The 461,373-nt window shown below is 66.0% G+C and carries 384 protein-coding genes, 2 tRNA genes, 1 pseudogene, 2 riboswitches and 1 other annotated feature (1 of these 390 running past the window's edge); of the genes and pseudogenes, 186 read left to right on the top strand and 201 right to left on the bottom strand.

The window, feature by feature from the left end; all coding sequences use genetic code 11:
• The first annotated feature begins 21 nt into the window (after nt 1–21).
• On the top strand, nt 22–267 hold the full coding sequence (locus ASG20_RS05385; RefSeq protein WP_056049488.1) for a hypothetical protein: 246 nt from the start codon (nt 22–24) through the stop codon (nt 265–267).
• A 5-nt stretch (nt 268–272) separates the two neighbouring features.
• Here ASG20_RS05385 and ASG20_RS05380 read toward each other — a convergent pair whose 3' ends face one another.
• The 5 genes from ASG20_RS05380 to ASG20_RS05360 all read right to left on the bottom strand — a co-directional run bounded on the left by ASG20_RS05380 (nt 273) and on the right by ASG20_RS05360 (nt 2,836).
• Nucleotides 273–617, bottom strand: coding sequence for a Rap1a/Tai family immunity protein (locus tag ASG20_RS05380; RefSeq protein WP_056049485.1), 345 nt, complete (start codon nt 615–617; stop codon nt 273–275).
• 34 nt (nt 618–651) lie between these two features.
• Complete coding sequence (locus ASG20_RS05375) at nt 652–1,203, bottom strand: L,D-transpeptidase (RefSeq protein ID WP_231420454.1); 552 nt, start codon at nt 1,201–1,203, stop codon at nt 652–654.
• 356 nt (nt 1,204–1,559) lie between these two features.
• A complete protein-coding gene (locus ASG20_RS05370; RefSeq protein WP_236698741.1) occupies nt 1,560–1,871 on the bottom strand; it encodes a hypothetical protein in 312 nt (103 codons plus the stop codon).
• Nucleotides 1,872–2,155: 284 nt separating this feature from the next.
• The gene (locus ASG20_RS05365) at nt 2,156–2,485 is read right to left on the bottom strand and encodes a hypothetical protein (RefSeq protein ID WP_082470736.1); all 330 of its coding nucleotides are present in this window, start codon (nt 2,483–2,485) and stop codon (nt 2,156–2,158) included.
• Nucleotides 2,486–2,494: 9 nt separating this feature from the next.
• The gene (locus tag ASG20_RS05360; protein ID WP_056049475.1) at nt 2,495–2,836 is read right to left on the bottom strand and encodes a hypothetical protein; all 342 of its coding nucleotides are present in this window, start codon (nt 2,834–2,836) and stop codon (nt 2,495–2,497) included.
• Between the two features lie 185 nt (nt 2,837–3,021).
• Between ASG20_RS05360 and poxB the strand changes: the two genes are divergently transcribed.
• On the top strand, nt 3,022–4,770 hold the full coding sequence (gene poxB, locus ASG20_RS05355; protein ID WP_056049472.1) for a ubiquinone-dependent pyruvate dehydrogenase: 1,749 nt from the start codon (nt 3,022–3,024) through the stop codon (nt 4,768–4,770).
• A 16-nt stretch (nt 4,771–4,786) separates the two neighbouring features.
• Here poxB and ASG20_RS05350 read toward each other — a convergent pair whose 3' ends face one another.
• Nucleotides 4,787–5,149: a hypothetical protein gene (locus tag ASG20_RS05350; RefSeq protein ID WP_056049469.1), complete on the bottom strand. Its 363-nt coding sequence runs from the start codon at nt 5,147–5,149 to the stop codon at nt 4,787–4,789.
• Nucleotides 5,150–5,361: 212 nt separating this feature from the next.
• On the opposite strand from ASG20_RS05350, the gene ASG20_RS05345 reads away from it, so the two are divergent.
• The 3 genes from ASG20_RS05345 to ASG20_RS05335 are packed head-to-tail and all read left to right on the top strand — an operon-like array spanning nt 5,362 to nt 9,178.
• A complete protein-coding gene (locus ASG20_RS05345) occupies nt 5,362–5,868 on the top strand; it encodes a 2Fe-2S iron-sulfur cluster-binding protein (protein ID WP_056049467.1) in 507 nt (168 codons plus the stop codon).
• Nucleotides 5,865–6,848, top strand: a complete 984-nt coding sequence (locus tag ASG20_RS05340) for an FAD binding domain-containing protein (protein ID WP_056049464.1) — start codon at nt 5,865–5,867, stop codon at nt 6,846–6,848. Before ASG20_RS05345 ends, ASG20_RS05340 begins: the two co-directional genes overlap by 4 nt.
• The gene (locus tag ASG20_RS05335; RefSeq protein ID WP_056049461.1) at nt 6,845–9,178 is read left to right on the top strand and encodes a xanthine dehydrogenase family protein molybdopterin-binding subunit; all 2,334 of its coding nucleotides are present in this window, start codon (nt 6,845–6,847) and stop codon (nt 9,176–9,178) included. The genes ASG20_RS05340 and ASG20_RS05335 overlap by 4 nt, the downstream gene beginning before the upstream one ends.
• A 97-nt stretch (nt 9,179–9,275) precedes the next feature.
• On the opposite strand, the gene ASG20_RS05330 is transcribed toward ASG20_RS05335, so the two are convergent.
• From ASG20_RS05330 to ASG20_RS05320, 3 genes are all read right to left on the bottom strand, one after another.
• Nucleotides 9,276–10,541 (bottom strand): MFS transporter, encoded by a 1,266-nt coding sequence (locus tag ASG20_RS05330; protein ID WP_231420449.1) that lies wholly within the window; start codon nt 10,539–10,541, stop codon nt 9,276–9,278.
• A 191-nt stretch (nt 10,542–10,732) separates the two neighbouring features.
• Nucleotides 10,733–12,325 (bottom strand): ArnT family glycosyltransferase, encoded by a 1,593-nt coding sequence (locus ASG20_RS05325; RefSeq protein ID WP_056049455.1) that lies wholly within the window; start codon nt 12,323–12,325, stop codon nt 10,733–10,735.
• Between the two features lie 129 nt (nt 12,326–12,454).
• Nucleotides 12,455–14,887, bottom strand: coding sequence for a TonB-dependent receptor (locus ASG20_RS05320; protein WP_201780674.1), 2,433 nt, complete (start codon nt 14,885–14,887; stop codon nt 12,455–12,457).
• Nucleotides 14,888–15,140: 253 nt separating this feature from the next.
• Between ASG20_RS05320 and ASG20_RS05315 the strand changes: the two genes are divergently transcribed.
• The 5 genes from ASG20_RS05315 to ASG20_RS05295 all read left to right on the top strand — a co-directional run bounded on the left by ASG20_RS05315 (nt 15,141) and on the right by ASG20_RS05295 (nt 21,083).
• Nucleotides 15,141–16,046, top strand: coding sequence for a fatty acid desaturase (locus ASG20_RS05315; protein WP_056049451.1), 906 nt, complete (start codon nt 15,141–15,143; stop codon nt 16,044–16,046).
• Complete coding sequence (locus tag ASG20_RS05310; RefSeq protein WP_056049449.1) at nt 16,043–16,855, top strand: phosphate/phosphite/phosphonate ABC transporter substrate-binding protein; 813 nt, start codon at nt 16,043–16,045, stop codon at nt 16,853–16,855. Before ASG20_RS05315 ends, ASG20_RS05310 begins: the two co-directional genes overlap by 4 nt.
• 15 nt (nt 16,856–16,870) lie before the next feature.
• Nucleotides 16,871–17,818, top strand: a complete 948-nt coding sequence (epsC, locus tag ASG20_RS05305) for a serine O-acetyltransferase EpsC (protein ID WP_056049445.1) — start codon at nt 16,871–16,873, stop codon at nt 17,816–17,818.
• Complete coding sequence (locus tag ASG20_RS05300; protein ID WP_201780673.1) at nt 17,815–18,585, top strand: gamma-glutamyl-gamma-aminobutyrate hydrolase family protein; 771 nt, start codon at nt 17,815–17,817, stop codon at nt 18,583–18,585. The genes epsC and ASG20_RS05300 overlap by 4 nt, the downstream gene beginning before the upstream one ends.
• Before the next feature lie 65 nt (nt 18,586–18,650).
• The gene (locus ASG20_RS05295; RefSeq protein ID WP_082470735.1) at nt 18,651–21,083 is read left to right on the top strand and encodes a TonB-dependent receptor plug domain-containing protein; all 2,433 of its coding nucleotides are present in this window, start codon (nt 18,651–18,653) and stop codon (nt 21,081–21,083) included.
• 218 nt (nt 21,084–21,301) lie between these two features.
• Here the strand turns inward: ASG20_RS05295 and ASG20_RS05290 are convergent, their stop codons facing one another.
• Together ASG20_RS05290 and ASG20_RS05285 are read right to left on the bottom strand one after the other, a co-directional pair.
• Nucleotides 21,302–21,979 (bottom strand): nitroreductase, encoded by a 678-nt coding sequence (locus ASG20_RS05290; protein ID WP_056049444.1) that lies wholly within the window; start codon nt 21,977–21,979, stop codon nt 21,302–21,304.
• A 124-nt stretch (nt 21,980–22,103) separates the two neighbouring features.
• The gene (locus ASG20_RS05285; RefSeq protein WP_056049441.1) at nt 22,104–24,761 is read right to left on the bottom strand and encodes a TonB-dependent receptor plug domain-containing protein; all 2,658 of its coding nucleotides are present in this window, start codon (nt 24,759–24,761) and stop codon (nt 22,104–22,106) included.
• Nucleotides 24,762–25,239: 478 nt separating this feature from the next.
• Between ASG20_RS05285 and ASG20_RS05280 the strand changes: the two genes are divergently transcribed.
• From ASG20_RS05280 to ASG20_RS05270, 3 genes are read left to right on the top strand one after another with little or no spacing between them, the layout of a single operon-like run.
• Nucleotides 25,240–26,583 (top strand): MFS transporter, encoded by a 1,344-nt coding sequence (locus tag ASG20_RS05280; protein WP_056049440.1) that lies wholly within the window; start codon nt 25,240–25,242, stop codon nt 26,581–26,583.
• Nucleotides 26,576–28,693: an alpha-galactosidase gene (locus ASG20_RS05275; protein WP_056050478.1), complete on the top strand. Its 2,118-nt coding sequence runs from the start codon at nt 26,576–26,578 to the stop codon at nt 28,691–28,693. Before ASG20_RS05280 ends, ASG20_RS05275 begins: the two co-directional genes overlap by 8 nt.
• 48 nt (nt 28,694–28,741) lie before the next feature.
• Entirely contained in the window at nt 28,742–29,920 is a 1,179-nt protein-coding gene (locus ASG20_RS05270) for a glycoside hydrolase family 68 protein (RefSeq protein ID WP_082470734.1), read from the top strand.
• Here ASG20_RS05270 and ASG20_RS05265 read toward each other — a convergent pair.
• Nucleotides 29,845–30,870, bottom strand: coding sequence for a LacI family DNA-binding transcriptional regulator (locus ASG20_RS05265; protein ID WP_056049437.1), 1,026 nt, complete (start codon nt 30,868–30,870; stop codon nt 29,845–29,847). The genes ASG20_RS05270 and ASG20_RS05265 overlap by 76 nt on opposite strands.
• A 183-nt stretch (nt 30,871–31,053) precedes the next feature.
• Here ASG20_RS05265 and ASG20_RS05260 point away from each other — a divergent pair, with 183 nt between their 5' ends.
• The 4 genes from ASG20_RS05260 (at nt 31,054) to ASG20_RS05245 (ending at nt 35,121) form a co-directional block, all read left to right on the top strand.
• Nucleotides 31,054–33,741: a TonB-dependent receptor domain-containing protein gene (locus ASG20_RS05260; protein ID WP_056049434.1), complete on the top strand. Its 2,688-nt coding sequence runs from the start codon at nt 31,054–31,056 to the stop codon at nt 33,739–33,741.
• Nucleotides 33,742–33,941: 200 nt separating this feature from the next.
• Complete coding sequence (locus tag ASG20_RS05255; RefSeq protein ID WP_056049432.1) at nt 33,942–34,163, top strand: hypothetical protein; 222 nt, start codon at nt 33,942–33,944, stop codon at nt 34,161–34,163.
• A 190-nt stretch (nt 34,164–34,353) separates the two neighbouring features.
• Nucleotides 34,354–34,710 (top strand): hypothetical protein, encoded by a 357-nt coding sequence (locus ASG20_RS05250; RefSeq protein WP_056050477.1) that lies wholly within the window; start codon nt 34,354–34,356, stop codon nt 34,708–34,710.
• Nucleotides 34,711–34,836: 126 nt separating this feature from the next.
• Nucleotides 34,837–35,121 carry a CsbD family protein gene (locus ASG20_RS05245; RefSeq protein WP_056049429.1) on the top strand — a complete coding sequence of 95 codons (285 nt, stop codon included), beginning with the start codon at nt 34,837–34,839 and terminating at the stop codon, nt 35,119–35,121.
• 448 nt (nt 35,122–35,569) lie between these two features.
• Here the strand turns inward: ASG20_RS05245 and glpK are convergent, their stop codons facing one another.
• A complete protein-coding gene (glpK, locus tag ASG20_RS05240) occupies nt 35,570–37,054 on the bottom strand; it encodes a glycerol kinase GlpK (RefSeq protein ID WP_056049426.1) in 1,485 nt (494 codons plus the stop codon).
• 113 nt (nt 37,055–37,167) lie between these two features.
• Here glpK and ASG20_RS05235 point away from each other — a divergent pair, with 113 nt between their 5' ends.
• The gene (locus ASG20_RS05235) at nt 37,168–38,682 is read left to right on the top strand and encodes a glycerol-3-phosphate dehydrogenase (protein ID WP_082470733.1); all 1,515 of its coding nucleotides are present in this window, start codon (nt 37,168–37,170) and stop codon (nt 38,680–38,682) included.
• A complete protein-coding gene (locus ASG20_RS05230) occupies nt 38,679–39,467 on the top strand; it encodes a DeoR/GlpR family DNA-binding transcription regulator (RefSeq protein WP_056049419.1) in 789 nt (262 codons plus the stop codon). The genes ASG20_RS05235 and ASG20_RS05230 overlap by 4 nt, the downstream gene beginning before the upstream one ends.
• 28 nt (nt 39,468–39,495) lie before the next feature.
• On the opposite strand, the gene ASG20_RS05225 is transcribed toward ASG20_RS05230, so the two are convergent.
• Nucleotides 39,496–40,200: a hypothetical protein gene (locus ASG20_RS05225; protein WP_056049416.1), complete on the bottom strand. Its 705-nt coding sequence runs from the start codon at nt 40,198–40,200 to the stop codon at nt 39,496–39,498.
• Between the two features lie 385 nt (nt 40,201–40,585).
• Here ASG20_RS05225 and ASG20_RS19275 point away from each other — a divergent pair, with 385 nt between their 5' ends.
• Together ASG20_RS19275 and ASG20_RS05220 are read left to right on the top strand one after the other, a co-directional pair.
• Nucleotides 40,586–40,741, top strand: coding sequence for a hypothetical protein (locus tag ASG20_RS19275; protein ID WP_156364020.1), 156 nt, complete (start codon nt 40,586–40,588; stop codon nt 40,739–40,741).
• A 76-nt stretch (nt 40,742–40,817) separates the two neighbouring features.
• Complete coding sequence (locus ASG20_RS05220; RefSeq protein WP_056049412.1) at nt 40,818–42,905, top strand: catalase; 2,088 nt, start codon at nt 40,818–40,820, stop codon at nt 42,903–42,905.
• Nucleotides 42,906–43,054: 149 nt separating this feature from the next.
• Here ASG20_RS05220 and ASG20_RS05215 read toward each other — a convergent pair whose 3' ends face one another.
• Nucleotides 43,055–43,435 (bottom strand): hypothetical protein, encoded by a 381-nt coding sequence (locus tag ASG20_RS05215; RefSeq protein ID WP_231420445.1) that lies wholly within the window; start codon nt 43,433–43,435, stop codon nt 43,055–43,057.
• Between the two features lie 108 nt (nt 43,436–43,543).
• Nucleotides 43,544–44,716, bottom strand: a complete 1,173-nt coding sequence (locus ASG20_RS19840) for a methyl-accepting chemotaxis protein (RefSeq protein ID WP_082470732.1) — start codon at nt 44,714–44,716, stop codon at nt 43,544–43,546.
• Nucleotides 44,717–44,950: 234 nt separating this feature from the next.
• Here ASG20_RS19840 and ASG20_RS05205 point away from each other — a divergent pair, with 234 nt between their 5' ends.
• The 5 genes from ASG20_RS05205 (at nt 44,951) to ASG20_RS05185 (ending at nt 52,284) form a co-directional block, all read left to right on the top strand.
• Nucleotides 44,951–47,536, top strand: a complete 2,586-nt coding sequence (locus ASG20_RS05205) for a TonB-dependent receptor (protein ID WP_056049406.1) — start codon at nt 44,951–44,953, stop codon at nt 47,534–47,536.
• A 9-nt stretch (nt 47,537–47,545) separates the two neighbouring features.
• On the top strand, nt 47,546–48,790 hold the full coding sequence (locus ASG20_RS05200) for a histidine-type phosphatase (protein ID WP_056049403.1): 1,245 nt from the start codon (nt 47,546–47,548) through the stop codon (nt 48,788–48,790).
• 258 nt (nt 48,791–49,048) lie between these two features.
• Entirely contained in the window at nt 49,049–49,471 is a 423-nt protein-coding gene (locus ASG20_RS05195) for a DUF2946 family protein (RefSeq protein ID WP_056049400.1), read from the top strand.
• A gap of 99 nt (nt 49,472–49,570) precedes the next feature.
• Nucleotides 49,571–51,769, top strand: coding sequence for a TonB-dependent receptor (locus tag ASG20_RS05190; RefSeq protein WP_056049396.1), 2,199 nt, complete (start codon nt 49,571–49,573; stop codon nt 51,767–51,769).
• A 113-nt stretch (nt 51,770–51,882) separates the two neighbouring features.
• Nucleotides 51,883–52,284 (top strand): MerC domain-containing protein, encoded by a 402-nt coding sequence (locus tag ASG20_RS05185; RefSeq protein WP_056049394.1) that lies wholly within the window; start codon nt 51,883–51,885, stop codon nt 52,282–52,284.
• A gap of 11 nt (nt 52,285–52,295) precedes the next feature.
• Here the strand turns inward: ASG20_RS05185 and ASG20_RS05180 are convergent, their stop codons facing one another.
• Together ASG20_RS05180 and ASG20_RS05175 are read right to left on the bottom strand one after the other, a co-directional pair.
• A complete protein-coding gene (locus ASG20_RS05180) occupies nt 52,296–53,642 on the bottom strand; it encodes a sensor histidine kinase (protein ID WP_056049391.1) in 1,347 nt (448 codons plus the stop codon).
• A complete protein-coding gene (locus ASG20_RS05175; protein WP_056049387.1) occupies nt 53,639–54,313 on the bottom strand; it encodes a response regulator in 675 nt (224 codons plus the stop codon). Before ASG20_RS05175 ends, ASG20_RS05180 begins: the two co-directional genes overlap by 4 nt.
• Nucleotides 54,314–54,430: 117 nt before the next feature.
• On the opposite strand from ASG20_RS05175, the gene ASG20_RS05170 reads away from it, so the two are divergent.
• Genes ASG20_RS05170 through ASG20_RS05160 form a run of 3 tightly spaced genes read left to right on the top strand, consistent with a single transcriptional unit; the run spans nt 54,431 to nt 60,296 of the window.
• Nucleotides 54,431–55,693 (top strand): efflux RND transporter periplasmic adaptor subunit, encoded by a 1,263-nt coding sequence (locus tag ASG20_RS05170; RefSeq protein WP_056049384.1) that lies wholly within the window; start codon nt 54,431–54,433, stop codon nt 55,691–55,693.
• The gene (locus tag ASG20_RS05165; protein ID WP_056049381.1) at nt 55,690–58,878 is read left to right on the top strand and encodes an efflux RND transporter permease subunit; all 3,189 of its coding nucleotides are present in this window, start codon (nt 55,690–55,692) and stop codon (nt 58,876–58,878) included. The genes ASG20_RS05170 and ASG20_RS05165 overlap by 4 nt, the downstream gene beginning before the upstream one ends.
• Nucleotides 58,875–60,296, top strand: coding sequence for an efflux transporter outer membrane subunit (locus ASG20_RS05160; RefSeq protein ID WP_056049378.1), 1,422 nt, complete (start codon nt 58,875–58,877; stop codon nt 60,294–60,296). Before ASG20_RS05165 ends, ASG20_RS05160 begins: the two co-directional genes overlap by 4 nt.
• Nucleotides 60,297–60,309: 13 nt before the next feature.
• Here the strand turns inward: ASG20_RS05160 and ASG20_RS05155 are convergent, their stop codons facing one another.
• The 5 genes from ASG20_RS05155 to ASG20_RS05135 form a co-directional block, all read right to left on the bottom strand.
• Entirely contained in the window at nt 60,310–60,966 is a 657-nt protein-coding gene (locus tag ASG20_RS05155; RefSeq protein WP_156364018.1) for a hypothetical protein, read from the bottom strand.
• Nucleotides 60,967–61,197: 231 nt separating this feature from the next.
• A complete protein-coding gene (locus ASG20_RS05150) occupies nt 61,198–63,591 on the bottom strand; it encodes a TonB-dependent receptor (protein ID WP_201780672.1) in 2,394 nt (797 codons plus the stop codon).
• 480 nt (nt 63,592–64,071) lie between these two features.
• Nucleotides 64,072–65,556, bottom strand: a complete 1,485-nt coding sequence (locus ASG20_RS05145; RefSeq protein WP_056049373.1) for a glycoside hydrolase — start codon at nt 65,554–65,556, stop codon at nt 64,072–64,074.
• The gene (locus tag ASG20_RS05140; protein ID WP_056049370.1) at nt 65,553–66,899 is read right to left on the bottom strand and encodes a glycoside hydrolase family 27 protein; all 1,347 of its coding nucleotides are present in this window, start codon (nt 66,897–66,899) and stop codon (nt 65,553–65,555) included. Before ASG20_RS05140 ends, ASG20_RS05145 begins: the two co-directional genes overlap by 4 nt.
• 169 nt (nt 66,900–67,068) lie before the next feature.
• The gene (locus ASG20_RS05135) at nt 67,069–67,776 is read right to left on the bottom strand and encodes a FadR/GntR family transcriptional regulator (RefSeq protein WP_056050470.1); all 708 of its coding nucleotides are present in this window, start codon (nt 67,774–67,776) and stop codon (nt 67,069–67,071) included.
• A 203-nt stretch (nt 67,777–67,979) separates the two neighbouring features.
• On the opposite strand from ASG20_RS05135, the gene ASG20_RS05130 reads away from it, so the two are divergent.
• The 7 genes from ASG20_RS05130 to ASG20_RS05100 all read left to right on the top strand — a co-directional run bounded on the left by ASG20_RS05130 (nt 67,980) and on the right by ASG20_RS05100 (nt 79,909).
• Entirely contained in the window at nt 67,980–70,823 is a 2,844-nt protein-coding gene (locus ASG20_RS05130; protein ID WP_056049366.1) for a TonB-dependent receptor, read from the top strand.
• Between the two features lie 71 nt (nt 70,824–70,894).
• A complete protein-coding gene (locus ASG20_RS05125; protein ID WP_056049363.1) occupies nt 70,895–71,617 on the top strand; it encodes a DUF6445 family protein in 723 nt (240 codons plus the stop codon).
• A complete protein-coding gene (locus tag ASG20_RS05120) occupies nt 71,614–73,137 on the top strand; it encodes a tryptophan halogenase family protein (RefSeq protein ID WP_056049360.1) in 1,524 nt (507 codons plus the stop codon). The genes ASG20_RS05125 and ASG20_RS05120 overlap by 4 nt, the downstream gene beginning before the upstream one ends.
• An 84-nt stretch (nt 73,138–73,221) precedes the next feature.
• Nucleotides 73,222–76,422, top strand: coding sequence for a glycoside hydrolase family 2 TIM barrel-domain containing protein (locus ASG20_RS05115; protein WP_056050468.1), 3,201 nt, complete (start codon nt 73,222–73,224; stop codon nt 76,420–76,422).
• A gap of 12 nt (nt 76,423–76,434) precedes the next feature.
• On the top strand, nt 76,435–77,532 hold the full coding sequence (locus tag ASG20_RS05110) for a glycoside hydrolase family 43 protein (protein ID WP_056049357.1): 1,098 nt from the start codon (nt 76,435–76,437) through the stop codon (nt 77,530–77,532).
• Nucleotides 77,529–78,875: a family 43 glycosylhydrolase gene (locus tag ASG20_RS05105; protein ID WP_056049354.1), complete on the top strand. Its 1,347-nt coding sequence runs from the start codon at nt 77,529–77,531 to the stop codon at nt 78,873–78,875. Before ASG20_RS05110 ends, ASG20_RS05105 begins: the two co-directional genes overlap by 4 nt.
• Complete coding sequence (locus tag ASG20_RS05100) at nt 78,872–79,909, top strand: glycoside hydrolase family 43 protein (protein ID WP_056049350.1); 1,038 nt, start codon at nt 78,872–78,874, stop codon at nt 79,907–79,909. The genes ASG20_RS05105 and ASG20_RS05100 overlap by 4 nt, the downstream gene beginning before the upstream one ends.
• Before the next feature lie 70 nt (nt 79,910–79,979).
• On the opposite strand, the gene ASG20_RS05095 is transcribed toward ASG20_RS05100, so the two are convergent.
• The gene (locus ASG20_RS05095; protein WP_056049346.1) at nt 79,980–80,705 is read right to left on the bottom strand and encodes a CbtA family protein; all 726 of its coding nucleotides are present in this window, start codon (nt 80,703–80,705) and stop codon (nt 79,980–79,982) included.
• A gap of 16 nt (nt 80,706–80,721) precedes the next feature.
• Nucleotides 80,722–80,949, bottom strand: coding sequence for a CbtB domain-containing protein (locus ASG20_RS05090; RefSeq protein ID WP_056049342.1), 228 nt, complete (start codon nt 80,947–80,949; stop codon nt 80,722–80,724).
• A gap of 190 nt (nt 80,950–81,139) precedes the next feature.
• Between ASG20_RS05090 and ASG20_RS05085 the strand changes: the two genes are divergently transcribed.
• Nucleotides 81,140–81,700, top strand: a complete 561-nt coding sequence (locus ASG20_RS05085) for a histidine phosphatase family protein (RefSeq protein ID WP_056049340.1) — start codon at nt 81,140–81,142, stop codon at nt 81,698–81,700.
• Here the strand turns inward: ASG20_RS05085 and cobF are convergent.
• Genes cobF through ASG20_RS05060 form a run of 5 tightly spaced genes read right to left on the bottom strand, consistent with a single transcriptional unit; the run spans nt 81,689 to nt 86,106 of the window.
• The gene (gene cobF / locus ASG20_RS05080; RefSeq protein WP_056049336.1) at nt 81,689–82,453 is read right to left on the bottom strand and encodes a precorrin-6A synthase (deacetylating); all 765 of its coding nucleotides are present in this window, start codon (nt 82,451–82,453) and stop codon (nt 81,689–81,691) included. The two genes, ASG20_RS05085 and cobF, sit on opposite strands and share 12 nt — an antisense overlap.
• On the bottom strand, nt 82,450–83,757 hold the full coding sequence (locus ASG20_RS05075) for a cobyrinate a,c-diamide synthase (protein WP_056049334.1): 1,308 nt from the start codon (nt 83,755–83,757) through the stop codon (nt 82,450–82,452). Before ASG20_RS05075 ends, cobF begins: the two co-directional genes overlap by 4 nt.
• The gene (cobM, locus tag ASG20_RS05070; protein ID WP_056049330.1) at nt 83,754–84,539 is read right to left on the bottom strand and encodes a precorrin-4 C(11)-methyltransferase; all 786 of its coding nucleotides are present in this window, start codon (nt 84,537–84,539) and stop codon (nt 83,754–83,756) included. The genes ASG20_RS05075 and cobM overlap by 4 nt, the downstream gene beginning before the upstream one ends.
• The gene (locus tag ASG20_RS05065) at nt 84,536–84,901 is read right to left on the bottom strand and encodes a cobalamin biosynthesis protein (protein ID WP_056049328.1); all 366 of its coding nucleotides are present in this window, start codon (nt 84,899–84,901) and stop codon (nt 84,536–84,538) included. Before ASG20_RS05065 ends, cobM begins: the two co-directional genes overlap by 4 nt.
• The gene (locus tag ASG20_RS05060) at nt 84,898–86,106 is read right to left on the bottom strand and encodes a bifunctional cobalt-precorrin-7 (C(5))-methyltransferase/cobalt-precorrin-6B (C(15))-methyltransferase (protein WP_056049325.1); all 1,209 of its coding nucleotides are present in this window, start codon (nt 86,104–86,106) and stop codon (nt 84,898–84,900) included. The genes ASG20_RS05065 and ASG20_RS05060 overlap by 4 nt, the downstream gene beginning before the upstream one ends.
• Here ASG20_RS05060 and ASG20_RS05055 point away from each other — a divergent pair.
• Entirely contained in the window at nt 86,105–86,854 is a 750-nt protein-coding gene (locus tag ASG20_RS05055; RefSeq protein WP_056049323.1) for a cobalt-precorrin-6A reductase, read from the top strand. The two genes, ASG20_RS05060 and ASG20_RS05055, sit on opposite strands and share 2 nt — an antisense overlap.
• Here ASG20_RS05055 and cobJ read toward each other — a convergent pair.
• The 7 genes from cobJ to ASG20_RS05020 form a co-directional block, all read right to left on the bottom strand.
• Complete coding sequence (gene cobJ, locus ASG20_RS05050) at nt 86,830–87,588, bottom strand: precorrin-3B C(17)-methyltransferase (RefSeq protein WP_056049320.1); 759 nt, start codon at nt 87,586–87,588, stop codon at nt 86,830–86,832. The two genes, ASG20_RS05055 and cobJ, sit on opposite strands and share 25 nt — an antisense overlap.
• Complete coding sequence (gene cobI / locus ASG20_RS05045; protein WP_056049317.1) at nt 87,585–88,310, bottom strand: precorrin-2 C(20)-methyltransferase; 726 nt, start codon at nt 88,308–88,310, stop codon at nt 87,585–87,587. Before cobI ends, cobJ begins: the two co-directional genes overlap by 4 nt.
• Nucleotides 88,307–88,936 (bottom strand): precorrin-8X methylmutase, encoded by a 630-nt coding sequence (locus ASG20_RS05040; RefSeq protein ID WP_056049312.1) that lies wholly within the window; start codon nt 88,934–88,936, stop codon nt 88,307–88,309. Before ASG20_RS05040 ends, cobI begins: the two co-directional genes overlap by 4 nt.
• Nucleotides 88,936–89,988, bottom strand: a complete 1,053-nt coding sequence (locus ASG20_RS05035; protein ID WP_056050466.1) for a cobalamin biosynthesis protein CobG — start codon at nt 89,986–89,988, stop codon at nt 88,936–88,938. The genes ASG20_RS05040 and ASG20_RS05035 overlap by 1 nt, the downstream gene beginning before the upstream one ends.
• Before the next feature lie 32 nt (nt 89,989–90,020).
• On the bottom strand, nt 90,021–93,281 hold the full coding sequence (gene cobN / locus ASG20_RS05030) for a cobaltochelatase subunit CobN (protein ID WP_056049310.1): 3,261 nt from the start codon (nt 93,279–93,281) through the stop codon (nt 90,021–90,023).
• A 5-nt stretch (nt 93,282–93,286) separates the two neighbouring features.
• Complete coding sequence (gene cobW, locus ASG20_RS05025; protein ID WP_056050464.1) at nt 93,287–94,324, bottom strand: cobalamin biosynthesis protein CobW; 1,038 nt, start codon at nt 94,322–94,324, stop codon at nt 93,287–93,289.
• A 164-nt stretch (nt 94,325–94,488) separates the two neighbouring features.
• Nucleotides 94,489–94,722, bottom strand: a riboswitch (cobalamin riboswitch).
• Between the two features lie 87 nt (nt 94,723–94,809).
• Nucleotides 94,810–96,645 (bottom strand): diguanylate cyclase, encoded by a 1,836-nt coding sequence (locus tag ASG20_RS05020; protein ID WP_056050462.1) that lies wholly within the window; start codon nt 96,643–96,645, stop codon nt 94,810–94,812.
• A 185-nt stretch (nt 96,646–96,830) separates the two neighbouring features.
• Here ASG20_RS05020 and ASG20_RS05015 point away from each other — a divergent pair, with 185 nt between their 5' ends.
• The 4 genes from ASG20_RS05015 to ASG20_RS05000 are packed head-to-tail and all read left to right on the top strand — an operon-like array spanning nt 96,831 to nt 101,291.
• Complete coding sequence (locus ASG20_RS05015; protein ID WP_236698740.1) at nt 96,831–99,113, top strand: TonB-dependent siderophore receptor; 2,283 nt, start codon at nt 96,831–96,833, stop codon at nt 99,111–99,113.
• Nucleotides 99,110–99,424 (top strand): hypothetical protein, encoded by a 315-nt coding sequence (locus ASG20_RS05010; RefSeq protein WP_231420439.1) that lies wholly within the window; start codon nt 99,110–99,112, stop codon nt 99,422–99,424. The genes ASG20_RS05015 and ASG20_RS05010 overlap by 4 nt, the downstream gene beginning before the upstream one ends.
• A complete protein-coding gene (locus ASG20_RS05005; protein WP_056049304.1) occupies nt 99,421–101,013 on the top strand; it encodes a PepSY-associated TM helix domain-containing protein in 1,593 nt (530 codons plus the stop codon). The genes ASG20_RS05010 and ASG20_RS05005 overlap by 4 nt, the downstream gene beginning before the upstream one ends.
• Nucleotides 101,010–101,291 carry a DUF3325 domain-containing protein gene (locus ASG20_RS05000; RefSeq protein WP_056049302.1) on the top strand — a complete coding sequence of 94 codons (282 nt, stop codon included), beginning with the start codon at nt 101,010–101,012 and terminating at the stop codon, nt 101,289–101,291. The genes ASG20_RS05005 and ASG20_RS05000 overlap by 4 nt, the downstream gene beginning before the upstream one ends.
• A 4-nt stretch (nt 101,292–101,295) precedes the next feature.
• On the opposite strand, the gene ASG20_RS04995 is transcribed toward ASG20_RS05000, so the two are convergent.
• Nucleotides 101,296–101,862, bottom strand: coding sequence for a cytochrome b (locus tag ASG20_RS04995; RefSeq protein WP_056049298.1), 567 nt, complete (start codon nt 101,860–101,862; stop codon nt 101,296–101,298).
• 102 nt (nt 101,863–101,964) lie between these two features.
• On the opposite strand from ASG20_RS04995, the gene ASG20_RS04990 reads away from it, so the two are divergent.
• Both ASG20_RS04990 and ASG20_RS04985 read left to right on the top strand, forming a co-directional pair.
• The gene (locus tag ASG20_RS04990) at nt 101,965–103,392 is read left to right on the top strand and encodes a glycosyltransferase family 2 protein (protein ID WP_236698739.1); all 1,428 of its coding nucleotides are present in this window, start codon (nt 101,965–101,967) and stop codon (nt 103,390–103,392) included.
• Between the two features lie 113 nt (nt 103,393–103,505).
• A complete protein-coding gene (locus tag ASG20_RS04985) occupies nt 103,506–104,567 on the top strand; it encodes an SMP-30/gluconolactonase/LRE family protein (RefSeq protein ID WP_231420437.1) in 1,062 nt (353 codons plus the stop codon).
• A gap of 3 nt (nt 104,568–104,570) precedes the next feature.
• Here ASG20_RS04985 and ASG20_RS04980 read toward each other — a convergent pair whose 3' ends face one another.
• The gene (locus ASG20_RS04980; RefSeq protein ID WP_156364015.1) at nt 104,571–105,041 is read right to left on the bottom strand and encodes a cupin domain-containing protein; all 471 of its coding nucleotides are present in this window, start codon (nt 105,039–105,041) and stop codon (nt 104,571–104,573) included.
• Entirely contained in the window at nt 105,038–106,156 is a 1,119-nt protein-coding gene (locus tag ASG20_RS04975; protein WP_056050454.1) for a Gfo/Idh/MocA family protein, read from the bottom strand. The genes ASG20_RS04980 and ASG20_RS04975 overlap by 4 nt, the downstream gene beginning before the upstream one ends.
• Nucleotides 106,157–106,498: 342 nt before the next feature.
• On the opposite strand from ASG20_RS04975, the gene ASG20_RS04970 reads away from it, so the two are divergent.
• The gene (locus tag ASG20_RS04970) at nt 106,499–107,425 is read left to right on the top strand and encodes a crotonase/enoyl-CoA hydratase family protein (RefSeq protein WP_056049294.1); all 927 of its coding nucleotides are present in this window, start codon (nt 106,499–106,501) and stop codon (nt 107,423–107,425) included.
• 4 nt (nt 107,426–107,429) lie between these two features.
• Here the strand turns inward: ASG20_RS04970 and ASG20_RS04965 are convergent, their stop codons facing one another.
• Nucleotides 107,430–109,403, bottom strand: coding sequence for a putative bifunctional diguanylate cyclase/phosphodiesterase (locus ASG20_RS04965; protein WP_056049291.1), 1,974 nt, complete (start codon nt 109,401–109,403; stop codon nt 107,430–107,432).
• Nucleotides 109,404–109,598: 195 nt separating this feature from the next.
• Here ASG20_RS04965 and ASG20_RS04960 point away from each other — a divergent pair, with 195 nt between their 5' ends.
• Nucleotides 109,599–110,795 carry a multidrug effflux MFS transporter gene (locus tag ASG20_RS04960; protein WP_056050452.1) on the top strand — a complete coding sequence of 399 codons (1,197 nt, stop codon included), beginning with the start codon at nt 109,599–109,601 and terminating at the stop codon, nt 110,793–110,795.
• A gap of 29 nt (nt 110,796–110,824) precedes the next feature.
• Here ASG20_RS04960 and ASG20_RS04955 read toward each other — a convergent pair whose 3' ends face one another.
• Nucleotides 110,825–112,159, bottom strand: a complete 1,335-nt coding sequence (locus tag ASG20_RS04955) for a metal-dependent hydrolase family protein (protein WP_056049287.1) — start codon at nt 112,157–112,159, stop codon at nt 110,825–110,827.
• A 204-nt stretch (nt 112,160–112,363) separates the two neighbouring features.
• Here ASG20_RS04955 and ASG20_RS04950 point away from each other — a divergent pair, with 204 nt between their 5' ends.
• Both ASG20_RS04950 and ASG20_RS04945 read left to right on the top strand, forming a co-directional pair.
• Nucleotides 112,364–113,875 carry an ATPase domain-containing protein gene (locus tag ASG20_RS04950; protein ID WP_269083205.1) on the top strand — a complete coding sequence of 504 codons (1,512 nt, stop codon included), beginning with the start codon at nt 112,364–112,366 and terminating at the stop codon, nt 113,873–113,875.
• A complete protein-coding gene (locus ASG20_RS04945) occupies nt 113,868–115,856 on the top strand; it encodes a PAS domain-containing hybrid sensor histidine kinase/response regulator (RefSeq protein WP_056049280.1) in 1,989 nt (662 codons plus the stop codon). Before ASG20_RS04950 ends, ASG20_RS04945 begins: the two co-directional genes overlap by 8 nt.
• A gap of 274 nt (nt 115,857–116,130) precedes the next feature.
• Here ASG20_RS04945 and ASG20_RS04940 read toward each other — a convergent pair whose 3' ends face one another.
• From ASG20_RS04940 to paoA, 11 genes are all read right to left on the bottom strand, one after another.
• On the bottom strand, nt 116,131–116,916 hold the full coding sequence (locus ASG20_RS04940) for a hypothetical protein (RefSeq protein WP_056049277.1): 786 nt from the start codon (nt 116,914–116,916) through the stop codon (nt 116,131–116,133).
• 75 nt (nt 116,917–116,991) lie between these two features.
• On the bottom strand, nt 116,992–117,420 hold the full coding sequence (gene mnhG / locus ASG20_RS04935; protein ID WP_056049274.1) for a monovalent cation/H(+) antiporter subunit G: 429 nt from the start codon (nt 117,418–117,420) through the stop codon (nt 116,992–116,994).
• Nucleotides 117,417–117,686, bottom strand: a complete 270-nt coding sequence (locus ASG20_RS04930; RefSeq protein WP_056049271.1) for a K+/H+ antiporter subunit F — start codon at nt 117,684–117,686, stop codon at nt 117,417–117,419. The genes mnhG and ASG20_RS04930 overlap by 4 nt, the downstream gene beginning before the upstream one ends.
• Nucleotides 117,683–118,129 carry a Na+/H+ antiporter subunit E gene (locus tag ASG20_RS04925; RefSeq protein WP_231420435.1) on the bottom strand — a complete coding sequence of 149 codons (447 nt, stop codon included), beginning with the start codon at nt 118,127–118,129 and terminating at the stop codon, nt 117,683–117,685. Before ASG20_RS04925 ends, ASG20_RS04930 begins: the two co-directional genes overlap by 4 nt.
• Before the next feature lie 41 nt (nt 118,130–118,170).
• Nucleotides 118,171–119,697 (bottom strand): monovalent cation/H+ antiporter subunit D, encoded by a 1,527-nt coding sequence (locus ASG20_RS04920; RefSeq protein WP_056049267.1) that lies wholly within the window; start codon nt 119,695–119,697, stop codon nt 118,171–118,173.
• Nucleotides 119,694–120,050 (bottom strand): Na+/H+ antiporter subunit C, encoded by a 357-nt coding sequence (locus ASG20_RS04915; RefSeq protein WP_056049264.1) that lies wholly within the window; start codon nt 120,048–120,050, stop codon nt 119,694–119,696. Before ASG20_RS04915 ends, ASG20_RS04920 begins: the two co-directional genes overlap by 4 nt.
• A complete protein-coding gene (locus tag ASG20_RS04910; RefSeq protein ID WP_056049262.1) occupies nt 120,047–122,851 on the bottom strand; it encodes a monovalent cation/H+ antiporter subunit A in 2,805 nt (934 codons plus the stop codon). The genes ASG20_RS04915 and ASG20_RS04910 overlap by 4 nt, the downstream gene beginning before the upstream one ends.
• A gap of 295 nt (nt 122,852–123,146) precedes the next feature.
• A complete protein-coding gene (locus ASG20_RS04905) occupies nt 123,147–124,106 on the bottom strand; it encodes an NAD(P)H-dependent flavin oxidoreductase (RefSeq protein WP_056049259.1) in 960 nt (319 codons plus the stop codon).
• Nucleotides 124,107–124,197: 91 nt separating this feature from the next.
• Nucleotides 124,198–126,390 (bottom strand): aldehyde oxidoreductase molybdenum-binding subunit PaoC, encoded by a 2,193-nt coding sequence (gene paoC, locus ASG20_RS04900; RefSeq protein ID WP_056049256.1) that lies wholly within the window; start codon nt 126,388–126,390, stop codon nt 124,198–124,200.
• A gap of 5 nt (nt 126,391–126,395) precedes the next feature.
• Complete coding sequence (locus ASG20_RS04895) at nt 126,396–127,346, bottom strand: FAD binding domain-containing protein (RefSeq protein ID WP_056049253.1); 951 nt, start codon at nt 127,344–127,346, stop codon at nt 126,396–126,398.
• Nucleotides 127,343–127,987 carry an aldehyde dehydrogenase iron-sulfur subunit PaoA gene (gene paoA, locus ASG20_RS04890; protein ID WP_056049249.1) on the bottom strand — a complete coding sequence of 215 codons (645 nt, stop codon included), beginning with the start codon at nt 127,985–127,987 and terminating at the stop codon, nt 127,343–127,345. The genes ASG20_RS04895 and paoA overlap by 4 nt, the downstream gene beginning before the upstream one ends.
• A gap of 108 nt (nt 127,988–128,095) precedes the next feature.
• On the opposite strand from paoA, the gene ASG20_RS04885 reads away from it, so the two are divergent.
• On the top strand, nt 128,096–128,296 hold the full coding sequence (locus ASG20_RS04885) for a hypothetical protein (protein ID WP_056049247.1): 201 nt from the start codon (nt 128,096–128,098) through the stop codon (nt 128,294–128,296).
• Nucleotides 128,297–128,465: 169 nt separating this feature from the next.
• Here ASG20_RS04885 and ASG20_RS04880 read toward each other — a convergent pair whose 3' ends face one another.
• The gene (locus ASG20_RS04880) at nt 128,466–129,881 is read right to left on the bottom strand and encodes a dihydrolipoyl dehydrogenase (protein ID WP_056049243.1); all 1,416 of its coding nucleotides are present in this window, start codon (nt 129,879–129,881) and stop codon (nt 128,466–128,468) included.
• Between the two features lie 103 nt (nt 129,882–129,984).
• Here ASG20_RS04880 and ASG20_RS04875 point away from each other — a divergent pair, with 103 nt between their 5' ends.
• Nucleotides 129,985–130,611, top strand: a complete 627-nt coding sequence (locus ASG20_RS04875) for a glutathione S-transferase family protein (protein WP_056049239.1) — start codon at nt 129,985–129,987, stop codon at nt 130,609–130,611.
• Between the two features lie 48 nt (nt 130,612–130,659).
• On the opposite strand, the gene ASG20_RS04870 is transcribed toward ASG20_RS04875, so the two are convergent.
• The 5 genes from ASG20_RS04870 to ASG20_RS19270 all read right to left on the bottom strand — a co-directional run bounded on the left by ASG20_RS04870 (nt 130,660) and on the right by ASG20_RS19270 (nt 139,447).
• The gene (locus ASG20_RS04870) at nt 130,660–132,738 is read right to left on the bottom strand and encodes a glycoside hydrolase family 97 protein (RefSeq protein WP_082470729.1); all 2,079 of its coding nucleotides are present in this window, start codon (nt 132,736–132,738) and stop codon (nt 130,660–130,662) included.
• A gap of 2 nt (nt 132,739–132,740) precedes the next feature.
• Nucleotides 132,741–134,375: an alpha-glucosidase family protein gene (locus ASG20_RS04865; protein ID WP_056049236.1), complete on the bottom strand. Its 1,635-nt coding sequence runs from the start codon at nt 134,373–134,375 to the stop codon at nt 132,741–132,743.
• Nucleotides 134,375–136,192: an alpha-amylase family glycosyl hydrolase gene (locus ASG20_RS04860; RefSeq protein WP_056049232.1), complete on the bottom strand. Its 1,818-nt coding sequence runs from the start codon at nt 136,190–136,192 to the stop codon at nt 134,375–134,377. The genes ASG20_RS04865 and ASG20_RS04860 overlap by 1 nt, the downstream gene beginning before the upstream one ends.
• 90 nt (nt 136,193–136,282) lie before the next feature.
• Nucleotides 136,283–139,165, bottom strand: a complete 2,883-nt coding sequence (locus tag ASG20_RS04855) for a TonB-dependent receptor (protein WP_056050449.1) — start codon at nt 139,163–139,165, stop codon at nt 136,283–136,285.
• Nucleotides 139,166–139,225: 60 nt separating this feature from the next.
• Complete coding sequence (locus ASG20_RS19270) at nt 139,226–139,447, bottom strand: hypothetical protein (RefSeq protein WP_156364014.1); 222 nt, start codon at nt 139,445–139,447, stop codon at nt 139,226–139,228.
• Here ASG20_RS19270 and ASG20_RS04850 point away from each other — a divergent pair.
• Nucleotides 139,424–140,473, top strand: coding sequence for a LacI family DNA-binding transcriptional regulator (locus ASG20_RS04850; protein ID WP_056049229.1), 1,050 nt, complete (start codon nt 139,424–139,426; stop codon nt 140,471–140,473). The two genes, ASG20_RS19270 and ASG20_RS04850, sit on opposite strands and share 24 nt — an antisense overlap.
• Complete coding sequence (locus tag ASG20_RS04845; protein WP_056049226.1) at nt 140,474–141,964, top strand: MFS transporter; 1,491 nt, start codon at nt 140,474–140,476, stop codon at nt 141,962–141,964.
• A 108-nt stretch (nt 141,965–142,072) separates the two neighbouring features.
• Here the strand turns inward: ASG20_RS04845 and ASG20_RS04840 are convergent, their stop codons facing one another.
• The 3 genes from ASG20_RS04840 to ASG20_RS04830 are packed head-to-tail and all read right to left on the bottom strand — an operon-like array spanning nt 142,073 to nt 143,739.
• The gene (locus tag ASG20_RS04840; RefSeq protein WP_056049223.1) at nt 142,073–142,642 is read right to left on the bottom strand and encodes a DUF1190 domain-containing protein; all 570 of its coding nucleotides are present in this window, start codon (nt 142,640–142,642) and stop codon (nt 142,073–142,075) included.
• A gap of 11 nt (nt 142,643–142,653) precedes the next feature.
• Nucleotides 142,654–143,067, bottom strand: coding sequence for a DUF350 domain-containing protein (locus ASG20_RS04835; protein WP_056049217.1), 414 nt, complete (start codon nt 143,065–143,067; stop codon nt 142,654–142,656).
• 30 nt (nt 143,068–143,097) lie between these two features.
• A complete protein-coding gene (locus tag ASG20_RS04830; RefSeq protein WP_056049214.1) occupies nt 143,098–143,739 on the bottom strand; it encodes a DUF2491 family protein in 642 nt (213 codons plus the stop codon).
• A gap of 126 nt (nt 143,740–143,865) precedes the next feature.
• On the opposite strand from ASG20_RS04830, the gene ASG20_RS04825 reads away from it, so the two are divergent.
• Genes ASG20_RS04825 through ASG20_RS04810 form a run of 4 tightly spaced genes read left to right on the top strand, consistent with a single transcriptional unit; the run spans nt 143,866 to nt 146,754 of the window.
• Nucleotides 143,866–144,300, top strand: coding sequence for a YjfI family protein (locus ASG20_RS04825; protein ID WP_056049210.1), 435 nt, complete (start codon nt 143,866–143,868; stop codon nt 144,298–144,300).
• A gap of 24 nt (nt 144,301–144,324) precedes the next feature.
• A complete protein-coding gene (locus ASG20_RS04820; protein WP_056049207.1) occupies nt 144,325–145,074 on the top strand; it encodes a PspA/IM30 family protein in 750 nt (249 codons plus the stop codon).
• Nucleotides 145,074–146,243, top strand: a complete 1,170-nt coding sequence (locus ASG20_RS04815; protein WP_056049204.1) for a glutathionylspermidine synthase family protein — start codon at nt 145,074–145,076, stop codon at nt 146,241–146,243. The genes ASG20_RS04820 and ASG20_RS04815 overlap by 1 nt, the downstream gene beginning before the upstream one ends.
• Nucleotides 146,236–146,754 (top strand): ankyrin repeat domain-containing protein, encoded by a 519-nt coding sequence (locus tag ASG20_RS04810; RefSeq protein WP_056049201.1) that lies wholly within the window; start codon nt 146,236–146,238, stop codon nt 146,752–146,754. The genes ASG20_RS04815 and ASG20_RS04810 overlap by 8 nt, the downstream gene beginning before the upstream one ends.
• Before the next feature lie 141 nt (nt 146,755–146,895).
• On the opposite strand, the gene trhO is transcribed toward ASG20_RS04810, so the two are convergent.
• The 5 genes from trhO to hppD form a co-directional block, all read right to left on the bottom strand.
• Nucleotides 146,896–147,852 carry an oxygen-dependent tRNA uridine(34) hydroxylase TrhO gene (gene trhO / locus ASG20_RS04805; RefSeq protein ID WP_056049198.1) on the bottom strand — a complete coding sequence of 319 codons (957 nt, stop codon included), beginning with the start codon at nt 147,850–147,852 and terminating at the stop codon, nt 146,896–146,898.
• Between the two features lie 55 nt (nt 147,853–147,907).
• Nucleotides 147,908–148,273 carry a Rieske (2Fe-2S) protein gene (locus ASG20_RS04800; RefSeq protein WP_056049195.1) on the bottom strand — a complete coding sequence of 122 codons (366 nt, stop codon included), beginning with the start codon at nt 148,271–148,273 and terminating at the stop codon, nt 147,908–147,910.
• Nucleotides 148,270–148,914, bottom strand: coding sequence for a maleylacetoacetate isomerase (gene maiA, locus ASG20_RS04795; RefSeq protein ID WP_056049191.1), 645 nt, complete (start codon nt 148,912–148,914; stop codon nt 148,270–148,272). The genes ASG20_RS04800 and maiA overlap by 4 nt, the downstream gene beginning before the upstream one ends.
• Nucleotides 148,911–150,245, bottom strand: coding sequence for a homogentisate 1,2-dioxygenase (hmgA, locus tag ASG20_RS04790; protein WP_056049188.1), 1,335 nt, complete (start codon nt 150,243–150,245; stop codon nt 148,911–148,913). The genes maiA and hmgA overlap by 4 nt, the downstream gene beginning before the upstream one ends.
• A 182-nt stretch (nt 150,246–150,427) precedes the next feature.
• Complete coding sequence (hppD, locus tag ASG20_RS04785; protein WP_056049185.1) at nt 150,428–151,498, bottom strand: 4-hydroxyphenylpyruvate dioxygenase; 1,071 nt, start codon at nt 151,496–151,498, stop codon at nt 150,428–150,430.
• A 79-nt stretch (nt 151,499–151,577) separates the two neighbouring features.
• Here hppD and ASG20_RS04780 point away from each other — a divergent pair, with 79 nt between their 5' ends.
• Nucleotides 151,578–152,078, top strand: a complete 501-nt coding sequence (locus ASG20_RS04780) for a MarR family winged helix-turn-helix transcriptional regulator (RefSeq protein WP_201780670.1) — start codon at nt 151,578–151,580, stop codon at nt 152,076–152,078.
• Here the strand turns inward: ASG20_RS04780 and ASG20_RS04775 are convergent.
• Nucleotides 152,033–152,908: a LysR family transcriptional regulator gene (locus tag ASG20_RS04775; protein WP_056049182.1), complete on the bottom strand. Its 876-nt coding sequence runs from the start codon at nt 152,906–152,908 to the stop codon at nt 152,033–152,035. The genes ASG20_RS04780 and ASG20_RS04775 overlap by 46 nt on opposite strands.
• Nucleotides 152,909–153,009: 101 nt before the next feature.
• Here ASG20_RS04775 and ASG20_RS04770 point away from each other — a divergent pair, with 101 nt between their 5' ends.
• Entirely contained in the window at nt 153,010–155,109 is a 2,100-nt protein-coding gene (locus ASG20_RS04770; RefSeq protein ID WP_082470822.1) for a malate synthase G, read from the top strand.
• On the top strand, nt 155,109–155,636 hold the full coding sequence (locus ASG20_RS04765) for a gamma carbonic anhydrase family protein (protein ID WP_056049174.1): 528 nt from the start codon (nt 155,109–155,111) through the stop codon (nt 155,634–155,636). Before ASG20_RS04770 ends, ASG20_RS04765 begins: the two co-directional genes overlap by 1 nt.
• A gap of 38 nt (nt 155,637–155,674) precedes the next feature.
• Here the strand turns inward: ASG20_RS04765 and ASG20_RS04760 are convergent, their stop codons facing one another.
• The 4 genes from ASG20_RS04760 to ASG20_RS04745 form a co-directional block, all read right to left on the bottom strand.
• Nucleotides 155,675–156,979 carry an OmpP1/FadL family transporter gene (locus ASG20_RS04760; protein WP_056049171.1) on the bottom strand — a complete coding sequence of 435 codons (1,305 nt, stop codon included), beginning with the start codon at nt 156,977–156,979 and terminating at the stop codon, nt 155,675–155,677.
• 50 nt (nt 156,980–157,029) lie between these two features.
• The gene (locus ASG20_RS04755; protein ID WP_056049166.1) at nt 157,030–157,440 is read right to left on the bottom strand and encodes a DUF2147 domain-containing protein; all 411 of its coding nucleotides are present in this window, start codon (nt 157,438–157,440) and stop codon (nt 157,030–157,032) included.
• Nucleotides 157,441–157,708: 268 nt separating this feature from the next.
• Entirely contained in the window at nt 157,709–160,027 is a 2,319-nt protein-coding gene (locus ASG20_RS04750) for a 3-hydroxyacyl-CoA dehydrogenase/enoyl-CoA hydratase family protein (protein ID WP_056050444.1), read from the bottom strand.
• Complete coding sequence (locus ASG20_RS04745) at nt 160,027–161,163, bottom strand: thiolase family protein (RefSeq protein WP_056049163.1); 1,137 nt, start codon at nt 161,161–161,163, stop codon at nt 160,027–160,029. Before ASG20_RS04745 ends, ASG20_RS04750 begins: the two co-directional genes overlap by 1 nt.
• Nucleotides 161,164–161,294: 131 nt before the next feature.
• Between ASG20_RS04745 and ASG20_RS04740 the strand changes: the two genes are divergently transcribed.
• Entirely contained in the window at nt 161,295–162,980 is a 1,686-nt protein-coding gene (locus ASG20_RS04740; protein ID WP_056050442.1) for a long-chain-fatty-acid--CoA ligase, read from the top strand.
• The gene (locus ASG20_RS04735; protein WP_056049160.1) at nt 162,977–163,369 is read left to right on the top strand and encodes a MerR family transcriptional regulator; all 393 of its coding nucleotides are present in this window, start codon (nt 162,977–162,979) and stop codon (nt 163,367–163,369) included. Before ASG20_RS04740 ends, ASG20_RS04735 begins: the two co-directional genes overlap by 4 nt.
• A gap of 221 nt (nt 163,370–163,590) precedes the next feature.
• Here the strand turns inward: ASG20_RS04735 and ASG20_RS04730 are convergent, their stop codons facing one another.
• Together ASG20_RS04730 and ASG20_RS04725 are read right to left on the bottom strand one after the other, a co-directional pair.
• Nucleotides 163,591–166,068: a PhoX family protein gene (locus ASG20_RS04730; RefSeq protein WP_056049159.1), complete on the bottom strand. Its 2,478-nt coding sequence runs from the start codon at nt 166,066–166,068 to the stop codon at nt 163,591–163,593.
• A 51-nt stretch (nt 166,069–166,119) separates the two neighbouring features.
• Complete coding sequence (locus tag ASG20_RS04725; RefSeq protein WP_056049155.1) at nt 166,120–168,516, bottom strand: TonB-dependent receptor domain-containing protein; 2,397 nt, start codon at nt 168,514–168,516, stop codon at nt 166,120–166,122.
• Between the two features lie 168 nt (nt 168,517–168,684).
• Here ASG20_RS04725 and ASG20_RS04720 point away from each other — a divergent pair, with 168 nt between their 5' ends.
• Nucleotides 168,685–170,364 carry an alkaline phosphatase D family protein gene (locus ASG20_RS04720; RefSeq protein ID WP_056049152.1) on the top strand — a complete coding sequence of 560 codons (1,680 nt, stop codon included), beginning with the start codon at nt 168,685–168,687 and terminating at the stop codon, nt 170,362–170,364.
• Between the two features lie 148 nt (nt 170,365–170,512).
• On the top strand, nt 170,513–172,636 hold the full coding sequence (locus tag ASG20_RS04715) for a M3 family metallopeptidase (RefSeq protein ID WP_056049149.1): 2,124 nt from the start codon (nt 170,513–170,515) through the stop codon (nt 172,634–172,636).
• Nucleotides 172,637–172,678: 42 nt separating this feature from the next.
• Here ASG20_RS04715 and ASG20_RS04710 read toward each other — a convergent pair whose 3' ends face one another.
• Entirely contained in the window at nt 172,679–173,311 is a 633-nt protein-coding gene (locus ASG20_RS04710; RefSeq protein WP_056049146.1) for a glutathione S-transferase, read from the bottom strand.
• Nucleotides 173,312–173,418: 107 nt separating this feature from the next.
• Nucleotides 173,419–175,563, bottom strand: coding sequence for a TonB-dependent siderophore receptor (locus ASG20_RS04705; RefSeq protein ID WP_056049144.1), 2,145 nt, complete (start codon nt 175,561–175,563; stop codon nt 173,419–173,421).
• A 152-nt stretch (nt 175,564–175,715) separates the two neighbouring features.
• Here ASG20_RS04705 and ASG20_RS04700 point away from each other — a divergent pair, with 152 nt between their 5' ends.
• A complete protein-coding gene (locus tag ASG20_RS04700; protein WP_056049141.1) occupies nt 175,716–176,060 on the top strand; it encodes a hypothetical protein in 345 nt (114 codons plus the stop codon).
• 202 nt (nt 176,061–176,262) lie between these two features.
• Here ASG20_RS04700 and ASG20_RS04695 read toward each other — a convergent pair whose 3' ends face one another.
• Complete coding sequence (locus ASG20_RS04695) at nt 176,263–177,558, bottom strand: N-succinylarginine dihydrolase (protein WP_056050440.1); 1,296 nt, start codon at nt 177,556–177,558, stop codon at nt 176,263–176,265.
• Nucleotides 177,559–177,744: 186 nt separating this feature from the next.
• Nucleotides 177,745–177,821 (bottom strand) — tRNA-Pro (locus tag ASG20_RS04690).
• Nucleotides 177,822–177,975: 154 nt separating this feature from the next.
• Here ASG20_RS04690 and ASG20_RS04685 point away from each other — a divergent pair.
• Together ASG20_RS04685 and lepA are read left to right on the top strand one after the other, a co-directional pair.
• Complete coding sequence (locus tag ASG20_RS04685) at nt 177,976–178,194, top strand: hypothetical protein (RefSeq protein WP_056049138.1); 219 nt, start codon at nt 177,976–177,978, stop codon at nt 178,192–178,194.
• A gap of 45 nt (nt 178,195–178,239) precedes the next feature.
• Nucleotides 178,240–180,060: a translation elongation factor 4 gene (gene lepA, locus ASG20_RS04680; protein ID WP_056049136.1), complete on the top strand. Its 1,821-nt coding sequence runs from the start codon at nt 178,240–178,242 to the stop codon at nt 180,058–180,060.
• Nucleotides 180,061–180,352: 292 nt separating this feature from the next.
• On the opposite strand, the gene ASG20_RS04675 is transcribed toward lepA, so the two are convergent.
• Nucleotides 180,353–180,583, bottom strand: a complete 231-nt coding sequence (locus tag ASG20_RS04675; protein ID WP_056049134.1) for a hypothetical protein — start codon at nt 180,581–180,583, stop codon at nt 180,353–180,355.
• Nucleotides 180,584–180,878: 295 nt separating this feature from the next.
• Here ASG20_RS04675 and ASG20_RS04670 point away from each other — a divergent pair, with 295 nt between their 5' ends.
• The 5 genes from ASG20_RS04670 (at nt 180,879) to ASG20_RS04650 (ending at nt 188,883) form a co-directional block, all read left to right on the top strand.
• The gene (locus ASG20_RS04670) at nt 180,879–183,161 is read left to right on the top strand and encodes a TonB-dependent receptor (RefSeq protein WP_082470820.1); all 2,283 of its coding nucleotides are present in this window, start codon (nt 180,879–180,881) and stop codon (nt 183,159–183,161) included.
• Nucleotides 183,162–183,406: 245 nt separating this feature from the next.
• Nucleotides 183,407–186,775 (top strand): polysaccharide deacetylase family protein, encoded by a 3,369-nt coding sequence (locus tag ASG20_RS04665; RefSeq protein ID WP_056049130.1) that lies wholly within the window; start codon nt 183,407–183,409, stop codon nt 186,773–186,775.
• Between the two features lie 73 nt (nt 186,776–186,848).
• Nucleotides 186,849–187,604: a molybdate ABC transporter substrate-binding protein gene (gene modA, locus ASG20_RS04660; RefSeq protein WP_056049128.1), complete on the top strand. Its 756-nt coding sequence runs from the start codon at nt 186,849–186,851 to the stop codon at nt 187,602–187,604.
• Complete coding sequence (modB, locus tag ASG20_RS04655; protein ID WP_056049126.1) at nt 187,605–188,294, top strand: molybdate ABC transporter permease subunit; 690 nt, start codon at nt 187,605–187,607, stop codon at nt 188,292–188,294.
• A complete protein-coding gene (locus ASG20_RS04650) occupies nt 188,284–188,883 on the top strand; it encodes an ATP-binding cassette domain-containing protein (protein ID WP_056049123.1) in 600 nt (199 codons plus the stop codon). The genes modB and ASG20_RS04650 overlap by 11 nt, the downstream gene beginning before the upstream one ends.
• Nucleotides 188,884–188,914: 31 nt before the next feature.
• On the opposite strand, the gene ASG20_RS04645 is transcribed toward ASG20_RS04650, so the two are convergent.
• Nucleotides 188,915–191,146: a glycoside hydrolase family 3 N-terminal domain-containing protein gene (locus ASG20_RS04645; protein ID WP_082470728.1), complete on the bottom strand. Its 2,232-nt coding sequence runs from the start codon at nt 191,144–191,146 to the stop codon at nt 188,915–188,917.
• Between the two features lie 79 nt (nt 191,147–191,225).
• Nucleotides 191,226–193,160 carry a molecular chaperone HtpG gene (htpG, locus tag ASG20_RS04640; RefSeq protein ID WP_056049120.1) on the bottom strand — a complete coding sequence of 645 codons (1,935 nt, stop codon included), beginning with the start codon at nt 193,158–193,160 and terminating at the stop codon, nt 191,226–191,228.
• Between the two features lie 168 nt (nt 193,161–193,328).
• On the opposite strand from htpG, the gene ASG20_RS04635 reads away from it, so the two are divergent.
• A complete protein-coding gene (locus ASG20_RS04635; RefSeq protein ID WP_056049116.1) occupies nt 193,329–194,006 on the top strand; it encodes a peptidylprolyl isomerase in 678 nt (225 codons plus the stop codon).
• A 178-nt stretch (nt 194,007–194,184) separates the two neighbouring features.
• Here ASG20_RS04635 and ASG20_RS04630 read toward each other — a convergent pair whose 3' ends face one another.
• Nucleotides 194,185–195,801, bottom strand: coding sequence for an NAD(P)/FAD-dependent oxidoreductase (locus ASG20_RS04630; protein ID WP_056049113.1), 1,617 nt, complete (start codon nt 195,799–195,801; stop codon nt 194,185–194,187).
• 60 nt (nt 195,802–195,861) lie between these two features.
• Here ASG20_RS04630 and cobO point away from each other — a divergent pair, with 60 nt between their 5' ends.
• The 5 genes from cobO (at nt 195,862) to cobS (ending at nt 199,724) form a co-directional block, all read left to right on the top strand.
• Nucleotides 195,862–196,461, top strand: coding sequence for a cob(I)yrinic acid a,c-diamide adenosyltransferase (gene cobO / locus ASG20_RS04625; RefSeq protein ID WP_443025872.1), 600 nt, complete (start codon nt 195,862–195,864; stop codon nt 196,459–196,461).
• Between the two features lie 203 nt (nt 196,462–196,664).
• A riboswitch (cobalamin riboswitch) is annotated at nt 196,665–196,858 on the top strand.
• Between the two features lie 172 nt (nt 196,859–197,030).
• On the top strand, nt 197,031–197,438 hold the full coding sequence (locus ASG20_RS04620) for a DUF1636 domain-containing protein (RefSeq protein WP_056049106.1): 408 nt from the start codon (nt 197,031–197,033) through the stop codon (nt 197,436–197,438).
• A complete protein-coding gene (cobT, locus tag ASG20_RS04615; RefSeq protein WP_056049105.1) occupies nt 197,435–198,448 on the top strand; it encodes a nicotinate-nucleotide--dimethylbenzimidazole phosphoribosyltransferase in 1,014 nt (337 codons plus the stop codon). The genes ASG20_RS04620 and cobT overlap by 4 nt, the downstream gene beginning before the upstream one ends.
• Nucleotides 198,449–198,456: 8 nt before the next feature.
• Nucleotides 198,457–199,014 (top strand): histidine phosphatase family protein, encoded by a 558-nt coding sequence (locus tag ASG20_RS04610; RefSeq protein ID WP_231420422.1) that lies wholly within the window; start codon nt 198,457–198,459, stop codon nt 199,012–199,014.
• Complete coding sequence (cobS, locus tag ASG20_RS04605) at nt 199,011–199,724, top strand: adenosylcobinamide-GDP ribazoletransferase (protein ID WP_056049098.1); 714 nt, start codon at nt 199,011–199,013, stop codon at nt 199,722–199,724. Before ASG20_RS04610 ends, cobS begins: the two co-directional genes overlap by 4 nt.
• Here cobS and ASG20_RS04600 read toward each other — a convergent pair.
• The 3 genes from ASG20_RS04600 to ASG20_RS04590 are packed head-to-tail and all read right to left on the bottom strand — an operon-like array spanning nt 199,689 to nt 203,051.
• Nucleotides 199,689–201,158 (bottom strand): cobyric acid synthase, encoded by a 1,470-nt coding sequence (locus ASG20_RS04600; protein ID WP_056049094.1) that lies wholly within the window; start codon nt 201,156–201,158, stop codon nt 199,689–199,691. The genes cobS and ASG20_RS04600 overlap by 36 nt on opposite strands.
• The gene (gene cbiB / locus ASG20_RS04595; RefSeq protein WP_056050435.1) at nt 201,146–202,084 is read right to left on the bottom strand and encodes an adenosylcobinamide-phosphate synthase CbiB; all 939 of its coding nucleotides are present in this window, start codon (nt 202,082–202,084) and stop codon (nt 201,146–201,148) included. Before cbiB ends, ASG20_RS04600 begins: the two co-directional genes overlap by 13 nt.
• A complete protein-coding gene (locus tag ASG20_RS04590) occupies nt 202,077–203,051 on the bottom strand; it encodes a threonine-phosphate decarboxylase (RefSeq protein ID WP_056049092.1) in 975 nt (324 codons plus the stop codon). The genes cbiB and ASG20_RS04590 overlap by 8 nt, the downstream gene beginning before the upstream one ends.
• A 101-nt stretch (nt 203,052–203,152) precedes the next feature.
• Here ASG20_RS04590 and cobU point away from each other — a divergent pair, with 101 nt between their 5' ends.
• Both cobU and ASG20_RS04580 read left to right on the top strand, forming a co-directional pair.
• Nucleotides 203,153–203,725, top strand: coding sequence for a bifunctional adenosylcobinamide kinase/adenosylcobinamide-phosphate guanylyltransferase (cobU, locus tag ASG20_RS04585; RefSeq protein WP_269083204.1), 573 nt, complete (start codon nt 203,153–203,155; stop codon nt 203,723–203,725).
• A 336-nt stretch (nt 203,726–204,061) separates the two neighbouring features.
• Complete coding sequence (locus ASG20_RS04580) at nt 204,062–204,799, top strand: Crp/Fnr family transcriptional regulator (protein ID WP_056049084.1); 738 nt, start codon at nt 204,062–204,064, stop codon at nt 204,797–204,799.
• On the opposite strand, the gene ASG20_RS04575 is transcribed toward ASG20_RS04580, so the two are convergent.
• The 5 genes from ASG20_RS04575 to ASG20_RS04555 all read right to left on the bottom strand — a co-directional run bounded on the left by ASG20_RS04575 (nt 204,796) and on the right by ASG20_RS04555 (nt 208,817).
• Nucleotides 204,796–205,014, bottom strand: a complete 219-nt coding sequence (locus tag ASG20_RS04575; protein ID WP_056049081.1) for a hypothetical protein — start codon at nt 205,012–205,014, stop codon at nt 204,796–204,798. The two genes, ASG20_RS04580 and ASG20_RS04575, sit on opposite strands and share 4 nt — an antisense overlap.
• Nucleotides 205,015–205,120: 106 nt before the next feature.
• A complete protein-coding gene (locus ASG20_RS04570) occupies nt 205,121–206,137 on the bottom strand; it encodes an arginine N-succinyltransferase (protein WP_056049078.1) in 1,017 nt (338 codons plus the stop codon).
• Nucleotides 206,134–207,339 (bottom strand): hydrolase, encoded by a 1,206-nt coding sequence (locus ASG20_RS04565; protein ID WP_056050434.1) that lies wholly within the window; start codon nt 207,337–207,339, stop codon nt 206,134–206,136. Before ASG20_RS04565 ends, ASG20_RS04570 begins: the two co-directional genes overlap by 4 nt.
• Before the next feature lie 40 nt (nt 207,340–207,379).
• Complete coding sequence (locus ASG20_RS04560; RefSeq protein ID WP_056049075.1) at nt 207,380–208,282, bottom strand: DUF481 domain-containing protein; 903 nt, start codon at nt 208,280–208,282, stop codon at nt 207,380–207,382.
• A 52-nt stretch (nt 208,283–208,334) separates the two neighbouring features.
• Nucleotides 208,335–208,817 (bottom strand): RNA pyrophosphohydrolase, encoded by a 483-nt coding sequence (locus ASG20_RS04555; protein WP_056049072.1) that lies wholly within the window; start codon nt 208,815–208,817, stop codon nt 208,335–208,337.
• Nucleotides 208,818–208,891: 74 nt separating this feature from the next.
• Between ASG20_RS04555 and ASG20_RS04550 the strand changes: the two genes are divergently transcribed.
• The 3 genes from ASG20_RS04550 to ASG20_RS04540 all read left to right on the top strand — a co-directional run bounded on the left by ASG20_RS04550 (nt 208,892) and on the right by ASG20_RS04540 (nt 212,629).
• Nucleotides 208,892–209,794, top strand: a complete 903-nt coding sequence (locus ASG20_RS04550; protein WP_056049069.1) for a histone deacetylase family protein — start codon at nt 208,892–208,894, stop codon at nt 209,792–209,794.
• Between the two features lie 33 nt (nt 209,795–209,827).
• On the top strand, nt 209,828–211,189 hold the full coding sequence (locus ASG20_RS04545; RefSeq protein WP_056049066.1) for a cryptochrome/photolyase family protein: 1,362 nt from the start codon (nt 209,828–209,830) through the stop codon (nt 211,187–211,189).
• 195 nt (nt 211,190–211,384) lie between these two features.
• A complete protein-coding gene (locus ASG20_RS04540; RefSeq protein ID WP_056049063.1) occupies nt 211,385–212,629 on the top strand; it encodes an SAM-dependent methyltransferase in 1,245 nt (414 codons plus the stop codon).
• Between the two features lie 81 nt (nt 212,630–212,710).
• On the opposite strand, the gene ASG20_RS04535 is transcribed toward ASG20_RS04540, so the two are convergent.
• Both ASG20_RS04535 and purF read right to left on the bottom strand, forming a co-directional pair.
• Nucleotides 212,711–213,421: an SDR family NAD(P)-dependent oxidoreductase gene (locus ASG20_RS04535; protein ID WP_056049060.1), complete on the bottom strand. Its 711-nt coding sequence runs from the start codon at nt 213,419–213,421 to the stop codon at nt 212,711–212,713.
• Nucleotides 213,422–213,437: 16 nt separating this feature from the next.
• On the bottom strand, nt 213,438–214,895 hold the full coding sequence (gene purF, locus ASG20_RS04530; protein WP_056049057.1) for an amidophosphoribosyltransferase: 1,458 nt from the start codon (nt 214,893–214,895) through the stop codon (nt 213,438–213,440).
• Nucleotides 214,896–215,015: 120 nt separating this feature from the next.
• Here purF and hisI point away from each other — a divergent pair, with 120 nt between their 5' ends.
• The 4 genes from hisI to ASG20_RS04510 are packed head-to-tail and all read left to right on the top strand — an operon-like array spanning nt 215,016 to nt 218,151.
• Complete coding sequence (gene hisI, locus ASG20_RS04525) at nt 215,016–215,378, top strand: phosphoribosyl-AMP cyclohydrolase (protein ID WP_056049055.1); 363 nt, start codon at nt 215,016–215,018, stop codon at nt 215,376–215,378.
• Nucleotides 215,375–215,860 (top strand): hypothetical protein, encoded by a 486-nt coding sequence (locus ASG20_RS04520; protein ID WP_056049052.1) that lies wholly within the window; start codon nt 215,375–215,377, stop codon nt 215,858–215,860. The genes hisI and ASG20_RS04520 overlap by 4 nt, the downstream gene beginning before the upstream one ends.
• A 32-nt stretch (nt 215,861–215,892) precedes the next feature.
• On the top strand, nt 215,893–216,345 hold the full coding sequence (locus tag ASG20_RS04515) for a MerR family transcriptional regulator (RefSeq protein WP_056049049.1): 453 nt from the start codon (nt 215,893–215,895) through the stop codon (nt 216,343–216,345).
• Between the two features lie 3 nt (nt 216,346–216,348).
• On the top strand, nt 216,349–218,151 hold the full coding sequence (locus tag ASG20_RS04510; RefSeq protein WP_056049046.1) for an acyl-CoA dehydrogenase C-terminal domain-containing protein: 1,803 nt from the start codon (nt 216,349–216,351) through the stop codon (nt 218,149–218,151).
• Nucleotides 218,152–218,302: 151 nt separating this feature from the next.
• Here ASG20_RS04510 and ASG20_RS04505 read toward each other — a convergent pair whose 3' ends face one another.
• The 3 genes from ASG20_RS04505 to ASG20_RS04490 form a co-directional block, all read right to left on the bottom strand.
• Nucleotides 218,303–218,572, bottom strand: coding sequence for a DUF1488 family protein (locus ASG20_RS04505; RefSeq protein ID WP_056049042.1), 270 nt, complete (start codon nt 218,570–218,572; stop codon nt 218,303–218,305).
• Between the two features lie 129 nt (nt 218,573–218,701).
• A complete protein-coding gene (locus tag ASG20_RS04500; RefSeq protein WP_056049038.1) occupies nt 218,702–219,037 on the bottom strand; it encodes a hypothetical protein in 336 nt (111 codons plus the stop codon).
• 320 nt (nt 219,038–219,357) lie between these two features.
• Nucleotides 219,358–221,109 carry an aspartyl protease family protein gene (locus tag ASG20_RS04490; protein WP_056049031.1) on the bottom strand — a complete coding sequence of 584 codons (1,752 nt, stop codon included), beginning with the start codon at nt 221,107–221,109 and terminating at the stop codon, nt 219,358–219,360.
• A 1,491-nt stretch (nt 221,110–222,600) separates the two neighbouring features.
• On the opposite strand from ASG20_RS04490, the gene ASG20_RS04485 reads away from it, so the two are divergent.
• Entirely contained in the window at nt 222,601–222,993 is a 393-nt protein-coding gene (locus ASG20_RS04485; protein ID WP_330218656.1) for a VOC family protein, read from the top strand.
• Nucleotides 222,990–223,610: a class I SAM-dependent DNA methyltransferase gene (locus ASG20_RS04480; RefSeq protein ID WP_056049028.1), complete on the top strand. Its 621-nt coding sequence runs from the start codon at nt 222,990–222,992 to the stop codon at nt 223,608–223,610. The genes ASG20_RS04485 and ASG20_RS04480 overlap by 4 nt, the downstream gene beginning before the upstream one ends.
• 203 nt (nt 223,611–223,813) lie before the next feature.
• On the opposite strand, the gene ASG20_RS04475 is transcribed toward ASG20_RS04480, so the two are convergent.
• Complete coding sequence (locus ASG20_RS04475) at nt 223,814–224,977, bottom strand: MFS transporter (protein WP_056049026.1); 1,164 nt, start codon at nt 224,975–224,977, stop codon at nt 223,814–223,816.
• A 17-nt stretch (nt 224,978–224,994) separates the two neighbouring features.
• Nucleotides 224,995–226,029, bottom strand: a complete 1,035-nt coding sequence (locus tag ASG20_RS04470; RefSeq protein ID WP_056049023.1) for an aldo/keto reductase — start codon at nt 226,027–226,029, stop codon at nt 224,995–224,997.
• Between the two features lie 89 nt (nt 226,030–226,118).
• Between ASG20_RS04470 and ASG20_RS04465 the strand changes: the two genes are divergently transcribed.
• From ASG20_RS04465 to ASG20_RS04445, 5 genes are all read left to right on the top strand, one after another.
• Nucleotides 226,119–227,027 (top strand): LysR family transcriptional regulator, encoded by a 909-nt coding sequence (locus tag ASG20_RS04465; protein ID WP_056049021.1) that lies wholly within the window; start codon nt 226,119–226,121, stop codon nt 227,025–227,027.
• A gap of 232 nt (nt 227,028–227,259) precedes the next feature.
• Nucleotides 227,260–229,050, top strand: a complete 1,791-nt coding sequence (locus tag ASG20_RS04460) for an ABC transporter ATP-binding protein (RefSeq protein ID WP_056049018.1) — start codon at nt 227,260–227,262, stop codon at nt 229,048–229,050.
• Between the two features lie 170 nt (nt 229,051–229,220).
• Nucleotides 229,221–229,598, top strand: a complete 378-nt coding sequence (locus ASG20_RS04455) for a hypothetical protein (RefSeq protein ID WP_056049015.1) — start codon at nt 229,221–229,223, stop codon at nt 229,596–229,598.
• A 134-nt stretch (nt 229,599–229,732) separates the two neighbouring features.
• On the top strand, nt 229,733–231,814 hold the full coding sequence (locus ASG20_RS04450) for a relaxase/mobilization nuclease domain-containing protein (RefSeq protein ID WP_443025869.1): 2,082 nt from the start codon (nt 229,733–229,735) through the stop codon (nt 231,812–231,814).
• Between the two features lie 98 nt (nt 231,815–231,912).
• Entirely contained in the window at nt 231,913–232,554 is a 642-nt protein-coding gene (locus ASG20_RS04445) for a hypothetical protein (RefSeq protein ID WP_056049009.1), read from the top strand.
• 57 nt (nt 232,555–232,611) lie between these two features.
• Here ASG20_RS04445 and ASG20_RS04440 read toward each other — a convergent pair whose 3' ends face one another.
• On the bottom strand, nt 232,612–233,280 hold the full coding sequence (locus ASG20_RS04440; protein WP_056049006.1) for a hypothetical protein: 669 nt from the start codon (nt 233,278–233,280) through the stop codon (nt 232,612–232,614).
• A gap of 134 nt (nt 233,281–233,414) precedes the next feature.
• The gene (locus ASG20_RS04435) at nt 233,415–235,436 is read right to left on the bottom strand and encodes a S8 family serine peptidase (RefSeq protein ID WP_056049003.1); all 2,022 of its coding nucleotides are present in this window, start codon (nt 235,434–235,436) and stop codon (nt 233,415–233,417) included.
• A gap of 642 nt (nt 235,437–236,078) precedes the next feature.
• Between ASG20_RS04435 and ASG20_RS04430 the strand changes: the two genes are divergently transcribed.
• The 3 genes from ASG20_RS04430 to ASG20_RS04420 all read left to right on the top strand — a co-directional run bounded on the left by ASG20_RS04430 (nt 236,079) and on the right by ASG20_RS04420 (nt 237,541).
• Nucleotides 236,079–236,357: a hypothetical protein gene (locus tag ASG20_RS04430; RefSeq protein WP_056049001.1), complete on the top strand. Its 279-nt coding sequence runs from the start codon at nt 236,079–236,081 to the stop codon at nt 236,355–236,357.
• Between the two features lie 109 nt (nt 236,358–236,466).
• Nucleotides 236,467–236,985, top strand: coding sequence for a hypothetical protein (locus tag ASG20_RS04425; protein WP_156364013.1), 519 nt, complete (start codon nt 236,467–236,469; stop codon nt 236,983–236,985).
• Nucleotides 236,986–237,040: 55 nt separating this feature from the next.
• Complete coding sequence (locus tag ASG20_RS04420) at nt 237,041–237,541, top strand: hypothetical protein (protein ID WP_156364012.1); 501 nt, start codon at nt 237,041–237,043, stop codon at nt 237,539–237,541.
• A 45-nt stretch (nt 237,542–237,586) separates the two neighbouring features.
• Here ASG20_RS04420 and ASG20_RS04415 read toward each other — a convergent pair whose 3' ends face one another.
• From ASG20_RS04415 to ASG20_RS04400, 4 genes are all read right to left on the bottom strand, one after another.
• Nucleotides 237,587–238,615 (bottom strand): DNA N-6-adenine-methyltransferase, encoded by a 1,029-nt coding sequence (locus ASG20_RS04415; protein WP_082470726.1) that lies wholly within the window; start codon nt 238,613–238,615, stop codon nt 237,587–237,589.
• 135 nt (nt 238,616–238,750) lie between these two features.
• Complete coding sequence (locus ASG20_RS04410) at nt 238,751–239,836, bottom strand: hypothetical protein (RefSeq protein WP_056048989.1); 1,086 nt, start codon at nt 239,834–239,836, stop codon at nt 238,751–238,753.
• Between the two features lie 88 nt (nt 239,837–239,924).
• Nucleotides 239,925–240,953 carry a hypothetical protein gene (locus ASG20_RS04405; RefSeq protein ID WP_056048987.1) on the bottom strand — a complete coding sequence of 343 codons (1,029 nt, stop codon included), beginning with the start codon at nt 240,951–240,953 and terminating at the stop codon, nt 239,925–239,927.
• Nucleotides 240,953–242,059 (bottom strand): SEC-C metal-binding domain-containing protein, encoded by a 1,107-nt coding sequence (locus tag ASG20_RS04400; RefSeq protein WP_168371600.1) that lies wholly within the window; start codon nt 242,057–242,059, stop codon nt 240,953–240,955. The genes ASG20_RS04405 and ASG20_RS04400 overlap by 1 nt, the downstream gene beginning before the upstream one ends.
• A 456-nt stretch (nt 242,060–242,515) precedes the next feature.
• Here ASG20_RS04400 and ASG20_RS04395 point away from each other — a divergent pair, with 456 nt between their 5' ends.
• Nucleotides 242,516–248,827, top strand: coding sequence for a hypothetical protein (locus ASG20_RS04395; RefSeq protein WP_056048979.1), 6,312 nt, complete (start codon nt 242,516–242,518; stop codon nt 248,825–248,827).
• On the top strand, nt 248,784–249,470 hold the full coding sequence (locus ASG20_RS04390) for a hypothetical protein (protein ID WP_056048975.1): 687 nt from the start codon (nt 248,784–248,786) through the stop codon (nt 249,468–249,470). Before ASG20_RS04395 ends, ASG20_RS04390 begins: the two co-directional genes overlap by 44 nt.
• Before the next feature lie 311 nt (nt 249,471–249,781).
• Here the strand turns inward: ASG20_RS04390 and ASG20_RS04385 are convergent, their stop codons facing one another.
• The 3 genes from ASG20_RS04385 to ASG20_RS04375 are packed head-to-tail and all read right to left on the bottom strand — an operon-like array spanning nt 249,782 to nt 254,597.
• On the bottom strand, nt 249,782–252,202 hold the full coding sequence (locus tag ASG20_RS04385; protein WP_056048972.1) for an AAA family ATPase: 2,421 nt from the start codon (nt 252,200–252,202) through the stop codon (nt 249,782–249,784).
• Nucleotides 252,202–252,789, bottom strand: a complete 588-nt coding sequence (locus tag ASG20_RS04380) for a hypothetical protein (protein WP_056048967.1) — start codon at nt 252,787–252,789, stop codon at nt 252,202–252,204. The genes ASG20_RS04385 and ASG20_RS04380 overlap by 1 nt, the downstream gene beginning before the upstream one ends.
• Nucleotides 252,789–254,597: an SIR2 family protein gene (locus ASG20_RS04375; RefSeq protein WP_168371599.1), complete on the bottom strand. Its 1,809-nt coding sequence runs from the start codon at nt 254,595–254,597 to the stop codon at nt 252,789–252,791. The genes ASG20_RS04380 and ASG20_RS04375 overlap by 1 nt, the downstream gene beginning before the upstream one ends.
• A 677-nt stretch (nt 254,598–255,274) precedes the next feature.
• Between ASG20_RS04375 and ASG20_RS04370 the strand changes: the two genes are divergently transcribed.
• Nucleotides 255,275–256,534, top strand: coding sequence for a HEPN domain-containing protein (locus tag ASG20_RS04370; RefSeq protein ID WP_056048961.1), 1,260 nt, complete (start codon nt 255,275–255,277; stop codon nt 256,532–256,534).
• Between the two features lie 328 nt (nt 256,535–256,862).
• Here the strand turns inward: ASG20_RS04370 and ASG20_RS04365 are convergent, their stop codons facing one another.
• On the bottom strand, nt 256,863–257,816 hold the full coding sequence (locus ASG20_RS04365; RefSeq protein ID WP_056048959.1) for a hypothetical protein: 954 nt from the start codon (nt 257,814–257,816) through the stop codon (nt 256,863–256,865).
• Between the two features lie 239 nt (nt 257,817–258,055).
• Nucleotides 258,056–260,249: pseudogene (locus ASG20_RS04360) on the bottom strand (penicillin acylase family protein).
• A gap of 28 nt (nt 260,250–260,277) precedes the next feature.
• On the opposite strand from ASG20_RS04360, the gene ASG20_RS04355 reads away from it, so the two are divergent.
• A complete protein-coding gene (locus ASG20_RS04355; RefSeq protein WP_201780669.1) occupies nt 260,278–261,555 on the top strand; it encodes a metal-dependent hydrolase family protein in 1,278 nt (425 codons plus the stop codon).
• Between the two features lie 179 nt (nt 261,556–261,734).
• On the opposite strand, the gene ASG20_RS04350 is transcribed toward ASG20_RS04355, so the two are convergent.
• From ASG20_RS04350 to ASG20_RS04325, 6 genes are all read right to left on the bottom strand, one after another.
• Entirely contained in the window at nt 261,735–262,595 is an 861-nt protein-coding gene (locus ASG20_RS04350) for an NAD(P)-dependent oxidoreductase (RefSeq protein WP_056048956.1), read from the bottom strand.
• On the bottom strand, nt 262,592–263,416 hold the full coding sequence (locus tag ASG20_RS04345) for an SDR family NAD(P)-dependent oxidoreductase (RefSeq protein ID WP_056048954.1): 825 nt from the start codon (nt 263,414–263,416) through the stop codon (nt 262,592–262,594). Before ASG20_RS04345 ends, ASG20_RS04350 begins: the two co-directional genes overlap by 4 nt.
• Nucleotides 263,413–264,393, bottom strand: a complete 981-nt coding sequence (locus ASG20_RS04340; protein ID WP_056050426.1) for an aldo/keto reductase — start codon at nt 264,391–264,393, stop codon at nt 263,413–263,415. Before ASG20_RS04340 ends, ASG20_RS04345 begins: the two co-directional genes overlap by 4 nt.
• Nucleotides 264,394–264,672: 279 nt before the next feature.
• A complete protein-coding gene (locus ASG20_RS04335) occupies nt 264,673–265,068 on the bottom strand; it encodes a VOC family protein (RefSeq protein WP_056048951.1) in 396 nt (131 codons plus the stop codon).
• Nucleotides 265,069–265,114: 46 nt separating this feature from the next.
• Nucleotides 265,115–266,227 (bottom strand): alkene reductase, encoded by a 1,113-nt coding sequence (locus ASG20_RS04330; RefSeq protein WP_056048948.1) that lies wholly within the window; start codon nt 266,225–266,227, stop codon nt 265,115–265,117.
• 109 nt (nt 266,228–266,336) lie between these two features.
• Nucleotides 266,337–267,056 (bottom strand): glutathione S-transferase family protein, encoded by a 720-nt coding sequence (locus tag ASG20_RS04325; protein ID WP_056048946.1) that lies wholly within the window; start codon nt 267,054–267,056, stop codon nt 266,337–266,339.
• A gap of 103 nt (nt 267,057–267,159) precedes the next feature.
• On the opposite strand from ASG20_RS04325, the gene ASG20_RS04320 reads away from it, so the two are divergent.
• A complete protein-coding gene (locus tag ASG20_RS04320; protein ID WP_056048943.1) occupies nt 267,160–267,726 on the top strand; it encodes a TetR/AcrR family transcriptional regulator in 567 nt (188 codons plus the stop codon).
• A gap of 64 nt (nt 267,727–267,790) precedes the next feature.
• Here the strand turns inward: ASG20_RS04320 and ASG20_RS04315 are convergent, their stop codons facing one another.
• Together ASG20_RS04315 and ASG20_RS04310 are read right to left on the bottom strand one after the other, a co-directional pair.
• Complete coding sequence (locus tag ASG20_RS04315) at nt 267,791–269,851, bottom strand: hypothetical protein (RefSeq protein WP_156364008.1); 2,061 nt, start codon at nt 269,849–269,851, stop codon at nt 267,791–267,793.
• Nucleotides 269,852–269,898: 47 nt separating this feature from the next.
• Nucleotides 269,899–269,975 (bottom strand) — tRNA-Pro (locus ASG20_RS04310).
• Between the two features lie 213 nt (nt 269,976–270,188).
• Between ASG20_RS04310 and ASG20_RS04305 the strand changes: the two genes are divergently transcribed.
• The 8 genes from ASG20_RS04305 to mazG all read left to right on the top strand — a co-directional run bounded on the left by ASG20_RS04305 (nt 270,189) and on the right by mazG (nt 278,012).
• Nucleotides 270,189–271,205: a lytic murein transglycosylase gene (locus ASG20_RS04305; RefSeq protein WP_056050424.1), complete on the top strand. Its 1,017-nt coding sequence runs from the start codon at nt 270,189–270,191 to the stop codon at nt 271,203–271,205.
• A gap of 100 nt (nt 271,206–271,305) precedes the next feature.
• A complete protein-coding gene (locus ASG20_RS04300) occupies nt 271,306–272,469 on the top strand; it encodes a D-alanyl-D-alanine carboxypeptidase family protein (protein ID WP_056048937.1) in 1,164 nt (387 codons plus the stop codon).
• A gap of 28 nt (nt 272,470–272,497) precedes the next feature.
• Nucleotides 272,498–273,475, top strand: coding sequence for an AAA family ATPase (locus tag ASG20_RS04295; RefSeq protein WP_056048934.1), 978 nt, complete (start codon nt 272,498–272,500; stop codon nt 273,473–273,475).
• Nucleotides 273,476–273,525: 50 nt separating this feature from the next.
• Nucleotides 273,526–275,073, top strand: coding sequence for a methionine--tRNA ligase (metG, locus tag ASG20_RS04290; protein ID WP_056048931.1), 1,548 nt, complete (start codon nt 273,526–273,528; stop codon nt 275,071–275,073).
• On the top strand, nt 275,073–275,864 hold the full coding sequence (locus tag ASG20_RS04285; protein ID WP_056048928.1) for a TatD family hydrolase: 792 nt from the start codon (nt 275,073–275,075) through the stop codon (nt 275,862–275,864). The genes metG and ASG20_RS04285 overlap by 1 nt, the downstream gene beginning before the upstream one ends.
• Nucleotides 275,861–276,625, top strand: a complete 765-nt coding sequence (locus tag ASG20_RS04280; RefSeq protein WP_056048925.1) for an MBL fold metallo-hydrolase — start codon at nt 275,861–275,863, stop codon at nt 276,623–276,625. The genes ASG20_RS04285 and ASG20_RS04280 overlap by 4 nt, the downstream gene beginning before the upstream one ends.
• Complete coding sequence (locus ASG20_RS04275) at nt 276,622–277,209, top strand: retropepsin-like aspartic protease family protein (protein ID WP_056048922.1); 588 nt, start codon at nt 276,622–276,624, stop codon at nt 277,207–277,209. Before ASG20_RS04280 ends, ASG20_RS04275 begins: the two co-directional genes overlap by 4 nt.
• 68 nt (nt 277,210–277,277) lie before the next feature.
• Complete coding sequence (mazG, locus tag ASG20_RS04270; protein ID WP_082470816.1) at nt 277,278–278,012, top strand: nucleoside triphosphate pyrophosphohydrolase; 735 nt, start codon at nt 277,278–277,280, stop codon at nt 278,010–278,012.
• Here mazG and hflX read toward each other — a convergent pair.
• The 7 genes from hflX to dusB all read right to left on the bottom strand — a co-directional run bounded on the left by hflX (nt 277,993) and on the right by dusB (nt 287,107).
• On the bottom strand, nt 277,993–279,285 hold the full coding sequence (gene hflX, locus ASG20_RS04265; protein ID WP_056048916.1) for a GTPase HflX: 1,293 nt from the start codon (nt 279,283–279,285) through the stop codon (nt 277,993–277,995). The genes mazG and hflX overlap by 20 nt on opposite strands.
• Nucleotides 279,282–279,848, bottom strand: coding sequence for an RNA chaperone Hfq (gene hfq, locus ASG20_RS04260; RefSeq protein WP_082444118.1), 567 nt, complete (start codon nt 279,846–279,848; stop codon nt 279,282–279,284). Before hfq ends, hflX begins: the two co-directional genes overlap by 4 nt.
• A gap of 88 nt (nt 279,849–279,936) precedes the next feature.
• Complete coding sequence (gene ntrX, locus ASG20_RS04255; protein ID WP_056048911.1) at nt 279,937–281,313, bottom strand: nitrogen assimilation response regulator NtrX; 1,377 nt, start codon at nt 281,311–281,313, stop codon at nt 279,937–279,939.
• 4 nt (nt 281,314–281,317) lie between these two features.
• Entirely contained in the window at nt 281,318–283,564 is a 2,247-nt protein-coding gene (locus ASG20_RS04250; protein WP_082470723.1) for a sensor histidine kinase, read from the bottom strand.
• A gap of 72 nt (nt 283,565–283,636) precedes the next feature.
• Nucleotides 283,637–285,061 (bottom strand): nitrogen regulation protein NR(I), encoded by a 1,425-nt coding sequence (gene ntrC, locus ASG20_RS04245; RefSeq protein ID WP_056048908.1) that lies wholly within the window; start codon nt 285,059–285,061, stop codon nt 283,637–283,639.
• On the bottom strand, nt 285,058–286,122 hold the full coding sequence (locus tag ASG20_RS04240; protein WP_056048906.1) for a two-component system sensor histidine kinase NtrB: 1,065 nt from the start codon (nt 286,120–286,122) through the stop codon (nt 285,058–285,060). The genes ntrC and ASG20_RS04240 overlap by 4 nt, the downstream gene beginning before the upstream one ends.
• The gene (gene dusB / locus ASG20_RS04235; RefSeq protein WP_056048903.1) at nt 286,109–287,107 is read right to left on the bottom strand and encodes a tRNA dihydrouridine synthase DusB; all 999 of its coding nucleotides are present in this window, start codon (nt 287,105–287,107) and stop codon (nt 286,109–286,111) included. Before dusB ends, ASG20_RS04240 begins: the two co-directional genes overlap by 14 nt.
• Before the next feature lie 91 nt (nt 287,108–287,198).
• Here dusB and ASG20_RS04230 point away from each other — a divergent pair, with 91 nt between their 5' ends.
• Genes ASG20_RS04230 through ASG20_RS04220 form a run of 3 tightly spaced genes read left to right on the top strand, consistent with a single transcriptional unit; the run spans nt 287,199 to nt 289,383 of the window.
• Nucleotides 287,199–288,347 carry a bifunctional 2-C-methyl-D-erythritol 4-phosphate cytidylyltransferase/2-C-methyl-D-erythritol 2,4-cyclodiphosphate synthase gene (locus ASG20_RS04230; protein ID WP_056048900.1) on the top strand — a complete coding sequence of 383 codons (1,149 nt, stop codon included), beginning with the start codon at nt 287,199–287,201 and terminating at the stop codon, nt 288,345–288,347.
• Nucleotides 288,344–288,868 carry a hypothetical protein gene (locus tag ASG20_RS04225; RefSeq protein WP_056048898.1) on the top strand — a complete coding sequence of 175 codons (525 nt, stop codon included), beginning with the start codon at nt 288,344–288,346 and terminating at the stop codon, nt 288,866–288,868. Before ASG20_RS04230 ends, ASG20_RS04225 begins: the two co-directional genes overlap by 4 nt.
• Entirely contained in the window at nt 288,868–289,383 is a 516-nt protein-coding gene (locus ASG20_RS04220; protein WP_056048893.1) for a CinA family protein, read from the top strand. Before ASG20_RS04225 ends, ASG20_RS04220 begins: the two co-directional genes overlap by 1 nt.
• Here the strand turns inward: ASG20_RS04220 and ASG20_RS04215 are convergent.
• The gene (locus tag ASG20_RS04215; protein ID WP_056048888.1) at nt 289,329–289,802 is read right to left on the bottom strand and encodes a type II toxin-antitoxin system RatA family toxin; all 474 of its coding nucleotides are present in this window, start codon (nt 289,800–289,802) and stop codon (nt 289,329–289,331) included. The two genes, ASG20_RS04220 and ASG20_RS04215, sit on opposite strands and share 55 nt — an antisense overlap.
• Nucleotides 289,802–290,728, bottom strand: a complete 927-nt coding sequence (gene lipA, locus ASG20_RS04210) for a lipoyl synthase (RefSeq protein ID WP_056048885.1) — start codon at nt 290,726–290,728, stop codon at nt 289,802–289,804. Before lipA ends, ASG20_RS04215 begins: the two co-directional genes overlap by 1 nt.
• Before the next feature lie 174 nt (nt 290,729–290,902).
• Between lipA and ASG20_RS04205 the strand changes: the two genes are divergently transcribed.
• A complete protein-coding gene (locus tag ASG20_RS04205) occupies nt 290,903–291,544 on the top strand; it encodes a carbonic anhydrase (RefSeq protein ID WP_056048883.1) in 642 nt (213 codons plus the stop codon).
• Nucleotides 291,545–291,548: 4 nt separating this feature from the next.
• Here ASG20_RS04205 and ASG20_RS04200 read toward each other — a convergent pair whose 3' ends face one another.
• From ASG20_RS04200 to aspS, 3 genes are all read right to left on the bottom strand, one after another.
• The gene (locus ASG20_RS04200; protein WP_056048880.1) at nt 291,549–292,325 is read right to left on the bottom strand and encodes a polyphosphate kinase 2 family protein; all 777 of its coding nucleotides are present in this window, start codon (nt 292,323–292,325) and stop codon (nt 291,549–291,551) included.
• Nucleotides 292,322–293,728, bottom strand: coding sequence for an APC family permease (locus ASG20_RS04195; protein ID WP_082470722.1), 1,407 nt, complete (start codon nt 293,726–293,728; stop codon nt 292,322–292,324). The genes ASG20_RS04200 and ASG20_RS04195 overlap by 4 nt, the downstream gene beginning before the upstream one ends.
• Nucleotides 293,729–293,942: 214 nt before the next feature.
• Nucleotides 293,943–295,766, bottom strand: a complete 1,824-nt coding sequence (gene aspS, locus ASG20_RS04190) for an aspartate--tRNA ligase (RefSeq protein WP_201780668.1) — start codon at nt 295,764–295,766, stop codon at nt 293,943–293,945.
• 91 nt (nt 295,767–295,857) lie between these two features.
• Here aspS and rnd point away from each other — a divergent pair, with 91 nt between their 5' ends.
• Nucleotides 295,858–297,033, top strand: a complete 1,176-nt coding sequence (gene rnd / locus ASG20_RS04185) for a ribonuclease D (RefSeq protein ID WP_056048878.1) — start codon at nt 295,858–295,860, stop codon at nt 297,031–297,033.
• Nucleotides 297,030–297,326, top strand: coding sequence for an I78 family peptidase inhibitor (locus ASG20_RS04180; protein WP_056048871.1), 297 nt, complete (start codon nt 297,030–297,032; stop codon nt 297,324–297,326). The genes rnd and ASG20_RS04180 overlap by 4 nt, the downstream gene beginning before the upstream one ends.
• A 30-nt stretch (nt 297,327–297,356) precedes the next feature.
• Here ASG20_RS04180 and ASG20_RS04175 read toward each other — a convergent pair whose 3' ends face one another.
• From ASG20_RS04175 to ASG20_RS04160, 4 genes are read right to left on the bottom strand one after another with little or no spacing between them, the layout of a single operon-like run.
• Complete coding sequence (locus tag ASG20_RS04175; RefSeq protein ID WP_056048867.1) at nt 297,357–298,868, bottom strand: Ppx/GppA family phosphatase; 1,512 nt, start codon at nt 298,866–298,868, stop codon at nt 297,357–297,359.
• Nucleotides 298,865–301,030 carry an RNA degradosome polyphosphate kinase gene (locus ASG20_RS04170; protein WP_056048865.1) on the bottom strand — a complete coding sequence of 722 codons (2,166 nt, stop codon included), beginning with the start codon at nt 301,028–301,030 and terminating at the stop codon, nt 298,865–298,867. The genes ASG20_RS04175 and ASG20_RS04170 overlap by 4 nt, the downstream gene beginning before the upstream one ends.
• A 16-nt stretch (nt 301,031–301,046) precedes the next feature.
• Entirely contained in the window at nt 301,047–301,691 is a 645-nt protein-coding gene (locus ASG20_RS04165; protein WP_056050416.1) for an HdaA/DnaA family protein, read from the bottom strand.
• An 11-nt stretch (nt 301,692–301,702) separates the two neighbouring features.
• Nucleotides 301,703–302,947: a heavy-metal-associated domain-containing protein gene (locus ASG20_RS04160; RefSeq protein ID WP_056048863.1), complete on the bottom strand. Its 1,245-nt coding sequence runs from the start codon at nt 302,945–302,947 to the stop codon at nt 301,703–301,705.
• A gap of 64 nt (nt 302,948–303,011) precedes the next feature.
• Between ASG20_RS04160 and purM the strand changes: the two genes are divergently transcribed.
• From purM to ASG20_RS04140, 4 genes are read left to right on the top strand one after another with little or no spacing between them, the layout of a single operon-like run.
• Entirely contained in the window at nt 303,012–304,127 is a 1,116-nt protein-coding gene (purM, locus tag ASG20_RS04155; protein ID WP_056050415.1) for a phosphoribosylformylglycinamidine cyclo-ligase, read from the top strand.
• A complete protein-coding gene (gene purN, locus ASG20_RS04150; RefSeq protein ID WP_056048860.1) occupies nt 304,120–304,692 on the top strand; it encodes a phosphoribosylglycinamide formyltransferase in 573 nt (190 codons plus the stop codon). The genes purM and purN overlap by 8 nt, the downstream gene beginning before the upstream one ends.
• Nucleotides 304,689–305,054 carry an MmcQ/YjbR family DNA-binding protein gene (locus ASG20_RS04145; protein ID WP_056048857.1) on the top strand — a complete coding sequence of 122 codons (366 nt, stop codon included), beginning with the start codon at nt 304,689–304,691 and terminating at the stop codon, nt 305,052–305,054. Before purN ends, ASG20_RS04145 begins: the two co-directional genes overlap by 4 nt.
• Complete coding sequence (locus tag ASG20_RS04140) at nt 305,051–305,656, top strand: hypothetical protein (RefSeq protein ID WP_056048854.1); 606 nt, start codon at nt 305,051–305,053, stop codon at nt 305,654–305,656. Before ASG20_RS04145 ends, ASG20_RS04140 begins: the two co-directional genes overlap by 4 nt.
• Nucleotides 305,657–305,820: 164 nt before the next feature.
• Here the strand turns inward: ASG20_RS04140 and ASG20_RS04135 are convergent, their stop codons facing one another.
• From ASG20_RS04135 to ASG20_RS04120, 4 genes are all read right to left on the bottom strand, one after another.
• A complete protein-coding gene (locus ASG20_RS04135) occupies nt 305,821–306,339 on the bottom strand; it encodes a GNAT family N-acetyltransferase (RefSeq protein ID WP_056048851.1) in 519 nt (172 codons plus the stop codon).
• A complete protein-coding gene (gene ndk, locus ASG20_RS04130; RefSeq protein WP_010163573.1) occupies nt 306,339–306,761 on the bottom strand; it encodes a nucleoside-diphosphate kinase in 423 nt (140 codons plus the stop codon). The genes ASG20_RS04135 and ndk overlap by 1 nt, the downstream gene beginning before the upstream one ends.
• 72 nt (nt 306,762–306,833) lie before the next feature.
• Nucleotides 306,834–307,280: a DNA polymerase III subunit chi gene (locus tag ASG20_RS04125; protein WP_056050413.1), complete on the bottom strand. Its 447-nt coding sequence runs from the start codon at nt 307,278–307,280 to the stop codon at nt 306,834–306,836.
• A gap of 139 nt (nt 307,281–307,419) precedes the next feature.
• Entirely contained in the window at nt 307,420–308,895 is a 1,476-nt protein-coding gene (locus ASG20_RS04120) for a leucyl aminopeptidase (RefSeq protein ID WP_056048848.1), read from the bottom strand.
• Between the two features lie 183 nt (nt 308,896–309,078).
• On the opposite strand from ASG20_RS04120, the gene ASG20_RS04115 reads away from it, so the two are divergent.
• From ASG20_RS04115 to rsmA, 4 genes are all read left to right on the top strand, one after another.
• Nucleotides 309,079–311,346, top strand: coding sequence for an LPS-assembly protein LptD (locus ASG20_RS04115; RefSeq protein ID WP_056050411.1), 2,268 nt, complete (start codon nt 309,079–309,081; stop codon nt 311,344–311,346).
• 93 nt (nt 311,347–311,439) lie between these two features.
• A complete protein-coding gene (locus ASG20_RS04110) occupies nt 311,440–312,933 on the top strand; it encodes a peptidylprolyl isomerase (RefSeq protein ID WP_231420418.1) in 1,494 nt (497 codons plus the stop codon).
• A 7-nt stretch (nt 312,934–312,940) separates the two neighbouring features.
• The gene (pdxA, locus tag ASG20_RS04105; RefSeq protein ID WP_082470721.1) at nt 312,941–313,948 is read left to right on the top strand and encodes a 4-hydroxythreonine-4-phosphate dehydrogenase PdxA; all 1,008 of its coding nucleotides are present in this window, start codon (nt 312,941–312,943) and stop codon (nt 313,946–313,948) included.
• 11 nt (nt 313,949–313,959) lie between these two features.
• Nucleotides 313,960–314,775: a 16S rRNA (adenine(1518)-N(6)/adenine(1519)-N(6))-dimethyltransferase RsmA gene (gene rsmA, locus ASG20_RS04100; protein ID WP_056048846.1), complete on the top strand. Its 816-nt coding sequence runs from the start codon at nt 313,960–313,962 to the stop codon at nt 314,773–314,775.
• Between the two features lie 115 nt (nt 314,776–314,890).
• Here rsmA and ASG20_RS04095 read toward each other — a convergent pair whose 3' ends face one another.
• From ASG20_RS04095 to guaB, 3 genes are all read right to left on the bottom strand, one after another.
• Nucleotides 314,891–315,391: a tetratricopeptide repeat protein gene (locus ASG20_RS04095; protein ID WP_201780667.1), complete on the bottom strand. Its 501-nt coding sequence runs from the start codon at nt 315,389–315,391 to the stop codon at nt 314,891–314,893.
• A gap of 56 nt (nt 315,392–315,447) precedes the next feature.
• A complete protein-coding gene (locus ASG20_RS04090) occupies nt 315,448–316,635 on the bottom strand; it encodes an RsmB/NOP family class I SAM-dependent RNA methyltransferase (protein WP_056048840.1) in 1,188 nt (395 codons plus the stop codon).
• A gap of 592 nt (nt 316,636–317,227) precedes the next feature.
• Nucleotides 317,228–318,685 (bottom strand): IMP dehydrogenase, encoded by a 1,458-nt coding sequence (gene guaB, locus ASG20_RS04085; RefSeq protein WP_056048837.1) that lies wholly within the window; start codon nt 318,683–318,685, stop codon nt 317,228–317,230.
• Nucleotides 318,686–318,806: 121 nt separating this feature from the next.
• Here guaB and ASG20_RS04080 point away from each other — a divergent pair, with 121 nt between their 5' ends.
• Both ASG20_RS04080 and ASG20_RS04075 read left to right on the top strand, forming a co-directional pair.
• Entirely contained in the window at nt 318,807–319,778 is a 972-nt protein-coding gene (locus ASG20_RS04080) for an SPFH domain-containing protein (RefSeq protein WP_056048835.1), read from the top strand.
• Nucleotides 319,778–320,227, top strand: coding sequence for an NfeD family protein (locus ASG20_RS04075; RefSeq protein ID WP_056048831.1), 450 nt, complete (start codon nt 319,778–319,780; stop codon nt 320,225–320,227). The genes ASG20_RS04080 and ASG20_RS04075 overlap by 1 nt, the downstream gene beginning before the upstream one ends.
• A 163-nt stretch (nt 320,228–320,390) precedes the next feature.
• Here ASG20_RS04075 and ASG20_RS04070 read toward each other — a convergent pair whose 3' ends face one another.
• Entirely contained in the window at nt 320,391–322,001 is a 1,611-nt protein-coding gene (locus ASG20_RS04070) for a phosphoenolpyruvate carboxykinase (protein WP_056048828.1), read from the bottom strand.
• 175 nt (nt 322,002–322,176) lie between these two features.
• Here ASG20_RS04070 and ASG20_RS04065 point away from each other — a divergent pair, with 175 nt between their 5' ends.
• The 9 genes from ASG20_RS04065 to ASG20_RS04025 all read left to right on the top strand — a co-directional run bounded on the left by ASG20_RS04065 (nt 322,177) and on the right by ASG20_RS04025 (nt 329,360).
• The gene (locus ASG20_RS04065) at nt 322,177–322,884 is read left to right on the top strand and encodes a response regulator transcription factor (RefSeq protein WP_056048825.1); all 708 of its coding nucleotides are present in this window, start codon (nt 322,177–322,179) and stop codon (nt 322,882–322,884) included.
• A complete protein-coding gene (locus ASG20_RS04060; protein ID WP_056048821.1) occupies nt 322,853–324,436 on the top strand; it encodes a sensor histidine kinase in 1,584 nt (527 codons plus the stop codon). Before ASG20_RS04065 ends, ASG20_RS04060 begins: the two co-directional genes overlap by 32 nt.
• A gap of 9 nt (nt 324,437–324,445) precedes the next feature.
• Nucleotides 324,446–324,877, top strand: a complete 432-nt coding sequence (locus tag ASG20_RS04055) for an HPr kinase/phosphorylase (protein ID WP_056048818.1) — start codon at nt 324,446–324,448, stop codon at nt 324,875–324,877.
• A gap of 10 nt (nt 324,878–324,887) precedes the next feature.
• Nucleotides 324,888–325,805, top strand: coding sequence for an RNase adapter RapZ (rapZ, locus tag ASG20_RS04050; protein ID WP_056048815.1), 918 nt, complete (start codon nt 324,888–324,890; stop codon nt 325,803–325,805).
• A 16-nt stretch (nt 325,806–325,821) separates the two neighbouring features.
• Complete coding sequence (locus ASG20_RS04045; RefSeq protein WP_056048813.1) at nt 325,822–326,229, top strand: PTS sugar transporter subunit IIA; 408 nt, start codon at nt 325,822–325,824, stop codon at nt 326,227–326,229.
• A complete protein-coding gene (locus ASG20_RS04040) occupies nt 326,226–326,501 on the top strand; it encodes an HPr family phosphocarrier protein (protein ID WP_056048810.1) in 276 nt (91 codons plus the stop codon). The genes ASG20_RS04045 and ASG20_RS04040 overlap by 4 nt, the downstream gene beginning before the upstream one ends.
• Nucleotides 326,502–326,607: 106 nt before the next feature.
• Complete coding sequence (locus ASG20_RS04035) at nt 326,608–327,423, top strand: TrmH family RNA methyltransferase (RefSeq protein ID WP_056048806.1); 816 nt, start codon at nt 326,608–326,610, stop codon at nt 327,421–327,423.
• Between the two features lie 144 nt (nt 327,424–327,567).
• On the top strand, nt 327,568–329,013 hold the full coding sequence (locus ASG20_RS04030) for a L,D-transpeptidase family protein (RefSeq protein WP_056048803.1): 1,446 nt from the start codon (nt 327,568–327,570) through the stop codon (nt 329,011–329,013).
• 11 nt (nt 329,014–329,024) lie between these two features.
• Nucleotides 329,025–329,360, top strand: coding sequence for a hypothetical protein (locus ASG20_RS04025; RefSeq protein ID WP_056048800.1), 336 nt, complete (start codon nt 329,025–329,027; stop codon nt 329,358–329,360).
• Between the two features lie 80 nt (nt 329,361–329,440).
• Here ASG20_RS04025 and ASG20_RS04020 read toward each other — a convergent pair whose 3' ends face one another.
• From ASG20_RS04020 to ASG20_RS04000, 5 genes are all read right to left on the bottom strand, one after another.
• A complete protein-coding gene (locus ASG20_RS04020; RefSeq protein ID WP_056048796.1) occupies nt 329,441–330,178 on the bottom strand; it encodes a 3'(2'),5'-bisphosphate nucleotidase CysQ in 738 nt (245 codons plus the stop codon).
• Nucleotides 330,175–332,088, bottom strand: a complete 1,914-nt coding sequence (gene cysN, locus ASG20_RS04015; protein ID WP_056048794.1) for a sulfate adenylyltransferase subunit CysN — start codon at nt 332,086–332,088, stop codon at nt 330,175–330,177. Before cysN ends, ASG20_RS04020 begins: the two co-directional genes overlap by 4 nt.
• Nucleotides 332,088–333,014, bottom strand: a complete 927-nt coding sequence (gene cysD / locus ASG20_RS04010; RefSeq protein WP_056048792.1) for a sulfate adenylyltransferase subunit CysD — start codon at nt 333,012–333,014, stop codon at nt 332,088–332,090. The genes cysN and cysD overlap by 1 nt, the downstream gene beginning before the upstream one ends.
• 70 nt (nt 333,015–333,084) lie before the next feature.
• Nucleotides 333,085–334,569, bottom strand: a complete 1,485-nt coding sequence (locus ASG20_RS04005) for a SulP family inorganic anion transporter (RefSeq protein ID WP_056048789.1) — start codon at nt 334,567–334,569, stop codon at nt 333,085–333,087.
• A 71-nt stretch (nt 334,570–334,640) separates the two neighbouring features.
• Nucleotides 334,641–334,696: a sequence feature (sul1 is cis-regulatory element that is thought to sense ions involved in sulfur or methionine metabolism; They are found in Alphaproteobacteria), on the bottom strand.
• A 162-nt stretch (nt 334,697–334,858) separates the two neighbouring features.
• Nucleotides 334,859–335,302, bottom strand: a complete 444-nt coding sequence (locus tag ASG20_RS04000; protein ID WP_156364007.1) for a DUF488 domain-containing protein — start codon at nt 335,300–335,302, stop codon at nt 334,859–334,861.
• Between the two features lie 73 nt (nt 335,303–335,375).
• Here ASG20_RS04000 and trmFO point away from each other — a divergent pair, with 73 nt between their 5' ends.
• Nucleotides 335,376–336,743 carry a methylenetetrahydrofolate--tRNA-(uracil(54)-C(5))-methyltransferase (FADH(2)-oxidizing) TrmFO gene (trmFO, locus tag ASG20_RS03995; RefSeq protein WP_056048783.1) on the top strand — a complete coding sequence of 456 codons (1,368 nt, stop codon included), beginning with the start codon at nt 335,376–335,378 and terminating at the stop codon, nt 336,741–336,743.
• On the opposite strand, the gene ASG20_RS03990 is transcribed toward trmFO, so the two are convergent.
• Together ASG20_RS03990 and ASG20_RS03985 are read right to left on the bottom strand one after the other, a co-directional pair.
• Nucleotides 336,679–337,149, bottom strand: a complete 471-nt coding sequence (locus ASG20_RS03990; RefSeq protein ID WP_056050405.1) for an EF-hand domain-containing protein — start codon at nt 337,147–337,149, stop codon at nt 336,679–336,681. The two genes, trmFO and ASG20_RS03990, sit on opposite strands and share 65 nt — an antisense overlap.
• 65 nt (nt 337,150–337,214) lie before the next feature.
• Complete coding sequence (locus tag ASG20_RS03985; RefSeq protein WP_056048780.1) at nt 337,215–337,862, bottom strand: squalene/phytoene synthase family protein; 648 nt, start codon at nt 337,860–337,862, stop codon at nt 337,215–337,217.
• 109 nt (nt 337,863–337,971) lie between these two features.
• Between ASG20_RS03985 and ASG20_RS03980 the strand changes: the two genes are divergently transcribed.
• Genes ASG20_RS03980 through ASG20_RS03970 form a run of 3 tightly spaced genes read left to right on the top strand, consistent with a single transcriptional unit; the run spans nt 337,972 to nt 340,473 of the window.
• A complete protein-coding gene (locus ASG20_RS03980; RefSeq protein WP_231420416.1) occupies nt 337,972–338,535 on the top strand; it encodes a TadE/TadG family type IV pilus assembly protein in 564 nt (187 codons plus the stop codon).
• Nucleotides 338,532–339,074 (top strand): TadE/TadG family type IV pilus assembly protein, encoded by a 543-nt coding sequence (locus tag ASG20_RS03975; protein ID WP_056048777.1) that lies wholly within the window; start codon nt 338,532–338,534, stop codon nt 339,072–339,074. Before ASG20_RS03980 ends, ASG20_RS03975 begins: the two co-directional genes overlap by 4 nt.
• A gap of 25 nt (nt 339,075–339,099) precedes the next feature.
• The gene (locus ASG20_RS03970; RefSeq protein ID WP_082470718.1) at nt 339,100–340,473 is read left to right on the top strand and encodes a TadE/TadG family type IV pilus assembly protein; all 1,374 of its coding nucleotides are present in this window, start codon (nt 339,100–339,102) and stop codon (nt 340,471–340,473) included.
• 22 nt (nt 340,474–340,495) lie between these two features.
• On the opposite strand, the gene ASG20_RS03965 is transcribed toward ASG20_RS03970, so the two are convergent.
• Together ASG20_RS03965 and pdhA are read right to left on the bottom strand one after the other, a co-directional pair.
• Nucleotides 340,496–341,923 (bottom strand): pyruvate dehydrogenase complex E1 component subunit beta, encoded by a 1,428-nt coding sequence (locus ASG20_RS03965; protein WP_056048768.1) that lies wholly within the window; start codon nt 341,921–341,923, stop codon nt 340,496–340,498.
• Complete coding sequence (gene pdhA, locus ASG20_RS03960; protein WP_056048766.1) at nt 341,923–342,975, bottom strand: pyruvate dehydrogenase (acetyl-transferring) E1 component subunit alpha; 1,053 nt, start codon at nt 342,973–342,975, stop codon at nt 341,923–341,925. Before pdhA ends, ASG20_RS03965 begins: the two co-directional genes overlap by 1 nt.
• 279 nt (nt 342,976–343,254) lie before the next feature.
• On the opposite strand from pdhA, the gene ASG20_RS03955 reads away from it, so the two are divergent.
• Genes ASG20_RS03955 through ASG20_RS03945 form a run of 3 tightly spaced genes read left to right on the top strand, consistent with a single transcriptional unit; the run spans nt 343,255 to nt 346,870 of the window.
• Nucleotides 343,255–344,607: an MFS transporter gene (locus tag ASG20_RS03955; RefSeq protein ID WP_056048762.1), complete on the top strand. Its 1,353-nt coding sequence runs from the start codon at nt 343,255–343,257 to the stop codon at nt 344,605–344,607.
• The gene (gene cysK / locus ASG20_RS03950; protein WP_056048760.1) at nt 344,604–345,524 is read left to right on the top strand and encodes a cysteine synthase A; all 921 of its coding nucleotides are present in this window, start codon (nt 344,604–344,606) and stop codon (nt 345,522–345,524) included. Before ASG20_RS03955 ends, cysK begins: the two co-directional genes overlap by 4 nt.
• Nucleotides 345,525–345,580: 56 nt before the next feature.
• Complete coding sequence (locus ASG20_RS03945) at nt 345,581–346,870, top strand: cell wall hydrolase (RefSeq protein ID WP_236698736.1); 1,290 nt, start codon at nt 345,581–345,583, stop codon at nt 346,868–346,870.
• A 75-nt stretch (nt 346,871–346,945) separates the two neighbouring features.
• Here the strand turns inward: ASG20_RS03945 and ASG20_RS03940 are convergent, their stop codons facing one another.
• From ASG20_RS03940 to ASG20_RS03930, 3 genes are read right to left on the bottom strand one after another with little or no spacing between them, the layout of a single operon-like run.
• Nucleotides 346,946–349,054 (bottom strand): S9 family peptidase, encoded by a 2,109-nt coding sequence (locus ASG20_RS03940; protein ID WP_201780665.1) that lies wholly within the window; start codon nt 349,052–349,054, stop codon nt 346,946–346,948.
• Nucleotides 349,051–351,126 carry an alpha/beta hydrolase family protein gene (locus ASG20_RS03935; protein WP_056048752.1) on the bottom strand — a complete coding sequence of 692 codons (2,076 nt, stop codon included), beginning with the start codon at nt 351,124–351,126 and terminating at the stop codon, nt 349,051–349,053. The genes ASG20_RS03940 and ASG20_RS03935 overlap by 4 nt, the downstream gene beginning before the upstream one ends.
• A gap of 42 nt (nt 351,127–351,168) precedes the next feature.
• Nucleotides 351,169–352,539 (bottom strand): cytochrome P450, encoded by a 1,371-nt coding sequence (locus ASG20_RS03930; protein ID WP_056048748.1) that lies wholly within the window; start codon nt 352,537–352,539, stop codon nt 351,169–351,171.
• Nucleotides 352,540–352,643: 104 nt separating this feature from the next.
• Between ASG20_RS03930 and ASG20_RS03925 the strand changes: the two genes are divergently transcribed.
• Nucleotides 352,644–353,423 (top strand): SDR family NAD(P)-dependent oxidoreductase, encoded by a 780-nt coding sequence (locus tag ASG20_RS03925; protein ID WP_056048745.1) that lies wholly within the window; start codon nt 352,644–352,646, stop codon nt 353,421–353,423.
• A gap of 254 nt (nt 353,424–353,677) precedes the next feature.
• Here ASG20_RS03925 and ASG20_RS03920 read toward each other — a convergent pair whose 3' ends face one another.
• Nucleotides 353,678–355,297, bottom strand: a complete 1,620-nt coding sequence (locus tag ASG20_RS03920; RefSeq protein ID WP_056048742.1) for a choline dehydrogenase — start codon at nt 355,295–355,297, stop codon at nt 353,678–353,680.
• A gap of 52 nt (nt 355,298–355,349) precedes the next feature.
• The gene (locus ASG20_RS03915) at nt 355,350–355,904 is read right to left on the bottom strand and encodes a TetR/AcrR family transcriptional regulator (protein ID WP_168371597.1); all 555 of its coding nucleotides are present in this window, start codon (nt 355,902–355,904) and stop codon (nt 355,350–355,352) included.
• Nucleotides 355,905–356,023: 119 nt separating this feature from the next.
• Between ASG20_RS03915 and ASG20_RS03910 the strand changes: the two genes are divergently transcribed.
• From ASG20_RS03910 to ASG20_RS03870, 9 genes are all read left to right on the top strand, one after another.
• Nucleotides 356,024–357,277, top strand: coding sequence for an acetyl-CoA C-acetyltransferase (locus ASG20_RS03910; RefSeq protein ID WP_056048740.1), 1,254 nt, complete (start codon nt 356,024–356,026; stop codon nt 357,275–357,277).
• Nucleotides 357,277–358,815, top strand: coding sequence for an acyl-CoA synthetase (locus tag ASG20_RS03905; protein WP_056048737.1), 1,539 nt, complete (start codon nt 357,277–357,279; stop codon nt 358,813–358,815). The genes ASG20_RS03910 and ASG20_RS03905 overlap by 1 nt, the downstream gene beginning before the upstream one ends.
• Nucleotides 358,812–359,909, top strand: a complete 1,098-nt coding sequence (locus tag ASG20_RS03900; protein ID WP_056048735.1) for an acyl-CoA dehydrogenase family protein — start codon at nt 358,812–358,814, stop codon at nt 359,907–359,909. Before ASG20_RS03905 ends, ASG20_RS03900 begins: the two co-directional genes overlap by 4 nt.
• A gap of 12 nt (nt 359,910–359,921) precedes the next feature.
• Complete coding sequence (locus tag ASG20_RS03895) at nt 359,922–361,142, top strand: acyl-CoA dehydrogenase family protein (RefSeq protein ID WP_056048733.1); 1,221 nt, start codon at nt 359,922–359,924, stop codon at nt 361,140–361,142.
• Between the two features lie 149 nt (nt 361,143–361,291).
• Nucleotides 361,292–361,528 carry a hypothetical protein gene (locus tag ASG20_RS03890; RefSeq protein ID WP_056048730.1) on the top strand — a complete coding sequence of 79 codons (237 nt, stop codon included), beginning with the start codon at nt 361,292–361,294 and terminating at the stop codon, nt 361,526–361,528.
• A gap of 8 nt (nt 361,529–361,536) precedes the next feature.
• On the top strand, nt 361,537–363,039 hold the full coding sequence (locus ASG20_RS03885) for a coniferyl aldehyde dehydrogenase (protein WP_082470716.1): 1,503 nt from the start codon (nt 361,537–361,539) through the stop codon (nt 363,037–363,039).
• Nucleotides 363,040–363,106: 67 nt separating this feature from the next.
• A complete protein-coding gene (locus tag ASG20_RS03880; RefSeq protein ID WP_231420414.1) occupies nt 363,107–363,571 on the top strand; it encodes a hypothetical protein in 465 nt (154 codons plus the stop codon).
• A gap of 86 nt (nt 363,572–363,657) precedes the next feature.
• Nucleotides 363,658–365,703: a TonB-dependent receptor gene (locus tag ASG20_RS03875; RefSeq protein WP_231420413.1), complete on the top strand. Its 2,046-nt coding sequence runs from the start codon at nt 363,658–363,660 to the stop codon at nt 365,701–365,703.
• The gene (locus ASG20_RS03870) at nt 365,703–366,857 is read left to right on the top strand and encodes a PepSY-associated TM helix domain-containing protein (protein WP_082470715.1); all 1,155 of its coding nucleotides are present in this window, start codon (nt 365,703–365,705) and stop codon (nt 366,855–366,857) included. Before ASG20_RS03875 ends, ASG20_RS03870 begins: the two co-directional genes overlap by 1 nt.
• Nucleotides 366,858–366,864: 7 nt before the next feature.
• Here ASG20_RS03870 and ASG20_RS03865 read toward each other — a convergent pair whose 3' ends face one another.
• Both ASG20_RS03865 and ASG20_RS03860 read right to left on the bottom strand, forming a co-directional pair.
• Nucleotides 366,865–367,725, bottom strand: a complete 861-nt coding sequence (locus ASG20_RS03865; RefSeq protein WP_056048719.1) for an NAD(P)-dependent oxidoreductase — start codon at nt 367,723–367,725, stop codon at nt 366,865–366,867.
• Nucleotides 367,726–367,814: 89 nt separating this feature from the next.
• Entirely contained in the window at nt 367,815–368,075 is a 261-nt protein-coding gene (locus ASG20_RS03860; RefSeq protein ID WP_056050397.1) for a hypothetical protein, read from the bottom strand.
• A gap of 208 nt (nt 368,076–368,283) precedes the next feature.
• Here ASG20_RS03860 and ASG20_RS03855 point away from each other — a divergent pair, with 208 nt between their 5' ends.
• Nucleotides 368,284–369,720 (top strand): NAD-dependent succinate-semialdehyde dehydrogenase, encoded by a 1,437-nt coding sequence (locus tag ASG20_RS03855; protein ID WP_056048716.1) that lies wholly within the window; start codon nt 368,284–368,286, stop codon nt 369,718–369,720.
• A gap of 60 nt (nt 369,721–369,780) precedes the next feature.
• Here ASG20_RS03855 and ASG20_RS03850 read toward each other — a convergent pair whose 3' ends face one another.
• Both ASG20_RS03850 and ASG20_RS03845 read right to left on the bottom strand, forming a co-directional pair.
• Nucleotides 369,781–370,215, bottom strand: coding sequence for a DUF1465 family protein (locus ASG20_RS03850; protein ID WP_156364005.1), 435 nt, complete (start codon nt 370,213–370,215; stop codon nt 369,781–369,783).
• A gap of 163 nt (nt 370,216–370,378) precedes the next feature.
• Nucleotides 370,379–370,540 carry a DUF465 domain-containing protein gene (locus ASG20_RS03845; RefSeq protein WP_082444168.1) on the bottom strand — a complete coding sequence of 54 codons (162 nt, stop codon included), beginning with the start codon at nt 370,538–370,540 and terminating at the stop codon, nt 370,379–370,381.
• A gap of 270 nt (nt 370,541–370,810) precedes the next feature.
• Here ASG20_RS03845 and ASG20_RS18885 point away from each other — a divergent pair, with 270 nt between their 5' ends.
• Nucleotides 370,811–370,966 (top strand): DUF465 domain-containing protein, encoded by a 156-nt coding sequence (locus ASG20_RS18885; RefSeq protein WP_082444127.1) that lies wholly within the window; start codon nt 370,811–370,813, stop codon nt 370,964–370,966.
• 73 nt (nt 370,967–371,039) lie between these two features.
• Here ASG20_RS18885 and ASG20_RS03840 read toward each other — a convergent pair whose 3' ends face one another.
• The 4 genes from ASG20_RS03840 to ASG20_RS03825 all read right to left on the bottom strand — a co-directional run bounded on the left by ASG20_RS03840 (nt 371,040) and on the right by ASG20_RS03825 (nt 373,871).
• Complete coding sequence (locus ASG20_RS03840; RefSeq protein WP_231420307.1) at nt 371,040–371,444, bottom strand: PilZ domain-containing protein; 405 nt, start codon at nt 371,442–371,444, stop codon at nt 371,040–371,042.
• A gap of 152 nt (nt 371,445–371,596) precedes the next feature.
• A complete protein-coding gene (dksA, locus tag ASG20_RS03835) occupies nt 371,597–372,085 on the bottom strand; it encodes an RNA polymerase-binding protein DksA (protein WP_056048710.1) in 489 nt (162 codons plus the stop codon).
• A gap of 585 nt (nt 372,086–372,670) precedes the next feature.
• Nucleotides 372,671–373,183: a hypothetical protein gene (locus ASG20_RS18880; protein ID WP_082470714.1), complete on the bottom strand. Its 513-nt coding sequence runs from the start codon at nt 373,181–373,183 to the stop codon at nt 372,671–372,673.
• 247 nt (nt 373,184–373,430) lie between these two features.
• On the bottom strand, nt 373,431–373,871 hold the full coding sequence (locus ASG20_RS03825) for a host attachment family protein (protein ID WP_056048704.1): 441 nt from the start codon (nt 373,869–373,871) through the stop codon (nt 373,431–373,433).
• A 145-nt stretch (nt 373,872–374,016) separates the two neighbouring features.
• On the opposite strand from ASG20_RS03825, the gene serS reads away from it, so the two are divergent.
• The 5 genes from serS to ASG20_RS03800 all read left to right on the top strand — a co-directional run bounded on the left by serS (nt 374,017) and on the right by ASG20_RS03800 (nt 378,968).
• Complete coding sequence (serS, locus tag ASG20_RS03820) at nt 374,017–375,294, top strand: serine--tRNA ligase (RefSeq protein ID WP_056048701.1); 1,278 nt, start codon at nt 374,017–374,019, stop codon at nt 375,292–375,294.
• The gene (surE, locus tag ASG20_RS03815; RefSeq protein ID WP_056048698.1) at nt 375,294–376,058 is read left to right on the top strand and encodes a 5'/3'-nucleotidase SurE; all 765 of its coding nucleotides are present in this window, start codon (nt 375,294–375,296) and stop codon (nt 376,056–376,058) included. The genes serS and surE overlap by 1 nt, the downstream gene beginning before the upstream one ends.
• The gene (locus ASG20_RS03810; RefSeq protein WP_056048696.1) at nt 376,058–377,212 is read left to right on the top strand and encodes a M23 family metallopeptidase; all 1,155 of its coding nucleotides are present in this window, start codon (nt 376,058–376,060) and stop codon (nt 377,210–377,212) included. Before surE ends, ASG20_RS03810 begins: the two co-directional genes overlap by 1 nt.
• Before the next feature lie 110 nt (nt 377,213–377,322).
• Nucleotides 377,323–378,546 (top strand): tyrosine--tRNA ligase, encoded by a 1,224-nt coding sequence (gene tyrS / locus ASG20_RS03805; RefSeq protein WP_056048693.1) that lies wholly within the window; start codon nt 377,323–377,325, stop codon nt 378,544–378,546.
• A gap of 104 nt (nt 378,547–378,650) precedes the next feature.
• Nucleotides 378,651–378,968 (top strand): PilZ domain-containing protein, encoded by a 318-nt coding sequence (locus ASG20_RS03800; protein WP_056048691.1) that lies wholly within the window; start codon nt 378,651–378,653, stop codon nt 378,966–378,968.
• A gap of 2 nt (nt 378,969–378,970) precedes the next feature.
• Here ASG20_RS03800 and ASG20_RS03795 read toward each other — a convergent pair whose 3' ends face one another.
• Together ASG20_RS03795 and recG are read right to left on the bottom strand one after the other, a co-directional pair.
• The gene (locus ASG20_RS03795) at nt 378,971–379,411 is read right to left on the bottom strand and encodes a DMT family transporter (protein WP_056048689.1); all 441 of its coding nucleotides are present in this window, start codon (nt 379,409–379,411) and stop codon (nt 378,971–378,973) included.
• A gap of 41 nt (nt 379,412–379,452) precedes the next feature.
• Nucleotides 379,453–381,504, bottom strand: coding sequence for an ATP-dependent DNA helicase RecG (recG, locus tag ASG20_RS03790; RefSeq protein ID WP_056048686.1), 2,052 nt, complete (start codon nt 381,502–381,504; stop codon nt 379,453–379,455).
• Between the two features lie 74 nt (nt 381,505–381,578).
• Between recG and ASG20_RS03785 the strand changes: the two genes are divergently transcribed.
• Nucleotides 381,579–381,845, top strand: a complete 267-nt coding sequence (locus tag ASG20_RS03785) for an FAD assembly factor SdhE (RefSeq protein WP_056048683.1) — start codon at nt 381,579–381,581, stop codon at nt 381,843–381,845.
• Nucleotides 381,846–381,964: 119 nt separating this feature from the next.
• On the top strand, nt 381,965–385,435 hold the full coding sequence (gene mfd, locus ASG20_RS03780) for a transcription-repair coupling factor (RefSeq protein WP_056048680.1): 3,471 nt from the start codon (nt 381,965–381,967) through the stop codon (nt 385,433–385,435).
• A 174-nt stretch (nt 385,436–385,609) separates the two neighbouring features.
• Here mfd and ASG20_RS03775 read toward each other — a convergent pair whose 3' ends face one another.
• The 3 genes from ASG20_RS03775 to secA form a co-directional block, all read right to left on the bottom strand.
• Nucleotides 385,610–386,236 carry a CC0125/CC1285 family lipoprotein gene (locus tag ASG20_RS03775; RefSeq protein ID WP_056048678.1) on the bottom strand — a complete coding sequence of 209 codons (627 nt, stop codon included), beginning with the start codon at nt 386,234–386,236 and terminating at the stop codon, nt 385,610–385,612.
• A gap of 123 nt (nt 386,237–386,359) precedes the next feature.
• Nucleotides 386,360–386,776 carry a secondary thiamine-phosphate synthase enzyme YjbQ gene (locus ASG20_RS03770; RefSeq protein ID WP_056048673.1) on the bottom strand — a complete coding sequence of 139 codons (417 nt, stop codon included), beginning with the start codon at nt 386,774–386,776 and terminating at the stop codon, nt 386,360–386,362.
• Nucleotides 386,777–387,058: 282 nt separating this feature from the next.
• On the bottom strand, nt 387,059–389,797 hold the full coding sequence (gene secA, locus ASG20_RS03765; protein WP_056048670.1) for a preprotein translocase subunit SecA: 2,739 nt from the start codon (nt 389,795–389,797) through the stop codon (nt 387,059–387,061).
• 492 nt (nt 389,798–390,289) lie between these two features.
• Here secA and argJ point away from each other — a divergent pair, with 492 nt between their 5' ends.
• Nucleotides 390,290–391,510 carry a bifunctional glutamate N-acetyltransferase/amino-acid acetyltransferase ArgJ gene (argJ, locus tag ASG20_RS03760; RefSeq protein WP_056048667.1) on the top strand — a complete coding sequence of 407 codons (1,221 nt, stop codon included), beginning with the start codon at nt 390,290–390,292 and terminating at the stop codon, nt 391,508–391,510.
• 53 nt (nt 391,511–391,563) lie between these two features.
• Here argJ and trxA read toward each other — a convergent pair whose 3' ends face one another.
• From trxA to ASG20_RS03715, 9 genes are all read right to left on the bottom strand, one after another.
• Entirely contained in the window at nt 391,564–391,887 is a 324-nt protein-coding gene (gene trxA / locus ASG20_RS03755) for a thioredoxin TrxA (RefSeq protein ID WP_055877560.1), read from the bottom strand.
• Between the two features lie 64 nt (nt 391,888–391,951).
• A complete protein-coding gene (gene addA, locus ASG20_RS03750; protein ID WP_056048664.1) occupies nt 391,952–395,383 on the bottom strand; it encodes a double-strand break repair helicase AddA in 3,432 nt (1,143 codons plus the stop codon).
• On the bottom strand, nt 395,367–398,327 hold the full coding sequence (addB, locus tag ASG20_RS03745; protein ID WP_056050394.1) for a double-strand break repair protein AddB: 2,961 nt from the start codon (nt 398,325–398,327) through the stop codon (nt 395,367–395,369). Before addB ends, addA begins: the two co-directional genes overlap by 17 nt.
• A complete protein-coding gene (locus tag ASG20_RS03740; RefSeq protein WP_082470812.1) occupies nt 398,320–399,018 on the bottom strand; it encodes a nucleotidyltransferase family protein in 699 nt (232 codons plus the stop codon). The genes addB and ASG20_RS03740 overlap by 8 nt, the downstream gene beginning before the upstream one ends.
• Before the next feature lie 53 nt (nt 399,019–399,071).
• Nucleotides 399,072–400,052 carry an aminoglycoside phosphotransferase family protein gene (locus ASG20_RS03735; RefSeq protein ID WP_201780707.1) on the bottom strand — a complete coding sequence of 327 codons (981 nt, stop codon included), beginning with the start codon at nt 400,050–400,052 and terminating at the stop codon, nt 399,072–399,074.
• Nucleotides 400,049–400,492, bottom strand: a complete 444-nt coding sequence (gene tsaE / locus ASG20_RS03730; RefSeq protein WP_231420310.1) for a tRNA (adenosine(37)-N6)-threonylcarbamoyltransferase complex ATPase subunit type 1 TsaE — start codon at nt 400,490–400,492, stop codon at nt 400,049–400,051. The genes ASG20_RS03735 and tsaE overlap by 4 nt, the downstream gene beginning before the upstream one ends.
• Before the next feature lie 124 nt (nt 400,493–400,616).
• Nucleotides 400,617–402,992: a PAS domain-containing sensor histidine kinase gene (locus ASG20_RS03725; protein WP_056050392.1), complete on the bottom strand. Its 2,376-nt coding sequence runs from the start codon at nt 402,990–402,992 to the stop codon at nt 400,617–400,619.
• 147 nt (nt 402,993–403,139) lie between these two features.
• Nucleotides 403,140–404,573, bottom strand: a complete 1,434-nt coding sequence (gene ahcY, locus ASG20_RS03720; protein ID WP_056048652.1) for an adenosylhomocysteinase — start codon at nt 404,571–404,573, stop codon at nt 403,140–403,142.
• Between the two features lie 221 nt (nt 404,574–404,794).
• Nucleotides 404,795–405,355, bottom strand: coding sequence for a YqgE/AlgH family protein (locus tag ASG20_RS03715; RefSeq protein WP_056050390.1), 561 nt, complete (start codon nt 405,353–405,355; stop codon nt 404,795–404,797).
• A gap of 108 nt (nt 405,356–405,463) precedes the next feature.
• Between ASG20_RS03715 and ASG20_RS03710 the strand changes: the two genes are divergently transcribed.
• The 3 genes from ASG20_RS03710 (at nt 405,464) to ASG20_RS03700 (ending at nt 408,143) form a co-directional block, all read left to right on the top strand.
• Nucleotides 405,464–405,943: a peroxiredoxin gene (locus tag ASG20_RS03710; RefSeq protein WP_056048648.1), complete on the top strand. Its 480-nt coding sequence runs from the start codon at nt 405,464–405,466 to the stop codon at nt 405,941–405,943.
• 179 nt (nt 405,944–406,122) lie between these two features.
• Complete coding sequence (locus ASG20_RS03705; RefSeq protein WP_056048645.1) at nt 406,123–407,559, top strand: AMP nucleosidase; 1,437 nt, start codon at nt 406,123–406,125, stop codon at nt 407,557–407,559.
• A gap of 77 nt (nt 407,560–407,636) precedes the next feature.
• The gene (locus ASG20_RS03700) at nt 407,637–408,143 is read left to right on the top strand and encodes a hypothetical protein (RefSeq protein WP_231420410.1); all 507 of its coding nucleotides are present in this window, start codon (nt 407,637–407,639) and stop codon (nt 408,141–408,143) included.
• A gap of 310 nt (nt 408,144–408,453) precedes the next feature.
• Here ASG20_RS03700 and ASG20_RS03695 read toward each other — a convergent pair whose 3' ends face one another.
• From ASG20_RS03695 to ASG20_RS03675, 5 genes are all read right to left on the bottom strand, one after another.
• Nucleotides 408,454–409,227: an alpha/beta fold hydrolase gene (locus ASG20_RS03695; RefSeq protein WP_056050385.1), complete on the bottom strand. Its 774-nt coding sequence runs from the start codon at nt 409,225–409,227 to the stop codon at nt 408,454–408,456.
• A gap of 69 nt (nt 409,228–409,296) precedes the next feature.
• On the bottom strand, nt 409,297–410,322 hold the full coding sequence (locus ASG20_RS03690; RefSeq protein WP_056048643.1) for an aspartate-semialdehyde dehydrogenase: 1,026 nt from the start codon (nt 410,320–410,322) through the stop codon (nt 409,297–409,299).
• A 178-nt stretch (nt 410,323–410,500) separates the two neighbouring features.
• Entirely contained in the window at nt 410,501–410,962 is a 462-nt protein-coding gene (locus ASG20_RS03685) for a VOC family protein (protein ID WP_156364003.1), read from the bottom strand.
• Between the two features lie 93 nt (nt 410,963–411,055).
• Complete coding sequence (locus ASG20_RS03680) at nt 411,056–411,772, bottom strand: MgtC/SapB family protein (protein WP_056048637.1); 717 nt, start codon at nt 411,770–411,772, stop codon at nt 411,056–411,058.
• Nucleotides 411,773–411,777: 5 nt separating this feature from the next.
• A complete protein-coding gene (locus ASG20_RS03675) occupies nt 411,778–414,045 on the bottom strand; it encodes a S9 family peptidase (RefSeq protein ID WP_443025892.1) in 2,268 nt (755 codons plus the stop codon).
• 311 nt (nt 414,046–414,356) lie between these two features.
• On the opposite strand from ASG20_RS03675, the gene ASG20_RS03670 reads away from it, so the two are divergent.
• From ASG20_RS03670 to ASG20_RS03640, 6 genes are all read left to right on the top strand, one after another.
• On the top strand, nt 414,357–415,022 hold the full coding sequence (locus ASG20_RS03670) for a DUF6975 family protein (protein WP_056050383.1): 666 nt from the start codon (nt 414,357–414,359) through the stop codon (nt 415,020–415,022).
• A gap of 67 nt (nt 415,023–415,089) precedes the next feature.
• Nucleotides 415,090–415,944: an AAA family ATPase gene (locus ASG20_RS03665; protein ID WP_056048630.1), complete on the top strand. Its 855-nt coding sequence runs from the start codon at nt 415,090–415,092 to the stop codon at nt 415,942–415,944.
• 107 nt (nt 415,945–416,051) lie between these two features.
• Nucleotides 416,052–416,618, top strand: coding sequence for a CHAP domain-containing protein (locus ASG20_RS03660; protein WP_082470711.1), 567 nt, complete (start codon nt 416,052–416,054; stop codon nt 416,616–416,618).
• A 191-nt stretch (nt 416,619–416,809) separates the two neighbouring features.
• Nucleotides 416,810–418,717 carry a CocE/NonD family hydrolase gene (locus ASG20_RS03650; protein WP_056048627.1) on the top strand — a complete coding sequence of 636 codons (1,908 nt, stop codon included), beginning with the start codon at nt 416,810–416,812 and terminating at the stop codon, nt 418,715–418,717.
• 140 nt (nt 418,718–418,857) lie between these two features.
• Nucleotides 418,858–420,036 carry a vWA domain-containing protein gene (locus ASG20_RS03645; RefSeq protein WP_056048624.1) on the top strand — a complete coding sequence of 393 codons (1,179 nt, stop codon included), beginning with the start codon at nt 418,858–418,860 and terminating at the stop codon, nt 420,034–420,036.
• An 89-nt stretch (nt 420,037–420,125) separates the two neighbouring features.
• A complete protein-coding gene (locus tag ASG20_RS03640) occupies nt 420,126–420,452 on the top strand; it encodes a hypothetical protein (protein ID WP_056048621.1) in 327 nt (108 codons plus the stop codon).
• Between the two features lie 260 nt (nt 420,453–420,712).
• On the opposite strand, the gene ASG20_RS03635 is transcribed toward ASG20_RS03640, so the two are convergent.
• Nucleotides 420,713–421,855, bottom strand: a complete 1,143-nt coding sequence (locus ASG20_RS03635; protein ID WP_056050380.1) for an anhydro-N-acetylmuramic acid kinase — start codon at nt 421,853–421,855, stop codon at nt 420,713–420,715.
• Between the two features lie 107 nt (nt 421,856–421,962).
• On the opposite strand from ASG20_RS03635, the gene rimO reads away from it, so the two are divergent.
• The gene (gene rimO, locus ASG20_RS03630) at nt 421,963–423,318 is read left to right on the top strand and encodes a 30S ribosomal protein S12 methylthiotransferase RimO (protein WP_056050378.1); all 1,356 of its coding nucleotides are present in this window, start codon (nt 421,963–421,965) and stop codon (nt 423,316–423,318) included.
• A gap of 85 nt (nt 423,319–423,403) precedes the next feature.
• On the opposite strand, the gene ASG20_RS19265 is transcribed toward rimO, so the two are convergent.
• Complete coding sequence (locus ASG20_RS19265; RefSeq protein WP_139226855.1) at nt 423,404–423,550, bottom strand: lmo0937 family membrane protein; 147 nt, start codon at nt 423,548–423,550, stop codon at nt 423,404–423,406.
• A gap of 164 nt (nt 423,551–423,714) precedes the next feature.
• Here ASG20_RS19265 and ASG20_RS03625 point away from each other — a divergent pair, with 164 nt between their 5' ends.
• Together ASG20_RS03625 and ASG20_RS03620 are read left to right on the top strand one after the other, a co-directional pair.
• A complete protein-coding gene (locus tag ASG20_RS03625) occupies nt 423,715–425,106 on the top strand; it encodes a serine hydrolase domain-containing protein (RefSeq protein ID WP_056048618.1) in 1,392 nt (463 codons plus the stop codon).
• Entirely contained in the window at nt 425,103–426,485 is a 1,383-nt protein-coding gene (locus ASG20_RS03620; RefSeq protein ID WP_056048616.1) for a leucyl aminopeptidase family protein, read from the top strand. The genes ASG20_RS03625 and ASG20_RS03620 overlap by 4 nt, the downstream gene beginning before the upstream one ends.
• 113 nt (nt 426,486–426,598) lie before the next feature.
• Here the strand turns inward: ASG20_RS03620 and ASG20_RS03615 are convergent, their stop codons facing one another.
• Together ASG20_RS03615 and tpiA are read right to left on the bottom strand one after the other, a co-directional pair.
• On the bottom strand, nt 426,599–427,297 hold the full coding sequence (locus tag ASG20_RS03615; RefSeq protein WP_056048613.1) for a hypothetical protein: 699 nt from the start codon (nt 427,295–427,297) through the stop codon (nt 426,599–426,601).
• Between the two features lie 142 nt (nt 427,298–427,439).
• Nucleotides 427,440–428,186: a triose-phosphate isomerase gene (gene tpiA / locus ASG20_RS03610; RefSeq protein ID WP_056048610.1), complete on the bottom strand. Its 747-nt coding sequence runs from the start codon at nt 428,184–428,186 to the stop codon at nt 427,440–427,442.
• Between the two features lie 161 nt (nt 428,187–428,347).
• On the opposite strand from tpiA, the gene ASG20_RS03605 reads away from it, so the two are divergent.
• Together ASG20_RS03605 and trpE are read left to right on the top strand one after the other, a co-directional pair.
• Complete coding sequence (locus tag ASG20_RS03605) at nt 428,348–430,303, top strand: peptidylprolyl isomerase (RefSeq protein ID WP_056048608.1); 1,956 nt, start codon at nt 428,348–428,350, stop codon at nt 430,301–430,303.
• 4 nt (nt 430,304–430,307) lie between these two features.
• On the top strand, nt 430,308–431,798 hold the full coding sequence (trpE, locus tag ASG20_RS03600) for an anthranilate synthase component I (RefSeq protein WP_056048605.1): 1,491 nt from the start codon (nt 430,308–430,310) through the stop codon (nt 431,796–431,798).
• 187 nt (nt 431,799–431,985) lie between these two features.
• Here the strand turns inward: trpE and ASG20_RS03595 are convergent, their stop codons facing one another.
• Entirely contained in the window at nt 431,986–432,390 is a 405-nt protein-coding gene (locus tag ASG20_RS03595) for a hypothetical protein (protein WP_056048604.1), read from the bottom strand.
• Nucleotides 432,391–432,601: 211 nt separating this feature from the next.
• Here ASG20_RS03595 and ASG20_RS03590 point away from each other — a divergent pair, with 211 nt between their 5' ends.
• The 4 genes from ASG20_RS03590 to moaC all read left to right on the top strand — a co-directional run bounded on the left by ASG20_RS03590 (nt 432,602) and on the right by moaC (nt 435,545).
• Nucleotides 432,602–433,198, top strand: coding sequence for an anthranilate synthase component II (locus ASG20_RS03590; RefSeq protein ID WP_056050376.1), 597 nt, complete (start codon nt 432,602–432,604; stop codon nt 433,196–433,198).
• A 115-nt stretch (nt 433,199–433,313) separates the two neighbouring features.
• Nucleotides 433,314–434,303, top strand: a complete 990-nt coding sequence (gene trpD / locus ASG20_RS03585; protein WP_056048601.1) for an anthranilate phosphoribosyltransferase — start codon at nt 433,314–433,316, stop codon at nt 434,301–434,303.
• 1 nt (nt 434,304) lies between these two features.
• Complete coding sequence (gene trpC, locus ASG20_RS03580) at nt 434,305–435,081, top strand: indole-3-glycerol phosphate synthase TrpC (protein WP_056048598.1); 777 nt, start codon at nt 434,305–434,307, stop codon at nt 435,079–435,081.
• On the top strand, nt 435,078–435,545 hold the full coding sequence (gene moaC / locus ASG20_RS03575) for a cyclic pyranopterin monophosphate synthase MoaC (protein WP_056048595.1): 468 nt from the start codon (nt 435,078–435,080) through the stop codon (nt 435,543–435,545). Before trpC ends, moaC begins: the two co-directional genes overlap by 4 nt.
• An 88-nt stretch (nt 435,546–435,633) precedes the next feature.
• On the opposite strand, the gene ASG20_RS03570 is transcribed toward moaC, so the two are convergent.
• Nucleotides 435,634–436,326 (bottom strand): energy transducer TonB, encoded by a 693-nt coding sequence (locus ASG20_RS03570; protein WP_236698735.1) that lies wholly within the window; start codon nt 436,324–436,326, stop codon nt 435,634–435,636.
• Nucleotides 436,327–436,878: 552 nt separating this feature from the next.
• Between ASG20_RS03570 and ASG20_RS03565 the strand changes: the two genes are divergently transcribed.
• Both ASG20_RS03565 and lexA read left to right on the top strand, forming a co-directional pair.
• Nucleotides 436,879–438,060: a molybdopterin molybdotransferase MoeA gene (locus ASG20_RS03565; RefSeq protein WP_056048589.1), complete on the top strand. Its 1,182-nt coding sequence runs from the start codon at nt 436,879–436,881 to the stop codon at nt 438,058–438,060.
• 68 nt (nt 438,061–438,128) lie between these two features.
• Nucleotides 438,129–438,803 (top strand): transcriptional repressor LexA, encoded by a 675-nt coding sequence (gene lexA / locus ASG20_RS03560; RefSeq protein WP_056048586.1) that lies wholly within the window; start codon nt 438,129–438,131, stop codon nt 438,801–438,803.
• A gap of 719 nt (nt 438,804–439,522) precedes the next feature.
• Here the strand turns inward: lexA and ASG20_RS03555 are convergent.
• Nucleotides 439,523–441,706 (bottom strand): ComEC/Rec2 family competence protein, encoded by a 2,184-nt coding sequence (locus ASG20_RS03555; protein WP_201780706.1) that lies wholly within the window; start codon nt 441,704–441,706, stop codon nt 439,523–439,525.
• Nucleotides 441,707–441,796: 90 nt separating this feature from the next.
• On the opposite strand from ASG20_RS03555, the gene gltX reads away from it, so the two are divergent.
• From gltX to ASG20_RS03540, 3 genes are read left to right on the top strand one after another with little or no spacing between them, the layout of a single operon-like run.
• The gene (gltX, locus tag ASG20_RS03550; RefSeq protein ID WP_056048584.1) at nt 441,797–443,227 is read left to right on the top strand and encodes a glutamate--tRNA ligase; all 1,431 of its coding nucleotides are present in this window, start codon (nt 441,797–441,799) and stop codon (nt 443,225–443,227) included.
• A gap of 25 nt (nt 443,228–443,252) precedes the next feature.
• A complete protein-coding gene (locus ASG20_RS03545; RefSeq protein ID WP_056048581.1) occupies nt 443,253–444,536 on the top strand; it encodes a citrate synthase in 1,284 nt (427 codons plus the stop codon).
• Complete coding sequence (locus ASG20_RS03540; RefSeq protein WP_056048578.1) at nt 444,536–444,739, top strand: hypothetical protein; 204 nt, start codon at nt 444,536–444,538, stop codon at nt 444,737–444,739. The genes ASG20_RS03545 and ASG20_RS03540 overlap by 1 nt, the downstream gene beginning before the upstream one ends.
• On the opposite strand, the gene ASG20_RS03535 is transcribed toward ASG20_RS03540, so the two are convergent.
• The 4 genes from ASG20_RS03535 to ASG20_RS03520 form a co-directional block, all read right to left on the bottom strand.
• Nucleotides 444,713–446,089 (bottom strand): sensor histidine kinase, encoded by a 1,377-nt coding sequence (locus ASG20_RS03535; protein ID WP_082470710.1) that lies wholly within the window; start codon nt 446,087–446,089, stop codon nt 444,713–444,715. The two genes, ASG20_RS03540 and ASG20_RS03535, sit on opposite strands and share 27 nt — an antisense overlap.
• A complete protein-coding gene (locus ASG20_RS03530; protein ID WP_236698734.1) occupies nt 446,086–447,153 on the bottom strand; it encodes a DUF2336 domain-containing protein in 1,068 nt (355 codons plus the stop codon). Before ASG20_RS03530 ends, ASG20_RS03535 begins: the two co-directional genes overlap by 4 nt.
• 68 nt (nt 447,154–447,221) lie before the next feature.
• The gene (locus ASG20_RS03525) at nt 447,222–448,403 is read right to left on the bottom strand and encodes a hypothetical protein (RefSeq protein ID WP_056048570.1); all 1,182 of its coding nucleotides are present in this window, start codon (nt 448,401–448,403) and stop codon (nt 447,222–447,224) included.
• A gap of 106 nt (nt 448,404–448,509) precedes the next feature.
• The gene (locus tag ASG20_RS03520) at nt 448,510–448,803 is read right to left on the bottom strand and encodes an Hpt domain-containing protein (RefSeq protein WP_056048567.1); all 294 of its coding nucleotides are present in this window, start codon (nt 448,801–448,803) and stop codon (nt 448,510–448,512) included.
• A gap of 103 nt (nt 448,804–448,906) precedes the next feature.
• Between ASG20_RS03520 and ASG20_RS03515 the strand changes: the two genes are divergently transcribed.
• On the top strand, nt 448,907–451,195 hold the full coding sequence (locus ASG20_RS03515; RefSeq protein WP_231420315.1) for a hypothetical protein: 2,289 nt from the start codon (nt 448,907–448,909) through the stop codon (nt 451,193–451,195).
• Between the two features lie 100 nt (nt 451,196–451,295).
• Nucleotides 451,296–452,075: an SDR family oxidoreductase gene (locus tag ASG20_RS03510; protein WP_056048561.1), complete on the top strand. Its 780-nt coding sequence runs from the start codon at nt 451,296–451,298 to the stop codon at nt 452,073–452,075.
• A 234-nt stretch (nt 452,076–452,309) separates the two neighbouring features.
• On the opposite strand, the gene ASG20_RS03505 is transcribed toward ASG20_RS03510, so the two are convergent.
• The 9 genes from ASG20_RS03505 to ASG20_RS03465 form a co-directional block, all read right to left on the bottom strand.
• Nucleotides 452,310–452,591, bottom strand: a complete 282-nt coding sequence (locus tag ASG20_RS03505) for a DUF1467 family protein (protein ID WP_056048558.1) — start codon at nt 452,589–452,591, stop codon at nt 452,310–452,312.
• Nucleotides 452,592–452,595: 4 nt separating this feature from the next.
• Nucleotides 452,596–454,233, bottom strand: a complete 1,638-nt coding sequence (locus ASG20_RS03500) for a ribonuclease J (RefSeq protein ID WP_056048555.1) — start codon at nt 454,231–454,233, stop codon at nt 452,596–452,598.
• Between the two features lie 63 nt (nt 454,234–454,296).
• Entirely contained in the window at nt 454,297–455,073 is a 777-nt protein-coding gene (locus ASG20_RS03495) for a type III pantothenate kinase (protein ID WP_056048552.1), read from the bottom strand.
• A gap of 10 nt (nt 455,074–455,083) precedes the next feature.
• The gene (locus ASG20_RS03490; RefSeq protein WP_056050373.1) at nt 455,084–455,815 is read right to left on the bottom strand and encodes a biotin--[acetyl-CoA-carboxylase] ligase; all 732 of its coding nucleotides are present in this window, start codon (nt 455,813–455,815) and stop codon (nt 455,084–455,086) included.
• Nucleotides 455,816–455,817: 2 nt separating this feature from the next.
• A complete protein-coding gene (gene nuoN / locus ASG20_RS03485) occupies nt 455,818–457,263 on the bottom strand; it encodes an NADH-quinone oxidoreductase subunit NuoN (protein ID WP_056048549.1) in 1,446 nt (481 codons plus the stop codon).
• On the bottom strand, nt 457,263–458,798 hold the full coding sequence (locus ASG20_RS03480) for an NADH-quinone oxidoreductase subunit M (RefSeq protein WP_056048546.1): 1,536 nt from the start codon (nt 458,796–458,798) through the stop codon (nt 457,263–457,265). The genes nuoN and ASG20_RS03480 overlap by 1 nt, the downstream gene beginning before the upstream one ends.
• A complete protein-coding gene (gene nuoL / locus ASG20_RS03475; RefSeq protein WP_056048543.1) occupies nt 458,798–460,915 on the bottom strand; it encodes an NADH-quinone oxidoreductase subunit L in 2,118 nt (705 codons plus the stop codon). Before nuoL ends, ASG20_RS03480 begins: the two co-directional genes overlap by 1 nt.
• Before the next feature lie 5 nt (nt 460,916–460,920).
• On the bottom strand, nt 460,921–461,229 hold the full coding sequence (gene nuoK / locus ASG20_RS03470; protein WP_082441002.1) for an NADH-quinone oxidoreductase subunit NuoK: 309 nt from the start codon (nt 461,227–461,229) through the stop codon (nt 460,921–460,923).
• Nucleotides 461,226–461,373: the final stretch of an NADH-quinone oxidoreductase subunit J gene (locus tag ASG20_RS03465; protein WP_056048540.1), read on the bottom strand. Its footprint extends 464 nt past the window's final position; 148 of the gene's 612 nt are visible here — the last part of the coding sequence; the start codon falls outside the window, past its right edge; it ends in the stop codon at nt 461,226–461,228. The genes nuoK and ASG20_RS03465 overlap by 4 nt, the downstream gene beginning before the upstream one ends.

The raw sequence follows: 461,373 nt of genomic DNA, 5'->3' as shown, positions 1-461,373 counted from the left end.
TGCCGCTACGCCGATGCTGTGATGAACGATGCCAACCCTTCGCACCGTCCCGCGCTGCATTTCGTCGGGTTTCGGGGAGACGAATATTCGCGTGCGATCCGTATCTTCGGCCCGCCGGACTTCATCCATGTCGGCTGGGACAGCTGGGCCAAGCTGGACGTGGCGGCTGGCGACGTCGTGGTGTTCGCACGCGGCACGTTCGACGATCCGCCGTCCGCCTACGGTTTCCCGGATATCTACGAAGCGGCGGACGACGCGTCCGCCTGACAGGCTTACTTGCGCTTCTGCTTGACCGCGGTGCTTCCGCACGGAAATTTCGCCCGTAACGCGTTCCGCACGACGAAGGATGGCGCATCGGTCCATTGCTCGTCGTGCATGCGCAGGTATCGACGGACCGACGCGACGGTCTCCAGCGTCGAGGCGGTCGCGGGTTTCGGACAGATCTGGCGCGCCTGCGACAGCGTGTCGAACGCGCCGATGATATAGCCGGTGCAGAAGGTGGCGGCAGGATCGGTGTCCTTGCCGCGACAGTCGCTGACCAGTTGCTCGGTCGTCAGCGAACTGACCACGACGGGCGCTTTCGACGCGGCGAGTGCGGCAATCATCAACAGGATCATGCGGTTCTTCTCTTCGATCGAGCGGGTGTAACGGTCATGCAGCGGGATCGCTTTGCGCCGCGCCGTCGAGATACGGCAGCAGGCGGAGGCGCGGGAATACCTCGTCCAGCGTCTTCGTGTCCGGCAGGATGTAGACCACGCCGCCGGCCTTCTTGAACAGCGGGCTGAGCTTGCGCGTATAGAAGGGCGTGCCGACGTTGACGCAGCCGAACGAGATCCGGTTGTCGTCGGGCGACGGCGACAGGAGCCGCTGGACGCGCTTCTCTTTCTTGTTGGTGGTGATGACCGCGTGGATCGCGACGGAATTGGCGTAGTCCACCCAGAGCACGCGCTCATGGCCGAACGCGCGACCGAACTTGGCGACATACCGACCAGCGGGTGTCGTCCGTTCGGCGGGCCCGATGTCTTCGAGCTTCTTGGCCCCGACCCCCGGGGTCGAATCGTCGCCGATGCCGATGCCGAGCAGGACGGGCGTCTGTCCGAGCAACGTGCCGTCTGCCTTGAACAGATAGAGCAAAGCGGCCGGCTTATCGATGACGATATAGGGGAGGGTGGCGTTGTCCTGCGCCGCCTTGACCCAAGCCATCACCCGAGATGCGGATTCTGTCGGAATGGGAGCGGGCACCGGGGGAGCAACGCTCGCGACCTTCCGTTTTGAAGGTGGGCGTTTTGCAGATGCGCCCTTTCCAGACGTGCCTTTTACCGACGGGCGCTTGGCAGGACCGGTTTTCGCGTTCGCCGCTTTCTTGGCAGGTCGAGTGCTGGCGTCGGCGGTCTGGGCATTCGCGAGGCAAGGTGCCGCCACAAGCGACACCAAGGCGGCGATCCGAAACGCAAAAGAAAACGGCTCTGACGCCATCGTTCGAAGATTGATCATTCGACGATTTAGCAGAGCCGTTTTCCGTTACAAGTGCCGGTTACCCGGCATTAGGTGTTCGGCGATCAGCCGCGCGGCTTGCGCGCGCGCTGCTTCTGGAGCTGCTGCATCTGCTGGTCGACGCCATCGACGCGGCCGTTGAGCTGGTCGATCCGCTGACCATTCTGCTGTGCCTGGCCGGCTGCAGCCTGGGCCTGGGTCAGCGCCTGGCCGGATACGCCCTCGACCGTGCGCAGACGTCCGTCGATGCCGTCGATGCGGGTGTTCACCGTGGCGATCTGATCGTTGACATAGCCCTTGGTCGCGCAGCCGCCGAGGCTGACCGAACCGAGCAGGATCATCGCAACTGCCGAACGCTTTGCAAAGTTAGAATTCATTCCCTCACCTCATCTGTAGTGGTATTTCCCGGCGACCAAGGTCCCGGCCCGATCCGTTTGGCAATTCGTTTTGGCTGAAATGTGTCCGTTACGGGTCCAATCGAAGGAGCGATTTTGCACAAAACGGGGCGCATCCGACGGCGGTTTCGCGGTTCCGACGTCGTGGCAGCGAATACTTCGTTAGGTTGTATGTTATTGGCACCGCGTCGTTTTTCAGGCGTCGGCGTCATGAAGGATCCATCGTCACGGCGTCCATCCGCCGCCTTCGGCCCGTGTCGGGGCGTTCACCTCTGATCGTTTGCGCCGTTTTCGAACCACTCCGCATAGGGCGTGTTGGCGACCATGCGGCGGTTGAGGTCCGGTGTGCCGTCATCCCACCAGACCGGCCCGCGTTCGCCGAGCGCGACCTTCGCACGATCGACGCCCGCCCGCGCCTCCGCCAATGCCGCCTTGTCGGCCTTGCGCAACGCGACCCCCACCGCGCGTCTGGCCTGCATCAGCTCGGCGACCAGCGCGGTACGGCGGTCCTCGGATAGCGAGGGATCGGCGCGACGCCATAGCCTGCCGCGGACGACGAAGTAGCGGCCGTCCGGGGTTACCGGATGAACGTCCACGGGCACGCCTCAGCGGGTCTTCTTGGCCGGCGACGCGGTGAAATCGGGATCCTTCTTCGCGACCCAGTCGACGAACTTGCGGATGGTCGGATTGGCAAGCAGGCTGTCGACATCCATCCCGGCGCGCTGCAGTTCCGAATTGGTGAAATTGGTGGTCAGCGTCTGCTGGCAGACCGGGTGCATCGGCACGACATCGCGCCCGCCCCGGCTTTTCGGCACCGGGTGATGCCAGACGATCGTCGTCCCGGTCGGGCGGCCGCACAACCAGCATGGCACCGCCGGGGGAACGTCGTGCTCCTCCGCCGCCTGCGGGTCTTCATAGGGCATGTGTTTCGAATGCTTGCGGGCCATGGTGTACCTGAACTCTCTCGAAGGGCGCTTCCGACGGGGGTGACCCAAAGCCGTTCCGTCCGTGTCGCGCAAGCAGGCTTTGGGTGAAAGGTTGCGCGCGCTGCATCCCTACCGACGTGAAACGCGTTTGCGTCCTGTCCGTCGTTTGATCGACAGCGAACATTCAAATTGCCTGGAGCCGTTTCATGCCGAAGACCGTCATCGCCGACCTGTTCGCCGAAACGCTGCATCTGGCCGGGGTCGAGCGCATCTACGGGGTGGTCGGCGACAGCCTCAACGGGCTAACCGACAGCTTGCGGCGCCAGGGAAAGATCGAGTGGATCCATATGCGCAACGAGGAGGCGGCTGCGTTCGCCGCGGGTGCCGAGGCGCAATTGACCGGTCGGCTCGCGGTCTGCGCCGGGTCGTGCGGCCCCGGGAACATGCATCTGATCAACGGCCTGTACGACTGCAACCGGACCCGGGTGCCGGTGCTGGCGATCGCCGCGCAGATCCCGAGCGGCGAGATCGGCTCGAACTATTTCCAGGAAACGCGTCCCGAGGCGCTCTTCCGCGAATGCAGCGTGTATTGCGAGACGATCTCCGACGCCGACCAGATGCCGCGCACGCTGGAAACCGCGATCCGCGCCGCGGTCGGCCACCGCGGTGTTTCGGTCGTCGCGATGCCGGGCGATGTCGCGTTGCGCTCCACCACCGGGACGCTGGCGCGGTCGGCGGGCGCCTTGTTGCCGCCGCGCGCCATGACGGTCCCGGCGGACGCCGATATCGCCGAGCTGGCCACGCTCCTGAACGGTGCCGGCAAGGTGACGATCCTCGCCGGCCGCGGGTGTCGGACCGCGCACGCCGAACTGCTCGAAGTCGCCGAACGGCTCCAGGCGCCGATCGTCCACGCGCTCGGCGGCAAGGAGTTCGTCGAATACGACAACCCCTATGATGTCGGCATGACCGGGTTGATCGGCTTTTCGAGCGGGTACGATGCGATGATGGGCTGCGACGTGCTGCTGATGCTCGGCACCGACTTTCCCTACCGCCAATTCTATCCAGTCGACGCCAAGGTCGCGCAGATCGACCTGCTTCCCGAAAATCTGGGACGGCGGACCGCGATCGATATCGGGCTGGTCGGCGATGTCGGCGCGACGCTCGCGGCGCTGATGCCGCATCTGACGGGCGCCCGCGACGGCGCGTTCCTGAAATCCGCGCGCGACAATTACGCCGACGCGCGCAAGGGTCTCGACGAGCTCGCCGATGGCACCCCCGGCAGCGGCGTGATCCATCCCCAGCACGTCGCCCGAGTCGTCAGCGATATCGCGGCGGACGATGCGGTGTTTGCCTGCGACGTCGGCACGCCGACGATCTGGGCGGCGCGCTATCTGAAGATGAACGGGCGCCGCCGGCTGATCGGATCGTTCAACCACGGATCGATGGCCAACGCGTTGCCGCAGGCGATCGGCGTGCAGGCCAGCTTCCCGGATCGCCAGGTCGTCACGCTGTCGGGCGATGGCGGCCTGGCGATGCTGATGGGAGAGCTGCTCACCGTCCGTCAGCTCGGGCTGCCGGTGAAGATCATCGTCTTCAACAACGGTACTTTGGGCTTCGTCGAGATGGAGATGAAGGCGGCGGGGCTGGTCGAAACCGGCGTCGCGCTCGATAATCCGGACTTCGCGGCGATGGCGCGCGCGATCGGGATCCACGGCGTGCGGGTCACCGATCCGGGCGAGGTGGAGGCCGGCATCCGCGACGTCCTGGCACATCCGGGACCCGCGCTGCTCGATGCGGTGACGGCGCGCACCGAGCTGTCGATGCCGCCTAAGATCACGCTCGAGCAGATGAAGGGCTTCACGCTCTACATGGCCAAGGCGATCATCAGCGGTCGTGGCGACTCGGTCGTCGAGCTCGGCAAGACCAACGTTGGGCTGCTGAAGCGCTTGTTCTGATCGGACGGGACGCGCGTCACTGGTAGCGCGCGGTCCGGTCGAAGCCGCTGTTCGTCTTGGCCATCTTGGCGAGCTTGCGGACGTAGGCTCGGGCGTGGCGGTCGAACCGCGTGTCGTCATACACGCCGCGCCAGATGAACTCGTCACGGTCGAGCAGCGCCTTGAGGTCGGCGGCAAAGCGCTTCTGGTCGGCCGCCGAGTCCTTCGCCTGCATCAGCGTGCAGACCATCTCCTCGGCGGTTGCCTTGTCGCAGTCGTCCTGCTGGCCATAGCCGCCACGTTCCGCGACGACCTGATCCGACCGCGCGGCGGCGATCCGGGCGTCGAGCCATTTGCGCACCTGTGCCGCGTTCCAGTCGGTCGGATTCGTGTCTGCCATTGCTCGTTCCTGATTGCGGTGCCGCTCGCGGGACCGCCGGTCTCTTCTTACGTGCGGGCTGCAATACCGCGTGCGACGCGCTTTGTAAGATAGCGCCGTACATTGCGTGCCAAGACGCTGGTGGATCGTACGAAACCCGCCTATACCGCTCGGTATGGAATTGACCTGGCCGCGTTCGAAGCGTGCGCATGGGTTGCAGGTAGGAGAGTGCGATGCCGATACTCGTCAATGGATCGGCGGTCGCTTTGCCCGACGATCCCCGCGTCTCGCTGCTCGATCTGTTGCGCGAGGGACTGCACCTTTCCGGTACGAAGAAGGGCTGCAACCAGGGCGCATGCGGCGCGTGCACGGTGCTGGTCGACGGCGAGCGTATCCTGTCGTGCCTCGCATTGGCGGTCCAGTATGACGGGCGTCGGGTCACGACGATCGAGGGACTGTCGGACGGGAATGCGCTGCACCCGTTGCAACAGGCGTTCATCGACCATGACGGCTTCCAGTGCGGCTATTGCACGCCAGGCCAGATCTGCTCGGCAATCGGCATGGCGGCGGAAGCGAAGCGCGGCGTACCGAGTAACGTCAGCGCCGATCTCACCGCGGATGTGCAGCTGACGCGCGAGGAATTGCAGGAGCGAATGAGCGGCAATCTGTGCCGATGCGGCGCGCATAACGGCATCATCGACGCGATCCGCGAAACCGTCGCGGCGGAGATGGCGGCATGACCCCCTTCGCCTATGCGCGGGCCGGCGATACCGCCGAAGCGCTCCGTCTCGGCCATGCGGACGCGGCGGCCTATCTTGGCGGCGGGACCAATCTGGTCGACCTGATGCGCGAGACGGTAGCCAAGCACGACACGCTTGTCGACGTCACCGGGCTGTCCGACGCGATCACCGAGACGGCGGATGGTGGGCTGCTGATCGGGGCGGCGGTGCGCAATACCGCGCTTGCCGAGCATGCGGGGGTACGTGCGCGCTACCCGATGCTGTCGCGGGCGATCCTCGCGGGGGCATCGGCGCAGATCCGCAACATGGCGACGGTCGGCGGCAACCTGCTCCAACGCACCCGCTGCACCTATTTCTACGACACCGACGGTTCGCGCTGCAACAAGCGGGCGCCCGGCGAGGGCTGCGATGCGGTCGGGGGCTTCACGCGTATCCATGCAATTCTGGGTGCATCTGAGGCCTGCGTCGCGACGCATCCGTCCGACCTGTGCGTTGCATTTGCCGCGCTCGATGCGGTCGTTCATGTCGAGGGCCGCGGCGGCGCGCGCGCGCTTCCGTTTGGCGAACTGCACCGCCTGCCGGGCGATCGTCCCGATCTCGACACGGTGCTGGCGGCGGGCGACCTGATCACCGCGATCGAACTGCCCGCGATGCCGTTCGCGGCGACCTCGACCTACCGCAAGGTTCGCGATCGGGCGAGCTATGCCTTCGCACTGATCTCGGTCGCGGCGGCGCTCGACGTGGTCGACGGGCAGGTCAGGGACGTGCGTATCGCGCTCGGCGGCGTGGCGCACAAGCCGTGGCGCGCGACCAAGGCGGAGGCGCTGCTGCTGGGTGGCCCGGCGACCGAGGCGGCGTTTCTCGCGGCGGCGATCGCCGAACTCGCCGACGCCAGGCCGCTCCGCGACAATGGCTTCAAGATCGAACTCGCGAAACGGACGATCGTCGCCGTCCTTGGCGACCTGGGAGTATCCGCATGAGCATCGTCGATACCGGCAAGCAGACCGCGCAGGGTCTGGTGCAGGGTGCGGTCAGCAAATTGGTCCCGCTCGCGCCGGACAGCTGGGTTCCCGGCGTCGTTCCCGATCCGCTGATCGCGCGTCAGCACGGCCTGATCGGTACATCGGTGTCGCGACTGGATGGTCCGTTGAAGGTGAAGGGCGCTGCGCGGTTCGCGGCCGAATTCGCGCTCGACGACATGGTCTATGCCGCGCTGGCGTTCGCGACGATCCCGCGCGGGCGGATCGCGACGCTCGACGTGGCAGCGGCGGAGGCTTCGGCTGGCGTCGTTGCGGTGATGACGTATCGCAATGCGCCGCGGATGAACCAGCCCGCGGTGTTCGGGTCGGGACCGACCGCGGCGGCGCCGGCCGACCTGCCGATCATGCAGGACGATCGCGTTGCCTGGAACGGGCAGCCGATCGCGGTGGTTCTGGCCGAAACGCAGGAACAGGCCGACCACGCCGCGTCGCTGGTCGTCGCGACCTACGCCGTAGAGCCATCGATCACGTCGTTTGCGGCCGCAAAGGCCAAGGGCGCCGAGCCGGCGACCTTCATGGGCCAACCGCTGTCGAACACAATCGGCGATGCCGACGCCATGCTCGCAACCGCCTCGCACAAGGTCGACCACGTCTATCGGACACCGCGCCACAACCACAACGCGATCGAGCCCCACGCCGCGACGATTGCTTGGACGGGGGACGAGCTGGTCATCCACGACGCTAGCCAGCTGGTGACGATGGCGGCGGCGACGATCGCCGACGTGTTCGACCTGAAGGCCGAGCAGGTCCGCGTGACCTCTCCCTATGTCGGTGGGGGATTTGGCGGCAAATGTCTGTGGGATCACCAGATCCTCGGCGCCGCAGCGGCCAGGCTGGTCGGGCGTCCGGTCCGGATTACGCTCACGCGCGAAGGCGTCTACCGCGGGGTCGGCGGACGTACGCTGACCGAGCAGCGCGTCGCGATCGGTGCGGACGCGACCGGCCATTTCCAGGCGCTGATCCACGCCGGGACGACCGCGGATACGCCGCACAACCACATGCCCGAACCGTTCATCCTCGGCACGCGCGCGGGCTATGCCGCGGACAGTATCAAGCTGTCGGTCGACGTCGTGAAGATCGACATGCTCGCCAACACGTTCATGCGCGCGCCCGGCGAGTCGGTTGGGACGTTCGCGCTGGAATCGGCGATCGACGAACTCGCGGTCGAGCTCGGCATCGACCCGATCGACCTGCGTCTGCGCAACGAGCCGGAGGTGGATCCGACGTCGGGCCTTCCGTTCTCGTCGCGGCACATCGTCGAGGCGTGGCGTGCGGGTGCGGATGCATTCGGCTGGGGCGACCGTGCGCTGCCGGGCGCGCGACGCGAGGGTGAATGGCTGATCGGGATGGGCTGCGCGACCGGGACCTATCCCTATTACCGGATGCCGGGAGCGGCAGCGCGGATCACGCTCGATCGCGCGGGCACGGCGCTGGTCGAGGTCGCGGCGCACGAAATGGGGATGGGGACGTCGACGACCACGGCGATGGTCGCCGCGGAACGGATCGGACTGCCGCTCGATGCGGTCGAGGTTCGCTATGGCGATTCGATCATTCCCGGGTCGATCCTCGCGGGTGGATCGCAGCAGACGGCCGCGATCGGCGGCGCGGTGATCGCCGCGCATAACGCGCTGGTGGCGGAGTTGTTGAAACTCGCCGGCAACGATTCACCGCTTGCCGGACTTTCGCCGGACGAGGTCGGCAGCGAGGATGGCGGTCTCGCCAAGCTCGATGATCCGACCCGGTGCGAATCTTATGTCTCGATCCTCGGCCGGGCGCAGCGCGATGCGGTCAGCGTGTCGGCGGAAGGGTCGCCGCCGCTGGAGCAGATGCACTGGTCGATGCACTCGCATAGCGCGATTTTCTGTGAGGTCCGCGTCAATGCGGTGACGGGGGAGGTGCGCGTCACTCGCTTCCTGGGGTCGTTCGATTGCGGCCGGATCCTCAATCCGAAGACCGCGCGCAGCCAGTTCCGCGGCGGGATGATCATGGGTCTCGGGCTTGCGCTGATGGAGGAAACCGACTTCGACGAGCGCAACGGTCGTATCATGAACCCCAGTCTCGCCGAATATCACATACCGGTGCATCTCGACGTGCCCGAGATCGAGGTGATATGGACCGACATCGCCGACCCGTACACGCCGATGGGTGCGCACGGAATCGGCGAGATCGGCATCACCGGGGTAGCCGCAGCAGTCGCGAACGCGATCTATAACGCGACCGGAACGCGGGTTCGCGATCTGCCGATCACGTTGGACAAGTTGCTGGTTTGAAACCTATCGGCGCTATTGGAAATGCTACGGACAACCGGCCGTCCAATGTCTCGCGCGACGACCGGTTTTTCGTAGAGGGTTCAGTCGGCTGGTCCGATCAACCTCGCTTTTTTGTTTCCGGCATTGCGACCAAATACAGTGCCAGACCGAGCCCGGCGACGACCGCCAGCGTGAGGAAACCGGCGGTATAGCCAGCGCCGACGATGATCGCGCCAGCTAGTGAGGCCGACAGCGCTGCGCCGAGGCCTTGTGCGCTCGCGACCGCGCCCTGGCTGACGTTGAAGCGCCCGGTGCCCTTGGTCAGGTCGGCGATCACCACCGGGAACAACGCGCCGAAGATGCCGGCGCCAATGCCGTCTAGCGCCTGGACCCCGACCAGCCACCACGGATCGTTCGACACGGTGTAGAGCGCACCGCGTACAGCGAGGAACGCGAAGGCGACGAGGAAGAGTGGCTTGGTGCCCCATTTCTCGGTGTTGCGCCCGACGACGATCGCGACCGGCACCATCACCAACTGCGCGGCGACGATGCAGGCGGCGGTGAGCGATGTCGCCTGGTCCTTGCCGACCGTGCGCGAGAGAAGCTGGCTGACCGACGTCAGCATCGCGGCATTGGCGAGGTGGAACAGGAATGCGGTCACCGCGAAGATCATCAGCGGCTTGTTCTCGATCAGCGCCTTCCAGCCGCTCGGCTCATCGCAATCGTCGTCCGGTTCGCAGTCGAGACCCCGCGCGACCGCGTTGTCGATCGCGCCGTTGTCGATCCGCGACGCGGTGACGATGCTCGCCACGGTCAGTCCGCCCATCAACCAGAACACGACGACGGGGCCGAACTTCCACGCCAGCACGCCAGCCAGAGCGGCGGATACCGCGTTGCCCGCATGATTGAAGGCTTCGTTCCGTCCGACGCGCTTGGCGAAGAGCTTGGGTCCGACCAGCCCGAGCGTGATCGCCGAGATTGCGGGTGCGAACACGGCGCCCGCGACAGCAGCGATCGACTGGGTGATGGCCACGACCGTGAAACCCGTGACGATCGGCAGCGAGATGCTGCTGAGCGTGACCAGCAACGCTGCGATCATCACGATCCGCGGCTTGTTCCTGGTGCGATCGATCAGGCTGCCGGCAGGGGTCTGCGAGATCAGGCCGACGATCCCGGCGATCGTCAGGACTGCGCCGACGGTCGCCTCGTTCCAGCCATGCGCGGGTCCGCGGACCGCGAGCAGGTAGATGGCGAGATATGGCCCCAACCCATCGCGCACGTCGGCGAGGAAGAAGTTTAGCGCATCGAGCGTCCTGGTCGGGACGGATGTGCTGCCTTGTTCGTCCCGCGTGTCCGTTGCGGAAGGCGCATCCGTCATAGCCATGAGAATTCCTGAAACTTGTTGTCGAGCGCCCGACATTGTCCGCGAAGCGGCCGTCGTCGGATCGTTAAATCGACCGACGCCTGGAAAGTTTCGACGATTGTATAATATCGAGCGTGTAATTTAGGTAATGATCTCATGACCTAAACTGAAACTGAACGGCGCCGGTCACTTTCGGGGCCAACCGGGACCGATCACTGCGTGCCGGTCATCGCCGTGAAATTGTGCGAGCCGCTACCGGATGCGAGCAGGTCCGGGCGGGGGGTAATCGGAGCCGCGCGAACCGCGACCAGGGTCACACCGGGACCGATCGCGAACCGGGTTCGGCGCTGGAGATACCCAGGCGTCTCGACCGCCTGGGTCAGGACGATGCTGTGCGGGTAGGCCAGCCGCCGTCGTTCGCCGACGACGACCACGCCGCGAATCCCGAGGCGGTCCAGCGTGGCTGCTGCCTCGCCAGGGGTTCGCGCGGTCAGGACATAGCCGCGGCCCATGAAGTCGCTGGTCGACAGCCACTGCGAGGCCCTGGCCACCCAGATCTGCCGTCGGCCACGATCGGCATAGGCTGCCGCAGCGATCACCGCGCCTTCGCCGCCGGCGCGACCGTCGACCAGCCAGAGACCGGGCGTGTCGACCATGGTCCGCGCGATTGGCGGCGCGCCGAGATCGGGCTTGGCGGTCAATTGAGCCAGCGCGACCGCGGGGACGACGAGCGCGCCGAAGGTGCACGCGACCGCCGCCACACGGGAGACCGCGCCGAGCCGCCACAGGGTTCGAACGCCCAGCGCGACGAGGATGGCGCACCATGGCAGTAACGGCAGGACGTAGCGGTCGACCAAGGCGACCGGAATGGCGGCCTGGAAGATCAGGGTGGCGAGGATCATCGCCACCGAGAGCCTGACGACCGGCCCTACGCGTCCGTCGCGCCACCCCCAGATCGTTCCGATCAGCAGGAGAAGTATCCCGCTCCAGCCGATATTGGCGCGCACCGCCTGAAGATTGGTAACGAGCGAGTCCCAGGCATAGGCGAGACCCGGGGCATAGTTGAAGCCCCCAGCCGAAATTCTGAACGAGATCAGATACCATGGCAGGATCAGCACACCGGTCACCGCTCCGGTAACCCACAGTTTGCGGTCGCGCAGCAGGTGCCAGCGGCGCGACAGGACGATGTCGATCGCGGGGACGAGGACGATAAGCAGGCCGTTGCCCTTCACCAGTGTCGCGAACACCGCGAGCGCGGAGAACAGCGCGAAACGCCACCATGACGGCGTTTCGGCCGCGGTCAGCCAGGCGATGCCGGCGAGTCCGACGACCAGCGTCACCGGCTGGTCGAGGAGGAAATAGCGCGCGCTTTCAGCCTCCAGGGGCAGGAGCAACACGACGAATGCGGCGGCAATCGCCAGGCGCGGCGCGCCGGCGCGGAACAGGCCCCAGCCCACGAGCGACGCCGGCAGCCCGGCGATGAACGCGCTGAGGATCGCGGCGGCGAAAGGCGAGGGGCGCAGTACCGCGAACAGCGGCGCGAGCAGCGCGTACCAGCCGGGGGGCCAGTGGCCGATCGAGAGCTTTGGAAAGTGGGCGTAGAAATCCTGCGCGAACGTCATCGGCGAGGGTAGCCCGGCGCGCAACCAGTCGCCGATGAACAGCGTGTTGATATAATGCGAGGACTCATCGGGATCGATGAAGCTCGCCGAAAGCCCGCCCGTCAGCGCAGCGAGCGCCAGCGCCGCCAGCCCAAGCAGTGGCGCGAGTGCGATCGTTCGCGTGACGGCCCCCCGGTTGGTCATCGCGCAAAACTAGCCGACCAGGCGCCCGAAAACCATGATCATTCGGTACCATCGCGCGGACGGGGCCGGGTGGACCGAAGCCGATGCCTTGGGAGGCAAAGGACTTCGGTCCGAGGACCTAACGGCGGGTCAGAACGCGCCGGACAGCGTGAAGAACACCTGCCGCGGCGGCGTCGCATAGCTGTTGTAGGTCGTGCTCGCCGCGCCGACGACGACTTCGTAGATGCCCTTGCGGTTGGTCAGATTGGTGACGTTGACCGAAAACCGCGTGTTCTTCAGGCCGAGACCGCCGATCGGTGGCAGCGCGTACCCGGCCTGCGCGCTCAGCAGGACGCGGCCCGGCACCGACTGATCGTTGGTGTACGTGGCGAAGCGGCGGCCGACGAAGTCACCGATCACCTGGACGTCGAACGGGCCGTCGTTCGCGCTGGCGACGACCTTGTTGAGCCATTTGGCGGTGTTGGGGACGTATTTACCCGCAGTCGGGACCGTCGCGGTGCCGCTGGTATAGTTGTCGTCGTATTTCGAGCTGTTGTACGACAGCGCATCGTACAGCGAGAAATGCGGCCCGAACCGGACCGTCGTGGCGAAATCGACGCCGTTGGTCGTCACGCCACCGACGTTTTGCAGGATCGATACGCCGCCGACGACCGACGCGATCACCGGGGTCGCGCTGATCTGCAACAGGCGGTTGCTGAAATCGACGTGGTAGTAGTTCACTTGGCCTTCGATCGCGGTGATCGGGCCGAGCGACACCTGGCGATGCGAGCGGACGCCCGCCTCGTAGGTCCACGAGCTTTCGGGCGACGTATCGGCCTTCAACTGGTCGAACGCCTGCTGACTGCCGAGATTATACGGCGACAGCCCGGCGGCGACCGACGTCTGGAACTGGCGGACGTTCTTCTGCACGTTGGCGAACAGCTGTTCCGACGATGTCACATCCCACGTCCCGCCGATCGCGGGCAGGAACCATTTCTTGGTGCTGATCCTGCCTTCGGGCAGGCCGGTCGAGGCCCCCGACAACGCGCCCGGCAGCGGCTGGACCGGTACTGCGCCATTGGCGAACTGCAGGCTCGACTTGAAGCCCGCCTCCAGCGTGACTGCGGGCGTGACGTGCCAGCGATCCTGGAGGTGGAACTGGACAATATCGACATCGACATCGCTGCCATATTGGGTCAGGCGGCGCAGTGCGGGGTCGGCGCGGACATAGGGCGTCGAGGGATTGTCGATCGGGAACGCGTACCAGCGGCGGCGGACGGTGTTCGCGTTGTGCTCGTACCAGCCGCCCAGCTCGATCTCGTGATTGCCGGCGTCGATGGCGAGCCGCGACAACAGGCCTTCGCGGTCGACGGTGTATTCGGTGGTCCGCAGCGCATAGCCTGAATTGCCGAACACCTGCTTCAGGTTCTGGCCAGGATAATAGATGCGGAACAGCGCTGGCAGGCCCGCCACGGTGATCGGTCCGGCGATCTGCCCTTCGCCGTCGTCGTGATGGTAATAGACCTGGTTCGAGAACGTCACGGCGTCCGAGAAGCGGTAATCGAGCTTCGCATAGCCCAGATAGTCCTTGCGCTGCGCATCGCCGTAATAGTTCAGATAATTGGCCGGTGCGTTGGCGGGGACGTTGCCGTTGGCATCGAGATACGCAAGCGCCGCGCCGAAGTTCGGATAGAGCAGGCTGCGGTAATAGGGCTCGATCCCGCCGGCATTGTGCGCGACCGAATCCTGGTTCGGCTCCTGCTTGTCGGAAAAGGCGAAATAGCCGGTCAGCGTGACGTGGCTGTCCTTGTGGACGAACTTCGCGTTGACCTGATAGCCGCCCTGTTTCGCGTCGAACTCCCACGCGCGGGCCTTCTGGCGGACCGCGGACACATAGCCGCTGTTGGTGCCGCCCAGGACGTCGAATTCGCCGCTGTCGACCCGCAGATAGCTGCGCTGCGCATCGTAGCTGCCGAGCGTCTGCGCGAAGCGGAGGCCGAGATCGCGCGCGGGATCGCTCGTGAAGGTCTCGACCGCGCCACCGAGATTGCTGGCCGACGCCGTGCCGAGATCGGCGGCCCCCGACGACAGGCGCACCTGGCCGACATTCTCGCTGATGACCGCGCGCTGCGGCGAGAGGCCGTTGAAATTGCCGTAGGATTGGTCGCCCAGCGGAACGCCGTCGAGCGTGAAGCCGAGCTGGTTCTGGTTGAAGCCGTGGACGACCAGCGAGATGTTCTGCTCGTTGTTGCCCCACGGGTCGGCGGTTTCGAACTGGACACCGGGCAGGGTCTGGATCGCCTTGACCGGACTGACGCCCGGCATCGTCTTCTGCATCTCGACCCCCGACAGCGCGACCGACGACCGCGTCGTGCGGCTGGCGGTCACCATGATCGTGCCGTCTGCGGTCGCCTCGGGTGGCGTGTCCTGGGTCGCGTTGGTGGGCTCAGCATCGGCGCTGGCCTCACCGTTTGCTTGCGCCGGTGTGGCCTGCGCGGTCGACGGCGTTGCGCAGGCCATGATCCCGATCGCCGCCGACGACAGAAAAAGCGAAGCGCGATGCACGCCCCGGAACTCGAACATTGCAGATCCCTTGTCGCCGCCCAAACGCGGCCTGAGGGCGGCCACTACGGAGCGTCCGCGACACGTCGGTGTCGGTTCGATTACACATATTATACAGTTGAGGCGGCAGGTCCTTCGGTGGGATCGGGCGTGCGACGATCCCGACCAGCCGTCGTTTTGGCCCCGCCAACAAAAGCTTTGGTGGCACAAAGGACAAAGACTTTCCAACGCCTATCGATCTGGGGGACATTGCTCGAATAGCCAGGAGGTGGTGATGCCACGATCGATCGAGCGTTCGAATATCCAGTGGCCGACGGTTGCCGTCGCTGTTGCGATCTATGGCGGCTGGCTCGCCGCGACCGCGTGGCATGACGCGGTTCCTTGGCCCGTTCTGGTGGCGATCGGAGGGTGGCTGCTCGCGTGGCACGGGTCTTTGCAGCACGAGACGATCCACGGCCATCCGACGCGATACTCCGCGATCAACGCGGTGATCGGTTTCGTGCCGTTGTCGCTGTGGCTGCCGTACGGATCGTATCACCGAAGCCACCGCGCGCATCACGCCGCCGCGGTCATCACCGATCCGTCGCACGATCCGGAATCGCGGTATCGCACGCGCACCGACGGTGTGGCGGCATTGCTCGGCCGGCTGCAAGCGACGCTGGCGGGGCAGATGATCTTCGGGCCGCCGATCTCGGTCGTACGGTTCCTGTCCGGCGAGGCCCGGCGGGTGGTCCGTGAACCGGTGCTGGTGCTGCGGGACTGGGTGCCGCATCTGGCTGCGGTCGCAATTATAATCGCGTGGCTCGATCATGTCGGGCTGGGGCTCGGGCGCTATATCCTGACGTTCGTCTATCCCGGAATGGCGTTGACGATGCTGCGGTCCTACGCCGAGCATCGCGCCGATCTGGCGAGCCCCGGCCGTGCGGCGAGCGTCGAACGCGGCGGTGTGCTCGGGCTGCTGTTCCTCAACAACAACCTGCACGCTGCACACCACGAATCGCCGTCGCTCGCCTGGTATAGGTTGCCGGAGTATCATGCGCGCAACCGGGCGCGGTTCGTCGATCTGGGCGCGCCGATCTACCGTGGGTATGGCGAGATCGTTCGGCGGTTCGCGCTGTGGTCGCATGACGACATGATCCATCCGCGATATCGGGGCACGCATCAGGGTAGGCCGTCTTGACGAGGCACTGCGCATCGCTCGGCATGTACGATCATCCGGCGCAGCGGGCGGCGAACGACCGCTTGTGGGCAGCGATGGCGGGGATTCTGCGGTCGGAGGGCGTTGCCGACGTACCGGATACGCTTGATCGGTCGCGCGACGTCCACGCGCTGTGGCGAGACCCTTCGCTTCTGTTCGGGCAGGCCTGCGGATACCCGCTGATCGCCGATTCGTCGCTGGCGCTCCGCGTGCTGGCGCTGCCGGTGTACGCGACGCCGGGTTGCGGCAGCGCGACCCATACGAGCGTGATCGTGGCGCGCGCCGATGATATCGGGACGTCACTCGACGGTTTCCGACAGCGCCGCGCGGCAATCAACGATCGACGATCGAACACGGGGATGAACCTGTTGCGGGCGGCGATCGCGCCGGTCGCGGGAGAGGGGGCGTTCTTCGCCAGCGTGACCGAAACGGGATCGCACCGTGCGAGCATAATCGCGGTCGGTGCGGGTGACGCGGATATCGCCGCGATCGATTGCGTGACCTATGCGGCGATCGCACGCTTCGAACCCGCGGTGACGGCGGCGTTGCGGATCGTCGCGCACAGCCCGGCGTCGCCGACGCTCCCGTTCGTGACCGCCGCTTCGACAAGCGCGGCTATCGTGACGGGGCTTAGGATGGCGCTCAATCGGGTCATGGTCGATCCCGATCTCGCTGAGGATCGCGCGAACCTGTTCCTGACCGGTGCGATAGCGGCGGACCGTGCTGCGCTCGCGCCGATCGCTGCACTCGAAGCTGCGGCGATCCACGCCGGTTACGCCGAACTGCGATGACATGAGGATCCGATCATGATTCACGTCCCCGACACCCTCGATCTCGCATCGACGATCGCCGAACTGCGCGCGGCCCGCACGGCGTGGCGTCACGATGCGGATGGCCGCCATACGGTCGCGCGGTTTCCGTCGCGCGATGCGGTCTCGACGGCGATGGACGATCTGGTCGCGGCGCTGTTTCCGGGACGGCTCGGCGCGTTTGCCGGCCCGGCGGACCTCGAGGATGCGTTCGTCGAGGCACGGCTTCGGGCGGCGTTGGCGGAATTCGGACGGCAGATCGAACGCGAGTTCGGCTATTGGCAGGAAGAGGCGGTGCTGGCGTTCGATGCGAGCCAGGCCGCCATGATCGTCGATCTCTTCGCCGCAGAGCTCGGACCAATCCGCGAACTGGTCGACGACGACGTTCGCGCGGCGTTCCTCGGCGACCCCGCAGCCCGCAGCGCCGACGAGATTCTGGTCTGCTATCCTGGTATCACCGCGATCCTGTACCACCGCATCGCGCACGCGCTGTATGGCCTAGGCGCGCCGATCGTCGCGCGGATCGTGTCCGAACTGGCGAACGGCCGTACCGGGATCGACATCCATCCGGGTGCGACGATCGGCCGGCGCTTCTTCATCGATCACGGCACCGGCGTCGTGATCGGCGAGACCGCGATCATCGGCGACCGCGTGCAACTCTATCAGCATGTGACGCTCGGCGCGCGTAGCCCGCTCGGTGTCACCGATGTCTCGCCGCGCGAACGCCTCGCCCGCCATCCGATCGTCGAGGACGACGTGGTGATCTATGCGGGCGCGACGATCCTCGGGCGCGTGACGATCGGGCAGGGCGCGACGATCGGCGGCAATGTCTGGCTGCTGGAGGACGTCCCCGCGGGCAGCGTCGTCGCGCAGCCCACCGCGGTGATCCTGGCGGGCGAGGCCGCGGACCATCTGCACGAGACGCTGCGGGGGCGCACCGCATGAGCCGTTTTGCCTGTTGCCGCGAGATCGATGGCCCGCCGAAACCGGTGATCGGCGTGTTGTGCTGCAATGAGATCGCCAATCGGCCGATCCAGGCAGTTGCCACCCGGTTCGTCGAGCCGCTGGTGCGTTATGCGGGTGCGACTGTACTGCTGGTGCCTGCGGTGGCGGATGCAATGGATACGCGGTCGCTTGCCGGGCGGCTCGACGGACTGTTGCTGACGGGATCGCGGTCGAATGTCGCTGGCGGGCGCTACGGCAACACCGACGCGTCCGACGACGAGCTGGATCTCGACCGCGATGCCGTCGCGCTGGAGTTGGCGGGGCGGATGATCGAGGCAGGCCGGCCGGTGTTCGGTATCTGTCGGGGCCTGCAGGAACTGAACGTGCTGTTCGGGGGCACGCTGACCGACACGCTCGACGAGGGGCATCATCGCTCGACCGATGACGCCACCGCGTATGAAACGCTGTTCGATCATACCCACGACGTCACGCTGAGCGCTGGCGGGCTTCTGGCCTCGGCGATCGCGCAACCGAGCATCTCGGTCACGTCGGTGCATCGCCAGGGGATCGATCGGCTCGGCGAGGGCCTGACCGTCGAGGCGCATGCCGTGTCCGACGGGTTGGTCGAGGCGTTCTCCGCGCGACCGTGCGGGGGGGATGTGCTGGCGGTGCAATGGCATCCAGAGTGGGACGTTGCGGCCAGTGCATCCGGTCAGGCGTTCTTTACACTTATCGGACAGGCGCTTGGCGCCTATCGAGAACGCTGAGCGCGTCCAAATCCATCAAACGCACCGAGATCGTCGCAGAACGATCGCTCAACAGGGACATTATCATGACTGCTTATCGCACCGCGCTGGCGCTGACCGCCTCGGCTTTCGCCTTCACCGCCGCGTACCCGGCGTTTGCGCAGGACGCGCCGCCCCCGGCCGCCACCGACCAAGCCGCAGCGGCGCTGCCCGATACGCAGGACGACATCATCGTCACGGGCACGCGCGCGGTCGGCCGGTCGCGGCTCGACAGCGCGTCGCCGGTCGACGTGCTGAGTTCGGCAGCGCTCCAGCGGCAGGGCACGACCGAGCTCGGTGCGGCGCTGTCGGCGATCGCGCCGTCGATCGACTTTCCGCGGCCGTCCGCGGTCGACGGCACCGACGCGATCCGCCCTGCGACCCTGCGCGGTCTGTCGCCCGACCAGACGCTGGTGCTGATCAATGGCGTGCGCGGGCATACCGCGGCGCTGCTCAACGTCGGCGGCTCGGTCGGGCGTGGCTCCGCCGCAGTCGATCTCAACACGATCCCGACCGTTGCGCTCGACCGGATCGAAGTGCTGCGCGACGGCGCATCGGCGCAATATGGCTCCGACGCGATCGCCGGCGTCGTCAACCTGCGGCTGCGCGAGGCACGTTCGGGGGGCGGCGCGACGGTCAACTACGGCTTTTACAACACCGATATCGATACCGCGCGCGGCAGCCGCAACACCAACGGCGAGCATGCCGTCACGGTATCGGGCTGGCAGGGCATCGGCTTCGGCGAGGACGGGTTCCTGACCGTGTCGGGCGAGTATCTCGATCGGCAGGCGACCAACCGCGCCGACTTCGACCCACGCGTCACCCCGACCCGCGTCACCGGCCGGTTCGGCGATCCGCAGGTCGAACAATACAGCATCTTCGCCAATGCCGGCACGACGCTGACGGGGACGTGGAAGCTGTATGGCTGGCTCGGCTATCAGGATCGCGACACGCGCAGCGCGGCCTTCCCGCGGCTCGACAGCGCGACGACCCAGCTGGCGGGGTATACCGGCGGGTTCCTGCCGCTGATCAACACCAAGTCGCGCGATCTCCACTCCGCGGTCGGCATCAAGGGCGAGGTCGCCGACTGGACCGTCGATCTGAACGTCAGCTACGGCCGCAACAAGATCGGCTTCCGCACGCTCAATTCCGCCAACTACGCATATGGTGCGGCGACTCCCAAGGACTTCTCCGATGGCGCGCTGATCTACGACCAGCTCGTCGCCGGGCTCGACGTCAGCCGCAAGCTCGACGTGTTGCAGGGGCTGAACGTCGCGTTCGGTGTCGAAGGACGCCGCGAGGGGTTCGAGATCCAGGCGGGCGAACTCGCCTCCTATGGCTATCCGACCAGCGGCGCGGTCGCGGGCGGCTCGCCGGGCGCGCAGGGGTTCGGCGGCTTCGCGCCGGCCAACGAAGTCGATCGCCATCGTCGCAACGGCAGCGTCTACCTCGATCTCGAGGCACAGGTGACCGACAAGCTGTTGATCGGTCTTGCCGGGCGCGGCGAGGATTATTCCGATTTCGGCAAGACCGGCACCGGCAAGATTTCCGCGCGCTATGATGTCGCACCGTGGTTCGCCTTGCGCGGTACCGCCTCGACCGGGTTCCGCGCACCCGCGCTCCAGCAGCAGTATTTCACCTCGATCGCGACGGTCATCCAGAACGGGGTACCGATCCAGACCGGCACCTTCCCGTCGGTCAGCCCCGTCGCGACGCGGTTGGGCGGCCTGCCGCTCGAACCGGAGAAGTCGACCAATCTGTCGTTCGGCACGGTGGTGCGGTTCGGTCGGTTCGACCTGACCGTCGATGCGTACCGGATCCACATCCGCAACCAGATCGGGCTGTCGGAGAACATCACGACCTCGACCAGCCAGTCGGCTGCGGTCAACGCGCAGATCGCCAGCCTGCTCGCCGGATCGGGGGCGACCGCGGCGCGGTTCTTCATCAACGGCCTCGCCTCGACCACCAAGGGTATCGACGCGGTCGCGCATTACCGGATGCCGACCGATGCGGCCGGGACCTTCGACCTGACGATCGCGGGCAACATCAACGACAGCGACGTGACGCGCGTGCCGACCTCGACCTCGACGCTGAACCCGGCGCCGACGCTGTTCGCGCGCAGCCGCATCCTGACGCTGGAGGACGGCACGCCGGGCGCCAAGGTGACGGGCTCGGTCGACTGGTCGCTCGATCGGCTCGGGGCGCTGGCGCGCGTGACCTACTATGGCGACGTCAACCAGCCGGGCACCACGCCGGCCGCCGACGTGCATAGCGGCAAGCACGTCATTACCGATGTCGAGCTCCGCTATCAGGCGACCAAGGGCGCGCAGCTCGGACTGGGGGTGAGCAACCTGTTCGACGTGTATCCCGATGCGACGATCCCGGCGAACAACACCACCGGCGTGATCGGCTTCCCGTATTATTCGCCGTTCGGGTTCAACGGGCGGTACCTTTACGCGCGGGCTGGGCTTAGCTGGTAAGGTCGGGTTTGGCGTTGATCGATTGCTCTGAGGAAGATCGACTCTCGACGCTTTCGTGACTGTTCTCCCCTCCCTGGAAGGGAGGGGCGGGGGTGGGTCGGGTTCCGTATCATGGCACGTCGCGGCACGAGCGGGCCTACCCACCCCCAACCCCTCCCTTTCAGGGAGGGGGGAAGATCAGTCGTTCCCCCGAGCGGCCGGGTGAATACGATCCGCCGCTAGTCGTCGAAGCCGATGAACATCGCGGCCTCGGCGACGGGGCGTCGCTCGGAGACTACGGCGTTGGCGGGAAAATCCTCGTCGGGCCAGCCCAGCGCGATGCTCTTCATGATGACCTGTTCATCGGGGATCCGGGCGTGTTCGCGGACGACGGGGGACTGCATGATCCCCTGGCTGTTGATGACCGTCCCGAGCCCGCGCGACCAGGCCGCGTTGACGAGCGCGGTGGCGACCGCGCCGCAGTCGAACGCGGTGTCGTCGCTGCCCGCGACGGCGCGATCATAGGTGATGATGACGCAGACCGGCGCGTCGAACTGGCGGAAGCCGCGCATCACCCAGTCCTGGCGGGCATCCTTGTCGTCGCGGGCGATACCCATCGCCGAAAAGAGCTGTTTGGCGACGCCGACCTGTCGCTCGCGGTGCGCGCCCGCAAAGGCCTCGCCGGTTCTAAATTCGCGCGATTGCGGGATGCCCGCCGCCATCCGCTGCGTGTTGCCCGCGCGGATCGCATCGAGCGCGGCGCCGCCGACGACGTGAAAATGATAGGGCTGGGTGTTCATCGACGACGGTGCGCGCATCGCCAGCGTGAGGACTTCCTCGATCAGCGCGCGCGGCACCGACTTGGGCAGATAGCCGCGAATGCTGCGCCGGCCTAGGATCACGTCGTCATAGTGCATGCAGGGCCCCGTCACAGTGATTGTCCGTACTGGATACAGACTTCTCCGGTGACGAAAACCCTGGCGATCGTTCTGGTATGTACGATCCGCGAGGGACGGGGACGCCGAAGCGCCCCCGACGATCTCAGTATTTCACGCGAAGCCGGGCATAATAGAGCCCGCCGTTGAAGCCGAACGGTCCACCGTTACGCGCATAGACCTGACCGTCGGACGATCCACCGGTCAGCGGGTAGATCGGCGTGGACTTCGAGGTCAGCTTGTCGGGACGTTCGTCGAGCAGGTTCTGCGCGCCGAGCGTCAGCGTGTAGTTCTTGGCGAAGGTATAGCTGACGTCGAGATCGGTGGTGAACTTGCCGCCGAAACGCTGCGCCACGGGGTTTGAGGTCGATACGTAATCCTGCGCGCTCAGCCACCAGCTGTAATAGTTCTCGCGGACGTTGATGCTGACGCCGTCGAGCGACCAGTTGGTTGTGAACACCACGCGGTGGTTCGGCGCCAGATGCTCTGCGTCAAGGATCTGGTTTGGCCCGATGACCTGCGGATCGTATTTGGTGACGGTGCTCTTGTTGTAGTTGTAGGCGAGCGTCAGGTTGACCGCAGCCTCGTCGAGCGTCGTGCGGTAGGTGCCGACCACATCGACGCCGCGCGTCCGCGTGTTGAAGCCGTTGGTGAAGTAGTTCACCTGGCCGTTGACCCCGACCGCCAGCAGTGCGGGCTGCGCTGCGAGATCGGCTGCCGAAACGATGAAGTTCTGCGTGATGCCGATCCGGTTTCGCACGCTGATGCTGTAGCCGTCGACGGTCAACGTCAGGTTCTTCACCGGATTGAGGATGAAGCCGATGCCGTAGTTGGTCGACTTCTCGGGCTTGAGCGCATCGGCCCCGAAATATTGCGCGATCGCGGTGCTGACCGGGTAGGTGCCGCTCTGGACGGCATTGCCGCCGACGAAGGCAGTGGTGATGATCGCGTTGTTCGACTGACCCGGCGAGGGTGCGTGGAACCCGGTGCCGACCGTGCCGCGCAGCGAGAATGCGTCGGCGAACTTGTAGATTGCGTTGAACTTTCCGACCACCGCGCCGCCGAACGAGTCGTAATGCTCGTAGCGGCCGGCCGCGCCGACGCTGAGTGCGGTGGTGAGATCGGTCTCGACGTTGAGGTAGGCGCCATAGCTCTTCTGGCTGTAACGGCCGGCGGCTTCGGGGCTCGTCCCGGCATAGCCGCTGGCGCCGACGCCTTGCGCGCTCGACGTTCCGGAGAAGCTGTAAACGCCGGGTGCGGTCTGCGTGTAGAGTTGCTGCGCGACCGAATAGGGGCCGGCGGCGTAGGATTGCAGATCGCCGACGGTCTGTTCGTAGGTTTCCTTGCGGAATTCGGCGCCGCCCGCGATCGTCAGCGGGCTCGGCAGTCCCACTTCCAGCGGGTAGCTGAGATCGAGGTTTGCGTCGGCCTCTTCCTGGATCAGCTCGCCGAACGTGAAGCTCGTCTGCGTCTGCGGGCCGTAGGAGGCGTTGAGCGAGTCGTACATCGACAGCGTCAGCGTGTTGCGGCTGAGCGAGCCTGACAGATCGTATTTGAGGCCGCCCGCGATCTCGCCCTTGTAGCCGAGCGTCCCGTAAAGCTCCTTGGTCACGCCGACGAAGCGCGGTGTGAAGCCTGCCGGGTAGAGCGAGCTGTAGCGGAAGGTGTTGCCGTCGCGGACGAAGCCGCCGGCGGGGCAGGTCGCGCTGCCGGTCGGGCACGCGGTCAGGAAGAAGGTGTTGTTGAACAGCGCGTTGGCGCTTTGCGTGCGGGTCACGCCGTCGGTATCGACCGCGGTGCTGGTGACCGAGGCGCGATAGTTGAAGCTCTGGTCCGCCTTGCTGCGCGCGAAATTGCCGAAGAAATAGAGCTTGCTGTCGCTGGTGACGTCGATCGCCGAATTGACGACGAATTTATAGCCGTGCGACGGCGACGAACCCCAGATCTGCGCGGGGAGCGGGTAGTTGGGAAGCTGCGACGCCGAGCCCGGATTGTTGATCGCGTAGTTGGCGGCGGAGGGTCGCTGCGCACCGCGGCTGGTCTGGCCGTCGTCGTTATACTCGCCGGTGACGTTGATGAACCCGATCTTGCCGAGCGCGACGCCGGCATTCGCGGCGATCTGATAGCTCTTGCCGTCGCCGGCATAATATTCGCCGTAGCGCGCGACCATTTCGAGGCCGGACACTTCCTTCAGGCCGTAGTTGAGGACGCCCGCGATCGCATCGGAGCCATATTGCGCGGTGGCGCCCTCGCGAAGGATCTGGAGGCTGCCGATCGCGAGCGAGGGGATCGCCGAAATGTCCGCGCCCTGCGAGCCGCGGCCGAGCCCGGTATCGCTGCCGCCATAGACCTGAACGAGTGCGGACCGATTGTAGCGCTTGCCGTTGATCATCACGAGCACTTGGTCGGCGGGCAGGCCGCGGAGCGAGGGCGAACGGACGAACGTCGACGCGTCGGAGATCGAGTTCTGGCCGACGTAGAAGGACGGCACGATGCTTTTCAGCGTGTCGAGCATGTTGGCGGAGGGCTGCGCGGCCAGTTCGGCCGAACTGATGACGTCGACCGGTGATGCCGAGTCCGCCAGTGTTCGATCGGTACGGCGCGTTCCGAGAATGACGATATCGCTGCCGCCCTCTTGCGGCGCCGTCTCGATTACTGATGCTGTCTGGGCAGATGCTTCGGGATTGGTCTGCGCGGCCGCCGTGGCAGTTCCGGAGAGGAATGCCGCCGCCAAGGCCAAAGTCGAGCTCGTATAGTTGATCATCCTAGGCCCCTTTCAAAGTGAGACTCTCAGGATCCTTCCCCTAAACTCGCGTATCGGGCCGTCTTTTGAAGACGTGTTCACGAGACGCGCTATTATCGGTGCGATGATCGACGGCGATGTTGGGTGAGCTGCTTAAAACTACGTGTCGATGATTCCTGTATATGTGATTTCGACGCACCATCCCGCGCCGATCGATCGGCGAATCTTGACGATGCTTGTCACTCCCCGCCGACAAGTCGCCACATCGTTCGCGCTCTGGCAATGCAAAACGGCAAAGTTCAAACGGTTTTGTCGCGTTGTTGTAAAATTGCCGCAATAGAACTGACACGATCGGGCCCCGTCGTTGGATCGGAGGATTGAACGCGGGCGCCTGAAACCGACGCGGTTTATGCAATCGATTGTTGCTTTTTGATTCCGGCGCTGTAGGTTCGCCTAAATCCCGCGCAGACGGGCGTTTTTGCCAATGAGGATGGCCGTCATGCGCGTACCCGATATCAAGCCGCATCTATCGCTGCCGCGCATCCTCGAGATGAACCTGGGGTTCCTTGGGTTGCAGTTCAGCTTCGGGCTGCAGCAGGGCAACATGGCGCCGATCTACAGCTATCTCGGTGCGTCGGAGGCGTCGTTGCCGTTGCTGCAACTGGCCGGGCCGATGACCGGGTTGCTGATCCAGCCGCTGATCGGTGCGCTCAGCGACCGGACGGATTCACGTTGGGGGCGGCGGACGCCGTATTTCCTGTTTGGGGCGGTGCTGTGCGCGCTCGGGCTGTTCTTCATGCCGCTCAGCCACTCGATCCTGATGGCGGTATCGATGCTGTGGATCCTCGATGCGGGCAACAACATCACGATGGAGCCGTACCGCGCGTACGTCTCGGACCGGCTGAACGAAGACCAGCACGAGATCGGCTTCCTGACGCAGAGCGCGTTCACCGGGCTCGCGCAGATGCTCGCGTTCCTGACGCCGTCGCTGCTGGTGTGGGCGGGGATGAACCAGGACTGGGTCGACACGCACAACATCCCGTACACCGCGCGGATCGCGTTCATGGTGGGCGCGGTGCTGTCGTTCTCGACCATTCTCTGGTCGATCAAGCGCGTGCCCGAACTGCCGCTGTCGCCTGCCGAGCGCGCGGCGATCGCCGCCAAACCCAAGGGTTTCGCGGCAACGTTGAAGGAGATCGGCTCGGCGATCCGCGACATGCCGCCGGCGATGCGCAAGCTCGCGCTGATGAGCCTGTTCCAGTGGTACGCGATGGCGGCGTATTGGGGGTATGTGATCTATTCGATCGGCCGCTCGGTGTACGGGACCGACGTGCCGACCTCGTCGGGTTTCCACTCCGCGGTGCTGACGAACGGCGAGATGGCGGCGTTCTACAACGGCGTCGCGTTCGTCGCGGCGTTCGCGATGGTGCCGCTGGCGAAGCGGCTCGGCGCGGCGAGCCTCCATGCGCTGTGCCTCGTGCTTGCCGGGATCGGCATGTTGTGGCTGCCGCATATCGAGAGCAAGGCGCTGCTGTTCGTCCCCGCGATCGGTATCGGCATCGGCTGGGCCAGCATCATGGGCAACCCGTACGTGATCCTCGCCGGCGCGATCCCGCCAGAGCGGACCGGCGTCTACATGGGCATCTTCAACATGATGATCGTCATTCCGATGCTGCTGATCGCAGCGACGCTGCCCTTCTATTACGGGCCGTTGATGCACGGCGATCCGCGCAACGTGCTGACGCTGTGCGGGATCCTGATGTTCTGCGCGGCAGCGGCGGTATGGACCGTGCGCGAGCGCAATGCCGAAGGTCTTCCGGTCGGGGCGACGCAGCATGACTGAGCCGATGATCACGCTGACCGGCAGCACCATGAGTGCGGTGATCGAGCCGCGCGGCGACGCGCCGCCGGTCTGGCGTTGGTGGGGTGGCACGGTCGATGCTAGCGGCTTGCCCTCGCTGGCCGATACGCGCCCGGCGGCGTCCTTCTCGCTCGACATCGACCAGCCCCTGGCGGTCGTCCCGGCGTTCGGCACCGGCTGGTTTGGACCGCCTGCGCTCCGCGCGCACCGCGATGGTCGGCATTTCGCGCAGTGGTTCGAGACGGTGTCGATCGAAACCGGCGACGATAGCCTGACGGTCACGCTGATCGATCGCGCCGCGCGACTGACGCTGGTCCAGCGGATTGCCGTCGCTGGCGACATGCTGACGCTGTCGGCCGAGGTGATCAACGACGGCGAGGACGTGCTCGAGATCGAATGGCTCGCCGCGGGTACGCTGCCGCTGCCGGGCGATTGCGCGCAGATCCACAGCTTCACCGGGCGGCACAATGCCGAATTCGTGCCGCAGACCGAACCGATGCCGGCACATGGCTGGGTGCGCGAGAACCGCCGTGGGCTGACTGGGCATGCCGGGCCGCCCGGACTGTTCGTGAGCGGTCCGGCGAGCGGCTGGCATGGTGGGCGCGTCCATGCTGCGCAGCTCGCCTGGTCGGGCAATCACCGGCTCGCGGTCGAGCGCGATGACGACGGCGTCTGGGTGTTGCAGATGGGCGAGGCGCTCGCACCCGGCGAGATGCGGCTGGCGCCGGGCGAGCGCTATGCGACGCCCGAGATGCTGGCGACCTGTTCCGGCGAGGGGCTGAACGGCGCGATGCAGGCGTTCCATGCCGCGATCCGTGCGCGCGCGCCTTGGCCCGCGGGGGGCATGCGTGCGCGTCCGGTCCATGTGAACAGTTGGGAAGGCTTTTATTTCGACCATGACGAGGCTGCGCTGATGGCGCTCGCGGACCGCTCTGCCGCGCTTGGCGTGGAGCGGTTCGTGCTCGACGATGGTTGGTTCAAGGGACGCGACGACGACACCGCCGCGCTCGGCGACTGGGTGCCGGACCCAGTCAAATACCCGCGCGGTCTGGGGCCGCTCGCCGCGCATGACGTCGGGCTCGGCATGGAATTCGGGCTGTGGGTCGAGCCGGAGATGGTCAATCCCGACAGCGATCTCGCGCGGGCGCATCCCGACTGGGCGCTGCATCTGAATGGCGTGCCGCAGCATAGTTCGCGCAACCAGTTGGTGCTCGATCTCGGGCGGGAGGAAGTCCGCGACTATCTGTTCGCGCGGCTCGATGCGCTGCTGACCGAGTTGCCGATCGCGTATTTGAAATGGGATCACAACCGGGACCTCGCGGTGGCCGGCGGCGCCGATGGTCGTGCCGGCTATCACGCGCAGGTTCGCGGCGCCTATGCCTTGTTCGACCGGCTCGGGGCGGCCCATCCGGGGCTGGAAATCGAGGCGTGTGCGGGTGGCGGCGGGCGGATCGACGCGGGGATCGCCGCGCGGACGCACCGGTTCTGGACTAGCGACTGTATCGACGCGGTCAGTCGGGTGCGGATGCAGCGCGGTTTCCTTCACTTCATGCCGCCCGAGATGATGGGCGCGCATGTCGGCGCCAGTCCGGCGCATTCAACCGGTCGCAGCCAGGGCATGGCGTTCCGCGCCGCGGTCGCGCTGCCGGGGCATTTCGGCGTCGAACTCGATCCTGCGACTATGCCGGAGACGGACGCTGCGACGCTCGCGGCCGGGATCGCGCGATACAAGGCGTTGCGCGATCGGCTCCACCACGGTCGCGTCTGGCTGGGGGAGGGGCCGGACGGCCTCGTCTGGCAGGCGCACGGCAAGCCCGACGACCTGATCCTTCAGGTTACGCGCGTCGAACCGACCACCGTGCGCCGACCGCCTGCGATCGTCTTGCCGATGCTCGCCGGGTGTGGTGCGCTCCGCGTCCACCTGCTCGACGTCGCGACCGAGGCGGGGCATCCCGCGCCCGATGCGCCTGTGTTCGCCGCGATGCGCGACGGCGGCGTGGTCTATTCGGGCGACTGGCTTGCGCAGGCCGGGCTGCCGACGCCGGCGATGAAGGCCGAGAGCGCCGCGCTGTTCCGGATCGAGCCCGCGTGAGTCTCGCAAGAATTCCTCCCCTTTTCCGTTTCTGATTCCAGGATAACCATGCCCGCCATCACCCATTGGTCCGCCGAGATGCTCGGTCGGATCGCCGACCAGTTCGACGCCGAGCTTCCCGTCATCACCGCGTCCGACGTCGTGCCGGTCGTCGCCGACCACGACGTCTGGGACATGTGGCAGATCGCCTATGCCGATGGCCGCACCGCGACGATCGACGGCCGTAGCTGGTGGTTCTTCCTCGCGACGCCGAAGTTCGACGACCCGGACGATCGCCATGACGCGGCGCGGATACGCCTGACCAGCTGCGGCACCGATGGCTGGCGCGATCACGGCGAGACGTTCCCGGACGGCTTTACGCCCGGCAGTCGCGAATGGTCGGGATCGGCGGTGCTCGCCGACGACGACACGACGCTGACGATGTATTTCACCGCGTCGGGACGACGCGGTGGTCCGCGGACATTCGAGCAGCGGCTGTTCGAAACGCAGGGTCGGTTCGTCGACGGCAGGACGCTCGACTGGAGCGAACCGGTCGAATCCATCGCCGCCGATGGCGCACATTATCTACGTGCTGATCAGATCGAAGGCATCGATGGCCGGATCAAAGGCTTTCGCGACCCGGGCTATTTCCGTGATCCCGCCGACGGGGCCGAATATCTCCTGTTCGCCGGTTCGGCAGGCTGGGTCGATGCGATCGACGACGGCGTGATCGGCGTGGCCGTGCGCGCCGTGGGCGATACACGGTGGACGATCGCTCCGCCGCTGGTCGAATCGATCGGCGTGAACAGCGAACTCGAGCGACCGCACATTATCCTGCGCGACGGGCTTTATTACCTGTTCTGGTCGACCCAGGCGAAGCGGTTCGCGCCCGGCATCGTCGCGCCGACGGGGCTGTGTGGGATGGTCGCCGACACGATGGCGGGGCCGTGGCGTCCGCTCAACGGATCGGGACTGGTCGCAGCAAACCCGGCAGCCGAGCCGTTCCAGGCCTATTGCTGGTGGGTGACGGGCGAGCTCGACGTCATCAGCTTTGTCGATTTTTGGGGTCTCAAGGGTGTCGCGCCGGACACATCCGAGCGTCGCCGCGCGCATTTCGGCGGTACCGCCGCGCCGTGGTTCCGCCTCCTGCTCGACGGCGACCATGCCTCTATTCAGGTAGAGTCGCGCTCCACGAGCACCGGCACCATCTCGACCGATGGTGAATCCTCGCCCGCCAGCCGGGCATAGAGCGCGGCGACCATCGCCTTGGCGCCGGCAGCGATGTCTTGGCGGATCGTCGTCAGCCGCGGCACGGTCTGTCCGGCAAGCGGCAAGTCGTCGAAGCCGACCACGCCGATCGCGTCGGGCACCGACAGGCCGTGGTCCGCGAGCACGCGCAACGCGTTCATCGCGATCACGTCCGACGCGCAGGCCAACCCGTCGATATCACGGCCGATCCGCGCGACATGCGCGGCGATCTCGTGCTCCATCACGTCCGAAGCGAGATGCGTGTCGAGCTGGAGGGGGGGGGGCAGCCCGGCCGCGGCGGTCGCGGCAACGACGCCTTCGTAGCGCTGGCGGATTTCGGGGGTGCGCACCTCACCGAGAAACGCAATTCGGCGTTTGCCGCGCGCGATCAGATGCTCCCCGGCCATGCGCCCCCCGCCGACATTGTCGGTGCCGATCGCGCAGTGGACCTGACCGTCCCAGTGGCTGCCCCACGCGACCAGCGGGCGATATTGCCCGGCGACGCGCTCGATCGCGTCGAACTGCGTCGACTGGCCGATCACCAGAACGCCGTCGAGCATCCCCGAATCGACGATCGCCTCCAGCCAGTCCTCGGCATCCGGAATGATCCGTGACAGCATCACGTCATAGCCGTTTTCGGTCAGCGCATCCGCCAGATGGCCGAGCATCGTCATGAAGAACGGGTCGGAGATATGCTGGCGGCGTTCGTGACCAAGCGGGACGACCACGCCGATCACGCCGGTCCGCTGAGTCCTGAGCCGGCGCGCCATCTGGTTAGGGCGGAAATCGTGTTCGGTCGCCAGCGCCTGGATCCGTGCCCGCGTCTCGGCATTCACCAGCGACTTGCCCGCCAGAGCGCGCGACACCGTCCCCGCCGACACACCCGCCAGCTTGGCGAGTTCGGCGATGTTGCGCACCCGCCGTCCCGTCCTGCCCAGTCCCTCGTCCATCGCCTGTTCCGCTCGGTTGATCGCGTGCCTTGTCGGGCGCGTACCATGTTCCGTCAACATCACCCTAAAAACCTCAACAATCGATTGCGAAATGACTATTGCAATCGATTGTAAGTGGTTTTAGAGGCGATTATCGAGCGGCTCGGAGAAGGTCGCGTCATTATCCCAAGGAGGGGACCGATCATGCGCCTGCCATCGACGTCACTGGTTTCGCTTGCTGCACTCGCCGTAGCGTTGGGGGCCACGCCCTCGTTCGCGCAGGTCGCGACGGTCCCGACGCCAGCTTCCGGTCAGCCCGGCGCGCCTTCGGTGCAGGCGACCACGCCGCAGCTCGGCCAGGCCGCGAACAGCTCGGCGACCGCGACCACCAACACCGCGATCGACGGTTCGCCCGTGGCGGCTGCGACGACCGCGGATGACAGCGGAGCATCGGGCCAGTTCCTCAACGACATCGTCGTGACCGGTTCGCGCCAGGGTCAGACCAAGTTCCGCAGCTCGACCTCGGTCAGCGACGTCACCGCGGCGCAGATCACGCAGTTCACGCCGCGCTCCGAAGCCGATGTCCTCCATCTCATCCCCGGCATCCGCGTCGAATCGACTGCAGGCGCAGGCGGCAACTCGAACATCACCGTACGCGGCCTGCCGCTTGCATCGGGTGGCTCGAAGTACGTCCAGTTGCAGGAAGACGGCCTGCCCAACGTCGAGTTCGGCGACATCGCGTTCGGCAACAACGATTTCTGGCAGCGCTACGACTATACCGTGGACCGGTTGCAGGCGGTCCGCGGCGGCACCTCGTCGACCGGCGCCTCGCAGGCGCCCGGCGCGGTCATCAACTATGTGTCCAAGACCGGCGAGACCGCGGGCGGCCGCGTCGGCGTTTCGACCGGCCTCGGCTACAACGACAAGCGGGTCGACTTCGATTACGGTGCGCCGATCAGCGACACGCTGCGCTTCAACGTCGGCGGCTTCTACCGCAACGGCGAGGGCCCGCGCGATCTCAGCTATAACGCGGAGAACGGTTACCAGGTGAAGGCGAACGTCACCAAGTCGTTCGACAACAACGCCGGCTATATCCGCTTGAACTTCAAGCGGCTCGACGATCGTGCGCCGACCTACACATCAATGCCGTTCGGCGTCCGCGTCAAGGGCGACACGATCACCGGATATTATCCGCTCGACGGCTATGACGCGCGCAAGGACACGTCGTTCTCGAAGAACAACCTGACTTTCCCGGTCGTCAATTCGAACGGTTCGGTGTCGCAGGGTAACAACAAGGACGGCATCTCCGTCCGCTCGACCACCGCGGGTGGCGAACTTCACTACGACTTCGGCAAGAATCTCGCGATCGACAACCGCTTCGCCTATACCTGGAACAACGGCGTGTTCTCGGTGCCGTTTTTCGGCAGCCTGACCAACGTCAGCGCGCTCACCTCGGGTGCCAATCCCTACACCGTCACCACAGCGAACGGCACGACCTACACTGCCGCCAGCGCGCGCTATGCCAATGGGCCGAACGCGGGTCAGACCGTCGCGGGCAACGCGGTCGTCAACGGCAACCCGACGCTGCGCACCGCGATGAACAACATGAACCATTGGGCCAACGACTTCGGCGTGACGGGCAAGTTTGACGTCGGCGCCGGGAAAGTTACCGCGCGCGCGGCCTATTATCACTATAATCAGACGATCAACATGGATTGGCAGTGGAACGGGAGCCTGACCGCCGCGACCGCGAACGATCCGGCGATGATCGACCTTTACAACGCTGCCGGCGTGCGTCTGACCGACAACGGCATCACCGGCTACAACACCGGCTTTGGCGCGTTCAATCGCCATTACGACCTGAACTATGCCGGCAACGCGCCCTATGCGACGCTGAACTATGAGGACGACCATGTCAGCCTCGATGCGAGCGGTCGGTATGATTTCCTTCATGCCTCGGGCGATTTCTTCCAGACCGCCGCCACCAAATCCGCGCTCGACGTCAATGGCGACGGCGCGCTGTCGGTGGCCGAGCAGAATACGTATCTGAACAGCGGCGTGGCGCAGAAGATCGATTACAGCGTCAACTACTTCAACTGGTCGCTCGGTGCCAACTATCGCTTCAACGGCAACACCAGCGCGTTCATCCGCGTCAGCCAGGGCCATCGCGCCAATGCCGACCGGATCGTCTCTGACTTCCCCGGTGCGTTCACCGCGGCGGGCAGGCTGACCGACATCGGCCGCTCGGTCGCGGTCAATCCGGTGACGCAGCAGGAACTGGGCATCAAGCAGCGCGGCAATGTCGGCGGGTTCAGCTACGGCGCGTTCCTGACCGGCTTCCGCAGCCAGGCGACCGAATATAATTACGACCTCACGCGCCCGGTGGGCCAGCGCCAGATCTTCCAGCGCTACAAGACCTACGGCGCCGAGCTGGAATCGCAGATGTCGTACGAGCATTTCGCGCTCAACGCGAACATCGTCTACACGCATTCGCGGATCGCGCAGGATCTGATCGGCAACAATTCGGGTAACACGCCCGCCGCGACGCCGGACTTCATGTTCACGATCTCGCCGTCGTTCAACCTGCCGCTCGGCTCGATCGGCTTCACGTATCTCGGCCAGACCAAGACCTACACAGACTCGAGCAATCTGCTGAAGCAGCGCGGGCAGGGGATCTTCAACGCGTTCGTGTACGTCAAGCCGATCGAGCCGCTGACGATCAGCCTGAACGTCGCCAACCTGTTCAACAGCTGGGATCAGTCCGGCCGCCTCGACCAAGCATCGGTCGGCGACCTTGCCACGACGGGTTCGCTGTACGGCGTCGCCTATGCCGGTACCAACCGTGCGGGCTTCGGACGGACCTTCTCGCTGTCGGCGAGCTACGCGTTCTGATCGTCGAACCCTGGGTCTGACCGAGCGAACTATCACCGCCGCCGACTGCGAAGTCGGCGGCGGAATGCTGTCGGGTATCGTGGCAGGACTCGACGAAGCACGCGCGAACAGATGACAGGAAATGTGACAAAAATCACATGGAACGTTGCAGGATCGTCATCGGTATTTTGCGGGTCTGCTTTAACGAAAAGGAAGTCCGTATGCGTCGCAGTGCTCTGTTCATTCTGCCCATGATGATGCTGTCGGTTTCGCCCGCGCTGGCCAAGGGTTGCATCCGCGGCGCGGCGGCTGGCGGCGTCGGTGGGCATTTCGTCGGCAAGGGTCATGCCGTGATGGGTGCCGCCGCCGGCTGCGTGATCGCGCACCATCACTACGCCAAGCAGGCTCGTGCCCAGAAGGCCGCGGCCCGCTCGCACGGCTGAAGCTGAACGCTACGCTTCGCTGACCACTAGCCGGTCAACGAGGCGTAGGCTCGGCAACCGGTGCGTAAAACACCTGCTATAGTACCGAAATACCTGAATATATCTTCGCCGTCGTGAGTTTTGTCCAGGGAGTATATGGTTCGGGCTTGATCGAGCTTGAGCGGCATATCCCGACAACACGGGGCTTATGATGATCAGTTTTCGAACCACCTTTTGCCTGATGACTGTCGGCGCCAGCGCACTTTTGCTCGCCGCATGCGTCAATCCCTCGGCCAAGATCGCCACGTCGCTCAAGGGTTATGGTTTTCAGCCTGCGCAATCGCAGTGCGTCGGCGACCGTCTCGAAGCCAATCTGTCGATCGGGCAGCTCCAGCAACTCGGCCGCGCCGCCAAGGCATCGCGCCAGGGCGACACGACGCCCGGTCGGCTGACGATCAGCGATTTCGTTCGCGTGTCGGGGCAGGTGCAGGATCCGAAGGTGCCGCTCGAAGTCGGCAAGGCCGCTGCGGCTTGCGGGCTCCTGACGGACCCGGCTTCCCCGCTTTAAGCGTTCCGTCATTCGCGCGACGGACACGCGGGCGCGATCATCGCCAAATCGAACGGTCGGGATACGGACCGATTTTCAGACGTTTCGCATCCGGTTCATTCTTACACGCAACCAAGGAGATACATCATGAACAGCGACACCATCACCGGCACGACCTCGGATCTCGGCGGCAAGCTCAAGGAAGGCCTCGGCAACGCGATCGGCGACAAGTCGCTGCAGACCGAAGGTGCCGCCGACCAGCTGAGCGGCACGGTCCAGAAGACCTATGGCCAGGCCAAGGACGCCGTCGAAGAGAATATTCGTCCGGTGATCGACTATGTCCGCCAGTTCTCCAAGGAGCGTCCGTTCACCGCCGCTGCCGTAGCCGGCGTTCTCGGCATTGCGCTGATCAACACGCTGCGCGGCAAGTAAGTTGTCCGGCGGGGGCGCCAGTCGTCCCCGCCGTAATCTCGAACCATTACGAACGACCTCGCGTCCGGCGAACTCAAGCCTTGCCGGTGGCGACACACTTAGTGGAAGCAGCCTGATATGACGGGCCACACCGACTTCAATGCCCGGTACGATACGCGACATAATCACGCCCCCAGGAAAATTCGGTCGGACGAAGAGTGGGAGGGGTTGTGGCATGCCGATGACCACGGCGCCCGTTCCGGTCGTATGGTCGAACTCTGTATCGGCGCTTTGGGAGCCGCCGTCGCGTTGCTTGTCGTTCAGCGCGGATGGCGTCGCGTCTCGACACCAGTAAAGCGGTTCGTACCGTCCGCGGCCGACATCCATGTCCGGATGCCGCCACCGCGTTAAGCAGGGCACCCGACAGGCGGTTTTCCGGCTTCCAGAATTCCAGCATGTCGGATTGCCGCTACCTGAGCGTCCTTTGCAGCGCATCGTGCCAACCGGCGACCAGCGTATTGCGTCGATCGTCTGGCATGGCAGGTTCGAAAGAGCGGTCGCGCGACCAGAGCGTTTCGAGCTCGTCTAGACCCGACCACACACCGGTTGCGAGCCCCGCGTGAAAGGCCGCTCCCCGTGCGGTCGTTTCCAAATCCTCCGGGCGCTCGATCGGAACTTCGAGAAGGTCGGCTAGGAAGCCGCAAAGCCAATCGTTGGCTGCCATGCCACCATCGACGCGCACGCTGGCGGGCCTTCCGCCGCCGTCCGCAATCATCGCCGCCACGAGGTCGAGCGTCTGATAGCCGACCGCCTCCAGTGCGGCGCGTGCGAGATGCGCCTGCGTCGCGCCCAGCGTCAGCCCGAAGATCGCGGCGCGTGCGTCGGCATCCCAGTGCGGCGCGCCCAGCCCGACGAACGCGGGCACCATGTAGACGCCGTGATTGTCGGGCACCTGCGTCGCCATGTCATCGGTGTCGCGCGCGTGCGTGATGACACCTATGCCGTCGCGCAGCCACTTCACCGCCGCTCCCGCCACGAAGATGGATCCCTCCAGCGCGAAGGTGGTTTTTCCGGCCAGCCGGTAGGCGGGAGTCGTCAGCAACCGGTGTTTCGAGCGGATCGCCTCGGCCCCGGTGTTGAGCAGCATGAAGCAGCCCGTACCATAGGTCGACTTGGTCATGCCGCGCGCGAAGCAGGCCTGGCCGAACAGCGCCGCCTGCTGATCGCCGGCGATGCCCGCGACGGGGATCTGCGCATCGAACAGACCGGGGGCGGTCACGCCGTAGTGATGCGCGTTGTCGTGGACCTCGGGCAGCATCGCGATCGGCACGCCGAGCAAGTCGCACATCGCGGTGTCCCAGCGGTCTTCGCGGATGTTCCAGAGCAGCGTGCGCGACGCGTTGGTGACGTCGGTCGCGTGGACGGTCCCACCGGTCAGCCGCCACAACAGGAAGCTGTCGATCGTCCCGAATGCGAGCAGGCCCCGCTCGGCACGGTCGCGGGCGCCCGCGACGTGATCGAGGATCCAAGCGACCTTCGTCCCCGAGAAATAGGGATCTAGCAGCAATCCGGTGCGCTCGCGAACCTCGTCCTCGGCGCCCGCCGCGCGCAGTTCGGCGCATCTGGCCGCGGTACGGCGATCCTGCCACACGATCGCGGGATGGATCGGGGTGCCCGTCGCGCGATCCCAGACGACCGTCGTCTCGCGTTGATTGGTGATACCGATCGCCGCGATGTCGCGTGCGGCGACGCCGCTCCTGGCGATCGCCTCGCGCGCCGTTGACAGGACATCGCGCCAGATGTCTTCCGGGTCGTGCTCCACCCATCCCGGCGCAGGATAATGCTGCGCGAACTCGACCTGCGCCGCCGCGACACGCTTTGCTTTGGCATCGAAGACGATGCTTCGCGTCGACGTGGTCCCCTGGTCGATCGCGAGGATGTGCTTGCCGGTCATGTGATCCTCTCCGCTTGCGCCTGACTTGTGCCGGTTTGAAAGGACGGTCAATCCTTTCGTTTGGCTTCGAATTGCGGTAAAGCGCGCACAACCGAAAGCGGAAGGCTATTCCCGTGCTTGCATCATCGTCTCCGGCCTACGACCTGCTGATCGTCGGTGGCGGCATCAACGGCGCGGGGATCGCGCGCGATGCGGCGGGGCGCGGGCTGCGCGTGCTGTTGGTGGAGCAGGACGATCTCGCGAGCCACACCTCGTCCGCCTCGACCAAGCTCATCCACGGTGGGCTGCGCTATCTCGAATATGGCGAGTTCAGGCTGGTGCGGGAATCGTTGATCGAGCGCGAGCGGCTCTGGGGCATGGCGCCGCATATCATCTGGCCGCTGCGCTTCGTGCTGCCGCAAACGCAATCGCCGCGTCCCGCCTGGATGGTGCGGCTCGGCCTGTTTCTCTACGACCATCTCGGCGGGCGGAAGCGGCTGCCGGGGACCGAAACGATCGCGCTCGATCGATCGCCGGTCGGCAACGGGCTTGCCGACCGGCAGGGCAGGGCGTTCGTCTATTCGGACTGCTGGGTCGAGGATAGCCGCCTCGTTGTGCTAAACGCGCGCGACGCCGCCGATCGCGGGGCGGAAATCCGCACGCGCACCCGGCTGCTCGATACCCGCCGGGAGGGTGGTCAATGGACGGCGACGATCGTCGATGCGGGGGGCGAGCGTCGGATACGTGCAAAAGCGCTGGTGAATGCCGCGGGCCCGTGGGTCAGCGACGTGATCGGTCGCGCGGAGGGTATCCGCAGCGAGAGCAAAGTGCGGCTCGTCAAGGGCAGCCATATCGTCGTGCCGCAACTCTACGAGGGTGCGCATGCCTTCATGCTGCAGAACGAGGATCGCCGGATCGTCTTCGCGATCCCCTATGAGGGCAAGTTCACGCTGATCGGCACGACCGACCAGCCATGGGACGCCGCGCCCGGCACGCCGGTCATCAGCGACGCGGAAACGGCGTACCTCATCGCGACGGTAAACCGCTATTTCACACGCAAGCTGACGCCGGACGATGTCGCGTGGAGCTATGCCGGGATCCGTCCTTTGCATGACGATCATGCCGGCAACGCCTCCGCCGTGACGCGCGATTACGTGCTTGATCTGGATGCGGGCGAGGGCAAGGCGCCGATGCTCAGTATCTTCGGCGGCAAGATCACCACCTATCGCAAGCTCGCCGAACACGCGATGGCCGAACTGGCGAAGGTCATGCCTGCGATCGGCCCGGCCTGGACCGCCGGCGTCGCGCTGCCCGGCGGCGATATGCCGGGGGCGGATTTCGAGCGGTTCCTTGGCAGGCTGGCGGCTGCGCGGGCCAACCTGCCTTCCGAGTTACTTCGTCGGCTGGCGCGTGCCTACGGGACCGATGTCGATGTATTGCTCGGCGATGCCGTCGATATCGCGGCACTCGGCGAGGATTTCGGCGGCGGGTTGACCGAGCGCGAGGTCGACTATCTGATCGCGCGCGAATGGGCGCAAACTTCCGACGACATCCTGTACCGACGCAGCAAGCTCGGGCTGCACGTCCCGTCGGGGACCGCCGACCGACTGACCGCTTATCTCGAAGCGCGACCGTCGACCCGAGCATGACCCAGGCGCCGCTCGAACACGCCGTGCTCCGCCACCGTCGGATCCTCGAACTCGCGCGCCAGACCGGCAGCGTCAGCGTCGAAGCGCTGGCGGCTGAGTTCGGCGTCTCGTCGCAGACGATCCGCAAGGATCTCAACCAACTGTCGAAAACGGCGATGGTGTCGCGCGTGCATGGCGGTGCGGTGACGACGTCGGGTGTCGATAACCTCGATCACGGCGCGCGACGAGCGGTGGCGTCGGATGCGAAGGCCGCGATCGGCGCGGCGGCGGCGCGGCTTATCCCCGACGGGGCCAGCCTGTTCATCAATATCGGCACGACCACCGAGGCGGTCGCTCGGGCGCTGACCAGCCATCGCAACCTGCTGGTGATCACCAACAACCTCAACGTCGTCGACATCCTGCGCGGCTCGCCGTCGATCGAGATCCTGATCGCGGGCGGCCGCGTCCGTGCCGCCGATCGCGCGGTCGTCGGCGCGTTGGCGATGGATTTCATCCGCGGCTTCAAGACCGATTTCGCGATCATCGGTGCGTCCGGGATCGATCGCGACGGGACGCTGCTCGATTTCTATGTCGACGAGGTGCGCGTGTCGCAGACGATCATCGCGCAGGCGCGGAAAGTGATCCTCGTCGCCGATCGCTCCAAGCTCCATCGGCCTGCTCCGATCAGGATCACCGGCCTCGATGCGATCGATTATTTCGTGACCGACCGTCTCGGCGATCCCGCCATCCTCGCGGCCTGCCGATCGGCGAATGCCGAGCTCGTGGAGGCCGCGCCCAGCGACTGATCCGAAGCTCGTTACGTCACCGCCGCCATCACGTACCGCAGTTCGAACGGCAGCGGGTTGCCTGCGCCGCGCCCCGCGCGACGTAGGGGTTCTCGAAAAGCCCGCTGACGAACTTGGCGATCATGATCGGCCGGACCGACGCGTCGATCCTTGCCTCTGCAACGCGGCCGGCGCGGCCTGCGGCGATGATCGGTGCCGGCGTGTCGCCATCGCTGATCCGGCCACGACCGTTCGTTTGTGCGCGGGGGGCCACGCGCATTTCCTTGTCCGGATCGGTGGTGATGGTGATCGGTATCCCGAGCCGCGATGTCTCGCCGATCGCCTGGAGCGCAGCGTTCTGCTCGGCAAAGCGTCGCGGGGAAAGAGCGGTCCGGCTACCGAAGCTGGTTATGCCATGCAGACGCACCATCGTGTTAATGCGCGCCAGGTCATAGCGCTCGAAGGTTCCGCCGATCGTCGGCAGCGCCACGTGCAGCATCGTCCCCGCCTTTTCCGTCAGGGTCATGCGACCGAGCAAGTCGTCCGTCCGTCGCTCTGGTGAAAGCCGCCAATCCTCATACGCATCAAGCCTGCCATTGCGGTCCAGATCGCGAAAGCGATGCCCGTCCAGCGTCAGGACCGGCCCTGATCGGCTCTCGATCTGTGGATCGGCCTTGATCGACGGCGCCAACAGCAGACCCGCCGGTATCGCGACGCCGATCAGCCAGATCGACGAAAGCCGACTGTTGCTCACGGCCTCGACGCCGGATCACGAAGGGAATTTCGTATAATATTCCAGTCGCGATTACCTGACTCGAATAGTCTTGCCTGCGCCGAACATATTTTTCTCACTTCCGCGTGCGAATCGATCGCAGTGAAAGCGGCGACACCGGCCTCGATTGATAGTCCGGTCAAAGCACTCTCCCAAATAGATAGGCGTGATCTCCTCCTGAGATTTTCCGCATATCTACCCGAACGGCGCTACCAGCTGAAACGTGCTTTTATCAAGGTATATCGATCGAACATCCGAACGATAAATAACGGGGAACAGTCTTATAGAACCAGTTCGGATCTAAAAGAAAATAATTTCAAACCTTTCGATGTGGATACGGCAAAGATAAAGACACTGAGCAAGATCAATGTACGATCTTGCCAGACTGACAGGACCGCTGGAATACACAGCGATTATGCAGTTTTATATGGTCGATGCCACCTATCATGCCATTTTCGTCACGGACGTGAGCAGCGGCGATTTGAACGCTGGGCTGATCGATGTTGAAATTGCAGCTTTTTAACCGCTGTCGCGTAGCGACGACGCGCAACCTTTAGCGCTGCCGAACCGTTCCCCGTCGGCATGACACGAGGATTCCCATGACCGACTTTTCAGATCTCAACGCAGGTTCGGGCGGCGAGACGCATCAGGTCACCGATGCCGATCATCCCGTACTAACGACGAACCACGGTACGCCGATTTCCGACAACCAGAACCAGCTCAAGGTTGGTGCGCGCGGGCCCGTCCTGCTTGAGGACGAGAGCTATCGCGAGAAGATCAACCACTTCGATCATGAGCGTATCCCCGAGCGGATCGTCCATGCGCGCGGCAGCGCGGCGCATGGCTATTTCGAATGCACCGAGAGCCTTGCGGACATCACTGTTGCAGACATGTTCCAGAAGAAGGGGCAGCGCACCGAGGTGTTCACGCGCTTCTCGACCGTCGCTGGCGGCGCGGGTTCGATCGATACGCCGCGCGACGTGCGCGGCTTCGCGGTCAAGTTCTACACGCGCGAAGGCAATTGGGATCTGGTCGGCAACAACATCCCGGTGTTCTTCATCCAGGACGCGATCAAGTTCCCCGACCTGATCCATGCCGCCAAGATGGAGGCTGATCGCGGCTATCCGCAGGCGGCCACCGCGCACGACACGTTCTGGGACTTCATCAGCCTGATGCCCGAATCCACCCACATGATCATGTGGGCGATGTCGGATCGCACGTTGCCGCGCACCTTCGCGAACATGGAAGGGTTCGGGGTCCACACCTTCCGCCTGATCAACAAGGACGGCAAGTCGACCTTCGTCAAGTTCCATTGGAAGCCCAAGGCAGGGCTGGCGTCGACGATCTGGGACGAAACCGTCAAGATCGCGGGTGCCGATCCCGACTTCCAGCGTCGCGACCTGTTCGAGCGGATCGAGCGCGGTGATTATCCCGAGTGGGAGCTGGGTCTCCAGCTGTTCGACGAGGACTTCGCCAACAGCCAGCCGTACGACGTGCTCGATTCCACCAAGATCATTCCGGAAGAAATCCTCCCGGTGAAGATCGTCGGTCGGATGGTGCTCGACCGGTATCCCGACAATTTCTTCGCCGAGACCGAGCAGGCCGCGTTCGTGCCCAGCCATGTCGTCCCCGGCATCGGCTTTTCCAACGATCCGCTGCTGCAGGGGCGGTTGTTCAGCTACACCGACACGCAGCTGTCGCGTCTCGGGTCGGTCAACTTCCACCAGTTGCCGATCAACGCCGCCAAGGGTCGTGCCGCCGCGGCTGGCAGCCCGTTCAACAATCAGCAGCGTGACGGTCACATGCAGATGGCCGTGCCCAAGGGCCGCGCCAATTACGAGCCGAACAGCCTCGCCAAGGCGGGTGAGGAAGCTGGCGCGCGCGAGGATCCCGACAAGGGCTACAAGACCTTCCCGTCGGACGAAGAAGGTCAGAAGCTGCGGATTCGTCCGGAGAGCTTTGCGGACCATTACAGCCAGGCGCGGCTGTTCTTCCGCTCGATGGACCCGGCCGAGCAGGCGCATATCGCGTCGGCGATCGTGTTCGAGCTTTCGAAGGTTTCGCTCGATCACATCCGTATCCAGATGATGGCGAACCTGCGCAACGTCGACGAGGATCTGGCCAAGCGCGTCGCTGCCGGCCTCGCCATGGACCTGCCCGAGGCCTCGCCGACCGCCGCACCGGTTCTCGACATGGACCTGTCGCCGGCGCTGCGGATCATTCGTGGCCCGCTGGAGAAGCATACGCTGGAAGGTCGTACGGTCGGCATCCTGATCGCCGATGGCACCGATGCCGGCGAGCTGAACACGCTGAAGGACGCGATCAAGAAGGCCGGTGGCCAGGCGAAGACGATCGCGCCCAAGGTCGGCAAGGTCCCGCTGTCAGACGGATCGTCGATCGCAGCGGATGCGCAGCTGTTCGGTCAGCCCTCGGTGACGGTCGACGCCTGCGCGGTCATCCTGAGCAAGGACGCCTGTGCGAAGCTCGTCAAGGAAGGCGCGGCGGTACAGTGGGTCATGGATGCGTTCGGGCATCTCAAGGCGATCGGTCACAACGCGGCGGCCAAGCCGCTGCTCGACAAGGCCGGGGTCGAGGCGGACGATGGTGTCGTCGAGCTGGGTGCGTTCGTTGACGCAGCCAAGAAGCGCTATTGGGATCGCGAGCCCAACGTTCGTACGCTGGCGTAATCGTTCCAGGCGCCGTTTCGATCTCTCAGGTCGAAGCGGCGCCGCGATTTCAGCATTCGGTAGACAGTAAAAAACCACGCTCGGCTTGGCCGGGCGTGGTTTTTTACGTCGTTGATAACACCGGGCCGGCGGACCGGCCCGGTTGTCGGTCAGCTCTTCTTGCGCGCGCGCTTGGGGCTTGCGGCTGCTTCGACGTCCTCAGCTTCGTCGGGCGAATCCTCGCCGGCTTCGGTCAGCGCCTCGCCGAGCGCCTTCAGCTTCTCCTGCGACTTGTCGGCCTTGTCGGCGATCTTGGTGGTCGCCGTACCGAGACGGTGCAGCAGTGCGTGGATGCGATCGGCATCGGGCTCACCCTTTTCGAGCTGCTTGCGCAGCGCGGCGAGGTCCCGCAGGATTCCCTTGGCGCCCGGCGTGTCGATCTCGGCGAGCGCGGACTCCCAGTCCTCCACCATGTCGGCACCCTTGGTGGGCTTGGTGGCGTCGAGTCCGCGATTGATCGCGTTCATCGTTCCTGCAAATTTAACAGCCATGTTTCGCTCTCCGCAGCCATGATTTGGCACATCGAAAACGAAGCGGATCCGCGAATATGTCCGTGTAATCACAGCAACCTTGATCAACATCGGCGGATTTTTATGGGATCAGAGCCGGATCGATTGCTGACCGTAGGTAAGAACATTTGCCGCCGTCGACGTCGCGTCCTTGATCCGGCCCGAGAGCATTTTCACTTCGTTCGCCACCACCGCAAAGCTCTTGCCGCGCTCGCCGGCACGCGCGGCCTCGATCGAGGCGTTGAGCGCGAGCATCGACGTCTGCCGCGTGACCGCACCGATGTCGTCGACGATCTCCGCCAACTTCGACAAGGTGTCTTCGTGAGCCTTGCGGCGCGTTTCCGCCTCCTGACGGAATTGCTGCGCGCGTGCCGATTCCGTCTGCTCCGCCTGGCGCATCACAGTCACGTCGGTCGCCCATTTGACGATCTTCACCACGCTACCGTGCTGATCGAAGATCGGATTGTAGGTTGCCTGCAAATGGACATCGCCGCCGCCTTTGGTCCGCCGGCGATATTCGCGTTGCACGAATCGTCCAGCACGGAGGTTGCCCCACAAATCCACGTAATCCTGGGACGCTCGGTCTTCCGGCGAGCATAACATGCGGTGATGACGCCCCGCCAGTTCGGTCATGGTGTAGCCCATGAGCGACAGGAGGTTCCGGTTCGCGGTCACGATCGTCCCGTCGATCGTCATCTCGAGCCAGCATTGCGACCGGTCGATCGCCTCCAGCTTGCTGCGATGTTCAGCGCTGTCAGCGAGTTCCTGGTCGGCCCTTTGCAGCGAGGCGCCATTCAACAGGACCGAGGTTTCGAGCGCATAGAGTGTATAGAGCGAATGCGTCAGCCGGGTCAGCGTCGCCGGCTCGCCCGTCAGCGCCGCCGACAGACGGGCATGACGCGCGTGATAGCTGCGAAGCAGACCGGCGGAGAAGGCGATCTCCGTCGCCCGGTCCATGCTGCTCGCCCGACCACGGCGGACCATCTTGCCGATCAGCTTCTGGCTCAGGCCGCCGGTGAATTTGAGTTCGGTGTAGTCGATGTCGCGGCGAACGAGGTCGTCGATCCGGTCCTGCTTCAGATGATACGGCGTGGCGTCACCCGCGAACGGCCGCCAGAACCGGCGCACGTCCTCATCGACGCCGTCCTTGATGACCGACCAGATTTCACGCAGATCGCTTTCGAGGGTTCCGTCGGGATCGAAGGCCAGACGAAGGTCCCGAACGTCGTCCTCGTTGAAATTTGAAGTCTTGGTGATCGTCATCTCGGCCTCGTTTCGCGGCGCCTGCCTCGCACGATACAGTCAAAAGGGGGTTAACCAACACACAAATAGAGCCTTTTTGGGAACGAGCAGTTTCTCATGGTTGCGCTGCAAGCTAACCGTCGGAGCTCATCGACGAGCAGCCCCGCTGGGTGACTTGGGTCTGTCACGATATCGTCGCGGAACTGTCGCAGGCGACCGGTAGGCGATCCCCAATTGGGCCGGGGACGATTGCAGATGAACGGGATTTCGAAAGCTGCGCTGGCAGCGAGCGCGTCGCTGTGCGCGATCCTGACGGGACCGCTCCAAGCGCAGACTGCCCCGGTCGCGCCCTCGGCAGCGCCCAAGCAGGACACTGCCCCCGACGACATCGTCGTGACGGGCACGCGCGCGGGCGAACGCAAGGCGATCGAGGAAAAGCGGACCGCGAACAACTTCGTCGAGGCGGTATTTGCGAACGATGTCGGCAAGCTGCCCGATCAGAATGTCGCAGAAGCGGTCCGCCGGCTGCCGGGCGTGTCTGTGGCCAACGATCAGGGCGAGGGGCGTTACGTCATAGTTCGCGGGATCAACCCGGATCTCGTCAACGTCACGTTGAACGGCATGACCTTGCCTGCGCCCGAGCCCGAGGGCCGGCAGGTCAAGCTCGACGACATTCCCTCGGCGCTCATCAGCGCGGTGGTCGTCACCAAGTCGCTGACCGCGGATCAGGATGCCAACGCGATCGGTGGGTCGGTCGATGTCCGGACGCTGTCGGCGTTCGATCGCAACAAGCCCTATTTCGCCGACGCGCGCGCCGCCTATGGCTGGTCGCGGCTCAACGGCAAGCATCCGTATGAGGGCGACATCCAGGTCGGCGGCCTGTTCGGCCCCGACCGCCAGTTCGGCGCGGTCCTGTCGGTCAACTATTCGAAGCGGCCGATCGAATCCGAAAACTTCCAGGGCTCGACCAACTGGCGCGTACCGGTGGCGGCGAACGGGTTCGTCGTGCCCGATCAGTATGGTCTGCGCGACTATAACCTGACGCGGACGCGCAAGGGCGCGGTGCTCAATCTCGACTGGCGGCCGAGCGACACGACCAAATTCTTCCTGCGCGGGACGTATTCGGCGTTCGACGACAACGAGACGCGCGACCAGTTCATTATCGACAACGAGTCCGCCTTCTCCAACCAGACCGCAACCACCGGACGCTTCCGCGGCCGCGGCAGCGTCCGCGTCCGGCGGCGCGAGGAGAAGGACAATACCAAGTCGGTGCAGGGCGGGGGCGAGTTCGATCTCGGACCGGGTCATTTGTCGCTGTCGGGAGGCTATGCGCGGGCCGAAAAGCGCGATCCGCTCCGCTCGGAATATAACTTCCGGACCGGGGGTACTGCGCTGACGGTCGATTACGACGTCGCCGATACGCCGTATGATTTCGTGCCGACCAGCACTTTGGCGCAGACCGCCTATGCGCTCAACAGCGTCAACTACGACCAGCGCCTCGCCGTCGAGAAGCTGGCGCAGGGCCGGATCGACTATGCGATCCCGCTGGGGATCGGGTCCGAATCGGTCGTCAAGATCGGCGCGAAATATCTCGACCGGCACAAGACCAACAACCGCAACTACGTCACCTATGGGCTTGCCAGCGGGCGGACGTTCACGCTCGCCAACGTCTCGTATCTCGGCGACACCAGCTTCTACGGGAGCGACTACACCTATGGTCCGCGGATCGATTACAACACCGCGCAGGCGTACCTCGCCGCCAACCCCGGTACGGTCACGCTCAACACCGCGGGGTCGATCGCCAACAGCCTGGCGAACGATTACGACGTGAAGGAGCGGATCATCGCGGGCTATGCGATGGCGACGCTGAAGTTCGACAAGCTGACGCTCGTGCCCGGCGTCCGCGTCGAACAGACCCGCGATCGTAGCCAGGCCAAGCTGATCACTGCCACCTCGTCGCTGACCTCGGGGTATAACAGCTTCGGATCGAAGCAATATACCGACGTGTTTCCCGGTCTTAACGCGCGCTACGACCTGACCGACGCGCTCGTCGTGCGCGGCGCGGTGACGACCGCGATCGGCCGGCCGAACTATGCGCAGCTCGCCCCCTATGTCTCGGTCGATCAGACGACCTCGCCCAACTCGGTCGCACAAGGCAATCCGAACCTGAAGCCGTACAAGGCGCTCAATTTCGACGGCGCAGTTGAATATTATCTGCCGGGGCAGGGGCTGATCTCGCTCGGCGGCTTCTACAAGAAACTCGATGATCCGATCTACGCCCAGTCGCTGCTCGGCCAGACCGGCAGTTTCGCCGGGCAGGCGCTGACCAACGCGACCGTCACGACGCCGCTCAACATCGACAAGGCCAAGGTCTACGGGATCGAAGCCAATCTGCAGACGCGCTTCACCTTCCTGCCCTCGCCGCTCGACGGGTTCGGCGTGGCGGCGAACTACACGCGAATCTGGGGCAACGGCAACGGCACGATCCTCGGCACGCCGTCGCGGACCGGCGATATCCCGCTGTTCCAGCAATCGAAGCATGTCGGCACCGCGCAGATCTTCTACGAGAAATATGGGTTCGCCGTCCGCGCCGCCTATTCCTATCGCTCGGCCTATCTCGACACGCTCGGGGCGACCGCCGCGCTCGACCAATATACCGACAATAACGGCCAGCTCGACGTCAACGCCAGCTATCAGGTCTCGCCGGAACTCACCTTCTTCGCGAGCGCGACGAACCTGACCGACGCGCCGTGGCGTCGCTATATCGGCAGCAAGGCGTTACTGGTCGAGCGCGAGCGCTACGACATGTCGGTCCGCTGGGGCGCGCAACTCCACTTCTAGGATTCTGCCATGCGATCGATCCTTTCCGCCGCCGCTGCGATCCTGGTGGCTTCGACCGGATCTGCTGCCTCCGCGCAGGCAGCGGTGCCGGCTGGGTTGCATGTCGATCGGGTCGTGATGCTGATGCGCCACGGGGTTCGTCCGCCGACCAAGTCGCCGCCGATGCCCGCAGGCACGGCCGCCGAGGCGTGGCCCGAATGGCCGGTCAAGCCAGGCTATCTGACCCCGCACGGTGCCGATGCGCTTCGCCTGCTGGCCGCCGCCGATCGCGCCGCCTTCCTTGCCGACGGTGTACTCCCGCGGACCGGATGCGGCACAATACGGATCATTGCCGACAGCGATCAGCGGACGATCGCCACCGCGCAAACCTGGGGCGCGGCGATCGCACCGGGTTGCACGCTCGATATCGCCCACCGCTCGCAGGACGTCGCTGACCCGGTATTCTCGCCGATCGACGAGGGCGCGGTGCCGTTCGATGCGGCGCAAGCGCGTGCGGCGGTGCTCGACGACATTGGCCGCGCCGGTATCGCGGGCGAAGAGCGTCGCCTGCGGCCCGTGTTGTCGCGGATTGACGCGATCCTGTGCGGCGCGGCGAAATCGGCGTGCGGCGTCACCCGCGAGCCGTCGACGCTGGCGCCACTCAAGTCCGGCGCACGGCCGAAGCTCGCCGGGGCGCTCGACCGCGCATCGACCGTCGCGCAGATACTGTTGCTCGAATATGCGGACGGCAAGCCGATGCGCGAGGTCGGCTGGGGGCGTGCCACCGCCGCCGATATCGGCCGCGCGTCGGAACTGCATGCGGTCGAATTCCGCTTGGTCGCCAGACCGCAATATGTTGCTGCGCGGGGGTTGTCGGGGATCGGCGGTCTGATGCGGCAGGCGATCAGCGATCCGCGTAAGGATGCGCCGGCGATCACGATGCTGTCGGGGCATGACACCAACATCGCCAATCTGGGCGGCCTGCTCGACCTGCACTGGCGCGTGCCGGGGCTGGCCGCGGACGATCCTTCGCCGGGCGGCGCGATCGTGCTCGAACGCCTCGCCGACCAGCAGGGAAAACTCTATGTCCGCGCGGTCTATCGCTCGCAGACGCTCGATCAAATTCGCAACCTCACGCCTTTGGGTGGTGCGGCGAAACCGTATCGCAGCGTGATGCCGATCGTCGGCTGTTCCGCGCGCGGGGTTCGCGGGCTCTGTACGCTGGCGGCATTCGAGACGCTGATGAACGAGCGGCTGGTCGGGCAGGTCGGGTAAGGCGGGCGGGATCGGAACGGCGCGAAATCCTGTTGGCCCTTCCCCCTCCATTTCAGGCATGGAAGAAGAGTTGCGGGCGCCAATGATGATCGGCTGCACCAGCGGATCGCCCCCCCGCCGCATCGATCCTGTACCGCAACGCAACATCGGTTTACGGGGCCCGACACTCCAGATCCGCGAGCGCGCTTGCGGACCACCGGATTGGCGTATACGGGCCGCTTGAATGTTACACTACAACATCACACGTAAGCACTGACCGTGACGGCGGGCGGATGCGAGATCGGGCAGCGGCCTGAGGGTACGCTGCTTCGGCAGGCGAACAGCCGCGTGTTCCGCATCGCCATGCTCATCGCGGCGCTGTTCGCGATCCTCGTCCAGGGCCTCTTCGTCCAGGCGCATACGCATGTTCACCGGAACATGGCGCCGATCGTCCAGGCCGCCGGGGCGCACGCCGTCGCCGGTGCGGCCGATGACGGCTCGACGCAGCAGGACGAGTCGGATTGTCCGTTATGCTGGGAGCTGGCGCACGCCGACGCCTTCCTCCTGCCCAAAGACACAGTTGTTCTCACCCCCGCGACCAGCAAGATCTGGCTCGCCGCGCTGTTGCAATCGGTATCCGTCCGCAACGTGCGCTCGCACGCCTGGCGCAGCCGCGCGCCGCCGCTCCCCCTCCAAGCCTGACACTATTTTCGCGGTGCGGCGTCGACGAACGCCGGTCCGTACTGCGTCGGCGTCGCGCAAGCGCGATCCGTCGCTCTAGGTTCTTGGAGCTCTTCAAAAATGCGACATCTTCTTCTGCTGGGCGTGGTCACGGCTGCGCCTTTCGCCCTGCTCGTTCCCGCCAGCGTGTCGGCACAGACCGCGTCCGCCGACACGACCGCCGCACCGCAGGCCGATACCCCGGTTCCGCCCGCCGATGCGACTCCTGCTCCAGCTGCCGGCGGCGATATCGTCGTGACCGCGCGGCGGCTCGATGCCGCGCGCGATGCGATCCTCCCCTCGCTGGGGTCGAGCGACTATACGCTCGATCGCGCGCTTCTCGAGCGGCAGCCGGGCGGGCTCAATCGCAGCCTGGCGCAGGTCCTCCTCCAGGCACCGGGCGTGACGCTCGACAGCTACGGCGCGATTCACGTCCGCAACGAGCACGCCAATCTCCAATACCGGTTGAACGGCGTGATCGTGCCGGAGAGCATCTCGGGCTTCGGCTCGACGTTCGACCCGCACATCGCCAAGTCGATCGACCTGCTGACCGGCACGCTGCCCGCGCAATACGGCTATCGGACCTCGGGCGTGATCGATCTGAAGACCGAGAACGGCGCGTTCGAGAATGGCGGCGATCTCGGTTTCTACGGCGGCAGCCGCGGTACGGTCCAGCCGACCGCCAGCGTCCACGGATCGAGTGGCGGGCTCAATTATTTCGCGTCGGGCAGCTATCTCGAGAACGACCTCGGCGTCGAGAACCCGACCGCCTCGCGCGATGCGATCCACGATCATACGCGCCAGTATCGCGGGTTCGGCTACGTGTCCGACATTCTGTCCGAAACGAGCCGGCTGACGGCGTTCGGCGGTACGTCGATCGGGTATTTCCAGATTCCCAACAATCCGGGGCAGGCGCCGGCCTATACGCTCAACGGCCAGTCGACGTATGACTCCGCCAAGCTCGACCAGAACCAGCGCGAGATCACGCATTACGGCGTGTTGGCCTATCAATATGCCGGCGATGCGTTCAATTTCCAGATCGCGCCGTTCATCCGCTATTCGCAGACCCGGTTCACCCCCGATCCGCAGGGTGGCGACCTGATCCTTGCGGGCGTCGCCGACACGTCGCGTCTGTCGAGCCTGACGGCGGGCGTGCAGGCCGACGGCAGCTACAAGCTGTCCGATAGCCATACCCTGCGCTTCGGCCTGTTCTTCCAGAACGAGCGGACGCGATCGAACGTTACCTCGCGGGTCTTCACGGTCGATGATTCCGGAGCCCAGACTTCGGACGTGCCGCTGACGATCAACGATCGCGGCGGCCGGACCGGGCAGCTTTACGGCGTGTATCTGCAGGACGAATGGTCGCTGACCCCGACTTTGACGCTGAACTACGGCGCGCGGTTCGACGCGGTTCGCGCCTATTCGGACGAGCAGCAGCTGAGCCCGCGCGCCAATCTGGTGTGGAAGGCGGACAGCAGCACCGTCTTCCACGTCGGCTATGCGCGCAACTTCACGCCACCGCCCCAGGAACTGATCGCGTCGCCGACGCTCGCGCTGTTCACCGGCACGACCAAGGCGACCGCGATCACGACGGCGGACCCGGTGCGCGCCGAACGCGAGCATTATTTCGACGGCGGAGTCCAGCACACCTTCGGCTCGGCGTTCAAGCTCGGGGTCGACGCCTATTACAAGATCAAGCGCAACCTGCTCGACGAGGGGCAGTTCGGGCCGTCGCTGGTGCTGTCGCCGTTCAACTACGCCAAGGGCTATGCGTGGGGGACCGAGGTCACGGCGAGCTACACCAAGGGGCCGCTCGATCTGTATGCCAACGTCGCGCGCGGGCAGGAGAAGGGCCGGAACATCGTCTCCAGCCAGTATTTCTTCCAGCCCGACGAAATCGCCTACATCGCCAATCACTATATCTTCACCGACCATTCGCAGCGCTGGACCGCGTCGGCGGGTGGCAGCGTGTCGATCGACGACGGCATCGGCAAGCTCGTCCCCTCGGTGACGATGCTCTACGGCGACGGTCTGCGCTCTGACGACCCCGCGGGCATCGTGCCCAATGGCGGCAAGCTGCCGTCGTATTTCACGGCAGATTTCGGCATCACGCAGACCATCGACGGGCCGGGCGTGCTGAAGGGCGTCGCGATCAGCTTCAACGTGACCAACATCGCCGACAAGACCTATCTGCTGCGCGACGGATCGGGCGTCGGGGTCGGCGCCCCGCAATATGGCGCGCGCCGGGGCTTCTTCGGAGGGATCCGCAAGAGCTTCTGAGACCTGCGGCGACCCGGTCCCATCGTGGATCGTGTCGCCGACCTAGCGCTCGACGACCGGGGGGCGACGCATCCCGGTCGTCGGTAGCGACCATCACCGCAAGGAAACTCTCGATGTCCCACGATCTGGCCGACGCACGCGCCACCGACTGGCTGGAGCGGGTCGCAGTAGGCGCCTCCGCGGTGTGTCTGGTGCACTGTATCGGATTGCCGCTGCTGCTTGCCGCGCTGCCGGCGTTGGCGACGATCGTTACGGTGCCCGAAAGCTTTCACGTCTGGGTTCTCGCGTTTGCGGTGCCGGCGTCGGGGGTCGCGCTGCTTCTCGGCTACCGAAGCCACCGCGCCCGCCTGCCGCTGCTGGTCGGCTCCGTGGGGCTGGGGCTGCTTGCGCTGGGGGCGCTCGTCCTGCTCGGCGGCGCATTCGAGACTCCGGTGACGATCGCCGGCAGTGTGACATTGGCCATGTCGCACGTCATGAACTGGCGACGGCGGCACGATCGACACGGGCAGCGCTGACCGCGTACCGGTCAGGCGTCGGCGTTCTCCGGCAAGCCTGGTCGACCGAACGTCATCGCGAAACTCAGCCCTCTGCCTTCGCGTCCGGACGAAATCTCGAACACGCCGCGGTGCGCGCGTGCGACCCGGTCGACGATCGAAAGACCGATGCCCGAGCCTTCCGCGCGAGCACCATCCGCGCGCCAGAACCGGTCCTTCAACCGCGCGAGATGCTCGGGCGGCACGCCGTCGCCGTCGTCCGACACGCACAGGCACCGATCCGGTCCGACACGCACGGTGATGGTCGTGCCGATCGGCGTGTGGCGCGCGGCGTTGTCGACGAGGTTTTCGAGCGCGAGCGTGACCGCGCCGGGATAGCCGAACATGCGGGTCGTACTACCCGTCCAGCGATCGTCCAGCGCGATGCTGCGGCCGCCGGCGATGATCGCGGGGGCGCGGTCGGTGACGACGGCTATGGCCAACGCAGCCAGATCGAGCGGTTCGCCGCTGTCCTCGATCGGACGTTCGAGATCCGCCAGCGCGAGAAGCTGGCCGACGACCCGCGCAGCCCGATCGACCGAGGCGAGCATGCCGGCTCTGATCGTATCGTCGTCGATCGCATCGGCGCGCAGCCTGATGATCGCCAGCGGCGTGCGAAGCTCGTGCGCGACGTCCGCGGCGAACGCGGTCTGCGCCTTAAAGCCGTGTTCGAGGCGATCGAGCGCCTCGTTGGTGGCTGCGGCCAATGGTTCCACTTCGGAGGGCAGCGTTCCCCGCGGCAACCGCGTCCCCAAGGTCCGTGGACCGATCGCCGCGGCGGTGGCCGATACCGCCGCCATCCGCCGGGTCAGGCGTCGGGTCAGCAGCGCGCCGATCAACGGCACCAGCGCGGCGATCGGCAGCACCAGGAGCGCAAAACGTTTGAGGAAGGCGCTGACGATATCGTCGGTAATGACCTCGGGTGCCGCGCCGTCCTGCGACGCTACGATCCAGCGCTCCCCGGCGATCGGCACGCTATACGCCTCGATCGCGCCGCGGCGGAAGAAATGCGCGCCGTGGTCCATCGGTACCGCCGCGATGATCCGCGGACGGCCGGGACCCTTGGCCATGATTACCGTGCGATTGCGGTCGATGAGCGCGATTGCCATGCCGTCGGTCAAGGCATCGCTGCGGAGAGCGGTCGACGCTGGCAAGGCGCTCGCGACCGTCGCGGCCTGTTGGCGGAGCAGCCGCCGCTGGTAATGGTCGGCGGTGCTGTGGAGCAGCATCGCGACACCGAGCGACAGGGCGATCGTCGCCACCACCGCAGTGACGATATGGAGCGCGATGAACTGGCCCAAGAGCGAGCGGGGCAGTGATCGAGGCAGGCGCAGGCTCATGGCTTGGCGACGATGATGTAGCCGACGCCGCGCACCGTCTCGATCAGCGTGCCGCTCGCCGCCTCGTCGAGCTTCTTCCGCAGCCGGTGGACATAAACCTCGACCGCATTCGAGCCGAGGTCTCCGCCAAGCCCGAACAGATGATCCTCGGCGATCCGCTTGGGCACGACGTTGCCTGCGCGTCGCAGCAGCAGTTCGAGCAACTCGGTCTCGCGCACCGATAGCGCGATCGTCGCGCCTTCGACATGCGCGACACGGATTTCGAGATCGAACGTCAGCCGTCCGCACGTCAGCGACCGGCCCAGATACCCACCCTGGCGGCGCAGCACTGCGAGCAGACGGGCGTGCAATTCGTCCACGTCGAACGGCTTGACCAGATAGTCGTCGGCGCCTTCGTTCAAACCGCGGATCCGTGCGTCGATCGTGCCGCGTGCGGTGAGGATCAGCACCGGGCGGGTATCGCCTCGCGCGCGCATCCGGTGGAGTAGCGCCAGTCCATCCTCGTCCGGCAGGCCAAGGTCGAGCAGGATCGCGGCATAATCGGCTTGTTGCAGAAAGGCGTCGGCTTCGTCGGCGCTGCGGGCCAGATCGACCGACAGTCCGCGCGGACACAATGCGGCCGTCAGGGCGTCGGCGAGCGCGCGGTCGTCCTCGATCAGCAATATCCGCATCGATCTCCCCCCTGTCCGGTGCCCATGTCGCGCCTGTTTCGGTGCAGTGCAGCATCCGTAAGCGCGCTGTAAGCCAGCGACGCTACCGGCTCCAGTCTAATCCCCAAGGGGCTGATTATGCACGCATCGACGACACCCGAAACGCTTCCCCCGACACGCTCGCTGTCCCGTTCCGCGCAGATGCGCTGGCTCGGTATCGCGGCCGGCGTGATCGTCGGGCTGGTGTTGATCGTCGTGCTGATCGGCAAGCTCACGCATCACGAGCCGGCGCCTGCGCCCGTGTCGCCTGCCGGCACGTTCCGGCCGACCAAGGACCAGATGGCCGGGCTGACGACGATGCGCGTCGGCTATGGTGCGTCCGATGCGCGGACGCTGGCGAGCGGCGCGATCACCGTCGACGGCGACCGCAGCACGCCGGTTTTGATGCCCTATTCGGGGCAGGTGGTGCGCGTGCTCGCGGATGCCGGGCAGCGCGTGACGCAAGGCCAGCCGCTGATGCTGGTGAAGACGAGCGATTTCGTCGATGCACGCAGCGGGCTGTTCGCGGCGCGCGCCGCCGCGCAGAACGCGCAGGCGCAACTCGCCACCGCGGAGCGTACCGCGGACCGCCAGCGGCAGATCTACGAGACGGCGGGCGGCGCGCTGAAGGATTACCAGCAGGCGAAGACCGATCTCGCCGCCGCGCAGGCGACCGCACGCACCGCCGCCGCGTCACTCGGTGCCGCCCGCGACAAGCTGGCGATCCTCGGCAAGTCGCAGGGCGAGATCTCGCGGTTGGAGAATGTCGGTGAAGTCTCGGGCATCCATGACGTAACCACGCTGCATGCGCCGATCTCCGGTCTGATCGCGTCGCGCGACGTATCGGCGGGGCAGTACCTCTCGCAGGGCGGCGACAAGCCGGTGATGACGATCACCGATCCGTCGCGCGTCTGGCTGATCGCGCAGCTCGCCGAGGGCGATGCCAGCGCTGTGCATCTCGGCGACAGCGTCACGGTGACGACGCCCGCGCTGCCGGGGCGCAGCTTCCACGCGACGATCGACCTGGTCGGCGCCGCGCTCGATCCGCAAAGCCACCGCCTGCCGGTGCGTGCTACCATCGCCAACCCGGACGGGGCGCTGAAGCCGCAGATGTTCGCGAGCTTCTCGATCCAGCGCCCGCACAGCGGCGACGCGTTGCTGGTACCTGCGGCGGCCGTGATCCACGAAGGCGACGATGCGCGCGTGTGGGTGGTCCGGCCCGACGGCCTGCTGGTCGCGCGGAAAGTCACCGCGGGCGAGGAGCAGGACGGCAAGGTCACGATCACCGCGGGGCTCAAGTCCGGTGAGCGGATCGTCACCGCGGGCGCGCTGTTCGTCAACGAAGCCGGTCTCGGCGAATGAACCGGATCGTCGAATTCGCGCTGCGCCAGCGGCTGCTGATCGTCGGCATCTTCGTCGCCATGCTGGTGGCGGGGGGCGTCGGCTTCTACAATCTCAACATCGAGGCGTATCCCGATCCGGTCCCGCCGATGGTCGAGATCATCACCCAGACCCAGGGCCTGTCGGCCGAGGAGATGGAGCGCAACGTCACCATCCCGATCGAGGTCGGCATGGCGGGCATCCCCCATCTGACCGCGATCCGCGCGATCTCGCTGTTCGGGCTGTCGGACATCAAGATCCAGTTCAGCTACGACCTGACCAACGACCAGGCCAAGCAGCAGGTCATCAACCGCCTGTCGCAGCTGCCCCCGCTCCAGGGTGGCGCGCAGCCGACGCTGTCCCCGACCAGCCCGGTCGGCGAGATCTTCCGCTACAAGATCACCGCGCCGAAAGGCTATTCGGTGATGGACCTCAAGACGTTGCAGGACTGGGTCCTCCAGCGCCGGTTCAAACGGATCCCGGGCGTGATCGACGTCACCGGCTGGGGCGGCAAGCTGCGCACCTACGACGTGGTGATCGACAATGATCGCCTCGCCGCGCACAACGTGACGGTGTCGCAGGTGCTGGCGGCGCTCGCCAAGAGCGACGGCAATGTCGGCGGCCAGACGATCAACTTCGGTGCGCAGGCGGCGATCGTCCGCGGCATCGGCCTGATCCAGTCGGTCGGCGGCATCGAGAACGTGCTCGTCGGCACCGGCGGTGGCCAGCCCGTCCTGCTGAAGGACGTCGCGCACGTCCGCATCGGCAACGCGCCGCGGCTCGGCATCGCCGGCTACAACGACCAGGACGACATCGTCCAGGGCATCGTCCTGATGCAGCGCGGTGCGCAGTCGATGCCGACGATCCTCGCGGTGCAGAAGGAAGTCTCCGACATAAACGCGTCGGGCATCCTGCCGCCGGGCGTGCATCTCGACCGGATCTACGATCGCTCCGACCTGATCCACCTGACGATCCACACCGTGCTCGAGAACATGGTGGTCGGCATCCTGCTGATCTTCGCGCTCCAGTGGATCTTCCTCGGCAATCTGCGCAGTGCGATCATCGTGTCGGCGACGATCCCGTTCGCGCTCGCCTTCGCGATCCTGATCCTCGTGTTGCAGGGGGAAAGCGCGAACCTGCTTTCGGTCGGCGCGCTCGATTTCGGGCTCGTGGTCGATGCCTGCGTTATCATGGTCGAGAACATCTTCCGCCACATGGTCGAGCGGTCCGCGCACGTCGAAAGCGGCAAGGGGCATTACACCTTGGCCAACCGCTTCTCGGCGGTGCTCGGCGCGAGTTCGGAGGTCAGCCGCGGAATCTTCTTCGCCGCCGCGATCATCATCGCGAGCTTCCTGCCGCTGTTCACACTGACCGGTGTCGAGGGCCATATCTTCGGGCCGATGGCGAAGACCTATGCCTATGCGATCACCGGCGGGCTGATCGCGACCTTCACGGTCGCGCCGGTGCTGGCGACGATGCTGCTGCCCGACAAATTGTCCGAGGTAGAGACGTGGATCGTCGGCAAGCTGCGGCGCGTCTACGAGCCGGCGGCGGCGTTCGCGCTCGGCAACCGGGTCGTCGCGATCGGTGGCGCGCTGCTGCTGATGGCGGTCGCTCTGGTTGGCGTGCGCTCGCTCGGGATCGAGTTCCTGCCGCATCTCGAAGAGGGCAACATGTATATCCGTGCGACGCTGCCCGCGTCGGTCAGCCTCGAGGCGGGGCAGCCGGTGGTCAACGGCGTCCGCCGCATCCTGACGCAATATCCCGAGGTGCAGGCAGTCCTGTCCGCGCATGGCCGCCCCGACGACGGGACCGACTCCACGGGGTTCTTCAATGCCGAGTTCTTCGTGCCACTGAAGCCGTTCGATACATGGCCGAGCGGCGTCACCAAGGAAACGCTGACCGAGGAACTGTCGAAGCGGCTTAGCGCCAAATATCCGGGCGTCGACTTCTCGTTCTCGCAGATCATCGAGGACAACGTCGAGGAGGCGGCGTCGGGCGTGAAGGGCGCGAACTCGATCAAGCTGTTCGGCCCCGACCTGACGACGCTCGAGAAATATGCCAACCAGATCAAGGCGCAGATGGGCAAGGTCCGCGGGATCGAGGACCTTGGCGTATTCCAGTCGCTCGGCCAGCCGACGGTGCGGATCGACGTCGATCGCGCGCGCGCCTCGCGCTACGGACTGACGCCGGACGACATCAACGCGACCGTCGCCGCGGCGATCGGCGGGCAGTCGAACGTCGACCTGTACGAGAAGGGCACCGATCGCCACTTCCCGATCGTCGTCCGCCTGAAACCCGAACAGCGCGACACGATCGACGCGATCCGCCGGATCACGATCGGTGCGCCGTCGCCCGATGGCGCGGGCACGATCCAGGTGCCGCTGTCCGAAGTCGCCGACGTCAAGCTGACGACCGGTGCCTCGTTCATCTACCGCGAGCATCAGGAGCGCTACATCCCGATCAAGTTCTCGGTCCGCGGCCGCGATCTCGGCGGGGCGGTCGACGAGGCGCATGCGCGGATCAGCCAGACCGTGCACCTGCCGTCGGGTTATCACCTCGAATGGGCGGGCGAGCTCGACAACCTCAACAACGCGGTCGCGCGATTGGAAGTGGTGGTGCCGATCAGCCTGCTGGTGATCCTGCTGCTGCTCTATGCGAACTTCGGCTCGATCCGCGACAGCCTGCTGGCGTTCTCGGCGATCCCGATGGCGATCATTGGCGGCGTGCTCGCACTCGCGCTGACCGGGACCGCGTTCAGCATCTCGTCGGCGATCGGCTTCGTCGCGCTGTTCGGGATCGCGGTGATGGACGGGATCCTGGTGGTCACGACCTATAATCACGCCGTCGACGAAGGGTTCGCGCGCGAGAATGCGCTCGCGACCACGGTGCGGCACAGCCTTCGTCCGGTGGTGATGACGTGCTTGGTGGCGGCGATCGGCCTGCTGCCTGCCGCGCTGTCGAGCGGGATCGGCAGCCAGGTGCAGAAGCCGCTCGCGCTGGTCGTGGTAGGGGGCATGACGCTCGCGCCGATCCTGATCCTGCTGGTGCTGCCGGTGCTGATCGCGCGCTTCTCGAAGCGCGTGCCGCCGGAGGATCGCGGCGCGCACGGGCGTGACGTCGGCCATCATCCCAATACTGACGGCCATACGGAGGCCACGGCATGAAGCGTCTCGCCATTCTCCTGCTTGCGGGCGCCACCAGCGCCTGCACGATGGGTCCGCGCAATCTCGACGCGCATGCCAGCCTGCCGCCTACCCCCGCCGCACAGAGCTTCGCACCGTCAAGCGGCGCGGCGCAGGCTACTACGCTCGCGGCAGTGCCGGCGGAGTGGTGGCGAACCTTCGGCAACGCGCAGCTCGACACGCTGGTGAGCGAGGCGCAGGCGCACGCGACGGACATCGCTGTGGCGGAGGCGACGCTGCGCCAGTACCGCGAGCAGGGTTCCGCCACGGCGGGCTCGGCGCTGCCGCAGGCCGACGTGAACTATCAGGCGGAGCGCACGCGGATTTCGAACGCGCTGTCGCCCGCGGTCGCAGACCAGAACCAGCAGCTTTACACGCTCCACACCGCGCAGGTGACGGTGAGCTATGCGCCCGACCTGTTCGGGGGCACCCGCTCGAAGATCCGTTCCGCGCGCGCCGCGACCGAGACGCAGCGCCAGCGTCTGGCGGCGGCGAAGACGACGGTCATCGCCAATCTGGTCGAGGCGGTGATCCAGCGTGCCTCGCTCGCCGACCAGATCGTCGCGGCGCAGACCGGCATCGCCGTCAATCGCGATATCCTGCAGACGTTGATCAAGCGCCAGCAACTCGGCGCAGTCGGTGCCGCTGACGTTTCCACGCAACAGGCGGCACTGGCGACCGCGGAGGGTGCGCTGCCCCCGCTCGTCCGCGCGGAAGCGCATCAGCGCGTGGTGATCGGCACGTTGATCGGACGCTCGGCGGGATCGGACCTGCCGCCGCTGCCCACGCTCGCCTCGCTGACCTTGCCACGCGACCTGCCGCTGATCGTACCGTCCGATCTCGTCGCGCGTCGCCCCGACGTGCTGGCCGCGCGGGCGCAGCTCGAAGGGGCAGGTGCCGACGTCGGCACTGCGATCGCCGCGCGTCTGCCGGCCATCTCACTCAGCGGATCCGCTGGCGGAACGTCGGAACGGTTCGGCGACATGTTCAAAAACGGCAACCCGTTCTGGACGCTGATCGGCGGAATCACGCAGCCGATCTTTCATGCGGGCGCGCTTCGTCATCAACAGCGTGCTGCCGAAGCGGCGCTGGAGGGGGCGAAGGCGCAGTATCGGGCGGCGGTGCTCGATGCGTTCGGCGACGTGGCCGATGCGCTGACCGGGCTGCGGACCGATGCCGATGCGCTCGACTCCGCGACCCGCGCGACCGACGCGTCGGGTCGTGCGCTCGGCTTCGTGCGGCGTCAGCTGGCGCTCGGCGACGTCGGTACGCCCGCCCTGCTCAACGCGACCGCGACCGACGCGCAGGCGCGATCGCAGGCGGTGCAGGCCCGTGCGGCCCGGCTTTCCGATACGGTGGCGTTGTTTCAGGCGGCCGGGGGCGGCGTAGTCGGCGGATGACCGGCCGTCTTCGTCAGCCGCCCGGCTTTTCGATCCAGATCGTGGCGTGCGGCAGGTCGAGGACGATCCGCTTGCCGGCAAACGCATCCCAACCGATCCAGCGCCCGCCTCGACCGTCGTCATGGACGGGAAGCGTCAGCGCGCCGTACGTCACGGTACGAACGACGCTCGCCGGTTGGCGCGCCGCGTCCGCATGGAACGGGATCGGGTTATCACCCCATGCGGCGCTGTAACCGTCGGTCGTGAGCGTGAGGCGGAGTGGAACGGAGCGGCTGCCCAGCGACGCCATATCCGTCTTGCCGACTGTCGCGATCCGACCGCGTGCGAAATCGAGCCGCAGCATCTCGTGCGTCAGCACATCGCGGCCAACGTCCAGCATCGTGCCGTCCGGTGAGACCGCGCCGAACTTCGCCTGCGAGATCGGCCGATACGTCGAGCGCAGCTTGACGTCGATGGTCGGGCGGAGCGGGAGCGCGTCGGTCGTCGCGGTCCGCGCGGCGTGATCGGGCATATGCGGTAGACGCTTGGCCAGCGGCTCGGCGATCGTGGTCGTCGCGGCATCGGGATCGAGGACGGCCTTCACGGCGATCGTCCGGACCATCGCGGCGACGTGAAGACCCGATCGCGTGACCACGATCTGGTCGGATTGCAGAGTATGCCAGACGGGCATGGACAACATCCTCGGTGCGGATGTCGCGACGAGGCGAGGTCTTTCGCCTTCCGAAGAGGATACGCCGCCGGTTGGATCCCGGTTTACCGAGGAGCCGGATGACGACGCGTCGCGACGATGCCACCCGATGCCGTGATCGTCTTACAGGCGCCTTACGCGACGCGCGGACGTCATATAATCATACGGTAATTGCGGGCGGATCACGCGGCCGACACGTGATCCGCCCTGCTCTCAGAAGCCCTTCTTCAACGAAATGAACACCTGGCGCGGGGTGCCTGCGAGCAGCGTCTGGTTGTCGCCGCTGGCGGTGAACCCATTCGTGCCGACCGTCGAGATATACTTCTTGTCGGTCAGGTTGGTCACGCTGCCGAGGATCGACACGCCGTGTAGCGCACCCTCGCCCTCGAAGCGGTAGCCGATGCTCGCATCGACCAGCACGCGGCCCGGCACCGACTGGTCGTTGAGATAGGTGAAGTAGCGCTTGCTCATGTAATCCGCGCCGACCCGACCGGTGAAGCCGGACTGTTCGACGACGATCTCGCCCTTGAGCATGTGCTCGGGGCTGTCGACCGCCATCTTGCCATCGGTCGCGACCAGGACCGTGCCGCTCGCCGACAGCACGTCGTCGGCGTATTTCGACTTGTTGTACGAGTAGCTGGCGAACAGCGAGAGCGGCGTGAAGATGCGGTAGTTGACCGCGACCTCGGCGCCGTAGGTGTGGACACTGCCGACGTTGTTCAGCGTCGCCGGATTGCCGATGATCCCGGCTCCATTGGAGAAGCCGAGCAGGCGGTTCGAGAAGTCGATATAATAGCCGACCGCCGACGCCTGGAACGGGCCTTCGCGGAAGCGAAGCCCGCCCTCGGCCGTCTTCGACCGCTCGGGCTTCAGCTGGCCCCGGATCGCGTCGAACCCGGCCTGGGTCGTCGAGAACGGACCGGTCGTCGCGGACGAGACATAGGCGCGGACGTTCTCCTTATAGTCCGCGAACAGCTCGGCACCCGGGGCCAGCTTGAACAGGATCCCGGCCTGTGGCTGGAACCAGTCCTTCGCGCTTATCTTGCCGACCGCGAGCGGCGAGGCGGTTGCGGGCAGCATGATCGCGCGGTTGGTGACGTAGAACCCCTTCCAGCCGGCGTTGAGGACGAGGCGGTCGTCGGCTAGGCGAATGGTGTCGCCGACATGATACTGGATCGTGTCGGTGGTGTATTTGCCGTCCCACTGCGTGGCGTACGGGTTGCTCTGGAACTGCAGCGTATCGCGGTTCGGCGTCGCGCTGTCGGTCATCCCGTAGAACCGGCGCGCCTGCGTGAAGGTGTTCGTCTCGTACCAGCCGCCCAGTTCGAGCGTATTGGCGCCGTGGACATAGGCGAGGTTGCTGAGCGCACCGCCGCGCTTCATCGCATATTCGGTGGTGCGGAAGCCGAGCGGGCTGGCTGCGGTGATCGGCGTGCCGTCGGCGTTCGCCGCACCCGCGGGGGTCGGTGAATAGGGCGTGATCCACGATCCCTGACCCTTGTTGTCGTGATAATAGCCGGTCGTGCTGAGCGTGAGTTCGGGCGTCAGATTGGCGTCGAACGTGACGCCGCCGAGATAGTCGCGGCGCAGACCGCCGGCATCGTAATAGGCATCGTCGACCGTGCCGAAGCCGGCCGGAAAGGTCGTGCCGACGCCGGCCCAGGGTTGCGCTGTGCCACCCGCGACCGCCGCCTGGTTCTGTGCGACCTTCGCGATCTGCAGCGCGAGCGGGTAATTATTGGCGATATTGTCGTTGCCGAGCCCGCGACGGCGGATGATGTCGAGGCTGAGATCCTGATAATCCTGCTCGCGGCGATCCGAGAAGTTGAGGAACGCCGTCAGCGAGCCGAGGCTGCCCAGATCCTTGACGATCTTGCCGTTCGCCTGATGCTGGCGCTGGACGCCGTCGCCCTTCCACTTGTCGGTCGAGAGAAAGCCGTAGCTCAGATAGCCTTTCAGACCGCTGCCGAGATCGCCGCTGTCGATGCGAGCGAAGGCGCGGTAGGTGTTGTCCGAGCCATAGGTGCCGCCGCCGGTGACGTTCATCACATCGCGCGGCTTGTCGCTGAAGAACTCGATCGTGCCGCCGAGATTGCTGGTCGAGGCGGTGCCGAGCGCGCCGGCACCCTGTGCGACGTCGGTGCGCGCGACGTTCTCGGAGATGATCGCGCGGCTGATGTGCAGGCCGTTGACGTTGCCGTAGCTCATGTCGCCGAGCGGTACGCCGTCGAGCGTGAAGCCGAGCTGGTTCTGGTTGAAGCCACGCAGCGAGATGCGGACCGCCCATTCATACGCGCCGAACGGGTCGGACGCCTGGAAGTTGACGCCGGGAAGCTTCTCGATCGCCTTCAACGGGCTCGAACCGGGGGTGAGGCGCGCGAGGTCGACGGCGCTGACGCTCTGGACCTGGCGGCTCTGGCCGAAGCCGAGCACGACGATGTCGCCACCCGCGCCGTCCGTTCCAGGTGCCGTTGCCGTCGCCGATGCGTCGGTCGCCGGTGTGGCCGATGGATCGGTGGCGGTCTGTGCCGAGAGTGGTGCGGCGAACGCACACGCTGCGACGGCATATGGGGCGGCGCCCGCGAGCAGGCTGGAAAGACGGTTCATGGTGTGTCCCCAAGCCGCTCTAGTGCAGCTTCGCGTTCGCCATTGCCGTCGGACGTTACGGGCTCGCGACGCTTCGATGACGCTTCGGCGACAATCGTATTTTATCCTGGAGCGGCCGCGGCGGTCGGCGGCGGCGGCCGCCTAGCTCGGAGTGACGTTCAGTTTGAACGCGCGCTTTTCCTCGTCATGCCGAGCTCGTTCCGGCTTCCACAATGCCGCAAAATCACAAGATTCTGGGGGGCGGAGCCGCAGCCCCTTGAACCCTTCGATTCCTATCCTCTTCGAACACGTACGGGTCCGCAGTCGTACGGGCCAATGCCCTTGCTTGTTCTCCCGCGAAGGCGAGAGCCCAGGCTGGATCCCCGCCTTCGCGGGGACACACGTCTTGCTTGCTCGAAAGGGATAGTCGTCGAAGCCGTCCGGCATGACGGAGAAAGGAGCGGATCTAGCGGTTCGAACCGAAGCTTCATCCGTGCTCGATCAACCTGCGTCGAACAGCAGGGTCGTCACGGATCTTGGCGCTGCATCGATCCTGCCGTCGCGGGGAACGCCGACGCTGACCGCCTGATGGCGCGCGTCGGTGACGACCACGTCGCGCAGGGTTGCGTGCGGAAGCGCGACCGCCATCCGCCGCGTGATCGAACCGCCGTTGACATGGACGAGCACGATCTTGCGTCCATCCGCCGACACCGCGCCGACCGTATCGGGATCGTCGACCGGAACCAGACGATAGCCGGGCCGGATGTAGCGACTGAACGAGGCCATCGCCCAGTATTTGGGCGAGATCCGGATCGGATGCGGCGCGGACGGTGCGGCCGCGAGGTCCATCTTGACGAGGCCCCAGTTCGACCCGGGCTTGCCGTCCTTCGCACTGAGATTTTCGACCGCTTGCCAGAACACCCAGGCCGCGGGCTCGAGTCGTTTGAGATCGCCGACGACATGCTCGGCAAAGGCTAGAGCGGAGGCCATGTCGGTGAAGGATTCGGGGTCCTTGTCGAGCGGAGTGTCGTCTTCGCTCATCCACAACCGGATACCCGACGCGCGGGCGATATCGCGCACCGCGGTCTGGTGGACGGTGCCATAGCTGTGGACGTTCAACTGCCCGATCCGGGCGCGGGTCGCGGCTGGATATCCGGCCCAATCGGTCACGAAGAGGTGCGAATTCGTCTCGTCCGGGGCGGCGATCCGGGTCTTCAACCCTGCCGCCTTCAGCGCGTCGTCGGAGGCATCGATCATCGCCGCCTGGCGCGCGGGCGACCAGTGTGCGCCCTCCTGCGTGTTCGCCACGAACCAATAGTCGGTGTTGGGCTCGTTGACCGGTGACAGCGTGCGGAAGCGGATGTGATGGCGTCGCTCGAGTTCGCCGACGACGCGCGCGAGATACTGGGCGAACGGGCGCTCCTGTCCGGGGCGAAGATTGTCGTCGGTGCCTTTGACCGCGCCGGAGACCTTACCGCTGACCGTCATGAACCAGGGGGGCGAGTTGGAGAACGCCTCGAAGATCGGCGACGGCACGCGACGGCGGATCGCGTCGAGCCACCAGCGCTGGTTTGCATCCGCGGACCAGTTCCACATCGCCGGATCGTCGGGTCGCCACCAGTCGGCCCCGACCGCGCCTGCCGGGTGGCGCCAGAACCCCGGCACCGCCGCGCCGGTGCGGAGATAGGGCTTTGTTGTTGCGGCATTGCCGCCACCGATGTTGTACCGTGCGATCGTCCAGCCGAGGCCGTCCTTGCCGTAGAACAGGTCGGCCAGCCGCTCACGCGTCGCATCGGGATAGCCGCCGGTGACGTTGGCGAACCAGGCGAGCGCGGTGCCCCAGCCTTCGAACACGGTGCCGGGGCGATCGACCGCGGGCCGGATCGTCAGCGCGACGCTCGGCTCGGGGGATGGTGGAGGCGATACGGTCTGGGCGGCCAGCGGCGTCGCCACCAGCGCGAGGCCTGCGATCAGGTGGCGGATCATGCCGCGGTCAACCGGTACAGCCCTGCACCGTGGGACGGCAATCGTCGCGTGATGCGCGTTTTGGCGACGCCCGTATCGGTGCGGGTCCACAGATCGCGGACCTTTGCGGCGCCGTCGATCCCGAGCATCGTGAGATCGACCGAGACGTCGCGTGCTGCCTTGCCGGTATTGAACAGCGCGAGATAGGTGCCCGCACCGGCGGTAGGACGCGCCGACCAGACGCGCGTGTCGTCCGCGACGAAATGCGGCTGGTTGTCGCGGCTCGCCTGATTGACCGCGAGCACTTCGGGATTGGTGAGCAACGCGAGGGTGGGCGCGTCGAGATGACGCAGGTCGCCGCCCATGATCAGCGGCGAGCGCGCGATCGACCAGAGCGTCATCAGCGTCCGCTGTTCGTCGGGCGTGAACTTGGTGTCGCGCTCGCCGAGCGATAGGCGACCGAGCGGCAGCATGTCGGCATCGGGCCAGCCGCCGATCCGCCGGTGCGCGTTCCAGTTTTCGAGCCGGGTGAACTGCGCCTCCAGCATCGGCCAGCTGTCCCAGAAATCGTCGGAAATCCGCCACATCTGCGCATGTTGCGCGACGTGTTCCGCGCGGGGCACGGGGGTTTCACCGGGCGAAAGGCTGAGTATGATCGGACGGCCGGTCTTGCGGATCGCTGCGGCGGCGGCCTCGATCTCGGGGGCGTGTGCATCATAGGGGCGGCTCATGTCGTCCATCTTGACGAAATCGACGCCCCAGGATGCGAACAGTGCAAACACGCTGTCGTAATAGGCCTGGGCGCCGGGTTTGGTCATGTCGACGCCGTACATGTCGGGGTTCCACGGGCAGGTGCTCGACGTGTCTGCGATCGCGCGTGCGGTGGTCTTCGTGCCGAGCACGGGCAGGTCGCGCTCGACTGCCAGGCGGGGAATACCGCGCATCAGGTGGACGCCGAACCGCAATCCCAGCGCGTGCACCGTGTCGGCCAGCGTGCGAAACCCCGTGCCGTCGGCACTCGACGGAAAGCGGTTGGGTGCGGGGATCAGCCGGCCATAGCCGTCGAGGCTTGGTTTTGGGGCGGCGTTGTACGTATAGCTCTTGGCGTCGGGCTCGTACCACTGGATGTCGACCGTGAAGATGTCGTAGCCAGATGGGAGCAACGTCCGCGCCATGATCCGTGCGGTCTCGATCGCCTGTGCCTCGGTGATCGTCGTCGCGAAACTGTTCCAGCTGTTCCAGCCCATCGGCGGGGTCGGCGCGAGCGTCGGTCCCGCGGTCCTGGCGGCGAGGGGGGCTGGAGCGAGCGAGGCGAGGCCAAGTCCAGCGCTGCCGGACAGCATCGTGCGGCGCGTAATCGTCATGCTCTCGTCTCCCGTTCGCAGGTCGCGCGCTGTTGGCTGCGATCCTTTTCATGACTTGTCAGACTAGTGCGTCGATCGGGAAGGTCAACGTGGTCGCGCGCATCGATGAAGACGGCGGCTTGAGGTCGGCGTGAAGCCGGGAACGACTCTTCAGGCGACTCGCTTGGGATCAGCTGCGCAGAGACAATTCGGTATCCGCCTGAGCCTGCGCGATCAGCGCCATCGTGGCAGCACGCGCGCCCGCGGGATCGCTCTCGGCGATGGCGTCGAACAGCGCACGGTGCTGCGGCATCGAGTCGCTTGGCTTGCGGGTCTGGCGATGCTTGAAGATCGTCGTCCACCGCACGGCGGCGCCGATGCTACCCGCCAGACTGACCAGCAGTTCGTTCTGCGTGGCCTCGAGGATGACGTGGTGGAAGGTCTGGTCCGCCGCCTGACCGATCGGGCTGGCGAGACCGTGTTCCTGCATCTGTTCCAAGGCATGGCCCATCCGCGATACGTGGCGCGAGGTCCGCAGCGCGGCGGCGAACTCGGCTGCGGCGGGTTCGACGATCAGGCGGAGCTGGAACAGGCTGTGGACGAAACCGACCGCGGGTTCGCCCTCGAACATCCAGGCGAGCACGTCGGGATCGAGCAGATTCCACGAGGCACGCTCGCGGATGCGGGTGCCGGCCTTGGGCTTGCTTTCGAGCAGGCCCTTGGCGCTGAGCATCCGCAACGCCTCGCGGACGAGGCTGCGCGAAACGCCGCGCTGGATCGCGATCTCATGCTCTCCGGGAAGCACCGATCCGACCGGGTGCACGCCGGTGACGATCGCGATCCCGAGTTCGCGCGCCAATTGCGTGTGCGAGGGCCGTCCCCGTGGTGCGTCAACCATGTCCATCCATCCCCGTTACGCTGTGTCGCACGCTTCGTCACGACACAGCCACCGTTGGTGCCATGTCGCAACTGCGATGACGCATCGTACAAAAAATAGCACTTGTCCTACAATACCAAGTTGGTAATAAGTCAGACAACAGACCGACAAGCAGGGTTTCGGCCCTCGACGTGACGGCAAGACATTGATGGGGAGGATCGTTCATGGTTCCGTTTCGTACGCGCATGCTGATTGGCGGATCGCTGGTCGTAATCGCGAGCATCGCGATGCCTGCCGCCACGCCGGCGTTCGCGCAGACTGCCCCTGCGCCCGTGCCGCCGCCGGTTCCGGCGCAGACCTCCACCGACCAGCAGCGTGGCACGCTCAATGCCGATCAGGCCGCCGCGCAGGGCGTCTCGAACGACGACATCGTCGTGACCGGCGTTCGCGAGAGCCTTCGGTCCGCGCAGGCGATCAAGCGGAAGTCCGACCAGATCGTCGACTCGGTCAACGCGCAGGATATCGGCAAGCTTCCCGATGCCAACACGGTCGAGGCGTTGCAGCGGATCACCGGCGTCCAGATCCAGCGCCGCTACGGCGAAGGCGCGACCGATTTCGATCACCGCACGCAGCCGGCGATCACCGTCCGCGGCCTGACGCAGGTCAGCAACTTCATCGATGGCCGCGCGGCGATCTCCGCGTCGGGCGGTCGCACGCTCGATCTCGAGGCGGTGCCGCCCGAATTGCTGTCGGGCATCGACGTGTTCAAGAACCCGCCTTCGTCGACGATCGAGGGCGATGTCGCGGGTGTCGTCAATATCCGCACGCGCCTGCCGTTCGATTCGCCGGGCCAGTTGGTCAGCGCCACGCTGAAGGGCAATTACTACGACCGTGCCGACAAGTTCGGCGGGTCGGGATCGGCGCTGTACAGCAATCGGTTCCAGACCGGCGTCGGCGAGATGGGCATCCTGCTCAACGCAAGTTACGCAAAGAGCGCCTATCGCCAGGACGCGTTGCTGATCGGCCAGTTCGGCCCCGTCCCGAAGACCAGTAATATTCCCGGCGCCCCCGCCAATGCGCAGGTGCCGTTCGGCGAGCAGATCTACGACGATGGCGGCAACCGCAATCGACTGGGCATCGCCGGCGCGTTCCAGTGGCAGGCCGCGCCCAACTTCCTGTTGACAGCGCAGGCGCTCTACTCGCGGTACAAGTTCGTCCGTCAGGGCAAATATTATTACTTCAACAACAACGGCAACGCGGCAACGACGCCAACCGACGGCGCGGCGTTCACGTTCGATTCGGCCGGCTATGCGACGTCCGGCTCGCTGTCCAACCAGGTGTTCGAATCGGCGCGGTACGATCAGGATCTGACGAACACGACGGGCAATTATACGCTGAATGCGAAGTGGGATGTCACCGACCGGCTGCACATGAAGTTCGATGCGCAATATCTGAAGTCGTCGTACGATGCCGATCGCAACGGGTTCGTCGTCTCGCTGTACGACCAGACCGGGCAGACCCCATACACGGCAAAGAACCAGAGCATCGTCGATTTCGATCTGCGCGGATCTCGTCCGGTGTGGAACGTGCGCAACCCCGGCCTGCTGGCGGATCCGAACAACTACGCCTTCACCTACATCGCGGATTCGATCACGCGGAACGATGCCGACCAGCTCGCGCTGCAATACGACCTCGAATATGACGTCGAGGGCAGCGTGCTGCAAAAGCTGCGCGTCGGTGCGCGGTATGCGGACAGCACCGTCGATCTGCGTGGCACATGGAATGCCTATTGCCTGCTGCCGACCGGTCCAAACCCAAGCTGCTCGTCAGCTGCTGGCATTCCCTTCGTTCCGGTTTCTGCGCACCCCGAATTGACGATGGGCGGGCCTTCGAAAAACTTCTTCGACGGCAAGACGCTTCCGGGCGGGATCGTTTATCCGAGCTTTGCCGCGGGCAGCGGATTGTTCGACAGCATCACCAAGACCGAAGCGCTGTTCGGCGGCACGTCGAAGACCGCGTTCACCCCGGGCGACCTCAATCACCAGACCGAGCGCAGCGTCGCCGGGTACGTGATGGCGGACTACGAGACCGCGATCGCCGGGCTAAAGATCGACGGTACCGCGGGCGTGCGCGTGGTGCAGACCAAGACCGGGTCACAGGGGACGGTCTTCAACAGCGATGGGACGCTCGCGCCGCTCGAAGTGAACCGCCAATACACCAAGGCGCTGCCGAGCTTCAATTTGCGCGCGCATCTGACGGAGAAGCTGCAGGCGCGTTTCGCCTTCAGCAAATCGTTCGCGCGGCCGAATTTCGATCAGCTGTCGACCAACGTCACGCTCAACGCGGCGACGGTCGTGAGCCCGATCACGGGTCGACCCAGCGGTGGCTCGGGCAATCCGTATCTGAAGCCGATCACCTCGACCAACTTCGACGGCACGCTCGAATGGTATTTCGCGCCGACCGGCTCGTTCACGTTCGGGGCGTTCTACAAGAAGGTCGACGGATTCCTGGCGGGCGGCACGGTCGTCCAGACATTCAACGGCACCGCCTACGACATCGGCACGACCGTCAACACGGGTAAGGGTAACATCAAGGGCTTCGAGACCGCCTATCAGCAGTTCTTCGATTTCCTGCCGGGTGCTTTGAAGGGTCTCGGAATCCAGGCCAACTACACCTTCGTCGACAGCAGCGTCTCGAACCCGTTCGCAACCACCGGATCGGCGATCCCGACGCAGGTGCCGCTCGAGAAGCTCTCGAAGCATAGCTACAATCTGGTCGGGCTGTACGAGAAGGGGCCGATCACCGCGCGTCTGGCGTGGAGCTGGCGCGGCAAGTATCTCGACACGACATCTGGCAGCGGCGCGAACGGCATACCGCAGTTCCAGAAGCCCTATGCCTCGCTCGACAGTTCGATCAGCTACAACATCAACGAACACTTCGCGTTTTCGGTGGATGCGGTGAACCTGACCAATCGGATGAACGTGACGTATATCGGCACGACCAGCCAGCCGCTGCAATACACGCTCAACGATCGCCGCTTCGGCTTCTCGTTGCGCGCCACCTACTGACCTTCCCGTCCCCCTCTGCCGGCGTGGCGTTCCCCTGCCACGCCGGTATTTTTTCGGATATGAAACCGGTCATGACGATCCAGCAAAGGACCGCGGACCACAGTGTGTCGGTCCAGTATATCGGTAACGAGCGCGAACCCGTGGTCGTCGTCGATCGCGCGTTCGGAAGCGTCGACGCCCTGGTCGACTATGCCGCGACACGCTCGAAATTCGCGGGCGCAGCGTCGGTCGGCATCGGCTATCCGGGGCTGCTCGGGCCTGCACCTGCCGATTATATCGACCGGATGGTCCGCCTCGTACTGCCGCTGATCGCCGAGCATTTCGGGGGCGGCGCCGTGATGCCGGTGCGGGCGCGCGGCAATTTCTCGCTCGTGACGACCGATCCGGCCGCGCTGACGCCGTATCAGCGCGTGCCGCACGTCGACGCGGTCGACCGGCTTCAGTTCGCGACGGTGCATTACCTGTGCAGCGAGCGGCACGGCGGTACGGGTTTCTTTCGCCACCGTACCACCGGGTTCGAAACCGTCGATGCGGCGCGGGCGGCGGGGTATCAGGCCACGCTCGACCGCGAGATGGCCGACCCGGCCAACCTCCCGACCGGCTATCCGGGCGCGATCGACGATCCGCTGTTCGCGCGGACTCACGAGGTTGCGGCCAAGCCCGACCGGCTCATCCTGTACCGGGCCGCGCTGCTGCATTCGGGGCTGATTGAGACGGTCGATGCCGCCGCCGCGGATCCGCGACGCGGGCGCCTCACCGGCAATCTCTTTCTCACGGGCCGGACCGCGGCATGAACGATCGGGCCTTGCGCAGCATCGCGATCATCGGGGGCGGTACCGCGGGGTGGATGGCGGCGGCAGCGGTGTCGCGGGTGCTCGGCACGCACAATGTCGCGATCACGCTCGTCGAATCCGAGGAGATCGGCACCGTCGGGGTCGGCGAGGCGACGATCCCGCCGATCCAGGCGTTCAACGCGCTGCTCGGGATCAACGAGGATGCCTTCGTCAAGGCGACGATGGGCAGCTTCAAGCTCGGGATCGAGTTCGTCGACTGGCTGCGGCCGGGCACGCGCTATTTCCATCCGTTCGGCGTCTACGGCACCGATATCGGCGCGGTGCCGTTCGAGGGATTGTGGCACCGGCTGCGCAGGCAAGGTCTGGCCGATCCGCTGGAGGCGTACTCGATCTGCGCACAGGCGGCGAAGGACGGGCGGTTCATGCGGCCGCTGGCCGATGGCGGGAACACGCCGCTGCACCGGATCGGCTATGCATTCCACTTCGATGCGTCGCTGTATGCGCGGTTTCTCCGCACGCATGCCGAAGCGGCCGGCGTCGTGCGGCGCGAAGGGCGCGTCGTCGACGTCGCGCTCAGGACGGCCGACGGGTTCATCGAGGCCGTCACACTGGCATCGGGCGCGCGGATCGAGGCGGACCTGTTCGTCGACTGCTCGGGGTTCCGATCGCTGCTGCTGGGCGAGACGCTCGGCACCGGCTTCGAGGACTGGTCGCACTGGCTGCCCAACGATCGCGCGATCGCGGTGCCGACCGCATCGAACGGGCCACCGACGCCGTTTACCCGGTCGACCGCGCGCGACGCAGGCTGGCAGTGGCGGATCCCGCTGCAACACCGCACCGGCAATGGCTATGTGTTCTCCAGCGCTCATCTGTCGGAGGACGAGGCGACCGCGACCTTGCTCGCCAACCTCGACGGCGAACCACTTGCCGATCCCCGGACGCTGCGGTTTCGCACCGGGCGGCGCGATGCGTTCTGGGTCAAGAACTGCGTCGGGCTCGGCCTGTCGAGCGGGTTCCTCGAGCCGCTCGAATCGACCAGCATCCATCTGATCCAGGCCGGGATCGCGCGGTTGCTGGAGATGCTGCCGACCCGCGATTTCGAGGCGGCCGACATCCGCCGCTACAACCGGCTGATGACCGCGGAATATGACAGCATCCGTGACTTCATCATCCTCCATTTCCATGCGACCGAGCGTGCCGACACGCCCTATTGGGATCACGTCCGGACGATGGCGGTTCCCGAGACGCTCGCCGAGCGCATCCGGATCTACCAGGCGACCGGACGCGTGTTCCGCGAGTCCGACGACCTGTTCAGCAAGACGAGCTGGCTGGCGGTGATGGACGGGCAGGGGCTGCGTGCCGAGGGGTTCGATCCGCTCGCGGCAAGCCTGTCGGTCGACGACGCGCAGGCCCGACTTGCGCGGATCGCCGCGGTGACCGCGGCGGCGGCGGCGCGGATGCCGCCGCACGCAGAATTTATCGCGCGTCATTGCGCCGGCGCGATTGCGTCGCGGACGTAAAGCGATAATGTCCGACAAATAAGGTGCGAACGCATCATACAGGAGGAACGGGTGAAGGTTTCGAGCATAGTGATCGGCGCGAGCATGCTGGCGTTGACCGCCGGTGTCGCCGCGCAGGACGCGCCGCGGGTCCAGCCGGTGCAGATCGATCCGGCGCGTCCCGACTGGGAAAATCCCGCGGTCTTCGCGCGCAACAAGATGCCTGCGTCCGCCACCAGCTTTCCGTTCGAGACGCGTGCGGCGGCGATGGCGGGCGATCCGGCTAAATCGGCACGGTTCCTGAGCCTCGACGGACTGTGGAAGTTTGCGCTGTCGCCATCGTCGGATGCGGTGCCTGCCGGGTTCGAACAACCGACCTACGACGTGTCGCGCTGGGTCGATATCAAGGTGCCGGCGGACTGGCAGGCCGAGGGCCATGATCAGGCACGGTATTTCAACATCACCTATCCGTTTCCGGCCAATCGCCCGCTGATCCCGCACGCGACTAATCCGGTCGGGTCGTACCGGCGCGACGTGACGCCGCCCGCGGGCTGGACGGGGCAGGACGTGATCCTCCACATCGGCGCGGCCGGCTCCGCGTACGACGTGTGGGTGAACGGCAAGAAGGTCGGCTGTTCCGAGGACTCGAAGCTGCCGAGCGAGTTCGACGTCACGAAATTCATGACCGCGGGGCGCAACGTCGTCGCGATCCAGATCCATCGCTGGTCCGACGGGTCCTATCTCGAGGATCAGGATTTCTGGCGCGTGTCGGGGATCGAGCGCGAAGTCTATCTGATGGCGGCGCCCAAGGCGCGCATCCGCGACCTGTTCGTCCATGCCGGGCTGGATGCGGCATACCGCGACGGCGTGTTGTCGACCGAGATCGCGGTGACGCCCACAAAGACCGCACTGACCGCGCGCATGACGCTGATGGACGGCAATCACACGCTGCTGACGAAGGCCGTGCGGGTCGCGCCGGGGAAGGCGGAACGGACCGTGACGCTCGGTGGCACGATACCAGGCGTAAAGCCGTGGTCGGCGGAGACGCCCAACCTCTACACGCTGCTGGTCGAACTGGTCGGTGCCGACGGCAAGGTCGTCCAGGCGACGCCGCAGCGGATCGGTTTCCGCACGGTCGAGATGAAGAACGGGCTGGTCAGCGTCAACGGCAAGCCGATCATCATCCGCGGCGTCAACCGTCACGAGCACGACCCCGAGACGTTCCACGTCATCTCCGAAGCGTCGATGCGCCGCGATATCGAACTGATGAAGCGCAACAACATCAACGCGGTGCGGACGTCGCATTACCCGAACGATCCGCGCTGGTACGCGCTGGCCGACGAATACGGCCTGTACGTGATGGACGAGGCCAATATCGAGAGCCACGCGTACATGGATTACGCGAACAAACATCCCGAACAGCGCGCCGCGATGCAGGTCGGGTTCGATCCGGCGTGGAAGGACGCGCATGTCAGCCGCGTCGCCAACATGGTCGAGCGCGACAAGAACCATCCGTCGATCATCTTCTGGTCGATGGGGAACGAGGCCGGGATCGGGCCCAACTTCGCCGCCGCCGCGACCGCCGCGAAGACGCGCGATCCGGGCCGGCTGATCAGCTATCTCGGCTGGGGCACCTGGGACGGGGTCAGCGACCACCGTCCCAACTGGTATGCCGACATCTATGCGCCGATGTACGACAGCGCCGAGAAGATGGCCGATTACGCGACCAACTGGAATTTCAAACAGCCGATGATCCAGTGCGAATACGGGCACATGATGGGCAATTCGGGCGGCGATCTCGCCGAATACTGGGACACGATCTACGCGCATCCCGACAAGCTGCAGGGCGGGTTCGTGTGGGACTGGGTCGACCAGTCGATGTATCGCCATACCAAGGATGGCCGCCGCTATTGGGGCGACGGCAGCGAATATGGCCCGAACCCCGGCGGCGAGATCGAGTTCGGCGATGGCCTTCTCCAGTCCGATCGCACGCCCAACCCGGCGCTCTACGAGATCGACAAGGTCTATGCGCCGATCCGGTTCGAGGCGTTCGACGCCGCGACCGGGACGGTCACGGTCCGCAACCGGCATGACTTCCGCGACCTGTCGGGCTTCGCGTTCGACTGGGAGGTCGAGGAGGACGGTGTGCCGATCGCGCACGGTGCGCTGCCGCCGATGATGACCGCCGCGCATGCGACGCAGGCGGTGGCGCTGCCGCTCGGGCCGATCGTGCGCAAGCCGGGCTCGGAATATTTCGTGACCGTGCGCGCGACGGCGAAGGCGGATGCGGTGCCGCTCGTGCCGGCCGGGCATGTGGTAAGCTGGGAGCAGTTCCCGATGGGCGGTGCGGCCGAAGTTGCCGCTGCGCCGGCCGCAGGCTCCGACGTCGGGGTGAAGGACGCAGGCGGCGCGATCACGCTGTCGGCCGGGAATGCGACGCTTGCGATCGACCGGAAAACCGGTCTCGTCCGCAGTTACGCGCGCGACGGCGTTCTGCTCGCGAGTGGTGGCGCGCCGCATTTCTGGCGCGCGGTGACCGACAACGACATCGGCATCGGTACCGACAAGCAGTTGGCGGTCTGGAAGACGATGAGCGAGACGCGGACGGTGCGCAGCGTCACCCGCGGCAAGGCTGCGGACGGTGCCGCGACGGTGCGGATCGAGTACGGCCTGGGCGACGGCGCGGCCGGGTTCGTGACGACCTATGCGATGGCGCGCGACGGCAGCGTCTCGGTCGAGGGTCAGCTCACCCCGATCAAGACCGACCTGCCGCCGCCGTTCCGCGTCGGGCTGGCGTTCGCGATGCCGACCGACATCAAGACCGTCGAATGGTATGGCCGGGGCCCGCACGAGAGCTATGTCGATCGCAAGACCTCGGCGCCGATCGGCTTGTGGCGCGGCGCGATCGCGGCGCAGAACCACGACTATATCCGCCCGCAGGAGACCGGCAACAAGGTCGACGTCCGCTGGATGGAACTGAGCGGCGCCGGGCGCGGGCTTCGTGTCAGCGGCGAGACGCCGTTGATGATCAACGCGCTCGCCTTTCCCTATGCCGATCTCGATCGTCACGTGCCGGGGACGTGGAAGAGCACCGACGTCGTCCCGCACGGCCAGGTGACCTTGCTGATCGATGGCGCGCAATGGGGCGTCGGCGGCGATACGCAGTGGAGCGAGGTCGGCAAGCCGTTGCCCAAATACCGCGTGCCGCTGGCGCCGACGCGCGTCGCCTTCCGCCTTGCGCCGTTTGCCGGCGAAGGGACGACGCCCGCCAAGGCGCGTCCCGCCACTGCGACTTCTGAGGAATAGGTGAGGACCAGGATGGAGCCGACCCGGCGCAGTCTGATCGCGGGCGGGGCCGCAACGCTGGCGGCAGCCTCGGTTCCCGCCGTCGCGAGATCCCCCGGACACGCGTTCACGCCGGGCGCGCTGTGGCCGGACAACCGCGGCGTCCACATCAACGCGCATGGCGGCGGACTGCTGCGGCAGGGCGATCGCTGGTACTGGTTCGGCGAGCACAAGACGGCGGGCGAAGGCGGCAACGTCGCGCAGGTCGGGGTACACGTCTACAGCTCGGCGAACCTCTACGACTGGCGCGACGAAGGCATCGCGCTTGCGGTCGCGGACGATCCGAAGAGCGATATCGTCCGCGGCTGCGTGATCGAGCGGCCCAAGGTGTTGCGTGATCCGGTGTCGGGGCGGTTCGTCATGTGGTTCCACCTCGAACTGAAGGGGCAGGGTTATGCCGCGGCCCGCGCCGGCGTCGCGGTCGCCGACCGCGTGACCGGGCCGTATCGCTTCCTGCGATCGGGCCGCGTCGATCCGGGGCAGTGGCCGGTCAACGCGACCGCGGCGGACAAGGCGGATACCGACAGCCATCTCGTCCGCGATCGGCCGGGCGGGCAGATGGCGCGCGACATGACGCTGTTCGTCGATGCCGAGGGCACCGCGTGGCACGTCTATGCGTCGGAAGAGAACCGCACCTTGCAGGCGGCGCGATTGCGGCCCGACCTGACCGCGCATGACGGACGCTATTGGCGGTTGCTGCCCGGCGGCGCGAACGAGGCACCGGCGATCTTTCGTGCGCGGGGGCGGTACTACATGATCACCTCGGGGCTGACCGGTTGGGCACCCAATCCGGCGCGGTCGTTCGTCGCCGACCGTATCGAGGGACCGTGGACGTCGCTCGGCAACCCGGTGCGCGGCACACCCGAGCAGGTGGCGACGACATTCGGCGGGCAAAGTACCTTCGTCCTGCCGCTCCCCGGCAGGAGCGAGCGTGAGCGGTTCGTGTTCATGGCGGATATCTGGCGTCCGAAGAACGCGATCGATGGCCGCTATGTCTGGCTGCCGATCGAATGGGAGGGCGACCGGCCGATCCTGCGCTGGCGCGATCGCTGGACACTGGAGGACTTATGATCCGCATCGCTCTGCTTGCCGCCGCCGCGCTGCTCGTCGCCGCCGATGCGCCTCCGCCGCGCTGGGACACGGCCAGCGACCGCAATCCCTTGCTGCCAGGCTATTTCGCGGACCCCTCGATCGTCCACGACAACGGCCGCTGGTACATCTTCGCGACGATCGACCCGTGGGGCGACGACCGCCTCGCGCTCTGGACCTCGACCAATGGTCGCGACTGGACCCTCTCGACCCCCGCCTGGCCGACCAAGGCCGCCGCGACGAGCCCGAGTTCGGGGGACTCCAAGGTGTGGGCGCCGTCGGTGGTGAAGACGCGCGACGGCCGGTGGTTCATGTACGTCTCGGTCGGCAGCGAGGTCTGGGTCGGTACCGCACCGTCGCCCGCCGGGCCGTGGCGCGACGCGCATGGCGGCAAGCCGCTGATCGCGAAGGCGTTCGACCCCAGGTACCACATGATCGATGCCGAGGCGTTCATCGACGACGACGGCCAGGCCTATCTCTACTGGGGCTCGGGGTGGAACTGGACCAACGGGCATTGCTTCGTCGTCAAGCTCAAGCCTGACATGGTGACGTTCGACGGCACGCCGAAGGACGTGACGCCCGCGCATTATTTCGAGGCGCCGTTCATGGTCCGTGCGGGGAAGCACTATGCGCTGACCTATAGCGACGGGAAGACGACCGAAGACACGTACAAGGTGCGGTACGCGATCGGCGACACGCCGTTCGGGCCGTTCCGCGAGGCCGCCAACAGCCCGATCCTGGCGACCGATCGCGCGCGCGACGTGATCAGTCCGGGGCATCACGCGATCTTCCGGTCGGGCGGGCAGGCGTACATCCTGTATCACCGCCAGGGGCTGCCGTTCCCGCCGCCGGGCGACGCGGTGCTGCGCCAGGTCGCGGTCGATCCGCTGACAATTCATGACGATGGGACGATCGCGACCGTCGCGCCGGGACAGGGCGGGATCGTCGAGGGGTTCGCGGCACGTCGCGACGTCGGTCTGCATTGGACAGCGCGCGGCGAGGGGGCCGATGCGCTGCATGGTCCGGATCGCGCGGCAGACGACAATTACGCGACGCTGTGGCGCGCCAAGCCGGGTGCGCCCGCGACGCTGGTCGCCGATCTCGGGTCGGCGCGAACGGTGCGCGAAAGCCTGGTGCGGATGGAGTATCCGATCCGTCGCTATGCGCTGTCGATCGAGGCCTCCGCGGATGGCCGGACCTGGCGCCGCGTGGCGCAGACGACGGCGAGCGGATCGCCGATCGTGCTCCATCACGCCGCACCGACCCGCTATCTGCGGTTGACCGTGCCAACCGGTGCGGGCGTCTGGGAGTGGACGATCCGATGACGAGATACCGGCCGTTGGCGCTGGTTCTCGCGCTCGCGTTGCCCGCACTCGCATCGAGCGCGCCCCTCGCCAGACCACAGCCGGCGACGCTGCGGATGCCCGATATGCCACTCCACGATCCGTGGATCGTCGCGGACCGGGCGACGCGGACCTACCATCTCTATACGCGCAATGAGCCGAGGATGTCGGGCGACCCGCGGATCGGCATCATGGCCTATACCAGCCGCAACCTGCGCGATTGGTCGCGGCCGCGGATAGTCTCGGTGATCCCGCCCGGCGGCTGGGCGAACGACGGGGCGTGGGCGCCCGAGGTACATCGCTGGCGCGGACGCTGGTATCTGTTCGCGACCTACCACAATGAATCCGCCGCGCTGAAGGTGCAGGGCGTGCGAAAGCTGCATCGCCGCGGAACGACGCTGGCGGTGGCGGATAGCTTGGATGGGCCGTTCGTATCGGTCAGGAATGCGGAGCCGGTGGTCGACCGCGAGACGATGACGCTCGACGGGACGCTATACGTCGACCCCGCCAAACGGCCTTGGATGATCTATGCGCACGAGTGGGTGCAGACCGGCGACGGCACGATCGAGGCGGTGCCGCTGAACGATCGGCTTGCGGCCAGCGGACCGCCGCGCGTGCTGTTCCACGCGTCGGCAGCGCCTTGGGCGGACGGCAAGCCGCAGGCCGAGGGCGACGTGATCCGCGTGACGGACGGCCCCGAACTGTTCCGTACGCGCACCGGGCGCCTGTTGATGCTGTGGTCGAGCTACGACCGCACCGGCTATGTCCAGGGGCTCGCCCGATCGCGCAGCGAGACGCTTGGGGGTCCGTGGGAGCAGCTGAAACCGCTGGTCCGGCGCGACAGCGGCCATGGGATGCTGTTCCGCCGGTTCGACGGGACGCTGATGATGGTGCTGCACCGTCCGTTCAAGAACGCGCGCGGCAAGCTCTATGTCATGCGCGACACCGGCGACCGCGTCGCGATCGTCCGCGAGGCGACCGATTTCGATGGCGAGACCGATCCGACGCACCGCTGAAGCGGTCACCGTTACAGGACCAACGGGCGCTACATCGACGGAGTAGATCCCGGATGCTTTCGCGATGCGATTACCGCTCGACCGCGTGCCGTTCCCGTAAAGTACGGTCGATCTGCCAACCGAAAGCGATCCCGATGACGACGAACAACACCGTCTGCGTGGCGATCGAGGCGATCCGGAATTGCCACAGCAGAGTTGCGGGGAACGTTGCGGGGACCTCGTCGATCGTCGGCAGGAGCAATTGCAGCGCTGCGACCAGCGCGACATAGCCGACCACACCGGCCAGGATCGCATCGATCGCGGAGGATCGTCCGCTCAGGCGCCGCCGGATCCAGACGCCCGCGACCGCTGCCAGCACCGAAAAGCCGAGCATGCCGAAATAGGCGACGGTTCTCAGTCTGACCGTCTCGTGAAGACCCACCGCGGGCGGTGTCGGTGGATATTTGAGCGCCGGCACGAGCACGATCACGACGACCGTCGCCAGCGCGAGCAGCAGCGACAGGCTGCGCGGTCCGATCTGCACGACGCGACCGTAGAGAACCGCGAAGACGATCGCGAACAGGCCGCCGAGCGCGGTCCCATACATCAGCATCGCGGTGTAGAGCCCTGCGGTCTTCTGAACCGTTCGGCTGACGAGTTCCTCGTCCATGCCTGGCATGGCGTGTGCGGCATGGGCCGCTTCGAAGGCGATCGCGGCGTCGATCTTGGGTTCGGCGAAGACCAGCGCGAAGGTCGCGGCGATCAGGGCGCCTAGGATGCCCGACAGCATCCCGCGCCACAGCATGTGCTTCATCATGGTCTGGGACCCCGGCTCAGTGGCAGGGGAAGCCCAGCAGATGCCGCCCGTCATGGACGTATTCGTGCACGTACATGCCCTGGAACAGCGCGAACGCGCCCTGTTCGGTGCTGACGAAATACAGCATGATCAGCGCGATGACGGCGCCGAGCACCGCCCACGGCGCGATCTCGTCGAGCGGAATGCCGGGGGTCGTCCCGATCGCGATGTACGGGTCCTGCGGGGAAAGCGCGCGTGCGGCCATGATCAGTCTCCTACCGGGATCTCGCGCCCGGCGAACGTTGAGGCGTCGGGCGGGGTCTGGCTCTCGACAGGATGGAACCCGTCGATCACAGTGGCGCGACCGCGCCGGTATCGCACCGGCTTCCCGCCCGGCTCCGATCGCTCTGCTGTGGAGCGACGGGGCAGGGGCGTCAACCGATTTGGAGTTTTGGATGGCGACCCGTCTTGTCCTGATCTGCGCTGGCGCCACGCCCTCGATGCGCGGGGGTGGTTTCCCCGATCCGGCGGAACCGCTCCACGAGGGGGGGAGGGCCAAGGCGGGCGTGGCAAAGCTGGACGGTCCGAAGCCGGCCAGCGTCTGGACTAGTCCCGCGGCCGCGGCGCGCGAGACTGCGATCGCCCTGGGAATGGCGGCTACGCCGAGCGAGGTGTTGCGCGACATCGACCACGGTGGCTGGACCGGGCTGTCGTTCGAGGCAGTTCATATGTGCGCGCCGGAGGCTCTGGCGGCTTGGCTTATGGCGCCCGAAGATGGTGCGCCGAACGGCGAAACGCTTGCCGCCGTCGCGCAACGCGTCGAACCCTGGCTGCGCAGCCTGGAGCGGATCGACCAGCCTATCGTGGCGATCACGCACGCCAGCGTGATCCGCGCGACGATCGCCACCGCGCTGTCGATACCGGTCGCGGCGACGCTGCGGATCGATATCGCCCCGCTGTCGCAGACGATTCTGTCGTTCAACCGGGTCTGGCGTCTTCAGGCACTACGCGGCTGACCGGCGGCGCAGCAGGTAGGTGTCCATGATCCAGCCATGCTCGGCGCGCAGCGCGGCGCGTTTTGAAACGATTGTCGGCCCGACCTCGGCCAGTGGCCCTGCGACCAGCGCTTCGTGCGGCATGCCGAGATAGGCTCCCCACCATATATTGATGCGTGGCGCCGCGATCGTCTCGAACGCACAGCCGCCGTCGAGCATCACTGCCAGCGTATCGATTCCCGCCGGCCAGCCCTCGTCGCGCAGCCGTCGTCCGGTCGTGACCAGCACCGGCGCGCCGAGCCCGTTGAGTGGTATCGCGTGCGCCGCGGTCAGCGCCTGCAGACTTGTGATCCCAGGAACGACATGGACCCGCAGCGAAATGCCGGCGTGGCGCAAGCGCTCGGCGATCCTCAGGCTGCTGTCGTACAGCGACGGGTCGCCCCAGACGAGCAACGCCAGCCGTCCGCCCTCGGGAAGGTGTCGCGCGACCGCATCTGCCCAGCATTCGGCGATCGCATCGTGCCAGTCGTCGACCTCGGCCAGATAGGCTCCCACGGTCCCTCGCACGGGCAGGTCGAACTCTACGACCCGCGTGCTGCCGGTCAGCACCGTGGCGCAGATCGTCCGGCGCAGATCGATCAGGTCTGACTTCGCATCGCCCTTGCGCGGCAGGAGGATGACGTCGGCGGCGTTCATCGCAGCCTCCGCCGCCCGCGTGAGGTGATCGGGATTGCCGGTCCCGATCCCGATCAGATGCAGATCGATACCGCTCATCGGCCATGCGCGATCAGGTGGAAGAACGTGCCCGATACGCGGCCGCGATACGATCCGCTCTCGGCCACCAGCGTGCCCTCGGCATCCGTCACGTCGGCGAGCGGCGGGTCGGGTTGGTCGAGGATCGTCGAATAATGAAATTCGTGACCGCGCAGGTCGCTGCCCGCCATGACCCCGGCCATCGGCGCGAGGAGGGCTGCCCGGCGATAGCCCAGATGCATGCGACGTTTCTCGTAACTCGTGACCAGACCGAGCAGTCCCGCCATGCGGTGGCGCGTGCCGTCGGCATCGATCAGCGCCTCGCCGAGCGCCATGTAGCCGCCGCACTCGCCGTGGATGGGCCGCGTGCGCGCGTGCTCGGCCAGCGCCGCGTGGAAAGTGCGCGCCTCGGCGAGACGACCGGCGTGCAGTTCGGGATACCCGCCGGGCAACCACACCAGATCCGCGTGCGGCGCGGGGGCTTCGTCGGCGAGCGGCGAGAAGGGCAGGATCTCGGCGCCGGCGCTCCGCCATCCGGCCAGCATATGCGGATACGCGAACGAGAATGCGGCATCCTGTGCCAGTGCGATCCGCTGGGCCGGCGGCCTGAAGCTATGCGGTTCGGACTCGGCGTGCGGCGCAGCGGATGCTGCAGCGCGGATCGCGGCGAGATCGACATGTTCGCGCAGGAATGCGGCATAGTCGGCGATCCGGGTCTCGAGATCGGCATGTTCCGATGCCTGTACCAGCCCCAGATGCCGTTCGGGCAGCTTCAGGTCGCCGCGCCGTGGCAGCGCGCCGAACACGTGGATGCCGACCGCCGTCATGCCGCTGCGCGCCAGCCGTTCGTGCCGAGGGCTCGCGACCCGGTTCAGGATCACGCCGGCGATCTGGAGGTCGGGGTCGTAGCGCGCAAAGCCGAGCGCCGTCGCCGCGGCCGATTGCGCCTGACCCGAGACGTCGATCACCAGCACCACCGGCCAGCCCATCCGCCGCGCGATGTCCGCGCTGGCACCGTTGCCGCTGGCGCCGGGTTTCGCGACGCCGTCGAACAGCCCCATCGAGCCCTCCGCCAGCACGAAATCCGCGTCGCTCGCCTGCGCGGCAAGGCCGTCGAGCATCGTGCCGTTCATCGCCCAGCTGTCGAGGTTGAACGACGCCCGCCCGCTGGCCGCGCGGTGGAATGCGGGATCGATATAGTCGGGGCCGCTCTTGAACGGCTGCACGGCCAGCCCGTCGTCGCGCAGCGCGCGGAGCAAGCCGAGCATGACCGTGGTCTTGCCGGTTCCCGAAGCGGGGGCGGCGATCATCAGACCGGGAATCATGCCGAGTCCTCCGCAAACCGCGACGTCGCATCCCGCGGTCGGAAGCGCCGGTCATACCCTGTCGCATACAGGCTGCTTTCGCCGAAATCCGCCGCGGCGAGAACGCGCCCGACGAGGATCAACGCCGTCCGGTCGGGGCCATCGGCCGCGGCCTCGACGATGGTCGCCAGCGTCGCCCGGACGACGCGTTGATCCGGCCAGCTCGCCCGCCAGACGATCGCCGCCGGACAGTCGTTCCCGTACGCGGGCGTCACCGCGGCCGCCACCTGCGCAAGGTTATGGATCGACAGATGGATAGCCAGGGTCGATCCGGTGGCGGCGAACGCGGCGAGATCCTCGGCGGGCGGCATCGCGCTCGCGCGTCCGGGCGTGCGCGTCAGGACGACCGACTGCGTCAGGCCGGGGAGCGTCAGTTCGGCTTCGAGCGCCGCCGCCGCGGCCGCGAACGCGGGAACGCCGGGCGTCACGGTGAACGGGATGTCGAGCGCGCGCAGCCGGCGGAGTTGCTCGCCCATCGCCGACCAGATCGACAGGTCGCCCGAATGCAGCCGAGCGATGTCGTGGTCGTCGGCGTGCGCCTCGACGATCGCCGCGACGATCTGATCGAGCGACAGCGGCGCGGTGTTGACGATCCGCGCACCGGGCGGGCAATGCTCCAACAACGCCGCGGGCACCAGCGATCCGGCGTAGAGGCATACCGGCGACGCCGCGATCAGATCGCGTCCCCGCAACGTCAGCAGATCGGGCGCACCGGGACCGGCACCGATGAAATGAACGGTCATGCAGCAGGTCCTTGAGCGATGGCACAGGTCGCCATCCGGTTGGGAGAGACGTGGCGGCGGGTCAGTAGCCTTGCGTCGGGACCTGCCGCGGCGAGTGCTGCGGCCTCCGCGACGCTGCCGGTGCCGCGTGCTTCGAGGCTGAAATGCGAGCGCGTGGGCGTGGTTATGCTGCGCAGCATTTCCGGCGTCACGGCGATCAGCGGCACGTCGAGCGCAGAGGCGAGCGGGGCGAGCAGTGCCGCCTTGTCATGGGGCGCGGCGAGCGCCGTCACCGCAGGATGGCCACCCTGCGCAAGCGCGAGCGCGGCCTTGCACGCCGCTACATCGGCGGCGGCACGAAAGCCGAAACCGGCGACGATCACAGCGCGACACTCCATTGCACGACAGGGTAGTGCGCGCGCCACCCGCGTCGCGTGCCGAGTGGGGCGGCGTCCGACAGCTCGATCCGTTGGAGCGTGCCGCCCTTGGTCGCGTGCCACTGAGTCAGCAGGATTTCGGATTCGAGCGTTACGGCGTTTGCGACCAGACGCGTGCCGGCATCGAGCGTCGCGCATAACCGATCGAGCAAGGTGTTCGACAATCCACCCCCGACGAACACGACATCGGGCGAGGGGAGCCCTTCGAGGATTTCGGGCGCACGGCCGTTGATCACCCGCAGCCGGTCGACCCCCAGTTTTGTCGCATTGGCGCGGACCCGATCGGCGCGCACCGGATCGGCCTCGAACGCGACCGCGCTCGTCGACGCGTGCGACAAGAGCCACTCGATGCCGATCGAGCCCGACCCGGCGCCGATATCCCACAATGTCTCGCCCGGCCTCGGTGCCAGCGCGGAGAGAGTCAGCGCGCGCACCGCCCGTTTCGTGATCTGTCCGTCATGGTCGAACCAGTGATCCGGACGGCCAGCGGCCCCGGGCACCACCGCGCCGTTGCCTGCCACCGTCACACCGACGGCAACAGGATGTGCGATATCGGCGAAGTCGAGCGTGGCGGCGGTGCTGCGGCGAATACGCTCGGACGGGCCGCCGAGCGCTTCGAGGATCCACAGCATGCTGGCGCCGAAACCCTGCTCGTCGAGATAGCACGCGAGCTGGCCTACTGCTGCGCCATCGCGGACCAAGACGATCACCTGTCGCCTTGGCGCGAGGATCGGACGCAGTCGTGTCAACGGCGCGGCATGCAGTCCCAGGCACGCAGTATCGTCGATCGGCCAACCCAGCCGCGCGGCGGCGAGTGCGAACGTGGAAACCGCCGGATGCGCCACCCATTCGTCGCGCGCGAGATGGCGCGTGATGGTCGTCCCTGCGCCGAACCAGAACGGATCGCCCGAGACTAGCAGAACGACGTGCCGCCCGCGCTGTTCTAGCAAGCGCGCGATGCCGTCGTCGAAGGGGATCGGCCAGGGTGCGACATCGCAGCGAAGATCGGGTAGCAGCGCGAGATGCCGCCTCGCACCGGTCACCAGATCGGCGTCCTCGATCGCGGTGCGACTTGCCGGCGACAGTCCTGCCGGTCCATCCTCGTTAATCCCGACGATCGTCAGCCACGGAACAGTGCGAGCCTCAACCATGCCGTCCATCCTCATTCTCGGCGGCACCACCGAAGCCAGCGCGCTTGCGGCCGTGCTGGCGGATCGCGGTATCGCCGCGGTGCTGAGCTATGCCGGCCGCATCGCGCACCCGAAGCCACAGCCGGTGCCCGTGCGGATCGGCGGGTTCGGCGGCATCGACGGTCTTGCGACCTATCTTCGTGAAACGGGCATCACGCATCTGGTTGACGCGACCCATCCGTTCGCGGCGCAGATGAGCCGACATGCTCTCGCGGCGGCGGCGCAGACAGGCGTCAAGTATATTGCGCTCACGCGACCGGCGTGGTCCCCCGAAGACGGGGACGACTGGCACCGCGTCGGCGATATCGACGCGGCCGTCGCCGCGCTGGCAGGGCCGTCGCGACGCGTCATGCTGGCGCTCGGCCGCCTGCACGTCGAGGCGTTCGCCGCGCAGCCGCAGCACCGCTATCTCCTGCGCTTCGTCGACCGCGCCGATCGTGCGATCGGATTGCCCGATCATCATCTCGTGATCGATCGCGGACCGTTTACCGTCGAGCGCGACCTGACGCTGCTGCGCGAGCACGCGATCGATCTCGTGGTGTGCAAGAATGCCGGCGGTGCGGGGGCGATGGCCAAGCTGATCGCGGCACGGACGCTCGGGCTGCCGGTGGTCATGATCGATCGTCCCGCCATCCCTGCGCGAACCGAAGTCTACGATGTCGCGGGCGTGCTTCGCTGGCTGGGTCATGACGCCGACCTCGGCGTGTAGAGAAACGGCGTACCGGCGCGCGCGATCATCCGTGTCGTGCTCGACCCGATAATGACGACCGTCCGCATGTCCGCCATTTCGGCCCGCGCATCGGGCAGCGCGACGATCCGCAGGTCTTCGTCGGGCGTCGACACGGCGCGGGCGAACAGGACCGGGCGCGCATCCGCGCAGGTCTCGCGCAGGATCGCCAGGGCGGTGCCGAACCCGTCGGGTCTCGCCTTCGAGCGGGGGTTGTAGAACGCGATCGCGAAATCGGCCTCCGCGGCCAGGCGGATCCGACGCTCAATCAGCGCCTGCGGCTTGAGATTGTCGGACAGGTTGATCGCGCAGAAATCATGCCCGAGGGGCGCCCCGACGCGCGCGCTGGCCGCGAGCATCGCGGTGATCCCCGGCAGCACGCGGATATCGAGCGCCCGCCAGTCCGTCGGCCCGTTCTCGACCGCTTCGAACACCGCTGCCGCCATCGCGAACACGCCCGGATCGCCCGAGGAGACGACGACGACCTTGTGCCCCGCGCTCGCCAGCGCCAGCGCATGCTGGGCGCGATCGAGTTCGACGCGGTTGTCCGATGCGTGCAGCGTCAGCCCGGGGCGGGGGGCGATGCGTGCAACATAGGGGATGTAGCCGATGACGTCGGTGGCCTCGGCCAGCGCCTGGGTCACCTCCGGCGTGACCAGCGCGAAGTCGCCCGGCCCGAGCCCGGCGATCGCGAGCCATCCTGCGCGCGTCGTCACGGCCTGCGTCCCTGGCCGTGGATCAACACGATCGCGAAATACGGCGCGATGTCGGTCGCATCGGCCAATCGCGTGACGCGCTGGTCGGGCATCGCGGCATATTCCACCAGCCATGCGGACTCGTCGCGACCCGCCGCGATGAGCGCCCGGCGCAGCTTGGCGAGGTGTCGGCCGATCTTCATCACGACCAGCGCATCGGTGTCGCGAATGCGGCGCGCCAGCTCGTCCTCCGGCAAGGTCGCGGTCAGCACCGTCAGGACGTCCTCGCCCCAGGTGATCGGCGTGCCGCTCGCGGTCCAGGCGCCCGACATGCCGGTGATCCCCGGCACGACGCAGACCGGCGCGATACCAGAGAGGCGCGAGTGCAGGTGCATGAACGAGCCGTAGAAAAAGGGATCGCCCTCGCACAGCACGACGACATCTTCGCCGGCGTGCGCGAGCGCCGCCAGATGTCGCGTGCACTCGGCATAGAAAGTCGAAAGCCAGTCGTTGTAGCGAGGGTCGGAGATCGGGATCTCGGTCGTGACCGGGTATTCCATCGCGTATTCGATTGCATCGGCGCGCAGCATGCCATTGACGATACGGCGCGCCTGGCCGGGTTTGCCCGCCTTGCGGAAGAACGCGATATGCCGTGCGCCGCGCACCAGGCGATCGGCGCGGACGCTCATCAGGTCCTGCGCGCCGGGGCCCAGACCGACGCCGTGGATCGTCCCGATCGTCATTCGGCGTAGCTTGCGAGCGCGTTGATCGCCGCGACCGTGATCGCGCTGCCGCCCATCCGGCCGTCGACGACGACGCAGGGCACAGGTTGTACGCCCCAGAGCGCGGCCTTCGATTCGACCGCACCGACGAAGCCGACCGGGCAGCCGATGATCGCGGCGGGGCGCGGGCAGTCCGGGTCTTCGAGCATGTTGAGCAGGTGGAACAACGCGGTCGGCGCGTTGCCGATCGCTACCAGCGCGCCGGCCAGATGCGGTCGCCACAGCTCCAGCGCCGCTGCAGACCGGGTGTTGCCCATGGCACGCGCGAGGTCGGGCGTTTCGGCGTCGTTGAGCGTGCAGAGCACCGGGTTCGCCGCGGGCAGCCGGGCGCGGGTAATGCCCTCGGTGACCATCCGCGCGTCGCACAGGATCGGCGCGCCGGCGCTCAACGCGGCACGGGCGTCGACCGCGAACGTGCGCGAGAACCGGATGTGCTGGGCCAGTCCGACCAGGCCACAGGCGTGGATCATCCGGACGGCGACCGGTTCCTCCTCGGCGGAGAAGCGCGCCAGATCGGCTTCGGCGCGGATCGTCGCGAACGATTGACGATAGATCGCCGCGCCGTCGGTCTCGTAGATATGCGGCATCAGGCGGCTCCGAAATGGGCGAGGACGGCGGGGGCATCGAGACCTGTCAGCGCAGGCGGGTCGCCGGCACGCGCGACGAAGCCGAGGTCGAACCCACCGTCACGGCCGGTGAGGACGACATCGGCGGGGGCGGACCGCGCGCATCCCTTGGCGCAGCCCGAGACGTGGAGGCGACCGGCGACATGCGGCGCGAGGCGGATCGCGAGGTCGCGGGTTGCGACGCTCGCCTGCGGGCAGGCGGGGGCGCCGACGCACGCATCGACGCGGACGGTCGCGGGGTGTTCGCGGCCGAGCGTCACGCCTGGCGCTCCGCCTTCGACGATGAGCGTCCGCCAAGGAGTCACGCGGATCGCGGTCGCGCCGCTCGTCCGCATGAACGCAGCGAGCGCCGCTGCGTCGATCCTACCGAACGGCAGGCCATGCGCGGTTCCGGCCCTAGAGGCGAGTTTTGTGATCGGCACCCGTGGCCGAATGGTTGCGATCATCGGCAGGGGGGCCGCATGGCGCGCCATCCGCCCGACATCGCCGCCGCCGGTGTCGACGAACCAGTGCGCCAGCCCGATCAGCGCGTCGACTTCGCCGCCTGTCGCCACTCGTGCCCCTGTTTCGCGACCTTCAGCGCGAAGGATCAGGTCGCCATCGGTACCGCGTTCGATCCGGAAGTCGGCGGGGTCGGCATGCAGCACGGGCGTATCGCCGGCATCGATCGCGAAGCCGACCTTGCCGGGCAGATCGGGCAGTTCGGACAGCCGCTGCATCAGTTCGGTAGCGATCCGGTGCGTGTCGTAGCCGGTACGCCAGTCCGGCGCGACGAGGATGGCGCGTCGGGATTCCGCGACCGGATCGCGGTTTACGAGACCCAGATCGCACAGCTCTTCGATCAGTTGTTCCCAGGCGTCGACACCGCGGATCTGGAGGTTGGCGCGATTGGTCGCGTCGATCTGGCCGTTGCCATGGGCGTTGGCAGCCTCGCACAGCCCGAGTACCTGCTCGCGCGTCAGCCGGCCGAGTTTCGGGCGGACGCGGACGAGCAGTCCGTCACCCGCGGCCATCGGACGCCACGCGGTCGGGCACCAGCCGCGGATCACGCGTCGATGTCCAGTTGCGCGAGGATCGAGTTGCGGCGTGTCGTCCACAGGCCCGAGGCATGGAGCGCGGCAAATCGCGCCTCCAGTGCCGCGAGCGCCTGCGGATTGGCGTTCGCCATGAACGCGCGCACGTCCTCGCGTGCCAGTGTCGCATCGTAATACAGGTCGATCGATTGCGGCGAGACGGCATCCGCGAGATGCGCGAAGGCACCGAGGTGATCGAGCGTCACGGCAATCTCGGCTGCACCACGGAAACCGTGTCGCAGCATCCCGGCGACCCAGTCCGGGTGCGCGGCACGGGCGCGAACGACGCGGGCGATCTCCTCGCGCAATGATCGTGCGCGCGGCCGTGCGGGATCGGTGGCGTCGAGATGGTAGAGCGCAGCGTCACCGCCCGAGAGCGTCTTCGCCGCCGCGAACCCGGCTTCGTGAGCGGCATAATCGGCGGCGAGCAGCAGATCGGTTTCGGGCAGGTCCTGGATATGGACGAAGCTGTCGGCGGCAGCGACACGGTCGCGTATTCCGGCGGGGTCGGCGCGCTCGCCGTCGTCGAGCGCGTAGGCCGACGCCGCCAGCCACGCTTCGCCGGCGGCGAGGCACGCCTCGGGCGTATAGGTTTCGCTGGCATCGTCCATGCCGACGCCGTAGCGGCCGGGGGCGGGGCCATAGACCCTCGGGCTCGCCGGCGTCGATACGAACGGGTTCAGATCCGCGGGTTCGTCGCGGGCGGCCAGTGCGCGGATGGCTTGGCCGAACATCGTGCAGAGCGTGGCGAACGCGTCGCGGAAGAGCCCGGATACGCGCAACGTCACGTCGATCCTCGGCCGGTCGAGCCGCATCAGCGGCAGGATCTCGACGCCGGTGACGCGCTGCGACGCCATGTCCCAGACCGGTTCGGCGCCGAGCAGATGCAGCGCCATCGCGAACTCCTCACCCGCGGTGCGCATCGTCGCGGATCCCCACAGATCGACGACCAGTCCCTTCGGATACTCCCCCTGATCCTGGAGATGCCGGCGGATCAGTTCTTCGGCGAGCAGCACGCCCTGCGCATGCGCGGACCGCGACGGTACCGCGCGTGGATCGATCGCATAAAGGTTGCGGCCGGTCGGCAGCACGTCGGCGCGGCCGCGCCACGGCGACCCTGCGGGCCCGGACGGGACTCGGCGCCCGGCAAGCGCAGTTAGCAGCCCGTCACGCTCCGCCTCGCCATGAGCGCCGCGCCCGAACACATGCAGTCCGTCGCCGAACCGGCTATCCTTCACGTCGCAGACGAACGTGTCGATCCGCGTGACGACGTCCGCCGCGGATGCCGCCTGGTCGAGTGCTAGCGTGTCCTCGAGCCCGAGCGCGTTCGCCTCGTCGCGAATGTCCGCCTGCAACCGGTTCCGTCGTGCCGGATCGAGCCCGTCCGCGGTGGAAAACTCGTCGAGCAAGGCTTCGAGCCGATCCATCCCCGTGCCGGTTTTCGTGCCGATCATCGGCGGCGGGACGTGGCCGAGCGTGACGGCGCCGATCCGTCGTTTCGCTTGTGCCGCCTCACCGGGATCGTTGACGATGAATGGATAGATCACGGGCATCGCGCCGGTCAGCGCCTCGGGCCAGCAGGCGTCCGACAGCGCGACCGCCTTGCCGGGCAGCCATTCGAGCGTGCCGTGCGCACCGACATGAACCAGAGCATCGGTGCCGCGTGACTGCAACCAGAGGTAGAAGGCGACGTAGCCGTGCCGCGGACAGCGCGAGAGGTCGTGATACTCTTCGGTTCGGACGGCGGATCGCCCGCGTTCGGGCTGGAGCGCCACCAGCGCAGTACCGGCCAACAGCGCCGCGAACCGGAACGCACCGGCCTGGACGGCGGGATCGTCTTCGGGTTCTCCCCAGGCGGCGAACAGTTCGGTTCGCAGCGAGGCGGGCAGGGCGGCCAGCGCCGCGTGATAGGCCGCAACCGGCCACGCGATGGGCTGCGACCCGAGCGCGGTCGTAACGTCGTGCTGGGAGTCGATCGCGTACCCCGCGGTCTTCAGATCCTCCAGCATCGCGTCGACCGAGGCGATCGCATCCAGTCCCACGGCATGCGCCATCTGGTGCGCCTTGCCGGGGTAGGTCGACAGGATGATCGCCAGGTTTCGCTCGGTCGGAGGCTTGGCGGCCAGTGCGATCCAGCCATCGATCCGCGCGGCGATAGCTTCGATGCGCTCGGCATCGGCGCGGTGTTCGCGGCGGGCATATTGCAGGTCGGGGTCGGGCGAAGCCGCTTCCTTGAAGCTGGCGACGCCTGCGAAGATCCGTCCGTCGACCTCGGGCAGGACGACGTGCATCGCAAGATCGGCAGGCGACAGACCGCGCGGGGCATCGACCCAGGCGGCGCGGTCCGACGTCGCCAGCGCGACCTGGAAGACGGGAACGTCGGCACCGTCGAGCGGTGTCGTGTCGTCGCTGCCGCGGCCGGAGAACGCCGTCGCGTTGACGATCGCGACGGGCGCCAGCGCGACCACCCAGCGACGTAGCCAACCGCTCGCGTCGCCGTCCTTCAACGACGGTACGAACAACCCCAGGACATCGTACCCGCGCGCGGTGAAGGCCGTGTGCAACGCGGCGATCGGATCGAGATCCGCCGCCGCCAGATACGACCGATAGAAGATCAGCAGGATGCGCGGCCGCGATGCGGTCATGACGGATGCCGCCGGACACGCGACGCCGGTATCCGGCAGCCACCCGCCGACCGCGGCGAGGGCTCGCGACCCCGTCTTCGGTTCGGCCCGCAACCCAGCGGCGAGCGCAAAGTGCGCCAGCGCCTCGCGCGACGCGTCGGCACCCCCAATATCGCAGAGCGCCGACAATTGCCGCAACACCGCCGGCGGAACCGTGGACGCCGCGTCCAGCCGGCGGTCGTACCGGCCGTCCGCGGGCAGGACCGCCAAGGCAATCCCGCGCCGCCGCGCGAGTGCTTCGACCTGTTGCAGACCGTAGGACCAATAGGCGGTGCCGCCGATCAGCCGGATCAGGATCGCCTTCGCACCCGCCAGCGTCTGCTCGATATAGGTGTCGACCGACAGCGGATGCGTCAGCTCGGCCAGATTGGCTAGCCGCACGGTCGGCATCGCGTCGCCGGCCGCGATCGCCGCGCGCCAGCCCGTGCTGAACGCGGCGAGATCGCTGTCGGAAAACGAGAGCACGACGAGGTCGGCAGCGCTCTGCCCCAGATCCTGGGGAACAGCGCTCTCTTCCAGACCGTGGGTCTCGCGAAAGACGACGTGCATCGGGATCAGGCTCCCAGCGCTGCTCCGATCGCATCCGGATCGAGCCGGCCGCGCTCGGCGATGACGACCAGCCGGGTACGGCGCGGCTCGTCGGCACGCCAAGGTCGATCGTAATGCGCGCGGACGCGGGCGCCGACCGCCTGCACGAGCAACCGCATCGGTTTGCCGGCAACCGCGGCATAGCCCTTCACGCGAAGGATATCGCCGCCCGCCGCCAGCGTCTCGATCCGGGCCGTCAGCGCCGCTGGATCTTCGACCGTGTCCCATTCGACGACGATGCTGTCAAAATCGTCGTGTTCGTGATCGTCCTCACCGTCGTGATGCGAGGGACGTGCGGCGATGTCGTCTTCGGCCGCGGCGCCGAGCCCGAGAACGATGCGCGGATCGACGAAGCCATCGACCAGTTCGACGATCGGCAACGGCCGTACGGTCTCGGCGGCGATCACCGCGCGCGCCGCAGCGATGCCGTCCGCGCCGGCGAGGTCGCATTTGGTGAGCAGGATCAGATCGGCACAGGCGAGCTGGTCCTCGAACACCTCGGACAACGGCGTTTCGTGATCGATGCTCGGATCGGCGGCGCGCTGCGCATCGATCGCGGCGAGATCGGGCGCGAACCGGCCTGCGGCGACGGCTTCGGCATCGGCCAGCGCGATGACCCCATCGACGGTGATCCGCGACCGGATCGCGGGCCAGTCGAATGCCTTCAGCAGCGGCTTGGGCAGCGCGAGGCCCGACGTCTCGATCAGGATGTGGTCGGGTCGCGGATCAAGCGCGAGCAGCGTCTCGACGGTCGGGATGAAATCGTCCGCGACGGTGCAGCAGATGCAGCCATTGGCGAGCTCGACGACGTTCTCCGCCGGGCAATCGGGGATCGCACACCCCTTGAGGATGTCGCCGTCGACGCCCAGCGTACCGAATTCGTTGACGATCACCGCCAGGCGGCGCCCGCCGGCGTTGCGGATCAGGTGGCTGATCAGCGTGGTCTTGCCCGCACCGAGAAAACCGGTGACGATGGTAACGGGGATCTTCGATAGATCGGGCATATCAGTCTCCTCGCGCCGTGCGACGACGGGCGGGAACTGCATGATCACCGGCGCGCGACGATGGACGGGCGCGAATGCCCATGCCACGCACCGATGCAGCTCCAGCCGCATAGGTTCGTCGCTCAGACGGAGAACCGTGCCGCGGCCATCCCCTGGACCAAGGCAAGAGCGACCCATCGCCGGCAGGTCTCCTGGCTCACGGGTCGTCGCTCGAATACACGGCCTTCCCAGCGTGCGCGACAGCGCAGCGTCCAGTGGCTGCATCCCCCTTGCGGAAGGATGCTTGGCATTCTCGCTCACCGCTTACAGTTGCAGGGACAGCCGCGGATTTGGGGGCGAGCCCCGCACCGCATTCCCATTCAAGCCTCTCGCGAGGCACCGACGCGATCAACGAGGTCCGGCTCAGCCGGTCCTCGCCCGTCGCTTAGCGCAAGCCCGCCGGATTGCCAATTCGCGATCGTGGGCAAAGCGGGAGGCGCGTAACTTCACGGCGTGGATGTCGCGATCCGCGTCTGCATGGCGGAGATGAGATCGGCGCGGTTCTTTCGCGCGATCGCGGACAGAACGCGGTCGCGGCCCGCCTGCTTGGCGCGCAGCAGGGCGGCGTCAGCGGTCTGGACGATCGACGCCCAGTCGGTATGCAGCGGCGCACAGGCCAGTCCGATCGACGTCGTGATCCGCCCCAGATCCTTGCCGTCGTACCGTACGCGCAGCGCGCCGATGCGCTCTCTGATCTCGTCCGCCCGCACCGCGGCGATGTCCGGCCTGGTGTCGGGCAGCAGCATCAGAAACTCCTCGCCGCCAAATCGGAAGACCAGATCGTCGCGAACGATGTCCTTCAGCAACGTGCCGACCGCGCGCAGCACCGCGTCGCCGGCATCGTGGCCATGCTCGTCGTTGAACCGCTTGAAGTGATCGATGTCGATCATCGCGCAGCACAGCGACGTCCCGGTGCGCTCCGCCTTGCTCACCTCTCGCGCAAGGACTTCGTCGAGTTGGCGCCGGTTGGGCAAGGTCGTGAGCGCGTCGGCCATCGCGAGCGACCGCAGCGCCTCGCGGAGCCGCAGATTGTCCAGCGCCAAGCCGATATTCTCGGCGAGCATCTCAAGATAGACGTCGCTCAGGCCGTCATCGGCGAAACCCACGCGGCGTTCGAAATAGAGCAGGCCCAACAGGCCGTGCTGCCCGGTCAGCGGCAGGCACAGGCTGTTCGGGACCACGTCGCCGACCAGATGATCGCACGGCACGTCGAACACCGCGCCCGCCGGACGATGGGGGGCACCCCGACGCACGCCCCAGCAGGACAAGGGCGAAAACTCGGGGGACGAATGCACCGGGTCCAGCCACAAACATGCTTCGACCAGCGCGTTGCGAACCGGATCGAGCAGATACAGCCGCCCGGCCAGTTGCGGCGCGAGTTCGGGCACGAAGCGACCGACGACGGCCTGCAGCTCGACGACGGTGTCGCACCCCTGCATGCGCTGCGTCATCCGCGACAGCAGGTCGCGCGCCGCCCGATCGGCATCGCGTTCCTGTTCGAGCCGCTGCCGTTCGATCCCGTTTTCCCGGAAGACGCGCAGCGCCTGCGCCATGTCGCCGATCTCGTCGATCCGCTGATAGGGTGGCGGCTCGGCATCGTAATCCTGCGCGGCGAGCCGGCCGATCACGTCGCTCAGCTTGACCACCGGGTGCAGCACGCGGCGGCGAAACACGAAATACAGGACGAAGAGGAAGAGCAGGCCAGTGATCGCGAGCATCGCTTCCGACGCCGACCGCCAAATCCGCGCGGTGCGTTCGGCCGCGCGCAGTTCGTCGCCGGTGCGCTGGTCGAGCCGGTACTGGAAGCGTTCGACGGCGGCGCGCGAGCGGTCGAGTTCGCGTTCGTATTCGGGCGCGAACAGGATCCGAACGGCGGAGTTTCGATCGTTCCTTCGCCGCGCGAGGATCGCTTGCGCCTGTTGCGCCTGCAACGCGTCGACCCAGCCCAGCGCGTCGTGCAGGCTGCGGAGTTCGTCGCTTGCCGCGCCGGCATCGCGGATATGCCGTGTGCGCATCTCGACCGGCGCGAGGTCGGCCTGCGCGCGTCGATAGGCGAGCAGGTCCGCGACGTCGCCGTTGATCGCGAACTGTCGGGCCAGTTCGCTCAGCGCCAACGCATCGTCCTCGATCGTCGCCGTCGCGCGGTCGAGCGCATAGCGCTGATCCACTGCGGTGCGCTCGCGTTGCTGCGCCGACGACGCGAGCAGCATCGTCGTACCCGAGGCAAGCGTCAGCGCGACGGTGACGCCGTAAGCCCAGTTCGTTATCGCGACCAACCGCATGCGCTGAATATACAACGACATACCTAGCGGTTCGTTAATAGCCGGCCGACGATCGCCTGCCATTATGAGTTGAATTCCGCCCCAAAACGCTCTCAAGAAACATGACATTTATGTTAGATTGATAGTGACTCGCAAAAGCGTCTCCGCTAGTCGCCCCCCTAACAAAGGGGTTCAGTATGAGTTTGATGAGCATTTTGCTGGCTGGCGCGACGCTGGTCGGAGAGCCTGCACATGCGACGATCGCGACACCGGTGCGGTCGGACGTCGCCGACGACCGCGGGGGTGAGGGGGAGCAGAAGTCGGACGAGATCCTCGTGGTCGGCAAGAGCTATGGCCGGGAGGTCGGCAAGACCGTCACGCCGCTCAAGGATACGCCGAATACCGTCACGGTGATCGAGCGCGATCAGATCGAGGCGCAGAACCTGTTCACGCTCGAAGACGCGCTGACCGCGACCAACGGGATCACCGTCAACGGCGTCGGCAGCGAGGACCCGTCGTTCCTGTCGCGCGGCTTCGTTATCAACAACTATCTGATCGATGGCGTGCCGACGTTTTCGCTGAATTTTCCCGCGGTCGTACCCGACCTGTTTTTCTACGACCGGCTCGAGGTGTTGCGCGGCCCTGCCGGGCTGTTCAGCGGATCGGGCAACCCGGCCGGCAGCATCAACTTGGTACGCAAGCGTCCGCTCGATGCGCTGCGGGTGCAGGCGAGCGCAGGCTATGGCAGTTACGACAACGCCCGGTTCGAACTCGACGTCTCGACTCCGGTCGGTTCGAAGGCCGGCATTCGCGTCGGCGCGATGCTGCAGGATCAGGACCAGTTCTTCGACACCGCGCACCGCAACCGGCTGGGCGCCTTCGCGGTTGGATCGATCGAGATCGGCGAGCGCACGACGCTGACGGTCGGCGGCAACTACGATCGGTTCCGCCCGGCGGTCCAGTCGGGCCTGCCCGGCATCGCGGGCGGCGCCGACGGCAGCGACGGAGCCTTGCTCGAAATCGACCGATCGACGTATCTTGGGGCGGACTGGAACCGGTTCGAAAGCAAGAGCTGGACCGGGTTCGCCGAACTCACGCACAAGGTCAGCGACCGCTGGACACTGCGTGCGACCGGGCTGTTCACCGATGTCGATCGCATCGACATCTACAGCTATATCGGCAACCAGCCGGTCACCGCGACCAACGGCAGCACCAACCACATCGCGTATCGCGGCGACAGCAAGCAGCGGACGCGGTCGTTCGACTTTAACGGGATCGGCAGCTTCCCGCTGTTCGGGCGCGACCAGACGCTGATCCTCGGCGGCGATTATCAGGCGAGTTCGGGAACGTCGTTCGCGACCAGGCTGTCGAACTATGCGCGGATCGACGTCTACAATCCGGTTTCCCCGCTCGAACCGCCGCTCGATCCCTATGGCCCGCTGCCCTATTATCCGGTGCAGGGTACGGGCGCGACCTGCCCGAGCAGCGGGACTGCGATCACGCCCGCGCCGGCCAATTGCGTGCTTCAGGTCTATGGTGGCTCCGCGACCGACGTCGAACAATACGGTCTGTACGGGCAGATGCGGCTGAGCCCGGTCGCGGGGCTGACGCTGGTCGGCGGCGGGCGTCTGACATGGTGGGATACCACCGTGACGACGCTCCTCACGCCCACCGGTGCGCTGCCCGCGGCCTCGCGCTACGGCTTCGACAACCGGTTCACGCCCTATGCCGGTATCGTCTGGGACCTGACGCCTGCGCTCAACATCTACGGGAGCTACGCGGACAGCTTTACGCCGCAGGCGGCGCCGGTCGGTCGGACACGTCCCGATGGACGGCAGATCGAACCGCTGACCGGCAAGCAGTTCGAGGCGGGGACCAAGCTGTCGCTGATGCACGACCGGCTGTTGCTGTCGGCGGCGGCGTATCAGATCACGCAGTCGAACCGGCTCTACAACGATCCCGACCTGCCGACGAGCGTGCTCCAGATCGGCAAGGTCCGCGCGCGGGGGATCGAGACCGAGGTCAGCGGCGAGATCGTGCCGGGCTGGCGGATCAACGGCGGCTACAGCTACACGCGGACCAAGTATCTCGAGGACGCCAACCCGCTGTTCGAGGGGATCAGCCTGGTGCCGATCGTCCCGAAGCACATGGCGAAGATGTTCACCAACTATGCGCCCGTCGGCGGTCCGCTTGCTGGCGTCAGTCTAGGCGGTGGCCTGACCTGGTTCGGCAGCACGTTCGGCGGCACGGGGGCGGTGTTCAATACGGACGGTACGGTCCGTACCCGGTCGAGCATCGTCCGCCAGGGGAGCTATGCGGTGCTCGACCTGCGCGCGGGCTATGCGCTGACCCCGCGGCTGGGCGTGTCGGTGAACGTCAACAACGTGCTCGATCGGGATTACTACGCGCGGATCAGCTCGACCGGGCGCGGCAATTACTACGGCAGTCCGCGCACCGCGTTCGCGACGCTGCGGTACACCTTCCAGTGACCGCAGGCGACCTGCACGCACGCGCTCGCTGGGCCCGACGCGGCGATATCGGCCTGCGGGTCATCGCCGCCGTGCCGCTCGGCTACGCGACCGCGAGCCTATGGGCGATGGCGCTCGCGCGCATCCTGCCGGGTGAGCGCACCGAGGCGACCGTCACCGCGACGCTGATCGCGCTCGCGCTGTGCGCGGTGGCGGCGATGTGGGCCTTTGCGGCACGAAGCGGTTGGCGCGCGCTGTGGACGCTGGGGATCGCCGCCGGGATCGCGGCGGCGATCGCGTGGGTCTCGATCGATGCGACGGGTCGGCTGTGAGCAAGGGCTTTCGGCAATCGCAGGCGTTCCTGCACACCTGGTCGGGGATGCTGCTCGGGTGGATCCTGTTCCTCGTGTTCGTCGCGGGCTCGCTTGCGTTCTGGCGCGAGGGGCTCAACCGATGGACGCGGCCCGAACTCGCGCGGATCGAACAGCCGATGCGGGTGCTGGCGGGCTCGCAGGCGTTCCTCGCGAAGACCGCGCCGGACGCGAAAAGCTGGTTCATCCCGATCGTGACCGACCGGATGCCCGGCGCGCAACTCTTCTGGGTGCCGCAGCCCAAGCCCGGTGAGCCAGCGGGACGGCGCCGCGGTCGCGGCCGTCGCGATACTCAGGCGCTGATCGGCGCAGACGGGCAGGTCGCGCACGCCCGCGAGACGCGCGGCGGCGAGTTCTTCTACCGGTTCCATTTCGACCTTCACTACATGCCGGTGATCTGGGCGCGGTGGATCGTCGGTTTCGCGACGATGATGATGCTCGTCGCGATCCTGAGCGGGATCGTCACGCACAAGAAAATCTTCAAGGACTTCTTCACGCTGCGCCGCGCCAAGGGCCAGAGATCGTGGCTCGACGGGCATAATGCGACCGCTGTGCTGGCGCTGCCGTTCCACCTGATGATCACCTATACCGGCCTCGTCACACTGATGGCGCTGCTGATGCCCTGGGCGGTCGTCGCCAACTATACCGACGAACGCGTGGTCGCGGCGGCGCTGTTCCCGAGCGCGGCGGCGGTCGAGCGGACCGGCCGGGCGGCGCCGCTGATCGACCTGCGACGGGTTGCCGCCGATGCCGAACGCCGCCTCGGTGCGCCGGCCAGTTTCATCGAGGTCAGCGATCCCGGCGATGCCGCGGCGCGCGTGACGGTGAGCCAGAGTTTCGGCTCGATGCTGTCCTCGCGGACGCCGCGCCTCGCCTATGACGGCGTGTCGGGTCGGCTGGTCTGGCGTTCGCCGATGCCCGGCGCGGCGGCCGAGACGGCCGGGGTGATGATCGGGCTGCATGCCGGACGGTTCGCCGGCTATGGCGGGCGCTGGCTGTATTTCCTGTGCGGGGTCGCAGGCACGCTGATGGTCGCGAGCGGTCTCGTCCTGTGGACCGTGAAACGGCGCGAGCGATTGCCCGATCCGACGCGGCCGCATTTCGGCTTCCGGTTGGTCGAGCGTCTCAACGTCGCGGTGATCGGCGGCTTTCCGCTTGGCGTCGCGGCGTTCTTCTGGGCCAACCGCGTACTGCCGGTCGACCTCGGTGGCCGCGCCGAGTGGGAGGTGAATACGCTCTTCATCGTCTGGGCGATGACCGCGGTTCTGGCGTTCGTCGCGAAACCCCGCCTTGTCTGGTCGCTGCTGTTCGCCGCGACGGGCATGTTGCTGGTGGTGCTCCCGTTCTACGACATCGTCGCCACCGATCGCGGCATCCTCGACATGCTGGCGCGCGGCGACCTCGTCATTGCCGGTATCGACGCGACGATGAGCGTATTCGGGATCTCGTTCCTCGCAGTCGCGCACCGCGTCGCGCGGCATCGGCCCAGTGCAAAGCGTGTCCGCAAACCCCGTAGCGCCGCGGCGCGCGTGCTGGAGCCTGCCGAATGACCGCTCTGCCGTTGATCCTGTCGATCGCCGCGTTCCTGTCGCTCGGGCTGTCGACCGATGCGCATCATCGCCGCCGGTTCGGGGCCGGTCCGACAGCAGGACGGCGCAGGGCGCTGCGATCGGCCGGATGGACTGGCCTCGGCGCGGCGTTCATACCGGCGATACTGGCGCGAGGATGGGTGTTCGGGCCGATCCTGTGGGTCGCGGCGATCATGGCGGGCGCCGCGATCGCCTTTCTGGTCCTCAACCTCGTCCCGGATCCACGAAGCCGGGCCTGAGCGGTCAGTCGCGTCCGGCGCCGGGGACGATCCGGCGCAGTTCGCGGTGGCCGTCGATCCATTCATGCTTGAGCGCCCCCGCGACGTGCAGGCCGACCAGCGCGTAGAGGATATAGGCGAGCCAGGCATGCGCGGCGCCGAACACCGTATGCAGCGTCTCGCGCGTCGCAGGGTCGATCGACCCGAACGCGATCCGCGGCCACTGGACCAGGCCGTAGAGATACATCGGATGAGTCGCGGCATCCTTCCACGCCGAATCCATGATCCAGCCCGACAACGGCATCGCGAAGATGATCGCATAGAGCAGCCAGTGCGTGACGTGCGATACCGTGACTTCCCAGCGCTGGTAGCGGGTCGGCAGCGCCGGCGGACGGTGCGTCGCCCGCCACAGCAGCCGCATGATCGCGAGGCCGAGCACGGTGATGCCGACCGACTTGTGCAGGTCGATCACGGGGCGGACATGATCGTCGGCCAGATACGGCCAGACCCAGGCAAGCCCGACATTGACGACGATTCCGAGCGCGACCAGCCAATGAAGCGCGATCGCGACCCCGGTATATTTCCTGACCATCCGCCTGTGCCTCGCTCGTTGTTGCCGGCCCTTCGTCTGCGGGGGCGATTTCCGCAATAGCCCATTCATCCTTGACGCGGTACGCGCGCCGCGATGCTATCGATGACCACCATATTCACCGCGCAATCGCCGCGCCTGTCGCCGCGACCGATCCCGATCGTCAGCCGCATGATCGGCTTTGCGGTGCCGCTCGTCTTCCTGGCGCTCGTGCTCCAGGCGTTCCTGCGCCAGGGGCTCGCGGTGTGGTCGGTCGGGATCGCCTACATCCTCTACGATACCGCGCTGCTGGTGTTCACCGCGTGGCAGATCCGCGATCTCGCTCATGCGCCGCCACCCGAGCCGAACGGCCTGCCAACGCCGGGTTTCGGCGTGATCGTCGCGGCGCACAACGAGGCAAGCGTCATCCGCCTGACGATCGACCGGCTGCTGGCGCAGGCGCATCCCCCCGAGACGATCATGATCGCCGACGACGGATCGACCGATGCCACCCCCGCGGTGATGCGGGAGCTCTACGCGCTGGCGGTACCGGCGCTGGGCGACATCGCGACGGTCGATCTCGGCGGCACGCGACTCGCATGGCTGCGGCTGCCGCATGGCGGGAAGGCCCGTGCGCTCAACGACGCGCTGCTGCGGATCGATACCGAGATCGTCTTGACCGTCGATGCCGATACGCTGCTCGAACCGGGCGCGATCGCGGCGATGCGCGCCGCGTTTGCCGCGGAACCCGAACTCGTGGCGGCGACCGGCGTGCTCGCGCCGATCTGCGGACCAAGCCTCGGCGGCCGGCTGTTCGAGTGGTTCCAGTCGTACGAATATGTCCGCAATTTCCTGTCACGCGACGCGTGGATGCGGCTGAACGGCCTGTTGCTGATCTCGGGTGCGTTCGCGGCGTTCCGGCGCGATGCGGTGATCGCGGTCGGCGGCTTCGATCCCGACTGCATGGTCGAGGATTACGAGCTGATCCACCGGCTTCATCGCCATGCGCACGACACCGGGCTCGACTGGCGGGTGCGCGTGGTCGGCGGCGCGCTGGCGCGAACCGATGCCCCGGCGAGCATCCCGGCATTCCTCAAACAGCGTCAGCGCTGGTTCGGCGGGTTCCTCCAGACGCAGCACTGGAACCGCGACATGGTCGGCAACCGCGCTTATGGCCGGCTCGGTACGCGGATGTTGCCTGTCAAGGCGCTCGACACGGTGCAACCGATCTACGGGCTGGCCGCGTTCGCGATCCTGATCGGACTGGTGATCACCGGACGGTTCGCGCTGGCGCTGCCGATCCTGATCGTGATGATCGTCAAGATCGTGATCGACCTCAGCTTTCACCTTTGGTCGCTCGGGATCTACAAGCGCTGGACCGGTCAGCGCGAAGGGCTCGGGCTTGGCCCGGCGATCATCGCCGCGATCGCCGAGCCGTTCACCTTCCAGCTCCTGCGTCACGTCGGCGCGATCTATGGCTGGGTGGCGTTCCTGCGTGGCGGACAGAGCTGGGGACGACAGACGCGCACCGCACTGGAACATCGGGCGTCGTAGACTTTCGATAGAATGATTCCATCTTCGCCTACCAGGACAAAGAAGATTTTGCCGCTATTGTCCTGCAGACGGCGCGGCTGTCATGAAGCGTCGGTGGGTTTGGGGAGCGTTCGTTGGATCACAAGGATAACGACGTGACCGAGGCGGCGTTGAAGCCGGACCGGCGGACCGTGATGCTCGGCGCGCTCGCGCTTACTGCGCTGCCGCGGGGCGTGGCAGCCGCCGACGTTGCGGGCATCCAGCGCCTGTCGCCGGCGTTCGACCGGATGGTCGCGCCGGATGCTCGTATCTCGGTCGTCGCGAGCGGGATACGCTGGGCGGAGGGCCCGCTATGGGTCGATGACGGCCGGTATCTCCTGTTCACCGATCCACCGGCGAACATCATTCGTCGATGGCAGACGGGCGGGGTCGCGACACCGTTCCTGTCGCCGTCCGGGACGGCCGGGACCGATCCTAAACTGGTGCGCGAACCCGGCGCGAACGGACTGGCGCTCGACCACCACGGAAGACTGCTGATCGCGAACAGCGGCGGGCGGTCGATCGACCGGTTCGATCTCGTCACGCGGCGCCGCGAGGTGCTGATCGATCGGTACCAGGGCAAGCGGTTCAACAGTCCGAACGACCTGCACGTCGCGCGCGACGGCACGATCTATTTCACCGATCCGCCTTACGGACTGACCGACGGCGATGCGTCCTCGCTGAAGGAGATGCCCGTCAACGGCGTCTATCGCTGGACGCCGGGCGGGGCGGTCGACCTGATCGACGGCACGTTGACGCGGCCGAACGGCGTCGCCCTGTCGCCCGACGAGACGCGGCTCTACGTTTCGGTTTCGGACGACGTTGCGCCGCGGATCATGGTCTACGATCTCGACAAGACCGGGCTGCCGCGGCGGTCGCGCATGTTGCTCGATGCCAAGCCGATGCGCGTGGGCAGTGCACCGGGGCTGCCCGACGGGATGAAGGTCGCGCACGACGGCACGCTGGTGTGTTCGGTACCGGGCGGGATGATGTTCCTGTCGCCCGACGCAGAGCCGCTCGGGCTGATATCCAACGGTGGGCCGATCGCGAACTGCGCGTTCGGCGAGCGCGGCCGTGCGCTGTTCCTGACCGCAAACGACCGTGTGCTCCGCGTGCCGTTGCGCGCCGGCTGGCAGGATCGCGGCCGACCGGCTTGAGGGTCAGCGCCGCTGCGGCAGCTTCATCCCGAGCAGCACCAGTCGGTCGCCGGTGATGCCGAACCAGTGCGGCACGCCGGCCGGAATGAGCATGACGTCGCCGGGCCCGAGCGTCCGCGTCTTCCCGCCGACGATCCGCGCGCCCTCGGTCAGATCGGGCTTGACGACCACGGCGTCGGCGAGCGTCCCGCCCGAGATCAGCGTACCCGCGCCGGCCACGACGATCGCGTATTCCGCCTGATCGGGGTGTACGGCAGGGCGGCCCGGCTTTTTCCAGTATTCGAGCGCGGCATTGGTCTCACCGTCGCGGACCAGCGGTTGCCAGGCAAATCCCTGTCCCGGCTTCATCGCGGCGCCCATCGCGGCGACCTTCGCCTTCACCTCGGCGTCCGATGCGAAGCTCGTGGGATCGGCCGTCTGTGCCGCCGCCGACGAGGCAGCCATCAGCGCGGCGACTACGAACGGCAGCTTCATGCGCGATCCTTCCGTGCGCCATCGAGCCGGATCGTCCGGCCTTCGCGGGCCGAGCGGTAGATCGCCTCGACGATCCGCATGTCGCGCAAGCCTTCCTCGCCGGAGACGATCGGTTCGCGCCCCGTGCGGATGCTCTGGACGAGATGGTCGAGCTGCCCCGCGAACTGCGTCTTGCCGGGGCCGGGCGGTGGCATGACCTCGCGTTCGCGGCCATCCTTGCCCTGCCACATATGGTTGCCCTCGTAGCGGGTCGCGGGTTCGAGTTCGATGCGGCCGGCGTCGCCCATCAACAGGATATGGTTCTGGTTGGCGCTGTACATCGACTGGCAACCGGCCATCGCCCCCGACGGGAACTCCAGCGTCCAGTCGATGATGTCCTCGACCTCGGTAAAGCGCGGGTCGCGGCGATCGGTCGATTCACGCGCGGTCACCGCGATCGGTTCCTCGCCGGTCATGTAGCGCGCCGCCTGCAGGCTGTAGATGCCCATGTCCATCAACGAGCCGCCGCCCGACAAGGCACGCTTCAATCGCCATTTCGACGGATCACGCTGGACGAAGCCGTGCTCGGACCGCACGTAGCGGATCTTGCCCGCCGCACCCGCGCGCGCCAGCCGCATCGCTTCGAGATTCGTCGGCTCGAAATGGCAGCGATAGCCGATCATCAGCTTGCGGTTCGCGGTCTTGCACGCCGCGATCATCGCCTCGCACTCGGCGACCGATATCGCCATAGGCTTCTCGCACATGACGTGCTTGCCGGCCTTCGCCGCGCGGATCGTGTATTCCGCGTGCATCGAGTTGGGCAGGCAGACATAGACGATGTCGACGTCGGGATTATTCCGGATCGTATCGAAGGTCTCGTAGGAATAGATCGATCGCGCCGGCAGTCCGTGGTCGGCGGCGACTCGTTTGGCCTTGGCGGGATCGCCGCTGACCACCGCGGCGAGCCGGCTGTGCGCGCAGTTCGCGAATTGCGGGATGATGACGTCGAGACCGTAGGAACCCAGTCCGACGATCGCATAGCCGAGCGGCCGATCGCCCGGTCCCGCGCCGAACGCGCGAGAGGTGAGCGTCAGCGCCGCCGCCGAAATCATCAGGTCGCGTCGTGCAATATCCATGTCGATCATCCCCGTCCTGGGTACAGGTCTGGAGCCGAAAACGACCCGGCGCAAGGTCGGTCCGAACAGGAATGGGTTCACCAGCAGGCAGCCAGGCGGTATTTCCCGCCGACAAACGGACCACATCGATATCTGACCAAAATTACGCCGACGGTCGATTCCCAGCGCGAAACAAGCACCTAGCGTGCGCAGGTGGGATCCGGTGCGAAGCCGGCGCCTCAGCTGGCTATGGCGCGGCGAGACGTACCGTGCCGACTCGTGCATTACGCACCCCGCATCTGACGCGAACTCCGCCTAATCTTCTCGGGCAGCAGGCCGCTGCGCGTAAAGAAGGAAGTCGCGATGACTGTCGAATACTCACCCGTCATGTCCTCAAGCCGGAGCCAAGGCCATCATCACAGGCCGATCGAGCTGCCGGCGTCGCTTTTGACCCGCCAACCGTTCGCCTTCGCGGATCTGGAGGTCGCGTTCGACCCCGAACTCGATACCTTGTGGACGTACATGCGGCAAAAGGTCCGTCCAAGCTTCAATCCCGGGCTGCTGGCCGAGTTCAATCAGTGGCAGAACGATATCGCCGAGGCGTGTTCGTCGGAGATGATGCCGATCCGCTATCTCGTGCTCGGCTCGCGTTTCCCCGGCGTCTTCTCGCTCGGCGGCGATCTCGATCTGTTCGCGGAGCATATCCGTCGTGGCGATCGGCAGGCGCTGGTCCGCTACGGCCGCGCCTGCGTCCGCATCCTGCACCGCAACATGCTCAGCCTCGACCATTCGATCATCACGATCGGGCTGGTCGAAGGCGACGCGCTCGGCGGCGGTTTCGAGGCGTTGCTGTCGTTCAACGTCGTCATCGCCGAGCGGGGCACGAACTTCGGGCTGCCGGAAACCAATTTCGGGCTGTTCCCCGGTATGGGCGCGCATTGCTTCCTGTCGCGGCGGCTGGGGTCCGCGCGGGCCGAGCAGATGATCCTGAGCGGGCGGACCTACAGCGCCGAGGAACTGTACGATCTCGGCATCGTCCATGCGCTGGCCGATCCGGGCAAGGGTCGCGCCGAGGTCGAGCACTATATCCGCCAGAACCGCCGTCGCCACAGCGGCCATTGCGCGATCTACGAGGCGTCGCGCTCGGTCAATCCGCTGGCACTCTCCGAACTCGAGGCGGTCGTCGATCTCTGGGCCGACGCAGCGCTGCGGCTGAGCGAGTTCGATCTCAAACTGATGCGGCGTCTGGTCGGCGCGCAGACCCGGTTGCTGACCAAGGCGGCAATCTAGGATCTCAGGAGCGCGCCTGCGCTTTCTGGGCATTGCCGGCAAGCATGGTCGCGACCATGCTTGCCGGCATTGGACGCGCTAGCAGATATCCCTGCACCGCATCGCACCGCGTCCGGCGGAGCTGGTTGAGTTGCGCCTGCGTCTCGACGCCCTCGGCAACCGTCCGCATGCCCAGTTTCGCGGCGAGATCGATCACGGTCTGGACGATCGCCACCGAGGCCGGGCTCTGTTCGAGATCGGTGATGAACGAGCGATCGATCTTCAGCGTCTGGAACGGGAATTTCGTGAGATAGCTGAGCGAGGAATAGCCGGTGCCGAAATCGTCGAGCGTGGTCCGCACGTGCAGGCGGTTGATCGCATCGAGCGCGGCCAGCGACGCTTCGATATCCTCGAGCAGCACGGACTCGGTCACCTCGAGCTCGAGCCGCTCCGCTGCGAACCCGGTGGACGCCAGCGCATTCATGATCACGGTGGTGAGATTGGCGGACCGGAGCTGGATCGGCGACAGGTTGACCGCGATCTTCACCGCTTGCGGCCACGCGCTGGCGATCCGGCACGCCTCACGGATCACCCATCCGCCGATCGACACGATCAGCCCCGTATCCTCGGCGATCGGAATGAATTCCGCCGGCGAGATCGCACCATGCTGCCGGTTGGTCCAGCGCAGCAAGGCCTCGCAGGACAGCACGTGTTCGCCGGCGAGATCGAAGATCGGCTGGAACTCCAGATGGAACTCGCCGCGTTCCAGCGCGCCCTGCATCTCGGCGGCGAGGTCCCGCGTGCGCGAAATCTTCTCGTCCATCAGCGGTTCGTAGAAGCACATCTGACCGCGACCGCTGTCCTTGGCGCGATACAGTGCCAGATCGGCGTTCTTCAAAAGCGTATCGGCATCGCTCCCGTCCGCGGGCGCGATCGCGATACCGATCGATGCGTTCACCTGGAGCAGGCGGCCTTCGTGCAGAACCGGCTTCTCGACGAGCGCCAGGATGGTCTGACCGATCGTCATCGCGTCGGCTTCGGTATTCACCGTGCACACGACGGCGAATTCATCGCCGCCCAGTCGCGCGACGACGCCATCCTTGCCGAACGCCTGATCGAGCCGCCGCGCGATCTCCGCGAGCAGCGCGTTGCCCGCCAGATGGCCGAACGAGTCGTTGATCTCCTTGAAGCGATCGAGATCGAGCCAGTTGATCGCGAGTTGATGCTGCTCGCCCGATAACCGCTGCAACCGTGCTTCGAACTGCTCGCGGAACGCGGTGCGATTGGCGACGCCGGTCAGGTCGTCGCGGCGCGCGATGGCGGCATGATGTTCGGCGAGCGCCGCCTTCTCGCGCGACGCGACGGTCGCCTTCAGGATGACGCCGTAGGTTTGCAGCGTGATATCCATCATCGCGACGACGAACAGCAGGATCACGATGGCCAGGACGATCTTGAGCGGCTCGAGCGATACGAGCAGTCCGATCGCGAGCGGCACCGACGCGAAGCTGAGCTGCGACAGCGCGATCCACGGCCGCCCGGCATTGCGCCCCGCGATCCCCGCCGCGTAGCCGATCGTCGTCGTCACCGCGAGCAATTGCAGCACGCCGTCGTTGGTGTTGACCAGCGTCAGCAGTCCGAACGTGCCGAGCAGCGACGAATAGCCGATCGCGCCGGATCGATAGAGCCGCTCCTGGCGTCGGCCCCAAGGGCCCAGCGCGGCCTTCTTGGAGGGCTGGCGCTTCGCACTCCGTCGGCTGAGGCGCAGCGCATCGACGATCCGCGAGCCGGCGACCGCCGCGATCGCTATCGCGCACCCGGTCATCCAGGCGTTGCCGCTGACCAGCGCGACGATCATCGTGATCGCACTGCTGGTCACCGCGCCGATCACCAGCGATTGCGGCGATGCGTAGAGCGACTCGACCAGGGTCTCCTGGACGTAGGCCGCGATCGTCTGATCGGAATGGCGCAACTGCCTGAGGCGGGTAATCAGACCGATCATGACGGCCTACATGGGAGAAGAAGGTGTAAAAGAAACGAACAAACACGCGCTGAGCGACTGAAAAAGATATTTTTTATTGTACGCTGCGCGCAAGAGTTACGGGGCCGTATTGCCGGCATCGTTCGATCTGTCGTGGCATTCCGCGCGCGATCCCCGTACGCGCAGGTCATGAACGTCAAGACCGCTGACCCGTCGATGCAACCACGCGAGTTCGTTGCCTTTATTGCCGCGCTGATGGCGGTGAACGCGCTCGGCGTCGACCTGATGCTACCCGCGCTGGCGGATATCGGGCATCAGTTAAGCATCGCGACGGCCAACCACCGGCAGTGGATCATCACCGCGTACATGCTGGGGTTCGGGACGGGGCAGCTCGTCTACGGCCCGCTGGCAGATCGCTACGGACGTCGCCCGATCCTGCTCGTCACGCTGGCCGGGTTCGTGCTGGCGAGCATCTTCGCGGCCGGATCGCAGACCTTCGCGGCGCTGCTCGGCGCGCGTGTTCTGCAGGGGCTGATGTCGGCGTCGACCCGCGTACTGGCGGTCGCGATCGTGCGGGATCGCTATGCCGGACGACAGATGGCGCGGACGCTCTCGGTAGCGCAGATGATCTTCTTCCTCGTGCCGATCATGGCGCCGAGCCTTGGCCAGATGCTGCTCGCGTTCGGTCCGTGGCGCTTCATCTTCTATGCGCTCGCCGGTTTCGCCGCGCTCGTCCTGGCATGGTCGTTCACGCGGCTGCGTGAATCGCTGCCGGTCGAGAACCGCACGCCGCTGTCGCTCGCAGCGCTGCGCAACGGGTATACGCTGACGCTGACGAACCGGTTTTCCGCCGGATACGCGGTCGCGGCGTCGATGACGTTCGGCGGCATCATCGCGTTCGTCTCGTCCGCGCAACAGATCTTCGTCGACGAGTTCCACGCCGGCGCGCGGTTCACGATCCTGTTCGCGATCTGCGCGTTCTCGATGGGGTGCGCGTCGTTCGCCAACAGCCGCCTGGTCGAGCGGCTGGGCACCCGGCTAATCTCGCAGAGCGCGGTGATCGGTCTGATCGTGCTGTCGGTCTGCCATATCGGACTGATCGCGTCCGGCTTCGAAACTCTGCCGAGCTACATGGTGTTCCAGGCGTTGAGCATGACGTGCATCGGTCTGTGCGGGGCGAACTTCGGGTCGATGGCGATGGAGCCGGTCGGCGCCATCGCCGGCACGGCGTCGTCGATCCAGGGCTTCATCACCAGCGTCGGCGCGGTCATCGTCGGATCGCTGATCGGACAATCCTATGACGGCACGACCTATCCGCTGGCGATCGGCTATCTGGCGATCGGCGTCGCGGTTCTCGCCGTGGTGTACGTCGTCGAGGGCGGCAAGCTGTTCCACGCGCATCACAGCGCGTAAGGAACTGGAAGACGCTGCCGCCCGGCGGGTCAGAGGCTCTTCGGCGCACCCTTGACGACCTGGCCGCGGTGCATGACGAAATCGACATGCTCGAGGCGGGTAACGTCCTGTAACGGCGAGCCGGTCACGGCGATGATGTCCGCGGTCTTGCCAGGCACGAGCGTACCGATGTCGTCGCGCCCGAGCAGATCCGCAGCACTCACCGTCGCCGCGACGATCGCCTGCGTCGGGGTGAGGCCGTTGCGCACCAGCAGTGCGAACTCGGTCGCGTTGTCGCCGTGCTTCGAGACGCCGGTGTCGGTCCCGAACGCGACCTTCACCCCGGCGGCATAGGCGCGCCGGTGACTGGCGGCCATCGCGGCCGCAGCGGCCTCGGCCTTGACGATCGTCGCAGGGGGCAGGGCGCCACCCCGCGCCTGCGCGAGTGCGGCAACGGGTGCGATCTCGGTCGGAACGAGATAGGCGCCCCTGGTCTTGAATAGCCGGATCGTCTCGTCGTCGAGGAACGTGCCGTGCTCGATCGAGTCGACCCCGGCTTCCAGCGCCGCCTTCGTCCCTTCCGCCGCGTGACTATGCGCCGCGACCTTGCGGCCCAGACCATGCGCGGTCTCGATGATCGCGCGCATCTCGTCGGGGGTCATCGCCCGGCCAAGCCCGCCGCTGACATTCGACAGCACGCCGCCGGTCGCGGCGAACTTGATGACGCGTGCCCCCAACGCAACCTGCGCGCGGACCGCGCGTCGGCATTCGTCGGGACCGTCGCACAGGTTGATTTCCTTGGCATGCACCGCTTCGGCAAAGTCTTCGGCAAGCCCGTTGCTGCCGTCGCCATGCCCGCCGGTCACCGAGATCATCTCGCCGGCATTGGTGATCGTCGGCCCGTCGACGGTACCGGCGTCGATCGCATCGCGCAGCGCGCGGATGCCGCGGGGATCGCCACCGAGATCGCGCACCGAGGTGAACCCAGCGTTCAACGTGGTCCGCGCGTTCACGACCGCGGTCATCTCATCGTCGAACCGATCGCGCGTCATCGCCTCGAGCCGCGCGCGCATCGGGTCGCCGCCAATCCCCCAGAGATGGACGTGCATGTCGACCAGACCCGGCAGCACGAACGCATTGCGCAGGTCGACGAGCGTCGCGCCCTGTTCGGGCGGTACGAACCCGTCGCGCAATTCGGCGACCTTGCCGTCACGGACGATGACGGTGGTGTTGCCGCGCGGCGGCTGGCCGGGCCGATCGAGCAACGCGCCTGCCTGGATATACGTTGTCTTCGACGGTGGAGCCTGGGTCCCGGACGGTGAATTCTGGGCCAGCGCCGGCGCGGATACGGTGGCTGCGAGCGCGATCACACATGCTTTGAACATCGAATTCCCCCTGAGCGGGGCATGCTCGTTCAAGTGCTCGGCTTCGGCAAGTCCTTGCAACCAGTATTTTCCCCCGCGCCGAATACGCGCTGATCTTGATCAAATCGGGTTGGCGGCAGGATTGCCAACCGATCGGGGGCGGCTATGGTTCGTCAACCCTAACGCGCTAGCATCGTTGGGAGATACTCGATTTAGGATGCCATATTGCCAACCGATCCGCAGACCACCGCGATCGTATCGACCGGTATAGCCGGGCTCGACGACATTCTGGGCGGTGGCCTGACCCCCCAGCGCATGTATCTGGTCCAGGGTACGCCGGGAACCGGCAAGACGACCTTGGGGCTCGACTTCCTGCTGACCGGGGCCAAGGTCGGCGAGACCGGGCTCTACATCACGCTGGCCGAAACCGAGGTCGAACTGCGCGCCGTCGCGGCGACGCATGGCTGGTCGCTCGATCAGCTCGAGCTGTTCGAGATGGTGCCCGCCGACGGCCTGGGCGAGGATCAGGAGCAGACCTTGCTCCACCCGAGCGAAGTCGAACTCGGCGAGACGATCCGCGACATCATGACCAAGGTCGATGCGTTCAAGCCTGCCCGCGTCGTCATCGACAGCCTGTCCGAGCTGCGGTTGCTCGCGCAGAGCCCGGTCCGGTATCGGCGGCAGATCCTGGCGTTGAAGCATCTGTTCTCGACGCGGCAGGTCACCGTCCTGATCCTCGACGACAAGGGGGCATCGGGCAGCGATCTCCAGCTTCACAGCATCGCGCACGGCGTCATCTCGCTTGAGCAGACGCTGTCCGGGTTCGGATCGCAACGTCGTCGCCTTCACATCGTGAAGATGCGCGGCGTCCGCTATCGTGGCGGCTATCATGATTTCGAGATCGAGCGCGGCGGCCTCCGGGTCTACCCGCGGCTGATCGCGGCCGAACATGGCCGGACCTACAATGATGCGGCGGTGTCGACCGGATCAGAAGAACTGGATACGCTGCTCGGCGGCGGGCTGGTTCCCGGCACGGCGACGTTGCTCACCGGGCCCGCGGGCGTCGGCAAGACGACGACGTCGGTCCAGTGCATGGTCGCGGCCCTCCAGCGTGGCGACCATGCGGCGTATTTCCTGTTCGACGAGCGCCTGCCGACGCTGATGAAGCGCAGCGCCGCGCTCAACCTCGATATCCAGCCGTTCATCGACTCCGGTCAGCTGAAGATCCGCGCGATCGACCCGGCCGAGATGTCGCCGGGCGAGTTCGCGGATTCGGTTCGCGCCGCGGTCGAGGAGGATGGTGCGCGCGTCGTCGTGATCGACAGCCTGAACGCGTATCTGCAATCGATGCCCAACGAACAGTTCCTGACGCTGCAGATGCACGAGATGCTGACGTATCTGGGGCAGGAGGGGGTCGTAAGCCTGCTGATCCTCGGCCTGCACGGCATGATGGGAGACGTCCGCCAGGACGTGGACCTGAGCTATCTGTCCGATTCCGTCGTCCAGCTCCGCTATTTCGAGGCACAGGGCGAGGTCCGCCAGGCCATCTCGGTCATCAAAACGCGCACGGCACGGCACGAACGGACGATCCGGGAGTTTCAGATAGGGAGCAACGGTTTGCAGGTCGGCGAGCCATTGCGCGAATTCCAGGGCGTCCTGACCGGCGTTCCGACCTTTTCGGGCGAAGGCAAGACGTTGATGGCCAGCAAGATGGGTTCTTTGGAAGAGCATGGCTGACGTGGAAGACCGTGTTCTGATTCTGGCGCCGCGCGGTCGAGATGCCACGATTGCCGCGGACCTGCTCGGCCGTAACACGATCCAATCCTATGTCTGTGCGGACCGGGCGGAGTTGCTCGCGGAAATTCGGCGGGGCGCGGGGGCGATCATGCTGACGGAAGAGGCGCTGGCGGGGCATGACTCGTCAGGTCTGTCGGAGTGGGTCGCGACGCAGCCGACCTGGTCGGACATCCCGTTCGTGGTTCTGGCCAACGGCGCGCCTGCGCCGCGAACGACCGCCGCGAGCGATCGCCTGGCAAATCTCGGCAATGTCGTTCTGCTGCAGCGGCCTTTGCATGCCGAGGCTATGCTGGGCGCGATCCGATCGTCGCTGAAGGCGCGGCGGCGCCAATATGAGGTGCGCGATGCCGCGATGACGCTTGAGCGCGCGGTGGTCGATCGTACCGCGGAGCTGGAAGCGGCGCGGGAGAGTCTCACGATCGCGCTCGATGCCGCCGGCATGGGCAGCTGGGATATCGACTTTACCACCGGCACCGCGCGGCGGACGGCGCGGCACGACGAGATATTCGGCTATCCGACGCGGCGCCCGACGTGGAACATCGATGATTTTCTCGGCTTTGTCGAGGTTTCCCAGCGAGCCCGTATCCGGGCGGACTTCGACGCTGCGCTGGACTCCGGCATGCTGGATATCGAGTGCTCGATCACCGCGGCGGACGGCTCGCAGAAGTGGATCGCAGCCAAGGGCCGCGTCACCTACGGTCCCGACGACAAGCCGCTGCGAATGACGGGCGTCGTCTCGGACGTGACCGACAAGAAGGAGGCCGACGCGCAACTCGCGCAGGCGCACAAGATGGACGCGATCGGCCAGCTGACCGGCGGCGTCGCGCATGACTTCAACAATCTGCTGACCCCGATCGTCGGTAGTCTCGATCTCGTCCGCCGTCGGCACAAGGACGACGAGAAGACGCATCGCATGGTCGCCGGCGCGTTACAGGCCGCCGAACGTGCGGCAACGCTGACGCAGCGATTGCTGGCGTTCGCGCGGAAACAGGCGTTGCAGCCCAAGGCGGTCGATATCGGTGCGCTGATCGATGGCATCGTCGATCTCGTCCGGCGTTCGCTGGGGCCGACGATCACCGTGGTCCTCGAAGTGCCGCGCCATCTGTCGTCGGCGCGGGTCGATCCGAACCAGCTCGAGCTGGCGCTGCTCAACCTCGCGATCAACGCGCGCGATGCGATGCCGGGTGGCGGTCGGCTGATCCTGACCGTCGCGGAGATCGTCGTCGACGATCGGAACGCGGTCGGTCTCGACGCCGGCCGCTATATCCGACTGACCGCGCAGGATACCGGCACCGGCATGGACCGGGCGACGCTCGCCCGTGCGACCGAACCCTTCTTCTCGACCAAGGGCGTCGGCAAGGGAACGGGGCTGGGCCTGTCGATGGTTCACGGCCTGGCCGCGCAATCGGGCGGTATCCTGCATCTCAGGAGCGAGCCCGGCGTAGGCACCGCGGTCGAGCTCTGGCTGCCGGCGACCGACGAAGTGGCGAGCGATGCGGCCGATAGTCAGGGCGAGCCCGCACCGGCGCGGCATGCCGCCAAGATCGTGCTGGTCGATGACGAGGAACTGGTCCGATCGGCGACCGCGGAGATGCTGCGCGATCTGGGCTATGTCGTGACCGAGTTCGGGTCGGCGAGCCAGGCGCTGTCGGCGATCCGGTCGGGGATCGATGTCGACATGCTCGTCAGCGATTATCTGATGCCCGGGATGACCGGCGGTCAGCTGATCACCGAAATGCGCGCCAACGGCATCCGGCTGCCGACGTTGCTGGTCACAGGATACGCGGCGGCTGGTGACGATGTCCCGACCGACGTCATGCGGCTGGGGAAGCCTTTCCGGCAGGTCGATCTGGCCGATCGCGTCAACCAGTTGCTTCGCGTCCCGCCCGCCAAGGGACGTCGGCTGCGCGTCGTCGAATAGTCGGTCCTGGTCGAGGTCGGTCGGCCGCCAGACAGGCGTCAGGCGGCTAGGCCGTTCGTCGTGACGTGATCGGCGATAGCTCCTGCCGTCGTCCACCAGATCCGCGGATCCGCCGCCTCTCGTAGCCGGGCCAGGACGCGATCGAGATCGCCAGCCGGCTGCCTTCGGGCCACGAATAGTCGGGTCGTCCGACGATCGGGCGGTACGCGTATCGCCCGTGATGCGGCAAATCTCTCATCGGTTCGAACATGCGTACGCCTTCGAATTGCCTTGGCTATCTCAATGGAACCGGCTTGAGCTGAGCGGAGTCGAGATGCCACCGCAACTGGTCGGCCGTCGCGCCGTCGACGTCGTTGACGCGTCGAACGACGTACGTGCCGCGGAAACGCTGGCGAGACCCGTCGTCCAGCGTGGACTCTACCGTGACGGGGACCGGCTGATAGATCGATCCCGCCCCGGCATCGCCAGGTTGGAGCGCGCCGATGACCACTTTGGTCGTGCGGGTATGCGCGAAACCCGCCGCGAACGCTGCGAAAGTCTGTCCCGGACGGCCGTCGTTACCCCATTGCCGCCACGCGGTGTCGAAATCCCGCGCGTTGACAGCGGCATAGTACCGCCGAACCACCGCTGCCGCAGCCTCCGCGCTCTTGGGCGCAGGCCCACATCCCTGCATCGGCGCGCCTTTGCCGTCGAACAGTGCACAACTGCGCGCGATCTCGTCGTTGATCATCGCGCAGCTGTTGGCGGCGTTGCAGGGCGGATGTGTGGACGGCGAGACGTCGCGACAGATCGCCACGCGCCGCGCCGCGGCGGCGGCACCGATATCGGCAAGACACGATGTCTTCGTCAGGGCCTTTGGCGAAGACGTCGCGGGCGAGATCGAATTGCCGATCGCCGCGGGGGAGGGCGTTGACTGCCGCACTGCGACGGTGTCGCCACCCGATTGATTCCGGGCTGCGTCAGGTGTGTTCTGCGGCCGATCGTCGGATTGATCGGAGGATGCCCCGCACGCCGCCAGCGCGAACAGCGGAACAGATATCCACGGCGTCAAACTCGGCATGGTCGGACTTGTCCTCTCCTTCGCGGCGGCTTTTGCTGCGCGCGCAACACCCTTAACCGACCGGACGCCAAGTGCTCAATCGCCGGGTAGACGTTTAAGGTCAGCCGTCGACGTTGCGATGCTCGGCTTCGGCGCTTCGAACCTCGCCCAATCGCCTTCGCCTGGGTTTGGCGGCTCACCAGCGATCCCGGCCGGCTCGGTGATATCGGCCATGCGCTGACGGTGGAGATGAACCTTCGCGATCATGTTGGCGGATACGGGTGTGGTGATGAACAGGAACAGCATAATCAGCAGTTCGTGCGTGCTCCACGTCCCGGTTTGCAGCCGGGTCCGCAGCATCGATGCGAGCACCAGCGAGCCGACCCCGAGCGTCGTCGCCATCGTCGGTCCATGCAGTCGCTCCATCATCGACGGCAACCGGACCAGCCCCCAGCTGCCGAGCAGCAGGAACGCGGTCCCGAATAAGGTCAGCCCGACCACGAGATAGGCGAAAGCATCGATCATTCGACGATGTCCCCCCGAAGGAGGAACTTGCAATAGGCGACGGTGCTGACGAACCCGACCATCGCCAGCACCAACGCCGCCTCGAAATACGTACTGGAGCCACCGATCATGCCGATCACGAGGATCAGCGCGATGACGTTGATGACCATCGTATCGAGCGCAAGGATACGATCGCCGAGCGCCGGGCCGCGGAACAGTCGCCATCCGTTGCACAGAAGCGCGAGCGCTATGGCGATCGCGGCGATGTGAAGCGCGACTGCGATCATGGGAATATCCTCAGCAGCCGCGCTTCGTACCGCCGCTTGATCCGCGCGATCTCGGTCGCTTCGTCCTCGACGTCGAGCGCGTGGACCAGCAGTGCGCGACCATCGGCGGACACGTCGGACGAGACCGTTCCCGGGGTCAGGCTGATCGTCGCCGCGAGCACCGTGATCGCCTCGGGCGTCGCCAGGTCGATCGGGATGACGAGCCAGCGCGCGCGCAGATCGCGGTCGCGTCGGAACAGGATCACGCGCGCGATGTGGAAATTGGCGACGACCATGTCGAACAGCACGACCGCGAGAAACGCGACCAACGCACCGCCGAACCGCAGGCGAGGGCGATCGGGCCAGAACGGCGCGGTGACCTTTGGCAGAATGAGCGAGGCCATTGCGCCAAGGACGAGGTCGCCGCCAGTGACGCCGTTCGCCAGCAGTAGCCAGACGATCAACAACGTCGCCGAAAGGGCAGGGTGGGGCAGGAGCCTTCGGATCATCGCGGAACGCTGCCTAGAACAGCGGCGATGTAGCGCTGCGGCGCGAAGATCTGCATGGCAGTCGCCTGGGCTTGCGCGGTCGCCCAGCCGGCGCCGATGGTCAGGGCGGCGAGCAGTCCGATCAGGATCATGGGGGCGATCAGGTCCGCGTTGGATCGGTTCGGACTATCGATCGGGTCTGCGCCGATTGGCGACGCCTTCCAGAAGATGATGCTGCCGGTGCGGGCGAAGCCGACGACCCCGATCAAGGTGGTACCGAGGATTGTTGCCCACAGAATGATCCAGTTGGAAGTCGTGGCGGTGGTCTGGAGGATGAACAGCTTTCCGATGAAGCCCGACAGCGGCGGCAATCCGACCGCGGCAATCGACGACGCGAGGAACAGCAACCCGGTCGCCTGCAGCCCCGCAAACCGGGGGCTCGGTACCGCTACGTCGTCATATTGGCCACGGCGACGCATGGTCACGTCGGCGACCAGGAACAGCGCAGCACCGGCCAGCGTCGCGTGAACCAGATAGAAGAGCGCCGCCGCCATCGTCGCCTGGCTCCAGCAGGAGACTGCAAGCACCAGCGTCCCGGTCGATCCGACCAGCGCGAACGCCGCCTGTTCGCGCATCGCCTGCGCCACGAACACCCCGGCAAAACCGATAACGGCGGTCATCACGGCGGCGGGGAAGAGCCAGGGCGACGGCATCCATGCCAACGCGCCTGCGCCCTCGCCGAAGAGCAACGGTACGATCCGGATCATCGCATAGACCCCGACCTTCGTCAGGATCGCGAACAGCGCCGCTACCACCGGCATCGTCGCGACGTAGGTCCGTGGCAACCAGAGATGCAGCGGGACGATCGCCGCCTTGAGCGCGAAGACGGTCATCAGCAGCACGCCGGCGATCCGCAGCAAGCCCTCGTCCGCTGCTCCCGATACCGCAATGCGGCGCGCGAGGTCGGCCATGTTGAGCGTCCCGGTCACGCCGTACAGCACCCCGAGCGCGATCAGGAACAGTGCGGAACCGACGATGTTCACGACTACATAGCCGACCCCCGCCTTCAGCCGTGCCGCGCCCTGGCCGTGGAGCATCAGGCCATAGGACGCGATCAGCAGGACTTCGAAGAACACGAACAGGTTGAAGAGATCGCCTGTCAGGAACGCGCCGTTCAGCCCCAGCAGCTGGAAATGGAAGAGCGGATGGAAATTCGAACCCTGCCGATCGGCGGCGGTAAGCGTCGCATGGAGCAGGACGATCAGCGCCAATGCCGAGGACAGCACCAGCATCGCCGCAGAAAGGCGGTCGAGCACTAGGACAATGCCGAATGGCGCCGGCCAGCCGCCGAGCGCGTAACTGCGGATCGCGTTGTCCTGGACCCGCCCGAACATCGCTACCGCTGCCGCGAGCATGGCTACACAGCCGGCCAACGACAGACCGACCGCCAAAGCCCGCCGACGGGGCATGGCCAACAGCGTCAGCGGGGCAACCACCGCCGGAATCACCACGGGCGCTATCGTCAACTGATCGGAAAGCGTCATGGGTCACCCTCACCGCGGTCGGGGTCCGCAAGACCGTCGACCTGATCCGATCCGCTTTCGATAAAACTACGGAGCGACAAAATGATGGCCAGCGCGGTCATGCCGAACGCGATGACGATCGTGGTCAGCACCAGCGCTTGGGGCAGGGGATCGGCGTGATCGGTCACGCCACTCGCGAACAGGGGCGGTCGATCGACGACGAGCCGGCCGGTCGCGAACAGGAACAGGTTGACGGCGTGCGACAGCAAGGTCAGCCCGAGCACGACCTGGAACGTCCGCCCTCGCAGCGACAGGTACACCCCGCCTGCGGTAAGGACGGCGATGGCGCTGGCGATCAGGAATTCGAGGCTCATGGTATCGCCCGCTCGTCGGAAACTGCGCCGATGCGGGCGTCGCGCTGATTCAGATGGCCGAGTTGCCCCAGTATCATCATCACGGCGCCGACCACGACGCTGGCGACGCCGGCGTCGAACAACGTCGCGGTCGCCAGCTCGACTTCGCCGAGCAGCGGTAGATGGACATATCCAAAGCTGCTCGACAGGAACGGCGCATCGAACACGAGCGATCCGAGACCGGTCGCGGTGGCGAGCAAGATACCGACCGCGATCAAGGCATGGTCGACAGCGCGCAGACGTTCGCCGGTCGAACCGACCCCGGACGCTAGGTGCTGCATGAAGATCGCGATCGAAAAGACCAGCGCAGCGACGAACCCGCCACCCGGCGCATTATGGCCGCGCAGGAGGATATGCAGGCCGACCAGCAGCGCCAGCGGCAGCAACGCGCGGGCGGCCATCGCTAGCATCATCGGATGTCGATCGGGAGAATGCGGCATTTTCGACCGCGGTCCCCGCACACGTACCGCCGGTTCCAGCAGCGCGTAGATCGCGAGCCCGGCGATCCCCAACACGATGATCTCTCCCAACGTGTCGAACGCGCGGAAGTCGACCAGCGTGACGTTCACCACGTTCCTGCCGCCGGCGCCCGCATAGCTGTTCGCCCAGTGGAACGCCGACACCGTCGCCACCGCCGGACGCGTCATCACCGCCCAGGCCAGCCAGCCGGTTGCGACGCCTGCGACCCCGCCGAGGAGCGCGTCCCGGGCTCTCCGAGGAATGCTCGATAGCGTGGGTGGCGACTTGGGCAACACCGTGAGCGCCAGGAGCATGAGCAGGATCGTGACGACCTCGACCGCGATCTGCGTCAGCGCGAGATCGGGCGCGGACAGGTGGACGAACGCCAGCGCGATGACGAGCCCGACGACGCCGAGGAAGAGCAGGGCGAGATAGCGGTGACGCTGCACGACGACCGCTGCAGTCGCAACGATCAGGCCCAGCCAGGCGACGATCGCAACGGCCGATGCCGAGATGCGCGGACGCGATCCGGTATATACGCTGCCGCTCGTCAGGCTTGCCCCGATCCCCAGCACGATCGCGACTGCGAACAGGAAGAACAGGTAGCGCTGGAGCGACGCGGCATGGACGACGCCAGAAACTCGGCGCGTGCAGTGGAGTGCCGACCGCATCGCCGCGTCGAACATCCGCTTCGCATCGGGCGCGGATCGGGTGGCAAGCCAATCCGCTATCACCGCCCGCCGCCATAGCACGAACGCGCCACCGACGACCGCGACCGCGCTCAAACCGAAGGCCGGGTTGAGACCGTGCCATAAGGCGAGATGCAGGTCGGGCGAGCGGCCGCCTACGAGCGAACCGGTGGCGGCGGCGACCAGAGGCCCCGCGATTGTCATGGGGATCAGCCCGAGCGCGATCGCGACCATGACCAATATGATTGATGGCGCGAGCATGGCGATACCCGGATCGTGCGGCGTGCCTGCTTCGCCAGCGCGCGTCCGTCCGAAGAACAGACCGATCGCGTAACGGAGTGAATAGGCGACCGACAGGACCGCGGCGAGCGTGGCCAGGATCGGTACCAGCCAGGACTGGCCTGCCAGGACCGCATGCGTGCTCTGATCGAGCATCATCTCCTTCGAGATAAAACCGCCGAGCGGGGGCAGTCCGGCCATCGATGTGGCGGCAAGCGTGCCGAGCGTGGCGGTGATCGGCATCAGCGCCGCCAGGCCATCCAGGCGTCGGATATCGCGCGTGCCGGTCTCGTGATCGACGATCCCGGCGTTCATGAACAGCGCCGCCTTGAACGCCGCGTGGTTGAGGATGTGGAAGACCGCCGCGGTGGCTGCGGCGGGTGTGCCGAACCCGAGCAGCATCACCATCAGGCCCAGTTGGCTGATCGTCGAATAAGCCAGGATCGCCTTCAGATCATTGCGGAACAGCGCCACCGCGGCGCCGAACAACATCGTCACGAGCCCGGTCGACGCGACGAGGTCGAACCAGAGATCGGTCCCCGACAGCACAGGCCACAGCCGCGCCAGCAGGAAGACGCCCGCCTTCACCATCGTCGCGGAATGCAGATAGGCGCTCACCGGGGTCGGCGCAGCCATCGCATGCGGCAGCCAGAAGTGGAACGGGAACTGCGCCGACTTGGTGAACGCGCCGAGCAGCACCAGGATGAGGATCGCCGGATACAGCGGCGAGGCTTGGACGATGTCCGCACGCGCGAGAATGGTCGTCAGTTCGTATGATCCTGCCGCCTGTCCGAGCAGCAGCATCCCTGCGATCAGCGCCAGCCCGCCGCCGCCCGTCACCGCCAGCGCCATCCGCGCACCTTGCCGCGCCTCGGGTCGATCTCGCCAAAACCCGATCAGGAGGAACGACGACAGGCTGGTCATTTCCCAGAAAACGAGCAGCAGCAGGACGTTGGCCGACAACGCGATACCGATCATCGCGCCCTGGAACAGCATCAGGAAGGACAGGAACCGTCCGGTGGCCTCGCCCTTGGCGAGATACCCGTGCGCATAGACGACGACCAGCAAACCGATGCCGAGGATCAGTCCGGCGAACAACAGACCGAGCGGGTCGAGCCACAGGCTCGCGTCGAGACCCAGCGCCGGTACCCATGTCAGATGCGCAGTCAACGGCGTCCCGGCCAGAACGGTGGGTGCCGCAACCAGCAACAGACCGAGGCCTACGGCGCTGGCCCCGCCCGCAATCATCACCTGCACGACGCGATCCGCTCGCGTCCAGAGGCCCAAAATCATGGCGGCGACGAACGGCAACAGGACCAGGGTCGTCAGGACCATCGCGACCGTCTACCTCGTTGTACCATGCAAGCACCCTTCGCACGATGCGACGATCGGGTCGACGTTCCCGGCTGAAATCTCGGCGAATTCCGTCCCGATGTTTACCGGAACGTTGGCGAATGGCCTTAACGAAAGGCCCGGCCATGCACGAGAGCCCCAGACGATCTTACCTCCGCTTGTGCGGCTAGATCAGCCCTTCGTGCGCCATCGCCATCGCTGCCGGGCGCTCCATGTTTTCAGATCGACCTTCTCATGGTCGAACGATGGCGCGAATACGCCGCCACGTTGGTCTAGCTCAGACACCGATGCGGACGCGCGCCGCGCGGTATTCGCGTTCGAGGCGATCGACCCGGTCGGCGACGCTCTCGACTTCGGTGACTGCGCCGATGCCCTGGCCCGAGCCCCAGATGTCGCGCCACGCCTTGGGCTTCGATCCGTTGCCGCCGCCGAAGTCCATCGTCTTGAGATCACCCTCTGGCAGCGCGTCCGGGTCCATGCCCGCCGCGACGATCGAGGCGCGGAGGTAGTTGCCGTGCACGCCGGTGAACAGGTTCGAATAGACGATATCGGACGCTTTGCCCGCGACGATACCGTCCTTGTACGCTTGGTCCGCATTGGCCTCGGTAGTCGCGATGAACGGCGAGCCGATATAGCCGAAGTCCGCGCCCATCGCCTGTGCCGCCAGCACCGCGTCGCCAGTCGCGATCGAGCCCGACAGCGCGAGCGGGCCGTCGAACCACTGGCGGATTTCCTGGATGATCGCGAACGGCGACAGGCGGCCGGCATGGCCACCCGCACCGGCGGCAACGGCGATCAGGCCGTCGGCGCCCTTCTCGATGGCCTTGCGCGCGAACCGGTCGTCGATCACGTCGTGGAGCGTGATGCCGCCCCAGCCATGCACCGCGGTGTTGAGGTCCTCACGCGCGCCGAGCGAGGTGATGACGATCGGCACCTGCCACTTCGCGCACGTCGCGAGGTCGCTCTCGAGCCGGTCATTGGATTTGTGGACGATCTGGTTGACCGCGAACGGCGCCGCTGGCCGATCCGGGTTGGCGCGGTTGTGTGCGCTGAGTTCCTCGGTAATCCGGTGCAGCCACTCGTCGAGCATCGCCTGTGGGCGCGCGTTGAGCGCGGGGAACGAGCCGACGATGCCCGCCTTGCACTGCGCGATCACCAGCTCGGGGCCGGAAATGATGAACAGCGGCGAGCCGATGACGGGCAGGCGCAGGTTTTTTAGAATAGCGGGTACGGTCATGCCAGTTTCCTAGCGCAACCCATTCGCCCACGCCAGACCCGGTTTTACCCTCCACCCCGACCGGCGATGCGGCGGGGTGGAGGGCAGGGTATCAGGCCATCTTGCCAATGACCTTGTCGAGCGTCAGCGGGTATTCGCGGATGCGGACGCCGCACGCATTGTAGACCGCGTTGGCGATCGCCGCACCGACGCCGCACAGCCCGAGTTCGCCGATCCCCTTGGCCTTCATCGGCGAGGACTTCTCGTCGAGTTCGTCCATGAAGAACACGTCCTGCATCGGAATGTCGGCGTGCGCGGGCACGTGATATTCAGCGAGGTCGTGGTTGACGAAATAGCCGAACCGCGTGTCGACGACCGCGTCTTCCATAAGCGCCGCACCGACGCCCATCGTCATCGCGCCGATCACCTGGCTGCGGGCTGATTTCGGGTTGAGGATGCGGCCCGCGGCGAACGCACCGCTCATTCGACGGACTCGGATCTCGCCGGTCGCCGAGTCGACGCCGACCTCAACGAAATGCGCGCCGAACGTCGCCTGCGCATACGTCTTGGTCAGATCGCCGAACTCAATCGAGTCCTCGGCGGAAAGGCCGGCATCGCCTGCGGCTTCCGAAAGCGAGACGCTGCGGTTGCCAGATTTAACCTTGCCGTCCTCGAACACGACGTCGGTCGAGTTGAAGCCGAGTTTTTGAGCGACCCGCTCACGCAACGCCATGCATGCCGCATAGACACCCGCGGTCGCGCTGTTGCCGCCCCACTGGCCGCCCGAACCCGACGAGGCCGGGAAGCTGCTGTCGCCGAGCAGGACGATGACCTTGTCCATCGGTACGCCGATCATCTCGGCCGCGGTCTGCGCGATGATCGTGTAGCTGCCGGTGCCGATGTCGGTCATGTCGGTGGCGACGGTCACGACACCCCTCTTGTCGATCCCGACGCGCGCGCCCGACTTCATCGTGACGTTGTCGCGGAACGCCGATGCCATGCCCATGCCGACCAGCCAGCGGCCGTCGCGGACCTGCCCCGGAACCGGGTTGCGCTTGTTCCAGCCGAAGCGTTCGGCGCCGGTCTTCAGGCAGCCGACGAGATCACGCTGCGAGAACTGGCGCGACGGCTTTTCCGGATCGACCTGCGTATCGTTGACGATCCGCAACTGGACCGGGTCCATCTTCAGCTTCTCGGCAAGCTCGTCCATCGCCGCTTCGAGCGCGAGCAGGCCGACGGCCTCGCCCGGCGCACGCATCGCGTTGCCCTCGGGGAGATCGAGCACGGCGAGACGCGTCGCGGTCATGCGGTTCGCACCGGCGTAGAGCAGGCGGGTCGCATTCGGTGCGGTCTCCGGTCCGCCGCCGGGCAGATCGCCCGACCAGCTCTCATGCGCGATCGCGGTGATCTTGCCGTCCTTCTGCGCACCGATGCGCAGGCGCTGAATCGTCGCCGGGCGATGCGTCGTATTGTTCATCACCTGCGGACGCGCGAGCGCGAGCTTGACCGGACGTCCGCCGATCGCGCGCGAGCCAAGCGCCGCCATCACTGCGTCGCTGCGAACCCACAGCTTCGAGCCAAACCCGCCGCCGACATAGGGCGACATCACGTGGATGCTTTCCTTCGGCAGGAGCAGCGTCTCGCTCATGTCGCCAACCGCCCAGGCGATCATCTGGTTCGACGTCCAGAGCGTGAGCTTGCCGTCCTTCCACGCCGCGGTGGTGGAGTGTGGCTCCATCATCGAATGGCTCTGATCGGGAGTCGTGTAACGCTCGTCGACCTTCACCGCCGCCTTGGCGAATGCGCCCGCGAAATCGCCGACGGCGGTGTCGGGGTTGCCGCTTTTGGGCTTGGTCGCCGAGCCCTGCGATGCGGCGAGATCGAAATTGCCCTTGGCCCGCGCGTAATTGACGCGGAGCAGCTTGGTGGCGGCGCGCGCCTGCTCGAACGTTTCGGCGACGACGACCGCGACGGCCTGGTCGTAATGCTGGACCTCGGGCCCGGCGAGCATCCGCGCGGTGTGGTTCTTCGCCTTGCCGAGCTTGCCGGCATTTTCATAGGTGACGACGGCCAGCACGCCCGGCGCAGCCTTCGCGTCGGCCGTGTCGATGCTCTCGATCCGGCCCTTGGCGATCGCCGCGCCGAGGATGTAGCCATAGGCGGCATTCGGCGCGACATCGTTGCGCTCATAGGCGTAGTGCGCGGTGCCGGTGGTCTTGAGCTTGCCGTCGACGCGGTCGAGCGGCTTGCCGAGCACCTTCATGCGGTCGGTCGGGTTCGCCGTGGCGGGGGTATCGAACTTCATGGCGATCAGGCCTTTGCGTCGTCGAACACGGCGCCGATGGTGCGTTCGACCAACGGCAGCTTGAACGCGTTCTGGGAGGTGGTGCGGGCGCCGGCGAGGACCGCGGCTGCGGTCGCCTTGGCGCCATTGGGCATCTGCGCCTCGGCGGCTTCGACGCGCCACGGCTTGTGCGCGAGACCCCCGAAGGCGAGGCGCCCGCGACCGCCGGGCTGGATCACGGCGGCAACCGAGATCAGCGCGAACGCGTAGGACGCCCGGTCACGGACCTTCTGGTAGATGTGCGTACCGCCGATCGGCTTGGGCAGCGTCACAGCCGTGATCAGTTCGCCGGGCGCGAGTGACGTCTCGATGTTCGGCGTCGCGCCGGGAAGACGGTGGAAGTCAGCGATCGGGATCGCGCGCGTCTTTCCAGCGGCGTTGACCGTCTCGACCGTCGCGTCGAGCACGCGCATCGCAACCGCCATGTCGCTCGGGTGCGTCGCGATGCACGCGTCGCTCGTGCCCATGACCGCGAGGTTGCGGTTGAATCCGCCGATCGCGGCGCAACCGCTGCCGGGCTGACGCTTGTTGCAGGGCTTGGTGGTGTCGTAGAAATACGGGCACCGTGTCCGCTGGAGCAGGTTGCCTGCGGTCGTCGCCTTGTTGCGTAGCTGGCCCGACGCGCCGGACACCAGCGCGCGGCTGAGCACACCGTAATCCTTCCGCACGCGCGCATCAGCGGCAAGGTCGGTGTTGCGGACGAGCGCGCCGACGCGGAGGCCGCCCTCGGCGGTCGGCGTGATCTTGTCGAGGCCGAGGCCGTTGACGTCGATCAGATGCTGCGGCGTTTCGATCTGGAGCTTCATCAGGTCGAGCAGGTTGGTGCCGCCTGCGATGAACTTCGCGCCCGGCGTGCGGACTGCGGCGCTGGCGGCTTCCTTGGCCGAAGCGGCACGCTCGTAGGTGAAGGCCTTCATGCGCTGCGCTCCGTACCCGCGACGTCGTGGATCGCGTCGATGATGTTCGCATAGGCACCGCAGCGGCAGATGTTGCCGCTCATCCGCTCGCGCAGCTCGTCGGTGGTGACGGCGGGCTTTGCGGCGATGTCGCCGGTGACATGGCTGGGGATGCCCGCCTTGATCTCGCCGAGGGTTGCGACCGCCGAGCAGATCTGGCCGGGGGTGCAATAGCCGCACTGATAGCCGTCGTGCTTGACGAACGCCGCCTGCATCGCGTGCAGCTTCTCGGGCGTGCCGAGACCCTCGATCGTCGTGATCTCCTCGCCTTCGTGCATGACGGCGAGCGTCAGGCAGCTGTTGATACGGCGACCCTCGACGATGACCGTGCATGCACCGCACTGGCCGTGATCGCAGCCCTTCTTGGTGCCGGTGAGCTTCAAATTCTCACGCAGCGCGTCGAGCAGCGTGGTGCGCGTATCGACGTTCAGCTTGGTGGTACGTCCGTTGACCTTGAGCGTGACCGGCATGGTCGGCGGGGCCGATTGCGTCGTGCCCTGCGTCTGCGCCTGTGCAACGGGTGCTGCTGCCAACGTGGCCGACGCGACACCACCGGCGATCACGCCACGGCGTGACACCGGAAAACATTCATCCTGATGCATATAAACCCCTGTATATGTTGGCCTAACGGGTGAAGCGCGGCAAAGTTGCGCTACTAGGCATTTGGTTCCGTGAATTTTGCGTCACGGAGGTTTGGGTAGGGCATTGAAATGCGGACAATTTCTTCCGGCGTGTCGGTCCGGCTGTATCATCTAGACGACAGCGGCGAGGGCGGGGCGGCGACGACTCTGTTCTATGGGCCGCTCGGGGAAGCGCTCGCGATTGCCGCACAGCAGGAGGAGGACGTCCAGACGGGGCTGTATCTCGCCACCGAGAACGACGTCGTCGCGTATCTTGATCTGGAGGAATAGGACGCCAAGCGACCGACCTCTTATTGCGATGCGCCACCTCGATAGCGCCACCCCGGCGAAGGCCGGGGCCCAATTGGAAAGCTGGCCGTAACGAAGCGTTGCCAGCCGTTACTAAGCGCTCCCAATTGGGCCCCGGCCTTCGCCGGGGTGGTATTTGTGTTCAGATGCTTCAAGTTCCCGGCGTGAACCCATCATCCCGATCCGGCGGGGTGGGCGCATGCACTTCGGCGCAGATCGAGCGCAGCGCGCCCTTCATCCCCTCCTCGAACGTCGGATGATAAATCGGCAGGTCGAGCACCTCGGTCGCGGTCCAGCCGCTCTGGATCGCCCAGGCGATCAGGTGCGCGCTGTGCTCGACCGCCGGCCCCGCCATCGTCGCGCCGATCAACCGGCCATCGCGACGATCCGCATAGAAGCGCACCAGCCCCGCATTGCACGCCTCGACCTTCGCGCGGCCCTGATCGTCGTACGACGCGGTGCCGATCACGCTGTCGGCATCGTCGTCGTTGGCGATCTTGCCGATGACCGCGACGTTGGGGTGCGTGAAGGTGATCGCGAACGGCACCGTCCGCTTGCCCGGCGTTACTTCGGGATAGCTTGCCGCGTTGCGCCCGGCGATCGTTCCCTCGGCCGACGCTTCGTGCAGCACCGCGCGGTCATGGTCGGCATCGCCGGCGATGAAGATCGGCGCAGTGCCGCACTGCATCGTCTCGCGGTCGAAGTCCGGCATGCCGTGGTCATCGAGCGCAAGACCCGTCGTCTCCAGCGCGATATCTTTCACCTGAGGCGGCCGTCCGGTCGCGACGAGCAGATAGTCGAAACGTCGTTCGCCCGACGCCGACCCGGTCCAGGCCAGCTTGACGCCGTCGCCATCCGGCTCGACCGTGAGCTTGACGCCGAGCAAAATCGGCATCTCGCGCGACAGGATCGCATGATACGCTTCGGCGACGTGAGGATCCTTAAGCCCGCCGATCGTCTCGCCGGTGTCGAACACCATCGTCTCGACGCCCAGCCGCGCCATCGCCTGCGCCAGTTCGAGCCCCAGAGCGCCGGCACCGATGACACCGAGCGATTTGGGCAGATCCTCCAGTTCGAAAATGCTCTCGTTGGTCAGCACCCGGTCGCGCACCGCGTCGAACATCGCGGGGTTCGCAGGGCTCGATCCGGTCGCGATCACCACGGACTTCGCGTGGACCTCGCGGCCGTCGCTGAGCGAGAGGATCGTCGCACCCGCAAATTTTGCCCGCGCCTTGATCTTCACCTGGTCGGGCAGCTTGTCGATCGACTTTTCGACGCCAGCGACGAATGCATCGCGCTCTTTCCGCACGCGCGCCATCACCGCGACGCCATCGACTTTGCCCGACGCCTCGATCCCGAACACCGACGCGTGCTCGACCGCATGCATCGCATTTCCCGCCGCGATCAACAGCTTCGACGGCATGCATCCCACGCTCGCGCAGGTCGTTCCGCCAAAGCCTTCGTCGATCAGCAGCGTGCTGGCGCCGTTGCGGCGCGCGCTGCGCTCGGCGGCGAGGCCGGCGGTCCCGGCACCGATGATCGCCACGTCGCAGGTCAGCTTGGTCATAAGGCTCTCCGTTGCCGGAGAATTCCGGGGGCCGCGACCGAGGAAACCTTCGATGCCGCCCAGCCGTTCCGCGGTGCAGCACATTCCTAGTCGAAGGACGCTTATGTTAACGCTCCACCACCTGAACTACTCGCGCTCGATCCGCGTGCTGTGGTTGCTCGAAGAGCTCGGCATCGAATACGACCTCGTCAAATACGAGCGTGACGAGAATTTTCGCGCACCGGCCGCGCTGAAGGCGATCCACCCGCTTGGCAAGGCACCGGTGCTGGTCGACGGCGACCTGACGCTCGCCGAGAGCGCGCCGATCCTGTCGTACATCGACGCGCGGTACGGCGACCGCCGCTTCTCGCCGCCGATCGACAGCGATGCCGCCGCCGTGCACGACGAGTGGCTGCAATATGTCGAAAGCTCGGCGGCGCTGCCGATCATGATGACGATGTTCGGCAAGCGGATGGGCGGCCTGCCCGAAGGCCTGACCAAGTTCACCGGCCCCGAGGTGACCAGGACGCTCGACTATATCGGCGCAGGCGTCGGCGACGGCCCGTATCTGATGGGCGAGCAGCTGATGCTGGCGGATATCCAGATGTGCTACATGCTGGCGATCGCCGAAAGCACAGGCCTGCTGAAGGAACATCCCGACGTCGCCGCGTATCTCGACCGCCTGCGCGCGCGACCGGCGTTCATCGCCGCGACCGAGATCGGTGGACCCTTGATGGCGCCGCGACGCTGAACGATCCCGGGTCGGTCCGTCGCGAGACGGGGCGACCCGGATACAGACTCACCGCGCCTTGAAGCGGATCGCCTCACCGCCACCCGGGGCGAGCGGCAGCGTCAGCGCGTCGCCCTTGCGGACTGTCTTCGTCTCGATCGTGATCGCATGGCGCGCATCGGTCTTGTAGTCCGCGTTCGGACCGTCGCGGTAAATCTGCGCGGCGTAGCTCTTGCCGGCGTCGAGGAAATCGAGCGAGACCGTCAGCGTCCGCGGGTTTTCGTCGGTGACGCTGCCGAGATACCAGTCGTTCGACTTGCGGTCCTTCCGCGCGAAGGTGACGTAGTCGCCGACTTCGCCGTTCAGCACGCGCGTGTCGGACCAGTCGGTCGGCACGTCCTTGATGAACTGGAACGCGGCTGGATACTTCGCATAGTTCTCGGGCGTATCCGCGGCCATCACAACCGGCGAGTACAGCACGACGTACAGCGCGAGCTGCTTGGCGATCGTCGACAGGATGTCGCTGTTGTCGGATCCCTTGAGGCTCAGCACGCCGGGCGTGAAGTCCATCGGCCCTTCGAGCATCCGCGTGAAGGCGAGGTTGGCCTCATGCTCGGGCGGGTTCTTGCCGGCCCAGCTGTTATATTCCATGCCCCGCGAACCCTCTCGCGCGATCCAGTTGGGATAGGTGCGGCGCAGGCCCGTGTCCTTGACCGGCTCGTGGCTGTCGATGGCGACCTTGTACTTTGCCGCCGTAGTGACGACACGGGTATAGTGGTTCACCATCCACTGGCCCTCGTGCCATTCGCGGTGCTGCGAGCCATCGGGATCGACGCGTTCGATCTGCCCGGCGTCGGTGACGTAGCCGGTCTTGACCGCCGGGATGCCGTGATCGCGCGCGTAGCCGAACGACCGGTCGAGCTGGCTGTCGTAATGGCTCGCGGAGCCGCCGGTCTCGTTATGGCCGATCAGGTACACGCCCTTGGCTTTCGCGTATTTGGCGAGGACGTTCGCGTCGAAATCGGGGGTCGGCGTGTCGAACTGCATCGCGTTGCCGTCGCCGAACCAGTCGCCGTCCCAGCCGACGTTCCAGCCCTCGACCAGCACACCTGGGATCTTGTTGGCGCTGGCGAAATCGATGTAGCTCTTCACATGCGCAGTGGTGGCGCCGTGCTGCGGACCGGTCGCCCAGCTCCATTTGCCCGTGATCATGTTCCACCACACGCCGACGAACTTGCCGGGCCTGACCCAGCTGACGTCGCCGAGTTTGTTGGGCTCGTTGAGGTTCAATTCGAGGTGGCTCATGTAAAGGCCGGGCGCATCGTCCGACAGGATCAGCGTCCGCCACGGCGTCGCGAACGGCCCGGTCCGTGTGACTTTTGGCGCGCCGGCGCCGGGGGTGAGGACCGCCTTCAACGTGTTGCCCTCGACCTTGGCGACGTTCATCCCGGCATAGTCTGTCAGCGCCGCCTCGTGCAGCGCGACATGCGTGCCGCTGGCGAGCTTCATCGTGATCGGCGTGGCGGCGGTGCCGACGCCGGTCAGCGGCGTGCGGTTGTACAGATACTCCTCGCGGTTCCACTCGAACGCCGGTTTCCACCACGCGGTCGCGTCTTCGGCGAACGCGAACTGGGTCAGTTCCTCGGCGATGTTGATCGTCTTGAAATTGGGCTGTTCGGGGAATTCATAGCGGAAGCCGACGCCGTCGTCCTGCAGTCGGAACACGACATCGATCGCGCGCTTCAGGCGATCGGTCTCGACCAGGCGGACGCGCATCTCGGTGTGGTCGTCGCGGATCGACTTCCACTCGCCCCAGGGCTGCGTCCAGGTCGAGTCCGCCTTGTTGCGGGCGATGCTCTCGATCTTGAGGTGGCGGTCGAACTTCGGCGCGTCGGTGAATAGGAAGCCGAGCCGCGACGGGCTGACGATCAGCTCGCCCTTGCGGGTGATGCTGTAGCTCGCCTTGCCCTCGCCGTCGGTCGCCACGGTGACGACGATGCTGCCGTCGGGCGAGGTTGCGATCGCGTTCGGGATCGTCGGCGCGGGCTGCGGCTTGATCGTCTCGTTGGAGGTCGGGGCAGGGGCAGCGTCCTGCGCGAAGGCTGGCGTTGCGATCAGCGCGGCGGAGAGCAGAAGGAGGGTCTTCATGATCAAGCGATCCTTTCGGCGACGAGTGCCGCGTATGAGCCGAGGGTCCAGCCCTCTACGATGTTGACGGTATCGCGCACGCGCCAGCCGTCGGGCTGGGCAGGGCGCCATTCGGTGGGGTCGGCGGCCATGTTGAACACGCAGAGCATCGTCTCGCCATCGGCATGACGTTCGAACGCGAGCACGGAAGAGGATACCTCGACCAAAGTCAGGTCGCCGATCGCCAGCGCGGGGCTCGCCTTGCGCAATGCGAGCAGGCGACGGGTAAAGTGGAGCAGCGAGTGCGGGTCGCCTTCCTGACGATCGACCGCGAGCGCGGCATGATCGCCGCCGACCGGCAGCCACGGCGTCGCATCCGAGAAGCCGGCGTTGCGCGCGTCGGCGATCCACGGCATCGGCGTTCGTGCTCCGTCGCGCGACAGAGTCAGCGGCCAGTTGGCGATGGCTTCGGGATCCTGAAGCAGGTCGAATGGCACCTCGACCTGGGTCAGGCCGAGTTCCTCGCCGTAATACAGGAAGATGTTGCCGCGCAGGCAGACGAGCAGCAGCATCTTCATCCGCGCGAACGCGTCGCGATTGTTGATGTCGACCCAGCGCGAGACGGCGCGCGGCGCGTCGTGATTCTCGAACGCCCAGCTCGGCCAGCCGAGATCGGCGTCGGCGGGCCAAAGCAGGATCGCGTCCGCCACGGTCTTCGGATCGAGCGCGGACGCGTAGAGGAAGTCGAAGCCGTACGCGCTGTTCAACCGGGTGTTGCCCCGTGTGAACAGCTTCATCTCGCGGTCGCTGTCCGCACCGCCGACCTCAGCCACTGTGAAACGGTCGCCGTATCCATCGATCAGCCGCCGCAGCCGTTCGAGGAACAGCGGGATGTCCGGATGGCTCTGGTTGTGGACATGCGCCTGGTAGTCGAACGGCCGCGTCTTCAGGCTGTTGTCGCTGGCCGGCGGGTTATCGGTCAGCGCCGGATCGTGCATCGTGAAGTTGATCGCATCGAGCCGGAAGCCATCGACCCCGCGATCGAGCCAGAACTTCGCGGTGTCCACGATCTCGTCCTGGACGTCGGCGTCGTGGACGTGAAGCTGCGGCTGCTCCTTCAAGAAATTGTGCAGGTAATATTGCCGACGCCGCGCGTCCCACGTCCAGGCGGGGCCGCCGAACACCGACTGCCAGTTCGACGGCGGGCTGCCATCGGGCTTGGCGTCGGCCCAGACGTACCAGTTCGCCTTGGGATTGGTGCGCGACGAGCGGCTCTCGACGAACCACGGGTGTTCGTCCGACGTGTGGCTGTAGACCTGGTCGATGATGATCTTCAGCCCGAGCGCATGGGCGCGGGCGATCAGCGCATCGAAATCGGCGAGCGTGCCGAAGATCGGATCGACATCGCGGCAGTTCGCAACGTCGTAGCCGAAGTCCTTCATCGGCGATGTGAAGAAAGGCGAGAGCCATACCGCATCGACGCCGAGGCTGGCGACATAGTCGAGATGGCGGGTGATGCCGGGCAGGTCGCCGATCCCGTCGTCGTTCGAATCGGCGAAACTGCGCGGATAGATCTGGTAGATCGTCGCGCCCTTCCACCACGGGCGGTCCTGGGCGTGGTGATCGGCGGTAACCGGCAACAAGGCAGTGTCAGGCATCAACGAATCTCCGCGGCGCAGACGGCATAGCCGAACGCAGGCAGCGTCATCATGACACTGCCGGGCGCGGCCGCGCGGGATGCGCAGGTGCCGGCGAGCGTGGTGAAGCGGGGCGAGCCGGTCTCGACCTGCACCGGCTGCGTGAGCGGCTTGGCAGACGTGTTGAACGCCAGCAGGATTTCCGCACCGGTGGTCGGGTCGAAGCGTGAGACCGCGAACAAGCCCGGCGTTTCGCTCCGGCTGCGGATCAGCGTGCGACCGCGCGTCAGGGCGGGGTGCGTGATGCGGACCTTCGACAGGGCCGCGATCTCGCGAAACAGCGGGTTCGTCTCGCCGAAGCTTTCGGTCTCGGTCGTCTTGGTCGTGCCGAGCAGGCGGTTGTCGTTGTAGCTGGCGACCTTCGACGCGAACATGTCCTCGCGTGCGTCCTGGTCGTTGCCGTCGCCGACGAAGCCCTGTTCGTCGCCCGAATAGATCGTCGGCACGCCGCGCAGCGTCAGCAGTATCGCGTTCGACAGCAGGACGCGTTTGAGCACCTCGTCGTCGGACGCCTTCGGAAACGCCTTCCGGACGAACGTCGCGAAGCGGCCGTCGTCGTGATTGCCGGTGAAGGTCGGCAGGATCGCCGCGGTGTCGACGCCCTTCGCGTACAACACGTCGCCATCGAGCAACGCCTCGAACGCGTCGGTCCCACGCGTACCGGCGACGGTCTCCACCACCGCCTGGCGGAACGCAAAGTCGAGTACCGCGGGCAGCTTGTCGACGATCGTGTGCTGCGCGAGCACCGCGGGGCGAACCTCGTGATCGGAGACCTCGCCGAAGATGTGGAAGTTGGGGATGCCGTTCGCCTGCGCGCGCGTCAGCATCGCGGGCACGAACTGCGCCCAGAATTCGGGGTTCACGTGGCGCGCGGTATCGATCCGGAAGCCGTCGACCTTGAACCGGTCGATCCACGATCCGAAGATATCGATCATCCCGCTGACGACGCGCGGGTTCTCGGTCATCACGTCGTCGAGACCCGAGAAGTCGCCCATCGTCGAGCTCTCGTTCGTGAAGGTCGAGTCACCGCGGTTGTGGTAGTAGATCGGGTCGTTGAGCCATGCCGGCACCTTCACCGTCCGCTCGGCGGCGGGCACGTACGGCGTGTAGGCGTAGGTCGGGTCGGTTAGCTTGCTGAAGTTCGCCGCGGTCTCGACGCCGTCACCGACGAACCCGCCGTTGATCGCCTTGCCACCAAGACCGCGCTTGCGCTGGTACGGATACGCCGCGCGGTCGCGGTACGGGCAAGGCACGCCGACCGAGCATTCGCGGTACTGAATCACGTCCGCGGTGTGGTTGATGATGATGTCCATATACACCTTCATCCCGCGCGCGTGCGCGGCGTCGACGAACGCGGTCATGTCGGCGTTGGTGCCGAGATGCGGGTCGACCTGCGTGAAGTCAGTGATCCAGTAGCCGTGATAGCCCGCGGACTCGTGGCCCGGCGAACCCTGCACCGCCTTGTTCTTGAAGATCGGCCCAAGCCAGATCGCGGTCGCGCCGAGATGCTGGATATAGTCGAGCCGCCCGGTCAGCCCCTTAAGATCGCCGCCATGATAGAAGCCCTTGGCGGTCGGATCATAGCCCGTCTTCAGCCGATCGCCCGCGATCCCGCCGCGATCGTTGCTCGGATCGGCATTTTCGAACCGGTCGGGCAGGACGAAGTAGATCACCTCGTCCTGCGGCAGGCGCGCGCGATAGTCGGCTTTCGCACTTTGCGCCGCCACGGAAATCGCGGTGGCGCACAGCAGCGCGGAGAGGATCAGCGACTTGATCATGGAGCGTCCTTTTGCGGGGATGTCGGTACTGCCCCATGATTGACGCGCGCTTCACCCCAACCGGTGCGAAGTGCGCGGCGATCGGTCGGATCAGAACTTGAAGGTCGCGCCCGCGAGGAAGCGGCGACCGTATTTCTGATAGTCGATGATCTCGTTCGTGTTCGTCCCGTTGATCGTCACGAACGGCTCGTTGGTCAGGTTCTGGCCTTGCACATAGAGCGAGACGCCCTTCAGCATGCCCGTGGAGATGTCGTAGCCGAGCTGGCCGTCGATGATCATCTCGCCCGCCGCACGACGCCGAACCAGGTTCGCACCGAAGCCCGACAGCTCACCGACGAAAGTCGACCGATAGCGCAGGCTGCCGCGCGCCGAGAAACCCCATTTCTCGAAATAGGCGGTGCCGTTGGCGACCCAGCGCGAATAGCCCGGGATATCTTCCGCGCGACCGCCCGGCGTCGGGACGATCTCGGTCTTGGTGTACGACCCGCCACCGGTCAGGCCGAAGCCGTCGAGCGCGGAGACGATCTCGCCGATCGGCAGCGTTCCGGCCAGCTCGACGCCGTAGATGTTGCCGCCAACGCCATTGATCGGGACGGTCGCGGTGCCGATCGTCGGAACGGCGCCGGGCGCGTTCGACGGCAGCGGATAGCCTGCGTAATCGAAGCCGGGGTTCGCGATGGTGTAAACGAAGCTTTTCAGCTGCTTGTAGAAGCCCTGCACCGCCAGATACCCGCGGTTGCCGAAATACTTCTCGACCGTGACGTCGTACGAGTTCGAGCGGATCGGACGCAGATACGGGTTGCCGCCGGTGCCGGTCAGGATGCCCTGCGCGGCGTCATAGCCGTAGGCGAGCGCGACGCGCATGTCGTCGAGGCGCGGACGCTGCATCTGGCGCGCCGCGGCCGCGCGGATCACGATATCGCTCGGGAAGCGCAGCGCCAGGTTCACGCTCGGCAGGATGTCGATATATTCAGCGCCGCGCGTGACCGGGATCAACCCGCCGTTGGCGACGACGTTGCCTGACGACTTCTGGTTGGTGAAGACCCCCTGCACACCGGCGTTGCCGGTCAGTTCGGCCGACCCGATCGACTGCTTGATGTTCGCCTGCAGGTACGACGTCATGATCCGTTCCTGGATCGAATAGCCCTTGGCGACGACATCGAGATTGTTGTTGTTCGACGACAGCCGGTACACGCCGGCATCGAGCAGCGCGGTCGGATCGTAGCTGAGGATTGGGCCGAGCCCCAGATACGCGAGGTTGGTCGGCTTCAGCTGATACTGCGTCGGCAACGTCTGTTCCAACGCACCGTTCGCGAGTTGCACGAGCGCCTCGTTCGGCGTCAGCGACTTGTTGCGATCGGTATAGTTGAGGCCGAACTTGACGCTTGAGATCGGGCTTTCGAGTTCGCGCTCGATCTCGACGCGGTACTGCTTCAGGTCGTCGACGATGTGGCGGTCATTGTAATAGCCGGCCTGCACGTTCGCGCCGCCCCAGCCGAGCGGATCGGTCAGCCTGATCAGGCCCGGATCGGAATAGTTGAGCGTCGGGCTGAACGCGGTCCCGGTGCTGCCCGAGGTGAAGCCGATCGTATCCTGCGCGCCGACGCCCTGGCCATAGCCGGTCCCCGAATAGGTCTCGAGCACGGTCTCGTCGCGGGTCGTGCGCGACAGGCTCAGATCGATCTGCGCGTTCCAGCCATCGTCGCCTTCGTACCGGCCGTTATACCCGAACGAATAGAGCTTGGCCTTGCGCTCGAAGCTGTCGTTGCGGACGACCCCTTCGACGCCGCGGAACGATCCGTTGGTGACTAGCCCGTTGGTGACCGTCGTTACCGACGGGATGGTCGTCGCCGCGCCGAAACCGAGCGGCAGTTCGATGCCGCGCTTGATCTGGTCGTCGTTGAAGTCGGAGTAGAAGCCGTCGAGCGTGGCGGTGAACTCCGGCACCGGCTTCCATTCCACCGTGCCCTGCAACCCGAGGCGCTTCAGGTTCGTCGAGGTCACGTAGGACTTCGAGCCGCCGATGATGTCGACGGGCTGATTGTTGAAGGTGCCGCCGGCATAACCCCAGGCGTTGAACTCCTGGATCTGGTACGGCTCGTCGAGATACGAGGCGGACAGCGCGATGCCGAGCGTGTCGTTGAAGAACTGATCGACGTAGGTGCCGGTGACTCGGTAACCCTTGTCCTTCGAGCCCGCGTTCAGCTTGCCGATATCGGCGTAGGTGCCGCGGCCGCCGACCGAGATCACGCGCTTGCCGTATTCGATCGGGCGGATCGTGCGAAGGTCGACGGTGCCCGACAGGCCTTGGCCGATTAGCGAGGCGTTGGCGGTCTTGTAGACTAGCACCTGGTTGATGACCTCGGCTGGATACTGGTCATATTCGACCGCGCGGTTGTCACCGGTCGACGTCTGCTCGCGACCGTTCAGCAGCGTGGTCGAGAAGTCGGGCGAGAAGCCGCGGATCGAGATGCTGTTCGAACGGCCGTTGACGCGCTGCGAGGTGAGACCGGGAAGGCGGGCGATCGACTCCGCGATCGACGCGTCGGGCAGCTTGCCGATGTCTTCCGCGGAGATTGATTCGACGACCTGATCGCGGGACTTCTTCTCGGCGACGGCGTTTTCGAGGCTGCGACGAAAACCGGTGACGACGATCGCGGCATCTTCAGGCGTCCCGCCCGCATTCTGCACGGCGCCCGCGACGGCCTGTGCGGTCGCTTCGTTCTGCGCCGGCGTTACGTCACCGGTCACGGCAGCGTTGTCGGCGCGACGCTGGGCGGCACCGGGTGCCTCGTTGGGATTGGCGGCGGTCGACGAACTCGCGGCAGGGTCGGGAACCTTGGTCCCGGCATTCACGTCCTGCGCGAACGCGGTACCGGCGAACACTATCGCCACGCCGAGCGTCGCGCTGCTGGCCGAAAGCTTCAGGATGGCGCGTGCGGCAGTAGCCGACGCACGAGTGCGAGCCGTCATGGTATTCCTCCCCTGGTCCCGGTTGGCGTCTTCGAGCGCATCGGGCATGTAACTGTACCGTCACTGGAATTTTGTCGGGTCGAAGGGAAGCCGACTACATACGTATTCAATAAGGCCGTTGCGGACGTGTTGCCCTCGCGCCACATATTCCATGGGGCCGAGGATGAAACCGACCGGCGTTGACGGCGCGTGCGTTCTGCGCTGTGTCTTGCCGGTACCGCCCGCCGATCGAGCGAGCACACCGAGGATGCCCGTCACGTGACCGCCCAGCGAAAGCTTCATGGCAAGCCGACATCGTTCGACATCGCGCAGCTCGCGGGCGTGTCGCAACCGACGGTGTCGCGTGCGTTGCGCGGCAGCCCCAGCGTCAACGCTGCGACCCGCCAGCGGATCGAGGCGATCGCCCGGCAACTGAACTATACCGTCGATCGCAGCGCCTCGAACCTGCGCAGCGGCACGACACGGACGCTCGCGCTGCTGCTGTTCCGCGATCCGGCGCCCGACGAGACCGTCGTCAACCCGTTCTTCCTCGGCATGCTCGGATCGATGATGGGGGCGTGTGCCGAACATGGCTACGACCTGCTCGTGTCGTTCCAGCAATTCTCGAGCGACTGGCACATGGATTATGAGGACAGCCACCGCGCCGATGGTCTGATCCTGCTCGGCTATGGCGATTATGCCGATTACGAAGCGCGTCTGGTGCAACTGGTCGAGCAGGGCACGCACTTCATCCGATGGGGATCGGTCCGGCCGGGGCAGCCGGGGCTGACAATCGGCTGCGACAATGTGGCAGGCGGTGCGGCGGCGGCGCGCCATCTGATCGAGCGCGGTCGGCAGCGGATCGCGTTTCTCGGCAGCGCGACCGATCATTATCCCGAGTTCAACGATCGGTATCGGGGCTATGTCGCGGCACTGGGCGAGCATGGCCTGAAGGTCGATCCGCGGCTTCAGGTCGAGGCGATCTCGACCGAGGACGACGGCACGCGGGCGGCGCGCGAACTGCTGCAACGCGGCGTCGCGTTCGATGCGATCGTCGCGGCGAGCGACCTGATCGCGCTGGCGGCGATGCGCGTGCTGGCGGGGGCGGGACTGAACGTGCCCTACGACGTCGCGATCGTCGGGTTCGACGATATCCCCGCCGCCAGCCTTGCCAACCCGCCGCTCACCACGGTCGCACAGGATACCGGGCTTGCGGGGCGTCGGCTGGTCGAGATGCTGCTCGCGCGGATCGGCGATCGTCCGGTCGCCAGCACCGTGCTGCCCACCCAACTCGTGATCCGGCGGTCGTCGGGCGAAGGACCCAACTGAATGTCGTCCGCTGCAAGGCAAAAGCCACGCCAGGGGTTCTGGGGCCTGTGGAACATCTCGTTCGGGTTCTTCGGGATCCAGATCGGCTTCGCGTTGCAGAACGCGAACGTCAGCCGGATCTTCCAGTCGCTGGGGACGAGCGTCGACGATCTCGCCTTCCTGTGGATCGCCGCGCCGCTGACCGGGCTGCTCGTCCAGCCGGTGATCGGGCATTACAGCGACCGGACCTGGGGGCGGCTCGGACGCCGGCGGCCGTATTTCCTGGCGGGCGCGCTGCTCGCGACGATCGCGCTGCTGGCGATGCCGAACGCGCCAGTGCTGTGGGTCGCGGCAGTGCTGCTGTGGATGCTCGACGGGTCGCTCAACGTCGCAATGGAGCCGTTCCGCGCGTTCGTCGGCGACATGCTCGGCAGTCGCCAGCGCACTGCCGGGTTCGCGTTCCAGACCGGCTTTATCGGCGCGGGCGCGGTGATCGGCAGCTTGGCGCCGATCATCCTGACCGACGTGTTCCAGGTCGCCAACACCGCGCCGGCGGGCGGCATCCCGCTGTCGGTGCAATACGGCTTCTACATCGGCGCGCTGGCGTTGTTCTTCGCGGTGCTCTGGACGGTGCTGACGACCCGCGAATATTCGCCGGCGCAGATGGCCGGGTTCGAAGATGAGGGTGAGGTCGCGCGGCGCGACACGATCGTCCGGTCCAGCGCGAAGCTCGCGCCCGTCTGGATCGCGCTGGGCGCTATCGTGATCGCGGCCGTGGCTAAGTTCGGGCTCGACAAGCCGGTATATCTGCTCGGCGGCGGTCTCATCGCGTTCGGCGCGGCGTTGCTGGCGAGCGCGGCGCTCGTGCGGTCGGGCCGGGAGTCTAACGTCCTAAGCCAGATCGTCGGTGATCTCGGATCGATGCCGGCGACGATGAGGCAACTCGCGCTCGTCCAGTTCTTCACTTGGTCCGCGCTGTTCATCATGTGGATCTACACCACGCCGATCGTCACGCAGCACGTGTTCGGGACGACCGACACCACCAGCGCCGCGTATAACGACGGCGCGAACTGGGTCGGGGTGTTGTTCGCGGTGTACAACGGCGTAGCGACACTATGGGCGTTCGTGATGCCGTCGCTGGCAGCGCGGATCGGTCGCCGGGATGCGCACATCCTTGGGCTGCTGAGCGGCGCGGCGGGGTTCGCGTCGTTCCTCGTAGTGCGCGACCAGTATCTGCTGATCGGGTCGATGGTGCTGATCGGGATCGCCTGGTCGTCGATCCTGACGATGCCCTATGCGATCCTGTCCAACGCGCTGCCGCAGGCCAAGCTCGGCGTATACATGGGCCTGTTCAACATCTTCATCGTGTTGCCGCAGCTGATCGTGTCGTCGGTGATGGGGCAGGTGGTCCGCACGTTCTTTCCCGGCGATGCGGTCTGGGCAATGCTGATCGCCGCGGGCGTGATGGGCGTGGCGGCGCTGGCGATGCTGCGAGTGCCGCGGAACGCCTGACGCCCTCCGTGATGCTGGGCCTGTTCCGGCATCCACTGTGCCGCGGGCTCACTGGCCAATGGTTGCGCGGACCGGTGGACCCCGGCACTAGTCCGGGGTGACGGTATGCTAGCCGCCGAAGCTCCGCCCGCCGAAACCGCCCCCGAACCCGCCGCGCGAGATCACCGAACTGCGCGACTGGACACGGGCAGGGGCCCGCGCCGTCGTCGGCGTAAACGCATCCGACCCCACGCGGGTCCGGCCGGTCACATAGTCCCGGTTGATCCGGCCGCCAGCGCCACCGTAGTAATTGCCGTCGCGGTCGCGGTACATCGGCGCGCCACGGTTGCCGAAGCCGCCGTTGAGCGCCTGTCCGACCAGGAAGCCGGTCAACAGAGGCGTAAAGAAGCTTCCGCCACTGCCGTTGTTGCGCGGCTCACACTGCGCGGCGCCGTATTGTTCCTCGCATGTCTGTCGGTCCTGGAACCGTGGCGCAGTCTTGGCGGCATCGGCCTTGGCCTGCTCGAAAGCGGTATCGCACTGCACCGCCGACAACGCACCTGCCGCGCGGCACTCCTGTACCGACGCATAGCTCTGCGCCTCGACGGGCTTGCCACCGACATCGCCGTCGCACGCAGTCAGCGAGATGCCCGATCCTGCGATCAGGCTGGTGAGAACGATCGATCTGGAACGCTTCATCGCTATGCCCCTCAGTTCGTCATGCAGGCGGCGTTGAGGATGCCGACGCACAGCGAGATGCTGCCCATATAGGTCGCCGCCGCGATTTCGCCGCGGACGATCCGGTCGTTGAAGTCGCGCATCACGAAATGCTGGACCACCAGGAACGTGACGATCTGGATCACGCCCGCCAGCAGCGCCCACACCGCGAACTCGACCAGCGAAACGGTATGCGTCAGCGCAGAGGCGAGCGGCAGGACATAGCCGAGCAGCGCCGCGCCGAGCGTGATCGCGGCGGCGGTATTGCCTTCGCGGATCAGCGACTTCTCGTGATACGGCGTCGCGACCTGATAGACGATCTTGAAAACGATCGTGAACGCCCCCGCCGCGACGAACGCGATCAGGAAGGCGAGCGCGCTGGCGCCGAAGCTGTATTGGTCGATCATGGCATTTCCCCCGAAGCCTGGTGCGCGATGCTAGGCGCGGAACTCGCCAAGTTCCAGTGCCACACCCAGCATGATCTCGAACGAGACGTCGCCGGACTCGGTCTCCATGTCGATCGCGAGCAGCAGTTCGCGCCCGTCGTCGCCCGGCAGGTCGCGGCTGAACAGCATGCAGGTCTGGAAGATGCGGCGGTCGACGATACCGTCGCGGTCGTCATGCAGTTCCTCCCAGAACGTCACGGGCTCCTGCTCGCTCGCTTCGGGGCCGAACCATGCGCGGCTGTATTCGGGCAGTCCCTCGGCGGTGAAGGTGCGCGCCTTGAGGCGGCTCTTCCACGCCGGGCGCTCGGCGGCGGACGACGGATAGCTGCTGTCCCATGGTGCGAACAGCGTGACGTCCGTCACGTCTTGTCCGTCACGGTCGTTCGACACCGCCTGGAACATGATGTCGTCGTCGGTGTAGAACCGGTGGACGAACCCGCCTTCGTTGAGGTCGATCAGGCCTTGCGCGACGATCACCAGTGTATCGCGGTCGAACGGGAACAGCAGTTCCGATCCGAACCGCCGCCAAGCGAGCGGATCGACTGTCACCGTCCGCCCCAGTGTGACGTTGCGGACGACGGGCAGGGCGTTCTCGTCAAGCGTTGGCTTGCGGCCGAACAGGCGATCGAACATGCAATCCTCGTATCTCTGATTGGCCCCCCGCATAGGCCAAAGCGCGAGCCGTCGCAAAGCGCCATTGGCGTGCCTCTCGCCTGCGCCTATGTGTCTGCGCGAGCGACAAGCACGGGAGTTCTTGCATTGACCGACATCTGGACCGTCCGCAGCCTGAAGGCCGCGCTCGACACGTCCGAGCCCGCGAAAGCCGGCGAATTTTCCGCGCGGATCCTGGAGGGCGCGGACCCGGTGCTGCTGGTGACGATGCACCACCACGGCGACCTCGAACTGTTCGTCAACGTCAGCGAGGCGCAGATCGCGTGCTCGACGTTGCTGTGGCCCTGCGACGAGCAGGAGGACCAGCTGGCGTTCAACACCTTCCTGCTGAAGTCGCAGAAGCTGGTGCCGCTGTCGAACTTCGGGATCGGCACGGTCGATGGCCGCGACTATTACGAGCTGTTCGGCGAACTCGCGACGTCGAGCCGGCTCGATACCGTGATCATCGAACTGCGCACGCTTGCCGAGAATGCGATCGATGCGGCCACCGACCTGCGCCACGCGCAGATTCCCGCCGCCTGAACTGATACAAACGGAGAGACTGGCATGGCCATCTGGAGCAAGCTTTTCACCCTCGGTCGTGCCGGCGCGCACGAAGCGGGCGCGGCGGTTGTCGACGCGAACGCGCTGCGCATCCTCGACCAGGAAATTCGCGATGCCGACAAGGCGCAGGGCAAGGCACGCGACGATCTCGCGGGGCTGGTAGCGCGCCGCCGCATCCTCGAAACCGAGGTCGAGAGCTTCCGTGCTCAGGCGACCAAGTACGAGGCGTCTGCGCGGATCGCGGTCGAGAAGGGCAACATGGATCTCGCGCGCCAGGTCGCACAGCGGATCGCCGATCTCGAACAGGACATTGCGCTGAAGAGCCCGCAGGTCGAAGACATGCGCGCCGCCGAGGAGCAGATCCACACCGCCGTCGCGCAGACCGATCGGAAAATCGAACAGCTCCGCCGCGAGGTCGAGGTCGTCAAGGTCAACGAGTCGGTGCAGAAGGCGCAGGCCTCGGTCGCGTCGGGCAGCATGGGTGCGGGCAACAAGCTCGGCTCGGCCGCGGACAGCCTCGCGCGCATCCGTGAACGCCAGGCGATTCGCGGCGAGCGGATCAAGGCTGCAGGCGAATTGGAAGACCGTCGCACCGGTGCCGATCTCGACGAGAAGCTGCGGCTGGCGGGCATCGGGCCGGGGCAGTCGTCCGCGGATGACGTGCTCGCGCGCCTGACGGCACCAAAGACGCCGCAGGTCGGCCAGACGCTGCAGATCGAGCAGCGCGACGACTCCAAGACGTCGGACTCCTGATGCGCCGGATCGCGGTCGATCCGCGCGGCGACTGGCGCGAGCGGGCAGACGCGATCGGGTTCGTCTATCACGACACGGATGGCGAACCCTATTGGGACGAGGGTGCGGCGTATGCCTTCACGCTGGCGGAGATCGAGGACGACCTCGAACCCGCTGCGGAACAGCTGCACGCGATGTGCCTCGATCTGGTCGACGAGGTGGTCCGGGACCAGCAGCTGATGGAACGTTTGGCTATCCCGCGCGAGCAATGGAACTACGTCGCGGAAACGTGGCGCACGCGTCAGCCGTCGCTCTACGGGCGGTTCGACTTTGCCTATGACGGGACCGGACCGGCCAAGCTCTACGAGTATAACGCCGACACGCCGACCTCGGTGTTCGAATGCGCGACGTTCCAGTGGATGTGGCTGGAGGACCTGCTCGCGAGCGGTGCGTTGCCGGCGGGGACGGACCAGTTCAACAGCCTGTTCGACAAGCTACGCGAGCGGTTCCGTGCGCTGTTCCCGAGCGGCGGTTTCGTCCACTTCGCGGCGGACGCTAGTGCCATCGAGGACCGCCAGACGGTGCGGTTCTTCGAGGATCTGGCGAGCCAGGTCGGGATCGAGCCGAAGTTCGTCGAGATGAAGGACATCGGCCTCGCTGCGGACGGGCGCTTCGTCGATACCGACGGCTTCGAGGTGCAGGCGGCGTTCAAGCTGTATCCGTGGGAGTTCATGCTCCGCGAGCCCTATGCGCCGAACCTGTCGCGCGCCGACGTGCGCTGGATCGAGCCGGCGTGGAAGTCGATCCTGTCGAACAAGGGTATTCTGCCGCTGCTGTGGGAGCGGCATCCCGAACATCCGAACCTGTTGCCGGCATTCTTCGACGACGATCCCGCCGCGAAGATCCTCGGGCCTAAGTATGTGCGCAAACCTTTGTTCTCGCGCGAGGGTGCCAACGTCGAGGTGATCGGCGAGGATGGCCACGCGGTGCTTGATCAGGGCTACGGCGCGGAGGGCGCGATCCGTCAGGCCTATGCGCCTCCACCCGTGTTCGACGGTCGCCATCCGGTGATCGGCGCGTGGATGGTCGGCAACGAAGCCGCGGGGATCGGCGTTCGGGAAGATGACACGGTCGTGACGCGCAATCTCGCGCGGTTCGTGCCGCATATCATCGAGGCGAATGATGACTGACGCGCGAGACCTGCCCCCGTTGCCGCCTATGGAGCGGCTGATCGAACTGATGTTCGACGCCGCACGGACGGGGCGGGACGAGATGATCCCGGCGCTATTGCAGGCTGGTGTCGACATCGAGGTGACTGACGCCAAGGGCTACACGCCGCTGGTGATCGCCAGCTACAACGGCCAGGCGGAGGCCACCGCGGCCCTCCTTGCGGCAGGCGCGAAGGTTGATGGCGCGGCGGACGCGCGCGGCAACACCGCCCTGATGGGTGTCTGCTTCAAAGGCTACGAGGAGATCGCGCAGATCCTGTTCGATGCCGGGGCCGACGTGAACCGGCGTAACGGCGTCGGCCAGACCGCGCTGATGATGGCCGCGCTGGTGAACAAGACGGCGATCATCGACCTCTTACTGGAACACGGTGCGGATTCGGCGATCGTGGACGCTGCGGGAAACAGCGTGCGCTCGCTGGCGGTATCGCAGGGGAATACGGCTTTGGCCGAGCGCTTCGCAACGACTGGTTAGCCCCTACGCTACCACCCCGGCGAAGGCCGGGGCCCAATTGGAAAGGTCGCAGTAACGGAATACTGCGCTTCGTTAGCACCGTTCCCCAATTGGACCCCGGCCTCCGCCGGGGGGGGTAAAAACCGTTGAAGGTCCTGCGGATCAATCCGCCCCATACGTCTTCGGCAACACCGCCCCGACATGCGCCTCACCCCGAGCCTCTGCCAGCCGCACCTGCCGCTCGCGCTCCGCATACCCAGCCCGCTGAGCCTCGTCCCGCGCATCATGACACGCCGGGCAACTCACCCCCTCGACATACAGCGGCGAGCCACGGTCTTCGACACTCACCGGCATCCGGCACGCATGGCACAGCACATGGCTTCCCAGCGCTAGACCATGTCCAACCGCAACCCGCTGATCGAACACGAAACACTCCCCCTCCCAGAGACTCTCTGCCTCGGGCACGGTCTCCAGATATTTCAGGATGCCGCCCTTGAGGTGATACACCTCGTCCAGCCCCTCGGCCTTCAGAAACGCGGTCGACTTCTCACACCGTATCCCCCCGGTGCAGAACATCGCGATCTTCGGCGGTGGGCCGTCCCCGACCAGTTCGTCGCGATGCTCGCGAAACCACGCCGGAAAATCCCGGAACGTCCGCGTCTGCGGATCGACCGCGCCGGCAAATGTGCCGACCGCGACCTCGTAGTCGTTGCGCGTATCGATCACGATCGTCCCCGGCTCGGCGATAAGTGCGTTCCAGTCCGCCGGCTCGACATAATGCCCGACGCCCTCCAGCGGATCGATCGAAGGCTCGCCCATCGTCACGATCTCGCGCTTCAGCCGGACCTTCATCCGGTGGAACGGCATCGTCTCCGCGCGCGACTCTTTGACGTCGAGATCGGTGCATCCCGGCAGCGCGCGGATATGCGCGAGCACCGCATCTATACCTTCCTCGGACCCGGCGATCGTCCCGTTGATCCCCTCGGCGGCGAGCAGCAGCGTCCCCTTCACGCCGTTGGAACAACACACCAGCGCGAGCGGCGGCTGGATCGCGGCGATATCGGCGAACGGCGTGAAGCGGTACAGCGCCACGACGCGGATGGGCAGGGTTTCGGTCATCGGTTCAACGTGCAGGGGAGGAGGTGCGCTCCCTTAGCGCATGTCGCCCGCCGCGTCAGCCTGCGGTGACGATCATCCCGTCGACCACCGCGACTGGCCATGGCGTCAGCCGAGTGCCCCCGCAGGGCCCGCCAACGCACGCGCCGCTGTCGATCTCGAACAGCGCGGAGTGCCAGCTACACGCGATCAGGTCGCCGCGTGGCGTGAGATACTCGTCGAGCACCTGCGCGAGCGGCAGGCCCATATGCGGGCAGCGATCGACATAACCGAACACCGCGTCGTCCTTACGCACGACGAACCCGTGGAAACGACCCGCGCGCATCTGGAGCACAAAGTTCCGCGCCTTGCCGTCCGCGATCGCGTCGAGCGGCGCGAGCTTGATCCCGCCGGGGGTAGCGGTCAGCCGTTCGCCGTCGCTCATGCGCGGTCGGCATCCGGCTGCTGGTCGGGGTGCGCCGCGGCGAAAGCGGGGAGGGCGCGGGCGTTCTCTGCTGCCGCCTTGAGCTTCGGGTAAGGCGAGAGATCGAGCGCAAACCGTTCCGCGGAGTAGACCTGCGGGACGAGGTGGCAATCGGCGATCGTCGGTATCGCGCCGAACGCGAAGCCGTCACCATAACGCGCGATCTGCGTCTCGAGCGCAGCGAACCCATCGCCGATCCAGCGTACGATCCAGCCGTTTACCGCTGCCTCGTCGGCCCCGAACTCGGTGCGCAAGGCGTTCAGGATACGTAGATTGTTCACCGGGTGGACGTCGCAAGCGATCGTCGCGGCCATCGCACGGACGATCGCCCGATCATTCGCGCCGGCGGGGAGCAACGGCGGGTCGGGATACACCTCGTCGATCCATTCGAGGATCGCTGGGCTCTGCGTCAGGACTACATCGTCGGTCTCCAGCGCCGGAACGAGCCCCTGGGGATTGAGCGTCCGATACTCGGCTTTGCGTTGCGCGCCGGTGCGGAGATCGTGCGCGACCTGTTCGTACGCGATGCCCTTCAAGCCCAGCGCGATGCGGACGCGGTAGGCGGTGGTCGAGCGCCAATAGCCGTGCAGTGTCAGGCTCACTTCGGCAGGACCGCTTTCGGGAAATCCGACCAGACCGTATCGTAATCGAGTTGCGAATGCTCCAGCGCATAGGCGGTCGGCTTGTACGGCCAGCAGCTCTCCAGCATGAATGCCATCGTCCCGTCGATCTTGTGCGGCTTCAGGTCCGCCGCGCTCGCACCCTGCCAACTGGCGAGATCCGGCCCGTGACCCGACATCAGGTTGTGCAGCGAGATACCGCCCGGCGCGAACCCCTCAGCCTTCGCATCGTACGCGCCGGTGATCAGCCCCATCGCTTCGGACATGACGTTGCGGTGGAACCACGGCGGTCGAAACGTGCCCTCGGCGACCATCCAGCGTGGCGGGAAGATCACGAAATCGGCGTTTGCGCGGCCAGGCACGTCGCTCGGCGAGGTCAGTAGCGTGAAGATCGAGGGATCGGGGTGATCGAAGCTGACCGTGTTGATCGTGTTGAACCGCGACAGGTCGTAGCGCCACGGTGCAAGGTTGCCGTGCCATGCGACGACGTCGAGAGGCGAGTGATCGAGTGTGGTGGACCACAGCGACCCCATGAACTTCTGGACGACCTCGACCGGCTCGTCGCGATCCTCGAACCAGGCGACCGGCGTCTCGAAATCGCGCGGGTTGGCGAGCCCATTGGCACCGATCGGGCCAAGATCGGGCAGGCGGAACAGTGCGCCGTGGTTCTCCGCGACATAGCCGCGCGCTTCGCCATCGGGGAGTTCGGCGCGGAAGCGGACGCCGCGCGGGATCAGCGCGATCTGGCCGGGGGCGATGTCGATTCGGCCGAGTTCGGTCAGCAACCGCAGCCGTCCAGCCTGAGGCACGAACAACAATTCGCCGTCCGCATCCATGAACACGCGCGAAATCATGTCGGTGTTCGCGGCGTAGACGTGGAGTGCGACGCCTTCGAGATCGGCGGGATCGCGGTTGGCGAGCATCGTCGTCGTGCCGTCGATCAGGTCGGTATTCGGGGCGGGGGCGGCGATAGGATCCCAGCGCAGGCGGTTGGGCGCGAGCGGCGCATCGGTGGTGCCGGGCGCAAACCGTTCGGCACCGGCATAGCGCTCGAACGGCGGATGCTCGGCGGTCGGGCGCATTCGGTAAAGCCAGCTGCGGCGATTCTCGTGGCGAGGCGCGGTGAAGGCGGTACCGGAGAGCTGCTCGGTATAGAGCCCGAAGGCGGGGCGTTGCGGTGAATTGCGGCCGATCGGGAGCGCGCCGGGGATCGCCTCGGTCGATACGTGGTTGCCGAAGCCGGGCTGATACGCCGTGTCTTCGGTCTGGCCGGCGGTCTCGCCTGCGGCGTTGGTCGGCTGGTGGATTGTCATGGCTTCCTCTCCGTCACCTGTTCCGATCAACGCCCGAACCGCCGGCCGTTCAAACTCTTTCTAACCGCAGCCCCGTCGGTCACGGCGAAGCCGCGCCCTGTGGGGCGGCTCCGTCCGCGCCGGCCGGTCGACGGCAGCGCCTGCGCGCTGCATCTCAACCGACGCTGCGCTTCGATCCTCGATCAGGCGTCGACAGTGATCACGCCGCGGCGGATCTGGTCGAGCTCGATGCTCTCGTACAACGCCTGGAAATTGCCGTTGCCGAAGCCCTCATTCCCCTTGCGCTGGATGATCTCGAAGAAGATCGGCCCGAACATGTTCTCGGTGAAGATCTGGAGCAACAGCCCTTCCTCGCCGACATTGCCGTCGATCAGGATGCGGTTGCGGCGCAGGCGTTCGAGGTCGTGGCCGTGGTTCGGCACGCGCTTGTCGACCAGTTCGTAATAGGTCTCGATCGTGTCCTGCAGCTTGACGCCGCGTGCGCGCAGCTTCTCGACCGTCTCGAAGATATCGTCGGTGGTCAGCGCGAGATGCTGGATACCCTCACCGTTGTAATCCTTGATGAATTCCTCGATCTGGCTCTTGTCGTCCTGGCTCTCGTTGAGCGGGATGCGGATCGCGCGGTCGGGCGCGATCATCGCCTGGCTGAACAGCCCGGTCGCCTTGCCCTTGATGTCGAAATACTTCTGCTCTTCGAAGCCGAAGATCTGGCCGTAGAATTCGGCCCAAGTCCGCATCTGGCCACGTTTCACGTTGTGCGTGAGGTGATCGAGCAGGTCGAGCCCGACGTTGTTCTCGGCCTCGGCTTCGGCCGCGCCCGGAACCGCATTCCAGTCGTCGTACAGGCTGCCGGCCGCCCCGTGCCTGTCGACCAGATACAGCAGCGAACCGCCGATCCCTTCGAGCACGTAGCTGCCCTCGCCGAGCGCGCCCATGCTGGCATCGGCCGCCTTGGCGCCGCGAGCGAGCGCTGCGTCGAACGCTTCCTTGGCGTCATGGACGCGGAACGCCATGCCGCTTGCGGACGGGCCATGATCCGCGCGGAATGCTGCCGCATGACCGTTTTCCTCGCGGTTGAGCAGCAGGTTGATGCGGCCCTGCTTATAGCGCGTGACCGCCTTGGTCGGATGGGTCGAGGCGGCGACGAAGCCGAACTGCTCGAACTGCGCGGCCATCCGGTCGGGATCGGGCGACGTGAATTCGGCGAACTCGAACCCATCGAGACCCATCGGGTTTACGTCCATATGGTCCATGATCACATCCTGACAGTTGGTATCCGTTGTTACCAATCTGGCGGGTTGAACAACTGGTGTCAATCGTTACGATTTTGATATGCCCAACTCCGATGCCACCCGCGCACTCGTCCTGGACGATTTCATCCCGTATCGCCTGTCGATCACCTCGAACCTTGTCAGCGAGGCGGTGGCGGACACGTACGAAGCGCTGTTCGGACTGACGATCCCGGAGTGGCGGCTGGTGGCGGTGGTAGCCGAAGCGGACGGAATTACGCAGCAGCAGGTCGGCCAGCAGACCCGGATGGACAAGGTGACCGTCAGCCGCGCGGCGATCGCGCTGGTCGAACGTGGGCTGATGCAGCGGCATGCGAACCCGGAGGATCGCCGCTCACACCTGCTGAAGCTGACCGAGGACGGTCACACGCTCTATGCCTCGGTCGCACCGAAGGCGCTCGATCTGGAACGCCGCATCTTTGCCGGGTTCTCAAGGGCGGAGGTCGAGCAGTTCGTCGCGATGCTGCGGCGGATCGATGCGGTGACGATCGACCTCGTTCAGGACTCCCACGGCGGCGTTGGCGACCAGAGACCGCGCAGGTAATCGAGTAGCGCAGCGGTGCCCGACGACACCGGGCCGCGCGCATGCACCGCATAGATCCCGACGTCCGCCGACCCAGCCAGTTCCGGGAGGACACGCATGAGCCGGCCACTCGCCAAGTCCGCGCTGACATCCCATAGCGACCGTAGCGCGATGCCGACGCCAGCCAGCGTGAGTTCGCGCACCACCTCGCTGGAGTTGGTTGCGACATAGCTCGGGCGATCGATCGTGACGTCGCCATCGGGTCCAGCCAAGCGCCACGGCATCTGGCCTTTCGCCGCGAGCACGCGATGTTCCGTAAGATCGGCCGCGTCGCACGGCGCACTGTAGCTCGGAGCAGCGCACAGGACCCGACGGCTGTCGGCGAGGCGATGGCCGATCAGGCTTGGCGGCACGGCTGGGGCGATCCGGATCGCGAGATCAAGCCGGTCGCCGATCACATCCGAGAAGCCGTCCGACAGATCGAGGTCGAGTTCGATCGCAGGATGCGCGTCGAGGAACGGCTTCAGATGCGGGGCGATGTGGAGGCGACCGAACGACGTGGGTGCGCTGACCCGAAGCGGCCCGGCCGGCGTGTCCGCGCGGTCCGACACCCGCGCCTCGGCGTCGCGGATCGCGGCGAGGATCTCCACCATGTCGCGGTGATACGCTGCGCCGCGTGCGGTAAGGTCGAGGCGACGCGTCGTGCGGTTGAGTAACCGCACGCCCAGCCGGGCCTCCAGCCGCGCGATCCGCTTCGAAACCATCGCCGGCGAGATACCCATCGAACGCCCCGCCGCGCTGAGGCTGGCGGTGCGGACGACTTCGGCGAAGAGGACGATGTCGGGATCCATTCGTTCTCCAGGCGATCAACAGCTTTCGGTTTATGATGTCTAGTGGCGAAGGTGGCGGGCGTCTATCGTGCTGCAGAGCATAGGAGAGCAGCATGGCCAAGATGATCGAAAAGGCAGATCTCAAGATCGCCGCATCGCTGGTGGACTTCATCGATACGCAGGCGCTGCCAGGCACGGGCCTGGATGCGGCCGCGTTCTGGCAGGGCGTCTCGGACATCTACGCTAAGTTCGCGCCAGAGAATGCCGCGCTGCTGGCGGTCCGCGACGACCTTCAGGCGAAGATCGACGCGTGGCACGAAGCCCGGGCCGGCAAGCCGATCGAGCAGCCCGAGTATCAGGCGTTCCTGCGCGAGATCGGCTATCTGGTCGACGAGCCTGCGCCGTTCTCGGTTGCCCCGACCAACGTCGATGCGGAGGTCGCCTCGCTCGCCGGCGCGCAATTGGTGGTTCCGATCCTCAACGCTCGCTTCCTGCTGAACGCCGCGAACGCAAGATGGGGAAGCCTCTACGACGCGCTCTACGGCACCGACGCGATTCCGGGCGCGGCGTCCGGCAAGGGCTATGACGCCGCCCGAGGTGCGCAGGTGATCGCGTGGGCGAAGGCGTTCCTCGACGATGCGGTGCCGTTGGCGAACGGATCGTGGACCGACTGGACGGGTGGTACGCCTGAACTCGCCGATCAGAGCCAGCTCGTTGGCCATGCGGGCGACAATATCCTTTTGTGTCACAACGGCCTGCACATCGAACTCGTGATCGACTCTGAGCATCCGATCGGTCGGGGCGACCCTGCGAACCTCGCCGATGTCGTGCTTGAATCCGCGCTTAGCACGATCGCCGATCTTGAGGATTCGATCGCCGCAGTCGATGCCGACGACAAGGTGGCCGCCTACACCAACTGGCTGGGGCTGATGAAGGGCGACCTGACGGCTCGCTTCGACAAGGGCGGTCGCTCGGTCACGCGCTCGCTCGAACCGGATCGCCCATACACCGCACCCGACGGCAGCGCGTTCACGCTCCCCGGCCGCAGCCTGATGTTCGTCCGCAACGTCGGCCACTTGATGACGACGCCAGCGATCCTGCTCGCTAACGGCAGCGAGGCGCCCGAGGGCATCCTCGACGGTATCGTCACGTCGTTGATCGCGCTGCACGATCTGAAGGGCACCAGCCCGATCCGCAACAGCCGCGCGGGCTCGATCTACATCGTCAAGCCGAAGATGCACGGCCCCGACGAAGCCGCCTTCACCAACCGCCTGTTCGAAGCGATCGAAGACCTGCTCGGCCTTGCGCGCCACACGATCAAGGTCGGCGTGATGGACGAGGAGCGCCGCACTTCCGCCAATCTCGCCGCCTGCATCGCCGCGGTGAAGGACAGGGTCGTGTTCATCAACACCGGCTTCCTCGACCGCACGGGCGACGAGATGCACACCTCGATGCGCGCCGGTCCGATGATCCGCAAGGGCGAGATGAAGGCCTCGTCGTGGATCAAGGCGTATGAGGATCGCAACGTCCAGATCGGGCTCGCCTGCGGGCTCAGCGGCAAGGCGCAGATCGGCAAGGGCATGTGGGCCGCGCCGGACCGGATGGCGGACATGCTGGAGCAGAAGATCGCGCATCCGATGACCGGCGCGAACACCGCGTGGGTGCCGTCACCGACCGCCGCGACGCTGCACGCGACGCACTACCACCGCGTCGACGTGTTCGCGCGGCAGGCGGAGCGCAAGGCCGAGCCGATCGCCTCGCTCGATGCGCTGCTGACGATCCCCGTCGCGACCGGGCACAACTGGCAGCCGGACGAGGTGCGCGAGGAACTGGAGAACAACGCGCAGGGTATCCTCGGCTATGTCGTGCGCTGGGTCGACCAAGGGGTCGGCTGCTCGAAGGTGCCGGATATCCACGACATCGGCCTGATGGAGGACCGTGCCACGCTGCGGATCAGTTCGCAGCACATGGCGAACTGGCTGCTCCACGGCATCGCCACGCCGGAGCAGGCTGACGCGGCACTGCGGCGGATGGCGGCGAAGGTCGACGCGCAGAATGCGGGTGATCCGCTGTACCGGCCGATGGCGGGGTATGAGGACGACAGCCTCGCGTTCCAGGCCGCCCGCGCGCTCGTGTTCGATGGCCTGACGCAGCCGAGCGGCTATACCGAGCCGCTGCTCCACGCGTTCCGCGCGCGGGCAAAGGAAAGGAACGCCGCCTGATGCCACTCTACGCGATTGAGGGTAGACGACCGACGCTGGCCGACGACGCCTGGGTCGCACCGTCCGCCGACGTGATCGGCGACACGCGGCTGGGGGAGGGGGCCAGCGTCTGGTTCGGGGCGGTGATCCGCGCCGACAACACGCCGATCCTCGTCGGTGCGCGGACCAACATCCAGGAAGGCGCGATGCTGCACTCCGATCCCGGCGCGCCGCTGACCGTCGGTGAAGGCTGCACGATCGGCCATCACGCAATCCTGCATGGCTGCACGGTCGGCGACAACGTGCTGGTCGGGATGGGCGCGACTATCCTCAACAACGCGGTGATCGGCGAGAATTGCCTGATCGGTGCGAACGCGCTGGTGACGGAGGGGAAGGTCTTCCCGGCCGGCAGCCTGATCGTCGGTGCACCAGCCAAGGCGGTCCGCGAACTGACTCCGGAAGCGATTGCCGGCCTGAAGATGTCGGCGGCCGGTTATGCAGCCAAGCAGCGCGTTTACGCCGAGGGCTTGAGACTGGTCGAGGTATGAAATCCTCCCCCGCGAGGGGGAGGATCGTGACGGCGGATTTAGAAGCTCACCCGCCCCCCGAGCGAGAGCACGACTGCCGACGCGTTGCGCAGCGCACCCGAGGTTAGGATGTTGGTCTGCGCGGCCGTCCCGACATAAGCCGCCGTGATACGGTCGATCGTCGTATTTTCGAAGTCGACATATTGCGCGGCAGCGTCGAGCGCGATGCGACGCGACAGCTGGTACGAGCCACCCGCCGCATAAGTCCACCGATCCGCATCGGGCACGCGCGCGTCGCGCGAACCGTCCTGCGTCGGCGACTTGGTCCGCTGCAGGCCGGCGCGCACGGTCAGCTTCGGCGTGACGTCGTAATCGAACCCGCCGGCGAGGCTCCAGCTGTCCATGTAGTTCTCGGGGATCGCGGTGTTGAGCGGCGCGCCGAGATCGATCGTGTCGAACTTGCTCCAGCTGTACGCGACCACCTGCGCGTTGAGCGTAAGCTTGTCGGTACCGCGGAACCGCCCTGCGACGATCACCTGACCCGGCGTGTTGAACGCGGCCTTCGCACCGGACACGGTCATGTTCGACGACGCCAGCGGCCCGACGAGGCCACTGACGGTCAGATCACCCTTCAAATTGTGGCGGATGCTCGATTTGTAGCTGATCCCGACCGTCGCGAAGTCGTTGTGGAGCTGCACACCCGCGGTCCAGCCGAAGTCCCAGCCATCGCCCTTCAGCTCCTGCTGGCCATCGGGCAACGCCGCGGACAGATTGGGCAGCGCGTTGCTGAGCGACGCGTCGGTATATTCGACGTTGAGCGCAACACCTACGCGGAGCCAATCCGTCACGACGATGCCGACCGAAGGCTGGATGTCGATCGTCCGCAACCGCGTCTTGTCGGCGCTGTACCGCGCCCAGCTGTTCGCGTCGTAGTTGGTCGTGAAGCTGAACGGCGAGGTTACCGCGAGGCCCACCGCGATCCGATCGGTCAGCGGATACGCGACCGCACCCGATGGCACGACGCCCTTGTTGATCGGGTCGCGCGAGTTCGATTGGCCGCTGATCCCCGTGCAGGGCTGGCCCGGGCGGCAGATGCGCGTGCCGGTATCGACCACGTCGCCCTTTGGCAGGATCGCGGAGGCGGCGAGCGTCGCGCTGCCGTCACGGATGCCGGCGATCGCCGCGGGGTTCCACCACAGCGAGTCAGGACCGGTATCGGCGCCCTCGCCCGAGAACGCGCGGCCGGCGCCACGCGCGGACTGCGCCTGGAGATAGAAGGCGTCGGCATAGGCGGTGCTGGCGAATCCGAAAGCGGACACGAGCGCGGATACCGCGAGAAGTGGAGCTTTGGTGCGAAACGTCATGGATAAGATCCTGAAAGCTATACTGATAGTGGAAGACGGAACAGTGCAACTCAGCGCACGCGCGTCCAGGTCTGGGTCTTGCAGAGCGGGAAGAAGACGCAACCGCGCAACTTCAGCTGGTTCGCGCCAAGCGGGGTGATCTTGCCACTGTAGGTCTTGCCGTCCTCGGCATTGTAGACCTGACCGCTGCTCCACACGCCGTCCTTGTCGGGCTTGAACCCGCTCAGCATCTGCATGCCCTGGATCGGACGATTGCGCAGCGCGGTGTTCGCGTTGTTCGCGTCCTTCATCGAAGGATTGGCGCGCAGCGCATCGGAGGTGAGAATCTTGCCGCAGATCGACGGGCCACAGCGGGCGATCTCGACGATGGCGTTGTGCGTCTCGGTCTTCCAGCGGCCGATAACGGTCTCGGCGGTGGCGGGCGCGCCCGCGAGCAATGCACCGATAATCAACAGGGACATCTTCTATCCTCTCCTTGGATGTAGGGACGCCGTATCTGTACGGTCGTTAAAATCTTGTCAGGCCAGCGACGTTACCGCGAGCTTGCTGCCGTATACGGCATGTATCGTTTGGCCGTAGAATTGTACGAAGACAAGTCAAGTCTTCTTACTGATTCCGCGCGGTGAAAATGTGTTCATTCGCGTGGTGTTCCCCCGCGAAGGCGGGGGCCCAGGGTAACGAACGCGGCGCTGCTTGATCCTGGGCCCCCGCTTTCGCGGGGGAACAGGGTCAGTTGCGGAGGGGCTTGCCCGTTTGCAGCATGTGGACGACGCGCGCCTGCGTCCGCGGATCCTTAACGCTCGCCATGAACGCTGCGCGCTCCAGGTCGAGCAACTGGTCCTCGGTCACGGTGTCGACCAGATCGGCCTCGCCACCGGTCAGCACCTCGGCAAGCCGATCCGCGACGACGAGGTCGTAGTCGGTCGCCATGCCCTTCTTGTGGAAGTCCGCAACCGCCATGTTCAGCCCCGTCCGGCCGCTCGCGCCCGCCAGGCGGAAGGTCGGCTTCTCCGGCGCGACATAGCCGTCGACCAGCGACAGCGCCTTGGCCTTCGCATCCGCCAGCAACCGGTCGCGGTTCATCGTGATGCCGTCGGCCTTGCGCAGGATCATCATCTCCTTCGCCTCCGCCGCCGACTTGGCGACCTGCGCGGTGGAGACCGCCTGGAACACCTTGGTCAGCACCGGCATCGGCCCGTTCGGCAGCGTACGCGACTTGCTCCAGCGGTCGAGCATCTCGCCATTGCCGCCCCAGCCGGGGACGAGCCCGACGCCGCACTCGACGAGCCCTGCATAGGTCTCGGCATGCGCCTGCACCGCATCGGAGTGGAGCAGGATCTCGCACCCGCCACCGAGCGCGAGCCCGGCCGGCGCGCTGACGACCGGGAAGGGCGCGTATTTAAGCGCCTTGTACGCCTGCTGGCCACCCGAGACGCTGGCCTCGACCATGTCCCACAGGCCCGCGCCGACCGCGAACATCGCCGCGCCGAGGTTCGCACCTGCCGAGAAGTTCGACGCCTCGTTATACACCACCAGCGCCTTGAAGCGCTCGCGGACGACCGGGATCGCCTCGTTGATCAGTGCCACGACCTGATCGTCGAGCGCGTTCATCTTGGTGTGGAACTCGAGCGCCGCGACGCCGTCGCCGACATCCCAGAGCGACGCCGACAGGTTCGTGAGGATCGGCTGTGAACGGAGCTTGATGTCCTCCAGCAGCTCGACACCGTCCGCACGCGGCACGTCGACATACTCGCCGCCAGCCGTGAGGTACTGACGCTGGCCGTTCTCGACGCGGTAGAACGGACGGTCGCCCGCGGTCGTCAGGATCGCAGGAACGTCGCGACCTTCCTCGGCAAGGCGCGCGGCGAGCACGCCGGGACCCATCCGGTCGATCAGCTCGAACGGCCCGTATTTCCAGTTGTAGCCGAGCTTCATCGCGTCATCGATCGCGACGACATCGTCTGCTGCTTCGCCGACGAGCATCGCCGCATAGGACAGCGTGTTCCCGAGGATCGACCAAGCATAGGTGCCGATCTCGCCCGGCTCAGCGATTAGCGCCGCGAGGTCCTTGCCTGTCTTGCCCGGCAATTCAGCGGGCTTGGCTTCAGCACGGTACTCGCCGGTCGCGAGGTCGAGCGAGAGCTTGGTCCGCGTCGCCTTGTCGAAGCGGTAGAACCCGCCCTTGCCCTTGCGGCCGGTGAACCCTTCCGCGATCATCTTGTCGACCAGTGGCAGCGGACGCACCGTATCGAAATACGGATCGCCAGCCGGCAGCGTAGAAGAAAGGCTCTTCGACAGCAGCGGCATCAGATCGACGCCGACGAGATCCACCAGCCCGAAGATCCCGGTTTTCGGCACGCCCATCGGACGTCCGCCGATCTGGTCAGCTTCCTCGACGGTCAGCCCCTGGTCCATCGCCGCGTTGATCGCGATCGCCAGCCAGTAGGTGCCGATGCGGTTGGCGATGAAGCCCGGCGTGTCCTTCGCGCGCACGATCCGCTTGCCCATGAAGCGATCGACGAAATCCTCGACCTTCTCGGCGACCGCGACGTCGGTATGCTCGCCGCGGACGATCTCGACCAGCCGCATGTAGCGTGGCGGGTTGAAGAAGTGCGTGATCAGAAAGTCGGCCTTGAACTGGTCCGACCGCCCCTCGACGAGGTTGCCGAGCGGGATAGTCGAGGTGTTCGACGACACCGCGGTGCCCGGACGCTTCAGCGCTTCGAGCTTGGCATAAAGCGCCTGCTTGATGTCGAGCCGTTCGACGATCGCCTCGACGATCCAGTCGCACTCGGCGACGCGACCCAGATGATCGTCGATGTTGCCCGTCTCGACCAGCTTGGCCGCACGCTTTGACATAAAGGGCGCGGGATCGGTCTTGAGCATCTTGGCAACCGCGCCCTTGGCCACTGCGTCGCGGTCGTCACCCTCGCGGGGGACGATGTCGAGCAGCAGCACCGGGATGCCGGCATTGGCGATCTGCGCGGCAATGCCCGCGCCCATCACGCCTGCGCCGATGACGCAGACCTTTTTCACAGCGTCGACCATCATGCGCGCTCCAGCACCGTAGCGATGCCCTGACCGCCGCCGATGCACTGCGTCGCCAGCGCATAACGGCCACCTTCGCGCGACAAGAGCGCAGCCGCCTTGCCGACGATCCGCGCGCCGGTCGCGCCGAGCGGATGGCCGATCGCGATCGCGCCGCCATCGAGGTTGATCGTCTCGTCCTTCAGCCCGAGGTCGCGGATGCAGGCGATCGCCTGGCTCGCGAACGCCTCGTTGATCTCGACCACGTCGAGGTCCGCGACGGTGATCCCGGCGCGCTCCAGCGCCTTCTTCGACGCACCGATCGGGCCAAGCCCCATCGTCTCGGGCGCGCAACCCGACACGCCGATCGACTTGATCCGCGCGAGGATCGTCAGGCCGTGCTTCTTGGCGAACTCTTCCGAGGTGACCAGCACCGCAGACGCGCCATCGGTCAGCGGCGACGAGGTGCCGGCGGTCACCGAACCGTCCGCGCTGAACGCAGGCTTCAAGCCGGCGAGCGCTTCGGTGGTCGTGCCAGCGCGGATCGTGCCGTCCTGGCTGACCGGGCCCGCCTTGGTCTGGATCGTCACGATCTCGTTGGACAAGCGGCCATCGGCGCGGGCCGCGGCAGCCTTGTCCTGGCTCTTGACCGCGAACGCATCCTGCTCGGCGCGCGTGATCTGATAGTTGCGCGCGACGTTCTCGGCGGTCTCGCCCATGCCCATGTACGCGCCGGCGCTCTTCTTCGCGAGCTCGGGGTTGGGGAGGGGGTTGTAGCCGCCCATCGGCACGCGGCTCATCGATTCGAGGCCCGCGCAGATGAACGCCTCGCCCGCGCCGACCGCGATCTGGCCATAGGCGATGTGGATCGCGCTCATCGACGAGCCGCAGAACCGGTTGACCGTCATCCCGCCGACCGAGATCGGCAGGTCGGCGATCTGTGCGATCAGCTTGGCGACATTGAGGCCCTGCTCGCCCTCGGGGAAGGCGCAACCGAGGATGATGTCCTCGATCTCGGCGGGATCGACGCCGGTCTTGTCGAGCAACCCGCGAATCGTCTGCGCGGCGAGATCGTCCGGACGGACGCGGGCGAGCTCGCCCTTGCCGGCGAGGTGGAACGGCGAACGGGCGTACCCGGCGATGACGACGTTGGTCACGATGATCCTCTCATATTGCGGTCGACCCGGTTAACGCTTGCGGGTTACCCTTAAGGTGCGATACCTCACCTTTACGTCAAGGTGAAGCGGCCGACAATATGGCTTACGCACACCGAGCAATGGAGAGCGAGATGCAGGACACTTCCGGGGGCAAGGCGATCGGCGTACCGTTGCTGGGCGAGCCGCGGCTGCTGGGCGACATGCTCGATGCGTCGGTGCGCCGGTTCGGGTCGCGCAACGTGCTCGACTTCATGGGGCGGACGCTGACCTATGCCGCGCTCGGCGAGTCGGTCGATCGGGCGGCGCGGGGACTCCAGGACATGGGCGTCGTGAAGGGCACGCGCGTCGCGCTGTGCCTGCCGAACACGCCCTATTATCCGATCCTGTTCTTCGCGATCCTCAAGGCGGGCGGCGTCGTCGTCAACGTCAACCCGCTCTATGTCGAGCGCGAGCTGGCGCATCTGCTCGAGGATTCGGGCGCGACGATCATCGCCACCTGCGACATCGCCGAGATCCACGCGCGCGTCCTCAAGGTCGCGGGGCAGATGGGCGTGAAGCACGTCATAACCTGTCCGATCGCAGGCGCTCTGCCGACGCTGAAGTCGATCGCCTACCGCATCTTCAAGCGCGCCGAGATCGGGCGGGCGCCCAACGATGCGCGGCATTCGACGTTCGATGCGTTGCTGAAGGCAAAGGGCGCGCCGTCCCCCGTTACCGTTTCCCCGGACGAGGTCGCGGTGCTGCAATATACCGGCGGCACCACCGGCGAGCCCAAGGCGGCGATGCTCAGCCATGCCAACCTCGTCGCGAACGCCGATGCGATGGTCGTGTTCGTCGGTGGCGAGCAGCCGCATCAGGACCGCGTGATGGGCGCGCTGCCGCTGTTCCACGTCTTTGCGCTGACCACCGTGCTGACGTATTCGATCCGCACCGGCGCGGAGATGATCCTGCTGCCGCGCTTCGAATTGCAGCAATTGCTCAAGACGATTGACCGGACCAAGCCGAGCTATTTCCCCGCGGTCCCCACGATCTACGCGGCGATTACCACGGCTGCCGAGACGCAGAAGATCGACCTGTCCTCGATCCACGCCTGCATCTCGGGCGGCGCACCGCTGCCAGCGGAGGTGAGGATCGCCTTCGAGGCAGCGACTGGCGCCAAATTGTGCGAGGGGTACGGTCTCTCGGAAGCTTCGCCGATCATCACCTGCAACCCGATCGATGGCCTCAACAAACCAGGCTCCGCGGGGCTGCCCTTTCCCGGCACGACGATCGAGATCCGCGATCGGGAGGACCCGACCCGGCTGCTGCCCGTCGGCGAGAATGGCGAGATCTGCGCGCGCGGGCCTCAGATCACGCAGGGCTATTGGCACAAGCCCGCCGCCACCGCCGACCTGTTCGCCGACGGTGCGCTGCGTACCGGCGATGTCGGGCATCTCGACGCGGACGGCTATCTGTTCATCGTCGACCGGATCAAGGACCTGATCCTCGCCGGCGGCTACAACGTCTATCCGCGCGTGATCGAGGAGGCGCTGTACGAACACCCCGCGGTGCTCGAAGCGGTGGTGATCGGCGTGCCCGACAAATACCGCGGGCAGGCCCCCAAGGCGTTCGTCGTGCTGGCCGAAGGTTTGGTCGCTACCCCGCTAGAACTGCGCGATTTTCTGCGCGACAAGATCAGCAAGATCGAGCTTCCCCGCGAGGTAGAAATCCGCGACAGTCTGCCCAAGACGCTGATCGGCAAGCTATCCAAAAAGGAACTTGTCGCTGAAGAGACCGCAAAGGCGGCGGCGTCGGAGGCGAGGGGAGTGGACGCGTGAACGACCGACAGGACGATCTGACCGGCATACAGGAGGTCTCGCGCATGCTCGGCGTGAGCGCGCGGACGCTCCGCTTCTACGAGGACAAGGGGCTGATCGAGCCCTGCCGGATCGGCACGACGCGCGTCTACACGCGGCGCGAAGTGGCCCGGATGCAGCTGATCCTGCGCGGCAAACGTCTCGGTTTCACGCTGCGCGACATCGAAGAGTTCCTCGACCTCTACGACGCCGACCCGCAGCATGTGGAGCAGATGCGCGCGCTGGCCGAACGTTGTCGCCAGCGGATCGACCTGCTCGATGCCCAGCGCGAGGCGATCGTCCAGACGCGGGATGAACTGGAGAAGATCGAACAGGAGGCTCTTGCGCGGATTCCGGCTGGGTTGGTCTGATAGCTACCGCTGCTCGTGAGAGACGAGTCCCAAGCCTATGACAACGATACCATTTGGCGAGAATGCACCACCCCGGCGAAGGCCGGGGCCCAATTGGGAAAGCCGAGGTAACGACGCACAGCGCTGATGAGCGACGTCCCCCAATTGGGCCCCGGCCTTCGCCGGGGTGGTGCGTTAGTCGATCCTCCCCCTCGCGGGGGAGGATCAGCAAACTCCGAAGCTTAAAGCCCCACCACACCCCCGTCGGTCTTCGTGATCACGATCGTCGCCGACCGCGGCCGTGACGGAGCTGCCACCGCGCCCGCCTGGTTGGCAGGCCAGCTGCTGGTGATGTTCGTCGGCCCGCCATTCTCGCCGGGATGCTGGATGTTGACGAACAGCGACCGGCCGTCCGGCGTCGAATGAATGCCCGTGATCTCACACTCCTTCGGCCCGACCAGGAAGCGGCGCAGTGCCGCCCCCGGTGCCTTGCCAATCCGCGTCGTTACCGAGCCGGTTGCCGTACCGATCGTGTTCGTCACCGTCCGCGTACCGCCATCGTTGACGATCCCCGGCACCGAGGCGAGCAGCATGCAGTTGGTAACGTCGGTGTACGCGCCGTCGTCGGTCTCGATCCACATCACCGGCGCGATCGTCCCCGACGCATTGCTCGGCAGGCCGAACCACAAGCCGTCGGGCGACGAGAAGTCGTTGGTCGCATCGAGCCCCGACAGGTTGATGTTGGCTGCATCCAGATCAGAACCGGCCCCGAACGCATAGATGTCCCACGCGAACGTCGTCGCCTCGGACGTATCGCCCGTCTCGCGCAGACGGATGATGTGACCGTTGGCGTTACCCGTGGTCTGGCCGCCGGTGGTCTTCGGATCGACATAGGCGCGCGGGTTCGACGCGTCCGCGGTCGCCACGGTACGCGACGAGTTGTTGGTGAGTGTGCAGTACATCTCGCCGGTCGCCGGGTTCACCGCGGTCCATTCCGGGCGATCCATCCGCGTCGCACCCAGTGCATCCGCGGCAAGTCGCGTATTGATCAGCACATCGATCTGGCTCGAGAACGGATACGCCGCATTCGCCGAGGTGAGAGGTCCCTGGCCAAAGACCAGGGGGAGCCACTGGCCGCTACCGTCCGCTGCAAACTTCGCAACGTAAAGTGTTCCAGTATCGAGATACTTGTCACCGATCGCCAGACGGTTCGCCGCGCTTGCATCTGCCGCCGACCACGGCGTAGCCGACACGAACTTGTAGATATATTCGTTCTGCGCGTCGTCGCCCATGTAGAACGCGGGCTTCACGCCGGCGATGGTCCGGCCGATCTGGCAGCCCTCATGGTTCATCCGGCCCAGCGCGGTACGCTTGCGCGGCGTCGAGGTGGCGTCGAACGGGTCGATCTCGACCACCCAGCCGTACTGGAAGATCTCGTTGCGGAAATCGCCCGTGCCGTCGGCGGGGGCGCCAGCCTGCGCGGTGATGTTCCAGCGCGAATAGACCGTGCTGGTCGTGTCTGCCGGCGTGACCGACCACCAGCCATAGTTGCCAGCCGTGCTGCTGCTGCTCTCGGTCTTGCCATACCGCGCGAGCGACGTGTTTGCTTTTACGCCGATTGGGCCGCTCGCCGCACGGCGTGCACCGTCGCCGACCTCGCGGCGGAAATAGCCGACCCAGTTCTCTTCGTTCGTCAGGTATGTGTGCCAAGGCATTGTACCATTGGCGCAGTTGTTGATCGTGCCGCGTCCCGTCGTGGCGTCGGGCGAGTAGCGCGTCTTGAGGCTGTCGGCGCCGCGCACAGGTCCCGAGAAGCTCATCGGCGTCAGCGGGGTGATGCGGCGGTTGAACGACGAGGTCGTGACATAGCTCCACGCGGCGGCGCGGCTGATCTCGATCACCGACACGCCGTGGCACTCCATCTCCTTCAGCGCCTCGGCTTCGGGACGGACGCCGCCGGTCGTGGTCGGGCCATTCGGATGCAGATAGGCCTGCGTAATGTTCTCGTGGTTGAGCACGAGCAATCCGCGCGTGTTGCCGTCGGCATCGGGCGTGCCGGCGGCCGACAACCCGAAATAGCTCATGCCGTCATGGTGATCGCCGGCGCGCTTCGAGAAGGTCGTATCGCTGCCGTCATTGGCATAGGCGCCGACGCCGCTGCCGATCGGATCGCCAAGGCGGTAAAGCACCGTCACCGCATAGCCGGTCGGCACCGCGACGACGTCGGCGAGGCTCTTCGCCACTGCGGTGAAGCCGAGCGAGGCGGCACCCACCGTCACGCTGGTCGAGGCAGTGACCGATCCGCGCGCCGATCCGGCGGTGAACAGGAAGGTCAGGACGGTGCCAGCGGCCGCACCGGGTACGACGAACGTCGCAGTGCTCGTGGTCGCGCCTGCGAGCGTGACGCTGGGGCCGGCGGTCTGCGTCCAGCTGACGCTGTCGACCTGGCCGATGGCGGCCCCGGTCAGCGTCGCCACGCGGCCGGCCGATGCACTCCCGCCTGCGGTCGCGGTGACCGTGACGGGGCTCGCGCCGCTGTCGCTGTCGTCGTCGCAGCCGGTCAGCAGCATGCCGCCGAACACCGCCGCGGCGGTAGCCGACATGCCGCCCATCAACGTCTGGCGGCGCGAATACCGCACCTCGATCAGATCGTTGATGTGCGGGTTGGCGGTCGGATTGGTGTCGATATCGCCGTCGGTATAGATGGTTTCGAACGTCATGATTGGTCCCCCCGGGGATGAATGGTCGGTGCGGTCGCGGCTAGTGGCGGATCAGAACTTCGAGCCCAGTTCGATGCCGTAGAAGCGCGGCTCGCCGGCGATGTAGGTCGGGATGCCGAAGCCCCCGCCGGTGTTGCCGGCGTCGATCAGATAGCGCTTGTTGGTCGCGTTGCGGACGAAGCCGCCGACGCTGTAGCGGCCTTCCGCGAACTCGAGCCCGGCGCGCGCGTTGACGAGCGTGTAGCCCGGCGTGCTGACCGCCTGGCTGTTCGGCAGCTCGAAGAACACCTTGGTCCGGTAGTTGATGCTCGGCGTCGCATAGAGCGTCGCACCACCGACCGGCAGCCGCAGCATCAGGCCGCCCGATGCGGTCGTCTCGGGCTGGAGACGGAAGCGATTGCCCGCGAACACGCCGTTCGCCGCCTCATCGCCGATGCCGCCATCGATATAGGCAAACGTCGCGAAGGCAGAGAGATACGAGGCGAGCTTCAGATTGCCTTCGAGCTCGACGCCGAGGTTCTTGGCCGATCCGGCGCTCTGCGTGGTGGTGACGCCGTTGTTGGTGATCGACACCTGGAAGCCGTCATAGGTCTGGTAGAACACCGACGCCGCGCCGGTGAACGGTCCGACCCGCCCCTTGATGCCGCCTTCGTAGTTCCAGACATTCTCCTGCGGCACGACCTGCAGGTTCGGACCGACGCCGAATGCGGTGTTCTGTGCGGCCAGCTGGACGACCGGCGAGCGGCGACCCTTGCTGATGGTGGCATAGAGATTGACGTCGTCGTTGAGCTTCAGCAGCGCATTGAAGCGCGGCAGGATCGCGGTGAAGCTCTTCTCGGCAACGAACTTGTTGCCGTTCGTGTTCGCCGTTCCGAGCAGGCTGGTGCGAATGCCGAGCGCCGCGAGGATCACCGAGTTCGGCTGGACCGACGAATAGCCCGACTGGCGATCCTCAATCAGGATGCGCGCGCCAGCGGTAAGTTCGAGCGCGGGTACCGGGATGTAGGTCGCGTCGGCAAACACCGAATAGGTGTCGTTGTTGCCGTAGTTGGTGAACACCGAGGCGTAAGGTATTGCCGTTGCACGGCCACCGGTGAGCGCCGCGGTCGCCCGCGTCGCCGGGATCGTACCGTTCGGTGCGACGCAGGACGTACCTGTGGCGATGCCTGCACCGTTGAGCGCCGCGCGGATCGGCGCGAAGCTCGCGCTCACCGAGCAGGCGAGATACGTACCCTCTTCGGTCGCGAACGGCACACGCTGATACCCGTTTTCGAAGAACGCGTTCCAGCCGACCGAGGCGCGGTATTTCGGCCCTTCGAACGCGAAGCGGCTCTCATGGCTCCACTGGTCGCCCTTCGCGTCTTCGGCGAATTCCAGGTATGCGGCGGGGCCACCGTCGGCATCGAACACCTCGTTCGAATCGAACCGGCGATAGCCGTTGACCGTCGTGAAGGTGATTCCTGGCGACAGGTCTGCGGTGATCGTCAGATTGGCGTCGTAGACGTTGCGCTTGAGCCCGAGTTTGCGCGCACCGAGCACGGCTTCGCTGTATGGCGAGCCCGAGAGTTCGGCATAGCCGTAATCGCCGGTCTGGCCGCCGGTCGGGGCATGCGCGCGGCTCTTGAACGCGGTGCCGGGGTTGCGCTGGCCGTCATAGGTCAGGACGAGATCCGCGGTAATGCTGTCGCTCGGGCGATAGCGCAGCGAACCGCGCAGGCCGCGCTGGTCCTGGCCGTTCAGGTCGTCCTGGTCGACGCCTCCCTGATTCTGGTTCGGCACCTTCGGATCGCCGGCGATGTTGCGGACATAGCCGTCGCGGTATTTGTAGGCGAACGCGATCCGCCCGGCGAGCACGTCGTTGCCGGCGTTGAGGAAGCCCGACACCTGCGTCCGGTTGAAATTGCCGTACGATCCGTTGATCGCGCCCGACACGCCGGGCTGCGGTTTCGCCGAGATGACGCTGATCGCGCCGACTGCCGCGGCGGTGCCGAACAGCGTCGCCTGCGGGCCCTTCACGACTTCGATCCGCTCGAGATCGAACAGGTCCTGATACGCACCGCGCGACCGGCTGATGTCGATGCCGTTGTAATACAGCGTGACGCGCGCGCCCTGCTGTGACGAGCCGTTGTCCGAGGTGATGCCGCGGATCACGAAGCCCGGGTTGTTCGCGCTCTGCTCCTGGATCTGCAGACCGGGAATGTAGGCAGCGACCTCGCTTAGCGAATTGACGCCGATCGACGCCATCTTCGCGCCGGTGATCGCGGTGACGGTGACGGGAACGTCGGCGATCCGCTGTTCGCGCTTCTGCGCGGTGACGACGATCTCGTCGCTCGGGGTGGTGGAAGCCGTGGTCTCCGTGCCGGGCTCCGTTGTCGCCTGGGCCAGTGCCGCGGTCGAGCAGGTCGTGGCGAGCGTCGCAAGCGCGAGCCGCGTAAAGATGCGTGTCATTGTGTCCCCCGTGTTCGTGCATCGGCACTAGGCAGGGAACGTGACGGTTAAACGGCGTCTTCATGAAAGCAAGATGACAGTCCAGTCACGGCACTGTCACAGGGTTGCCACCGGAGTGTAGCGGAGTGCGCCTACCGCGGCGGTGCCTAATAACGAAAGCCCTGTTCAATGACGATCAACCGCCGCGATGCTTTGAAGACTGCGCTGAAACTCGCCGGTTCGGGTGCAACGCTCGCGCTGCCCTCGGCCGCGACGCATGCAGCGGGCGCGGCCAAGCTCCGCTTCGATCACGGCGTGGCGAGCGGCGATCCTTCGCTCGATGGTGCCATCCTGTGGACCCGCGCCACCCCGGTCGAGGCCGCACAGGCCGGCGACATCGCGCTGACGTGGCACGTGGCCGAAACCGAGAACGGCAAGCCGCTCCGCTCGGGCAGCGTCAAGGCGCGTGCCGCCCGCGACTTCACCGCCAAGGTCGAGGCGACCGGGCTCCAGCCGGGCCGCGAATACCGCTACTGGTTCGACGCCGCCGACGGCACGCGCTCGCCGGTCGGCCGGTTCCGCACGCTGCCCAAGGGCAAGGTCGCCGACGTCGTCATGGCGGTCGTCTCGTGTCAGCTCTACGCGGGCGGGCTGTTCAACGCCTATGACGCAATCGCCAAGCTCGACCGCGTCGACACGGTGCTGCACCTCGGCGACTATATCTACGAATACGGCGTCGACGGTTACGGCGCGGACATCGCCAAGAAGATCGATCGCTTGGTCGAGCCACGTCACGAGATCGTTAGCCTCGCCGACTACCGCATGCGGCATGCGCAGGTTAAGCGCGACACCGACATGCAGGCCGCGCACGCCCGCGCCGCGTTCATCTGCGTGTGGGACGATCACGAGGTCGCCAACGACGACTGGATGCACGGCGCCGAGAACCACGATCCCAAGACCGAAGGCGACTGGGACGCGCGGAAAGCGGCGGCGATGCAGGCCTATTTCGAATGGATGCCGATCCGCGATCCCAAGCCCGGCCAGCCCTGGGCGGCGATCAACCGCAGTTTCGAGTTCGGCGATCTCGCGACGCTGGTGATGGTCGAGACCCGGCTGCTCGCACGCAGTCACCAGGTGGTGTCGAAGGGCGAGGAGATCACGCAGGCCGAATACGCACCGATGCTCGCGGAGCGCGCGCGGACGGATCGCGAACTGCTCGGGCCGGCGCAGCTCGCCTGGGTCGAGAAGACGATGGCGACCTCGGTCGCGGCGGGCAAGCCGTGGCAGGTGCTCGGCAACCAGGTGGTGATGGCCAAGGTCGCAGGGCCCGACATGGAGCGCCAGCTCGGGCCGGTGAAGTTTGCCGAGACGATGGCGAAGCTGCCGGCGACGTGGCGCGAGCGGCTGACCGCGAGCATCGCCTCGTACCGTGCCGGCTTGCCGTTCGGGTTCGACAGCTGGGACGGCTATCCGCCCGCACGCGAGCGACTCTATGCGGCGTTCAAGCGCGCGAAGTCGCGGCCGATCGTGCTGTCGGGCGACAGCCACGCGGCATGGGCGAACGACTTGCACGACGCATCGGGCAAGCTGGTCGCCGCCGAGTTTGGCTGCACCGCGATCACCAGCCCGTCCTATGGCTCGCTGCTGCCCGGCATCGGCACGCTGATCGCCGACGCGAACAAGGGCGAAGTCCGGTTCTGCGACCAGGACCTCAAGGGCTTCACGCTGCTGACGTTGACGCCGGAGCATGCCACCGGCGATTCGGTGACGGTGTCGACGGTGTTCGCCAAGCCCTACACGCAGGGTAGCGCGGCACGCTTCCGTGCCTATGCCGATCGCCCGAACCAGCCGCTCGAAAAGATCGTCTGACGAGCAAGCCGTTCAGGGCCCACGGGGCGGCATCGCCGATGCCGTATCGTGGGCCTTGCGGTCCCGGGCGCGAGATAAATGAGACATTGTAACGCCCTGACACTCCATGCAAGAAGCGCGTCATCACTCCTGTCTTTGTGAGACACCGATGCCGCGTTCCACTTTGCTACGTTCCGCCGCCATCCTCTGCTGTTTCGCGGGGCTAGCGCCCGTCCAGGCGGCGCGCGTCAATCCGCTGACCGTCCCCAGCACGCTGCCGTTCCAGGCGCCACGTTTCGACCAGATCAAGGACACCGATTACCAGCCCGCGCTCGAGCAGGGCATGGTGGAACAGATCGCCGAGATGAAGGCGATCGCGAACAATCCCGCGGCACCGACTTTCGCGAACACGATCGAGGCGATGGAGCGCTCGGGGCGCACGCTCGACCGCGCGAGCCAGGCGTTCTTCGGCGTGTCGCAGGCGAACACCAACGATGCGCTCGACGCGGTACGGTCCGCCGAAGCGCCCAAGCTCGCGCAGCACAGCGACGCGATCTATCTCGATCCCAAGCTCTTTGCGCGCGTCCAGGCGCTGTACGCGAAGAAGGATTCGCTCGGGCTCGATGCCGAGCAACGCCAAGTGCTGGAGATCTACCACAGCGACTTTCTCCACGCTGGAGCGCAGCTAAAGGATGCCGACAAGGCCAAGCTGCGATTGCTCAACACGCAGATCTCGACCGCGACGACCGACTTCCAGCAGAAGTTGCTCGCCGGCACCAAGGCGGGTGCGTTGGTGGTCGACGACAAGGCCAAGCTCGCCGGGTTGAGCGATGCCGAGATCGCCGCCGCTGCCGAGGGTGCGAAAGAGCGGGGTATGCCCGGCAAATACGTGCTGTCGCTCCAGAACACGACGCAGCAGCCGGCACTCGCCTCGCTCTCCGATCGCGCGACCCGCGCGGCGCTGTTCGAGAAGAGCTGGAACCGGTCGCAGCGCGGCGACGCGAACGACACGCGTGCGCTGATCCGGACGATCGCGCAGTTGCGCGCGCAGAAGGCGCAGCTGCTCGGCTATCCGAACTATGCCGCCTATTCGCTGTACGACCAGATGGCGAAGACCCCGGCGGCGGCGAAGGGGTTCATGACCCAGCTCGTCCCCGCGACCGCCGCGGAACAGCGTCGCGAAGCGGCCGAGTTACAGAAGACCATAAACGCGTCCGGCGCGTCGTTCCCGCTCGCGCCGTCGGATTGGGATTTCTATTCGGACAAGGTGCGCAAGGCAAAGTATGACCTCGACCAGAACGAGCTGAAGCCGTATTTTGAGATTTCTCGCGTGCTCACCGATGGCGTATTCTTCGCTGCGAACCAGCTTTACGGCGTCACGTTCAAGGAACGCCGCGATATTCCGACCTATCAGCCGGACATCCGCGTCTTCACCGTCTACGACAAGGACGGCTCCGAGCTTGGCCTGATGTATTTCGATTACTGGAAGCGCGACAACAAGGCGGGTGGCGCGTGGATGTCGAACTTCGTCGGCCAGTCGAAGCTGCTGAAAACCAAGCCGGTCGTCTATAACGTCGGCAACTTCACCAAGCCCGCGCCGGGCCAGCCCGCGCTCATCACGTTCGACGACGTCACAACGATGTTCCACGAGTTCGGCCATGCGCTTCACGGGCTGTTCGCGAACCAGACCTATCCGCTGGTCTCGGGCACCAACACCGCGCGCGACTGGGTCGAGTTCCCGTCGCAGTTCAACGAGCATTGGGCGCTCGACCCCGAGGTTTTCGCAAACTACGCCAAGGATTACCGCACTGGCGCGGTGATGCCGCAGGCGCTCGTCACGAAGATCAAGAACGCGGCGAAGTTCAACCAGGGGTATGAACTGGGCGAACTGGTCGCGGCGGCCACGCTCGATCAGGACTGGCATTCGCTGCCGGCGTCGGCGGGGCCGCAGGATGTCGACGCGTTCGAGACCAAGGCGCTGAACTCGATGGGGCTGGACACGAAGGACGTGCCGCCGCGCTACCGCACCAGTTATTTCGCGCACATCTGGGCGGGCGGCTATGCGGCCGGATATTACGCATATCTGTGGACGCAGATGCTCGATAACGACGCGTATGCGTGGTTCATGGCGCATGGCGGGCTGACGCGCGCGAACGGCCAGCGCTTCCGCGACATGATTCTGTCGAAGGGCCATACCGAGGATTACGGTCCGATGTTCAAGGCGTTCTACGGCAAGGACCCGGATATCGGTCCGATGCTCGAAGATCGTGGGCTTGCCGCTTCGGCAAAATGATGCGGTGACGAACCCTGAGCGGTGATCGACAACGATCGCCGCTCAGGAGGTGTGCTCCGGAAAGACGGTTGGCGGATCGCCGTCCTGCCACGGCGGAGGGCGGACCATGATCCGTTCGAAAAGCCGTGACGACAGATGCCGCGTCAGCCAGGCCTGCAAACCCGGCATCGGCAAACCGTCGAAATACGATCGATCGGTTTCGGCGAACTGGCGCACGAACGGCATGATCGCCAGATCGACGAGGGACAGCGCGTCGCGTCCGAGATGATCGGCGACGCGCAACCGTTGGTCGAGGTTGGCGAGGATGTCCGTGGCGCACACGCGATGTTCCAGACGATTCACTCCATAGCGGTCGGCATATTTATACCGATCGAGGTGATATTTGAACGCGCCGTCATTCGCGGCGATCCACGCATCCGGATCCGTCTCGCCATCCCCCGCGACGTCGCCGGAGACGAACGCCCATCGCATGATCCCGAGGCTCTCGTCGATCACCGACCCGTCCGGCAGGACCAGCACCGGCACCGTACCCTTGGGTGACGCCGCAAGCATCGCGGGCGGCTTCGCGCGCAGGACGATCTCACGCAGTTCGACCACGCGCACGCGCACCACGATCGCAAGCCGCGCCCGCATCGCATAAGGGCATCGTCGGAAACTGTAGAGGATCGGCAGCATCGGGCGACCATACCGGATCGCTACGCTGACGTCGTCACTCCGACAGCTTCGTCGCACCCGACCGATGACCGAATGTCGATCGGCCGGGATGTCTCGTCGTTACCGCATCAGAAGCGATAGCCGATCGTCGCCTGGACGGTGCGGCGGTTGCCGTACCAGCACCAGTTATAGTTGGCGAAGCACGACGTCAGATACTTCTTGTCGAAGATGTTGGCGCCGTTGACCGCCAGGCTCAGGCCGCGGAGCGAGGGCGCGAACTTCGCCAGGTCGTAGCGGATCAGCGCGTCGTACACGGTGTAGGACGGGCTGTTGCGCCCAATGGTTTCGCCCGGCGTGACGCCCGCATACACCTGATCGACGCGGCGCAGTGCGCCGCCGATCGTCAGCCCGGCCAGGCCACCCTCGGGCGGGGACCAGTTCAGCGCGAGCGTCGTGCCGCCACGCCCGACCGTCTCGAGCCCACGACCGATGCGCGACGGATTGTTCAGGTCCTGCGTGACCTTCACGCGCTGGCGGCTATAGGCGACGCGCGCGTCGAACCCGTAGGGCAGGGGCGCCGTACCCTCGAACTCGACTCCCTGCGAACGGACCTTGCCGGTCTGCGTCGAGACCGAGAACGTCGGCGTCGAGGTCAGCACGTTGGTCTGATCGATCCGGAACCACGCGCCGGACAGCAGGATCGGCGTGCCGGGCACGGTGAACTTGGCACCGGCCTCGAGCTGCTTGCCGAGCGACGGATCGGCGATGCCGAAACTGCCATCGGGACGCAGCACGGTGCCGGCCTGTTGCTCGAACGACGTCGCATAGCTGACATACGGCGCCAGACCGAACGGCAGCGTATAAAGCGCGGCGGCGCGATAGGTAAACTTCTCGTCGTTCTTCGCCGCAGCGCCGATCTGCTGCGCGCGCGCCCAGTCCTGGCGACCGCTGACTACGACGCGAAGGTCGCCGAGCGCCATCTGATCCTGCGCGTAAAGGCCCTGCTGGCGCTGGCGCGCGTCGATCGTGAACTGACCACCGATCGCTTCCGGCGTGGTCGGTACAACCACCGTGCCATAGACCGGGACAAACCCGTTCAGCGATGGCGCGGTGCCGAACGCGCCGACTTCGGCCGAATGCGCGACCTGGCGGTCGGCCCCGAACAACAGCGTGTGCTTGACCGGACCGGTCTGCACCGTGCCGGTCAGCTGGTTGTCGAACGTCCAGTTGTTGAGCTGCTCGCGGGTCGCATACGAGGCGCGGCTATAGGTCTGCTGGGTCGGGTCGGTCGCATCGAGGGCGCCGGCGGTATAGATCAGGCCGAGGTTCGACTTCACATACTGATACCGGCCCGACGAGCGGAACGCCCAGCCGCCGCCGAAATCGTGACGGAAGATGTAGGTGAGCGCGGCCTGTTCGCGGCTGAACCGGTTACCCGCCTCGCCGCCGTCGAAGCTGGTCGGCAGCTTGCCGTTGGGGTTGGCGATCAACGTGCCGCTGGCCGGGAACACGCCGTAATCGCCATTGTACGGATCGTGCGAATAGGCGCCGAGCAGCGTGAAGCTGGTCGAGCTGCCCGCGCCGACGGTCACCGCGCCCGAGATCGTCTGGCGCTCGCGCTTGCCGAACTTTTGCTGCGTATCGGCACCGTTGACGCTGCCGTTGATCCGCCAAAGGACGCCCGCACCGGCACGGCCGCCGATATCGGCATCGATGCGGTAGAGATCGTAGTTGCCGTAGGTCCCGCCGATCGCGCCGTACAACGCCTGGTCGAGCGGCAGCTTGCTCGACTCCGCTACGAGCCCGCCGGGGCTGGACTGGCCGTAGAGCACCGAAGCGGGGCCCTTGATGACTTCAATCCGATCGAGCCGCGAGACGTCGATCTGCGGGACCGCGTAGCCGGACGCGCTGCCGAACTGCTTCAGCCCGTCGAGATAGACCGGCGCGTCGAACCCCCGCAGCTTGAACTGGTCGTAGACCTCGCCGCTCGAGCCGCGCGTTTCCGGCGTGACGCCGGCGACGAAGCGCAGCGCCTGATTGAGATTTTGGAGACTGCGCCCGGCAATGTCGTCGGCGGTGATGACGCTGATCGATTGCGGCGTCTCGGCGAGCGGCGTGTCCGTCTTGGTACCCGAAGACGCCTGACCACGCGCATGCTGCCCCGTCACGACGATGGCGCCGGTTTCGTCCTCGGTGCGCACTTGCGCCTGCACCGGCAATGCGGCGAGCGTAGAACCAAGCAGAAGGGCGGTGCCGAAGCGACGACGTGTCATGAAGTTTCCTTATCGAGAACCGCCCCGCTAATGTTTATGATAACTATTATCAATAGGAAGTTGGATCGTGGGATTTTCTGGCTTGCATCTGTGGTGGTGCGGCAACACCGCGTCGCTATGATCAGCGATACCGATCGATGTGAGGAAGCGGTATGAATGGACAGACGATAGCGGTGCAGATCGCCGCCGCGGGCGACGATGCGTGGTTTGCCAAGCATACGGACCGTCGGTTGCGACTCCGTAACATGATCCCGGGCGAATTCAGCGACATCGGCGGCGAACCGCCGGTCGGGATGGCTTGGCGGACGATCGTGATCGAAGCGCAACCCGGCGCGCGCAGCCGGCAGGCGATCGCCTTGCCGCTTGGCACCGACATCGAGCAGTTCACCGACGAGGCACTGTTCGAGCTATTCGTTCAGGTGGCACCGCCGGGTGCGCGGCAGGTGATCGCCTCGCTTCGCAAGGTCAAGCTTCCCGCCGCGACCGGTGCCTCTTAAGGTCAGGGTGCAGCGGATCATCGGCATACCGGGCGATAATCGGGATGGACGACCGCCAAACTTGACGAACGGAAGTTTTCAACGGCACCGGCCGTGTTAGCTTGCCCATAGAGACGCGCGTCGATCGATGAAGCGTCCACGGCGCCCCGCCCGGATACGAGAGTGTCGCACGGACGGGCGGGGCGCTTCTCCCGAGTAACGCTCAGATTTCGTCAGCGCCGAAGCCAAGTGTCCGGGTCAGTGCGGCGCGCGCGCGCGCGCAGCGTTCCCACAGTCGCGGATCGCCGAGGTCGTCGAAGCCGATCGCTTCCGGCCATTCGCGGGCGACGACGTGTTCGATCCGGGTGCAGATCGTATCGTTCAGCAGGAACCGGGGATCGATCGACGCCAGCGCGTCCTCGTTGACCTGGACGCGCAACCGCAGGCAGGCGGGGCCGCCGCCGTTACGCATCGATTCCCGGACATCGACGACTTCGAGCCGGCGGATCGGACCGCCATCCGCGACCTGCTCGGTCAACCACGTCCATACCGCGGCATCCTCCCGCGCTTCGGCCGGCAGCACGAGGGTCATCGTACCGTCAGCCGCAGTGACGAGTTGCGAGTTGAACAGATAGGTCCCTATCGCGGTCTTCAGGCTGACCCTGTCGGCGGGCACGGCTAGGATCACCACGTCCGGCACGAGCCGGTGCAAGTCACGATAGAACGCCTGCGGGTCGGCGAAGGCGTGCTCGTGCGCGAAGAGAACGTTTCCGTTGGCGACCGCGACGACGTCGTTGTGGAATGCACCGGCTGCGATCGCAGCGTCGCTTTGCCGGACCATCAGCGTGCGCGCGGGGTCGAGGCCGTGGCGACGCGCGACCGCTTCGCTTGCGGTGCGTGACTGGCGGGACGGAAAGTCGCCAACGTGCCCTTCGCCATAGACGAAGATCTCGACGCCGACGCCGCCCGCTTGCGGCACGATCCGCATGAAGTTCGCCGCGCCTTCGTCGCCGAAGGCTGTGGGAACGGGCGAATGGACGCGGAAAAAGCGCGCGTCGCCGAACGCGAGCCGCAACTGACGCTCGGTCTGTCCACACTCGCTCGCACGGTGCGGCATGGTCGACAGGTTCGCCACCGAGATATGGCAGAGCCCGTCGGCGGTATTAGGGGCAGGCGATACCGTCCCGGCATTCGCGGTCCACATCGCCGACGCGGAGAAGGCGTTCGCGACGAGAGCCCGGTCGGCGGTCCAGGCCAAGGCAAGCACCTCGGCATCGCTGCCGACAAAGCCCAGCGCGCGGAGCCAGTCGACATTGGGACGCACGTGCGGGAGAAAAATCCCCTGCCGGAATCCCAACGCAAGCAACCGCCGCATCTTCGCGACGCCCTGGAGCGCGGCAAGCCTAGGCGCCGAAACCGCACCCGCATTGTTCGCCGAAGCCAGATTGCCGATCGAGAGCCCTGCGTAATTGTGCGTCGGGCCGACCAGCCCGTCGAAATTGACCTCGATCACGACAATCCTCTCCCGTGCTGTCCTCTTCATACGACTGAACAGTAGCGCGTCGGACTGCGATCAGGCCAGCCGGGGGGCTGAGAAATCCAGCGATTTACGCAAGCGTGACAGCCGCGCCCGCGACAGCGGAGATCGCAGCGTAAGATGCAAAATGTTCGGGGAAAGCGGGGCTGAACCCCGAAAAATCGGCAATGGTCGGGGCGATAGGATTCGAACCTACGACCCCTGGACCCCGAGACCAGTGCGCTACCAGACTGCGCCACGCCCCGACAACATTGCCGGTGAGCGCCCTAGCCGCGACATGCCGAACGTTCAAGACAAATATCCTACGCACGATCGATTGAAAGAGCTCGCGGGGGGAAGCTGCGCCGGGATGGCGGTTCTTTTATCGGGGCCGGCCGGTAACCTGGATCAAGCCCGCGTATGCGCAATCATACGCGTGCAACGGTCGAGGCGCTGCTGAGCGAGACAGGCGCCGGGATCGTCGAATGGTCGGGTATCGGCATCTTTACCGATCACCACACCGGTCCGATCTTGGCGGACGATCCCGAGGACGTGTTGCAGGCCGAATGGCTGGCGGGCCGGCTGGACCCGTATCGGCAGGTCGCGCGCTGCTATCATCTCATCGCGCGCAAGCTTTAGGTCGGCCGTCTATCCCCCGCGCGGCGTCGCTGCTAGGAGCGCGCCATGACTCCGCTCGACCGCATCCGCAATTTCTCCATCATCGCCCATATCGACCATGGCAAGTCGACGCTCGCCGACCGGCTGATCCAGGAAACTGGCGGCCTGACCGCGCGCGAAATGTCCGAGCAGGTGCTCGACAACATGGACATCGAGAAGGAACGCGGGATCACGATCAAGGCGCAGACCGTGCGCCTTGCGTATCACGCGAAGGACGGCCTGGACTACGTCCTCAACCTGATGGACACGCCGGGGCATGTCGACTTCGCCTATGAAGTGAGCCGCAGCCTGGCCGCATGCGAGGGCGCGCTGCTGGTGGTCGATGCCGCGCAGGGCGTCGAGGCGCAGACGCTCGCCAACGTCTACCAGTCGATCGAGCACGATCACGAAATCGTGCCGGTGATCAACAAGATCGATCTGCCCGCCGCCGAGCCCGAGAAGGTGCGCAAGGAAATCGAGGACGTGATCGGCATCGACGCATCCGAAGCGGTGCTCGCGTCAGCGAAGTCGGGGATCGGCATCGTCGAGATCCTCGAGGCGATCGTCACCAAGATCCCGCCGCCCAGCGGCGATCCGGAGGCGCCGCTGAAGGCGATGCTCGTCGACAGCTGGTACGATCCGTATCTCGGCGTCGTCATCCTGGTGCGCGTGATCGACGGCGTCCTGAAAAAGGGCCAGCAGATCAAGTTCATGCAGACCGGCACGATGCACCTCGTCGATCGGGTGGGCTGTTTCCGCCCGAAGATCGAGCAGCTGACCGAGCTCGGCACCGGCGAGATGGGCTTCATCACCGCGCAGATCAAAGAGGTCGCGCAAACGCGCGTCGGCGACACGATCACCGATGCGAAGCGGCCTGCGCTCGAAGCGCTCGCGGGCTTCAAGGAAGTCCAGCCGGTGGTGTTCTGCGGGATGTTCCCGGTCGATGCCGCCGAGTTCGAAAAGCTGCGCGAGAGCATCTCGAAGCTGCGGCTGAACGATGCGAGCTTCTCGTTCGAGATGGAGACGTCGGCCGCACTGGGCTTCGGCTTCCGCTGCGGGTTCCTCGGGCTACTGCACCTGGAGATCATCCAGGAGCGACTGACGCGCGAATATGATCTCGACCTGATCACCACCGCGCCTTCCGTCGTCTATGAAATCGAGCTGACTCACCCCGATCCGTCCGGCACGACGCATATCGAGCTGCACAACCCCGCCGACATGCCCGAGCCGAACAAGATCGCGACGATCAGCGAGCCGTGGATTGAAGCGACGATCTACGTCCCCGACGAATATCTTGGGTCGGTGCTGAAACTCTGCCAGGACCGCCGCGGTATCCAGAAGAACCTGACCTATGTCGGCGGTCGTGCGCAGGCGACCTACGAACTGCCGCTGAACGAGGTCGTGTTCGATTTCTACGATCGGCTGAAGTCGATGTCGAAGGGCTATGCGAGCTTCGATTATCACCAGATCGGCTACCGCGAAGGCGACCTCGTCAAGATGGGCATCCTCGTCAACGAGGAACCGGTCGACGCGCTGAGCATGATCGTCCACCGCGGTACCGCCGAAGTGCGCGGCCGCGGCATGGTCGAGCGGTTGAAGGAGCTGATCCCGCGCCATCTGTTCAAGATTCCGATCCAGGCGGCGATCGGCGGCAAGGTCATCGCCCGCGAGACGATCAGCGCGATGCGCAAGGACGTGACCGCGAAGTGTTACGGTGGCGACGCGAGCCGCAAGAAGAAGCTTCTGGAGAAGCAAAAGAAGGGCAAGCTTAAGATGCGCGAGTACGGCTCGGTCAGCATCCCGCAGGAGGCATTTATCGCGGCGCTGAGGATGGGCGACGACGCGTAGGCGGCCAAAGCTAGGCGGGGCAGCGCTTAGCTGAGGCTAGCGCCAAGCCGGACGACACGGCTTTGCCGCGGCGCGATGCACGCGCGGTCGAATGACAGTCTGCCCTTCCTTGTTCTCCCGCGAAGGCGGGAGCCCAGTCTGGATCCCCGCCTTCGCGGGGAAACATGCTACTCTTGTCTTTAGAGAACAAACGCCGAACCAGTCCGGAGTGAAGGAGCGACTTTGGGGCGCTCGCCATACCAAACCCCGAATGTGTGTCCGTCCTGGAACAGAGCATCGGCATCCGCCGCCATCACTCGTACGTCGCGATTCCGAACGCGATGTAGCCGACGCATAGGATGATCCGCATCAACCAGGCGGCTTCGCCGTGGAGCGCCACGGTCGCAGCGATCGCGACGATCCAGGCTGCCATGATTGCCCAAGCCTGCCAGGCGAAGGGGAACGGGAAGATGCCACCGGTCATGCTAGGTTCGAACCAGCCCGAGCCTCGGATCGACAGCCAGAATCGCATCAGCAAGTTCATGACGCGAAGCTAGCATCGCGTATCCGCCGGTCGCGAGCGGCAAAAATATCGCACTATTCTGCAAACCGCTGCGTGCAAAAATACGCCGTAACCAACTGTCATCATACCAACACAATCCCCGCCTAACCGCCGTGTCGGGGAGTGAGCGTCGCGAGGCGTCGTCGAGCCGTCCGGGGAGGGCGGTCGAGGACAAGCCGCGACGTTGTATTTTTGGGATGTGCGGTCGGTCGTCAGGGACGGCACCGCATTATTGGGGAATAGAATTTTGAAGATTTCGGTCGTTAAGTCGGCGCTGATGCTTAGCGTCGCGTTCGGTTCGGTGTTGGCTGGTTCGGCGGCGTTCGCGCAGGATGCGGCGCCCGTCCAGGAGCAGGCTGCTCCGGCGGAAGGTCTCGGCGACATCGTCGTCACCGCCGAGCGTCGTTCGGAAAACCTCCAGAAGGTGCCGCTGTCGGTCGGTGTCGCGTCGGGCGATGCGCTGCGCGCCTACACCGCAGGCGGCGACGACACGCTGCTCGCGCTGTCGGGCCGCGTCCCCGGCCTGTACGTCGAATCGACCACCGGCCGCATCTTCCCGCGTTTCTACATCCGCGGTCTCGGCAACATCGATTTCTACCTTGGCGCATCGCAGCCGGTCACGATCATCCAGGACGACGTGATCCTCGAGCATGTCGTGCTGAAGTCGAACCCGGTGTTCGACGTCCGCCAGGTCGAAGTGCTGCGCGGTCCGCAGGGCTCGCTGTTCGGTCGCAACACCACCGCCGGCATCATCAAGTTCGATACCAACAAGCCGACCAACGACTTCGACAGCCGTGCTTCGGCGTCGGTCGGTTCGTACAATAGCGTCAGCCTCGATGCCGGTGTGGGTGGCCCGCTGATCAAGGACCTCCTGGCCATCCGCCTGTCGACTTTGATCCAGCACCGCGAGAACTATGTCGACAACCGGTTCGCGGGTGTCAGTGCCGACAACACCGCGACGCCGCGCAAGGACGCGATGGGCGGCTTCGACGATCGCAACGTCCGCGTGCAGCTGGCACTGACCCCCGGCGACCGCTTCACGCTGGACCTGTCGGGCCACGCCCGCTGGTATGACGGCACCTCGACGCTGTTCCACCGCGGCGCGCTCAAGAAGGGCTCGAACGCCGTGTCGGCCGAACCGCGCAACGTGGTGTCGTACGACGAAGGCAACGACAACCCGCAGAGCTACAACACCTATGGCGGCTCGGCCCGCGCGACCTACGATTTCGGTCCGGCCGCGCTGACCTCGATCACTGCGTACGAAACGACCTCGGGGTTCAGCCGTGGCGACACCGATGGCGGTGCCGGCGCGAACTTCCCGGTCGGCGGCGTGGCAAACGGCTTCGGCCAGTCGCAGGGCCAGATCCGCGATCTCGATCAGTGGTCGCAGGAAGTCCGGCTCGCGGGCACCCCCGGCGGTCGGTTCAACTGGCAGGTCGGTGGCCTGTATTTCGACACGCGCGACATCACCGACTTCTATCAGCGCGGGTTCTTCCTGACGACAGCCGCGCGCAACCCCAACAACTGGGTACGCCTGCACGACGTCAACACGTCCTGGGCGGGCTTCGGGCAGGTCAGCTATGAGCTTGTCGACAAGCTGACGCTGACCGTTGGCGGTCGCGTCACCGAGGACAAGAAGCGCACGCAGCTTCTGAAGACGGCGGACACCGCGGCGGGCGTGGTCACGTATCGCGGCCGTACCGACGTGACGCTGAAGGCGACCAAGCCGAGCTGGGATGCGAGCCTGTTGTATCAGGCGAGCCCGGACGTCAGCCTCTACACGCGCGTTGCCGAGGGCTTCCGCGGGCCGACGATCCAGGGTCGCTCTGCCGTGTTCAATTCGGACTTCACGACCGCCAAGTCGGAGACGATCCTGTCGTGGGAGGGTGGCGTCAAGAGCCGCCTGCTGAACAACACGCTGAGCCTGAACGCGACCGTCTTCGCCTACCGCGTCAAGGACATCCAGCTCAACGGCAACGATGTGAACGGCAACGGCGTGCTGTTCAACGCCGACAAGGCCGACGCATATGGCATGGAAGCAGAGGCGAACTGGAAGCCGGTACCGAACCTGACGCTCGGCGCTGGGCTCAGCCTGTTGCACAGCAAGATCCGCGACAAGAACGTCTATGCGCAGGTCTGCATCCTGAACAATGTCGTCGTCTGCACGGTCGAGGATCCGACGATCAAGGTCGGCGCCAACACGTTCGCGCAAATCAATGGCAACCCGCTGCCGAATGCGCCCGAGTATAACGTCGACCTCAATGCGCGCTACGACCAGCCGCTCGGCAATGGCGGTCGCGCGTTCATCGCGGGCGACTTCAACATCCAGGGCTATACGCAGTTCGTACTGTACAAGACCAAGGAGTTCACCGCGAACGGCAACTTCGAAGGCGGCCTGAAGATCGGCTACGCCGCGCCCGACGATGCGTACGAACTGGCGGTATTCGCGCGCAACATCACCGGCGAGAAGAACCTCAAGGGCGTGATCGAGAACTACATGGCGGCGGTGTTCAACGAGCCGCGGATCATCGGCGTATCGCTCAGCGGCAAGTTCCGCTGATCTGACCTTCTCCCCTCCCGCATGCGGGAGGGGTAGGGGGTGGGCTCGCGTTCTCGATAGGCGCAACGCTGATACAAGCCGCACGCCCACCCTCGGTCTCCTCCCGCGTGCGGGAGGGGATGCAGCGATCCCGGGTTCATCCCACGCAGCGTGACGGATTTTTCAGCAGCGTCCGCCGGAACCGCGCTGTAGCGGCCTAAAATAGAAATTTGCCGTTTTCCTTCCGTCGGTTGATACTCCCCCTCATGTCGCTCAATCCTGTCTTCTATGATGCAAGCGGCCGTCGTCGGCGGCGGTTCACCTTTGGCGTCGCAGCGTTCGTCGCGCTGCTGCTGCTATCGATCGCGATGTTCGCCGTTTCGATCGGTGCGGTGCCCACCGCGCCGCTGCTGCCGATCGAGCCCGAGCACCCCGCGCTCCACAAGCTGCCCGCGCCGCGCGGTGGCATCCTTCGCGAAACGCGGCGCGACCTGAATTACTATGCCAAGCAACTGTTCGGGACGAGCGCGGCCAAGCCGGGTGTCGGCAACGGCGCCAACCCGGCGCTCGCGATCGCCTTTCACGCGCCGTGGGACGAGGCGAGCACCGCCAGCCTCGCGCGGCATGTCGAACAGCTCGACTGGCTGATCCCCGGCTGGGTCTCGATCACCGGCAAGGACCACCACATCACCGTGTTCCGCGATCAGTCGGGTCGCGATATCCTCAACAAGGCGGTCCACCGGCCCGTGATCCTGCCGATGGTGCAGAACGCGGTCGACGGGAACTGGGACGGTGCCGGCAGCGCCGCGTTGTTCGCCGATCCGAAGGCACGCGCGGCCTTCCTCGACAAGCTCGTGCCGTTCCTTGCCGCCAACCGCGCCGGCGGCGTGTTCTACGATTTCGAGGATCTGCCCGCGTCGGCACAGCCCAACTATCGCGCGTTCCTCGCCGAGACGCGCGCGCGGTTCGCGAGCCGCGGCTGGGTGGTCGCAATCGCCGCGCCGGTCGCCAATCCCGATTGGAACCTGCCGGCCTATGCCAAGGTGACCGACAAAATCTTCCTGATGGCGTATGACGAGCACGAAACGAGCGGCGCGCCAGGCCCGATCGCGTCGCAGCGCTGGTTCGCGCACATGGTGGCCGACGCGGCACGTGGCATCCCCCCCGCCAAGCTGGTCGTGGCGATCGGCTCCTACGCCTATGACTGGCACGCAGGCGCCGATGCCGGCAACGGCGATGCGCTCGACGTCGAGGAAGCGTGGCAGAACGCAGCGGACTCGGGCACGGTGCCGACCTTCGACAAGGCCAGCGGCAACAGCAGCTTCGCCTATTCCGAGGGTGGCGTGAAGCACCAGGTGTGGCTGCTCGATGCGGCGTCGGCGTACAACCAGATCGCGTTCCTGCAAAAGGCGGGCCTCGGCAGCGTCGCACTCTGGCGTCTCGGGTCGGAGGATCCCGGGCTCTGGTCGATCTGGGGTCGCGATCATCGCAAGCTGCCGATCCCCGATTCGATCGACAAGATGCCGGCCGGCACCAATGTCGATATCGAGGGCAGCGGCGAGATCCTCAAGATCGCCGCCGAGCCTATCACCGGCATTCGCGACGCGGTGCCGGCCAAGGACGGCACGATCGCCGACGTCAATTTCACCCGGATGCCGTCGCCCTATGTCGTGGTGCGAACCGGCTATCGTCCGAAACAACTCGCGCTGACCTTCGACGACGGGCCCGATCCCGAATGGACGCCGCAGATCCTCGACGTCCTCAAGCGCGAGCATGCGCCTGCGACGTTCTTCGTGATCGGCGAGAATGCGCTGACCGAGCGCCCGCTTCTTCAGCGGATGGTCGACGAAGGCCATGAGATCGGCAGCCACACCTACACGCACCCCAACCTCGCCAACGTCTCGCAGCGGCAGGTGAAATACGAGCTCAACACCACGCAGCGGCTGTTCCAGGCGTTCACCGGGCGGTCGTTGCGGCTGTTCCGCGCCCCCTATTTCGGCGATGCCGAGCCGAGCACCGCGGACGAAATCCTGCCTGCGCTCGAAGCACAGAAGCGCGGCTATATCTCGGTCGGCCTCCACGTCGATCCCGACGACTGGAAGCGCCCCGGCGTGCAGGCGATCATCGACCGGACCATCGCGGGCGTCGAAGCGGGCAATCCCGAGCGCAGCGGCAATATCATCCTGCTCCACGACGCCGGCGGCAACCGCGCCGAGACCGTCGCCGCGCTGCCGATCATCATCGAGCGGCTGCGGGCGATGGGCTACAGCTTCGTCCCCGTCTCGACGCTCGCCGGGCTGTCGCGAAACCAGTCGATGCCGGTTATCTCGTCGAGCGACCGCGTTGCCGCTGTCGCCGACCTCGCACTGTTCAGCACGCTCGGCGGCATCGTCGTCGCGCTCCGCTGGATCTTCGGGATCGCGATCACGATCGGCATCTTGCGTGCGCTGGCCCTATCTGCGCTCGCGCTGATCCAGGCGCGGCGCGAGCTGAAGACGGTGTTCCCGGCGATCGATCCGTCGCGGTTCGTGACGGTGATGATCCCCGCGTTCAACGAGGAGCGCGTGATCGTGCGCGCCGTGGAGGGCGTGCTGGCCTCGAAGGACGTCGCGATCGAGGTGATCGTGATCGACGACGGATCGAGCGACGGCACCAGTCGCGTCGTCGCCGAGGCGTTCGCCGGTGACGACCGTGTCCGTCTGCTGACGCTGGAGAACGGCGGCAAGGCGCGCGCGCTCAACCGCGGTCTCGAACTGGCACGCGGCGAGATCGTGATCGCGCTCGACGCCGATACGCAGTTCGAACCGATGACGATCGCCCGCCTCGCACGCTGGTTCGTCGATCCCGAACTGGGTGCGGTCGCGGGTAACGCGAAGGTCGGCAACCGCGTCAACCTGATCACCAAATGGCAGGCGCTCGAATACATCACCGCTCAGAATCTCGAACGGCGTGCGCTCGCGCGGTTGAACGCGATGACCGTCGTGCCGGGTGCGGTCGGCGCGTGGCGGCTCGAGGCGATCCGCAGCGTCGGCGGCTATCCCGACGACACGCTCGCCGAGGACCAGGACTTGACGATCGCGATCCAGCGGCATGGCTGGACCGTCCAGTACGACCAGTTCGCGATCGCCTGGACCGAGGCGCCCGAGACGATGCGCGCGCTTGCCAAGCAGCGGTTCCGCTGGGCGTTCGGGACGTTGCAATGTCTCTACAAGCACCGCTCGGCGATCGGCCGGTCGCACCCGCGCGGGCTCGGCTGGGTCGGCTTGCCGCAGGCGATCGTGTTCCAGATCATCCTGGCGTCGATCTCGCCGATCATCGACCTCGCACTGCTGGTGAGCTTCGCCTCGACCTATCTGTCGGTGCAGGCGCATGGCTGGGAGCAGACCAGCCACGACGTCTATACGATGCTCGCCTACTGGCTGATCTTCACCGCGATCGACCTGTTGGCCGCGACGATCGCGTTCGCGCTGGAGCGGAAGGAACGCTGGCGGCTGCTCTGGCTGCTGATCCCGCAGCGGATCGGCTATCGTCAGGTGATGTATTACGTCGTGCTCAAGGCGATCGCCCAGGCGCTGCGCGGGCCCCTGGTCGGCTGGGGCAAGCTGGCGCGAACCGGGCGGGTCACGGCGAACTAACGCGCAACGCATTGCCGCGCGCGACGTTACGGTGTCTGCTGGCGTTCGCCGGTCGAAATTATGGGGTCTCTGTATGCGGTATCTGATGGCGGCACTGGCAATCCCGGTGGGCCTTGCGAGCGGCACCGCGCAGGCGCAACGTCCGCCGCTGGTGCTCGCTGCCGCATCGCTGCAGGAATCGCTGACCGCCGCGGCCGATGCGTGGGCCAAGAAAGGCCATATCAAGCCGACCATCTCGTTCGCCGCATCGTCGGCCTTGGCCCGGCAAGTCGAATCCGGTGCACCCGCCGATCTGTTCGTTTCCGCCGACGAGGACTGGATGAACGAGCTCGCGAAGAAGAACCTGATCGTCGCTACGAGCCGCGTGACGTTCCTCGGCAATCGCCTCGTCGTCGCCGCCCCCGCCGACAGCAAGGTCCGGATCCCGGTGCGTCCTCCCGCAGCACTCGCGCGCGTGCTGACTGCTGGGCCGCTGGCGATGGCGGACACAGCGGTGCCCGCGGGTAAATACGGGCAGGCGTCGCTGGAGAAGCTCGGCGTCTGGGCGCAGGTCTCGCCGAAGGTGGTGCGCGCTGAGAATGTTCGCGCGACGCTGGCACTGGTCGAGCGCGGCGCGGCGCCGCTCGGGATCGTCTATGCGACCGATGCTAAGGCGTCCGCCAAGGTCCGCATCGCGGGCGTCTTCCCCGAAAACACGCATCCCGCGATCACCTACCCGGTCGCGCGATTGAAGGCGTCGACCAATCCCGATGCCGAGGCGTTCCGGCGATTCCTCGTTTCGCGCGAGGGCAAGGCGATCTTCGTGCGCTACGGGTTCTCCGCGCGCTAAATGCTTGACGCGGCCGAATGGGGGATCGTCGCGCTGTCGCTGAAGGTCGGCGGCGTGGCGATGCTGGTAACCCTGCCGGTCGCTTTCGCGCTGGCCTGGCTGCTCGCGCGCGTCCGCTTCCCGGGCAAGGTTGTCGTCGATGCGGCGATCCATCTGCCGCTGGTGGTGCCGCCGGTGGTGACCGGATGGTTGTTGCTGCTCGCGTTCGGGCCCAATGGGCCGATCGGTGGGTGGTTGCAGGACTGGTTCGGGATCACCGTGCTGTTCCGCTGGACCGGCGCGGCGATCGCGGCGGGGGTGATGGCGTTGCCACTGATGGTGCGGGCGATGCGGATTTCGATCGAGGCGGTCGACAGGCGGCTGGAGAATGCCGCGCGAACGCTGGGGGCGGGGCCCTGGCGTGTGTTCTGGACGCTGACGCTGCCGCTCAGCATCCCCGGCGTGCTGGCCGGCGCGGTGCTTGGCTTCGCGCGATCGATCGGCGAGTTCGGCGCGACGATCACCTTCGTGTCCAACGTCCCGGGCGAAACGCAGACCTTGCCGCTGGCGATCTACTCCGCGTTGCAACAGCCGGGGGCGGACGCGTTGGTGTGGCGATTGTCATGTGTGTCCGTGGGCTTGTCGCTCGTTGCTCTGATTGCGTCGGAACTGTTGACGCGGCGCGCGGGACGGGGGCTTCATGTCCTTTGAAATCGACGTCGAGAAGCTGCTCGGCGATACGCAGGTTTCGCTGACGCTCGACGCAGGCGAGGGCGCTACCGTGCTGTTCGGCCCTTCCGGCGTCGGCAAGTCGAGCGTCCTGAACATGGTCGCCGGACTGCTCCGGCCCGATCGCGGGCGGATCGCGATCGATGGCGAGACGCTGTTCGGCGACGGCATGGACGTGCCCCCCGAACGCCGCCGCGCCGGCTATGTCTTCCAGGAAGCGCGACTGTTCCCACACATGCGCGTCCGCGCCAACGTGCTCTATGGCGTACGCGGCGAGGCCGAGCGGTTCGAGGACATCATCGGCTTTCTCGGCATCGGCCATCTGCTCGAACGATGGCCCCGCACGCTGTCGGGCGGCGAAGCACAGCGGGTGGCGATCGGTCGTGCGCTGCTCAGCCAGCCGCGCTTCCTGCTGCTGGACGAGCCGCTGTCGTCGCTCGATCGGGCCCGCCGTGAGGAGATCATGCTGGCGATCGAACATGTCCGCGACGTGCTCAAGCTGCCGATCCTGATGGTCACGCACGACCCCGAGGAAGCCGAGCGGATCGGAAACCGGGTCGTGCGGATGTAGCGTATTCCCCCCGCCGAGGCGGGAGAACAGCTTATATGAGTTCGAAGCTCTGTTTTTCGCCGGCGACCGAACTCGTCGCGACCCAGAGGTCGAACATACCAGGCTCGATCACCCAATCGCCGTCCCCCCAGAACCGCAGGTCATCGCGCTTCACGGTCAATGTTACGCGTTTCGACGTGCCTGGTGCCAGCGAGACGCGCGCGAATCCCTTGAGTTCGCGGACCGGCCGCGTGCGGCTGGCGACGCGGTCGTGGATGTAGAGCTGCACGACTTCGTCGCCGGCCCGCGCGCCAGTGTTGGTGACGGTGGCGGTGACGGCGAGCGTGTCGGTCATTTGCGCCGGCAGGACGACGTTCGAAACCGAAAAGCTGGTGTAGCTCAGGCCATGCCCGAATGGGTAGAGCGCTTCGTTCTTCGTCTCGCGGTAGCGCGACTTGTATTCCTGGCTGCCCGTATCCGGTGCCGGGCGGCCGGTGTTCTTGTGGTTGTAGAAATAGGGTTCCTGGCCGCTTTCGTTGGGGAAACTCGCGGACAGCTTGGCGGACGGGTTGACGTCGCCGAACAGCACGTCGGCGATCGCATGGCCGCTTTCGGACCCGAGAAACCACGTCGCCAGGATCGCCGGCGCATCCTTGACGGCACCGTGCAAGGCGAGCGCGCGGCCGTGGCGAAGCAGCACGATGACCGGCTTGCCCGTCGCCGCGATGGCTTCCGCGACCGCCATCTGCGGCGCTGGGATCGTGATCTCGGTGCGCGATTGCGCTTCGCCCGACATGAGCTGCGATTCGCCGACCGCGAGCAGCACGATATCCGCAGCGTACGCAGCGGCGACCGCTGTGGCGATCCCGCCGGGCAGGGGAGCTTCGATCTCGGAACCCTGCGCCGTCGTCACGGTCAGCCCGCGTGCGCGAAGCCCTTGCGCGATCGAGACGTTGAGCTTTTCGTCGGCCATGAACGCCCACGTGCCGACGACGTTCTTGCGATCCTCCGCGAACGGGCCAATCACGGCGATCCGCCCCGGGTTCTGCTTCAAGGGCAACAGGTCGCCATCGTTCTTCAGCAGCACGATCGACCGCGCGCCGGCCTCCCGGCTGAGCTTGAGCATGGCGGGCGTCGAGACGCTGGTGCGTTCGGCCTTCCGGCTGACCGAGCGATAGGGGTTGTCGAACAACCCGATCGCATCCTTCAGGTGGAGCACGCGGCGCACGCCTTCGTCGAGCCGCGCGAGCGGGACTTCGCCCTTCTCGACGAGGTCGGGTAGCCACAGATTGAACAGGTTCGACTGCATGGCCATGTCCATGCCCGCCATGAACGCCTTCTTCGCGGCGTCGCGGCCGTCCTTGGCATAGCCGTGCGCGATCAGTTCCTCGTCCGCGGTATAGTCGCCGACGACCATCCCGCGGAACCGCCACTCGCCGCGCAGGAGGTCGGTCATCAGCCAGTGATTGCCGCTGGAAGGAACGCCGTCGATGTCGTTGAACGCGCTCATCAAAGTGGCAACGCCCGCGTCGACCGCAGCCTTGAACGGCGCGAGATGGACCTCGTGCAGCGTGGCGGGGGAGATTTCTGTGAAATTGTAATCCTGCCCGCCCGAGACCGCGCCGTATGCGGCGAAATGCTTGGCGCAGGCCGCAACGCGGGTCGGATCGCGCAGATCGTCCCCCTGGAAACCGCGCACGCGCGCCTTGGCCAGCTGGATGCCCAAATACGGGTCCTCGCCGGAGCCTTCCGCGACGCGGCCCCAGCGCTGGTCGCGGGCGACGTCGACCATCGGCGCGAAGGTCCAGTGAATGCCGAGCGCGGTGGTTTCCAGTGCCGCAGCGCGCGCGGTCCGCTCGGCGAGGTCGGGATCGAACGCGCAGGCCTCGGCGATCGGCAGCGGGTAGGCGGTGCGAAGGCCGTGGATCACGTCGCCGGCGAAGATCAGCGGGATCTTGAGCCGGGTTGCCATCGCCGCGTCCTGGGCGGCCTTCGCGCCGGTATAGCCGACGCCGTTGAACAGCATGCCGATCTGGCCGGTCTTGATCCGCGCGATCTGCTCGGCCGCGCCGCCGGTCGCGAGACCGGGATTGAACGGCACGCCGATCGGGCGGATCTGATCGGAGAAGCAGCTGAGCTGGCCCGCCTTTTCGGCCGGGGTCATCTTCGCGATCAGGCTCTCGATCCGGTCGTTCTGCGCGAGTACGGCGGTCGAGCCGAGCGAGAGGCCAGCAATGGCCGCGCCGCCGGTCAGTATCTGGCGGCGATCTAGAATGGGCGACATGTCCTGCTCCTTCGTCTTGGGAGCGGGGTAGTCGTTGGACCACGGTTCCGCAAATCTGCGGAACCGTGGTGTAGGTCGCTCAGCCCAACGCGCGCGTGAACAGCCGCGACAGGCGGGCGGAGAAAGCGCGGGCATCGACCGGGCGCTCGCCATCGGCGATCTGCGCTTCGTCGAACAGCAGGTGCGCGGCGTCCTCTCGCAGCGCGGTCTCGTCCTCGCCGAGCGCGGCCAGCTTGGCGATCAGCGCAGAGCGCGGGTTGATCTCCAGCACCGGCTTGGCGGCGGGCATCGCCTGACCGCTCGCGGCCAGGATCCGCTCGAGCTGGCGGTCCATGCCGCTATCGGCCGCGACGAGGCAGGCCGAACTGTCGGTCAGACGCTCCGACGCGCGGACCTCCGAGACCGCATCGGCGAGCGTCGTCTTCACGAACGCGATGAAGTCCGCGACTTGCGGCGTGGTGTCGGCCGTCGGTGCTTCGGCGCCGTCGACCAGCGGGATCAGGCCGAGATCGGCAGCGCCCTGCGTCACCGATTTGAACGGCTTGCCGTCGTGATCGATACCCGCCGTCACCCAGAAGCCGTCGACCGAGTCCGGCAGCAGCAGCACTTCGATCCCGCGCGCGCGGAACCCTTCGAGCTGCGGCGAGGCTTCGAGCCGGTCGAGATCGGTACCAACCGCGTAGTAGATCGCCGTCTGGTTGTCCTTCATCGCCGCGACGTAGTCGGCGACAGAACGCCATGCGCCGGCCGACGTCGTGGTCTTGAACCGTGCGAGTTTCAGCAGGGCCTCGCGCCGTTCGAAATCCTCGTACAATCCTTCCTTCAGGACCGCGCCGAAATTCTCCCAGATCTTCGCATAGGCATCCGCATCGCGGGTCGCGAGCTTGTCGAGTTCGCCGAGCACGCGGCCGGTGACGCCCTTGCGGATCGCGGCGAGCATCGGGCTCTCCTGGATCATCTCGCGCGAGACGTTGAGCGGCAGGTCGGACGAATCCACCAGCCCGCGCATGAAGCGGAGGTAGCGCGGCAGGACTTCGGCGTCGTCGGTGATGAAGACGCGCTTCACGTACAGCTTCATGCGGCCGTTGCGATCGGGATCGAACAGGTCGAACGGCTTTGCGCCGGGGACATAGGCGAGCACCGAATATTCGTGCAGCCCCTCCGCGCGGTAGTGGAGCGTCAGCGCGGGTTCGTCGAACTGGCCGGAGACGCTGCGATAGAAATCGGCATAGTCTTCCGTGCTGATCTCGGACTTCGGCTTGGTCCAGAGCGCGGCGCCGTCGGCGATCTCGACCGGCTCGGCGTCGGGCGTTTCGCGAAGCGTGATGGGGACGGGGACGTGGCCCGACTGGTCCTTGATCAGCCGTTCGACGGTATAGCGCTCGGTGAAGGACGTCGCGTCCTCCAACAGATGGAGCACGACGCGGGTCCCGCGGGCGGGCGCATCGGCGAGGTCGACGGGCGCGATCGTGTAGGTGCCGAGACCATCCGACGACCAGACCGACGCGGTGTCGGCGCCAGCGCGGCGCGAGACCACGTCGACCTTCGATGCGACCATGAACGCGGAGTAGAAGCCGACGCCGAACTGGCCGATCAACTGCGCACCGTCCGAGCCGGTCGAGGCGGCGATACGGTCCATGAACGCCTTGGTGCCGGAGCGCGCGATCGTGCCCAGAGCCTCGCCCATGTCCTCGGCGGTCATGCCGATGCCGTTGTCCTCGATCGTCAACGTCTTGGCGTCGGGATCGAGCGTTATGGCGATCTGCGTGCGGGCTTCGCCTCCGACCGAGTCCGGACCGAGCAGTTCGGGGGCACTCAGCGCCTCGTAGCGGAGCTTCTCGCACGCATCGGCCGCGTTCGAGATCAGCTCGCGCAGGAACACGGTCTTATCCGAATAGACCGAGTGCACCATCATGTGCAGCAGCCGCGAGACATCCGCTTCGAACGCGTGCGTTTCTGCAGGCTGCGTATCGGAAGGCTGGGTTTCCGCGGCTTGAACGGGTTGGTTGGTCATGGGCTGTTACGGCTCTCTTATGGGTAATGACGGTCGAGAGTTGGCCGGCTCGGAGGGTAATTTCAAGAGTGCGTCGTCGTCGGACAGGGTGCCTCAAGCCGGCCGATGTTGCGTTGGCATCGCTTGGCGGTTAGCGGGCCTCGATCAGCCGCTATGGGAATACTCGACATGCGCCGTTTTATCATCGGGTTGGCGGGGGTGTTGAGCCTCACGACCGCGGTCGGGGCGCAGCCTGCGTCGCGCGGCATATCGGTCGCCAAGCCCGGTATCGTGCGGGTCCGGATCGTCACATCGGAGGGGCCGATCCTGCTGGGGCTCGACGCGCGCCATGCGCCCAAGACGACCCAGAATTTCCTCGAATATGTCGATGATGGACGCTTCGACGGGACCGACTTCTACCGCGCAAGCCGGCAGAAGTCGGCGCCGAAAACCGGGTTCGTTCAGGCGGGCATCCGCACCGATGCGCGGCGAATCCTGCCGCCGTTCCCGCTCGAGACGACGGCGATGACCGGGATCAAGCACGGCGACGCGACGATCTCGATGGCGCGCGGGATGAACCCGGCTTCGGCCGGGGGTAATTTCTTCATAACCGTCGGGCCTGCGCCGGCGATGGACGCGCGTGCGGGATATCCGGGGTATGCGGCGTTCGGGCACGTCATCGCCGGGATGGACGTGGTGAAGCGGATTCTCGCCAAGCCGACCGGCGGCGGAATGGATGCGTTCAAGGACCAGATGATCCTGAAGCGCGTGGCGCTGGTGAGCGCGCGACGGCTCGACGGCGTGGCCAAGCCGACCGGGTTGCCGAAGGCCTGGCTGATCAAAACGGGACCTGGCCGGGCGAAGTGACTTCGCCGCCATTCGGGGCTGGTTCTGCGCCCATACGGGCGAGCACGTCCACCACCCCGGCGAAGGCCGGGGCCCAATTGGAACGGTCCCGGTAACGGAGGATCGTCCTCGGTCATCGACGTCCCCCGATTGGGCCCCGGCCTTCGCCGGGGTGGTATTCGGGCGCTCGTTTCGGGCGTCAGGCAGTGAGGCTGAGCGCGACCGCTTCCGCAACCTTAATGCCGTCGACTGCGGCGGAGAGAATACCCCCCGCATAGCCGGCGCCTTCGCCCGCCGGGAAGAGGCCGGCGGTGTTGAGGCTGACGAAATCGTCGCCGCGCGTGATCCTCACCGGCGACGAGGTGCGCGTTTCGACCCCCGTCAGCACCGCGTCGGGGTGATCGTAGCCGGGGATCTCGCGGCCGAACGCGGGCAACGCCTCGCGCAACGCCGTGATCGCGAACTCCGGCAAACACTCCGACAGGTCGGTCATGTGCACACCCGGCTTGTACGACGGGATCACCGAGCCGAGCGCGGTCGAGGCGCGACCCGCGAGCAGGTCGCCAATGCGTTGCGCAGGTGCCTTGTAGTTCGAGCCGCCCGCGACATAGGCACGCGATTCCCAATGCCGCTGCAGCTCGATCCCGGCGAGCGGGTGGCCGGGATAGTCGCGTTCCGGGTCGATGCCGATCACGATGCCGGAGTTCGCGTTGCGTTCGTTGCGCGAATATTGGCTCATGCCGTTGGTGGCGACGCGGCCCTCTTCGGAGGTCGCCGCGACGACGGTGCCGCCGGGGCACATGCAGAAGCTGTAGACGGTGCGGCCGTTCTTGCAGTGGTGCGACAGGCTGTACGCTGCCGCGCCGAGATCGGGATGGCCTGCGCACGGCCCGAACCGGGCTTCGTCGATCCACGACTGCGGATGCTCGATGCGGACGCCGATCGAGAAGGGTTTCGCCTCGACGTATACGCCCTTCGCATGCAGCATCTCGAACGTGTCGCGCGCGCTGTGGCCGACCGCGAAGACGACGTGGTTGGCTTCGAGATAGTCGCCGGTGCTGAGGTGGAGGCCGCGGAGTTGGCGCGTGCCGGCCTCCTCCACGATGTCGAGACCGTCGACGCGCGTCGAGAAGCGGTATTCGCCGCCGAGCGCCTCGATCGTCTCGCGCATGCTCTCGACCATCGTGACGAGGCGGAAGGTGCCGATGTGCGGGTGCGCTTCGGTGAGGATTTCAGGCGGTGCGCCGGCTTTGACGAACTCGGTCAGGACCTTGCGGCCGAGATGGCGCGGGTCCTTGATCTGGCTCCAGAGCTTGCCGTCGGAGAATGTGCCGGCACCCCCCTCGCCGAACTGGACGTTCGATTCGGGGTTGAGGACGCTCTTGCGCCAGAGCCCCCAGGTGTCCTTGGTGCGCTCGCGGACGACCTTGCCGCGGTCGAGGATGATCGGGCGGAACCCCATCTGCGCGAGGATCAGTCCGGCGAAAAGCCCGCACGGCCCTGCGCCGACGACCACCGGACGCGGGCCGGTATAGCTCGCGCCGCCCTTGGTGACGGAGCGGTAGCCGGTGTCCGGCGTGCGCTGGACGTGACGATCCTTGCGGAAGCGCTGGAGGACCGTGTCCTCGTTCTTCAGCGTGACGTCGACCGAATAGACGAGCTGGATGTCCATCTTGTCGCGCGCATCGTGCGCGCGACGCGCCACGGTGTAGCGGATCAGGTCGCGCGGGGTGACGCGCAGGCGATCGCGGATCGCGGCGGGGAGCGCTTCGTCGGCGTGGTTGAGCGGGAGCTTGAGGTCGGTAATGCGGAGCATGTCGGTCGCTCTAGCGCCGCGCGGCGCGATCCGCCATCGGGAGGACGAGAGGACTTGATCATGCGGACCGACGACGAACAGAATGCCAAGAGCGCCAAGCGCAAGGAGGTCCACGACCGGATCGTTGCGAGCAAGACGATCGAGAAAGGCCTGATCATCGTCCACACCGGCAAGGGCAAGGGCAAGTCGACCGCCGCGTTCGGCATGGCGGTGCGGATGATTGGGCATGGGCGCAAGGTCGGCGTGGTGCAGTTCGTCAAGGGCGCGATGACGACGGGCGAGAAGGCGGTCTTCGACGCGTTCCCCGCGTTGTGCGAGTTCAAGCCGATGGGGGAGGGCTTTACCTGGGACACGCAAGATCGCGCGCGCGATATCGCGGTGGCGCGCGAGGCTTGGGACGAGGTGAAGCGGATGGTTGCGGATCCGTCGTACGCGATGGTGGTGGCGGACGAGCTGAACATCGTTTTGCGGTATGAGTATCTGCCGGTCAACGAGGTGCTGGCGGCGTTGGCGGCGAAGCCCGAAATGACGCATGTCGTGGTGACCGGGCGGAACGCACCGGATGCGTTGATCGAGGTGGCAGATCTTGTGACCGAGATGACGCAGGTGAAGCATCCGTTCCGATCGGGGGTGAAGGCGCAGGCGGGTGTGGAGTTCTAGGCGGGTTTCAGACGGCGGTTGGGTCGGTCGCGCTGCTGACCCAAAGCTCCGTCATCCTGACGAAAGTCAGGACCCAGAGCCACGACGGCCGCCGCCCGTTACCCTGGCTCCTGACTTTCGTCAGGATGACGGGAGGGCGTGAGGACTGCTGGCGGACTTCTAACCGACGTAGCCGTGTCTTGCGTCGTGTCTTCCTCCCGCCTATCGCTCCCTCCGCGACAGGTTCCCCCGATGCTCGCGCGGAGGGGGATGAAAATGGGAACGGGAAACCCCCGGCTGCCCCTGCAACTGTACGCGGCGAGCCATCGTGCCTCATGCCATTGGGATGGTCCCGAGAAGGCGGCGCGGACGGCGTTGACCCGCGAGCCAGGAGACCTGCCCGTCGCGGTCGTCTTTCGTCCGGCCAGGGTGCGCCGAACGGACGGGTAACACCCCGAGCGACGACATCGCTTCGCGTCGCGCGAAGGCTGGAGGCGTGCGCCTTCGGCCTCTCGCGCGGTGCGGGACCGACTGTCCGAAGGGGTTCCTATGCCAAGTTCACAACGTTCTGAGATCGTCCGGGAACGGACATGCTGAAGCCCGTCGACGACGGCGTCGCGGTGGTCGCGTGCAATACGTGTCGCCATTCCACCGACGCCCGCGATGACGGTGAAGGCGTGCGTGGCGGCGCGCGGCTCGTCAACGCATTGAAGGCGGTGCAGGCGAGCGATCCCGCTTATGCCGACGTCGCGGTGCAGGAGATGCCGTGCCTGTTCGCCTGCCAGGAGTTCTGCACGATCCATCTGCGCGCGCCGGCCAAGGTCGGCTATGTGCTCGGCCGGTTCGAGCCGACCGAAGACGCCGCCCGCGCGATCCTCGATTATGCAAAGCTCTACGGCGAGAGCGCGTTCGGGCAGGTGCCGTTCAAGCAATGGCCGCAAGGCGTGAAGGGTCACTTCATCACCCGCACGCCGCCCGCCGGGTTCGTCGTCGAATGACCGCGTTCGCGACGCCCGCTGCGTTTCTGGCGGCGTTACGCGGCTTGCCGCAGGCGGACGCCGCGGCGCGATCCGCGGCGATCGCGCGGCAGGGGGAACTGACCAAGCCACCGGGCTCGCTCGGTCGGCTGGAGAATATCGCGGTGTTCATGGCCGGCTGGCAGGGTAATCCGCTGCCCCGGCTCGATCGCGGCAGCGCGGTCGTGTTCGCGGGCAACCACGGCGTCGTCGCGCGCGGCGTCAGCGCGTTTCCGGCTTCCGTCACCGCGCAGATGGTGGCCAATTTCGAGCATGGCGGTGCGGCGATCAACGCACTATCGCGCGCGGCCGGCCTCGATCTCAAGATCGCGTCGCTCGACCTCGACCGGCCGACTGCGGATTTTACCGAAGCCCCGGCGATGTCGGAGGAGGATTGCCTCGCCGCGATCAACACGGGCGCGGCTGCGGTCGCGGATGCGCCGGACCTGGTAGTGCTTGGCGAGATGGGCATCGGCAATTCCACCACCGCTGCGGCGCTGTGCTTGGCGAGCTTCGGCGGGTCGGCGAGCGACTGGGTCGGGCCGGGCACGGGGGTCGATGGCGAGGGTATGTGGCGGAAGGTCGCGGTCGTCGAGGCTGGAATCACGTTGCACCGGGATGCTCTCACCACGCCGTTCGAGATCTTGCGCAGGCTCGGCGGGCGTGAACTGGCGGCGATTGCGGGCGCTGTCGTGGCGGCGCGGCTGGCGGGCGTACCGGTGATGCTCGACGGGTTCATCTGCTGTGCGGCGGTCGCGCCGTTGGCGGCGGCCTGTCCCGACATCCTCGCGCATTGCCTGGCCGGGCATGTCTCCGCCGAACCGGGACATCGGCGTCTTCTCGACCGCATGCGTCTCGAGCCGCTCCTGTCGCTCGGGATGCGGCTAGGGGAAGCGAGCGGTGCGGCGACCGCGACGTTGCTAGTCCGGGCGGCGCTTGCGGTGCATGCCGAGATGGCGACGTTCGCCGAGGCGGGCGTTTCGGCGGCGTGAGCGCACATATGCTGTTTCTGATGCGGCATGGTGCGCCCGAGGTGCCGGGGCGGTTGCTCGGGCGCACAGACGACCCGGCGACGGAAGCGGGGATCGCCGCATGTGTCACGCGGGCTGATGGCCTCGCGGTGGACCGGATCGAGGCGTCCGATCTGATCCGTGCGCGCGCTTGTGCGGAGGCGATCGGTGAGCCGCGCGGTGTTCCGGTCGAGATCGATCCACGCTGGCGGGAACTCGATTTCGGCGCTTGGGACGGGCTAGCTCCCGCGGCAATCGACTCCGCGGCGTTGTCCGCGTTCTACGACGATTCCGACGCGTCGCCGCCGCCCGACGGTGAGCGCTGGTCCGCGTTGCAGGACCGTGTCGCGCGCGCACTGGCGGAGATGCCGCCGGTCTCGACGCTGGTCGTGACGCATGGCGGCGCGATACGTGCGGCACTCGCGGACCTCTGCGGGTTCGATCGGCGGCAGGTCTGGGCGTTCGATCTGCCCTATGCCGCGCTCGTCTCGCTACGCATTTGGCCGGGCCGGCCACGCACGGTGCAGATCGTCGGGCTGGCGACGTGAAGCGGCTGATCGTCGCGTTCGGGTTCCTGACACGCTTGCCGATGCCGCGCGTCGATGTCGGCGCTGAGGATTTCGCGACGGCGATCCGCTTTTACCCGATCGTTGGCCTTGCGATCGGCGCGCTCGTCGCCGCGGCCGGCTGGCTCGGTGCACTCGTCGATCCGTGGACGGGCGCCTGTGCCGCGCTGCTGACCTGGATCGCAGTGACCGGCGCGCTGCATCTCGACGGCCTTGCCGACCTCGCCGATGGTCTCGGCGCCGCGCATGGCGATCGGACACGGTTGCTCGCAGTGATGGCCGATCCGCATATCGGCAGCTTCGGCGTCGTCACGATTGCCGGTCAGATGCTCGCCAAGCTGGTGCTGCTGCACGCGGTGGGAGCGAACTGGGCGCTGATCCTCGTGCCGTTTGCCGCGAGGATAGGACCGCTCGTCTGGGCTAGGCTGCTGCCACCGCTGCGTCCTGGCGGCCTCGGCGCAGCGGTTGCCGGTGCGGTGCGTGGGCGTGACCTTCTGGGGTGGGGGCTGCTGCTCGCGCTTGCCGCTGCCGTGGTGCCGGCGCTGGTCGCCCTGCCGCTGCTCGTGCTCGGCGTCGCGACCTGGCTGCGGCGGACGCTCGGCGGTGTGACGGGCGATGCACACGGCGCCGGGATCGAGATCGTCGAGACCGGGCTGCTAGTCGCGCTCGCGGTGGCCGGCGCGCTCGCTTAGCGCCAGCAGCGCGTCGAGATCGACATGACGTTCGAGCGTCGCGGCAATCGCATCGAGTGCGGCATCGATCGAGGCGCCGTGATCGGGCCCGCTGGCCGTGACGCCAAGCCGTGCGAGCCACGCCGCACGCTGCTCTGCGAGTGCGAGTAGGCCGTGGACATAACTTCCCGCCACCAGTCCGTCCGCGCTCGTCGCGCCTTCGGGACTGCCATCGGCGCGGTGGCCGACCGGGTGCGCGGTCGCCGGTCCGGTCGTCGCGCCCATGTGCATCTCGTAACCCTCGAACGCCGCCCCCTGGGCTCGCCCGCGAACCCGGTCGAGCGTCTTGCGGCCGGTGAGGACCGTGTCGACGTCGAGCAGCCCCAGTCCGTCGACGCGCCCCGCCGGCCCTTCGATCCCGTCTGGATCGGCGATGCTGCGACCGAGCATCTGGTAGCCGCCACAGAGCCCGAGCACCGGCTTGCCGCGGCGATGATGCGCACGGATATCGATGTCCCAGCCTTGCGCGCGGACGAAGGCGAGATCGGGAATCGTCGCCTTCGACCCGGCGAGCACGATCATGTCGACGTCGGGGATCGGCGAGCCCGGCGGCACCATGACCAGCGCGACGCCGGGTTCGAGCCGGAGCGGATCGAGGTCGTCGAAATTGGCGATCCGCGGCGTGATCGGGCAGGCGATCGTAACGCGGCGTTGCGAACTGGCGACCGGGCGTTCGAGGATCACCGCGTCCTCGCTCGGCAGCCGTATCGCGTCGGTCAGCCACGGCACGACGCCGTACCCGCGCCATCCGCTGCGTGCCTCGATCGCGCGGTAGCCATCGTCGAACAGCGCAGGGTCGCCGCGGAACTTGTTGATCAGGAAGCCGTGGATCATCGCCGCATCGGCCGGATCGATCACCGCGCGCGTGCCGACGATCGCCGCGATCACGCCGCCACGGTCGATGTCGCCGACCAGGATGACGGGGACGTCGGCGGCGCGCGCGAAACCCATATTGGCGATATCGCCGTCGCGCAGGTTGATCTCGGCGGGGCTGCCCGCGCCTTCGACGACGACGAGATCGCAGCCGGCCGACAGTCGCTCGAAGCTGTCGAGCACGTCGACCAGCAGTCCTTCGCGCCCCTCGCGCCAGCGTGCGGCGGCAAGCGTACCACGGACCTGGCCGCGGACGATCAATTGCGAGGTGCGGTCGCCCTGCGGCTTGAGCAGCACCGGATTCATGTCGACGCTCGGCTCGACGCGGCACGCGATCGCCTGCGTCGCCTGCGCGCGGCCGATCTCGCCACCATCGGCGGTGACGGCGGCGTTGTTCGACATGTTCTGCGGCTTGAACGGTCGCACCGACAGTCCGCGGTTGACGAACGCGCGACACAACCCCGCGACGAGCACCGACTTGCCGACGTCCGAGCCGGTTCCCTGGAGCATCAGAGCGCCCATGCAATCCCTCCGGCAATCACGACAAGAAGGACGCACACCCGGCGATAGACGCGAAGCGCGGCGCGAAGGTCGAGCGCGGTGGCGTCGGCGCGGCCATCGCCGATATAGGGTTTGGCAAGGGTCAGCCCGCCATAGGCGATCGGTCCGGCGAGGCGAAGACCGAGCGCGCCGGCCATCGCTGCCTCGGGCCAGCCGGCGTTGGGCGAGGCGTGATTGCCGGCGTCGCGCCACATCGTTCGCCACCCGCCGAGCCCCGCGACGCAGACCAGGACGCCGCTCAGCCGCGCCGGAACCAGATTGACCAGGTCGTCGGTGCGCGCGGCGGCCCAGCCGAACGCGCGCCAGCGGTCCTCGCGGTGACCGATCAGGCTGTCCGCCGTGTTGATCGCCTTGTAGGCCCACAGCCCGGGGACGCCCGCCACGAGCAGCCAGAACAGGGGTGCCACTACCCCATCGCATAGGCTTTCCGCCAAGCTCTCGATCGCGGCGCTCGCGACGCCACTCTCGTCGAGTGACGCGACGTCGCGCCCGACGATCATCCCGACGCGGGATCGTGCGGCGGGGAGGTCGCCGGCTTCGAGCGCCATCGCACACGGCACGACGTGATCGTACAGGCTGCGGATCGCCAGCCCGGGTGCCGCCAGCAGGCCCAGCCCGAGCCATGCGAGCGGACCAAGCGCAAAGCGGGCAAGCGCGACGAGCGCCAGGGCGGTGGCGATCGTCACACAGAGCAGCAGGGTCAGCGCGAGAATGCCGGCGACGCGTCGTTTCGCGAACGACCAGGACGTCCTGTTCCAGTTTTTCTCCGTATACCCGATGAGGCGGGCGAAGCCGCCGACGGGATGTCCGACCCGTGCGTAAAGCGCCGCTGGCCAGCCGATCGCGATGTCCAGCACCAGCGCGACCAGGGCGACGGGCTCAGCCATGCGCGAGGGCTGCATCGAGGCGGGCGAATGCGGCATCGTCGCCCGGCACGCCTAGTCTCAGCCATCGCGGCGCATAATCGAAGCGGCGGGTTAGGATGCCGGCGTGCGCGAGACGCTCGAATATCGCGTCGGCCGCATCGTGTTCGACCAGACGAAACAGCGGGCATTCGCCCGATGCGGCGATGTCATGACCACGCAAGAGCGCATCGAGGCGATCGGCGCGCGCACCAATCGATCGGCGCGCCTCGGTTTGCCAAGCGGTATCACGATAGGCCGCGCACCCATAGGCAATCGTCTGCGCGGATACGGGCCAGCTTCCCAGCCTGCGCCGCATCGCAGCCGCGAGATCGACCGGCGCGATCATGAAGCCCAGGCGGAGGCCGGCAAGCCCGAAAAACTTGCCGAACGAGCGGAACACGACCGCGCGGTCGTCGGCCGAAAGATGTGGCACAATGCTGGTCTCGGGCACGACATCGGCAAACGCCTCGTCGACGACCAGCCACACGCCGCGTCGGGCGAGACCAACGAGACGCTCGGGCACATCGCGCCGGCCATCGGGATTGTTGGGGTTCGCGAGCAACACGGTCCCGGTCGTGACGCCGTCGATCGCCGCGCGGTCGATACACTGGGCATTCGCGAAAGCCTCTGCGTGCGTGCCGTAGCTCGGGACGACGACCCGGAGCGGGGAGGGGAGGTCGAGCGCGTCCAGCTGCCGCAGCCCGATCTCGCTGCCCGGCAGCGCGACGACGCGGTCAGGGGTGGTGCCGAACACCTCCGCCGCCACCGCCTCGAGATCGAGCAGCGCATCGGGCGAAGGCAGCGCGTGCGTATCGACCTCGATCCCGGAGGGGGGCACCCAGGGTTGGGAATTGATCCCGGTCGACAGATCCAGCCACGGCCGCGGCGCGTCGGGATAAAGCCGCGCGGCAATGTCGACCCTTCCTCCATGAACGCGCAGTGCCGACATATCATCTTTCACATGATCAGACGGGCTTTCGCTTGATCTTCCGGGCGTCATCGTCATTCCGTTGGCGCGCCGCAAGCGCGAAGGGGTGTGAAATGTATTCAGTGGACGCGTCGTTCGGCAAAACCCTGTTGGTCCTGGGGGGCGCGCGCTCGGGCAAGAGTCGCCATGCGCAGGCGATGGCCGAACAGGCGGCCGAACACGCCGCGGCACAGGGCAGTGATCTGGTCTATGTCGCGACGGCGCAAGCCTTTGACGACGAGATGGTCGATCGTATCGTCCGTCATCGCGCGGACCGCGACGCGCGATGGCGAACCGTGGAGGCGCCGATCGCACTCTCCGAGGCGTTGGCGGACGCCGATGGTGCGGCCAGCGTCATCGTGGTCGACTGTCTGACGCTCTGGATGACGAACCTTCTGCTCGGCGACCACGATATCGAGGCGCAAACCATCGACTTGCTGGCGGTGATCGCCAGCATGCGGGGCCGGGCGGTGTTCGTGTCGAACGAGGTGGGGATGGGCATCGTCCCCGATAATGCCCTTGCCCGGCGGTTCCGCGACGAAGCCGGCCGGCTGCATCAGCGCCTCGCTGCGCAGGTCGACTCGGTCGATATGGTATTCGCGGGACTGGTCCAGCGGTGGAAGGGCGTTTCTCCCGCGCAATCATTTCATCGGTAATCCACGATTTTTTCGGCTAAATAATCTGATCGAAATCGTGATGGCCTCGCCAAAAATGGAGCCGAAATAAGAGGCGCACGTTGCGATATATCGCGCTTAAATTTCATGATCGCGCGATCATCGTAACAATGAATTTCGGATATAATTCTGTCTAATCACACAGATTATCCATACTAGGCCGCGCGATATTTATTTTGGTAATATTTATATTTCGTAAGATATGTGTGAATAGCGGGCGTCCTTCTATGTTATTATCGTTTATCGTCAGCCGACGCATGGGCTCTGACGACCGAGAGAGGCTTGTGCTCCCGCCCCGATTTTTGCGGGAATACGTTTATGAGTTCAACCTCCGGACCGCTGTCGCTGTTGGTCCGCAAACTCGAGACGCACGCGGTCCTCGATGCCGCCGATCGGTCGGCGCTGCTCGCGCTTCCCTACACCTGCCGGACCTACGAGGCCTCGTCGTATCTGGTGCGCGAGGGCGATGCGCCGGCGCAATGCGCGGTGTTGTTGACGGGGTTCGCCTATCGCCAGAAACTCACGGGGTCGGGCATGCGACAGATCGTGTCGATGCACATCCCCGGCGAGGCGCTCGATTTCCAGCACCTCTTTCTCGATGTCGCGGATCACAACGTCCAGACGCTGACCCGTGCGGATGTCGCGACGATCCCGCGGACCGCGCTGCGTGAGCTGGCGCGGTCGCGCGCGTCGATCGGCAATGCGATCTTCATCAACACGCTCGTCGAGGCGTCGATCTTTCGCGAATGGATCCTGAACGTGGGCCGCCGCGATGCACGGTCACGGCTCGCACACTTCCTTTGCGAGTTTGCGATCCGTCTCGACATGCAAGGGCTGACGGGGCCCGAGGGCTATGAATTGCCGATGAGCCAGGAGCAGCTAGGCGATGCGCTGGGTTTGACCGCGGTGCATGTAAACCGGACGATCAAGTCGCTCGAATCCGATGGACTGATCTCGCGAAACCGACGCCGGATCAGCTTTCCGCGCTGGGATGCGTTGCAAGAACTCGCCGATTTCTCGACGCGTTATCTGCACCTATCCCAGCAGCGCGGTTAGCGATCGCGCGACGGATCCACCGAGTCGATCAACCGCCCGCCAGCCATGAATACGGCGATGGGGCAGGCTGCGAACAACAGCCAGCCGCCATAGCCCGGGTATTGCTGGAGGTAATGCATCCCGCGCTCGACCGCACCGAGCCCCAGCCCGTAGATGACGAGGAACGCCTCAAACTTGGTCTTGACGACGAACAGGCGGGCAAATTTGGTCCACATGACGCGAAATCAGCAAGACCCGTGCCATTGGCCGAATCCTGCCGGTCCCGATCGGGCTTGGATGGTTAACTGTAAATTAACCCGACGCATTCGGGATCGTCCCGGTTCAGATTCGGCTGACGTGCAGGACCGTATCGCCTTCGCCGATCGCTAGCACGTCGGCGCAGTCTCGGGCCAAGATGATCCCGTCGTCAGCATCGCGCACGTCGCCGAAAGCTGCACGGAAATCAGCGAGGTGCCCGGTAGCGACGAGATCCTGCTCGCCGCCGCCGCCATCTATCGCGGCAATCCGGCTCTGACGCGCTTCGGCGATGGTGCGGACCCGGTCGGTGCGCGCGGTCATGGTCGGGCCACCGTCGAAGATGTCGACATAGTTTTCGAACGCGAAGCCTTCGTTCTCGAGCATCCGCATCGCCGCACGACCTGAAGGGTGTGGCAAGCCGATCGCGGCGCGCGCGCTTTCGGTGAGCATCGCGGTGTAGATCGGGTGCTTGGGCATCAGGTCGGCGATGAACTGGTGGCCGTTGATCGCGTTGAACTGATCCGCGTCCTGGAAATTCATCCCGAAGAACCGCCCGGCGAGACCGTCCCAGAACGGCGAGCCGCCCGCTTCGTCGATCACGCCGCGCAGTTCGGCAAGGATGCGGTCGGCAAAGCGCGCGCGGTGCATCTTGATGAACAGATAGCGGCTGCGGGCGAGCAACAGGCCGAGGCCACCGGCGCGTTCGCCGGGATGGAGGAACAGCCCGCCGACTTCGCTCGCACCCTCAAGGTCAGTGGCGAGCGTCAGCATGTCGGCGCGGAACGTGCGGTTCAACTCGCGGCTATGCTGCGTCAGCTGGCCGATCCGGTAGCTGTAGAACGGGTAGCTCTGGCCGACCTGCGTGAAGATCTGGCAGGTCCCGCGGACCTCCTTCGTCGCGACATTCTCTAGCACCAGCACGAACAGTTCGTCCTGGACCGGGCCGTCGGTGCGCGCGAACGCGGCGTGGCTGCGTTCGAGCTTGGCGGTCAGCGCGCGCCGATCCGGGGGCAGGTTGGTGAATCCGCCGCCGGTGAGCTTGGCCATTTCGTAGAGATGCTGGAGATCGTCGTCGACCGCGGCCCGGATCCTGAAACTCACAAACGGCCCTCCGCGATACGCATTATGGTGACGGCCGACAGCGCCGCGCGCTCGGCCAGACTGTCGGGAATCATGAACTCGTCCACCGAATGGATCGCGCCGCCGCGGACACCCATCGTGTCGACGACCGGCACGCCGGCGGCCGCGATGTTGTTGCCATCGCAGACGCCACCGGTTGCCTTCCACGCGATGTCGAGGCCCAGATCGCTGCCGGAACCCTTCACCAGCTCGAACAATCGCGCGGCGCCGGCATCGATCGGTTTGGGTGGGCGGTTGAAACCGCCATGAACCTCGATCCGGACGTCGTGCTCGGCGGCAACCATCGCGACCGCGGACTCGATATGCGATTGCGCGCGCGCGATCTCGTCGAGCGTCGCGGGGCGGAAGTTGATGCGGAGAATGGCGAGGTCGGGGACGACGTTGTTGGGCCCGCCGCCCTCGATCCGTGCCGGATTGACCGCCAGACGCGGACCGCGGACCTTCGCCAGCCGCACCGCGATATCGGCGGCGGCGACGATCGCGTTGCGGCCATCGTCCGGGTTGCGGCCCGCGTGCGCGCTGCGGCCGCGGACGATGATCGAGAAATTGCCCGTACCGCCCCGCGCGCCCGCCAGCGTGCCGTCGGCGAGCGCGGGTTCGTAGGTGAGCGCCGCCACCTTGCCCTGCGCGGCGCTGGCGAGCAGCGCGGCGGAGGAGAAGGAGCCGGTCTCCTCGTCCGAGTTGATCACCACGTCGTAACCGATCCGCGCCGCTGCCGGGCTCGCCTCGACCGCGGTGAGTGCGGCGAGCATCACCGCGAGGCCACCCTTCATGTCGGCGACGCCGGGACCGTTGAGACGGCCATCGTCCAGCCAGCGAAGCGACTGGAACGCATGATCGACCGGATAGACCGTATCCATGTGCCCGGTGAACAGCATCCGCACCGGCGCGTCAGGCCTGACCACCAGATGCAGATGCTTGCCGTGCTGGAGCGAGGATACGACGCCGTCCGATCCGACGCTGTCGACCGGGGTCGGCTCGACCAGCGTGACCTCGCCCGGCAATCGCGCGAAGGCGTCGCCGAGCAGGCCCGCCATTGCCGCCAGCCCCGCCAGATTGCGCGTGCCGCTGTTCACCGCCGCCCAGGCCTCGACCTGCGCGAGCATCGGTGCCGCGCGCGCCGCGTCCACGGCGTCGCGCTCGATATTGGAAAGTCCCCTCATCATGCGACCCTAGCGGGGCCGGACGTGCGAGGGAACAGCGTCAGAAACTGTAGACCAGCGAGGCGCGGCTGGTGGTGTCGGTCGAGACCGAGCCGATCGGGGGCTCGCTTTCATACTGGACGTTGTACGACAGTGCGGCGGACAGCGGGCCGATCAGCTTGGCGGTCAGCGCGGTCGTGCCGCTTAGCGTGCTGTTGTAGCGCTGGACATAGGCGGACGCGACCTGGCTGACCGACAGACCGCTGAGGATCCGGATGCTGAAGTTCGCGGTGCCGCGCGCGGCGATGCTGCTCTGCTCGGTATTGTCGGTGAATTCGGTGTAGCGATATGCCGGCCCGAGCTCGAGATCGAGCTTGGTCCCGGCGGTCTTGATCACGCTGTAACCGGCACCGACCGACGTAGAATAGCGGTTGAAATAGCCGAGGAACCGGTCGCCTTCATACTGCGCGACGCCGTAGATATAGGCGCGTTCGTCGATCTTGTAGTTGGGCTCGTACGAGGCGAGGTAGTGCTCGCGCGTCGTGATGTTGAGATTTTCCTGATAATCGGCCTGGGCGTGGAATTTCTGACGCCAGCGCAGGCCTTCGCGGGCGAGATCGATCACCGCGGTGCCGCCCGCCGTGTTCGAATTGCCGGTCGTCAGATAGCCGCCGACCTCCGCCTTGCCGCTCCAAAGGTCGAGAAAGCTGGCCTGGCGGATCACCTGGGTACGCTGTTCGGCGCGATCCGCCTTCCACTTTTCCGCGACCGCGAGCACCGCGTCGCCGCTGAGCGGATCGGCGGCGCGTGCGTATTTCGCGATCGTCGCGACGTCGGCCTCGTTGCCCGCCTCCAGCGCGGCGTCGAGCATCGCGCGGATCGTCTCGGGAATCATGACCGATTGCGGATCGGGCGCGTTGGCGAGCAACAGCGGGGCGAGGATGAGGCAGAGTAAGCGACGCACGCCGGTTTCCGTAACGGCCGCGCAACCGATTGGGAACTGCGCGGAGAAGCTATTATGCGCCGAGATGTGGCGCGAAGGCGGCGAGTACCTGTTCGTAGAGCGCCTTCTTGAACGGGACGATCAGCCGCGGCAGATCGGCGGGATCGCTCCAGCGCCACGCGCGAAACTCTTCGTGGTCGGTGGCGATGTTCACGTCGGCGTCGGTGCCGAGGAAGCGGTACAGGAACCAGCGCTGCGTCTGGCCGCGCCATTTGCCTTTCCAAACTTTCCCCAGCAGTTCGGGGGGGAGGTCGTAGACGAACTCGCCGGGCGCTTCGGCGATCAGTTCGACCTTGTCCGGGATCACGCCGGTTTCCTCGCCGAGTTCGCGCAGCGCGGCGGCTTCGGCGTCCTCGCCGGGGTCGATCCCGCCCTGTGGCATCTGCCATGCCTCCAGCGGCGAATCGTTGCGCTGGCCGACGAAGATCTTGCCGTCCGCGTTCATGAGCATGATGCCGGCGCAAGGACGGTAGGGCAGGGTCGAAACGTCGGTCAAAATAATCTCCGCAACGCAGATGCTTGGGGCTCGGGCAACTTGGGGGTTGGCAGGCGCGCTCCTACCTACGGAGCATGATCCATGTCGTCCACCATCCCGACTATGTCACGCCAGCGCCGGCGCGCTCGACCTATCGCTGGAACAAGAACGGACTGATCCGCGACCTGCTGCTCGAAAAGGGCGATGCGGTGACGTGGCACCGCGCCGAAACGACTCCGACTGCCTGGCTGGAGGCGGTGCATGACGAGGACTACGTCGCCGAGGTTCTCCGGGCGGACGTGCCGAAGGAGAAGGAGCGGCGGATCGGCTTCCCGGTGACCGCGGCGGTGGCGTCGCGCGCGGCGATCGTCCCACACGGGACATGGCTCGCGGCGTGCCTCGCGCTGGAACACGGGTTCGCGGCGAACACCGCGGGCGGGAGCCATCATGCGCTGGCGAACACCGGCGCGGGGTTTTGCGTGTTCAACGACCTCGCAGTGGCGGCGGCGCGGCTGATCGACGAGGGGCGGGTGGCGCGTGTGCTCGTCGTCGATTGCGACGTGCATCAGGGCGACGGGACCGCGGCGCTGCTCGCTGGGCGGCCGGAGATCGCAACCTACTCGATCCATGCGGAGAAGAATTTTCCGGTGCGGAAGGCGCGTTCGACGGTCGACGTGCCGTTGCCGGACAAGGTCGGCGACGAGGCGTATCTGGCGACGCTGGAGACGACCCTAGTGCCTTTGCTCGACGAGTTCCGGCCGGAGCTGATCCTCTACCAAGCTGGCGTGGATCCGTTCGAGGGCGATCGGCTCGGGCGGTTGGCGCTGACCTTGGATGGTCTGGCAAGGCGGGAGCGGCTCGTCGCTGGCCTTGCGATCGCGCGCGGCGTGCCGCTCGCAAGCACCGTAGGCGGTGGTTACGGCGAGGATGCGCTCGCGATCGCCGAGCGGCACGTGGCGGCAATCATGACGCTGGGGGAATCTTTCGCAGCGGCGTGATGCTGGATCGCGGGTTGCTGCGTTGGGGATGCGATGACGACACCTGTTCTTCTCTGGCTGCGCCAGGACCTCCGCCTTCACGATCACCCCGCGCTGATCGCCGCCGCGCATGCCGGGCCGGTGATCCCGGTCTACGTGCTCGACGACGACGCGCCGGGGAAATGGACAATGGGCGGCGCTCAGCGGTGGTGGCTGCATCACACGCTCGACTCGTTTGCCAAGTCGCTGGCGGACAAGGGATCGAAGCTGGTCCTGCGACGCGGCGATGCGGTCGAGGTGTTGACGGCGCTGATGGAGGAAATCGGTGCCGAGGAGGTGCATGCGATCCGGCATTACGAGCCTTGGTGGCGGAAGGCCGAAGCAGCGCTTGGCGATCGGCTGTGCCTGCATGACGGTAACCATCTTGCCCGCGTCGAGGATGTGAAGACGGGGTCGGGCGGGCAGTTCAAGGTGTATTCCTCGTTCTGGAAGGCGCTGAACCAGATGATGCCCCCGGGCGATCCCGAGCCCGCGCCGCGGACGATCCCGGAGCCGTCGAAGTGGCCGAAGAGCGAGACGCTGGCGGAGTGGGATTTGCTGCCAACCAAGCCGGACTGGTCGACCGGGTTCGGCGATTGGACGCCGGGTGAGGCGCAGGCGTTGAAGAACGCGAAGGCGATGGCGCCGATCGTCGAAGCCTATGACGTCGATCGCAACATGCCGTCGATCGAGGGCACCTCGCGCCTGTCGCCGCATCTCCATTTCGGCGAGATCTCGCCGCGTGCGGTGTGGCATGCTGTCGATGGTCACGGTGACGCGACGACGTTCCGCAAGGAACTGGCGTGGCGCGATTTCACCGATGGCGTCGTGCTGACGATGCCGGACTACGGCGATACGAACGGGCGGCCGAAGTTCGATAAGCTGCCCTGGCGCTCGGGCAAGGAGGCCGAGGCGGACCTGAAGGCATGGCAGGAGGGTAGGACCGGCTATCCGATCGTCGATGCCGGGATGCGTCAGCTCCGGGCGACCGGCTGGATGCACAACCGCGTGCGGATGATCACGGCGAGCTTCCTGGTGAAGCATCTGCTGATCGACTGGCGCGAGGGCGAGCGCTGGTTCTGGGACTGCCTCGTCGATGCCGATTACGGGAATAATTCGGTGAACTGGCAGTGGGTGGCGGGGACCGGAGTGGATTCGAACATGTTCGGTCGGATCATGGCGCCACTGACGCAGTCGGAGAAGTTCGATGCGGGGGATTATATTCGTGATTGGGTGCCGGAACTGGCGAAGGTGACCGGCGAAGCGATCCATGATCCGGACGAGTCCGGCTGCCGGCCGAAGGCGTATCCGGCGAAGATCGTCGGCCACCGCGAAGGGCGGGAGAGGGCGCTCGAAGCCGGGCGGCACGCGCGGTAAGCCGTTGCCGCCGTCACAACCCCCGTCATCCTGACGAAAGTCAGTATCCAGAGCCGTAAACGTCAACGCCCGTAACTCTGGGTCCTGACTTTCGTCAGGATGACGGTTTGGGACGAGTGAGCGGCTGTCCTCATGTTCGAGTGTTTGACGCCTGCCTCTTTCCTAGCCGCGGCCCCTGTTGCATGGAGCGCCGCGATGACTGCCGTTCCCGCTTTCGATGATGTGCCTACCGCGCAGGTTTCCCCGGTCGCGCGCTTCGTCGCGCCGGCGTTTCACCGCTTGCTCGACCGGATCGACGCCGGGCTGAAGAGTGGCGGCATAGATGCACATTTGCCCGACGGCACGCGTCGGCTAATCGGCGGACGGGCTCCGGGGCCTTTGCCCATCGTGACCGTGCACCGCTGGCGCGCGTTGGTGCGGCTCGCAACCGCGGGCTCGGTCGGCTGGTACGAAGGCTGGGCGGCAGGCGACTGGTCGAGCCCCGATCCGGTGCCGCTGTTCGACCTGTTCATGCGCAACCGTCGCTCGCTCGGGAGTTCGGCACGGTCGGGCGGCGTGGTGCGGTTGGCGGCGCGCGCGTGGCACCGGATGCGGCGCAACAACCCGACCGGCTCGCGCAAGAACATTGCCGCGCATTACGACCTCGGCAACGACTTCTACGAGACGTGGCTCGATCCTAGCCTAACCTATTCGAGCGCGATTTTCGCCGAGCCGGTGGACGATGCCGAACCGCATGAGGCGGCGCAGGCGACCAAGCTGCGTGCGATCCTCGACCGGACTGGGGCGCGGGCAGGCGACACTATCCTGGAAATCGGCTGCGGCTGGGGATCGTTCGCCGAGATGGCGGCACGCGCAGGTGTCGGCGTTCATGCGCTGACGCTGTCGACGGAGCAGAAGCGGCAGGTCGACGACCGGATCAGCGCAGCGGGGCTCGACGGCGTGCGCGTGGCGCTGACCGATTACCGCGACGTCACCGGCACCTACGATGCGGTCGCGAGCATCGAGATGGTCGAGGCGGTCGGCGAGGAATATTGGCCGGTGTATCTCGACGCGATCGCGCGCGCGTTGAAGCCGGGCGGGCGCGCGGCGTTGCAGTATATCTCGATCGACGACGCGATCTTCGACTCGTATTCGCGGAGTGTCGACTTCATTCAGCGCTACGTGTTTCCGGGCGGGATGCTGTTGTCCGAGCCGCGGTTTCGCGCGCTTGCGGAAGCGCGGGGGCTCGCGTGGGAGGACCGCCGTGGGTTCGGACTGCACTATGCCGAGACGTTGCGACGGTGGCGGGTTGCGTTCGATGCCGCGGTCGCGGAAGGGCGGTTGCCGGCGCGGTTCGATGCGCGGTTCGTCGCGTTGTGGCGCTACTATCTGATGTATTGCGAGGGCGGGTTTCTCGGCGGCGGGATCGACGTCGCGCAGGTTACGCTGGTGAAGCGGTAGTGTTTTCCTGCGAACGCAGGAGCCCAGGGTAACGGGGGGTGGCGATTGTGATCCTGGGCTCCTGCGTTCGCAGGAGAACGGTTAGCCGACCCGCTCGAAGTGACCGGCTTCAAAACCTTCGATTGCCAGCGCGACGATGCGATCGGCCACGACTGTCGGTTCCTTGACCGAGCTCGGATCCTCGCCCGGATAGGCGCGTGCGCGCATCTTGGTCCGCGTTGCGCCGGGATCGACGATCGCGGTACGGATAGCGCTGATCTCGGCCATCTCGTCGCCGTACGCGCCGAGCAGAGTCTCGAACGCCGCCTTCGACGCGCCGTAGAGGCCCCAATAGGCGCGGGGTTTGCGGCCGACGCTGGAGGTCACGCCGATCACGCGGGCCGACTTCGCCTTCTTCAGCATCGTGTCGAACGCAGCGATCATGGCCGCCTGCGCGCTGACGTTGAGCGTCAGAACCTGCGCCATTTCCTTCGGATCGATCGCCGGCACCGACGACAGCGAGCCGAGCATGCCGGCGTTGAGCACGAGGATGTCGAGCGCATCCCAGCGGTCGCCGATCGCCGTCGCCAGCCGCCCGATGGCTTCGCTCTCCGCCAAGTCGAGTGGTGCGATTGTCGCCGAGCCGCCGGCTGCGTGGATCGCCGCCTCGACTTCTTCGAGACCACCCGGCGTACGCGCCGTCAGGACGACGTGCGCACCCTTTGCCGCCAGCGCGACCGCGGTCGCGGCGCCAATGCCGCGGCTGGCACCGGTGACCAAGGCCAGTCGGCCGTCGAGAGGCTTGTCGGTCATATAAGCTCCGCGAGTATCAGATGACGCGTTCGGCGAGCATCGCGAACTGGTCGACTTCCGAGCCTTCGTCATGGTCGGTCAGCGTCGTCGGATAATCGCCGGTGAAGCACGCATCGCAATATTTTGGGCGGACATCCGCGCGCTTCGCCTCGCCGAGCGCCTTGTAGAGCCCGTCGATCGAGATGAAGTTGAGGCTGTCGGCATGGATGAAGCCGGTCATCCCGCCGAGATCGAGCTTGGCCGCGAGCAGCTTCTCGCGCTCGGGCGTGTCGACGCCGTAGAAGCACGAATGCCGGGTCGGTGGGCTGGCGATCCGCATATGGACTTCGGCCGCACCGGCTTCGCGCATCATCTCGACGATCTTGAGCGAGGTCGTGCCGCGGACGATCGAATCGTCGACGAGGATGACGCGCTTGCCCTTGATCAGCGCGCGGTTGGCGTTGTGCTTGAGCTTAACGCCAAGATGGCGGACCTTGTCGCCTGGCGAGATGAACGTGCGGCCGACATAGTGCGAGCGGATGATGCCGAGCTCGAACGGGATGCCCGACTGCTGCGCATAGCCGATCGCCGCCGGGGTGCCCGAATCGGGGACCGGGATCACGAGGTCGGCATCGACCGGCGATTCGATCGCGAGCTGCGCGCCGATCGCTTTGCGGACCGAATAGATCGAGTGATCGTCGACGATCGAATCGGGGCGCGAGAAGTACACCCACTCGAAAATGCACGGCCGCGCCGCCATCGGTGCGAACGGGCGGATCGAGCGGATCTCGGAGCCCTGGACGATCACCAGCTCGCCCGGCTCGATCGCGCGGACGAAGGTGGCACCGACGACGTCGAGCGCGACCGTCTCGGAGGCGAAGATCACCGCCTCGCCGAGCTTGCCCATCACCAGCGGGCGAATGCCGAGCGGATCGCGGCAGGCGATCATGCCCTCCGGCGTCATCACGATCAGCGAATAGGCGCCTTCGATCTGCTTGAGCGCATCGATGAAGCGATCGAGCAGCGTGCGGTAGTTCGACGTCGCGACGAGGTGGATGATCGTCTCGGTATCGCTGGTCGACTGGAAGATCGAGCCGCGACGGACGAGCTCGCGACGCAAGCGCATCGCGTTCGAGATGTTGCCGTTATGCGCGATCGCGAAGCCGCCGGTCGACAGCTCGGCATAGAGCGGCTGGACGTTACGCAGCGCGGTTTCGCCGGTCGTCGAATAGCGGACATGACCACAGGCGACGGTGCCCGGTAGCGACCGGATAACGTCGTCGCGGTCGAAGTTGCCGGCGACGTGACCCATCGCGCGGTGCGTGTGGAAATGCGCACCGTCGAAGGTCGTGATGCCGGCGGCTTCCTGGCCGCGGTGCTGCAACGCGTGCAGCCCCAGGGCTACGAGCGCGGCTGCGCCATCGGTGGCCGAAACGCCAAACACCCCGCATTCTTCACGGAGTTTGTCGTCATCATAAGGGTTTGTCGTCAGCATGCCGGTTCTCACGTCGTGCGGAAGCTGCCCTATACGAGCGGATCGCCGGCTTGTCGCCTGTTTGTAATAACATTGCGCGCCGCTGGTCGCATTGGGCCGGCTTTCGGGTATATCCGTGGCATGACACATAGCCGCGACATGGGCCTGACGCTCGATCCGAAATTCGATTCCGCCGGGCTCCTGACCGCGGTCGTCACCGATCGCGTATCGGGCGACGTGCTGATGGTCGCGCACATGAACGCCGAGGCGCTGGCGGAAACGCAGGCGACCGGCGAGGCGCATTTCTGGTCGCGGAGCCGCGAAAAGCTCTGGAAGAAGGGCGAGACGTCGGGGAACGTGCTGCGCGTCGCCGAGCTTCGGATCGATTGCGATCAGGATGCGGTATGGGTGATCGTCGATGCGGCGGGGCCGGCGTGCCATACCGGCGAGCGCACCTGCTTCTTCCGGCGGATCGAGGGAGGCAAGCTGGTGCCGGCCGAATGAAACGCGTGCTGCTGCTCGCGCTCGTTCTCGGCGGGTGTGGACGCGAGCCGACGACTGCTGTGGCGGACAGCGCGGGGGCTCGGCTCGAGGCTGCGGCGGAGACTGCGGGAATCGTACCTGATCCAAAGGCGCCACTGCAAGGATCATGGGCACGCGACACGGACCGCGTCTGCGTGGTCGGCACCGCAAAAACCGCCCGGATCGGCGTCAGCGTCGACTATGGCGAGGATCAAGCGTGCGCTGCGTCGGGAACCGTGGAGCGCGCAGGCGATGCGCTCAAGCTCGCGTTCGGTGCCTGCAAGTTCGACGCGCGCTTCGACGGTGATCGCATCGTGTTTCCCGCCGAAGTCCCCGAAGCCTGCGAGTCCCTCTGCACTGGCCGCGCCTCGCTCGCGGCGCTGACCGTCGACCGGCTCAGCGAATCGCGATCGGAGGCCGCGACGCTACGGTCGACAACGGGAAAGTTGCTTTGCGGCAATTGACGTTGACGTAAACGAGAGTTATTTCTCCGGGGATGGCGACACAAGCATCCCCTCGATTGCAGGCGACCCCGCAATCCTACGCGGTGATCGAGCCGCGGCATGATCGCGAGAGCTTCACGATCTCCGACCTCTCCGCCGAGTTCGACGTGACCGCGCGCGCGCTTCGGTTCTACGAGGACGAGGGCCTGATCGCGCCCGAGCGTCGCGGGACTCAGCGTATCTATTCGCACCGCGACCGCGCGCGTCTCGCCTGGATCCTGCGCGGCAAGCGCGTCGGGTTCAGCCTCGGCGAGATCCGCGAGATGATCGACCTGTACGATCTCGGCGACGGTCGGCGTGCGCAGCGTCAGGTCGTGATCGAGCGCAGCCAGGCGCGGATCGCACTGCTGACCGCGCAGAAGCGCGACATCGATCTCGCCATCGACGAACTCACCAGTTTCGTGGCCCTTCTCGAAGTGAGCCGCGCCCAGGACAACCAAGGATAAACCATGCCTCAGTATACGCCCCCCGTCCGCGACACGCGTTTCGTCCTCGAGCATGTCGTCGGCCTCGATCGCTACAATAACCTCCCTGGCTTCGATGCAGCCTCGCCCGACGTCGTCGACGCAGTGCTCGAGGAAGGCGGCAAGTTCGTCGCCGAGGTGCTGTTCCCGCTCAATCTGTCGGGCGACCAGCAGGGTTGCACACGGCACGAGGACGGCTCGGTGACGACGCCGGACGGCTTCAAGGAAGCGTATAAGCAGTATGTCGAGAGCGGCTGGGCGACGCTCGGCAACCAGCCCGAATATGGTGGGCAGGGGATGCCGCACGTCGTGTCGACCGCGTTCCAGGAATACATGATCTCGTCGAACATGGCGTTCGCGATGTATCCAGGGCTCACGCACGGCGCGATCGCCGCGCTGATCGCCAAGGGCTCGGACGCGCAGAAGGCGATGTACGTACCGAAGATGGTGTCGGGCGAATGGGGCGGGACGATGAACCTGACCGAGCCGCAGTGCGGCACCGATCTCGGCCTGATCCGCACCAAGGCCGAGCCTCAGGCGGATGGCTCGTACGCGATCACTGGTACGAAGATCTTCATCTCGTCGGGCGAGCATGACCTGACCGAGAACATCATCCACCTCGTGCTGGCCAAGACGCCGGGCGCACCGGACAGCTCGAAGGGCATTTCACTGTTCGTGGTGCCGAAGTTCCTAGTGAACGAGGACGGGTCGCTCGGCGCGCGCAACGGCGTCACGTGCGGGTCGATCGAGCACAAGATGGGCATCCACGCGAACTCGACCTGCGTGATGAACTATGATTCGGCGACCGGCTGGCTCGTTGGCGAGGAGATGAAGGGCCTCGCGGCGATGTTCATCATGATGAACGCCGCGCGTCTCGGCGTGGGTTTGCAGGGTCTCGGCGTCGCCGAGGTCGCGTACCAGAATGCCGTCCAGTATGCGCAGGATCGCCGCCAGGGTCGCGCGCTGACCGGGCCGAAGGAGCCGCAGGAGAAGGCGGACACGCTGTTCGTCCATCCCGACATCCGCCGCATGCTGATGGAGGGCAAGTCGCTGACCGAGGGCCTGCGTGCGCTGATCCTGTGGACCGCGCTCCAGGCCGATCTCGAGCACCATGCCGAGACGGAGGAGGAACGCCAGCTGGCCGGCGATATCATCAGCCTGCTGACCCCGGTCATCAAGGGCTATGGCACCGACATGGGCTATGCGATCGCGACCAACGCTCAGCAGGTTTATGGCGGCCACGGCTACATCGCCGAATGGGGCATGGAGCAGTATGTCCGCGATGCCCGCATCGCGATGATCTACGAGGGCACCAACGGCGTCCAGGCAATGGATCTGGTCGGGCGCAAGCTCGCGCAGAATGGCGGACGCGGGATCCAAGCGTTCTTCAAGCTCGTGGCGGACGACGTCGCGGCGGCAAAGAACGATCCGGCAACGGCGACGTTTGCCGAGGCGCTGGAGAAGGCCAACGGCCAGCTTCAGGCGGCGACGATGTGGTTCATGGCGAACGGCATGAAGAACCCCGAGAATGTCGGCGCGGGTGCGGTCAGCTACATGCACCTGATGGGAATCGTCGCGGTCGGCACGATGTGGCTGCGGATGGCGGTCGCTGCGACCAAGCTGAAGACAGCGGGTGAGGGCGAGGCTGCGTTCCTCGACGCCAAGCTGGTGACCGCGCGCTTCTACGCCGAGCGGATCCTGCCGGATGCTGGTGCCCTGCGTCGGAAGATCGAGGGCGGGGCGGAATCGCTGATGGCGCTGCCGCCCGAGATGTTCATGGCGGCCTGATCGCCGTGATCGGCCTGAGCTCGCGGATGCGGGCCTGAGATTACGCGAAAACGGCCTGCCACCCTTAGCGGTGAGCAGGCCGTATTCGTATCGGTTGCAGCGCAGACAGCGCTACGATCACCCGGTAAGCCGCTACGCCGCGGCTGCCGGCTTATTCGAGGTCGTTCTCGTCGACGACGACGGTGGTTGCCGACGGCTTGCGCTCGATCGCGGCAAGGCAGGCGTCGATGATGTCGTCGTTGAAGCGGTTGAACAGCTCGATGCCGTCGTCCTCGGGCTCGTCGCCGCTGAGTTCCTTGAGAACCGCGTATTTCACCGCGAACTCATATTCGTCGCCGTCGAACTCGCCGGTAAATTCGATCTGCTTCTCGACGTCGTTGTCGACGACGCTCGACTGGTCGATTTCGAGACTGTTTGCCATGCTGGAACTCCTTGGATTCACGCGTCTACTGCCTGCCCTCGGGCAACAGCGCAAGCCGTCGTCTGCCATCGCGAACGTCGATGACCGATCGCAATCGATGTCACCGCCTTTGGCTGGATGCGAAGGCGCTCAGATCGACAGATCGCGGCGCCTGATCTCGCCCAACACCGCCTCGGCAACCGGGTTGCCGATGTCGCCACCCGACTGCCGATACGCGTCGAGCAAGTCTGCATCCGATGCGCCGTGCAACAAGGCATCGGTTTCGGCCATGAACGTGGCGGCTTCCTGCGCCGCCATCTCGGCCGCATCGTCGCTCGACACCGTTGGTGCGGCACCCGGATCGGGCGCGTGCGCCATCGCGGCGTCCTGCTTGAAGACGTCGAAAGCCTCGGCGGCTTCGTTACGCTCCACGATGGCGATCTCAAGACGAGTGAACAGGTCGAGCGGCGATGCAGTATTTTCCATGCGATCAGCTTATCCGCACTTCGTGGGTCCGAGTAAATGGTTTGCGAGCCTCCCATCCCCCAGGGACGACCGAAAGTAAGACCACCGCATCCAACGCGCGCGCGTGTCCGTAGCTAGGAGCCTGAGGAGGATCGCCATGGGACATGAATGCTGGCTTCCAGAAGCCGACCGGCAGCTTGTTCAACAATACAAGTCGGGTGTCGACGTCGCCGAGATAGCCGAGTCCTTCGGCAGGACGGTCAGCGCGGTGCGCACGCGGGTGGGGACGCTTGGCTTGCAGAGGCGCAAAACGACGAAGGGTTGAACCTTCGAGGCGTGTCTTATTCGAGCGCGATCCTTTTTGCGCGATCGGCCACATGCGGGGCGATCGCCAATGCCGCAGCCTTGTTGCTTGCAGCCTCGCTTGCTCTGCCGGCCTTCGCAGCGGCCACCCCGCGCGAATAGAGCGACCAGGCGTTGCGGGGATTGATCTTCAACGCTGCGTCATAGTCCGCGAGCGCGGCGTCGAACTCGCCGCGACGCAGTCGGACGAGCCCCCGGCTGTCCAGATACGCCGCATTTCCGGGAATCAGCCGGAGTGCGGCGTTGCAGTCCGACAGCGCCTTGTCGAGTTCGCGGTTCAGTTGGCCACGCGCCCAACACCGCCCGTTGAACGCCGTCGATCGCGTGGCGTCCTCGGGATGGGCTCGAAGCCACTGATCGTAATTCACCAGCGCGGCCGCCGGCATCTCGATCCGGTCATACAGTCCACCCAGCGTCAGCCGCCGATCGGAAGAAGGCGCGAGCGACGCATCCGCCGCCTTGATATCCGCGGTCGCGCCATCGCGATCGCCACCACTCAACCGTAGCCCGGCACGAGCAATACGCGCATCTCCGTCGCCCGGCGCGAGCGCGATGGCACGATCGAGGTCAGACAAGGCTGGCAGCATCTGCCGATTGGCGAGACGGGCCATCGCACGTTGCTGATAATATCGTGCTTCGTTCGGTGCCATCGCGACCGCCTTGTCAAAGTCGGCGAGCGCCTCGGTGAGCTTCCGGTTCGACGCGAGGACCGCGCCGCGCCGGCTGTAACCGGCGGCATCGGTCGGTTCGGCCCCCTTGTCGGCGAGATCGATCGCCTTGCCGTCGGCGCTGCGTGCGCCGGACGGCGACAGGCCGAACACGGGTCCGCCTTCATAGGTGAAGAACATCGTCCGGGTCGCATTCGAGACGAAGATCCGGTGCGTCAGGAAGAAGTCGGCGCCGATCAGCATGTCAGCATCGACCAGGGTCAGTTCGGCGATGCGGATCTTTGGTTTCCGGATGACTTCGCCACCGATATCGATCGTGTCGAACGGCGCGTACCACGAGCGCAGCTGGCGTGATCCGATCCCGCTGCTCATGCCATCGGCAACGACATCCGGCGAGCTCGGGGTCACGCCCAGGCGCTTGGCGGCCGCCAAGGTCATGACCGACGATGGCGCCCCGGTATCGAACACCGCGCGAACTGCGTGGCCGTTGACGAGGACGGTGCCGATGGTGTGCGGCTTGAACGGACCGGCCTCCGACCCGCTGAGCTTCACCGTCGATACCGGCCTGTCGCCGGACCAATAGGCGAGGTTCGCCTTGCCGCAATCCTTCGCCACCATCAGCCGGACCATCCCGTGGGGCAGGTCGTATTCGACATCGCGCAGACCGAGGATATTCTGCCCGAGCAAACCCGCCGTTCCGGTGTCGCTGCCACCGACGACGAACGAAATCTTGGGGACCGTCACGCCACCCAATGTAAGGTTCTGGACCATGGCATACCCAGCGGATGCGTCGCCGTTGATGCCCTTCAACCGGAAATTGCCGGGAAGCGAATCGACCTTCAGTCCGAACTCCGTGGCGGTCGCACGCGCGATCATGCTGTAGAACGCACCGCTGTCGAGGATCATGCGCGCATCGCGTCCGCCGAACTGTGCGGTAACCATCGGCCGACGGCCTGCCATCGTCACCGGCAATTCCAGCATCTTGCCGATCTGACATGCGGCGGATGCAGGCGCGGGGGCCAGAAGCACGAAAGCAGCAAACGCCAAGGTTTTCAATGCCATACACCGCCCCTAAAAGACACGCCTACCGCCGGAATTGACCGATGGCGCGCGTGTCATCGCGCGACGACATCGCAAATGCAATCGGCAGTTTCGCGTGTCTGAAAACGCAGCGACAGGCCGAAATCGTGGGTTCTGGAGCCTGCGACGGGGCTTGCTCGTCTCGGCCTTGGCCGAAAGCGTCTCAGTACAGGATGCTCCGAAAACGATGGTCGGGGAGACAGGATGGGAATAGAACCTAATAATTGACAGGAAAAGTCCGCGAGGCAAATATGGCATCGCCGATCACGTTCAGTTCAAGAATGTCGGCCGTCGCGACCGTCGCGGCGTTGTTGGTCGTCCCAATAGACGTATTGCTCCCCCGCAAATGATTCGTGCGGTGGAACATCAATAGGGTGGAACCCTATTGTGTCGTTCAGTGGTGCTAAAAGTGCGTGTCAAAAAGCACACTCCGGCTCACTTACTAGATGCAAACACCCCGAGGCGGATTAAGATAAAGCCGGTAAAAGCTGCGAATTGAAACATAAGCATCATCAAGCGAACATGCGCAGTCGCTACATGGCCGTGAGGTATTATCTTCCGCTTCGGGTGTTCAAATTAATTATTGTGGAAAGATTGTGAACGGGACTGTGAAATTCGGGAATATCTGGAGCAGAGAAGACGACCTTTATCTTGATAATCCGGTTCCTAGCGACTCGTTCGGCTTTGATGTCAAGTGAACCGGACGAAGAGTCGGCTTTCGATACCAAGACGCCGCCATCGTTCGGTGTCTCAATAGAAGCGAATCCTACTACGTTACGTGGCCGTCGAGAATGAATTAACACGTCCAGCGGGCGCATTGTCATGGATTTATTTTTTGATCCAGATCGTCCAGTGCGTTCCACCTCCCGAACGATCTAATGCCTCGGGTATGCACACGGCTTCAAAGCGATAGCGAAGCCTTGTCCAGACGGTCTTTATTGAGGTGAGAACGGCTAAAAGAGCAACGGCTCCGGTGGCAGCCTGAGCCCAGCCTGCCCAATCAATCTCGTTCGCCATGTGCCTGCTACCCCCGCGAGCCGTATGCAGGAAGTTGACCAACAACTTAAAGTGCAAAGCTCGCCGAAACCGCATTCGGTATGAGACGGAGGTCTCGGCGCCATTCAACGCCTTATGCTACAGCAAACGCTCCAGCACTTCCTACAGCGCGGAACGCTAGCTGCCTGCAAAACAACGGTTTTCCATTGATGGTCGGGGAGACAGGATTCCCGACCTAATTTCATCTCAAGCTAAGTGCCTGATTTCACGTCATCGCACGACCCGTGTGTTGGCGGGTTGCACAGCGATGGGTACAACGATGGGCACAAAACGGCAAGCCGGTTCCGGCCGTTCGGCATCGACCACCCGTCGCAAGCGAAACCCAAGCCGTCCGGGGAGGCTGGCGCTTCCGGGACGATTGTCGGAGAAAATCTAGGCCCACGTTTCCCTCCCGCCGGAGTCATGATGCCCCAGCGATTGAGCCTGACCGCGCTACTGGTCGATGACTATGACGACGCCATCGCCTTCTATGTGGGTTCACTCGGCTTCGAGCTGCGCGAGGATATAGTGGTCGCAGAGGCCAAACGCTGGGTCGTGGTGGCACCGCCGGGGGCTGCGAGCGGCCTTCTGCTGGCGCGTGCCGTCGATGACCGTCAGCGTCGCGCGATCGGCGATCAGGCGGGCGGCAGGGTCTTCCTGTTTCTGGAGACCGACGACTTCGCCCGTGACTATGAGGGCTATATCGATCGCGGTGTTCGCTTCACCGAACCGCCGCGACACGAGCCTTATGGCACGGTGGCGGTGTTCGAAGATCCCTATGGCAACCGCTGGGATCTGATCCAGCCGGTCCGTGAAGGTGGTCCGGCATGACCGCGCGCGAGAGCGGGTCCGTCGTCGAGCTCTACCAGCGCCATGGCGCCGCATGGGCCGCGCTGCGGACTGCCAGATTGGTCGAAGCCAAATGGCTGGACCGCTTCTGCGCCCTGCTGCCCGCTGGCGGGGCGATCCTCGATATCGGCTGTGGTTCCGGATTGCCGCTCGCGCGGGATCTTGCGCGCCGCGGGTTCGACGTGACTGGGGTGGATGCGGCGGAAACGATGCTGGCGCTGTTTCGCCAGAACCTCCCGGACATGACCGCCTCTCGCTGCGACATGCGCGAGCTTGCACTGGGGCGGCGGTTCGCCGGGTTGCTTGCATGGGACAGTTTCTTCCATCTGTCGCCGGAAGAGCAGCGCGGCATGTTTCCGCGCTTCGCGGCACATGCCAATCGAGATGCAGCGCTCATGTTCACCAGTGGCAATGCGGAAGGCGCTGCGATCGGAGCGCTGGAGGGTGAGCCGCTCTATCACGGCAGCCTTGATCCCGAGGAGTATCGCAAGCTGCTGGACGCGAACGGCTTCGATGTCGTCGCGCATGTGGTGGAGGATCCGGATTGCGGAAATCGCACCGTCTGGCTGGCGCGCCAGCGTCCCACCGGAAGGGGCTGAGCCAGCCCAGGGGCGGAGCCGGATGCGGATCTGCCACGAACCCCTGCGCGAGCGTCGCCCCGTCGAGCCGTGCCGACAATGTCTTCGACCGATGCTCGTCCAGCGAACTTCAAGCGGAATACCGCTCACCCTATCACGATGAAGCGGTATTCCGCACGGGTTGAAGATAGTGGCCAATTCGCTCGAGGGGTGATGGCCTTAACTCAAGCGGGGCAGGCGTCAGAACGTGGCCGGCGTTGGAACGCCAGCAGCATCGCAAACGCGGCGGCGGCCATGCCGGCACCGGCAAGCGACACCGCCGGCAGGCCGAGCCCCGCACCGATCACCCCGCCGCCGAGCGCCGCACCGATCGCGTTGCCGAGATTGAACGCACCGATGTTCATCGCCGAGGCAAGGTTGGGCGCGTCGGCTGCCGCCTCCATGACCCGCATCTGCAGGGGCGGCACGATGGCGAAGCTGGCGATGCCCCAGATCAGGATCGTGGCGGCGACGGGCCACGGCCAGTGCATGACGCCCGCGAACACGATCAGCGCCACGGCGAGGACGGTGAAGCTGGCGACCAGCGTCCGCTCGATCGACCGGTCTACCAGCCGTCCGCCGAGCGTGTTTCCGATCGTCAGCCCGATGCCGTAGAGCACCAGCATTGCCGTCACGAACGCCGTCGAAGCTTGGGTCTCCTCGCGCAGGATCGGGACGATGTAGGTGAAGACGGTGAACATCGCACTGGCGCCCACCACGGTCAGCGCCAGCGCCGCCAGCACCGGTCCACGCGTCAGCACGCGGAGTTCGGCCGCGATGTCGCCATCGGTTGATGCCGGAAGCGAGGGCAGGGCAACGCGTAGCGCCACCATCGCCACCGCACCGACGCCGGCGATCCCGGCAAAGGCGGTGCGCCAACCGAGCGCCTCGCCGGCCCAGGTGGCCAGTGGCACCCCGCCGATCGTGGCCACCGTCAGGCCGGTGAACATCGCGGCGACCGCGCCCGCGCGCCGGTCGGGCGGCACGATGCTGGCGGCGACCACCGAGCCGACGCCGAAGAAGGCGCCATGGTTGAATGAGGTGACGACCCGCGCGACCATCAGGGTCCAATAGCCGTCCGCCAGTGCCGACAGCGCGTTGCCGAGTGTGAAGATGGCCATCAGCCCGACCAGCAGCGTCCGCCGGTTCACGCGGCCGGTCGTCAGCGTCATCAGCGGCGCGCCGATCAGCACGCCCATCGCATAGGCACTGACCAGCAGTCCCGCCGCAGGGATCGAGACGCCGAGATCGGATGCGATGCCCGGCAACATGCCCATCGCCGCGAACTCGGTCACGCCGATGCCGAACGCACCCATGGCGAGCGCTAGAAGAGGGGGATTGAGTTTCATGGAATTAATCCCTGTCGTCAGACGAGCGGCGGGTTCAGGCGGGCAAAGCCCTCCTGCTGGACGTAGGGCGTGTGCGGATAGGGCGGCAGCACGGCGCTTGCCGCATCCAGTGTTGCGATCTGCTCGGCCGTCAACGCCCAGCCGACCGCGCCAAGATTGTCGCGTAGCTGCGCTTCGTTGCGCGCGCCGATGATGACCGAGGCGACGGTCGGCCGCTGCAACAGCCAGTTGATCGCGATCTGCGGCACACTCTTGTCCGTCTCGGCCGCAACCGCCTCCAAAGCATCGATCACGCGGTAGAGATGCTCGGCCTCGACCGGTGGGGCGAACTGTTCGGTATCGTGCAGGCGGCTGGCTGCAGGGATCGGACGGTTGCGCCCGATCCGTCCGGTCAGGCGGCCCCAGCCGAGCGGGCTCCAGACCAGCGCGCCGACACCCTGGTCGTGGCCAAGCGGCATCAGGTCCGCTTCATAGGCGCGGCCGATCAGCGAGTAATAGACTTGGTGCGCGACGAGGCGGGGCCAGCCATGGCGGTCGGCGAGGCCTTGCGCCTTCATCAATTGCCAGCCGGGATAGTTGGAGACGCCGGCATAGCGGACCTTGCCCGCCGTGATCAGCCCGTCGAGCGTGCCCATCAGTTCCTCGGCCGGCGTCGAGGCATCGAAGGCGTGGAGCTGGAGCAGATCGATATGGTCGGTGCCGAGCCGACGCAGCGACGCTTCCACCGCGCCGATCAGCCGTGTGCGCGAGACGCCCCAATCCTGCGGTCCGTCGCCGAGCGGCAGGCCGGTCTTGGTCGAGAGTATTACTGCGTCGCGTCGACCCTTGATCGCGGCGCCCAGCACCTCCTCCGACGCGCCATTGGAATAGACGTCGGCGGTGTCGAACAGCGTGACACCCGCATCGAGGCAGATGTCGACCAGCCGCCGCGCCTCCGTTGCGTCGCTCTGCCCCCATGCACTGAACAGCGGTCCGGTGCCGCCGAACGTGCCGGTGCCGAAGGACAGCGCGGGCACCCGCAGTCCCGATGCGCCCAGTTGTCGATATTCCATCTGCCACCCTTCCATGCTTTCCGTCAGGCGCATAAATGGCGAGAACGCCGCCGGGCCATAAGCCGGTGGAGATGCGAAGGAGCTGTGCGTTGGATGCAAAGCTGACCGGCGAAACCGATCGTGCCCGCTCGCTCGCGCTGTTCGCCGCAGTGGTGGAGCAGGGCAGCTTCTCCGCGGCTGGTCGGATGGTCGGCCTGACGGCGTCGGCGGTCGCGCGCGCGATCGATCGGATCGAGGCGCGTCTCGGGGTGCGGCTGTTGCTGCGTTCGACCCGTATGCTGACACTGACCGCCGAGGGGCAGGCCTATCTCCAGGCCGCGCGGCGGATCCTGGCCGACCTCGACGATGCCGAGCAGCAGATCGCCGATCAGGGGGCGCCGCGCGGCCGGCTGCGGATCAGTGCGGCGCTGTCGCACGGCCGGCTGTGTGTCGTGCCGCTGCTCAAGGACTTCGCCCACCTCTATCCGCACATCCTGATCGACATCGCGCTGACCGACGCGCTGGTCGACGTCGCTGGTGGGCAGGCCGACGTGGCAATCCGCTTCGGCCCGCTGTCGGACAGCAGCCTGACCGCGCGCAAGCTGGGCGAGAGCCGGCGGGTGATCGTCGCTGCACCGGACTATCTCGCGCTCCGTGGGACGCCGGTGGTGCCGGAGGATCTGCACGGGCATAACTGCCTGAACTTCGACTTCCGCCGGGTCGAACCGAGCTGGCCATTCCGCCGCGACGGTCGAGATATGTCGTTGTCGGTGAGGGGCAATATCGAGGCGAACAACGGCGAGACGCTCGGGCAACTCGCTGCTGCGGGCGTCGGCGTCACCCGTGTCGGCCGGTTCAGCGTGGTGGATGCGATCGCCGAGGGACGGCTGGTGCCGTTGCTGGAGAAGTATAATCCCGGCGACGTAGAGCTGATCCATGCGGTGTTCGTGGGCGGCGCGACCGTGCCCGCCCGCGTCAGGGCGTTCGTCGATTTTCTCGCCGAACGACTGGCGCATTGACGGCGCATCGTCGTCGCACCTGTCGGGATGGAGATGCACGGCATCATCTGCTATCAGCGTGTCGTCCAGCGATTCACAGGGAAGGGGCGACGATGACCGATCAGATCACGCTCCTTCGTGGGGTTCAACGCATTGGCGGCCTGCTCCGCCGCTGACCTGCGCGGCTTTCGATAAGAGCCGTTTCCTATATCGCTGACGCAAGGACCGCGCCCTATGGTGCGGTAATCTCTCCATGACCGATGACGACGAAGACCTGTTTCCGCGCGCCTCCGTACTGCGCAAGGTATTGTCCTTCACCTTCCGCCTGTGGCGCCGGACACCGTTGCTCGCCGCTGCCTGTGTTGCGGCGATGCTGCTGTCGACACTGACCGAGGTGTTCGTGCCGCTCTATGCCGGCCGGATGATCGATGCCGTCGGTGGCGGCGATGCCGGTGCGGCATGGCTGGCGTTCGGTGCCATTGCCACGCTGGGTGTGGCCATGGTGCTGTTCCGCCATCTGGGCTGGTGGGCGATCACGCCGTTGACGCTCGGCATGATGCGCGATGTGACGCAGGAGGCGTTCGCACGGGTCCAGCGGCTGTCGACTGACTGGCATGCCAACGCCTTCTCCGGATCGACCGTGCGGCGGATCACGCGTGGCATGTGGGCGCTCGATACGCTCAACGACGTGCTGCTGCTCTCGCTGCTGCCGTCGTTGACGGTGCTGGTGGGAACGGTGGTCCTGCTCGCCGCGCACTGGCCGTTGCTCGGACTGGTAATGGGGGTGGGTGCGCTCGCCTATATCACGCTTACGGTCGGGATGGCGACGCGGGTGCTCGCGCCGATCGCGCGGCTGTCGAACCAGTGGGACACGAAGATGGGCGGCGTGCTGGCCGATGCAATCGGCACGAACGCGGTGGTGAAGGCCTTCGGCGGCGAGGCGCAGGAAGAAGCGCTGCTCGCGCGGACCGTCGCCAAATGGCACCGGCGCACGCGCCGGACCTGGATGGCGTTCACCTGGGCCGGCTCCGGCCAGCTCGCATTGCTCTGGCTCATCCGCATCGCGGCCACCGGGGCGGCGCTATGGCTGTGGTCGCGCGGGCAGGCGAGCGCGGGGGACATGGCCTATGTCGTTACCAGCTATCTCGTGCTGAACGGCTATCTCCGCGACATCGGCCAGTATGTCCATCAGCTCCAGCGGTCGGTGAACGAGATGGAGGAACTGGTCGCGCTCCACGAAGAGCCGCTGGGTGTCGCCGATCGCGCCGACGCGCATCCGATCGCAATTGAGGCGGGCGCAATCCGGTTCGAGGACGTGACCTTCCGCTATGCCGGCCAGGACTGGCCGCTCTACGAGCATCTGACCGTCACCATTCCCGCCGGGCAGCGCGTCGGGCTGGTGGGGCCATCGGGTTCCGGCAAGACCAGCTTCGTGAAGCTGATCCAGCGACTCTACGACGTCGATGCCGGCCGGGTGACGATCAACAGGCAGGACGTGAAGCTGGCGACGCAAGCGTCGCTGCGCCGGCAGGTCGCGATCGTGCCGCAGGAGCCGGTGCTGTTCCACCGCACGCTGGCCGAGAATATCGGCTATGGTCGTCCCGAAGCGAGCCAGGCAGAGATCGAGCAGGCCGCCCGGCTTGCCAACGCGCATGACTTCATCGCGGCGTTGCCGAAAGGCTATCGCACGCTGGTCGGCGAGCGGGGTGTGAAGCTGTCGGGCGGCGAGCGCCAGCGCGTGGCGATCGCGCGGGCCTTTCTCGCCGACGCGCCGATCCTGATCCTGGACGAGGCGACCTCCAGCCTTGATTCCGTATCCGAGGCCGCGATCCAGCAGGCGATGGAGCGGCTGATGGTCGGCCGCACCGCGATCGTCATCGCGCACCGGCTGTCGACCGTTCGTGCGCTCGACCGCATCCTCGTGTTCGCGGCGGGGCGGATCGTCGAGGATGGATCGCATGATGATCTGCTGGTGGTCGATGACGGCCACTATCGCCGCCTGTTCGAGCGGCAGACAGGGGCCGCGACGCCGGAAATCGCCTGACCTTCATCCGCTCCACGGCAGTCATGAGGGAGTAACAAGGAAAGGAGCAGCTCCGGCCTACGCCTGCGCTGTCGAAGGAGGAAAGGAGGTAGCAGGATGGGTGGTGTATGACACCACAATCTGCTATCGCAGACCTGCTCCGCGCCGGGGCTTGTCGCAGGGGAGGGGCAGTGAGCCAGGACGAAGGTGCTCGACCGCGTCGTCAGGAACGTGGCAAGCGTGCGGCGCGGGTCGATACCGGGGACCGCATCGTCTTCCGGGTCAATGCCGAGGAGCGACAGCGTCTGGTGAGCGAGGCGGGCGAACTAGGCATCTCCGCCTATGTTCGCGCGCGACTGTTCGGCGGAGGCGTGCGCAATCGCGATGCGCTGCGCAAGATCGCCGCGCTGCATGTCGCGGGTCGCCGCATCCAGCAGCTTGCCGAAAAGCCGGGTGTCGATGAGTTCGTGATCGCCGATACGCTCGGCGACGTGTGCGCCGCGATCCGTGGGCTCGTCGACGAACTGGATGACGTGGTGGGCGATGACGAGAAGGCGCCCGCCCCGTGATCGTGAAGCATATCCCCGCACGGCCTGCCGGACGCAATGCGACGGTCGAGCGGGCGAGACATGCCCGCAACCTCGTCGACTATCTCCGGCAGCCCGAGAAGCAGAGCGCGGAGAAGGATTACCAGGTTGCCTATATGCTGAGCGAGAAGCTCGGCGATACGAAAGGCGAGCGCCTCTTCCATATCGGTGCGCGCAACTTCGTCAGCAGCGACATCGACGGGCAACGCGCCGAGATGATCGCCGTGGCCCAGGCGGCTAGCCGCAGCCCCAACCCTATCGATCACTGGCTGCTCAGCTGGCGCGAGGGCGAGTTGCCGACGCCGACGGAGATCGACGAGACTGTCGCGATGTTCGTCGAGCACCTCGGCGTTGGCGGCCAGCCCTGCATCTATGCCTGCCATGGCGACACCGACAATCGTCACGTCCATCTCGCGCTCAACCGCTATGACCCGCTGGCGCGGCGGATGATCGAGATCAACGATGGCTTCACCCGCGAAGCGGCGCATCAGGCGGTCGCCCTCATCGTCGATCGGTTCGGCTGGCAGGCGGAAGCCGACGCCCGCTATGCGGTCGTGGACGGCAGGCCAGTCATGGCCGCCGGTGCCGCGGCACGGCAGTCGGAAGGGCGCAAGCCGATCGGCGCGAAGGCGGCGGCGTATGAGAACCGGACCGGCTATCGCTCGGCGCAACGGATCGTGCAGGAGGAGGCGGTGCCGCGCATCAAGGCGGCGCGGTCATGGCGTGACCTGCATGCCGCGCTGGCGGAGGTCGGGATCCGCTACGACCTCGTCGGCACCAATGGCGTGACGCTGACGGTCGGCGACGAGCGGGTGAAGGCGTCGAGCGTGGATCGGGCGATCACCCGGACGCAGGTCGAGAAACGGATCGGGGCGTTCGAGCCGCGCGCAGCGGCGATCAACGACGTGCTTCGTGATCCAAACGGTGATCGGCTGGCCGAAGCGTTCCGCGCCGACGAATATCGCGCCGAATGCGAACGTTGGCGCCAGCACCAGCAGGCTGGTCGTGAGCAGCGGGCAGCTTTGGTCCGTGAAAGTCTGGATGAGAAGAAACAGGTGCGTCCTGCGGAGCGGGAGCGTCGGGCAAGGTTGATGCCACCGCCGCCCGATCTGGAGAGCTGGTATTATGCTCGTCGCGAAGTCACGTTCGTTTCGCGCTGGCGAAATCGCCTGCGGGTAACGGAACTGCCGCACTTCAGCGGCGGCGCTATCCGCACGACACATCTACCCAGCGAGATCGATGGCTATCACGGCTATCCGTGTTCGGACGGCGTGCGCTACGCGCGAGGGCCGGAAGATCCGACCGCGTTCGTTGATCGCGGCACGAGGATCGGTGTCGTCATTCAGGATGACCAGGCGATGCTGGCGGCCTTGCGGCTGGCGGCGCTGAAGTTCGACGGCAAGGTGTCCGTCAACGGCGACGAGCAGTTCCGCGAGCGCACCTTTCAGCTCGCCCAGCGGAACGGGCTGGGTCATGTCCTGACAAATCCCGATCTGGCTGCTCGGTGGCAGGCCATGCAGCCCAAGTCACCATCTCGGGTGGTCCCGATATCGCCGGCCATCACCGAGCCGGATGTGCGAAGGAGGGAGGGGGAACTGGCCAAAGGCAAGATTGCCGACAGACCCAGAGTTGCGACGAAAAACCAGATGGACCCCGTCGTCACTGCGCCGCCTGCCAAACCAGCGCTACGGCCGGCAGCGCCGAATGGATCGGGACGCACGATCGGTTCAGATTCCGCCCCGCCGCCCAAACCTGCTGGCGACCGGCCCGATGTTCGGGAGGCTGTTCGTGCTCGCGAGGCTGAAATTCTAAAACGGTCATGGGCTCACGCCTTTACTAAATTGGAGGAGATGGAACGCCTGCCGGTGCGCGACGAGGCTGGACGGTGGACGATCGACACCGATGGTCTGTCGCTGCCCGAGCGACGCGCGCTGTCCAATCCGGACCGTGAGGCGGAGACGCAACAGCGGCTCGCCGAGATAGCTGCCGACCGCGCCAAGCGCGAGCGTGGAACGGCGCAGCATGGCGAAATCGGTAGGTTGGCTACGCCAAAACCTTCGCCGATCGCACCGTCCGGCAAGGCTGCTGGTTCGCAAGCCGACCGACAGCAACGGCGCATTCCGCCAATACTGAGCAGGGGACCAGATGATGTGACCGGCACCCCGCCCGGCGGCGGGAGAACCGGGCCCGGACGCTGAGAGGAAGGGTAAGCCTGTCGGCTGCACCATGATGGTGAAAAACTGACCCCGGCGACGCGTGAACAGCCCCGCATCGCCTTGAAGACGGAAATACCCTGATGAAGACCAAGAAGACGGCTGTGACGACGACGTGGCAGAGCCCGGCGCAAGTGATGGACACCCTGTTCGATGTCCGCGAACCCGGCTGTGACGGTGTCGGTTTCGCGCTGCTGCGTCCCCGCGCCAAGCAGAAGGCGAACAGCGTCGCGGCGCTGATCGGCGCGAAGCTCTCGCCCATCAAGCCGGCGGTTAGCACGCCGACGACGGCGTGCGGCATGCCGGTGACCGCGCGCGATCACCGGGTCGTACTGGCGCGCGGCGTCGCCGACACCGCGCTCACCCGGCTGCTCGACGATTACGATGCCGCGACGCGCCCGCACCAGCGGCTGCTGGCGGCGGTCATCACCGTGCGCGGTGACGAGGACATGCCCGCGCACGATCTGCTCGACATGGCGGCGACCTATGCCACCATCCATCTGGCGCGGGGTCGCCGGCTGACCAGCGTGGTCGCACTGCACACGCCCGGTGACGAACTGAGCAGGGCGTTGCCGCACGCACATATCTGCATCCTCGCCCGCCAGCATACCCCAAGCGGCTGGCTTGCCGAGCATGAGGACCTGACCGACACCGCACACGGCCTGTGGGCGGAGGAATGGGCAGCGTTCCGCGCCGGCTGGGAGAGGATCGCGGCGGCGGCATAACCGTGTCGACGGGGCGGCTGGCGCCGCCCCGTCTGCCATGCGTGTGTGATCGTGGCGTCAGAACGACGACTTGGCCGGCGTTCCGCCCCCGGCTGCGCGTTGCAGCTGCGCCTGCCATGCGCGTTCGGTGTCGCTCCCTGCCATCAGGAGCAGCTTTGCCTTGTGGTAGACGTCTTCCTGAGCGTGCAGGGCCGGCTTGGCTGCCCCATAGGCTGACCGGCACGGCTCGCCCGCACTGCACCAGGTCAGATCGAGGGGAAGCTGCGGTGAAGCGGCGCGCGTCGGCTTACCATAGCGCTGCGTCAGCTGTGCCCGGAGCTGCGCACCCGTGCGGCCCGCCATCGGTGCCTCGTATTTGACGACCTTGACCTCGGCACCCGCCGGCACCCGCCGGAACTCGATGATCAGCGCCTCGTCGCCCTTCTTCGCCTGGATGGTGGCGAGGCCGGTGCGCGGCAGGTCGAACGAGGAGGCGCCGCGCTGCTGGCGCTTCTGTTCCTCAACGGCGGTCGCCCAGTCGTAGCCCTGGAAGGTCTCGACCTTCCAGCCGTTGCGGGCGAGTGCCGCCTGCACCTCGGTCGCCGGCATGCCGATCCGCACGCCGGCGATGGTCAGCGGCTTGGCGGCAACCCTGGTCTGCGCGCTGGCATCCTGTTCGGCGACGGAAGCCGACCCGCAAGCGGCGAGCAACGCCAGCGCGGCGGTGGCGGTGATTCTGGTCATCATGATAGGTCCTTGTGCGTGGGACGTGCGTCGTCGTTCGCCGGGACGCGTCCCGGCGTGGCAGGTCCGATGGTGGTGGTCGTTCTATGGCTAGGCCGAGGCCTCACCCGGCGGGGAGCGAGCCCGGAACGTGCGGGTCATCGCAGCACCAGCGTGGCGAAGCCGGCGGTGTCGTGGACGCCGGCGACGTGGCCGGCATTGATGGCGTGTGCGATGCCGAGGCGTAGCGACCGGCCAGGGCCAAAGGCGGCCGACCAGCCGAGTTCGACATCGAGTTCGCGCGCGGTCGGCGTCAGATCGATGCTAGCGCTGCGGGTGGTAAGCGCGCCGCTCATCAGGTCGTAGGCGACCGGCGCCTGCACGGTGGCGCGGGCGCGTTCCAGCCGCAGCGGCGACGAGAGCCCTAACGTCGCGGTGCCGGTGCCCAGCCGGCGTGCGGCGTCGAGCGCAAAGGCGCTGCCGACCAGCGGACCGGTGAAGCGCAGCAGGTCGGAGCCGCCCTCGACCCTGGTCGTTGAGGCGGTGGCGCGGGCGGACAGCAGCACGCCGGCGATAGCCCGGCTGGCCGTCAGCGTGGCGAGCGTCGTCCGGCCGCCGGACAGCGAAAAGCCGGTGGCGCCGCGCAGGCCGAGCATCTGTCCCTGCTCGGTCAGGTCCGACAACTCGATGCCGATCCCCGCTGGCGTGGTCAGCGACACCGTGCGCAAGGCGGCACGACCATCGCGCGCAGTGCCGGATGCAAAGCTCGCCGACCAGCCACTGCTTACCCAAGCGAAGGATTGACCGACCGGTGCCGCGACCACGCCACGCAGTGCCGAGCCGCTGATGCCTGCGTTCTGGCCGATGGCGATGTTGGCAGCGAGCGTCACCGACTGACCCGGCGCGGGCGAGAAGGCGATGCTGGCGGGCCGGTTCGACCGGGTGCCCTGCCACGGGCCGGTCGTGGCGGAGGTGAAGCCGAGCCGCCTGTCAGTCGGCGTCGGCGTCATCCATGGCGGATCGACCGGCGCCAGCATCGTGCCGGCGAGCAGGCCCGAACCGCGATGGCGCGGCGCGGTCGAGCCGGTCATGCGGTAGTCGCGGCCATAGCGGTCGAGCACCGTCATGGCGGCGGTGGTGGCCACCAGCGCGCCGCCATCGCCGAACGGTCCCGACAGCGTCAGCGACGAATAGCGCGCCAGCACCGTGTCGGCGGCGGCAAAGGCGCTGGCGGGGGCCTGCGCCTTCATCGCCTGCTCGATATCAAGCAGCCCGGCGCCATAGATCTGGTCGGCGCCCTTGTCGCCGAGGTCGGTGGCGGTATCGAGCAGGATACGCGCGATCGCCTTGCCGCCGAGCTGCGGCCAGTATTGCTTGAGCAGCGCCGCGGCACCAGCGATCGCGGGCCCGGCGAAACTGTTGCCCGTCGTCGTCACGAGACTCCCGTCCTTGCCGACGACCTGGACGCCGGTCGCGACCACCGCGAGCGTGCGGTCGGCGAGATCGCCGGGACGACCGTTGCCGGCGGGCGGGCGTAGCGCGGCATCGACGCGGATGCCGAACAGGAACCAGTCCCGGTTCTCGAGAGTGTCGCCGACGAGGTTGCGCGCGATGGTGCCGGCAGCCGCACTGTCGTCGCCAATATCGTTGGAGACGGACTCGACCAGCAGCCGGTCGGCCCGGGCGACCTGACCCATCGCCGCCTTCTGCTCTGCCGCGGCCTGGCCGCTCGATACGCCGTTGAGGCTGAGCGACAGGACGAAGGCGCCCTTCTCAACCGCGTAGCGGATCGCAGGCGCGATGTTCATCGCGTTGGCGGCGCTGCTCTCCCTGATCGGCGAGGTCGCGGTGACGCCCTCGAGATCGGGACCGCTGATCTTGAGCGCCAGCAGCGTGGCGTCTGGAGCGATGCCGTGGACGCCGCTGCCGTTCCTCGCTGCCAGCGCGACCGAGGCGGTCTCGGTGCCGTGACCCTGGATGTCGTCGAGTGCGAAGGTCACCGTCTCGGGCCCGCAGGTCGGGCAGCGCGCGATCCGGTTCTCGAAGGCCTTGCTGTCGGGTGAGATGCGGCCGGTAAACTCGGGACCGTTCACTGCGATGCCGGTGTCGATGACGGCGATGGTCACGCCCTTGCCGGTGATGCTTTTGTCATAGGCATAGGCGGCCTTGGCGCCGAACACGGCGGCGGACGCCTTGTATTCCGTGCTATCGGCGGTTGTGGGCGGAGGGGCCGGTGTAGGCGTGGGTGGGTGTGGTGGTGCCGGCGTCGGCGCCGGCGTAGCGACTGGCGGCGCGTTGGTGCCGGGCGTGCTGACGCCACCGCCACCGCCACATGCGGCAAGCAGCAACGCACCCGATGCGACCGATCCTGTATGAAGTGCCGCGCACCATCGGCGGCGATTTCCCTCTACCATGCACACCCCCGTGTTCGGCGGTGCATGGTTCCTCCAGCCGGCGGCACCGCCCCATGTGAAACGAGGCGGTGCCGGCCCGTGAGCCGGAGATTGGAAACCTGCGGAAAGACAGGCGCGAGTGTCTTTAGGCCCCGAAGAGCCCTGGACATGCACACCCGCTCCCCGGCCGAAATCTCTTTCGACCGGGCATACGGCTACTTTCCGACGAGGTTTCCACGCCTCGGTCCGCCTGCTGGCGAACCGGCTACCCATATGCCGGCGCGGTTAACGAACCAAGTCATGTTGTGCAGGTGATGCAACGCATGCGCCTCGACATGGACCGGACCCGCCGCAAGCAGCAGCAGGATTAGCAAGCAATCGTCGATGTTTATCAACCGCGAGCGTGAATGATCCGCTGGAGGAAAGAAGATGAAGCGACGCCGGTATCCCTGGGTGTTCCGCATCGCCGCCGCCCTGCTGCTGGCGAGCGTGATCGCCGGCCAATGGTGGCAACGCCAGCTAGCCGGTGAGGTCGGCCTCGCCATGCTGACGGTCATCGCCGCGCACTGCCCTGCCGCCATCGACCAGCAACGCCGCGGCAGGATCAGCGTCGCCGACAGCGCCCGCGCGCTCGACCGCTGGGGATATGCGCGCCTCACCGAGATGGTCCGTCGCGATGGCCGCAACCGCTGCCGGCGGCAGCGCTGAGGGGAAAGACGGTCGGGGCGAAGCGAAGCCCCTGACGAGAATGAAAATCGAAGGGGGCCTGATCCGGACCGACCCGGTCCGGGGATCACGCCAAGACCCGAAGGCCCCCATGTCCAACATGATCCCCGAAGTGCTGCCGACCGCGTCGGTCGCGCTCATGCACTATGTCCTCGCCGAACTCGAACCCGACGAACCCGACCAGCTTTACGGCAACACCGGCCTGCCCGCCGCGGTCGACTTCCCGGTTCACGACATCATCGTCTCGGTGACGCCGGTCACCGCCCCCATGTTCGACCAGGCGCTGCTGCGCTGTGCCGCGGCCCGCCAGCGCGACGTCATGCTGATCCGGCACGGCTTCCACCCGGAGACCATCGACCCGGTCCGTGTCGATGTCGTGCTGCACTCGGTCGGCGGCCCGCTGCTGCTGACCGACCTCAGCTTCTTCCGCCACCGCGACCGCAGTCTGCACCTCGTGCCCGACGACGCCGGTAGATGCGTGAAGATCGGCGATGGCGGTCTCGAGCTCGGCATCCGGCCGCCCTGGGACAGCGCGTGGGACCGCGCCGCCGGACTGGAGAGTGCTGCTGCCCAGATCGTGCTCGCCTGCCGCCGCAGGAACCGGGGTTGAGATGAGGAGGAGGACAAGCGGCCCCGATGCGGGGATGAAACAAGGAAGCAACACGATGACCATGACCAACGACGCGTTCGAGACCGCCTGCACCAAAGCCGTCGCCCGGCTACTGCTCGGCAACCGCAGGCTGAAGGAGGGCATCGTGCTCACCGGCGGCAACCGGCTCGACCTCGATGGCAAGGTCCGGCTCGCCCGGCAGGCGCGGGCCAGCGACACGGATGTGCTGCACCTCGAATATGGCGCAGACGATGATGGCCGGCACGGGCTGACCGGCATGATCGTTTTCATGGTGCGCGGTGACATCTGCCACATCCAGACGCAGTGCCGGCTGTTCCTTGCGAAGGGCAGCACCCGCGGCGTCGTCCTGCCGCAGCCCGGTGCCCGTGGTCACTACCGCCTGGCTCCGGACGAAATCCTCCACATCGATGGCAAGCCCGCCGGCGACGTTAGCGACGGCATGGCACGCGCCGACGCCTGGCTCGCCCGTCAGCTGGCGCTCGGCAACGACGCCGCAGATGACGGTCGGTATCAGGTCTGGTCGCAGGCGGCGTGATGATGGCGGCGACACCGATCATTGAGCGGCGACGGCGGGTGACGATCATCCGTCGAGCGTCGGAGACCTCTGACGTTGATCACCGGATGCCACCGTGACGCTGCGGGCAAGCCAGAACCCCGCGACCAGTTCTGCATAGCGGTGCTTCTGCTCGGGCGTCGCGCCCAGTGTCAGCACCATCAGCGAGAACGGGGTCTGCTGGCTTTTGTCGCGTATATCGAGAAAGCGGACGCGGCCCTGCAGCAGGTAGATGTCCGCATCCGCGCTCAGCGTCTGGTGAAACCAGGCGGAGTCGGTTCGGACCGGCACGAGGCAGACGACCGTCTCGACCTTGCCGGCCCGCCATTGGTCGTAAGCGCGCCGCAGCCAGCGCAGGAGCTGCGAATAGGGCGGATTGACGAACGCGACTTTGCCCGACCAGTCGTCGACCAGCCCGTCGCCGCCGTCGCTGGGCAGAATCCGGCGATGCGCGATGACCGGGCTGAGCGGATGGCCACATGGGTCGAGGTCGATCTCGCCGAACGCGGCGTAGATGTTCGCCATGAAGTCCGACGGCGTGAAGCGGATGTCGCGATCCTCCTTGTCGCCTTGACCCCAATAGGATCGTTCGGGCGCACGGCGGCGGGCGTTCGGTGCGATCACAGCCAGCAGCCGCAGCAGGCTGGCGACCGATCCGCCGCCTCGCTCGAGGCTGGCAATGGTCGTCGGTGACAGGTCGGTCTTCGCCGCCGCATCCCTCAGCGACATCGACCGCTTGCGCCGCTCCGCGGGCAACTGCTCTGGCAGCGTCTTGCCCGCCGCCAGACCGGTCAGGCGAAAGTTCAGCGCCGCCATGGCCGCGATGAGGGTCGGCACCGAACCGACACCCTTCTCCAGCCGCTTGATCGTCTGGCCGTCGACGCCGATCCGGTCCGCCAGGGTCCGCTGCGACCAGCCGGACGCCCGCCGCGCATCACGTAGCTCATGTATCAGAATCTGATCCTGTTTGGGTTCACATTCTGTCCTAGTATCTGATGTTGTGCGGCACCGGCAAGACCAGTGGCCACACCGTGCACCCGAACCGCCACTGTCCACCCGGTTAGCGAATGCAGACAGTCCGCATTTCGGCGATGCTGGTGGAAAGCGGCCCGGCCGTTTTCGAGCGCTGAGGTGTCGTAAGTGCCCCTTCGTTCAGATACCGCCGGAGGGCAGCTACACCTTTTGCGGTCGTCAGCCATCTTCGAGAATTTTACGCACGATCGCCAGCGCGTCATCGGCGGAGGACGCCACGCGGCAGCCGTTGATATCCTCCAGGCCGGATCCGCGGGAGGTGACGAGGTGACGCAGCGGACCTTCGGTGAGGAATGCATCACAGTATGTCAGCGCGAAGGTGGCATGCCCGAAGTCGTGCCAGTCGTTGGCCTTGAACCGCCTCTCTTTGTCCCACCGCATCGTTGCATGGATGGAAGCCTTCACATGGAGCGTGCGCATCGCGGAGCGATTCTCGGGCCGCCGCATGGCATGATAGACGAGGTTGCGGCACATGTTGACCGATGCGGCGCGCTGCTCTGGGCTTGGATCCGGGCGACTGCCTGTCGTCCGCGCCTCCATCTCGGCGATGATGTCCGCCGCGATCTCCCCCACCACCTCGACGGCGCCACGGAGCTCGACATCGTAGGCGTTCTCGTAACTGCGTAGCTCGTCACGGTGCTCCTGATTTCGAGCGTTAGTGTCTCTGGTGAGCTCGGTGTAGTCGCGGCGCAGTTCTGTGCCGTCATCCATGCCGGCCACAAGGTCCGACAGGGGCGTCTCCCAGAGGTGATCGAAGACCCGCTTCTGTAACTCGAGCTGGTCCTCCGGGGGCGCGCCGTCGAGCTTCGGGTACATGTCGCCGAGTGCGTAGGCGACCTTAGTCCAGATGAGTTCCTGCATTGGATGCACAGCCTCTTCTCCGTGTAGGGCGGCCGAGAGGAACCGGTGCGCCTCCGTCGCGAGAAGGGTCTGCGGATCCATGGACGTCACGCCGAGGCTAAGTTCGTCGATGAGGCGCGCGGTGGCCTGCCGACGTGTTGGCGTGTTTGCCTGCTTCGTGAGCTCCATGAAGAGGTCGGCGCTGATCGGGCAGATCAGGCGGCCGGCGTTCACGCCCCGGCGAAGGAAGTGCAGCAGCTTGCGGGAGGCGGCGTCGGTCCGACGAGCGGCAGCGGTCTCCCGGAGGATGATCCAGTAGCGTGTGTCGAGGTACACCTTCCGGCGGCCCAGCAGCTCCTGGCCCAGCTCGATCTTCCGCGCGCGGCTGTGCCGTTCAATGGTCATGGTTCTGTCGATCCAATCTGGAGGACTTCTTAGCTCAGTTTCGCATATTTGGATTCACGCGAGGTTGGGGAGATCCGGTACTGCTCGCTTATTTCGTCGGACGCGGCTCGAACAGCGTGTGGTCGTCGTGCAGGTAGGGAGCCTTCCTGATCTCGAAGCTCGCCCCGTGGAACCGATACTTACGGTCGGCAGCATCCATCAAGCCGTCCACTACCTGCAGGGACGCGCGATAGCGGGAGAACGCTTCGGCGACGGTGATGTTGGGGCCGCGACCGTAGCGCCACTCTGCCATGACCTCCCAACTTGGGATGCGTGACAGAAGCGCACGGGCAAAGGGCGGCTTGCCTGGAGGCAGGCGGTCATGGAGCACGTAGAGATCGTGCGTTTCCGTGAACGATCCACTGCGCTGCTGAGAGAGCATCTTCAGCGAGAGCTCACAGGCCATCTGCAGCTCCCACTGCGCGCGCTTGATCTCGACTGGCTTGCCGGTCGAGATTTGCACTGCCGCCTGGTCGAGATGCGGCAGGATCGGGTCGCGCAGCTCACCGACACGCGGATCGCCCGTGTGCACCGTGAACATGCCGCAATATATCGAGCGAAGCGCTCCGGCGATGCCATTGGCGAGCCGTCGCGCTTTCATCCCGTCGCCCCGCGGCAGTGTGGCGAAATTCGGAGCGCGCTTTACCCACGAGAGCGAGTCCTCGTCGTCCTCAACCGCGGCCGGATAGTGCATCCAGATCGTCTCGCCGGGCTTGCCTGAGCGTGTCGTCACCAGCGGCACCTTAATGCGGAATGGGGTACCGAGCACGAGGGTGCAGCCGGTAATACTCCGATCCGACCTGTCGCTCATGATGTCGCCGTATCGCCGGCGATACCAGGCGACGGTGCGGGCGTAGATGAATTTGAACCAATCGCTGCCCATGTAGTCGAGGAACTCGCCAGGTTCGGTCGACTCCGCTGCGCTATCGGTCTTCACCTCAATTACGCAGAAGCGGACGAAGTCCTGCGCGGCACGGCGCGGGCGGCTGGTGAGCGGCACGTCGTCCTCGGCCAGAACCCGATCGATCACGTCGAGCGACTCCGCGAGGGCGTCATCGAAATCGTCGGGGCCGGCCATTAGCTACGCGTGCGCTCGACGATCCCGGCCGTCGCTAAAGGTGGCTTGCTCGGGCTGTAGACTCCCGGCGTCCTCTGATTGGTGGCAACGCCAGCGTGGACGCGCTCCCGGAGGTGAGCTCTCTGCGGGGTTGGAAGGCCGTTCCACCAGCTCGGGCGAAAGTAGATGTTCTCGAGCTGCTCGAACGCCATCTGCATGATGGCGTCTGCCTTATCCGCGTCTGGCACAGCGTCGAACGCATCGACGTAGGCGGCGGAGGCGCCATCGTCGGGGCCAATCCATCCGAACACCGCGACGCTACGCCCGGCATAGGAGGAGATAGTAAGCGTCAGCTGCTCGAAAGCCGCGGTGCCGCGTGCAAGACGCTGAAGGAGCGTGCCGTCGATCGCCAGCTCCGGCATGAAAGCTCCCGAGGCAACCAGCGGCAGGACGCCGTCAAAACGATAGGCAAGGTGGTGAAATCCGGCGTGGCTGCCGCCGTCCAGGCGCGCGGGATATTCTTTCATCACGGCGTCGATCTCGGCGAGGGAGCGTTTCGCTCCGGCGAGTGTGATATGACATTGCCGTTGGATGGCCTGCTGGATTGGCAGCGGTTGACCGCGGTCCATCTGGCGCTGCACCATAGTGTTCTCTACGTGCACTGCTTTCGTAAAGCGCTCGTAGGCGATCGCGCGATAAGCAAACAGCATCGCGTCGTCCGCATCCAACGCCACGTCCTTACCCTCCACGGGTTTGAAGATCGCGTCATCGTGATGTCCGCAGAACCCCGGGAACACCGAGGCCTTGCCGATGCCGATCTCGACCGGCGGCGGACGGCCTTCGTGATCGATCATCGCGCGCATGCTCTGCGGCTTCACTGTCATCACGACCGACTTGCCCTCAGCGATCGCGGAGAGACCGCCACGGCGCTGCAACGTGTGCGATTTCACGATTCCGTTGGCGCAGCCGGTGCCGTCAAGCGAATGCGAACAGTAGCCCTTCTGCCCTCGCCGGCGCCAATCGGCTTCGACCTCGAACGGGCTGAACGGCTTCATCGCCTGGCGGCCCATGTGGCACTTCTTCCACTTGTTGTTCGAACCGCACCAGCAGGGCTCGTTACGCCCCATCGTAGCGCGCGCCACCGGTGCTGGCGGACCGGTGTAGCTTGCGAGAAGGGACGGATGTCTTGGCATCAATTGAATATCGCTACTCGCGGAACGCGCCGCAACCGAGTGCCGACCGTAGCGCGTTGACACTTGGCGGTGGGCAGTGGCGGTCGTCAACGACGGCGCACGTTGAGGTTCCACGCCTTCCAGATGCGTCCCGTGTCCCAGTCGAAGTGCAATCGGTCTAGCGTGCAGCGGACCCATCTGTATGTCCATCAAGCGATGTACGCCTCTTGGCGCGGCGAGGGAATGCCGGCGAACGCGCCGGGCCCCTCCGGCGTCGGATGCAATGCCTTCTTTTACCGCTGCCTGAATTAGACAACTCTGCGAAAAGTTTCTGAGCCACTGCTCCGTCCAACTCAACAAAACGGGCGTATGTGGTGGCGCGGATCGGGACGGCTCGTCTAAACGTCGGCGATGGCAACTGTGAACCCAGTCAGGGCGAGCCGCGACGGCGATCAGTTTCACTACTACTGGGCCGCTCGGCGCTGTCTGGGCCTGCTGGCGCCGGACGCTCAGCTCGTTGCGGTTTCAATCGAAGGTCCGGCCGTTCAGGATGGCGACCAATTCGAGGAGGGCGTCGCCTCGATTGATGTGGCCGAGTATCGCGGCGACGTCGATCCGTCGAAGGCGACCCAGGTCCGATACATCCAGCTCAAGCATTCGACCCTTCGCACTGATACGGATTGGGTCGCCAGCGACTTGACCGACACGCTGCAGAACTTCGGCACGCGATATGTGCAGCTTGTCGGGAAGTATGGAGCGGAAGACGTCGCCGCGCGGTTCGCCTTCGAATTCGTCACGAACAGGCCCTTCGCCGACTCTCTCGTCTCGGGGCTCGAACAGCTTCGGTCGGGAGAAGCCACGCCACAGGCGCGGGCGGCTGCGCACGCGACGCGCCTGCCGGAGGATGTCGCACCCGCATTCGCTAGGCTGCTAACGCTTACGGGCCGGGTCGAACACTTGGCGGTGCAGGAGAGTCTGCTCCACGACGACGTTTCGGGCTTTCTCCCGGAAGCTGATCGCGACGCTCCGCTGCACTTAAAGGATCTCGTTACGCAGCGGGCGACGACGAAATTCGAGCATCGTCCCGAGATCGCACGACTCGACGTCCTCAAGGCCCTCGGCGTCGACATGCGAGACCTCTTCCCGGCACCCCCGCGCATCGATATCCCCACCCGCATCGTTCCGCGGCGGCAGCTGGACAATCTCGCCGCCCTTATTGTCTCTGGGGGATGCGTCAGCATAGTCAGCGCGGATGCCGGCGTAGGGAAGACGGTGCTGTCGACACAGCTTGGTGGCCTGCTTCCTGAAGGAAGCCGAACGCTGGTCTACGACTGCTTCGGGAACGGCTCCTACCGCAGTGCGAGCGAATACCGCCATCGCTGCCGCGACGGCCTCGTTCAGCTCGCTAACGAACTGGCGGGACTCTCGCTGTGCAATCCGCTGATCCCGACCAGCAAGGCCGATCCTCCCGCATATGTGCGGGCCTTCTTGGCGAGGGTGGAGTCGGCGGCGGCCTTGCTTCGGCAGAACGCCGCGGGCGCGGTGCTGTGCCTCGTCATCGATGCCGCCGACAATGCGGAGATGGCGGCCGGGGAGATACACGATGCGCCGAGCTTCCCTCGGTTGCTGCTGCGCGAGACCAACTGGCCCGCCAATGTTCGGGTGGTTCTGACCGCGCGACCGCACCGGATAGACCAGCTAGACCCGCCCGCATCGATCGAGCGCATCCCGCTCGAACCCTTCGACGAGGCGGAATCAGCGGAGCACCTGCGTGGCTCCTTTCCAACCGCCACGGATCAGGACACGATCGAGTTCCACCGCCAGACGTCGAGAAATCCCCGCGTCCAGGCGACCTCCCTGGCGCAAGGCGGGACGCTGCACGCCGTGCTCCTCAGCCTAGCCGGGGAGCCACGCACCGTGGATGCCTTAATCGGCGACCTGCTTCAATCCGCGATCAACCGGGTGCTCGCCGAGACGCCGACAGCCGACCATAACCAGGTGCGAGCCGTCTGCTCCGCATTGGCGACCCTGAGACCCTTCGTGCCGCTGCGGGTCGTGGCGAGTGTGGCGGCGGTGTCGATCGACCTAGTACGCAGCCTCGCCCACGATCTCCAACACCCGCTCATCGTGCGCGAGGACGCGATACAGTTCCGGGACGAGCCGACCGAAACGTGGTTCCGCGAGGTCTTCAAGCCGACCGGCGCGGAGCTCAATTCATTCATCGACCGCCTCGTGCCTCTCGCGGGCGAGAGCGCCTATGTCGCGGCAGGGATACCGCAGCTGCTTCTTGAGGCCGGCCGCTTCGGCGAGCTGGTGAAGCTGGCGCTGTCGGACGATGCATTGCCGCTGGAACCGGCGATGGCGCGAAGGGACGTAGCCCTTCAGCGCCTCCAATTTGCGCTCAAGGCGGCGATCAGGGACAAGCGCCATCTCGAAGCGACCATGCTCGCTCTGAAGGCGGGTGGCGAGACCGCCGCCGACGCACGTCAGCAGAAGCTGATCTCGGCGAACACGGATCTCGGCGCGCGCTTCCTGGAACCGGATCAGATGATCGAGCAGATCTCGCGCCGGCTTATTACGGGAGGCAACTGGGTCGGATCTGAGCACGCTTATGAGGCCGCTTTCCTTTCTGGTTCCCCCGATCTCGCCGGTGAGGCGCGCAGCAGGCTGCGCGTTGCGGACGAGTGGTTAATGCACTGGGCGACGCGTCCGCCCGCCTCTGGATCGAAGCGCGGCAACGCCACCAAGGTCGATGCTGCAGAAATGGCGTTGGCCGTGATCCGGCTCGACGGCGCGGATAGCTGCGCGAAGTATCTGAGGCGCTGGAAGAGACGTGAGCGATCCTACGAGGCGGGACGCATCCTGGTGGCCCGGCTTGTCGATGCCGGGGACTTCGGCCTCATCGACGAGCTTGCGATCGCAGCCGGCAATGATCTCGGTCTGCTGCTCGCGATCACGTCGAAGCTCGCATCGGTCGGACGCCTTCCGCCGAAACCCGCCGTTGAAAGGATGACGCGTCTCGTCACCAGCCGCCACGTGAGGATCATGGAGCCCTCGGGCACCGATGGCGAGATGGTCTTGCTAGCGGCGGTGACCGACGTCGTGGTGGCCGCCGCCCGAATGCGGGTGGCGTCGAAGGGTCTGCTTGCGCGCACCCTCACACGCTACATCCCGGCGATGAGGACCGCCGTGCTCGGAGGACGGTCGGCATCGTATCAGGACCGGCGCGGCATCTACATGACGGCGCGGTGCATACGGGCCGCGCTGCGCAACGAGACGATGACGTTGGATCGGCTCAGACCCCGCGAGCCGAAGCCGGTGCAGGAGAAGCTGGGCAAGCCCGTTCGGCGGCGGCGCTCTCGTGACAGGCATTCCGGCGAGACGGCGGAGTTCACCGAGCAGGTCGGCGGCCTGCTTCCTTGGCACCAGCTCGCGGCGGAGGCGCGGTTGGGTCGGGTGAAACCTGGAGACATCGACGGGCGGATCGGAGCGGCAAAGGCGGCGTCCGCGACCGCCGGGCCGAGGAGCTACGACGAGGATCGCCCAATTCAGGACGAGATCGCGATGCTCTGGGCCGGGGTGGCCCTTGGCGCCCCGGACCCACAGCTGCACTTGGAACGGTTCGAGGAGTGGCGACAGGGTCTCACGAAGCCGTTGTTCATACCGACGCTCATCGCCATCGCGCGTAGGGCCGGGCGCACCGCCGACTGCGGCAAAGCCTGTCTTAATCTTGCCAGGGCCGCCTACGCCATAATGGCGGCCGAGCGCGAGGACGCCAGTAGTATCGCTGACACCTGCGTGGATGCGTGCCGGGTCGTTCTCCTCGTCAGCCCGACGGAGGCCGCCGAGTTCTTCGAGCAAGCGATCGAAGTCTCCGGCAGGATCGGAGAGGAGAACCTCTCGCGCTGGCAGGCGCTCGCCAATCTGGCGGAGGCGACGGGTAGCGATATGGTTGACCGGCCCGAGCTCGCCTACCGCTTCTCGCGGGTGGCGGAACTTGTCGTCGCCTACAGCACGAGCTTCGGGTGGGACTATGCGCTCGAAAGCATGGCGGCGTTGTCGCCCTCGTCGGCTCCGACGATCGCAAGTCGCTGGATCGACCGGAAGTTCGCGGACCGGGAAGAGACGCTCGGTTGGCTGGTCGCCGCGTTGGTCGCCAGGAAGGCGATCGACCCGCGCGACGCCATCGCGCTGCTGCCCTTCGAGGGGCGTTGGCCCCGCATCCTCATGCTCAAGCGTGCGCTCGAGGCGTCCTCGGATGTTGGCGAGCGCGACAACATTGCCACGCACTTCATCCGATATGCACGCCACCGGCACCACGATGCCAAGGATTGGCTGCGGGTGGGTCGGCTCCTCGATCAGTTCGGCGTGGATTCCCGCGAAGCCGCCGATCTCGCCACTGCCGCCGCACGCGCTGCACGCGAGCAGGCGAGCAAGCGGCCGTCCCGTCGGAAGGACGGCTGGAAGCTGAAGAAGCGGAAAACGGACTGGGACGCGATCTTCCGCGACATTCATCTGAATGTCCCCGGTGGCGTTGCCGAAGCGCTGGCGCGATACCGCTCGGGCGAGCCGCCATGGGCCCATGACGAGTTCTACGCCGAGGCCATTTCGAGGGTTCAGGTCGGACAGGAGGCCGACTTCCTCAAGGGAATCGACGCAACCGACATCCTCGGGATCCTTGATGGCGAGTATCTCCTCAAGAGCGTGCCCCACGATTGGCTCGGCAGTCTGGCCGTGAAGCGCGCCACGCGGAACCTGCTGCTCAACCTGGCCCGTCGCGAATGCACAAGGATAACGACGAGCCGCAGCTACCAGCCGTTTCCGTTCGACCTGATCGGCAAGGTCGAGCTTTCTCGGGACGAGGTGATCAGGGCGGCGGTCACCGCGATGGGGGACACGGCGCTTCCCGTTCGGCATGACGATCTGTTCGATCTCGCAGGCCTGCTCTCGACGATGATCACGCCCGCTGAGGCGGCTGAGGCTCTTAGCTACGGCCTCGGACTGCTCGAGCCGTTGCTGCTCGATGGCGACGACGGACCATGGCGAGCCGAGCTCGAGCCTCCCCCGACCGTCCCGGAGGCGATCGCGGGCTTCATCTGGGCGGCGCTCGCATCGCCCTGGGCCGAGCAAAGGTGGGAGGCTGCTCATGCGGTTCGGGCACTTTGCGCTCTCGGTCGCGGGACGGTGCTCGACGCGTTGGCCCGTCTCGCGGACGCGGGAGGCGGCGGAGCCTTCGCAGCGCCGCAGCTGCGCTTCTATGCGCTGAATGCCCGACTGTGGCTCGCGATAGCCATCTCACGTGCAGCGGAAGAGCATCCGGCATCGGTGGCGCGGTTCCTTTTACTCCTGGAGGCGGCGGGTCGACGCGCCGAACCGCATGTCCTCATTCGCAAGTTCGCGGCACGGGCGCTCCTGTCCCTGCATAAGCATGGCCTCGTGGATCTCGACGCCGTTCGGCAGGATGAGCTCACCACGATCAACCAGTCGAAGCTGCCTGAGACCGAGCGGGTGTTAGGCCGGTCGAGAGCCCGGAGACCCTCCACCGCGGATGAACAGGGTTTCCGCCTCGCCCACGACTTCGAACAATACTGGGCCGCGCCGCTCGCGGATGTTTTCGGCCTTCCAAACCTCACCGTCGCGGACGCGGTAGCCGCCGTGATTGGCCAGCTGTTCGGACCGGAGGAGACCGGACATCACGAGCGGGACGTCCGGCTGATGCGGCGGCAGTTCGACAACGACCACTACTTCCGTCTCTCCAGCTACTGGCCGAAAGTCGACGACCTGAAGTTCTATCAGTCCGCGCACGCACTGATGATCGTCGCAGGCCAGATCCTTGACGTTCAACCGCTTGAGATGCGGGAAGGAGTATCCGACCGGTTCGACGACTGGCTGAACCGGCATCGCCTGAGTCTGCGCGGCGACCGCTGGCTTTCCGACCGGCGAGACGACAAGCCGACGGGGCTCTGGCTGAAGTTGCCGATGCAGGGTCCTTCGGACCGGCTCGGTGCTGCGGATCTGAAGCGCCTCATCATGCCACCAGGGGGCAAGATCGTCGCCTCCGCCGACTGGGAGACCCACCGGGGATTCATTCAGCAACGCGTTGATGTTGTCAGCGTCCTGGTGTCGGCGGGTCGCTCCGCAGATCTCGCGCGGGCGCTCCAGAGTGCCACGAACCACGACGACTATAGGCTGCCGACCTCTGAGGGCGACGAGGGCGAGATCGACCGCGACGGCTGGACGCTGCGCGGCGTCATGCAGGACGACGAGGGCGAAAGGCACCTCGATCGCTACGATCCCTGGGCTGCAGGACTTCGGGCGAGGATCCCGGTGCTGGGCTCGTCGATGCTCGCTGCGATCGGCGCGACTGGTAATTCGATGGAACGGATCTGGCGCGATGCGCGGGGCTCGGTGAAGCTGCGCGCGGAGGTCTGGAGCGACGGCGAGGAAGGCGATCGCGACCTCGTCCACGACCGCGGCCAGCGGCTTCTGGCCACCAGGGGCGCACTGGACCGACTGATGAAGGTCACCGGAACGCACCTGTTGCTGGAGGTCAGGCTCCGCATGGACCGAGTCGAGACCCGGCACAGTCGATACTCGGAGAAGGAGAAGATGGATGCCATCAAGGCCACGCGGTATGTCGTCCTCCGCCCGGGATGCCGACTCGAGTTCCCCCCAGTCGTTGCTCGACCTCGGCGAGGCCCTCGTTCGCGAACTCGATCTTGAGCAATCGAACGACGTCCTGGGGCGCTGGATGGCGCATCACCTCGCCAGTCTGATCACGGCGGCGCGTGAGGCATCGCCGCACCGGAAGGTCGAATGCGAGGAACGCTGCCGCGCCGCCATCCTGGAGGTCTGGAGGCATCGCAACTGCTTGCCAGAGGGGCGTCGCCCGTTCGAACCGCTCGAACGGGTCGTCGACACGCTCGCGGCGTTGGATCCGGACGCAACGCGGCCGTTCTATCATCGCACCGTCCTGCAGTTTGAGGATTTCGACGACTTCGACCTGCCGGGCGAGTCACTGCCGCGAAGGCCGGACTATCTAGAGAAGGCGCGCAGCTTCGATACGACCGCGCGCTCTGTCATCCGGCACCTGATCGCGCTCGCCGTCGAGGCCGAGTCCGACAAGACCCAGGAATGGGTGCGGCTCGCCACGGAGGCGAAGCTCAACGCGCCGGACGTGGCGCTGATAGTCCGATTGTTGCGCGCGGGGGAGCGGATTGACCCGGAGCGCCAAGCCGACACCGAACTTGTAACGAAGACGCTCCGGTCTCGCCTTTCCGAGATGGAGCAGTTTCTCGAGCGCGCCAAGGAAATCCGGGACGACCTCGCTGATCGGTTGGCTCGTGCGGAGGCCGAAATCGGATAGGCAGATGCTGGCGCCGAAACGCTAGGTGTCTGCTACTGACAAAACCTGCCGCTCTGGGATGACGGGGCTGTCTTATTTTTCTGTCCACGTCCGCGTCGCCGACACCTCAGACGGCTGTCACGCCGAGATGAATAAATGGCGGCTTGGGGTCGTTGCTGCCGCTAAGCGCCCCAATGTCGGTCACTCGACCGAATACAAATTGAGTCAACAACCTGCCGTTCGTTCAACCTACTCGTCAAGATACCGCGAACGGTCGGCACGGGGAACACCGCGGCCGTCACCAATGCGCTGTCACTTCCGCAGCACCCGCGTCATGCCGCGATCGCGCGGTCGGCTACAAAGAGGCGAGCGTCCCAGCGGCTAGTAGTTTGCCCAATGGCATTGCGCCCGAGTTCGACGATATTGAGGCGATCCCCTTCAAAGGCTGGACTCAGTTCGAGCGCAAGATAATCGAAAAGCGACCGCTCGTGCACCGCGACAATGACCTGTCGCTGCATCTGCTTGGACAAGGTGCGCAGCAATGCCGCGAACTGCGCAATGTGAACTTCGTCCATACTCTGCACAGGATCGTCTATGACCAGCCAGGGCAGCCTCGGCTTGACCGACAGATGCAATGCAAGAAACAGGGTCAATGCTGCGGTATTGAGATTTCCTGCGCTTAGCATGGCCCGCGGATTGCCGCCCTTTCCACCTCGGCGATGATGGGTTTCAAGCACTGCTTCGACATCGGCATTAGCCGATTCCGGGATCGCAAAGGCCGGGATGAAGGGCTCTTCTGGGGCAAGGCGCACGAAGAGATCGCGCCAAACCGAATTCAGTTCGTCGTTAAAGACACGCCTTACTACACGGCCGCGTGCCTCGCGGGTCTTGCGTGTCATGTCCTTGGCGACCTCGATGATCACATCCGCCTGCGCCTTTCGCTTCTTGCGGAGTGCAAGTTCTGCCTCAAGATTGTCAGCGCTCGCTGCTAGCGCGCTTTGCTTTCCGACCGAGATCACCAGAAGCCGCGCCATCTCGATGGCACTACGTCGGGCAGTCTGACGGGCGGTCAGCGCCGCTTCCTGCTGTTGGATGGTCGTGTCGAGCGACGCCAGCAACTGTTCGGTTGATGTCGACGGCTCGAACGTCAGGTCAAGGCGGCGCGCCAGATCCTCGACGCTGTTGCGAAGAACGATGGCGGACTGATCGCTATTCTGTGTGACTGCCAGTGCTCGCGCAGACCGGTTCGCAGCCTCCGCGTGGCGGTCGCCTTCCTCAAGCTCGGCTCTCGCGTCGCCCAGCTGGCGCTCGACCTCGGTCAAATCTGCCCCGCGCGTCTTCAAGGCGCTTAGCTCGGCATCCAGAACCATGCCGCTGGCCGCCGCCTGAAGCTCACGATCGAGCCGCGATACTTCGGCCTGCGTGCTGCCGCGCGAGCTGAGAAGTGACTGAAGCCGTCCGGCCTGTTCGATCATCTCAGCTACTTTGGCGGCGACATGAGCCGAAAGCGGCGTATCGGAAACCTCGGAATAGTCGCGATCACAGACCGGGCAGATGTCCCCCTCAACATGTGTCATGAGGTCCGACAGCCTCCGGCCGAACGCTTCATTCGCGGTCGATACCGCAGCAAGGTCAAGGTCGAGCCGCTCGAGGCGAGTTCGCGCCTCCGCAAGCTGACGGTCGAGATCGCTGCGCTTCAGCAACGCGGCCTCATGCGCTGTGAGAACGCGCTCGACGCGCTCGCGATCGTTCGCGATTCGCGCTGTCAGCACCTTGGCCCGCTCAACATAACCGGACTCGCTCGAAAGCGAGATGTCGCTGAAAAAGCCGGCTGCGCGCCCGAGCAGGGCCTCCAAAGTCTGACCGTGCTCGAAAATCCATTTGTCCAGCGCGCCGCGATCAGCCTGATTTGCAGCTTCAATATCGTTGCGATTGTCGGGCGCGGCATTTTGGGATGTCGCTGATTGCCAACTCGCCTGCGATACTTCGAGCTCGCGGCGCAGGCGAACAAGCGCAGTCAGGTCGGCGTCTTCGGAGACCAGGCCAAGGCGCTTCTCAGCCTCCGCGGGCTCCAGATCCACAAGCAGCGGATCAATCGCAGCCAGCTGAAGCCGGAGGGCCTCGGTTCCGGTCCGTAACGCCACCTCGTCTTGCGCCATTTCCCCGCGTAACCGCTGGAGTTCAGCTTCGTCCTCCGGAATCTGGTCCCGGATCTCTCCATAGGCGGACACCGGCACTTTAAGGCGAGCAATATTACCCGAGCTGTGCAAGCCACCGATCAGCGCCTCCATCCGATCAAGGCCGAGCAACTCCTTGACAAATTTGGTGAGCGGAGAATCGCTTTTCTTGTCGGAGTGCTGGTAGATTTCGAGCAGGCGGCCAAGCGTGGCTTGAGCGAGATAGCTCCGCTCGCTGAAGAAGCTCGCATCGCCTTCGCCCAGCAGCGCGTTCCCGGTGACGGCCGTGGTCGTGACGCGAAGATCGGAACGCAGCGTCGCCCCGTCGCTGCCGGTCACCTCCAGCCGAACCTCACCAAAGGGCCGGTCCTTGTGCGGCAGATAAGCCAGATAATCAGGCTCGGCGCGCGACAGCGACGGCACGGTACCGGTCAAGGCTAGCTCGATGGCGGACAGCAGGCTCGTCTTTCCTGCCCCGTTTGGCCCATGGATCAGAACGATCGGGGCATCGAGCGAGATGTTGACCTCGCCGTCGATGCTTCGGAAATCCTTCACGTAGAGCGACTTCAGACGCATCACGCATCAACCTCCCCAAGATCGTCGCCATCTTCGTCATTCTCCTCGTCGGCGAGCGCGGCATTTAGCGCCTTGTGGAAGCAGTCGCGGACCGCTTCCTCGCCAAGCTTCGAGGCCTCCATCAGCGCTTCCGCAAGCGGGTCGTCAGGAAGGACGAAGGCATCTTCCCCGCCCAGATCCCGGTCCGCCGACAGGGTTGCAGGAAGCTCCAGCGGCAATAGAACAGCGAGTTGATCGCGAAGCTCGGCGGGATCGGGCGCTTCCTCCACCGCCAAAATTCGCCCGACCTGCGCGAGCGTCTCGAGCGTCTTTCCGACCGGCCGCGGTCCCACGATGATCGTGCTGAGCGGCCGATGCGAGCGCATGACGTCGAGCGCCCGCGCAATGCCTTCGACCTGTTGAACCACCTTCCGCTCGCCATCGGCTGCCATATCGCCGACCAGAACCAGGTCCGCCGAATGTCCAACCCCGACAAATGCACCCGCGATGTCAAAGGTCAGGCCGGCGACCTGCAGCGGCATTTCGATTCTGCGATAGCCCGCGCCGACCAGAAGCGCAGCGACGCGCTCGGCGGGCAAGCCCGACATCACAGCGCCACCTGATTGCGAAATCGTGCGAGCAAGTCCTCGACCTCGGTTCCGCCACCCATCAGGGCTTCCATGCTCACCTCGCGAATATTCGCGAGCCCGGTACGCCCCGGCGCGCGACGCGGGTAGCGCGGCATGGGCGGCGGATTCTCGTGGCTATGGATGATCACCGCGTCGTCATTGTCCGCGATGAGGCCGTTGGTACCGAGGCGGATCGCCGCTTGGGCGCTGGCAGCAAAGTAGATCTTGGCTGGACCGCTGCGGCCGTTTAGCACCACCGCTCCGGAGGTGCGGTCGGCCAGGTCCGCCTTGGCCGCCGTCCATAACCCCCGCGCGAGGCCAAGGCCGATCAGGCCGGATGCGATCGCGAACTGACAAACGCCGCTGCCCGATAGGGTCATGTCGGCGGGCATGCGATGAAGCGGTTCGGTGGTGATCGGCGAATAGGTTCCGTTGACCGGATCGGACAGGCCTCCGTTGCGAAGCATTGTCAAGGCGCGGCCGAATTGCGCAAACAGCTCGGTGACAATTGCTGCGTTCGGGCTGATGCCATCGGCCACAAGATTGCGGGCCTGTTCGAGTCCATCGTGAAGCTTGTCGCGATCGATCGGCGCCAGGCCCGGAGCGCCGATCCCAATCAGCGCCTTGAGCTTGGCAGTCACCACATAGAGGTAGAGCGACAACAGCAAGGGCTTGGCATAGGCCTGGACCAGCGCTTCCACTTCCATATGCGGCCGGTTCGCGGGCGAATAATCCTGATGATAGACGTTTTGCAGTAGGCCTTCCTGGTCGGCGCCCAGTGCATTTTCCGAGAAGGCATAGGCCGGAGGGTGTGACGGCCAAGGCCAGGCCATGGTCGCCTGGGCTACCGCGAACAGACCCTGAATATTAGAGTCCTGCGCTGACAGGCCGAGCATCAAGGTTGGCCGCGTCACGATGAAATTGATCAGGAACGGCGCCATGACCGGGTTCTGCGCCGCCCAGCCATTGATCTGGCTCGAGCGGGCAACGAGTAGATCCCGGAACTGACCTTCATTGTCGAGCGCCGACTGCGCGCACCCGTGAAACTTGTACAGGTTCGCACGAAGTCGGTTCCACCGGACATCATTGGGCGCGACGACGACGCGAAGCACGGGTTGAGTGCCAGCGAGGCTTCGCACTGCCCGCTCGATCAGATTGTCCCAGTTTGCCGTCGGCATCTCCGAGGCCACGCCTTCGATGGCCAGTGCCGCCAGGCAGAGATGCTCGGCATCGGGCTCGATTGCGGGATCGGCATAGACATGCGCCGCATTCAGTACGTTCCATAGCAGATAGTCCGCCTGCTCGCCGTCAACGGTGACATTGAGCATTCGCGCATAATTATTGACGAGCCGTGCCGCGAGGACCTCATAGTCGGGCCATGACACCGGGGCCTGGTCAAGGTCGGTACGTCCCCATTCATCCGGGCTGGGCTGCGCCAAGACGACGACCGCATTCAAGGCCTTGCGGAAGCGGCAATCGGGATTTCCCGCAACAATCCGACTTTGCAAGGTGGCGAGGACGCGTTTTGCGACATCGCGTAAGTCCGGCATCCGCTCGCGCGAAATCCCCGAGCCGAGCCAGAAGACATATTGATCATTAGCGACGCCATCCGCGATTTCGCGCTTCGGACCATCAAGCATTGCGAGAGTGGCGCGAACCGAGATCACCGCCGCAGGGGGCATTGCCATCAATGCTTCCCCAGCTGACGAAACCGCCGCTGTAGACTGGCCGGAAAAAAGCGCCACCACATCGATCGAATTGCCCCCGCCACCAGACGCATAGAACATGGGGTGCGCCATCGATGCAAGGTCAAAGACTTCGCATCTAACTTCGGAACGTGACGCTTGCCAGAAGGCCGCTGTTAGTGGGCATTGCCAGCCGCCTTACCGGCGATGTCCCCGTGCGGCTGCTTTCACGAGTTCGTTTCCCACAAGTGGACGGTCCGCTAACGGCCCAATTCCTGCCCCCCGGCAGCACGTGAACGAAAGACCGCTCCCAAGGAACGCTCAAGCCGAGCTGACCGTCCGCAATTGGGTCGGAGCGGCAGTCGTGGTGTCGATCTAATGGAAGTGCCACATCACGCCATCGTGCCGACCCCGCCCTAAACCGTCGCCGTCCGGTAGCATCGTCGTCATGTGAAGACGACGCCCTTGGGTTCGTGTTCGGCCGCGCCCCGCTAGGCTTGACCTGTCTCGTGGCTCCTCCGAAGAAATCATGCAAAAACTTGCCGAAGCAGGCTTGTCGAACGCACATCATGGCACAGCGACCATGACTCGTTGGCACAGGGTTTCTATAAATGACGACTAACGGAGATTTGGTCGGCGCCGCGTTGTCAGAGACGGTCGCATGCCAGCATGCCGGCCCTGAGCAGTTAGAAGCTCGGAGGAAGGGACCCTACGCGCCGTTCGGTCCATTTCTCAAAGCCCCCTCGGGAACCGGTCAGATCCCGACCACCGAACTCGCGATGAGCGCGCTTGCGGAACTCGCCGAGCGACTCCTGTCCGCCGACAGTCGTCTTGCGCGTGCAGTAAACGAGGCGACGGTGAGACGGGAAATTGCCGCGGCCTTCAGCGAGACCATCATCTCAATATCGGAAATCGACGACCCGAAGCAGCGGTGGCGCCTCTTGCGTGATAGGACGTGTCAGCGGATCTCCGACCTGATCCTCGACCAGCTACACTACATCCCGGTCTGGCTGTTCCTTGGCCAGGATCACGGCCCCATAGATGTCGGGCCGGTCCGATTCGTCAGGCGCTCTGACTGGCTTCTAGAGATCGCCAACCGGAAAGGAGAGAGCATCCCATGGCTCGACCAAGTGCAGGCGATGTGGTCGGCCGAGGGTACCGAGGGGCCGGCCCCGGACCTGGAACCGGCCGAGGCCATCAGGATCGGTCAAATCGCTAGAGCCGTGCATCCGGACCAGTGGGTGGCTTGTACAGACGTCACCGGCTGCGAGCAGCATGAATCCCGACGTCGAGCCGTACTCGCCACAAAGGTTGCATTGGATACGCTCCGCCTCCTCCTACCCCTGTCCGAACGTCGAAACGTGCGCACCGCCATCGATCTCGCCGCCCCGATTGGAACCGATCAGATGGTACAGCTGCGGGGCCGAGACATCGCGCTTGGAATGAGCATCGATCGGCCCGGCGTGAGCGGCGGCCCGGGGCTCGCGAAGGCGATCGTCGAGGAGGGACGGGAAGTGCTGGCCGAGGCCGGCGTCTGCATCGCGCAGGCCTGCCGCGCCGACGAGCCGCCCGCCTCGGAGCTTCCCGGGCTTCGCGATCGCTGGTTCAACGCCGTCCACTGGTTCGGTCGAGCCTGCATGGCGGACGAGCATTATGTCGCCGTGATCATGCTCGCGATATCGCTGGATATCCTGTCCGGCGGCGGAGAGGCTCGGGGCATCGTCCACCTTATCTCCCTCTTGACCGGGCACGATCCCAAGGCTCCGGTATTGCGCAAGGGACACACGAGCCTTGAGACAGTCGTGACCCGCGCGTACAAGCTCAGGTCCGAGATTGCGCATGGATCCATTCTGGCGCTGCATGGCGATTGGGAGGAGCCGCGGGTTCAACTCGGTGCCCTCGCCGCCGCCACCCTTCGCGAATATGTCCTTGCCCTTGGCAGCTTCCAGGCCACGGGCGGTGTGGATGGGAAGGACGCATTCGCGTCATGGCTTCGCGATGGTTGGCCAGCGCAGACGCCACATGCCGAGCAACCATGATGCACTGCTGGGTTGCTATGGCGGCTTCACGAGCTCCGAAGCCGGTCCTGTCCTGTTACCAAGGACTGCATGGGCGGCTTTGCAAAAGGTTGCCCTGACACCGGCACTGCGGGAAGGTCTTAGACATCTGGCCTAACGTTCCAGGGTGATCGCGCGAGCAATGGCTGTAACCAGCGACAGCTCCCGATCACGCAGATGAACGAATGTCGGATAATGGCGGACGCGCGGAAGGCTCCAAATGTTGCCTTTTCCTGGGTTGTTGCGACGGTGAAGCTGCTGAGAGATCGCGGCCTATTTTGCCGTGATCGGCGCGCGTGCTGATCGGGTATCAGCCGTCATTTATATAGTCGCTCAGTGCCTGGTCGAGGTTCGGGCGGCCGGCGCGACGGCGATCCTTGCGTGTTGGTAAACGGTTAAGCCACTGGACGAGATCGGTTTCCAAATGCGGGTGCTGGGCGAGCCGGAACCGGTAGTGCGCAAAGAAGAAGCTTCGCAGGGCCTGCTTTAGAATGTCATCGTTTCCCTTGCGGATCAGCACCGTTCGGGCAGGCGATGCGGCGAAGCTGTCACGGTTCGCGAGGACGGACTTAAGCCCAGTTACGGTATCAGGCGGCGCGAGCCGACAGAGGTCCGTCGCGACATACTTGACGACTCGTGTGTAGAGAAGGTGATCGTCGAACGTAGCCGCTTCAAACCGGTTCGGCGCGTCTAGGCCATATTCTTCGCGTACGAGATTGCGGTAGCCAGCCACTTTTTCGTATTGAGTAAGCAACCGCTTGGTCTCGACTCCAGAGTGTGCGGCATAGTTGCGCAGCAGCCGGTAATACTCGAGCAAGTCGTATCGCTCCTGACCGATCCTCTTTTGGTTTAGCGCAAACCCACCGGTAATACCAGCAAGCGTGAATTTGAGGTCGGGTTCGCCGTCCTCTCGTTCGCGCCAAATACAGCCGAGCGCACGCTGTTCAAGCCGGAACCGTTCGAGGAAGTCTTCTAAATAGCGCGAAGTCCCGACAAGCAGCAGTATTGCCAAATGAGATGGCAGCCCTCTTAGATCTAGGAAACGCGTTGGGATCCTGTATTTGCGAGCCAGACTTACGCCAAAGTTCTGCGGATCGTCGTAATCGGACGACACCTCCACAAGATAACGCGCCGAGATCGTCATTGTTGCTGCCAGACCATCGATAGCCCCGAGCTCAGCGGCGAGCATGCGATAGCTGTCGAAAATGAATGGTATGTCTTGGCGTGGCTGCTTGGTCCTCGGCAGTCTGACCGTATCGACCATAGGGGCTCCCAAAATTGCAACCTGGCTGGTTAGCGTTGCTGACCCTGGCCGTTTGTGCAAGCTCAGTGCCTACCCCTCCAACGCTGCGGGACACGACTGTGAGATGCCGCGACTAGCTGCTGACGACAGTTCCGCCGAGTCATGAACGAATGACGAGAGTTGGGAACCGGCGAGCGCGGTCTGAGTGACTGCTACTGGGTCCATCTAGTCGCGCGTGCTTTCAACGCAGTCACCAGCGATCAAGGAGCGTCGCCACCCGGACGATATACCCGCTCGACGTGACCGGCGAGCTCGTCGGGATGGAAGTAGACAGGCCGAAGGCGACCAGTGGCGTAGCGGTCGATCTGGTCAGCAAAGTGCAATGAGGCCGGATTACCACTCTGCCCGCCCGCCATGACGGCCATCGCCCTGACGCGCGGGCCGAACTCGACCACCGCGACGAAGCTGTTGCCGCTGGTGCCGTAATAGCGCTTCGTCCCCGGCCACGTCTTGGCGCCGAACGAGGCGAGGCTGCCCCACTGCGCCGAGGTGAAGGGGACGGGCGTCGATGGCTTCGTGTCGTCGAAGTGCGGCCGGATGGCGCCGTCGAGCCGTTGGAAGCGGTTGATCGCGCCCCACGGCATGCGCCAGCTGCCGAAATCGCGCGTCAGTTGCGCGACGGCCTGCTCCAGCGCGGTAAGCTTGGTCGCGGCGTCGACGCGGTTGGCGATGTAGTCGGGAACGTTGATCCGCTCCGCCTGTGCGAAGCTGCCGACTTCACGCCAAAGCTGATCGCCCCAATATACGGCGAGGCTGGTCGCGACCGAGTCGTTGCTCCAGCGATGGTCCCACCGGGATAGGGTCGCGATCGGCCCGGCCAGCGCACGCCGACGCGGGTCGCCCGCCGGCAGTGCGCGCCACGCGGCGACCAGGCCGGGCAGCAGCCGTGCGAAGGCGGGCAGATAGGGATCGTAGGCGGCGGCGCGCAGCCGCTCGGGCGTCCAGCCCCGCCGGCCGGTCAGCAGGAGATCGGCGTGTTCGCCGCGAGCGTTGCCGCCGACCTGATCCATGTAGCGCGGATAGTTGGCTGCCTTGGGGCTGTCCGGCCCGGCGGCGCTCCACGGCCAGTCATTGGTGTTGTGGACCCAGCCGACCGGCGGGTGGGCGACGCTCGGTAAGCTGGCCAGCGGGTGCAGCCCTTGCCAGTCGGTCGCGGGATCGCTGCCATCGACGGGGCGGGTGTAGTCGAACCGGTCGTCGCGGACTGGCATGAATTGCGGCATCAGGAACGCGATCTCGCCCTTGTCGTCGGCGAACAGCGTGTCGTTGGAGGAGTTCGCCTTGCGCTCCGCGACCGCGATGTAGGAGGCGAGGTCAGTGGCCTTGGTCCGCAGCCAGCTCTGCTCGAGTGCTGGCACCGGCCGCCACATCAGCGCGGTCGCGATCCAGCGGCCGTTCTTCGCCGCGACAATTGGACCGTGATGGGTGCGCCAGGTAGTGAATCGCCGTTCGCCCATGCCGCCATCGGGCCGGCGGAAGCGGAGCGTCACGGTGCGCGCCGCGACCGGGCGTGTCTCACCACCGTAGCGATAGCCCCAGCCGTCACCGCGCCGAACGATTGCCTCCGCGAACTGGTCGACATTGTCGACGGTGGAGGAGGTATGCATCCAGCCGGCGTGCGCGTTGAACCCCTGATAGACGAAGAACTGCCCCCCAGGTGCTGGCGCCGTAGGCGTTCAGGCCCTCGTCGCTGGTCATCTGCGCTTCGGAGCGGAAGTAGAAGCTGGTGTGCGGATTGATGAGGAGCAGCGCCCGGCCGTTCGCGGTCAGCTTCGGCGCGATAGCGATGCCGTTCGACCCGGACGGCTCGCGTGGCACCGCCCCCAGTTCTTCCGGCGTCGGCGGCGTCGGCCGGCCATAGAAGGTCTTGAGATCGGCGAGCGAGATGCGCTCGATGTCGCCGCCGATGCTGCCTTCGGTGAAGCTCAGCGCCATCCACGGCTCGAACCGGGTCAGCACCTTCGGCTTGGCCTGCGGATGGGTCGCGAGGTAGAAGTTCAGCCCGTCCGCCCAGGCATCCATCAGCGTGCGCAGCCATGGGGGACAAGCGGCATATTGCGCCTGGAGTTCGACCGGATCGACGAACAGCCGCTGGCGCAGGTCGGCCCAGATCGCCTCTTGGCCGTCGGCCTCGGCGGTGCGACCGAGCGCGGTCAGGTAGTTGGCCTCGATGCGGGAGAAATCGTCCTCTGCCTGCGCGTAGGTCATACCGAACACCGCGTCGGCGTCGCTGCGACCGCGGACATGCGGGATGCCCCAGTCGTCGCGCGTGATCGTCACTCGCGCCGCCTCGGCCCGCCACCGCGCCATGTCGGGATCGGGCGCGGCGGCGGTCGTCGCCAGCAGGGCTGCGACGATCAACGGATTGCGCGTGCGCTGGAGGAGCGTAACCATAGCGTAAGCCTAGAACGGGGAGTGAGGCATGGCCAAGTGCTGGTTGGCGATCGTGATGGCAGTGATGCTCGCCGGCGCAAGCGCCCCGCCGGTCGAGCCCACGACAGGCACCGCGACGCTGCTACGACCCGCGGCGGTGTTCGACGGCATCGACGGGAAGATGCACGTCGGTTGGCAGGTGCTGGTGCGCGGCGACCGGATCGTCGCGGTCGGCCCGAACCTAACCGTTCCTACGGGCGCACACATCATCGACCTCGCCGGTGACACGCTGATGCCGGGCATGATCGAGGGCCACGGCCATCTCTTCCTCCATCCCTATGACGAGGCGAGCTGGGACGATCAGGTGCTGCATGAACCGCTGGCCCTGCGCACCGCACGCGCGGTGGCGAACGCGCGGGCGACCTTGCGGGCAGGCTTCACCAGCGAGCGCGACCTCGGCACCGAAGGGGCTGGCTATGCCGATGTCGGGCTGAAGGCGGCGATCGATCAGGGGATCGTCGAAGGCCCGCGATTGAGCGTCGCGACTCGCGCGATCGTCGCGCTCGGTGCCTACGGCCCCAAGGGGTTCGAGCCGGGTGTCGCCATCCCGCAAGGTGCGGAGGAGGTCTCGGGCGCGGAGCAGATGGTTGCCGCGGTCCGTCGGCAGATCGCCGCCGGCGCGGACTGGGTGAAGCTCTACGCCGATTATCGTTGGCGCGCTGGCGAGGACAGCCGCGCGACGCTGAGCCTTGATGAGATCAGGGCGGCGGTGGGGGCGGCGCACGACGCCGGACGTCCCGTCGCGGTCCACGCCTCAACCGTGGAGGGTATGCGTCGCGCGATCGAGGCGGGCGTCGACACGATCGAGCATGGCTATGGCGGGACGCCCGCGATCTTCGCGAGCATGGCGGCGAAGAAGATCGCCTTGTGCCCAACGCTCGCTGCTGCGGACGCGAGCGCACGCTATCGCGGTTGGACCGGCGCGGAGCCGACCCCCGCCGCGGTGAAGGCAAGCCGTGACAGCCTCCGCCTTGCGCTCGCCGCCGGCGTGCCGATCTGCATGGGTGGCGACGCAGGCGTATTCGCGCACGGGACGAACGCGCGCGAGATGGAACTGATGGCGGCAGCGGGAATGACGCCGGCGCAGGTGCTGCTCGCCGCCACCTCGGGCAACGCGCGGTGGATGCGGCTGGGCGACCGTCTCGGCGCGGCGAAGCCGGGTATGCTCGCGGATCTGGTCGCAGTTGCGGGTGATCCCACGGTGAATATCTCCGCCGTGCGTGCCGTGCGGCTGGTGATGAAGGGCGGTGCCGTTGTCGGCATGTAGCCGTGGGCCAATGTAAGTTACCTCAAGGGCGCTGCCGCAGCGGAAGGGACGGACGCCTGTCTGGCCGACGTTAGGAAGTCGGGGAGGGGGCCTGGACGACCACAACCGGGCCTTTCCGTTACTCAGCTTTCCTTGAGATGCCGCCCGCCAGGTAGTCCCCGTATTGCGTCCGCGGGTGTCTAAAGCTTCGCACTCTTTCTGATCGCAAGCGCGATACCAGCCCAATCAATGTCCGGGCCTTCCGTTGCGATGACACTGCGAAGGTGGTCTCGGACGATCCCCAGCAGCGGCATCGGTGCCCCAAGCGAAGTGGCAGCGGCATCGGCCAGCGTCATGTCCTTCAGACCTAGCGGGGCCGCAAATCCGGCGGGCCGGAATCGGTCCTCCAGCAGAATCTCGCCATAGATGTGGTATACCGGCGCGCCGAACAGGGTTCCCGTCAGCACCTCCAGCAGGGTCTGACGATCAACGCCGCCCTTTTCGGCCAGCGTCATCGCCTCGGCCATCGCCTCCACGGCGGCCATGATCATGAAGTTGCCGCTGAGCTTCACCAGATTGGCAGCGGACGGCTTGTCGCCGATGCGGAAAGTCCGCTGACCGATATCGGCGAACACCGGTTCGCAGCGATCCAATGCAGCTTCCACGCCTGCCGCGACCACGAACAGCTTGCCCGCCGCCGCCGCCGGTGGACGGCCGAAGACGGGTGCAGAAACGTAACCGCCGGTGCCGCTATCCGTCGCGAGCCGGTCGGCAAGCGCGATGCTGATCGTGCTGTGTCCGACGTGCAGTGCAGGAGCGCCGACGATGCCGCCCTCGCCGAATGCCACGTCTTCCACCGCCCGGTCGTCGGCGAGCATGGTCATGACGAGATCGCCTTGGGCCGCATCGACCGGCCGTGCCGCGCGAGCTGCGCCCGCGTCGACAAGCGCGTCGGTCTTGTCTGTCGAACGGTTCCAGACCGTCACCTCATGGCCTGCCTTGAGCAGATTGGCCGCGATGGCGCCGCCCATCTGACCCAGCCCGATGAACCCGATCCTCATGCGTCATCCTCCATGAAGCGGGCGAATTCGGCCTCGTGATCGGGGTGCCAGCGGGACAGGGCGGGGCGGTTCTCGATGATGTCGCCTGCCGCCCAGGCGATGCGTTTCGCGTCCTGTGCCGACGTGGTCTCGTTGTCAGGGCAGAGAATGTAGAAGTCGCCGCGCGCCAGACGATCGAACATGAGATCGACCACCTGTTCCGGCGTCCAGGCGCCAGCCGGCTTTTCCGGCCGCGGAGAGGTCATGCCCGTGTAGGTGAAACCAGGGATCAGCAAGTGCGCGCTGACCCGGTCCCCTGTCTGCTCGCGCAGCGTATGTGCCAGGCCTTCGGTCAGGGCTTTAACCCCTGCCTTGCTGACGTTGTAGGCGGTGTTGCCCGGCGGCTGGGTGATGCCCTGCTTGGAGCCGGTGTTGATGACGAGGCCCGGCCCGTGTCCCTCCACCATCAGCGGAGCGAAGCTCTGGATGCCGTTCAGCACACCCATCAGGTTGACGCCGAGCAGCCTTGTCCACGCCTCCTGGCTGGCGAAAACATCACCGCCCTGGCCGATGCCGGCGTTGTTCATCAGGACGGATGCCGGCCCAAGCGTGGTGGCGAGGGTGCGCATTGCCACCGGGTCAGCGACGTCGACGGCGTGCGCGCCCGCCCCGTCGATCGACCCGGCCGCCGCATCGAGTGCTTCGCCCGGCCGGTCGAGGATAGCGACCCGCATGCCACGTACGGCGAATGCGCGCGCGGCGGCCAGCCCGATGCCGCTGGCCCCACCCGTCACGACGGCGAGATTGCCCGGCGCGATCGCCGCGAATGAGATTGCACTCATCGGTCGATGCTCGCCATGTCGGCATAGCGCTGTCCCTCGGCTGCACCGGGCGGCATGATCGCGTCGATGCGGGCGATGTCGTCCGCGTCCAGCGTCACGTCGATCGCGCCGAGGTTGTCTTCCAGATAGGTACGCCGCTTGGTGCCGGGGATCGGCACGACGTCGTGGCCCTGCGCGAGCACCCAGGCAAGCGCCAGTTGCGCCGGCGTGCAGCCCTTGTCGGAGGCCATGGCGCCGACCGCCTTGACGAGGTCGAGGTTGCTCTGGAACGCTTTCCCCTGAAAGCGTGGGTGATGGCGCCGGAAATCATCTGCGGCGAGGTCGTCGGGCGCGGTGATCTGACCGGTGAGAAAACCCCGGCCGAGCGGGCTGTAGGGCACGAAGCCGATGCCAAGTTCGCGCACCGTAGGCAGGATTTCTGCTTCGGGATCCCGGCTCCACAACGAATATTCGGTCTGCAGAGCAGTGATGGGGTGGACCGCATGGGCGCGGCGAATGGTCGCTGGCGACGCCTCGGACAAGCCGAGATACTTCACCTTGCCGGCCGTCACCAGCTCCGCCATCGCGCCCACCGTCTCCTCGATCGGCACGTCGGGGTCGACGCGGTGCTGGTAGTAGAGGTCGATGACGTCAAGCCCGGTGCGCTTCAGGCTGGCATCGCATGCACGGCGGACATAGTCGGGGCGGCCATTGATGCTGCGGCCCTTGCCATCGGCGCCCCGATCGATGCCGAACTTCGTCGCGACGACCACCCATTCGCGGCGTTCGCGCACGACACGGCCAACCAGTTCCTCGTTGGCGCCGACCCCATACATATCGGCGGTGTCCAGAAAGGTGACGCCGCGGTCGAGCGCGAGGTTGATGGTCGCGACCGATTCCGCTTCGTCACGACCGCCATAAAAGTCGCTCATCCCCATGCAGCCGAGGCCGAGCGCAGAGACCTCAAGGCCTTGCGAACCAAGCTTGCGTGTCTTCACCATGTATCTCCGATGCGATGTCTGTTGTCGGGGGAATGATCGCGGACGCGGGAGGTTGCCTCTTCACGACGCAAAGGCGATCGTTGCCTCGTGATAGCGGAGGAAGAAGGGGGCGATGATCGGCAGCCGGAACGGATTGCCGGCCCAATCGAGGAATAGCCGGTTCCGACGAACGCGAAATCGGGTCCGTCGTGACATGGCATATCTAGCGGACCGGTACCTACCGGTCCGCTAGCGATGTGAAAGGGGCCACCTGAGCCGATCGGCTTGGCTCGGCTATTATGACGGGATGTGGATTCCGCACAGCTTGTTGCCGTCCGGGTCGCGGACATAGGCCAGATGGATGGTCCCCATCGCTGACTCACGCGGACCGGGTCCGTCCTCGATCGAGGTGCCGCCGTTGGCGACAGCGATATTATGGAACAGTTCGACCTGTTGGGGCGAGTTGCACGAAAAAGCCACAGTGCCGCCATTGGCCACGGTGGCCGGTTCGTCGTTGATCGGCTGGGTAACGATGAAGTTCGTCCCGCCCTCATTGCGATAGAACAGGCGGGTGTGACCACTGCCGGCCATGTTCAGCGTCGCCTCTTCGGCTCCTAGGGCACCTAGCACTGCATTGTAGAAGCGCTTGGATCGCTCGATGTCGTTCGATCCTACCATCGTATGAAACAGCAAATTATCTCTCCTCGATTATACATGCAGGCGAACGCACGCCCTTGAATCACGGAAGCTCTATCCGCCCGTTCATTCCGGGCCAGTCCGAGTAGCCGACCGAGCCACCGCCATACCAATATTGCTTCGGGGCCTCGGCAAGCGGGGCGCCGGTCCGCAGCCGCTCGACGAGATCGGGGTTCGCGAGGAAGGGCCGGCCGAAACTGAACAGATCGGCATCCCCGTCCGCCAGCGTCTTCTCCGCAAGATCGAGCGTATACTGGTTGTTGGCGATATAGGCGCCCGAGAAGCGCTTGCGCAGCTCCTGAAAGTCGACGCCGTCCGGCACGTCGCGCGTCTGCTGGGTCACGCCTTCGATATCGTGAATGTATAACAGGCCGATCTCGGACAAGGCATCGACGAACGTGTCGAACGTGCGCCCGACCTGGCTGTCGAGCGGGGTCTTTCCGGGCTCGGTCGTTGCCGGCGAAATGCGAATGCCGACGCGATTTGCTCCCCAGACCTCGACCACGGCACGCACCACGTCGAGCGGAAAGTGGAGACGGTTCTCGATCGAGCCGCCATAGGCATCGGTGCGCTGGTTGGTGCTGTCGCGGATGAACTGCTCAAGCAGGTAATTGTTCGCAGCATGCACCTCGACGCCATCGAACCCGGCTGTCTTGGCCTGTTCCGCGGCATGGCGGTAGTCCTCGACGATGGCGGGGATTTCGTCCGTTTCCAGCGCGCGCGGAACGACGAAATCCTTCATCCCGTCATTGGTGAACGCCTGCCCCTCCCCCGCTATCGCGGACGGCGCCACGGGAAGGGCGCCGCCATGAAGATCGGGATGCGAGATCCGGCCAGTATGCCAGAGCTGAAGGAAGATCTTGCCGCCACGCCGATGGACGGCGTCGACAATGGGTTTCCATGCCGCCACCTGCGCGTCCGACCAGATGCCGGGCGTCATCGCGTAGCCACGCGCTTGGGACGAGATGTTCGTCGCTTCGGTGATGATAAGGCCGGCATCGGCGCGCTGTGCGTAATAGTCCGCGGCGAACGCCGGGGGGATGCCTTCCTCGTTCGAGCGGCTGCGCGTGAGCGGTGCCATGACGATACGGTTCCGCAGTTGCAGATCGCCGATCGTAACGGGTTGCAGGACGGGGCTGACAGGCAGATCGGCCATGATATGATCTTCCGTAGGAGTAATAAGGGGCGAGGGCAGGCGGCTGTAACGCTCGGGCTGCCGTTTCACCCCCGACCGGCTTGAAACGATCCGGGTAGCAAGCTGGGTGCTACGGACGGTTGTCCAGTTCCGGCACGCCGCTGTTCCGGTCCCCATAGGCGGCAAGGAATGTCGGGCGGCGCTGCCACCGCTGCCAGAACGTATCGATATGTTCGTAGCGCTCGTCGAGCGGCATGGCGTTCACCTCGAACTTGGAGAACGCGATCGCCGTCGCCAGCGTGATGTCGGAGAAGGTTGGTTCGTCACCGCCGAGCAGCCAGTCGCGGCCATCGGCGAGATGCCGGTCCACCAGCGCGGTATGCGCCAGCGCTTCCTTGCGACAATGCTCGCCCCAAGCGGCGTTGGCAGTCAGCTCGAGCTTGGGACCTAGTCCCTGATGCAGGACATGGAACGCGGTCGTGATGCGGTAAAGGATGTGCACCCAGACGCGGTTGTCCCACATCGCGTCCAGGCCTTGTTCCTCCGGGGTCTCGCCCATGATCCGGCGACCCGGAAACGCCTGATCAAGATAACGGACGACGGCCGCGGTTTCCGAGATGAAGCTTCCGTCGGCAAGCTGGAGCGTCGGGGTCTCGCCCCAGGGGTTCATCTTGAGATGCTTCCACTGCCGCTGCTCGCCGACCGGGGACATGTCGTAGACCTGCTCGTCGAAGCGATCGGCAATGCCCTTTTCGTGCAGAAAGATGCGCAGGCGCTGTGGGTTGGGGAAGGCAGAGGGGGAGGTGAAGAGGCGAAGCTTCGGGCTTTCAGGCGGTATCTGATCGGTCATGAGGCGTCCCTACCAAGTGATTGGTAGTCACTCAGGTGGGCGGTTGCCTCCGGATGGTCAACCCCTATCTACCAGTTGGTCGGTTGGCGGAGTAAGCAGGGCGATGGCCGTGTCGAATTCGAGAGAGGCAGTGCTCGCGGCAGCAAGGCGAAGCGCTATGGCGCGTGGCTATAACGGCCTGAACTTTCGCGACATCGCCGCCGAGGTCGGGATCAAGGCACCGAGCATCCATCATCATTTCGCGACGAAGGCCGATCTCGGTGCGGCGGTAGCGCGCCGCTATTGGGAGGATACGATCGAGCAGTTGGCCGCGATTTCGGACGAGACGCCAGAGCCTCTTGGTGCGCTTCGTCGCTATCCGGAAATTTTCCGCACGTCGTTGTCGAACGACAACCGCATCTGCCTGTCGAGTTTCATGGCGGCGGAATATGATGACCTTCCAGACGCGGTAAAAGTCGAGGTCCAGAGTTTCGCTGACGTCAATGTTGACTGGCTGAGCAAGCTCCTTGTCGAGGCCAACATTGTCGAACCGGGCGAAAGCAGGGCCAGGGCAAAGGCGATCTATGCGGCCGTGTCCGGCGCGCAGCTATTCGCAAGGGGCCGTGCGGATATCGCACTCTTCGACACGATGATCGACAGCTACCGCGCGGCCGGGCTTCTGCCGGCCTGACGGTCCTGCTGCTGTGTTTCGCCAAGTTCGACGAGCCGCGCAACCGCCAGATAGCGGCGGATCTTTAAGCAGTTGGGCTGAGACGTAATGTTGATGCACGACTCCGATGCCTTAGTCGATGAACCGGTCTGATGTTGATTGGATGGCTCGGTTGGATATGCGCGGTAATGGGCGTCAATAGCTGTAGTGCCTCGAGCTTGATAGAAAGCTCTGCCTCCTCGTCATAGGTGCGCGCGGTTTCCGTTTCGCCTTCATGGCCAAACAGATCGCAGCGGACTTCACTGGCGACGCGACCTTTCATCATTGTCGTTGCCAAGCCGCGGTAACTATGCACGTCTTTGTCCTTCCAGGCACCGCCAGCGCGGTGGCGCCATGGCGTGCCTTTGGGGAATGCCCAATCGCGCAGTGGTTCGAAGATGGACTTGTAGAACGTCCCGGCAAAAGTGGTCGATTTCGGTGACTTCATTTCCGGGAACAGCAGCGTGCAACCCGCTGCTCGCAATTGCGTCACGTAATCGATGAACCCGAGGCGGATCAGTTCGGGATGGATCGGTAGCCTACGGATCGATTGAATATTCTTGAGTGCGCGATCTTCGGTATATTCGATCCGGAAGTAGGGGATCGGCTCCAGTTCGTGCACCTCCGCCAGTCCCAGTCCGGCGAGTTCCGAACTGCGGCCGCCATACAAGGGCAGCATGAGCGGCATCCAATACCAGGCGTCGTGAATGATCTCGGTGCCCGGTTTCAGGCGGCGGTCGATCCCTGCCGCGCCTGTCCAAACCGGTGCGGACAAAAGCTTGGCGACCTCCTGTATCGTCCAATTGGCTCGCTTGTCGCGATCTCGTTTTTTCGCCTTGCGCGATGTCTTGCCTATGCCGGCTCGTGCCACCGTGAAAGAAAGCGGCTTCGCCGGCCGATGGGCTTCCGGATCGTCATCCTCGCCTGCCGCATGGGCGAGAACGGCCGTGACCCATGTCAGGTGCTTGTTGATGGTCGCTTGGCTGATGCCGATATCGGCCGGTGGCATGGTTGCCGCCCGCATCAAGCTGGCAGCGATGCCGCCGGCTTGCTCTTCGCGGGTGCGGCCCCAGCGATTCGGCAACGACCGACACAGGGTCGTGAAAGAGCGGACGTGCGACTGCTCCAAGTCTTCGATGTAGATGCCGCTGCCGCAGGCATGATCGAACAGCCGCAATGCTGTGCGCACCTGCTTCATCGAGTCCGCGTCCCAGGCGCCGGCTTTCTGATAGGCCGTGACGCATTCCTCGGCCGCGTCGAGCAGGCGCTTCTTCGGGCGCTTCAGAGCCGGTGATGGGGGCGCCTCATTAATGTCGACAGCTTCCCGTGCCGTCGGCGCGGATTGCTCTGGGTTCAATGCAGTCGACGAAACGGGTCGTCGCTCGGCTTGTTCGAAGGCGAATGGCGTATCATCGACCAATGCCTCGTCGATCCATTGCGCCATGTCGTCGTCGCCAACGGGGAGGCGGGCAGTTGCCTCGCGGCATGCCGACGCACGAGCCGAGCAGATCGTCCGCGCCATCCGCGCGAGGTTGTCCCGCGTGGAGGCGATGCCGAATGCCTCACTGTAGCTGTCGAGCTGCGCCTTCGAAACCGGATTACCGTTCTGAAGATCGAACACGAGATCCGCCACTGCCTTCGCGCGCTCCTCGCTCCAGCCGGCATTGATCAATCGGTCATGCTCGTCTGGTGTCCAGCGTGCTTCGACGCCCTTGTGCCCAAGGAATGCCCAGGCTTCGGCATAGATGGAATTGATCGTGGCGTGATCTTCCGACCGGGCGGGGCTGCCGACCTGATCCTGCTCGATACGCTGCAACTGCCAGCGCAGGGCATCGCTGAAAACCCGCTTCAGCTGATCGGGGGTCAGCCCCGTCGATTGACCATAGGCCACACGCAAACTTTCGACCGTCGCACCAAGTCTGTCTGCCATACACCGGGCGCGTTGATAATTCCCTGTGCCGAGCGACAGGGATAGCGGCACCGCCGCGCCGGCCACGGTAATCTTCCTGCGCCAGTGATAGCTGCCACCGCGCAGCTTGAGGTTCGGCAGTCCCAATCCATCGCCCCCAATGGGTACAACGATGGGTACAGTCGTGGGTACAACCATTCCCGATCGCCATGTTGGCGACGAGAAATCAAATACTTAGCGGATGATGGTCGGGGAGACAGGATTCGAACCTGCGACCCCCTGGTCCCAAACCAGGTGCGCTACCAGCCTGCGCCACTCCCCGACGGCGCTGCGGTTAGGCGTAGTCGGCGGGATGCGCAAGCGCGTTATGATCTTTGTGTGACACGCCGGTGGCGGATCGCGCAGGGATTGCGCAGGCGGGGGATCCGGGTGCGCGAGGCTGAACGTGTCGATCGCGCGACGATACGAGGTTCCGATCACGATCTCGCTGTGGCACAGCCGGCCAATGGGTGGCTCATCGACAGCAGCGGCGCGGATGCGCAGGATTTTCATCGGCCTCATCGCTATGATGGCGGGGAGCAGCCCCGCGCTGGCGCAGGACGATGCCGGGTTCCAGGCGTATATGACAACGCTTCGCCAGCAGGCGCTGGCTGACGGCGTGAGCGCGCGGACCGCCGCCGCGGTGTTTCCCACGCTGACGCTAAACCAGCGGGTGATCGATCTCGACCGCCAGCAGCCGGGTGCCGCGAACCCCAGCGCGGTGCCCGCGTTTGCGCCCTATCGGATCCAGCACGTCGATGCGGCGCGGATCGCGCGTGGTCGCCAGAACTATCTCGCACAACGCTCGCGGTTGCAGCGGATCGAACAGACGACGGGGGTGCCCGAATCGATCATGGTCGCGATCTGGGGGCATGAGACGAATTACGGCAGCTATACCGGCAATTTCGATCTGCTGCGGTCGCTCGCCAGTCTCGCCTATGAGGGGCGGCGCCGGTCGCTGTTCGCGGGCGAGTTCATCGCTGGCCTGAAAATGCTCGATCGCGGCGTGACGCGCGACCAGTTGAAGGGAAGCTGGGCGGGCGCGACCGGCAATCCGCAGTTCCTGCCGTCGATCTATCTGCGGCTGGCGCGCGACGGCGATGGCGACGGGCGCGCCGACATCTGGAACAGTCCGGCGGATACGCTGGCCTCGATCGGCAATTACTTCGTCGATGCCGGCTGGCGTGCAGGCCAGCCTTGGGGTGTCGCGGTCACTGTGCCCGCCGGGTTCGACCGGTCGGAAGTCCGCAATCGGCTCGTCTCGCCGCGCTGCCCGCGCGTGTTCGAGCGGCATAGCGGCTGGCGGACGATCGCCGAATGGCGCGCGCTGGGGATCTCGCCGCAAGGTCGCAGCCTGCCCGCCGACAGCGTTATGGCGACGCTGCTCGAGCCGGACGGGCAGGGGGCGACCGCGTATCTGCTGACCAGCAACTACCGCGTGATCCTCGATTACAACTGCTCGAATTTCTACGCGCTGTCGGTCGGGCTGCTCGCCGACGCGGTCGAACGCTAGGAATTTGGCCGCAACGGAGACGTGACGCGGTCGCCGGGCGCGGCTATGACCTGCATCACATCCTGCCCACGGACTGCCCCTTTTGCTCACGGAATACCCCATGAAGAAGCTGATCGTCGCACCGCTCGTCGCCATCGCGCTGGCGCACCCGTCCATTGCCGCTGCGCCGCAGTTCCAGACCGCTGCGCCGATCGCGTATATGGAGGACCTGTCGTCGGGCGCGGTCCTGTTCGCGCGTGACGCCGACCGTCGCATGCCGCCGGCGTCGATGGCCAAGATGATGACGGTTTATGTCGCGTTCGACATGGTCAAGAAGGGCGAGTTGAAGCTCGACCAGATGATGCCGGTACGCCCGGAGACCTGGGCGAAATGGCATGGTCCGTCCGCGGGTTCGACGATGTTCCTGTCGTCGGGTGAGAACGTCAGCGTCGCCAACCTGCTGTACGGGATCGTCACGCTGTCGGGCAACGACGCGTGCATCGTGCTCGCCGAGGGCATCTCGGGGTCGGAGCAGGCGTTCACCGAGCGGATGAACCGCAAGGCCGCCGAACTCGGCCTCAAGGACAGCCATTTCGGCACCGCCAACGGCTGGCCCGACAACGGCGTCACCTATGTCACCGCGCATGATCTGGCGCAGCTCGCCGCGGCGACGATCACCAACTACCCCGATCTCTACAAGCAATTTTATTCGAAGCGCGATTTCACCTGGGGCAAGACGATGGGCGGCAGCGCCATCACCCAGGCGAACCGCGATCCGATCCTCGGCCGCGTGGCCGGTGCCGATGGCCTCAAGACCGGGCACACCGATGAGGCTGGTTATGGCTTCACCGGATCCGCGATCCAGAACGGTCGCCGCCTGGTGATGGTCGTCGCCGGCCTGACGAGCGCCGGCCAGCGCGCCGAAGAGTCGGTTCGGTTCATGGAATGGGGCTTCCGCGCCTGGCAGTCGAAGCCGATCGTCGCGAAGGGCAAGAAGATCGAGACTGCCGCGGTCCAGATGGGCGACAGCTCGTCGGTCGGGCTCGTCGCGCCCAAGGCGCTGACCGTGACGCTGCCCGCCGGCACCTCGCCGACCATGACCGCCAAAGTGGTCTATGAAGGTCCGATCAAGGCGCCGATCAAGGCCGGCCAGCATATCGCCGATCTCGTCGTGACGACGTCCGACGGTCTGCAGCAGACGATGCCGCTGGTCGCCGAGAAGGATGTCGCGGTTGCGGGCTTCTTCGGTCGCGCATGGGCAGGACTGACCGGCTTCTTCGGCTGATGACCCCGGCGCCGACGACGTTGCCGGCATGACGCCGATCATCGGCAACACCGCCGCGCAGGCTGCCTTCATGGCGGCGATGCGCGGCGGTTCGCTGCATCACGCCTGGCTGATCGCCGGACCGCAGGGCGTCGGCAAGGCGAGTTTCGCACGCGCCGCAGCCATGCGGATGCTGGCGGACGCGGCTGACCCGGATGGCGGCTCGACCGATCTTGCGGTTCCCGAGGCAAACAGGACGCGGTCGCTCATGGAGGCGGGGTCGCATCCCGACTTCCGCGTGCTGGCGCGCCTGCCGAAGGATCCGGAGAAGCCCGACCAGGATCTCGCCCGCAGCATCACGATCGCCCAGGTCCGCACGCTGCAACCATTGTTCGCGACCACGCCGTCGATGAGCCCCCGCCGCGTGGTCGTGATCGATGCGATCGACGATCTGGAGCGGGGCGGGGCGAATGCGCTGCTCAAGAACCTCGAGGAACCACCCGCGGGGACGATCTTCCTACTCGTCAGCCATGCGCCGGGCCGATTGCTCCCCACGATCCGCTCGCGCTGTCGTCTGCTGCGGTTCGAGGCGCTCTCGGACGGCGAGGTCGCGACTGCGATCCGGACGTTGCAGCCCGACGCGGACGAGAGCGAGGTCGCTGCACTGGTTCGTGCCAGCGACGGCGCACCCGGTCGCGCGCTCCGCTATGCCGGGCTCGACATCGCCGCGATCGACGATGCCATCGCCGCGATCGCGCAGGACGGCGACCGCGACAATGGACGCCGGCTGAAGCTGGCCAAGGCTCTGGGGCTCAAGACCGCGCAACCCCGCTACGAGGCGTTCCTCGATCGTGCGCCCGCATTCATCGCCGACGCCGCACGGACCCGGTCGGGACCCGCGCTGCGATCCGCGCTCGACGCACACACCGCGGCACGCGAACTATCAGGCGCCGCGATCGGCCTGTCTCTCGATGCGCAGGCCACCGTGTTCGAGATGGCGGGGATCGTCGCGACATTGCGCCACTGATCCGCCCGCGCAGGCTTCACCTGATCGGGGCGATGCTCTAGGAGCGCGGCATGGCCGACCCTTTCTATATCACCACCGCGATCCACTATCCTAATGGCCGTCCGCATATCGGCCACGCGTACGAGATGATCGCCGCCGATGCGATCGCGCGCTTTCAGCGCCAGGCCGGGCGTGACGTCCTGTTCCAGACCGGCACCGACGAGCATGGTCTGAAGATGGTCCAGGCCGCGCGTGACCGCGATATTCCCGTGCGCGAACTCGCCAACGAAATGTCGTCGTATTTCCATGAGATGGCCGACCTTCTTGGCATCTCGTATGACCGTTTCATCCGCACCGTCGACGAGGATCATTACGCCGCGAGCGCCGCGATCTGGCAGGCGATGGCGGACGCAGGCGATCTGTATCTCGACCGCTACGAAGGCTGGTATTCGGTCCGCGACGAAGCGTTCTACGATGAGTCAGAGCTGACCGGGGAGGGCGACGATCGCCGCTCGCCGCAAGGCACGCCGGTCGAATGGACCGCGGAGGAGACCTGGTTCTTCCGCCTGTCGAAATATCAGCAGCCCTTGCTCGATCTCTTCGCCGCCAACCCCGACTTCATCCGCCCCGAAAGCCGTCGCAACGAGGTGATGCGCTTCGTCGAGGGTGGCCTGAAGGATCTGTCCGTCTCGCGGACCAGCTTCGACTGGGGCGTGCCGGTGCCGGGCAGCCCCGGCCACGTCATGTACGTGTGGGTCGATGCGCTTACCAATTACCTGACCGGGATCGGCTATCCCGACATGACCGGTGACAAGGCGAAATACTGGCCGGCGGATATCCATCTGATCGGCAAGGACATCGTCCGCTTCCACGCGGTCTATTGGCCCGCGTTCCTGCTGTCGGCGGGCATTCCGTTGCCCAAGAGCGTGTTCGGCCACGGCTTCCTTCTCACGCGGGGCGAGAAGATGTCGAAGTCCGTCGGCAACGTCGTCGATCCGATGGCGCTGGCAGATGCTTTCGGCGTCGATGCGCTGCGCTATTTCTTCCTTCGCGACGTGAGCTTCGGCCAGGACGGCAGCTACTCGCCCGAGGCGATCGTGACCCGCGTCAACGCCGAGCTGGCGAACAGCTTCGGCAACCTTGCGCAGCGGACATTGTCGTTCATCGCCAAGAACTTGGGCGGCGAGTTTCCCACGGCTGGTAGGGTCGAAGATGCCGACGGGATGTTGATCGAGGAGGTCGTCGTCGCCTGTGCGGGGTTCAAGTCGGGCTTCACCGATCTCGCGCTGTCGCAGGGCATCGAGGCGTGGATGCGCGGCGTCTTCGCGTGCAACCAGTATATCGACGCGCAGGCACCCTGGGCGCTGCGCAAGACCGATCCCGAGCGGATGAACGCGGTTCTGCGTACGCTGGTCCGCGCGATCCGCATGCTCGCGATCGCGGTCCTGCCGGTAGTACCGGACTCCGCTGGGAAAGTGCTCGAGCAGATCGGCGCGACCGAGCGCGACCATGCCGCGATAGACGACGACGGCTGGTATGATCGTGTGGCTGCTTCCGACTTCCGGATCGCACCGCCGGCGCCCGTATTCCCGCGTCTCGAACTGCCTGCGGAGGCCTGATGCTCGCCGACAGCCATTGCCACCTGAACTACAAGGGCCTCGTCGAGGACCAGCAGGCGGTGCTCGCACGCGCACGCGCGCGCGGCGTCACGGCGATGCTCAACATCTCGACGCGCGAGAGCGAATGGGACGATATCGTCGCCACCGCCGAGCGCGAGCCTGACGTCTGGGCGACGATCGGCATCCATCCGAACGAGGCTGACGTGTATCCCGACGTGGACGCCGCCAAGCTGATCGAGCGCGCACGGCATCCCCGCGTCGTCGGTCTCGGCGAAAGCGGCCTCGACTATTTCCGCGATACCTCGGACCATGCCCGCCAGCAGGCGAGCTTCCGCGCGCACATCGCCGCGTCGCGAGAGACTGGCCTGCCGATCGTCGTTCATACGCGCGATGCCGAGGACGATACCGCGGCGATCATGGCCGAGGAGATGGGGAAGGGGGCCTATCCCGGCGTCATCCACTGCTTCACAGCGAGCGGAGCTTTCGCGGACAAGGCATTGGATTTGGGGCTTTATATCTCGATCTCGGGGATCGTGACGTTCAAGAACGCGCGGGACCTTCAGGAGACCGCCGCACGCCTGCCGATCGAACGACTACTGATCGAGACGGACGCGCCGTTCCTCGCGCCGGTGCCGCATCGGGGCAAGACCGGCGAACCTGGCTTCGTTGCCGACACCGCGGCGTTTCTTGCCAACCTTCGCGGCGAAAATGTCGAGGAACTGTCGCGCCGTACGGCCGAGAACTTCCACACGCTGTTCGGCAAGACGCGGGTGTCAGGGGCAGCGGCATGAAGATCACGATCCTCGGCTCCGGCACATCCTCCGGCGTGCCGAGGATCGGCAACGACTGGGGCGAATGCGATCCGACCGAGCCGCGCAACCGGCGCAGCCGTGCGTCCGCTATCGTAGAGCATGACGGTACGCGGATCCTGATCGACACAAGTCCCGACATGCGCGAGCAATTGCTGGCCGCGGATATCGACCGGGTCGATGCGGTGATCTGGACGCACGATCACGCCGATCATTGCCACGGTATCGACGATCTACGCCAACTTTTCCACGCAGCCGGAGAGCCCGTTCGTGGCTACGCCCGGCCGTTCACGCTTGCAGCGCTGGACGCGCGCTTTACCTATGCTTTCCACGGTCGCCCTGGCTATCCGCCGACGATCGCCGCCGAAGTTCTGCCCGATCGGTTGACGATCGGCGGGATCGATATTTCCGTGACCGACCAGCCGCACGGTAGTATTAATGCCGCCGGCCTGCGGTTCGAGGCAGCCGGAATCTCGATCGGATACGCAACCGATTTCAACCTGATGACCGACGACATGGCCAGCCTGTATCAGGATCTGGACATCTGGGTAGTCGACGCACTCCGCCGGAGACCGCATCCAACGCACATGGAACTTCCCGCCGTGCTTGCTTGGGTGGAGCGCCTGACGCCGAAGCGGACCGCGTTGATCCATATGGACAACACGATGGATTATGTGACGTTGCGTCACGAACTGCCGGCCGGCGTCGAGCCTGGCTATGACGGCCTGATCCTGACCGCATGACCGATGATCGCGCAGCCCAGTTTGCGCTGTATGCGGTCATGTTGATCCTGCCGCTGTCGGCCTTGGTCGCGCGCCGACTGCCGTTGAAGCCGGTGCTGAAGATGGCGCTGGCGTGGGTCGCGATCTTCGCGGTTGGCCTGCTGATCGCGAGCCAGCGGGATCGGCTGTCTGGCTTGAGGACCATGTTTTCCGATCAGCAGGTCAGCGGAACCGAAACTCGGATTCGCATGGCGGAAGACGGGCATTTCTGGGCCGATGTCGATATCGACGGTGTCCGTCGCCGGATGCTGATCGATAGTGGTGCGACGACGACCGCCTTGTCGTCCGCTACGGCCAAGGCCACCAGCCTGGATAGCGACGAAAGCCCGTTTCCAGCGATCATTGAGACCGCCAACGGTACGGTATCGGCGCGCACCGCGACCGCCAAGAGCGTGACGATCGGCACGATCACCGCCACCAACCTCGGCATCGTCACGTCGCCGGCGTTTGGCGAGACCGACGTGATCGGCATGAACTTCCTGTCGAGGCTGGGATCGTGGCGGGTCGAGAATGCCACGCTCGTTCTTACGCCAAACAAGCAATAGATTTTACATAATGTATATTATCGATCTCACGTTATGCGTTAGATCGCGCGCTATCAATGGAGTCCTTGATGATCGAACGGCTCGTTTCCATCATGGCGCGACTGCGTCATCCGGTCGAAGGTTGCGAATGGGATCGCGTTCAGACGTGGTCGACCATCGCGCCTTACACGATCGAGGAAGCCTATGAGGTCGCGGACGCGATCGCGCGCGATGACCCGGCGGACCTCAAGGACGAACTCGGCGACCTGTTGCTCCAAGTGGTGTTCCACAGCCGTATCGCCGAGGAGTCCGGCGCGTTCACCTTGGCTGATGTCGTTGCCGCTATCAGCGACAAGATGGAGCGTCGTCACCCTCACATATTCGGCGACGCAACCTCCTCGCCAGGTTGGGAAAAGATCAAGGCCGCCGAGCGCGCGGAGAAGTCCGATCACAGCGCTCTCGCCGGCGTGGCGATCGGACTGCCGGCTCTGGCTCGTGCAGAAAAACTACAGAAGCGTGCCGCCCGTGTCGGGTTCGACTGGCCGGATGCGGCTGGGCCTCTCGCCAAGGTTGTCGAGGAAATAGAAGAGGTTCGCGAGGCCGGCTTAGACACGGTAGAAGAGGAAATCGGCGATCTACTGTTTGCCGTGACCAACTGGGCACGGCATCTCGGTGTCGATCCCGAAGCCGCGCTCAGGGCCGGCAACGCCAAGTTCGAAGCACGTTTCCGGGCAATAGAGGCCGATGGCGGCGACGCGTTCGCCGCCATGACGCTCGATCAGAAGGAAGCGCTATGGCAGGCGGTCAAGCATCGCGGCGGCTGAATCGGTCGTAGTCGGTCTCGGACAACCGGACATCGTAGGTCGTATCGAGCTCGTCGCTGACGCTGCCCAGCACTTCGCCGTGCGCATGGAGCCACGCCGCCCCCGCTCCGTCGCTGGCCTCGATCGTGATGCTATAGCGTCGGTGGGCGCCGGTGAGCTTCGCCGCCACCTGCTCGATGAGGTGCTGGACCCCTTCCCCGCTCAGCGCGGAGATCGCCACGACGTCGTCACGATGCGCTGCCTGCCCGGCGATCTCGTCGTGTGTGTCGGCATCGAGAAGATCGAGCTTGTTCCATACTTCGAAGCGCGGCGTGTTTTCATCGACGCCGATCTCCGCGAGCACGGTCCCGACGTCGGTGCGCTGCGCCTCGGTGTCCGGATGCGCAATATCGCGGATGTGCACGAGCAGGTCCGCCGACACCACCTCTTCCAGCGTCGCCTTGAACGCCGCGACCAATTGGGTCGGCAGATCGGACACGAAGCCTACCGTGTCGGACAGGATAGCCTTGTCGATGCCGGGGAGCTGGATCTGCCGTAGCGTCGGATCGAGCGTTGCGAACAACAGGTCTTCCGCCATGACATCGGCGCCGGTCAGTCGATTGAACAGCGTCGATTTGCCAGCATTGGTGTACCCGACCAGAGCGATGACCGGCCATGGCGCTCGCTGACGGCGTTCGCGGTGCAGGCCACGCGTGCGACTGACCTGCTCCAGCTCGCGCTTGAGCCGGGCCATGCGGTCGCGGATCAGGCGACGATCCGCCTCGATCTGCGTTTCGCCCGGGCCACCGAGGAAGCCGAAGCCGCCCCGCTGACGCTCGAGATGCGTCCAACTGCGGACCAGACGCCCCGCCTGATAATCGAGATGCGCGAGCTCGACCTGCAATCGGCCTTCGGCGGTCGCCGCGCGCTCGCCGAAGATCTCGAGGATCAGTCCGGTCCGGTCGATGACCTTGGTTTCGAGCGCTTTTTCCAGATTGCGCTGCTGGATCGGAGTAAGGCTCGCATCGAACACGACGAGCCCCGCCTCCTCCATGCGCACCTGCGTGGCGAGCAGTTCGACCTGCCCACTACCGATCAGCGTTGCAGGTTTAGGCTGGCGCACACGATAGGCGATCCGCTCGACGACCTCGACGCCGATCGCCCCGGCAAGCCCGGCAGTCTCCTCCAGACGCGCATCGACATCACGCGACGCGTTACCCTGGTCGGGTAGCACGACGATCGCCCGCGTACCGCGGGTGAACTCGTCCCGATCGCGTTCGAACCCGCTACTCAATCGTCACCGTCCGCGTCATCTTCGTCATCCGTGTCGGTGGGCTCTTCGGCGAGATTCAGCGGGCGCGCCGGCTGGATCGTCGAGACCGCGTGCTTATAGACGAGCTGCGCCATGCCCTCGCGCTGGAGCAGCATGCAGAACAGGTCGAAGCCTGCGATCTGGCCCTGCAGCATGACGCCGTTGATCAGGAACATCGTCACGCTGTCTTCGGATTTGCGCACGGCGTTGAGGAAGATATCCTGCAACAACGGGTGCTTCTTCTGGCTTTCTCCCACCGCGTCGACGATTGCCGACACGTCCATGGGGCCGGCTGGCATGATCGTCGAGATCGCATGCTTGTAGATCAACTGCGACTGGCCATCGCGGCGGAGCAGAACGGAAAAATTATCGAACCACGTGACGATGCCCTGGAGCTTCACGCCCTTGACGAGGAACATGGTGACCGGCGTCTTGGAGCGCCGGAGTGCGTTCAGAAACAGATCCTGAAGCGAGCCTGGTTTTTCGGCCAATGGGATAACCCTTTGTTTTTGGCGGGACTTTGCCCGCGAGGCGCTGTTTCCCAGCGTCGGAGATGCACCCGGTTACCGGGCGCCTTGTGTGATCTATGATCGATGCGGCCATAGTTCCAGAGGACGGCGAAATTACGGCGCTCTATTCGTCGCGTGTTTCGGTGATCCCGAGCAGTTTCAGTTTCCGGTGCAAAGCCGATCGCTCCATGCCGATGAAGCTGGCTGTGCGCGAGATGTTGCCCGAAAACCGCCGAATCTGGACACGCAAATATTCGCGCTCGAACGTCTCGCGCGCCTCGCGCAGCGGCGATCCCATGATCGCGGTCGATCCCGCCGACCCAATGTCGCCTTGGTCGCCGAGCACTTCCGCCGGCAACAGGTCGAGATCGATCCGGCCGATCCGGTCGCCCGGCGCGAGGATGATCGTGCGTTCGACGACGTTGCGCAACTGCCGGACGTTGCCGGGCCAGTCGTACGACTGCAACGCGACCATCGCATCGGGCGCGATCTCCGGCGTCGGGACGCGGCGTTCGGACGCGTAATGCGCAATGAAATGCTGGACGAGCGCCGGGATGTCCTCGCGGCGGTCGGACAGCGGCGGGATCGTAACCGGCACGACGTTGAGGCGGTAATAGAGGTCTTCGCGAAAACGCCCCTCCGCGATCTCGAACACGAGATCGCGCGCTGTGGCCGATACGACGCGAACGTCGACCTTCACCACCCGCGTGCCGCCGACCCGCGTGAAAGCCTGATCGGTGAGCGCACGGAGGATACGCGCCTGGGTCGCAATCGGCATGTCGGCGATCTCATCGAGGAACAGCGTCCCGCCATGCGCCTGTTCGAACAGACCAGGGCGGACCAGATCGCCCGCCTCCTCGACGCCGAACAGCTCCTCGTCCATCCGCTCGGGCGTCATCCGCGCTGCACTGACGATGATGAACGGCGCGTCGGTGCGCAGACTCCAGCCGTGCAGCAGTCGCGCAGCGACTTCCTTGCCGACGCCAGCCGCCCCCATGATCAGGACGCGGCTACCGGTCGACGCCACGCGCTTCAAGGTCGCGCGAACCCCGTTGATCGAGCCCGAATTGCCGGTCAGATCGGTCTCGCGGCCGACTGTCGCACGCAGCGAGGCGACTTCACGGCGGAGGCGTTCCGTCTCGGTCGCGCGCGCGACCATGATGAGCAGGCGTTCGGCCTCGAACGGCTTTTCGATGAAGTCGGAGGCGCCTCGGCGGATGGCGGCGACAGCGGTGTCTAGATTGCCGTGACCCGAGATGACGAGGACCGGGATCGACGGGTCGCGACGCTTGATCTCGTCGAGCAGTTCGAGCCCGTCTAGCCGCGAGCCTTGCAGCCATACGTCGAGCAGCACGAGCGACGGACGACGCGCGGCGATCGCCTCCAGCGCGGAGTCGCTGTCGCCAGCGTCGCGCGTTTCATAGCCTTCGTCCTCGAGGACCCCTGCCACGAGTTCGCGAATGTCACGTTCGTCGTCCACGACGAGAATATCGAGCGCCATCAAATCATATCCGGTTGCGGGTCATCGTGGCGAGCTGGCCCTCCCCTGCCAACTCGGGTGCCGATGCCCCTTGGTCGAGCGCGTCCAGCGCCTTGGCGTCGAAGGTCATGGTGACGATTGTACCGCCACCGGGCCGATCGGAAAAGCCGATCGTACCACAATGCTCCTCGATGATCTTCTTGACGATGGCAAGCCCGAGCCCCGTCCCCCGGGCCCGGGTCGTCACATAGGGTTCCATGATCCGGTCGCGATCCGGCGGCAGACCGATGCCGGTATCCGCCACCGCGATGCTGACGCTGCGGCCTGGATCCTGGCTGAGCGTCATGGTGACCGAGCCACCGGATTCGCCACGCGCTTCGACGGCTTCCACCGCGTTCTTGACGATGTTGGTGAGCGCCTGACCGATCTGACGACGGTCGCAAACCAGCGCCAGACCCGGGTCGTCGTTGACCAAATGGAAGCCGATCGCGGGGTGCGCCACCTCGTGCAGAAACAGCGCCTGCCGCGCGGCATCGACCAGCGATTCCTCGCGGAACACGGGCTTGGGCATCCGCGCGAACGAGGAGAACTCGTCGACCATCCGGCGGAGATCGCCGACCTGGCGGATGATCGTGTCGGTCAGCCGCGAGAACGTACCGTCCTGCATCTCGGCCTTGGCACCGTAGCGACGCTGAAGGCGTTCGGCGGCAAGCTGGATCGGCGTCAGCGGGTTCTTGATCTCGTGCGCGATCCGTCGCGCGACATCGGACCATGCCGCGCGACGCTGATCAAGCAACTGCTGCGTGATGTCGTCGAACGTCAGGATTGGGCCGGTGGTCGGTCGCGCGATCCGCACGGCAAGTGTCCGCATATCGCCCGCCGGCCCGACTTCGACGATCGCCTCCCGGTCGCCGCTGTCGAGCATCGCATCGAGTTCGGGCGCGACATCGACCAGTCGGCGACCGACCAGGCTATCCGTCCCGACGACCGTCGCCAGCAATCCCGTGGCGGAATCGTTCGCGATCGTGATCGTCCGATCGCGGCTCGTCGCGACGACGCCGGCCGAGACGCCCGCCATCACCGCCTCGATCAACGCGCGGCGGTTCTCCAGCTGACCGTTTGCGGTGACGAGCTCGGTATTCTGTTCTTCCAGCCGCCCCGTCATCTGGTTGAACGCGTTGGCCAGCGTGCCGACCTCGTCGCGACTGCGCGGGTCCGGCACGCGTGCGGTCAGGTCGCCCTCGGCAACCCGGCGCGCCGCATCGACCAGTTCGCCGACCGGCCGCACCAGACGATCCGCCACCGCCAGCGCGATCCAGACCGCAACGCCGACGATCAGCAGTGAAATCAGCAGCAGCGCGGCGTTGAACCGCAATTGCAAGCTGCGGGCCCGTGCGAGCAACGATCGATAACTCGTCAGCACCTCGTTCGCGCGCGTGGTCTGCTCGGACAGCGATTTGGTATCCTCGACGCGGCCCGCGTAGAGGAACAGCTCGTCCGACCCCGGCAGCATCGTGATCGTCTGGATGCGATCGCCGGTGACCGCGACGACCGCGCTCTTGCCCGATCGCAGTTCGGCGATCGCCGAGGGCGTGACCCGACGCGTGAAGTCGATCTCGTACGGATTGACGATCGCCAGCGTCTGGATGCCACGCTGCGGCGACAGCTTGAACAACGCGGCTTCCGAGAGACTCCGATAATAGACCTGCTGGAGGAACCAGCCGGAGAAGTCGGGGCTTTGGAGCGAGCGCTCGCGGAGATAGGCGGACATGTCGCTCGCCATCGTCACGGTCGCTTCCTGCCACCGGTTGAGCTGGCGGGCGTAGGACGACTGGGCGAGGCCGGTCGCGTTCTCGAGCATCCCGCGCGCCTGATCCGAATACCAGAATTGCACGCCATACTGGAACAGCAGCGACGCGAAGATCGTGACGAGCAGCATCGGCACCGCGGCGACGATAGAAAACAGGGCCACCAGCCGAACATGGAGACGCCCGCCGCCACCAACGGGCGACCGAGCCGCGCGGCGCATGGCGACACGGCGGCCGAGCAACATCAGGAGCGCGATGCCGGGGACGAGATTCGCGACCAGCAGCAACGCGACGAGCGGGGGAGCAAGAAGACGCTGCGGCGCGTCCGTCCCGGTGATCGTGAAGTAGCTCGCGACGCCGATCGCAACCGCCACGGCCACGACCAGCCCCTCGATCGCGGGCGTCACGGCAAACCGGGTCGGAAGCCCGTCTTCATCCATAGGTAGCGCCGCGGAAGCGATCATCGATGCCCCGATACAACGTCAACCGTTGCCTTTAAACCACATAATGACTGGAAGATTGCCGTTTCGGTGCAATCAGGCGACCGATTCACCGCCGAGATCGATCCCCAGCGTGTCGAGCCGCTTGCGGAGCGTATTCCGATTGATCCCCAGCGCGCGGGCCGCGCGGAGCTGATTCTGGCCGTGGCGCGCGAGCATCACCTCGATCAACGGCCGTTCGACTTCGCCGATCACGCGGTCGTACAGGGTGCCATCGTCAAGCGCAGCGGGATCCTGGCGTGCGATCCGCTCGATCATCGCGCGAACCGCCTGCGCGATGTCGATATCGGGCGCCTCGCTCGCACCGACCTGCGTGCCGAGCATCGTCCGGATCGCCTCGGCGTCGATCACTTCGTCGCGCGCAAGAACCGCGAGACGGCGCATAAGATTTTCGAGCTCGCGGACGTTGCCGGGCCAGGCATGCGCACCGAGCGCGGTGATCGCGTCGGTGGCAAGCTGACGACGCGGCAATCCCTGGGTCGCGGCGTGATCGAGGAAGTGGCGCGCGAGCAAGGCGATGTCCTGCCGCCGTTCGCGTAGCGCGGGCAGCGCGATCGGCACGACGTTGAGGCGGTAGAATAAGTCTTCGCGGAACTGGCTGGTCGCAACCTGCGCGGACAAGTCGCGATTGGTGGCGGCGACGATGCGGACGTCGACGCGGATCGTCCGCGCGCCGCCGACGCTGGTGAACTCGCCCGACTGGAGCACGCGGAGGAGGCGGGTCTGTGCCTCCATCGGCATGTCGCCGATCTCGTCGAGGAACAGCGTGCCACCCGACGCCTGCTCGAACCGGCCGGCATTACGCGTCGCCGCGCCGGTGAAGGCGCCGCGTTCGTGCCCGAACAGCTCGGCCTCGATCAGTTCGCGCGGGATCGCAGCCATGTTGATCGCGACAAACGGGGCTGCGCTACGCGGGCCCAGATCGTGGATCGCGCGCGCGACGAGTTCCTTGCCGGTGCCCGATTCGCCCGAGATCAGCACGGTCAGGTCGTTCGAGACCACGCGCGCGATGATCCGGTACACGTCCTGCATCGCCGCCGAGCGACCGATTAGTGGGAGCGCCCGGTCCTCGTCATGGAGCGCGTCCTCCGACACCATGCCGCCGCGGGCAAGTGCGCCCGTCACGGCGCTCGTGAGGACGTCGAGATCGAACGGCTTGGGGAGGTATTCGTACGCGCCCACCTCTGCCGCGCGGACCGCGGTGGTCAGAGTGTTCTGTGCCGAGAGGACGATGATCGGCAGCAGCGGGAAGCGCGCGGCGACGCTGCGGACGTGATCGATGCCGTCGCCGTCGGGGAGGATGACGTCGGTGATGAGGACGTCGGGCAGAGACACGGCGAGCGCGAGTTCGAGTTGCGCGAGACTGTCGGCGACGGCGACGTCGTGGCCTGCGCGACGGAGGGCCTGCGCGACGACGGTGCGGATGGCGGCGTCGTCATCGACGACCAGGACGGTGCTCATGATGCCGCTCTCGGTAGTAACAGGCGAAGGACGGTCATTTCCGGCGTACCTTCCCGGGCGTATTGGACGATGCCGCCCATGTCTCGGGTGAGCTTGTCGACGAGCGCGAGACCGAGCCCCTGCCCTTCGCGACGGCCCGAAACGAACGGATCGAACAGGTGATCGGCGATATCGACGGGCGCGCCGGGGCCATTGTCGAAGATGCAGATCTCGATCGGCAGCGGCACGCGCGGCTTGCCCGGCGCGGCGCTGACGGTGATGCCATGGCGATAGGCGGTCGTCATCACCATCCGCGGTTCGCGTTCGTTTCTAACGGCTTCGCGCGCGTTCTTGAGCAGGTTTATGACGATCTGGAGCAGGGCGTCGCGGTTGATCTGCGCCGGCGGGAGCGAAGGATCGAAGCGTTCCTCGATCGTGATACCGCGCGCAAACCCGGCAAGGGCAAGCCGGCGGGCATGACCGAGCAGCGGATAGATGTTCTCGCTGGCGAGCGGCAGCGGCCGCGTGTCGCTGAAGTCCTGCATGCGGTCGATCAGCGCGGCAATGCGGTCGACCTCGGTGACGATCAGCGTCGTAAGTTCGCCCGCGCCGAGCAACTGCGCGGCACCGCGGATGCCGGATAGCGGGTTCTTGATCTCGTGCGCCAGCATCGCAGCCGCACCGACCGCCGCCCTTGCTCCGGCCGCGCGGTCGACCGAATGCCCCAGTCGCCGAGATGTTGCCGACGCATGGAGCGTGATCGCACGCCAGCCGGGATAGTCCGCAATCTGCGTTTCGGCGAAATCGACGCGGATCTTCACGCCGCGTGCGGTCGATATCTCGGTGTCGTATACGGCCAGGCCGTGCCCATCGCGGTTACGCGGATCGTCGGGCGGCGGGATGATCGCATCGAGCGGTTGGCCGATCATCAACCGCTCGGAGAGGTTCAGCAATTGCTCCGCGAGTGCATTGGCGTGCGCGACGCGGTGGTCTGGATCGACGACGACGACCGCGACCGGCAGTGCGGCGAACAGCTCCGCAAAGCCTGGCCGCCCCCGGGATTGCGTGTCAGGCCGCTGCAAGTTCGCGCCAGGGAGCGTAGAACTCGGCGAGCATCGCCTTGACCTGCTTGGGATCGGGGACCTGGTTGACCTTGTTGCGGAACTCGGCCGAACCGGGCAGCCCCTTGGTGTACCAGCCGATATGTTTCCGCGCCATGTTGACGCCAGTCTCGATCCCGTAATGTTCGAGCATCGCCTCGTAATGGCCTGCGATCGCGTCATATTGCTCGGTGATCGACGGGTCTTCGATCCGGCGGCCGGTAGCGAACCACTCCATCACCTGGCCGAGCACCCACGGGCGGCCGTAGCTGCCCCGACCGATCATCAGGCCATCCGCGCCGGACTGGTCCATTGCGGCTTCGGCGTCCTCGATTCCGCAGATATCCCCGTTGACGATCACCGGGACCGTGACCGCGTCCTTGACCTTGCGGACGAAGCCCCAGTCGGCGCTGCCCTTGTACATCTGGTTGCGTGTGCGGCCGTGGACGGTGATCAGCTTGATGCCGAGGTCTTCCGCGATCCGCGCGAGGTCGGGCGCGTTCAGGCTGTCGTGGCACCAGCCCATACGCATCTTGAGCGTCACGGGGACGTCGACGGCCTTGACCGTCGCCTCGATGATCGCGCTGGCGAGCTTGGTGTCGCGCATCAGCGCCGATCCTGCATCGCCATTGACGACTTTCCGCACGGGGCAGCCCATGTTGATGTCGATGATCGCGGCGCCGCGATCCTGGCTGAGCTTGGCGGCCTCACCCATCTCGTAGGGGGTGCAGCCGATCAGCTGCATCGACACCGGTTCCTCGAGCCGGTCCCATGCCGCCTTCTGCAACGACTGGCGCGTCTCGCGGATCGCGGCCTGGCTCGCCACCATCTCGGTGACGTTGAGGCCAGAGCCATAGCGTCGCACCAGCGTGCGGAACGGCATGTCGGTGACGCCGGTCATCGGCGCGAGCACGACGGGGCTCTCGATCCGGACGGGACCGATCTGGATAGGGGCAAGGTTGCGCATGGATGTGCCTGAAAAAGAGGCATCCCCCTACCCTACCCTGCCAATTCAGGCAAGGCTGGCGAGTGCACGGACGACGCGCTAGGTGGCAGACATGGCATCAGCACAGCGTATCGTCGCGATCATCGTCGCCGCCGGAACTGGCGCGCGCGCGGGTGGATCAGTTCCCAAGCAGTTCGCGCTGATCGCCGGTCAGCCTATGATCGCCTATTCCTATGAGGCGTTCGCGACGCATCCAGCGATCGCCGAGACGATCGTCGTCGTCGCGGAGGGTCAGCAAGGCTTGGCGACCGCCGCGTTGGGGACTGCGGCGATCGTCGTTGGTGGGACGACGCGACGCGCCTCGGTCACCAACGGGCTCGCGGCGGTCGGCGACGCGACACACGTATTGATCCACGATGCAGCCCGCCCGTTCCTGTCGCATGCGGTCATCGATTCGCTTGTCGCCGCCTTGAAGACCCGGGACGCGGCCATTCCGGTCCTCCCGGTGACCGATACGCTGGCCCGCGGCAGCGTCCTGCTCGGCGACATCGTGCCGCGCGCGGATCTCAACCGCGTGCAGACTCCGCAGGCGTTTGCCGTGGAGGCACTGCGCGCCGCGCATGCCGTCTGGCCGGTGGACGAAGAGGCGACTGACGACGCGCAGATGGTGCGACGGCTTGGCGTCGGCGTCGCGTTGGTGCAGGGCTCGGCGATGCTCGAGAAAGTCACGCACTCCGAAGATTTCGCGGCCGCCGAAGCGCGTGTCGCCTACGAAACCCGCACCGCGATGGGGTTCGACGTCCACCGCCTCGAAACCGGCGAAGAGCTCTGGCTCGGCGGCGTCCTGATCCCGCACGACAAGGGCCTGTCGGGGCATAGCGACGCCGACGTCGCGCTTCACGCGCTGACCGACGCGCTGCTCGGCACGATCGCGGCGGGCGATATCGGTACGCATTTCCCGCCGAGCGACCCGCAGTGGAAGGGCGCCGACTCCGCGCAGTTCCTCCAGCACGCCGCCAAGCTGATCGCCGACAAGCGCGGTCGGATCGATTTCGTCGACCTGACGATCATGTGCGAGGCGCCGAAGATCGGCCCGCATCGTGCATCGATGACCGCGCGGATCGCCGATTTGCTCGGGCTCACGCTCGACCGGGTCAGCGTCAAGGCGACAACGACCGAACGGCTCGGCTTCACCGGGCGCGGTGAGGGTATCGCCGCGCAGGCGGTTGCGACCATTCGCTTGCCCGGATCGCCGCTTTGAAGATCGCCGCCGCGTTTGCCGTGATTGCACTCCTTGCCAGCCCGGCGGTCGCGCAACAGCGCTGCATCACCGGACCCGAGGCCGAGTCGCTTACGCTTGTCGCGATGCCCGATATCCTCCGCGAAACCGGACGCGTCTGTGCGGCGCAGCTTCCCGCCAGAAGTCTCATCCGGTCGCAGTCGAGTGCGCTGATCGATCGCTATCAGGTCGAGTCCGACCGAGCCTGGCCCGCGGCGCGCGCGGCGATCGTCAAGCTCAGCGATCCTGCCGTCGACGCGCTGCTCGATTCGGAGTTTGCGCGGCCGCTGCTGACGACGTTGCTGGTGCCGCAGATCGTCGGGCGGATCGCGACGCGCGATTGCGGGACGATCGACCGGATGGTGACGCTGCTCCAGCCCTTGCCACCGCGCAACACCGCGGGCATCGTCGTCGAGACGTTGCGGTACCTCAAATCCCAGAAGTCGCGCAGCGGTGATATCGCCGCGGTGGCGATGCTGCTCTGCCCGGTGGAGACTCGCTGATGGATACGATCCTTCCCGCCGAACTGGTCGACGCCGCCCGCAAAGTGGTCGAGCAGAACCGCGCGATCGGCCGCCGAGTCGCGGTCGCCGAGAGCTGCACCGGCGGGCTGGTCGCTGCCGCATTGACCGAGATCCCTGGTTCGTCGGACGTGTTCGAGGTCGGTTTCGTCACCTACTCGAACGCCGCCAAGCTCGGCGTGCTGAAGATCAGTTCGGATGTGCTCGAAACGTTCGGCGCGGTCTCGATCGCGGTCGCGTGGAGCATGGCGCAGGCTGCGCTCAAGCAGTCGGGCGCCGACATCGCGGTGGCGATCACGGGCGTTGCAGGGCCCGGTGGCGGTTCGCTCAAGAAGCCGGTCGGCACGGTGGTGTTCGGTCGCGCCGAAAAGGGCCGTGACCCGTCCGATGTCCACGCCGATCGCAAGGACTTCGGCGATCTCGGTCGTGGCGGGATCCGGCTTCAGGCCGCGTTGTGCGCGCTCGAACTGTTGTTGCCGGACGCGTCGGCGCCGTAAAGCTCGGCGGCGCGGGTCTCGAACGCCCCTATCATCTTCCGCAGTGCAGCGCCGAATACCTGCCCGGCGATCATCTCGAACATTCGGTTCTTGAACGCGAAGTCGACGGTGAAGTCGACCGCGCAGCCTTGCGGCTCTGGCCGGAAATGCCATTCGTTGCGCAGATACTTGAGTGGGCCATCGACGTAATCGACGTTGAGTTCGCTGGGCCGGACCTTCTGCACGCGCGACGTGAACGTCTCGCGCAGGCCCTTGAAGCCGACGATCATGTCGGCGAGCGTCTCCGTATCGCTGTTCGAGCGCACCCGCATCGCGCTGACCCAGGGCAGGAATTCAGCATAGCGACCGACATCGGCCACCAAGTCGAACATCTGCTCAGGCGTGTAGGGCAAATGGCGCGTTTCCGAATGCTTCGGCATCAGATGCGCGCGACGCCCAGCTTGGCATCGCGGTTCGCGCGCAACCGCTCGAAGTCGTCACCCGCGTGATAGCTCGACCGGGTCAGCGGCGACGACGCGACCAGCAGGAAGCCCTTGGCGCGCGCGATCGAGGCATAGGCATCGAACGCCTTGGGCGGCACGAACTCGGCGACCTTGGCGTGGCGCGGAGTTGGCTGGAGATACTGGCCCATCGTCAGGAAATCGATGTCGGCGCAGCGCATGTCATCCATCACCTGATGAATCTCGAGACGCTCCTCGCCAAGCCCGAGCATCACGCCCGACTTGGTGAAGATCGACGGATCATGGCGTTTCACGCTCTCTAGCAGCCGCAACGACGCGTAATAGCGCGCACCCGGGCGGATCGTCGGATACAGCCGCGGCACCGTCTCGAGGTTGTGGTTGTAGACGTCGGGTCGCGCCTCGACGATCGACTCGATCGCCGCCTGCGCCTTGTTGCGGAAATCGGGCGTGAGAATCTCGATCGTCGTCGTCGGATTCGACGCGCGGATCGCTTGTATGACCTTCACGAACTGCGATGCGCCACCGTCCGGAAGATCGTCACGATCTACCGAGGTGATGACGATATGGTTGAGCCCCATCTGCGCGGCCGCATCGGCGACGTTCTGCGGTTCCATGCGATCCACCGCGCGCGGCATGCCGGTCTTGACGTTGCAGAACGCGCACGCCCGCGTGCAGGTATCGCCGAGGATCATGACCGTCGCATGCTTCTTTGACCAGCATTCGCCGATGTTCGGGCAGGCCGCCTCTTCGCACACGGTGGTGAGGCTTTTGGACCGCATGAGTTCGCGGGTTTTTGCGAAGCCAGCGGAGGTCGGCGCCTTGACGCGGATCCAGTCGGGCTTGCGCGCACGGACCGGCGCAGCCATCGGGGTCATGTCGTTCATGCACGCCAGATAGCCCCGCCCTGCCGTCGAGACAATGGCGGCAGACACCGTCGGCGGGTTGGAACCATCGGACGAACCGGATAAAATCATGGAACCAGTTTCAACATGACAAGTTTTTCATGTTGCATCGCAAACTGATATGGAAGGCTAACCGTGCCAACTCACTTTCCGGAAATGATCGAAGGCTATCACCGCTTCAAGGACGGCCCCTGGGAAGCGCAGCGCGAGCGCTGGAAGGAACTGCAGGAAGGCCAGAGCCCGAAGGTGATGATCATCGCGTGTTCCGACAGCCGCGTCGAACCCGCGCAAATCTTCGACACGCTCCCCGGCGAGGTGTTCGTCGTCCGCAACGTCGCCAATCTGGTCCCGCCCTACGAGACCGGTGGCGGCCATCACGGCGTGTCGGCGGCCATCGAGTTCGCCGTTACGCAGCTGAAGGTCGAAGAGATCGTCGTGATGGGCCATGAGAAGTGCGGCGGCTGCAAGGCCGCGCTGACGCAGGCCTTTGCCGACGCGGACCATGGCGCTGGCGGCTTCGTGTCTGACTGGGTGAGCTTGCTCGACGGCGCGCGCGAGAAGGTCATCGCCAAGTATGGCGACAGCGACCAGGCGGGCCGTGAGATGGAACTCGAGTCCGTTCGAACCTCGATCGCCAATCTGCGCACCTTCCCGTTCGTCAGAAGGGCCGAGGCCGCCGGCACGCTGGCGCTCCGCGGTGCCTATTTCGGCATCGACAAGGGCCAGATGCTGCTGCTCAACGCGGACGACGAGTTCATCCAGGCCGATGCACCAGAGGCCAAATCCGCGAAAGCCTGACGCGTCAGCGAAGGCCCAACGCCTTCTCCGCCACGCGCTTGACCTTCGGGTCGAGCGGTGGCGGCACCATCGAAACCCCCGCTTCGAAGCGGTCCGCGATCAGCGTCAGCGCGGCGATTCGGGCCGCCTTCTTGTCGTTGCCGTCGATCACCGTCCAGGGCGCGGTCGCGGTATCAGTGCGCGCGAACATCTCGGCCATCGCCTCCAGATACTCCTCGCGGCGCGACCGGTTGTGGAAATCGTCGAGCCCGGTCTTCCAGTGCTTCCACGGATCGTCGAGCCGCGCCTTCAATCGGCGGTCCTGCTCCTTCTGCGTCGTGTGGATGAAAAGCTTGATCAGCGTCGTGCCGCTCTCGACCTGCTGCGCCTCGAACGCATTGATCTCGTCGTATCCGTGGCGCCATTCGGTCTCGCTGGCGAACCCCTCGACGCGCTCGACGAGGACACGGCCGTACCAGCTGCGATCGAACACCGCGATGTTGCCGTTCGCGGGCAGACGGTTCCAGAAGCGCCAGAGGAAATGGTGTGCCTTCTCGTCCGCGGTCGGCGCCGAGATCGGCCAGACCTTGTAGTTGCGCGGGTCCCATTCGGCGGACAGGCGCTGAATGATGCCGCCCTTCCCTGCTGCGTCCCAGCCTTCGAACATCACGATCGCGCTCTTGCCCGCGACGATGTGCGCGACCTGGATATGTTCGAGGCGCTTTTGCAGCGCGGCGAGGTCGTGCTTGTACTTGCCGTCGTATTCGTCGCCGGCTTCGTAATCGGCCAGGTGTATCGTCATGCATCACGCTCCGTCGCAAGGGTCGGGATCTGAACGTTCCAGGCGCCGCGACGACGCAGGACGAACCAATAATAGGCGATCGACAACAGTATCTGTGCAGCCGTCATAAGCAGACCCGGGCGGCCCTCCTCGAGATCGAGCCAGCTCGTCCAGCAGACATAGCCGAGCGCGAGTAGCGTTACGAGCGGAGCGAGTGGGTAGAGCGGCATCTGGTAGTGAGCGTGGCCCGTCTTGCCGGTTCGCCTGCCAACTATCGCTGCGACGCAGATCCCCGCATAGATCGCGACGAGGCCGGTGCCGCTAAGCACGAGCAGCAACTGGAGCGGCAGGAAGCACGCGACGATGCCGAACCCGCCGACCAGCAGTGTGCCGACCCAGGGGGAGCCGAACTTCGGGTGGACCTGCGTCATCCACCGGTCGAGCGGACGGCCCCAGCTTCCGTCGCGCGCGGTGCCGTAGAAGAAGCGCGCGCAGGCGAGGATGCAGGCGATCACCGCGTTGACGATCGCGACGACGACGCCGATCGAGATCCAGTTGGCCGTCGTGGTGCCGCTGCGCAGGGCGACCAGCAGGCCGAACGGGTCGTCGGCGGTGAGCGTGGCGTGGAGATCCGGCGCGCCGACGAGGACCGCGACGATCGGGATGCCCTCGAACAGCAGCGTCAGCGCGAGCGAGGCCATGATCGCGCGCGCGATCAGCCGGGGGGCGTCGAGCATCTCCTCGCCGAAATACACCGCCGCGCCGTAGCCATTGAGCGCAAATATCGCGATCGAGGTGGCGAGGCCGATCGATGCCGCTGACGCGGGGACGAGATTGGCCCCTTGCGGCATTACCGGGTGGAGAAGCAGGTCGCCGATCGGGCGGACGGTATCGGTGAACCCGAGCCAGACGACCGCGAGGATGGCGAGCATTTCGACCAGCAGGAAGAGCCCGGTGAGCCAGGCGTTCACCTTGATCCGGAGGATCGCGACGAGTGTCGACCCTGCGACCACGGCGATCGCGACGGGGATCTGCGGCAGGCCGGGGACCAAAGTGCCGAGCACCGCGCTGACACCGAGGCCTGCGACCGGTGGGAAGAGCAGGTTGTTGAAGACGTTGACGCCGAGCATGACGAACCCCGCCATCGGTCCGAGCGTATGCGCGACCGCGACATACTCGCCGCCCGCTACCGGCCATGCGGAGGAGAGTTCGGCATAGACGAACGCGGTCGCGACGCAGACGAAACCGGCGATCAGCGTTGCCCAGACTGCGCCGGTGCCGGCAACCTGGAGCATGCCAGGGACGATGACGAACACCGACGATGCCGGGGTCGCGACGGAGAGGGTTAGGAACAGGACGCCCGTGACGCCGAGGCTGCGGACGAGGCTTGGCGCAGCCGCCGGTGTCATCTGATCGTCGCGCATGCCAACCCCTTATCGTGCAGGGGTATTTGCACGGTTGAGGGGGTTGAGGAAGCGTAGGTCGTCTTTCCCTCGCCCCTTCGGGGAGAGGGAGGGGCCCGCCCGCGCTTGCGGGTGGGAGGGTGAGGGGAAGTTGGTTTGCGCCAACCTCCCCTCACCCTCCCGTCGCCAAGCGGCTCCTCCTTCCCTCTCCCCGATGGGGCGAGGGACAGTCACGTCACCCCGCGTTCGGCGCGACCACCTTCGTCGCATCCTTCGGGCCATCGACCGTCAGGCGGATGTTGAGTTCCTTCAACTGCTTGGCGCTGACCGGGCTCGGCGCGCCCATCATCAGGTCCTCGGCCTTCTGGTTCATCGGGAACAGCACGACCTCGCGGATGTTCGGCTCGCCCGCGAGCAGCATCACCATCCGGTCGATCCCCGGTGCCGAGCCACCATGCGGCGGCGCGCCGACCTTGAACGCATTGATCATGCCCGCGAAGTTCGTGTCGACGTCCGCCTGCGTATAGCCGGCGATCTCGAACGCCTTGTACATGATTTCCGGACGGTGGTTCCGGATCGCGCCCGACGACAGCTCGACGCCGTTGCAGACGATATCGTACTGATACGCCAGGATATCGAGCGGGTCCTTGGTCTCCAGCGCGTCCATCTCGCCCTGCGGCATCGAGAACGGATTGTGGCTGAAGTCGACCTTCTTCGCGTCCTCGTCATATTCGAACATCGGGAAGTCGACGATCCAGCAGAACTCGAACCGGTTCTCGTCAATGAGCCCCAAGTCCGCACCGATCCGCGCCCGGGCAGCGCCCGCGAGCTTGGAGGCGGGCAGTTCCTTGCCGGCAGCGAAGAAAATGCCGTCGTTCGGGCCGAGGCCCATCTCAGCGATCAGCTTCCGGGTCGCTTCCTCGCCGTGGTTCTTGGCGATCGGACCACCAAGTTCGCCATTTTTCTGCGTGATGTAGCCGAGCCCGGCATGACCCTCGGCGCGCGCCCAGTCGTTCATGTCGGTGAAGAATTTCCGCGACTTGTCGGCGGTGTTCGGCGCGGGGATCGCGCGGACCACGTCACCACCGGCGACTATGCCCGCGAACAGGCCGAAGCCCGAGTCGACGAAGTGGTGGCCGACGTCATGGATCAGGATCGGGTTGCGCAGGTCGGGCTTGTCGCTGCCGTACTTCAGCATCGATTCGCGGTAGGGGATGCGCTTAAACGGCAATGCAGAGACCTGACGACCCTTGCCCTGCCAGTCGGCAAACTCCTCGAACACGCCGTGCAGGACGGGCTCGATCGCATTGAACACGTCGTCCTGCGTGACGAAGCTCATCTCGAAATCGAGCTGGTAGAATTCGCCGGGCGAACGATCAGCGCGTGCGTCCTCGTCGCGGAAGCACGGCGCGATCTGAAAATAGCGGTCGAAGCCCGCGACCATCAACAGCTGCTTGAACATCTGCGGCGCCTGCGGGAGCGCGTAGAACTTGCCCGGGTGGACGCGGCTCGGCACCAGATAATCGCGCGCGCCCTCAGGGCTCGATGCGGTCAGGATCGGCGTCTGGAATTCGGTGAACCCTTGCGAATTCATGCGGTTGCGGAGCGACGTGATCACCTGGCTGCGGAGCATGATGTTCGCGTGCAGCCGCTCGCGACGCAGATCGAGGTACCGATAGCGCAGGCGGATATCCTCGGGATACTCGGCCTCGCCGGCGACCGGCATCGGCAGTTCGCCGGCCATCGACTGGACCGTCGCGGCGGTCGCACGGATCTCGATCCCGCCGGTCGGCAGGTTCGGGTTCACAGCTTCCGGCGCACGTGCGGTCACCTTGCCGGTGATCGTGACGACGCTTTCGCTCTTCAGGCCTTCGATGACCTTGAAGACGGGCCCCGACACGTCGGTGACGATCTGCGTGATGCCGTAGTGATCGCGCAGATCGATGAAGACGAGGTCGCCGTGATCGCGCTTCTTGTGGACCCAGCCGGAGACGCGGACCTCTTCGCCGACCTGTTCGGGGCGGAGGGCTGCGCAGTTGTGGGTGCGATAGGCGTGCATGATGGGTCTTCTCGGACGATAAACAGGTGGTCCGCGCTTCCCTTCATCACCCGCCTTTGTCAACCTCGGCGACCCTCGCTATGGAAACCTCATGCATATCCACCCGCTTATCTCCGACAGTGCCACGCTCGCCAATCTGTGCGCGCGGATGGCCGACGCCGACTATGTGTGCGTCGACACCGAATTCATGCGCGAGAGCACCTATTACCCGGAACTGTGCCTGATCCAGATCGCCGACGACAAGGAAGCCGCGGCGATCGACCCGATGGCACCGGGGATCGACCTCAAGCCCTTGCTCGACCTGCTCGTGGAGAATCACGACGTGCTGAAGGTAGTCCATGCCGGCGGGCAGGATATCGAAATCGTCTACAACCTCACCGGCAAGACGCCCTTCCCGCTGTTCGACACGCAGGTGGCGGCGATGGCGCTCGGACAGGGCGAGCAGATCGGCTATTCGAACCTGGTCGACAGCTGGCTCGGGATCGCGGTCGACAAGGGCGCGCGGTTCACGGACTGGGCGCGGCGTCCTCTGGATGCGCGGCAGATCGAATATGCGATCGGCGACGTGACTCATCTGTCGAAGATCTTCCCGAAGATGCTGGAGCGGTTGCGGAAAACCGGGCGCGGCGTTTGGCTCGATCAGGAGATGGAGCGGCTCGGCGATACCGCCAATTATGCGAACGATCCCGATCTGGCGTGGAAGCGCGTGCGGATTTCGGGGCGCAAGCCTGATGTGCTGGGTCGCCTAAAGGCGCTGGCTCGGTGGCGTGAGCTTGAGGCGCAGGCGAAAGATCTGCCGCGTGGGCGGATCGTCAAGGACGAGACTCTCGGCGACATGGCGGGGCATCCGCCGAAGAAGCAGGCGGACCTGGCGCGGGTGCGTGGGTTGTCGGCGACGTGGGCCGGCAACGACATCGGCGGGCGCTTGATGGCGGCGATCGAGGGGGCGCAGCCGCTTGGCGACGACGAACTGCCGCCACGCGACGATCGCAAGCCGGGGCTTGGCAAGGAGGGTTCGCTGGTGGCGGACCTCCTCAAGCTGCTACTGAAGATTCGGTCGCGAGACATTGATGTGGCTTCGAAACTTCTTGCGCGGACCGATGAGCTCGAGGCCCTGGCGGCTGGTGTTCGCACCGGGCTGCCGATGCTCGAGGGCTGGCGGTTCGACCAGTTCGGGCGTGATGCGCTGGACCTAGTCGAGGGGCGGCTGGCGTTTGCGGTGATCGGCGGGAAGCTCAAGATGACACGTACGGAGGATGCCGCATGAGGATCGTTCTGGTCGCAGCCTTGCTAGCCTCTGCGGCGTGTACGCCGGTCGAGATGCGTGGCGAGACGCCTACCGCTCCGCCGGTCGCCGCCGCCTGCAATGCCGACTCGCTGGGCGATCTGGTCGGCAAGCGCGCAAGCGATGCTCGGGCCGACGTGATGCAGACCCGATCGGGCGCACGCACGCTCCGCTGGATCGCACCGAACACGGCCGTGACGATGGATTTCCGCTCCGATCGGCTGAACGTTTATGTCGATGCGAAGGGGCGGATCGAACGCTTCACCTGCGCCTGATAACTTAGCTCCACCCCTGCAGGGGTGGAGCTAAGCAATAGCGAGTAGGGGTTTGCGACCTAACGCGGTTGCCAGGGCAGTATGGCGACGCTCGACCGCCTCGCCGTACAGTCCACGATCGTCAGAACGCAGCGTCAACGTGAGCGATACGCCATCGTCCGTGAGTTGCGAGCGCTTCAGCGGTCCGGCTAGGCCCCCGCTCATCCTCTGGCCGAGCCGCATCGCCATGCCCCAGGCCGTAGCACTCTTCAGCGCGGCCGGGGTCGCCAGCCGCCCTACCGGGTCTGCCGCCGCCAGATCGCCGCCGAGGCTCGTGTAGAGCGCCTGCGCCAGCATTCCGCGACCCGGTGCGTCGATCGCGACCCAGTTGCCGTGCAGCGCGACCTCGACGCCGCGTTCGGCGCGGAACTCGGGGTTGGCGCGCCAGCCTACGTCCGCGAGCAGGCATGCGGTGTGGCGGATGCGGGCCATCGCGGGTGGCTCGGTGGTGAACAGCGGTGCGATCCAGCGGTCGAGGAGATCGCCGTGCTCGGGGAAGCGGCCGAGCAGGCGCCCCTCTTCGCGTGCTGCGACGATCAGCGGATCGAGCGTTCGGTCTGCGGGCTTCAGGTCTTCGTAGAGAAGGCCTTCGCGCAGGCCATAGGCGGAGACGATCGTCGTCCGGCTGCCAAGCTGCCGCATCAGTACGCCTAGAAGCGCCGCGGCGTCAGCCAGCGTTGCCGTGCGGCCCGACGACAGTCCCGGAATTGCCTTCAGGCGCGGCTTGGAAAGCTGCGGGATGGTCCGGCTGAGCCGGGTGATCGTCGCCGCGGTCATCGAATATTGGTGGATGATCGGCAGCGGGTAATCCGACAGCTCCATGTCGAGCCGTGCCAGCGCCCGCCACGATCCGCCGACCAGATAGAGCGGAAGCCCCTGCCCCTTCGCGGTCCACCCCGCCTCGCGCACCAGACGCGCCACGTAGCGGGCGAGCACCTTGCCGCGCTTCGCCCGGATCGGACCGATGCGCAGAACGCCGAGCGGGAACGACACGCGGTCCTCGATCTTGCCGCGGCGGACGCGGACGAGTTCGAGACTGCCGCCGCCGAGATCGCCAACGATGCCATCTGCTTCGGGGATGGCGGACAAGACACCGTAGCCAGCCGCGCTGGCTTCCTGTTCGCCTGACAGCGTCTCTACCGTCAGGCCGAGTTGTTCAGCTGCGGCTATGAGTTCGCCGCCGTTTTTCGCATCGCGCACTGCCGCGGTCGCGACCGTGCGAAGCGTCGAGCATTCCATTTCTTTCGCCACCGCCGCGAACCGTGCCAGCGCGACGCGTGCCGTCTTCAGCGCGGATTTCTCGATCGCGCCGGTAGCGGCGAGCCCTCGCCCGAGCCCCGCCAACACCTTCTCATTGAACCGGATCGCGGGGAGCCGCGGCGGCCCCTGGTAGACCACCAGACGGATCGAGTTCGAGCCGATATCGATGATCCCGGTGCGCGGGTGGTCGTCCGTCTCGGCCTTGGGCGGGGCATTGCCGAACAGAATATTTGTGACGCTCATCGTTTTCGACGGAGCGACAGCGTCGGCACGGCATTGCTGGTCGCGAGCGAAGCGCCCCGGCCGGAAAGCGAAGGATTCGTCATGAAATACCGATGCAGGTTGAACGGGCGGTCGCCGGGATCGACGCGGCTATATTCGCCGTCGGGGCCTAGCTCCCAACTCTGCTCGTTGTCGATCAGGTTCGCGACCATCACCTGATCGAGGATCTGGTCGTGGACGGTGGGGTTGAGGATCGGCAGCATGTACTCGACACGGCGGTCGAAGTTACGCGGCATCCAGTCGGCCGACGAGATAAACAGCTTCGCGCCATCGTTCGGCAGCGCCTTGCCGTTGCCGAACGCCCAGATGCGGCTGTGCTCCAGAAAGCGCCCGATCACCGATTTCACCCGGATCGTCTCGGACAAGCCAGGCACGCCGGGGCGCAGGCAGCAGATGCCGCGGATGATCAGGTCGATCTCTACCCCTGCCCCGCTCGCTTCGTAGAGCTTCTCGATCACCGCGGGGTCGACCAGCGAGTTCATCTTCGCCCAGACGCCGGCGGGCTTTCCGGCGCGGGCATTGCCGATCTCGACATCGATCAGGTTCATGAGGTTCTGGCGGAGATCGCGCGGGCTCAGGCTGACGCGCGCCATGTCGGTCGGTTCGACGTACCCTGTGATGTAGTTGAACATCTGCGCCGCATCGCGACCCACTGCTGCGTCGGCGGTAAAGAAGCTGAGGTCGGTGTAGATCTTGGCGGTGACCGGGTGATAATTGCCCGTGCCGAAGTGGCAGTAGGTGCGAAACGCCTGGCCTTCGCGGCGGACGACCAGCGAAACCTTCGCGTGCGTCTTCCAGTCGATGAAGCCGTAGACGACCTGTACGCCCGCGCGCTCCAGCGCGGAGGCCCAGACCATGTTCTGCTCTTCGTCGAACCGCGCCTTCAGCTCGACGACCGCGGTGACAGACTTCCCCGCCTCCGCCGCGGTGATGAGCGCGTTGATGACCGCGGGCTGCTTGCCGGCGCGGTAGAGCGTCTGCTTGATCGCCACCACGTCCGGGTCGTTCGCCGCCTGTTTCAGGAAGGCGAGTACCACTTCGAACGTCTCGTACGGGTGGTGGACGACGATGTCCTTGGCCTTGATCGCCGCGAAGCAATCGCCGCCGAATTCACGGATTCGCTCGGGGAAGCGCGGCGTGAAAGGCGGGAACTTCAGGTCGGGGCGATCCTCGTCGACCAGCCCGTCGAGGTCGACGATGCCGAGCAGATTGCCGCTCTCGGTGATGATCGCGTCGGCGCCACCGAGTTCGTCCTTGAGCACGGCCGCCAGCACGTCGGGGATGCCGGTTTCGAGTTCCAGGCGGATGACGCGGCCGCGGCGGCGACGCTTGATCGCGTTGGCGAAATAGCGGACGAGGTCCTCGGCTTCCTCCTCGATCTCCATGTCGCTGTCGCGCAGGACGCGGAAGCTGGCAGCGGCGAGGACTTCGTAGCCGGGGAACAGGACCGGCGCGAACCGCTTCAGGATCGATTCGATCGAGATGTAGCGTGCGGGGTCGCCCGGCAGGCGGACGAAGCGCGTCATCGTGTGCGGGAGCATGACCAGCTCGCGGACAGGCTCGTTATCGGAGCGGCGGACGAGGTCGAAGATCACCGACAGACCGCGGTTCGGGATGAACGGAAACGGATGCGCTGGGTCGAGCGCCTGCGGGGTCAGAATCGGGAAGATCTGGTCGCGGAAATGCGTTTCCAGCCACTCGTCGGCTTCGCCCTCGACCGCTTCGCGCCGCAGCACGAACAGCCCGGCTTCGTCGAGCAGCACGCGCAGGTCGCCCCACACCGCCTGCTGGCTTGCCATCAGTTCGTCGGCCTCGCGGACGATCGCGGTCAGCTGCTGGCCCGCAGTTAAGCCGTCGGCGGATCGCCGATCGACGTCCTGCGTTTGCTGCCCCTTCAAGCCGGCGACGCGGACCATGAAGAACTCGTCTAGGTTGGAGCCCGAGATCGACAGGAAGCGAAGCCGCTCGAGCAGTGGGTGCGCGGGGTTACACGCCTCCTCCAGCACGCGGCGATTGAACGCTAGCCAGGACAGCTCGCGGTTGAAAAACCGGTCGTTCGGCTCTGCGCCGATGGGATCGTCGTCGTCTTCCGATTGGCGGACGATATGAGCTGGACGGTTCATCGGGCCTCTTGGGGGCTTATGGTGGCGTGAAGAGCGGGAGGTCGAGAGCGAGTTGCGGCCGGAGGATCAGCCCGGCCTCAGTGAGTGTGGTTCGTGCAAGAGGAATGGACAAGCGCTTGCGACGTTCCATCGCCTCCTGATCCAGCGCATCGACGGTTCGCGTTACGGTAATATGACTGCGCTCGATTCGGGTCGCGAGCCAGTCGATCAGATCGGGCCGTGCATCGAGGCTGCGCCGCTCGAACAGATGCGCCAGCAACAGCCGCATGAGTTCGTCGTCGGGCGCGCCGATCGCTGCGATCGGGCTGGCGGCGAGGCGTGAACGCAGGTCGGGAAGCTTCACCTTCCATTCGGGCGGCGCGGCGTCGGCGACGATCAGCAGCGGCCTGTGCTCCTCCTGCGCGCGGTTCCAGGCGTGGAACAGCTGCGCCTCGGGCACGCGTTCGGCGTCGTCGATGATCGTCCCGCCGCTCTTCGCCGCGAAGATTCGCGCAAGCAGGCTGCGGCCCGATTTGCGCGGGCCGGTCAGGATGGCAGTCATGACGGGCCAGGTGGCGGTATGCTCCAGCGTATGGACTGCCCGCGAGTTGGAGGGGGTAACGAGGAAGGCGTCGTCGCGAGGGTCCGCCGGCCACCCGAGTGGCAGCGCAATTTGAGTCATCTTGGTCGCGCTCACCCTGTCGTCGCATTGTCCGCGGGCAAGTCCGGCGGAAGAAGTTGGGCGACCCGGCGGATGCGGATCGTCTGGCCGGAGCCGAATACCTGGTAGCCTCGGGCTTCTAGCGCGGTCTTCAGCGCCGCGGGGTCGCCGTCGTACGCGACGCGCATCAGTGAGACGCCGCCGAGTGCAAGGCTGGTTGTTGCCGCCGAGCGGACGCCGGGGATCGCGCGGAGTGCTGCTTCCGTAGACGAGACGGCGGTCGCTGCGGGCGTGTCGAACTGGACGATGACCGAGATGCCCTCGCCGCCGGTCAGCGCCGCGGTATTGGCGTCGGCGGTCTCGTCGGTCGGCAGGTCGTCTATCGTCGCGGCTTCGGGCGGCGGCGGGGGCGAGAGGCTGTAGTCGACGCGGAGCGAACCGTTGCGGCGGGCCTGCTGGTACAGGTCGTCGATCCGCTTCACGCCGGTGTCGAGCAGTTGCGGGAGGCCATCGGGTGTGCCGACTCGCAGCGTAAAGCTGCCGATCAGGTCGTTGTCGGGGCCGTGGCGCGCTTCGAACACGCCGATCACCGGGCCGCCGGGCCATTGGCGATAGAGCTTCACGACCGGGGTGAGCACGTCGCTCGCGCCATATTGGTCGAGAATCGTCCGCCACCAGCCGCGGCCGGGGCGCTGGGTCTGGCCGACGTTGAGCAGGAGCGCGTCGGGGCCGGAGCCGGACGGGCGGACATAGTCGATGCTGCTGTTGCCGGTGCGATAGCGCGCCCAGGCCTGCTGCCACTGCGTGCTCTGCTCGAACGCCTGGCCGACGCCGCCCGAATATTGGACGGGGATGACGAGCATCGGCTGCGAACGATCGGCATAGGTCGAGATGCCGAGGATCGATCCGGCGCGGCCGCGATCGAACAGCACGCCGAGCTTGGCGATGTAGCGCTGCGGGCCGATCTGTTCGTTCTCGACGACGATTCCCGAGACGAGCGAATCGAGCGTGCCGTCGGAGACGAGACCGCCACCACCGCCGAGCCGGTTCGACAATTGTACCCAAGCTTTTCGCTGGGCGAGCCGCCAGCCGCTGTAGCGCGCGGCGTCAGCGGTCTTGCCGGCGACGTCGACCGTAACGCCGCTCACCTCGTACGCGCTGCCGCTGTCGACCGGAGCGGCGCCTCGGCTGCCGCCTTCGATCTGCGCGAGCACGGCTCCGCCGCTCAATAATAGGGCGGCACCAGCAAGCGCGGTGGGAAGGGCACGGATACGCATCAAGTGGGCCTTTTGGCGAAGCAGACGTGGAAATCCAAGCGCGATGTGGCTAGCAGCACCGATCATGACCGATACGCCAGACTCCGCCGCTCCCGCTTCGGGCCCCTACACCTACGCTCAGGCGGGCGTTTCGATCGCCGCGGGCAACGCGCTGGTGCGGGCGATCGCCCCGCTCGCGCGCTCGACGCGGCGGCCGGGCGCGGATGCCGATCTTGGCGGGTTCGGCGGGATGTTCGACCTCAAGGCGGCAGGGTTCGTCGATCCGTTGCTGGTCGCGGCGAACGATGGTGTCGGTACCAAGCTGAAGCTGGCGATCGAATGGGACCGGCATGAGGGTGTCGGCGTCGATCTCGTCGCGATGTGCGTCAACGACCTGATCGTCCAGGGTGCCGAGCCGCTGTTTTTCCTCGATTATTATGCGAGCGGGAAGCTCGACGCCGCGGTCGCCGAGCGCGTCGTGGCGTCGATTGCGGAAGGGTGCAAGACCGCAGGCTGCGCGCTGATCGGGGGCGAGACCGCCGAGATGCCGGGCATGTATGCGGATGGCGATTATGACCTCGCGGGCTTCTGCGTGGGGGCGGTCGAGCGGACCAACGTGCTGACCGGGCGGGAGATCGCGGCGGGCGACGTGATGCTCGGGCTGGCATCGTCGGGCGTGCATTCGAACGGGTTCTCGTTGGTTCGTCGTCTCGCCACCGATCGCGGGTGGAAGCTCGATCGGCCTGCATTGTTCGATCAGGACAAGTTGCTGATCGATCATCTGATGGCGCCGACTCGCATCTATGTCGCGAGCCTGTTGCCGTTGCTGCGCGAGCGGCGGATCAAGGGGCTGGCGCATATCACCGGTGGTGGCCTGCTCGAGAACATCCCGCGCGTGCTGCCCGACGGCGTGCATGCGGTGGTCGACGCGGATGCCTGGGAGCAGTCGCGGTTGATGGCGTTCCTGCAAGCTCAAGGGGCGATCGAGCCGGAGGAGATGGCGCGGACGTTCAACTGCGGGATCGGCATGGTCGTGATCGTCAGCGCCGACGAGGCTGAGGCGGTGACCGCTGCGTTGGAGGCGGCCGACGAGACGGTGTTCGCGATCGGGCGGGTCGAGACCGGGACGCATGGCTGCACGGTTCGTGGGTCGGCGGGTACGTGGAGCGCGCGCGAGAACTGGACCGCGACGCATGGCTGAAAAGACGCGGGTCGGCGTGCTGATCTCCGGGCGCGGATCTAACATGATGGCGCTGGTCGGCGCGTCGCGCGCGGCGGAGTGTCCGTACGAGATCGCGCTTGTCGCGTCGGACAAGCCGGGCGCGGCCGGGCTCGACTGGGCTCGGTCGGAGGGCTTGGCGACGTTCGCACTCTCGCCGAAGGGTCTGGGGAAGCCGGCCTATGAGGCGGCGATCGATGCGGCGTTGCGCGACGCTGGTGTTGAGGTCGTCGCGCTCGCCGGGTATATGCGACTGCTTTCGGACGAATTCGTCGCCGCGTGGCGGGACCGGATCGTCAATATCCATCCGTCGCTGCTGCCCAAGTACAAGGGCCTCGATACGCATGCGCGGGCGATCGCGGCAGGAGATGCGGTCGGCGGGTGCTCGGTGCATGTCGTGACCGAGGAGCTCGATGGCGGCGTGGTGCTGGGTCAGGCCGAGGTGCCGATCCTTGCCGGCGACGATGCGGATGCGCTTGCGCGTCGCGTTCTGGCGGCCGAACATGCTTTGTACCCGAAGACCTTGGCGGAGTTCGTGACGCGATGACCGATCTACCCCCCCTCGACCGCGTTCGTGCGGCGGCGCTTGCCTTGCCCGAGACCGAGGAAAAGGTTTCACACGGCCAGCCGACTTTCTTCGTGGCCGACAGGCAGTTCGCGCAGTTCCGGGCGGATCATCACGGCGATGGACTGACCTTGGTGTGCGTGAAGACCAGCGGCACCGATGAACAGATGACGCTGATCGAGGCGAACCCGGCCGTATATTCGCGGCCGGCCTATCTCGGCGCGACCGGCTGGGTTGGGATGAATGTTGCCGGCGATCCAGACTGGGCGCTGGTCGAGGACCGGATCGCGCGGAGTTGGGAATTGGCAGCCCCTGCCCGATTGCTGGAGGCTGGCGGGCGATGAGCACCGAGACGCCGACCGAACGGCGCGAGGCTGCGGCGACGCGGCGGCGTTGGGTGACGCTAGCCGAGGTTGTGGCGGTTGCGGGCGTGCTGATCGCGGCGCTGACGCTGTGGACCAACTGGTCGGATCACCGCGCGAACGAGGCCGACAAGATCGCCGCGCAGTCGAGCGCCGCGCGCGAACGGTCGCGGATCGATCTGTCGGCGATCGTCCAGAGTGGCGGTGATTCGCTCCTGCTCAAGGATGCGCGACATGATCTTCAGGACGTGACGATCACCTTTCCGCGCGCGCTCGGCGTCTCGCCGCAGCGGCCGCCGGCCGAGCCGATCATCGACGGGTCATGGGTTTCGGATGCGATGTTGAAGCTGACCGATGGTGGGTCGGACGACCGAGCGGGGCGCCTGCCGGTTTTGGTCAGCGTGCAGTATTTCGATGGGGATACGACGCGGACGGCGAGCGGGATCTACGATGTGATCTGGAAGACGCATGGTCGGAGGATACTGGGTCGCTCGTTCAAGCTTGAGGGACTGCGCGTTCGCCAGCTTGGCGGCGATCAGGCGAAGCTCGATGCTATCTGGGCGAAAGAGAAGCCGGCTGCGTAGGTCGCGTACCGCTAAACGGTACCACCCCGGCGGAGGCCGGGGTCCAATTGGGGAACGTTGCTAACCAAGGGCAGCGTTCCGTTACTGCGACCTTTCCAATTGGACCCCGGCCTTCGCCGGGGTGGTAGTGATGCTATGCAGTGCGGCGCTTTCGCCGGGGAAACTCACACCGTTCGTGCGTAGACCGGGTCGTCGTGGAGGGTGGTGCCGACCATGAACTGGCGGGCGCCGATGACCTTGAAGCCTTGGCGTTCGTAGAAGGCTCGGGCGCGGGTGTTCTGGTCCCATACGCCTAGCAGGACTCGGGTTCGGCGTGCCGCCGCGGCGTCTTCGAGCGCGCGGGCCATCAGGGCGGCGCCCAGACCTGAGCCTTGGGCCTGCTTCATGAGGTAGATGCGGCGGAGTTCGATGTCCGCGGGGCCGGGTTCGATCGGGAAGTCCGGCACGGTCAGTACCGTGTAGCCGATCGGCGCGTGGCCGGGTTCGTACTCGGCCAGCGTCACGATCGTTGCGGGATCGGACAGCCACGTCTGGAACGCGGCGATGCTGTTCTTCGTCGTGCAGTGGGCGACGATGTCCGCCCCCGTCAGCACGGTCGCATAGGTATCGAGGAACGTGGCGGATGCGACGAGCGATAGCGCGGGCGCATCGCCCGGCTCGGCCCGTCGCAGCCGCCAGGTCATCAGCCGACGATTTCTTCGGGCTTGAAGAAATAGGCGATCTCGATCTCGGCGTTCTCGTCCGAGTCCGACCCGTGCACGGTGTTGGCTTCGATCGACTCGGCGAGTTCCTTGCGGATCGTGCCGGCATCGGCGTTGGCGGGGTTGGTGGCGCCCATGATGTCGCGGTTGCGCTGCATCGCGTTCTCGCCTTCGAGAACCTGGACGACGACCGGGCCCGAGATCATGAACGAGACGAGCTCACCGAAGAACGGACGCTCCTTGTGGACCGCGTAGAAGCCCTCGGCCTGCTCGCGGGTCATCTGGATGCGCTTCGAAGCGACGACGCGCAGGCCGGCTTCCTCAAGCATCTTGGTGACCGCACCGGTCAGGTTGCGGCGGGTTGCGTCGGGCTTGATGATCGAAAAGGTACGGTTCGCGGCCATGATGGTCACGGGCTCCTGTGTTGACGGTAATCGGATGCGCGGCGCTTAGGCGGGAGACGCGGCTAAAGCAACCTATGCGGACTGTTCCCAGCGGCCCGACTCGTTCTGCTTCCAGTAGCGGCGTTCGACGCCGTCGTGGTCGGCTAGCGCCTTCCAGGCGAGGCGGGCTTCGCGGATGGATTCGTCGTCGAAGATGTGAAAGGCGCGGTCAAAGGTTAGGATAAGGTCACGCCAACGTCCGTCTACCACCGCGACGTTGCGGGCGGCGTTGGCGGGGGTGGCTTCCTGGATATCTTGAGCGATTAGAATGGGTTGTGCTGTATCGTCGGTGCTGCCGGCTTGGGCGTGGGGGAGGAAGCTCTCGGGAGCGTAGGACCAGAGCAGGCGGTCGAGCGCCACGCGTTGTTCTTCGGGTTCGGCTACGATGAGGAGGCGGCCGCCGGTTTGGACGACGCGCTCGGCGATCCGCGGGAGGACGCGGTCGAGGGGGCTGGTTAGGTGGTAGAAATCGACCTGCATAGTTTCCATCTCCCTGCCCAACCCACGCCGTCATCCTGACGAAAGTCAGGACCCAGAGTCATGGAGTGCATCGTTTGGTATCCTGGGTCCTGACTTTCGTCAGGATGACGGGGGGAGTGCGAGCCCCTCCTATCCGTAATTAGCCCTCGAAATTGTCGGCGACGAACTGGTCGAGCAGGCGCACGCCATAACCCGTAGCGCCCTTGTCGTGGTTGGTGCCTGGCTTGTCGGACCAGACCATGCCGGCGATGTCGAGATGCGCCCACTTCACGCCTTCGTCGACGAAGCGCTTGATGAACTGCGCCGCGGTGATCGAGCCAGCGCCGCGGGGGCCGACGTTCTTCATGTCGGCGATCGGCGAGTCGATCAGCTTGTCGTAGGCGGGCGACAGCGGAAAGCGCCAGAGCGTGTCGCCGGTGGTCTTGCCTGCCGCGATCAGCTGGTCGGCGAGCGCATCGTCGTTGGCGAAGATGCCGCCATTCTCGGTGCCGAGCGCGACGATCATCGCGCCGGTGAGCGTGGCGAGATCGACGATCGTGGTCGGCTTGTGCGCCTGCTGTACCCAGGTCACGCAATCGCAGAGCACGAGGCGACCCTCGGCGTCGGTGTTGAGCACTTCGATGGTCTGCCCCGACATCGAGGTGATGACGTCGCTCGGACGAAGTGCCGCGCCGTCGGGCATGTTCTCGACGAGGCCCATCACGCCGACGACGTTCGCCTTCGCCTTGCGGCTGGCGAGCGCCTTCATCGCGCCAGCGACCGCGCCTGCGCCGCCCATGTCCCACTTCATGTCTTCCATGCCCGCGCCGGGCTTGATCGAGATGCCGCCCGAATCGAACGTCACGCCCTTGCCGACGAACGCGAGCGTCGGCGCGTCGGCCCCTGCCCCGTTCCACTTGAGTGCGAGGATGCGCGCTTCGCGGCGCGAACCCTGGCTGACGCCGAGCAGCGAGCCCATGCCGAGCTCGGTCATCTGCGCTTCGTCGAGCACGGTGATCTCGAGCCCGAGACCTTCCACGTCCTTCGTCACCTTCTCGACGAAGCTCTCAGGGTAGACTACGTTCGGTGGCGAGGTGACCAGCCAGCGGGTCAGGTCGAGACCGTCGGTGACAGCGGCCGCCTCGTGCCAGGCAGCATCGGTGCCGTCCGGTGCACCGGCGATGGTGATCTCGGTCAGCGTCGGCTTCGACTTCTCGGCGAGCTTCGTGCGGTACGTGTCGTAGCGCCATGCGCGCTGCGCGGCGGCAGCGGCGAAGTGTGCGGCGGCCTTGGCGGTCGGCGTGGCGCTTGCCGAGAGGTCGGCAACGACCGACGTCGCGCCCGAGGTCAGCAGACGTGCGGTGATCGCACCGCCAGCCTTCTCCCAATCAGCGGTGTCGCCCGCACCGACTCCGACGAGCAGGACCTGGCGAACCGCGCCGTCGACCGGCACGAACAGCTCGATCACCGAGCCTGCTTCACCCACAAAGCGTGCCGCAGCCGCTGCGCTGGTCGCCACTGCCTCGACATCGCCGCCGATCGCGCTCCACTTGATCTTGGCCACGCCGTCCTTCGCCACGGGGACGGCGAGGATCGGGGCGTTGGCGGGAACGGTCGGGGCGAAGACGATCTGCATGAAGAAACCTCGGGAAGCTTTTGAACGATAGGATGGGCTTGGCCCTAAGTTGATGCCGCGGGCTTGGCAAAGCAAGGTGGCGGCCTGTCATCTCACGGCGATTGCAGCGAAGCGCCGGTGGTGCGATAGGCGAGCGATAGGGCGGCAAACGGCTGCCGAGTGCCAAAGGGGTTGGTTCGGATCGTGTTGCGTATCGACCTTTTGACGGGTTGTGCCGTTTCGCTCGCCTTGGCGTGCGGACTGGCGAGCTCGCCCGTGCATGCCCAGGATTTCCAGAGCCGTCCGGTCCCGCCCCCCGTGCAGGACGCACCGGTCGCCAACGCGCCCGCCGCGACTCCCGCCGAAGACCAAGTGCAGTTCAGCGCCAACGGCCTCGAATACGACACGAACACGCAGATCGTCACGGCGACCGGCGAGGTCCGGATGTTCCGCCAGGGCAACCGGCTGCGTGCCGACAAGGTCGTGTGGAACCGCCAGACCGGCAAGGTCGTCGCGTCCGGCAACATCGCCGTCACCAATCCCCAGGGCGACATCGCCTATGGGGACGAGATCAACCTGACCGATTCGCTCAAGGACGGCGTGGTCGACAACATGCTCGTCGTGCTCGAACAGGGCGGTCGCCTCGCGGCCAAGCAAGGTACGCGCGACGCCGACGGCACGGTCAACCTCAAGACCGCCGCCTACACGCCGTGCGCGGTCGGCACCTCGGCGGGGTGTCCGAAGGAACCGACGTGGAAGATCACCGCGGTGCGCGTCACCTATCGCCCCGAGCGCAAGCGCATCTATTACGCCGGCGCACGCCTGCATCTGTTCGGTCTGCCGAGCTTGCCGCTGCCCAAATTCTCGAACCCGGTCGGTGGCGACAGCGACAGCGGACTGCTGTCGCCGAACGGCGGTTATAGCCGCGTCAACGGCCTCGAAGTCAGCGTCCCCTATTATTTCAAGCTCGCGCCCAACCAGGGGCTGATCGTCACGCCGCACATCTACAGCAGCGTGCTGCCGATGGCGCAGGTCGATTATTCCGCGCTCAGCACCAAGGGGGCGTTCAGCGTCCGCGCCTATGCGACCGAGAGCCGGCGCAGCGACGACCTCAACACCGCCAACCCGACCGATACCGAGATGGCGTTCCGTGGCTATGTCGACGGCATGGCGCGCTATCAGCTATCGCCGAACTGGACCGCGAGCGGATCGCTTCGCCTGACCACCGACCGCACGTTCCTGCGGCGGTACGATATCTCGCGCGACGACCGGCTGCGCACCACCGCCAGCCTCGAACGGATCGACGACACCAGCTATTTCGCGGTAAGCGGCTGGTATGCGCAGACCCTGCGCGTCAAGGACAGCCAAGGCCAGCAACCGATCGCGCTGCCCGAGATCGATTACCGCAAGCGGTTCGACGACGGCCTGATCGGCGGCAAGTTCCAGCTCCAGCTCAACACGCTCGCGCTGACCCGCACCGATGGACAGGACACGCAGCGTGCGTTCGCCAGCCTGCAATGGGATCTGCGGCGGCTGACCAACTGGGGGCAGGAAGTCACGTTCACGGCGTTCGCGCGCGGCGACCTGTATAATACGAACGATACGCTGGCGACGACCAACCTCAGCTACCGCGGGCTCGAAGGGTTCAGCCAGCGCGCGATCGGCGCGGTCGCGGTCGATGTGAAATGGCCGTTCATCGGGACGTTCCTCGGCGGTACGCAGCGCTTCACGCCGCGCATCCAGCTGGTCGCGGCGCCGAAGTTCGCGAACATCACGCTGCCGAACGAGGATTCGCGCGCGGTCGATCTCGACGATACCAATCTATTCTCGCTCAACCGCTTCGCCGGCTATGACCGCTTCGAGGATTCGTCGCGCGCGACCTATGGCGGCGAATGGGCGTTCGATCTGCCGGGGATCAGCTTCACGACCAATGTCGGCCAGAGCTATCGGTTGAGCACGCGCCCGACCATCCTGCCCGATGGCACCGGGCTCAGCGATCGCTTCTCTGATATCGTCGGTCGTACCGAGCTGCGGTTCCGGGACTTCGTGTCGATCGTCCATCGTTACCGGCTCGACAAGGATGGTTTCGCGATCCGTCGCAACGAGATCGACGCGACGATCGGGTCGCGCGCGACCTATGTGCTGGTCGGCTATCTGAAGCTGAACCGCAACATCGACGCGTCGATCGAGGATCTGCGCGATCGCGAGGAAATCCGTGCGGCCGGCCGCGTCCAGTTCGCGCGCTTCTGGTCGGCGTTCGGGTCGGCGGTGGTCGATCTCACCAACAAGTCGGAGGACCCGCTCTCGGCCAGCGACGGCTTCACGCCGATCCGCCACCGCGTCGGTTTCCAGTACGAGGACGACTGCCTCCGTCTCGGCGCGACGTGGCGGCGGACCTACAACAACACGGGCGACGCGCGGAAAGGCAACAGCTACCTGTTGACGCTGGCCTTCACCAATCTCGGCCGCTAAGCCCGCATTCAGCTACGATGAGGCAAGCCTTGCCGGATGCGCCGCCATGACGTGGCGACGCGGTCCGCTAGGCCGATGATGGGATATCGACACTTGAAGCATGATGTTCGACTGGCGGCGCGTGGCGGCCGTATGATCGGGACCGTCGTCCTGGCGGCACTCGCCGCGAGCACGATCGCGCAAACCGCGCCGCGCCGGGCAGCACCCAAGCCGGCTGCGGCGCGGGCCGCGGCTGCTAAGCCTGCTGCTGCTCAGCCTGCTCCGTCCCAGCAGGCTCCATCTCAGCCGAATGCGGATCAGGCCAATTCGGGCCAGACGGTCCAGGATCAGAGCGTGCCGGACAATACCGGCCTCGATATCCCGACCAACCTCCAGATCTTCGGCAAGCTCGATCCCAACGTCCGCAAGCCGACCGCGGTCGTCAACGATACGGTGATCACCGGGACCGACGTCGACCAGCGGGTCGCGCTGGTAGCGATGGCGAACGAGGCGAAGCTGTCGCCGGAGGATCGCGATCGGCTCAAGCTGCAGGTGCTCCGCCAGCTGATCGACGAGACGCTCGAGATCCAGGAGGCGAAGACCGCCGACGTCGTCATCACGCCCGCCGAGATGACGCAGAGCTTCGCCGGCGTATCGAAGCGCTTCAACCGCACACCCGATGCGATGCGTGCCTATCTGCGCGAATCCGGATCGTCCGAACGGTCGCTCAAGCGGCAGATCGAGGGCGAGCTCGCCTGGCAGCGCTATCTGCGCAAGCGCGTCGAGCCTTTCGTCAACGTCGGCGACGAGGAGGTGAAGTCGATCATCGATCGCCTCCAGGCCGCCAAGGGCACCGACGAGTTCAATCTCAAGGAAATCTATCTCGCGGCGACGCCGGCGAACAGCCAGCAGGTGTATGCGAACGCCAAGCAGATCCTCCAGGAGATCCAGAAGGGCGCGCAGCCGTTCGAGTATTTCGCGCGGCAGTTCTCGGAAGCGTCGACGCGTGCGGTCGGCGGCGATCTCGGCTGGATCCGTGCGGCGACGCTGCCGGGGCCGCTGTCAGAAGCCGCGACCTCGATGCAGGTCGGCCAGGTCGCAGGACCGATCGAGGTGCCGGGCGGCTATTCGATCCTGTATCTCACCGACAAGCGCCAGGTGCTGACCGCCGACCCGCGCGATGCCAAGCTCAGCCTGAAGCAGCTCACGTTGCGGTTCCCGCCGAACACGACGCAGGCGCAGGCGAGCACGCGCGCGCAGGCCTTTGCCAAGGCGACGCAGGACCTGCGTGGCTGCGGCACCGTCGAGAAGGTCGCGGCCGGGATCGGCGCCGACGTGGTGGACAACGATACGGTGCGGATCCGCGACCTGCCGCCGCAGTTGCAGGAGATCATGCTGAAGCTCCAGGTCGGCCAGTCGACGCCGCCGTTCGGCTCCGCGGAACAGGGCGTGCGCGCGTTGGTATTGTGCGGCCGCGACGAAGCCGCCGGTGGATCGGTGCCGAATTCGGAGCAGATCCAGGGTCAGCTCGAACAGCAGCGCGTCAACCTGCGCGCGCAGCAGAAGCTGCGCGATCTGCGGCGCGATGCGATCGTCGACTATCGTTGAGCGCGGCATGACCGCCACGACGCCAATCGCGATCTCAATGGGCGATCCTGCCGGGATCGGGCCGGAGATCATCGCCAAGGCGTGGGACGCACGGGCGAAACATGATCTACCGCCGTTCGTCGCAGTGGGCGATGCGCGCGCGATCGAGCGGGTGTGGGCGGGGCCGATCGCGCGCGTCGCCGATCTGGCCGCGGCGGTCGCGGCATTTCCCTCCGCCCTGCCGGTGTTGTCGGTCGGCGATGGCGGCGCGATCGTCCCGGGACAGCCCGATGCGGACGGTGCGCGCTCCGCGTTGCATGCGCTGGAACTGGCGGTCGGACTGGTCCGGAACGGCGCGGCGCGCGCGCTGGTGACGGGGCCGGTGTCGAAGGCGCAGCTCTACACGATCGGCTTCACGCACCCGGGACAGACCGAATTCGTCGCCGAGCGCTCCGGTGTCGCCGCCGATAACGCGGTGATGATGCTGGCCGGGCCTTCCCTTAAGGTGGTGCCGATCACCACGCATATCCCGCTGAACGCGGTCTCGGGGGCGCTGTCGATCGAGTTGATCGTTGCGAAGTCGCGCGTGACCGCCCGCGGTCTGCTCAGGAATTTCGGAATCGCGCATCCGCGTCTCGCGTTTGCCGGGCTCAATCCGCATGCCGGCGAACAGGGCGCGCTTGGGCGGGAAGAGATCGAGATCATCGCGCCGGCGATCGCGATCCTGCGCGAGGAAGGCATCGATGCGACCGGGCCGTTCGCGGCGGACACGCTGTTCCACCCGCGCGCGCGCGCGACCTACGACGTCGTCATGTGCTGTTATCACGACCAGGCGCTGGTGCCGTTGAAGACGATCCATTTCGACGAGGGCGTGAACATGACGCTGGGCCTGCCGATCGTGCGGACCTCGCCCGATCACGGCACCGCGTTCGCGATCGCGGGCAAGAACCATGCCGAGCCGGGTGCGATGATCGCGGCGATCGCGATGGCGGGTGAAGCGGCGGACCGACGCGCCCAGACCGCTGCCCAGTCGTGAGCGAGGCTGCATTGACGGAGCTTCCCCCGCTGCGCGAGGTGATCGCGCGTTATGGGCTGAACGCGAACAAGGCGCTTGGGCAGAACTTCCTGTTCGATGGGCAGTTGCTCAAGCGGATCGCGGCGGTGCCGGGGGATTTGCAGGATGCCGAGGTGCTCGAAGTTGGCCCGGGTCCTGGTGGCCTCACGCGCGCGTTGCTCGCGGCGGGTGCGCGGGTGACGGCGATCGAGCGCGATCGACGGTGCATCCCTGCGTTGGCGGAACTTGGCGAGGCGTATCCGGGGCGGCTGCGGGTTATCGAGGGTGACGCGATGGAAGTCGACGCGCCTGCGCTGTTCGAGGGCAAGCCGCATATCGTGTCGAACCTGCCATATAACATTGGCACGGCGTTGCTGGTGGGGTGGCTGTCGACGTCGTGGTTGCCGTGGTGGCAGTCGTGCACGCTGATGTTCCAGAAGGAAGTCGCCGAGCGGATCGTGGCGAAGACCAACGACGATCATTATGGGCGGCTCGCGGTGCTGGCGCAGTGGCGCTCGACTGCGCGGATCGCGATGCCGGTTCACCGGTCGGCGTTTACACCGCCGCCGAAGGTGATGTCTGCGGTGGTGCATCTGACTCCGGTCGAGGCGCCGGAGGGGGTGAACTTCGCGGTGCTGGAGCGGCTGACGGGCGCGGCGTTTGGGCAGCGGCGGAAGATGTTGCGGCAGAGTTTGAAGGGCGTGCCGGGGGCGCTCAATGCGCTGGAGCGGATCGGGGTAGAGGCTACGCGCCGGGCGGAGACGCTTTCGGTGGCGGATTTCACGGCATTGGCGAAGGCTGTCGGCTGACATCGTCTGCCAAGACAATTTCGTCATCCTGACGAAAGTCAGGATCCAGAGTTACTGAGTACGACGATCGTCGCTCTGGATCCTGGATCAAGTCCAGGATGACGAAAATGGATGATCAGTCCTTGGCCGCTACTGGGGTCTTCTCGACCTGCGCCGTTGCAATCGGTGGGCCCTTGGCGATTACCGCCGCGAGTTGCGTCGCTTCGGGGCAGACACCCTTGCAGAGCGTGCGGATTTTCACGAGGTTGTCCTTCGCGCGGACCACGGCGCCCTTCGCGACCAACGCCTCGCCCTGCCCCTTCAACGCCGCGACGTCGTTCGGCTCCAGCAGGAGCGCCTCGCGGTAGAGGCGGATCGCCTTGCCTGGCAGGTCGCGGGTTTCGGCGACGCGCGCGAGCAGGAGGAAAGCGCCCCGGTTGCGCGGATCGACCGCGACCGACGTTTCGAGCACATCCGTCGCGCCGTCGAGATTACCGGCCGCGACCAGCGAACGGCCCTGCGCCAACAACTGCATCGAGCGCGCGTCGATTTGGGCGTCGGGACGTTGCCCGCTGAGCGAAGTCGACACGCATACGACGGTCAGCGCGGCGGCAAGGGCAACGGACGAAAAACGCATCATCGTCTCCAGGCGGGATACAGGTTTGGCCGTGAGTTGAGCCATAGGTCGGCTGGCTAGCACGCAGCCCGGAGGCGCGCGACAAAAAAGCCGTCGGTGCCGTCGCGGCCGGGTTCGAGGCGGACGCCGTGGCCGTGCTTCGCGCCGGCGGGGAGCGACAGGGGCTCTGTCGTCCAGCCGGGGTGCGCATTCAGGAACCAGGTGACCTGGTCGGTGCCCTCGGCGTCGAGCAGCGAGCAGACGATGTAGACGAGCGCGCCGCCGGGCTTGACCAGCGTGGCGGCGACGGAGAGCACCTGCTGCTGCGTCGATTGCAGCCGTGAGACACGGTCGGGGGTGAGCCGCCAGCGCGCCTCCGGGTTGCGCCGCCACGTGCCGGTGCCCGAACAGGGGGCGTCGACCAGCACGCCGTCCGCGCGACCGGCCCATTCGCTGAGCGCCTCGATCTCGCGCGTCGGGTTGAGCAACCGGCTCTCGACGATCGTTGCGCCGGCGCGGGTCGCGCGCGGGGCAAGGCGCGCGAGGCGGTTGCGGTCGGTGTCGCAGGCGAGGATGACGCCTTCGTTCTTCATCGTCGCCGCGAGCGCGAGCGTCTTGCCGCCGGCGCCGGCGCAGAGGTCGACGATGCGTTCGCCGGGTTTGGCCTGCATCGCGAGGCCGACGAGCTGACTGCCTTCGTCCTGCACCTCGAGCGCGCCTTCGTTGAAGAGCGGGAGTGCTTCGACGTTGGTGCCGGTCGGGAGGCGGATGCCGTCGGGGGCATGCGCGGTGGCTTCGGCGTCGGGAAGTGCCGCGAGGACGGTCGCGCGGTCGGCGATCAGCGTGTTGACGCGGAGATCGAGCGTGGCGCGGCCGGCTAGGTCTGTAAGGGCGGCGCCGTCGAGACCTGAAGCGCGGAGGGCCTTGCTCAGCCACTGTGGTGCGACGCCGGCGCGAGCGCGCGGTTCGTCCTTGGCGATCGGCGCGGGTGCGTGGGTGGAGCCGTCGAAGGTTGCGGCGACTTCCGGATCGGCGTCGGCGACGAGTAGCATCGCGGTGCGACCGTTTTCGGGGCGGTCACCGGCCTTGCGGATCGCGGCGTAGACGAGGTCGCGGACCGCGCGGCGGTCCTTCGAGCCGGCGTAGCGGCGGGTGGCGAAATAGCGGGCGATCAGCGTGTCGGCGGCGGCGCCGGACTCGCGGGCGGCGGCGATGATCTGGTCGAGGAGCTCGATCGCGGCCTGGGTGCGTGCTGGGGGAGTCACTTCTGGGCTCCCGACTTCGCGTGGGTTCGGGGGGAGGCTTGGTACGGAGTGTTCGTCATCATCCCCTCCCCTAGCCCCTCCCGCGCGCGGGAGGGGAATAATTTCGGGACCCCGCCTCCAGCACAGTCGCGAGCGGGGGCTCGGCTCTTCCCTTTGTCATCCCGGCGAACGCCGGGACCCATGGACGCGGTGGGCCCGGCGATAGCGTGCAACCACCACCCGGCCCGCAACCATGGGTCCCGGCGTTCGCCGGGATGACGGATGAGGGCGGCGGGACGAAGGAGGGGGACCGGCAGTCTGTGAGTTAGCCTGCGGTTTGTCGCGGATCGCTACGGCACATATCGTCCGTCATCCCCGCGCAGGCGGGGATCCATATCCTCGAACGGTTGCGATCTTTCCGCGACGTCAGCCAGTATGGGTTCCCGCCTTTGCGGGAATGACGGGGAGCGTGAGAGCGAGCCGCGACCCGCTCCCCTCCCTGGAAGGGAGGGGTTGGGGGTGGGTTGGTCCGCTTTAGCCACCGACCGAGGAGCTTGCGGAAACCGACCCACCCCCGGCCCCTCCCTTTCAGGGCGGGGGGAAGTTCCCGCCTTTACCGCGTCGGGTAGTTCGGCGCTTCCCGCGTAATCGTCACGTCGTGGACATGGCTCTCCATCAAGCCCGCGCCGGTGATCTGCACGAACTCCGCCCGCGCCTGGAGATCCGGGATCGTCGCCGAGCCGGTATACCCCATCGCCGCCTTGATACCGCCGACCAGCTGATGAACGACGTCCCTCGCCGGCCCCTTGTACGCGACCTGACCCTCGATGCCCTCCGGAACCAGCTTAAGCTGGTCCTTGATGTCGCCCTGGAAATAGCGATCCGCGGACCCGCGGCCCATCGCGCCGACCGAGCCCATGCCGCGGTACGACTTGTACGCACGGCCCTGGTACAGGAACGTTTCGCCCGGTGCCTCGTCGGTGCCAGCGAGCAGCGAGCCGATCATTACGGTCGACGCGCCCGCCGCGAGCGCCTTAGCCATGTCGCCCGAGGTGCGAATGCCGCCGTCGGCGATCACCGGCACGCCAGCCTTGTGGCCCGCCTCCGCACAATCCATAACGGCCGTAAGCTGCGGCACGCCGACGCCAGCGACGACGCGCGTGGTGCAGATCGAGCCTGGACCGATACCGACCTTGATCCCGTCCGCGCCCGCACCGATTAGCGCCCGCGTAGCTTCGCCGGTCGCGACGTTGCCCGCCACCACCTGGACCGAGTTGGACAGCTTCTTCACGCGCTCGACCGCGCGGCCGACGTCGCGGTTATGGCCGTGGGCGGTGTCGATCACGATCAAGTCGCAGCCGGCGTCGACCAGCTGTTCGGTCCGGTCGAAGCCCTTGTCACCGACCGTCGTCGCCGCGGCCACACGCAGGCGGCCAGCCTCGTCCTTGGTCGCATCGGGGAACATCACCGCCTTCTCGATGTCCTTGACGGTGATCAGCCCGACGCAACGATACTGCGCGTCGACCACCAGCAGCTTCTCGATGCGGCGGGCGTGAAGCAGGCGGCGTGCCTCTTCCTTGCCGACTTCGGTCGAGACCGTCGCGAGGTTCTCGTGCGTCATCAGTTCGCTGACGGGCTGCTTCGGATCGCCCGCGAAACGCACGTCGCGGTTGGTGAGGATACCGACGAGCTTGCCGTCCGCCTCGACGACCGGGATGCCGCTGATGCGGTGGCCCGACATGAGCGCCTGCGCCTCGCCGAGCGTGGCGGTCGGCTTGATCGTGATTGGGTTGACCACCATGCCCGACTCGAACCGCTTGACCTGGCGGACCGCGATGACCTGCTCCTCGACGGTCAAATTGCGGTGGAGCACGCCGATCCCGCCGAGCTGCGCCATCACGATCGCCATGTCGGCTTCGGTGACGGTGTCCATCGCGGACGAGAGGATCGGGATGTTGAGCGCGATGCCGCGCGTCAGCTGAGTCCGAGTATCGGCCTGGCTTGGCAGCACGTCCGATTCCCCCGGATACAGGAGGACGTCGTCGAAAGTGAGGCCGAGGCGGATATCCATGAGAGCTGCCGTTCCTGGGTGTGAGGTGGCGCGCCATGTAACCAAAGGCGCGGCGTACGGCTAGGCCTGTCCTTCTTTGGCGTGCTATAGCGAAGCGATACACAGATGGGGGGATTGTTCGATGGGCCTGATCGTTGCCGCGCTGCTGCTGGCACTCGTGCTGCTGTACCTCTTCACCAGCATCAAGATCGTCCATCAGGGCTATCAATACACGATCGAGCATTTCGGCCGCTTCACGACGGTCGCGCGGCCGGGCTTCAATTTCTACCCCGCGTTCTTCTACCGTGTCGGGCGGAAGGTGAACATGATGGAGCAGGTGATCGACATCCCCGGCCAGGAGATCATCACCAAGGACAATGCGATGATCTCGACCGACGGGGTCGTGTTCTTCCAGGTGCTCGACTCGGCGAAGGCGGCGTACGAGGTGTCGGACCTGTACCAGGCGCTGTTGCAGCTCACGACGACCAACCTGCGCACGGTGATGGGCTCGATGGATCTCGACGAGACGCTGTCGAAGCGCGACGAGATCAATGCGCGGCTGCTCAACGTGGTGGATCACGCGACGACGCCGTGGGGCGTGAAGATCACGCGGGTCGAGATCAAGGACATCCGCCCACCGGCCGATATCGTCAACGCGATGGGGCGGCAGATGAAGGCCGAGCGCGAGAAGCGGGCTAACATCCTCGACGCCGAGGGGTCGCGGGCGTCCGAGATCCTCCGCGCCGAGGGGCAGAAGCAGGCGCGGATCCTCGAATCCGAGGGGCGCAAGGAATCGGCGTTCCGCGATGCCGAGGCTCGCGAGCGGGCTGCTGTTGCTGAAGCTTCGGCGACGCGCGCGGTGTCTCAGGCGATCGAGGAGGGTGGCGCTCAGGCGATCAACTACTTCATCGCGCAGAAATACGTCGAAGCGATCGGCAAGTTCGCGACCTCGCCTAATGCGAAGACGATCTTGTTTCCGGTCGAGGCTACGCAATTGATGGGGACGCTTGGCGGGATCGGCGAGCTGGCCAAGGATGCTTTGCGGGATGCCGTTGCGTCGCCGCCGGCCAAGCCTGAGCCGCGGAAGGGTCCGTTCGAGCTGCCGAAAAGCTGATGGACGCGATCGGGGCGGCCGGCGCTTGGTTGATCGCGGCGCTGGTTCTGGGGATCGCCGAACTGGCGGTGCCGGGGGTGTTCCTGGTGTTCCTCGCCATCGCCGCGGCGGTGACCGGGGTGGCGGTGTTCGTGTTGCCGGACTTGCCGGTGCCTGCGCAACTCGCGGCGTTTGCGGTGTGGAGCGCGGTCACCGTGCTGATCGGCAAGCGCTGGTACCGGGATTATCCGGTCGAGGGCGGCGATCCGATGTTGAATGATCGGTCTGCTCGGCTGGTGGGGCAGGTTGTGGTGGTGGAGGCCGCGATCGTCGGCGGGCGTGGTCGGGTGCTGGTGGGCGACGGGAGCTGGCCAGCTAGGGGTGAAGATGCCGCGGTTGGAATGCGCGTTCGCATCACTGCGGTTGTGGATGGCGAAATCGTGGTGGAGCCCCTCGACTCTTCATCCTGACGAAAGTCAGGACCCAGAGCCATGAGACGCGACGCCTGGTACTCTGGGTCCTGACTTTCGTCAGGATGACGGGTGGGGACAGGGCACGCCGTATCACGTGCCCTCACCTTCCCACTCGACTTCGTCGTGCGGGCCCCTTCCTCTCCCCGGAGGGAGAGGAGGTTTAGGCTACCTCTCGAACCTTCGGGGCCGCCTGCCTCACACCTTCGTCGACATGCTCGGCGAACTGCGCGAAGTTCTCGACGAACAGGTCGACGAGCTTGGCCGCCGTGGCGTCGTACGCGTCCTTGTCCTCCCAGGTCGTCCGCGGATCGAGGATTGCGGTGTCGACACCCGGTACGCTCACCGGCACCTGGAAGCCGAAGTTCGGGTCCGTGCGGAACTCGGCATCGTTCAGGCTCCCATCCAGCGCTGCGTTGAGCAGCGCCCGCGTCGCCTTGATCGGCATGCGGTTGCCGATGCCGTATTTGCCGCCGGTCCAGCCGGTATTGACCAGCCAGCAATCGACGCCGCCCTTCGCGATTCGGCTCTTCAGCAGGTTGCCGTAGACCGACGGATGCCGCGGCATGAACGGGGCGCCGAAGCAGGTCGAGAAGGTCGCATCGGGCTCGGTCACGCCGATCTCGGTCCCGGCGACGCGCGCGGTGTAGCCCGAGAGGAAGTGGTACATCGCCTGGTCGGGCGTGAGCTTGGCGATCGGCGGCAGCACGCCGTACGCGTCCGCGGTCAGCATCACGATGTTGCGCGGCACCGGCCCCATGTTCTCGGCTGACGCATTCGGGATGAAGTCGATGGGATACGCGCCGCGGCTGTTCTCGGCGAGCGTGTGGTCGTCGAGGTCGAGCAGCCGCGTCGCCGGGTCCATCACGACGTTCTCCAGCACCGTGCCGAAGCGCTTGGTGGTCGCGAAGATCTCCGGCTCGGCATCGGCGGAGAGGCGGATCATCTTGGCGTAGCACCCGCCCTCGAAATTGAAGACGGCTGTGTCCGACCAGCCATGCTCGTCGTCGCCGATCAGCGTGCGGCTCGCATCGGCCGACAGCGTCGTCTTGCCGGTGCCCGACAGGCCGAAGAACACCGCAGTATCGCCGTTCGCGCCCATGTTCGCCGAGCAGTGCATCGGCATCACGCCGGTCGGCGGGAGCAGGTAATTGAGCAGCCCGAACACCGATTTCTTCATCTCGCCGGCGTATTTCGTGCCGCCGATCAGGATCAGCTTGTCGGTGAAGTTGACCGCGATCACCGTCTCGCTGCGGCAGCCATGACGCGCGGGATCGGCGCGGAAGCTCGGCAGGTCGACGATCGTGTAGTCCGCGACGAAGTCCTTCAGCGCCGCCTGCTCGGGCCGAACCAGCATCGTCCGGATGAAGAGGTTATGCCACGCCAGCTCGGTGACGACGCGGACGTTGACGCGGTGATCCGCCTGCGATCCGCCGTACAGGTCCTGCACGAACAACTCGTCCCTGGCGGCGAGCGCGGCGAAGAAATCCTCCTTCAGCGCCGCGAAATGCGCAGGCTCCATCGCCTTGTTGCTCTTGCCCCACCAGACCGTGGCGTCGGTCTCGGCATCGCGAACGATGAACTTGTCCTGCGCCGAGCGACCGGTATGCGGCGCGGTCTCGACGACCAGTGGACCGTCGGCGGACAGCGTCCCCTCGCGGCGTTTGAGCGCGGCTTCGACAAGCTGCGCGGTGACCAGGTTCCAGTGCAGGGTGGCGCGGGTTTCTATCCCCTGCGCGGCCAGGCCGCCGGCCGGAATACGTTCGTTGGACAAGACATCTCTCCAGATGGTTTCGCATACGTATGTATGTCGTTGCGGCGGGATGTAGGTCGCGCCTCCCCCCCGGTCAAATGGGCTACCCTGACGCGGTCCCGATACGGCCCCAGTTGAGTGCGGTCGCGGATTGGCCTACGCCGATACGCCAACGACCGAGGCAAGCGACCCTAGAATGACGGCAACGATCGCGCTGGTCGACGACGACCGCAACATCCTGACCTCCGTGTCGATCGCGCTGCAGACCGAAGGCTTCGTCACGCGCGTCTATTCGGACGGCGAGACCGCGCTCAAGGCGCTGACCGACAACCCGCCCGATCTTGCGGTATTCGACATCAAGATGCCGCGGATGGACGGCCTCGAACTGCTCCGCCGGTTCCGCGAGAAGAGCCAGGTCCCGGTGATCTTCCTCACCAGCAAGGACGACGAGCTAGACGAAGCGCTGGGGCTCGCGATGGGCGCCGACGACTACATCGCCAAGCCGTTCTCGCAGCGGCTGCTGATCGCCCGTATCCGCGCGATCCTGCGCCGGACCGAGCTGGCTCAGTCGCCGGGTACCGAGACCGAGGCGGAAGCCGCCGGACCGCTCGCGCGCGGACGGCTGAGCATGGATCCGGCGCGGCATCGCACGCTGTGGGGCGGCGAACCGGTGACGCTGACGGTCACCGAGTTCATGATCCTCGAAACGCTGGCGCAGCGTCCGGGCATCGTCAAGACGCGCAACCAGCTGATGGACGCGGCGTATCAGGACGACATCTATGTCGACGATCGCACCATCGACAGCCACATCAAGCGGCTCCGCCGCAAATTCCGCCAGGTGGATCCCGCCTTCGATGCTATCGAGACATTATATGGTGCCGGGTATCGATTTTCTGAGGAATGAGCTCGGCGTCGACGGGCGCGATCTCACGCTGCGCTGGTCGGGACAGATATCGCTCACGCGGCGGATCCTGGCGGTCAATATCTTCGCGCTGCTGCTGCTGGCGGGCGGGTTCTTCTACCTCGATTCCTACCGCAGCCGGATCGTCGACAGCCGCGTCGCGCAGACCGCGCGTGAGGCGCGGCTGATCGGCGAGGCGATCTCGTCGGTCGATCCGACGCAGCGCAATCCGCTGGTGCTGAGGCTGGCCGCGGACACCGGATCGCGCATCCGCCTGTTCGACGCTGGTGGCACGACGATCGTCGACAGCCGGGTGCTCGGGCTGCGGAATTTCGTGCTGCAGGACCCCGACAAGGAAGACCGCGACCAGGTCATCGCGCGGTTCCTCGACGCCGCGATCGACGTCGTCGTGATGGCACCGCGACCGCCGCTCTACCGCGAACGGAACGACGGCCAACGATGGCCCGACGTCGCCGCCGCCGAGTCACGCCGCAAGGTTGCGACCACCGTCTGGCGCGCGCCCGACCGCACCCCGGTCATCACCGCGGCCGCGCCGCTTCGCACAGGCGGGGTCGTGATGACCACGGTCAACGCGCGCGACATCACGAAGACGGTGCGGATCGAGCGGTTCCGGCTCAGCATGGTGCTGCTGGTCGTATCGATCGTCTCGATCCTGCTGTCGCTGTTCCTGGCGCGGACGATCGTTCGCCCACTCCGCCGCCTTGCGCGCGCGGCGGTACGCGTCAGGCTCGGGCGTGCGCGCGAGGTTGTCGTGCCCCGCCTCCCCTCGCGCCGCGACGAACTCGGCATGCTCGCGCGTGCTCTCTCCGACATGAGTCTTGCGCTCAGGGCGCGGATCGACGCGACCGAGGCGTTCGCCGCCGACGTCACGCACGAGATGAAGAACCCGCTCGCCTCGCTGCGGTCCGCGGTCGAGGGACTGTCGCGCGTGAAGGACCCGGCGCTCCAGGCGCAGCTGCTCGCAATCGTCCGCGACGACGTCCACCGACTCGACCGATTGCTCTCCGACATATCCGAAGCGTCGCGGCTCGATGCGCAGCTCAGTCGCGCCAAGTTCGAGCCGGTCGATATCGCGGCGATGATCGACGGCTTGGTTGCTCAACGCGACGCGCGCGGCATCGAGCGCGGCATGCGCCTGGTGTTCGACCGCAATCCCGACGACCCGACCATCGTGCTGGGCGAAGGCGCACGGCTCGAACGCGTGTTCGAGAACCTGATCGACAACGCGCTCTCGTTCTCGCCCGACGAGGGTCTGGTCGCGATCTCGGCGATCCCCGAGCGCGACGACCTCGTGATCCGCGTCGAGGACGAAGGCCCCGGCGTTCCCGAGGAGGCGCGCGACGCCGTATTCAAACGCTTCCACTCGGTCCGGCCCGACAGCGAGACGTTCGGCCAGCATTCCGGGCTGGGCCTGGCGATCGCGCGGACGATCGTCGACGCGCATCAGGGATCGATCGGCGTCGAATCGCGCGAAGACCGGCTTTGCGGTGCGCGGTTCGTCGTACGGCTACCGCTGGCCGATCCGTCGTTGTAAGGACCAGACGTGGCGATCCCCTCCTCCGACCGGCTCCACGCCACCTCGGTCGCGATCGACGGCGTAGCGGTGCTGATCGAGGGCGCGTCGGGATCGGGCAAGTCCGACCTTGCGTTGCGCCTGATCGACCGCGGCGCGACGCTCGTTAGCGACGACCAGACGCTGGTAGTGCGCGCGGGCAAACTACTGCTCGCGCGGGCGCCGGCGACGATCGCCGGGCAGATCGAAGTCCGCGGCATCGGGATCGTCGCCATGCCGCATGTCGACGACGTGCCGGTAGGCCTGCTCGTCCGAGTCGACGGCGCCGTCGAGCGGATGCCCGAACGCCGCGCCCGGAAGATCGCCGGGATCGACGTCCGCCAGTTCGCGGTCGACCCGTTCCACGCCTCCGCCCCGATCAAGGTCGAACTCGCCCTACGCAACCCGGAGCCTCTGACATGACCGTTTCGCTATGAGCCGCGCGAGCAAGGATATCCTGCTGGTCACCGGCATGTCGGGCGCGGGCAAGACCACCGTCCTCAAGACGCTGGAAGACATCGGCTGGGAGGTCGTCGACAACCTTCCGCTCTTGCTGCTCGACCGGTTGCTCGACGCGCCGTTGCCCAAGGGGTCGACCGACGACTCGCAGCCGCTGGCGATCGGCATCGGCGCGCGGACGCGCGATTTCGACCCCGAGCGGATCATCGGCCGAATCCGCGATCTTCGAGAGCGCCACGGGATGGAGGTCGGGATGCTGTTTCTCGATTGCGCCGGATCAGAACTCGAGCGGCGGTATTCGGAGACCCGGCGGCGTCATCCGCTCGGACTCGACCGTCTTGCAAGGGACGGTATAGGCCAGGAGCGAGAACTGCTCGCACCGCTGCGCGACTGGGCGAACCGGTTGATCGACACCACGGACATGTCCGCGAACGAACTCGCGCAGCAGATCCGGTCGAGCTTTGCCGGCGATCATCTCGGCGAACCGACGCTGGCGGTCCAGTCGTTCGGGTTCGCCCGCGGGCTGCCGAGCAACGCCGACCTAGTGTTCGACATGCGTTTTCTGCGCAATCCGCACTGGGACTCCGCGTTGCGGCCTGGCACCGGGCTCGACGCCGACGTTTCCGCCTATATCGTCGCCGACCCCGCCTATGAGGACGCGGTCAGCCGGATCGAGGACCTGCTGATCCTGCTGCTCCCCCGCTACCGGGCGGAGGGGAAGTCGTACGTTACTGTCGCGATCGGGTGTACCGGAGGGAGACACCGCTCGGTCCACGTCGCCGAGCGCGTGGCGCGGCGGTTGCGCGAAGAAGGTTTTTCGCCCACTGTGCGTCACCGCGACCTGGGGGCCGCACCGCAGGATGCGCTTGAGGGATCGTCGGTCGTCACATGAGTATGAATAGCCCGCTATGATCGGCCTTGTTCTCGTTACGCACGGTCGTCTGGCCGAAGAATTCGTTCGCGCGATGATCCATGTGGTCGGTCCGCAGGAGCGCGTCGCGACGATCGCGATCGGCCCCGACGACGACATGGAAAGCCGCCGCGCCGACATCGCCGCAGCGATCCATGAGGTCGATACCGGGCGCGGCGTGATCGTGCTGACCGATCTGTTCGGCGGCACGCCCTCCAATCTCGCCATCTCGCTGATGGAGCGCGGCCGGATCGAAGTGATCGCCGGCATGAACCTGCCGATGCTGATCCGGCTCGGCTCGGCGCGCAAATCGATGACCGTCGTCGCGGCGGTCGCAGCAGCGCGCGAAGCCGGACGCAAATACATCTCGGTAGCCTCCGAGGTTCTCGGCGAGGCCGCCGCATGAGCGAGGTCTCGCGCACCGTCAAGATCACCAACCGCCGCGGGCTCCACGCACGGGCCAGCGCCAAGTTCGTCACGCTTGCCTCATCGCATCCGGTCGAGGTGCGCGTGACCAAGGACGGCTCGGATCATGTCACCGGCACCTCGATCATGGGGTTGATGATGCTCGGCGCGGCGATGGGCGACGCGATCACGATCAGCGCGAGCGGCGACGGCGCGGAACATACCGTGGCGGTGCTCGCCGAACTGGTCGAAGCGAAGTTCGGCGAGGATTGACGTCTTTCTCCCCTTCCGCTTGCGGGAGGGGTCGGGGGAGGGCATGAGCGACGGCGTGTTTACAAACCCCTCCCCCAACCCCTCCCGCAAGCGGAAGGGGAGTTAGATGCCCCGCGAGATAACCGCCTTTTCGAACCCGCTGATCAAGTACGTCCGCGATCTGCGCGACAAACGGCATCGGCGCGCGGCCAAGCAGTTTCTCGCCGAGGGACTGCGCATCCTTACCGAGGCTCGCGAGACGGGACGCCTGCCCCGCACGCTGTTCTACGCGGCGGCCAGCGCGAACCATCCGCTCGTCCACGCGCTGTCGATGGACGTCGAGGATGCCGGCGGCGATTCGATCCAGACCACGCCCGACATTCTCTCGAAGCTGTCCGGCAAGGATAACCCGCAGGCGGTCGTCGGCGTGTTCGACGAGTTCGACGCGACGCTCGAAGACCTCGATCGCACCACGTCCGGCATCTGGCTGGTCGCCGAGCGGCTGCGCGATCCCGGCAATCTCGGCACGATCCTGCGCACTGGCGATGCGGTCGGCGCGGGCGGACTGATCCTGATCGGCGAGTCGGTCGATCCCTTTTCGGTCGAGGCGGTGCGCGCCAGCATGGGAGCGCTGTTCACGATCCCCGTCGTGAAGACCGAGTGGGAGCCGTTCCACACCTGGCTGCGCACCGGCCCCGGCCAGCTTGTCGGCCTCAGCCTCGATACCGACACCGATTACCGGGCAGCGACCTATACCGGCCCGACCTTCCTGCTCACGGGCAACGAGGCGCAGGGCATGCCGCCCGAGATGGCGGAGGCATGCGACGTGCTCGTGAAGATTCCGATGCTCGGCAAGGCGGACAGCCTCAACGCTGCGGTCGCGACCGCGGTGATGGCCTATGAAGTGCTGGCCCGGCAGGAAAAATCCGCAGCTTCCGCCTGAACCGACGAAATAGGCCCGATTGGCGATGCTTAGCGAGTCCGGTTCAGCTATGGGTGGGGTGCGTCGTGCGAAAGCATCGACGAGATACGGGTAGACAGGATGAGTATGGCGCGCGGTTTGGATGATGGACGAGTGAAAAGCAGCATGGTCCGGTTGGCGCTGACGGCGGCACCGCTGCTGCTGGCGACGCCCGTGTTCGCGCAGGTGACGCCGCCGCCGATCGTCCCCACGGTGCCGTCGGTCGTCCCGACGCTCGCGCCGCCGGTGATCACCGTGCCGACGCTGAGCGACAAGCAGGCGACGCAACTCGACAAGCTGCTCAACGGCGATATCGTCGCGCAGGGACTGAAGTCCGCCGCCACCGCGACAACGATCGCACCGAGCAAGGACGAGCTGGTCCGCGCGGCGCTCGACCACGCGCGTGCGGTTCATGCCGGTCGCCTCAGCGAAGCCGATTTCCAGAAGGATTGGGGCCTGCGTCCGCCCGCCTATGATCCGACGCCGGCGTTCGCCGACGCGGTGCGGCAGGACCGGATCGCCGCGTGGTTCGCGTCGCTGCCGCCGCCCTATGCCGGCTATGACGGCCTGCGAAAGGGCCTCCAGAATTATCGCTCGATCGCTTCGGCGGGGGGCTGGCAGACGCTGGCCTCCGGTCCCGACTTCACGATCGGCTCAAGCGGACCGCGCGTGCTCGCGCTGCGCAAGCGACTGGCGGTGGAAGACAAGGACGTCGATGCCAACGGCGACAAGTTCGATGCGTCGCTGCTCGAGGCGGTCCGTCGCGCGCAACGTCGCTATGGCCTGAACCCGAGCGGGATCGTTTCGACCCAGACGCTCGCCGCGCTGAACGTGTCGGCGGGCGATCGCGTGCATCAGATCATGGCGAACATGGAGCGCTGGCGCTGGCTGCCACAGAACCTGCCGCGCGATCGGATCCAGGTGAACATCGCCGCTGCCGTGCTGACCGTGTTCGACGGCGACGTCCCCGTGCAGTCGATGCGCGCGGTGACCGGGCGCCCCGGCGACGAGACGCCGATGCTATCGTCGACGATCCACAGTATCGTCATCAATCCGCCCTGGAACGTGCCGACCTCGATCGCGACCAAGGAATTGTGGCCGAAGGAACGCGCCAACCCCGGGTACTTCAAGCGCAACGGCTTCAAGGTGATCGGCGGGACGCGGTTGCAGCAGCAGGCCGGCGACCAGAGCGCGCTCGGCCGGTTCAAGTTCGACTTTCCGAACGACTATTCGGTCTATCTCCACGATACGCCGAGCCGCGCCAAGTTCGCGAGCTTCAGTCGGCTTTCGAGCCATGGTTGCGTACGCCTTGAAAAGCCTGCCGAACTTGCAGACCTGTTACTGAAGGGCGACCCGACCTGGACGCCCGAGATAGTCGATGCCACGGTCGCGAAGGGCGATACCGTCCGCGCGCCGCTGATCAAGCCGGTCTCTGTCTATTTGCTCTACTGGACCGCATTCGCCAGCGGCAACGGCCAGATGAACTTCCGCGCCGATCCCTATGACTGGGACGGCATCCTCGCTTCCAAGATCGAGGCGCGCACCGCACGCCAGACGATCGCCGCTCGCTGAGAGACACTGTCATGACGATCTCCTCCCGCACCCGTACCGCCATCGCCGGTGGCTTGCTCGCCGCGATGGCACTGGCCGGCTGCTCGCGCTCCGAGCCAGAGCAGCCGCCGACGGATACCAACATGGTCGAGGATACCGGCGTGACCGAGACCGAAGCGGCCCCCGCCCCGGTCGAGGCCGCGCCGGTCGAGGCCGCCCCGCCGGCGCCGGCGGTGGTCGAACCGCCACGCGAGAAGCCGATCACACCCGACGAGCAGATGCAGGACGATGCCGATGCCACCGGGATGACCGCCCGCGTCAACCGCGACGATGCACCCGCGGCGAACGAAGCCGAACCGCAGCAGTAATTCGTTCTCCTGCGGACGCAGGAGCCCAAGATAACGGGCGTTGACGCCCGTGATCCTGGCTCCTGCGTGAGCAGGAAAGGTCAGGTTGCCATCGCCGCCATCACCCGATCGCGTAGCGCGACGGGGCAGATCAGCAGGTCGGGCATGTATACATCCCGACAATTATACACGAGTGGCGAGCCGTCTATCCGGCTGCAATGCAGGCCGAACGCCGCCGCAACGGCGACCGGTGCGGCGGAATCCCACTCATACTGCCCGCCCGAGTGGAGGTAGATGTCCGCCTCGCCGCGGACTACCGCCATCGCCTTTGCACCCGCCGAGCCCATAGGGATCAACGTGGCGCCCAGGACCTCGGCGACCTTCACCGCCTCGGGTGCAGGCCGAGTCCGGCTGACAACCATCCGCAGCGGATCGCCCGGTGGCGGCACCGGCGCAGGCTGGTCGGAGCGTAGCACCAGGCCCAATCCCGGCAACGCGACCGCGCCGACCGTCGCGACCCCGTCGATCGCAAGCGCGACGTGCACCGCCCAATCGTCGCGCGCTTCGCCGTATTCGCGCGTGCCGTCGACCGGATCGACGATCCACACGCGCGACATCGTTGTCCGCGTCCCGTCGCATCGGCGCTCCTCGGATAGCAGGCCGTCGTCCGGCCGCGCATCCTGCAGCGCATGGACAAGGAACGCGTTGGCCGTCTCGTCGCCAGCCTTGCCGAGTGCGCCCGGCGAGAACACGCCCGACCGCCGTACTTCCAGCAGCAACCGGCCCGCCGTTTCCGCCAGATGCGCGGCGAGTTCGCCGTCGGTCATCGCCCCGCTCATGGGATCAGCATCGCGACGATCGCATCGGCCGCCTCGTCAGGAGTCATGCCGGTCGTGTCAATCCGAATCTCCGGGTTGGCCGGCGCTTCATAGGGCGAGTCGATCCCGGTGAAGTTGGCGAGCTTGCCAGCCCGCGCCTTCGCATACAGCCCCTTCACGTCGCGCCGCTCGGCCTCCGCGAGCGGCGTGTCGATATGCACCTCGATGAACTCGCCCGGCGCGATCATCTGCCGCACCATCTCGCGCTCGGCGCGGAACGGCGAGATGAACGCGGTGATCACGATCAGCCCGGCATCGGTCATCAGCTTGGCCACCTCGCCGACGCGGCGGATATTCTCGACCCGATCCGCATCGGTGAAGCCCAGATCGCGGTTCAGTCCGTGGCGGACATTGTCGCCGTCGAGCAGGAAGGTGTGGCGGTTCATTCGCGCAAGCTTCATCTCGACGAGGTTGGCGATCGTCGACTTGCCCGCACCCGAAAGCCCGGTGAACCATAGCACCGCCGCCTTCTGGTTCTTCAGGCTAGCGTGCGCCTCGCGGCCGATATCGGTCGCCTGCCAGTGCACGTTCTGCGCGCGGCGGAGCGAGAAGTGCAGCATCCCCGCCGCGACGGTCGCGTTGGTGATCTTGTCGACCAGGATGAACCCGCCGAGCTGGCGATTGTCGGCATAGGGCTCGAACACCAGCGGCCGGTCGGTCGACAGGTTCGCGACACCGATCGCATTGAGCTCCAACGTCTTGGCAGCAAGCCGTTCCATAGTGTTGATATTTATCGCGTATTTTGGCTGCTGGATGGTCGCCGTCACGGTCTGTGTCGCGAGCTTGAGCCAATAGGATCGCCCCGGCAGCATCGCCTCGTCCGCCATCCACACGACCGTCGCCTCGAATTGATCGGATGCCTCGGGCGGCGAGTCCGCGGCAACGATCACGTCGCCGCGTGAACAGTCGATCTCGTCCGCCAGCGTCAGCGTCACCGACTGACCGGCGACCGCACTCGGCAGATCGCCGCCGAACGCGACGACGCGCGCGATCGTCGAGGTGCGCCCGCCCGGCAGAATGCGCACCGCGTCACCCGGCGCGATCGATCCGCTCGCGACCAGCCCGGAAAACCCGCGAAAATCAAGGTTCGGCCGGTTGACCCACTGGACCGGCATCCGGAACGCGCCCCCCTGATCTTCGCTGACGTCGAGCGTCACCGTGTCGAGATGGTCGATCAGCGTCGGCCCGTCATACCAGCGCGTGTTCGCGCTCGCGCCTGTAATGTTGTCGCCCTTGAACCCCGAGATCGGCATCGCCGTGAAGCCGGCGATCCCGATCGACTCCGCGAACGTCGCATAGTCCGCGACGATCCGGTCGTAGGTGGCCTGGTCGTAGCCGACGAGGTCCATCTTGTTCACCGCGAGCACGAGGTGCCGGATGCCGATCAGGTGCGCGAGATAGCTGTGCCGCTTGGTCTGCGTCAGGATGCCCTTGCGCGCATCGACCAGGATCACGGCCAGATCGGCGGTCGACGCGCCGGTGATCATGTTGCGCGTGTACTGCTCGTGCCCCGGCGTATCGGCGACGATGAACTTGCGCTTCTCGGTCGAGAAATAGCGATAGGCGACGTCGATCGTGATGCCCTGCTCGCGCTCGGCGGCGAGGCCGTCGACCAGCAACGCAAAGTCGATCTCCTGCCCTTGCGTGCCGACCTTCTTCGAATCGCTCTCCAACGCGGCGAGTTGATCCTCGAAGATCATCTTAGAATCGTACAGCAACCGCCCGATAAGCGTGGACTTTCCGTCATCCACCGAGCCGCAGGTGATGAACCGAAGCAGGCTCTTGTGCTGATGCTGGAGCAGATAGGCGTCGATGTCCTCGGCGATGATGTCCTGCACCTGATAGGCCGAGTCCTGCGTGCGCGTTGCCATCAGAAATAGCCCTCCTGCTTCTTCTTCTCCATGCTCGCCGAGCCGGCGTCGCGATCGATCGCGCGGCCCTGGCGTTCGCTGGTGGTGGTCAGCAGCATCTCCTGGATCACCGCGGACAGGCTGGCCGCCTCGCTCTCGACCGCACCCGTCAGCGGGTAGCAACCCAGCGTGCGGAAGCGGATCGAGCGCTCTACCGGCACCTCGCCGGGTTCCAGGCGGAAGCGATCGTCGTCGACCATCAGCAGCATCCCGTCGCGCTCGACGGTCGGGCGCGGCGCTGCAAAATAGAGCGGGACGATCGGAATGTCCTCGAGCTGGATATATTGCCAGACGTCGAGCTCGGTCCAGTTCGAGATCGGGAAGACGCGGATGCTCTCGCCCTTCGCTTTCCGCGCGTTGTAGAGGTTCCACAGTTCGGGGCGCTGCTGCTTGGGATCCCAGCGATGATGCGCCGCGCGGAACGAGAAGACGCGCTCCTTGGCGCGGCTTTTCTCCTCGTCGCGCCGGGCGCCGCCGAACGCCGCATCGAAACCGTGGAGATCGAGCGCCTGTTTGAGCCCCTCGGTCTTCCACATATCGGTGTGGAGCGCGCCGTGGTCGAACGGGTTGATCCCGCGCGTCTCGGCCTCGGAGTTCTTGTAGACGAGCAGTTCCATCCCGCTCTCCGCTGCCATCCGGTCGCGCAGGTCGTACATCGCCTTGAATTTCCACGTCGTATCGACATGCAGCAGCGGGAACGGCGGTGGCGACGGGTAAAAGGCTTTCCGCGCGAGATGCAACATCACCGCGGAATCCTTGCCGACGCTATAGAGCATCACTGGGCGCTCGCACTCGGCGACCACCTCGCGCAGTATATGGATGCTCTCCGCCTCGAGCCGCTGGAGATGCGTGAGCGACACGGGGCCGGTATCTGGAAGTTTCGTCATCCCCCTCGACGTAGGGTGTCGGGGCGGCGCGTACAGCATCGTATTTCTCGCCCGCCCCAAAGATCGAGCACTAGCCCCCGATCGGGTCGAGCATCAGCGGGGCATGCCGATCGACCAGCGTGGCGCTAGCTGTGTTCAGGCCGATGACCTCGACCTCGCGGCCGTGGCGGCGAAGCTTATCGACGACGGTTTCGAGCGCGCCGACGGCGGTGACGTCCCAGAGGTGGGCATTGGTCAGGTCGATGCGAACGGCGCGCGCGCTTTCTCGCAGATCGAAGCGATCGGCGAAGATGTCGGCGCTGGCGAAGAAGATCTGCCCGCTTACCCGATAGATGCGCGTGTCGGTTGCCACATCGTGATCGATGGCGACGTCCATCAGCCGGGTGACCTTCCACGCGAAGAACACGCCGCTGAGCAGCACGCCGACGCCGACGCCGAGCGACAGGTCGTGAGTCGCGACGGTGACGACGACGGTCGCGACCATCACCACGCTCGACATCTTTGGGTGCCGCGCGAGGTCGCGGAGCGAGCCCCAGGAGAAGGTGCTGATCGACACCATGATCATGATCGCGACCAGCGCCGCGACCGGCACCTGCGCGACCCATGGCCGCAGCGGGACCATGACGATCAGCAGGAACATGCCCGCGACCATCGTCGAGAGCCGCCCGGTACCCCCATAGCGGACATTGCCGACGGTCTGGCCGATCATCCCGCATCCGGCGATGCCACCAAACGCGCCTGCGGCGATGTTGGCGAGGCCGAGCCCGGTGCATTCGCGCGCCTTCGAGCTGGTCGTCTCGGTGAGCTCGTCGACCACGCTGGCGGTCATCATCGATTCGAGCAGGCCGACCGCGGCCATCGCGAACGCATAGGGGGCGACGATCCGCAGCGTGTCCCATGTGAGCGGCACTTGGGGAAGGCCGAACGACGGCAGCGAATCCGGCAGGCGGCCGAGATCGCCGACCGTCTTCAACGGCATCGGGAACCACATCGCGATTCCCGTCAGGACGACGATGCAGATCAGCGGCGACGGGATCGCGCTGGAGATCCGCGGCACGAGATAGATGATCGCGAGGCCACCGGCGATCATTGCATAGGCCTGCCAGCTGACACCGACCATCTGCGGCACCTGCGCGGAGAAGATCAGGATCGCAAGCGCGTTGACGAAGCCGGCATGGACCGACTTCGAGACGAACCGCATCAGGATGTCGAGCTTGGCAAGCCCGAACGCGATCTGGAGCATGCCGGCGAGGATCGTCGCGACAAGCAGATATTGCAGGCCGTGGGCGTGGACCAGCGCGGCGGCGACCAGCGCGACGGAGCCTGCTGCGCCGGAGATCATCGCGGGGCGTCCGCCGGCAAACGCGATGACGATGCCGATCACGAACGAGGCGAACAGGCCGACTTCGGGATCGATCCCGGCGACGAACGAGAAGGCGATGACCTCGGGGATCAGCGCGAAGGTGCCGACCATGCCGGCGAGAACGTCACGGCGCGCAGCCGTCGGGCCGCTGAACCATTCGGCTCGGTAACGAGATAGTGATAAGGATGTCATGGATGTATCCGCATAGGACGCACGAACCGCGGCGCTGTCTTGGCAGGCGGTTCACTTCAGAGGCGTCGTTGCGTTGTCCGGCGGATCGGCGGCCGGAATAGCCACCCGGAATTGCACCGGGTCCAGGGCGAATGGCGATTCGTTAGCTGAGAGGGTGCTGCATTGCAACATTCGGCCTGCCCGTCATTCTGACGAAAGTCAGGATCAAGAGTAACTTCGGGCTGTCGTACATGGCTCTGGATCCTGGCTTTCGTCAGGATGGCGGAGCGTTTCAGATTAGCCCGAACTCCTACGTGAACAAATCCACGACCTCGGCCCCCTCGCCTACCGCCTGCAACAGCAAGGTCCGATGGCAGTGGCACGGGTCCCGCTCGTAACACAGGAGTGCGCTCGGCTTCTCCGCTGCCAGACCGAGCATGATCGCGGCCGCCGCCTGCGCCTCGGGCAATTCGAGTTGCTCGTCATACACCGCGGTCAGCGTGGCGACGTCGCCCTTCTTCGCCGCGTCGCGTCCGCGCTTCGGTGTTCCGAGCGCCTTCAGATGCACGTAATCGATCCCGACCTCGCGCAACGACGCAGCCAGCGAGGTCTTCGAGAACCCCGGCCGTCGCGACAGCGGCAGCGCGCGGACGTCGATCACGCGCTGCACCCCCGCCGCCTTCAACGCGCTGAGGAAATCAGCCATCGTCGTGGCTTCATAGCCGATCGTGAAGATCGTTGTCGGGCTGGTCATCCAGGCGAAGTGGGATTGCATCGCTGGAACGACAACCGCTGACACGACCAGCGTCTCGCGCTATCTGACCGGGATGACCCACGATATTCACGTCATCGGCGGCGGCCTCGCCGGTTCCGAGGCCGCTTGGCAACTCGCGGAAGCCGGCCTCAAGGTGCGGCTCTCCGAAATGCGCGGCAGCGGCGAAGAGACGCCTGCGCACCAAACCGACGGCCTCGCCGAACTCGTCTGTTCGAACAGTTTCCGGTCGGACGATGCCGAGGCCAACGCGGTCGGCCTGCTCCATCAGGAACTGCGTACGCTTGGCTCGCTGATCATGCGGCAGGCGGACATCCACCGCGTCCCCGCCGGCTCCGCGCTCGCCGTCGACCGCGACAATTTCTCGGCCAGCGTCACGGAGGCGATCGACCAGCATCCGAACATCACGCTGGTCCGCGAACGGATCGATGCATTGCCCGATGGCCCGACGATCATCGCCACCGGTCCGCTCACCGCCGCGTCGCTTGCTGCCGGGATCGGTGCCGAGACCGGTCGCGAGGCGCTCGCCTTTTTCGACGCACTCGCGCCGATCATCCACCGCGACTCGATCGACATGGACACCGCGTGGTTCGCGTCGCGCTGGGATAAGGGAGAGGGCAAGGATTACATCAACTGCCCGATGGACAAGGACCAGTATCTGGCCTTCCACCAGGGCCTGATCGATGGCGAGAAGACCCCGTTCAAGGAATGGGAGAAGGACACCCCCTATTTCGACGGCTGCATGCCGATCGAGGTGATGGCGGAGCGCGGCGTCGATACGCTGCGCTATGGGCCGATGAAGCCGGTCGGGCTCGACAACCCGAAGACCGGGCGCTGGCCGCACGCCGTCGTCCAGCTCCGCCAGGACAATGCGCAGGGCACGCTGTGGAACATAGTCGGCTTCCAGACCAAGATGAAGCACGCCGATCAGGTCCGCCTGTTCCGCACCATTCCCGGTCTGGAGAACGCCGAGTTCGCGCGGTTGGGCGGCCTGCATCGCAATACGTTCATCCGTTCGCCTGAACTGCTCGACGAGACGCTGCGACTGAAGTCGCGCCCGAACATCCGCTTCGCCGGCCAGATCACCGGGTGCGAGGGCTATATCGAGAGCTGCGGGATCGGCATGCTCGCGGGGCTGTTCGCGGCGGCCGAGCTGACCGGCAAGACATTGACGCCCCCGCCGTATGCGACAGCGCTTGGCGCGCTGCTGGGCCATATTACCGGCGGTGCGGAGGTCGAGACGTATCAGCCGATGAACGTGAACTTCGGGCTGTTCCCGCCGATCCCCGGTCGGACGAAGAAGACCGATCGCAAGCGGATGTACACCGATCGCGGCCGCGCGGCGCTGGCAGAATGGCTCAACTCTCCTCGCCAACAGCCTGAGCCGGTGGACAATTCACCCGAGCTGGCCCCTTTCGCTTGACCGCGGTCGTGGCAAATTCGGGCGCGGTCATCGTGCCCGATTTGTCACGGTCCGCGTCGGCGAACTTGGTCGTCGCCTTTACCGCCCACTCGTCAAACGACAGGTTGCCGTCACCGTCCACATCCAACCGCGCGTAAGCCTTGCGCCGCTGGACCAGATATTCCTCGCGCGTGATCTTCGCATCGCGATCCTTGTCGTAGCGATCGAACCGCTTCTGCTCGCGAGTCTTCTCCGTGGCTTCGGGGGCGGCATCGGGTAGCGGATCGCTGGCGACCGCTGCGCCGCCGACCTGCGATATCGGTTGCGGGGGCAGCAGCGGCCCAGGTCGTGCGTCGCCGTTGAAAAACATGAACCCCGCAACGATCAACGCGATCACCGCCGTCCCACCTGCCAGATACCGCCACATCGCCGCCGCCCCCACTGCCCAGGCCGTACGCTAGGCCTCGCCGGCGGCGATCCCCAGACGATTGGTCAGTATCCGGTCAGTCTATGCCACGCCAACCGCCCGACCCGCTTCGGGCTGCCCGGCGGCGCTGGCGAAGCCGAAACGTCGAACCGCGCCGACAGCGCCAGGGCGCCAAGCGCGCGCGCTTTGACGGGCCAGTGGCCACGCAACGCCGCGTCGAGCGCCTCGACCGCCCGTGCGCGCGCCAATGTGCGGCTGGGCGCGTCGCTCAACCGCTGAGACAGATCGGCGAGCGCCCAGCCCTCGCCCGCCAGCCCGATCCGCGCGTCGCTCACCGACAGCATCGAGCCCGCCAACTCGAACAACCGCCGCCCCCGATCGCGCGCGAACCGGTCCACGGCTGCCGCATCGAGCACGGGCTCCAACAAAGCCTCCCAGCCATCGATCATCCCCGCCAGCTTCGCCCCCGACACGCCCACCGGCAACACGCACGCCTGGAGTGCGGTCAACACCGGTTCGGCTGGCGCAGGGGCGGTATCGAGCCGTCCCAGCGCCTCGTACCACCACGTCAGCCGCATCTGCCCGACCAAAGGCTCGCGTGTCGTCCGCAGGATTCCGGCGAGCGTGTCGTCTAGAGCGAACAGCGCTTCCAGGGCTGGGCGTTCGGGTGAGTCGGCATAGCCCATCGCCAGCCGAAATTCAGGTTTCGTCATCGGGTTTCCTACGCTTTACGCCGTGGTCGATGCCGGATGAGCCAACCGCAGCGTAAACATTCCTTAAGTCGCGCATGCGATACGGATTTCGGGTGGATGCAGATCAGCTATGACGATGCTTTACGACGATATGCCGGTACGGCGCCAGCTATCGCGGCCGGCTTGGGCAGCGATCGTCCACGACACGCGTGGCTCGCCGGCGATCGAGTTCGCCATCGTCGCGCCGATGTTGATCGCGCTCCTGCTCGCGATCACCCAGATCGCGCTGTTCTTCTTCGCCCAGCAAAATCTGGAAACCGTCGCGGAGAACTCCGTGCGCAAGTTGATGACCGGCAACGCGCAGCAGGCCAACATGACCCAAACCCAGTTCAAGAACGCTGTCTGCGCGGATCTTCCGCGTTTCATGAAATGCGCGAACCTGATGATCGATGTTCGTACCGCGAACTCGTTCTCGGATGCCAATACGGGTGCGCCCACGATCACATACGATTCGACGGGTAAACCAACGAATCTTCAGTTCGCGCCCGGCGGCGCGGGCAGCATCGTCATCGTCAAGACGATGTACGTGTGGGACGTCGCCGATGGACCGCTCGGCTTCGACATCTCTAACATGTCGAACAACAAACGACTGCTGATCGCCACGTCGGTCTTCAAGACCGAGCAATACGCGTGATCGGCGCGCTTCTGGGCAGGCTCGCGCGTGACACGCGGGGCGTCTCGCTCATCGAATTCGCGATCTCGCTGCCATTCCTGATCCTGCTTTTCACCGGCAGCTTCCAATTGAGCGATGCAGTGGCGGCCAATCGCAAGGTCACCATGGCGACCCGGACGATCGCCGATCTCACCTCGCAATACACGGCCGTATCCGATTCAGACCTCGATACCATCCTGAATGCCAGCCAGCAGGTCCTGGCGCCTTATTCTGCAGATGCCGCGACAATGACGGTGACGCTCGTGAAGACCGACGCGCTGTCCCGGTCCACGGTCGCCTGGAGCGATGGGAAGAATACCACGGGTCTCAGGCCGTGTTCCGCCTTCAACCTGCCGCTTGCGATCAAGCAGGCCGGCACATCGATGATCGTTGCGCAGGTAGTCTATAAGTATAAGCCGACGTTCGGCGCGACCTATATCGGCATGATACCGCTGACCGAAACGATCATCATGAGTCCGCGTGGATCGACCACGATCACATACTCGGGCCCGTCATGCTAATGCTCCCGAAAACCGGTGTAACATCATGAAGATATCCTTCAAATCCTCAATGCGGCGGTTGATGGGAGATCGGCGCGGTAACGTGCTGATGATCATGGGATTTGCGACAATCCCGATGGTGTTCGCAACGGGCATGGCGATCGATTACTCGGGTGCCGCGCGGCTTCGTACCAAGTTGAACGCCGTCGCCGACGCGGCCGCTCTCGCTGCGGTCACCACGCCGATGATGAGCCAGACGAGGGAAGCAGGCGCGCTTGCCGCCTACACCATGTTCACGTCGCAGGCGTCTAACATCAAGGGATTGGAATACACCGTAACCTCTCCGGTGATCACGTCGACCGCAACCGTAGCGTCGTACGACTATGGCGCGTTCAAGATCGTCATCACGCAGACCAATTCCACCGGAATCAATCGCACCGCGGTCGTTAGCTACAAGGCGCGTTCGCAGAACAGCTTCGCCGGTGTGCTGGGCATGGCGACGCTGCCAATCAGCGGATCCTCGACGACGAACGCGAAGGTCGCACCGAACATCGACTTCTACGTCCTGCTCGACACGTCGGGATCGATGGCATTTCCAGCGACGTCCAGCGGGATCACCCAGTTGCGATCGCTGACCGGCGGCTGCGCATTTGCGTGCCATTCGACCAATGACGCGACTGCGCGGTCTAAGAATGGATCATATACCGATTATTACGGCGTCGCGCTTTCCTACGGTATCCCACTGCGCGTCGATGAGGCCCGCAAAGCTGTGCAGTCGATGATGGCGCAGGCGACCCAGACATCGGCCAACAACAACGCCGATTATCAAGCCGCGATGTACACGTTCGCGGCGGCCGATCCTCGAGCCCCCAACAGCTTCAAAATGCTGGCAAGCCTGACTGATAATCTTCAGTATGTTTCGGATAGAGCGGCGCAGGCCCAGACATCATTATATTATAACAACGGCTGCCCGACCAAAGGTTTTTGCAATAACGATGCCGATACTGGATCGAGCGATGCCTTTGTGAAGATGAATGCCCTCATGCGCCTTCCCGGAAACGGAACCAATGTCCTAGGCGACAGGCCTCAAGGGATCATGTTCGTCATCACGGACGGTATGCGTGACGAGCAACGGGCATCGGGTGTTCCCGAGATCGCATTCGACACCTCATGGTGTGCTGCCGTCAAAGCCAAAGGTATTCGCGTTGCGATCCTCTATACCGAGTATCTAAAAATGTCGATGGATGGCGACGCGTGGTCCCAAGCCAATGTCGTGCCCTATCTGAGCCAAGTCGAACCCGCGCTACAGAATTGTTCGTCCGACGGGCTTTACTACAAGGTCACGACCGACGACGATATTTCGACTGCTCTCAATCGCCTCTTCTCGCAAGCCGTGTCCACCGCCCGCATCACGCAGTAGGCGGTGGACACGAGAAGCGTTATTACTTGTACGTAACCTTCTTCACCGCCTTCACGACCTTCGCGACATCGACCAGCATCAGCTTCTCAAGATTTGCCGCATAGGGCATCGGTACGTCTTCGTTCGTCACGCGCAGCACCGGCGCGTCGAGGTCGTCGAAGCCGTGCTCCATCACCACCGACACGATCTCCGAGGCGATCGAGCAGGTTGCCCAATTCTCTTCGACGATGATCATGCGGTTGGTCTTGGCGAGGCTCTTCAGGACCGTCTCGGTGTCGAGCGGGCGCAGCGTGCGCAGGTCGATGACCTCCGCGTCGATGCCCTCTTCGGCGAGCTTGTCGGCGGCTTCGAGGCTGATGCCGACGCCGATCGAGTAGCTGACGATCGTCACGTCCTTGCCCTCGCGGACGATCCGCGCCTTGCCGATCGGCAGGACGTGGTTGTCGAGCTTGGGGACGTCGAAGCTGCGGCCATACATCAGCTCGTTCTCGAGGAACACGACCGGATCCTCGGTGCGGATCGCGGCCTTGAGCAGGCCCTTCGCGTCCGCCGCGTCATACGGCGCGATCACGATCAGGCCGGGGACGCTCGCATACCACGCCGCGAAATTGTGCGAATGCTGCGCACCCACGCGCGACGCGGCGCCATTGGGACCGCGGAACACGATCGGGCAGCGCATCTGGCCACCCGACATGTAGTTGGTCTTGGCCGCCGAGTTGATGATGTGGTCGATCGCCTGCAACGCGAAGTTGAAGGTCATGAACTCGACGATCGGGCGCAGACCACCCATCGCCGCGCCCGCACCGATGCCGGCAAAGCCGTATTCGGTGATCGGCGTGTCGATCACGCGACGGTCGCCGAACTCGTCGAGCAACCCCTGCGTGACCTTGTACGCGCCCTGATACTGCGCGACTTCCTCGCCCATCACGAAGACGCGGTCGTCCTCGCGCATTTCCTCGGCCATCGCGTCGCGAAGCGCCTCGCGGACGGTCGTCTTGACCATCTCGGTGCCCTCGGGGATCGCCGGGTCGGAGATGCCGACCTTCTCCGTCGATGCGACGAGCTGCTGCGTGCCACTCTCTGCCTTGGCGGGCGAAGCGCCTTCGGGAACGGGCGGTGCCTTGTCGTCCGAAGGCGTTTCCTTCGGCGCGGCGTTGGCCGCATCGCCCGAGCGTGCCTCGGTTGGCTTCGCGTCGCTCGCGCTCTCGCCCTCTTCGAGGATCGTCGCGATGACGGTGCCGACCTTCACATTGTCGGTGCCTTCGGCGACGCTGATCGAACCGATCGTACCTTCGTCGATCGCCTCGAACTCCATCGTCGCCTTGTCGGTCTCGATCTCGGCGAGGATGTCGCCCGACTTGACGCTATCGCCTTCCTTGACGAGCCACTTGGCCAGCGTGCCCTCTTCCATCGTCGGGGAGAGCGCGGGCATCTTGATCTCGATCGCCATCAGTACTTCTCCACCAGAACGTCGGTGTAGAGCTCGGCAGCATCCGGCTCCGGGGTCTGCTCGGCGAAATCGGCGGCTTCGTTCACGATTTTCCTGATTTCCTGTTCAAGGGACTTGAGGTCCGCCTCGGTCACGCCCTGCGCGTCGAGCAGCTTCTTCATGTGATCGATCGGATCCGACTTGTCGCGGACCGCCTGGACCTCGTCACGCGTACGGTACTTCGCCGGATCGGACATCGAGTGGCCACGATAGCGATACGTCTTCATCTCCAGGATGACCGGGCCCTTGCCCGCGCGGACCCACGCCAGCGCTTCCTCGGCGGCGCCGCGGCAGGCGAGCACGTCCATGCCGTCGACCTGGATGCCGGGAATGCGGAAGCTCTCGCCGCGGCGATACAGCTGGTCCTCGGCCGAGGCGCGATTGACGCTGGTGCCCATCGCGTACTGGTTGTTCTCGATCACGAAAATGATCGGGAGCTTCCACAGCTCGGCCATGTTGAAGCTCTCGTACACCTGGCCCTGGTTCGCGGCGCCATCGCCGAAATAGGCCATGCAGATGCCGCCGTCGTTCGAGTATTTATGCTTGAACGCGAGGCCGGTGCCGAGCGACACCTGCGCGCCGACGATGCCGTGGCCGCCGTAGAATTTATGCTCGGTCGAGAACATGTGCATCGACCCGCCCTTGCCCTTCGAGATCCCCGAATTGCGCCCGGTCAGCTCGGCCATGATCACCTTGGGGTCGATCCCGTAGGCAAGCATGTGGCCGTGATCGCGGTAGCCGGTGATCACCGAATCGGTCTCGCCGTTCAGCGCGGACTGCAAGCCGACAGCGACGGCTTCCTGGCCGATATACAGATGGCAGAAGCCACCGATCAGGCCCAAGCCATAGAGCTGGCCTGCTTTTTCCTCGAAACGGCGGATCAGCAGCATCTGCCGATACATTTCGAGCAGTTCGTCCTTCGACGCCTCGTACGGCTTTGGTTCGGCCGGTCGTTCGCGGTTCGTAATCGGCGGTTCGGCGATTGCGCGTGCTGGTGGGGGGGTCTTGGCCACGATGTGGGAAACCTCGTTTTCCGTAGGGGAGTTGAGGGAGCCTATAGGCGCGGACGGGGCGGAACATCAATTCCCGTCTGGGGTATGTCGGTTCTCCCTCCCGTCATCCTTACGAAAGTCAGGATCCAGGATACCCAGACGCGGCCCTTCTGGGTTCTGGATCCTGACTTTCGTCAGGATGACGGCGTACGGTGGCGACGGTTCCGTCACTTCACTATCCCCACCCCAAGCAAAGCTCCAGTTGCCCTCCCCTCGCACCACCGCCTAAAGCCAACCGCAATGGACTCCACCGCAGACCCCCGCCAGCATCCCTTACGGATCGCCAATTTCCGCGCCTATTGGCTGTCCCGCTTCACCGGCACGATCGCGGTCAGCGCGATGTCGATCGTGATCGGGTGGCAGGTCTACAACATCGCCCGCGAGACGATGAACATCCGGCAAGCCGCGTTCATGCTCGGCATGATCGGGTTCGCGCAGTTCGTGCCGTTGTTCCTGCTAACCCCAATCACTGGACTCGTCGCGGACAGCTTCGACCGCCGCTGGATCGTCCGCGGCACGACCGCGCTGCTGGTGCTCACCGCCGCGACATTGTGGTTGCTGACCTGGACCGGCCACCTCACGCTTGGCGTGCTGTTCGTTGCCGCGGTCGCGTTCGGCGTGGCGAGAGCTTTCTCAGGCCCAGCCTATTCAGCACTCGCGCCCAACCTCGTCCCCCGCACGGTGCTCCCAACCGCGATCGCGATCAGTTCGATCGCCTGGCAGGTCGGCACCATCGCGGGCCCCAGCGTCGGCGGGCTGCTTTACGCGATCCACCCGGAGGTCGCCTACGGCGTCGCGACGATCCTGTTCGTGGTCGCGCTCCTCTTCATGTTCCTGATCGGCCCGGTGCCGCAGCCCGCCGCGCAGACCGATCACCGTCCCCTCGCCCGCATCATCGAGGGTTTCACCTATGTCCGTCGCAACCGCCTCGTCCTCGCGACCATCACGCTCGACCTGTTCGCGGTGCTGCTCGCCGGCGCGACTTCGCTGCTGCCGGTCTATTCGCGCGACATCCTCCACGTCGGCTCGCAGGGGCTCGGCGTTCTCGCGGCGGGCATGGGGATCGGCGCGGCGGTGACCGCGATCTGGTTCTCGGTCCGCCCGATGAGCACCAATGTCGGCGTGAAGATGCTCGCGGCCGTCGTCGTGTTCGGCCTCGCGATCCTGACCTTCGGCGTCGCAACGCCCATCGTAAATTTGCTCGGCATCGCGCCTGGCACGATCGCCGGCATCCCCGTCCAGCCCGCCTTCGTCCTCAGCCTCGTCGCGCTGATCGTCGCGGGTGGCGCGGACATGATCTCGGTCTATGTCCGCCAGTCGCTGATCCAGCTCCACACGCCCGACGCGATGCGCGGCCGCGTCAGCGCCGTGTCTCAGCTCACCATCTCGGCCTCGAACGAGCTCGGCGAATTCGAGAGCGGCGTGATGGCGTCGCTGCTCGGCCCGGTCGGCGCGGTGGTGTTCGGCGGCGTCGGTGCTATTGCGATCACGATCGGCTGGGCGCGACTGTTCCCGGAACTTGGCCGCGCGAAAACCTTTGATCCCCCAGAGATCCTAGAGACCGAACCCGAACACGGAGAAGCCAAGCCATGAAGGCCAACTCGATCCTCGATACGATCGGCAACACGCCGCACGTCCGCCTGTCGAAGCTGTTCCCCGAATCCGAAGTCTGGGTGAAGTCCGAGCGCTCGAACCCCGGCGGCTCGATCAAGGACCGCATCGCGCTCGCGATGATCGAGGCAGCCGAAAAGGACGGCCACCTCCAGCCCGGCGGCACGATCATCGAGCCGACCAGCGGCAACACCGGCATCGGCCTCGCGCTCGTCGCGGCGGTGAAGGGATACAAGATCGTCCTCGTCATGCCCGAGAGCATGTCGATCGAACGCCGTCGCCTGATGCTCGCATACGGCGCGACCTTCGACCTGACCCCGCGCGAGAAAGGCATGAAGGGCGCAATCGAGCGTGCGAAGGAACTGGTCGAGCAAACGCCCGGCTCTTGGATGCCGCAGCAGTTCGAGAATCCTGCGAACATCGCCGTGCATGTCGCTACGACCGCACAGGAAATCCTTGCCGACTTCCGTGACACGCCGATCGACGTGATCATCACCGGCGTCGGCACCGGCGGCCACATCACCGGCGTCGCCGAGGCGCTGAAGAAGGAATGGCCGTCGCTCAAGGTCTACGCGGTCGAGCCTGCCGCATCGCCGGTGATCGCCGGTGGCCAGCCGGGACCTCACCCGATCCAGGGCATCGGCGCGGGCTTCATTCCGGTCAATCTGCACACGCAGGCGCTCGACGGCGTGATCGAGGTCGATGCCGCAGTGGCTAAGGACATGGCGCGCCGTTCGGCGACCGAAGAGGGCATGCTGGTCGGCATCAGCTCGGGCGCGACGCTCGCAGCGATCCTTCAGAAGCTGCCCGATCTGCCTGACAACGTTCGGGTTCTCGGGTTCAACTACGACACCGGCGAGCGCTATCTGTCGGTCCCGGACTTCCTGCCCGAACAGTGACACGTCCTACGTTCGCGCGCGGCGCATCATCCTCTTCCGCGCGCGGGTTTTCCGCGTTGCATGGCATTTTGACCGGCATCGCCGGGCTGGCGATCGTCGGTCCGGCGTTGGTCGTCGCCAATGCGCCGGTCATCGTCCCGGCCAAGCGCATGGCGCTGCCGCGGCAACGCGTCGTGCCGAAGGCCGAGATACCCCAGGTCGAACCGTTGAAATTCGTCGACCTGACGCCGACCGACGCTCGCGCCTTCAACGCGACCGTGCCCTTCTCGACCGAGCCGAATCCGGCGGCCAAGCCGTTCCGCTTCGCCGGTGCCCCGGACGACCTCGCGCGGGCGACCGACTGTATGGCGGCGGGGATCCTCTACGAAGCCGGCGACGACACCCTCGGCGAACGCGCGGTGGCTCAGGTCGTGCTCAATCGCTTGCGCCATCCGGCCTTCCCCAAAACCGTGTGCGGCGTGGTGTTCGAAGGACAGGACCGTAGCACCGGCTGTCAGTTCAGCTTCAGCTGCGACGGTGCGATCACCCGCTGGCACCCGACCGAGGACGCCTGGCGTCGCGCGCGCGAAGTCGCCGGCGCGGCGCTCGGCGGCGCGGTGTTCGGCCAAGTCGGTTATGCCACGCACTACCATACCGACTGGGTCGTGCCCTATTGGCAGTCGAGCCTCGACAAGATCACCGCAGTGCACACGCATCTGTTCTTCCGCTGGTCCGGCTGGTGGGGCACGCCGGCGGCGTTCGGCCGTCATCCCGAAACCGTCGAACCGGTCATCACCCAGCTCGCGAGCCTGTCCGACGCGCACAAGACCGGCGCAGCCTTCGACGAAGCCCAGGCGGCGTTGGCCGAGGCCTCCGCTGCGATGGGGTTCGTCACGGCCGCGGACTCGGATGAGGCTGGTGCCGACGACGCCTCCGCGCGACGCATCGACGCGGATACCGTCGTGGTCGTGTTCCCGCGCGGGCAATCGCCGGACACGCTCGTGACGGCTGCGACGCAGTCGTGCGGCAACCGGTCCTTCTGTCGGTACATGGCATGGCTCGACGGCACCAAGGTGCCCACGTCGCTGCCGCTCGATACCGCGCAGATGACCTCGCTGACGTTCAGTTATCTGCGCGATCGGTCGAACGGCTATGAACGCGCGTTGTGGAACTGCCGCGAGTATAAACGCCCGGATCCGTCGCAGTGCCTCCAGCCGCCGGGAACGAAGATTGCGACCCCACCGCCTGCCGGATCAGATCCCGCGGCCAAGCCACCCGCAGCGACGGACCTCAACGGCGTGAGGCGGAAGCCCGCGACTCCGTCCGATCCAGTCGCACCGGCACCCAAAGCCGTCGCCGGTCAGTAAGTCGCAAAGGCCTGGAGGCGATCAGCAGGTCGAGGGATGCGCCACATCGTCGCATCCCTCCTTGCGGCAGACCTTCTACTTAGCCAGACCGAGTTGTTGCAGCATGAACGCCTGCCACTCGGAGTTCTGGCGATAGCGCTCGAACCGGCCGGACTTGCCGCCATGCCCCGCCTCCATGTTCACCCGGAACAGCAGCGGGTTCGTGTCGGTCTTCAATTCGCGGAGCTTGGCAACCCACTTGGTCGGCTCGTAATATTGCACCTGGCTGTCCCACAGCCCGGTGCCGACATACAGCGCCGGATACGCCTTCGCCTTGACGTTGTCGTACGGCGAATAGCTCAGCATGTAGTCGTACGACGCCTTCTGCGCGGGATTGCCCCATTCGTCATACTCGAACGTCGTCAGCGGGATCGACGCGTCGAGCATCGTCGTGACGACGTCGACGAACGGCACCTGCGCGATGATGAGCTTATAGTCCGCCGGCGCCATGTTCGCGACGCCGCCCATCAGCAGCCCGCCCGCGCTGCCGCCCATCGCCGCGACGCGGTCCTTGGCCGCGTATTTCTGCGCGACGAGATAGCGGGTGACGTCGATGAAGTCGGTGAAACTGTTCTTCTTGTTGAGCAGATGGCCGTCGTCATACCAGCCGCGCCCCATCTCCTGCCCGCCGCGGATATGCGCGATCGCGTAGACCACGCCGCGATCTAGCAGGCCGATGCGGCCGGGATCGACTGCCGGGTCGCTGGAGATTCCGTAGCTGCCATAGGCGTATTGGAAGAGCGGCGCGGTGCCGTCGCGCTTGGTGCCCTTGGCGTAGACCAGCGAGACCGGCACGCGCGTGCCGTCACGCGCGGGCGCCCATACGCGTTCGGTGACGTATTTCGCGGGATCGTAGCCCGGCACCGGCGCGACCTTCAGCACGCGGCGCTCGCCGGTCTTCGCGTTGACCTCGTACGTCGTGGTCGGCGTCACGAGCGAGCCGTAGGTGTAGCGCACCCACGGCGTCGCGGTCTCCTCGTTGACGTCGAGCGACATGCGATAGGCGGGTTCGTCCGCCGTCACCGGCGTCGACTTGCCCGCATCGCTCAGCACGCGGATCATGCGATTGCCGCCTTCACGCTGGTCGATAGCGACGAAGCCGTCGAAGGGCTTGAAGCCCTCGATGAAGACAGTGTCACTGGCCGGCGTCAGGTCGCGCCACGCGGCCGTGCCCTTGGCCAGATCGGCGTCGGCGACGGTCACTAGCTTGTAGTTTTTTGCGGCCTTGTTGGTACGGATGATCCAGCGGTTGCCGATATGATCCGCGCTGTAGCGGAATTCCCGTGCACGCGGTGCGACGATCGTGAAATTCGTTGGCGCGGCGGCTGGTGCGCAGCGTTGCTCGTCGCTGACCGTGCTGCTCACGCCGATGCAGACGAACTTGTCGTCGGCGGTGCGCGAGACGCCCATCGAATAGGTGTCGTCCTTCTCCTCGTACAGCAGACGATCGCTGGGGACGGGCGTGCCGAGGACGTGCGCCTTCACGCGGTAGCCTCGCAGCGTGACCGGGTCCTTCTCGACGTAGAGCAACGTCTTGTTGTCGTCCGCCCAGACGACGTTCGGCTCGATATTCGATATCGTGTCGGCGATCATCGCACCGGTAGCGAGGTCCTTGACCTTGAGCACGTATTGGCGGCGGCCGACGGTGTCCTCGGCCCAGGCGACGCGGGCGTTGTCGGGGCTCACAGCCCAGTCGCTCAGCGCAAAGAAGCTGTGCCCCTTCGCCATCGCCGGCTCGTCGAACAGCGTCTCGGCGGGCGCGGTGCGGCTTCCCTTGCGCCGCTCCAAAATCGGATAATCCGCGCCGGTCTGGAACCGAGATTCGTAATAATAGCCGGTCTTCGCGTAGGGGACCGAGCTGTCGTCCTGCTTGATATGCGAGACGGTCTCTTCGTAGAGCTTGGCCTGGAGCGGCTTCAGCGACGCCAGCTGAGCATCGGTATAGGCGTTCTCCGCGGCGAGATAGGCGAGCATCGCCGGGTTCTTCCGCGTGTCGTCGCGCAGCCAGTAATAGTCGTCCTCGCGCGCGCCGTTGGGCGACGTCACCTGGAACGGCTTCTTGGCGACGCGCGGCGGCTGGACCTGTGCGACCGCTGCGGTCGAGACCAGCGCCACGCCGGCCAGCATCATGTACCGTATCGTCATTGTGCAACTCCCTGTGCCGGCGTCGTTGCGCCTGCCGGTTTTCGGTATCGATCGAACCAGGCGATGATCGCCGACGCTTTTGCCGCCGATTGCGACGGGCGGGCGGCAAGGCCACCGTGGCTCGCACCCGGCACCTTCACGAGCGCGGTCGGCACGCCGCGGATCTGAAGCGCCGCGTAATATTGCTCGGACTCGCTCACCGGCGTCCGGTAATCGTCGCCCCCGACCACGACCAGGGTCGGCGTCTTGACGTTGCCGACCAGGCTCAGCGGCGAGCGGTTCCAATAGCTCATCGGATCCTCCCACGGCAGCTTCGTGAACCAGTAGCGCGAGGTGAACAGCGTGTTGTCCATCGTCAGCGCCTCGCTGATCCAGTTGATCACCGGCTTCTGCGTCGCAGCGGCCTTGAACCGGTCGGTCTTGCCGACGATCCATGCGGTCAGCAGCCCGCCGCCCGATCCGCCGGTCACGAACAGATTGTCGGGATCGGCGGTACCGTCCTTGATCGCCGCGTCGACCGAGGCGATCAGGTCGTCGTAGTCGGCAGCCGGGTAGGTTTTGTCGATCAGGTTCGCGAACTCGGCACCATAGGAGGTCGAGCCGCGCGGGTTGGTCCAGAGCACGGCGTATCCGGCGGCGGCGTAGAGCTGCATGTCGGTCGCGAAGCCGGGGCCGTAGGCGGCGTTCGGGCCGCCGTGGATTTCGAGGATCAGCGGTACGCGCTGGCCTGCGACACGGCTCGGCGGGGTCGCGAGCCAAGCGTCGATCGGGCGACCATCGGGTGCGGTCACCGCGATCTTTCGGACCTGTGCGAGCGCCTTCGATCCGGTCAGCACCGCGTTGAGCGTGGTCAGGCGACGCGGCTTCCCGCCCGCCAGCACCCAGACGTCGGCGGGGGCGCTCGCATCGCCGCCGGTGTAGGCGATCGTGCCGCCCTTCGAGACCGAGAACTCGCCGCCAGTATAGGGCCGGTCGAGCCCGCCGCCTGCGACGTTGTCGATCAGCGGCGTGACGCGGCCATCGACACCGACGCGGGCGACGCGGCGCTGGCCGTGGTCGTCATAGCTCGCATACAGGCTGCGGCCGTCGGCGGACCACACTGCGTCCTCGATCGCGCGGTCGAGTGTCGCGGTGAGCGAACGCGGCGAGGCAGCATCGCGGTCGCCGACATAGAGCTGCGTGTTCTCGTAGCTGCGGCGCTTGTCGTCGAAGCCTAGCCACGCGATCTTCGAGCCGTCGGGCGACACGCGCGGCTGCGCATCGGGGCCTTCGCGCGTCGTCAGCGTCCGCATCGTGCCGCTCGTCGCATCGACCGCGATCACGTCGGAGTTCATCACCTGGCGGTCGGCGGCGGGGCCACGGATCGCGGCGAAGACGATGCTGCGGCCGTCTGGCGTCCATGACAGCGGGCCGCCATCGTCGAACTTGCCGTATGTGAGCTGTCGAGCCGCGCCCCCATCCGCGCCGACCACGAAGAGGTGGTCGTAGCCTGGCTTCACATAGCCCGGTCCGTCGTTGCGGTAGTTGACCCGGTCGATGATCGTCAGCGGCTCGGCCCATTTCGCGCCCTCGGGCTTGGGCGGCTGCGTGCCGAGCTTGGTGCCCTCGCCCGCCACCGTCGCGATATAGGCGAGCCTGGTGCCGTCCGGCGACCACGCGAGCGCCTGTGGATCGCCGGGGAAACTCGTTACGCGCGCACTCGTCGAACCACTTAGCCAGCGGACGAACAGCTGCGATCCCTCACCGTCGCGCGCGGCGTAGGCAATACGCATACCATCGGGCGACCAGCGCGGGCTGCTGCCGTCGGTCGCGAACGGTGTCTGGCGACCTGTCGCGACGTCGATCAACCAGAGCGAGGACTGCATCTTGTCGGTCATCACGTCGCCGGTGCGGCGGACATAGACGATCGTCTTGCCGTCCGGGCTGATCTGCGGATCGGCCGCGACCGTCAGGCCGAACAGGTCGCTGCTGGTAAAGTTGCGCGTCGGGCCGTCAGGTATTGGCGCGGCCGGCTGTTGCTGGGCAAAGGCCGGCGTCGCCGCGAGCAGGAGGAGGGCAAGGGTCAAGCGCAACGAACGGCTCCTTCGAATGAACCGCGCGAAGATGACACACTATTACGGGGTGGCAAGCGGTACGAACGTCACCGGCAAACCATCCTTCGGGCGCGGGATCGGGAAGACCTGCCACGCGTCGCCGCTGCCCGCCGCCGCCTCGATCCGGTAGCGCGTGAGCAGATGCGCGATCAGCAGCCGCATCTGCATCGTCGCGAAGTGCAAGCCGATGCACATGTGCGCGCCGCCGCCGAACGGAACCCAGGCGAACCGGTGGCGGCCCTTCGACGCCTCGGGCGTGAAGCGGAGCGGGTCGAACTTGTCGGGATCGGGCCAGTGCTCGGCCATCCGGTGCGTATAGGTAATGCCCGTGCCGACGTTGGTGCCTGCCGGAATATCATACCCGCCGAAGCTGAAATCCTTTAGCGCGCGGCGCGGGATCGACGGGACCGGCGGCATCATCCGCAGCGATTCCTTGAACGCGTATTCGGTGAGGATCAGGCGATCGAGCTGCTCGGTCAGCGGCACGTGCGGGTCGAGCGCGGCGACCTCCTCGCGCAGCCGCTCCTGCCAGTCCGGGTTGCGCGCGAGCAGCATCACCAGGCTGGTCGCGGACGAGGTGATGGTGTCGTGCGCGGCCATCATCAGGAAGTTCATGTGGTCGGCGATCGCCAGCGCGGTCAGGGGCGCACCGTCGTCATCGGTCGCGCGGCAGAATTGCGAGAAGAAATCCTGGCCGTCGCCGGTCCGCCGTGCGGGGATTTCGCGCTCGAAAAAGTCGACGAGATAGGCGCGCGCCTTCACACCCTTGCGCATCTGCGTGCCGGGCCAGGGGTTGCGGATCGGCGAGACGCTCGCCTGGACCTCGTCGACGAACGCCTGGTTGATCTTGTCCGCCTCCGCGCCGAGCGGCACGCCGAGGAAGCTGGTCGCGGCGAGATCGAGCGTGAGCTTTTTCACCACATCGTAGAAGCGCAAGGTCTGCCCCGCCCAGCCGCCGATCGCGCCCTCGATCCCGGCATCGAGTTCGGTCGCATAATGCCGCATCGGTTCGGGCTTGAACGCAACCGACAACGCCTTGCGATCGGCGCGGTGCTTGTCGAAATCCATCAGCATCAGGCCGCGCGGAAACAGCATGTTGAGGAGCGGGCCCCAGCCCTGTTCGGACGAGAAGATCTTGTCGCGATCGAACAGCACCAGCTCGTTCGCATCGGGACCGAGCAAGTTGACGCCGGTCCCGCCGAGCGCACGATTGCGATAGATCGGGCCGTAGCGCGCGGCCATGCCTTCCGAGAACGCGATCGGATCGGCCAGTAATTTGAATGTGTTGCCGACGAACGGCAGGCCGTTGCTCCCCGGAATATGATCGAGCGCACCCTTGGCCTGGCGCGGGAGCCAGTGTGGGCTGGCATTCTGCAACATGGCGTGGCTCATCGTCGGATCCTCAGCGACATGCCGGCTTGGCAAGCCTCGAATACCGGCATAACTATTGTTCTGCAACCGGGGCGCGGATCCCGGGGCTTTGACAGGAGAGATGCATGGACCTCGCAAACACTGCCGCCGTCGTGACCGGCGGCGCGTCGGGCCTGGGTGCCGCCACGGCGCGCGCACTGGCCGCCAAGGGGGTGAAGGTCGCGATCTTCGACCTCCAGGCGGACAAGGGCGAAGCGCTCGCGGACGAGGTCGGCGGCGTGTTCTGCAAGGTCGACGTAACCTCGGACGACAGTGTCGATGCGGGGTTCGCGGCGGCGCGCGCGGCGCATGGCCAAGAGCGGATCCTGGTCAATTGTGCGGGCACGGGGAACGCGGCGAAGACTGCGGGGCGATCGAAGCAGGACGGCTCGATCAAGCATTTCCCGCTCGATGCGTTCGACCGGATCATCCAGATCAACCTCGTCGGCACGTTCCGTTGTCTCGCGAAGTCGGCGGCGGGGATGCTGACGCTGGAGCCGGGCGAGGACGGCGAGCGTGGGGCGATCGTCAACACCGCGAGTGCTGCGGCGGAGGACGGCCAGATGGGGCAAGCCGCGTATTCGGCGTCGAAGGCCGGCGTGGTCGGCATGACCTTGCCGATCGCGCGCGACCTGATGAGCGAAGGAATTCGGGTTAACACGATCCTGCCGGGGATCTTCGACACGCCGTTGCTTGCCGCCGCCCCGCAGCAGGTGCGCGATGCGCTGGCGGCTTCTGTGCCGTTTCCCAAGCGGCTGGGCCGGCCGGAGGAGTTTGCGGCGCTGGCGCTGACTATGATCGAATGTGGGTATTTCAATGGGGAGGATGTGCGGCTGGATGGCGCGATCCGGATGGCGCCTCGGTAAAGATGGCCCCACCCTTCCCACGGCCGGGCGGTCGCGGGCTCCTTTGGGAGAGGACCACAAAGACGGCGATGGGTGAGGATGGACACGTGCGCGGGATACCAACCTCCACCCCGGCGGAGGCCGGGGCCCAATTGGGGGACGTTGGTAACTGAGGTCCGTGCTTCGTTACTGCGACCTTTCCAATTGGGCCCCGGCCTCCGCCGGGGTGGTATCCATTGAGCGGAGGTAGTGCTCGGTGTCGCGGAACCTGACGCTTAAGCCGCCCGCGCCAATTGCCGCCCCTTGATCATGTCCGCCGCCTTCTCCGCGATCATGATCGTCGGGGCGTTGGTGTTGGACCCGATCAGCGTCGGCATCACCGAGGCGTCTACCACCCGCAGCCCCTGCAACCCGCGCACGGCCAAGGTCGCATCGACCACCGCCAGCTTATCGTCCGAAGTGCCCATCTTGCACGTCCCGACCGGATGGTAGATCGTCTCCGCCGTACGCCTTACCCAGGCGTCGATCTCGTCGTCGGTCCGCACGCCCTCACCCGGCGACAATTCCCCCGCACGGTATGGATCAAGAGCCGCCTGCCGCGCGACATCGCGACCGATCCCGACGCAGGCGCGCATCACGCGGCGATCCTCCGCGGTCGCGAGATAGTTCGCGACGATCGTCGGATCGGCGAACGGATCGGCGGAGCGCAGCCCGATCCGTCCGCGACTCTGCGGCCGCAACTGGCAGAGATGCAGCGTGAAGCCGTCCTCGGTCGCCTTCACCTTGCCGTGATCCTGCATGATCGCGAGCACCGCGTGGATCTGCACGTCGGGCCGCGACAGCTCCTCGCGCGACGACACGAACGCGCCTGCCTCGAGGAACTGCTGCCGCCCCGCTCCCTTGCCGCGCAACAGGTAATTGAGCCCGACGCCGATCATCCCCACGCCCTTGGTCATCGCGTACCCGGTCCGCAGCCCGCGCGACTTCCAGTTCATCACGACGTCGAGATGGTCCTGCAAATTCTCCCCAACACCCGGCAGCGCATGCACGACGCCCACACCCGCCGCAGTCAGCCGGTCCGGATCGCCGATCCCCGATAGCTGGAGGATATGCGGCGACTGCACCGCCCCCGCGCACAACAGCACCTCGCGCGTGGCGGTCACGCTCTCCGCCCGAGCCCCCTTGTCGAGTACGTAATCGACGCCGGTCGCACGTCCCTTGTCGACCCGGATCCGCGTCGTCCGCGCGCCCGTGACGCAGGTCAGGTTGCGCCGCGACAATACCGGGCGCAGATACGCCGCCGCGGTGCTCCATCGTTTCCCATCCGCAACGGTCAGGTCGTAGCGCCCGAACCCCTCCTGGCTCGCGCCGTTGAAATCCTCGGTCACCGGGTACCCCGCCTGCCGCCCCGCCTCGACCAGCGCGTCGTAGAACGGGCTGTCGGACTCGCCGCCCGAGATCGTCAGCGGCCCCCCGCCGCCATGCAACGGGCACTCGCCGCGATGATGCCCTTCGAGCCGCTTAAAATACGGCAGCACGTCGTCGAACGACCAACCGGGCAAGCCCATCTGTCGCCACTCGTCATAATCCTGCGGATGTCCCCGCGTATAGACCATGCCATTGATCGACGAGCTGCCGCCCAGCCCCTTGCCGCGCGGCCACCACAGACGCCGGTTGTCGAGATGCGGCTCGGGCTCGGTCGAGAAGCCCCAGTTGCTCGCATTCTTGCTTTTGATGAGTTCGCCGACGCCCGCGGGCATCCGTACCAGCACGCCGTCGTTGCGCCCGCCCGCCTCGAGCAGCAGCACGCTCACCGCCGGGTCCTCGGTCAGTCGCGCGGCGAGCACACAGCCGGCCGAGCCTGCGCCGATAATTACGTAGTCATACGTCTGCATGCCCGCATCCTCTTGTTCACGCTCCGCTTTTTTACGGAGTCGCGGTATCAGGCTAGCGCTCGCACAGCAGCGTTAGCAACCCACCGCGCAGCACGTCGCGGTCGATCGCCTCGTCCGGGTGCACTTCGCTGAGACCGATCGCGAGCAGCGCATAGGCCCGGATCCCGGCCTCCACCGGGTCGAACCCATGCGCGGACAATTGCTCGACGAGAAACGCCATGACCGTGTCGTCGTGTTCGCGGATCGCCGCGGCCGCACGCGCGTCGCTCCTCGCCCAGGCGCGCATCGCCAAGGCAAGCTGCGCCATGTCGTGATCGCGGACATGATCGGCGAACGCGCGAATCCGCTCGACCGGGGACAAGTCCGACGCGGAGAGCATGGCCACCAGCGGATCGATATGCGCCTCGACGAAATATCCCGCGAGCGCCGCGTGATACCCGTCGAAATCCTTGAAATGATGGTAGAAGCTGCCGGTCGATGCGCCAAGCGCCAACGCCAGGCTGCGCAGCTTCAACGCGCGCAGCCCGCCGGTCTTGAGCGACGACAGGCCGATCTCCAGCCAGTCGCGCGGTGCCAGATCGCCGCGCGGTGCCGCCCCGTCTTCCAACAATACCCTGCTTGACAAGCCATTCCCCATAACGAATGTTACGCCCTACCGACGCCGGACGCAATCCGGCATCAGGCACCACGACCGCATCCAAGCGGCGGGTGCAAAAGGAGAGCGATGTGGCCGAGGCACTGATCATCGACGCCGTCCGTACCCCGCGCGGTATCGGCAAGACCGGCAAGGGCGCGCTTGCGCACATGCACCCCCAACATCTCGCCGCGACCGTCCTGAAGGCGATTGCCGAGCGAAACAAGCTGGATACCGCCGATGTCGACGACATCATCTGGTCGACCTCGACTCAGCGCGGCGAGCAGAGCGGCGATCTGGGGCGGATGGCGGCGCTCGATGCGGGCTATGACGTCAAGGCGAGCGGTACCACGCTCGACCGGTTCTGCGGCGGCGGGATCACCGCGGTGAACTTTGCCGCGGCGCAGATCATGAGCGGGATGGAGGACCTCGTCATCGCCGGCGGAACCGAGATGATGTCGCTGACCACGACGATGATGCAGGACGACATGGCGGCGGGGAAGCGCCCCCTCGGGATCGGATCGGGGAACGCACGGCTCGACGCGGCGCATCCGCAATCGAACCAGGGCATCTGCGCCGACGCGATCGCCAGCATCGAAGGGATCGACCGCGAAACGCTCGAAGCGCTCGGGTTGGAGAGCCAGCGCCGTGCCGCGGTTGCGATCGCCGAAGGGCGGTTCGATCGCAGCCTCGTCCCCGTCACCGACGATACTGGCGCGCTGGTGCTCGAAAAGGACGAATACCCCCGCCCCGACACCACCGCAGAGGGTCTCGCCGCGCTGCGCCCGTCGTTTGCGGGGATCGCCGACATTCCGCTCGACGACGAGGGCACGACGTATCGCAAGCAGATCAATCGCCGTTATCCCGATGTCGATATCAAGCACGTCCATCACGCCGGAAATTCGTCGGGCGTGGTCGATGGCGCTGCTGCCGTGCTGCTCGCGAGCGCCGACTATGCGGCCGAGCACGGGTTAAAGCCTCGTGCGCGGATCGTCGCGATGGCGAACATGGGCGACGACCCGACGCTGATGCTCAACGCCCCCGTCCCCGCGGCGCGAAAAGTGCTGGCGAAGGCCGGGCTGACGGTCGACGACATCGATCTATGGGAGATCAACGAGGCGTTCGCGGTGGTCGCCGAGAAGTTCATCCGCGACCTGAAGCTCGACCGCGACAAGGTGAACGTCAATGGCGGCTCGATCGCGCTCGGCCATCCGATCGGCGCGACCGGCGCGATCCTGATCGGCACGATCCTGGATGAACTCGAACGCCGCGACCTGAAACGCGGGCTCGTGACGATGTGCGCGGGCGGCGGGATGGCCCCGGCGATCATCATCGAGCGCGTCTGATGCACCCCGTCGCGCACGCGCTGACGACGCCCGACAAACCCGCCTACATCATGGCGGCGACGGGCGAGACGGTGACGTATCGCGACCTCGATGCGCGGGCGAACCAGGGCGCGCACCTGCTCCGCTCGCTCGGGTTGAAGCGCGGCGACGGGATCGCGGTGCTGATGGACAATTCGGCGCGCTATCTGGAGGTGATGTGGGCCGCCGAGCGCACCGGCGTCTATTGCACGTGCCTGTCGTCGAAGCTGACCGCGGCTGAGGCCGCGTACATCATTCGCGATGGCGATTGCCGCGTGCTGATCGTGAGCAAAGGGTGTGCAGAAGTTGCCACCGCGCTGGTGCCGATGGTCTATGACGTGCGCCGCTACGTCGTCGACGGTGCGATCGACGGATACGCGTCTTACGAAGCCGCGCGCGATGCGAAGCCCCCCACGCCGATCGCCGACCCGTCGCCCGGCGGCATCCTGCTCTATTCGTCGGGGACCACCGGGAAACCCAAGGGCGTCAAACACGCGCTATCGGACGAGCCGTTCGGCACCAACGTCTCGCCGCTCGTGATGCTCGGCAAGGGGCTGTATTGCTTCACGCCCGAGATGGTCTATCTCTCGCCCGCGCCACTGTATCACGCCGCGCCGCTGCGCTGGTCGATGGCGGTGCATCAAGTCGGCGGCACCGTCGTAGTGATGGAGCATTTCGATCCCGAAGCTGCGCTCGCAGCGATCGAACGGTTCCATGTCACGCATGCGCAATGGGTGCCGACGCACTTCATCCGCCTGCTGAAACTGCCGCCCGAAGTCCGCGCGCGCTACGACGTGTCGTCGTTGAAGGCGGTATGGCACGCCGCCGCCCCCTGCCCGCTCCCGGTCAAGCAAGCGATGATCGACTGGTGGGGCCCGATCATCGGCGAATATTACGCCGGCACCGAGGGCAACGGGTTCTGCGCGATCTCCAGCGCGGAGTGGCTGGCGCATAAGGGCTCGGTCGGCCGCAATCTTACCGCGCAGACGATGATCTGCGACGAGGAGGGCAATGCGCTGCCGGCCCGCGCTGAAGGCGACGTCTATTTCGCGGGCGGCGGTGCGTTCGAATACCACAACGACCCTGCCAAGACTGCCGAGGCTGCCAACGCGCATGGCTGGACGACGCTCGGCGATGTCGGCTGGTTGGACGAGGAAGGCTATCTCTACCTCACCGACCGCAAGAGCTTCATGATCATTTCGGGCGGCGTGAACATCTATCCCGCCGAGATCGAGAACCTCCTCGTCACGCACCCGAAGGTCGCCGACGTCGCGGTGATCGGCGCGCCCGACGACGAAATGGGCGAACAGGTGGTGGCCATTGTCTGCCCTGCCGACCCGTCCGAGGATCGCGTGCAACTCGCCGCCGAACTCAGCGCTTTTGCGCGCGCGAACCTCAGCCATGTGAAGGCGCCGCGTCGGATCGATTTCCGCGACGCGCTGCCGCGGCACGAGACGGGGAAGCTCTACAAGCGCCTGCTCCGCGACGAATATTGGGCGCAAGCCAAGGAGTCCGCATGAACTTCGATTATTCCGACGACCAGAAATTCCTGAAGGACGAAGCGCGCAAATTCCTGGCGTCGCACTGCGGCAGCGACCGCGTTCGCGTCGTGCTCGACGACTCTGCCAAGGCCTATGACGTAGACCTGTGGAAAGCGGTCGGCGCACAAGGCTGGCTCGGCGCGGCGATCCCCGAAGAGTTCGGCGGGCTAGGCCTCGGCCATATCGAACTCTGTGCGATCGCCGAGGAACTGGGGCGAGCCTGCGCTCCGATCCCGTTCGCCTCGACCGTCTATTTCGTCGCCGAAGCGCTGATGCTCTACGGCAGCGACACCCAGAAAGTCCGATGGCTGCCGAGGATCGCGGCGGGCGACGCCATCGGCGCGTTCGCGACCTCGGAGGGCGCCGGCCCGGTCACCGCAAGCTCGATCCGTACCACCGTGTCCGGTGGCAAGCTCACCGGCGAGAATATCCCCGTCACTGACGGCGACGTCGCCGACCTGATCGTCGTCCTAGCGCGCGACGGCCTCTACCTCGTCGAGAAGGGCGCAGGCGTTGCGATCGAGGTACTCGAAACGCTCGACCCGACGCGTAGTGCGGCGCGGCTCACCTTCAATGGCGTGCCTTGCGAGAAACTCGGCAGTGACGACGGCATCGCGGCGATGCAGGCGGTGTTCGACCGGGCCGCGGTCCTGCTTGCGTTCGAGCAGCTTGGCGGCGCGGATCGCTGTCTTGAGATGGCGAAGGGCTATGCGCTCGATCGCTACGCGTTCGGCCGGCAAATTGGCGGGTATCAGGCGATCAAGCACAAGCTCGCCGACATGTACGTCAAGAACGAACTCGCGCGCTCGAACGCCTATTACGGCGCGTGGGCGCTCAACGCGGGCGCCGCCGAACTGCCGCTCGCCGCCGCCACCGCGCGCGTTGCCGCGTCCGACGCCTATTGGTTCGCGTCCAAGGAGAACATCCAGACGCATGGCGGGATGGGCTTCACCTGGGAGTCCGACTGCCACCTCTATTACCGCCGCTCGCGCCAATTGGCGCTCGTCGCCGGCAGCCCCGCGGCGTGGCGCGAACGTCTCGTCGGCCAACTCGAAATGCGCAACGCCGCCTGATCGGAGCAGCACATGGACTTCAAGGACAGCGACGCCGAAGACACGTATCGCGCCGCCGCGCGCGACTGGCTCGACGCGAACATCGCCGAGCATGACGCCGGCCATTACCCCGACGACATGACCAAGGCTAAAGCGTGGCAGGCGCGGAAAGCGGCGGGCGGCTATGCGTGCATCACCTGGCCACAGGAATGGGGCGGTGGTGGCGGCACCCCGATCGAAAGCGTCATCTTCGGGCAGGAAGAGGCGAAACACGCGGTCGACGGCAGCTATTTCACGATCGGGCTCGGCATGTGCGTGCCGACCGTGATGGCCTATGCCGACGACGCGACCAAGCATCGCTTCGTCGGCCCCGCAGTACGCGGCGACGAGATCTGGTCGCAACTCTTCTCCGAACCCGCCGGCGGCTCCGACGTCGCCGCAATCCGCACGCGAGCCGTCCGCGCCAAAAATGAGAATGGGAGCGACGACTGGGTAATTAACGGCCAGAAGGTCTGGACCTCGGGCGCGCACTACAGCGACTACGGCATCGTCCTGGTCCGCACCAATCCCGACGTGCCGAAGCACCAGGGCCTGACGATGTTCTGGCTTGACCTGAAAGCGCCGGGGATCGAGATCCGCCCGATCCACCAGATGTCCGGCGGGTCGAGCTTCAACGAGGTCTGGTTCGAGGACGTCCGGATTTCCGACGCGCAGCGGCTTGGACCGGTCGATGGCGGCTGGAAGGTCGCGCTGTTCACGCTGATGAACGAGCGGCTCGCGATCGGTACGAGCGGCGGCGTCGGCCCCGAGGACATCCTCGCCTTCGCCGCCCAAGCCAACGGCGCAGACGGCCCGCTGCTGAAGGACGCCGCGTTCCGCCAGACGCTCGCCGACTGGTGGGTGCAATCGGAGGGCCTGCGCAACACCCGCATGCGGACGATCACCGCGCTGTCGAAGGGCCAGGTGCCCGGCCCCGAAAGCTCGATCGGCAAGATCGTCGCCGCCAACCAGCTACAGGCGATCGGCAACACCGCGGTTGAGGCGGGCGATCAATATGGCATCATCTCCGACCCCGCGCTGACCCCGCTGAAGGGCGCGTTCCACGCCGCGACGATGTGGGCACCGGGCCTGCGCATCGCCGGCGGCACCGACGAGATCCTAAAGAACATCATCGCCGAACGCGTCCTCGGCCTCCCCGGCGAAATCCGCGTCGACAAGGATCAGGCGTTCCGGGATTTGCCGGTGGGGGCGTGAGACGCAGTGTTGCCCACCCCGCATCCTTCGTCGCCGCCGATGCGGTAGACCATCACGCCCGACGACGTGGCCTATGGAGCGACGCCGTTGCTTCGCTATCTGAGGCTTGGGGGCTTGCCCGATGACCAACGAGGGTTCAGCTTTTACCGATGAAAAACTTGGATATCGCCGAACGCCGGTCGATCGGTCACGATCACGCCGCCGAAGTTTCGATCCGGATCGGCGCACGGACGAAATTCGATGCCCGCGTGACCAACGCAGGCCTGCTATCGGTCGGCGTCCTCGTGTCGAGTATTCTGCTGTCGAGCGCCGTCATCGTCCTGGCAGCGGGAGGTAAGCACAAACGAAAGCCGTTGGCACCGCCTCCCGCCGAGCATCGCAACTAGCGGGCGGTATCTACGACGTCACACGACCGCTTGGCGTTCGCTTTAACCCCGCTCACCTTGCGAGGCGGGTTCGTTACCCATTCGAGGATGCCCCGATGACCGATATGCAGACCATCCTCACCGCCCAGCGCGAAGCGTTCATGGCGGAGCTTCCGGTCACCAAGGCGGTCCGGCTCGACCGGCTCAAGCGCGCGGCAGCGATGGTGCGGGACAACGCCGCGCGGTTCTGCGATGCGGTGTCGGAGGATTTCGGGCATCGTAGCCGCGAACAGACGATGATCACCGATATCGGCGCCTCGCTCGCGCCGATCGCGCATGCCGCCAAGCATCTCGATCGCTGGATGAAACCCGACCGGCGTCCGGTGCAGTTTCCCTTGGGGCTGCTCGGCGCGAAGGCCTGGGTCGAATACCAGCCCAAGGGCGTGATCGGCATCATCGCGCCGTGGAATTTCCCCGTGAACCTGCTGATCGGTCCGCTCGCGGGCGTGTTCGCCGCGGGCAATCGCGCGATGGCGAAGACGAGCGAATACACCCCTGCCACCGCTGCATTGTTCGAAGAACTCACCCCGCGGTATTTCGAGCAGGACGAACTAGCGATCGTCTCGGGCGATGCGGAGGTCGGCAAGGCCTTCTCCGCGCTCCCGTTCGATCACCTGATCTTCACCGGCGCGACCGCGATCGGTCGCCACATTCTCCACGCCGCCGCGGATAATCTGACCCCGGTCACGCTCGAACTCGGCGGCAAATCGCCAGTAATCCTCGGCGCATCGGCTGATATCGTTAAGGCAACCGAACGCGTCACGCTCGGCAAGATGATGAACGCGGGGCAGATCTGCCTCGCGCCCGATTACATGCTCGTCCCCTCGGCGGACGAGGCCAAGGTCGTCGACGGCATCAAGGCGGCGGCCAGCGCGATGTACCCGACGCTGCTCGCCAACGCCGACTACACCTCGGTGGTCAACGATCGCCACCACCAGCGCCTTACCGACTGGATCGCCGACGCCCGTGCGAAGGGTGCGACGGTCGAGGTCGTGAACCCCGCCAACGAGGATTTCGGCGCCGCCAACTCGCGGAAAATGCCGCTGCATATCGTCCGCGACGCGACCGACGACATGATCGTCATGCAGGAAGAGATCTTCGGCCCGGTCCTGCCGATCCGCCGCTACGACGGGATCGACGACGCGATCGCGCAGGTGAACCGCCGCGACCGACCGCTCGGGCTCTATTATTTCGGCAGCGACGACGCCGAACGCCGCCGCGTGCTCGACCGGACGATCTCCGGCGGGGTGACGCTAGACGACGTGATTTTCCATATCTCGATGGAGGACCTCCCGTTCGGCGGCAGCGGCCCGTCGGGGATGGGCGCGTATCACGGCATCGACGGCTTTCGCACGTTCAGCCACGCGCGCGCCGTCTTCAAGCAATCGCGGCTCGATGTCGCCAAGCTCGCCGGACTGAAGCCGCCTTATGGTGCGGCCGCTGCCAAGACGATCGCCCGCATGATCCGCTGATCCTTGCCGTGCGGGGAGGACAGGATGGCCAAGTGACAGGCCGCCCGCACCCGGCTACCCCCGATTCGTGTACCGTCTTCGCCGCCTTGCCCTGTCCCATCGCTACCTCGCGGCAATGCTGTGCGTGGCGGCGCTGGCGATGAAACTGCTGGTGCCCTCGGGCTACATGGTGTCCAGCGAGCATGGCCGTATCGCGATCACGCTCTGCTCGGGCATGACCCCGCAGGACATGACGGCACAAGGCATGACGGCACAGGCGGTAGCTCCACAGGCGATCGCCATGCCGGGCATGCACGACGACGGCGCCGGATCGGCGATGAGCCACGATCGCTCGACCAAGCACGACAAGGCGGAGATGCCCTGCGCGTTTTCGAGCCTGACCGCGCACGCGCTGGAAAGTGTCGATCTCGTCCTGCGTATCGCTGCGATCGCCTTCGCCATGGCGCTCGCATGGCGGTATGTTCGACCGCTCCCGCGCGCGCTGACGCGGTATCTGCGCCCGCCGTTACGCGGCCCGCCGGCCTACCTCTGATCCTCTGAAACGCATGTCGCCGAGCGCGATGTGCACCGATTCATGACGCGCATTCCCGAGATGCGCGCCGATCACTGGAATTGCCGATGTTTCGATTCACGCCTCCCCACGAGGCGACGATGGCGCTGGCCGTCGTCGTGCCGCTGCTCTTCGCCACGCCGAGTGCCGCGCAAACCGCCAATGCCCCGCCGACCGAAAGCGATACGCGCTTCACGATCGGCGATATCGTCGTCACCGCGCCGAGCATGGCGCGCTCGACCGGCAACGTCCTGACCTCGGTCGATCTGCTCGGCGGCGACGTCGCGCAGCGCCAGTCGGTCGACAACGCCTGGGAGATCTTCGCACGGCTGCCGGGCGTCGTGCTGACCGACTTCAACCAGGGTACGACATCGGGCCGCTTCTCGATCCGAGGGTTCAACGGCGAGGGCGAGATCAACGCGGTCAAGCTGATGGTCGACGGCATCCCGACCAACGACAATGCCGGCGGGATGACCGGAATCGACATGGTCGCGCCGCTCGACATCGCCGGAATCGAACTGGTCCGTGGCACGTCCGATCCGCGCTGGGGACTGAACAACATCGCCGGCAACGCCAACATCCTGACCCGGATCGGCGGTAATTACCTCGACGCGCGCGTCATCGGCGGCGCGTTCGGGACCGCCGATGGCCAGGTGTCGGCGGGGCTCGAACGCGGCAAGTTCAGCCAGAATTACTTGGTCAGCTATCGCCGGACCGATGGCTATCGCGACCATGCCGACCTCGATCGGCTCAATCTCGCGGGCAAGTGGTTCTACGATTTCGGCGCGACCCGGCTCGGCGCGATCGTCCGCTACTCGACCGCGACCGCGCAGGAACCGGGCTACCTGACGGACGCCGACGCCTATGCCGACCGGCAACGATCCTATGCTGTGTCCGAAACCGATGGCGGCAAGCGTCGGATCGGCCAGTACAGCCTCCACCTCGATTCGGATCTGGCCGACACGCTGGCGCTCAGCGCGAAGGGCTATGCGAACAGCCTCACCGACGATCGCTATGTACGGTTCTCGGCCAGCGTCGCGCAGCAGCGGCGGCTGACCGACGAATGGCAATATGGCGGCATCGTCGCGCTGCATTACCACCCACACGTCGACTTTCTCCACGCGCTGATGATCGAGGCGGGGGGTGACATCCAGGTGCAGGACAATCGCAGCCTGCGCTGGCTGACCGATCGCCGCGTCATCACCAGCCAGACGCGCGACCAGCAATTCGGCCTGACCGTGTATGGCGGCTACCTCCAGGCGGTGATCGAGCCGACCGCCTGGCTCAAGATCACGCCGGCGTGGCGGATCGACCGGGTCGACGGGCATTTCGCCAACCGGCTCGCGGGCACCACCGCGCCGATCAACGACTATGGCACGATCAGCCAGCCCAAGCTCAGCGTCGCGATCACCTCGGTCCGCGATGTCACGCTCTATGCGAACTATGGCCGGACGTTCCAGATCGGCGCGGGCTCGGGCGCCTATCTGGTGCCGCCGCGCACGACCGATGTCGCCCCCTCGATCAACGAAGGATATGAGGGCGGTATCAAGCTCACGCGGGGTCGCTGGCTCGAGGCGCGCGTCGCGCTGTGGCAGCAGACCGCGAGCGGCGAACTGAAGCGACGGCTGAACGACCCGTCGGGCGATTTCGACAATCTCGGCAAGACCCGGCGGCGCGGAATCGATCTCCAGCTCGACCTCAAACCCGCGCGCGGCGTCGACCTGTGGGGCAGCTATTCGCACCAGACCGCGACGATCGTCACGCCCGACCCCGCGACTCCGTCCCAGGCCGGCAACGCGATCGATCATGTCCCGCAGAACGTCGTCTCGGGCGGGCTCGACGTGACGGCGGTCGACCGGTTGCGGCTGTCGCTCTGGGGCAATGGCCAGTCGAGCTACGAACTTACCCCGGCCAACACGCAGGGGCGCTATGGCAGCTATGTCGTGCTCAACGCCGAAGTCGCCTATGCCGTGACACCGCACGTCGAGGTGTCGGTGCAGGTCAAGAACCTCGCCAACGACCACTACGAATATGTCTGGTACGACGGCACGCAACGGCTCCACGCCCCCGCCGATCCGCGCGCGCTGTTCGGCGCGGTGCGGCTGCGGCTCTGATGCCCGCCCGGATTACCGCCTCGATCGCCGCCCCGATTCCCGCCCGGCCGCGATCGGCGCGCGTCGTCGTTCGTCACATCCATCTGTGGCTCGGCCTCTCGGTCGGGCTGATCTTCGCGTTCGCCGGACTGACCGGCAGCGCACTCGTCTTCTACCCCGAGATCGACGCGGCGTTCAGCCCGGCGTTACGCGCGGTGCCCGACGGTACGCGCCCGCCGTCGTGGCAGGCGGTCGTGGATACGCTGCACCGCGAGCATCCCTCGCGAACAGGTGCCTGGCGGATCGAGATCGCCCCGAGCGGCGGCGCGATCCCGGTCCGATACTATACGCCGAAGGAGACCGCGGGGCGTGCGTTCGCGCCGATGCTGCTGTGGATCGACCCGGTCCGCCTGACGACGATCCGGACCGGCTTCTGGGGCGATACGGTCGTGACCTGGATCTATGACCTGCATTATCGCCTACTGCTCGGCGAACCGGGCGGCATCGCGATGGGCATCGCCGGCATCGCGATGCTCGTCCTGATCGCCAGCGGACTCTGGGCGTGGTGGCCGAGACCGGATGGTTGGTGGCGGGCGCTGCGGTTCAAACGCCCCGCCGCCACGATCCGCCGGCTCTACGATCTTCACAAGCTGACCGGGCTGATCGGGTTGATCCCGCTGCTCGCGATCACCGCGACGGGCGCCCTGCTCGACCTGCCCGACCAGACCAGGCCGCTGATCGCCCGCGCGTCGCCGCTCTTCCACGTGCCTGCGCTTACGGTCGAACCGGTGGGCCGTGCGCCGCCGGTCGACCGCCTGATCGCAGTCGCCCAGCGCCGATTTCCCGATGGCGCGCTCGCCTGGATCGAGACACCGGCAACGACCACGGCGCCGATCCGGATCAATCTCGCGCGGCCGGGCGAGCCGAGCCGCCGGTTCCCGCGTACCAACGTCTGGCTCGACCCGTATACCGGCCGAATCCTCGCCGTCCGCGACGGGCTTGCCGACACCAGCGGCGATACGGTGCTGAGCTGGCTGCACCCGCTACACGGCGGCGAAGCATTCGGACTGGTCGGACGGTGGCTGGCGTTCGTCACCGGACTGGTGCCGAGCGCGATGCTGGTGACCGGTTTGCTGCGCTGGCGACGGCGATTGCCGCCCCGCCACCGGTCCTAGCCCGCAGCTAGGCGATACCCGCACCGCGCCGGACCGCCAGCGCGACGCCCGCCCAGTCGACATCCTCGCCCTCGCTGGCGATCACCGAGCGCAAATGGTCGCGGACGATACCCAGGATCGGCATCGGCGCACGGAGCGTGGTCGCGGCGGTATCGGCCAGCGTCATGTCCTTGAGGCCGAGCGGTGCGGCAAAGCCGGCGGGGTGGAACCGGTCCTCGACGAGGATGTCGCCATAGGTCTGGTAGATCGGCGCGCCGAACAATGTGCCGGTTAGCACGTCAAGCAACGTCCGGCGATCGACGCCGCCTTTTTCGGCCAGCGTCATCGCCTCGGCCATCGCCTCGACCGCCGCCATGATCATGAAATTGCCGCTGAGCTTGACGAGGTTCGCGGCCGACGGCGTCTCGCCGATCCGGAACGTCCGCTGTCCGATCGCGGCGAACAATGGCTCGCAGCGATCGAGGTTCGCCGGAGAACCGGCAGCAATCACGAACAGTTTGGCGGCCTCTGCCGCGACCGGGCGGCCGAACACCGGGGCAGAGACGAACCCGTTTCCGGCATCGGCTGCGAGACGATCCGCCAGTGCGATGCCGATCGTGCTGTGTGACACGTGCAGCGCGGGGGCACCTTGAATACCACCCTCGCCGTACACCACCGCCTCAAGCGCGCGATCGTCCGCAAGCATGGTCATCACCACCTCGCCCTGCGCCGCGTCGACCGGCTTCTCGGCCAGGTGCGCCCCCGCCTCGACGAGCTTGGCCGCCTTGTCGGCCGACCTGTTCCACACCGTCACGTCATGCCCGGCCTTGAGCAGATTGGCGGCCATCGCGCTGCCCATCTGGCCGAAGCCGATAAAACCGATCTTCATGTCATCAATCCTGTCCTGGTACGCAACACCAGAGCGCAGAGACGGCGCGGACGTTCCGATCGCGCGTCGCGCCGATGACCGAAAGCGCGCTAGTCCGTGGATCGAACGAGTTCGACGATCTCGAAATCATACCGATCCCAGCCGCGCGCGATGCCGGGATCGCTTGCGGCAGCACGCTTGCGGCGGGCCTCGGCGAGCGACTTGGTATGGCCCCAGAATACCTCGGTCCGCCCGCCGCCGAGATGCGCCACCAGCCGCCAATAATGCGTGAACGGCGTTGCCGTCGGGCCGATCGTCTTCACATACCCGTCCGGCAGGGTCGCGGTCAGCAGATACTTCTTCTTCGCCATAGACTGCTGAGCATGCACCAAGATCGCCGACACGACCATTGGTCGCGCATCGGCCGGCATCCGACGCGAAGCTGCGCGATGCGTGGGCCACACGGGGTTGCGCCTCGACGATGCCCCGACGATGTACTCGCGATGGGCAGTGCGTGGCCTCGCCTTCAAGGCCGACTCGCTAGCGCAAAACGCCCCGCAACTAGGATGGAGACGATCTATGACGACGGCCTATGACACGAGCCTCGGCCTGTACATCGCTGGCGAATGGGTGAGCGGCGGCGGGCGCGAGACGCGCGACGTGCTCAATCCAGCGACCGGCGCGGGTCAGGCCGCGTTGCCGCTCGCGACCGCCGCCGATCTCGACCGCGCACTCGAGGCGACGCAGCGCGGGTTCATCGCCTGGCGCGCGACCCCGCCCGAAAAGCGCGCGGCGATCCTCATCCGCACTGCACAATTGCTCCGCGAGCGCGCCGATCACATCGCCCGGATCGCGACGCTCGAACAGGGCAAGATCCAGGCCGAGGCGAAGGGCGAGGTCGCATTTGCTGCCGCGCTGCTCGACTTCCACGCTGGCGAAGCGCAACGCATCTACGGCCGCGTGCTGCCGCGTCCGTCGGGTTCGCGCAGCCTCGTCCTGCATCAGCCGGTCGGTCCGGTCGCGGCGTTCTGCGCCTGGAACTTCCCGGTCATGAACGTCGTCCGCAAGATCGCGCCCGCACTCGCGGCCGGCTGCTCGATCATCATCAAGCCGTCCGAGGAAACCGCGGGCAGCGCGGTCGAAGTGCTGAAGTGTTTCCAGGATGCCGGGCTGCCCGGCGACGTCGCGCAGTGCGTGTTCGGCGTCCCCGACATGGTCTCCCGCCATTTGCTCGCCTCGCCGATCACGCGGAAGCTGAGCTTCACCGGATCGGTCCCGGTCGGCAAGGCGCTGATGAAGCTCGCCGCCAACACGATGATGCGGACGACGATGGAGCTGGGCGGGCATGGTCCGGTGCTGGTGTTCGACGATTGCGATCTCGACAAGACGCTCGACACGCTAGTCGCGCACAAGTTCCGCAACGCCGGCCAGGTCTGCGTCGCACCGACCCGCTTCCATGTCCAGGACGGCATCTACGACCGGTTCGCGGCAGGCTTCGCCGAACGCACGCGCGCGCTGAAGGTCGGCGACGGGATGGCCGCGACCAGCCAGATGGGCCCGATGGCCAATGCCCGCCGACCCGAGGCCATCGCCGAACTGGTCGGCGATGCGACCGATCACGGCGCCAAGCTGCTCGCGGGCGGCGAGTATGGCGGCAGCGGCGGGTTCTTCTTCCAGCCGACCGTGCTGTCGGACGTACCGTTGTCGGCGCGCGCGATGAACGAGGAGCCGTTCGGCCCGATCGCGCTGCTCAGCCGATTTGCCACCGACGAGGACGCGATCACCGAAGCCAACCGCCTGCCGTTCGGTCTGGCCGCCTATTGCTTCACCGAGAACGGTCGCCGGCAGAACGTGCTCGGCGACGCGATCGAGGCGGGGATGATCGCGATCAACAACGTCCGGCTCAGCTATCCCGACAGCCCGTTCGGCGGGATCAAGGACAGCGGCCACGGTTCCGAGGACGGCCCCGAAGGCGTTGCCGCACACCTGATCACCAAGACCGTACACATCAGCTGATCGCGACCAACTCTTGTCGCGGACCGCGGCCGATGCACGCTATCGCGGCGCATCGGCCGCCTAGAATGCCTGGGCCAGCCGCCGATGCATCGAACGTACCGCACTCGGCAGCGTGTCGGGCAGCGATTGCGCGGCGTCCAGCAGCGCAACCCGTCTATGCAGGTCCGTACTCGAGTCGATCAACACACGCGCACGGGCCGGCAAGGATTCAAGCAGAACCCTGTCGGTAACCGGCCCATCTCCCAGGCGGCGCGATGGATCGAGCGCATCCTTGACGTCCAGTTCGCCAGCCTGAACCGCGCGCTGCGTCAGCAGCCACGCGATCACGTGCATGAGCCGAGTCGTGACCTTGAGCGATTCGCAACTGAAACCGACGCGCACGAACGGATCGAGCCCGTCGCGCTCGTTGCGGCCCACTTCATCGAAATAGGCGCGCGCTTCGTCGGCCAGCAGCATCGATTCGCTATACAGCGCGTCGATCAACCGACGATGCATCTGCGTTTCGTGTCGAGAGTCAGTCATGAACAGCGCGATGGCATAGCGCGCCTGCCTAGCCCATCATGGCGAGCGCCGCGTTAACCAAGATCTGTCCCGAAATGCGTCGTTCGGTGCGGCGGGGTCCTGATCTGAGCGGGAACGCGTCAGACGAGGACGGCGATCACGCGATGATGTCGGGGATCAGCATATCCTCGCGCGCGGCAATCTCGTCGCGGAGCCGCAGCTTGCGCTTCTTCAGCCGCGCCATCTGCAACTGATCGGGCACGGGCTTGGCAGCCAGCGCCGCGATCGCGTCGTCGAGATCGCGATGCTCGATGCGCATGGCTTCGAGTTGAGCTTTGGTCTGCGCCTCGTCCACCTCGTCCCCCGGTATTACTGGCTGCTGCCGTGCCCCTTAGCAAATCCGCCGACGGGCGCGAGCGCTAAACCGACCGGGCCGGCGATTTGCGTCGATGCGGGACGATCTGCGATCAATTCACCAGTCACCGCGGAAAACCGCTCGTTCAATCGATTTGGTCCATTTCCGATGAAGACATTTCCGTGACACGGTGGTTTACTCAGCTCCCAACCCGAATGCAGGAGGTATCCTACCGTGCAGACGACGCATCAGACAGCTCTGGAAACCAAGCACGCCGTGCTCGATAAACGGATTGCAGCCGAAGCTCACCGGCCTTTGCCCGATGCGACCATCCTGGCAGGATTGAAGAAACAGAAACTCAAGCTGAAAGAGGAAATCGTCAGCCTCTGATCCGCTGCCTTTCAGCACCCGCAGCACTCCCCGGACATCGGTCCGGGGGGACACTGAGAGGCAGTCTGTGCGATCAGCGTTCGGTCGCCGCCTTGGCATAGAAGGGCGTACTGGCCGATTGCGACACACCGGCAACCTTGCGGGCTTTCTTGGGATCGATCGGCGAGTCGAGCGCGATGCCGATGCGACCCTGGGTGCACCATGCGACCTTGCCGCCGATTTCGCCGAGGCCGCGCAGTTCCAGCAGTACCGGCGTTGCGATCGCGACGACCTTGTCCAGTTCGAGCATCAGGCCGCGCTCGGAAAGATTGCGGACGCGGACCTCCCGAGGTCCACGCTCGTCCGCCAGCCTGAGCTTTGCCATGAGAAACAGGCTGTCGCGGCTGCCGACGCGGTTGCCCGACACATCGGGAGACGACGTGTCCTGCGCGTCGGCCGCGGCATCAGTCGTCGTCGATCGGTCAAAAGCTTCTGTCACGCCATTCGTCCCGTTTGGTCGCCGTTCGCTCCCGGCTGCCCCGATCCTTATCGCCGACGGATCATAGCATCATACTGCGACGAAAGACCTAACGGATCCGACGCATGCCGCTGACCCGCGCCCTCGACTCCCGCGGCGTCGACGTCCGGAGTTCAATCCTCGCGCGAGACCTTCTCGTGCCGCTCGTGGCGTTCCTGCGCCTCGACGGTCATCGTCGCGATCGGTCGTGCTTCGAGCCGTGCCAGGCTGATCGGCTCACCGGTCACTTCGCAATAGCCGTATTCGCCCTCGTCGATCCGGCGGATGGCGGATTCGATCTTCGAGACCAGCTTGCGCTGCCGATCGCGCGTTCGCAGCTCGATCGACCAGTCGGTCTCGCTCGACGCGCGGTCGGTCAGATCGGCCTCGCGCAGCGAGTCGACCTGCAACTGCGACAGGGTTTCCTGCGACTCCCGCAGGATCGCTTCCTTCCAGGCCTGCAGCTTGCGTCGGAAATAGGCTTGTTGCCGAAGACTCATGAAAGGTTCGTCGGCATCGGGACGGTACGCGCCGTCCGCACCGCCGTCATCCGCGCTACGGTCGTTTGCCGCGCCGTGGTTGGAATTGTCGGTATCGTCCATACGATTCATAACGGTCGCCATACCACTCTCCCTTTGGCCTCGTCGGATCAGCCACGCCGATCTCCAGAAGCCTCCCCCAAATGGTGAAAGCGCCTATAGTCGCAGCCGTCCGGCACCACAAGCGACCCCACTTGCGCATCCTGCATCAAAACGGACATTTTATTGCGTGGCTTGCCGCTCGCGTCGCGCGCCAACATTTGGCAAGACCGAACCGGACCTTATCCGCTGGCAGCACGGCCCGGATACCTCGGCACGCGCCTGCTTTTGGTGCTTTTATGTCCCAGCCCGGCACGTTAACGTCGATCGTGTCAGCTATGGATGCGTAAATAGTTCGTTACCTATACTAGGTTCGGATAATGCGGTTGCACTTAACCGTTTCTTTTGCAGTTAGTCGGATAGCAGGATGCAAGCTGCGGACGGGGTGCGGCATTACAGCGAATGTCGACAATGAAAGAATGACGATATGTCGGTGAGGATGGCTCTGGCTAAATTGTGCGCATGCGCATGCGGCGGTGCGTTGATCGGCGGGGGTGCGGTGCACGTCGCCGAACGGCCGGCACGGACCGCGAACACCAAGCGCGTCCTGGTGAAACATGCGGTTCATCGTCAGGTCGCGTCGGTTGCCCGCCCGCGCCTGCGTCGCCGGGTCACGACGACGACCAGCACCGCCTGCACGCCGACGATCGTCACGGTCGCCAATGCGGCGCCCAACCCCGCGATCGCGCCGGTCGGTAGCGGCTTCATCGGCGGCGGTGGCGGCGGAGGCGTTCCCGTCGTGGTCGGTGGCAGCGGCGGTTTCTTCGGCGGATCGGGCGGATTTGGCGGCGGCTTCGGAGGGGGCTTCGGCGGCGGTGGCGGCGGATCGAGCGGCAGCATCGTGATCTCGTCGACCTCGAGCGGCGGGTCGACGTCGTCGTCGACCGGCGGCGTCAGCAGCACCTCGGCGTCGGGCGGATCGAGTGGCGACGTATCGTCCTCGTCCAGCGGCAACGTGTCTTCGTCTTCGAGCGGCAATGTCTCGTCGTCGTCGAGCGGCAACGTCACGTCGGCATCGAGCAGCAGCACGTCCTCCGCCTCGTCGACCTCGTCGGCGAGCAGCACGTCGACCAGCAGCAGCACGAGTTCCGGTGGTCATCATGGCGATCCGCCAGGATCGAGCGGTGGCCCGCCCGCCCCCGTCCCCGCGCCGCCGATGGTGTTGCTGTTCGGCGCCGCAGCAGCAGCGCTGGTAGCCCGCAAGCGGTTCGCGAAACCGGCGGCGGTGAAGGTCTGAACCGGCCACATCGGCAACAAACAGGAAAAGGCCCCGGTGGATCGATCCACCGGGGCCTTTTTCGTTAGGGGGAATCGGGTTTGTTAGCGGCGATCAGGCGTTCTTGAGTGCCTTCTCGATGTCCTTGATCGGATGCCCGGTCAGGTCCTTGTCGAGTTCGCCCTTGAGGCGGCTGACCACCTCCTTGTGATAATGCTTGCGCAGTTCGCCCAGAGTCTTCGGCGGCGCGACCACGATCAGCGAGTCATACGTGTTCTTCAGCGCGCCGGTCTTCAGGAAGTCGGCCGCGTCGGCGGCGAAGCGGTCTTCCTCGATCTGGTGAAAGTCGGTCGGCTCCACCGAACTCTGTACACCCCCCTGCGGCGAAGAGGCTCGGCCGGCGGAGTCCGTCGCCTGCTCGCGCGTTGCCGGATTGTCCTGCTCCTGCGCCTTTTCGACGACGAGATTGGGGAATTCGACGTCGCCCTCGTTGCGCAGGAACAGCATTTTCCGGCCGTCGGCGACGAGCACGACGGAGTTATGGGGAAGATGCATGCAGGTTTCTCCTTTTCGCTATGCGTATGGTCGAAGAACGCGCCGCGAACGCGAGAGGTTGCGAACCCTTGGTCCTCCCCCGCCAAGGGGGAGGTTTCAGAGGGCCTGCCTTGCGTACGCTCGCGGCCCTCGGCATAGCCCGGCCATGCACGACATACGCCTGATCCGCGACGATCCCGCCGCCTTCGACGCCGCCCTCGCCAAGCGGGGTGTCGCACCGCAGTCCGCATCGCTGGTGACGCTCGACGAACAGCGCCGCGCGACGATCGCGGACTCGCAGATCGCGCAGACCCGCCGCAACGAACTGTCGAAGGCGATCGGCCAGGCCAAGGCGCAGAAGGACGAGGCCAAGGCGCAGGCGCTGATGGCCGAAGTCGCGAGCCTGAAGGAGGCGCTGCCCGCTCTGGAAGCCGATGAGGCGCGGCTTGGTAGCGAACTCCAGGCCATGCTTGCCGCGATCCCCAACCTTCCCGCGACCGACGTGCCCGAGGGCGGCGGCGAGGACGACAACGCGCTCGTCCACACGCGGGGCACGCCGACGACGTTCGCCTTCGCGGCGCGCGAGCATGACGCAATCGGTCCTGCGATCGGCCTCGACTTCGAGACCGGTGCGGCGATGTCGGGGGCGCGCTTCACGCTCGTCCGCGGGCCGGCCGCCAAGCTGCAACGCGCGCTTGGCCAGTTCATGCTCGATCATGTCGCCGACGCCGGCTTCGAGCAGGTCTCGCCGCCGCTTCTCGTCCGTGACGAGGCCGTGTTCGGTACCGGCCAGCTCCCGAAGTTCTCGGAGGACCTGTTCCGGACCACCGACGGTCGCTGGCTGATCCCGACCGCGGAGGTGAGCCTCACCAACATCGTCCGCGAACAGATCCTGAGCGAGGGCGAACTGCCGCTGCGCTTCACCGCGCTGACGCCGTGTTTCCGCTCCGAGGCTGGCGCCGCGGGTCGCGATACGCGCGGCTACATCCGCCAGCATCAGTTCGACAAGGTCGAGATGGTCTCGATCGTCACTCCCGACATGTCCGAGGCCGAGCATGAGCGGATGACGGCATGTGCGGAAGGCGTGCTCGACGCGTTGCAGCTACCGTTCAGGCGGATGCTCCTATGCACCGGCGATATGGGTTTCACCGCGGCACGCACCTACGATCTCGAAGTCTGGCTGCCGGGCCAGGCGCGCTATCGCGAGATCAGCAGCGTCTCTACCTGTACCGACTTCCAGGCGCGGCGGATGAACGCACGCTATCGGCCCGAGGGCGAGAAGGGCACGCGGTTCGTCCACACGCTCAACGGTTCCGCGCTCGCGGTCGGCCGGACGCTGGTCGCGGTGCTGGAGAATTACCAGCAGGAGGACGGCTCGGTGGCGGTTCCGGACGTGCTCCAGCCGTATCTCGGCGGGCTTACGCTGTTGGAGCCTAAGCGCTGATGCGGATCCTGCTCACCAATGACGACGGTTATCATGCGCCCGGTCTGAAGGTGCTGGAGACGATCGCCCGGACCTTGTCGGACGATATCTGGGTGGTCGCACCTGCCGAGGAACAGTCGGGCGCCGGGCATTCGCTGACGCTGTCGCGGCCGATCCGGGTGCGGAAGCACGGCGAGAAGCGGTATTCCGTCGCGGGCACGCCGACCGACGCGGTGATGATGGCGCTCGCCAAGATCATGAAGGATTGCCCGCCCGACCTGATCCTCTCCGGCGTCAACCGGGGCGCGAACCTTGCCGAGGACGTGACCTATTCGGGGACCGTCTCGGCAGCGATGGAGGGCGCGCTGGGCGGTATCCGCTCGATCGCGTTGAGCCAGCTCTATAGCCGCGAGGGCATGGGTGACAGCGTGCCGTTCGAGGCCGCCGCTGCCTGGGGCGAACGCGTATTGCGGCCGTTGCTCGACGCACCGATGGCGCCGGGGACGCTGGTCAACGTCAACTTTCCTGCCGGCCCCGCCGATGCGGTAAAGGGCGTGCGCGTGGTCAGCCAGGGCCTGCGGGACTACGGGCGGCTGGAGATCGTCACCAACACCGATCCGCGCGGCTACGAATATCACTGGTTCGCGCTGGGTCGGACCGTCGAGACGCCCGCGCACGCGACCGATCTCGAAGCGACCGCGGACGGATTCGTCTCGGTGACGCCGCTGCATCTCGACCTGACCCACACCGAATCGCTGGACGTGCTCACCCAGGCCTATCGGTGATGGTGCGCGCGCGGTCCCTGCTGGCGGCGGCCTCGCTGCCGTTGCTCGGGCTCGCCGCGTGCATTCCGCAGGTCGAACGCCCCGCCGGCTACGGCCAGCCGGCCCCTGACCGTCGTCCGCAGCGCCCGTACCGCGGTCCACCCGTCCAGCGTTACGATCCGCCACCTCGTCGGGACCAGGCCGTACCGCAGGACGGGTCCGATGACCGACCCCGCCGCGATACCGGCGCTGTGACGACCCTGCCCGCGCCGCGCCCGGCCTGGGAGGCGCGTCCGGTCCGCGCTGATGCCAAGACGATCCCTGACGCGACCTATATCGTGCAACCCGGCGATACGCTGAGCAAGGTCGCCGACCGGAGCGGTGCGGGGCTCGAGGCGATCGCGCGCGCGAACGATCTCGATTCGCCCTACACGATCGAGACCGGCGAGCGGCTGACGATCCCCGGCGGGCGCTATCACCAGGTCCGCCGCGGCGAGACCGGCATCGCGATCGCGCGCGCCTATGGCGTAGAATGGTCGCGGATCGTGGCGGCCAACGCGCTGGTTGAGCCATACGTGTTGCGCGCCGACCAACGAGTCCTGATCCCCGACGCCCCCGGCGGCGGCAGGCCCAGTGCCGCGGAACGCGCCTCGGCGTTCAAGCTCGACATTGACGACATCCTGACCGGCGGCGAGCCGGCGCTCGCCAATAACCAGGCACCGGCAAAACCAATCGCGACGCCGCGCCGCGTGCTGCCGTCGAACGCGGTCGTCACCGCACCCGCACGGCTGGCAAGCGGCGGGTTCCTGTGGCCGGTCGACGGTCGGGTCGTGAAACGCTTCGGCCCCGGCGCAAGCGGCGAGCGCAATGACGGCATCAAGATCGCGGTGCCGATGGCAACGCCGATCCACGCCGCGGCTGACGGCGTCGTCGCCTATGTCGGAGACGGCATCGCCGCGCTCGGCGGTCTGGTAATCGTCAAGCACGGCGGCGGCTGGACGAGCGTCTACGGCCACGCGTCGAAGCTGCTGGTCCAACGCGGCCAGAGCGTGAAGCGCGGCCAGACCATCGCGCTATCGGGAGATACCGGGTTTGCGGATCGGCCCGAACTGCACTTCGAACTCCGCAAGGGCCGCACGCCAGTCGACCCCACGTCGCAGTTGCCACGAACGTAAGATTGTTCTCCCGCGAAGGCGCGAGCCCAGGCTTGGTCCCCGCCGTCGCGGGGAAACAAGTTTCGTGCGCGCCGTTTTCCTGACCGAGCTTTTGTCCTAAGCGCGCTCCCATGACCTACCAGTCCGACCTGCTCACCACGCTGACCTCGCGCGGCTATGTCCACCAGATGACCGATGCCGCCGCGCTCGATGCGCTCGCCGGCAAGCAGGTGGTGCCCGGCTATATCGGCTTCGATCCAACCGCTCCGTCGCTCCACGTCGGCAGCCTCGTCCAGATCATGCTGCTCCGCCGGCTCCAGCAGACCGGGCACAAGCCGATCGTCCTGATGGGCGGCGGCACCGGCAAGATCGGCGATCCGAGCTTCAAGGACGAAGCGCGGAAACTGCTCGGCGAGGACGGGATCAAGGCCAACGTCGCCTCGATCCGTCGCATCTTCGAACGCTTCCTGAGTTTCGGCGACGGGCCCACTGACGCGATCATGCTCGACAACGCCGAGTGGCTCGACGCGCTCGAATACATCCCGTTCCTGCGCGACGTCGGCCAGCATTTCTCGGTCAACCGGATGCTCGCCTTCGACTCGGTCAAGCTCCGCCTCGACCGCGAACAGTCGCTGAGCTTCCTCGAGTTCAACTACATGATCCTCCAGGCCTACGACTTCCTGGAGCTTTCGCGTCGCGCTGACTGCCGCTTGCAGATGGGCGGCTCGGACCAATGGGGCAACATCGTCAACGGCATCGAACTCGCACGTCGCATGGACTCGACCGAGGTCTACGGCGTCACCACCCCGCTGATCACAACGGCGGATGGCGGCAAGATGGGCAAGACGATGTCGGGCGCGGTCTGGCTGCACGAGGACCAGTTGCCGCACTTCGACTACTGGCAGTTCTGGCGCAACACCGACGATCGCGATGTCGGCCGCTTCCTGAAGCTGTTCACCGACCTCCCGCTCGACGAGATCGCGCGTCTCGAAGCGCTCGAAGGCGCGGAAATCAACGCCGCCAAGATCGTGCTCGCCAACGAAGCGACAGCGATGTGCCGCGGCCGCGATGCTGCCGAACAGGCCGCCGAGACCGCGCGGAAGACGTTCGAGGAAGGCGCGTCGGGCGACTCGCTGCCGAGCTTTGCCGTCGCCGGCGGCACGATCGGTATCGTCGAGGCACTCGTCGGACTGGGTTTCGTCGCGTCGAACGGCGAAGCACGGCGCAAGATCGCCGAGGGCGCGGTGCGGGTCGATGGCGAGGCCGTGAAGGAGCCGAGCACCTCGATCGACGTCGCGGCGCCCGTGCGCCTGAGCCTCGGGAAGAAGCGACACGGGATGCTAACCCCTTCGTAATCAAAGCCTTTATGTTACGGAAAACACGGTATTAAGCATCCCCGTTTGCACCGGCTTCACCGCAAGTGGGTTAAGTCGGTCATCTTCAAAACGGGGGACGTCCGATGCCAAACTATGCCACGGCTGTTCGAGACCATCGCGGCGAACCGCGCGACGAGGTGATGCACCGCACGCACGCGATCGACGGCGACGGCCGCAAAATGAAGCTGGTCCTGGTCAACATGTCCGCCAACGGCCTGATGGCGCGGTGCGAGGGGGCGCCCGAGGCTGGCGACCGGTTGCGTATCGCCCTGCCGATCCTGGGCGATGTCGACGCAGTCGTACGCTGGTCGCTGGGCGGACGGATCGGCTGCGAGCTCGACCGGACGATCCCGCTATCCGACTATTACGGCATGCTCACGGTGATGGTCCGCAACAGCTGAGGTCAGCCGGCGCGAACAAGCAGCACGCCGCCGATCACCAGTACGACGCCTGCGACGCGCATGAGGCTGATCGGCTGGGCGGTAAGCCCAAGCAGACCGAACCGATCGAGCACCAAAGCGGTCACGAGCTGGCTTCCGACCGCTAAAGTCAACGCGGAGGCGAGCCCGAGACGCGGCGACGCATAGGCCAGCGCCGCGACGAAGCACGCGCCGTAAAGCCCGCCAAGCCACGCCCACCCCGGTGCGCCCTTCAAAGCCGACGGCATCGTCCGATCGGCCGCCGCCCAGATCGCGAACAGGATCGCGGTGCCCATCGCGAACGACACGAGCGACGCCAGCCAGACCGAGCCCGACGCCTTTGCCAACGCGGCGTTGGTCGGCGGCTGGACCGCCAGCCCGACGCCGGCGAGCAGGACAATGAGGATAGGGAAGAGTGCTGGCATGCGTCCCCCGTGTCGTCCTGCGCGGGCGAAAGCAACAGCCCTTACCCCGATCGCAGCAGCGCGACGCCCGCATCGCGATCGAACAGATAGAGCGCCGTCCGCGCCGCCTGCCCCCTCGGTCCCTCCAACCCACCGTCGCGATCGATCAGCAGCCGCGCGTCGTCGTGCGCGCATTGCAGCAGGTCGGCCATCATGTCGGGGGTCGCGAGCCGGAACGCCATCTCGCCGGATTGCTTCGTGCCGAGCAATTCGCCCGCGCCGCGGAGCCGTAGATCCTCTTCGGCGATGCGGAAGCCGTCGTTGGTCTCGCGCATGAGGGCGAGGCGCGCGCGGGATGTTTCGCTGAGCGACGACCCACGCATCAGCAGGCAGATCGATCGACCGGTGCCGCGCCCTACCCGCCCGCGGAGCTGATGGAGTTGCGCGAGACCGAAGCGGTCGGCGTGCTCGATCACGATCAGCGTCGCGTTGGGCACGTCGACGCCGACCTCGATCACGGTCGTCGCGACGAGGACCGACGTGCGCGCGGCGGAGAACTCGGCCATCACCGCGTCCTTTTCTGCCGGCTTCATGCGGCCGTGGACGAGCGCGACCTTCTCGCCGAACCGCGCGCGCAACACCTCCGCGCGCATTTCGGCGGCGGCGAGGTCGCTCTTCTCGCTTTCCTCGACCAGCGGGCACACCCAATAGGCCTGCCCGCCATCCGCCAGATGCCGGCCGAGCGCGTTGACCACGTCGTCGAGCCGGTCTTCGGAGATCACGCGCGTCTCGATCGGCTGGCGACCCGGCGGCATCTCGTCGAGACGGCTGACGTCCATTTCGCCGTACTGCGCGAGCGTCAGCGTGCGCGGGATCGGCGTCGCGGTCATCGCGAGCAAATGCGGCGGCGCGACGCCCTTGGCCTGCAACGTCATCCGCTGCGCGACGCCGAAGCGGTGCTGTTCGTCGACCACCACGAGGCCGAGGTCCTTGTAGCCGACCGCATCCTGGAAGATCGCGTGCGTGCCGACGAGAATGTCGATCTCGCCGCTCGCCAGCGCCATTAGGGTAGCCTCGCGCACGCGGCCCTTGTCGCGGCCGGTGAGCACGCCAATCTCGATCGGCAGGCCGGCGAGTGTCTTTCGCAGCGTCTCGTAATGCTGGCGTGCGAGGATTTCGGTCGGCGCGAGCATCGCCGCCTGTGCGCCCGCCTCGACCGCGATCAGCATCGCCATCGCCGCGACCAGCGTCTTGCCCGAGCCGACATCGCCTTGCAGCAGCCGCAGCATTGGCGCGGTCTGCGCGAGGTCGCCCTCGATCTCGCCGACCGTCCGCGATTGCGCGCCGGTCAGCGTGTAGGGGAGCTTGAGCATATCGCGCAGCCGGCCGTCGCCCTGCAACGCACGGCCTCGGCGCTTGCGGGTATCGGCGCGGACGATCGTCATCGCCAACTGGTTCGCGAACACCTCGTCATAGGCCAGCCGTTCGCGCGCCTTCGCATCCGATGGATCGGCATGGATGCGCGCCAACGAATCGTGCCAGCCCGGCCATTCGCGTTTCGCCTTCAACCCCGGCTCGATCCACTCGGGCAGGTCCGGCGCGCGCGCGACCGCCTGCGTGGTCAGCGCCGCCAGTCGTCGTGACGTGAGGCCTTCCGACAGCGGATAAATCGGCTCACGCTCGCGCAGCTCCTCGTCGGGTTCGACGATGTCGGGATGAACGATCTGCAATTCCTGGCCGTATTCGTCGAGCCGGCCCGAGACGCGCTTGGCCTCACCGATCGGCAGCAGCTTCTTCGCCCAACCGGAACTCCCGCCGAAGAAGACGAGACTGACGTAATTGCCCAGCTCGTCGGTTGCCTGCACGCGGGTAGGCCCCCGCCCGGCGCTGATCTTGTAGTCGCGCGGGGTCAGCGTGATCGTGATGATCCGCCCGGCATCGCTCGACATCAGCTCGGTGCGTGGCAGGCGATCGACGTACCCCGTCGGCAGATGGAAGGCGACGTCGACGACGCGCGCGAGCCCGAGCCGGTCGAGCGGCTTAGCAAGCGCGGGCCCCACCCCCTTCAGGACGAGGGTTTCGGCGAACAGCGGATTGAGGATTTCGGGTCGCATGACTATCTGGCCTCTATAGCCTAGCCGACGCTCGCTACCAGCGGGTCGCCGGCTCTTCGTGTTTGGAGTTCGAAATGGACCACGAGACCCGCCTCAAGCGCCTGGGCTTTCGCAGCTCGCACCGCGGCACGCGCGAAGCCGACATGATGATCGGCGGCTTCTTCGCGACCTATGGAAGAACGTGGACGCCGGAAGAGCTCGACTGGTTCGAGGCGCTGCTGGAGGAACAGGACGTCGACATCATGGGCTGGGCGATCGGCTCGATCGTCTGCCCACCCGAGTGGGACGGCCCGATGATGCAGGCTATGCGCGACATCAACTACGTGACGGTCGTGAAGTAACATATTCCCTCTCCCCTCCGGGGAGAGGGTCGGGGTGAGGGGCAGCCAAGCAGCGCAGCGCCTAGAACAGCCCCTCACCCAACCCTCTCCCCCAAGGGGGAGAGGGCCTTAGGAAACCGATGCCAGACCTCAAGACGATCCTCTCCGCGACGAGCCCGCTGATCCTTTCCGGCGTGCCGTCCGGCTTCCAGCCGTCGCTGCTCGCCGACCTCGCGCGCGCCGCGAAGACGCGCGCGGTGTTCATCGCGCCGGACGATGCGGCGATGCGCGCGGTCGCTTCCACCGCGGCGTATTTCGCGCCCGATCTCGAAGTGCTGAGCTTCCCGGCCTGGGACTGCCTTCCCTACGACCGCGCCTCGCCGACGCTGCGCATCATGGCCGAACGTGTCGCCGCGCTGCAACGCCTGCAAGGCAAGCCCAAGGGTCCACAGCTCCTTCTCACCACCGCCAACGCCGCGACTCAGCGCGTCCTCACCCCGTTCCGCATCCGCCAGCTCGTCGCGCGGCTCGCGCCCGGCGAACGGATCGGCCGCGACAAGCTCGCCATGCTCCTCCAGGCGAACGGCTATGTCCGCACCGACACCGTCCACGACCAGGGAGAATATGCGGTGCGCGGCGGGATCGTCGATCTCTACCCGTCGGGCGAAGACCACGCGCTCCGCCTCGACTTCTTCGGTGACGAGATCGAGAGCGTCCGTACCTTCGACGCGACCGACCAGCGCACCACCGGGCGGATCGACGGCTTCGTCCTGCTCCCCGCCTCAGAAGCGTTGCTCGACGAGGATTCGATCAAGCGCTTCCGCACTCGCTACCGCGACGCGTTCGGCGCGACCGCGACCGGCGATCCGATGTACCAGGCGATCTCCGAAGGTCGCCGCATCGCGGGCATGGAGCACTGGCTGCCGCTGTTCGAGGAGAAGATGGCGACGCTGTTCGACCATCTCGGCGCCGACGACGTCGTGGTGCGCGACAACGGCGTCGCCGCGGCGGTGGAAAGCCGGCTCGAATCGATCGCCGACTATTACGAGAACCGCAAGCGCGCCGAGGCCGCCCAGCCCGGCAGTTACCGGCCGATGCCCGCCAAGGCACTGTATCTCGACGCGCAGGAATGGTCCGGCGGGGTCGAGGCGTTCGCCGCGCACATCACCTCGCCGTTCCACGAACCGCCGAGCGATACCGTGCTCGACTTCGACGTCGATGGCCCGCGCGATTTCGGACCCGAGCGCGCGGCGCAAGCGAACATCTACGAAGCCGTCGCGGATCATGTTGAGAAACTGCGCAAGCAGGGGCGGAAACCGATCCTTGCCAGCTACTCGATCGGCGCACGTGAACGCCTGGGGAGCCTGCTCGCCGACCACGGCATGAAGGGCGGCAAGCACGCCGAGACCTGGCAGGAGGCGCTCGGCATCGCCGATACCGCGCGCAGTTTCGGCGTCGCGCTGATCGTCCTGCCGCTCGATCACGGCTTCACCGCACCGGGGATCGCGGTTCTCACCGAGCAGGACATGCTCGGCGACCGCCTCGTCCACCGCAAGAAGCGCAAGAAATCTGCCGACGCATTCCTCGCCGAACTGGCGACGCTGACGCCGGGCGACCTCGTCGTCCATACCGAGCACGGCATCGGGCGCTATGAGGGTCTGACGTCGATCCCGGTCGGCCAGAGCCCGCACGACTGCGTCGCGCTCAGCTATGCCGGCGGCGACAAGCTGTACGTGCCGGTCGAGAATATCGACGTCCTCTCGCGCTACGGTTCGTCCGAGGAAGGCGCGACGCTCGACCGGCTCGGCGGCGAAGGCTGGCAGCGCCGGAAATCGAAGATGAAGGAGCGGATCCGCGAGATCGCCGGCGAACTCATCGCGACCGCCGCCGAACGCGCGCTGCATCCGGGCGATGTGCTCGAACCCGATGCGAGCGGCTATCCCAGCTTCGTCGATCGCTTCCCGTACGAGGAAACCGAGGACCAGGACCGCGCGATCGAGGACGTGCTCGGCGATCTCGCCGCGGGCAAACCGATGGACCGACTGGTGGTCGGCGACGTCGGCTTCGGCAAGACCGAGGTCGCGTTGCGCGCAGCATTCGTCGCGGCGATGGGCGGCAAGCAGGTCGCGATCGTCTGCCCGACGACGTTGCTCGCGCGCCAGCACTACAACAACTTCGTCGCCCGCTTCGAAGGCTTCCCGATGAACATGGGCCGCCTGTCGCGGCTCGTCACCGCGAGCGAGGCGAAGGCGACCAAGGAGGGACTGGCGAACGGCACGATCGACGTCGTCATCGGCACGCACGCGCTGCTGGCGAAGAATATCGACTTCAAGCGGCTCGGGCTGGTGGTGGTCGACGAGGAGCAGCGGTTCGGCGTGACGCACAAGGAGCGGCTCAAGGCACTGCGGGCGGACGTCCACATGCTGACGCTGACCGCGACGCCGATCCCGCGCACGCTTCAGATGGCGATGTCGGGCATCCGCGAGCTGTCGGTGATCCAGACCCCGCCGGTCGATCGCCTCGCCGTGCGGACGTACATCATGCCGTTCGATCCGGTCGTGCTGCGCGAGGCGTTGCTCCGCGAGCATTACCGTGGCGGGCAAAGTTTCGTCGTCACGCCGCGCGTCGCGGATCTGCCCGAGATCGAGGACTTCCTGCGCGAGCAGGTGCCCGAGATCCGCTTCGTCGTCGCGCACGGCCAGATGTCGCCGACCGAGGTCGAGGAGCGCATGTCGGCGTTCTACGACAAGAAGTTCGAAGTGCTCGTGTCGACCACGATCATCGAGAGCGGGATCGACATCGCGTCCGCCAACACGATGATCGTCCACCGTGCCGACCGCTTCGGCCTCGCCCAGCTGTATCAGTTGCGCGGTCGCGTCGGCCGGTCGAAGACGCGCGCCTACGCGTATCTGGTGACGCCGCCCGAGCGGCAGATGACGGTGACCGCGGAGAAGCGCCTGAAGGTGTTGTCCGATCTCGATTCGCTCGGGGCTGGCTTCCAGCTGGCGAGCCACGATCTCGATATCCGCGGTGCGGGCAACATGCTCGGCGACGAGCAGACCGGGCATATCAAGGAGGTCGGCTTCGAACTCTACCAGGCGATGCTGGAAGAGGCGATCATGGACGCCAAGGCCGGCGGCATGACCTCGTCGCGACCACGCGATTTCAGCCCACAGATCACGGTCGATGCGCCGATCCTCATCCCCGAGGATTACGTCCCCGATCTCGATCTGCGGATGGGGCTGTATCGTCGTCTCAACGATCTCGACGAGGGCCAGGAGATCGAGGCGTTCGCGGCCGAGATGATCGATCGCTTCGGCCCGCTGCCGGATGCGACCGAGAATCTGATCAAGGTCATCGAGATCAAGCTCAACGCCAAGAAGGCGTGTGTCTCGAAGATCGACGTCGGGCCGAAGGGCGTGCTGGTCTCGTTCCACGACGACAAGCCGCCGAACATCGACAAGCTGCTGGCCTATGTCGAGCGGCTGAACGGGGTCGCGCGGTTGCGGCCCGACAGCAAGCTGGTGCTGCAGCGGGCGTGGGGCGATCCGAAGGCGCGGCTGCATGGGGCGCTGCAATTGTCGAAGGGACTGGCGAAGGCGGCGGGGTAATTTCTTAGCCCTCTCCCCCCCGGGGAGAGGGTTGGGTGAGGGGCGCCGCGAGCGCTGCGCTCTACAACTGCCCCTCACCCAGGCCCTCTCCCCGAAGGGGAGAGGGAGCAGCGCAATAAAAAGGCCGGACTACCACTGGGTAGTCCGACCTTTTTGGCATCTCGAAGGTAACGCTTACTTCGGCAGCACGACGCTCGGTCCGATGCTGTCCACAACCTTCCGCGCATCGAACGCGCGGATGTTGTCGCGCGGGATCGGGCCCTTGCGCATCACGATCTCCGCGGTCGCTTCGTACCGGTCGATCGTGCGGACATCGAAGTCGTTGCCCCATGGGCCACCACCGAACCCGCCATAGCCGCCGCCGAAACCACCGCCGAAGCCACCATAAGGGCTCCAATTACGCCAGCCGAAGCCGCGGCCGTAATAGCGCCACGACGGACCCCAGTAACCGCCGAAGCCGCCATACCCGAACCCACCACCGAGACCCGGCGTCGTATAGGTGCGCGACTGAAGGTTGGTGTCGCGGTCGGCCATCAGGTAATAGTCGTAGCCGTTCTGCAACGTCAGTTCGGCGGCACGGAAGAAGAGGTAGCGCTCGACGGTATCGCGCGACGTGACGCTGTTGCCGGCGAAGCTGACGAGGAAGCGGCCCGGCTCGACCTGGCGGTCGCTATAGCCGGTGCGGTTGAACCCCTGCCCCGTCGCGGGGCGATAAGCGGTCTCGGTCGCGCATCCGGCCAGCAGCAGCGCGCCCGTTGCAAGCGCTGCGAATGCGACCTTGCGACCCGGTGTCTTGAACATGGTGTCGTCTCCGTTCGCGGCGAATGCGGCGAAACGCCGCTTATTAGCCGTCAATGGTGGAACGGTTGATGAACGGGATCGCTCCAATACGCCACCATACTGACTCATTTTTCATGATCTGGTTCAGTCGCCGATGACGTGCAGCGCGAGTGTACGGCGATGCGGGCGGCGGCGGTGTTCGAACAGGTAGATGCCCTGCCAAGTGCCGAGCGCGAGTCGGCCCTCGATCAGCGGGATCGAGAGTTGGACCTGGGTGAGCGCGGTGCGGAGATGCGCGGGCATGTCGTCCGGGCCTTCGTCGTCGTGTTCGTAGTCACGCGATTCCGGCGCGATGCGGGCGAAATAGGCTTCTAGGTCGGTACGGACTTCTGGGGCCGCGTTTTCCTGGATGAGGAGCGAGGCGGAGGTGTGGCGGCAGAATACCGTCAGCAGGCCTTCAGTGACACGTTGGTCGCGGGTCCAGCGGGCGATCTGGTCTGTGACGTCGACGAGGCCTTGGCGGGTGGTGTCGATGGTGAGGATCGTGGTGGCTTGGCGCATGGGGTCCTAACGATCGGTCGGAAGGGTTGCTCCGTGTCCCTTTCCCCGGGGGTTGCCGTTCCCCCGGGAAGGCGGGGGTCCAGGAGTCCCATAGGCCATCACCGGTAGCCTGTTCTCCCGCCTTCGCGGGAGAACAGGCTACCGTATCATCCCGCCCCACCCCGGCGGAGGCCGGGGCCCAATTGGGGGACGTTGCTAACTGCGGATGCGCTCCGTTACTCCGACCTCACCAATTGGGCCCCGGCCTCCGCCGGGGTGGTAGACCGATCCAGTGATGATCTTTCAGACAGCCCCGTGGCACTGCTTGTACTTCCGCCCCGACCCGCAAGGGCAAGGCGCATTACGGCTGACCACGCCTTCCCAGTTCGCCGGATCCTCGCCGATATCGGCCTCTTGCGGCTGGGGAATCTGGAGCGGTGGCATCGTCGAAGTGATGTGGCCGCGCGTGCCGCCATCGAAGTCGTTCGAATTGTCCTCGCCCGTAAACGGGTCGAAATGCGTCGTGATGAAGTCCGGCAGCTCGGGCAGCCCGACCGGCGCCTGCATCTGGAACTGCGCATGCGCGATCGTCTTGGTCACGTCCTCGCGGATCGTTTCGAGCATCCGCTGGAACAGCGAGAACGCCTCCTGCTTATACTCGTTGATCGGCGTCTTCTGCGCATACGCGCGGAGGTGGACGACCTGGCGCAGCGCGTCGAGCGTCGCGAGATGCTCCTTCCAGTGATGGTCGAGATTCTGCAACAGGATCGACTTCTCGACCGACGTCCACGTCTCAGCGTCGAGATCCGCCGACTTCTGCGCGATCGCCTCGTCCGCCATCGCGCGGACGCGCTCCTCGATCACCTCGGGGTCGACCGACTCCTCGAGCAGCCATGCGTCGATCTGCGGCTCGAGGTTCATCACCTCGGCAAGCCGCGTCTTCATCCCCGTGACATCCCACTGCTCGGGATACGAGTTGGGCGGGCACGCATCGCCGACGATCACGTTGACCGTCTCCGCGCGCATGTCGGTCACCACGTCGCCGACCGTATCGGCATCCATGATGTCCGCACGCTGCTCGTAGATGACCTTGCGCTGCTCGTTCATCACGTCGTCATATTCGACGACCTGCTTGCGGATGTCGTAGTTGCGCGCCTCGACCTTCTTCTGCGCGGTCTCGATCGCCTTGCTCAGCCACTTGCTGCCGATCGCCTCGCCGTCTTCGATATTGTTGCGCATCATCTTGGCGAACAGCGTGTCCGGCCCGAAGATGCGCAGCAGATCGTCGTCGAGGCTCAGATAGAAGCGCGACAGACCCGGATCGCCCTGACGACCCGAGCGACCGCGCAGCTGGTTGTCGATCCGCCGGCTCTCATGCCGCTCGGTGCCGAGCACGAACAGCCCGCCCGCGGCGAGCACCGCCTGCTTCTCCGCCTCGATCTCGATCGTGATCCGCTTCGCCGCCTCGTCATACTCGGGCGTGCCCTCTACCAGCTCCGGGTGCTCGTCGAGCATGCGGAATTCGAGGTTGCCGCCGAGTTTGATGTCGGTGCCGCGGCCCGCCATGTTGGTCGCGATGGTCACTGCGGACTTGCGCCCGGCCTGCGCGACGATGTGCGCCTCCATCTCGTGGAAGCGCGCGTTGAGCACCTTGTGGTCGACGTTCTCGCCGACCAGGAACTCGCTCAGCATCTCGGACTTCTCGATCGACACCGTGCCGACGAGCACCGGCTGGCCGAGGTCGGCGTGATGCTTGATCTTCTTGGCGATCGCCGCGAACTTGTCCTTGGTGTCCTTGTAGAACTCGTCTTCCTCGTCGACGCGCTTCACCTCGACGTTGGTCGGAATGCTGACGACGTTGATCTTGTAGATGTCGTAGAACTCGGCCGCTTCGGTCGCCGCGGTGCCGGTCATGCCGCCGATCTTGGGGTACATGCGGAAATAGTTCTGGAACGTGATCGAGGCCATCGTCTGGTTCTCGGGCTCGATCTGGACGCCCTCCTTCGCCTCGACTGCCTGGTGCAGGCCGTCCGACCAGCGCCGGCCGTCCATCATGCGGCCGGTGAACTCGTCGATGATGATGACCTTGCCGTCCTTGACGATGTAGTCGATGTCCGACTTGAACATCACGATCGCACGCAGTGCCTGGTTGAGGTGATGTACGACCTGCGTGTTCTCGAAGTCGTACAGGTTCTGCCCCTCGAGCAGCCCTGCCGCCTCGAGCATCCGCTCGACCTTCTCGGTGCCGTCCTCGGTGAGGATGATCGTCTTCTGCTTCTCGTCCTTGTCGTAGTCGATCGGCTCGAGCTGCTTCACGACCGCGTCGACCTGCATGTACAGCTCGGACTTGTCGTCGGTCGGACCCGAGATGATCAGCGGCGTGCGGGCCTCGTCGATCAGCACCGAATCGACCTCGTCGACCACCGCGAAGTTGAACGCGCGCTGCGTCATCGCGCTGCGCTCGTACTTCATGTTGTCGCGCAGATAGTCGAAGCCGAACTCGTTGTTGGTGCCGTAGGTGATGTCCGCGGCGTAGGCGGCGCGGCGCTCCTCGTCGGACAGGTTCGGGATGATGACGCCGATCGTCATGCCGAGGAAGGTGTAGACCTGCCCCATCCACTCCGCGTCACGCGCCGCGAGGTAGTCGTTGACGGTGACGACGTGGACGCCGTCGCCCGGCAGCGCGTTGAGATAGGTCGCGAGCGTGGCGACGAGCGTCTTGCCCTCGCCGGTGCGCATCTCGGCGATCTCGCCGCGGTGGAGGACAATGCCGCCGACCATCTGCACGTCGTAATGGCGCTGGCCGAGCACGCGGTGCGCGGCCTCACGGACGGTCGCGAACGCCTCGGGGAGCAGGTCGTCGAGCTTCTCGCCCTCTGCGAGGCGCGCGCGGAACTTGACGGTTTGCGCGGACAGCTCCTCGTCCGACATCGCCTGGAGCGAGGGCTCGAACGAGGCGATCTTGGCGAGGATCGGGTTGAGCGACTTGACGTAGCGGTCGTTGGACGAACCGAACAAGGATTTGGCGAGGCCACCGAACATGGGCTGATTTCCTGAATTTGAGACGCGGCGGCACGCGATGGGCGCACGCGGAAGCGGATCGCTCGGATCCAAAGGTTACGATAAGGTCACACCAAGACGCTATTCGCGGCGGCGCTCTGCCCATAGCGGTAGCGAGACGACGGCAATCGTGCGGAGCGTGGTAGCGACCGCAACCTGAAGCAGCGAAGGAAGGCCAGATACGGGCCTTATCAAGACCTTGGCCGGCGTTGCTGCTATCGACTGCGAGCAAACGCTGCCCTGTGCTACGGCCTGTGCCGACTGACCACGCCCGCCCGGCACAGAGCCGGTCAGCGCGGACAAGAGTGCGGAGAGGAGTAGCAGCAGGTTCATGCAGGTTCGGCTGTATGCGAGGTCGCACGATAAATCTACCGTTCGTCGGGCGGTGGCGTCGTCGTGCCGCGCTCAGGCGCAAAACCCGTTCGGTCTGCCCGCCGATCTTGCCGGCCGGTTCGCAGGGACTATGAAGGCGTCATGCAGACCTCGCCCCTCGCCTTGCCCTTCCCCGACGCCCCTTCGATCGACGGAGTCGCGCTGCATGTCGCACGCGCGCAGTACAAGACGTGGGACCGATGCGATCTGACGTTCGTGACGCTCAATCCGGGGACGGTGGTTGCGGGTGTGCTGACGACCAGCAAATGCCCTTCGCCCGAGGTGGAGTGGTGCCGTGCAGCGCTGACGCTCGGTCAGGCGCGCGCGCTGGTGGTAAATGCGGGGAATTCTAACGCCTTCACCGGTTCGCGTGGGCGAGCCGCGGTCGAGGCGATCGCGGCGCGAACGGCGGCACATCTTGGGTGCCAGCCTTCGGACGTGTTCGTGTCCTCGACGGGCGTGATCGGCGTGCCGTTGCCGATCGACAAGGCCGAGGCCGGATTGGACGCCGCGTTCGCCGCGGAACCCTGCGGCTGGGAGGATGCCGCCGCGACGATCATGACGACCGACACCTTCACCAAGGGCGCGGTGACTACCGCGGTGATCGGCGATCGCACTGTGTCGCTGGTGGGGATCATCAAGGGCTCGGGAATGATCGCGCCGGACATGGCGACGATGCTCGGCTTCATCTTCACCGACGCAGCAGTCGAGCCGGAGTTCCTGCAAGCCGCGTTGTCGAAGGCCAACGCACCGAGCTTCTCGTGCATTACCGTCGACAGCGATACCTCGACCAGCGACACGGTTCTGGCATTCGCGACCGGGAAGGCTGGTAACGTCCCGCTGGCGGAGGATGACAGCGTCGGGGCGGATGCATTTCGCGCAGCGTTGGCGGACCTGTGCCATCAATTGGCGATGCTCGTCGTTCGTGACGGCGAAGGCGCGCAAAAGCTGATCGAGATCCAGGTGACTGGCGCGGACAGCGACCGCAGTGCACACCGCATCGCTATGAGCATCGCCAACTCGCCGCTGGTAAAGACCGCCATCGCAGGCGAGGACGCAAACTGGGGCCGCGTGGTCATGGCCGTCGGCAAGGCTGGCGAACCAGCCGATCGCGACACGCTGTCGATCCGGTTCGGGAATACGCAGGTCGCCGAGGGTGGCTTGGCGCTGAGCGGCTACGACGAAGCGCCGGTCGCTGCGCACCTCAAGGGCCACGAGATCGAGATCGGCGTCGATCTGGCGCTGGGCGAAGGCCGGGCCACCGTTTGGACCTGCGACCTCACGCACGGTTACATCTCGATCAACGCCGACTATCGGAGTTGATACCGCTAATGCCGTCACCCCAGCTTTCGCTGGGATGACGGCGGGAGTTTAGCTTAGGCCAGTTCGCCTTCGAGCCAAGCCTTCAGCCGGCCCTTGGGCTCCGCGCCGACCTTTGTCGCCGCGGGTGCGCCGCCCTTGAACAGGATCATCGTCGGGATCCCGCGGACGCCGTACTTGCCAGGCGCGTCGGGGTTCTCGTCGATGTTGAGCTTGGCGATCGTCACCTTCTCGCCGAGCTCTTCCGAAATCTCCTCGAGCGACGGCCCGATCATCTTGCACGGGCCGCACCATTCCGCCCAGAAATCGACGAGCACGGGGCCGTCGGCGTTCAGTACGTCCGCATCGAAGCTGGCATCGGTGATCTGCTTGGTCGCCATCGTGAATTCTCCTTGGTTGAGTCGTATCTAAGGTCGCTCGCGTGTGCGCTCAACCACCGGGGCGCTAGCTTTGCTCCGTGGGCCGATAGTGCGGCTTGTTCGCGGCCAGCGTCGCGTCGTCCAGCACGATCAGGCGCGGACCGGCCGTGTACAGCAAGGCGGCCTCGACCGACCGGCCGGGGAAGATCACGCCCAAGGCTTCGGCATAGGCCGCCATCTGCTTCAGATGGTATTCCGGCACGTCGTCGAGGCCGCGCGGTGCGCGTCGACCGGTCTTGAAGTCGACGACGCGGATGCGGTCGGGCTCGATCAACAGGCGATCGACCGTGCCCGACACGACCATGCCGTTCGCGAGGGTCGCGGCGATCGGCGCTTCGGCCAACGTATCCGCACTGAAAAGCTCGACAAAGCGTGGGTCGTCTAGCACGGCAATGACACTGCGTACGATCTCGGACCGTTCAGCGGGATCATCGACGCCCCCCGCCTTCGCCAGCCAGCTATCGGCCTTCACCGCGCGGTCGGCAGCAGCAACCGCCGGCAGACGCTCGAACAGCGCATGAATCAGCCGCCCCCGCTCCGCTGCGACGCGCATCGCGGGCGTCGGCGGTGGATCGGACACCGCGTCGTCGCCCAGCGCAGACGGTGACAGCGGGCGCGGCGGACGCGCTTCTTGCGGTGCGGGTTTATGCGCCCAAGCCGGCAGCTGCGCGTTAGCCGCGATCTCTACCGAAGCCGAAGCCTTGGCGATCACCGCAGGCTGAGGCTCGACCCCGGCGAACGTCCGCGCCCCCTCGCCGACCGGCACCTCAAGCGCCGTCAATGCACGATCGGATGCCGCGTACCAGCTGTTCTCCGGCGGCACGCCCTTCGCGCGCGGCCCAAGTGCACCGGCGATCACCAGCCGCTCTTCGGCGCGCGTCGCGGCGACGTAGAACAGCCGCCAATGCTCCTCCAGTTCGCGCTGCTCGGCCGCGGACACGACCGCATCCAGCGGCCCGCCACGCTCGCTCGACCGCGGCCGGAACACCGGGATCGGCGCCGCGCCGGGCTCAGGCGCCCATTTCAGGATCGAGCGCGGGGCCGCCGACGGGTCCGCCGTCGCATCCGCCAGAACCACCAGCGGCGCCTGCAGCCCCTTCGCGCCGTGCGCGGTCATCACCCGGACCGCATCGAGCGGCGCCGACGGATCGCGGACGATCTCCACATCGCCGCGATCGAACCAGTCGAGGAAGCGCTGCAACGACGGCGTCGTCGTACTCTCGAACGTCAGCGCGGCGTTGAGCAGCTCCTCGATCGGATCGCGCGCCTCGGTCCCGAGCCGCCGGATCAGTTTGCGGCGACCGTCGAGCGGGCCCGACAACAATTCCTCCAGGAACTGGTACGGCGTGGCGATGTCCGCGCGTGCGAGCATTGCCAGCAAGGGCGCGAGCCGCGTCGCCGGTTGCGTGCGTTGCAGGTGCCGCCACAATGGGCCGGCCTCGCGCGGGGCCGCCGCCATCAATTCGTCCTGCGTCCAGCCGATCAGCGGCGACACGAGCAGTGCTGCGACGGACAGGTCGTCCTCTGGCTGCAGCACGAAGCGGATCGTTGCGAGCAGATCCTGCACCGCGAGCGGCGCGTTCAACCGCAGGCGATCGACGCCCGCCACCGGCACGCCCTCGGCATAGAGCCGCGCGACGATCAGCGAGGCGAGATCGCCGCGGCGCTTGACCAGGATCATGACGTCCTCGGGCCGCAACCGCCGCCCCTTGCTCTCCAGCATCAGCCCGGTGTCGGGCGCGAGCCAGCCCTTCACCGCGCGGGCGATATCGCTCGCGAGTTTGCGCACCGCGTCGTCGACCCAGCCTTCTTCATCGTCCTCGCTGCCGCCCGCCGACACCGGCGGCCACAAGGTCACGGTGCCCGGCCCGGCGACCTCGCTGGCGTGCTGCTCGACTTCGCCCGCAATCCCGAGCCCCGGCTCGCCGATCGCGTCGATCGCCGCATCGACGAACTCCAGCACGGTCCGGGTTGACCGGAACGAGTGGCGGAGCGACAGTCGTGCCAAGGGGAGCCCGCGCTCCTCCTCGGGCCAGTCATCGTCGCCCTCGGCCTCGCTCGCACGCCCGCCGAAATACTGCTCGGCCGCCTGGAAGTTGAGCGGATCGGTCCCCTGGAACCCGAAAATCGCCTGCTTGTAGTCGCCGACCGTGAACAGGGTACGCGTCGACGGCGCATAGATGCCGCGGCCGACGAAGAACTCGTCCGCCAGCGCGCGCACGATCCGCCACTGATGCCCGTTGGTGTCCTGCGCCTCGTCGATAAGCAGGTGTTCGGTCGCCTGGTCCAGCTTGTAGCGGACCCACTCGCCGATCCCGGGCTGGTCGAGCAGCGCCACCGTCGTCGCGATCAGGTCGTCGAAATCGACCGCTCCTGCGCGGCGCTTGGCCAGCGCATAGCCGCGAGCGTAATCGCGCCCGACCTCCAGCCCGTCGGCGAGCAGGTCGCAATAGGTCGCGCGCTGGACCATCGACAGCACGTCGGTGCACGCCTCGCCCAGATCGCGTGCGAGAACTTCGTAGTCGGGCTCGGCATCGATCAGTTTCTTCGAGGCTTTACGCTGCGTGCCCGTGCCGGTGAGCACGACGCTGGCGAGTTCGTCCAGGGTCGCCGCGCGATCCTCGGAGTCGAGCCAGCGCTGCACGGTCGCCGCTGCGGCTTGGCCGGTGGCGGTCCCCCACGCGCGGTTCGCCGCGGCAATGCGCGCGATCGCGTCGAGGTCGAGCGCGTCGCACCATTCGGCGATTGCTTCGTCGATCTCTCCGGACGGAAGCCCAAGTTCGCGGCGGAGCCAAGGCTGGATGCCGACTGGCAACGCCTCTAGCGCTGGCAGCGTACGGGCGCAGGCGAGCAGGAACGCCTCCGCCCCGCCCTCGCCCATTCGCAGCGACAGCCGCCCGACGATCTCAACCGGGCGCTCGCGTCCCTCGCGCTCGGCGTCGGACAGCATCGACGCCAGCGCTTCGCGTGCCAGTCCGGCTTCCTCGCGTGCCTCCAACGGTCGAAAGCCCGGCGTCAGCCCGGCCTCGACCGGGAACGCTGCCAACAATCCCTGGCAGAAGCCGTGGATCGTCTGGATGCGCAGACCGCCGCCGGGTGCATCAAGGACCTTGGCGAACAGAGTGCGGGCGCGATCCTGCAATGCCTGGACTGGGCTCTCGCCGAGCGCGATCAGGTCCGCCGCCAGCGCCGGCGCGGGCATCCGCACCCAAGCCGCGAGCCGCCCGTTGATCCGCTGCGCCATCTCGGCCGCGCCTGCCTTGGTGAAGGTCAGGCACAGGATCGCGCCGGGATCGACACCGCGCAACAGCAGCCGGAACACGCGGGCGGCCAGCACCTGCGTCTTGCCCGTGCCCGCCGACGCGGACAGCCAGACGTGCGAGGCCGGGTTGCTTGCATCGGCCTGCGCGCCCCTCAGCCGGGGCAGCGTGGCGAGCGCGTCACCGCTCACGGCCATACCATTCGTCGCGTCGCATCAGCTGGTCGTACTCGGCATAGGGGGCGTATTCGGGGACGAGTTTCGCGGTGAACGCGGCGCTGCCGGTCAGCCATTCGCCGACGACTTCGGTGAAGTTGTGCGCGGCGATCGACGTGAATTCGGCGGTCGGGATCTTGTCGCGCTTGCCCTCGGGATCGACCGGGCTCTCGATATAGCCGAACGCGTCGCGCTTCTTGCCGAGCGACCAATATTCGAACGCGCCCGCGGTGCCGCGGACGTCTTCGAACCCGCCGCGCTCGGCGATCAGGCCGAGCAGGCCGAGTTGCAGGCTGTAGCCGGCGCGCACGGCGGTCGGCGATGGCGGCTTGCCGGTCTTGTAGTCGATCACCGCGAGGCGCCCGTCGGGGAGCTTGTCGATCCGGTCATAGCGGCCCGATAGCGTGACGCCGGCGATCTCGATCTTGCCCTTGCCCTCCGCGCTCGCGACTGTCCGGCCGTCCTCGCCCTGCGCGACTATGGCGCCCGCAATCCAGTCGATCGCTTCGAGCAACCGCGGTTGCCAGAGCGCGCGCATCATCGGATGCGTCCGCTCGTCGTCGAGCATCGCCTTCGCGCGCTGTCGCAGCGTGTCGACGGTGCAGTTGTCCTGCTTCCACCATTGCTCGAGGATGTCGTGCACCGCCGTCCCGCGCCACGCCGCACTGGGATCGGCGTCGACGGGATCGAGCGGCATCAGCCCAAGGACGCGCCGGGCGTAGAAGGCGTAGGGGTCGGCCTTGAGGCGATCGACTTCGGTGACGGAGATGACCTTGGGACGCAGCAGCGCTGGCGGCGACGGCGCGGGACGGTCGGCGGGGAGATGTTCGCCCGGATCGTCTAGCGCACGCGTCCAGCCTTCCAGTGCCGATGCCCGCTCGAACCGATCTCCTGCAAGCGCCTGCAACCGAAGCCAAAGACGCGAGGCCAGAGCGGGTGACTTCGCATCCCTGCGTGCCCGCGTGACGACCGCGCGAGGTGCGCCTAACGCCTGCGCAAAATCATGCGCCGCCGTGCCGACACGCCGCTCCAACCCTGGCAGCCCGAGCTCCATCCGGATACGCGGCGCCAGCCAAGGATCGGGCGCAGGCCGCCCCGGCCACACGCCCTCGTTCAGCCCGCCGAGCACCATGACGTCGGCCGTCTGCAACCGCGCTTCGATCAGGCCGTAGATCGCGAGCCGTGGGTGGCCGCCTGGCGCCGGCCGCACCGCGACCTCGTCTAGCAACGTCCGCAACAGTTGTGGCAGCTCGCGTGGATCTATCTGCGGCGGTCCAGCCGGTGCTTCGGCTTCCAGATCGGCGAGGAACTCCGCCGCGGCACGCCCAGCGAGGCCGGACCAGAGATTGTCGCCGCACAAGGTCTGCGCCGTCTCGCGCAGGCACGCGAGCACCGACGCCAAGGGCTGCGGCCTCTGATCGCACGCATTCGCCAGCGGCGTTAGGAGCGGCTGGACATCGGTCCACCATGTTGCCGCCGTGCCTTTGCGCTCCTCCAGATGTCCGGCGATTCCGTCGAGCCCCGCCGCCGGCCTTGGCCCGCGCAACCGTCGGTCGAGCGCACGCGCGCCATCTAGCCACAGCAGGCGATCCTCGCCCGCGCGCACTAGCGGATGCTTCAGCAACGCCAGCAGCGCGAGCGGCGAGAAGCGCTGTGCCGCCGCCTCGGCCAGCGCGAGTAGCAACGTCCCCGGCGGCAGGATCGACAGAGGCCGCCCTGCGCTGTCATCGATCCCGATGCCCCAGCGCCCGAGATGCGCCGCTACCCTCCGCGCCAGAGCGCGATCCGGCGTGACGAGAGCGGCGGTCCTTTCGGGCACTTCCAACGCCTCGCGGAGGACGAGAGCGATCGCTTGTGCCTCCTCCGCCGGGGTTGCGAGTTCGGCGGCGGTTACGCCCTTCAGGCGGCGATCCTCCGCCGCGATCTGCGTCCATTTGCCGGTGAAATCCGCGGGTGCCAGCGCGTTGGCGATCGCCCGGCCGCGCGCGGGGTCGGCGTCATGCCCGCCACCTTCGCGCCATGTCTGCACCTCGCCGCGAGCAACCCCCATGCGAAGGAGCATCAGCTTGGCATCGAACTGCGGATGCGTCTCGATCGAGCGCCGCGTGAGACCGGTGACCGGGTTCGGATCATGCGGGCCGAGTGCGTCCCATTCCTCGTCCGGCAGGGCCAGGTCGAGCCCTGCGAACACCACCATGCCCTGCGGCATGTCGGCGATGCAGCGGAGCAGGCGCGCGACCGCGGGCGCGGAATTGGTCACGCCCGCCGCACAGACGATCCCGGCAGGCGGTGCACTTCGCCAGCGCTGGGCAAGCCGGTCGAGCAACGCCGAACGCCGCGTCGCCGCATCGATCCGCTCCAGCCGCGCGAGTTCGCCCGGCCAGCGTTGCAGGACGATCTCGAACGTCGCCAGCGCACGCCGCCAATGCTCGGTCAGTTCGGGACCGAGCTCGATATCGCGCAACCTTGTCGGCGGCACTTCCTCGACCAGCAACTGATCGAGCGTCCGCGCGAGTTCGCCTGCGAGGCGCACCGCTTCGGCGGCATCGACCGGATGACCTTCACGGGCGCGCTCTTCCGATACCAGCCGCGCGAGGATCATGCGCCGCTGATAGGGCGGTACCGCGGGCAGCGGCGGATCGATGTCGTCCGCGGGATCGAGCGCGGCGCCGACCGCTTCGCCCATCTCCGGATCTCCCAACGCGACCAGACGTGGTAAGACGAGACCACCGCCGCTCGCACGAACGAACGCCTCGGTCACCGCCTTCACCGCGCGGTTGTTCGGCAAAACGACCAGCGCGCGGGCGAGCGCCAGCGGGTCGCGCCCCGCCCGCCGGGTCAACCCGGCAACCAGCGCATCCGCAAACGCCCGGTGCGCGGGGATCGTGTACAGCGTCGGGCGAGCCGTCCCGTCGAGATCAGCCATCCGCGAGGATCGCCTCGGTCTTCGGGATAGCGGCCGGCGTGCCGACATCGAACCACAGGCCCTGGTGGACCTGGCCGTAGGCGCGCCCGGCAGCGATCGCGCGGTCCCAGAAGATGTTGGTCGAGAACGGCCCCTCCGGCCAGTCGGCGATCAACCGCGGGTGCAGGATCTGGATTCCGGTATAGGCGAACGGCGCGACGCGGCCGGGCTTGCGGCGGCCAGCGATCCGCCCGTCGCTGCCGAGATAGAAATCGCCCATGCCGCCGTGATTGTTCGCGCGCGCGAGCGGCACCATCAGCAACAGCGCGTCCATCTTCGCGTCGTCCCAGCGCGACGCCAGCAGCCTGATCGCGTCGACCGGGCCGTCGATCCACAGGTTGTCGCTGTTGACGACCAGCACCGGCGCGTCGCCGAGCAGATGCCGCGCCTGGACGAGCCCGCCGCCCGTCTCCATCAGCATTTTCCGCTCGTCGGAGATCACCACGTCGATCCCGTCGAACCGGTCGGTGACGTGCGCCTCCAGCGTGTCCGCGAGGTAATGCACGTTGACGACCGCACGCTTGATCCCGGCCGCCTGCAACCGTTCGAACACGTGATCGATCAACGGCTTGCCGGCGACCTTGACCAGCGGCTTGGGCCGTGTCGCGGTCAGCGGGCGCATCCGCTTGCCTAGTCCTGCCGCCATCACCATCGCCGTCTCGGGCACGATCCCGCGCGGGACAGGCCGGATCGTCTGCTGGCGGCTCACGCGCTCAAGGCCAGCGGATCGCCGCGTAGCGCGGGCGGCACGTTCGCCGCGAACCACGACGCGACCGGCGCCATCACCGGCTGTGCCAGATCGCGCTCCAGGTACGTCCACACACGCGGGCACATCGTCGCATAATGCGGCTTGCCGTCGCGCTTCCACAGCCGCGTGAAGATGCCGAGGATCTTCGCATTCCGCTGCGCGCCGAGCACGTGATACGCGTTCATGAACTCTTCTCCCGCATCCGCCACCGCACGATATCGCGCCAGCATCGCGGCCTCGACCACCGGATCGACCGTCCGCCGCGCATCCTGCAACAGCGACACCAGATCATAGGCCGGATGCCCCGCCAAAGCGTCCTGAAAATCGAGCAGCCCGAGCGATCGCGCCGGCCCGACGAGCATCAGGTTTTCGGCATGATAATCGCGCAGTACCGTCACTGGAGTCTCGGCGATGCCATGATCGAACACCGCCTCCCAAGCCGCGTCCCATCCTGCGAGATCAGGCTCGATCCCAACCGCGGGGCAATACCATTCGACGAATAGCCCCGCCTCGCGCTTCAGCACCGCGCGATCATAGGGGGGGACCGGCCCAGCCGGCTCGGCACGCAACCGCACCAGCAGGTCGATCGCTGGCGCATAGAGCGAAAGCTCCTCGTCCGGCGCCGCGTCGATCGCTTCGCGCAACCGATCGTCCCCGAAATCCTCGATCAGCACGAGTCCCTGGTCGAGATCGCACGCGAGGATCGCCGGTGCCGCGAAGTCGTGCGCAACCAGCCATTCGGCAATGGCGATGAACGGGCGCGGGTCCTCGTGCGGCGGCGGCGCGTCCATCAGGATCGCCTGACGCCCCCCCTTTTCGGCACCGTCAATCGCGCGGAAATAGCGCCGGAACGACGCGTCGCCGGCGACCGGGAGGATCTGCGCCCCACCCCAGCCATGAGCGTCGAGAAAAGCGGCGGCGCCGGGCGGCGGGGTCATGTCGGCCATCGCGACCTCCAAGCTTCCGGGACTCCCACTGTCAAGCTGCGCGTGCCATCCGGCTCGATCGTCAGGGTCAAGCGAAGCGCATCCGGCCAGTGATCGGGGCCCGCGCGCTCTGGCCACTCGACCAGCAACAACGAATCATAGCGCGCGTCGTCGAGCGCGAGTTCCTCGATCTCGGTGGGGTCGTCGATGCGGTAGAGGTCGACGTGGAGCACGGGGAAGCGCACTTCGGGCGGCTCGTAGGGCTGGACGATCGCGAAGCTGGGCGATGGCGCTTCGCCGGCTAGGCCAAGTGCGGCGAGGAGACCGCGGGCGACGCTGGTCTTGCCCGCGCCCAGCGTGCCCACAAGCGTGATCACGTCGCCGGGTCGGATCAGGTCGGCAAGCATAGCCCCGAACGCTTCGGTAGCTTGCGGGTCGGGTAGAAGGATCATGTGCATTAGCCCTATCCCCTCCGGGGAGAGGGTTGGGTGAGGGGCTGTTCCGGGCGACGCGCTGCTTGGCTGCCCCTCACCCCAACCCTCTCCCCGGAGGGGAGAGGGAGCAGATTCAAAACGCTCATCGCCGCGGCAATTCTACGGTGATCAGCGTGCCAGCGCCGGGTTCGGACACCAGTTCGATCGTCCCGCCATGCGCCTCGACGAACTGCTTGGCCAATGGCAACCCGAGTCCCAACGCGCGATCCCCCATCGGCTTCGACTCCGCAAACCGGTCGAACGCATGCGCGACCGCTTCCGCGTCCATCCCGACGCCGTCGTCCGACACCACGATCCGCGCCGACGTCGCATTGCCGTCGGTATGCAAAAGAACCCGCCCACCATCCGGCGTCGCCGCGACCGCATGGCGCAGCAGATGCTCGACGACCTCCTTCAGCCGCTTCGGATTGCCGTTGACGCGCCCCGTCGACCGCGCGACCTCGACCGCGAAGTCGAGTTTGCGCCGTTTCGCCGACGGCAGGATCGTCTCGGCCGCGGCGCGCACGGTGTTGGCGAGATCGACGTCGCTGCGGTCGGTCTCGTCGCGGTCGCTCTCGGCGCGCGTCAGGTCGAGCACGTCGTCGACCAGCAGCCCGAGCCGCTCGACCGACTCGAGGATCGCGCCGACATACCCGACGGCTTGCGGCGTCATCTCGCCCGCATAGCCGCCATGCAGCATCTCCGCGAATCCGCTGATCGACGTCAACGGCGTGCGCAGCTCGTAGCTCATATTGGCGACGAACGCGGTCTTCACCTTGTCGGCGGCCTCCAGCGCGTCGGCACGGTCGCGCAACGCCTGCTCGGCGCGGCGGCTGTCGGTGATGTCGAGCATCGTGAACAGCGCGTTGCCATCGGGCAGCGGCACGCCGGCGAACTCGAAATGGCGCCCGTCGGCGAACGCCACGCGCCCGCCGCGCTGTTGCCGCTCGACCGTCGCCGAGCGGACCAGATCGGGGATCAGCGCCGAACGACTCGGCGTCGCGAGCTTGCCGCCCACCGCCTCCGCGAACGCGTCGACGCGTGGATGCGCGGCGAGAAACTCCTCCTCGAGCCCCCACAACAGCCGGAACCGGTTGTTCCAGACCTGCAACCGGCCATCGGCCGCGAACACGCCGAGCGCCTCGAACAGATTGTCGAAGGTCGCGGTCCTCACCCGCAACAGCGTGTCGCGCGCGCTCGCGAGCTGGACCTGCTCGGTGCGATCCTCGAAGATCAGCAACAGCCCGCCATCGGGGAGCGGCTGCGCGACGACGCGCAGATGCGTGCCGCCGCGCAAATGCCAGTTCTCCTCGATCGCGCCACCACCGACCGGGCCGCTCTGCGATCCGCCGGTCTGCAGGAACCAGTCGCGCCGTTCCGCCTTCCAGCTCGGGAAATCGCGGACCTCGGGCAGGCGGTTGGCCTCGCGCATCCGCTCGAGCACGCGGTCGAATTCGGGGCGATCGGCGAGCCATTCGCTCCGCATCGCGAACATCCGCCGAAACGGCTGGTTGCAGAATACGAGCGATCTGTCCCCGCCGAACTGCGCCACGCCCGCCGACAACCGGTCGAGCATCGCGCGCTGCGCCTCGGCGAAGCGTTTTGCGCCGGACCGCGCCTGCTCCAATTCCTCGATATCGATCGCGAACCCGGCCACGCCGCCGCTCGGCAGGGGCACGTCGTAGATCTGCAACGAGCGTCTGGCGCCGTCGATCGTCGCCGGCAATACCTGTTGATGCGGCCGGCCTTGTTCGCGCGCGACCGCAGCGCCGGCCAACGGCCCGCCGCGGCCCGATCCCTCGACGAGTTCCAGCCCGCGCGCCACCACGTCGGCGGCATCGCGCCCCTCGACCGCATCGACATAGGCGGTGTTGACCATCGTCAGACGCAGATCGTTGGCGCGGTACCACATCGGCATCGGCGCCGCCTCGATCAGCCCGGTCAGCGAGTCGTACGCCGATCCCAGCCGCGTGGTTTCGGCGCTGAGTCGGGCGATCTCCGCCTCGCTGTCGGTCGCATCGAAGGCCCACAGCAAAACCGCCCCCGCCGCGCCCATCTCGCCGGGCGCACGGCCACCGCGAAACGTGATCGCCCGGGTCGAGCCGACCAGCCGCACCGACCGCACGAACGGCCGCCCCGCGCGCTGCGCCGCAGTGATATCCGCGATCAACCGCGCTGCGTCGTCGGGCGACAGCCCCGTCCCGCCCGTGGCAAGTTCGGCGATCGAGCGCGGAGCCACATCCAACCCGAGCCAGTCCGCCATCCGCTGCGTCATTTCGATCCGCCCGCCGGAGCGGATCACGGTGACGATCGCGGGCGATCCATCGAGCAGCGTCTGAAGATGCGCATTGGCCTCGATCGCCGCCACGGCATCGCCGCGCGCGCGCTGGCCGAGGAACAACAGGATGCCTCCCGCCACGACGAGCAGCGAAAGGATCGCGCCTGCGGCCAGCGCCGTGCCGAGACCCAGCGTGATCATGATAGGCGAGCGGAGCGGCGAGCGAGCGTCATCGTCGCCCATCTAGGACACTTCGCCCCCGCCGGGGAAGCCGCCACCACGCAAAAGGGCCCGGTCTTTCGACCGAGCCCTTCGATGTCCCATCCCGTAAGGATCGGTATCGGCATCTCAGTAGCGGTAATGGTCCGGCTTGAACGGGCCTTCGACCGGCACGCCGATGTAGCCGGCCTGCTTGTCCGAAAGCTTCGACAGCTTCACGCCGAGCTTCTCGAGGTGAAGCATCGCGACCTTCTCGTCGAGGTGCTTCGGCAGGACGTACACTTCGTTCTTGTAGTTCTCACCCTTGGTCCAGAGCTCGATCTGCGCGAGCGTCTGGTTGGTGAACGAGGCCGACATCACGAACGACGGGTGGCCGGTGGCGCAACCCAGGTTCACCAGGCGACCCTTCGCCAGGATGATGATCTGCTTGCCGTCCGGGAACTTCACCAGGTCGGTGCCGGGCTTCACTTCGGTCCAGTCGTAGTTCGACAGCGCGGCGATCTGGATCTCCGAGTCGAAGTGACCGATGTTGCAGACGATCGACATCGGCTTCATCGCCTTCATGTGATCGGCGGTGATGACGTCGGCGTTGCCGGTCGCGGTGCAGAAGATGTCGGCGCGGGTCACGGCCTCTTCCATCGTCACGACCTCGAAGCCCTCCATCGCCGCCTGCAGTGCGCAGATCGGATCGACTTCGGTGACCATCACGCGCGCGCCGCCGTTGCGGAGCGACTGGGCCGAGCCCTTGCCGACATCACCGAAACCGGCGACGCAGGCGACCTTGCCGGCGAGCATGACGTCGGTCGCGCGACGGATCGCGTCGACCAGCGATTCCTTGCAGCCGTAGAGGTTGTCGAACTTCGACTTGGTGACCGAGTCGTTGACGTTGATCGCGGGGAACGGCAGCTCGCCCTTCTTGGCGATCTCGTACAAGCGATGAACACCCGTCGTAGTCTCTTCCGAGACGCCCTTCAGGTTCTTGACGGTCTCGGTCAGGTAGCCGGGGTTCTTCGCGACGTACGCCTTGAGCGCACGCTGCATCTCGACCTCTTCCTCGTTCTCGGGCTCGGGCATCGTGTGGCCGGCTTCGAGCTTGGCGCCCCAGAGTGCGAACATCGTCGCGTCGCCGCCGTCATCGAGAATGATGTTGGCAGTCTGGCCCTCGACGTCGCGATCCCACTGGAAGATGTCGCCGACATAGTTCCAGTAATCGGCAAGCGTCTCGCCCTTGATCGCGAACACCGGCACGCCGGTCGCGGCGATCGCGGCGGCGGCGTGATCCTGCGTCGAGAAGATGTTGCAGGTCGCCCAGCGGACGTCGGCGCCGAGCGCGGTCAGCGTCTCGATGAGCACCGCGGTCTGGATCGTCATGTGCAGCGAACCGGTAATCCGCGCGCCCTTGAGCGGCTGCGACGCGCCGAATTCGGTGCGCAGCGACATCAGGCCGGGCATTTCGGTCTCGGCGATGTTGATCTCGGCGCGGCCGAAATCGGCGAGGCTGATGTCGGCGACGACGTAGTCGGCCTTGGCGTCGGTCTTCGTAGGCGCAAGCGTGGTGGCCACGAGGAGTCTCCTGAGAATATCGTGATCGGCGAGCCTCATGCCCGTGCCGGATACTGCATCATAGGAGAGTGGAGGCCCCAAATCAAATATAAAGATATCTTTATATGATGGTTGGGGATGCACACTATGTAAGCTGCTTACGTTCTCCTGCGAACGCAGGAGCCCAGGGTTACGAACGGTATCCTATGTGATCCTGGGCTCCTGCGTTCGCAGGAGAACGGCTAAGCCCGCCCCGTCTCCGCGACGAGCAACCGCGGATCCACGCCAGCCTGCGCGAACGCCAGCGTCCAGCGATCCTCCGCCGCGGTCTCGAACAGCAGTTCGGCATCCCCGGCCACGTTGAACCACCCCGGCCGCGACAGCTCGCCCTCGAGCTGTCCGCCATCCCAACCGGCATAGCCGAGCGCCACCACCCACTCCGACGGGCCCTTCCCGTCGGCGATCGCACGCAGCACGTCGACGGTGCTCGACAGCTTCCACCGCCCGGCGACATCGACCGAGTCCTGCCCGCCCCAGTCGGACGAATGCACCACGAACCCGCGCCGCGGCTCGACCGGGCCGCCGAAATGCACCGGCGCGTTAGGGGCGTCGCCCGGCTCGATCCCGAACTGTTCGAGCAGATCGTGGAAGCCCAAACCATCGATCGTCGCACCGATCCCGATCCCGATCGCGCCGTTCTCGTCATGGCTGCACATCGCGATCACCGCGCGGGCGAAGCGTGGGTCGCTCATGCCCGGCATCGCGAGCAGGAATTGTCCCGAAAGAAAGCGCGTTTTGTCCATGACCAGGAACATAGCGTTGCACGTACCCCGTCGCCACGCTTGAAATCCACCGTCCGGCGTCCAAGGTACGCACCGCGCGCGACGACCGCGCGGCACAGGAGATTTCAGATGACGATCAGCGTCGGCGACCGCCTTCCCACCACCACTCTCGTCAAGGCCACCGCGGATGGCCCCGATCAGGTCGATACCGACAGCTTCTTCAAGGGCCGCAAGGTTGCGCTGTTCGCGGTTCCTGGCGCATTCACGCCGACCTGCTCGGCCAAGCATTTGCCCGGTTTCGTCGAGAAGGAAGCCGAGCTGAAGGCCAAAGGCGTCGACGAGATCGCCTGCGTGTCGGTCAACGACGCGTTCGTGATGGGCGCATGGGGCAAGTCGGCGGGCGCCGGCGACATCACGCTGCTGGCGGACGGCAATGCCGATTTCGCCAAGGCGATCGGCCTGACGATGGACGGCTCGGGCTTCGGCATGGGCACGCGCAGCCAGCGGTATTCGATGCTGGTGAACGACGGCGTCGTGGAGCAGCTGAACGTCGAGGCACCCGGCGAGTTCAAGGTAAGCTCGGCCGAACATCTCCTCAGCGAGATCTGATCATTCCTCCCCGGCACGGGGAGGTGGCAGCCCGCCAGGGCTGACGGAGGGGGCTCTCCGCGAAAATACCGTGTGCGGCACGCCCCCTCCACCCTTCGCTTCGCGAACGGTCACCCTCCCCGTGCCGGGGAGGATTTCGAAGTCTTGCCACCGTAACGTCCGCCACCTAACACTGCCCGATGACAATCGCATCCGACCTCGTCGCCGACCTCGACCGCCTCTACCGCGCCTCCGTCGAGCGCCTCCAAGCCGCGATGAGCGCCTATATCGCCGACGGCACGACGCCAGATCCGGCCAGCCGCACGGACGGCTCGTTCGCCTATCCCGAGATCCGCCTCACCTATAAGGGTGGTGTCGACCGGCCCACCCCGCTCCGCTCGTTCGGTCGGCTCGTCAACGCAGGCGAATACCGCATCAGCGTCACCAAGCCCGCGATCTTCGCCGAATACCTGACCGAACAGCTGACGCTGCTGATCGAGGATTACGACGTCACCGTCGAAGCGGTCGAAGGCCGCCAGGAAATCCCGTTCCCCTATGTGATCGAGCCCGGCCACGCGCTGAGCCTCGACGAGGTCTCCGCGACCGAATTGTCGCGCCACTTCCCCGCGACCGAACTCGCGCATATCGGTGACGAGATTGCCGACGGCCTCTGGATCGCGCATGACGAGACGCGCCCGCTCGCGCTGTTCGACGGCCTGCGCACCGATTTCAGCCTCGCCCGCCTGCGCCACTACATGGGTACGCCCGCCGAGCACGCGCAGCGCTTCGTGCTGTTCACCAACTATCACCGCTACGTCGACGAGTTCGTCCGCTGGGCCGGCACGCAGCTTGGTGAAGGCTCGCGCTTCACCAGCCTGTCGGGCGCGGGCGGGATCACGATCTCGTCGGGCGACGACATCGACAAGATCATCTCCGACAGCGCGTGGCGCCGTCACCAGATGCCCGCCTATCACCTGATGGCGGACGACCGCACCGGCATCACGCTCGTCAACATCGGCGTCGGGCCGTCGAACGCGAAGACGATCTGCGACCATCTCGCGGTGTTACGCCCGGAAGCGTGGCTGATGATCGGTCATTGCGGCGGGCTGCGGCCGAGCCAGCGGATCGGCGACTATGTCCTGGCGCACGCCTATCTGCGCGACGACCACGTCCTCGACGACGTCCTGCCCCCCGAAATTCCGATCCCCGCGATCGCCGAAGTCCAGCTCGCGATGGCCAAGGCCGCCGAGATCGTCTCGGGTCAGTCTGGCGAGGAACTCAAGCGCCGCCTGCGCACCGGCACGATCGTCACCACCGACGACCGCAACTGGGAGCTGCGGTATTCGAAGTCCGCGCTGCGCTTCTCGCTTAGCCGCGCGGTTGGCATCGACATGGAATCCGCGACGATCGCAGCGCAAGGGTATCGCTTCCGCGTTCCCTACGGGACGTTGCTCTGCGTCTCGGACAAGCCGCTCCACGGCGAACTGAAGCTGCCGGGCCAGGCCAATCGCTTTTACGAGCGTGCGATCAGCGAGCATCTGCGGATCGGGATCGAGACCTGCGAACAGCTCCGCCTGGAGGGTCCGAAGCTCCACAGCCGCAAGCTCCGCGCGTTCGACGAGCCGCCCTTCCGATAACGTGGGCCGCTAAAAATCGGAGCGGATCGCGCGAGAATGGGTTACGCATCCGGAATCATTGCTGAGGGGAGATAACCGTGGCCGACACCGACACGCCCGATACGGAAGCAAAGAAGCCCGTCACCCGCCGCCGCGCGCCGCGCAAGACCAGCGCGCCGAAGGCGGCTCCGGCTGCGACGTCGTCGGCCAAGCCGGTCGCGTCCAAGCCGGTGCCGGCGACAAAACCGGTTGCCGACAAGCCCGTGACTGCCGCGCCGCCAAAGCCCGCAGCCAAGCCGACGCCAAAGCCGCGCTCGACCAAGCGCAGCACGTCGCGCCCCGTCCCCGCGCGCAACACCGCGCCGCCGGTCCCGGTCGCCAAGCCACCGGAAAAAACCCGTGGCAAATGGGGGGCGGCTGCGATCTTCAGCGGCGTCGCGGTCGCGGGAGCGGCGGTTGGCGCGTTGCTCACCTTGCGAGGCAGCACGCCCAAAGCTCAGCCAGCGCCTAAACCGAAGGGCAAGCACGCGCACCAGGCTGACGGCGCGGACTCATCGAAGTCGTTCGATGCCGGCATCGCCGATCCGGGGACGGTTCCGGAGTAGGCATCCCACTGCATTCCCCAGATGGAGACACCACCCCGGCGAAAGCCGGGGCCCAGGTGGAACGTCTTGAGTAACTAAGCTCATCGCTCCGTTAGCGACGTTTCCCAACTGGACCCGGCCTTCGCCGGGGTGGTAAAAACGAGAGAGTGCCGCTGCCAACCGTTCCCCCGCGGAGGCGGGGCCCCAGCTGAAACCACGGAAGCGTTTGTAACCGTGGGCCCCCGCCTTCGCGGGGGAACCAGAGCTAGTGAGCAATCCGTACTCTTTGAAAAGCGACGTCCGTCAGGATGATGGACAAAGCCTCGCGTGCCTACCGCGCGAGAAATTCCGCGATCGCCTGACCAAGCTCGGGCTTCACGACCGCACTCATATGCCCACCGGGCGTCTCGACGTATTCCCCATGTGGCAAAACCGCCGCAAGGTCCGGCGCAGACCCGTTGTCCTGATCCTCACCGCCGCAGACGACCAACGTCGGCTGCTGGATCGCCTTCACCGTTTCCAACGGCGTATCCACGAACGTCTCGAGTATGCCGAGCAACGCTACCGGATCGCCGCCGGTGGTCTTCAGGAACGCCTCCGCCAGCCACTCCGGCGTGCCCTGCACATGCTGCCCGAGCCTCGTCAGGATGTTCCGGAAATGCCCGGCACGGCGCGACGTCTGCGTCAGCCCCTCCAGCCCCATCCCGGAGAAGATCACCCGCCGCGGCGTCGCGCCCGTCGCCAGCATCCGCGACGTCGTCCGCGCGCCCAGCGAATAGCCCCCCAGATCATAGTTGGTCAGCCCGAGATGCGCGATCAGCGCATGCCCGTCCCGCGTCAGCGCGTCGGCCGGATACGCCTCCAGCCCATGCGGCTTGTCGCTCTCACCGTGCGCCCGCAGGTCGGGCATAATCACGCGAAAGCCCTTCGCGGCGATCTTGGCGGCGTGGCCATAGCGGATCCAGTTGGTCTTCGCGTCGGAGAAATAGCCGTGGATCAGCACCACCGCGCGCGTACCATCCGTGGTCGGGCCGACCTCGTGCCACGCCAGCCGCGTGCCGTCGAAGCTTTCGAAATACTGCGTCTCGCTCGGGGTGCTGCTCACAAACTCATCCTGCATTGCCTGTCGTCGCCAGATCGAAGGGCGGCGACACAGCGTCGCCGCCCCGCGCGTTCACGCCTTCTGCAGATGCCGACGCCCGAGCAACTCGGCGATCTGCACCGCATTCAGCGCCGCACCTTTCCGCAGGTTGTCGCTGACGCACCACAGGTTCAGCCCGTTCTCGACGGTCGGATCCTCGCGCACGCGGCTGACATACGTCGCGAAGTCGCCGACGCATTCGATCGGGGTGATGTACCCGCCGTCCTCGCGCTTATCGACCAGCATGATGCCGGGCGCCTCTCGGAGGATGTTCTGCGCTTCCTCGGCCGAGATCTCGTTCTCGAACTCGATGTTGATCGCTTCCGAATGGCCGACGAACACCGGCACGCGGACGCAGGTCGCGGTGACCTTGATCTTCCTGTCGAGGATCTTCTTGGTCTCGACGACCATCTTCCACTCTTCCTTGGTCGAGCCGTCGTCGAGGAAGCTGTCGATGTGCGGGATCACGTTGAAGGCGATCTGCTTGGTGAACAGCTTGGGCTCGGCCGGATCACCGACGAAGATGTTGCGGCTCTGCTCGAACAGCTCGTCCATCCCCGCCTTGCCCGCGCCCGACACCGACTGGTAGGTCGACACGACCACGCGGAGAATCTTCGCGGCGTCGTGCAGCGGCTTCAGCGCGACGACCATCTGCGCGGTCGAGCAGTTCGGGTTGGCGATGATGTTGCGGACCTTGTAGCCGTCGATCGCCTCGGGGTTCACCTCGGGCACGATCAGCGGCACGTCGGGGTCCATCCGGTAGAGCGACGAATTGTCGATCACGACGCAGCCGGCGGCGGCGGCGATCGGCGCATAGACCGCGGTGCCCTCGGAGCCGATCGCGAACAGCGCCATGTCCCAGCCGTTCCAGTCGAAATGCTCGATGTTCTGGCATTTGATCTGCTTGCCGGTGTCGCCATAGTCGACCATCAGCCCCTGGCTGCGCGACGACGCGACGCAGGCGATCTCGTCCGCCGGAAACTCGCGCTCCGCCAGAATATTGAGCATCTCGCGCCCGACATTGCCGGTCGCGCCCGCGACCACCACCCGATAACCCATGTTGTCACTCCGATTGGACTTGGCCGCGCAGTACCGACGTTGCGCGGCGAGGTCCAACGGCTTTCGACTTGTTGCGCGGATAGGCGGAGTTTGGGAGGGCGGGTGGCGATAGCCGACATTGGGCAGTTGCCGCCTTTCCCCAAAAGGATGGTGAAGCGGGGAAACTTCCGCAGGCGTATTAACGGGCCGGCTGCTGCATAAGCTCTATCGTGATATGATCGGGGCCTGAAACGTATGCCACCAACGTACCCTTCCGTGGACCACCCGCGATCGGCAAAGGGCTACCCTTGGCCTTCCATCCTGCTGCCTCGACGCGGGCAATAGCGGCATGAATATCCTTTACGGTCAGCGCCAGGTGGGCCGCTCCGATCGATCCCGCGCCGGAAGGCACCGCCCCGTTCTGGTGCCCTCTGGAATATTGCAACAGTTCGACAACGTAGCCGTCTGGTGCCCTGACGATCGCCGTTTTCACACTCGGATCATCGACACCTGTCACCTGATGCAGGAAGTCGCCCCCCATCTCCGATTGTCGCTCAAGTGTGAAACCGAGCGCTCCCGTCCAAAACCGAACGGCTTCGTCCAAAGACGATACAGCGAAACCCGTGTGGTCCACGGCAATTACGTTTGCGGCGTCGTTCATTGCTGCACTCTCACTAGGCCTGAACGTCCCGGGGGTGGGTGACTTCAGACGTTGGCAACGTCAACTCAGGTATCGTCTAGCGTCCTGCACCCGTCAATCGTGCGTCCTGGCCTGCCACGTCGCATGCTCGATCCCGTGCACCTTCGCCAGGTGATCCGTGATCGCATCCAGTTCCTCCGACGGCACGTTCGTCGCCACCAGCGTCGCGGCGATCTCGACCCGGTCCTCGCCGCGCTCGGTCACGGCCAGCTCCGCCACCTGCAACTGCGCAGCCTCCAGATGCTCGACCACCAGATCGCCGATCGGTCCCGCATCCCCCGCCGCCACCGTCACCATCACGCTATACGTAGCCTCGATCGTCCGCCCCTCGGTCGGGATCCGGTTGATCCCGTCGACCAGCGGCCGCAGCGCGGTGTTCGCGAGCAGCACGACGAAGGTGAGCAAGCCCGCCTCCGCGATCATGTCGCTGCCCGCGCACGATCCGACCGCCGCCGAGCACCAGAGCGTCGCCGCGGTGTTGAGCCCGCGGACGTTCATCCCCTCCTTCATGATCACGCCCGCGCCGAGGAAGCCGATCCCCGACACGACGTACGCAATGATCCGGATCGACTCGACGTCGCCGCCCAGCCGCTGGCCAAGATCGACGAACGCCGCCGACCCGAGCGCGACCAGCGTATTCGTCCGCAACCCCGCGGTCCGCTGGCGATATTGCCGCTCGGCGCCGATCAGCGTCCCGAATACGAACGCGGCGATATAACTCACCAGCGTGTCGAGGAACGGCCACAGGTGAAACGTCTCGATGAACCGCACAGCGGTTACTTCGCCGGCGTTGCCACAGCCTCGGGCACCGGCTTGTCTTTCACCGTCCGGTCGAGGAAGTTGAGGATCGTCCCCCAGACATGCTCGCTGATCCCCGGCCCCGCCACGCGGTGCGTGTAGCCGGGGTAGAACATCATCTCGAACGGCGTCGCGGTCGCCTGCATCCGCGCGGCCACCTTGGTCGAATTGTCGAGGAACACGTTGTCGTCCGCCATGCCGTGGATCAGCAGCAACGGATCGACAATCTTGTTCGCCTCCTCGACCGCCGCCGACGTCGCATAGCTCGCAGGGTCGGTCGCCGGGTCGCCGAGATAGCGCTCGGTATAATGCGTGTCGTACAGCTGCCAGTCGGTGACCGGCGCGCCCGACACAGCGGCGGCATACACGCCCGGCGTCTTCTCCAGCATCTTCAGCGACATATAGCCGCCATACGACCAGCCATAGGTAGCGATCTTGTTCGGCTCGACGAACGGCAGCGACTTCAGGTAATTCGCGCCGGTCAGCTGATCCTCGACCTCGACCGTCCCCATCGCGTGATAGATCTGGTTCTCGAACGCCCGGCCGCGGTTGTACGAACCGCGATTGTCGATCTTGAAGTAGATGTAGCCGCGATCGACGAGATATTGCGGCAACGCGCCCTGCCAGCCGCGCGTGACGACCTGGCCGGTGCCGGGTCCGCCGTAATGCTCGAAGAACACCGGGTATTTCTTGCCGGGCTCGAGCGGCGGCGTGATCATCTCCCAGTAGAGCGTCATGCCGTTCTTGGCTTTCAGCGTCCCGAACTTGGTCTCCTGGTGGCTCGCCAGATAGGGATAATAGGGATGCCCCTCGACCACCGCATTCTCGTTGATCCACGACAGCCGCTTGCCGGTCGCGTCGGCCAGATACACCTGCGTCGGCTGTTTCGGGTTCGAGCGTGAGATGATCAGGCGGCTCGCGGCCGCATCCATCGTCGCGCTGTTCCACCAGCCCGCTTCGGTCAGCCGGGTGATCGCATTCGGCTTGGCGACATCGACCGAATACAGCTGCTGTTCGAGCACGTCGTCCTTGTTGCCGAGGAAGAACAGACGACCCTTCGCTTCGTCCACGCCGACCAGATCGGTGACGACCCAGTCGCCCTTGGTCAGCTGCGTCCACTTACCCGACGCGAACCGGTAGAGATGACCGTAGCCGCTCCGCTCCGAGCGCCAGATCAGGCTGCCGTCCTTCAGCACGCGGTACGCATCGGACAGGTTGAGCCAGCTCTTCACCCCCGATTTCTCGGTGAACAGGATCGTCGACTTGCCCGTCGCCGGATCGACCCGCAGCATCTCCATCAGCTTCTGGTCGCGGCTCTGGCGCTGCACCAGCAGCATCCGGCCATCGGGCGTCCAGTCGACGCGCGCGAGATAGATGTCGCGGTTGGGGCCGAGGTCGACCTTCACCTGGCCCGAACCGTCGGGCTTCATGATGTAGAGGTCGACCAGCACGTTGGGCGTGCCCGCTGCCGGGTAACGCTGCTCGTACACCTTGGTCCCGGTCGCGCCGATCGATGCGCGCGTCGCGACATGGACCGGTGCCTCGTCGAACCGCTCGACCGCGATATGCTGCTCGTCGGGCGACCACCAGTATCCGGTGTCGCGGTGCATTTCCTCCTGCGCGACGAACTCCGCCTCGCCGAAATGCACCGTACCACCACCGCCGGTCGTGACGGCGCGCGCGGCGCCACCACTCAGCGGCTGGACGACGACGTTCTGGTCGCGGACGAACGACACGAACCCGCCCTTGGGGCTGACCACCGGGTTGAGTTCGCCGCCGGGCGTGTCGGTCAGCCGTGTGACCTTGCCGTCGAGCCCGGCGAGATACAGGTCGCCGTCGAGCGGCACGAGGATCGACTTGCCGTCGGGCGCCCAATCATACGCGACGATGCCCTTCTGGCCGCCGATCCGCGCGCGCTCGCGCTGCATCTTCTCGGCCTCGGTCAGCTCGGCACCGCTGCCGACCTTCTTCGAATCGACCAGCATCCGCGCCGCCCCGGTCGCGGTGTCGACCGCCCACAGATCGAACCGCTCCTTCTCGTCGTCGCGGTTGCGCAAGCTCGTCAGCAGCGTGCCGTCGGGCGACAGCCGGACCGATTTAGGCTGCGATCCCGACAGGTCCGGATTGCCGAACACACGCGCCATCGTCAGGTCGCCGGGCTTGGCGGCTTCGACCGGCCGTGCCGGTGCCGGCGCAGGCGCTGGTGCAGCGGGCGCGGCCGGGGGCGTGACCTGATCAGCGGCCATCGCGGCGGTTCCGACCGAAGCAAGTGCAAGCCCGAGCAACCATGTGCGCATCCTGTAGACTCCGTGGGATCAGGTCGCCGATCCTACCCCGGCGCCGGGCGCGTTATCGCGACGGCGCGTCACGGCGTAAAGACCGGATCGCGTACCGTCGGCGATTGTCCGAGAAACGCGGGATTTGCGACCGTCCTCGCGACCAAGATGCTATAATTAATTTTACATACACCATGTTCCTACGCGCTTCGTACAGGCGATGCGGCGCATGGCAACGGCGTGGCGCATACGCAGCGCACGACTTGTTCGACCGGAGCACGATGGTTTCCCACGCGGCACTACAGATCGGGACGTCGAATGCGTGGGACGCGCTCGTCCGCCTGGGCGAGGCCGACGGCAGCACCGCGCACCCGCATATGCGCCGCCTCGTGCTCGGGACGCCGGTGCAGCGCACGCTCTCCGACGCGATCCACGCATTGTGTGCGATCCACGGCGACCATCCGGGCATGATCGCCGATGTCCTGACCCAGGCAGCGCAGCCGCCGGCGACCGAATGGCTCGCCGCCGCCGCGGTCGGGTTCGCCGAGGAACGCGCCTATCTCGCGCAACTCACCGCGGCGGTCGGGCCGTTGCCGTCGACGCCGGGCCAGGCCCTGACCGAAACCGCGCTGGTCAACGAACGGCACGCGCTCGAAATGCTGGCTCGGTCCGAACGGCGGGGCTGTGCCACCGGCGCCGCCGCCGCGCTGGTCTACGACTGGGCCGCGATCCGCCGTGTCCTCGATGCTGCGGCAGAACGGTTCTCGGTCGCCGTGCCCGCGACCGGCTTCCCCGCGGAGTCCGTGACAGCGGCGACGATCGCCGACCTCGGCGCAGTCCCCGGTTGCGATCGCGCGATCCTGTTCGGCGCGCAGCAATTGTTCGCGCAGCACCGCGGCCTGTGGTCGCTGCTCGAAGCCCGCGCGAGTGCCCGCGGCGATCTGTAACGCGCTTGCATCGGCGCGCGAAAACCCTCTATCCATACCCGGTATTCAGAACCGGACGGGACATCGCATGAAGCGCTTCGAGGGCACCCAGAGCTACGTCGCGACCGACGATTTGAAAGTCGCGGTCAACGCCGCCGTGACGCTGCGTCGCCCGCTGCTGATCAAGGGCGAACCCGGCACTGGCAAGACCGTCCTCGCCTACGAGATCGCGAAAGCGCTCGGTGCGCCGCTGATCGAGTGGAACATCAAGTCGACCACCAAGGCGCAGCAGGGCCTGTACGAATACGACGCGGTCGCCCGCCTGCGCGATGGCCAGCTCGGCGACGCACGCGTTCACGACATCGGCAACTATATCCGCAAGGGCAAGCTCTGGGAGGCGTTCACCCAGCCCGCGCCGCCCGTCCTGCTGATCGACGAGATCGACAAGGCGGATATCGAATTCCCCAACGACCTGTTGCAGGAACTCGATCGGATGGAATTCCACGTCTACGAGACCAAGGAAACGGTGCGCGCGGTCGAGCGCCCGATCGTGATCATTACCAGCAACAACGAGAAGGAACTGCCCGACGCATTCCTCCGCCGCTGTTTCTTCCACTACATCAAGTTCCCCGATCGCCAGACGATGCAGGCGATCGTCGACGTCCATTTCCCCGGCATCCAGAAGATCCTCGTCAGCAAGGCGATGGACCTGTTCTACGACGTCCGCGACGTGCCGGGGCTGAAGAAGAAGCCGTCGACCAGCGAGCTGCTCGACTGGCTGAAACTGCTGCTGCACGAGGACATGCCGCTCGACATCCTCCAGAACCGCGACCCGACCAAGGCGATCCCGCCGCTCCACGGTGCGCTGCTCAAGAACGAGCAGGATGTGATGCTGTTCGAACGCCTCGCGTTCATGGCGAAACGGCAGAAGAACCAGGCGTGAGCGTTTTGAGACGGGCGCACGCCGACCTGACCGAAAAGCGCGGCAGGACCATGCATTAACCAAAGCCGGCAACCGACCAGTCACTCGGTGCTTTGTAGACCAGCGGCATGAAGCGACTCCCCCGAACGCTCCTCAGCCTCGCCATCGCCGCCGCAGCGGCGACCGGCGGCCATGCCACGTCGTTGCTGAATTATGTCGGCGAGTGTGTGCCCTTCGCGCGCGCCGCGTCGGGGATCCAGATCTACGGCAACGCCTGGACGTGGTGGGAACAGGCGGACGGCAAATACGAACGCACGCACAAGCCCAAGGAAGGCGCGGTCATCGTCTTCGCCAAGACCGCGCGCCTGCCGATGGGCCATGTCGCGGTCGTCAGCCGCGTCGTCGAGAAGCGCGTCGTCATGCTCACGCACGCCAACTGGTCGCGGCAGAACGGCGAGCGCGGGCATGCCGAGCAGGATGTGACGCTGTTCGACGTCTCGCCGCGCAACGACTGGAGCGATGTGAAGGTGTGGTACAAGGACGTCGACGGCCTCGGCGGCGGGGTCTATCCGGTCTATGGCTTCATCTACGGCCACACGCACGCCGCGCCCGAACTCACCAGCCGCAACCCCGACTATGTCGGTGCGCTGATCGACGCCTACGTACCCGTCAGCGGCAAGCCCATAGCGCGGTAAACCCGCACACTCACTCCCACTCCGCCATCCTGACCACCACCGTCATCCTGACGAAAGTCAGGATCCAGAGCCATGAAGTGGGCCGCCCGTGACCCTGGATCCTGACTTTCGTCAGGATGACGGCGGGAACGGATTGCCGCCGCCCGCAAAACCGTGCCACCTGCGTCTTCGACAAGACGGTGAGGATAACGATGCGGTTCAAGGCTCTTACGACGATCACGCTGGCCCTGCTCGCCACGTCGGCACCGTCCGCGATATCCGCGCAGAAGGAAAAAGCGCCGCAGCCCGGTGGCGACATTCCGACTAAGTTCGTCCCCGCCAACACCAGCTTCGATTTCGACCGGCGCGAAGTCGACATCAAGATGCGCGATGGCGTCACGCTCCACGCGGTCATCGTTCAGCGCAAGGGCCTCACCGACGCGCCTATCCTGCTCCAGCGCACCCCCTACAACGCGGAGAGCGCCGCCAGCCGGTCGTCGAGTTCCAGCGGCGCGATGAACCTGCGCGCGTCCGACGCGATGTTCTTCGACGCGGGATACATCCGCGTGTTCGAGGACGTCCGCGGCAAGAACGGCTCGAACGGCGCGTACATCAACGAACGCCCGTTGATCGGCCCGCTCAACAAGACGAAAGTCGATCACTCCACCGACGCCTACGACACGATCGACTGGCTCGTTAAGAACCTGAAAAACAGCAACGGCCGCGTTGGCATCATCGGCACCAGCTACGACGGCATGATGGCGGCGATGGCGCTGGTGAACCCGCACCCCGCGCTAAAGGCCGCCGTCCCGATGAACCCGGTCATCAACACGTGGAAGGGCGACGACGACTTCCACGGCGGCGCCTTCCGCCAGATCGGCTACGATTATTATTACAGCCAGGACGCGGCCAAGGGCGAAGCCGGCGACCTGTGGCGCGACGCGTACGATGATTACGACACGTTCCTGCGTGCCGGGTCGGCCAGCGACTTCGTGAAGAGCCGCGGCCTCGCGCAGCTCCCGTTCGTCCAGCGCATGCACGATCACCCGGCGTACGACGCGTTCTGGCAGGGCCAGGCGCTCGAGACGATCCTGCCCAAGCAGCCACAGACCGTGCAGACGCTATGGGTCGCCAGCCAATGGGACCAGGAGGACATATACGGCGCAGTCGCGGCCTACGAAGCCGTGTCGAAAGCCGACCCCAACCACGTCAACCACCTCGCGTTAGGTCCCTGGGCGCATGGCGGCGCGAATGGCGACGGCTCCACGCTCGGCGCGATCCGCTTCGACTCCGATACCGCGCTTTGGTTCCGCAAGAACGTCCTGCTGCCGTTCCTGAACGGCGCGCTGAAGACCGGCGCGACGCCGCCCGCGCTCGCCCCCGTCACCGCGTTCCAGACCGGCGCTAACCAGTGGCAGACGCTCGCCGGCTGGCCGAACGCGTCCGCTACGCAGAAACTCTATTTCCAGCCCGCCAGCGGCCTCGGCACCACAGCCCCCGCGCAGGACGGCCACGACGACTATATCTCCGACCCCGCCAAGCCGATCCCCTACCGCCTCCGCCCGATCCGCCCGACCTACGCGACCGGCTCGACCTGGCGGCAATGGCTGGTCGACGACCAGCGCCCGTTTTCGGATCGCACCGACGTCCTCACCTACCAGACGCCGCCGCTGACCAGCCCTGTCGCGATCGCAGGCGCGCCTGTCGCGGACCTGATCGCCAGCACCACCGGCACCGACGGCGATTTCGTGGTGAAGCTGATCGACGTCTACCCGGCGGAGTATTCCGACAAGCCCGAGATGGGCGGCTATCAGCTCGCCGTCTCGATGGACATCTTACGCGGCCGCTACCGCGACGGGTTCGACAAGCCGGCCCCGATCGTCGCCGGCCAGCCGACGCATTTCCGCGTCGTCCTTCCCAACGCCAGCCACGTCTTCCTCCCCGGCCACCGCATCATGGTCCAGGTCCAGTCGAGCTGGTTCCCGCTCTACGACCGCAACCCGCAGACCTACGTCGCCAACATCTTCGACGCGAAGCCCGCCGATTACCGCAAGGCAACGATCAGCGTCTTCCACTCGGCCGCGCAAGCCAGCGCGATCGAACTGCCGATCGCCCGCTAAGACAATGCCGACCGCCCCACCCACTCCGTCACCCCGGACTTGTTCCGGGGTCCACCGTCCCGCATAATCCCGAATATCGAGTGTGCGGATCGGTGGATGCCGGAACGAGCCCGGCATGACGAAGGCTCTGGAGTGACCCCATGTTCCTGAACTTCCTCGACGAACTCCGCAGCGCCGGCATTCCCGCCAGCCTCAAGGAGCACCTCATCCTGCTCGAGGCGCTCGACGCCGAGGTGATCGAGCGGACACCCGAGGATTTCTACTACCTCTCCCGCGCGGTGTACGTGAAGGACGAGGGTCTGCTCGACAAGTTCGACCAGGTCTTCGCCAAGGTCTTCCGCGGCCTCGCCACCAGCTACGGCACGCCCGCCGGCGAAGTCCCCGAGGACTGGCTGAAGGCGGTCGCCGAGAAATTCCTGACCGCCGAGGAGATGGCCGCGATCAAGTCGCTCGGCTCGTGGGACGAGATCATGGAGACGCTCAAGAAACGCCTCGAGGAGCAGAAGGAACGCCATCAGGGCGGCAACAAATGGGTCGGCACCGGCGGCACGAGCCCGTATGGCAACGGCGGCTACAACCCCGAAGGCGTCCGCATCGGCGGCGAGAGCACGCACAAGCGCGCGCTGAAAGTCTGGGACCAGCGCGAGTTCCGCAACCTCGACAACACCAAGGAACTCGGCACCCGCAACATCAAGGTGGCGCTCCGCCGCCTGCGCCGCTTCGCCCGCGACGGCGCCGCCGACGAACTCGACATCGACGGCACGATCGCCGGCACCGCGCGGCAAGGCTATCTCGACATCGTCATGCGCGCCGAACGCCGCAATGCGGTCAAGCTGCTGCTGTTCCTCGACGTCGGCGGCTCGATGGATCCGTTCGTGAAGCTGTGCGAGGAACTGTTCTCCGCCGCGACCACCGAGTTCAAGAACCTCGAATTCTTCTACTTCCACAATTGCCCGTACGAAGGCGTGTGGAAAGACAACACGCGCCGCTTCGCCGAGCGCACGCCGATGTGGGACCTGCTCCACAAATACGGCCACGACTACAAGCTGATCTTCGTCGGCGACGCGTCGATGAGCCCGTACGAGATCACGCACCCCGGCGGCTCGGTCGAGCATTTCAACGAGGAGCCGGGCGCGGTGTGGATGCAGCGGCTGACGAATACGTATCCGGCGGCGGCGTGGCTCAACCCGGTGCCCGAGGCGCAATGGGGCTATTCGCAGTCGGTGCGGATCATCCGCGAGCTGATGACCGACCGGATGTACCCGCTGAGCCTCGCCGGGCTCGACGACGCGATGCGCGAGCTGACCCGCAAACGGTGACTTCGGCGCGGTGAGCGGCTGACCGTAACGGAACCGTCACGGACGCGATCGGTTTATCGGGCATCATCCCTTACCGAAGGACAAGCCCTATGTCGTCGATCCCCAACTCCGCCATGCCGCACGCCAAGGTCCATCACGACGACGACCACAAGCCGAAGCCCGACGCGAAGAAAACCGCGGCGACCAGCGACTGGGTCGAGGACGCGACCGACGCAGCCAAGGCCGGCCTCGCGACGGCGACGGACGCGGTGAAGTCGCACCCGAAGACGGCGATTGCGGTTGGTGCGACGGTGATCGCGGGTATTGCAGCAGCGATCGCGGCGCCGGCGTTGCGCGCTAAGGATGCGGCGGAGAAGAAGGCGCCCCCGAAGAAGCCCGAGCCGAAGAAGCCAGCCAAGGCGAAGAAGCCGCACTGATACAATCGATACAAACGCGCTTGCCCACCCCACCCCACCCCGCACCACCCCGGCGCAGGCCGGGGCCCAGTTGGAAAGGTCGTAGTGGTGGGGTGCAGCCTCAGTTAGCAACGTCCCCCAACTGGGCCCCGGCCTCCGCCGGGGTGGACATCCAATACTGGACGGGCTTGCACTTCCTTGTTCTCCCGCGAAGGCGGGAGCCCAGACTGGGCTCCCGCCTTCGCGGGAGAACAAGCTTTCTTAGTTAAGAGCCTACCCCCTCAAACCCGATCCACAACCCCACCAGCCATCGCCACCGGAACCCCAGTCGTCCCCGGAAAGCTGATCGCCAGCCCCTTCAGCGTCCGAACCGCCATATACGCAAACCCCTCGGCCTCCAGCGCATCGCCGTTCCACCCGAGCACATCGGTAGGCTCCACCACCAACCCGGTCCGCGCGGCGATCATCGCCAGCATCGTCGGATTATGCCGACCACCCCCCGCCACCAGCAACCGAACCGGCCGAGCCGGTAAATGCCGCAAAGCCTCAGCCACAGTCGCCGCCGTAAACGCGGTCAGCGTCGCGGCCCCATCAGCCGCCGACAACCCCCGAGCCGGCTGGATCGTAAAATCATTCCGATCCAGAGACTTCGGCGGAGGCGCATCGAAAAACGGGTGATCGAGCATCGCCGTCAGCACCGTCGCGTCCACCCGCCCAGACGCCGCCAACGCCCCCCCGGCATCATACCGAGCACCCACCTCCGCCTCGACCCAGCTATCGATCAACCCATTCGCCGGCCCGGTATCGAACGCCACCAGCCCATCGCGGTCCGTCATCTGCGCCCGCTCCGGCGACATCTCGCGCGAATCGTGCATGTCCATCCCGCCGGGAATGAAGGTGATGTTCCCCACCCCGCCAAGGTTCAGCAACGCGACCGGCCCCTCTAGCCCCGCCGCCAACGCCGCATGATACACCGGCAGCAACGGCGCCCCCTGCCCGCCCGCAGCCACATCCGCAGATCGAAAATCCGAGACCGTCGTGATCCCGGTAGCCCGCGCGACCGCAGCCCCATCGCCGATCTGCCACGTCCAGCGCCGATCCGGCCGATGCGCGATCGTCTGCCCGTGAAAGCCGATCACGTCGACATCCGCCGCCGCAACCCCCGCATCCGCCAACAACTTGTGCACCGCAAACACATGCGCCCGCGTAATCAGTTCGCCCGCGGCAACTACCGGCGGGCTAGCGCGCGGCTTGTCGAACGTCAGCGCCATCCGCGTGGCCTCCGCCAACTGCGCTCGCGCCGCATCCGAATAGGGCTCGCCGCGAAACGCGATCGGCCGCACGAACGCCTCGCCGTCGGTCTCGATCAACGCGGCGTCGATCCCGTCGAGCGACGTCCCCGACATCAGTCCAATCGCCAGCATATCGGTTCCTTCCCGCGCAATCCGCCCACCCATGGCGCCCCCTCTTGGATGATGCATTTTCCACCGCCTAGAAAAAACCGAACTTTGCGCCTATGTGCGCGGGCTTCATGGCAACAACACTCCCCTCCCCGCCGAAGATCGGCATGGTCTCGCTCGGCTGTCCGAAGAACCTCGTCGACAGCGAACGGATCCTCACGCAGCTTCGCGGCGACGGCTACCAGATGTCGCCCGATTACGCCGGCGCCGACATCGTGCTGGTCAATACCTGCGGCTTCCTCGATTCCGCCAAGGAGGAAAGCCTCGAGGCGATCGGCGAGGCCATCGCCGAGAACGGGCGCGTCATCGTCACCGGCTGCATGGGCAAGGAAGCCGACGCGATCCGCGCGCGCTTCCCGCAGGTCCTCGCGATCACCGGCGCGCACGAATACGAGCAGGTCGTGGGCGCGGTCCACGAGGCCGCACCGATGCCCCCGTCCGCGTTCCTCAACCTGATCCCCGACGCCGGCCTGAAGCTGACCCCGCGCCACTACAGCTATCTGAAGATCTCGGAGGGCTGCAACCACCGCTGCTCGTTCTGCATCATCCCTAGCTTGCGCGGCGATCTCGTCAGCCGCCGCCCCGACGCGATCCTGCGCGAGGCGGAGAAGCTGGTCGAAGCCGGCACCAAGGAACTGCTGGTCATCAGCCAGGACACGTCGGCGTACGGCGTCGACCTCCGCCACGCCAGCTGGCCGGTGAAGACCGGTGGCCCGATGTCCCGCAACGAGGCTCGCGAAGTCCGCGCGCACATGACCGACCTGTCGCGCGAACTCGGCAAGATCGCGCCGTGGGTCCGCCTCCACTACGTCTACCCCTACCCGCACGTCGACCACGTCATCCCGTTGATGGCGGAGGGCCTCGTGCTGCCGTATCTCGACATCCCGTTCCAGCACGCCGCGCCGTCGGTGCTGCGCCGGATGAAGCGCCCCGGCAACGATGCGAAAGTGCTACAGCGCATCCACAACTGGCGCACGATCGCCCCCGACATCACGATCCGCTCGACCTTCGTCGTCGGCTTCCCCGGCGAGACCGAGGAAGATTTCCAGTATCTGCTCGACTGGCTCGACGAAGCGCAGCTCGACCGCGTCGGCGCATTCCGCTTCGAACCGGTCGAAGGGGCGGCGGCGAACCTGCTCCCCGACCACGTGCCCGAAGAGCTCAAGGAAGAGCGCTACGCCCGCATCATGGAAAAGACCGCGGCAATCTCCGCGGCCAAGTTGCAGGCCAAGATCGGCCGCACGCTCGACGTGATCATCGACGCGGTCGACGAGGAAGGCGCGACCGGCCGCTCAAAGGCGGACGCACCCGAGATCGATGGCGAAGTCTTCCTCCGCGACGCCGGCCACCTGACGGTCGGCGACATCGTCCCGGTCACGATCGAAGACGCCGACGATCACGACCTTTACGGCGTCCCCGTCGCCTAATCGTTCTCCCGCGAAAGCGGGAGCCCAGGATACCAAGCGATATCGCTCGTGACCCTGGGCTCCTGCGTTCGCAGGAGAACGCGATTCAGACTACGTTGCGGCCGGTGAACAGCTTGATCAGAACGACGATCACGGCGATCACCAGCAGGATGTGGATCAGTCCGCCTGCGACATGGAAGGCGAACCCAGCCAGCCAGAGGATCAGCAGGATGATGGCGATGGTATACAGCATGAGTATGTCCCCTAAGGCGTGACAGGCTCCCGGCCCCGCGATGAAACGTGCGTGTAACACGACGTGTTCCGTCAACATTTCTGCCCTAGCCTAACCCCTTCAACCGGCGCGGAATTAAAATCGCTACGTTGCGTGCGGCGGCCGGTTCTGCTTCGTTACGCGGCATGATCCTCCGCCTCCTCGCCGTCGCCGCGCTGCTCCCCGCTCCCGCCATCGCGCAATCGCTCACCCCGGCCGAAACCGCGCAGATCGATACGTTGGTCACCGGCGCGCTCGGCGATATCGGCGTGCCCTCAGCCTCGATCGCCGTCGTCCGCGGCGGCCGGATCGTGTTCGCCAAGGCGTATGGCAAACCCTCCGAGGCGATCGCCACGGCCGACCCGAAACTCCCCTACCAGATCGCCTCGATCTCGAAGCAGTTCACCGCCGCCGCGATCCTGTTGCTCGAGGACGAGGGCAAGCTCAGCCTCGACGACACCGTCGCCAAATACATCCCCGGGATCAACGGCGGCGACCGCATCACGATCCGCCAGTTGCTCAGCCACACCTCCGGCCTCCAGGATTACTGGCCACAGGACTACAGCTTCGCGGCGATGGCCAAACCCGTCACCCCGCAGCAGATCGTCGATCGCTGGGCGAAGAAGCCACTCGATTTCCAGCCCGGCACGCAGTGGCAATATTCCAACACCGGCTACGTCGTCGCCGGCATGATCGTCGAGAAGGTCGCCAAACAACCTCTGCTCGCCTTCCTCCAGCAACGCATCTTCAAACCGCTCGACATCCGCGCGCTCGACCAGGACAAGGCGATCGGCAAAGCGTTCCCGCAAGGCTATGGCCGCTTCGCCCTCGGCCCCGTCCGCCCCGAGACACCCAGCGCGGACGGCTGGCTCTACGCCGCCGGCGAACTCTCGATGAGCGCCGAAGACCTCGCCAAATGGGACGTCGCGCGCCTCAACCGCACCACGCTCCCCGCCGACGACTGGGCCGCGCAGGAAACCCCCGTCAAGCTCGTCGACGGATCGAGCAACGGCTACGGCCTCGGCGTCTTCACCGGAAGCGCGAACGGCCGCCGGTATGTCGAGCACAGCGGCGAAGCGGTCGGCTTCCTGTCCGAGAACACCGTCTATCCCGACGACAAGGCGGCGATCGTCGTCCTCACCAACAGCTGGTTCAGCGACGCAACAAGCCGCATCGCCGCGGGCGTCGCGAAGATCGTCCTGCCGCCCGCGCCAGCCAATGCCGAAGACACCGCCGCGCTCACCCGCGCCCGCGCCGTCTACGACCAGCTCCGCACCGGCACGCTCGACCGCAAAGGCCTGACCGAGGACGCCAATTACTACTTCAAGCCGGTCGCGCTCGCCGACTACAAGACCAGCCTCGGCGCGCTCGGCGAGCCCACCGCATTCGCACAAACCGGCAAGACCCGCTTGCGCGGCGGCTTCGTCAACCGCACCTACCGCATCACCTATCCCGACCGCACGCTCTCGCTCAGCACCTATGCCGAGCCCGGCGCGAACGGCCGATACGAACAACTTTTGGTGGCGCCCACACAATGACCGACTTCGCTTCGATGCTCCAACCCGACCGCGGCCAGCCCGCCCGGACGATCCACGTCGTCGAGCCCGACGCGTATGAAAGCTGGCTCGCCAAGCAGTCGCAACGCATCCGCACGACGATCGCCGCGCACCGCCTGACCGGCAAGCCCGGCGACCGCGCGGTACTGCCCGGCGAGACCGCGGACGACTGGTCGATGCTGCTGGTCTGCAACGAAGCCGTCACGTCGCCGTGGCGGATTGCGTCGCTCGGCGCATCGTTGCCCGCGGGCACGTATCGCCTAGCGGAAGGGCCGGTCGGCGCGGCCGGGCTCGGCTGGATGCTCGCCCAGCACCAGTTCACGCGGTACGTGAAGCCCGACGCAACCGGCCCGCGCGCGCTGCTCACCGAAGACGCCGCGCATATCGACGAAATGGTTCGCATCGCCGAAGCCACCGCGCTCGTCCGCGACCTCGTCAATACCGGCGCCTCCGACATGGGCCCCGCCGACCTGGAGGCCGCCGCCGAGACGCTCGCCAAACGCCATGGCGCAACGGTCACGACCACGCGCGGCGATGCGCTCGCGACCGGTTACCCGATGATCCACGCGGTCGGTCAGGCGGCGAGCAAGGACCGCGCGCCTCGCCTGATCGAACTCGAATGGGGCAACCCGTCGCACCCCCGCCTCGCGCTGGTCGGCAAGGGCGTCACCTTCGATACAGGCGGCCTCGACATCAAGCCCTCCGCCGGCATGCGGCTGATGAAGAAGGACATGGGCGGCGCCGCGCACGCCTTGGCGCTCGCGAGCCTGGTGATGGCCGCCAAGCTCCCGGTCCGCCTCCACCTCCTGATCCCCGCGGTGGAAAACTCGATCGCCGGCAACGCATTCCGCCCCGGCGACGTGCTCGCCACGCGCAAGGGCCTGACGGTCGAGAACACCAACACCGATGCCGAAGGCCGGCTGGTCCTCGGCGACGCACTGACCAAGGCGGGCGAGAGCGATCCCGAACTGATCCTCGACTTCGCCACGCTCACGGGGGCGGCGCGCGTCGCGCTCGGCCCCGACCTGCCGCCGATGTTCACCGACGACGAGTCGCTAGCGGCGGACCTGCTCGCGTCGGGACTGGAACAGAACGACCAGGTGTGGCGCCTGCCGCTCTGGAACGGCTACGACGAGATGCTGAAGTCGGATATCGCCGACATGGTCAACGCCCCCGATGGCGGGTTCGCGGGCGCGATCACCGCCGCGCTGTTCCTCCGCCGGTTCGTGCCCAAGGATACGGCATGGGCGCATCTCGACGTGTTCGCCTGGCGGCCGTCCGCAAAGCCGGGGCGTCCGAAGGGTGGCGAGGCTTACGCTCTCCGCGCCGCCTTCGCGATGTTGGCGAAGCGGTACGCTTAGCCCGTTCCCCCGCGGAGGCGGGGTCCAGGGTCACGAACGTCAGCCTGTGAGATCCTGGGCCCCCGCCTCCGCGGGGGAACAAGCAGATGCTCGGCACAGTCCAATCGAAGACCTTACCCCGTCGCGAACTGCCCGAACGGCAGCAGCTTGTCCGCCAGCGCCTTGGTCGCATTCGCGTCACCCGCACGCAACGGCACGAGCACCGCTACCGCAGCTTTCCGCACATACCCGTCGATCGCGGTCGGCGTCGGTGCCCTGCTCGCGGTCTCGACCAGCGCGCGTCCCCGAACATCGTTCGGATCGAGCTCGAGCCGCAACAATCCCGCCAAGCCGGCAAACATCGCGCGGTTACCCCCCAGCGCCACCGACCGTTCCAGCGCGTCGAACCCGGTCGCCTTTTGCGCGCCGGCCACCGCACGCCCGACGAACCGCCCTAGCTTGGCGATCACCCCGATATGCCACGCGCCCAGTGCAGCCTGCGCCTCGGCATTATGCGGATAGCGCGTCACCAACGCCTCATATTGCCGCCGCGCGGCAATCGCCTGCGATCGATTGCCGAGCAGCTTGGCACGATACCCATTCGCCATCGCCTGCATGATCGCGGCCTCGGCATCGTTCGGCGAACGGCTGAGCGCCTGCCCCGCGGCCGCAGCCGCCTTGTCGATCCGGGCCAGCGCGACACCGCGATCGCGGTCGACGAACCCGGCCTGGGTCAGCAATTCGCGCGGTGTCTCCGCCCTGGCGGGGATCGCAGATACCACCGCGCAGGCCGCGATCGACGCGCCGACGCATCCGGGAAACCACTTGGCCATATCAACCCTCGCACGAAAACCCATCCACGCCGATCAGACGATCATCTCGCCGAATCGTCCATTAATCATAAGACCATAGGGTTTATCGGGACTTAACAATTCTTTACACGGACACGTCTTTACGCTCGTACGCGGCGCCCCGTTACAGGGATGCCGCGGCTTGGATGATCGGCACGAACTTCTCCGCGGTCAGGCTCGCCCCCCCGACCAGCGCGCCATCGACGTTCGGCGTATCCAGGATCGACGCCGCGTTCGCCCCCGTCACCGATCCGCCGTACAGGATACGCACTCCCGCCGCTGCATCGCCGATCAGCATCCGCAGTTTCGCGCGCGCGATCGCGTGGATCGCCGCGATCTCGTCGAGCGTCGGCGTCCGCCCCGTGCCGATAGCCCAGCGCGGCTCGTAGGCCAGGGTGAACCAGCTGCCGTCGGCATTGTCCGGCACCGATTTCTCGATCTGCGCCTGGACGACTCGCTCGGCACGATCGGCGTCGCGCTCCGCCTCGGTTTCGCCGCAGCACAGGATGACGTGCAGCCCCTGCCGCCGCGCGGCCGCCGCCTTCGCCCAGGCGTCGTGGCTCGTCTCGTGCTGGTCCGCGCGCCGCTCCGAATGGCCGACGAGCGTGAACGACGCGCCGACTTCCTTGACCATCGCCGCCGACACGCAGCCGGTATGCGCGCCGGAGTCCGCCTCATGAACGTCCTCCGCACCGATCGCCAAACTCGGCACGCGCTCCGACGCGCCGGCGATCAGCGTGAACGGCACCGCGACCGACACGTCGATTCCCGGCGCGGCGCTCGCCGCCGCCGCGATCGCCTCGAGTTCGACGAGCATCGCCCGCGACCCGTTCATCTTCCAATTTCCCGCTACCAGCTTGCGCCGCATCATGTTCTCCCGAGCATTTTGCCCAGCGATAGCGCCGCCGCCAGTCCACGCACAACCCTAAGCGCGCCCATCCGGGCCAGCATCACCTCGACTCGCCCCGACTTGAAGAGCCGCCTTCGCCCCCGTAAAGCACCCATGTTCCCATCCCTGTCGATCGGCTGTCCATGCTCGCTTTCTTCCGCCGTCTTACCCAATCGAAGGCCGGCGTGATCATCACGTTCCTGGTGCTCGGCGTCATCGCGCTCGCGTTCGCGGCGGGCGATGTCACGGGGCTCAGCTCGATGACCGGCGGCGCTGGGATCACCGGCGGCGACGTCGCCAAGGTCGGCAAGGCCGAGGTCACCGCGAACGAACTCAAGACGCAGGCGCAGACGCAGCTCGAGGGCTTCCGTCAGGAACAGCCGACGCTCGACATGGCGACGTTCGTCAACCAGGGCGGGCTCGACGGCACGCTCGACCGGATCGTCTCCAGCATGGCGCTCGAGCAGTTCGGTCGTGCGCAGGGCATGGTCGTCAGCAAGCGATCGGTCGATGGCCAGATCGCCAGCATCCCCGCATTGCAGGGCCCGACCGGCAAGTTCGACGAGAATCTGTACCGTCAGATTCTCGCCCAGCGCAAGCTGACCGACGCGCAGATCCGCAGCGACATGGTCCGCGACACGTTCGCGCAGCAACTCACGCTGCCGAGCAACGGCGCGACGCAGGTGTCGAGCCAGCTCGCGCTCCCCTATGCCTCGCTGCTGCTCGAAAAGCGCACCGGCACGATCGGCTTCATCCCCGCCGCGGTGGTCCCTGCCGGACCCGCGCCGACCGATGCCGACCTCACCACATTCTACAAGCGCAACATCGCGCGCTACACGGTGCCCGAGCGCCGCATCGTCCGCTACGCGGTCATCACGCCCGAACAGGTCAAGGCGCAGGCCGTCCCGACCGACACGGAGATCGCCAAGACCTATCAGCAGGATCGCGCGCGCTACGCCGCGACCGAGAAGCGCACGATCACGCAGGTCGTCGTCGCCGACCAGGCCGGCGCCGCAGCAATCGCCGCCAAGGTGAAGGGTGGCGCGAGCCTCGCCGACGCCGCCCGCGCCGCCGGGCTCGAAGCCTCGACGCAGACCGGCGTTGAAAAGGCCGCCTATGCCGGCACCACTTCGCCGCAGGTCGCCGACACGGTGTTCGCTGCTGCCGACGGCGCGGTGATCGGCCCCGTCCGTACACAGCTCGGCTGGACCGTCGCCAAGGTCGACAAGATCGACAAGGTCGCGGCCCGTTCGCTCGACCAGGTCCGCGGCGAGATCGCCGCCGCGCTCGGCATCCAGAAGGCCGCCGCGGCGCTGTCGGACATCCACGACAAGATCGACGATTCGCTGTCGAAGAACGCCACGTTCGACGAGGTCATCGCCGACCAGAAGCTCAAGCCGGTGACCACGCCTGCGCTGATCGCGAGCGGTGCCAACCCCGACGATCCCGCCAGCCAGCCGAACGCCGCGATCGCGCCTCTCGTCGCCGCTGCGTTCCAGGCCGCCGAGGGCGATGCCCCGCAGCTCGTCCAGCTCGGTACCGACGGCGGCTTCGCGGTCGTCGCGCTCGGCCGCGTCGTCCCCGCGACGCCGCGGCCACTCGCGCAGGTTCGCGCTGCCGTGCTCCACGACGTCACCGCCGATCGCGCGCGCCAGGCGGCGCGGAAGGTCGCTGCCGACGTGCTGGCGCGGATCAACAAGGGCATGCCGATCCAGCAGTCGCTCGGCCAGACCGGGCTGAAGCTGCCCGCCGCACGCCCACTGACCGCCTCGCGCGCGCAGATCGCCGCGGATCCGCGCGGTGCGCCGCCTGCGCTCGCGTTGATGTTCAGCATGGCGCCGAACACCGCCAAGACGCTCGCGGCACCCGACGACAGCGGCTGGTTCGTCATCAAGCTCGACAGCATCGCCAGCGGCAATGCGGCCGGCAACGCCGTCGCGATCAAGGCGGCGCGCGCCAATATCGGCCGCTCGGTCGGTCGCGAATATGTCGAGCAGTTCGCCAAGGCGGTTCGCGCCGACGTCGGCGTCAAGACCAACGCGGCCTCGCTCGCACGCGTCCGGGCCGACCTGCTCGGCCAGGGCGGCGGCGGGAACTGATCGCATGAGCGCGCGTGAAGTTTTGGCCGAAGGGCGTCCTGCGCTCGTCTGGCGCCGTCAGGTCGCCGATACCGAAACGCCCGTTGCCGCCGCATTGAAACTGATCGAGCCGGGGCGTGGCGACTTCCTGCTCGAATCGGTCGAGGGCGGCGCGATCCGCGGTCGTCACAGCCTGATCGGCCTCGCCCCCGACCTGCTGTTTCGCGCGCACGGCCACCGCGCCGAGATCAACCGCCACTGGGCGACGGATCGCGAGACGTTCGCGCCGTGCCCGGTCCCCACGCTCGACGCGTTGCGCGCGCTGGTCGCCGAATGCCGTGCGGAGGTTCCCCCCGAACTGCCTCGCGCGCTGGCCTGCCTGGTCGGCTATTTCGGCTATGAGACGATCGGCTTGGTCGAGGACCTGTCGCAACCGCCGGTCGATCCGCTCGGCCTGCCCGACATGATCTTCGTGCGGCCGACCGTCATCCTGGTGTTCGATCGCCTTGCCGACGCACTCTATCTCGTCGCGCCCGCCTGGCCCGATCCGACGCGCGGTGCCGACGCGATCGTGGCCGAAGCCGAAGAGCGTCTCGATGCGGTCGCCGCCAAGCTCGCCAGCACGCCCGTCCCCGCGCCGGTCCGCGCCGACGTCGCCGAACCGACCTACACGCCCGCGCTTCCCGAGGGCCGCTACGGCGAAATGGTCGCCACTGCTAAGGACTATATCCTCGCCGGCGACATCTTCCAGGTCGTGCTCGCCCAGCGCTTCAGCACGCCGTTCGCGCTGCCGCCGTTCGAGCTCTACCGCTCGCTACGCCGCATCAATCCGTCGCCGTTCCTGTACCACCTCGACCTGCCGGGCTTCGCGCTGATCGGATCAAGCCCCGAGATCCTCGTCCGCGTCCGCGACGAGGAAGTCACGATTCGCCCGATCGCCGGCACCCGCCCGCGCGGCAAGACCCCCGCGGAGGACGAGGCGAACCGCATCGGCCTGCTCGCCGACCCGAAGGAGCGCGCGGAACACCTGATGCTGCTCGACCTGGGCCGCAACGACGTCGGCCGCGCCGCGTCACCCGGTTCGGTAAAGGTGACCGCCAGCTACGGCGTCGAATTCTACAGCCACGTCATGCACATCGTCTCGAACGTCGTCGGCACGTTGTCCCCCGACAAGGACGCGCTCGACGCCCTCTTCGCAGGCTTCCCCGCCGGCACGGTCAGCGGCGCACCGAAGGTCCGCGCCTGCCAGATCATCGCCGAGCTCGAACCCGAACGCCGCGGTGCGTACGCGGGCGGGGTCGGCTATTTCTCCCCCGATGGCTCGATGGACTCGTGCATCGTGCTGCGGACCGCGGTGGTGAAGGACGGTACGATCCACGTCCAGGCGGGCGCGGGGATCGTCGCCGACAGCATCCCCGAATACGAACAGCGCGAATGCGAAGCCAAGGCCGGCGCGATCCTGGCCGCCGCACGCGAAGCGGTTGGTCGAGCCAAGGCGCCGGGTTTCGGCCAGTAAACCGTCAATGACCTAGCAGGAAACTAGCCACAGCCAGCGGTCATACCACCCCGGCGAAGGCCGGGGCCCAAATGGCAAGGTCGCAGTAATCGCCCGCAACCCTCGTTACTCCTGTTTCCCAATTGGGCCCCGGCCTTCGCCGGGGTGGTTGGTTTTGAGGGAGTGAGCGTTCCGACTGACCAAACGCTTAAGGCTGCGTGTTCGACTCGCTCGCCGAAGCCCGACGTTCCGCCGCATACGCCTGGTTGCGCTGCATAAAGCAGCCCGACTGACCGCCCGTACCGACCGCCGAACACGTATCCGGCAACCCGCCAGCCACGCGCCCGACCTGATCCATCGTCGCCGCGCGGTTCACCCAACTCTGGTTCTTCGCGGCGATCGGCTTGTCGTCGCGCAGCGATTTCGGGATCCGGTACGGCTGGTCGAGCGTCGAGCACACGACGATCTCGCCACCGCTGGACTTCGGGCATTTCTGGTCGCCGGTCAGCGTGACGCTGCGAATCCGCTGGGGCGGCGTGTCGACCTGCGCGTCCTGCGCGTAAGCCATGCCGGGAAGGGCGATAAGTGCAGCGAGGACGACGGTACGTAACATCGGTTAAGCTCCTTTGAACGGATAACGTCCGTCACGCGGCATTGCTCCGCGCTGAATGATGCGCGCCTGCCTTGCCGATATAGGGACGACGCCGGCGATCCGCGACCGCCGCGTGGCGAAATCGGGGCAATCGGTCGCAGCCATCGATCAAGCGCGACGTCCGGGCACGCTGCCATGTTGCACCACGCCGCGCTTAGGCTATGGCGGCGCCATGATCCTCGTCGTCGACAATTACGACAGCTTCACCTGGAACCTCGTCCATTACCTGATGGAGCTTGGTACCGAGGTCGAAGTCGTCCGCAACGATGCGATCTCCGCCGGGCAGGCTCTGTCGTCGGGCGCGGACGCGTTCCTCATTTCCCCCGGCCCCTGCACGCCGACCGAGGCGGGCGTAAGCCTCGACCTCGTCGCGGCCTGCGCGGATGCCGGCAAGCCGCTGCTGGGCGTGTGCCTCGGCCATCAGGCGATCGGCCAGCATTTCGGCGGCAAGGTCGAGCGCGGCGGCCTGATGCACGGCAAGACCTCGCCCGTCGTCCACGACGATACCGGGCTCTACGCCGGCCTGCCCTCGCCGTTCATCGCCACGCGCTATCACTCGCTGATCGTCAACGCGGTCCCCGAGACATTGGTGGTGAACGCGACCGCGCAGGACGGCACGGTGATGGGCTTCCGCCATACGACGCTGCCGATCCACGGGGTACAGTTCCACCCGGAGAGCATCGCCACCGAACACGGCCACGCGATGCTGGCCAACTTCCTCCAGATGGCCGGGATCCCGGTCAAGCCACGCGAAGGCCTGGAGATATGACCGCTGCCTTCCGTCACCCCGGACTAGTTCCGGGGTCCACCGTCCCGCACGCTCGCCGGCCGTTGAACACGCGGAACGGTGGATGCCAGAACGAGCCCGGCATGACGGTGGTGGCATGACCACCACCCTCCTCCCAGACCCATCCTCCCCCCTCTCCCGCGAATCCGCCCGAGAAGCCTTCGCCGACATCCTCGACGCCCGCGCGAGCGACGACGCGATCGCCACTTTCCTCACCGACCTGGCGACCCGCGGCGAAACCAGCATCGAGATCGCCGAAGCCGCGCGCGCACTCCGCAACCGGATGATCCCGATCGACGCCCCTGCCGGCGCGATCGACGTCTGCGGCACCGGCGGCGACGGCCACCACACCCTGAACGTCTCGACCGCCGTCGCGCTCGTCGTCGCAGCGTGCGGAGTCCCCGTCGCCAAGCACGGCAACCGCGCCGCCTCCAGCAAGGCCGGCGCTGCCGACACGCTGGAAGTCCTCGGCCTCGACATGGACCGCGTCGGCGCCACCGCGGAGGCAAGCCTCAACGAGATCGGCATCGCCTTCCTGTTCGCCGCCAACCACCACCCGGCGATGAAGCGCATCACCCCGATCCGCCAGCGCATCGGCAAACGGACGATCTTCAACCTGATGGGCCCGCTCGCCAACCCGGCCGGCACCACCCGCCAACTCATCGGCATCGCCCGCCCCGATTACGTCACGCTCTACGCCGAAGCACTCGAACAACTCGGCACCGAAGCCGCGCTCGTCGTGTCCGGCGAAGAAGGTCTCGACGAACTGTCGGGTGCCGGCCCCAGCATCGTCGCCTCGGTCGGCACCGTCACGCTGCCGCGCAAAGTCGCCCCCGAAGACGCACGCCTCACCCGCCACGCCATCACCGACATCCGCGGCGGCGACGCACACCACAACGCCGACGCACTCCGCCGCCTGCTCAAGGGCGAGTCCGGCGCCTACCGCGACGCCGTCCTGCTTAACGCCGCCGCCGCCTTGATGGTCGCCGGCACCGTCCCCAACCTCGTCGACGGCGCGGCCAAGGCCGCCGCCGCCCTCGACACCGGCAGCGCCGACGCGCTGCTCGCCCGCTGGATCGCCTACTGACATGACCATGCTCGACCGTATCCTCGAGACCAAGCGCGCCGAAGTCGCTGCACGCAAGGCCACGACCTCGCTCGCCGATATCGACGCCGGCATCGCCCGGATGTCGAAGCCGCGCGGCTTTCGCGCCGCGCTCGACGCGAAGACCGGCTACGCGCTGGTCGCCGAGGTCAAGAAAGCCAGTCCCTCGAAGGGCCTGATCCGCGCCGACTTCGACCCCGTCGCCCACGCCCGCGCCTACGAAGCCGGGGGTGCCGCCTGCCTGTCGGTCCTCACCGACGAAAAGTGGTTCCAGGGTTCCGACGCTTACCTCACTGCGGCCCGCGACGCCGTCTCGATCCCCGTGCTGCGGAAAGACTTCATGGTCGACCCGTGGCAGTCGACCGAAGCGCGCGCGATCGGCGCGGATTGCATTCTCATCATCGTCGCAGCACTCGACGACATCCAGATGGCCGAGATCGAGGCCTCCGCGCTCGAATGCGGCATGGACGTGCTGGTCGAGGTCCACGACGCGCACGAGATGGAGCGCGCGCTGCGGCTCAAGTCGCGCCTGATCGGCGTCAACAACCGCGACCTGCGCGACTTCTCGGTCGACTTCCAGCGCACCTACGACCTCGTCGGCAAGGCGCCCAAGGACTGCACCTTCGTCGCCGAAAGCGGCCTCACCACACGCGCCGAACTCGACGCGATGGCCGAGCACGACATCCACTGCTTCCTGATCGGCGAAGCGCTCATGCGCCAGGACGACGTCGAAGCGGCAACGCGCGCGCTCGTCGGATGACCGGCCTAACGCACATCGACGAAGCCGGCGCGGCAAGAATGGTCGACGTCGGCGGCAAGGCGGTGACCGCCCGCGAAGCCGTCGCCTCCGGCCGCATCACCATGTCCGCCGAAGCCGCCGCGGCGATCGGCGCCGGCACCGCGAAAAAGGGCGACGTCCTGGCCGTCGCGCGCGTCGCCGGCATCATGGCCGCCAAGCGCACCAGCGACCTGATCCCGCTTTGCCACCCGCTCCCGCTCACCAAGGTCGAGATCGACCTCGTCGTCGACGAAACCGGCGTAACCGCCACCGCCACCGCCTCGACCGAAGGCAAGACCGGCGTCGAAATGGAAGCCCTGACGGCGGCCACGGTAACGCTCCTGACGATCTACGATATGGCGAAGGCGATCGACAAGACGATGGTCCTCACCGACATCCGCGTCCGCGCAAAGTCCGGCGGCAAATCCGGCAACTGGACCGCGTAACAAGGAACCCTCTCCCCAACGGGGAGAGGGAAAGACGCCAAAGGCGGCGAGGGTGAGGGCAAGCCAAGCAGAACGCGCTCAGCTGAACTCAATCCCCACCCATAGCCCATTCATGATCCTCCACGATCGTAGACTCGACCGGCCGCCCCGCCGCATCGAGCGAGGGATCATACCGAAACCGCTCCTCGATCAACCGACACGTAAGCGTATCAAGCTCCCGGCTTCCGCTCGACCGGGTCACCCGGCACCGCGAAACCCGCCCATCAGTCTGGACCAAATACCGCACCGAAACCCGCCCCCGGATACCCGTCTCCGCCGCCTCGCGCGGATAGTCGGAATCCTTCAACCGCCCCCTGCGCCATCGCGGCGGCGTTTCCTCGCCCCCGCCACCGTCGCCATCGCCATACCCACCGCTCCCGGTGCCATTGCCGATCCCGCCACTCCCGGTCCCCGGCCCGCGAATATCCGAAGCCCCCGCCGTCGCCTGCGCCCCCACCCCAGCCTTCTCCGCGACTACGACCGGCGGCGGCACCACAACCGGCACCACAGGCGGCGGCGCCACCACCTCCGTAGCCTTCGACTTCAGATTAGGCGGCGACGCAGCCCCCTCCGGCTTGCGGCTAGGCGAAGGCCGAGGCCTGACCTTCTGCTCAGGCGGCGGTGGCGGAGGCGGCGCCGCATCGAACACCTTCAACGCATCGCTCACCGCCGCTGGCATCGTCACCACCAGCCCGTTGAGCAGCGCATAGCCCAGCACTCCCGGCAACAGGACAGCGCCCACCGCCGCCCCGATCCTGTCTCTCGCCCGAGGCTGATTCCGTGTCATCGTGCTGATCTGGTGTCTCTTTCCCCCAAACAAAGCCCCGCACCGGATGAACCCGCGCTGGCCAACGGTCGAGGAACGCTATCGAGGACCCATCCGCACTCGGCAGTCACCGCCGGAGAAGCCCGCGACCAAATCAAAACACCACCCCGGCGAAGGCCGGGGCCCAGTTGGGAAGGCCACAGTATTAGAGGGCAACCGTTCCGCCCAACCCTTGTTTCCCCGCGAAGGCGGGGACCCAGACTGGGCTCCCGCCTTCGCGGGAGAACAAGGAGGTGGGAGCGACGTTCGATCTAACGCAGTCAAGTCAGTCACAAAGACCGCCCTGCCGTCGCACTCCCGGCCAACGACACCTGTCCTACACACCAAACCCATGGCAAAGCACGGAACCTACCCCCACGCCCCGCGCTTCCCCATACAACACGCCAAAAGCGCCAACCGCAAAACGCTCCCAGCGTCTACACTTCCTATACTTCACTTTTCAGAACCGCCCAGAAACAGAGCCTTAGCATGACCCTAGTCCCCGTCGCCGAAGCCCAGTCCCGCCTCTTCGCCATGGCCCACCGCGTCGGCCACGAGACCGTGGCCTTGCGCGAAGCCGCCGGCCGCTGGGCCGCTGAGGACATCCTCGCCCGCCGCACGCAGCCCGCCGCAGACCTCTCCGCGATGGACGGCTACGCGATCCGTTACACAGACCTCCCCGGCCCCTGGAAAGTCATCGGCGAAAGCGCCGCCGGCCGCCCCTTCGCAGGCCAGGTTGCCCCCGGCCAAGCCACTCGCATCTTCACCGGCGCCGCCATGCCCGACGGCGCCGACACCGTCATGGTCCAGGAAGAAGCCGAGCGTGACGGCGAAACCCTGATCCTGGCCGGCGAAGGCCCTCTGACGCTCGGCCGCAACACCCGCCGCAAGGGCCTCGATTTCTCCACCGGCACCCGTCTGATCGCCGCCGGCGACCGCCTCAGCCCCGCGCGCATCGCCGTCGCCGCGACCGGCGGCCACGGCAGCCTCACCGTCAACCGCCGCGTCCGGGTCGCCGTCGCCGCCACCGGCGACGAACTCGTCTCCCCCGGCTCCACCACCGACGGCGTAGCGCTCCCCGAATCGAACGGCATCATGCTCGCCGCGATGCTCGCCGACATGCCCGTCGACGTCATCGACCTCGGCATCCTGCCCGACAATCTCGAAATCCTCCGCGAAGCCTTCGCCAGCGTGCAGGCAGACCTGCTCGTCACCACCGGCGGCGCATCGGTAGGCGACCACGACCTCGTCCGCCCGGCGATCGAGGCGGCCGGCGGCACCATCGATTTCTGGCGGATCGCGCTGCGCCCCGGCAAGCCGATGATGGCCGGCCGGATCAGCGACATGATGGTGCTCGGCCTCCCCGGCAACCCGGTCTCCGCGTTCGTCACCGCGACGCTGTTCGTGAAGCCCGTCGTCGCGCACATGGCCGGCGCACGCGACCCGCTCCCCCAGTCGACCCACGCCCTCCTCGGCGAAGACCTCCCCGCCAACAACGCCCGCACCGACTATCTCCGCGCCGAACTGCGCGACGGCAAAGCCTATGCCTCGACGATCCAGGACAGCTCGATGCTGCTCACGCTCGCCCGCTCGACCTGCCTGATCGTCCGCCCCGGCAACGCGCCCGTAGCAAAGACAGGCGAATCGGCGGAAATCCTTGTGATCGCGTGATACGGACGCTTGACGCCGTTAATTATGTTCCATAGAAGTTCCCAGTCTGTTCCGGACGGAGAACCGCCATGCTCACGCGCAAGCAGCACGAACTCGTCTGCTTCATCAACGATCGCCTCAACGATACCGGCGTCTCGCCGTCGTTCGAGGAGATGAAGGACGCACTCGACCTCAAGTCGAAGTCGGGCGTCCACCGTCTGATCAGCGCGCTCGAGGAGCGCAACTTCATCCGCCGCCTGCCGAACCGCGCGCGCGCGCTCGAAGTGCTGCGCATGCCCGAGCGTCCGGAAAAGAAGACCCCGTCTAAGCCGTCGAACGTCAAGGCAGCCCCCGCCGCCGCGACGCCGCAACCGGCCAACGACGTCATCGAGATTCCCCTCCACGGCCGCATCGCCGCCGGCGTCCCGATCGAAGCGTTCGAAGGCAGCACCATGCTAGCAGTCCCTGCGGCACTCCTCGGCACCGGCGAACACTACGCCCTCGAAGTCTCGGGCGACTCGATGGTCGAAGCCGGCATCCTCGACGGCGACTACGCCCTGATCCGCCGCACCGAAACGGCGCGAGACGGCGAGATCGTCGTGGCCCTGATCGAAGACAGCGAAGCCACCCTAAAATACTTCCGCCGAGAAGGCGCCATGGTACGCCTCGACCCGGCGAACCGAGCCTACGACCCCCAACGCTACGCCCCCGCCCAAGTCCGCGTCCAAGGCAAACTCTCCGGCATCCTCCGCCGCTACGACTGAGCCGCGGAGGGGCGGCCGATGTGGTTGCCCGGCGCGTCGGCCCCATTCTCTAGTCGCGCCGATGAGGACGTATGTCGAACGGTACGACAAAGCCCCCGTTCGTTGGAAAAGGGCGCCGGAATTGGTCGGCAGGGCCAGCAATTTGGTCAAGAGCGTTAAAGCTGATGCAAGTGTGTTGATGCAGTCTTTACAGAATGCTGTGAGGCGCATGGACGTCTATTCTCGATGCGGCATGGCATTCGGAAGACGATCTCGCATTCCATGAAAAAAACGCCGTCCTAGGCAAAAATAGATAATCTCTGCGCCTCCGCGCCTCTGCGCGAACATCTCTTTGACGCCCCTTGGCGCAGCAGAAGATTGGTTCGCGCAGAGGCGCAGAGACGCAGAGGTGTTCCGCTCCGAGAAGAACGCCGCCGTTCCAAACGCCTTCGGAATGAGACCCAGACAACCGCCCGCCAAATTTACTTTGCCCTGCAAAACTTCTCCGCGGCTCCGCGTGAACATTCATCTCACTACAATCGCATGCGGACACGGATGATTTTGCTCACGCGAAGGCGCAAAGGCGCGAAGATGTTGTGCCTGGACCTGCGTCTAGCTTCCTTCCCAAGCAGCGATGCAGCCAACATGACGCGATCGTTTATCGAATGGCCGCTGTCTCCCGAATCGTACCACCTTCGCGCCTTTGCGCCTTTGCGCCTTCGCGTGATCATTTCTTTGCGTCAGCGGCTATGATTTGCTCGAAACGCCGATGCTGAGTGCCGAAACCCGCCCCGCTGCGGCTTGAAAGAATTTGGAGTGCGTTCAAGGATCGGCGGATCGCGCCAAGGGTGACGGTCCCCCGCGTTCAGTATTGTCACGACAGTCCCCGTCCCCAAGGTCAGCGCGACGCCACCCGTCCTCCGTAGAACGCGGCGATCCAGTCTTAGCCACCGCGGTACGCACCGCTTCGGCAGACGACGTTCGCTAACAACTACGTCAGCGCTCCGACAGGCGGTGATCAGCTCGGCGAGCGGGACCATATAGGCGCTGCGCGTCGCAAGGACCCGCCACATCCGTCCCCGTGCGGCGATATCGGTGACGCACAGATCGCGACTGCACCGCGCATCGGGTTGGTCCGCCAGCAGCAGCGGCTCGCCGTCCACCCCGCCGTTCTCCGCCAGCATGTCGCGCGTATAGTCGCCAGCCCTATCGCGCAGCATTGCGAGCCCCGCCGCCGTTCGCACCGCGACATGGCGCCCGTCGCCGGTCACGAGAACATCTGGCGCCGGCGTCGTCATCGCCCAGACCGCGCCAATCGCCAAAGGTATCAGCCCAAGCCGCCGCCACCGCGTCCGCCACAAGGCTATCCAGATACCACCAACGATCATCGACGCGAACGCCGCCGTCGGCATCGCGGGCAAGGACCGCACCGAACCTGGTGCGCTGGCAACAAAATGTGCAAGCCATAGCAGAGCGTCGAGCGAGCGCTGGACCAGCCACCAGATCGGCGCCCCGATCCCGCCGGCATCGAGTAGCAACGCCAAAGCCTCCAGCGGCATCACCACGAAGGTCGTCAGGGGGATGGCGATGATGTTGGCGAACGCGCCGTACAGCCCGGCCTTGTGAAAATGATAGACCGCGATCGGCATGAGCGCGAACTCGACGAGCAGGCCGGTAAGCAACAGCGATGCTATGCCGCGAGCGAGACGGCGCGGTCGTCCCTCTTCGTGAGGCCCGAAAAACGCGCGAACCGAAGGGTGCTCGTGCAGCGCCATGATCGCGGTGATCGCCGCAAACGACAGCTGGAAGCTTGGTCCCGCCGCCGATTCGGGCAGCACGAGCATGACGCACGCCGCCCCCGCCGCGACGAGTCGCAAGGTCATCGCCTCGCGCCCCATCGCCAGCGCCGCCAGCACCAGCAGCGCCGCGACGCACGACCGGATCGTCGGAACCTGACTGCCGGTAAGCAATGTATAACCGATCGCCGCCGCCGCCCCCGCCAGCGCGGCGATCAACGGCAGGCGCGCATGCAGCGCCAGCCACGGACTGAGCGCCAGCAGACACAACACGATCAACATCGTCGCCGCCACCGCCGCAGTGATATGCAATCCGCTCACCGACAACAGATGCGCGAGTCCAGCGCGGCGCATCGCTTCCGAATCCTCCTCGCTGATCGCACCGACGTCGCCGGTTGCGAGCGCTGCAGCGATACCGCCTGCGCTGCCGTCCAGTCGCGACACAATATGGTGCGACAACGCGACGCGGATACCGGCTCCCGATTCGCTTGGCGTCGTCACGACTATTGGTGCGAAGCCCCGCCCCGTCGCACCGATCTCGCCGAACCACGCGACCCGGGCGAAGTCGTAGGCGCCGGGCACCGCGGGCAAAGGCGGTGGCATCAGACGCGCCCTCAGGCGGATGATCGCCCCAGTCCCGAGCAACTTCGGCGCATCCACTTCAGCAAGATTAACGCGGACGCGGTATGGCAGGGCAACCGGCTGCCCGTCGGTCTCCGCGCCTTTCCCGATCGGCAGCAGCGTCAGCCGGACCAGCTTCCGCGCGACCAGTGGCTCGATCGCTTCGACCTTGGCCGAGAAGCTCGCGATCGTCGGTTCACCTAGAACCGGTCGCGCCACCGACTCCGATCGCCCCCAGATCAGTCCGAGCCCCAACGCCGTCGTCAGCAACCCGATCGCCAGCGACCGCGCTGCACGCCCACCCTGTCCCGCCGCCAGACACCCCAACCCACTCGCCAGCAACACCAGTATCGCCACACACCACGCCGCCGGGTCCGGTAACGCGAACCACAGCGCGATCCCGCCGCCCAGCATCACCGGCAGCCACAACACCAACTGGTCGCGCTCCGCCTCGAGCCAGCGCTCCACGGCAAGCCCGACGACAGCCCCCCATCGCGGCACGCCCATTTGTCGCCGCCAAGGACGCATGCTAGGGGCGGCGACGGCTGTCATGGCCATCGTTTCTCCATCGTTTCATCAGTCTGGGAGCACCCGCGGTTGGGCGCAATATCTGATACGGGCACCGCCAATGCGGCCGCACCCGTGGTTACCCGTTTCGCTCCGTCGCCGACGGGGTTCCTGCATCTTGGCGGCGCGCGCACCGCGCTGTTCAACTGGCTGTTCGCAAAAGCATACGGGGGTAAATTCCTGCTGCGGATCGAGGATACCGACCGGGTCCGTTCGACCCAGCCGGCGATCGACGCGATCATCGACGGGATGCGCTGGCTCGGGCTCGACTGGGACGGCGACGTCGTCATGCAGTTCGCGGGCGCCGAACGCCACGCGCAGGTCGCGCACGAAATGGTCGCGAAGGGCCACGCGTATCGCTGCTACATGACCAACGACGAGATCGCCGCGATGCGTGCCGAGGCACAGGCCGCGAAGAAGCCGCTCCGCATCCGCAGCCCTTGGCGCGATCGCCCCGAGAGCGAAGCACCGAACCTTCCCCACGTCGTCCGCCTGCGCGCGCCGCAGGAAGGCGCCGTCACGATCGAGGACCGCGTCCAGGGCGCCGTCACGGTCAAGAACGAAGAAATCGACGACCTCGTCCTGCTCCGCTCGGACGGTACGCCGACCTACATGCTCGCCGTCGTCGTCGACGATCACGACATGGGCGTGACGCACGTCATCCGCGGCGACGATCACCTCAATAACGCGTTCCGCCAGCTGCCGATCTACCGCGCGATGGGCTGGCCCGAGCCGATCTACGCGCACATCCCGCTGATCCACGGCCCCGATGGCGCCAAGCTGTCGAAGCGTCACGGCGCAGTCGGCATCGAAGCGTACCGCGACGAGATGGGTATCCTGCCCGAGGCGTTCGACAACTACCTGCTCCGGCTTGGCTGGGGTCACGGCGACGACGAGATCATCAGCCGCGAACAGGCAGTCGAGTGGTTCGATCTGTCGGGCGTCGGCAAGTCGCCCTCGCGCTTCGACCTGAAGAAGCTCGAGAACCTCAACGGCCACTACATCCGCGAAGCCGACGATGCGCGCCTTGCGCAACTCGCCGCCGACCGTCTCGGCCATGATCTGCCGGCCGGCGGACTGGACCTGCTCACGCGTGCGATGCCGGTCCTCAAGCCCCGTGCCGCTAACCTGAACGAGCTGGCCGAGGGATCGAATTTCCTGTTCAGCCAGCGCCCATTGGCAATGGATGACGCCGCAGCGAGCCTTTTGCAAGGTGAAGCGAGTGTCATTTTGGCGAACGCGCATGCCGAACTTGACGCGCTCGCCGAGTGGGATACGGAGGCGCTCGAAGGCGCGGTACGGCGCGTGGCCGAAGCGCGGGGCGTCAAGCTCGGCCAGGTCGCACAGCCGCTTCGCGCCGCGCTGACGGGACGCAAGACGTCGCCGGGGATCTTCGACGTGCTCGACCTGCTCGGGCGCGACGAGAGCCTGGGACGGATCGCCGACCGGATGGCTAGCTGATAAGATTTCGAGGAAGGATACAAGCATGAGCGAGACCGCAACCCTCAAGGTCGACGGCAAGGATTTCGAGTATCCGGTGATGTCCGGTACGGTCGGACCCGATGTCATCGATATTCGCAAGCTGTACGCGCAGACGGACAATTTCACCTATGATCCGGGCTTCACGTCGACGGCGTCGTGCCAGTCGAAGCTGACCTATATCGATGGTGACGCGGGCACGCTGCTGCACCGCGGCTACACGATCGGCGAACTGGCCGAGCAGTCGAACTTCATGGAAGTCGCCTACCTCCTGCTCAACGGCGAACTGCCGAGCGAAGACGAGCTGGCGAATTTCTCCAACACGATCACGCGCCACACGATGGTGCACGAGCAGCTCGCGCAGTTCTTCCGTGGCTTCCGCCGCGACGCGCATCCGATGGCGATCCTGTGCGGCGTCGTCGGCGCGCTGTCGGCGTTCTACCACGATTCGACCGACATCCACGATCCGGCACAGCGCGTCATCGCGTCGCACCGCCTGATCGCCAAGATGCCGACGATCGCCGCGATGGCGTACAAGTACAGCGTCGGTCAGCCGTTCGTCTATCCGGACAACACGCTGAGCTACACCGGCAATTTCCTGAAGATGACGTTCGGCGTGCCGGCCGAGAAGTACGTCGTGAACCCGATCGTCGAAAAGGCGATGGACCGCATCTTCATCCTTCACGCCGATCACGAGCAGAACGCGTCGACCTCGACCGTCCGTCTCGCCGGTTCGTCGGGCGCCAACCCGTTCGCGTGCATCGCGGCCGGCATCGCTTGCCTGTGGGGCCCCGCGCACGGCGGCGCGAACGAAGCCGCGCTCAACATGCTGCATGAGATCGGCACCGTCGACCGCATTCCCGAGTACATCGCCCGCGCGAAGGACAAGAACGATCCGTTCCGCCTGATGGGCTTCGGTCACCGCGTCTACAAGAACTACGATCCGCGCGCGGCGGTCATGCAGACGACCGTCAAGGAAGTGCTCGGCGAACTGGGCGTCACCGACCCCGTGTTCGACGTCGCGATCGAGCTCGAGCGTCTGGCGCTGAGCGATCCGTACTTCATCGAGAAGAAGCTGTTCCCCAACGTCGATTTCTATTCGGGCGTGATCCTGTCGGCGATCGGCTTCCCGACGTCGATGTTCACCGTCCTCTTCGCGCTCGCCCGCACCGTCGGCTGGGTCGCGCAGTGGAACGAGATGATCACCGATCCAGACCAGAAGATCGGCCGTCCGCGCCAGCTCTACAGCGGCCCGACCGCGCGTGACTACGTCCCGATGGCGTCACGCTGATGAAGACGCTCCGGCCGATCCTGATGATCGTCGGCGTGCTCTGCGCGCTGATGGGTCTGCTCTGGATCGGTCAGGGGCTCGGTTACGTCCACTGGCCGCAGTCGAGCTTCATGCTCGACCAGCGGCCTTGGGCGGATCGCGGCGCATTCCTCGCCGCGTTCGGCCTCGCGCTGATATTAGTGGCGCGCCGGATCCGCCGGTAAGGTCAATAAGAACCGCGCGCCTTCGCCGGGCGCGCTTTCTACCGTGAGATCCCCCTGCATCGCCCGCGCCAACCGCCGTGCGATATACAGGCCGAGCCCGTTGCCGCCGGCCTCCGACGTGTCGACGCGCTCGAACTTCTCGAAAATCCGGACCTGATCCTCGGGCGCGACGCCCTTGCCCTGATCCGCCACGGTCAGCACCGCATGCGTCGCGTCGCGTGTGACCGTCACCGACACATCCGATCCGCGCGGCGAATACCGCAGCGCGTTCCCGACAAGGTTGACCAGTATCTGCAGCACGCGGCGGAAGTCGCCGATCGCCGGCACGCGCGCGTCGGTCGCAGGCCGCGCGATCGAGACACCGAGATTGGCGGCGCGCACGGTCAACAGCCCCGCCGCACGACGCGCGACGTCCGCCAGATCAATCGGTTCGGGCGCGATCGTGAAATCGGGCCGCTCGACAGCCTGAAGATCGACCAGATCGTCTACCAGTGACAGAAGGTGCCGCCCGGCGGTCGCGATGTCGGCGGCATAGTCGGCATAGTCGCCCTGCACCGGGCCGTCGGACTGCGCATTGATGCTGTCGGCATTCGCCACGATCCGCGCCAGCGGCACGCGCAACGCCTTGTCGAGCCCGGTCGTGAAAGTGGCCGACAGAACCGTAGGCTCGGCGGGCGCTGGCGTATCCTCGACGACAATCCGGGCTGCGCCGACGAAGCCCGCGAAATCACCCGACACATCGTAGCGGACATTGGCCGTCAGCATAACCGCCCGCCCCGAACTCCGCAGCCGCGCCGGCTGGGCCGTCATCGGACGCCGCCGCGCGAGCGAATCGAGGATCGGCAATCCGCCGTCCGATCCGGAGTCGAGCGCGAACATCGCCGTTAGCGGCTGCCCGAGCAATGCGAATGGATCGAAGCCATGCTTGGGCCCGGCGTCCAGCGTGACGAACGTCAGTCGCAACGCGGCATCGGTTTCCCATCGCCAGTCGCTATCGCTGTCGAGGAACCCCTGCACATCGGGCGAAGGCCGCGTCGGGCGCCACGCTGCGATCTCGCGCCAGCCGCTGACCGTCAGCCGGACATTCTCGCCGTCGGGCTGCGCGCGCACCCAGAGGTCGACATCCGCCTCGTCGTCGGCGACGACCACACCGCGCGAGACGAGGATCCCGAGCCGCCGCGCGAGACGCGCGATCGTCGCGAGTTGCGGAACCGCCAGCGGCGCACCACGCATGCCGCCGGCGCGCTGGTTCAGCGCGACCAAGGCCGGATCCGCAAACACCAGCGTGCCATCGGCGGCAATAATGGCGTGCGCGATCGGGTTCTCGGTGGTGGGATCGAACATCGTCATCGACGGTCCGTACGCGCAAGTGCCCGCAAGGCCAGCCGAAAATCCCGGTTCAGCGCCAACGGCGCGACCGCGGCCTGGGCTTCCGTCACGTCGATCGAAGCGATTTCGTCGAGCGCGTCGGCGAACGCCTCGATATCCCGCCGCGGATCCGCTTCGGACAAGGCGAGGCCGATCCTGGCGATCGTCGGTCGATCCATGTCGATCGCCCGCAACGCCAGCCACAGCCGATCGCCATCGGGCTCAAGCGTGATCGCCCTCGCCTGGTCGAATGCGATGCCGAGAGCATGCGCCAGTACCGCGACGAACAGCGACAGCCGACGATCGCCGATCGATTCGACCAGCACGGCGGACAGCTCGTTCGGCCGCGCATCCATCGCGCCCGCCAGCCGCATCGCGACCGCATCCGCCCGCTCGCCTTCGTCGTGCGCGGCCAGGCTGCGCTCCGCGGCGTCGGTGATCGCCCGGTCGCCCTCCCGCGTCGTCACGCGCTGCTCGTCGCGGATCGTAGCGGCGACCCACCAGACGAGCCGATGATGGAGTTCGGCGGGCAATTCGCTGCCACTGGCCAAGCCCTGTTCGTTCGATACGCGCCGTCGACTTTCCGCCGCCAGCAATGCCGACGCGGCGGACGCGACGACGCGATCGGGTACGCCTGCCAGCCGCACCACGAGGCTCGCCTCGTCGGGATCGGCGATGTCGACGGGGAGCGACGCGGCGATCAGGTCATGCCGGACCCGTGCGATCAGCTCTTCCATCAGGTCTTCGTCGCGTAACAGACCGGCGCGGGTCAACCGGGCGACGACGCCCGCGCCTTTCGGCCGCAGGACCGCCTCGCCAACCTTGGCCAGCCCTTGCCCGGCGAGCAGTCGCGCCGCGTGGCGACGGATGTCGGCTTCGATCGCTTCGACGATCCCGCCCAGGACCCGGGCAAGCATCAGCCGGGTGCGATCGTCGAGCCGCGCGTCCGCATCGAGGAAGAAGTCGGCGATCGTTCCCGCCAGCCGCGTTTCGGCACGTAGGCGCGCGCTTTCCGCACGGGCGACGGGCGCATCAAGTGACGGCATCGCGTCTTGGACAGGATCTTGGCCGACAGACATGATCCGGTAGGTAGTCCCCTGTCGTTAATGTCGGCCTAAGGATCGCGACGAAGTCGTTCGATCGCATCCGCCAGGGTCGCAGTCGCATATACTACAGCAAAACCAAGCCCAAATACGGGAAACCCGATCAGCGCGAACGCGCCCACGATCAGGAGATAGGCCGCCGGACTTCCCCACCAGAGCCGACGATCGCGTTCGAGGATAGCGCGCTCGGCAAGGCCGCCGATCGCGATCAGCGCCGTGCCGATCGCCAGCGCCGTATTCTCACCGGCACGTCCCGCGACGATGAACGCGAAGACCAGAGTCGACGCCGCAGCGATGCCACCGATTGCAAGCGTCTGCCACCGGGCCAGTGGGGCCTCGTCGCGAAGATCGCTCAGGACCGAGCCGAGCGCGAGCGCGACGCAGGCGATCAGCGCGATCACCAGACCCGTCGAGGCAAGACCGAACCCGATCGTCACCAGGCCAGCGACGCCGAGCGCCAGCCCCGCCCCGCCGACGCTTGCGCCCGCCGCGCCACGATCGACCAGCAATGGCAGGGCAAGCCGCGCGATCGGCGCCAGCACGAACCGATCGAACCAGCCGCGCCGGCCCGACACGATCGTCATCAGCACCGCGCGTCCGCGCTCTTCCAGCGTGCGGGCCTGGCGTTCGATGCCGTGTCCGCCGCGCACCGCATCGGTCGGCAACAGCACCTGGGTCGCGCGCGACTGAACCGCGAACCGCAACAACGACGATTGCAGGTCGTAATCCTGCGGCAGTCCGGCAACTTCGGCGATCCGGCTCGCACTGAGCCGCGCGACACCTGCCCACGCCATCTGGCCGCCGACCCGCTCAAACCCCGGCCCGGCATCGGCCTCCGGCACGACGAGCAGGCAATCGCCTTCTTCGGCGGCCATCGCCTTGACGATCGCATCGGTGGTGACGAGGCCGTCGCCGAGCATCAGCACGCGCGCCAGTGGATGAAGCTTTTCGACCGCCTCGGCCGCAGATCGCACGGTATCGACGCTGACGCCGCGCCGTCCGATCCGATTGATCGCCCCCAATAGTTCGGGCGTCATCCGCGCGACGACGACGATAACCTGCGCCACGCCCGCGGCGATCAGCAACCGCGCCTGATACTCGATTAGGGTTACGCCGCTGAACGGCAGCGTGGCCGCCAGACGATCGGGGCGATCGTCCGCGTCGTGAATTGCAAATAATAGGCCGGCAAGCATCGTCGGCTGTTAGGCGGTCGATGGCGTCCTGCAAAGCCCGGGTTCGGGTGGAACGCCCCTCGATACGGCCCAATCCGCTTGAAAGCGCGGATCGAACGTCGTGCGATCAAAGACTGGCGACGGCCCGGCGGAGTTTCTTCAGACCTTCGGCGTCGCGTGGGTCGCCGTCTGCGACCACGGTCGCGATCGTCATCAACCGGATCGCGCCAAAGCTCGCGGCCAATCCCTTCAACCGCCACGCCGCGGCGCGCCAGTCGTCGACGTCGGTCGCCAGCGTCATCGCCGTCAGTGCCCGTTCGGCGCTTTCGATGAACGCGATTCGCAACTCGGCGATCAGGATGGGTTCGTCACCCACCGCGGCCGCCAGCGTGGCATCGATTGCTCCGGGGTCATACGCCATGTCGCCCTGCTTACCGGACGGATGCTTAAGGGAAGATTGCACAAGACGTTTTGTCCGGCCACGTTTCGTGATACTTCGACAACTCATGAACGGGGGTTCGCCAATGATCGGGTTTCGTGCGGCGGCAGGCAATGCCCATCCCATTCGCGCGGATATCGTGATGGAACCGGTATCGGACCCTATGCCCCAGAGCGCGTATCAGGAAACATTCGAAGCGTTCGAGGTGGATGATCCCGCACGCGGACTGGGTCGGGTGTTTGCGGGGATTGCGATCTTCGGCGTGTTGGCATGGCTGTTCGGCATGGTCTGGTTCGTACGGGATGCGCTGGCGACGATCGAACCCCTCGCACTCGTCCAGTTCGTCGCCGCACTCTGCGTTGTTCCGGCGCTCGTCGGGATCGTCTGGCTCCTCGCCATGCGGACCAGCCGCGCCGAAGCGTATCGGTTCGGCGTCACCGCTCAGGCTATGCGCGACGAGGCGGCAAGCCTGGAGCGCACCGTCGCCGCCTTGTCGAATACGATCGAGGCCAACCGCGCGCAGCTCGCCGAGCAGGTCGATACGTTCCTGCTGATGGGTAATGGCGCGACCGAACAACTTGCCGCGATCGGTCGCGGCATGGCGTCGGAGATCGACCAGGCCGCCGCGCACGCCCGCAACCTCGCCACGTCGACCGCAGGCGCGCAGTCCAGCCTCGGCGTCCTGATCGCCACCCTTCCCCGCGCGCAGGCGGATATCGACGACGTCGCCAAGCGGCTCGAACGCACCGGTCTGTCGGCGAGCGAACACGCCGCGGCACTCGATGCGCAGATCGTCGCGCTCGCCGAACGCGGCCGCGAGGCCGACACCATGGCGAGCGGTGCCGCGCAACGTCTTGCCGCGCATATCGTGCGGATGGAGGCGACCAGTCAGACCGCGGGCGCGCATCTCGAGTCGGTCACCGACGGCATGTCCGCCGCGGTCGACGCGCTGCTCAACCGCACCGCCGATGCCGTCGATCTGTCGAGGCGGGGGATCGCCGCGCAGGGTGATGCGATGCTGGCGATGGTCGGAGCCAACCAATCCGCGCTCGACAGCGCCGCGCGCGATAGCGCCGAAGCGCTCGCGCACCGCATCGCCGCGGTCGAGGACGCGATCGAACGCGTCGCGATCCGCCTCGACCTGCAACGCAGTGCCGGCGACCGGATCGTTGACGACCTTCATGCCGGGCTCGGGGACGTCGAGGCGCGGATCGAGCTATTGCACCGCCACGGTACCGAGCGGACGCAGGGTCTGGCCGCATCGATCAGCGCGCTGGGCGGGTCCGCCGACGCTATGACCGAGGCGCTCCGGACCGGCGACGACATGGCGCACCGGACGATCGCCACGACCGAAACGCTGCTCGTCGCGCTCGACGCCGCCGCACGCGAGATCGACGAGACGATGCCGGCCGCACTCGGCCGCCTCGATTCGCAGGTACTGGCCAGCAAGAGCATCGTCGTCTCGGCGCGTCCCGACCTGCTCGCGCTCGTCACCGCCGCGGAGAGCACGCACGACGCGATCGAGGCGATTGCCGGGGTCATCGGCGAGCAGCGCCTGGTGCTCGACACGCTCTCGATCGACCTGCTCAACACGCTCAACACCGGCCGCGCGAAAGCCGATGCCTTGGGCCAGATGGTCGACGAGGCGATCGGCCGCACGCAGCATTTCGCCGAAGACGCAGCTCCGCAGCTGATCGAGGCGCTCCACCGCGTCCGCGAGACCGCCGCGGTCGCTGCCGACAAGGCGCGCGAGACGCTGTCGAAGGTCATCCCCGAAGCCGCGGCCGCACTCGAAGCCGCCAGTGCCGACGCGATGCGCCGCGCGACCAACGACACCGTGGAACGTCAGGTCAAGGCGCTCACCGACGCGACCGGCGCCGCGGTCGACGCCGCCACCGGCGCGACCGAACGCCTCGCGCGCGAAGTCCAGGCGATCGTCGACCAGACCGCCGTAGTTGAAACGCGGATCCAGGAAGCGCGGACCGAGCGCGAAGATGCCGATCAGGACACGTTCGCGCGACGCGTCTCGCTGCTGATCGAATCGCTCAACTCGGCTTCGATCGACATCACCAAGGCGATCGCCCCCGAAATCTCCGACAGCGCATGGGGCGCGTACCTGAAAGGCGACCGCGGCGTGTTCACACGTCGTGCCGTCCGCATCCTCGACGCCAGCGAAGTCCGCGAGATCGCTGGCCTCTACGACGAGGACGAGACCTTCCGCGAGATGGTCAACCGCTACATCCACGATTTCGAAGCAATGCTCCGCACGATCCTGACGCAACGCGACGGCTCGCCGCTCGGGGTGACGTTGCTATCGTCCGACATGGGCAAACTGTATGTGGCACTGGCGCAGGCGATCGAACGCCTCCGCTGAACCGGACCTCAAAGGAGCCTGCGAAATGATCCAGCGTCACCGCTAACGCGGCCATCGCCAGCGGAGTGATCCGCCGACCGGACTCATATTCGAGGCTTACATGCCAAGGCTGAACACTAAAATTTGCGTCGTCACCGGCGCGGCACGTGGCATCGGCCGCGCGATCGCCGAGCGCTTCCATGACGAAGGCGCCATCGTCATCCTCACCGATATCGACGAAACCGCCGGAGCGGAGACTGCGGCTGCCATCGGCTGCCAATTTGAAAAGCTGGACGTCCGCGAAGAGACGGACTGGGCACGACTGGCTGAGATCGTCCCGGTCGCCGACGTCGTCGTCAACAATGCCGGTGTTACGGGCTTCGAGGGAGGCATGGTCGCGCATGATCCCGAACATGCGACCTTGTCGGACTGGCGCGCGGTCCATGCGGTCAACCTCGACGGCACGTTCCTCGGCTGTCGCTATGCGATCGGGGCTATGAAAGCAGCGGGCACGGGATCGATCATCAACATCTCGTCGCGATCCGGGCTGGTCGGCATTCCCCTCGCCGCGGCCTATGCGTCGTCGAAGGCGGCGATCCGCAATCACAGCAAGACGGTGGCGCTGTATTGCGCGCAGCAGGGGTGGAAGATCCGCTGCAACTCGGTGCACCCGGCCGCGATACTAACGCCGATCTGGGAGCATATGCTTGGGGATGGGCCGGACCGCGAGGCGCGGATGGCGACGCTGGTGGCGGACACGCCGTTGAAACGCTTCGGGATGCCGGAGGAGGTCGCCGCGGTCGCGGTGATGCTCGCGTCGGACGAGGCGACCTACATCACGGGGACGGAGATCAATATCGATGGCGGTTTGCTGGCAGGCTCGGCCGCGTCGCCAGGGTGATGGCCATTTTTAAGCTTCATCTCGCGGAAAGCATCGGGGAAAGATTTATCTGAGGCCGCAAGCAGCGTTTACGGCGCAGCGTGTCCAAAATCGCCCCGTCACCCCGGACTGGTTCCGGGGTCCACCGTGCCGCATACTCACGACTACCGACCAAGCGGAACCGTGGATGCCGGAACAAGCCCGGCATGACGGAGATCGAGATAAACTACTCGACGGATGCGAACCCGTCGCCCCTCAGCGCGTGACCATATTGCCGCGATCGAACAGGTCGACCGTCTGCGGCGTAATCCATCCGTAAGAATAATTCAGCTGGAACAGCACGAACAGCACCGTCGCGACCACTGTCACCCGCCATGCCGTCCGCCCCGAGCGAAACTCATGCGGCGCGCTCTCGGCCTGGCCGGGGACGTGTTCGCCCCCGACCTCACGCGTCGTCTTCACCCCGAATGGCAGGACCAGGAACACCGAGAACGACCAGAACAGGACGTAGATCGCGAGTGCCGAGGTCCAGCGCATCGGCTCAGCCCTCGATCAGCAGGACATCGACGATCGGCTGCTTGCCGGTCCAGCGCTTGGCGACCTTGCGCACCGCGAGACGGATCTGCTCGCGCATCTTCTCGCTCTCGCGCTTGCCGCCGCGTACCGTGTCCGCGGCCGCCTGGACCGCATCGGCGATGAATGCCGCACGATCCTCCTCGACCGGCACGCCCTGCACGCGGACCTGCGGCTGGCCGACCATCCGGCCGTCCTTGCCAAGCGCGACACCGACCGAAATCTGGCCGTTGATTGCCAGCTTGCGCCGCTCGCTCAGCGTCGCACCATCCGCCGGCAGGATCACATCACCGTCGAGCACGAGACGCCCAACCGTCGCATTGCCGATCTTCGCCGGGCCCTTGGGCGCCAGACGAATGATGTCGCCGTTGCTCTGCACGATCGCGCGCGGAATGCCCTGCTCGAGACCGAAGCGCGCATGCTCCATCATGTGGCGCATCTCGCCATGCGTCGGCACGAGTACCTCCGGCCGCAGCCAGTCGTACATCTGCGCGAGTTCCGGCTGACCCGGATGACCCGACACATGGACGTGCGCCTGGCGCTCGGTGATCATGCGGATGCCCTTGGCCGCCAGCGTGTTCTGGATGCGACCGATCTGGACCTCGTTGCCCGGGATCTGCTTCGACGAGAAGATCACCGTGTCGTCGGCGTCGAGCGTGATCGTGTGCTGGCCATTGGCGACACGCGCCAGCGCCGCGCGCTCTTCACCCTGGCCACCGGTGGCGATGATCAGCACCTTGTTCTTGGGCAGGCGCATCGCTTCGTCGGGGCTGATCGTGTCGGGGAAATCCTTCAGATAGCCCGTCGCGCGCGCAACCTTGATGATCCGGTCGAGCGAACGCCCGGTGACGCACAGCTTGCGCCCGGTTTCCTTCGCGACTTCACCGAACGTGTGGAGACGCGCGGCGTTCGACGCGAAGCTGGTGATCATCACGCGGCCCTTGGCCTTGCTGACCTCCTCGAACAGCCCCTTGCGCACGGTGCTCTCGCTGCCGGACGCGGTGGTGTTGAAGATGTTGGTCGAATCGCAGACCAGCACGTCGACGCCCTTGTCGCCGATCGCCATGAAGCCCTCGGGCGTGGTCGGGTTGCCGATCACCGGGTTCTTGTCGAGCTTCCAGTCGCCGGTGTGGAACACGCGACCATAGGGCGTGTCGATCAGCAGCGCGTTCGCCTCGGGGATCGAATGCGACATCTCGACGAAGGTAAAGCCGAATGGCCCGAGCTGGAAATTGCCGCCCATCGGGATCATCTTGAGCTTCACGCGGTTGGCGATGCCCTCTTCCTCGAGCTTTCCGCGGATCAGGCCCATCGTGAACGGGGTCGCGTAGATCGGCACGCCGAGGTCTTCGGCGAGATACGGCAGCGAGCCGATGTGATCCTCATGGCCGTGCGTGATGACGATGCCGAGCAGGTCGTCGATCCGGTCCTCGATAAAGGACAGGTCGGGCAGGATCACGTCGACGCCGGGATATTGCGGATCGGCGAAGGTGATGCCGAGATCGACCATCACCCACTTGCCCTGGCAGCCGTACAGGTTGACGTTCATGCCGATTTCGCCGGAGCCGCCAAGGCCACAGAAAAGGAGTTCGTTCTTCGGAGTCATTGATTACTTTCAGGATTATACAGGAATATGGCCCGCAGGCCGGTCGGCGCGAGCCCAATGGCCCTAGATATGGTGACGATCCCACATCATCGCCAGCCCCTGGATCGTCAGGTCGGCTTCGATGACGTCGAACACGTCGGTCTGTTTCTCGAATAATGTGGCGAGGCCGCCGGTGGCGACGACCTTCACGGGACGGCCGATCTCGCGCTTCATCCGCGCGACCAGCCCCTCGATCATCGCGACATAGCCCCAATAGATGCCGATGTGCATCTGCGAGACGGTGTTGAGCCCGATCACGCTGGTATCCGTCGGTGCCTCGATCGCGATCCGCGGCAGTTTCGCGGCCGCGGTTACCAGCGCGTCGAGCGACAGGTTGATCCCCGGCGCGATGATCCCGCCCTTGTACGCGCCGCTATAGTCGACGACGTCGAAGGTGGTCGCAGTGCCGAAATCGATCACGATCAGGTCGCCTGGATGCAGCGCATGCGCGGCGATCGTGTTGACCGCGCGGTCTGCGCCGAGCGAGGCCGGCTCGTCGACGTCGATCGCGATGCCCCATTCGACCGGCGCATGGCCCGCGATCAGCGCCTCGGTATTGAAGTATTTCGACGCGAGCACCTGGAGATTGTGGAGTGCGCGCGGCACCACGGTGGCGACTATTACGCCCTCGACCGCAGTGCGATCATGCCCGCCGAGCTGCATCAGCTGGCTGAGCCACACCGCATACTCGTCCGCCGTCCGCCTGGGATCGGTCGCGATCCGCCAGCGTGCGACGATCTCGCCGCTCTCGACGAGCGCGAACACGACATTGGTATTGCCGGCATCGATCGCGAGCAGCATCAGCGGGGCCTCAAAGCAGGAAGACGTCGGCAGCGTGAATGACACGCCGCTCGCCAGACGCCAAGCGGAGGATCAGCGCGCCGTCGGTGTCGAGCCCGACGAACAGGCCGTCGATCCCGCTGCCATCCGGGAGCCGCGCAGTCAGCGCGGTACCAGCCGGGTGCGCACAATCGACCCAGCGCTCGCGAACCGGCGCGATGCCCTCGGTCCGCCAGCGACCGATCCAACGCGCGAAACTGTCGGCGAGAATGTCGAGGAACATGGCCGGTTCGACCACCACGCCGTGCGCGGCAAGGTCGGTCGTCAGACGGTCGGGCAAGTCGGGATGATGCGCGATGTTGACGCCGTAGCCGACGATCACCGCATTGTCCGAGCGTTCGAGCAGGATACCCGACAGCTTGGCGTCCGCGAGCAGAAGGTCGTTCGGCCACTTCAGGACCAGCGTTTCGCTCGCATCGGTCGTGCCCTGGCAGATCCCGGCGACGAGGAACGTCGACACGGTTTCCTGCAAGGCGACCGCAGCGACGAGCGCGAGGCTCGCCGCGGGCGGATCCGTCGGCCGCAACCGGACCAGCGTACTCGCGTAGAGGTTACCCTCAGGCGACGACCATTCGCGCCCGAGCCGCCCCCGCCCCGCCGTCTGCCGGATCGCGCGCAACCAGAGACCGTCCTCGGCACCGCCGCGTGCAAGCTCCAGCAGGTCGGCGTTGGTCGATCCTGTTTCCGCGACGGTGCGGATGATGCTCAGAACAACGCCCGTGCGGCCGCCATCGTCCACGCGCCAAGCACGGGGATGAGGAGGTAGCCGGCTGGCGACACGAACACGGCGGCGATGGCGATCAGGCCACCCTCGACCTTGCTCTCCATCGGCGCGAACGCGGGTGCCGGATCGTCGAAGTACATCGTCTTGACGACGCGCAGATAGTAATACGCGCCGATCACCGAGGCGGCGATGCCGACCACCGCCAGCGGGAAGAGCCCGGCGTCGACCGCCGCGCTGAACACCGCGAACTTCGCGTAGAAGCCAAACAGCGGCGGGATGCCGGCGAGGCTGAACATGAAGATCGCGAGCGCTGCGGCGAGTGCAGGCCGCGTCCGCGACATGCCGGCAAGGCTGTCGATCGTCTCGACCGGCTGCCCGTCGTCACCACGCATCTGCAACACCACCAGGAACGAACCGAGCGTCATCGCGACGTAGATCGTCAGGTACATCAGCACGCCCGACACGCCTTCGGGTGTCCCGGCCGCAAGACCGATCAGCGCGAAGCCGACATTGTTGATCGACGAGTATGCGAGCAGGCGCTTGATGTTGGTCTGGCCGATCGCCGCGACCGCACCGAGGATGATCGAGGCCAGCGCCGCGAAGATCACGATCTGACGCCACTGGTCGGTCGCCGGGCCCATCGCATCGACCGCCACGCGGACGCTAAGCGTAAGCGCTGCGACCTTCGGGGCGGACGCGAAGAACGCAGTGACCGGCGTCGGTGCGCCCTCGTACACGTCGGGCGTCCACATGTGGAACGGCACCGCGCTGATCTTGAACGCGAGACCGGCGAACACGAATACCAAACCGAACAACAGGCCAAGCGACTTGGTGCCCGCATAGGCTTCCGAGATACCCGAGAACAACGTCGTGCCGCTGAACCCATAGACCAGCGAGATGCCGTACAGCAGGATGCCGCTGGCGAGCGCGCCGAGCACGAAATACTTCAGGCCGGCTTCCGCCGAACGCCCGTCGCGCCGCATGAAGCTGGCGAGGACGTATGCTGCAAGGCTCTGCAGCTCGAGACCGACATACAGCGTAAGCATGTCGGTGGCCGAGACCATGATCCCCATGCCGCACGCCGACAACAGGATCAGCACCGGATATTCCGGACGCAGATCGTCGCCGTGCGTGCGGGCGAAAAAGCTCGGCGCCATGACGATCGCGACCGCCGAGGCGATGTAGATCAGCACCTTGGCGAACGCGCCGAACGCGTCCGCGCGGTACAGGCCGTCGAACGCATAGCCGCCCGACGAGGCTGGACCGACCAAAGCGATCCCCGCCCCGACCAGCACGAAAACGGCGGCGATCGAGACGGCGCGCGTGGATTTGTCCCCGCCCCAGGCCGAGACGAGCATCAGCGCGATCGCACCCAACGCCAACACCAGTTCGGGCAGCGTCATTGCGATGTTAGCAGCGTAATCCATCAGTGTGCCTCCCCGTGCGCGGCACTATGGACGGTTGCGGCGGGCTCCCCCGCGGTTGGGTTCGAATCGCTGGCCGGCTTGGCGCGGTCGACACGGGCGAGAAGCACGCCCACGTCCTTGCGCATCGGTGCCAGGAAGCTCTCGGGATATACGCCCATCCACAGCACGACGGCTGCGATCGGTGCGAGCAACCACATCTCGCGGCCCGACAGGTCGACCATCGCGCGGACGTCGTCCGACTTGATCTCGCCGAACACGACGCGACGATACAGGAACAGCATGTACGCGGCGCCCAGGATGATGCTCGTCGTGCAGAGCAACGCGGTCCAGGTCGAGACCTGATACGTGCCCATCAGCGACAGGAACTCGGCGACGAAGCCGCTCGTGCCCGGCAGGCCGATCGAGGCCATCGTGAAGAACAGGAAGAAGATCGCATACTTCGGCATGTTGATCGCGAGGCCGCCATAGCGCGAGATCTCGCGGGTATGGAGCTGGTCGTAGATCACGCCGACGCACAGGAACAACGCGCCCGATACCAGGCCGTGGCTCAGCATCATGATCATCGCGCCTTCGATGCCCTGCCGGTTGAACGCGAACAGGCCGATCGTGACGATCGCCATATGCGCGACCGATGAATAGGCGATCAGCTTCTTCATGTCCGACTGCACGAGCGCGACGAGCGACGTGTAAATCACCGCGACCGCCGACAGGCCGAAGATCAGCCAAGTTAGCTGGCCCGAGGCTTCGGGGAACATCGGCAGCAGGAACCGCAGGAACCCGTATCCGCCAAGCTTTAGCAGCACGCCCGCCAGGATCACCGAGCCTGCGGTCGGCGCCTGAACGTGCGCGTCGGGCAACCAGGTGTGGACCGGCCACATCGGCATCTTGACCGCGAACGATGCGAAGAACGCCAGCCACAGCCACGTCTGCACGTGCGCCGGGAAGTCGTAGTTCATCAGCGCCGGGATGCTGGTCGTGCCCGCGGTCTTCGCCATGTACAACATCGCGATGAACATCAGGACCGAGCCGAGCAGCGTGTACAGGAAGAACTTGTACGACGCGTAGATCCGGTTCGCACCGCCCCAGATGCCGATGATCAGGTACATCGGGATCAGGCCGGCTTCGAAGAACACATAGAACAGGAACAGGTCCTGCGCCGCGAACGTGCCGATCATCAGCACTTCGGTGAACAGGAACGCCGCCATGTATTCAGGCACGCGGGTGGTGATCGAGCGCCAGCTGGCACCGATGCAGATCGGCATCAGGAACACGCTGAGCATGATCAGCATCAGCGCGAAGCCGTCGATGCCAAGCGACCAGCCGAACGGACCGAAGATGCCCGGGGCGTGCTCGACGAACTGCCACTGCGCGCCGCCGATGTCGTAGTTCATCCACAGCAGGATGCCGAGAACGAAGTCGATCAGCGTCGCCGCCAGCGCCAGCGTCCGCGCCGCGTTCGCCGAGACGAACAGGCACACGACAGCCGCGATCATTGGGACCGCGATCAGGACGGAGAGGATAGGAAAGCCGGTCATTACAGTCCGATCGCCCAGGTTACGGCTGCGGTCAGCCCGATCAGCATGACGAAGGCATAGGTGTAGAGGTATCCCGTCTGGAAGCGGTTGGCCACGCGGCTACCGATCTGCACGACCCAGGTCGCGCCATCAGGCCCGAACCGGTTGATCGTCTTCTCGTCACCGCGGTGCCACAGGAAGCGGCCGATCGCGAACGCCGGGCGGACGAAGATCAGGTCGTACAACTCGTCGAAATACCACTTATGCAGCAGGAGGTCGTAGAGCACGCCGAACTGTTCGACGACCTTGGCCGGGAACGTCGGTGCCTTGATATAGGCGTACCAGGCGGTCAGCAGGCCGAGCAGCATCGCGATCGTCGCCGACAGCTTGATCAGCAACGGCACGCCGTGCATCTCGTGCATCAGATGTTCGCGGAACGCGAGTGCGCCCTTCCAGAACTCCTCGCCTGCGGTCGGCTCGATGAAGAAGCCGTGGAACACGAAGCCGGCGAGAACCGCACCGATCGACAGGACGATCAGCGGGATCAGCATCGGCAGCGGGCTCTCGTGCGGGTGATACCCACCATCGCCGTCGGCCGGCGCATGCGCGGCGTCGTGATGATCGTGCGGCGCGTGACCTGCGTCCTCGGCCTGAGCCGGGTTCGCGTGATGGTCGTCCGCGTGATGCGCGTCATGGGCGTGCCCGTGCGCATGCTCGTCGTGACCGTGTGCGTCGTGGAGCGCATGCTGGATGTGCTCCGATGCGGCCCAGCGCGGCTTGCCCCAGAAGGTCAGGAACATCACGCGCCACGAATAGAAGCTGGTCAGCAACGCGACGAGCACGCCGACGAACCACACGCCCGGCTGACCCGCAGCCCAGCTCGCCTCGATGATCGCATCCTTCGAATGGAAGCCTGCAAACCCGATCGCGGTGTTGCCGAAGAGGCCGGGGATGCCGACACCGGTGATCGCGAGCGTACCCGCCATCATCGCCCAGAACGTCACCGGGATCTTCTTACGCAGGCCGCCATAATAACGCATGTCCTGCTCGTGGTGCATCGCATGGATCACCGAGCCGGCGCCGAGGAACAGCAGCGCCTTGAAGAACGCGTGTGTGAAGAGGTGGAACATCGCCGCGCCGTACGCGCCGACACCCGCCGCGAAGAACATGTAGCCGAGCTGCGAACAGGTCGAATACGCGATCACGCGCTTGATGTCGGTCTGCACGAGGCCACAGGTCGCCGCAAACAGGCAAGTGGCGGCACCGACCGAGGTGACCACGGTCAGCGCGACCGGGCTCATCTCGAACATCGGCGACAGGCGGCAGACCATGAACACGCCCGCGGTGACCATCGTCGCCGCGTGGATCAGCGCCGACACCGGGGTCGGGCCTTCCATCGCGTCCGGCAACCAGGTGTGCAGGCCAAGCTGCGCCGACTTGCCCATCGCACCAACGAAGAGCAGCAAGCAGAGCACCGTCATCGTATCGAAGCGGTAGCCGAGGAAGCCGAGCGTCGAGCCCGCCATACCGGGGGCCGCGGCGAGGATCTCGGGGATCGAGACCGTACCGAACACCAGGAACGTGCCGAAGATACCGAGCATGAAGCCGAGATCGCCGACACGGTTGACGACGAACGCCTTGATCGCGGCTGCGCTGGCAGAGGGCTTGCGGAACCAGAAGCCGATCAGGAGGTAGGATGCGAGACCCACGCCTTCCCAGCCGAAGAACATCTGGACGAGATTGTTCGCGGTCACGAGCATCAGCATCGCGAAGGTGAACAGCGACAGATACGCGAAGAAGCGCGGCTGGTCGGGATCCTCGTCCATATAGCCCCAGCTATACAAATGGACCAGCGCCGAAACCGACGTGACGACTACGAGCATCACTGCGGTCAGCGCATCGACGCGCAGCGACCAGGCGACGTTCATGTCGCCGGAGTGGATGAAGTCGAGCAGCGGCGCGACGGTGGCCGTGCTGGTGCCCGACAGGAAACCGATGAAGATCGGCCAGGACAACAGGCACGACGCGAACAGCGCTGCCGTGGTGACGAGTTTCGCCGGCACGTTGCCGATCGCGCGATTGCCGAACCCGGCAACGATCGCGGCCAGTAACGGCAGGAAGACGATAAGCTGGATCAACCGTATTACCCCTTCATCCGGTTGACGTCGTCGACCGCGATGGTGCCGCGACCGCGGAAATAGATCACGAGAATGGCGAGGCCGATCGCGGCTTCACCCGCGGCGACCGTCAGCACGAACATCGCGAACACCTGTCCGACGAGATCGTGGAGGAACGCCGAGAACGCGACGAGATTGATGTTCACCGCCAGCAAGATCAGCTCGATCGCCATCAGGATGACGATGAGGTTCTTGCGGTTCAGGAAGATGCCGAGCACCCCCATCGTGAACAGGATCGCCGCGACGACCAGATAATGGACGAGACCGATCGTCACAGTTCGACTCCCTGCCCGACGACCGGGCTCGTGTTGCGCGTGGCGTCCTGCGGACGACGCGCGTTCTGGCGGCTGATGTTCTGCGCCTTGACGCCGCCACGCTGGCGGTGGGTCAGCACGATCGCCCCGATCATCGCGACCAGC

The organism is Sphingomonas sp. Leaf198 (genome assembly GCF_001424005.1).
Taxonomy (GTDB): Bacteria; Pseudomonadota; Alphaproteobacteria; order Sphingomonadales; family Sphingomonadaceae; genus Sphingomonas.
The sequence above is the reverse complement of the archived record's forward strand: the minus strand, read 5'-3'. Positions and strand labels throughout refer to the sequence as shown.

What these genes read in the sequence shown, in the direction of transcription:
- ASG20_RS05385 (WP_056049488.1), top strand. Translation starts at nt 22, where the DNA reads ATGAACGATGCCAACCCTTCGCACCGTCCCGCGCTGCATTTCGTCGGG.
- ASG20_RS05380 (WP_056049485.1), bottom strand. Translation starts at nt 617, where the DNA reads ATGATCCTGTTGATGATTGCCGCACTCGCCGCGTCGAAAGCGCCCGTC.
- ASG20_RS05375 (WP_231420454.1), bottom strand. Translation starts at nt 1,203, where the DNA reads ATGGCTTGGGTCAAGGCGGCGCAGGACAACGCCACCCTCCCCTATATC.
- ASG20_RS05370 (WP_236698741.1), bottom strand. Translation starts at nt 1,871, where the DNA reads ATGAATTCTAACTTTGCAAAGCGTTCGGCAGTTGCGATGATCCTGCTC.
- ASG20_RS05360 (WP_056049475.1), bottom strand. Translation starts at nt 2,836, where the DNA reads ATGGCCCGCAAGCATTCGAAACACATGCCCTATGAAGACCCGCAGGCG.
- poxB (WP_056049472.1), top strand. Translation starts at nt 3,022, where the DNA reads ATGCCGAAGACCGTCATCGCCGACCTGTTCGCCGAAACGCTGCATCTG.
- ASG20_RS05350 (WP_056049469.1), bottom strand. Translation starts at nt 5,149, where the DNA reads ATGGCAGACACGAATCCGACCGACTGGAACGCGGCACAGGTGCGCAAA.
- ASG20_RS05345 (WP_056049467.1), top strand. Translation starts at nt 5,362, where the DNA reads ATGCCGATACTCGTCAATGGATCGGCGGTCGCTTTGCCCGACGATCCC.
- ASG20_RS05340 (WP_056049464.1), top strand. Translation starts at nt 5,865, where the DNA reads ATGACCCCCTTCGCCTATGCGCGGGCCGGCGATACCGCCGAAGCGCTC.
- ASG20_RS05335 (WP_056049461.1), top strand. Translation starts at nt 6,845, where the DNA reads ATGAGCATCGTCGATACCGGCAAGCAGACCGCGCAGGGTCTGGTGCAG.
- ASG20_RS05330 (WP_231420449.1), bottom strand. Translation starts at nt 10,541, where the DNA reads ATGGCTATGACGGATGCGCCTTCCGCAACGGACACGCGGGACGAACAA.
- ASG20_RS05325 (WP_056049455.1), bottom strand. Translation starts at nt 12,325, where the DNA reads ATGACCAACCGGGGGGCCGTCACGCGAACGATCGCACTCGCGCCACTG.
- ASG20_RS05320 (WP_201780674.1), bottom strand. Translation starts at nt 14,887, where the DNA reads ATGTTCGAGTTCCGGGGCGTGCATCGCGCTTCGCTTTTTCTGTCGTCG.
- ASG20_RS05315 (WP_056049451.1), top strand. Translation starts at nt 15,141, where the DNA reads ATGCCACGATCGATCGAGCGTTCGAATATCCAGTGGCCGACGGTTGCC.
- epsC (WP_056049445.1), top strand. Translation starts at nt 16,871, where the DNA reads ATGATTCACGTCCCCGACACCCTCGATCTCGCATCGACGATCGCCGAA.
- ASG20_RS05300 (WP_201780673.1), top strand. Translation starts at nt 17,815, where the DNA reads ATGAGCCGTTTTGCCTGTTGCCGCGAGATCGATGGCCCGCCGAAACCG.
- ASG20_RS05295 (WP_082470735.1), top strand. Translation starts at nt 18,651, where the DNA reads ATGACTGCTTATCGCACCGCGCTGGCGCTGACCGCCTCGGCTTTCGCC.
- ASG20_RS05290 (WP_056049444.1), bottom strand. Translation starts at nt 21,979, where the DNA reads ATGCACTATGACGACGTGATCCTAGGCCGGCGCAGCATTCGCGGCTAT.
- ASG20_RS05285 (WP_056049441.1), bottom strand. Translation starts at nt 24,761, where the DNA reads ATGATCAACTATACGAGCTCGACTTTGGCCTTGGCGGCGGCATTCCTC.
- ASG20_RS05280 (WP_056049440.1), top strand. Translation starts at nt 25,240, where the DNA reads ATGCGCGTACCCGATATCAAGCCGCATCTATCGCTGCCGCGCATCCTC.
- ASG20_RS05275 (WP_056050478.1), top strand. Translation starts at nt 26,576, where the DNA reads ATGACTGAGCCGATGATCACGCTGACCGGCAGCACCATGAGTGCGGTG.
- ASG20_RS05270 (WP_082470734.1), top strand. Translation starts at nt 28,742, where the DNA reads ATGCCCGCCATCACCCATTGGTCCGCCGAGATGCTCGGTCGGATCGCC.
- ASG20_RS05265 (WP_056049437.1), bottom strand. Translation starts at nt 30,870, where the DNA reads ATGGACGAGGGACTGGGCAGGACGGGACGGCGGGTGCGCAACATCGCC.
- ASG20_RS05260 (WP_056049434.1), top strand. Translation starts at nt 31,054, where the DNA reads ATGCGCCTGCCATCGACGTCACTGGTTTCGCTTGCTGCACTCGCCGTA.
- ASG20_RS05255 (WP_056049432.1), top strand. Translation starts at nt 33,942, where the DNA reads ATGCGTCGCAGTGCTCTGTTCATTCTGCCCATGATGATGCTGTCGGTT.
- ASG20_RS05250 (WP_056050477.1), top strand. Translation starts at nt 34,354, where the DNA reads ATGATCAGTTTTCGAACCACCTTTTGCCTGATGACTGTCGGCGCCAGC.
- ASG20_RS05245 (WP_056049429.1), top strand. Translation starts at nt 34,837, where the DNA reads ATGAACAGCGACACCATCACCGGCACGACCTCGGATCTCGGCGGCAAG.
- glpK (WP_056049426.1), bottom strand. Translation starts at nt 37,054, where the DNA reads ATGACCGGCAAGCACATCCTCGCGATCGACCAGGGGACCACGTCGACG.
- ASG20_RS05230 (WP_056049419.1), top strand. Translation starts at nt 38,679, where the DNA reads ATGACCCAGGCGCCGCTCGAACACGCCGTGCTCCGCCACCGTCGGATC.
- ASG20_RS19275 (WP_156364020.1), top strand. Translation starts at nt 40,586, where the DNA reads ATGTACGATCTTGCCAGACTGACAGGACCGCTGGAATACACAGCGATT.
- ASG20_RS05220 (WP_056049412.1), top strand. Translation starts at nt 40,818, where the DNA reads ATGACCGACTTTTCAGATCTCAACGCAGGTTCGGGCGGCGAGACGCAT.
- ASG20_RS05215 (WP_231420445.1), bottom strand. Translation starts at nt 43,435, where the DNA reads ATGGCTGTTAAATTTGCAGGAACGATGAACGCGATCAATCGCGGACTC.
- ASG20_RS19840 (WP_082470732.1), bottom strand. Translation starts at nt 44,716, where the DNA reads ATGACGATCACCAAGACTTCAAATTTCAACGAGGACGACGTTCGGGAC.
- ASG20_RS05205 (WP_056049406.1), top strand. Translation starts at nt 44,951, where the DNA reads ATGAACGGGATTTCGAAAGCTGCGCTGGCAGCGAGCGCGTCGCTGTGC.
- ASG20_RS05200 (WP_056049403.1), top strand. Translation starts at nt 47,546, where the DNA reads ATGCGATCGATCCTTTCCGCCGCCGCTGCGATCCTGGTGGCTTCGACC.
- ASG20_RS05190 (WP_056049396.1), top strand. Translation starts at nt 49,571, where the DNA reads ATGCGACATCTTCTTCTGCTGGGCGTGGTCACGGCTGCGCCTTTCGCC.
- ASG20_RS05185 (WP_056049394.1), top strand. Translation starts at nt 51,883, where the DNA reads ATGTCCCACGATCTGGCCGACGCACGCGCCACCGACTGGCTGGAGCGG.
- ASG20_RS05180 (WP_056049391.1), bottom strand. Translation starts at nt 53,642, where the DNA reads ATGAGCCTGCGCCTGCCTCGATCACTGCCCCGCTCGCTCTTGGGCCAG.
- ASG20_RS05175 (WP_056049387.1), bottom strand. Translation starts at nt 54,313, where the DNA reads ATGCGGATATTGCTGATCGAGGACGACCGCGCGCTCGCCGACGCCCTG.
- ASG20_RS05170 (WP_056049384.1), top strand. Translation starts at nt 54,431, where the DNA reads ATGCACGCATCGACGACACCCGAAACGCTTCCCCCGACACGCTCGCTG.
- ASG20_RS05165 (WP_056049381.1), top strand. Translation starts at nt 55,690, where the DNA reads ATGAACCGGATCGTCGAATTCGCGCTGCGCCAGCGGCTGCTGATCGTC.
- ASG20_RS05160 (WP_056049378.1), top strand. Translation starts at nt 58,875, where the DNA reads ATGAAGCGTCTCGCCATTCTCCTGCTTGCGGGCGCCACCAGCGCCTGC.
- ASG20_RS05155 (WP_156364018.1), bottom strand. Translation starts at nt 60,966, where the DNA reads ATGCCCGTCTGGCATACTCTGCAATCCGACCAGATCGTGGTCACGCGA.
- ASG20_RS05150 (WP_201780672.1), bottom strand. Translation starts at nt 63,591, where the DNA reads ATGAACCGTCTTTCCAGCCTGCTCGCGGGCGCCGCCCCATATGCCGTC.
- ASG20_RS05145 (WP_056049373.1), bottom strand. Translation starts at nt 65,556, where the DNA reads ATGATCCGCCACCTGATCGCAGGCCTCGCGCTGGTGGCGACGCCGCTG.
- ASG20_RS05140 (WP_056049370.1), bottom strand. Translation starts at nt 66,899, where the DNA reads ATGACGATTACGCGCCGCACGATGCTGTCCGGCAGCGCTGGACTTGGC.
- ASG20_RS05135 (WP_056050470.1), bottom strand. Translation starts at nt 67,776, where the DNA reads ATGGTTGACGCACCACGGGGACGGCCCTCGCACACGCAATTGGCGCGC.
- ASG20_RS05130 (WP_056049366.1), top strand. Translation starts at nt 67,980, where the DNA reads ATGGTTCCGTTTCGTACGCGCATGCTGATTGGCGGATCGCTGGTCGTA.
- ASG20_RS05125 (WP_056049363.1), top strand. Translation starts at nt 70,895, where the DNA reads ATGACGATCCAGCAAAGGACCGCGGACCACAGTGTGTCGGTCCAGTAT.
- ASG20_RS05120 (WP_056049360.1), top strand. Translation starts at nt 71,614, where the DNA reads ATGAACGATCGGGCCTTGCGCAGCATCGCGATCATCGGGGGCGGTACC.
- ASG20_RS05115 (WP_056050468.1), top strand. Translation starts at nt 73,222, where the DNA reads ATGCTGGCGTTGACCGCCGGTGTCGCCGCGCAGGACGCGCCGCGGGTC.
- ASG20_RS05110 (WP_056049357.1), top strand. Translation starts at nt 76,435, where the DNA reads ATGGAGCCGACCCGGCGCAGTCTGATCGCGGGCGGGGCCGCAACGCTG.
- ASG20_RS05105 (WP_056049354.1), top strand. Translation starts at nt 77,529, where the DNA reads ATGATCCGCATCGCTCTGCTTGCCGCCGCCGCGCTGCTCGTCGCCGCC.
- ASG20_RS05100 (WP_056049350.1), top strand. Translation starts at nt 78,872, where the DNA reads ATGACGAGATACCGGCCGTTGGCGCTGGTTCTCGCGCTCGCGTTGCCC.
- ASG20_RS05095 (WP_056049346.1), bottom strand. Translation starts at nt 80,705, where the DNA reads ATGATGAAGCACATGCTGTGGCGCGGGATGCTGTCGGGCATCCTAGGC.
- ASG20_RS05090 (WP_056049342.1), bottom strand. Translation starts at nt 80,949, where the DNA reads ATGGCCGCACGCGCGCTTTCCCCGCAGGACCCGTACATCGCGATCGGG.
- ASG20_RS05085 (WP_056049340.1), top strand. Translation starts at nt 81,140, where the DNA reads ATGGCGACCCGTCTTGTCCTGATCTGCGCTGGCGCCACGCCCTCGATG.
- cobF (WP_056049336.1), bottom strand. Translation starts at nt 82,453, where the DNA reads ATGAGCGGTATCGATCTGCATCTGATCGGGATCGGGACCGGCAATCCC.
- ASG20_RS05075 (WP_056049334.1), bottom strand. Translation starts at nt 83,757, where the DNA reads ATGATTCCCGGTCTGATGATCGCCGCCCCCGCTTCGGGAACCGGCAAG.
- cobM (WP_056049330.1), bottom strand. Translation starts at nt 84,539, where the DNA reads ATGACCGTTCATTTCATCGGTGCCGGTCCCGGTGCGCCCGATCTGCTG.
- ASG20_RS05055 (WP_056049323.1), top strand. Translation starts at nt 86,105, where the DNA reads ATGCCGTCCATCCTCATTCTCGGCGGCACCACCGAAGCCAGCGCGCTT.
- ASG20_RS05060 (WP_056049325.1), bottom strand. Translation starts at nt 86,106, where the DNA reads ATGGTTGAGGCTCGCACTGTTCCGTGGCTGACGATCGTCGGGATTAAC.
- cobI (WP_056049317.1), bottom strand. Translation starts at nt 88,310, where the DNA reads ATGACGATCGGGACGATCCACGGCGTCGGTCTGGGCCCCGGCGCGCAG.
- ASG20_RS05040 (WP_056049312.1), bottom strand. Translation starts at nt 88,936, where the DNA reads ATGCCGCATATCTACGAGACCGACGGCGCGGCGATCTATCGTCAATCG.
- ASG20_RS05035 (WP_056050466.1), bottom strand. Translation starts at nt 89,988, where the DNA reads ATGGCCGCGGGTGACGGACTGCTCGTCCGCGTCCGCCCGAAACTCGGC.
- cobN (WP_056049310.1), bottom strand. Translation starts at nt 93,281, where the DNA reads ATGCACGTCGTCTTTCGCGAGACCCACGGTCTGGAAGAGAGCGCTGTT.
- cobW (WP_056050464.1), bottom strand. Translation starts at nt 94,324, where the DNA reads ATGCCCGATCTATCGAAGATCCCCGTTACCATCGTCACCGGTTTTCTC.
- ASG20_RS05020 (WP_056050462.1), bottom strand. Translation starts at nt 96,645, where the DNA reads ATGCGGTTGGTCGCGATAACGAACTGGGCTTACGGCGTCACCGTCGCG.
- ASG20_RS05015 (WP_236698740.1), top strand. Translation starts at nt 96,831, where the DNA reads ATGAGCATTTTGCTGGCTGGCGCGACGCTGGTCGGAGAGCCTGCACAT.
- ASG20_RS05000 (WP_056049302.1), top strand. Translation starts at nt 101,010, where the DNA reads ATGACCGCTCTGCCGTTGATCCTGTCGATCGCCGCGTTCCTGTCGCTC.
- ASG20_RS04995 (WP_056049298.1), bottom strand. Translation starts at nt 101,862, where the DNA reads ATGGTCAGGAAATATACCGGGGTCGCGATCGCGCTTCATTGGCTGGTC.
- ASG20_RS04990 (WP_236698739.1), top strand. Translation starts at nt 101,965, where the DNA reads ATGACCACCATATTCACCGCGCAATCGCCGCGCCTGTCGCCGCGACCG.
- ASG20_RS04980 (WP_156364015.1), bottom strand. Translation starts at nt 105,041, where the DNA reads ATGAAGCTGCCGTTCGTAGTCGCCGCGCTGATGGCTGCCTCGTCGGCG.
- ASG20_RS04975 (WP_056050454.1), bottom strand. Translation starts at nt 106,156, where the DNA reads ATGGATATTGCACGACGCGACCTGATGATTTCGGCGGCGGCGCTGACG.
- ASG20_RS04970 (WP_056049294.1), top strand. Translation starts at nt 106,499, where the DNA reads ATGACTGTCGAATACTCACCCGTCATGTCCTCAAGCCGGAGCCAAGGC.
- ASG20_RS04965 (WP_056049291.1), bottom strand. Translation starts at nt 109,403, where the DNA reads ATGATCGGTCTGATTACCCGCCTCAGGCAGTTGCGCCATTCCGATCAG.
- ASG20_RS04960 (WP_056050452.1), top strand. Translation starts at nt 109,599, where the DNA reads ATGCAACCACGCGAGTTCGTTGCCTTTATTGCCGCGCTGATGGCGGTG.
- ASG20_RS04955 (WP_056049287.1), bottom strand. Translation starts at nt 112,159, where the DNA reads ATGTTCAAAGCATGTGTGATCGCGCTCGCAGCCACCGTATCCGCGCCG.
- ASG20_RS04945 (WP_056049280.1), top strand. Translation starts at nt 113,868, where the DNA reads ATGGCTGACGTGGAAGACCGTGTTCTGATTCTGGCGCCGCGCGGTCGA.
- ASG20_RS04940 (WP_056049277.1), bottom strand. Translation starts at nt 116,916, where the DNA reads ATGCCGAGTTTGACGCCGTGGATATCTGTTCCGCTGTTCGCGCTGGCG.
- mnhG (WP_056049274.1), bottom strand. Translation starts at nt 117,420, where the DNA reads ATGATCGATGCTTTCGCCTATCTCGTGGTCGGGCTGACCTTATTCGGG.
- ASG20_RS04930 (WP_056049271.1), bottom strand. Translation starts at nt 117,686, where the DNA reads ATGATCGCAGTCGCGCTTCACATCGCCGCGATCGCCATAGCGCTCGCG.
- ASG20_RS04920 (WP_056049267.1), bottom strand. Translation starts at nt 119,697, where the DNA reads ATGACGCTTTCCGATCAGTTGACGATAGCGCCCGTGGTGATTCCGGCG.
- ASG20_RS04915 (WP_056049264.1), bottom strand. Translation starts at nt 120,050, where the DNA reads ATGAGCCTCGAATTCCTGATCGCCAGCGCCATCGCCGTCCTTACCGCA.
- ASG20_RS04910 (WP_056049262.1), bottom strand. Translation starts at nt 122,851, where the DNA reads ATGGTCCTGACGACCCTGGTCCTGTTGCCGTTCGTCGCCGCCATGATT.
- ASG20_RS04905 (WP_056049259.1), bottom strand. Translation starts at nt 124,106, where the DNA reads ATGACCGTACCCGCTATTCTAAAAAACCTGCGCCTGCCCGTCATCGGC.
- paoC (WP_056049256.1), bottom strand. Translation starts at nt 126,390, where the DNA reads ATGAAGTTCGATACCCCCGCCACGGCGAACCCGACCGACCGCATGAAG.
- ASG20_RS04895 (WP_056049253.1), bottom strand. Translation starts at nt 127,346, where the DNA reads ATGAAGGCCTTCACCTACGAGCGTGCCGCTTCGGCCAAGGAAGCCGCC.
- paoA (WP_056049249.1), bottom strand. Translation starts at nt 127,987, where the DNA reads ATGCATCAGGATGAATGTTTTCCGGTGTCACGCCGTGGCGTGATCGCC.
- ASG20_RS04885 (WP_056049247.1), top strand. Translation starts at nt 128,096, where the DNA reads ATGCGGACAATTTCTTCCGGCGTGTCGGTCCGGCTGTATCATCTAGAC.
- ASG20_RS04880 (WP_056049243.1), bottom strand. Translation starts at nt 129,881, where the DNA reads ATGACCAAGCTGACCTGCGACGTGGCGATCATCGGTGCCGGGACCGCC.
- ASG20_RS04875 (WP_056049239.1), top strand. Translation starts at nt 129,985, where the DNA reads ATGTTAACGCTCCACCACCTGAACTACTCGCGCTCGATCCGCGTGCTG.
- ASG20_RS04870 (WP_082470729.1), bottom strand. Translation starts at nt 132,738, where the DNA reads ATGAAGACCCTCCTTCTGCTCTCCGCCGCGCTGATCGCAACGCCAGCC.
- ASG20_RS04865 (WP_056049236.1), bottom strand. Translation starts at nt 134,375, where the DNA reads ATGCCTGACACTGCCTTGTTGCCGGTTACCGCCGATCACCACGCCCAG.
- ASG20_RS04860 (WP_056049232.1), bottom strand. Translation starts at nt 136,192, where the DNA reads ATGATCAAGTCGCTGATCCTCTCCGCGCTGCTGTGCGCCACCGCGATT.
- ASG20_RS04855 (WP_056050449.1), bottom strand. Translation starts at nt 139,165, where the DNA reads ATGACGGCTCGCACTCGTGCGTCGGCTACTGCCGCACGCGCCATCCTG.
- ASG20_RS19270 (WP_156364014.1), bottom strand. Translation starts at nt 139,447, where the DNA reads ATGAAGCTTTCGCTGGGCGGTCACGTGACGGGCATCCTCGGTGTGCTC.
- ASG20_RS04845 (WP_056049226.1), top strand. Translation starts at nt 140,474, where the DNA reads ATGTCGTCCGCTGCAAGGCAAAAGCCACGCCAGGGGTTCTGGGGCCTG.
- ASG20_RS04840 (WP_056049223.1), bottom strand. Translation starts at nt 142,642, where the DNA reads ATGAAGCGTTCCAGATCGATCGTTCTCACCAGCCTGATCGCAGGATCG.
- ASG20_RS04835 (WP_056049217.1), bottom strand. Translation starts at nt 143,067, where the DNA reads ATGATCGACCAATACAGCTTCGGCGCCAGCGCGCTCGCCTTCCTGATC.
- ASG20_RS04830 (WP_056049214.1), bottom strand. Translation starts at nt 143,739, where the DNA reads ATGTTCGATCGCCTGTTCGGCCGCAAGCCAACGCTTGACGAGAACGCC.
- ASG20_RS04820 (WP_056049207.1), top strand. Translation starts at nt 144,325, where the DNA reads ATGGCCATCTGGAGCAAGCTTTTCACCCTCGGTCGTGCCGGCGCGCAC.
- ASG20_RS04815 (WP_056049204.1), top strand. Translation starts at nt 145,074, where the DNA reads ATGCGCCGGATCGCGGTCGATCCGCGCGGCGACTGGCGCGAGCGGGCA.
- ASG20_RS04810 (WP_056049201.1), top strand. Translation starts at nt 146,236, where the DNA reads ATGACTGACGCGCGAGACCTGCCCCCGTTGCCGCCTATGGAGCGGCTG.
- trhO (WP_056049198.1), bottom strand. Translation starts at nt 147,852, where the DNA reads ATGACCGAAACCCTGCCCATCCGCGTCGTGGCGCTGTACCGCTTCACG.
- ASG20_RS04800 (WP_056049195.1), bottom strand. Translation starts at nt 148,273, where the DNA reads ATGAGCGACGGCGAACGGCTGACCGCTACCCCCGGCGGGATCAAGCTC.
- hmgA (WP_056049188.1), bottom strand. Translation starts at nt 150,245, where the DNA reads ATGACAATCCACCAGCCGACCAACGCCGCAGGCGAGACCGCCGGCCAG.
- hppD (WP_056049185.1), bottom strand. Translation starts at nt 151,498, where the DNA reads ATGGACCATATGGACGTAAACCCGATGGGTCTCGATGGGTTCGAGTTC.
- ASG20_RS04780 (WP_201780670.1), top strand. Translation starts at nt 151,578, where the DNA reads ATGCCCAACTCCGATGCCACCCGCGCACTCGTCCTGGACGATTTCATC.
- ASG20_RS04775 (WP_056049182.1), bottom strand. Translation starts at nt 152,908, where the DNA reads ATGGATCCCGACATCGTCCTCTTCGCCGAAGTCGTCCGCACCGCCAGC.
- ASG20_RS04770 (WP_082470822.1), top strand. Translation starts at nt 153,010, where the DNA reads ATGATCGAAAAGGCAGATCTCAAGATCGCCGCATCGCTGGTGGACTTC.
- ASG20_RS04765 (WP_056049174.1), top strand. Translation starts at nt 155,109, where the DNA reads ATGCCACTCTACGCGATTGAGGGTAGACGACCGACGCTGGCCGACGAC.
- ASG20_RS04760 (WP_056049171.1), bottom strand. Translation starts at nt 156,979, where the DNA reads ATGACGTTTCGCACCAAAGCTCCACTTCTCGCGGTATCCGCGCTCGTG.
- ASG20_RS04755 (WP_056049166.1), bottom strand. Translation starts at nt 157,440, where the DNA reads ATGTCCCTGTTGATTATCGGTGCATTGCTCGCGGGCGCGCCCGCCACC.
- ASG20_RS04750 (WP_056050444.1), bottom strand. Translation starts at nt 160,027, where the DNA reads ATGGTCGACGCTGTGAAAAAGGTCTGCGTCATCGGCGCAGGCGTGATG.
- ASG20_RS04740 (WP_056050442.1), top strand. Translation starts at nt 161,295, where the DNA reads ATGCAGGACACTTCCGGGGGCAAGGCGATCGGCGTACCGTTGCTGGGC.
- ASG20_RS04730 (WP_056049159.1), bottom strand. Translation starts at nt 166,068, where the DNA reads ATGACGTTCGAAACCATCTATACCGACGGCGATATCGACACCAATCCG.
- ASG20_RS04725 (WP_056049155.1), bottom strand. Translation starts at nt 168,516, where the DNA reads ATGACACGCATCTTTACGCGGCTCGCGCTTGCGACGCTCGCCACGACC.
- ASG20_RS04720 (WP_056049152.1), top strand. Translation starts at nt 168,685, where the DNA reads ATGACGATCAACCGCCGCGATGCTTTGAAGACTGCGCTGAAACTCGCC.
- ASG20_RS04715 (WP_056049149.1), top strand. Translation starts at nt 170,513, where the DNA reads ATGCCGCGTTCCACTTTGCTACGTTCCGCCGCCATCCTCTGCTGTTTC.
- ASG20_RS04710 (WP_056049146.1), bottom strand. Translation starts at nt 173,311, where the DNA reads ATGCTGCCGATCCTCTACAGTTTCCGACGATGCCCTTATGCGATGCGG.
- ASG20_RS04705 (WP_056049144.1), bottom strand. Translation starts at nt 175,563, where the DNA reads ATGACACGTCGTCGCTTCGGCACCGCCCTTCTGCTTGGTTCTACGCTC.
- ASG20_RS04700 (WP_056049141.1), top strand. Translation starts at nt 175,716, where the DNA reads ATGAATGGACAGACGATAGCGGTGCAGATCGCCGCCGCGGGCGACGAT.
- ASG20_RS04685 (WP_056049138.1), top strand. Translation starts at nt 177,976, where the DNA reads ATGCGCAATCATACGCGTGCAACGGTCGAGGCGCTGCTGAGCGAGACA.
- lepA (WP_056049136.1), top strand. Translation starts at nt 178,240, where the DNA reads ATGACTCCGCTCGACCGCATCCGCAATTTCTCCATCATCGCCCATATC.
- ASG20_RS04675 (WP_056049134.1), bottom strand. Translation starts at nt 180,583, where the DNA reads ATGAACTTGCTGATGCGATTCTGGCTGTCGATCCGAGGCTCGGGCTGG.
- ASG20_RS04670 (WP_082470820.1), top strand. Translation starts at nt 180,879, where the DNA reads ATGCTTAGCGTCGCGTTCGGTTCGGTGTTGGCTGGTTCGGCGGCGTTC.
- ASG20_RS04665 (WP_056049130.1), top strand. Translation starts at nt 183,407, where the DNA reads ATGTCGCTCAATCCTGTCTTCTATGATGCAAGCGGCCGTCGTCGGCGG.
- modA (WP_056049128.1), top strand. Translation starts at nt 186,849, where the DNA reads ATGCGGTATCTGATGGCGGCACTGGCAATCCCGGTGGGCCTTGCGAGC.
- modB (WP_056049126.1), top strand. Translation starts at nt 187,605, where the DNA reads ATGCTTGACGCGGCCGAATGGGGGATCGTCGCGCTGTCGCTGAAGGTC.
- ASG20_RS04650 (WP_056049123.1), top strand. Translation starts at nt 188,284, where the DNA reads ATGTCCTTTGAAATCGACGTCGAGAAGCTGCTCGGCGATACGCAGGTT.
- ASG20_RS04645 (WP_082470728.1), bottom strand. Translation starts at nt 191,146, where the DNA reads ATGTCGCCCATTCTAGATCGCCGCCAGATACTGACCGGCGGCGCGGCC.
- htpG (WP_056049120.1), bottom strand. Translation starts at nt 193,160, where the DNA reads ATGACCAACCAACCCGTTCAAGCCGCGGAAACCCAGCCTTCCGATACG.
- ASG20_RS04635 (WP_056049116.1), top strand. Translation starts at nt 193,329, where the DNA reads ATGCGCCGTTTTATCATCGGGTTGGCGGGGGTGTTGAGCCTCACGACC.
- ASG20_RS04630 (WP_056049113.1), bottom strand. Translation starts at nt 195,801, where the DNA reads ATGCTCCGCATTACCGACCTCAAGCTCCCGCTCAACCACGCCGACGAA.
- cobO (WP_443025872.1), top strand. Translation starts at nt 195,862, where the DNA reads ATGCGGACCGACGACGAACAGAATGCCAAGAGCGCCAAGCGCAAGGAG.
- ASG20_RS04620 (WP_056049106.1), top strand. Translation starts at nt 197,031, where the DNA reads ATGCTGAAGCCCGTCGACGACGGCGTCGCGGTGGTCGCGTGCAATACG.
- cobT (WP_056049105.1), top strand. Translation starts at nt 197,435, where the DNA reads ATGACCGCGTTCGCGACGCCCGCTGCGTTTCTGGCGGCGTTACGCGGC.
- ASG20_RS04610 (WP_231420422.1), top strand. Translation starts at nt 198,457, where the DNA reads ATGCTGTTTCTGATGCGGCATGGTGCGCCCGAGGTGCCGGGGCGGTTG.
- ASG20_RS04600 (WP_056049094.1), bottom strand. Translation starts at nt 201,158, where the DNA reads ATGGGCGCTCTGATGCTCCAGGGAACCGGCTCGGACGTCGGCAAGTCG.
- cbiB (WP_056050435.1), bottom strand. Translation starts at nt 202,084, where the DNA reads ATGGCTGAGCCCGTCGCCCTGGTCGCGCTGGTGCTGGACATCGCGATC.
- ASG20_RS04590 (WP_056049092.1), bottom strand. Translation starts at nt 203,051, where the DNA reads ATGTCGGCACTGCGCGTTCATGGAGGAAGGGTCGACATTGCCGCGCGG.
- ASG20_RS04580 (WP_056049084.1), top strand. Translation starts at nt 204,062, where the DNA reads ATGAGTTCAACCTCCGGACCGCTGTCGCTGTTGGTCCGCAAACTCGAG.
- ASG20_RS04575 (WP_056049081.1), bottom strand. Translation starts at nt 205,014, where the DNA reads ATGTGGACCAAATTTGCCCGCCTGTTCGTCGTCAAGACCAAGTTTGAG.
- ASG20_RS04565 (WP_056050434.1), bottom strand. Translation starts at nt 207,339, where the DNA reads ATGAGGGGACTTTCCAATATCGAGCGCGACGCCGTGGACGCGGCGCGC.
- ASG20_RS04550 (WP_056049069.1), top strand. Translation starts at nt 208,892, where the DNA reads ATGATCCATGTCGTCCACCATCCCGACTATGTCACGCCAGCGCCGGCG.
- ASG20_RS04545 (WP_056049066.1), top strand. Translation starts at nt 209,828, where the DNA reads ATGACGACACCTGTTCTTCTCTGGCTGCGCCAGGACCTCCGCCTTCAC.
- ASG20_RS04540 (WP_056049063.1), top strand. Translation starts at nt 211,385, where the DNA reads ATGACTGCCGTTCCCGCTTTCGATGATGTGCCTACCGCGCAGGTTTCC.
- ASG20_RS04535 (WP_056049060.1), bottom strand. Translation starts at nt 213,421, where the DNA reads ATGACCGACAAGCCTCTCGACGGCCGACTGGCCTTGGTCACCGGTGCC.
- purF (WP_056049057.1), bottom strand. Translation starts at nt 214,895, where the DNA reads ATGCTGACGACAAACCCTTATGATGACGACAAACTCCGTGAAGAATGC.
- hisI (WP_056049055.1), top strand. Translation starts at nt 215,016, where the DNA reads ATGACACATAGCCGCGACATGGGCCTGACGCTCGATCCGAAATTCGAT.
- ASG20_RS04520 (WP_056049052.1), top strand. Translation starts at nt 215,375, where the DNA reads ATGAAACGCGTGCTGCTGCTCGCGCTCGTTCTCGGCGGGTGTGGACGC.
- ASG20_RS04515 (WP_056049049.1), top strand. Translation starts at nt 215,893, where the DNA reads ATGGCGACACAAGCATCCCCTCGATTGCAGGCGACCCCGCAATCCTAC.
- ASG20_RS04510 (WP_056049046.1), top strand. Translation starts at nt 216,349, where the DNA reads ATGCCTCAGTATACGCCCCCCGTCCGCGACACGCGTTTCGTCCTCGAG.
- ASG20_RS04505 (WP_056049042.1), bottom strand. Translation starts at nt 218,572, where the DNA reads ATGGCAAACAGTCTCGAAATCGACCAGTCGAGCGTCGTCGACAACGAC.
- ASG20_RS04500 (WP_056049038.1), bottom strand. Translation starts at nt 219,037, where the DNA reads ATGGAAAATACTGCATCGCCGCTCGACCTGTTCACTCGTCTTGAGATC.
- ASG20_RS04490 (WP_056049031.1), bottom strand. Translation starts at nt 221,109, where the DNA reads ATGGCATTGAAAACCTTGGCGTTTGCTGCTTTCGTGCTTCTGGCCCCC.
- ASG20_RS04480 (WP_056049028.1), top strand. Translation starts at nt 222,990, where the DNA reads ATGACCGCGCGCGAGAGCGGGTCCGTCGTCGAGCTCTACCAGCGCCAT.
- ASG20_RS04475 (WP_056049026.1), bottom strand. Translation starts at nt 224,977, where the DNA reads ATGAAACTCAATCCCCCTCTTCTAGCGCTCGCCATGGGTGCGTTCGGC.
- ASG20_RS04470 (WP_056049023.1), bottom strand. Translation starts at nt 226,029, where the DNA reads ATGGAATATCGACAACTGGGCGCATCGGGACTGCGGGTGCCCGCGCTG.
- ASG20_RS04460 (WP_056049018.1), top strand. Translation starts at nt 227,260, where the DNA reads ATGACCGATGACGACGAAGACCTGTTTCCGCGCGCCTCCGTACTGCGC.
- ASG20_RS04450 (WP_443025869.1), top strand. Translation starts at nt 229,733, where the DNA reads ATGCTGAGCGAGAAGCTCGGCGATACGAAAGGCGAGCGCCTCTTCCAT.
- ASG20_RS04445 (WP_056049009.1), top strand. Translation starts at nt 231,913, where the DNA reads ATGAAGACCAAGAAGACGGCTGTGACGACGACGTGGCAGAGCCCGGCG.
- ASG20_RS04440 (WP_056049006.1), bottom strand. Translation starts at nt 233,280, where the DNA reads ATGATGACCAGAATCACCGCCACCGCCGCGCTGGCGTTGCTCGCCGCT.
- ASG20_RS04430 (WP_056049001.1), top strand. Translation starts at nt 236,079, where the DNA reads ATGAAGCGACGCCGGTATCCCTGGGTGTTCCGCATCGCCGCCGCCCTG.
- ASG20_RS04425 (WP_156364013.1), top strand. Translation starts at nt 236,467, where the DNA reads ATGTCCAACATGATCCCCGAAGTGCTGCCGACCGCGTCGGTCGCGCTC.
- ASG20_RS04420 (WP_156364012.1), top strand. Translation starts at nt 237,041, where the DNA reads ATGACCATGACCAACGACGCGTTCGAGACCGCCTGCACCAAAGCCGTC.
- ASG20_RS04410 (WP_056048989.1), bottom strand. Translation starts at nt 239,836, where the DNA reads ATGACCATTGAACGGCACAGCCGCGCGCGGAAGATCGAGCTGGGCCAG.
- ASG20_RS04405 (WP_056048987.1), bottom strand. Translation starts at nt 240,953, where the DNA reads ATGGCCGGCCCCGACGATTTCGATGACGCCCTCGCGGAGTCGCTCGAC.
- ASG20_RS04400 (WP_168371600.1), bottom strand. Translation starts at nt 242,059, where the DNA reads ATGGGGCGTAACGAGCCCTGCTGGTGCGGTTCGAACAACAAGTGGAAG.
- ASG20_RS04395 (WP_056048979.1), top strand. Translation starts at nt 242,516, where the DNA reads ATGGCAACTGTGAACCCAGTCAGGGCGAGCCGCGACGGCGATCAGTTT.
- ASG20_RS04385 (WP_056048972.1), bottom strand. Translation starts at nt 252,202, where the DNA reads ATGCGTCTGAAGTCGCTCTACGTGAAGGATTTCCGAAGCATCGACGGC.
- ASG20_RS04380 (WP_056048967.1), bottom strand. Translation starts at nt 252,789, where the DNA reads ATGTCGGGCTTGCCCGCCGAGCGCGTCGCTGCGCTTCTGGTCGGCGCG.
- ASG20_RS04375 (WP_168371599.1), bottom strand. Translation starts at nt 254,597, where the DNA reads ATGTTCTATGCGTCTGGTGGCGGGGGCAATTCGATCGATGTGGTGGCG.
- ASG20_RS04370 (WP_056048961.1), top strand. Translation starts at nt 255,275, where the DNA reads ATGAGCGCGCTTGCGGAACTCGCCGAGCGACTCCTGTCCGCCGACAGT.
- ASG20_RS04365 (WP_056048959.1), bottom strand. Translation starts at nt 257,816, where the DNA reads ATGGTCGATACGGTCAGACTGCCGAGGACCAAGCAGCCACGCCAAGAC.
- ASG20_RS04355 (WP_201780669.1), top strand. Translation starts at nt 260,278, where the DNA reads ATGGCCAAGTGCTGGTTGGCGATCGTGATGGCAGTGATGCTCGCCGGC.
- ASG20_RS04350 (WP_056048956.1), bottom strand. Translation starts at nt 262,595, where the DNA reads ATGAGGATCGGGTTCATCGGGCTGGGTCAGATGGGCGGCGCCATCGCG.
- ASG20_RS04345 (WP_056048954.1), bottom strand. Translation starts at nt 263,416, where the DNA reads ATGAGTGCAATCTCATTCGCGGCGATCGCGCCGGGCAATCTCGCCGTC.
- ASG20_RS04330 (WP_056048948.1), bottom strand. Translation starts at nt 266,227, where the DNA reads ATGGCCGATCTGCCTGTCAGCCCCGTCCTGCAACCCGTTACGATCGGC.
- ASG20_RS04325 (WP_056048946.1), bottom strand. Translation starts at nt 267,056, where the DNA reads ATGACCGATCAGATACCGCCTGAAAGCCCGAAGCTTCGCCTCTTCACC.
- ASG20_RS04320 (WP_056048943.1), top strand. Translation starts at nt 267,160, where the DNA reads ATGGCCGTGTCGAATTCGAGAGAGGCAGTGCTCGCGGCAGCAAGGCGA.
- ASG20_RS04315 (WP_156364008.1), bottom strand. Translation starts at nt 269,851, where the DNA reads ATGGTTGTACCCACGACTGTACCCATCGTTGTACCCATTGGGGGCGAT.
- ASG20_RS04305 (WP_056050424.1), top strand. Translation starts at nt 270,189, where the DNA reads ATGCGCAGGATTTTCATCGGCCTCATCGCTATGATGGCGGGGAGCAGC.
- ASG20_RS04300 (WP_056048937.1), top strand. Translation starts at nt 271,306, where the DNA reads ATGAAGAAGCTGATCGTCGCACCGCTCGTCGCCATCGCGCTGGCGCAC.
- ASG20_RS04295 (WP_056048934.1), top strand. Translation starts at nt 272,498, where the DNA reads ATGACGCCGATCATCGGCAACACCGCCGCGCAGGCTGCCTTCATGGCG.
- metG (WP_056048931.1), top strand. Translation starts at nt 273,526, where the DNA reads ATGGCCGACCCTTTCTATATCACCACCGCGATCCACTATCCTAATGGC.
- ASG20_RS04285 (WP_056048928.1), top strand. Translation starts at nt 275,073, where the DNA reads ATGCTCGCCGACAGCCATTGCCACCTGAACTACAAGGGCCTCGTCGAG.
- ASG20_RS04280 (WP_056048925.1), top strand. Translation starts at nt 275,861, where the DNA reads ATGAAGATCACGATCCTCGGCTCCGGCACATCCTCCGGCGTGCCGAGG.
- ASG20_RS04275 (WP_056048922.1), top strand. Translation starts at nt 276,622, where the DNA reads ATGACCGATGATCGCGCAGCCCAGTTTGCGCTGTATGCGGTCATGTTG.
- mazG (WP_082470816.1), top strand. Translation starts at nt 277,278, where the DNA reads ATGATCGAACGGCTCGTTTCCATCATGGCGCGACTGCGTCATCCGGTC.
- ntrX (WP_056048911.1), bottom strand. Translation starts at nt 281,313, where the DNA reads ATGGCGCTCGATATTCTCGTCGTGGACGACGAACGTGACATTCGCGAA.
- ASG20_RS04250 (WP_082470723.1), bottom strand. Translation starts at nt 283,564, where the DNA reads ATGATCGCTTCCGCGGCGCTACCTATGGATGAAGACGGGCTTCCGACC.
- ntrC (WP_056048908.1), bottom strand. Translation starts at nt 285,061, where the DNA reads ATGAGCACCGTCCTGGTCGTCGATGACGACGCCGCCATCCGCACCGTC.
- dusB (WP_056048903.1), bottom strand. Translation starts at nt 287,107, where the DNA reads ATGCGCAACCTTGCCCCTATCCAGATCGGTCCCGTCCGGATCGAGAGC.
- ASG20_RS04230 (WP_056048900.1), top strand. Translation starts at nt 287,199, where the DNA reads ATGGCATCAGCACAGCGTATCGTCGCGATCATCGTCGCCGCCGGAACT.
- ASG20_RS04220 (WP_056048893.1), top strand. Translation starts at nt 288,868, where the DNA reads ATGGATACGATCCTTCCCGCCGAACTGGTCGACGCCGCCCGCAAAGTG.
- ASG20_RS04215 (WP_056048888.1), bottom strand. Translation starts at nt 289,802, where the DNA reads ATGCCGAAGCATTCGGAAACGCGCCATTTGCCCTACACGCCTGAGCAG.
- lipA (WP_056048885.1), bottom strand. Translation starts at nt 290,728, where the DNA reads ATGAACGACATGACCCCGATGGCTGCGCCGGTCCGTGCGCGCAAGCCC.
- ASG20_RS04205 (WP_056048883.1), top strand. Translation starts at nt 290,903, where the DNA reads ATGATCGAAGGCTATCACCGCTTCAAGGACGGCCCCTGGGAAGCGCAG.
- ASG20_RS04200 (WP_056048880.1), bottom strand. Translation starts at nt 292,325, where the DNA reads ATGACGATACACCTGGCCGATTACGAAGCCGGCGACGAATACGACGGC.
- ASG20_RS04195 (WP_082470722.1), bottom strand. Translation starts at nt 293,728, where the DNA reads ATGCGCGACGATCAGATGACACCGGCGGCTGCGCCAAGCCTCGTCCGC.
- aspS (WP_201780668.1), bottom strand. Translation starts at nt 295,766, where the DNA reads ATGCACGCCTATCGCACCCACAACTGCGCAGCCCTCCGCCCCGAACAG.
- rnd (WP_056048878.1), top strand. Translation starts at nt 295,858, where the DNA reads ATGCATATCCACCCGCTTATCTCCGACAGTGCCACGCTCGCCAATCTG.
- ASG20_RS04180 (WP_056048871.1), top strand. Translation starts at nt 297,030, where the DNA reads ATGAGGATCGTTCTGGTCGCAGCCTTGCTAGCCTCTGCGGCGTGTACG.
- ASG20_RS04175 (WP_056048867.1), bottom strand. Translation starts at nt 298,868, where the DNA reads ATGAGCGTCACAAATATTCTGTTCGGCAATGCCCCGCCCAAGGCCGAG.
- ASG20_RS04170 (WP_056048865.1), bottom strand. Translation starts at nt 301,030, where the DNA reads ATGAACCGTCCAGCTCATATCGTCCGCCAATCGGAAGACGACGACGAT.
- ASG20_RS04165 (WP_056050416.1), bottom strand. Translation starts at nt 301,691, where the DNA reads ATGACTCAAATTGCGCTGCCACTCGGGTGGCCGGCGGACCCTCGCGAC.
- ASG20_RS04160 (WP_056048863.1), bottom strand. Translation starts at nt 302,947, where the DNA reads ATGCGTATCCGTGCCCTTCCCACCGCGCTTGCTGGTGCCGCCCTATTA.
- purM (WP_056050415.1), top strand. Translation starts at nt 303,012, where the DNA reads ATGACCGATACGCCAGACTCCGCCGCTCCCGCTTCGGGCCCCTACACC.
- purN (WP_056048860.1), top strand. Translation starts at nt 304,120, where the DNA reads ATGGCTGAAAAGACGCGGGTCGGCGTGCTGATCTCCGGGCGCGGATCT.
- ASG20_RS04145 (WP_056048857.1), top strand. Translation starts at nt 304,689, where the DNA reads ATGACCGATCTACCCCCCCTCGACCGCGTTCGTGCGGCGGCGCTTGCC.
- ASG20_RS04140 (WP_056048854.1), top strand. Translation starts at nt 305,051, where the DNA reads ATGAGCACCGAGACGCCGACCGAACGGCGCGAGGCTGCGGCGACGCGG.
- ASG20_RS04135 (WP_056048851.1), bottom strand. Translation starts at nt 306,339, where the DNA reads ATGACCTGGCGGCTGCGACGGGCCGAGCCGGGCGATGCGCCCGCGCTA.
- ndk (WP_010163573.1), bottom strand. Translation starts at nt 306,761, where the DNA reads ATGGCCGCGAACCGTACCTTTTCGATCATCAAGCCCGACGCAACCCGC.
- ASG20_RS04125 (WP_056050413.1), bottom strand. Translation starts at nt 307,280, where the DNA reads ATGCAGGTCGATTTCTACCACCTAACCAGCCCCCTCGACCGCGTCCTC.
- ASG20_RS04120 (WP_056048848.1), bottom strand. Translation starts at nt 308,895, where the DNA reads ATGCAGATCGTCTTCGCCCCGACCGTTCCCGCCAACGCCCCGATCCTC.
- pdxA (WP_082470721.1), top strand. Translation starts at nt 312,941, where the DNA reads ATGACCGCCACGACGCCAATCGCGATCTCAATGGGCGATCCTGCCGGG.
- ASG20_RS04095 (WP_201780667.1), bottom strand. Translation starts at nt 315,391, where the DNA reads ATGCGTTTTTCGTCCGTTGCCCTTGCCGCCGCGCTGACCGTCGTATGC.
- guaB (WP_056048837.1), bottom strand. Translation starts at nt 318,685, where the DNA reads ATGGATATCCGCCTCGGCCTCACTTTCGACGACGTCCTCCTGTATCCG.
- ASG20_RS04080 (WP_056048835.1), top strand. Translation starts at nt 318,807, where the DNA reads ATGGGCCTGATCGTTGCCGCGCTGCTGCTGGCACTCGTGCTGCTGTAC.
- ASG20_RS04075 (WP_056048831.1), top strand. Translation starts at nt 319,778, where the DNA reads ATGGACGCGATCGGGGCGGCCGGCGCTTGGTTGATCGCGGCGCTGGTT.
- ASG20_RS04065 (WP_056048825.1), top strand. Translation starts at nt 322,177, where the DNA reads ATGACGGCAACGATCGCGCTGGTCGACGACGACCGCAACATCCTGACC.
- ASG20_RS04060 (WP_056048821.1), top strand. Translation starts at nt 322,853, where the DNA reads ATGGTGCCGGGTATCGATTTTCTGAGGAATGAGCTCGGCGTCGACGGG.
- rapZ (WP_056048815.1), top strand. Translation starts at nt 324,888, where the DNA reads ATGAGCCGCGCGAGCAAGGATATCCTGCTGGTCACCGGCATGTCGGGC.
- ASG20_RS04045 (WP_056048813.1), top strand. Translation starts at nt 325,822, where the DNA reads ATGATCGGCCTTGTTCTCGTTACGCACGGTCGTCTGGCCGAAGAATTC.
- ASG20_RS04040 (WP_056048810.1), top strand. Translation starts at nt 326,226, where the DNA reads ATGAGCGAGGTCTCGCGCACCGTCAAGATCACCAACCGCCGCGGGCTC.
- ASG20_RS04035 (WP_056048806.1), top strand. Translation starts at nt 326,608, where the DNA reads ATGCCCCGCGAGATAACCGCCTTTTCGAACCCGCTGATCAAGTACGTC.
- ASG20_RS04030 (WP_056048803.1), top strand. Translation starts at nt 327,568, where the DNA reads ATGGTCCGGTTGGCGCTGACGGCGGCACCGCTGCTGCTGGCGACGCCC.
- ASG20_RS04025 (WP_056048800.1), top strand. Translation starts at nt 329,025, where the DNA reads ATGACGATCTCCTCCCGCACCCGTACCGCCATCGCCGGTGGCTTGCTC.
- ASG20_RS04020 (WP_056048796.1), bottom strand. Translation starts at nt 330,178, where the DNA reads ATGAGCGGGGCGATGACCGACGGCGAACTCGCCGCGCATCTGGCGGAA.
- cysN (WP_056048794.1), bottom strand. Translation starts at nt 332,088, where the DNA reads ATGGCAACGCGCACGCAGGACTCGGCCTATCAGGTGCAGGACATCATC.
- cysD (WP_056048792.1), bottom strand. Translation starts at nt 333,014, where the DNA reads ATGACGAAACTTCCAGATACCGGCCCCGTGTCGCTCACGCATCTCCAG.
- ASG20_RS04005 (WP_056048789.1), bottom strand. Translation starts at nt 334,569, where the DNA reads ATGACATCCTTATCACTATCTCGTTACCGAGCCGAATGGTTCAGCGGC.
- ASG20_RS04000 (WP_156364007.1), bottom strand. Translation starts at nt 335,302, where the DNA reads ATGACCAGCCCGACAACGATCTTCACGATCGGCTATGAAGCCACGACG.
- trmFO (WP_056048783.1), top strand. Translation starts at nt 335,376, where the DNA reads ATGACCCACGATATTCACGTCATCGGCGGCGGCCTCGCCGGTTCCGAG.
- ASG20_RS03990 (WP_056050405.1), bottom strand. Translation starts at nt 337,149, where the DNA reads ATGTGGCGGTATCTGGCAGGTGGGACGGCGGTGATCGCGTTGATCGTT.
- ASG20_RS03985 (WP_056048780.1), bottom strand. Translation starts at nt 337,862, where the DNA reads ATGACGAAACCTGAATTTCGGCTGGCGATGGGCTATGCCGACTCACCC.
- ASG20_RS03980 (WP_231420416.1), top strand. Translation starts at nt 337,972, where the DNA reads ATGACGATGCTTTACGACGATATGCCGGTACGGCGCCAGCTATCGCGG.
- ASG20_RS03970 (WP_082470718.1), top strand. Translation starts at nt 339,100, where the DNA reads ATGAAGATATCCTTCAAATCCTCAATGCGGCGGTTGATGGGAGATCGG.
- ASG20_RS03965 (WP_056048768.1), bottom strand. Translation starts at nt 341,923, where the DNA reads ATGGCGATCGAGATCAAGATGCCCGCGCTCTCCCCGACGATGGAAGAG.
- ASG20_RS03955 (WP_056048762.1), top strand. Translation starts at nt 343,255, where the DNA reads ATGGACTCCACCGCAGACCCCCGCCAGCATCCCTTACGGATCGCCAAT.
- cysK (WP_056048760.1), top strand. Translation starts at nt 344,604, where the DNA reads ATGAAGGCCAACTCGATCCTCGATACGATCGGCAACACGCCGCACGTC.
- ASG20_RS03940 (WP_201780665.1), bottom strand. Translation starts at nt 349,054, where the DNA reads ATGACGATACGGTACATGATGCTGGCCGGCGTGGCGCTGGTCTCGACC.
- ASG20_RS03930 (WP_056048748.1), bottom strand. Translation starts at nt 352,539, where the DNA reads ATGAGCCACGCCATGTTGCAGAATGCCAGCCCACACTGGCTCCCGCGC.
- ASG20_RS03925 (WP_056048745.1), top strand. Translation starts at nt 352,644, where the DNA reads ATGGACCTCGCAAACACTGCCGCCGTCGTGACCGGCGGCGCGTCGGGC.
- ASG20_RS03920 (WP_056048742.1), bottom strand. Translation starts at nt 355,297, where the DNA reads ATGCAGACGTATGACTACGTAATTATCGGCGCAGGCTCGGCCGGCTGT.
- ASG20_RS03905 (WP_056048737.1), top strand. Translation starts at nt 357,277, where the DNA reads ATGCACCCCGTCGCGCACGCGCTGACGACGCCCGACAAACCCGCCTAC.
- ASG20_RS03900 (WP_056048735.1), top strand. Translation starts at nt 358,812, where the DNA reads ATGAACTTCGATTATTCCGACGACCAGAAATTCCTGAAGGACGAAGCG.
- ASG20_RS03895 (WP_056048733.1), top strand. Translation starts at nt 359,922, where the DNA reads ATGGACTTCAAGGACAGCGACGCCGAAGACACGTATCGCGCCGCCGCG.
- ASG20_RS03890 (WP_056048730.1), top strand. Translation starts at nt 361,292, where the DNA reads ATGAAAAACTTGGATATCGCCGAACGCCGGTCGATCGGTCACGATCAC.
- ASG20_RS03875 (WP_231420413.1), top strand. Translation starts at nt 363,658, where the DNA reads ATGTTTCGATTCACGCCTCCCCACGAGGCGACGATGGCGCTGGCCGTC.
- ASG20_RS03870 (WP_082470715.1), top strand. Translation starts at nt 365,703, where the DNA reads ATGCCCGCCCGGATTACCGCCTCGATCGCCGCCCCGATTCCCGCCCGG.
- ASG20_RS03865 (WP_056048719.1), bottom strand. Translation starts at nt 367,725, where the DNA reads ATGAAGATCGGTTTTATCGGCTTCGGCCAGATGGGCAGCGCGATGGCC.
- ASG20_RS03860 (WP_056050397.1), bottom strand. Translation starts at nt 368,075, where the DNA reads ATGGCGAAGAAGAAGTATCTGCTGACCGCGACCCTGCCGGACGGGTAT.
- ASG20_RS03855 (WP_056048716.1), top strand. Translation starts at nt 368,284, where the DNA reads ATGACGACGGCCTATGACACGAGCCTCGGCCTGTACATCGCTGGCGAA.
- ASG20_RS03850 (WP_156364005.1), bottom strand. Translation starts at nt 370,215, where the DNA reads ATGCATCGTCGGTTGATCGACGCGCTGTATAGCGAATCGATGCTGCTG.
- ASG20_RS03845 (WP_082444168.1), bottom strand. Translation starts at nt 370,540, where the DNA reads ATGCGCATCGAGCATCGCGATCTCGACGACGCGATCGCGGCGCTGGCT.
- dksA (WP_056048710.1), bottom strand. Translation starts at nt 372,085, where the DNA reads ATGGCGACCGTTATGAATCGTATGGACGATACCGACAATTCCAACCAC.
- ASG20_RS03825 (WP_056048704.1), bottom strand. Translation starts at nt 373,871, where the DNA reads ATGCATCTTCCCCATAACTCCGTCGTGCTCGTCGCCGACGGCCGGAAA.
- serS (WP_056048701.1), top strand. Translation starts at nt 374,017, where the DNA reads ATGCACGACATACGCCTGATCCGCGACGATCCCGCCGCCTTCGACGCC.
- surE (WP_056048698.1), top strand. Translation starts at nt 375,294, where the DNA reads ATGCGGATCCTGCTCACCAATGACGACGGTTATCATGCGCCCGGTCTG.
- ASG20_RS03810 (WP_056048696.1), top strand. Translation starts at nt 376,058, where the DNA reads ATGGTGCGCGCGCGGTCCCTGCTGGCGGCGGCCTCGCTGCCGTTGCTC.
- tyrS (WP_056048693.1), top strand. Translation starts at nt 377,323, where the DNA reads ATGACCTACCAGTCCGACCTGCTCACCACGCTGACCTCGCGCGGCTAT.
- ASG20_RS03800 (WP_056048691.1), top strand. Translation starts at nt 378,651, where the DNA reads ATGCCAAACTATGCCACGGCTGTTCGAGACCATCGCGGCGAACCGCGC.
- ASG20_RS03795 (WP_056048689.1), bottom strand. Translation starts at nt 379,411, where the DNA reads ATGCCAGCACTCTTCCCTATCCTCATTGTCCTGCTCGCCGGCGTCGGG.
- recG (WP_056048686.1), bottom strand. Translation starts at nt 381,504, where the DNA reads ATGCGACCCGAAATCCTCAATCCGCTGTTCGCCGAAACCCTCGTCCTG.
- ASG20_RS03785 (WP_056048683.1), top strand. Translation starts at nt 381,579, where the DNA reads ATGGACCACGAGACCCGCCTCAAGCGCCTGGGCTTTCGCAGCTCGCAC.
- mfd (WP_056048680.1), top strand. Translation starts at nt 381,965, where the DNA reads ATGCCAGACCTCAAGACGATCCTCTCCGCGACGAGCCCGCTGATCCTT.
- ASG20_RS03775 (WP_056048678.1), bottom strand. Translation starts at nt 386,236, where the DNA reads ATGTTCAAGACACCGGGTCGCAAGGTCGCATTCGCAGCGCTTGCAACG.
- ASG20_RS03770 (WP_056048673.1), bottom strand. Translation starts at nt 386,776, where the DNA reads ATGCGCCAAGCCACCACGATCCTCACCATCGACACCACCCGCCAAGGC.
- secA (WP_056048670.1), bottom strand. Translation starts at nt 389,797, where the DNA reads ATGTTCGGTGGCCTCGCCAAATCCTTGTTCGGTTCGTCCAACGACCGC.
- argJ (WP_056048667.1), top strand. Translation starts at nt 390,290, where the DNA reads ATGCAGACCTCGCCCCTCGCCTTGCCCTTCCCCGACGCCCCTTCGATC.
- trxA (WP_055877560.1), bottom strand. Translation starts at nt 391,887, where the DNA reads ATGGCGACCAAGCAGATCACCGATGCCAGCTTCGATGCGGACGTACTG.
- addA (WP_056048664.1), bottom strand. Translation starts at nt 395,383, where the DNA reads ATGGCCGTGAGCGGTGACGCGCTCGCCACGCTGCCCCGGCTGAGGGGC.
- addB (WP_056050394.1), bottom strand. Translation starts at nt 398,327, where the DNA reads ATGGCTGATCTCGACGGGACGGCTCGCCCGACGCTGTACACGATCCCC.
- ASG20_RS03740 (WP_082470812.1), bottom strand. Translation starts at nt 399,018, where the DNA reads ATGGTGATGGCGGCAGGACTAGGCAAGCGGATGCGCCCGCTGACCGCG.
- ASG20_RS03735 (WP_201780707.1), bottom strand. Translation starts at nt 400,052, where the DNA reads ATGACCCCGCCGCCCGGCGCCGCCGCTTTTCTCGACGCTCATGGCTGG.
- tsaE (WP_231420310.1), bottom strand. Translation starts at nt 400,492, where the DNA reads ATGATCCTTCTACCCGACCCGCAAGCTACCGAAGCGTTCGGGGCTATG.
- ASG20_RS03725 (WP_056050392.1), bottom strand. Translation starts at nt 402,992, where the DNA reads ATGATCACGCTGGGTCTCGGCACGGCGCTGGCCGCAGGCGCGATCCTT.
- ASG20_RS03715 (WP_056050390.1), bottom strand. Translation starts at nt 405,355, where the DNA reads ATGGACAAAACGCGCTTTCTTTCGGGACAATTCCTGCTCGCGATGCCG.
- ASG20_RS03710 (WP_056048648.1), top strand. Translation starts at nt 405,464, where the DNA reads ATGACGATCAGCGTCGGCGACCGCCTTCCCACCACCACTCTCGTCAAG.
- ASG20_RS03705 (WP_056048645.1), top strand. Translation starts at nt 406,123, where the DNA reads ATGACAATCGCATCCGACCTCGTCGCCGACCTCGACCGCCTCTACCGC.
- ASG20_RS03690 (WP_056048643.1), bottom strand. Translation starts at nt 410,322, where the DNA reads ATGGGTTATCGGGTGGTGGTCGCGGGCGCGACCGGCAATGTCGGGCGC.
- ASG20_RS03685 (WP_156364003.1), bottom strand. Translation starts at nt 410,962, where the DNA reads ATGAACGACGCCGCAAACGTAATTGCCGTGGACCACACGGGTTTCGCT.
- ASG20_RS03675 (WP_443025892.1), bottom strand. Translation starts at nt 414,045, where the DNA reads ATGGCCGCTGATCAGGTCACGCCCCCGGCCGCGCCCGCTGCACCAGCG.
- ASG20_RS03670 (WP_056050383.1), top strand. Translation starts at nt 414,357, where the DNA reads ATGGTTTCCCACGCGGCACTACAGATCGGGACGTCGAATGCGTGGGAC.
- ASG20_RS03665 (WP_056048630.1), top strand. Translation starts at nt 415,090, where the DNA reads ATGAAGCGCTTCGAGGGCACCCAGAGCTACGTCGCGACCGACGATTTG.
- ASG20_RS03660 (WP_082470711.1), top strand. Translation starts at nt 416,052, where the DNA reads ATGAAGCGACTCCCCCGAACGCTCCTCAGCCTCGCCATCGCCGCCGCA.
- ASG20_RS03650 (WP_056048627.1), top strand. Translation starts at nt 416,810, where the DNA reads ATGCGGTTCAAGGCTCTTACGACGATCACGCTGGCCCTGCTCGCCACG.
- ASG20_RS03645 (WP_056048624.1), top strand. Translation starts at nt 418,858, where the DNA reads ATGTTCCTGAACTTCCTCGACGAACTCCGCAGCGCCGGCATTCCCGCC.
- ASG20_RS03640 (WP_056048621.1), top strand. Translation starts at nt 420,126, where the DNA reads ATGTCGTCGATCCCCAACTCCGCCATGCCGCACGCCAAGGTCCATCAC.
- ASG20_RS03635 (WP_056050380.1), bottom strand. Translation starts at nt 421,855, where the DNA reads ATGCTGGCGATTGGACTGATGTCGGGGACGTCGCTCGACGGGATCGAC.
- rimO (WP_056050378.1), top strand. Translation starts at nt 421,963, where the DNA reads ATGGCAACAACACTCCCCTCCCCGCCGAAGATCGGCATGGTCTCGCTC.
- ASG20_RS19265 (WP_139226855.1), bottom strand. Translation starts at nt 423,550, where the DNA reads ATGCTGTATACCATCGCCATCATCCTGCTGATCCTCTGGCTGGCTGGG.
- ASG20_RS03625 (WP_056048618.1), top strand. Translation starts at nt 423,715, where the DNA reads ATGATCCTCCGCCTCCTCGCCGTCGCCGCGCTGCTCCCCGCTCCCGCC.
- ASG20_RS03620 (WP_056048616.1), top strand. Translation starts at nt 425,103, where the DNA reads ATGACCGACTTCGCTTCGATGCTCCAACCCGACCGCGGCCAGCCCGCC.
- ASG20_RS03615 (WP_056048613.1), bottom strand. Translation starts at nt 427,297, where the DNA reads ATGGCCAAGTGGTTTCCCGGATGCGTCGGCGCGTCGATCGCGGCCTGC.
- tpiA (WP_056048610.1), bottom strand. Translation starts at nt 428,186, where the DNA reads ATGATGCGGCGCAAGCTGGTAGCGGGAAATTGGAAGATGAACGGGTCG.
- ASG20_RS03605 (WP_056048608.1), top strand. Translation starts at nt 428,348, where the DNA reads ATGCTCGCTTTCTTCCGCCGTCTTACCCAATCGAAGGCCGGCGTGATC.
- trpE (WP_056048605.1), top strand. Translation starts at nt 430,308, where the DNA reads ATGAGCGCGCGTGAAGTTTTGGCCGAAGGGCGTCCTGCGCTCGTCTGG.
- ASG20_RS03595 (WP_056048604.1), bottom strand. Translation starts at nt 432,390, where the DNA reads ATGTTACGTACCGTCGTCCTCGCTGCACTTATCGCCCTTCCCGGCATG.
- ASG20_RS03590 (WP_056050376.1), top strand. Translation starts at nt 432,602, where the DNA reads ATGATCCTCGTCGTCGACAATTACGACAGCTTCACCTGGAACCTCGTC.
- trpD (WP_056048601.1), top strand. Translation starts at nt 433,314, where the DNA reads ATGACCACCACCCTCCTCCCAGACCCATCCTCCCCCCTCTCCCGCGAA.
- trpC (WP_056048598.1), top strand. Translation starts at nt 434,305, where the DNA reads ATGACCATGCTCGACCGTATCCTCGAGACCAAGCGCGCCGAAGTCGCT.
- moaC (WP_056048595.1), top strand. Translation starts at nt 435,078, where the DNA reads ATGACCGGCCTAACGCACATCGACGAAGCCGGCGCGGCAAGAATGGTC.
- ASG20_RS03565 (WP_056048589.1), top strand. Translation starts at nt 436,879, where the DNA reads ATGACCCTAGTCCCCGTCGCCGAAGCCCAGTCCCGCCTCTTCGCCATG.
- lexA (WP_056048586.1), top strand. Translation starts at nt 438,129, where the DNA reads ATGCTCACGCGCAAGCAGCACGAACTCGTCTGCTTCATCAACGATCGC.
- ASG20_RS03555 (WP_201780706.1), bottom strand. Translation starts at nt 441,706, where the DNA reads ATGGGCGTGCCGCGATGGGGGGCTGTCGTCGGGCTTGCCGTGGAGCGC.
- ASG20_RS03545 (WP_056048581.1), top strand. Translation starts at nt 443,253, where the DNA reads ATGAGCGAGACCGCAACCCTCAAGGTCGACGGCAAGGATTTCGAGTAT.
- ASG20_RS03540 (WP_056048578.1), top strand. Translation starts at nt 444,536, where the DNA reads ATGAAGACGCTCCGGCCGATCCTGATGATCGTCGGCGTGCTCTGCGCG.
- ASG20_RS03535 (WP_082470710.1), bottom strand. Translation starts at nt 446,089, where the DNA reads ATGACGATGTTCGATCCCACCACCGAGAACCCGATCGCGCACGCCATT.
- ASG20_RS03530 (WP_236698734.1), bottom strand. Translation starts at nt 447,153, where the DNA reads ATGCCGTCACTTGATGCGCCCGTCGCCCGTGCGGAAAGCGCGCGCCTA.
- ASG20_RS03525 (WP_056048570.1), bottom strand. Translation starts at nt 448,403, where the DNA reads ATGCTTGCCGGCCTATTATTTGCAATTCACGACGCGGACGATCGCCCC.
- ASG20_RS03520 (WP_056048567.1), bottom strand. Translation starts at nt 448,803, where the DNA reads ATGGCGTATGACCCCGGAGCAATCGATGCCACGCTGGCGGCCGCGGTG.
- ASG20_RS03515 (WP_231420315.1), top strand. Translation starts at nt 448,907, where the DNA reads ATGATCGGGTTTCGTGCGGCGGCAGGCAATGCCCATCCCATTCGCGCG.
- ASG20_RS03510 (WP_056048561.1), top strand. Translation starts at nt 451,296, where the DNA reads ATGCCAAGGCTGAACACTAAAATTTGCGTCGTCACCGGCGCGGCACGT.
- ASG20_RS03505 (WP_056048558.1), bottom strand. Translation starts at nt 452,591, where the DNA reads ATGCGCTGGACCTCGGCACTCGCGATCTACGTCCTGTTCTGGTCGTTC.
- ASG20_RS03500 (WP_056048555.1), bottom strand. Translation starts at nt 454,233, where the DNA reads ATGACTCCGAAGAACGAACTCCTTTTCTGTGGCCTTGGCGGCTCCGGC.
- ASG20_RS03495 (WP_056048552.1), bottom strand. Translation starts at nt 455,073, where the DNA reads ATGCTGCTCGCGATCGATGCCGGCAATACCAATGTCGTGTTCGCGCTC.
- nuoN (WP_056048549.1), bottom strand. Translation starts at nt 457,263, where the DNA reads ATGGATTACGCTGCTAACATCGCAATGACGCTGCCCGAACTGGTGTTG.
- ASG20_RS03480 (WP_056048546.1), bottom strand. Translation starts at nt 458,798, where the DNA reads ATGACCGGCTTTCCTATCCTCTCCGTCCTGATCGCGGTCCCAATGATC.